Genomic DNA, 461,373 nt, shown 5'->3' with positions numbered 1-461,373 from the left:
AATGATCTCTAAATCTTTATATTTTTTCTCAAGATCTTTTACTTTATCTTTTACTGCATTTACAACATCAACTGTATTTGCATCGGAGGCCTTCACAATTTGAATTCCAATTGCTTCTTTTCCATTTGTTCGAGAAATGGATTCTGCTTTCCCAACTTCTTTAATGTCAGCAATTTCGTCTAATGTAACTGTTGGAATCCCGTTCATAGCAGCTGGATTCATTTGCGGTGTTTGTGCACCAGCGCCAGCATTTTGACTACCTTGACCGTTAGGTGAGGAAGGTATAGCTGGGATTTTAAGTTCTTTTAATGCTTTAATCGTTGTAATATTGCCATCTACAACAACTGATTTTTCCGTGTCTTTAAATGTGTATAAGCCAAGTGGTAAAGATACATCCGATCCCTTAATCACATTTTTTACAGTATCTTCACTTAGTCCTAGTTCTTTCATTTTATCTTTCTTGAAGACAAGCTGTACTCCATCTACTTGTTGGCCAGCAATTTGGACAGATGCAACACCATCAAGTCCTTTTAATCCTGGTACAACATTTTTTTCTACATTTTCAGTTAAGGTAGCTAAAGATTCATTCTTGCTTGCTACGCTTAACGAAATAACTGGGAAAGCATTGAAGTTTACTCGTGAAACTTTAGGATCTTTAACACCTTCTGGGAGTTTTACATTTGTGAGAGCTTCTTTAATTTCTGTTTCTGCTTTTTCCATATTTTTATCAAAATCGTATTCTACTTGAATAGAAGATGCGTTTTGAAAAGATGATGAGCTTACAACGTTAACACCGCTTAAATTTTGTAGTTGTTCTTCCATCGGCTTTGAAACTTTATCAGCTACTTCTTCTGGTGTAGCACCAGGATAGACCGTAGTTACTGTTACAATCGGTGTTGTAATATCAGGAATTGTTTCTAGCTTCATATTGAGTCCAGAGTAGATCCCTGCAATAGTAACAATAATGGTTAGTAGCCAAACTGCGAACTTATTTTTTAACGAGAAATTGATGATTTTGTTCATGTTTGCGCTCCCTTTTTATTGTATTGACCAACTGGTCAGTCTAATACATAATATAACTGACCAGTTGGTCAATCGTCAATAAAAAGAGATGGTATAATACATTTATAATAAGATGCGAGATTAAATTTAGGAGAGAAGATATGAAAGAAAAAGAGCGTTTAATTATAGAAGCGGCTATGAAGTTATTTGCGACTAAGGGTGTAAATGCAACGTCGGTACAAGAAATCGTCACCACTTGTGGTATTTCAAAGGGAGCTTTTTATTTGTACTTTAAATCGAAAGATGAGCTTTTATTAGCGACGCTTCGATATTATTATGAAAAAATCCAAAAGAAAATGCTGGATATTGAAAAAGAGTCTTTACTACCACGTGAAAAATTTGAAAAGCAATTATACTTTCAGTTTACTGATGTGCAAAAACATAAAGAGTTTATTATTATGCATGCAAGAGAAAATGCCATTCCGTTTAATAAAGAAGTGGAAGAATTTATGATGCGGATGAAGTTAGAGTCTCATGCATTTTATCGGAATAGTTTATTGTCCATTTATGGTGAAAAGGTTATGCCATATTTATTGGATTTAGTAATTATGGTAGAAGGTATATGCCGTGGGTATTTAGAATTAATTATTTTACAAGCACTAGAAATTGATTTGTCCTATGTATCGATATTTATTTTAAAAAGGATAGATCATTTAGTAGATGGGCTCATAGAATCTTTGGAAGAACCTGTTCTACACGAAGAAGGGCTTGGGGAGTTTGTTTGTAAATCAGACCTTATTAAGGAGCAAGTTAAAGAACGTTTTTTAAAAGAAATCATTGTGTTTAAGCGAACATTAGCTGATCAATTAGAAGATGATGAATTGCTTGTTACATTAGATGTTTTAGAGTCAGAAATGAGGTCAAACCCTAGAATTCCAGTCATTCAAGGGATGTTATCTAACTTAGAGATATATCCAAATTTAAAGGAATTTCGCTTGCGGATTATGGAGTATTACAATATAAAAAGGTAACAATGATGGCTTTCATTGTTACCTTTTTATTATATATTCACTATTTCTTTTTTCTGTACAGTCTCTTCTTTTTCAAGGTTAATTGTTTCTTTCACGATATAAATTGGACGGTTTTTACTTTCGTCATAAATACGAGCAATATATTGACCGACGATTCCAAGGCCAAGTAACTGAATACCGCTAAAGAATGTAATAGCGACCATAATAGATGCCCAACCTGTTTGCGTACCAGAGCCAATAATTTTCACAGTAATTGTATATACTAAGACAATTATTGAAATGAGAACTGATAATAAGCCTAAAGTCATAACTATACGTAACGGTTTTGTTGAAAACGCAATAATGCCATCAGATGCAAATTTAATCATTTTCTTCAATGGGTATTTTGTTTCACCAGCAAAGCGCTCGTCACGTTCATATTCAACATACGTTTGGCGGAAGCCAACCCAAGACATCATCCCACGAATGAAACGATTGCGCTCAGTCATTTGATTGAAAACATCAGCTACTTTACGATCGATGATTCGGAAATCACCAGTATCTTTTGGGATATCGATATCGGACATGTAATTTAAGAATTTATAGAAATACTTAGCTGTTAAAAGTTTAAACCAAGTTTCACCTTTACGTTGTTTACGTTTTGCATAAACAACTTCATATCCTTCTTCCCATTTTGCAATAAGTTCAGGAATAACTTCAGGTGGATCTTGTAAGTCTGCATCTATAATTACAATAGCATCACCTTTTGCAGCAGCAATACCAGCTGTAACGGCTACTTGATGTCCAAAGTTACGCGCGAAATTAACGATTTTTGTACGGTAATCATTTGATGCAATCTCAGATAAGATTTCCATTGTACGGTCTGTGCTACCGTCGTTTACAAAGACAAACTCGTAATTAATATCATTTTGAAGCATAACGGACTTTAAACGGTTATAACATTCCTGCGCTACTTCTTCCTCGAAGTACATAGGAACTACAACCGAAATTAATTTTTGCATGTTGTATCCTCCGTAGTTTTAATAAGTTGTTTAAGTTTAATTAGTAGCCTTTTCAGTTTGGTTGAATGTCCAAATTTTATTAAGGACAAAATTGATAACCATTCCGACACCAATTGCGAAAATCTGTGCAATTAGCGCATTAAAGGCAAGTTTATCTACTAATATAAATAAACATAATGTATTAAAAGCCAATACAATTAAATTTACAGTTAGAAATTTAAAGAACATTGACGTGCTTTTATTATTAGGTTTAAACACCCAATTTTTATTCCAATAGTAGCTATTGGCAACACCAATTAAATAGGCAATGGTATTCGCAATAAGGTAGTTCATTCCAAATTTTAATAATATCCAAAAGCTAATAATTGTAATGAGCGTATTAAAGATTCCTACTAAACCAAACTTTAAGAGTTTCTCCATAATATTATCCTCATTTTTATAAAATATATAAATTTAGGTGGTATAGGAAAAAAGATACCAGTAGATAGTATAACATATTTTTGAACTTCATATTATTTATTTATAAGAAAGTATCTCCAAGGTTGAAAAGGAGGTACTTTGCACTTAATTTCTTTTGAATTTTCGAACGTATTGAAAACATACGTATATCCCATAACTTTGTATTATGCTGAAACTTGGTATTATGAAATACCTGTATCTAGTTTGGTATTCAATTAATAGATGAATTAATACATATCCAACAATTAGTAGTAAGAATAATGTGTAATGAAGATTGTCTTGTTTTGTTACTATAAGGTAAAGAATCGCTATTATTCCGAAGAACATCGCAGCTGTATACATATAGCGCTCATATAGAATAGCATTCTCTTTTAAATCTTGCATCCCATCCAGAATTTCAAAGTTAGGTGTATATAAGCTCCATGATGGTGAAGAATCGGTATCACCCCACATAAGTGCAAACTTCTCTTCAAATAATGATATAACCTTGTCCTTGTCAGCTAATCGTTCTTTAATAATTTTCTTTTCTTCTAAAGTGCGTTCTTCGCCAATCTCTAGAGACATAATATGGCCTGCGTCTTCATGGGAATACCCACCCTTTGTTTCATGGTTAAGACCGACTACAAATTTCCAAAGAGGATCGCGATTCGATAATGGATATTGTGTAATTCCAGAAGAGATAAATGCAAAGCTTATCATGTAGTGAACTAAGTAGAAAACAATAAAAATCCCACATAATTTCTTAAAAGAATTGAAAATGATTTTTTTAGGTTTCCCCAGCATTCCATGTAGGAAGATGTAAATAGCAACAGCAATTAAAATTAACATACCAAGTGGTCGCATAATGTCCCCTAAAGATAATAAGATACCAATGAAAATCCACATATATTCACTTTGCAATCCTTTAGTTACTAATAAATAAAATCCAAAGTAAAAGAAGAAAGTAGCTAGATGTTGATTTGTTAACACAGAACTTAGCATAATACTTGGAATATATAATGCATACATCAATCCAGCGATACGTCCGGACCATTCATTAAATGTTTTCGCAGTGATTTTATAAACAAATATTGTAGTTCCCGTACAAAATAGGACATTTAAAAATTGTAAAGCGAATATTCCTTCTCCAAAAATCTTTATAATGAGCGCTTCATACATCGTAAATCCAAGTTGATACACCCACGAAGTGAAATATATAGTATTTGTAAAACTAAAATCACCGTGGGCAGCTTGAATAGCGCTATTATACATTATTGCAAAATCTGATAAAGGTACGCTTGGTATTTGTAGAATCCAAATTAAGCGAACGATAAAAGCTAATAAAGTAAGTGAAATCACGAATGTTAGCGATGACATATATTTATTTATTAAGCACGCTACTATAAGAAAAACGAGCCCAATTCCAATCATAATAGGAAGACCTACTGAATTTGGAACGTCTAGTTTATCGCTAATTGTGAGATATGATTCCCACGTAATCCATGACAAGATAATGAGACATAGTATTAATAAAGATTTAGTCAAAAAAGAATTGATTCTATTAAATGCTGTAATCGGCATTAAATTTATACACTCCTTCAAATCAATTATATTTTAGTAGTTGAGAATATTCTATTCTTGGTATGTAGAGTATCACCTAAAAGAATACCATGATTAGTTTACTTATCAAAATACGCCCGGGGCTATATAGGAGATGTATTTTATATTTTTATTAGGACGGAATATAAAAATACATTTTTCTTACATAGAAATTAATATGTAAGAAAAATGTAGTGGAAAGTTATGAATTGTGTTGCGACCATTCTTCAACATTCCAAACTTTTGTTATCCAATCTTCATAAAAGTCTGGTTCATGACACACTAAAAGAATTGTTCCTTTGTAAGCTCTCATCGCTTTCTTCAATTCTTCTTTTGCTGTAACATCAAGGTGATTTGTTGGCTCGTCAAATAGTAACCAGTTGCTCTCTTCCCCCATTAGCTTACATAAACGGACTTTCGCTTGTTCGCCACCACTTAATTGGCTTAGAGGACGAGAAATATGTTCGTTTTTTAAACCGCACTTTGCCAACATTGCACGTATTTGATGTTGGTCTAGGCTAGGGAACGTGTTCCAAACATCATCAATCGGTGTTATATTATCAGCTTTCACTTCTTGTTCGAAGTATGATGGGTTTAAGAAATCACCAAGGCTTGTTTTTCCGCTTAATGGTTTGATTTTACCTAAAATCGTTTTTAATAGTGTAGACTTACCTACACCATTACATCCGACGATTGCAATTTTTTCACCGCGTTCAATTGTCATTGTTAGTTTTGGTAATAACGGGTGTGTATATCCAATTTCTACATTTTCTCCTTCAAAGACGAATCGGCTACTTGCGCGACTTTCTTTAAACGAGAATTCAGGTTTAATCGCCGTCTCAGGACGATCGATACGTTCCATACGATCGAGTTGTTTTTGACGACTTTTTGCACGACCTGTCGTTGAGTAGCGCGCTTTATTCTTCGCAATAAAATCTTCTTGTTTTTTTATAAATTCTTTTTGTTTTTCATAAGCATTAATATGTTGGTTTTTATTAATTTCCGCTAGCTCTAGGAATTTTTCATATGTCGCTGTATAACGCGTCATCTTTGTGAATTCTAGATGGAAAATAACATCGACACATTTATTCATAAATTCCGTATCATGGGAAATTAATAGGAATGCGTGTGGATATTCTTTTAAATAATTTGTTAACCAATGAATATGTTCAACGTCTAAATAGTTGGTAGGCTCATCTAATAGTAATACTTCTGGTTGCTCAAGTAGTAACTTTGCAAGTAATACTTTTGTACGTTGTCCACCACTTAATGCAGCAACATCACGATCTAAACCAATTGCGTCAATTCCAAGACCGCGCGCTGCTTCCTCAATTTTCATATCTAATAAATAGAAACCGCCTGCTTCAAGAGCATCTTGTATTTCCGCCATTTGCTCAAGGAGTTCTTCTAATTCTTCAGGTGTAGCAGTTCCCATTTTTTCTGTAACTTCATTTAAAGCTTTTTCTTTTTTAAATAAAGGTAAAAATGCATCTGCTAATACGTCACGAATTGTACGGCCAGGTGTTAAAATTGTATGTTGGTCTAAGTAACCATAATTTGTGCCAGGTGTCCATTCGACACGGCCTTCATCATGGATAAGTTCACCAGTAATTATATTCATAAATGTTGATTTACCAACACCGTTTGCTCCAACTAATCCAACATGTTCTCCTGCGAGTAAGCGCATGGATACATCTTTAAATAATGTACGATCACCAAATGTATGGCCTAATTTTTCAACAGTTAATAAGCTCATAATGTCCTCCGTTCAATTCTAAATAGTGTCTTGAATCATGATACTAAATTCTTCGATATAATGCTATCATTTCAAAAAATGTATATAAGTAAACAAAGCAAGTTTCTCCTCATAATTTGGAAGAGAAACTTGCTTCGTTGTTGTTTATCTGCCTAGCTTTTTATTCGCAAACCCTAAAAGTAACCTGCGTATTTGTGGGTCAATTGCAAGACCGATAATGCCGTACAATATACCAGTAAGTGTTAAAGCTACTAGTGGTGGTAAGTTAATTAACACAGTACGATATAGAGCGTAACTGATTATAAATGCTAGTGCATTGAATATTGTTCCTTTGAATAGTAATGTAAAGCCTTTACGAGCGAATAAAGTAAAGCCGATTAATAATGTAATCTCGGTAAGGATAGCAGCTACAGCTGCTCCCATCATTCCAAATTGGCTACCTAATACGATGTAACTTATGACAGCAACAGCTAATCCAATCCCCATCGTTGTCGCACGCTTCCACTGTTGACCAATTGTCGTTAAATTATCAGCAAGTGGGTAGTTGATAGATTGTAAAATGACCATAAAGGCTAAAATTGCAAGAGCGTCACCAGCTGGGGCATACTCTTCACCTAATAAAGTAACAATCCAAAATCTTGGATTAGCGATGAATGGGATAGAAATCCCCATTCCTAAGAAAGACATAAGCTTTAATTCAAACAGAGATAGTTTTCTATGTTCATCAATATTTTTTTCATTTCCAAAAGCAAATAACTTTGGATAAAAGGCTGCTGCAATTACACCGGGTATTTGATAAAGTACAGCGGGTATTTTAGAAGCAGCTCCAAAGAATCCAACTTGCTCGTACGTTGAGACTTTTTCTAATATAATAGGCCCTAACTGTGGCAAGAGCATAATGATAATGCCATTGATTGTGAAAATCAGCAGTTGATCTAAAATCCCTTTGTCCCAGCCCTTATGAACTGTCGTATGGCGAATTACCATTATAAAGGCGATGACACCTGTTACAAGACTGGATATTCCGTACATGGCAGCGACCATCATAAGTGACCATTTAAATGACATTCCTAGTAGAAGAGCAGCTGCGGCTGTTACACCTTGTATTACAGAAATAATGGCTGTAAATTGCATACGTTCTGTTACTTGGAAGTAAGCCATCCCGACACCTTGTAAAGTTGCTCCAAACATTGTTGGTAGTACAACCCAATATACCATGGCGCGTAAGTAGGCATCTGTATAGAAGAACTGAGCAAAAATAGCGAAGAGTACAGAAATTACGACAGCTAATACGAAACGAATGCGTAAATAACTACTGATTAGTACGCTAATATTTGCATCCTTTCTCGTTCCTTCACGCATAAACGTATGTGTCAAACCTGCATCTGTGAAATAACAAATAACAGCGGAAACTGCTAATGCAGTTGTAAACATCCCATACTCACCAGGAGAAACGTATCTTGCGAAGAGAATCGTCGCGATAGCAAGTACAAATCGAACAGTAATATTTCCTACAAATAGGTAGGAGGCATTTTTAAGAATCTTATTTGTTTTCATGAGAAAAAACCTTTCTATTCTTTAGGACCTTTTTCGTTTGTCCTATTTGTAAATTTGATTTGTTTACGGAAAGAGAGATGAGTACTATATTTTCAGTTTAAGAAAACAGAAATTTAATTCGTACAAACCAAAGCATTGCATATAGTTTTTTACTACGCTTTCCATTTTTTGAATAGATTTTACGGCAATATTTCTTTATATCTTTTTTGATTAATTGAACTTGGGCATTATTTAATTGAGAGTTTTCTTTAATGTATATACAAGCATTATTGATAACCGTATAAGGGAATAAATAAGTCTCAAGAATCTCAATAAGTGACTGAGGGTCTTTCGTAATGAAGTCTTGAGATTTATTATGTACCCAGTCTTTCATACGATTGAATACTTCCAGTTCTTTAGTTGTTTTTAATTCGTAATCTTTATATTTAGAAGAAAGATTTCCTTCGGATAAGATTCTATAATATGTTAAATATTCATCCACATAGCATACATTTGTCACACTCATTAGTTTAAATAAAAACTCCAAGTCTTCTCCCCAGCTACATCCTGGTGTAAAACGGATATTATGATTCATTGCGATAGAGCGTTTGAAAATCCAAGTACTTGTTTGAGCAACAACTTGGTGTGTTAAGAATGCTTTTGCCATATCACCTTTAATAAAGTTTGTTGTATGCTCAATCTTTTCGCCTGTTTCTTCGTAGAAATTCATATAACCACAATAGCACGCATCCATGTTGTTTTTATGCATACTCTCGATTTGTTTCTCAATTTTAGTTGGATGCCATAAGTCATCACTATCAAGGAAAGCGACGTATTCCCCGCTAGCATTTTCAATCCCTGTATTACGAGCTACTGAAACGCCTTGGTTTTTTTGGTGAACGTATTTTACTTGCCCCGGATATTTTTCTGCAAGATTTTTTACGATAGAAGGTGATTGATCTTTACTTCCATCATCTACAATTACAATTTCAATGTTTTTATATGTTTGATCCAGTATTGACTGCATTGTGTCTTCAATATATTTTTCTGTGTTATACAGAGGTATGACAACAGAAACAAGTTGTTTTTGTTCCATCATAGAATTTTTATCTCCTCAAATTTTTTATGTCTTGCACCATATATACAAGCCTTTTGAAAGGAAGAGGATTACAAGAACATCTGTATCAGTTTAACGCATATAAACTTTGTAAATCAACTTTCTATTATTGTACTTTGTATACAAAGTACAATAATAGAATATATTTTCTTGTGAAAATATATAAATAAAATTTGAAAATTATGTATTTTAAGGGGAAATATGAAATGTTAAGGCGATTTGCGCTTCGTTTTGCAACTTTACAAACACATGGTGCAGATTTGACTCTAGCTAGCGATGATATAGGTTATCAAAAAATGGAAACTATTTTATTGGAAACAGGAATGTTAATATATCATGAGCTTGATAAACCACCTATTCATATTATGCCAGGTTTTCCAGTGTTTTTAGTTACTGTATTTTACTTTTTTGGAAATGGTAATAAAGGCCTTTTTGTAGCTAAATTAATTATTATCCTATTAGGAGTACTTATTATTTTACTAACTTATAAGATTGGTACTTATTTATTGAATCCCGCTGCAGGATTAATAGGTGCTTTCTTATTAGCGGTGTATCCTCCAGAGATTGTTGTGGAAAATTTAACTTTAACAGAAGGACAGTTTCTATTCTTTTCATTGGGATTATTATATTGGAGCTTAAAATTAGCTGATACTCATAAAATGAAACATTTTCTACTTTTTAGCATTGTACTTACGCCTACAAGTTGCTTTATATCCAATACTATTATTTATATATCTTTTAATGAAGCGCTATCCATTCCGCATTATGATGAAGCAAGCGATAGTATTTTTTATAATAAAAAATACATGCAAGGAAGGACCTGTGCATGTATGATGAGAAGATTATGTTAAATATTCCAAGGCTTACTTAAAGTTAAAACTTCAGCCATCTCTTTACTTTTTAAACGTCCCTTTTTTCGGTTTTCCGCGCGTTCTAAACCGGTTGTGTGTAACCAATGTTCTTCCTGAGTTTCAGGTAGTACTTGTGGTACGGACGAAGGTTTTCCATCTTTTATAGCCACAAATGTAATGAAGCAAGTAGCAGCAATTCTACGCTCGCCTGCTAATAAATTTTCTGCGATTACTTTTACGAAAACTTCCATTGAAGATTTCCCTGTATAACACACAAATGCTTCATAACAAACAGAATCAGCTTGGTGAATTGGAGTTAAAAAATCAACTGAATCAATAGATGCTGTTACGCAATGTTTACGACTATGTCTTGCAGCCGCAATTGAAGCAATACTATCAATTTCTGCTAATAATTTCCCTCCAAAAAGTGTTTGGTGATTATTTAAATCGTTAGGAAAAACACGTGTTGTCTTAATTGCTTTAGATTCTCGCATGAATTTCTTTTCCATATATTCAGCCCCTATAGTCTGTTTTCAATCAGAATAATATGTGTAAGTGGAGTACTCATATTAGATATTTAATGAAGTAAAGTGTATTCCAAAAGAGGATTATTTAAACTTCTGTATTTGTATTCATGTAACTGAAAGAAAATTTATTTTATCTAAAATGTAGTGTAAAAGAGGATTCGCTTACATTGCAAGTAAAAAGTAATGACTATGTATTCGTCATAGAAATTCCCTATCAGCCGTGTACCCATTCATGATAGAATCATTTTGTTATGAATGGAAATAGAGGTGCAATGGACATATGAATCATATACAAACAAATTTTTCATCTTTCTTCAATAAAATTACGATCGGTGCGATGCTCGCATTTTTCGCTTATAGTTGTTGGGTAGCATTTGAGACAAGTAAGCAATTCTTTGGAGGAAGTACAACAAGTGTAACAATCATATTGGCAATTTTCGTCATACTTATTTTGTTAGTGGCATCAATTCTACAATATCGTTTTACAGATAAACAATTTCTTATTTTTCTTATAAGTATATCTATAGTTGTGAGGCTTAGTATGCTGTTATTTGTAGATGCTCCAATAATTGGTGATATGAAAGTGATGTATGAGTCTGCAAAGCAGATTGCAATTGGTAATAATATAGGGACTGTAACTCATTTGCCTTTTATTATATATGAGTCAGTAATCATTCGTATATTCGGTGATACATTATTCGCTTTACAACTATTTAATGTGTTATTTTGCGCAGGAACCGCATTTTTTATTTATCGTATTGCGGCAATGGTTTTTGGAGAAGAATGCGGTCGTATTGCTTCTATATTTTATGCTCTGTATATTCCAAATATATTGCTGAGTTCCGTATTAACTCCTGAGTCACTTGCAATATTTTTATTTTATTTTGCTTGTTACATACTTTTATATAAAGGGTTAGATCATCCTTATATGTGGGTGTTTTCAGCGGTTTTATTTGCATTTAGTAATATGATTTTCCCGATAGGATTATTTCTTCCTATTTTTATCACTGTATATGTATTATTAATTGAAGTGTCTCAATCAGCAACGAAACAAAAAGTGTTACTAAAGATGGTAGGGATACTTATTCTATTTTATAGTACTCATTTTGGTGTGAATTATGGAATTAAGGCAATGGGATTGTCACAATATACGATTTCGAATGAGACGTATGTTCAATCTGTCTTAATTGGAAAAAAGAAACATGAGGAAAAAATATCGAAAAATCAAAGTGTAACAGAGCATATTGATCAAAAGTTAAAAGAGATTGAGGGAGAAAGATTTAAACTTTTAGAACCGATGATAAATCAGTTTTCAGATGAGGGGATAAATTCTATTCTTTTCAAATGTGAAAAACTGATTTATATAGCCGTAACATTGTTTATGACTATAGCTCTATTGCACTTCCTTATTAAGAAACAACAAAATGAAGGATATATGTTGTTCTTATTTTTAATTAGTGGCTACGTATTGTTAAGGCTTTTCCAAGTAGATATGGCATATTACAATGTAATTATGCCGGCATTGTTTATTTTGCAGAGCTTTGGTGTTTATATGAGTTATGTGTATTGTCAAAAAATATTTTTCAGAAAATAAAAAGAATCCATTCTGGATTCTTTTTTTGATGGAAGATGAAATTTAGTAGTCAGTGCAAAATGGAAAGTATGCCGGACCTGAATTTTATTCCGCTATTTTCCGGACAGTCAGCCCCCACCTCAAAATCAGCGAAAGCAAAGAAGTTAGGTGGGGGCGGACTGCCTGTAAAAGCCCGATTGTTGAGGGCTGATTAAAGTTTCACTTTATCTTATCGATTTAGTTCTAGTTGTAAATTATCGGCTGTTAGAGCCATTTGTGAGGAATCATCTTGAATTCCTTTCATTACTTGTGAAATAGCTTGTAGCTCATGTTCAATTTTCTTATTCTGTTCTTTTGAGTTAGACATATCTTTTACAATTTCTTGGAAGTATCGATCTGTTGCCGACATACTATCCGTTCCTTCTGATACGAGAGAGCTAATTTGTTTCACGGAAGACGAGACACGGATAATTTGTTCATTTGTTTTTTCGACGAGCTTTGTAACGTTAAAGATAGATTCTTTCGTTTGCTCTGATAATTTTCGGATTTCACCAGCAACAACAGAAAACCCCTTCCCAAATTCTCCAGCACGTGCAGACTCGATAGCAGCATTTAGTGCGAGTAAATTTGTTTGCTCCGCGATTGATTTAACGATATCTATGATTTCGTTAATTTTGTTAGAAATATCAAGAAGTTCATGAGTATCTGTAATAATCGTTTCCATATTCATTTGAATAGATCCCATTCGTTTGTTTTGCTGGTTTAATTGTTCTTTCCCTTTATTCGCTTTTTCTTCAGATGTTGTAGCTAATGATGTACCTGTTTTAGCAATCTCTACAATAGTTTCAGACTTAGCGGTTAGTTTTTGAATAGAAGAGCTTGTCTTTTCAGATACAGCAGCTAGTTCTGTTGCAATATGCGTAATTGTCATAGCAGTTAGTTCTTTTTCTTTCTCATGCTCTTTTTGCATTCTTTCATATTCAGATTCATAAGCTGCAAGAACAAGTTCTTGTTCAAGAGTGAATAATTTATTTATGACATTTATAGAATAGGAAAAATCATCGATTGTTGTTATTTTTGTTTGCAAAATCTTCATGATAGAGCGGAATAATTCTTGATAAGCAGCAGTATACCATTTTCGATGTAAACCAATTTGCACATGTCTTTTGGCAATTCTAACACGCTGTTCAATGAAATCTTCATGCATATTGCCGCTGAATAATTCTTTAATATGTGTTTTTAAAGTTTGTTTTAGTTTTGGAATAGAGCTGTAACGTTCAATAATAGTAATTAAATTAGGTTGTTTTGTAATGTTGGCATAGAATTTTTCAGTAATCCAATCAATTTCTGCATAAATAAAAGGCTGTAGTACTTTTACAACTTGTAAATCTTCTTTTGAAATATGTAGCATATCCATTTGAATTTTCAATTCAGAATTAGTAGGTACATTAAAAGTTATTTGTTGGTCCTTACTTAATTCGATTATACTGGCATTTGTTTTATTAATATTTTTTCTGAAAACCCCAAGCATCATTCTTCCCCCTGTATATAAAACGTTTTCAATTTTAAAACTAATATAGAGTAATTATATATGCTTATATATAATTACTCTATATTAGTTCGTTGAATAGTATATAAATTAAGAGAATTCTAGATAGAATTCTCTTAATGGCCTTTATTAATTTTAGCATGTGTTTTAAAGAAAACAGGGAAATGCACATTATATATTACAGTGACGACACGAATAACGAATGTTACTAATAAACAAACATAGAAAGCTAATACGTGCGCCCCCATAGCGTATGTGATTAGGAAGCTAATTGCTCCTAAGATAGAAGCGATTGCGTAAATCTCTTTTCGGAATACGTAAGGGATATCTTGAGCACAAATGTCACGCAAAATACCGCCTCCAATACCTGTAATGACTCCCATTGAAACAACTAGAAATGAGGCGTCAACATGATGTGACATTGCCGCATTTGCACCAATAGCTGTAAAAACGCCTAATCCAACAGCATCAGAAAGCATAATAACGACTTGAAGTTTATTGATACGCTCAAAAAACATACAAGTAAATAATGCTGATAATACACTTACGAAAAAGTAAATGGGTTTTACAAATGCGACAGGGGGCAGGTTACCAATCATGATATCACGAATAATACCGCCGCCGAGCGCAGTAGCTACAGCTAAACAAAGGACACCAAATAAATCTAAATCTTTTTTTAAACCAACTAATGTACCAGAAATGGCAGCGGCGATAATGCCAAGAAACGTAAATATATCGATTAATAACATGGCCTTAATCCCTTTCTCTTAAAGATGTTCCAGAGAAAAAATATACACTAAAGTATTGGAAATAACAATTACTTTTCGTTACATGTATAAAAACGGATAAAATACATAAAGAAAGCGTTTGAAAATGCTTAGGAGAAAACGAAGCAAGGTTAATCTTTAGTTGTAGGATAGCCGAGTGGGTGTTTGTATGTAATTATTAAATTTTATATACTTATAAATAAATTAACAAATGTTACTATAATGCTGATAATAAGTGGAAGAGTGTTAGATAGTTTTTATAGAGATAGGGAAGAATAGCTAAAGGATAATGTTTTCTAGCACTACTTAAGCTGGATTTGGTTAGTTTCGGCATAAAAATAAGTTCTCAATTTAAATATGAGTTATGTTATAATTGCTAGGTGTGTTTTAACGATAATAAATTATGATTAAAAGATAATGTTAAGATTTTGTATGGAGGTCTTGGAATGTTAGCAAATCAAGCTAGGGTTAGATTTGAGCATTTTTTGCTCTTTTTTATTATTTTACAGCCTGTTTTAGATTTATTAACGTCTCTTAGCATCACTTTATTAAAGTCAAATGCTACCGTTGGAATTTTAGTAAGATTCCTTATTATGGCTGTTGGTGGTATTTACATTTTAATTCAGGCAAAAGAGAAGGAAAATAGAAAGTTTTTAATTTATCTTATATTATTAGCCGGCGTTTTAGGGATAGGATTTATTAATAACAAACTAGTTAAGGATCCTATTGTACTTAGTGAAGAAGTTAAATTCGTTGTGAAAGCATTATATATATATATTATGCTGGGGTCATACATTTTAGCTTTAAAATCATTGAAAACGAAAGTTAATATTAGTGATAAGGTTCGAAATAGTATTGTATATTCTACATTAATCATTAACGCAATTATGGTTATTTCTATTTCAACATCTACTGACTTTGGTAGTTATGAATGGATGAAGGTTGGTTCTCGAGGTTGGTTCTATGCAGGGAATGAACTAGGTTCAATCTTAGCTATTATTTTCCCTATTGTGGTACTATATTCTATTCAAAAAACAAAGAGCTGGAAACATATTTTATATTGGATTCCATCACTTTTAATGATTTACTCATTAATTCAAGTTGGTACAAAAGTAGGAATGGGCTCAATTGGTGCTACGTTGGCAGCAGCAATCGGGATCATTGTACTACAATTATTATTTAATAGAAAAAATCCGAACAAAAAATCTCTTGCACTTAACGCAGTAATTGCTATTGTCCTATTAGCTGGTGTAGTTGGGACGTTTAAACAAACACCATTAGCACAAAATATGGGCATTCATAATAATTATTTATCAGAGCAAAATGTGGCTCAGCAAGGCCAAAAAGAACAAGAAATTAAAGATAAGTTGAAAAAAGAACAAGAACTTAAAGCAAAAGAAGAAAATCATCATAAAGTTGAAAAGCCAGAAGAAAAGGCGAAGATAGAAGAGGAAGTTAAGAAAGAACTTGAGAAAGAGCAAAAGAAAGAAAATCAAGAAAACCTTATTTTCAGTGGACGTCAAGTATATGAAGAAAGACATAAGCAGTTCTTTAAAGAAGCGCCAATGTCACAAAAGTTATTAGGAATGGGTTATGCAGGTAACTTTAAATACAATGAACAAAAGCAGCCAGATCCAAAACTAATTGAAATGGACTTCCATGATTGGTTTTACGATTTCGGGATTATTGGCTTTGTATTACTAATGATTCCATTTATTTATTACGGGCTAAGAATTCTACTAGCATTTGCTACGAGATTTAAGGACATATTTAATATAAAATATGGAATGATTTCAGCAAGCTTATTGTTAGCGTTAGGTATTGCTTATATTGCAGGACATATTTTAACAGCACCAGGAGTTGGAATTTACTTTGTAGTGGTGTTAGCTTATCTAATAGTAGACCTAGAAATTGAATGATAAAAATAAAAGCTAACTTTTGTTAGCTTTTATTTTTTAGTACAGTAAAATAAAAATAGATGGAAACGTAGCGAGGATTTAAAGGAGGAAAAAATATGAGAATATTGCATATGAATGCAGGAGCAGAAGATGGGGGAGGGAAAACACATATTATTTCACTTCTCGATCAGTTTCCAACTGGTGAAGTAGAATTAGCAGTATTTGAAGATGGAATTGTTGCGAAGGAAGCAAGGGAGTTAGGGATAAAAGTCCATGTGTTTTCACAAAAATCGCGCTATGATTTATCCATTTTAAAGAATATAAGTGAATTTATTAATAAAGAAAAATTTGATGTAGTTCATACACATGGTCCTAGGGCTAATTTCTATGTTTCTTTAATGAAAAAGAGAATAAAGGCAAAATGGGTAACGACTATTCATAGTGATCCATTTCAAGACTTTACTAAACAGGGCTTAAAAGGTTGGATTTTTACGAAATTAAATTTGAAAGCCTTAAAAAATATAGACTTATTTTTCGTTGTAACAAATAGATTGAAAAAAAGCTTGGCAGCATTAGGCATTTCAAATGACAAGATGCATGTTATTTATAATGGAATTGAATACGATCAGGAAAAAGCAGAAGGCTATAATAAAAAAGAAATGTTCAATATTGATGAAGATGTATTTACGGCAATCCAAGTAGCACGATTACATCCCGTCAAAGGACATGAAGTTTTATTCGATGCGTTACAACAAACAAAATTAGAGAAAATTAAAGTATTATTAGTTGGCGATGGCCCATTAGAAGAAAATCTAAAGTCATTAGCTACTGAAAAAGGGATTAACGATAAAGTAGAGTTTTTAGGACATCGTCAAGATGTAAAACAATTATTTGCGTCGTCACATGTAAATTTATTAACTTCCCATAGTGAAGGGTTCCCACTAGTTTTATTAGAAGCGGCAAACCAACGTGTACCATCAATTGTGACTAGGGCTGGAGAAATTGAGCCATTAATCGTAGATGAAACTTACGGATGGATTGTGCCAACAGGTGATGGAAAGACATTAGCATTAGCTTTAGAAGAAGCGTATGATAAGTGGAAAACGGGAGAATTAGCAGCAATGGGTAAACATATTTATGAGCATGCTACTATGAACTTCTCACTTCAAAAACTATATGAAGATACAAAAGAAACATATAAGCAATTAATAGCGAAAAACTTGTAATGATAGAGAGGATAGTTAACTATGGCAGTAAAAACAGTTGATATTCTAGGCGTTCCTTTTTCTACAATGACAATGGATGAAACGGTCCAATATTTAAAAGAACAACTAGAAGCGGAACGAACTCATACGTTTCAGGTAGTAACAGCAAATCCTGAAATTGTTATGTGCGCAAAAAAGGATGAAAAGTTCTATCAAACATTATTGAATACAGATTTAATTACACCTGATGGTATTGGGGTTGTAAAGGCAAGTGGTATGCTTGGTACACCTTTAAAAGAGCGTGTAGCAGGTTTTGATTTAATGTGTAATTTACTTGCGAAGTTATCAGAAGATAGTAAACCAGTATCTGTTTTCTTATTAGGTGCAAAGCCACATGTTGTACAAGCTGCAGCAGATCATTTAACAAAGACATATTCAGCTGTATCCATCGCCGGTACACAAGATGGTTATTTTAAACAAGAAGACGAAGAGAATATTATTTCTCGCATTCAAGAAGCAAAACCAGATTTATTACTTGTTGCACTCGGTTTCCCGAGACAAGAGAACTTTATCCAAAACAATAAGCATCGTTTAGAAACGAAAATGGCTGTTGGAGTGGGTGGAAGTTTAGACGTATGGGCTGGAGAAGTAAAACGTGCACCAAAATGGATTCAAGCGATTCATTTAGAGTGGTTTTATAGATTATGCAGTAATCCAACACGCTGGCGTCGTCAGTTAGTATTAGCGGAATTTTTAAAAGAAGTAATGCGTTCGAAAAAGTAGCGAAATATCGCTGCTTTTTTTATTTGTTCATTTTTAATAAATTGAAACTTTAATCAGTGAGGCATTCCTACTGATTATTAGCCCTCACCAATCGGGATAGACGTTTTACTTTTTGGGAATGATGAAGGAGAAATTTTTTACACAAAAGTATTTTACTTATACAATTCACACATGTAAAATGATGTGTAAAGACACCTGTGTGAGGAGGACTTCTAGTGGGCAAGGTAAAAGAAATTTCGAAGCGCAAACTACTTGGTATAGCTGGGCTTGGATGGCTATTTGATGCAATGGATGTTGGAATGCTTTCATTTGTAATGGTAGCCTTGCAAAAGGATTGGGGATTAACGAGCCAGGAAATGGGCTGGATAGGTAGTATTAACTCAATCGGTATGGCAGTAGGAGCGCTTATTTTTGGGATACTATCAGATAAAATAGGGCGAAAATCAGTCTTTATTATTACATTATTATTATTTTCTATCGGTAGTGGTTTAACTGCGTTAACGACGACACTCGCGATGTTTCTCGTTTTACGCTTTGTAATTGGTATGGGGCTTGGCGGAGAGCTTCCGGTTGCCTCTACACTAGTATCAGAGAGTGTTGAAGCACATGAGCGTGGGAAAATTGTTGTGTTATTAGAAAGTTTTTGGGCAGGTGGATGGTTAATTGCAGCTCTTATCTCGTATTTTGTTATTCCGAAATATGGTTGGGAAGTTGCGATGGTATTGAGTGCAGTTCCAGCACTATATGCTTTATATTTAAGATGGAATTTACCGGATTCCCCAAGGTTCCAAAAAGTTGAAAAAAGACCATCTGTTATTGAAAATATAAAATCAGTTTGGTCTGGGGAATATCGTAAAGCAACAATTATGCTATGGATTCTATGGTTTTGTGTTGTCTTTTCCTATTATGGAATGTTCCTTTGGTTACCGAGTGTAATGGTGCTAAAAGGGTTTAGTTTAATAAAAAGTTTCCAATACGTACTTATTATGACGTTAGCTCAACTTCCAGGGTATTTCACCGCTGCTTGGTTTATTGAACGTCTCGGTCGTAAATTTGTTTTGGTTACGTATTTAATCGGGACAGCTTGCAGTGCCTATTTGTTTGGGGTTGCGGATTCATTAACAGTATTAATCGTGGCAGGTATGTTACTATCCTTCTTTAACTTAGGTGCTTGGGGAGCATTATACGCCTATACACCTGAGCAGTATCCAACCGTTATTCGTGGTACAGGTGCAGGAATGGCAGCAGCGTTTGGGCGTATTGGTGGTATTCTTGGACCACTATTAGTGGGGTATTTAGTTGCCTCAGAAGCTTCACTATCATTAATATTTACGATTTTCTGCGGATCAATTTTAATTGGTGTATTCGCTGTAGTAATACTTGGACAAGAAACGAAGCAACGAGAATTAGTATAAAGTGAAATTTTAAATGTATGCCTGATCGTTTATTACCCTACACTACTTGGCTCTTTCTAGGCAGTTAATGTAGGATAAAGGGGGAGAGGAAACCGAAGGGGTTTCCTTTTTTCTGTTTTTTTAGATAAATAATGGTATAGTAAGAAAAAGGGATTATTTCTTATAAAAGCGAATGTATACAGCAGGACATATGGACAAAGAATTAGGTGGTTGAAGAAATGAAAATTTTACTGATCATGGCAGAGGCAGAAGAGAGAAGAGAGTTAGCTGAAAATTTCACTGAAAATATGAGAAATGTAGAATGTTTTGAAGCAAAGACAGGAACAGAATCTTTATTTATGATGAAAAAACATATACCAGACTTTGTTTTTTTAAGTTCCAAATTACTAGATGGTACTGGTTTTGAATATGCAAGTTTATTACGAGAAATAAATTGCTATACAAAATTTATTTTTGTAGGTGAAAACATAGAGGAATCTATTACAGCTTTTCGTTTCCAAGCATTTTATTATTTATTACGACCATTTCGTGAAGAAGATTTACAATTTCTTTTATATAAAATAGGTAAAGAACAAGGTGAGAAAGCAAAGAGTTATTTGCGGAAACTACCGATAGAAAGTCAAGAAGGTATACGATATATGCTTCCAGAAGATATCGTATATGTAAGTAAAAATAAAGAAAATAAAACTGTTTCAATTTACACAACGAATAATCAGTATATTTCAACATATACACTTCAGGAATTAGAAAATAAGCTAAATGCATATGATTTTTTACGTGTGCATAAAAGCTATTTAATTAATATGTCATATGTAAAAGAACTGAAACCTTATTATAATGGCACGTATAATTTGTATTTAGATAGGTATGATGAGCAACCGATTCCAGTCAGTCGTAATTATGTAAAACGCCTTCGAAATAACATTGAATTATAGTAGGTAATGAGAGTATTTTAACATGATAAACTGAAAATCCTTCATGATAAGGAGGATTCAAGTTAAATATTCAGAAAATTTAGTACAATCTCCACTAAGAAATAGTATTGGGGGAATTGTATGTGAAGACATTGAAATCGATCTTACTTTGGGGCGTTATTACAGCAGTAGGAGCAGGTGCTTTTGGGGTAATAGCTTTATCACAAGGTGAAACCATTAATGCTGTATGGCTCTTAGTAGCTGCCGTATGTGTATATGCAGTTGCTTATCGTTTTTATAGTAGATTTATAGCGAGAAAGGTTTTTAATTTAGATGATAATCGGCAAACACCAGCCCATACATTAAGCGATGGGAAAGACTATGTTCCGACAAATAAGTGGGTATTATTTGGACATCACTTTGCAGCGATTGCTGGGGCGGGACCTTTAGTAGGACCGATTTTAGCAGCACAAATGGGATATTTACCAGGGACCATTTGGATTATTGTTGGGGTAGTTGTTGCGGGGGCTGTTCAAGATTTTGTCATTTTATTTGCTTCGATGAGACGTAATGGTAAATCGTTAGGAGAAATGATTAAGGATGAGATTGGACCTGTTACAGGACTAATTGCAATGATAGGTATTTTAGGAATTATGATTATTTTATTAGCAGTATTAGCGTTAGTCGTAGTAAAGGCACTGATCGGAAGTCCTTGGGGAATGTTTACGATAGCAGCAACGATTCCTATCGCTATTTTAATGGGAGTTTATATGCGCTATATTAGGCCTGGTCGTGTTGGAGAAGGGTCAGTAATTGGTATTATCCTACTTATTTTATCTCTTATTGGAGGACAGTATGTAGCAGAAAATCCAACACTTGCAAGTATGTTCACATTTAGTGGTGAAACAATTGCTATTATGCTTATTGTATATGGATTTATTGCATCTGCATTACCAGTTTGGATGCTATTAGCACCACGTGATTATTTAAGTACATTTTTAAAAGTTGGAACAATCGTTGGATTGGCGATTGGTATTTTAATTGTAGCACCCAATTTACAAATGCCAGCAGTTTCGCAATTTATTGATGGAACTGGTCCTGTTTTCTCCGGTAATTTATTCCCGTTCTTATTTATTACGATTGCCTGTGGTGCGGTCTCTGGATTCCATGCTCTCGTTTCATCTGGTACAACTCCAAAAATGATTGAGCAAGAGGGACACGCACAGCCAATCGGTTACGGAGCAATGTTAATGGAGTCGTTTGTAGCGGCGATGGCAATGATTGCAGCTTGTGTATTAACGCCAGGAACTTATTTTGCGATTAATAGTCCTGCGGCACTTATTGGTACGGATGTATCACAGGCAGCTCAAGTTATTTCTTCATGGGGATTTGCTATTACACCAAATGAACTAAAAGAACTTGCTGTAAATGTTGGAGAGCAAACAATTTTATCACGTACAGGTGGCGCACCGACGTTAGCAATAGGTATGGCATATATTTTCTCACAAGTAATAGGTGGGACGGCGATGATGGCATTCTGGTATCATTTTGCCATTCTTTTTGAAGCCCTATTTATTTTAACAACGATTGACGCAGGAACGCGTGTAGGACGATTTATGATTCAAGATATTTTAGGGCATGTATATAAGCCTTTTGCGAAAACAGATTCTACATTAGCGAATGTAATAGCTACAACGTTATGTGTATTAGGGTGGGGATATTTCCTATACCAAGGGGTAATAGATCCGCTCGGTGGAATTAATACATTATGGCCGCTTTTCGGTATTGCAAATCAAATGTTAGCGGGTATCGCATTATTACTTGGAACGACAATTTTGTTCAAAATGGGGAAAAAGGCGTACGTTTGGGTAACACTTATTCCAACTGTGGGATTGCTTATTGTAACAATGACAGCTGGTTATCAAAAGCTATTTCATGAAAATCCTAAAATCGGATTTCTATCTCACGCAAAGGTGTTTCAGGGAGCGCTAGATGAAGGGAAAGTGTTAGCACCAGCTAAAAATGTTGCTCAAATGAAGCAAATTATTTTTAATGATTATATCGATGCAGCGCTTTGTGGGATTTTTATGATAGTTGTAATCGCTGTGTTAATTTCAGCACTTCGAATTTGGATACAAGTATTGAGAAATAAGCCAATGCCGTTAAAAGAGGCACCATATATTCCTAGAGATGAAAGTGAGTCGAGGAACTATGCTTAAAAAGCTGTGGCAAGTATGGGGGAAAAGGAAGCGCTTTATTAGTTTGCTCGTTGGGGTACCAAGTTATGAAGTATACGTAGAGCATATGAAAAAGCATCATCCTGAAGAAGAGGTTGTATGTCAAAAGCAATTTTTTGCTGAGGCACAAGAAGCAAGATTTAATGCAAAGGGTGGAAAAATATCACGCTGTTGTTAATGAAAAAGGGCGAGTTTTCGCCCTTTTTATTTTTTTTGCTGTTTCACGTGGAACAGCAAAAAAATAAACAAAAAACTTTGGGAATTATAGGGATTTCGTATACAATAAAGTGAGGAAGGGGATAGATGGAAAAGTAGGGAGATTATTTTATGTTAAGGGACTTATTTGTAAATACAACAATTATTATTTCCTTTATTTTTGTTGGAGGTCAGCTTTTAAGGGATAAACCGTTAAAAGAAGAATTCTCTTTTTTGCAGAAGTGTGTAATCGGTATTTTTACTGGAATATTAGGTGTACTGTTAATGCATTTTGGTGTACACATTGAAGATATTATGTTGGATTTACGTTATTTAGCCGTTATTTTGGCAATTATAGTTGGAGGTCCGGTAGCTAGTAGTATAACAGTTACTATAATTTTAATTACTCGGCTAATTTTTACTGAGTACTCTTTAGCTTCCGAATTGGCTTGCTATACAATTTTACTAAGTGGAATTGGTGTTATCTTTATTGCAAGAATACAAACTTCGATTACGTTAAAGTTAGTATGGTTACACGTATACTGCCTTTCTATTTTGATAGTACCGATGTATATATTATTTAATGATATATCTGTAGTTGTACTATATTTAATTTCAAGTATTACTACAGGTTACATAACATTCGTAAGTACAAACTATGTTTTACAATCCAATGAGTTATTTCAAAAGATGAAACAATACGCAACGATAGATGCATTGACAGGTCTAGGAAACGTAAGACAGTTTGATTTAGAGATGAATCATCATATTAGTAATAAGAACATGAAAAATGATTCGCTTTGTTTACTCCTTATAGATATTGATCACTTTAAGTATGTAAATGATACGTACGGGCATCCTGCAGGGGACGAAGTGTTAAAACAAGTAGGATGTATTTTACGAGAAACTTCACAATTTCCAGATTTGGCTTTTCGAAAGGGGGGAGAGGAGTTTGCACTTTTGATACCGAATAAGGGATTAGCTTACGGAATTTGTATGGGCGAGCAAATTCGTACAGCTGTTGAAAGTCACCCATTTCAATTGTTAGATGGAACAAAAATAAAAATTACGGTTTCGGTAGGGGTTTCAGAGTATGAAGGGTCATCAGAGCAATTTATTCAAGCGGCGGATGATGCGTTATACTACTCGAAACGAAATGGTAGAAATAAGGTTAGCTCTGCATCTTAAAGATAAGATGACCAGAAGACATAAAGCTTATAAAAAACACTCACAGAGTCAATGTATGAACCTTGTGAGTGTTTTTATTTATATATTAGACAAGTTCTTTTGATACAACGAATTTACGATATGCACCATGGTGAGTTGGACCTACGTATTCGTTAATTTTGAATGAGTAACGAATAGCAGCTGTGATGAATTCTTTAGCAGTTTTTACTGCTTCTTTCACAGGTTTTCCTTTTGCAAGTTCTGCTGTAATTGCAGCAGAATATGTACAACCTGCACCGTGTGTATTGGTTGTATCGATTTTTTCTGATTCTAGAAGTTCGAATGTTTCTCCATCATATAGGACGTCGATTGCAGTTTCCGTACCAAGTTTGCTTCCGCCTTTAATTAGTACGTATTTGGCACCTAAAGCGTGGATTTTCTTCGCTGCTTCTTTCATGTCCTCAAGAGAATTAATTTTCACACCGCTTAATTGGTAAGCTTCAAATAAGTTTGGCGTTACAACTAATGCCTTTGGCACAAGAACGTCACGTAAGCAATCGTTCGTTTCAGGATGTAATGCTTCATCTGCACCTTTACATACCATAACAGGGTCAACTACTACATTTTTGAAATTGTGCTTTTCGATTGTTTCTGCAACCATTTCAATAATCTCTACTGATCCAAGCATACCTGTTTTTAAAGCATCTACGCCAACACCTTCAATTGTTGTTTCTAATTGTGGTTTTAATGTAGAAGCTGGGATTGGAAATACGTTATGTGCCCAACCGTTATGTGGATCCATCGTTACGATTGTTGTAAGAGATGTCATTCCGTATACGCCAAGTTCTTGGAATGTTTTTAAATCTGCTTGTATACCAGCACCGCCACTTGTGTCAGAACCAGCGATAGTAAGTGCTTTATTTAATGTCATTATGAAAGCCCCCTCAAGTGATATAATGAAAACTATGTTTTCACCATTATATCAATGTTACGAATAAGTACAAAGTGAAAAGTAGATGATTTATTTTAAGAGCTATTTAAAATCTTGTATGCAGGAGACTGAGTATGTTTCGAGATAATCGTACAAATGAATTAGTTATATTAAAGGAAATTGCAGAAACATTAAATACATCAAATGATACGTATCATGTATTGCAAGCTGTCCTAGAGAAATTACTAAGTGTGACAGGCTTAACGACAGGATGGATTTTTCTTGCAGATGAAAATGGGAAGTATACGAAGTTGATTGATTACCAATTACCAGAGGCACTTACATATGAAAATAAACGCCCGATGTGCGAAGGTGAGTGTTGGTGTTTACGAGGTTTTGTAGATGGGAAATTAGAGAGAGCCGTTAATATTATTGAATGTAAAAGAATTAATAATGCAATTGAATATAATTGGGGAGATACGGAGGGCATTCTTCATCATGCTACGGTTCCTTTAAAAGCTGGAGGAGAAAAATTTGGGTTGTTAAATGTTGCAAGTCCGGGTAAAACACATTTTTCGGAAGAAGAATTAGTATTACTCCAATCGGTTGCTTTCCAAATTGGTACGGCTTTAAAGCGAACAAAATTATATGAAAATGAAAAAAGAAGAGCACATTATTATGTGAAATTAGAGCGTTTCATTCAAGATTTAAAAACGATTCATAAGTTTAATGTACTACCTGAAAAGGTGGTAAATCACGTAGGTGAAGTATTTCAATGGAATCAAGTAGCGCTTTTTATTAGGGAGGAAAAAGAATTATCTCTGCGAGCGTCTTACGTTCAGGAAGAGTTACAAGAGGATGTAAAAGAGGCGGCCAACAAGGCGTTAGAGCAAGATGAACCAGTTCTAATAAAACATCAAATAGGGCATAATGTGCATCTAAATCAAACTGTTATTGCTACGCCAATACATATTCAAAACCATATATTTGGTGTTTTATGTGTTAGCTTGAATAATGGAGAGTTTGATGCTAATACAATAGATGTAATTCAAGCGCTATCAAACCATGTTTCGTTAATAATAGAGAATTTGAGGTTAAACGAGCAGCGCCGTGAACTTGTACGAATGGAAGAAAGAAACCGATTAGCAAGAGATTTACATGATTCTGTTTCGCAAAAATTATTTTCATTAACCTTCATGACAAAAGGCGCCGAGGCAGTTTTAAAAGGTAAAAATGAAAAGGTAGATCAATCTTTGCATGAGATGCGTGAACTTGCACAAGGAGCTTTGAAAGAAATGAGGACATTAATTTGGCAGCTTCGTCCAGCAGGATTAGAAAAAGGATTATTGCCAGCTCTAAAGCAGTACGGTGAAAATTTGGGACTGAAAATTAGGGAGCAAGTTACGGGTGTTCGTGATTTACCTCGTGTAGTAGAAGAAGCTTTATGGCGCATTGGCCAAGAAGCACTGAACAATGTAAGTAAGCATGCAGGTGTAAAAGAAGCGACGATTTATTTTACAGTGAATGAGAAAAATGTATCATTAGAAATAGTTGATCAAGGAAAGGGCTTTGTGGAAAAGAATATAAAAGAAAAGAAATCACTAGGTATGACTACGATGCGTGAAAGAGTAGAATTAGTTGGTGGAACAATTAAAATTGTAAGTAGTAATAAACGAACGAGCGTAAAAGTAAATGTACCATTATGATGTGAAAATGAGGGAATTTTGTGAAAATAAAAGTATTGTTAGTTGATGATCATACAGTTGTTTTAAAAGGATTAGCGTTTTTCTTAAGCACACAGGAAGATTTAGATTTAGTTGGAGAAGCGAATAATGGGAAAGAAGCGTTAGTGAAAGTAGGAGAAATAAATCCTGATGTTATATTAATGGATTTATATATGCCTGAAATGGATGGTGTTGAGGCGACGGCATATATTAAAAAAGAGTATCCAAATGTGAAAGTAATTGTGTTAACTAGCTTTTCTGATCAGGCGCATGTGTTACCTGCATTAAGGGCTGGAGCAAGTGGGTATATTTTAAAAGATGTAGAACCGGATCAGCTTGTTGAGGCTATTCGAAGTGCATATAAAGGTAATATTCAATTACATCCGGATATAGCAAATGCTCTTCTCTCTCAAACATTACCTGTAGAAGAAAAGGAAGAAGAACCTTCTATTCAAGTAGATGTGCTAACAGCGAGAGAAAATGAGGTGTTGCAACTATTAGCAAAAGGGATGAGCAATAAGGAAATTGCATCTGTTTTAGTTATTACAGAAAAGACAGTTAAGGCGCATGTAAGTAGCATTTTGAGTAAATTAAATTTATCCGATCGTACACAAGCGGCGTTATATGCAGTGAAAAATGGAATTGTATAAGACAAAAGTCGTAAGACCTAGTTCGCCTTTAGAAGGTGGACTTTTTTTATGGAAAAATACGTCTATGTGAGGACGAAATTGTCTTGATATAAAGATAAAATATGTTTGTAAGCAACAAAACAACAATTACAAGGGATACCTTTTTTGAAAGCATATAACAACATAAGAGTGAGTACTAGGAGGAAGAAATAATGGAAACAGTTTTATTCGTTAAAGCAAACAACCGTCCAGCGGAACAAGCAGTTAGTGTAAAATTATATGAGGCATTTTTAGCAAACTATAAAGAAGCACACCCAAATGATACAGTAGTAGAACTGGATTTATATAAAGAAGAATTACCATATGTAGGTGTAGACATGATCAATGGTACATTCAAGGCAGGTAAAGGATTTGATTTAACAGAAGAAGAGGCAAAAGCAGTAGCAGTTGCTGATAAGTATTTAAATCAATTCCTAGAAGCTGATAAAGTTGTTTTCGGCTTCCCATTATGGAACTTAACGATTCCAGCAGTGCTACACACATATATTGATTATTTAAACCGTGCTGGTAAAACGTTCAAATACACGCCAGAGGGTCCAGTTGGCCTAATCGGTGATAAGAAGATTGCATTATTAAATGCACGAGGCGGCGTATATTCAGAAGGTCCAGCAGCTGAGGTAGAAATGGCTGTTAAATATGTAGCAAGTATGATGGGCTTCTTCGGCGCAACAAACATGGAAACAGTAATTATTGAAGGACATAACCAATTCCCAGATAAAGCGGAAGAAATCATTGCTGCAGGTCTTGAAGAAGCAGCTAAAGTAGCAAGTAAATTTTAATTAAAATTATAATCGTCACTCGAAAAGGCAGCATTAACATGTAAACGTTAATGCTGTTTTTTTATATTTTTAGTTCATCAGCAAGTTTTTTTAATTGAATTCGATCTCGTATGTAATAGGTTCTTCCGTCTTTTTTTAAGTAATTTTGTTGGCAAAACTGATTTAATACATATAAAAGATGACGGTAGCTGACATTTAAATATTCCGAGGCCTCAGTATGCTTTTCTATATAACAATTATTTTGTTCTGTTAATAAAATAAAAGCAGCTAATCGATTTTCAAAAGGATAACTATAGTTTTTTGCGTAATTTTCAGTGCGAGTAATTGTCTTTTCTCCAATAAATTTGCATAAGTGCTGTAAAAACGTTGCATCTTGTAATAAAAGTTGCTGACAATCTTTAAGAGGAAGTGCCAAACAAACACAATCTTCTAGTACTTCAACGGACTTAGTAATATTTTCTACTCCTATTAATCCTAATTCCCCGATAAAAGATGGTGCTTGAATAAAATTAATTAATGAAACCTTCCCGTTTTTATGACTCATATATATTTTTGCCTTCCCAGAAATTAAGTAATAGAGATAAGGGAGAGTATTTCCTTCGCTACATATCATCTCTTTCGTTTGAAAAGAATGTAGCTCTACATATGGCAAGACATGAAATGAAAATAGGGTATGGAATTGATGGATTTGCATGTATTGATAAATTTCTTCCTCATTTTTGCTGATTTTCATATTTTCACCCCTATTTATAGTATGAGATATCTCCTATTATCTTTACAAGAAGGAATGATACGATTTATGTAAATTTGTTTTTGTAGAAAAGAGAGTGTGATGAGTTTATGAAAAAATATAAAACATTGCTATTTGATGTAGATGATACATTATTAGATTTCCAAAAGGCTGAAAAAGTGGCTTTACGGGTGCTTTTTGAAGAGAAGGGAATCCCTTTAACAGACGAGATAGAGGCTCGTTATAAAAAAATAAATAAAGGTCTTTGGGATGCTTTTGAAAAAGGGGAACTATCACGCAATGAAGTTGTAAATACACGATTCTCTCTGTTGTTTAAAGAGTATGGAGAAGAAGTAGACGGAATATTATTCGAAAATAATTACCGTAACTACTTAGAAGAAGGAAATCAACTCATGCAAGGTGCGTTTGAATTTATAAATCAAATTCAAGGGGAGTATGAGTTGTATATAGTGACAAATGGTGTTTCTAAGACGCAAGATAAACGTTTGCGTAATGCAGGGTTACATTCATTGTTTAAAGATGTTTTTGTTTCGGAAGATACAGGTTTTCAAAAGCCGATGAAAGAGTATTTTGATTATGTTTTTGAACGGATTCCTAACTTTGCACCTGAAGAAGGGCTGATTATTGGGGATTCATTAAGCGCAGATATTAAAGGTGGATATGTAGCGGGAATTGATACTTGTTGGTTTAATCCAGAAAGGAAGTTAAATGATAGTGGGATTATACCGACATATGAAGTGCATAATTTTGAGGAGTTAGAAGCGTTATTAAAGCAGCATGTGTAATAAAAAAATAGACAGTGGAGCTTTCGTCTCCACTGTCTATTTTTGTTAATTTGTATTTTCGTTATGTTTTGGGAGTGGAAAGGCATTCCCAATAGCAGCTGCACCAAGCATGGGCAATAGTAAATTAAGCGGGAAAAACATAAGTAATAGCAATGTAATAGCTATTGGCTTTCGTAACGCATAGCTCGAAAGTGCTGTCGTTACGATAGCAACGGATGCTACTGGATCTATAGGAAGAATAGATGCTATAGCGTATCCAATACTTGATCCGGAAAATATAATTGGGAATATATGTCCACCCCGCCACCCTGTGTTCAAACAAACGGCAGTAATACACAACTTTAAAATCCCTGAAAGAAGTAGTATCCAAAAAGATAAATGGCTCCATTCAACAACTAACTCTTTTAATTGATGTTCCCCTGAAAATAATGTGTACGGAAGAAAAGTTCCTGCAATTCCTAATAAAATGCCACCGATAATTCCGAGTGTCAGCTTGTATTCCCTAAAAGGGTGAATTAACTTCTCTAAAGTGAATTCTAACTTGAAATAAAAGAAACCAACTATAGCACCGATACTAGCAAGTGGAAGAAATGCGATCCATTCATTGAAAGAAAGTGCACCTTCCCCGAAATCAACTATAAAGGATCCACGATTATCGAGTTTACTCAGTAGTAAATAAACAGAAAAACCTGCGAAAGTAGTAGCTAAGTATACAATTGCCTTTTTTCCTTTAGAAAAAGCAGCAATTTGTTCCCCCTCATTTTCATTCGGTGCTAAATAACCGAATAATGGTGCGTTAAAAATGACACTTAAAGTAGCGCCAATTCCAATCTCGGTTAGCTCATTCATACCCTTTAAGGCAAATTTAAAGCGATCCCCTACCCATGTGCACAGTCCGCCTATAATTCCAACTAGTGCGGCTTCTGGACCAAGACTAGCTCCGAAAATTAAAACAATAATCGCTGTTAAAGTAGCCTGATGGACAAAGCGATATTCGATTCGACCAGTTTTTTTATATTCAGTCATCACTTCAGGCATAAGGCGTGGGTATGTACCGAAATATTTTTGTGATAGACCAACGAGGACTCCGCCAATTATTGTTACGCAAAGGGTGTAATAAGAGGGATAAGAGAGAACTTCAGGCAAGTATCCCCAAATAAAGTGGATTCCAATATTTATTGTGACTAAAAATAACCAGACTGTAGCTCCTACTATAGATCCTAGAAGAATGCCATATAGAGCAAGTATGTACTGCATATCTTTTTTATTTGTCATGTTATACCTCCGTTATGTAAATCTCAGTAGGGAAAAAGTGAAATATACTAGTGGAAAATGGATTGAATATATATAGTATCTTTTTGAGAGGACCGCCTATTCAACATATAGGCTGAATTTTAGAGAATTTGAATTTATAGGTTAAATTACTTATTTAATTTTATAGACTGATTTGAGTTTTTTAAAGGTCTTTTTTGAAATAGACTAGAATATATTTCTTTTGTTGCTTTATATGAAACTGTTAACATTTATTTTAGAACATTCAGAAAAACTGTTTGACATTAGGAAATTATTGCTATAAAATCAACGGTAATTGCATAGTCTTATCAAGAAAAGGTGGAGGGACAGGCCCGATGAAACCTTGGCAACAGCCGTATAACGGAATTGTGCCAAATCCTGCAGGTAGTAATCCTGAGAGATAAGAAAGAGCCTTTAGAGCGTGTTTTCAAACTGCTTCTTTCTTGTTTTCAGGAAAGGGGCAGTTTTTTATTTTGTATAAAAGAAAGGAGAATGAGAGATGGGAGAATCATGGGGAAAAGGAACGATTTGTGTGCAAGGTGGCTATACGCCAAAGAATGGTGAACCACGTGTTTTACCACTTTATCAAAGCACAACTTATAAATACGATACTTCGGATGATTTAGCAGCTCTATTTAACTTAGAGGCAGAAGGATATATTTATACGCGTATTGGAAACCCTACTCTAGCCGCATTTGAGCAGAAGTTATCAGATTTAGAAGGCGGTGTAGGAGCTGTTGCAACGGCTTCTGGGCAAGCAGCTATTATGCTTGCAGTTTTAAATATTTGTAGTAGTGGGGATCATTTACTTTGCTCTTCAACTGTTTACGGGGGAACGTTTAATTTATTTGGGGTGAGTTTACGTAAGCTTGGCATTGATGTTACGTTCTTTAATCCAAACTTAACGGCAGATGAAATTACGGCACTTGCTAACGATAAGACGAAACTTATCTATGCAGAATCATTAGGAAATCCAGCGATGAATGTTTTAAATTTCAAAGAATTTTCAGCTGCCGCTAAAGAATTAGAGGTACCTTTTATCGTTGATAATACATTAGCAACTCCTTATTTATGCCAAGCGTTTGAATATGGGGCAAATATTATTGTTCATTCTACGACTAAATATATCGATGGGCATGCGAGCTCTTTAGGCGGTATTGTAATTGACGGTGGAAACTTTGATTGGACAAATGGAAAATATCCTGAGCTTGTTGAACCAGATCCAAGTTATCACGGTGTAAGTTACGTTCAAAACTTTGGTGCAGCAGCATATATTGTGAAAGCACGTGTTCAACTATTAAGAGATTATGGAAATTGTATGAGTCCATTCAATGCATATATTAGCAATATTGGCTTAGAGACTTTGCATTTACGAATGGAGCGTCATAGCGAAAATGCTCTGGCAGTTGCTAAGTGGCTTGCTAATCATGAACGTATTGAATGGGTGAATTATCCGGGATTAGATAGTAATGAAAATTACTCGTTAGCACAAAAGTATTTGAAAAAAGGTGCTAGTGGGGTTTTAACATTTGGTATTAAAGGGGGATTAGAAGCAGCAAAAGAATTTATCGCAAATGTAAAACTAGCAACTCTTGTAACGCACGTAGCTGATGCACGAACTTGCGTTATACATCCCGCTAGTACGACGCATAGACAATTAAATGCTGAAGATCAGCGTTTAGCTGGTGTTACATCTGATTTAATTCGTTTATCGGTTGGTATAGAAGATGTTTCTGATATTATTGCAGATTTGGAAGCAGCTCTAGTTGGAGGCAAAACACATGCCAATCATAATTGATAAAGATTTACCGGCTCGCAAAGTGTTGCAAAAAGAAAATATTTTTGTAATGACGAAGGAGCGAGCAGAAACACAAGATATACGCGCTTTGAAAATTGCTATATTAAATTTAATGCCAACGAAGCAAGACACAGAAGCACAATTACTTCGCTTAATTGGAAACACACCGTTGCAATTAGATGTTCATTTACTTCATATGGAATCACATCTGTCTCGTAATGTAGCGCAGGACCATTTAACGAGCTTTTATAAAACTTTTCGTGATATTGAAAATGAAAAATTTGATGGGCTCATTATTACAGGAGCACCAGTTGAAACTCTTTCTTTTGAAGAAGTAGATTATTGGGAAGAGCTTAAACGTATTATGGAGTATTCAAAAACGAATGTAACATCTACGCTCCATATTTGCTGGGGGGCACAGGCTGGTTTGTACTATCATTATGGTGTTCCAAAGTATCCCCTTAAGGAAAAAATGTTCGGTGTATTTGAACATGAGGTTTGCGAGCAACATGTGAAATTGTTACAAGGATTTGATGAATTGTTTTTTGCTCCGCATTCTCGTCATACAGAAGTACGAGAGAATGATATTAGAGAAGTGAAAGAATTAACATTGTTAGCAAACTCTGAAGAAGCAGGTGTTCACCTTGTTATTGGGCCAGAAGGAAGGCAAGTTTTTGCCCTTGGACATAGCGAATATAGTTGTGAGACGTTAAAACAAGAATACGAACGAGATCGTGACAAGGGATTAAATATTGATGTGCCAAAAAACTATTTTAAACATAATAATCCAGATGAAAAGCCGCTTGTTAGGTGGAGGAGTCATGGTAATTTATTGTTTTCTAATTGGTTGAATTATTACGTGTATCAAGAAACCCCTTATATATTGTAAAGAAAGATTGTGTAACACGTGGCAACGTTTTCCTTGTAAAGATTAACTTATATTTTTCCGAATGTTCAAAATACATTGTTTTTCAGATTTTTTACTCATATAATTTCATCTAAACACAATTTTTGAGGGGTGGACAGTACTATGAAAGAAATTCAAGTTGGGTTATTAGGTCTTGGGACAGTTGGTAGTGGTGTGGTTCGTATTATTACAGATCATCAAGAACGACTCATACACCAAGTAGGTTGTCCAGTTAAGGTAACGAAAGTATTAGTGCAAAACATTGAGAAAGAGAGAGAGGTAGAGGTACCTTCTACTCTATTAACACAAGATGCAAATGAAATTTTAGATAATCCAAATATTGATGTTGTCATCGAAGTGATGGGTGGCATTGATGATGCAAAATCATATATTTTACAAGCTTTAAAAAGCGGAAAGCATGTTGTAACTGCAAATAAAGACTTAATGGCATTACATGGAGCTGAATTATTAGCGACAGCAAAAGATAATAAGGCTGATTTATTCTATGAGGCGAGTGTGGCAGGGGGAATTCCAATTTTACGCAGTATCGTAGAAGGACTTTCTTCAGATCTTATTACGAAAGTAATGGGAATTGTAAATGGAACGACAAATTTTATTTTGACGAAAATGTCAGATGAAGGGAGAGCATATAACGACGTGTTAAAAGAAGCCCAACAACTTGGATTTGCAGAAGCAGATCCAACATCAGACGTAGAAGGTTTAGATGCAGCAAGAAAAATGACGATTTTAGCTACTCTCGGTTTCTCTACAAATGTAGAGCTTGGAGATGTGAAAGTAAAAGGGATTACCTCTATTACAGAGGAAGATATTGAATACAGTAAGAGCTTAGGTTATACAATTAAATTAATCGGTCTTGCAAAACGAGATGGTGAAAAATTGGAGGTTACAGTTGAACCAACTTTACTTCCAAATACACATCCTCTTGCGGCAGTACAAAATGAATATAACGCTGTGTATGTGTACGGTGAAGCAGTTGGAGAAACGATGTTTTATGGACCAGGCGCAGGAAGTTTACCGACAGCGACAGCTGTTGTTTCGGATTTAGTTGCTGTAATGCAAAATATTAGATTAGGGGTAACAGGAAATAGTGCTGTAGTCCCACAATATCAAAAAGTATTAAAAGAGCCAGACGAAATTGTCGTGAAAAAGTTTTTAAGACTGCATGTAAAAGACGAAATTGGTGTATTTGCAAAAATTACTTCATTGTTCTCTGAGCGTGGCGTTAGCTTTGAAAAGATTATTCAAATGCCGCTTGAAGAGAAAGGAAAGGCTGAAATTGTAATTGTAACGCATCGTGCGTCTCTTGCTGATTATGATTATATTCTACATACGTTGCAAGGGTATGAAGAAATCGATTGTTTGAAAGCGAACTATCGAATTGAAGGGGATGCTAAGTAGTATCTCTTACCATAAAACAGAAAGAGCCTATTAAGCAGCTTGCTTAATAGGCTCTTTTCTATTTAAAATCTGCGTACCAACTTGAATAAATGCTTGGATAATCCAGCCTGTTGTAAAGGATAAGATGATTGTTCCAAAATAGATAGGTCCATCTAATAAAAAGCTTAACGTTAAAAATAAAAAGGCTAATGAAATCTCTGTTCTTCTAAACGTCCATTTTTTCTTTTCAGCAACCGTTAAAACGAAAGCTTCTTGAGGCGCCGCGCAAAGGTTTGTAGAGACGTAAAGACCAATTCCAGCTCCAACGAATAGATTTCCGCAAATAAGTGTTATATATTTTGGAAGAGAGCGGATAGCGTCCATAATAGTTGTAATGGAACCAATCCAATCAACAAAAAGAGAAATAAGAACCATCGTTACAATTGTACCGATTGTAATTTGTTTTTTATTCCAAAAGAGTACGATAAGTGTAAAGGCAAAGTTAATCATGAAAATCCAAAAACCAATGCTTATCCCAAAATTTTGATATAGTGCAATAAAGAAGGAATCATAAGGACTAAGTCCAAAGGAAGTAATTGTTGTCATCATATTAATACCGATGGCAAGAATGAGTAAACCGCCAATGAAAAATATATATTCTAATTTGAATCGAAGCATAGTTGTATATCCTTTCTACATGTATTTGCTAGGAAAGGATATATTGTGGAAAGCTTACCAGGTCAAGGGAGAATTTTTGTGAGAAGGGGAAAATGAGATGACAAATATAAGAAAGATTGCTGAACTTGCTGGAGTATCTGTTTCAACTGTTTCACGTGTACTAAATAATCATCCGTACGTAAATGAACAGAAACGAAAAGAAATTTTAGCAATTATAGAAGAATTAAATTACACGCAAAACGTGAATGCAATTCATTTAGTGAAAGGAAAAACGAATGTAATTGGCGTTTTATTGCCACACGTAAATGATCAATATTATAGTGCTATTATCGAGGGGATATCAAAAGAAACAGCAAAGAATAATTATAATATGATGCTTTGCCAGACAAATTATAGCGAAGAAAGAGAACTAGAAATTTTAAATATGTTAAAAATGAAAAAGCTTGATGGGGTTATTATTTGTTCTCGGACAAATAGTAAGGAGAAGCTTGAAGAATATACGAAATTCGGCCCGATTGTTATGTGTGAAGAAATAGATTCGAAGTATATTTCAAGTGTCCATATCGATTACTACAAAGTATTTTCACGTGGGATGAAAAGTTTAATAGATGCCGGTCATACACGTATTGGATATTGTATTGGAAGAAGTAATAGCGTTAATAGCCAAAGACGAAAGAAGGCGTACGAAGATTCGCTTCAACAGAGTATCGTAACATCGTTAGAGACCTGGAAATTTGAGGGATGTTTTACAGTGGAAGATGGACGCAATGTAATTAGAGAATGGGCTCATATGTCAGTAAAACCGACGGCGTTCCTTGTATCTTGTAACCATATTGCAGCGGGGATGGTTACAGAAGCAAAAAAACAAGGATTTCGTATTCCAGAGGATATTACGATTATCGGGTGTGATGATCAAGAGGTGGCAGATATATTGGGTATAACGACGATTTCGCATTCTAGTAAAAACGTTGGAGTGAAAGCGTTTGAATTATTATATGAAAAGATTAATGAAGAGAAATTAGATGTGAAGCATATAGAGTTATTACCAGAGTTAGTAGATAGAGAAACGACATAATTGAGAAGGTGTGAAAATCGCTTTTCAAAATTTCGTTTGGTATAATTATGGACAATCTATGAGGGCTAAAAGGGGTTTTGATATGAGATCAAAAGTAGTAAAAGTAATTCTACTCATTACAATTGCATCTTTCTGTTTATTTGCATATGGCTTTGTTTCAGGTGTAAATGATGTATTAAATCCGAAAGCTTCAAATTTAATTAAAAAGACCGATGTAGTGGCAAAAGAGAAAAAGAAAACGGGAACGTTACAAATCGTTAGTTTAGGTGATTCATTAACGCGTGGCGTTGGTGATAAAGAAGGAATTGGCTATGTTGGGCGAATGAAAGAGGATTTACAAAAAGATTATAAGCAAAAAATTGCATTAACAAATTTAGCAGTTAGTGGTGCAAAAATGCCCGATTTATTAAAACAAATTGAAAGTAGTGGCGCTCAATATTCAATTAAGCAAGCAGATGTAATCGTGTTAACGATCGGCGGGAATGATTTGTTCCCAGGCTGGGAATCGCTCGGGAAAATAGATTTAGAGACGTATCGTCCTGATACAGAAACGTTTCAAAATGAAGCAAAGAAAATTATAGAAGAAATTCGTAAATTAAATGCAAATAGTCCGATTTTTTGGCTTGGTTTATACAATCCTTTTGAAGATGTAGAAGATTTAAAAGGGTCTTCAAACATTGTTGTGGACTGGAATGCATCTTTAGAGAAGTTAGCGCTAAACGATAAAAATGTGTATATTACACCGACATTTGATTTATTCCAAAACCGCGGGAAAGATTTATTATACTCTGATCATTTTCATCCGAATGAAGTAGGTTATACGTATATGGCAGAACGTTTAGTTCAAAATGTTGTAAGTAAATTAAAACTAGAACAAGGAGGGGTAAAATGACGACGATACTTTCCGTACGAGACTTGAAGAAGGTAATTGGAAAGAAGACTCTTGTAGAGAATATTTCCTTTGATGTAAAGCAAGGAGAAGTATTCGGGTTCCTAGGACCAAACGGTGCTGGAAAGACGACTACCATTCGAATGTTAGTCGGATTGATTAAGGCGACAGAAGGTAAGATTTCTATCGGTGGTTATTCGATTGAGGAAAATTTCAGAGAAGCGATGCGTCAAATTGGGAGTATCGTTGAAAACCCAGAGTTGTATACATATTTAACAGGATGGGAAAATTTAAAGCAATTTGCTCGTATGTTAGGTGATATATCAGATGAACGTATTATTGAAATTGCTGAAATGGTTCATTTAGATGAAAGAATTCATGACAAGGTAAAAACGTACTCACTTGGTATGAAACAACGCCTTGGAATTGCACAGGCGCTCCTTGGGAATCCTAAATTGCTTATATTAGATGAGCCAACGAATGGTTTAGATCCAGCAGGGATTAGAGAACTTAGGGAATTTATACATAAGCTTGTGAAAGAAGAAAATATGAGCGTGTTTATTTCAAGTCACTTGCTAAGTGAAGTGCAAATGATATGCGATCGCGTTGCTATTATTCATAAAGGAAAGATGATAACAGTTGCCAAGGTTGAAGAATTAATTAAAACAGCAAGTGATCGTGTAGAATGGATTGTTACACCAATTTCTAAGGCGAAAGATATGCTAGAAGCGGCCGAGGAAATAAGAGAAGTGAGTGTAAAAGGCGAGCGATTACTATGCCGCATGGATATTGCATCTATAAGTAGTTGGAATAAAAAATTTGTAGAAAATGAAATAGATGTACATAGCGTTAAGGAGCTTGTATTTACGCTAGAAGATTTATTTATTGAACTCACAAGGGGTGAGCAGCATGCGTGAATTTGCGAATCTAGTTTTAAATGAATCAGAAAAGATTTACCGTAAGAAACGTATTTTTGTTGTCATGCTTATTTTAGCAATCTTGATCCCGCTTTTTGTGTACGCGCAGTATCGTGAAATAGAAACGACACAAAAAAGACTCGGTACAACTGATTGGAAGGTTTCATTGCAACAGCAAATTGTTGATTCTCAGAACCGATTGAACAATTCTAGGTTGCCAGAAGAATGGCGTGATTGGTTAAAGGTAAGAGTTGAGCAACAACAATATTATTTAGATCATAATATTAACCCGATGGCACCGGGTGCACCGACTTTTGTCAGAGCATTTATTGAACAAGGAATTACATTGTTTATTCCGCTTCTCGTAATGATTGTCGCTATTGATATCGTTTCAGGAGAACGAAGTGATGGGACAATGAAGATGTTACTTACGCGGCCGATTCGGCGCTGGAAAATACTCCTTAGTAAATACGTGACGATGTTATTTTTCATTTCGCTCATACTGTTTCTTGTAGGTTTGTTTGCTTACATATTATCAGGGCTTGTATTCGGATACTCGGGATGGAATTTACCTGTTTTAACAGGATTCGTCATTGATAAGGAAACGTTAAATACGAACTTTGTGCATCTGATTCCGCAGTGGCAATACATCTTAATGGCGTATGGACTAGCCTGGTTTGTTGCTATCGTTGTCGGAACTATATCATTTATGGTCTCTGTTTTAATTCGTAATACACCAGCTGGTATGGGCGTTATGCTAGCTGCATTAATTGCAGGCGGTATCTTAAGCTCGTTCGCAACATCTTGGGAAGGTGCGAAATATATTTTTAGCGTGAATTTATCATTAACGGATTATTTATCAGGAAAATTACCTGCATTACAAGGCTTATCAATGGGATTTTCTTTGATGAATTTAACTGTTTGGGCAGTTGTTTCCCTTATTATTTCGTTCTTAGTATTTACAAAACAGGATATGTTGAATTAATTAGACAGGAAGTGACAGTATGGAAAATGTTTTAAAGAATGATTGGGGACCATTATTGGCACCAGAATTTGAGAAAGAGTATTATCGTACTCTATCCAGTTTTTTGACAGAAGAGTACAGCACGCATGTTGTTTATCCGAAGGTAGAAGATATTTTTAACGCTCTTCAGTATACAAGTTATGAAAATACAAAGGTTGTTATTTTAGGACAAGATCCATATCATGGACCGAATCAAGCGCATGGTTTAAGTTTTTCTGTACAACCTGATGTTAAAACACCACCATCATTGTTAAATATGTATAAAGAACTTCGAGATGAATATGGTTATGAAATCCCGAATAACGGTTATTTAGTAAAATGGGCGGAACAAGGAGTATTACTACTAAATACCGTATTAACAGTTCGTCAAGGCGAAGCAAATTCTCATAAGGGAAAAGGATGGGAGCACTTCACAGATCGTGTGATTGAACTGTTGAACGAACGTGCAAAGCCAGTTGTTTTCATATTGTGGGGGCGCCATGCGCAGGCGAAGAAGAAGTTAATTACGAATCCGAATCATCATATTATCGAATCTGTACATCCAAGCCCATTATCGGCAAGACGTGGTTTCTTTGGTAGTAAGCCATACTCTAAAGTAAATACGATTTTAGCTAATATGGGAGAAAGAGAAATTGATTGGGAAATTCCAAATTTATAAATAAAAAAGGTAGTTAACAGTCGTTAACTACCTTTTTATTATTGTTGTTCGTTCTTTAATTTTGCATCTAGTACAAAAGTACCAAATGGGATAACTGATGAAACAAATGCTCCAAGTGCCCATAAAATTGATTTACGGTGTACGATTGTTACTTGAATTACTGCAAAGATGAATAGAATAAACAGAACACCATGAGCCATGCCTGTAATTTTAACAGCTGTTGCAAATCCTGCGAAATATTTCAATGGCATTGCTACAAATAATAGTAATAGGAAAGAAATACCCTCAACTAGTCCAATTGCTCTTAATCGTCCGATTGGTGTAGATAACATAAAGTAGCCTCCTTTAACGTATGCTTGTATATAGTAAATTTGTATTCTTTTTCAAAATAAAATAGTCTATTTTGTTTCATTATATACAAAAAGAAAGTTTACACTACGAGAATAGTGCAAAGTTCAAAATATAGTCACAAAAGCATGAGAATTTAAATAAAAACCTATTTGAAGTATTTGACTTCAAATAGGTTTTGTGAATGAAAATATTAAACAAGTACATCCGTTTTTAAAACGAATTTCTCTACAACTTTTGCGACACCATCATTCATATTTGTATCTGTTACGTAGTTTGCAATTTCTTTAATATCATCAGGTGCATTGCCCATTGCAACACCAAGACCAGCAAATTCAATCATTGCTTGGTCGTTATAGCTATCGCCCATTGCGATAACTTCTTCACGCTTAATGCCAAGCTTTTGAATCAGTTTGTTTAAGCTCGTTCCTTTTGTAACACCGGCTTCAGTAAATTCTAAGAAGAATGGTTTCGAACGCATCACGCTTAATTGGCCTTCTAGTTGTTGTTGAAGTTTCTTTTCAACTTCAACAAGGCGTTCAGCTTCTTTATTCATTAATACTTTTACTACAGGCTCTTTAACTGCGGCTTTAAAGTCATCTACTACAACAATTGGCATACCAGTAATATCGCCCTCAATTTCAGTATAAGGATTATTTTCTTCCGTTACGATATCATCGCCCATATAAGTATGAATCCATACATCTTCAGTTTTACTAATTTCAAATAGGTTGTGAACGATTTCAGGAGATAGTGTACTACTAAAGATTTCTTCGTTTGTTTTACAGTTAATAATTTTTGCGCCATTAAAAGATAGAATGAAACTGCCGTATTCTTCTAAGCGAAGTTCTTTGGCTACATTGCGCATACCAAACGTTGGACGTCCAGAAGCAAGTACAACCTTTACCCCTTGCTCTTGTGCAGTCATTAACGCTTCTTTCGTACGAGGTGAAATAGTATGGTCATCACGTAATAAAGTATCATCTAAATCTAAAACAATCATTTTATAAGTCATATAGAAAATTCCTTTCTTTAATTGAAATCAAAATACATGTTCATGAAGATGTTGAGGAATAATAGTAAGACATCAAACCTCTTTGAAAAGAAGTAGATAAATCATTATGAGTGTGTTGCTCATAATATCGGTTAATAATCATTGGGGATGGATAAAACCCCAATGATTCAAGTTTGATTTTATCGTAACAACTCTAAAGGTAGAGTGCAATAATGGAAGTTTTCCAATTTACGATATTTGTTTTGCTGTGGAACGAGAAAATAGTATTTCTAGCAAAATGGCCATTACAGATCCAAGAACGAGACCGTTACTTAAAAACGATGCTAGAAATGGTGGAAGTGTGGAATATGCTCCTGCTGGAACAAACATAACTCCGACTCCTGTGAAGATTGAAAGACCGGCTACTTTAAATAATTGTTCTTTATCCTGGACAGTTTCGTATTCTCGAAAGGCGAGGCCAATCATGCTTGCGAATACAGGATAAATAGCGGCATAACCAACTGCCACAGGGATTGCTGCAAAGAATGAAGTAATCTTTGGGAATATACTAACGACAATAATAAAGCTTGACCCTAATATAAAAGGGAGACGTTTATAAATATTAGTCGTTGCAATAAAACCTGCTGATCCAGAAATAGCGACAGGCCCAATAGCTGAAAACAGGCCACCTAGCAATTGGTTGATTCCTGTTATAATGCCGGCTTGTTTAAAACGATCTGATGCAGCATTTTCTTCATATTTAGAGACAACCTTTTGTACAACGCGAATACTTGCTAACATATTTGTTAGAAGTAAGAGTGTAACAAATATGACCGTAATTACCATGTTCCATTCAACACGAGGCATGCCGAAAACAAATAAGGACGGAAAACGGATTATGTCTGTCACTGGTGTTATTGGATTAGATAATCCGAAGCATGCGAATAATATCCAGCCGCATATGATACTGAAAAGAACGGAATATTGTCCAATAATAGGTAGCTTCATGATGAAAAAGGATAGTAAAATAACAATGAGTGAAAGAATAAATACGTTAGGTTGTACTTCTGTATGTTTTCCATCAAGGCCAAACATTCCCTTTAAGAAGGAGCCACTGAGTTGCGCGACAAGAAGAAATAAATACGTTCCAATGACTGTCGGTGTAAAATAGCGAACGAGTTTATCAATAAGTCCAAAAACGCTAAGAATAATACAAATAATACCGCTTAATAAGAAAGCATATTGAAGAACTTTAAGTGTCTCATTGCTTGATCCAAATAATACGACGCCTAAACTTGCGTAAAGGGAGAAAATTCCCCACCAAAGGCCAGCAGGACCTTCTTGAATAGGAAGTTTATGCCCAAATATAGCTTGCAAGAGACCAGCAAAGCCTAGAACAAATAATGTTCTTTGTACGAATGCAATGGCTTCAGCGCCATCAAGACCATAACTAGTTGCGACACTAATTGGTACAATAAGGCTTCCAGCTAAAATAAATAGTGCCCATTGTAAGGCGGAAAGAAATGTCTTCATTATATCAACCTCTTTCATAGATTCCGTATCTAGTATATACGTATTTTATTTCCACTGGCAAAGATTGTAGATAGAGAAAAGAGTTGAAACACGGTATGAATGCACGTAAGCAATTATGGATAGCAGTTATATGTATGACTTTTGTTGTAATTCTAGGAACGATAGGATTTATGACAATTGAAGAGATTAGTTTGTTTCAAGCATTTTGGATGACGATGATTACTGTATTGACTGTTGGATACGGAGATGCTGTTCCTGTAACGCAAGCAGGGAAAGTATTTGCGCTCCTTATTATTCCTGTTGGTGTAGGTATTGTTACGTATGCAATTGGGGTAGTGGCAGCTATGATTATTGAAGGGAATTTATTTCATGCAGTACGGAGGAAGAAGATGGATAAACAAATAGCGCAGTTGAAAAATCATATTATAGTATGTGGTTGCGGTAGAGTGGGGCTTCAAGTTGTACATGAATTGCAAGAAAAGAACATTCCATTTGTCGTTGTTGATAAAGATGAAAGTATATTGGAGCAGGAAAAGCTTTTATTTGTACATGGAGATGCAACGGAAGATCAAGTATTACATAATGCCGGAATTTTAAAAGCAGCTGGTTTAGTTGCTATTGTTGCAAATGATGCCGAAAATGTATTTATTACATTAACAGCAAGAGGATTAAACGATACGATTAAAATTGTGGCGAGATCTGAAAAGCCAGAAACTGAAGAGAAATTAAGGCGTGCTGGTGCAAATAAGGTTATTAATCCATCTAGTATGGCAGGTATTCATATAGCAAAAGGTATTGCAAATCCATTAACCGTTCATTATATTGATACAGTGTTGTATGGAGTAGAACAGTCATTTGTCATTGAAGAAATTCTAGTTGGCAAAGATTCAATACTAGTCGGTAAATCGTTACTAGAGAGTAATGTAAGGAATCAGTTTGATGTAACGATATTAGCGATTTTAAGAAATGGGAATATTATACATAATCCAACAGGGCAGGAAAAACTACAAGAACATGATATGATAATAGTATTTGGTTCAGTGGAGAAACTGGGACAATTTGAGAAAGAATTACAAAGTACGAGGTGATAAGGAATGCAAATATCTAGTGACAAGATTTTAAATAAAATGGCGAATGAAATTGCGAAGGCAAAAAGTAGCGAAGGACAAAAGTCAAAAGAACATTTATTAGTTGTGCGTGCTTTATGCGATTTACTATTAGATGAACAGGTTGAATCTTCTACGTATAGGGAGCCGCAAATTCAATCGCAAGTAATTGGATCACAGCCTATAACAACAGTTCAACCAGTTATACCAGTTTCTGGAGAACCTGTGTATATAAAAGAAGAAGGTGCAAATGGTAATTCTTTATTTGATTTTTAAGAATTAAATCGTTTGGCTTATATGAAAAAATTGCTTATGATAAAGGTAAAAAAGGGGAATTAAGATGAAAATTTTCTTTTTACTAGGTTGTATTGCAGCGGGGCTATCTGTTGCGTTAGGGGCCTTTGGAGCACACGGTTTAGAAAATAAAATTTCTGCGAAAATGTTAGAAGTTTGGAAAACAGGCGTTACATATCAGATGTTTCATGCAGGTGGATTATTCGTAGTTGCTTTATTGATGGATAAGGTTCAATCATCACTTTTAACTACTGCTGGTTGGCTAATGGTAGCTGGGATTATTATGTTCTCAGGTAGTTTGTATGCATTAAGTACGACAGGCATTAAGTTCTTTGGCCCAATTACACCTCTTGGTGGTGTAGCGTTTATTGTGGCGTGGATTCTAGTAGGGACTGCAGTTGTAAAAGGATTATAAAAAACAAAAGCTGGCATTTGCCAGCTTTTTTTATGGTCTTGGAGTATAAGTTGCTTGTTGACTAGGTAAATACGTAATTTCTTCTGGAAATTCTACGTAATCTAAGTAGATCATTAATAGTAAATAGCGTTTTCCTGATTGCGGTTCACTAATAACGATATGGTCACGGCCGGCTGCTTCAATAATACCTGTATAAGATTGTGTACCAAGGGAACTGCCACGTTCATAAGTCATTACAACTGTAGCTTGCTTACCTTTGTTTAAACGAAGGATATTTTCAATATAGGATTGCTCTAGAGGTAACATGCCTTGAGAAATTGCATATTGAGCTTGCGCAGCTTGAGCTGTTTGTTGTTGCATTGCTTGCTGTTGTTGTTGAGTCATTTGTTGTGGTTGGACATAAGTTCCAGATGGTTGATAAAAACCTGTTCCATAGTACGGATTTTGTTGCTGTGCCATTCAAAAATCCCTCCTCATTTTCATCTCTTAATATACGCTAGGACAGTCTTCACCAGATGGTTGGAAGAAGCAGTGCTTTTTGAAGCGACCAGAGTTTTGTTGGTTATACCAAGTTGGTGGACAAGGACCTTCAGGTCTAAAGAACCATAAGGCAAAGTTAGCGGGCCAAAAACGTTGTCCTTGAATAGTTCGCCTTGCTAAGGCGATATCTTGTTCACGGGCTCTTTGATAAAAATATCCTTTTTGTGTTGCCTCAAAACCACCAGGATTTTGATACACCATTTGACGTAAATTACGAATACTTTTAAAGTCTAAACAATTTCCGCGGACACGATTTACCCCAACGTTTCCGACCATTAACATTCCTTGTTGCCCTTCTCCTTCGGCTTCAGCACGCATCAGTCTAGCTAACAACTTTACATCTGCTTCGTTATAAGCAATAACACCCATTATGTGTCACCTCTCTTTTTGTAATACCTTTTGGAAAGAGGTCTATTTCTAGATGAAGTGTGGAACAATTACTAGTTCATACGTATGAGAAAAAGGACTCAGATATGACAACCAAACGAAGTTTTACATTGAGAGAGGAAAATAAAAAAAGCTAGCGTGAGCTAGCTTTTCATCATTAAAATACTTTAGACCATAAGTTTGAGAAGAAATCTCCAATAGAGCGCATTGTTAGCACAAACCAATTTGCTTTTTCAACTTCCTCTGTTGTTTTTGCAGTAACTTTCATACTTTTACTACCGTCTAAGAAACCATATTTATCAGTTGATGCTAAAGTAATTGAGCCTACTTTAGCATCTTTCTTAACAGGAGCAACTAAATGTCCATCTTCAGCAAGAGATTTATCTAATTCAGTCCCAATTTTATAAGGATCTTTGCTACCTTTTTTCGCAATTACTGTTATTTCTTTTTCAGGTGCAACCGTTACTTGATCTTCTTTCCCTTTTACTACAGAGATTGTGTTATTTTTATCAACCTTGAGCTTTTGTTTTTCGAAGTTATTAAATCCATATTCGATTAATTCACGAGATTCTGTGAAGCGCTCGTCCATTGATTTCGTTTTAATAATAACCGAGATAAGACGTAAATCACCGCGTTTCGCAGTAATAGTAAATCCATATCCAGCTGTATCAGAACTTCCTGTTTTTAAACCATCAGTACCTTCATAAGCGAAGGCAGCTCCTGGTAACATCCAGTTCCAGTTTTCCATACGAATTGGTTTTGGATGATTGTCTGGGAAGTTTCTAAATCTTTGTTTTGTATCCTCTAGCATTTCTGGATACTTTGTAATCATTACTTTTGAAAGTATACCCATATCGCGAGCTGACATAGAGTTTTCTGCATTTGGATCAGTACCCTCGGGATGTTTCCCTTTTAAGTCAGCGTTATTTAAACCAGTAGCGTTTACAAATTTATATTTCTTTAACCCTAGTTTTTTTGCATGTTCATTTGCAAGATTTAAGAAGTTTTTCTCACTTCCTGCAAGTAGCTCTGCTAAAGCAATACTAGACCCGTTTGCAGAGAAGATAACAATAGAATGATATAATTCTTTTACAGTATATTGACGTCCTTTCTCAAATGGTACGTTAGAGAATTCATTATTACGTGAGACTTCATAAGCGTAATCGGAAATATTTACTTTCGTATCCCAAGTAATTTTTCCTTCTTTAATTGCTTCTAAAACAGCGTAAACAACAATTAATTTTGACATACTAGCAATAGCTAGCAGTTCGTCTGGGTTTTGTTCATGCAGTATTTTCCCTGTATCTGCATCAAATAGAAGTGCAGCAGCAGCTTCTATTTGTATTTTTTCTTCCGCATGGGATGTTGTTACTCCTAAGGGAGAAATTGACAATAGAAGCGCTAGTAAAATAGACAAGATTTTCTTCATATAAATTATCACCTTCGCATCGTTATTAGCATATAGCTCGTACCATTTTAGCATGAATTTGGATATAGAAAAGTTACAATTTTGTAAGGAATTTGTCGGTTTTTGTTCGAATTTGCGGGAAAAAGGAGTTTTTTGAGGAGAAATATAGAGGGAAATAAAAAAAGGAACGAATTTCGTCCCTTTTTCAATATTATATGTGTAAAAATTTCTCTACTTTTTCGTCTGGTAAGATGTTTCCAACGAAGAATGTTCCGAATTCACCATAACGAGCACTTACTTCATCAAATCGCATTTCATATATAAGTTTCTTAAATTGAAGAACATCGTCAGCGAATAATGTTACGCCCCACTCGAAATCATCGAATCCAACAGATCCTGAAATAACTTGGCGTACTTTCCCTGCGTATTGGCGACCAATCTTGCTGTGACTGTACATCATTTTTTTACGCTCTTCCATAGGAAGCATGTACCAGTTGTCATCACCTTGGCGACGCTTATCCATTGGATAGAAGCAAATATGATTTGCTTTCGGTAATTCAGGATATAAGCGAGCTAAAATTTGTGGATTTTGATATGGATCCTCATCAGCTGGAAGGTAGTTGCTTAGTTCAACAACAGATACGTAAGAATATGCAGGAACCATATATTCAGCTAATGTTGTTTTATTCAATTCTGTCTCAATTTCATTTAACTCTTCCATTGTTGGACGTAAAATCATAAGCATAATATCAGCTTTTTGACCAACAACTGTATACATTGCGTGACTACCTTTTTTCGCAGTAGCTACTTCGTTCCATTTTTCAACGACATTTAAAAATTCAGACACTGCTTGTCCGCGTTCGTCGCTAGATAATGTTTTCCATGCAGCCCAATCAATAGAACGTAAATCATGTAAACAATACCAGCCATCTAACGTTGTTGTTGCTTCACTCATTCTATTCACCTCAGTTAATGATAGTTTTACACGTTAACTATAGCATATATAGTTTTAAAATCATCTATATAAAACCTTGGCGCATAAAATTGTCACATTTAAGTGTTTAAGCGAGGTGAATTTAACGGCTGAATTTTATGAAAATATAATCATTTTTATTTTATCTATTTTTTGGGAGCTATAAGTTTAAAATATAGAAGAAAAGCAGTATTCTTAAAGATAGAGTTTTTTAACATATGTAGGAGGGTTTATTCGTGAGCAACTTATTTACAACAGTAAAAGAAAAAGTTCAAGGAAAAGGCATTTCTATCGTACTTCCTGAAGGAACTGATGAAAGAATTTTAGGCGCTGCAGAGCGTTTAGCAAAAGAAGAGTTAGTAAAACCAATCTTAGTTGGTAATAAGGAAGAAATTAGCGCAAAAGCTGCTAGCATGAATTTAACATTAGCAGGCGTTGATATTTACGACCCAGCTACATACGAAGAAATGGATGCAATGGTAGCATCTTTCGTTGAACGCCGTAAAGGTAAAGCAACTGAAGAAGACGCTCGCAAAATCCTTAAAGACGAAAACTACTTCGGTACAATGCTTGTATACATGGGCAAAGCACACGGTTTAGTAAGTGGTGCAGCTCACTCTACAGCTGATACAGTTCGTCCGGCACTTCAAATTATTAAAACAAAACCAGGCGTTACAAAAACTTCTGGCGTATTCATCATGGTACGTGAAGAAGAGAAATATGTATTCGCTGATTGCGCAATTAACATTGCACCAAACAGCCAAGATTTAGCTGAAATCGGTATCGAAAGTGCGAAAACTGCTGAGTTATTCGGCATTGATCCACGTGTTGCTATGTTAAGCTTCTCTACAAAAGGTTCTGCGAAATCTCCAGAAACAGAAAAAGTTGTAGAAGCAACTCGCATTGCAAAAGAAATGGCTCCTGAGTTAACTTTAGATGGAGAATTCCAATTCGATGCTGCATTCGTACCATCTGTAGCTGAGAAAAAAGCTCCAGGTTCTACAATTAAAGGTGATGCTAACGTATTCGTATTCCCAAGCTTAGAAGCTGGTAATATCGGCTACAAAATCGCTCAACGTTTAGGTAACTTCGAAGCAGTAGGACCAATCTTACAAGGTTTAAACATGCCTGTAAATGATCTGTCTCGTGGATGTAACGAAGAAGAAGTGTACAAGTTAGCTTTAATTACAGCAGCTCAAGCACTTTAATTCTAAAATGAATTGGTATGGAAAATGACCACCCTTAGGGTGGTCATTTTTATTTTTCTAAGCCAAGTGCTTTATTATTACGATCAATAATACGTTGTAAATTCGTCTCATATAAAGGAATCTCATCTATTGTTAATTGAGATGGTGTTAACTTTGGAGCGAATTGCTGCAATGTTTTTAAAAGACGCATCATTAAATCTTGTACTGTAATGGTTTCGCCAAGTAATTCTGAGAGTGAGGCCATCGTACTTGGTACAATTTCAGGGTACGTAAAGCGTGTTTCTTTTCCTTGAATTGCTAGGTTGTAGAAATCACGAACGAGTGCGGCACGCTCAGAGCCACTTCCGGTAGCACAGAGATAAATTTGGACAGCGACACCGCCGCGAATACGACGTTGTGAAATACCAGCGAATTTTTGATCGCGAATACTTAAGTCATAACTACCAGGACAGTAAGAGCCAACAATTTCTTTTGCCTCGATAGTAACGTTGTAATCCTTTAACATCTCCTTAATTAAATGCCACATCGTATCGTATCCAAGATCAATATCGATACCTTTTTCTGTTTCTTGGAATAAAAGTGATACGTTTAAAACACCTTCATCAAGCACGACTGCAAGCCCGCCAGAATTACGAACAATAACATTGAAGTTGTGTTGTTTTAAAAAAGAAATACCTTCTTCTAAATGCGGAAGGCGTGAATCTTGAATGCCAAGGACAATTGTATTGTGATGAACCCAAGAACGCATTGTTGCGGCTGACTTGCCATTTCCAATGCTTGTGCATAATGTGTCATCCATTGCGAATGACTGAAGTGCATGGAATGTTGGTCCCAAACTAGACTGATCTACAATGCGCCACTCTGGCTGAGATAAAATGGAACGGGAATTGCTCATATAACTAACCCCTTATCTTTAAAATGACAATCTCTATTATAGCAAAAAATGAAGAATGGAGTTTTCTCACATATAAAGGGGGAGCTTAAAGGTGAAATAATAAAAAGGATGCATTACATGCATCCTTTTTATTCTGCAATTTTTTCTAAATTACCGTTTCGGTCCATTCGGAAAGATGTTTGAGAACGTTCTTCGTCATCCATGACTGCCAATTTACGAGCTCGGTTCATAATGTTCATAAGTGTTTCGTAATCTTCTTGTACAGTATGAGATTGCTTTTCTAACTTTTCTAGTTTCTTTTCTAGTTCCTCATTCCGAAGGATTTGTGCTTTAATTTCTTGTTTCAATCTCGTATTCTCGTTTTCAAGAGCTGTCACTTTTATATTTGAAGATCCGACTGTTTGTAAAAAATAAATAACATCTTGCATTGTCATAGAGCTTCTTGCAGCAGGAGCAGTAGATTCTTGATATGGAATAGCTTCTTTATATTGTACGATTGATTCCTCTTGTACTAATTCTTCATAATCAGTTATCGAATCTGAAGCTGGTGGTGTATAAAGTAAACGTTTTTTCGCTTGTTCACCGCTTGCAGCACGCATTTTATCTTTACGATGTTTTTTTGCTAGTTGAAGAGCTTGTTCATAGCTATAGCGAACGACAGCATTCCAGCGGAAACCACAAGCAGCAGATGTACGATTTAACTGATCTCCTACTTCCTCAAATGCATTTAATTGCGTACTTCCTTCTCGAACATGACGAAGTACCGTTTCAGCAAGTAATAAATCATCCTCATCTGTCCAAGCATCTTGTCTTACTTTCATAGATTCAACTCCCTTTCTTTTTATGAACTTCCTATTTTTATAATGGGCAAAAAAATAAACTTTTATACAAAGCTTTTAAAAATATGGTAGATTTCGATGAAAGGTAAAAATTTTCCCATGAATGGTGAGCGCTTCTGTAGGAGAGCATATAAATAAGTAGCATTATGTAGAGAATAGGCTTTGTAGGGAAACTTGCAACGAGCTTCAAAGAGCGGTAAAATACCATTTAGTGTTTATTTTTAAACGAACTTGAGAAAAGTTTAAAATAGAGGAAGTGTTATATAATGGGAAACGAATTTCGCGTGTGCGATGACTGTCAGGCAACGAACGTTAAAACGTTAGTTCCGAAGTTAAAAAAAGTAGATTCATGTGCAACGATTGAAGTTGGATGTCAGTCTTACTGTGGTCCTGGTCGTAAAAAATCATTCGCATTTGTAAATAACCGTCCAGTTGCGGCTCCAACAGAAGATGAGTTAATCGTAAAAATTGAAGCAAAGTTAAATAAGTAAGAAAAAGAAGAGTGAAAAGATTACTCTTCTTTTTTTATGCCCATAAGAGGAAAGATTTATTCTGCGAAAGTACTCTTGTGTGGACGAACGTTTTCTAAAGGATGGATATAACTTTTGTATTAAAGTTCCAATTTATATAAATTTATATTTCAAAATAATGGTTGACAGTCTTTTAAAGCGATAGGTAGAATAGAAGTGTCTGATTCTGAGAATCATTATCAGGAAAATAACAATTCACCTAATTTTTTTATTACTATTTGAGAATAAATTTCATTTTAATAAATATATGTTGTTGGTTAGGATGGTTGAGGGATGGAAGCGAGCGCAAGCAGTATAGAACAGCAAGAAGAGAATGTTAAAGAGATTAAGAGCAGACCGCTCATCGCTTCTATTATTTTAGTAGCGGGTACAGTTTTGTTAGCTTTAAGCATGGCAGTTTCTATTTCTTTTGGGGCTGCAGATATTAGTTTAAAGACTGTATGGCAAGCTGTATTTCAGTTTGATGGATCTATTACGCATCATAACGTAATTCAAGAGCTTCGCATGCCTAGAGCAATAGGGGGCGTAGTTGCAGGTGCCTTTTTAGCGGTATCAGGAGCAATTATGCAAGGCATGACGCGAAATCCACTTGCTTCACCATCGTTAATGGGAATTACAGATGGGGCTGTATTTGGAATTGCAATTATGTATGCATTTTTCCCTAATTCACCTTATTTAATGTTTGTTATCGCATCTTTTATTGGAGCTGCGTTTGGTGCAAGCATTGTATATGGAATTGGGTCTTCTTCACCAGGTGGATTAACACCTGTGAAATTAGCTTTAGCAGGTGCAGCTATTAGTGCTTTATTAGGGGCAATTTCATCTGGAATCGCATTGTATTTTAATCTTGCCCAAGAGGTGAGCATGTGGAATGCAGGCGGAGTTGCTGGAGTGAAATGGCAAAGTATTAATATGTTAGTGCCAATTGGCCTTGTTTGTCTTCTTATCGCAATTATGATGTCGAGATATATTACAATTTTGAGCTTCGGTGAAGAAATTGCAATTGGACTTGGTCAAAATACGACATTAATTAAATTTATCGGAACAGTACTTGTTCTTGTTTTAACGGGTTCCGCAGTTTCCATGGCAGGATCAGTAGGGTTTGTTGGTCTTGTAATCCCGCATATGACTCGTTTCCTTGTAGGCTCGGACTATAGATGGGTTATTCCATGTTCTGCGGTCTTAGGCGGGCTGTTAATTGAATGTGCAGATATGTTATCTCGCGTTATTAACCCGCCATTTGAAACGCCAATTGGAGCAATTACAGCGCTAATTGGGGTTCCATTCTTCCTCTACTTAGCACGTAATGAAGGGAGAGGAAAGATGTGAGGACGAGTGTCTTAACAAAAAAGAACATTTCTATATTAACGATTTTAGTAGGACTAATCGTTTCTATATTTCTTATTAGTTTAAATACAGGAACTTTTAAAATACCCCCAATGGACGTATTAAAGTCATTGGTTGGACTAGGGGCTGAAGATCAGTCTGTTATTTTATTTGAATTCCGTATGCCGCGTATGGTAATTGCTATACTAGTCGGATCTGCTTTAGCTATGTCAGGTGCGATTTTACAAGGTTTATCACGAAATCCACTTGCTGATCCAGGTATTATAGGGATTAATGCTGGAGCGGGATTAACAGTTGTTATATTCGTCTACTTCTTCTTCGGGAAAGTAGGGACTGGTACATTTTTATCTGTATTCATTCTTCCATTTTTCGCACTAGTTGGAGCGATATTAGCAGCGGTAATTATTTATTTATTAGCATGGAAAGACGGCGTTTCATCGACTCGATTAATACTAGTCGGTATTGCCGTTGCAGCTGGATTTGGAGCTGTTAGTTTAATTTTCTCTATGAAGATGACATCTAACGATTTTCGTTTTGCTACGATTTGGCTGGCGGGAAGTCTATGGGGTACAGATTGGAAATTCGTATTAAGTGTACTTCCATGGATGGTTATTTTCTTACCGCTTGCTATAAGTAAAGCACACATATTAAATGTAATGAACCTAGGCGATTCTACAGCAGTTGGCCTTGGTGTAAATGTAGAAAAAGAAAGACGTAAATTATTATTTATTGCAGTTTGTTTAGCGGGTGCATCTGTTGCTGTTGCCGGTGGAATTGGCTTTATCGGTTTAATGGCCCCGCATTTAGCAAGGCGCCTTGTTGGTGGCAAACATCAAATCATGTTGCCCACAGCTGCGCTAATAGGAACGTTTTTACTTTTATTCGCAGACGTAATTTCAAGAAGTGTACTAACAACTTCAGAAATACCAGTCGGTCTTGTTATTTCTGTAATTGGTGCACCGTATTTCATTTATTTACTTATGAGGACAAAATAAAGGGAGGCTTTTCGTATGGCAACTTTAGCGGTTGATGCGGTATCTGTTGGCTATAATGAAGGTTTAATTATTGATGGATTAACAGTTGAAATTCCGGAAGGGAAAATTACAACAATTATTGGGCCAAATGGTTGTGGGAAGTCCACATTATTAAAAACGGCGTCTCGTATTTTGAAGGCAAAACAAGGTACTGTTTATCTTGACGGAAAAGCAATTGAGAAACAGCCAACGAAAGAAATTGCAAAGAAAATGGCGATTTTACCACAAACTGCAGAAGTACCAACGGGTCTTACTGTATTTGAGCTTGTGTCATACGGAAGATTCCCTCATCAAAAAGGGTTTGGCACGTTGAAAGAAGAGGATTATCGCTACATTAACTGGGCACTTGAAGTGACAGGAATGAAAGAATTTGCGAATCGTCCAGCAGAAGCGCTATCTGGTGGTCAACGTCAACGTGTTTGGATTGCAATGGCTCTTGCACAAGGAACAGAATTACTTGTATTGGATGAACCAACAACGTACTTAGATATGGCTCATCAATTAGAAGTATTAAACTTATTGAAAAAGTTAAATGAAGAAGAAGGTAGAACGATTGTTATGGTTATCCATGACTTAAACCACGCTTCTCGTTTCTCAGATCATATGATTGCATTAAAAGCAGGTAAGTTAATGAAACAAGGAACACCAGATGAAGTTATGACAAGTGAAACACTTCGTAACGTATTTGAGATTGAAGCTCAAATCGTTCCATGTCCAGTAAACTGTAAGCCAATTTGCTTAACATATGATTTAGCGATGATTAGTAATCAATTGCGTAAAAAAGCTTAAGTAGAACCCCCTCGTGAAGAGGGGGGACTTCTAATGGACGTTGAGCTTCTTATATAAGAATGGGAAGTTGAACGCCCGTTAGAATGGGGTATTAACAACAATTAATAAAAATATATTGATTAATTGTTATCTTCGTTTCTTATAGTTCATTGCAACTTATAAGATAAATACAGCTAGAAGGAGTGGGAACATGAAGAATTTTAAAATGGCACTATTAGCAATGGTATTAGTTGTGACTTCTGTACTATTTGCTGCTTGTTCTAACAAAGAAGAAGAAAAGAAAGCAGATGCAAAGACTGAAGAGCGCACTGTAAAACATGCAAAAGGGGAAATTAAAATTCCTGCAAACCCAAAGAAAATTGCTGACCTTAGTGGTTCAACAGAAGAATTATTAATTTTCGGTATGAAACCGGTTATTACTGCTAATACATCTCAAGAAAAAATTGATGCACATATTGAAAAGAAACTAAAAGACGTTAAACCAGTTGGTTCTGCTTGGGGCGATAAAATTAACATCGAAGCAGTAGCTGCTGCAAAACCAGATTTAATTCTTGTAAATAATCGTCAAGAAAAGATTTATGATCAATTATCTAAAATTGCACCAACAGTTATGTTAAACACTCCATTAGATCAATGGCGTCCAAAATTCGAAGAAGTAGGTCAAATCTTCGGTAAAGAAAAAGAAACAAAAGAATGGTTCAAAAAGTATGATGAAAAAGCAAGCAAATTACATGACAAAATCGTCGCTAAAACTGGTGAAGCAACATTCATGAAAATGGCTGCGTATCCAAATGCTTTCCGCGTATACGGTGACTACGGTTACGGTAGCGTAATCTTTAATGATTTAAAACTACCAGCAGTTAAAGGTACACCAACTGATAAACCACTAGTACAAGTACAAAAAGAAGCTTTAATCGATTACAACCCAGATTACTTATTCGTATTTACAACTGGTGACGGTTCTCAGCGCTTAAAAGAATTCCAAGAAGAATCAATTTGGAAAAACATGAACGCTGTTAAAAACAACCACGTATTCACAATTAAAAATGAAGACTTAAACAAAGGTTACTTCCCATTAGGGAAAGATATGATCTTAGACGAAGTTGCTGAATTCGTTTTAGGTAAATAATGTATAAAGGAAATCACTTTTACTTCGGTAAAGGTGATTTTTTCTTTTTATAAAGGTAATTAATACAGTCTTTCATTTCTTTCTGTTTCTCATTTCGTTTATAATATAAAGTAAGAATGTAGTAAAGAAAGGGGGATGTCGGAAAGTGGTATATTTAAACGACAAACTCAGCGAAACAAAAGTGTTTAAAGACCCAGTACATAAATATGTGCACGTGCGTGATCGTGTTATTTGGGATTTAATCGGAACGAAAGAATTTCAACGCTTGCGCCGTATTAAGCAGCTTGGAACGACATTTTTTACATTTCACGGTGCAGAGCATAGTCGCTTTACTCATTCGTTAGGTGTATACGAAATTATTCGTCGTATGATTGATGATGTGTTTGATGGCAGACCAAATTGGAATGCTGAAGATAGATTGTTATGTTTATGTGCGGCATTACTTCATGATGTCGGTCACGGCCCATTTTCTCACTCGTTTGAAAAAGTATTTTCATTAGATCATGAGAAATTTACGCAAAAGATTATTGTTGGCAATACGGAGATTAATGATGTATTAAGTCGTGTTGATAAGGAGTTTCCACAAAAGGTAGCAGATGTAATTGCAAAAACGTCTACTAATAAATTAGCAATTAGTATGATTTCGAGCCAAATTGATGCGGATCGTATGGATTATTTATTAAGAGATGCTTATTTTACAGGCGTAAAGTATGGAAACTTCGATATGGAACGTATACTGCGTGTAATGCGCCCGTATGGGGATCAAGTAGTCATTAAAAATAGTGGTATGCATGCTGTTGAGCATTACATTATGAGTCGTTATCAAATGTATTGGCAAGTATATTTCCATCCGGTAACGCGAAGTGCAGAAGTTATTTTAACGAAGATTTTACACCGTGCTAAATCATTGCACGAGAAGTATTATACATTTAAAAATCATCCTGTTCATTTCTATTCTTTATTTGAAGAAGAAGTAACAGTAGAGGATTATTTAAAGTTAGACGAGAACGTTATGTATTACTACTTCCAAGTATGGCAGGAAGAAGAAGATCCAATTTTAAGCGATCTATGCCGCCGTTTTATGAATCGAAATCTATTTAAATATGTAGAGTTTACAGATAAACATGGTTTAGATAATTGGATGGAATTAAGTAGTTTATTTAAAAAGATTGGACTTGATCCGGAGTATTATTTAGTAGTTGATTCAACATCAGACTTACCGTATGACTTTTATCGTGCAGGAGAAGAAGAAGAGCGTTTGCCAATCCTACTTCTTATGCCAAACGGAGAGCTTAGAGAGCTTTCACGTGAATCGGATATTGTTGAGGCGATTACAGGTAAGAAAAGAACGGACCAAAAGCTATTCTATCCACATGATTTAATCTATGAAGATGGAAGAAAAGGAAAATATAAAGAGAGAATTATTGAGTTGTTAGAAGGAAAGAAATAAGAAGCAGCTAGTGGCTGCTTCTTATGAAAAACTTGAAATTATTTGTCGCTTAAGCGTTTTCCGCCAACTGCATAATGATTCTTAGACATTTCTTCGATGAAAACAACGATGTTTTCTTCAGGAGCACCAGTTGTTTCGCTTACTGCTGCTGTTACTTTCTCAGCAAGGGCTTTCTTTTGTTCTTCTGTGCGTCCTTCTAGCATTTTCACTGTTACGTATGGCATGTACAATCGCTCCTTTTATGTAAGTTACACTCTTATTATAGCGGATTATGGGGAAGAACAATCGAAAAAACAAATAATTTCTTTTTTTGACATATGGAAGAGGAGATGAAGTATGGATCAGTTATTTAGATATCCATTGCACGAAATTCCGTTGGTAGCAATGGCGATTATTATTGCATTATCCGTTCATGAATTTGCACATGCATATGTTGCATATAAATTTGGGGACGATACAGCAAAGAGACAAGGGCGTTTAACGTTATCACCGATGGCTCATTTAGACCCTATCGGTTTGATTGCAGTATTAATTCTTGGATTCGGTTGGGCAAGACCGGTTCCTGTTAACCCATATAACTTTAAAAGACCGCGTCTTGCAGGCATATTAGTTTCAATTGCAGGGCCGATTAGTAACTTAATTTTAAGTGCAATTGGTTTAATTATTTTGTATAGCTTAGCAGTATTTGGAGTGTTAGATGCAGTTCCAGTTGCAGTAGCTGAAACATTAGGAAAGTTTTTTGAGCTCTTTATTATGTTAAATATTGTTTTACTTGTATTTAATTTATTACCGATCCCGCCACTTGATGGGTATCGTGTAGTGGAAGATTTAGCACCAGCAAATATTCGCGCGAAAATGACACAGTATGAAAAATATGGAGCGATTGCGTTATTAATTCTCGTTATTACACCGCTTAGTAATTACACAATTCAACCTATTTTCCAGGTAGTTATTCCGCATGTATTAATGTTTTTACAAAGTATCATTGCGCCTATTTTTGGCCTTTTATAATTTTTAAGTGAGGAGGATTTTACATATGACAGAGAAAAAGAAAAAAATCGGTTTTAATATCGTGAAAAATGATTCAACAGATGGACATGGTGGATTTGGTGTTGGGGCATTAAGCCTAGAAAACATTTCACCTGTATTTGTTGATGTACTAGAGAAAACCGCATTCGTTGATATCGGTGCGATGCATGCGCGTAGTACAGTAGAAAAAGGTATTAAGTTTTTAACAAATAAAGATGAAGTTCCAAACGGAAAACCATTTTGGCTTGTTTGGGTAACGATTGAAAGAACTGCAACTGGTGCTTATTACGCAGGTGTAACAGCTTGTGAAATGACAGTAGACCGTGAAATTCGTCGCGGATATAAATCACTTCCAGAACACGTAAACAAAATGGATAAATCAATGAAGCGTCACATTATGGTTGACCATATGGATGAATCATCTAAAAAAGTACTTGGTACGTTCTTGAAAGAACATAATGAAGCGATTTGGAACGAATCTAGTGAAGAATTGCGTCGTGCATTATTAAGTGAATAAAAAATAGCTGACGGATGCCCGTCAGCTATTTTTTTACCAAGGAAGATATTTTTTCCACCAACTTGTTTTTTTCTTTTCTTCAGTCGTTTTTTCAAATTCTTCTTTATCATCGACGTGATCCATACAATATTCAGTCGGTTCGGTACCTTTAGCGAAATACATTTTCACAGAAATAGGACAATTTTTTGTAGCAATTTTACCGTTCTCTGGGTTGATACTAACCGCTACGACGTCACCTGGTTGTTTAAATTCTTTTTTGGGCTGTCCATCTAAGCCTTTCTCCATCGTATCAGTCCATATTTTCTTCGCATATCCTTGTTCTGCTACGTTTGAAATAGATTTAGGTTGATCATATCCGACCCATACACCTGTTACGATTTGCGGAGTAAATCCGATCATCCAACTATCCGTTTCAGTAGAACCAGATTTTCCGGCATATGTTCTTGATAATTTTGATAACATCGATTGGCCAGTTACAGCAGCATAACTGCTTAGTTTCTTATTAAACATACCGGTCATCATTTCTTCCATTACAAACGCTTTGCTCTTGTCGAGAACTTGTTTACTCTCTAAATGAGCATCGTATAATATATTTCCTTCATGATCCATAATGCGGCGAATGAAAGTAGGTTTTACTTCTTTTCCACCGTTTGCGAACATGCTATAAGCGTTAACCATTTCAATTGGTTTTACGGGTGATGTGCCGAGAGCTAGAGAAGGCACATCTTTTAATGCACTTGTAATTCCAAATTGTTTTGCTGTTTTTGCGAGTGCGTCATCTCCTAAAAATAAATTCGTTTTTACAGCATATATGTTATCAGAGACTGCGAGAGCTTGTGCCATCGTTACAAAATCATCTGCATAATAATCTTTATAGTTTTTTGGTTTATACTTTGAAACGCCGTCACCTAAAGTAAATACAGTATATTCGCTTTTTAAGCGCGTAGCAGGCGTGAATCCTCGTTCTAATGCTGCATAATATAGAAATGGCTTAAATGTAGAACCAGGCTGACGAACGGCTTGTGTAGCCCTGTTAAATTGACTCGTAGTATAATCAGTTCCGCCAACAAGAGCAGCCACTTCACCTGTCGTTGGATTCATAGAGACGAGAGCAGTTTGTATGTTTGTTGTGTCAGGTATATGATCTTTTACAGCTTGCTCTGCTACAGCTTGTAGTTTAGGGTCTAGCGTTGTATAAATTCGCAAGCCACCCCGTTGTAAAGCTTGTTCGTCTAATCCAACATCACGAAGAAGCGAAGCTTGTACAGCATCTTGGAAATATGGTGCGACCTCTGCTACTTTTTTCGTATCTAATGAGGCAAAAGTTAGTGGCTCTTTCTTCGCTAAGGCTGCTTGTTGCTTCGTAATATATCCTTGTTCGACCATTTCATCTAATATGAGAGCTTGTCGTCCTTTAGCACGATCCTCTTTCAAAAAGGGAGAATAGACACTTGGCCCTTTCGGGATACCTGCGAGCATACTAGCTTCTGCTAATGTTAAATCTTTTGCTGTTTTATCGAAATATAGACGGGACGCAGCTTCGATTCCATAAGCGCCATGTCCGTAATAAATTGTATTTAAATATCCTTCTAAAATATGATTTTTATTATAGTTTACTTCAAGGCGGACAGTGTACATTGCCTCTAATAATTTCCGTTTCCACGTTTTATCATGATCTAAATACAGATTACGCGCGTATTGTTGTGTAATTGTACTAGCTCCTTGTACCTTTGCCATCGCTTTTAAATCAGCAACAATTGCACCCGCAATCCGTTTCACATCGAAGCCGTGATGTTTGTAGAATCGTTGGTCTTCGATAGATAGTGTCGCCTCTTTTACATAAGGAGAAATTTCATTGAGAGATACATTGTAACGTTTTTGAATTTCATTACTTTGTCCAATAACAGTATCATCGTTTGCGTAAAAGACGCTTGTTTGCGGGACCGCAACAGGAGGAGGTCCCATAATTTTTGCGACTATAATAATAACAAAAAAAGAAAAAACGAAGAAAAGGACGCAAGAAAACATTGCGGTGAAGAAAAGACGTTTATATTTTTTAAGTTTTGGATTCATAGTCTGATCCATCTTTTTTCAGCCCCTCATTAATACAAGCGTTATTGTATTAGTATTGAGGGTTTTCATTTATTTTAAACAATGAAATTTCGAAAATAAAAAGCTCCTTCCATTAAGAAAGGAGCTCAAAGGCACGTGCTGGCCAATCGGTAATGATGACATCTACACCATAATCAATCATAGTTTGTAAATCTTTGTATTCGTTAATTGTATATGGACGGAAAACATATCCTTGCTCTTGTGCTAATTGCACAAATTCTTTCGTTAATAGCTGGAAGTTTGGATGTAATCCACTTGCTTTTCTCTGTTTTGCTTCGGCAATTGGATCAGCAATCGGTGTATCATATAAAATTGCTCTTGGGATTTCAGGAGCAATTTCTGCTAATAATGAAACAGAGTCATGGTTAAATGATGAAAATACAATTTGATTAGAAAGATGATATTCGCGCACAAGTGCAACAGCTTTTTCCTCAATATTTGGGTAATGAATAACATCTGTCTTTAATTCAATATTTAGTTGTAAGTTCGTTGTGGAAAGCCAAATGAAAATCTCACGCAACGTTGGGATTTTTGCTTCATGGAAAGAAGGGTCTTTATAGCTACCAGCGTCCAATGATTGTAGTTCCTCTACCGTTTTTTCCGAAACAAGTCCAACGCCATTTGTTGTACGATCGACGGTTTCATCGTGAATTACGACAAGTTCACCATCTTTTGATAAGTGGACATCGAGTTCAATCCCGTGAGCGCCAATGCGTTCTGCTTCTTGGAAGGCAATCATCGTATTTTCGGGATGTGTACCTTTTACTCCGCGGTGAGCGAAAATAAGTGGTTTACTCATGTGAAATTCTCCTTATTATCTCTTTTCTTTCATTATGAAACTGCTTTAGGGAAAATACAATTGAATATGATAAACATTTACAAAAGTCTAACAGTTGCAGAAAAGTTAACGTTAACGTAAAATGTAATAATCAAGTGAAGGGAGGAATAAACATGTATAAAATTGATGAAGTAACAAAGCAAGTCGGTTTAACAAAACGTACACTTCGTTATTATGAGGAAATTGGTTTAATTCATCCCCCAGAACGTAGTGAGGGGAATATTCGTCTGTATACGGATGAGGATATTGCCAGAATTAAAAGAATTGTAGAAGCGAAAGAAGTGCTAGGAATCACACTTCAAGAAATGCAGCATTTCTTATCACTAAAAGAAAGAATGGAGCAAAGAAGAAATAGCGAGAACCCTCGTGATCGTGAAGTGATTCAAGAAATTAAAGATATGCTTGAAAAACAAGTGCAAACGTTAGACGAAAAAATGGAGCAAATGCAACGTGTAAAGGCAGAACTTGAAGATAGTTTACATCGTGCAGTAACATTTTTAGAGAGCACAAAAGGAGAGTAATCAAAATGGAGAGCAAACAAAAACTAGGGAGATTGATTACAGTGGTGGCTACCTTCCTTGCCTTTTCGGGTATAGGAGTAGTCGACCCAATTTTGCCGATTATTGCAGAGAAAATTGGTGCAACGCATTGGCAAGTTGAAATGTTATTTACTGCTTATATTTTAACGATGGCAATCATGATGTTACCAGCTGGTATATTTGCATCAAGATTTGGTGATAAACGGATGATGACAATCGGTCTTGCGATTGTGACTGTATTTGCGTTTATATGCGGTATATCGCAAACGATTGCTCAATTATCTCTTTTCCGTGCTGGTTGGGGATTAGGAAATGCGATGTTTTTTGCTACAGCAATGACGCTGTTAATAGCATTAAGTAAAGAAGTTCATGAAGCAGTAGGATTATACGAAGCAGCGATCGGCTTAGGTATGGCTGGGGGGCCGTTATTGGGTGGAATATTAGGTGGACATTCTTGGCGTTATCCATTTTTCGCGACGAGTATTTTAATTTTCTTAGCATTTATTTTAGTATTCTTTTTTGTAAAAGAACCGGAGCGAAAAGTGAAGCGTAAGGCTGCTGGCGTAGGAGAATTACTTAACCTGGTGAAGTATAAACCGTTTATGCAAGGTGCGATTTCAGGAATGTTATACTACTACGGATTTTTCGTTGTGTTAGCATATTCACCACTTATTATGCATTTATCAGCTATTCAATTAGGCTTTGTATTTTGCGGATGGGGATTAGCGTTAGCTTACGGTTCTGCAATTTTAGCACATAAGCTAGAAGGGAAATATGAACCAAAAACATTATTGAAGGGTAGTTTACTTGTATTTGCGATTTTCTTAATTGCACTATTCTTTGTGAAAATTATGTGGTTACAAATTACTCTTATCGTTTTATCAGGATTAGCATCTGGCTTAAACAATGCATTATATACAAGTTATGTAATGGATATTTCACCTTATGAAAGATCTGTTACGTCAGGTGTTTATAACTTTGTTCGTTGGTTAGGGGGCGCAATTGCTCCGATTTTATCAGGAATTATCGGTCATACTGTTTCACCACAAAGCCCGTTTTTAGTAGGTGGAATTGTGGTGTTAGTTGGTTGTATTATGATCCTAATTCCAATTCGTAAACCAGTAGAAATAGAGACAAAAGCCCTTTCTTAAGAAAGGGTTTTCTTTATACATATATGTTAGAACCCTCTGACTAAAATATATTTTCGGTATTTTTGTACTTTTAACTATACATTTTGGATGTTTTGTTTTATTTTTGTTAGGGGACATTAATGATGTCCCTATTATAAATTTGCATTGAAAGGCGTGATTGTACGATGGAACTATGGTTCACTGAAAAACAAACAAAACATTTTGGGATTACGGCGCGTATTAACCGCACATTACATACGGAGCAAACAGAATTCCAAAAACTTGATATGGTTGAAACGGAAGAGTTCGGAAACATGCTTATTTTAGATGGCATGGTTATGACAACAGAAAAAGATGAGTTCGTTTATCATGAAATGGTAGCGCACGTACCTTTATTTACACATCCTAACCCTGAAAACGTATTAGTTGTTGGTGGCGGTGATGGTGGTGTTATTCGTGAAGTGTTAAAACACCCAAGTGTAAAGAAAGCAACTCTTGTTGAAATCGATGGAAAAGTAATTGAGTACTCTAAACAATACTTACCATCAATTGCAGGCGCATTAGATAATGAGCGTGTAGAAGTAAAAGTAGGAGACGGTTTCCTACATATCGCAGAAAGCGAAAATGAATACGATGTAATTATGGTAGATTCTACTGAGCCAGTAGGACCAGCAGTAAACCTATTTACAAAAGGCTTCTACGCTGGAATTTCAAAAGCGTTAAAAGAAGATGGTATTTTCGTTGCACAAACGGACAACCCTTGGTTCACACCAGAGTTAATTACGACTGTGTTTAAAGATGTAAAAGAAATTTTCCCAATTACTCGTTTATACACAGCTAATATTCCAACATACCCAAGTGGTCTTTGGACGTTCACAATTGGATCTAAAAAACATGATCCATTAGAAGTAAGTGAAGAGCGTTTCCACGAAATCGAAACGAAATACTACACAAAAGAATTACACAACGCAGCATTCGCATTACCGAAATTTGTTGGCGATTTAATTAAGTAAGAAAATCGAGCTTGAACAAATAAAGTGTGAGTAGCTCATTTAAGGTGTTTGTCCAGAAGACTTGAACATGCTAGCTACTTACACTTCTGTAGAGAAAATCGTCTTCTTGTTGTTAAAAAGAAGACCCGGTAAATCGAGAAAGAGGAGCAATTCGCTCCAAATTTGAGAAATAGTGAAAGGTTGGGATACCTTAAGTTCCACATAAGGAGGAAAAGAATATGCGTTTTGATGAAGCTTATTCAGGTAAAGTATTTATTAAAAGTCATCCAAGTTTTGAAGAGTCAAAGGTAGTTATTTATGGGATGCCTATGGATTGGACAGTAAGTTACCGTCCAGGATCTCGTTTTGGCCCTGCACGTATTCGTGAAGTATCAATCGGTCTTGAAGAATATAGTCCGTATTTAGATCGTGAATTAGAAGAGGTAAAATATTTTGATGCGGGTGATATCCCATTACCATTCGGAAACGCACAACGCAGCTTAGACATGATTGAAGAGTATGTATCAAAACTTTTAGATGCCGATAAGTTTCCACTAGGTCTCGGCGGTGAGCACCTAGTGTCTTGGCCAATTTTTAAGGTAATGGCAAAAAAATATCCGGATTTAGCAATCATCCACATGGATGCTCATACTGATTTACGTGAATCGTATGAAGGGGAGCCTTTATCCCACTCTACACCAATTCGTAAAGTGTGTGATTTAATTGGTCCGGAAAACGTATATTCTTTCGGAATTCGTTCTGGAATGAAGGAAGAATTTGAATGGGCGAAAGAAGTAGGTATGAACTTATATAAATTTGACGTATTAGAACCGTTAAAAGAAGTATTACCGAAACTTGCTGGACGCCCAGTCTATGTCACAATCGACATTGATGTATTAGACCCAGCTCACGCTCCAGGAACAGGAACGTTAGAAGCTGGCGGTATCACATCTAAAGAATTATTAGATTCCATCGTAGCAATTGCAAATTCAAATATAAATGTAGTTGGAGCAGACTTAGTAGAAGTAGCCCCAGTCTACGACCATAGTGATCAAACACCAGTCGCAGCAAGCAAATTCGTGCGGGAAATGCTGCTCGGTTGGGTAAAATAAAAGTGAAGCCGACTGTTTAGACCCGGTGACTAAGGTTCTTTCCTGCAAAAGGTGCTTTTTACCTTTTGGCAGGGAAGGTTCTTAGACGCAAGGGTCTAGGAGGCGTAACTGGATAGAAATAAAAGCGGAAGCGGCTCGCTCAGAATGTGAGGGGGATGGAGCTTCAGACGTAGAGGCTCTTTTTGCCTCGAAGGAAGAAGCGAAGCCACCGATCATTCTAGCCGCTGCAGCTAGATAAAGTAAGAGCCCTCTATATGATTAGAGGGCTCTTACTTTGTCGTTATGTGTCGGTAAGTCGATATATTTAAAAAATCGCCGATATAATTTCATTTACCGTTACGCAACACAAAAAAAGCTATTCTCAAACGATGGGAATAGCTCTTTTTCTTATGCAACCTTCTCTTCCGAAGTAACTCCACGAATTTCATCAGCAGAGCGGATCGGATATTTACGGAACACAATAGACCCGATGTATCCGACAATAGTGGTAACGATTCCACATAGTACAGCAGCAATCGTTACTTTTATAACGTCATTAAATCCGAATAGGACAAGAAGACCTGGAATTGGTGATGCTGTTCCTGGTGCATTATTAACAAGCTGGAATAGCGATGTAATAATACCGGCAAGTGCACCGCCAACGAAGTTTGTTGCATAAATTGGAATTGGATTTGCTGAAACAACATCTGCTTGTGTTAAAGGCTCGATTGCTACAGCGATTGTGTCTTTCTTTGAGCAAATTTTTAGTCGCTTAAAGAAAATAAAGTTCATCGGGGCTGAGGCTGCTACGGCAAGACTACCAATTGCCATTGGTAAACCTGTTAATCCAAGCATTGCAGTTAGTGCCATAGAACTCAGTGGAGAGGTAGAAATAACTGTTATTAATCCACCAAGCATAATACCCATAATGATAGGACTTTCTGTAGTTGCAACTGATATCATAGAACCGATTTTACCAAGTGTTGCGTTAACGAGCGGATCCATAAGCATTGCCATTCCACGTGAGATTGGTGCAGCGATAAATAGGATTGCTAAAAATTCCACACCAGCCGGTAATTTCTTTTCGAGAAATTTCACGACGAAGGCACAAACGTATCCGGCGAAAAATCCTGGTAAAATACCGAATCCACTAGTAGCGATACCAATTAAAACAGCGTATACGGGGGAAACACCGATTGCTAATGCGACTAAAATCGCTGCTGCGACACCGCTCATACTACCAGAAGCTTCTCCTACTGATTGTAAAAAGTCATTATGAAACATTTCTCCACCTATATAACGGTGAAATGCTTCAATAAGAAAACTTGCGATTGCTGCATTAGCTAAAGCGCCCATCGCCTTCATTCCGTAAGGCGCACGGTAACTGAAAAGTGTAAATAGACAAAGTACAACAAGTAATAGTGCTAAACCTTGCAAGATAGCCATTTGAAAACTGTCTCCTTTGATTTTTGTAATAAAAATTCGTATCATTCAATAATAATATAAAAGTGTATGAAACGGAAAAATTTTTTCTTGGGAACTTGCTTTAAGAAAAAATCCCTTACAATAATGTAAGGAAAGTGTAAGACTTTTAGATAGAGTATAGTATGCTCTTTTCCGTATAATACAAGTATAGATATAATACTAGTGAGAAAGAAGTGCAAACAGGAGGCGCATGTATGAAATTGGTAATTAAAGTTTTAGCTGTATTCGCCATCATTTTAGGGGGAACAGCATATTATTTAAACACAAAAACAGAAGGTGTACATGCTTTTGTAGACAACTTCTTTTCAAATAAAGAAATACAAGATTATTATGCGGTTGTAGATAAAGGTGAGAAAAAAGACGGTGAATATTTGTATACATTTAAAGGGTATACAGAGGACGGAAAGCAACAAATTATTAAAAGAATGGTAAATCGTGAATTGCATGCAGGTGCTTTTATAAAAATTTATGCAAAAGGTATGCAAGGAAAAGGATGGGCTGAAATAACGAAAGAGTCAATCCCGCAAAAAGCATTGCAAAAAATAGAAAAATCATAAAAGGAGCGAATCGTTCGCTCCTTTTTTAGTGCGTTAAAATAGTGATAGATGTATTTTCTTTGTTAGAAATGATTTTGGCACTTCCACCAATTGGAAAAGTAAAAATTGGAGTTGTATGTCCAAAATTTGCATTTGCAATGATAGGAATATGTGCAAGTTCAGGTTTTGAAGAAATCATTTCTTGAATGTCCGCTATCGTACATTCTGCTTCTTTTTGCATTCTTCCTATTACAATACCTGTTATATGTTCAAAATCAGGTTGCTGCATAAGGGAATGTAGATAGCGATCAAAAGTTTTAAGCGTTGATTTTCCTGTTAAACTGTCTTCTTCAAGGAATAAAATTTTGCCCTTTAAGTTTGGCATATATGGTGTGCCTTGTAGTAAATTAAGTGTGCTCATATTGCCACCGATAATTTCTCCTGTCGCTTCCCCCTCTTGAATTGGAACATACCCTTCATTTTTTATAAATTCTCGATTTTCCTGATCCATATACCAAGAATCATCGCTCCACGTTTCCGCCGGAATGATTTCAATAGGCTCATTAGTGGTTAAGCATTGTAAAAAGTAATCGTTTGTATACTCGAGCCCTTTCTCCATTCCAAATGAAGAGAAGTGGGGACCCGAATATGTAACAAGCCCTGTTTTTGTGTAAATTGCATTATTTAAGGCAGTAATATCAGAATAACCACAGAAAAATTTCGGGTTTTTACGAATTAGATCATAATCGAGATGTTTCAATAAACCATTGGAGTTGTATCCGCCAAGTGTCGTCAAAATAGCTTTTACATTAGGGTCTCCAAATGCTTCATGGAGGTCTTGAATGCGGGAAGAAATAGAAGAGGAAGCAAATTGATCTATCTCATCGGCATATTTTGAGAATGTAACTTGAAAGCCCATGTCAGTTAATCTTTTTGTAGCAAGTTTTCTATTTTCATTTGAAACAATACTTAAACTACAGGATGGTGAAATCACGCGTATTTCATCACCCTTTTTTTACTTTGTTGGTATCACTGAATTCACCTCTATAATTAAAAGAATATTTAGATTTAAAAAATATTTTATCACATGAAATAAAGTAGAAGTGAATTATTTTTTGAAATGGAGTTTTCCTGATTTTTCAGCAGACAGACAGCGTCTTTTTTTGATATGATAGGAAAAGTGATTTATTATAAGTAGTATTTAATATCTATAACATTTGAAAGGTGTGCAAGACGTGAAGAAACAACTTGCAGGCTTGCCGGTACACGTTCATTTCGTAACAGAAATCCGTGAAGGGGCGAGGAAGGAAACCGTTGCTTTTGAAGCAAATGGTCAATACTATGTAAAAGGTCAAGGTACATATGTAACATTCCAGGAGCCGAACGAACAAGGCGAAGTGAAAACAATTATTAAAATTCAAGATGAACAAGTTCTCATTATGCGTTCAGGTGCTATTTCTATGCGTCAGACGCATGTGAAAGGTGAATGGACAACGGGTACGTATACGAGTGAACTTGGTACGTTTGCACTGCAAACGAAAACTGATAACGTTCTTTTTAAATGGTCGGATGAAAAGAAAAAAGGACAACTCTTCTTAACGTACGCATTGCTTCTAAGTGAACAAGAAGCTGGCAGATATACAATTACAATTAATTTGAAGGAGGCAAAATAATGAATTCCTTAGAACAGGTAAAAGGATTGATTAAAGAAGAAATTCAAGCTGCTGTATTAAAGGCAGAATTAGCGACAGAAGAACAGATTCCAAACGTTGTATTAGAATCTCCAAAAGATAAAACAAATGGTGACTTCTCTACAAATATGGCAATGCAACTTGCACGCGTTGCGAAAAAAGCACCTCGTATGATTGCAGAAGAACTAGTTGCAAACTTCGATAAAGCAAAAGCTTCTATTGAAAAAATCGAAATCGCTGGTCCTGGTTTTATTAACTTCTATATGGATAATAGCTACTTAACAGATTTAATTCCAACAATCGTAAACGCTGGTGAAGCTTACGGTGAAACGAACACTGGTAAAGGTGAACAAGTACAAGTTGAGTTCGTATCTGCGAATCCAACAGGTGACCTTCACTTAGGACATGCACGTGGTGCGGCAGTAGGTGACACTTTATGTAACGTATTAGCAAAAGCAGGATACGATGTATCTCGTGAGTACTATATTAATGATGCTGGTAACCAAATTCATAACTTAGCTCTTTCTGTTGAAGCTCGTTACATGCAAGCATTAGGTTTAGAGAAAGAAATGCCAGAAGACGGTTACCATGGTGCGGATATCATTGGAATCGGTAAACGTTTAGCTGAAGAGTTTGGTGATCGTTACGCAAAAGCTGATGAAAAAGAAAGCTATGAATTCTACCGTGAATATGGTTTGAAATATGAGTTAGCAAAACTTCAAAAAGACTTAGAGAGCTTCCGTGTTAAATTTGATGTATGGTTCTCAGAAACATCATTATACAAAAACGGAAAAATTGATGCTGCACTTGCTGTATTAAAAGAGCGTGATGAAATCTTTGAAGAAGGCGGAGCAACTTGGTTCCGTTCAATGACTTACGGTGACGACAAAAACCGTGTATTAATTAAAAATGATGGTTCTTACACATACTTAACGCCAGATATCGCTTATCACCGTGATAAATTAGAGCGTGGTTTCGATAAGTTAATCAACATTTGGGGTGCTGACCACCACGGTTACATTCCTCGTATGAAAGCTGCTATTCAAGCGCTAGGTTACGATAAAGAAACACTTGAAGTAGAAATCATCCAAATGGTACAACTGTACCAAAATGGTGAAAAAATGAAAATGAGTAAGCGTACAGGTAAAGCAGTTACACTTCGTGAGCTTATGGAAGAAGTAGGCGTGGACGCAATGAGATACTTCTTCGCGATGCGTAGCGGTGATTCTCATTTAGACTTCGATATGGACTTAGCTGTATCAAAATCTAATGAAAACCCAGTATACTATGCACAATATGCTCATGCTCGTGTATGCAGTATCCTTCGTCAAGGTGAAGAGTTAGGATTAGCTGCAGATGGAGACGTGAATTACAAACTTGTTACTTCTGAGAAAGAAGTAGAGTTACTGAAAAAACTTGGTGAATTCCCAGCTGTAGTTGCGGATGCAGCACAAAAACGTCTGCCACACCGCATTACAAGCTATGCATTTGAATTAGCAGCAGCATTACACAGCTTCTACAATGCAGAAAAAGTATTGAACCAAGATAACTTAGAATTAAGTAAAGCTCGTTACGAGTTAATGAAAGCAGTACGCACTACACTTCAAAATGCATTAGCAATCGTAGGAGTATCTGCACCAGAAAAAATGTAATTAAGAAAAGCGAAAGCGGCTCGTTTAGAATAGGAGGGGGATGGAGCTCCTGACAGAGAGGCGTACTTTGCCTCGGAGGAAGGCACGAAGCCACCGAGTATTCTAGCAAAGCGGAGCCGATTTTTCGCTTTCAGTAAAAGGCAATCACACGATGTTGTGATTGCCTTTTTGTATGGAGATAATAAAAAAATAAAATTTTATCAAACAAAAGGATAATTTGCGTCGTCTTATATAAATGACAGGAGGCTTATGATGGAAGAAAAGGTAGAAGAATTAATTGATATATATAAGCAGCAAATATATTCCTTATGCTATAAGTTAGCGAAAACGAAAGAAGATGCGGAAGATATTTTTCAAGAGACGTGGATAAAGGTTTTTTCATCAAGGCACCAACTTTCTTATGTGGATAATTATAAAAAGTGGATTACTACAATTTGTGTTCGTACGTTTTATGATTTTTATCGTAAGAAAAAAAGGTGGAAAGATCGAATATTGGATTTGTTTCATAAAGAAGATGGTGGAGAAATAGATTTCGCAGATGAAGTGAATATATCAGAAGAATTTATTAAAAAAGTGGAAGCGGAAATGATACGGGAAGTAATACAGTTATTAAATGAAAAATATAAAACGGTACTCGTACTCTATTACTATGAACAATATTCTTACAAGGAAATGAGTGAAATATTAAATATACCGATTGGTACGGTAATGGTGAAAGATGGTTTTGTAAAAGTGAATTGGGAAGCAAAATAAAGGGCCCTTGAGAAAGGCCCTTTATTTTATTGGATTGTATAAGTAACAGAAAAACTAACAGGACTATAGTAAACGTAAGGTGCATGAAATTGAACGTACATATTTCCATCTGTTTTTGCAGTGAAAATTCGGCCGTAACCATCAGAATAACGTCCAATAAGGTTATGATTTGAGTCATAAACACTGTAACTAGGAGTTTTGCTGTTAGGTTGAATTGTTAACTCTTGTCCCTTTTGAAGGAAAACAGGTTCTTGTTCAGAACTACCTCCAGTTTGCAAAGAATAAAATTTTGTAAAGCTTTGTTCTTGAGCGGCAGCAGCGACTTTTGTTTCAGGAATAAACGCGGTAGCGCCGGTAATTCCTGCTAAAGTTAACGCACCTGCTAAAATCATTTTTTTCATAATAGAAAAAGCCTCCTTATAAGTTGTAATCGATATTGTTACAGTTAATATTGTATACGATAATGAGGAGGATAAAATATGCTTTTATGCATATATATTTTTTCTCAATAAAAGACCACTGATAAAAATCAGTGGTCTTTTATTGATTAAGCAGCTTTCTGTTCAGTTTGAGTAACAGGTTTTTGAAGCGAGTTATAAACCCCTGTTCCGATAACGTCTAATGCTATTTTCATTCGTTCAGGTGAAATATTTTCTAATACGTTATCTTGAGGTGTATGGTATACCTTTTCAATATGATAGATTAATGGATTCCAACTATCGACACCCATCCAAATAAATAGAGCAGCAGGAATACCAGCTTCAGCAAATGGAACATGATCACTAGAACCGAATTTACCTTGTAGGACGAGGTCATTATTTAGTTGTTTACCTGCTTGCAAGGTAGCATCTGTTACAAAGTTTGTAGAGCCATCAGGTGTCATAGCGTATAAATTCTTTGCTTTATCATAATTTGTTGCAACCATGTCTGCGTTAAAGACACCTAAAATTCGATTGCGTTCTTTTTGGGATAGACTATTAACGTAATAATCGGAGCCAAGTAAGCCAGTCTCTTCAGAACCAAAGGTAATAAAACGAATTTCCTTATCAGTTTCTACATTTTGAAAAGCACGAGCTAGTTCTAATACTAATCCAGTTCCAGAAGCATTATCATTTGCGCCAGGTGCTCCGACAACACTATCATAGTGCGAACTTACAACGACTGCTTTTTCATTACCGGTACTCTTTTTTGGTTTCTTTTTGGCGATAACATTTAGAGATGTTAATTTAGATTCATGTCTCGCTTTTAGGGAAAGAATTGTTGTCCCTTTTTTAGCGATTTCTTCTTTAAATGCATTTCCTTGCGCATAAGCAAGACCAAAGACAGGGATAGATTGCTTTTTCGTTAGGCGGGGATTGAAGGTTTGTCCATAATTTCCGCGTCCGCCAATTAAACTGTATAAAAGAACACCTTTTGCACCTTTGCTAACAGCATTTTCAACTTGTTTATTATAGTCTGTAATTGTCGTTCCTCTTTCAAATAAAACAATTTTACCGTTTACTTCATTTGGAATATCTTCTAATTTTGTCCCACCTTGAACAAAGATAAGGGGAGCTGTAACAGCTTCTGTAGAAATTAGTGAATTAGGAGCAGCACCAGCTTGCCAATTACGTTTTATTGACAGTGGTGATTCAATGAATCCAACGTACTGATCGGGAACCTGAAATGGCTGATATTCTACTTCATAGCCCATCGATTTAAGCTGCATACCAATGTAACGAGAAGCCCATTCTTCGGATTTTGTTCCACCGGGTCGAGGACCAATTGTTTCAGATAAGAAACGAACATGTTCAATTGCGCGGTTTGGATCAATCTGTTTTGTAATAGATGGAGTTTGTGTAACCTCTGACGTGGAATCCGCTTTTGCTTGCCCAATTGGAGCTAAGCTAACAGCGAGTGATACAGCAAGCAAAGAGCTTACTATTTTTTGTTTCAATGATTTTCTCATTTTTTCCTCTCCTATTCTTCTATTCTCTGTGACTGACAAAAGAAGACGGATAATGACTTTATTTTACCTTCGCGTCTTTTGTTTTTCAATATTCTGACATTGAGAAATAAAAACAATATATGCATATTTGCATATTTTTGAGGAAGATATGTATGCTATCATTTTAAACGAAGGTTCGCTTTCTACTCTGAAAGCTCCTACATTGCATGAATCTAGTGTACCCAAACTTTAGATTATGTAGAGAAATGGAACCACTGTAGGGTTTCATTTCTCATGTTTGAATCAGTTGATGGTAATTATGTTTCCGCATTTCATAATTATTATCAGTGATATATGTAAGGCATCCATATGAAAATAAGAGGCTGTTCAAAGGTTTTCCGTACTTTTGGGCAGCCTCACCCCGTTAAAAGGACGATACTTTATGTATCGTCCTTTTTGTATAAAAAAACATCCAATCAATTGAGAGATTGATTGGATGTAAAAACATTATTAATAATGTTTTTTGCGTTTTGTAGCTAAAATACTTAATAATCCAGCTAGTAGAAGGACGATACCTACTGTTTGTGTAGGGTCTTCTTTATGACCTGTATTTGGAAGGTGTTTATCCGTATTTCGATCATCTTGCTGTTTGTTATCTGTTTCATTTGATGTTTCTTCGGAAGTTCCGTTTTTGTGTTTCTCAGATGTTTCATTACCTTTGTTTTCTTCTTTATTTGGAGGAGTAACTGGCTTGTCATCTCCACCTGACGAAGATTCAATCTTTTTATTTGAAACTGTAATTTGTAGTGGTGTAGCTTGGGCTTTATCAATTGTAAAGTTTATTGGTGATGCATCTAATTGATAGCCTTTAGGAGCCTGTGTTTCTACTAATTGATAATTACCAGGTTTCAAATCATTTACGATTACTTTTCCGTATTGGTCTGTTTTTAAACCTTCTCGGATGATTTTTCCATCTTGGTCTAAAATATTGAAAATGGCACCTTCAAGTGTTCCATGGTGATCAATATCAACTTTAGTTAACTCAATTGAACCTGTTGTTAAACTATTTAAAGCTGTAACAGAGGTAATCTGAGATTGTCCTTTCGTAATTGTGAAAGGAATTGGTTTAATGTTTAAATCATAGCCAGTTGGAGCTTTCGTTTCAATGAACTGATAATCTCCTGGACGTAAATCAGAAACAGAAATCTTACCATCTTTATCAGTAGTTAAATCAGAATGAACATCCTTACCGTTCATATCTACAATTTTAAAGATAGCCTCTGCAAGAGTAGTACCATCGATGTCATCAACTTTAGTTAATTCAACTGCGCCTTTAGTTAAGCTATTCGTAGCAGTAACAGAAGCTTTAGCAGTTTGACTCTTTTCAACAGTAAACTTGATAGGATTTTGGTTTAAGTCATAATGCTTAGGAGCTTTCGTTTCAATAAACTGATAATCTCCCGGACGTAAATCAGAAACAGAAATCTTCCCATCTTTATCAGTAGTTAAATCAGAACGAACATCCTTGCCGTTCATATCTACAATTTTAAAGATTGCTCCTTCAAGAGTAGTACCATCGATGTCATCAACTTTAGTTAATTCAACTGCGCCTTTAGTTAAGCTATTCGTAGCAGTAACAGAGGCGATTTTTTCTTGGCCTTTTTTAACTGTGAACTTAATAGGTGTTTTGTTTAAGTCATAGTGTTCAGGAGCTTTTGTTTCGATAAACTCATAGTCTCCTGGCGGTAATTCATCCACAACTAAACGGCCGTTTTTATCAGTAGTTAAATCGGTACGAACATCGTGTCCATCCTTATTAACAATTTTAAATACTGCACCTTCAAGTGTTGTGTTTTGCTTGGCATCATCAACTTTAATTAACTCAACACTACCTTTCGTTAAGCTATTAATAGCTGTAACGAAGACATGCTTTGTTTGACTTCTTTCGATTGTAAACTTAATTGGTTCTTCATTTAAGTCGTAATGTTTAGGAGCTTTTGTTTCAATAAATTGATAGTCTCCTGGTTGTAAGTCTTTAGCGATGATTTTTCCGTCTTTATTGGTAACTAAATTCGTACGAATGTCGTTACCGTTCAGATCAGTAATTTTAAATACCGCACCTTCTAGTATTTCTTTCTTATCTATAGAGTCAACTTTCGTTAATTCCACGCCACCTTTTGTTAGGCCATTCTTAGCAGTAACAGAAGCGTGAGTTAGTTGACTTCTTTCGATAGTGAAGCTAATAGGTGTTTTATTTAAATCGTAATGCTTAGGAGCTTTCGTTTCAATGAATTGATAGTCTCCTGGGCGTAAGTTCGTAGCAGTAATCTTACCATCTTTATCAGTAGTTAAATCAGTGCGAACAATTTTACCTTTCGCATCGATGATGTTAAACACTGCATCAGAAAGTTTTGTATCTGGATTTATATCATCCACTTTTATTAATTCTACAGCACCCTCAGTTAAGCTATTTGTAGTAGTAACTTGGAGCTTTTCTTTTTGGCTTTTCTTAATTGTAAACTTAATAGGTGTACTATCTAATTTATAGTGTTCAGGAGCTTTCGTTTCAACAAACTGATAGTCCCCAGGACGTAAATCAGAAACAGAAATTTTTCCATGTACATCTGTTGTAAGCTCAGTACGAATCTCGTTACCATTCAGATCAGTAATTTTAAATACCGCATCTTTAAGAGCAGTACCATCTACATCATCCACTTTAGAAAGTTCCACAGCGCCTTTCGTTAAGCTATTTGTAGCTGTAACGGAGATAGGATCAGCTTGGCTCTTTGTAATTGTGAATGGAATTGGCTCTTTGTTTAAATCGTAGTGTTTCGGAGCCGTTGTCTCGATGAATTGATAATCACCAGGACGTAGGTCAGAAACGCTAATTTTACCTTGTTGATTCGTAACAAGATTTTTGCGAATTACAGTACCATTCATATCCACAATTTTAAATACTGCGCCTTCAAGAGTAGTGCCATCGACGTCATCCACTTTAGAAAGTTCCACGCCGCCTTTTGTTAAACTATTTTTCATAGTAACGGTAGCAATATCTTTTTGGCTTTTTTCAATTGTAAATATAATTGGTTTTTTGTCTAAATCATAGTGTTCAGGAGCCGTTATTTCAACGAATTGATACGTACCAGGACGTAAGTTTTCGATAACGATTTTACCTTCACTGTTTGTTTTTAAATCTGTTTTAAGTACTTTGCCATCTTGATCCAGTAAATTAAATACCGCATCAGCAAGTTTTGTTTGAGTGTTTAAATCATCAACTTTAAGTAATTCGATACTACCTTGTTTTAAGCTATTTGTAGCAGTTAAAGAAATAGCTTTCTTCTGTCCTTTTTCAATAGTGAATTTGATTGGTGTTTCATCTAAAACGTAATGCTTAGGAGCTTTCGTTTCGATAAATTGGTAATCACCAGGACGTAGGTCATTAATTTCGATTATTCCTTGTTCATTTGTAACAAGGTCTTTATGAACTACATCACCGTTCATATTAACAATTTTAAATACTGCATCTTTAAGAACAGTGCCATCAACATCGTCTACTTTAGAAAGTTTAACTGCACCCTTTGTTAAAGCATTTGTAGCAGTGATATGAAGAGTTTCAGTTTGGCTCTTTTTAATTGTAAATACGATAGGTTTTTTATCTAAATCGTAATGTTCAGGAGCAATTGTTTCAACGAATTGATACGTACCAGGACGTAGGTTTTCAACAACAATTTTACCTTCATCATTTGTTTTTAAGCCTTCTTTAACTAGCTCTCCGTCTGCATCTAATAAATTAAATACGGCGTTAGCAAGTTTTGTAGTTATATCAATATCGTCAATCTTTGTTAGTTCAACGCTACCGTTTTTCAAAGCATTTTTGCCTGTAACATTGATCTCTTTCGTTTGACTTCTTTCAATTGTAAATGGAATCGTTGTTTCATCTAATACATAGTGCTCAGGAGCTTTTGTTTCAATGAACTGATAGTCTCCAGGGCGTAAATCAGAAACAGAAATTTTACCGTTTTTATCTGTAACAAGATTCGTATGAACTTCCTTACCATTCATATCCACAATCTTAAAGATTGCACCTTCGAGCATCGTACGATCGATGTCATCAATTTTTGTTAATGTTACTGCACCTTTCTTTAAACTGTTAGTAGCAGTAACAGTAATATTCTCTTTTTGACTTTTTTCGATAGTGAATGGAATAGGGTCTTTGCTTAAGGTATAGTCTTTTGGAGCTTTTACTTCAATAAATTGATAGTCTCCAGGACGTAAATCAGAAGCAGAAATTTTACCGTTTTTATCAGTTGTTAAACCTTTGCGAATTACCTTTTTAGTATCATGAGCGTCAACGATTATAAATTCTGCACCTTCAAGAGTAGTGCCATCAACATCATCAACTTTTGTTAAAGTGACGCCACCTGTAAGTAAACTATTTTTTACAGTAACAGGGATAGGAAGATCTTCCTTACTACCTTTTTTAATTGTGAACTTAATAGGTGTTTTGTCTAATTTATAATGTTCAGGTGCTTTTGTTTCGATAAATTGATAATCCCCTGGTGCTAAATCAGGAATAACTAACACTCCGTAATCATCTGTTGTTAAATCTTTCATAATTTCTTTGCCAGTTGCATCTTGCAATGTGAATACAGCGCCGGCAAGAGCTTTACTACTTTCCACATCATCTTCTTTAATAAGTTTAACTTTTCCTTTCGTTAAACTATTTTTAAATGTAAGTGGAAGGAGTTTTTGTTGTCCTTTTTCGATTGTAAATTCAATTGGTTCTACATTTACATCGTAATAAGTTGGAGCCTTTGTTTCGATAAGCTTATAGTTACCAGGACGTAAGTCATCTACAACTAGCATTCCTTTACTATTCGTAACAAGGTCCGTACGAACATCTTCATTAGTATCTCTATTAACGATTTTAAATACTGCACCTTCAAGTGTTTCCTTTTCATCTGCAGCATTCACTTTTGTTAACTCAATACCGCCTTTTGTTAAGCTGTTTTTAGCGGTAACAGTAGCCTGAGTTGTTTGACTTTCTGTAATCGTAAATTTAATTGGTTTTGTATTTTTGTCGTAATACTTCGGTGCTGTTACTTCGATAAATTTATAATCGCCAGGGCGTAAGCCAGTAGCGATAGCTTTACCATCCGCACCAGTTTTTACATTTTCGCGAATAACTTTCTTTTCATCATTTGCATCAACAATTTTAAATACAGCACCTTCAAGAGCTGTACCATCGATATCATCAACTTTTGTTAATTCAACATCTCCTGGTTTTAAAGCATTTTCAGCTTTCACAAGTAGAGTTTCTTTCTGACTTCTATCGATTGTAAATTCAATAGGTTCTGCTCGTAAAACGTAATGTTCAGGAGCAGCTATTTCAATAAATTTATACGTACCAGGACGTAGGTTACTAACTTTAACTTTACCGTGTTTATCAGTAGTTAAGTTAGTGTGAGGGGAAACGTCATTATTATTTGTATCGACAAGTTTGAATACAGCACCTTCTAGTGGTTTTTTCTCACCAAACTCATCAACTTTTAATAATTCAACCTCGCCCGTTTTTAAGCTGTTATTTGCCGTAACAGTAGCAAGAGCTTGTTGGCTTTTATCAATTGTAAACTCGATAGGGTTTGTACTTAACGTATAATCCTTAGGAGCTTCTGTTTCGATAAATTTATAAGCACCAGGCTCTAAATCTTTAACGGTAACTTTTCCATCTGAACCTGTTTTTATATTTTCACGAATTACTTGTTTCTCGTCATTCGCATCGACAATTTTAAATACAGCACCTTCAAGGGCAGTGCCATCGACATCATCGACTTTCGTTAAAGTGACACCACCTTTAATGAGGTGATTTGTCGCTGTAACAGTAAGTGCTTTCTGTTGGCTCTTTTCAACTGTAAATTTAAGCGGTTTTTTATCTATTTCATAATGTTCAGGTGCTTTTTCTTCAACAAATTGGTACTCTCCAGGAAGTAAATTTTTCGCTTCGATTTGTCCGTTACCATTTGTCGTTAATTTGGTATAACCAGGAATTCTTTTGTTATTTCGGTCCCGTACACTAAATACTGCACCTTCTAAAGTATTACCCTCTTTATCAACTTTTGTTAGGATAACTGAGCCTCTAATCAAGTTGTTTTGGGCCTCTTTATTAATTACTGTTGTTTGATCTTCCTCGATTGTAAATTCAATAAGTCGATCATCTAATTGATAATGCTCAGGAGCCTTTATTTCTTTTAAGTAGTAAGTTCCTGGTTTTAAATTATCTACAGTAATTTGTCCTTTATCATTTGTTATTAATTCTTTATGTTCAGGAATGACATTATGGTTTTGATCAAGCAGAGAGAAAACTGCATTTTTAAGCTTTTCTTTGTTATGAGCATCAGTCTTTGTAAGTACTACTTTTCCAACAAATTTCTCGTTTTTAAGAGTATATGTTGTAGTTTCTTCTGCACCAAGCTTAACAAGTTTACCTGCTTTTAATTCTTTACTAATGACATAGCCATCAAGAGTTTTCATTTCTCTAAGCAGATATTCATCGCGTTTTAAGTTGTTAAACTGAGCGATACCATTGTCGTCTGTTGTAATTGTTCGAATAGCAGTTGTACCTGTGCGATCGAATAAAGTAAATACTACGCCAGATAAAATTTTATTTGGATCTGCATTATCTACTTTTTTAATTTGAAGGTTTCCGCGTCCCTTAGTAGCAGAACCGCCTCCAGATCCAGAAGATACTTTAACTACTATTTCTTCAATTTTTTCAGTTTCTGTTAATTTCAAACTATTACCAGTAATCTTCGCTTTATTGCTTACCTTTTCATTATTGTCTGCATTAATGAGTGAACGGTATTCTAAAATATAAGCTCGATCAATAGTATGAAGAAATTCAATTGTAAATTGTTGTTTCCCCGTATTGTTGTCTGTTGTTATTTTGAGTTTATAGTCTTTTCCTTCTTTTAATTCGTTTGTTGTATCTTTCGTTAAAGTGCCATCCACGGCTACTGTTGTCCCATATAGGTGGAATGACTTTTCATCGAGAATTTGATTGTCTGTCGGATCGTCTGTTACGACAGCATTTTCAATCGTTGATTGACTTGCATTAATAGAAACGCTCCAATCAATGTACTTGTCATTTTGTTTTGCTTTTTTCGTAACGCCGCTACCACCATTTTTGATCTCGAATGCACCATGAATATTGGCGATAGTTTCCGATCCATCTTTTAATTTGGCGTAATTATCATAGCGCTTATTAATTTCTTCACCTGCAAGTGAAGTTTTAAAGCTGATATGGTACGCTGTTTTAATTTCATTTTTAAAATGAATCGTTAATGTATTTTTATTATCTTTCGTTGCATTTTCTACCGTATATTCGTCAGGGGAAACAAGTGCCCCTAATTTATAACCGTCTGCACCACCAGTTAATTCCATATGATGAATCTCAATGGAGTCTGGTATAAGTTTTTGATTGTTTTCTAGTACGTCAACGATAGAAGGGTCTTTAATAGTCCTGTTATTATAGTTAAACCCTATGTCCCATTTGATTTCTTTCGTTTGGGCATTGTAAGAACCGTATTTAAATCCGTTTCCTTTTGTATAGCCGTCAGGATTGAATCTATCATGAGATTTACTATTTTTATCGTTCCCATTTATATCTTTCCATGATAACTCAGCTGTATTTTTGAATGATTTATTATCATCCTTTTTAGATAGAGTCTCGTAATTAAAGTCTGTTGTGTACGTGATGGTTAAAGTTTTATCCATATTAGACTTATAACTACCAGCTAGTGTTACTTTGAATCCGTCAGCTATTACATCAAGTGTGTAATCAGAGTCTAATTTCAGTTCAGTTGATCCATCAGTAATTTTGAAACTATCTTTTTGTAATGTAAGTCCACTATAGTCAAACGTATCAGTGATAACAGCATCATTTAACACGTAATTGTTATCATTTACAATAATTGTCCATTTCGTTGTTTTCTTATTGTAATCTGTATCGTTTGCATTTTTATTATGTTTCTTTATGATGTTTTGTTGTTGTAATGTAACTTTGTTTGTTTTACTCCATTTTCCATCTGCAATAATTGTATTTTCGATTTCGCCATCTTGTATAACATCATTCTTGGCTTTCGATGTATAAGTAATCACATAGGCACTATTAATATCTTCATTAAATTGTAAATCAAATCCCTCATCGGTTTCTTTTACAGTAAAGTTTGTGGCGTTGTCACCTGTAACAAGTTTTCCGTTATTATCATAAGAAGCATTTTTAACCACGATAGAACTTGCATCAACTTTATGAGATTTGTCCAAGATGTCTTTTAAAAGCGCATCAGATTGTTTAATATCTCTTTGGTCACCGTTGAAAGTAATTGTCCATTCAATTGTTTGTGTTTTTGGATTATATTTACTAGTTTTCTCTAGATGTGTACCGCGTGAAACAGTTACAGTTGCATTTGCGGATACATCTCCTTGATTCTTGCTGGATACTTTTGCTTCATTTTTGAAACTAGTAACACTTTCGTCAGTAATTTTTGTCGCATATTCAATTTGATATGCTTTTTTCGTTTCATTTTTAAAAGCGATATTTAATTTATCGGAGGATGAAGTGAGTGTATATTCTTCTTTACTAACTTCGGCTCCACGAGTCGTTTTCCCGTTAATATCTACTTCTAACTCATAAACCTTAATAGAATCTTCATTGAGACTGGCTCCATTTGGAATATTGTCTTGGAAGACAGCGTTTGTAAGAATGTCTTTTGTTTTGTTCATTTCGACTGTCCAATTGATTTGATTCGTATTAATCGGTCTATCAGGTATACCTTTTTTATTCATAGATTTCTTTACATTAGGTTTGAAATCAAGCTCGATAATAACGTCTTGTTCTTTAATTGGGAAAGGAATTTTTTGTTCCGTAGTCCCTTTAATTTTTGTTTTATTGAATTCCGTACCAACTTTTAAATGACCATCTATATTAGGATTGTCTTCAACGTACTCGTTAAAAGTCATAGTTACTTTTCCGTTTAAGTCAACAACGAACGTCCCAATTTCATGTCCTGTTCCATCAACTAAAGGCTGTGTAATGGTGTTGTGGACGATAAAATATTCCGGAAGTTGGAAAATATAGTAATCTCCCTTTTTTACTTTTAATGATTCTAAAACTTCCCATGTAAAATCGATATTGGCAGCAGAATCAGGATTTGGACGATTATCTGTATCATTAAATGGTTTTCCGTCTTTATCTGTTAATTTTACGCTTGTTAAAATATTTTCTTTAATTTGCTTAGGTGATGGGTCTGGATTTTCAACAGGTTGCCCTGTTGTGTTATCACCAGGGTTCTCAGTAGGTTGCTGTGTCCCGCCATCTTTTGGCTGTTCCGTAGGCTGCTGAGGATTCCCGTCTTTCGGCTGTTCCGCAGGTTGCTGAGTGTTCCCGTCTTTTGGTTGTTCCGCAGGTTTCTGCTGTGTCTCACCATCTTTTGACTGTTTCGCAGGCTGCTGAGGATTCCCGTCTTTTGGTTGTTCCGCAGGTTGCTGCTGTGTTTCACCATCTTTTGGCTGTTCAGTAGGTTGCTGTGCGTCACCGTTCTTTTGCTCTTCGGTAGTCTGCTTAGCATCATCACTATTAATAGTAGGTGAAGTAGGGTTATCTACTTGAACAGGAACTGAGATAGTCTTAGCTACTGTACCTAGAGGGAAAGTGAGTGGGACGGCTTTTATGCCAGGTTTTAAATCTGGATTGAATACAGTGTCAAATTTAATTTTTCCCTTAACACCTTTTGAATCTTTTACTGAATCGTTAAAGACTATTTTCATTTTGTTATCGTTTGCTGTAACAAAATATTGACCAATAATTTGTTGATCTGCCATTAAGTTTCCTTGTTGGTCATTTTTTACTTTTAATGCATTAGGTATTTGAAGAACTGTTGAATCTTTTTCTTGTGCAATTTGATGATCTTTTATTGACCAAGCATATTCTAGGTGAATGATTGATCCTATCTTTATTAAGTTTTTAGGATTTAATGCTTCGTCAATAATATGATTCGTTGCATCTTTCATTTCAACAGTGTCAAATAAGGAATCTCCTGTTAAGGTTTCCGCTTTTACTTGATTGTATGGAAAACTAGCAAGTTGCGAAAATAGTACGAATACAATTAAACATACATTGAAAAGTTTTTTCATTTTTCCTCCTCTGAACATTCATTTGTCCATTGGGGACTTATTCCACATGAACAAATGGAATATTAAAAGTATTTGTTATAAGCTATTTATTTTTGCTATCCCTCCGTTTCTATACGCGTTCTCAGACAAGTAGGATTATGTTCAAAGTAAAATTGTTTAACGTAAAACACAATGTATATTTACACAGTTCTATGGAAATATACACAATTCGACAAAAAATGTCGAAAAAAATACTGATATAAAGAATGATATCAGACCTTTATATGTGAGATAGTTTTCATGTATATCTAGTAAAAAAGAATGGTTATAAAGGTAAGTTTTACGATACATACTAACCAATGTAGTGTATCCCTTTGTGAAGGCTTATTTTTGCCTTAAAGTTATGTGGAGATAAAAAGCTAGATAGGGTTGGTTTTGGTCAGAATGAAGACAATATGTACTTTGAAAATAGTCATTTATTTTGTCTAAAGAGAGTTGTGCGATTAGTGGACCGAAGTTGAAAGATGATAGTTTCTTACATTGTTAGAGGAATATAAGAATTACAGAATATTCGACTAAAACGTTACTACGGTCATTTTTGAGACTGTTTAAACAATAAGAAAGAAGGTGTTTTACTCCTTAGTTACAATATCTTTTTAGTAAAGATAAGCTTAAGTAACCTCCGCTAAAGATTATATACTTAAATGATAAAGAGTTCAACAGTATTTCACATATTTTCCCAAAAATAAAAACGGCTGTTTTATGTGGAATAAATCTACAAAACAGCCGTTTTTGGTATTAGATTTCTGTTAAAATTATTGGTTCGCCGCGCGTTACGACAACGGTATGTTCACATTGTGCAACAAGACTTTTATCAGGTGTAACGAATGTCCAGCCGTCGTCACCACGTTCAATAATATGATCAGCTTTCATAGAGATGAACGGTTCTACAGCGATAACAAGACCGTCTTTTAGAAGCGCATTATCCATTGGATCATAGTAACTTAAAATGTGATTTGGTGCTTCATGTAAGCTAAGACCAATGCCGTGACCAGTTAAGTTTTGAATAACATTGTATCCACTTTTATGTGCAAAGTTTGAAACAGCACGACCAATTTGATTTTGTTTTGAGCCAGCTCTAACCTTTTTCATTGCTGCCCAAAATGCATCAACCGCTGCTTGGCACAGCTTTTCTTTTGCTTCGTCTTCTCCAAGAACAAATGAGATACCTGTATCTGCATAATAGCCATCAAGTGCAGCAGATACATCGACGTTTACTAAGTCGCCTTCTTTTAATACGCGATCTCCTGGAATACCATGAGCAACTTCCTCATTTACACTAATGCAAGTTACACCTGGGAAATCATATTCTTTTTCAGGTGCAGAAATAGCACCATGCTCATCTAATACTTTTTTACCGATCAAATCAAGCTCTTTCGTTGTCATACCTGGCTTCGCTTCTTTTTTCATTTCTTCACGTGCAAGCGCAACGATGCGGCCGATTTTTCGTAAGCCTTCTAAATCTTGTTCATTACGAATAATCATGAAAACCACTGTCCTTCCTCGAATATATATCTTAACCGATTGTATCATGTTTATTTTCGTCCTGCTACTCGCTTGCGGTATGCAGCTTGATTCCTCTCATAAAGAATACATGACAATTGTCATATCGATGTCATGACGCATCATACTGTTTCCTAAGTTTTCCAAGTAATACAATGTAAATATAAGAAACAGCGGGGGTGGAGAGATGGAAAAGATTATTGAAGTAAATGGTGTTTCTAAAACATTTAAACATAAAAACGCAGTAAATAATGTTTCATTTCATGTAAATAAAGGGGAAATAGTAGCGTTACTTGGTCCGAATGGTGCGGGGAAAACAACGACGATGTCGATGATGCTTGGATTAAAGGACCCAACAGAAGGTAAGGTCTTTATATTTGGAAAGAGTCCAAAGCATAGAGATGTTCGTAATAGCCTCGGTGCGATGCTGCAAGAAGTAAGTGTCATTGATAGTATTACAGTCGAAGAGGCAATTGAGTTATTCCGTAGTTATTATACGAATCCGGTAGAGAAAGCAACGTTATTACAGCTATCAAATTTAGAATCGGAGCGAAAGCAAAGATGTGAGAAGTTATCAGGTGGGCAAAAAAGAAGGTTGAATTTTGCGCTTGCACTTGCGGGAAATCCAGATTTGTTATTTTTAGATGAGCCGACAGTCGGAATGGATATTACGTCTCGAAGAATGTTTTGGGAAACGATTCGAAAGTTAGCAAGTGAAGGGAAAACAATTATTTTAACGACGCATTATTTAGAAGAAGCAGATGCTTTAGCAAATCGTATCTTATTATTTGCGAACGGAAAGATTATCGCAGATGGTACACCAGACGAAATGAAAGCGACGATTTCGCGAAAAACAATCACATTTTACTCGAAGGAAAGCATTCCTACAAAATTACTAAAGGAATTACCAAATGTAACAGAAGTTAAGTCAAACGAAGGACGCTTCATTTTAACAACAGAGGATACGGATGCAACTTTAAAAGCCATTTATCAAAGGAGTTTACCTGTAACAGATGTTTCAGTTGAACGTGGAAGCCTTGATGAAGCATTTGAACAGTTCGTCGCAAATCAGAAGGGGGAAATCGCATGAGAGCGTTATGGATGCAGTGTAAAATAGAAATTTTACGTACATTTCGCAATAAATTATTTATCTTTTTCTCATTATTAATGCCTGTTATGTTTTACTACATTTTCACAAATGTTGTTCAAGTACCACAAAACGGAGATGCGTGGAAAGCACACTATTTAATTTCGATGGCAACTTTCAGTATTGTAGGGACTGCACTCTTTAGTTTCGGTGTGAGACTTTCTCAGGAAAGAGGGCAAGGATGGACACATCTTTTGAAAATCACACCACTTCCAGAGGGTGCGTATATAACTGCTAAAATTATTGCCCAAACAGTGGTGAATGCTTTTTCAATCTTAGTTATTTTTATAGCAGGGATATTGATTAATCATGTTGAGTTAACAGTAGAGCAATGGATTGGTGCGGGGTTATGGTTATTGTTAGGGGTAACACCATTTTTAGCATTAGGAACAGTAATAGGTTCCATTAAGAAGGCGGACGCAGCTGCTGGCTTAGCAAATATCTTAAATATGAGTTTAGCTATAGTTGGCGGGTTATGGATGCCGATTGAAGTATTCCCCAAAATATTAAGAACGATTGGTGAATGGACACCGACATACCATTTCGGAAGTGGTGCGTGGGATATTGTAGCTGGAAAATCAATTGGATGGGAAAATATCGCGGTATTAGGAGGTTATTTCCTTATATTTGTTGTAGTATCAATATATATAAGAAAAAGACAGGAAGCGGTATAAATGATAGAGAAGAAGAGGATTGAGATTTTTCCGAAACATATGGGATTCTTCCCGTATATGTGGTTTGTTTATCTATTATTTCCAATTTATCACTTAGCGCAGGCATCAGGATGGAAGCTTGTAATAGGAAGCGGTATGTTGATAATTTTTATCGTCACATACCGTCAGCTTTATTTTGTTCAGAGGACGTTTGTTTTTTGGGCGTGTATTCAAATGGTACTCATCTTTTTATTTGCTTTATTTTATAATCCTTTTATGATATTTTTTGGCTTTTTCACAGCAAGTGCGATGGGATTTGCGCCAAATAAGAAAGTATTTCGAGTGCTGTTATGTTCGTTAGTTATCATGCTTGGAGCATTTTTATTTGTAAATATGAATCAACTAACAACTACAAGTTTAGTAAATATCGTTCCGATGTTTATTTTAATGCTTCTTACGCCATTTGGTATGCGCAATTTTAATCAGAAAAAGATGTTAAAGAACCAACTGAATGAAGCAAACGAGCAAATTAAAGACTTAGTAAAACGTGAAGAACGGCAGCGGATTGCAAGAGATCTTCATGACACATTAGGACATACGTTATCTCTTATTACTTTGAAAAGCCAGCTTGTAGAGAAGTTAATTGTGAAAAATCCGGAGCGTGCAAGTGTGGAAGCGAAGGAAATTACACAAACGTCTCGTACAGCCTTAAAACAGCTGAGAGAATTAATTTCTGATATGCGTATGATTACGGTAGAAGAAGAGCTAGAGCAAATAAAAGCGATCTTACAAGCAGCTAATATTGAATTAGAAGTGAGGCAAGAAGCCAGCTCGAGTTCGTTATCACCAATTGAACAAAATATTGTCGGGATGTGTTTACGTGAGGCTGTTACGAATGTTGTAAAACATAGCAAGGCAACGCGGTGCACAGTTTCTGTATTAGAATCGCAAGGTGAGCTGATTTTGAAAGTAAAAGATAACGGAATCGGTTTAACAGATCAAAATCATGATGGAAATGGTATCCGCGGCATGAAAGAACGAATTGCTCTTATTGATGGATTTGTTGAACTAGGTACAATCAATCCAGGGACGTTGTTAACAGTAAAAGTTCCAGTTGTAATTAGAACAGGAAAAGATGAGGTGAGGGCATGATTCGAATTATTCTTGCAGAAGATCAACGGATGCTTCGTGGTGCATTAGGGGCCCTACTTGATCTAGAAGATGATATCGAAGTAATTGGGCAAGCGGCAAACGGGGAAGAGGCGCTAAAATTAATTAAATCGTTAAAACCGGATGTAAGTATTATGGATATTGAAATGCCGATTCAAAGTGGATTAGATGTTGCTGAAGCGTTAAAGAAAGAAAAATCATTATGTAAAGTAATGATTTTAACAACATTTGCAAGGCCAGGATATTTTGAAAGGGCAATGAAAGCTGGTGTGCACGGTTATTTATTAAAGGATAGCCCAAGTGAAGATTTAGCGGCAGCAATTCGTAATGTAATGAAGGGAAAGCGAGAGATCTCCCAAGATTTAATGTTCGGCCTATGGCAGGAGCAAAATCCGTTGTCAGATCGCGAAAAGGAAGTATTGTTGCTTGCGAAAGAAGGAAAGACGGCAAACGAAATTGCGAAGGCACTTTATCTTTCACCGGGTACAGTACGTAATTATATTTCTGAAGTATTAACGAAGCTCGACGCGAAAAATAGAATTGAGGCAATTACAATTGCGGAAGAAAAGGGTTGGATGTAAAAAGAAGGTTACCTATGAGAGGTGACCTTCTTTTTATACTTATTTTACTTCTATTACTTGATTTACTTTTTGTAATGACTTGTAACCATGTGCTTCAAATGCCTTTGCAAATTCATTTGATACGGCAGTGCCATATAGATCTTTTGCAGCTTGTACGATGTGAGATTGAAGTGATTCAAAGTCTTCAGCGGAAGTTGCGTAATTTTGCAATGCACGCATAACAACTTTACTTACTTTTTCATTACCTTGTTTTTGAACAGCAACACCGTTATATGTTTTACCTTCAGCTAATTGATATAATACGTGACTAATAATACCAGAATTTACGTGTGATTCTTGATTATTACCATCGTTATAGAAATCTTGTAAATTTGTATATAGTTTATGGCCGCCGTCACCAATTTCCCTTGGGATATCACGAATTGTTAGGCCACCTAATGTATCGCCCATAATCCAGTTTCCTTTATCTTTCTTTACGTAATATTCGATTTGTGTACCCCAGAAATCTGCTAATCCCTCGTTTAGTGCAGATGTTTCAGCGCTTGGATATCTCACGACTTTATTTTTCGTCGTGCCACTGAATACAGCATGTCCAAATTCATGAGCTGTTACATCAAGAGCTGATGTTAGTTTTCCGTCTAAACCATCACCAAATACCATTTGGTTCCAAGCAGGATGCCAAAATGCATTTACATAGTCTTCTTTTAAACCATCACTAACTTCAGTAGAATCAAAACCGTGTACACTAGCAACAACTTTTGAATCTTTATTGTCGTAACTTTTTAGATTATGTTCTTTCTTAAAGTAATCATAAATATCACTCATGTTCTTCATAGCGCCCGCGGCTTCTTTATCTGCAAAATTAGGAGTACTACTTGAAATTAGTGTCCCTGGATAACCAGCTTGACTATATCCCCCGAGGGAATCGGCGTAGTTTGCATTATAAATATAAATACCATTTCCGCGTGATAAATCGGCTAAATAAAATTTTCCATCAGTTCCTTTGGCAATATTGAAAGAGATGTTTTCTTGAAGTGCATTTTTCCCAGTTCCTTGCTCACTTGCAGGGGATAATCTAGGTGATGTTATTTGATTTATAGTCTTGTTCTCTTTGTTTTTTATGAATTTTTCTTGGAAAAGTACTTCGCCAGTTTTTAGATCAACGATAGCATTGCCGTTTATAATTTGTTCATTGTTTTCATAAGTAAATGTAATAACAGTTGCGAATGTATAATAGCCATCTTTTTTCTTATAAACAACGGTTTCGCTAGAGAATTCCGTCTCAGCTGCATCACTTGGAATTTGAACTATATCGCGTAATTTAGATTTCACTTCATTTTTCGACAAAAAATTTGTTATAGTAAGATTAGGTTGTTGATTTAAATTTTGAACAACTTTACCACTAACAGTTGTGATCACTCCATTTTTATCTACTTTTACAATGAGATCTTGGCCATATACTTTATAGTTTTTATATGTTTGTGCAAGGCGAACTTCGGTTTGATTTTCTTTGGTTTCTTTATTTGTAGGTTGGAAATCTACATTTTTTTCAGTAGTGACTTGTTCTTGTTGAGTTTTAGCCCCATTTACCTCACCTTTTAAATATTTTTTAGCAATATTTTCTTTCGTATCATTTTGAGGTTGTGTTAATTTCCCGATTGTTAAACCAGGCTGAGCGATTTCAACTTTTACTTCACTTTTGTCCAATTTTTGAGCATGAATAGCTTCTGTTGATAAAGGATAAAGAAGACCGAATGTAACGAAAGCACTGGCAAGTTTTCTATAATTCATCTATAACACTCCTAATCTATTATTATATGTGAGATGAATTGTATGAAAAATTTGCCGAATTTTATATATATTATGCATTATTTCATATCAAAAATTGTCGAATTCACATTATTGTAGTGGTATGACAACTTAAAAAATTAGATTGTTATAATGGGATGGTGAGTAAGTATGCAAGCAGAGAAATTAGGAAGTGAAATTAAGAAAATTAGAGTGTTGAGAGGATTAACACAAAAACAGTTATCCGAGAACATATGTCATCAATCGGAAGTAAGCAGAATTGAATCGGGTGCAGTATACCCAAGTATGGATATATTGCAAGGTATTGCAGCAAAATTACAAATTCCCATTATTCATTTTTATGAGGTACTCATTTATTCGGATATTGAAAGAAAAAAACAGTTTAAAGATCAAGTCATTATGCTTTGTAAGCAAAAAAGATATAAAGAAATTTATAATAAAGTATGGAATGAGCTGAAAAAGGAAGAATATCATCCTGAATTCCAGCAATTTCTTCAATGGCAATATTATGTAGCTGCTTACGTATTGAAAAAAGTCGATTACGAATATTGTATTTTAGAATTAAAGAAATTGCTCAATCAACAATTGACAGGAATAGATGTATATCAGAATCTTTATATTGAAAACGCAATTGCAAACATTTATGCTGAAAATGGCTATTTGAAGAAGGGTATTGATTTATTTGAACAAATATTAAAACAATTAGAGGCATTGCATGATAATGAAGAATTTGACGTAAAGGTAAGGTATAATCATGCAAAAGCATTATACTTAGATAATCGATATGAAGAATCACTTTATCAAGTAAATAAAGCGATTGAAATATCATGCCGAATTAATAGTATGGCATTAATTGGACAGCTATATTATCAAAGAGGTGAATGCCTAAGGAAGTTGGAGTATGAAGAGGCAGAGATTGAAGATGCATATAAGAAGGCAAGTTTCTTTTTTGATATATTAGAAATGCATGCATATAAAGAAGCGCTTGTAAATAAAATCAGCAGATAAACAACCTAAAAAGTGGATATGCATAATTGCATACAATGTGAATAAATTTTCATGATATATTAAAAGTAAAAAATGTGGGTGATGGAATATGAAGAAATTACTTATTGGTAGTTTATTAACGTTAGCAATGGCATGGGGTATTTCATTAGGTGATACAGCATTAGAGAAAAGTCAAATAATTTCTCATAATGATCAAGAGGTACAAGTAGCTGCAGATTTACCTTTTGAGTTTTAAAAAACAACCGCCTTATTTAGACGGTTGTTTTTTTATGGAGTAACATCCAAACGTCTTTACTAGAAACAGGTTTGCTAATAAAGAATCCTTGAATGTGATCACAATTTTGTTTATGTAAAAATTCCCATTCTTCTTCTGTTTCTACACCTTCTGCAATCACTTCTAAATTTAATTCTTTTGATAGTGTAATAATGGAAGAGACAATTGCTTCTTCTAAAGGACTAGTTGTAATTCCACAAATAAACTCTCGAGCAATTTTTAATGTGTTGATTGGATATTTTGTTAAATAAGCTAAAGAACTATAACCAGTTCCAAAGTCATCGATTGAAATTTGAATACCGAGATTTTGAAGTTGTTCTAGTTTTGCAACTACAGATTGATTTTGATTAATTGCGATGCTTTCCGTAATTTCAATATCTAGTGCTTCTGGTTTCAGTTCTGTTTCTTCCAACACCTTTGAAATAGTTGGGATTAAATCTGCATGGTTAAATTGAACAACAGATAAATTCACACCAACTTTTAAGTGAGAAAAACCTTGATTATGCCATCTTTTTGCCTCTAAACAGGCAGTACGTAAAATCCAATTACCAAGTTCAATAATAAAACCAGTTTCCTCTGCTAGGGGGATAAATTGGGCCGGAGATACGATACCGAGTTTTGGATGCTTCCAACGTATTAATGCTTCAAAACCGATAATTTGTTTTGTTTTTGTGCTTACTTGTGGCTGGTATTCAAGGAAAAATTCATTTTGTTGTAATGCTTTTGAAAGTTCACCTTCTAAGAATTGAATTTCATTTTGAGCGATACTCATTTCTTTTGAGAAGAAAACAAATCTGTTTTTTCCATTTGCTTTCGCACGGTACATAGCCATATCAGCATTTTTCATTAACTCATTTACATCAGTTCCATAATCAGGGTACATCGCAATTCCGATACTTGGTGTAATAGAGAGTTCTTCGCCTTGAATGAAGAATGGTTTGTTTAAAATAGTTAAAATCTGTTCAGCTATAAAAATTGCACTTTTTTCTGAGTACATTTCTGGTAATAGAATTGTAAACTCATCTCCACCTTGGCGAGCGACGACATCTTTTGAACGCAAGCAACCGCGTAATCTTTTTGCTACTTCAATTAATAATAAATCTCCGACGTCATGACCAAGTCTATCGTTAATTTTTTTAAATCGATCTAAATCAAGAAATATGACGGCGACATCATTGGCGTTAGTTTGAGCTGTATTTAAAGTGGCTTTTAAATCTTTTTCGAACTTTCGGCGATTTGGTAATCCAGTAAGTGCGTCGTGAAAGGCTAAATGTTCTACTTGTTTTTGTTTTTCATATAAAGTGGTGATATCACGAGCTATCCCAAACATTCCGACCACTTCTTTGTTTATAAAAGTAGGGATAAGTGTAATATGGAGATAATAATAATAGCCTTCTTGTTCTTTTGTACGAACTTCTAACGTTTGTGGCCTACCTTCCTTTGTAATTTGTAAAGCCTTCTTTAGTAGTTCGTGGTCTTTTGAATCAATGAAGTGTACCAGAGAATAGCTTGCCACTTCGCAATAATAGGCAGTAAATAAGCTTTCGCATGCCTTATTAGATTGTTGAAAAATGCCATTCATATTTAAAGAGAAAACGGCATCGGGATGGTCCTCGAATAAAGATTTATAACGTTGTTCACTTTTTGATAATGCAAATGCACCTTCTTCAACTTCATCCTCTAGTTGTGTAGTCAACTGTTCATATGTATGGATTAGTGCTTGATTATCTTTCCACATGTAAAGTTGCCGCAAGAATAACAAAATAAGTGATAATACGAGACCGATTAACATGAACTTATCATCCCAAGGTTGAATGATAATAAAAGAAAAAGTAATAATTATACTAAAATAAGGTAGTATAAAACGTACATAATCGAATCGATAATATTTTGCTTTCGTTTCATGCTGCATTGGTTTATCTAAAATATATAGTATGGAAGAAAGTCCAATTAATAAAATAGAAGCAGTGTGTATTAAATAATTAATTTCAGCAGAAGTTTTCATCCCAAAATTCAATTGAAATAGATGAATATAACCGTATACGAGTATAATAGTGAAACCAATAATTAATGCGATTCTACTAGAAGAATATTGTTCTCTTCTATATAGGCTAATAACGGCGTAAATTACTAATGATTGTGCAATGAAATACCCAATTAAAATCCAAGTATCCTTTGTTAACATGCGGAAACTTGAAAGATCTAAGATAAAAGTTAAGGTGAAATAAATGTTCATAATAATAATAAAGATGCTATCGAATGAAAATTGCGAAAGCCCCTTAATAGAGTAATTCTTTATAAACTTTATAGCAAATCCAACAAAGAGCAAAATATATTGTATGATAAAAAAAGGCAATGCTTTATATGAAAATATAGATTGATCATGTATGGAAAGTGAACTAAGAAATAGGGTTATCTCCATAACTAATCCACATAGGCAAGTACATAGTAATAAAATCCAAAATAGTTTATCACTGCGTTTCATTTTCTTAATAGCTTTATATAAACAGTGGCAAGAAAAAAGTGCAGCGAAACAGAATAAGAAAAGAATCCCAATTTCCTTTATATGCGACTCATTTGGAATAAAGAGTATCCAAAGAGCAAATATAGATATGTATATTATGACAAATTGTACATACTTTTTTTGACTAATCATATTATGACTCCGTTTCAATAAAGTTGAATCTCGGGGGAATGCTAATTTAAATAATAGCATATAAAATAGGATGTTTTTTACTATAAAAATTACTTTTTTGAAAAAATGGTGCAAAGTTACAATTTACCACTGTAACTTTGCACCACTTATTCTTTTAATTCCTCTTATAGCAGAAAGTTCATCTATTAATTGGAATAGTGCTAAGTCTTTTTGTTTACTTTCAATCATAATATCGAAATTATGATTGTTTTTTTTTGCAACGTGTAAGAAGGGCTTGATAAACTCTAAATCGATATATTCAGCATGAGCCCTAAATTCTTTTTCCGATCTCGGAGAGGAAATGTGAACTTTAGGAGAGATATTTGTATGTGACCAAGTTTCAAAAATTGCAGGAAGCAACTCTTCTAGTGGTTCCTCGCAAAGATTGGCCATATGATGATGATAATCAAATACAAATGGGATATTTTCTTTTTGGCAAATTGATAAAGTTTCAGAAGTTGTATATGTTTTATCATCGTTTTCAAGAGTCATTTGTTTTTTTATATGTGCAGGAAGTTTTTTTATGTTTTCATGGAAGCGCTCGATTGCCTTTTCTTTATTTCCATAGGCTCCACCTACATGAATATTAATGTAAGAGGAATCTGCAATGCCTATAGCATCTAATACTTTATAATGATAAGTCATATCCGTAATAGCGTTAGTAGTAATATGTGGCTTGTCGCTTGTAAATAGCGTAAATTGATTTGGATGAAAACTTATTCGTAAATTGTGTTCTTTAATTAAAGCTCCTATTTTACGCCAAAGTGGTGTGAATACCCCAATATAGTCAAACTCGACTTCGGGATGTGTTGCAAGTGGGACGATTGAAGACGATAGGCGATATAGTGGGATTTCATGCGCTATATTGTAATGTAGGATACGTATTGTGTGCTCTAAATTTTGCCTTATAACATGGTACAGTTTGTCTTCTCGCTCTTGCTTGCTGAGTTTTTTAAAGCTTGTAAACGTCATTGTTTTGGCAGGAGAACAGTCCCAGAGTGCCATTGCATGTGAGACATATCCAAACCGCATAATCATATAAGATACACCTCTTTTATTCATTGTCTTTCCTATAAAAAGAAAGCAAGCATTGTTCCAATCCATTCCTTTCCTCTATCGATAAGAGAAGTTGGGTTTACATCGCTATAGGAAAGTATGGATGCATTCTTTAGGTCTTCATGGAATTTATTTTTTACTGTTTGAACGAAATGTTTACTATATAACAGGCAGTTTATTTCATGGTTAATATATAAACTTCTCATATCAAAGTTTGCTGTTCCGATATCACAAATATCATCATCCACTATAATAATTTTGGCGTGAAAAAAACCTTGTTGAAATGCATAAATATTGCAACCAGCCTGTATTAATTTTCGGCAGTACGGGAATTTTGCTTCTCGAACGAGAGGGTGATCAGCTTTTTCTGGAACAAGAATTGTGATTTGAACCCCTCTTTCTCTTGCTTTTAATAAGGCATTCATAATTTTTTTTCCAGGAATGAAATATGGTGTACCGATACAGATTTCTTTTTTTGCGCCGTTAATTAAATGTAAAAAAGTATGCTGTAAATAAGCACCATCAGTCGGAATAAATTGATGCAGTATGGTACCTAGGTTTTGTTTTGGAAAATAAAGAGAAGCATCCAATAAATTCTGTTTCGTATCATCAAACCAGTCATGCAAAAATTGCTTTTGTAAATCTTGAACCCCTTCTCCTGTAAGACGTAAATGATAGTCTCGCCATAATCCTAAATATTCATTATGCCCCAGATACTCTTCGCCGATATTAAATCCCCCGATATAGCCAATTTTCCCATCAATCACTGTAATTTTTCTATGGTTTCTTTGATTGGCAGAAAAGAAAAGCAGAGGAAATTTTACCTTATGACAAAATGAAAAAGATACACCATGTTTTCGGAGGGAGCGAATAGCTTCGTTTGATAAAGAATGGCTGCCAAATCGATCAAGTAAAAGTCGTACTTCAATTCCTTCCTGAGCCTTATCAATCAGCAAATTTAAAAATTCACGACTGATTTTATCGTTTTTTACAATGAAGAATAAAATATGAATGTGGTGCTGTGCTTGTTTTATATCAGTAAATAAAGCGTCATACAAATCTTTCCCGTATGTATAAAGGTGAAAATCACTTTGACGTAAAGGGAAAGTGCGAGAGCTTACCCGTTTTAAATGAAGAAATCTCCCGTATGAAAGATCAATTGTAATCCAAAGAGCAACGGATATTAACAAAAGAGATAAGTAGAGCATCAGTGAATTCCCTCCTTCGCATTCTTTTCACCTTCAGTGTGTTACAAATGATACGGGTAGCACGGCTGTTATTATAAATTTCATCAGATGATAGTATGTTGCACTGATTAAAGTTTCACTTTACCCCGCTTTAACGGGCAGTAAGCTTCCTACTTCAAAAACTGATGAATAAGTAGAAGTTAGTTTGGAAATCAACTGCCCGTAAAATCCCGATTGGTTCAACTAATAATCAGTGGGGGATGAACCACCCCTACTGATTAAAGTTTCACTTTATAGTTTCACCGAAATAAACAGCTTTATGAAAAAATGTGTTGTTCTATAACAAAAAACTGTTGACTGAATGCTCACTCATTATATAATGGGGATAGGGGATATAATTCAGAAAATTATATATTTTTGAAGATTCAAAAAAGAAAGAGGGCTTACAAAGAGAGGGGTAGCATAAAAATGAATAGCTTACTGATCATTAATTGGCTGGCTGCCATTGCTGTTATTGCTTATGCAGGATATTTGTTTGTATATCTTATACGGACGAGAATGGCCTACATACAATTAGGAAAAAAAATTGAATTTGACCGTCGTTTTAAAGAGCGTTGGGATCTCCTTAAGGTCAATGTTTTCGGTCAGAAAAAGCTGCTGAAAGATAAGAAAAGCGGCATCATTCACGTTATGTTCTTTTACGGATTTATTCTTGTCCAATTTGGAGCAATTGACTTCGTTTGGAAAGGACTCGCACCAGGATCACATCTTCCACTTGGACCACTATACCCTGCATTTACATTCTTCCAGGAAATTGTCACACTTGTTATTTTAATTGCAGTATTTTGGGCTTTTCATAGACGTTATGTAGAAAAGCTTGTTCGTTTAAAACGTAACTTCAAATCAGGTCTTGTTCTTATCTTTATCGGTGGCTTAATGATTTCTGTGCTACTTGGTAACGGTATGGGACTTATATGGCATGGCGAGGAGCTTTCATGGAGTGAACCAATCGCTTCTGCAATCGCTTACGTTTTTAGCGGGATAAATGAAACCGTAGCCATTTCAGTGTTCTATTTTTCTTGGTGGGTGCATTTACTAATTTTGTTAACGTTTTTAGTCTATGTTCCACAATCAAAACATGCGCATTTAATTGCGGGACCAGCTAATGTATTCTTCGGTCGTCTTTCAAACCCAGGGAAGCTTGAAAAGATTGATTTTGAAGATGAAACGCAAGAAACATTTGGTGTTGGTAAAATTGAAGACTTTAGACAAAATCAACTTATTGACTTATACGCTTGTGTAGAGTGTGGTCGTTGTACAAATATGTGTCCGGCAACAGGAACAGGAAAAATGTTATCGCCGATGGACTTAATTTTAAAACTTCGTGATCATTTAACTGATAAAGGAGCTGCGGTAACATCAAAAGCACCGTGGGTTCCAGTAGTTGCCTTCAATAATACACAAGGAAATCAGTTAGCGATGATGGCGGCTGGAAAAGGACAACAAGAATCAGCGGCTACAACTCTCGCTTACGATCCGAGTTTAATCGGAGATGTTATTACAGAAGAAGAGATTTGGGCATGTACAACGTGTCGTAACTGTGAAGATCAATGTCCAGTTATGAATGAGCATGTTGACAAAATTATTGATTTACGTCGATATCTCGTTTTAACAGAAGGAAAAATGGACGCGGAAGCACAACGCGCGATGACAAATATCGAGCGTCAAGGGAATCCGTGGGGTCTGAACCGTAAAGAGCGTGAAACATGGCGCCAAGGTGATGACGAAGTAACAGTTCCAACTGTAAAAGAAAAATCAAAAGCTGGGGAGGAATTCGAGTATTTATTCTGGGTTGGTTCAATGGGATCATACGACAATCGTAGTCAGAAGATTGCGATATCGTTTGCGAAGTTAATGAACGAAGCAGGCATTTCATTCGCAATTCTCGGTAATAAAGAAAAGAATTCTGGAGATACACCACGCCGCCTTGGAAATGAATTTGTATTCCAAGAGATGGCGACAAAGAATATCGAAGAATTTGAAAAGGCAGGAGTGAAGAAAATCGTTACGATTGATCCTCATGCTTATAACACATTTAAAAATGAGTATCCGGACTTTGGCTTGCAAGCAGAAGTCTATCATCATACAGAATTGTTAGCTCAGTGGGTGAAAGAAGGGCGCTTAAAGCCCGTTCACGCTATTGAAGAAACAGTTACGTACCATGATTCCTGTTATTTAGGAAGATACAACGAAGTGTACGAAGCGCCACGTGACATTTTGAAAGCGATTCCTGGAGTGAATCTTGTAGAAATGGCACGTAACCGTGAAACTGGAATGTGCTGTGGCGCAGGTGGTGGCTTAATGTGGATGGAAGAAACAACAGGTTCTCGTATTAACGTTGCTCGTACAGAACAAGCATTAGCTGTACAGCCATCCATTATCGGTACAGGTTGTCCATATTGCTTAACGATGATCAGTGATGGAACGAAAGCGAAAGAGGTAGAAGAGAAAGTTCAAACTCTTGATGTGACAGAGATTTTAGAACGATCTGTTATCGGACAGAAAAAAGAAGCGATGTAGTTTATAAGAATGTATACAACTTTAGAAAGAGGTGCAATGATTGCACCTCTTCTCAACGTAGGGATACCGAGCGAGCGCTCAGTGTTAAAAAATGAAATGGGGGAAAGAAACATGAGTAAAACAGTTATTTTAAGTGCTGCAAGAACACCAGTTGGAAAATTTGGAGGATCTTTAAAAGATGTAAAAGCGACGGAACTTGGAGGAATTGCAATTAAAGCAGCGCTTGAAAGAGCAAATGTTGCGGCTAGTGATGTTGAAGAAGTTATATTTGGAACGGTTATTCAGGGGGGACAGGGGCAAATTCCATCGCGTCAAGCTGCAAGGGCTGCTGGAATCCCTTGGGAAGTGCAGACGGAAACAGTGAATAAAGTTTGTGCATCAGGACTTCGTGCGGTTACGTTAGCGGATCAAATTATTCGTACTGGCGATCAATCACTGATTGTAGCTGGCGGTATGGAGTCGATGAGTAACAGTCCTTACATTTTACGCGGAGCAAGATGGGGATACAGAATGGGCAACAACGAAGTTATTGATTTAAACGTTGCTGACGGTTTAACATGCGCATTTTCAGGTACACACATGGGTGTTTATGGCGGAGAAGTTGCGAAGGAAGATGGAATTTCTCGCGAAGCACAAGATGAATGGGCATATCGTAGCCATCAGCGTGCGGTTTCAGCGCATAAAGAAGGACGTTTTGAAGAGGAGATCGTGCCAGTAACGATCCCGCAAAGAAAAGGCGATCCTATTGTCGTTGCAAAGGATGAGGCGCCACGTGAAGATACAACGATTGAAAAGTTAGCAAAGTTAAAACCTGTATTTGATAAGACAGCGGCAGTGACAGCTGGTAATGCGCCAGGACTAAACGATGGTGGTGCCGCACTTGTGTTAATGAGCGAAGACAGAGCGAAGCAAGAAGGAAGAAAGCCATTAGCGACAATTTTGGCGCATACAGCAATTGCAGTGGAATCTAAAGATTTCCCAAGAACGCCAGGTTATGCAATTAACGCATTGCTTGAAAAAACAGGCAAGACAATTGAAGACATCGATTTATTCGAGATTAATGAAGCATTTGCAGCGGTAGCAATTGCAAGTACAGAAATCGCAGGAATTGATCCAGAAAAATTGAATGTAAATGGCGGCGCGGTAGCGATGGGCCATCCAATTGGAGCAAGCGGAGCGCGCATTATCGTTACGCTAATCCATGCACTTAAGCAGCGCGGCGGCGGAATTGGAATTGCATCGATTTGTAGCGGTGGCGGTCAAGGGGACGCAGTGATGATTGAAGTTCACTAATTAAAGTTCGAGGGTATAAAATTTATTAACAATTAAGGGGGAAGAAAAAATGGGTGTACAAAACATTGTTGTAATTGGTGCAGGGCAAATGGGATCAGGAATTGCACAAGTATGTGCAATGGCAGGATATGACGTGAAGGTACAAGATTTAAAACAAGAGCAATTAGATAGAGGATTGGCTATCATTACGAAAAACTTAGCGCGCCAAGTAGAAAAAGGACGCATGAAGGAAGAAGAGAAGGAAGCGACATTAAATCGTCTTACAGTAACGCTTGATTTAGATTGTGTGAAAGAAGCGGATCTTATTATTGAAGCAGCTGTTGAGAAAATGGATATTAAAAAGAAAATCTTTGCGAATCTAGATGAAATTGCTCCAGAACACGCAATTTTAGCGACAAATACGTCATCTCTGCCAATTACAGAAATTGCAGCGGTAACGAAGCGTCCGGAAAAAGTAATCGGCATGCACTTTATGAATCCAGTTCCAGTTATGAAGCTTGTTGAGATTATTCGTGGTTTGGCTACAGATGATGCAGTATATGAAGCAATTGAAGATATTACGAAAAAAATTGGGAAAGTGCCAGTTGAAGTAAATGATTTCCCAGGTTTTGTATCAAACCGCATTTTGCTACCGATGATTAACGAAGCAATTTATACGTTATACGAAGGTGTAGCGACGAAAGAAGCAATTGATGAGGTCATGAAGCTTGGTATGAACCATCCGATGGGGCCTTTGACACTCGCTGATTTTATCGGTTTAGATACGTGTTTATACATTATGGAAGTGTTGCATGAAGGATTAGGAGATAGTAAATATCGCCCATGTCCGTTATTACGTAAGTATGTAAATGCAGGATGGTTAGGGCGTAAAACAGGTCGTGGATTCTACGTTTACGAATAAATGCCCCTTTTGTTACAAAATAGTGGTCTTACCAAATTATTTAAAGGATATATAGCAAATGGAGGCGGAATATATGAACTTTCGTTTTAATGAAGAGCAGCAAATGATGAGGAAAATGGTTCGGGATTTTGCACAGAAGGAAATTGCTCCCTTTGTTCCTAGTATGGAACAAGGGGTGTTCCCGAAAGAGATTTTGCAAAAGATGGGTGAGCTTGGATTAATGGGTATTCCAGCGCCTGCAAAATACGGCGGGGCAGAAATGGATTTTATTTCTTATATTCTAGCCATTGAGGAAATCTCAAAGGTAAGTGCAACAGTTGGTGTAATTTTAGCTGTACATACGTCAGTTGGAATGAATCCGATTTTATATTTCGGAACAGAAGAACAGAAGAAAAAATATGTTTCTAAACTTGCAACCGGGGAATATTTAGGCGCATTTGCTTTAACAGAGCCAAATGCAGGATCAGATGCAGGGAGTTTGAAATCAAGAGCTGTCAAAAAAGGCAATCATTATATTATTAATGGATCGAAAGTGTTTATTACAAATGGTGGTGAAGCAAGTACATACATTGTATTCGCTTCTACAAATCCAGAGGCAGGGAAAAGTGGTATTTCTGCATTTATAGTAGAGAAAGATACACCTGGTTTAATCATCGGAAAAGATGAACATAAGATGGGGCTCCTCGGTTCTCGTACAGTACAACTTACTTTTGAAGATATGAAAGTGCCAGCGGAGAATTTACTTGGGGAAGAAGGACAAGGATTCAAGGTGGCGATGGCGAATTTAGATGTTGGGCGAATTGGAATCGGTGCACAGGCGTTAGGAATTGCTGAAGCGGCGCTTGCATGTGCGATTGATTATGCAAAAGAACGAGAACAATTTGGGAAACCAATTGCGGCGCAGCAAGGGATTGGCTTCAAGCTTGCAGATATGGCAACAAGTGTCGAAGCAGCAAGGTTACTCGTATATAGAGCGGCGTCTCTTAGGGCACAAGGATTACCATGCGGTAAAGAAGCATCTATTGCGAAATTATTTGCTTCTAAGACAGCGGTTGAAGTCGCGATTGAGGCGGTGCAAGTATTTGGTGGTTACGGTTATACGAAAGAATATCCAGTAGAACGATTTTTCCGTGATGCGAAGATCACGCAAATATATGAAGGAACAAGTGAAATACAGAAACTTGTTATTAGCCGTGCTTTATAAAAGGGCGAGGGGGAGACGGAGATGCATTTTAAACTATCAGAAGAACATGAAATGATAAGAAAAATGGTTCGAGATTTTGCTAAAAATGAAGTAGCACCAACAGCAGCTGAGCGTGATGAGGAAGAGCGATTTGATCGAGAGTTATTTGATCAAATGGCAGAGCTTGGTTTAACCGGTATTCCATGGCCCGAAGAGTACGGCGGAATTGGAAGCGATTACTTAGCGTATGTAATTGCGATTGAAGAATTATCTCGAGTTTGTGCTTCAACAGGTGTAACACTATCTGCGCATACTTCACTTGCGGGATGGCCAATTTTTAAATTTGGGACAGAAGAACAAAAGCAAAAGTTTTTACGACCGATGGCTGAAGGGAAGAAAATTGGTGCATACGGCTTAACGGAGCCAGGATCTGGATCGGATGCTGGTGGAATGAAGACAATCGCAAAAAGAGATGGCGACCATTATATTTTAAATGGATCAAAAATTTTCATTACAAATGGCGGTATTGCTGATATTTATGTTGTTTTTGCGCTAACTGATCCTGAATCGAAGCAGCGCGGTACGAGTGCATTTATTGTAGAAAGTGATACACCGGGATTTTCAGTTGGGAAGAAGGAGAGCAAGCTAGGGATTCGCTCTTCACCAACGACTGAAATTATGTTTGAAGATTGCCGTATTCCGGTAGAGAATCTACTTGGAGAAGAGGGGCAAGGATTTAAAGTTGCGATGCAAACATTAGATGGAGGTCGTAACGGTATTGCGGCGCAAGCTGTTGGTATTGCACAAGGGGCTTTAGATGCTTCTGTAGAATATGCAAGGGAGCGCCATCAATTTGGAAAACCAATTGCGGCGCAGCAAGGGATTGGCTTTAAACTTGCGGATATGGCAACAGATGTAGAAGCGGCACGCCTTTTAACATATCAAGCGGCTTGGCTTGAATCAGAAGGGCTTCCGTATGGAAAAGAATCAGCGATGTCAAAAGTATTTGCAGGGGATACAGCGATGAAGGTGACGACTGAAGCGGTGCAAGTATTTGGTGGTTACGGTTATACGAAAGATTATCCAGTAGAGCGTTATATGCGAGATGCAAAGATTACACAAATATACGAAGGAACACAAGAGATTCAGAGGCTTGTAATTTCTCGTATGTTAACGAAGTAGGGACGAAAGCGTAGGTATTTTCCTACGCTTTTTCCTTCCAAAAAATAATAGAGAGAGGTGAAGGGAATGGTTAAACATAATGTACATGCATCGGTGAAAGATGAAAAATTAGTTGCGTTAAGACGTGAACAAATGATTAAAGGTGCGGTGCAACTGTTTAAACAAAAAGGATTTCCGCGTACAACAACGAGAGAAATTGCAAAAGCGGCTGGATTTAGTATAGGGACACTTTATGAGTACATTCGTACAAAAGATGATGTGTTGTATTTAGTTTGTGATAGTATATATGAACATGTAAAAGAACGATTAGAGGAAGTAGTGTGTACAGAAAAAGGGAGTATAGAAAGTTTAAAGATAGCAATAACGAATTACTTTAAAGTGATGGACGAATTGCAGGAAGAAGTATTGATAATGTATCAAGAGGTACGCTTTTTACCAAAAGAATCACTTCCGTATGTATTAGAAAAGGAGTTTCAAATGGTAGGAATGTTCGAGAATATTTTAGAACAGTGTACGGAAAATGGAACATTTACATTAAATAAAAAAGAAATACAGCTTCTTGCCCATAATATTTTTATACAAGGACAGATGTGGGGATTTAGACGCTGGGCGCTGCAAAAACTGTATACGCTCGAAGAATATACAGAAATGCAAATTAGGTATGTATTGCAAGGGGCCCATATGCTTCCGAAATAAGGGACAGACAAATTATTAATTTTATTACCATATAAAAGTTTCCCGTTTTTTTTGTAGCATATTTGTGCGACTTTTGTTTATAATGAATAGTATGGATTTTTTTAAGCAGGCCGTTATATATAAGGTTATATTTGATGAAAGGAAGTGCCGCATAAGTGGATTTTAAGCAATATTCACCAGAAGAGCTAAAAGAATGTTCAATGATTGAAGTTGTACATAGCGTTTTAGGGGATAAAAAACAAGCAACGACATTCAACGAGTTGGTTCAAGAAATCGCTCAAGTGCTGGGACTATCTCAAGAGCAAGTTAATGCGAAACTCGCACAATTTTATACAGACTTAAACATCGATGGACGTTTCATTAATTTAGGAGAAAATCGTTGGGGACTACGCAGCTGGTACCCATATGAGCAAATTGATGAAGAAATCTTACCGCAGCCAAAACCGAAGAAGAAACGTAAAGTTGAGGAAGACGGTTTTGACGACTACATTGAAGAAGATGAAGATGACTTTGACGATGCAGACGGAAATGCAGACGACGAAGATGATGTAGAAGATTTGGACAAGGTTCTTGAAGATGAAGACGGAGATGACGACGATCTTGATGATTTAGAAGAAGATGAAGACGACGACTTCGCTGAAGAAGAACTTGAGTATGATGAAACTGAAGAAGAAGAAGAGGAAGAACTGTAGTTCTTGACTTTTCATTATCGTCCATGTAGAATCATTTTTGGGCTCTTTAAAAAAGGACGATAATACTTTTAAAGTGTAAATATAAAAGAAAATTGCTCCCTACTTATTACTTTATGTGATGAGGGGAGCAATTTTCTTTTTTGTTTTTTGTTTAGAAAATAAAAAGAGTCTAACAATAAGATGGATACAGTGTTATCTACATACGTTGCGCTTTGCAACGGTGATTATATAACAGCAAAATAGAAGGGAGCTTTTTCATGACTAAGTATATTTTTGTAACAGGCGGTGTAGTATCGTCTTTAGGAAAAGGTATTACAGCAGCATCTCTTGGAAGACTTTTAAAAAATCGTGGTTTAAACGTAACGATTCAAAAGTTTGATCCATACATTAACGTAGACCCAGGGACTATGAGCCCATATCAACACGGTGAGGTATTCGTAACAGATGATGGCGCAGAAACTGACTTAGACCTTGGTCACTATGAGCGTTTTATCGACATTAACTTAAACAAATACAGCAACGTAACAACAGGTAAAATTTACTCTTCAGTTCTTCAAAAAGAGCGTCGCGGTGAATATTTAGGAGGAACGGTTCAAGTTATTCCTCACATCACTAACGAAATTAAAGAACGCGTATATCGTTCTGGTCGTGAAACAAATGCGGATGTTGTTATTACAGAAATCGGTGGAACTGTTGGTGACATCGAGTCTCTACCATTCTTAGAAGCAATCCGTCAAATTAAGAGCGACATCGGTCGTGACAATGTAATGTACATTCACTGTACGTTAATCCCGTACTTAAAAGCAGCGGGTGAAATGAAAACAAAACCAACGCAACATAGTGTTAAAGAACTTCGTAGCTTAGGTATTCAACCAAACATTATCGTTGTTCGTACAGAAATGCCTGTTTCTCAAGATATGAAAGACAAGCTTGCATTATTCTGTGATATCGATACAAAAGCAGTTATCGAAGCTCGCGATGCAGATACTTTATATGCGGTTCCATTATCTCTTCAAGAACAAAACATGGACCAAATCGTTTGTGATCACTTAAAATTAGACAATCCAGCTGCAGATATGACAGAGTGGACTGCGCTAGTTAACAAAGTACGTAATCTTTCTAAGAAAACAAAAATCGCTCTTGTTGGTAAATATGTAGAACTTCAAGATGCATATATTTCTGTTGTAGAAGCACTTCGTCATGCTGGTTACTCATTCGACACAGATGTAGAAGTAAAATGGGTAAATGCTGAGCACGTAACAGCAGAAAATGTACAAGAATTAGTAGGAGACACAGATGGTATCCTTGTACCAGGTGGCTTCGGCGATCGTGGTGTAGAAGGTAAAATCGTTGCGATTCAATATGCTCGTGAAAACAAAGTTCCATTCTTAGGAATTTGCTTAGGTATGCAACTTGCATCAATCGAATTCGCACGTAATGTATTAGGTTTAGAAGGTGCTAACTCTTCTGAGATCAATCCTGATACGCCATATGCAATCATTGACTTATTACCAGAACAAAAAGATGTAGAGGACTTAGGTGGTACACTTCGTCTTGGTCTATACCCATGTAAGCTTGCTGAAGAAACAAATGCTTACAATGCTTATAATGAGCCGGTTGTATATGAGCGTCATCGTCATCGTTATGAGTTCAACAATCAGTTCCGTCCGGATATGGAAAAAGAAGGATTTGTATTCTCTGGTACAAGCCCAGACGGCCGTCTAGTTGAAATCATTGAATTAAAAGACCACCCTTGGTTCGTGGCAGCACAGTTCCACCCAGAACTTGTTTCTCGTCCAAACCGTCCACAACCATTGTTCCATGACTTCGTAAGAGCTTCTATTACGAATAAAGAGAGCAAGTAATAAAAAAAGCGCCTGAAATAAGGCGCTTTTTTTAATATTCATTTAACATTTCATCAATTGTAAATTTGATTCCGTGATAAGCAAATAAAGCTACTATTAAGCTTGGGAACCCGTAGCGATTACCTTCATCGTCTGGAATAAGACCTTTTAATAGTTTTGTATCAATATGTACGTCTGTATATTGTTCCAGTGATTCCGTACCTTCTTGAAGAGCAGAAATGCCGACAATAGAGTGTCCCTCTTCTTGTAGTTTTTTTGCAATTTCTACAACCGCTTCATCTGTTGAAAAACGGCTAATAAGAAGTACACGATCCGCAGAGGTTACTTCTGCTTCTTTACCATTTTCAAATAAGCGTTTTGCTTGCTTCATTGGTTCAGCACCGAATAGTGCTTCGGCAACAACGCCCTCCATTTCATTTGTACCATATAAATAAATGAAACCATCGCCAACTAGTGCTTGAGCAAGTAAACGAGCGCTATCTTCTATATTCATTTCTTCTTTTTGAGAAATTTTGGAGAAATAACCACTTAATTGAGTTGAAAAAATTTTTAACATAATATTACTCCCTTCGTACGTGCTTGCCGGCTTTCATTATAGTTTATTTTTTTAGAAAGGTGAAATCGTAGGGTAGCATAACAAAATAGGAAACGGTAAAATAAGAAAGAATAGGAAGGAATTTGCCAAAGAATAGCGAAAATAAATCGTTAAGATATAAGAAGCTTTAAATCTTGTACTTACACAGAAAGGTTGGGAATTATGGAAGGTAAAATTTTAATTGTCGATGATCAATATGGGATTCGTGTGTTATTACATGAAGTGTTCCAAAAAGAAGGTTATCAGACATTCCAAGCAGCGAATGGATTTCAAGCTTTAGATATCGTGAAAAAAGATAATCCAGATTTAGTAGTGTTAGATATGAAAATTCCAGGCATGGATGGTATAGAGATTTTAAAGCATGTAAAAGAAATTGATGAGAGTATTAAAGTCATTTTAATGACTGCTTATGGAGAGCTTGATATGATCCAAGAAGCAAAAGATTTAGGAGCTTTAATGCATTTTGCTAAACCATTTGATATTGATGAAATTCGTCAAGCTGTGAGAAATGAGCTCGCTGTAGAGGCGTAAAAATGAATTTTTTATAAAAAATATGGAAAAAAGCGTTTACATGGACTATTGTGCAGGTGAATACGGTTGAGTTTTTGAGTACAAGTTGTTATCCTATTGAGTGTAGAAAAAAGTCCGGTATGTAGATATACATATTTTACCTTATTCTGGTCATACTACCAGCGATAAGAACTTATCGGATACAAAAAACGTTTTTTAGGAGGATTCACCATGCCTTTAGTTTCTATGAAAGAAATGCTAAACAAAGCACTAGAAGGAAAATACGCAGTTGGTCAATTCAACATGAACAACTTAGAGTGGACTCAAGCTATCTTAGCTGCTGCGGAAGAAGAAAAATCTCCTGTAATCCTAGGTGTATCTGAGGGTGCAGCTCGTCATATGACTGGTTTCAAAACAGTTGTAGCTATGGTTAAAGCTTTAATCGAAGAAATGAACATCACTGTTCCTGTAGCGATTCACCTTGACCATGGTTCAAGCTTCGAAAAATGTAAAGAAGCAATCGATGCAGGTTTCACATCTGTAATGATCGACGCTTCTCACCACCCATTCGAAGAAAACGTTGAAACTACTAAACAAGTAGTAGAATACGCACACGCTCGTAACGTATCTGTTGAAGCTGAGCTTGGAACAGTTGGCGGACAAGAAGACGACGTAATCGCTGAAGGCGTAATTTACGCTGACCCAGCAGAGTGTAAGCACCTTGTTGAAGCAACAGGTATCGATTGCCTAGCTCCAGCTTTAGGTTCTGTACACGGTCCTTACAAAGGTGAGCCTAACTTAGGATTCGCTGAAATGGAACAAGTTCGTGACTTCACTGGCGTACCTTTAGTATTACACGGTGGTACTGGTATCCCAACTGCTGATATCGTAAAAGCTATCTCTTTAGGTACTTCAAAAATCAACGTAAACACTGAGAACCAAATCGAGTTTACAAAAGCTGTTCGTGAAGTATTAAACAAAGACCAAGAAGTTTACGATCCTCGTAAATTTATTGGACCTGGCCGCGACGCTATTAAAGCAACTGTTGCTGGTAAAATGCGTGAGTTCGGTTCTAACGGTAAAGCGTAAGAATAAAATTCCGTTTTGGAAACCGTCTAGTCTTTTAGACGGTTTCCTTTCGTTGTATAATGAAAGCGTGAACAAGTCGAAAGATTTTATCATTTTTGGTTTTTAAATAGAAAATAATGTGCATAGTCCTATTAATAAATGTGATAACGTATCTAAATTGATAAAGTGAATTCGATGAATAGTTGATCTTTATCTATTCGTGCTACAGGAGAAATGGAGATAATGGTTTCCTATTTATTGAGTTTTGGGATGGAAAGAGTAATTGAGATTCTTAAGGGGAGCTTTCTATGAAAAGATAGAAAGTAAATACATTCACAAGAAGGGAGCTCAATATGGAAAAATTGCTAATTGAAGGCGGAAGAGCTTTAAATGGAACAATTCGAGTAAGCGGTGCAAAGAACAGTGCCGTTGCATTAATTCCAGCGACAATTTTAGCAGATACTCCAGTAACTATTGGTGGTGTCCCTAATATTTCGGACGTGAAAATGTTAGGCGACTTACTAGAGGAAATTGGAGGGAAAGTAACTTATGGACAGGAGGAAGAGATGGTAGTCGATCCTTCTAACATGGTTGCAATGCCTTTGCCAAATGGAAAAGTGAAAAAATTGCGCGCTTCTTATTATTTAATGGGTGCGATGCTTGGCCGTTTTAAAAAAGCTGTTATTGGGCTTCCGGGTGGATGTCACTTAGGACCGAGGCCGATTGATCAGCATATTAAAGGGTTTGAAGCGCTAGGTGCACATGTTACAAATGAACAAGGTGCTATCTATTTAAGAGCAGATGAACTACATGGAGCACGTATTTATTTAGATGTTGTTAGTGTGGGGGCTACGATTAATATTATGCTAGCAGCTGTACGAGCAAAAGGTAGAACTGTTATTGAAAATGCAGCGAAAGAGCCCGAGATTATTGATGTAGCTACATTGTTAACAAGCATGGGAGCACGTATTAAAGGTGCCGGTACAGATGTAATCCGAATAGATGGTGTGGACTCTTTACATGGTTGTCACCATACTATCATCCCAGATCGTATTGAAGCTGGTACGTATATGATTCTAGGAGCTGCATCAGGAGGAGAAGTAACGGTTGATAACGTTATTCCTCAGCATTTAGAATCAGTTACTGCAAAGCTAAGAGAAGCTGGTGTTCAAGTTGAAACGAATGATGATCAAATTACAGTGAACGGTAATAGAAAGTTAAAAGTAGTTGATATCAAAACGCTTGTATATCCAGGTTTTCCAACAGATTTACAACAGCCGTTTACGACGCTTTTAACAAAAGCACACGGGACGGGAGTTGTAACAGATACAATTTACGGTGCCCGTTTCAAACACATTGATGAATTACGTCGTATGAATGCTCAAATTAAAGTAGAAGGTCGTTCGGCAATTGTAACTGGTCCTGTGTTACTGCAAGGTGCAAAAGTGAAGGCGAGTGATTTACGAGCGGGAGCAGCACTTGTTATTGCAGGGTTAATGGCAGATGGAATTACAGAAGTAACAGGACTTGAGCATATTGATCGAGGTTATGAGAATATAGTGGACAAGCTTAAAGGGCTTGGAGCAAACATTTGGCGAGAACAAATGACAAAACAAGAAATTGAAGAGATGAAGAACGCATAAGTGATACTTCCGTAAGGGGGAAGCGAAGCATCACTACTTGCGGAAGTACACTTTATAGAAAAACACGGTTCACAAAATACGGCAGAAATATAAAGACTTAAAGGAGAGGGATTATTGTGGAAAGAAGTTTATCTATGGAGTTAGTACGTGTAACAGAGGCTGCAGCATTATCATCAGCGCGTTGGATGGGGCGCGGGAAAAAAGATGAGGCAGACGGTGCAGCAACATCAGCTATGCGTGATGTATTTGATACAATTCCGATGAAAGGTACAGTCGTAATTGGTGAAGGTGAGATGGATGAAGCACCAATGCTATATATCGGAGAGAAATTAGGTACAGGATATGGACCACGTGTAGACGTTGCGGTTGATCCTTTAGAAGGGACAAACATCGTAGCAGCTGGTGGCTGGAATGCTCTTGCTGTTATTGCAATTGCAGACCACGGTAATTTGTTACATGCTCCTGACATGTACATGGATAAAATCGCGGTTGGCCCAGAAGCAGTTGGGGCAGTCGACATTGATGCGCCTATTATTGATAACTTACGTGCAGTTGCGAAAGCGAAAAATAAAGACATTGAAGATGTTGTAGCAACAGTTTTAAACCGTCCACGTCACCAAGCAATTATCGAAGAAATTCGTAAGGCTGGTGCTCGCATTAAATTAATTAATGATGGAGATGTAGCTGGAGCAATTAATACAGCGTTTGACCGTACAGGTGTAGATATTCTATTTGGATCTGGTGGAGCACCTGAAGGTGTATTAGCAGCAGTTGCTTTAAAATGTTTAGGTGGAGAAATTCACGGAAAACTATTGCCACAAAACGAAGCTGAATTAGCACGTTGTAAAAAAATGGGCATAGAAGACATTAATCGTATCCTTCGTATGGAGGACTTAGTAAAAGGTGACGATGCAATCTTTGCAGCAACAGGTGTAACAGATGGTGAACTATTACGTGGTGTTCAATTTAAAGGTAGCGTAGGAACAACACAATCTCTTGTTATGCGTGCAAAATCAGGCACAGTTCGCTTCGTAGATGGTCGTCATAGCTTAAATAAAAAACCGAACTTGGTTATTAAATAAAAAGCGTAAGCAGCTTGTTCAGAATGGGAGGGGGATGGAGCTTCTGACGTAGAGGCGCTTTTTGCCTCGCAGAAAGAAGTGAAGCCACCGACCATTCTAGCTGCTGAAGCTGGATTAAGTAAAAAGCGTAAGCGGCTCGTTCAGAAAGGTTAAAGTGGTCGATCTTTTTAACTATCGGAGCCGGAACTAAATTAAATAAGAAGCGAAGACAAATTTTCTTGTCTTCGCTTCTTGTATTTGTGTTCCAACGTATTGATTAAAACTAGATAAAAGGGTTACAATAGTGAATATTACCCTACTTGAACTTATTGCCTTTCATTATTAATTATTTGCCTTCCGTATTTTTTCCCTTTACCCATGAAAAAAGAGAATAACGTTAAAGTGTGGTGTCTGAATGAATTTGTCAATTGCAGCATTAGAAAACATGAAATTAAAAGAGTTATACGAGCTTGCGAAAGAATTTAAGATTTCGTATTATAGCAAGTTAACGAAAAAAGAGTTAATCTTTTCTATTTTGAAAGCTCGAGCAGAAAAAGAAGGTTTCTTTTTCATGGAAGGCGTATTAGAAATTATTCAATCAGAAGGATTTGGATTCCTACGTCCTATCAACTATTCTCCAAGCTCAGAAGATATTTATATCTCAGCTTCGCAAATTCGTCGTTTCGATTTACGTAATGGAGACAAAGTTTCTGGTAAAGTACGACCTCCGAAAGAAAATGAACGCTATTTTGGGTTATTACAAGTTGAAGCTGTAAACGGAGATGATCCAGATTCAGCAAAAGAGCGTGTGCATTTCCCTGCATTAACACCATTATACCCAGATCGCCAAATGAAATTGGAAACGGAACCGAAAAAGTTACCGACACGTATCATGGATTTAATCGCACCAGTTGGATTTGGACAACGTGGTTTAATTGTTGCGCCTCCAAAGGCTGGTAAAACAAGTCTATTAAAAGAAATTGCACACAGTGTTACAACAAATCATCCAGAAGCAGAATTAATTGTGCTTTTAATTGATGAGCGTCCAGAGGAAGTAACAGACATTGAACGTTCTGTTAAGGGCGACGTTGTAAGTTCTACTTTTGATGAAGTACCAGAAAATCATATTAAAGTAGCTGAACTTGTGTTAGAACGTGCAATGCGTCTTGTAGAGCACAAAAAAGATGTTATCATTTTAATGGATAGTATTACCCGTTTAGCGCGAGCTTACAACCTCGTTATTCCGCCAAGTGGTAGAACATTATCGGGTGGTATCGACCCAGCGGCTTTCCATAGACCGAAGCGTTTCTTTGGAGCGGCACGTAATATTGAAGAAGGCGGTAGCTTAACGATTTTAGCAACAGCCCTTGTTGATACAGGATCTCGTATGGACGATGTTATTTACGAGGAATTTAAAGGAACTGGAAATATGGAACTTCACTTAGATCGTTCGTTAGCTGAACGTCGTATCTTCCCAGCGATTGATATTCGTCGTTCTGGTACACGTAAAGAAGATCTATTAATTCCAAAAGAGCATTTAGACAAGTTATGGGGCATTCGTAAAACAATGCGTGATACACCAGACTTTGTTGAAAGTTTCTTACGTAAGCTTCGTCAAACGAAGACAAACGAAGAATTTTTACAAAACATTGTTGCAGACTCGAAAAGATATGTAACAACTAAGTAAAGGGAAAAGATTGGGACTCGCTTATTTTATAGTAAGCGAGTTTTTTATGCCTTTTAGGTGATATTAAAGAGAGAAATAAGTGGGAGAACCTTAGCTGGTCAGAGCAGAACGAACCGCCTCCACTTTAAGATGATATCTAGCTCCAGCGGCTAGAATGGTAGGTGGCTTCGCGTCTTCCTACGAGGTAAAAAGCACCTCTACGTCAGAAGCTCCATCCCCCTCCCATTCTGAACGAGCCACTTCTGCTTTTAAATTGTATCTAGTTCCGACGGCTAGCTCTTCGTGTCTAAGAACCTCCCGCACTAAAGGTAAAAAGCACCTTTTGTGCGAGAGAACCTTAGCCAGTCAGAGCTAAACGAGCCGTCTACACTTTAAATTTCAAAAGACAAAAACAGGTAGTTGCAAAATGAAGTTAGCCTTGTTATAATTTCATCATATGTGTTTCATCAATATAGTTGTGTATGCAGCTGAAGATGAAAAACTCTGTTTCGAAAATGATTCAGGGCGGAAGGAGATGAAAAGAATGAAAGCAGGAATTCACCCAGATTACAAGAAAGTTGTATTCATGGACACAAACACAGGCTTCAAATTCTTAAGCGGGTCTACTAAAGGCTCTAGCGAAACTGTTGAGTGGGAAGATGGTAACACTTATCCATTACTAAAAGTTGAGATCAGTTCTGATTCTCACCCATTCTACACTGGACGTCAGAAGTTTGCTACTGCAGACGGACGCGTTGATCGCTTCAATAAGAAATACGGTATCAAGTAATAAAAACATAAAACAGGCAAGTGTATGTATTCGCTTGTCTGTTTTTTTTGTGAAAATATTATACCTTTACCCTACTTTTAACTAAAAAGTAGATGAAAGGAGAGCTTCATGTACTTAATAAATCAAAATGGCTGGATTGAAGTGATTTGCGGTAGTATGTTTTCTGGTAAATCAGAAGAGTTAATCCGCCGTGTGCGCCGTACGCAATTTGCGAAACAACATGCAATTGTATTTAAACCATGTATTGATAATCGCTATAGTGAAGAAGACGTTGTATCACATAACGGATTAAAGGTAAAAGCAGTTCCTGTTTCAGCTTCAAAAGATATATTTGAACATATCACTGAAGATATGGATGTAATTGCAATCGATGAGGTACAATTCTTTGATGGGGACATTGTGGAAGTGGTGCAAGTATTGGCAAATCGTGGCTATCGTGTCATTGTAGCTGGTTTAGACCAAGATTTCCGTGGTCTACCATTTGGACAAGTTCCTCAGCTGATGGCGATTGCTGAACATGTAACAAAGCTACAAGCAGTATGTTCTGCATGTGGATCTCCGGCAAGTCGTACACAACGATTAATTGATGGAGAACCAGCGGCATTTGATGATCCGATTATTTTAGTTGGGGCTTCAGAATCGTATGAGCCACGCTGTCGTCATTGTCATGCAGTTCCTAAAAACAAAGATAAGTAAAACTCGCTGCGCAAGGCGGGTTTTTTTCAGAATAGAGAGTGTGGTTGGTGTGAGCCGCTTACGCTTTTAAATATATCTAGTTCTGGTGGCTAGCTCTTCGCATCTAAGAACCTTCCGCCCAAAAGGTAAAAAGCACCTTTAGGTCGAAAGAACCTTAGCTGGTCAGAGCTGAAAGAGCCACCGCCACTTTTAAATATAATTTGCGTTTTTTTGAGTAAGTACCATATACTATTTGTATTAGATACTAGGATGTAGAGGTGAATGATGTGTTAGATCGTTTGCAAGCTGTAGAAAATCGTTATGAGAAGTTAAATGAATTGTTAAGTGACCCAGAGGTTATTAGCGATACAAATAAACTTCGTGAATATTCAAAGGAACAGTCTGATATACAGGAAACGGTAGAGGTGTATCGTGAGTATAAGGATGTTCGTGAGCAATTAAAAGATGCGAAAGCAATGTTAGAAGAGAAGTTAGACGCAGAAATGCGTGACATGGTAAAAGAAGAGGTTTCTGAGTTAGAATCACAAGAAAAAACGTTATCAGAACGTCTGAAAATTTTACTAGTTCCAAAGGACCCTAATGATGATAAGAACGTTATCGTTGAGGTTCGTGGGGCTGCTGGTGGCGACGAGGCCGCTTTATTTGCTGGTGACTTATACCGCATGTATAGCCGTTATGCTGAGGTTCAAGGTTGGAAAACAGAAATTATCGAGGCTAGCTATACAGAGTTAGGTGGATATAAAGAGATTATCTTTATGATTAACGGTAAAGGTGCTTTCGCGAAGCTGAAATTCGAGAATGGTGCTCACCGTGTACAACGTGTTCCTGAAACGGAATCTGGTGGACGTATTCATACATCTACAGCAACTGTAGCTGTATTACCAGAGGCAGAAGAAGTAGAAATCGACATTCACGAGAAAGATGTTCGTGTTGATACATTCGCTTCTAGTGGTCCTGGTGGACAAAGTGTTAATACAACGATGTCAGCGGTACGTTTAACGCATTTACCGACTGGTGTAGTTGTATCTTGTCAGGATGAGAAATCACAAATTAAGAATAAAGAAAAAGCGATGAAAGTATTACGCGCACGTGTTTATGATAAGTTTAGACAAGAAGCACAAGCTGAATATGATCAAAACCGTAAACAAGCTGTTGGTACGGGTGATCGTTCAGAGCGTATTCGTACGTATAACTTCCCGCAAAACCGTGTTACAGACCATCGAATCGGTTTAACGATTCAAAAGCTAGATCAAATCTTACAAGGTAAGTTAGATGATTTCATCAATGCCTTAGTGATGGAAGATCAGGCTCAAAGGATGGAGGCAGCTGAGTAATGCGTGTCTATGAAGCCCTGAAATGGGCTTCTTCTTTTTTACAGGAAAATGGACGAGATGAAAATGCGGGAGAAATTGTCCTTTGTCATGTATTAAAGATGAACAGAACAGGATTACTTATGAATATGCGTGAAGAAATAAATGAGGAACAAGAGGCAAGCTTTACGGAGTTTATCCACAAGCATGTAGAAGGTATTCCTATTCAATATATGATTGGTTATGAAATGTTTTATGGCCGGTCGTTCTTTGTGAATGAAGAAGTATTAATACCAAGACCGGAAACAGAAGAGCTTATAGTAGGAGTATTAGAAAGAATTGAGCGCCATTTTGGCGACAAGGAACTACATGTAGCAGATATAGGCACAGGTAGTGGAGCGATTTCTATTACGCTTGCTTTAGAAAATAAAAATCTCCACGTGTATACAGTAGATATTGCACAAGAGTCGATTGAAGTTGCAAAAGAAAATGCAAAAGCTTTAGGTGCAGAAGTAACGTTCTATCACGGTGATTTATTGTCACCATTTGATAAAACGGGTCAAAAGCTAGATGTTGTTGTTTCAAATCCTCCATATATACCGGAAGAGGATTGGCGTGGTCTTTCTCCTGTTGTGAAAGAGCATGAGCCGAAGAGAGCGCTTGTTGGTGGAGAAGACGGATTAGATTTTTATCGCCGTTTTATGGAAGAATTGCCGAATGTGTTGCAGGAGAAAGCAATTGTAGCGTTTGAAATTGGAGTAGGACAAGGTGAGGATGTAAAAAGATTGTTACAACAAGCTTTTCCACATGCCCATGTTGAGGTTGTTTTTGATATTAACGGAAAAGACCGTATGGTATTTGCAGAGATGGAGTAAGGTTCACACCTTACTCCATTTTTTTGTGGGAAAATTCATATAGATTTTGAATTTAATAGTTTAGAAATATGAAAGTCTGTCCACACTGTTTGTAGAGGGGAAGGTGGAGGAAATGAAAAAACAAGTTATTGCTTATCTTCTTATACTATTAATTGGTGCACAGTTACTTGTGCAGTTTGGATATATGAAAGCTGATGCAAAAGGGCCTTCAGTTATTCCGAAAGAGGCCGTTCGCTTACGCATTTTAGCAAATAGTGATTCAGATAAAGATCAGGCATTAAAGCGTAAAGTGCGTGATGAAGTAAAAGCACAAATTGATGGATGGGTAGCGGATTTAACTTCATTTGAAGAGGCGCGCAAAGTAATTCAAAGTCATATTCCAGAAATCGAGAAAACGGTGGAAAATACGTTAAAAAGAGAAGGAAGTAAAGAATCATTTCAAGTGAAATTTAGTAAGAATGTAAAGTTTCCTACAAAGGTATATGGGAATTTTATTTATCCAGCAGGAGAATATGAAGCGGTATTGATTACAATTGGAGAAGGTGAAGGGGCGAACTGGTGGTGTGTATTATTTCCACCAATGTGTTTCTTAGATTTTTCGAGTGGGACAGCTGTAAGAAAAGAAGAGCACGTTGTGAAGGCGGAATCTCCTGAAGAGGAGCAGGTGAAACAACTAGATGAGGAAGTAGTAAATACAGAAGAGAAGAAAGTGGATAAGGTAAAAGAAACGAAAGTTGTAAAACAGGAAGTAGTAAAAAAAGTAACATCTTCTGAAAAGAAAGTAGTAAAAAATGAAACAAAAGTCGAAGAGCAGCCTGTAAGCCAAGAAGAAACAAAAACTGTGGAAAAAGTGGAGAAACCTGTGGAGAAAAAACAAGAAAAGCAAAATGAGTATGTAAAAGTAGAAGAGGAAGAAGAAAAGCCAGAAGTTAAATTGTTTATTGTAGAAGCTTTTACATCTTTATTCTCTAAATAGTACTATTAATAAATCCCTCCTCATATATAAAAATGAGGAGGGATTTATTATGAAGAAAGTGTATTTTGCTACGAAGGCAGATGTGGAAAGATTACATTCTTTTTTCGGACAAGCTAATAAAAAAGATGATAAAATAAATGAGTTGTACGCACAATTTATGATTTTGGAAGAGGCGGAAGAAATACGAGCTGTAATTGGTTATGAACAAAGTGGGGAAGATGTACTTATTCGTTCTTGTTTATTCACACCTCATGTGGATAAACAGACTTTCTTATATTTTTTTGAAATGTTTTTGCAGTATATGAAAGAAAAAAGTGTTCAACAATTGTACTTACTAACAAACCATCCACAATCTGTACCAATCTTTCAGTTCTTTGACTTTTTTACTATAGAAAAGGATGAGGTTCCAGAGGGAATTCAACAGTTAGAACATTTTTGTAAAAATATAAAAGAGCAGAATGCAATAATACTAAATTGTCAGCTATTCACAAAGTTATCCACGGATTAATTAGGTTTATCCACATTTTGTGGATAAACCTTGTTTGTCTTTTGGATAAATCTCATAGTAAACTAAAAATAGACAAGTATTTAAGGGTAGAAAAGGACGTGGAAAAAAATGCATACAAATATGTGGGTTGTGGATAATGTTGTGGAAAGAAAAAAATATTATCCACAGTTACAAGAAGCAGCAAAATTATTAAGAGAAAATGAGGCGGTTGCTTTCCCTACGGAAACAGTCTATGGGTTAGGTGCAAACGCGATGGATGATGAAGCAATCGCAAAAATTTTCGAAGCGAAAGGAAGACCGAGTGATAATCCACTCATTGTCCACATAGGTACAAAATCTCAGTTAGATGGCATTGTGAAAGAAATTCCACCAGTTGCAGAGAAGTTAATGGCGCATTTTTGGCCAGGGCCATTAACAATTATTTTGCCGAGAAAAGAAGGGATTTCAGAGAAGGTGACGGCGGGACTTAATACGGTTGGGGTAAGAATGCCTGATCATCCAGTTGCACTTGCTCTTATTGAAGAGGCGAATGTACCTGTTGCGGCACCAAGTGCGAATCTTTCAGGGCGTCCAAGTCCAACATTAGCTTCTCACGTATATGAAGATTTGAATGGGAAGATTGCAGGTATTGTTGATGGTGGTGCAACTGGAGTAGGCGTTGAATCAACTGTAATTGATTGTACAAGCGCGGTTCCAACAATATTACGTCCAGGTGGGATTACGAAAGAACAATTAGAAGCAGTGATAGGTACCGTTTCTTTAGATCCAGCTTTAAAGGATGAGAAGGAAAAACCGAAATCACCTGGAATGAAATACACACATTATGCGCCGAAAGCACCACTTAGTATTGTTGAGGGCTCACGTGAGTTTATTCAGCATCTTGTGGATGAGAAAAAGGAAGAAGGATTTAAAGTAGGTGTATTAACGACGGAAGAGTATCAGCATGTATATAACGCAGATGTTATATTGTCTTGTGGTGTTCGAAGTGACTTAGCTAGCGTTGCGACTAAACTATATGATGTACTTAGAACATTTGATGCAAGTGAAGTGGATGTTATTTTTAGTGAGTCGTTCCCTAATGAAGGAATAGGAAATGCTATTATGAATCGTTTAACAAAAGCGGCAGGACATCATATTATTATTGAATGATAAGGTACGATTAGCAAACAGAATATTTCTCCTTGGATAAGCATATTGTGAAGTAGCACGTCCAAGGAGGGGCATGAATGACGTTTGAACAGCTAATACCTTTAATAATTATGGCATTCGCCTTAGGGATGGATGCGTTCTCGGTGAGTCTTGGTATGGGGATGATGCCCCTAAAGTTAAGACAAATCCTGTATATTGGTATGACGATAGGGATATTTCATATTATTATGCCGTTTATAGGGATGGTACTAGGTCGTTTTTTATCAGAGAAGTATGGAGAGATTGCACATTTTGCGGGTGCTATTTTATTAATCGGACTAGGTTTTTATATCGTATATTCGACCATTTTACAAAATGAAGAGACTAGAACTGCCCCTATTGGAATTAGCTTATTCGTATTTGCATTTGGCGTTAGTATAGATAGTTTCTCAGTAGGGCTTAGTCTTGGTATTTATGGGGCACAAACAATCATTACGATATTACTTTTTGGATTTGTTAGCATGTTATTAGCATGGATTGGTCTATTAATTGGTAGACATGCGAAAGATATGCTCGGTACATATGGCGAGATAGTAGGTGGCATCATTTTGGTTGGATTTGGATTATATATCCTTTTTCCTATATAATTTTATGTAGGAGGGAATTATGAACAAGCTATTGGAATGGTATGTTAAGTTTTTAACCTTCTTTCCTCGATGGCTAAGAAGACTTATAATTTGGGGTATTATTTTGCAAATTTCGATGTTAGGTTGGATTAAGTTAATTCGTGAATGGTGAGATAGTTCCTTTCTGTGAATATTTTGTTTGTACTATATTTATTGCACTAAAAATTACAGATATAGAAAGGATGAGATGAATGACGAGATTGAAGCAAGTTTTCGGTATTATTATTAGTTTTTTTGTTTTTTGGTTTAGTATGCTCGGTGTACAAATGTTTGCTGAGTTTTTAGATATTGAGTCATTGAAATTTGTTGCAGGAAAGACTGAGGCGGCACGTGCCTTTTACTCTCCGTACCCGTTTTTAATTGTTTTTCTTATTACACTGCTTTCCCTATACTTCTTCGTAATGAAGCTAGGGAAACCGAAAAAAGAAAAACTGCCTACTTTAGAGGAAAAGAAGGAAGAATTACAATGATAAAAATCCCCTGCTAAAAAGCAGGGGATTTTTATGTTTGAGTGATGGCAGGAATCGATTCTGAGCGAGCCGCTTTCGCTTTTAAACTGGCCTAACTAATTCAAATTGTTCTCCTAATTTTGCATAGTTGTGTCCTGCTAGGCGGCTTATTGGTTTGAGTCCTTCTGCGTGAATGCGCCCTTTTTCATATAGATGTTCGGCAACGTGGAAACGAACGACGCGTCCAATTAGTAGATCACAAGCTGGTGAGTCTTCTGTTCCACCAAGTGGAATTGCACGTTCTAATACGCATTCCATTCGAATATTTGCTTCTTTTACACCTGGAACGGAGATGACTTCACTTTCAATTGGTGTTAGTTTTGCTAGTTCAATTTCACTTTCATTTGGCGGGAGATTAGCTGCTGTTTCATTAATTGCTGCTACATATGATTCGTCAGAAATATGTACGACAAATTCACCTTTTTCAATTGCGTTTCGGGAAGTGTCCTTTCTTTCTCCGGCTTTTCGTTGTATAGATACTGAGATAAGTGGTGGATTAGCAGCGACAATATTAAAATAACTATATGGTGCGCCGTTTAATACACCGTCTTTTGTTAAAGAAGTAACGAATGCGACAGGGCGAGGGATGATACTTCCAGTAAGTAATTTGTAATTATCTTTTTCAGTTTGTTCATTTGGATTAATGGATAACATGCTTGTAATCCCCTTTCTAAATATGAATACTTATTGTTTGTTTACAAGATAACGATGAGAAAATCCTGCTGGAAATAATATTTTGTTTCATAAAAAGAACTTACTTCAATTGTAATGAAGTAAGTTCTTTTTCAAGAATCTCAAATCTGAGATAAAAATTAAAGTAAAACGTATGCGCCAGGTCCGATTAAAGCTACACCAACAGCAACAGCGATTAACATTAAGTTATATTCATATCCATTTTGTGTTACCCAGTAACCATTTTTTCCGTGAACAGTGAAGATAGCCATTAACATTGTTCCAACGATAAATAATGAACCAACTACAATGAAAATACCTGATGCGAATAAGAAACCACCTAGTAATTCAGTTGCGCCAGCCATAAATGCCATAAATACACCAGGGCGTAAACCGATTGACTCCATCCAGCCACCTGTTCCTTTTAAACCGTAACCGCCGAACCAACCAAATAATTTTTGAGCGCCATGACCCATGAATGTAATTCCTATAATAAGACGAATAATAAGTAGACCGAAATCCATCATTTTTAAAAACCTCCTAAAAGTTATTAACTTACCTTACGTAAGTAATAATAAAATAGTTACTTACTTTAGTCAAGTGGATTTTGAAAAAAGTTTGAATTAAATTTTACAAATTAACAACAAAAAATAAAATGTGGTAAAGACCTCTAGACAAGTTGGGCAAAAAAAGAGAAAATATAAATAGAAGTTAACTTCTTATTGTTATTCAGACAATCAGAATTGACTGGAATTTTGTGAAGCGCTACAATAAGAGTCTATTAGTAATGACGTAATTTATTTCGAAAGCGTTTTTACAGTATAATATTCGAAGTATGAAGTCTTACATGTATCCCAAGCTTTACTAGGGATTGCCCTATAAACTTTTAGGTAAATTATAAGGAGGACTATCCTATGTTTAAAAAATTATTCGGTCTTGGTTCAAAAACAAATGAAGAAACAATCGTAGCTCCATTAACTGGAGCAGTGAAAAATATTGAAGAAGTACCAGATCCAGTATTCGCTGGTCGTATGATGGGTGACGGTGTTGCAATCGATCCTACTGAAGGTGTAGTTGTATCTCCAGTTGATGGTGAAATCGTACAATTATTCCACACAAAACATGCTATCGGAATTAAAGCGAAAAATGGCACAGAAATTTTAATCCACGTTGGATTAGAAACTGTAAAAATGGAAGGCGAAGGTTTCGAAGCTCACGTTTCTGAAGGCCAAGCTGTAAAAGCTGGAGATAAATTAATCTCATTCGACTTAGAATTAATCCGTGAAAAAGCGAAAAGCACAATTACTCCAATCGTTATTACAAACACAGATGCAGCTGAGTCTATTAAGACAACTGTAGGCGTAACAGCTACAAAAGGTTCAACAGAAGTAATGAAAGTTACAATGAAATAATTGCTGTATAAGAGGAATCCGTTTCGTATGAAATGGATTCCTTATTTTTGTTGCATATTCAGTAGGTATGTTAAAATACTCTGGGCACTTGGAAATAGGGTTTCACATATATGTGGATAAGACGCATTTTTCTTAGAAAAAATATAAGAGAAATGCGCCTTTTGTATATTCACATTTCTTTTGTTCTATTCTAATGTAAGTTATGATGAGTGGTAAGAAATCGAATATAGGGGTGGGTTTGGATGAAACGAGTATTATTTGTTTGTACTGGCAATACATGTCGTAGTCCAATGGCTGAGGCGTTGCTTCGTCATCACGGAGGAGATAGGTTTGAAGTACAATCTGCCGGTGTTTTCGCCTATCCTGGGAGCGATGCATCGGTACATGCGAAGGAAGCTTTAGCTGAAAAAGGGATTTCAATTGACCATACCGCGCAGCAAGTAAACGAAACTTTGCTTGATTGGGCTGATATTGTCGTAACGATGACAGAAAATCATAAACAAATTGTACTTGGGCATTATCCGAGTGTTGAAAAGAAATTGAATACGTTATATGGATTAACTGAAGGTATAGGCAAGGACATTTCAGATCCATTTGGAGGCTCGCTTTCTATTTATAAAGAAACGTTAGATGAGATGGAAAAACTTGTACAAACTTTACTGAAAAAACATTCGGTAGGTTGATGTTTCGTGTATAATACGATATTGGAGATCACTTCGTCCTATTGAGGTAGCGAGTGTGAAATGAAGATAATTGATTGAAACTTTGGAGGGGTAAAAATGAAAGTAGTAATAGCATCTGATCACGGCGGTATGAATATCCGCAAAGAACTTGTAAATTTATTAGAAGAGTTAAATATTGAATATGTTGATTTAGGTTGTGAATGTGAAGCTGGTTCTGTTGATTACCCTGACTTTGCGTTTCCAGCAGCTGAAATGGTAGCGAATGGTGAAGTGGATCGTGGTATTTTAGTTTGTGGGACAGGCATTGGTATGTCAATCGCAGCAAACAAAGTAAATGGTATCCGTTGTGCGTTAGTGCATGATACTTTCAGCGCGAAAGCAACGAGAGAGCATAATGACACTAACATGCTAGCAATGGGCGAGCGTGTAATTGGTGCTGGTCTAGCGCGTGATATCGCGAAAATCTGGTTAACAACTGACTATGAAGGTGGTCGTCACGAAAACCGCGTAGGAAAAATTAAAACATACGAAACAAAGTAATACATTCTAACTATCAGTAGTGTGAAATATAATTTGGTGAACCAACCTGTGAAAGGAAGAGGCGTAATGACAGAAATCGTAAAGGTAAGAGAACAGCTACAAATGTCGCTTTCTGATTTCCAAGAACAAGCTTCATTACAAAGCGGTCAAATTTTTGTAGTGGGTTGTAGCACGAGTGAAGTGCTAGGCGAAAGAATTGGAACATCAGGAACGATGGAAGTAGCAGAGGCGATTTTTTCTGAGTTAAAACAATTTCAAGAGCAAACAGGTATTGAATTAGCGTTTCAATGTTGTGAGCATTTAAACCGTGCTTTAGTGGTTGAGAGAGAAGTAGCGATAAAATATCAATTTGAAATTGTAACAGTTACGCCTGTTAGATCAGCAGGTGGTGCATTGGGGACATATGCGTATCACAATTTGAAAGATCCGGTAGTAGTTGAGTTTATTAAAGCAGATGCAGGAATGGATATTGGTGATACGTTTATTGGTATGCATTTAAAACATGTAGCTGTTCCGGTTCGTACAAGTGTGAAGGCAATTGGAAGTGCACATGTAACGATGGCCAAAACACGTGGAAAACTAATAGGTGGAGCACGTGCTGTTTACGCGGTGGCGGAAGAGACTACCACTTGCAGTTAAATATGAGAAATTAGGAAGTCATATAGTAGCTGTTTATCATAAGATAAAAGGTATGTTGTCTGACTTTATAGTAGAAGAAAGAAAAGACCGATTTTCGGTCTTTTTTTTCTTTTATGATATAGAAAGTCATGTTAGAATGTAGTTGAAAACATGAAGGTTCGAAAGAATTACAACCTGAATTTTCGTTTTTTCTGAATAAATAAGAAAAAACTGTTGGGAATTGATGTAATTCGTTCAGAAAAGGGGGATTTTGGTGGATCATTTAAAACGTCAAGATGAAAAGGTATTTGCTGCAATTGAGGCAGAACTAGGAAGACAGCGTTCGAAGATTGAGTTAATTGCTTCGGAAAACTTCGTAAGTGAAGCAGTAATGGAGGCGCAAGGTTCTGTTTTAACGAATAAGTATGCTGAAGGATATCCTGGAAAACGTTATTATGGTGGCTGTGAACACGTAGACGTAGTAGAAGATATCGCACGTGATCGCGTGAAAGAAATTTTCGGCGCAGAGCACGTAAATGTTCAACCACACTCTGGTGCACAAGCGAACATGGCAGTATACTTCACGATTTTAGAGCAAGGCGATACAGTACTTGGTATGAATTTATCTCATGGTGGTCACTTAACACACGGAAGCCCTGTTAACTTCAGTGGAGTACAATATAATTTCGTAGAATATGGCGTGGATGCTGACTCTCACCGTATTAATTACGATGATGTATTAGCAAAAGCGAAAGAACATAAACCAAAATTAATCGTTGCAGGTGCAAGTGCATACCCTCGTGTTATCGATTTCAAGCGATTCCGTGAGATTGCAGATGAAGTGGGCGCTTATTTAATGGTTGATATGGCACATATCGCTGGTTTAGTAGCTGCTGGTTTACATCCGAATCCAGTACCACATGCACATTTCGTTACAACGACAACACATAAAACGTTACGTGGCCCGCGTGGTGGTATGATTTTATGTGAAGAGCAATTTGCAAAACAAATTGATAAATCAATCTTCCCTGGTATTCAAGGTGGTCCACTTATGCACGTAATCGCTGCAAAAGCTGTTGCGTTTGGTGAAGCACTTCAAGATGATTTCAAAACATATGCACAAAATATCATTAACAATGCGAATCGCTTAGCTGAAGGTCTTCAAAAAGAAGGACTTACACTTGTTTCTGGCGGAACAGACAATCACTTAATCTTGATTGATGTTCGTAACTTAGAAATCACAGGTAAAGTAGCAGAGCACGTATTAGATGAAGTTGGTATTACAGTGAACAAAAATACAATTCCATTTGAAACAGCAAGCCCATTTGTAACAAGTGGTGTACGTATCGGTACAGCAGCTGTAACATCTCGTGGTTTCGGTTTAGAAGAAATGGATGAAATTGCGTCACTTATTGCTTATACATTAAAAAATCATGAAAATGAAGCTGCATTAGAAGAAGTACGTAAGCGTGTAGAAGCGTTAACTAGCAAATTCCCAATGTATCCAAATCTATAATAGATTGAAGAAGACTGCCGAGACTTAATTGTTTTGGCGGTCTTTTTTGTGGACATATATTATTTTTAAAGTATGTATACAAATGATGAATAAATTTTGGCGATATAATGAAGGATACAGCTCCCATAATTGGTAAAGATACTAGATAGATTCATCGTAAAATCATGATTTTGCCAAATTTGCCCTTGAATATTAGTAGCGTTTTCTTTACAATCGTAAATAGTGTAAAAAAGCGTGCAAACGCATGAATATCATCTAAAGGAGAGATTCACATGGGAAAACTGTATGTATTTGATCACCCGTTAATTCAACATAAGATTACATATATTCGCGATAAGAATACAGGTACGAAAGATTTTCGTGAATTAGTGGACGAAGTAGCAAGCTTAATGGCTTTCGAAATTACTCGCGACCTTCCGCTTAAGGACATCGAAATTGAAACGCCTGTAAGCAAAGCGACAACAAAAGTGATCGCTGGTAAAAAACTTGGTTTAATTCCGATTTTACGTGCAGGTTTAGGAATGGTTGATGGAATTCTGAAATTAATTCCAGCAGCAAAAGTAGGACACGTTGGTTTATACCGTGACCCTAAAACATTGCAACCGGTAGAATACTATGTGAAACTTCCAACGGATGTAGAAGAGCGCGACTTTATCGTACTAGATCCGATGCTAGCAACAGGTGGTTCTGCGGCTGAAGCGATTAACTCTCTGAAAAAGCGCGGTGCGAAACAAATTAAATTAATGTGTATCGTTGCAGCTCCAGAAGGGGTAAAAGTAGTACAAGAAGAACATCCTGATGTTGATATTTATGTAGCAGCATTAGATGAGAAATTAAATGACCACGGATATGTAGTACCAGGTCTTGGTGATGCTGGTGACCGTTTATTCGGAACGAAGTAAGACAACTGACGAGCAGGGGAGATTCCCCTGCTCGTTTTTTTTTTTTTTTGCTGCAAGCAAGTAGGGGAGGGGGAGGATAAATATACATCGTATATACAACATAAGTTGCATACACATCACATATAATATAGAAGTCTTACGTCTGAGGAACACTATATTATGGAAGGAAAGCGTTATATCTCGAAAATATAATAGTGACAAACTTGTGAACATTTCCTTCTATTATAAAGAGAAAACTGTTAGAAATTGCATATATGTAACCAGTATTTAGAAGGGGAACGTTTTCATTTTTGGGAGGAAATGCCTAATACTCAAATTTTTAGATTTTTTACGATTTCTCGTTGACACTGTTAATACCCTATTGTATGCTAACAACGGGGATAGATGGTAGGGCTTTCAGTGACAAAATTACATCTATTCCGTGACGAAAATGTAAACTTTTTGTTTTGTATAGGATTTATGCAAAAAAATGAGTTATTATTAACACATCGTGAATGAGGGTTACATATTGGAGGGATGAATCCTTGCAAAAAAACGATCGCAGCCATATAAAAGCATATGCTTTAATGTCAGGAATTCTTGCTCAGTTAGTCGGTTCTATACTTGTTGGAATCTTTGGTGGGCAGTGGATTGATAATAAGGTTGGAACGTTTCCATTGTTTCTTATTATAGGGTTATTACTCGGGTTAGGAACAGGGGTATACGCAATGATTCGACTCATTCGACATTACTATTCGGGAGAGCAATGATGATAGACGTACATGGACTTGTCCAAAGACAAAAGAAATATATGTACTACTTGCTTGCGCTTCTAGTGCTAGGATGGGGATTTACCTCTTACAAGGATGTATTTCTTGGGCTGATTATCGGAACGATTTTCAGTTTTCTTAGTTTGCGCATCATTGCACGTAGAACAGACAAGCTGTTAGATCGCGTAACAAATGGAGAAAACGTGAAGTTTAAGGCGACAGCTGTAAGTACATATTCAAGATTCGCCACGATTGGGTTATTAATTTTATTTGCAGCCAAATATCAAGAGTTAATTGCGATGTGGGGCTTAGGTGTAGGATTGCTGACAGGATACCTTGTCATGATCATAGATTTTCTTTATTTAGAGTATAAGAGCAGGGAAGAGAGGTGAATTACTAGTGGAACACGGTAAATTAGTTGAATTTCTAGGTTTAACGTTCGATTTGTCATCAGTTATGATGGTTACTGTAGCAGCAGTTATTGTTTTCTTAATCGCTGTTATCGGAACTCGCAGCTTAGCCCTTCGCCCAACCGGGATGCAAAACTTCATGGAATGGGTGTTTGACTTCGTGAAAGGGATTATCAATAGTACGATGGACTGGAAAACAGGTGGACGTTTCTTAACGCTTGGCGTTACGCTTATCATGTTTATCATCGTATCGAACTTCCTTGGTTTACCATTCATGTATTCAGCAACTGAAGCTGGCGAACATATTGCATGGTGGAGGTCACCAACGTCTGATCCAGCAGTTACATTAACATTAGCCGTGATGGTAGTTACCCTCACCCATTATTATGGAATTAAGATGAAGGGTACGAAAGAGTATGTTAAAGGTTATTTCCAACCTATGAAATTCTTATTCCCATTAAAGGTTATTGAGGAGTTTGCTAACACATTAACGTTAGGTCTTCGTTTATTCGGTAACATTTATGCAGGTGAGATCTTATTAGGATTACTTGCTAAGTTAGGCGGGGCATCATTCCTTGGAGCATTAGGTGCGCTTGTACCAATGTTAGCATGGATGGGATTCAGTGTATTCGTTGGATCAATCCAAGCATTTATTTTCGTTATGTTAACGATGGTTTATATGGCTCATAAAGTAAGTCATGACCATTAATATAATTTAAGTAAGAAAAAATTTATTTTTTTATAATACAAAGGAGGACAAATTAAATGAGTTTAGGTGTAATCGCAGCTGCAATTGCAATTGGTTTATCAGCATTAGGTGCAGGTATTGGTAACGGTCTTATCGTATCACGTACAATCGAAGGTGTTGCTCGTCAACCAGAATTAAAAGGCGCACTTCAAACAATTATGTTCATCGGGGTTGCTTTAGTTGAGGCACTTCCAATCATCGGTGTAGTTATTGCATTCATCGTAATGAACAAATAAGGGAGACTCCCCTTACATAGATGGCGAAGAGTGTTTTTCCGAACTTTCTTCGCCATTGCTTTATGAACGAAACGTATGTCTTTTTTTTTCATATGATCAATTTAGATATTTTGAAGGGAGTGAATCCTTGTGCCAACTTTATTATTAGGAGCTGCCATTCCATTTGGAACGATTGCTTATACATTGTTCATTTTCTTAATTCTATTAGTAATGCTACGCAAATTTGCGTGGGGTCCTTTAATGGGAATTATGAAAGAACGTGAAGAGCATGTTACTAATGAAATCGACGCTGCAGAAAGAAGTAACGCTGAAGCGAAGAAGTTAGTAGAAGAACAACGTGAAATGTTAAAACAATCACGTGTTGAAGCACAAGAGTTAATCGAAAGAGCGAAAAAACAAGCTGTAGATCAAAAGGATGTTATTGTTGCTGCTGCGAAAGAAGAAGCAGAATCAATTAAAGCATCTGCTGTACAAGAAATTCAACGCGAAAAAGAGCAAGCGATTGCTGCTTTACAAGAACAAGTCGCTTCTTTATCTGTTCAAATTGCTTCTAAAGTAATTGAAAAAGAATTAAAAGAAGAAGATCAAGTTAAGTTAATTCGCGATTATATTAAAGAAGTAGGAGAAGCGCGATGAGCAATGGGATTGTAGCAAAACGTTATGCTGTCGCTCTTTTTAAAATTGCAAAAGAAAAACACGTATTAGAAATGTTTGAAGAAGAATTACGCCTTGTACAAAACGTTTATGTAAAGAACGGAGAACTACATAGCTTTTTAACGCAACCGAACATTTCAAAAGAGCAGAAGAAAACGTTTCTTGCAAACGTATTCGGATCTGTTTCTGAATCAATTTTAAATACGTTATATATTTTAATTGATAACAAGCGTATTGATATCTTACCTGAAATTGCAGATGAATATGTTGTTCTTGCTAATGAAGAACGTAACGTAGCGGATGCAACTGTATATTCTATTCGTCTTCTATCTGAAGAAGAGAAGCTTAACATTGCAGAAGCATTTGCAAAGAGAACGGGAAAAGATGCAATTCGCGTGAAAAATGTTGTAGATGAAGATTTACTAGGCGGAATTAAAGTACGCATTGGAAATCGCATTTATGACGGAAGTTTACAAGGAAAATTAGCACGTATTCAGCGTGAATTAATGAAGAATAGATAGGGGTGAAGCACATGAGCATCAGAGCTGAAGAAATTAGCGCACTGATAAAGCAACAAATCGAGAACTATCAGTCTGAAATCGAAGTTAGTGATGTTGGTACAGTTATCCAAGTTGGTGACGGTATTGCGCGTGCTCATGGTCTTGATAACGTTATGGCTGGTGAGCTTGTAGAGTTCTCTAACGGCGTTATGGGACTAGCACAAAACTTAGAGGAAAACAACGTAGGTATTATCATTTTAGGACCTTACACAGAAATCCGTGAAGGTGACGAAGTTCGTCGTACTGGTCGCATCATGCAAGTACCAGTAGGAAAAGAACTAATTGGTCGTGTTGTAAACCCATTAGGTCAACCAGTTGATGGTTTAGGCCCAATCAATACAACAAACACTCGTCCAATCGAAAGTCCAGCACCAGGTGTAATGGATCGTAAATCTGTTCATGAGCCACTTCAAACAGGTATTAAAGCGATCGACGCTCTTGTACCAATTGGCCGTGGTCAACGTGAGTTAATCATCGGTGACCGTCAAACTGGTAAAACAGCAGTTGCACTTGATACAATCATTAACCAAAAAGATGAAGATATGATTTGTATCTATGTAGCTATCGGACAAAAAGAATCAACTGTACGTAACGTAGTAGAAACACTACGTAAGCACGGTGCATTAGAGTACACAATCGTTGTAACTGCATCTGCTTCTCAACCAGCTCCATTATTATACTTAGCTCCTTATGCTGGTGTAACAATGGGTGAAGAGTTCATGTACAATGGTAAACACGTATTAGTAGTATATGATGACTTATCAAAACAAGCAGCGGCTTACCGTGAGCTGTCATTACTATTACGTCGTCCTCCAGGTCGTGAAGCTTATCCAGGGGATGTATTCTACTTACATTCTCGCTTATTAGAGCGTGCAGCAAAATTAAGTGATGCAAGAGGCGGCGGTTCTTTAACTGCACTACCTTTCATCGAAACACAAGCAGGGGACGTATCAGCATACATCCCAACAAACGTAATTTCTATTACGGATGGACAAATCTTCTTACAATCTGACCTATTCTTCTCTGGCGTACGTCCAGCGATCGATGCGGGTACTTCTGTATCTCGTGTAGGTGGATCTGCTCAGATTAAAGCAATGAGTAAAGTATCAGGTACACTTCGTCTTGACCTTGCATCTTACCGTGAGTTAGAAGCGTTCGCTCAGTTCGGTTCTGACCTTGATAAAGCAACTCAAGCGAAATTAAACCGTGGTGCTCGTACTGTTGAGGTATTAAAACAAGGATTACACAAACCGTTACGTGTAGAGAAACAAGTTATCATTCTTTACGCTTTAACACGTGGATTCCTAGATGATATCCCAGTAGTAGATATCACTCGTTTCGAAGAAGAATTCCATGCTTGGTTAGATTCTAATGCGACTGACTTATTAGAAGAAATCCGCACAACTAAGAAACTTGCGGATGACGACAAATTTGCAGCAGCAATTAACGGATTTAAAAAAGTATTCGTAGCTTCTGAATAATAATAAAAGTGAAGCCGACTGTTCAGCCCCATCGGCTAAGAGGCGGAACTAGATTAATAAAAGCGGAAGCGGCTCGTACAAGCCGCCGACGCTAGATAATATATAAGGCATCTCAGCCTCTGAGATTGCTGACGGTTATGTAAAGGAAAAGAGTAGGTGCACCTATTCTTTTCCTTCAATCATGAGCAAGAATATCTTGCAACGTAGATTAGGAAGAGGATTCTTACTAATCGTGCCAACTTCCGGAAAAAAGGTGGTGAAAACCTGTGGCATCTTTACGCGATATAAAAGCGAAGATTACCTCGACAAAGAAAACGAGTCAAATTACGAAGGCGATGGAGATGGTATCTGCATCTAAGTTAAACCGTGCAGAGCAAAATGCTAAATCTTTCGTTCCGTATATGGAAAAGATTCAAGAAGTAGTAGCGAGCATTGCGCAAGGAAGTAAAGGAATTAATCATCCAATGCTAAATGCGCGTCCTGTAAAGCGTACAGGATACATCGTTATTACATCTGATCGCGGACTAGCAGGTGGTTATAACAGTAACGTATTACGTACAGTAAGTAACGTAATTCGTGAACGTCATAATATGGATTCAAATCAATATTCAATTATTGTACTTGGACGACTAGGACGTGATTATTTAAAACGTCGCGGCTTTAACATCATTGATGAAGTAGTTGGATTATCTGACCACCCATCATTTACTGATATTAAAGATCTTGCTTCTCGAGCAATTGCGATGTTCGCAGATGGTGCTTATGATGAGCTGTATATTTACTACAACCATTACGTAAGTAAAATTTCACAAGAAGTAACGGAAAATAAAATTTTACCGCTTACTGATGTGGCGTCTGACAAACCGACGACAGCTTATGAATTTGAACCTTCTGAAGAAGAAATTTTAAAAGTATTATTGCCACAATACGCAGAAAGCTTAGTGTACGGTGCATTACTAGATGGTAAAGCAAGTGAGCACGCAGCGCGTATGACAGCAATGAAGAGTGCTACAGACAACGCAATGGAAGTTATCGATTCACTTACACTTTCATTCAACCGTGCGCGTCAGGCAGCGATTACGCAAGAAATTACGGAAATCGTTGGTGGAGCAGCAGCGTTAGAATAGTAATATAAAGTGGAAGCGGCTCGTCCAGAACAGGAGGGCATTGGAGCTCCTGACGAAGAGGCGTAGTTTGCCTCACAGGAAGGCGCGAAATGACCGACTGTTCTAGCCGCTGGAACTAGATTCAATAAAAAGCGGAAGCGGCTCTTTCAAAAGAGTCGCGTAAGCTAAACTAATAAAAAATTAAAAGCCGACTTCGCTTAGAGAGCTGGCTAATTAAAAGAAAGCTAGGAGGGAACCCGATGAATAAAGGGCGCGTTACGCAAATCATGGGTCCGGTTGTAGACGTTAAGTTTGATGGCGGAAAGCTACCAGAAATCTACAACGCCCTTACGGTAAAACAAAGCAACGAAAACGGAAGCATGAACTTAACATTTGAAGTTGCACTTCATTTAGGTGATGATACAGTTCGTACAGTTGCGATGTCTTCCACAGATGGACTTGTTCGTGGCACAGAAGTAGAAGATACTGGTAAAGCAATCTCTGTACCAGTTGGTGATGCAACACTTGGTCGTGTATTCAACGTATTAGGTGATGCAATTGACTTAGATGGTGAACTTCCTGCGGATGTACACCGTGATCCAATTCACCGTCAAGCACCTGCATTCGAAGAATTATCTACTAAAGTAGAAATTCTTGAAACTGGTATTAAAGTAGTAGACTTACTTGCTCCTTACATTAAGGGTGGTAAGATCGGCCTATTCGGTGGTGCCGGCGTAGGTAAAACAGTATTAATTCAGGAATTAATTAACAACATCGCACAAGAGCACGGTGGTATCTCTGTATTCGCTGGTGTAGGTGAGCGTACTCGTGAGGGTAATGACTTATACCATGAAATGAGCGATTCTGGCGTAATCAAGAAAACTGCGATGGTATTCGGACAAATGAATGAGCCACCTGGAGCACGTCAACGTGTTGCATTAACAGGTTTAACAATGGCTGAGCATTTCCGTGATGAGCAAGGACAAGACGTACTTCTGTTCATCGATAACATCTTCCGTTTCACGCAAGCTGGTTCTGAAGTATCTGCCCTTCTTGGTCGTATGCCATCTGCGGTAGGTTACCAACCAACACTTGCAACAGAAATGGGTCAATTACAAGAGCGTATTACATCTACAAATAAAGGGTCTATCACGTCTATCCAAGCGGTATATGTACCAGCCGATGACTATACTGACCCAGCACCAGCTACAACATTCGCTCACTTAGATGCAACAACAAACTTAGAGCGTCGTTTAACGCAAATGGGTATTTACCCAGCCGTAGATCCATTAGCATCTACATCTCGTGCACTTTCTCCAGAAATCGTAGGAGAAGAGCATTATGAAGTAGCACGTCAAGTGCAGCAAACTTTACAACGTTACAAAGAACTTCAAGATATCATCGCTATCTTAGGTATGGATGAGTTATCTGAAGAAGATAAGTTAGTTGTACATCGTGCTCGTCGTATTCAATTCTTCTTATCTCAAAACTTCCACGTAGCTGAGCAGTTTACAGGTCAAAAAGGTTCTTATGTACCTGTAAAAAATACAGTTAGTGGTTTCAAAGAAATTCTAGAAGGAAAATATGATGACCTTCCAGAAGATGCATTCCGCCTTGTTGGTAGCATTGAAGAAGTTATTGAGAACGCGAAGAAAATGATGGCGTAAGGCCTTAGGAGGGACGAAGTATGAAGACATTTCCAGTCAGTATTGTAACTCCTGATGGACCGGTTTACGAAAAAGAAGTAGAAATGGTAAGTGTAAAAGCAGAGAGTGGGGAAATGGGGATCTTACCAGGTCACATTCCAACTGTTGCACCATTAAAAATTAGTGCAGTTCGTCTGAAAAATGGTGGACACACTGATTATGTAGCAGTAAGTGGTGGCTTTATCGAAGTTCGTCCAGATAAAGTAACTGTATTATCATCATCTGCTGAAGAAGCAAACCATATCGATATCCATCGTGCAAATGAAGCGAAGCGTCGCGCTGAGCAACGTATGCAAGACAAACAAGCACATGTTGACTTTAGACGTGCAGAAATGGCATTACAACGTGCTGTGAACCGTTTAAATGTTTCTGATATGAAGTAAAAAAATCCGTAAGGGCCTTGCCTTTACGGATTTTTTTTGTGTATTTTATGGATAATTTTACAAAACTGGTATAATTATATTGATGCTTGTATAAGTAGAAGTGTACAACAATTTATATTTTATGAAGGGGATGAATCAATGATCGGTGAAATGAAACGAGAAGCATTGTACTCTTTAAAGGGGAAATGGGGACTAGGTGTTGGATCAACGATTTTATATTTTATTTTAAGTTATGTCGTTTCGATGGCTGCAATGCTTATATTATTAATTCCAGGAATTATTATATTTTTCTTAGTTGTTAGCTTAGCTGGGTCAGTTGAGGCGGAAACGATGTCAGTTGGAGCAGCTATTACATTTGGGATTTTCTATTGCATAATGATTATTTTGAGTAATGCATCTTATGGTATTACCTCATACGGTTACACGAATGTGTTTCTACAAATTAGTAAACGAGAAGATGCTAAAGTAGATTACTTGTTTGAAGGATTCCGTGGTTTTAAAAGAATGATGAAAACAATGTGGGCAATGCTTGCGATTTTGTTATATACAGGTACATGGATTCCGATGTTGTTAACAGGTTTATTCATATTCTTAGGTGAAGAAGGAAATCTGTCGTTTACAATAGCTTTCTTCGTACTATTAGCAATTTCAATTGTTGGTATGATTGTGATGTATTTTTCTTATGCACTGACGTACTATGTGATGATTGAAAATCCAGAATATAGTGTTTCGCAGGCGATGAAGGAAAGTAAGAATCTTATGAGGGGTCATAAGTTAGATTTGTTTCTTTTATGGCTGAGCTTCATAGGCTGGGTTGTTTTAGCGCTTCTTACTTTTGGAATAGGATTTCTTTGGCTTAGTCCGTATATGAGTACAACGACAGCACACTTTTATCGCTACATTTCAAAAGGTGAATTTCAATAGGAACATGCTATACTAATAGAATTATTGTGTATAGGAGGCGAGGCTACGCATGATTAGTGATCTAAAAGGAGAAGCACTAGATTCATTAGAAGGGAAGTGGGGATTAGCTGTTGGAGCTACACTGCTCATTTCAATTCTTATCACGGCTTTTAGTTTTAGTGTTGATTGGGGATTTTCTTTAATTTTCGGTTGGCAAAAAACAAATGGTTCACTTTCAACGAATATTCTTACATTTTTTGTTACTGGACCGTTAACTTTAGGTGGATATTACCTTGGTTTAAATATCCTTCGTGAAAATCAAGCTAGTATCGGTAATGTATTCATTTGGTTTTCAGAGGGAAAGAGATTTCTAAAATCATTTTTATTATATTTATTAGTAAATCTTTATCTTTTCTTATGGACGTTATTGTTCATTATTCCAGGTATTATTAAATCATTTTCTTATGCGATGACATACTTTATTATAAACGATCATCCTGAATATTCACTGAACCAAGCTATTACAGAAAGTCGTCGTATGATGGATGGACATAAGATGGAGTATTTCATTTTATGTTTAAGTTTTATCGGTTGGTTTATATTAAGTTGTATTACGTTAGGGATTGGATTCTTATGGTTAATTCCATATTTCTACACAACATCTGCGGCTTTTTACGAAGAGATCGCAGAAGAATATTATGAGAAAAATATTTAGCACTATAAAACCCCCAGTATGAATTATTTGTTCATACTGGGGGTTTTTTGTAGAAACTTTATAAATTGATTGCTAGTAAGTGGTTTACTGAAATAGTAACCTTGCATATATTTACATTTATGTTTTTGCAGAAACTTAAGCTGTTTTTCGGTTTCAATTCCTTCGGCAACGACTGAAAGATTTAAAGTATTTGCGAGGGAAAGGATTGTAGAAACGATGGCTCGTTCTTCAGGACGATGATCAGCTAATTGTGTAAATTCTCTCGGTACTTTTAATGTGTCGATTGGAAAAATTGATAAATAAGCAAGAGAAGAATACCCAGTACCGAAGTCATCAATGGAAGTTTGGATACCGTATTCTTTTAATTGCTTCAGTCTCAATAACGTTTCTTTCTCGTCAATCATTGCAATTCTTTCTGTTAACTCGAGGGTTACATATTTTGGATCGACTTGCACGTCGTTTAATATTTGTGAAATGTTTTCGATTAATTGATCTTGCCGGAACTCTTTTGCAGATAAATTAACACTTATTTTTAAATTTTGGTAGCCAAAGGTATGCCATATTTTTAATTGGAGACAAGCTTCTTGTAATACCCAATGTCCAAGTGGGACTACTTGTGGCGTCTCTTCTACAATTGGAATAAACTCACATGGTGAAATGTCACCTAATAGCGGGTGTTTCCACCGTATTAAAGCTTCAGCACCGATAATTTTATTTGTTGTCGTATCAATTTGTGGTTGATAAACGAGATAAAATTCTTTGTTTACTAAAGCGATTGGCAAATCTTTTTCAATTCGAGCTTTTCGCTCCATTTTTTTATATAGTTCTTTCGTGTAAAGAGAGCTACCATTTTTTCCTTTATTCTTTGCTTCGTACATGGCCATATCAGCATGCTGCAAAATGGATAGTGGATCTTCACCTGCTTCAGGATATATTGCAATTCCGATACTCGGTGAGATTTGTAAATGTTGATTTTCGATTTCAAATGGCTCATTCATGGCCGCTACAATCATATCAGCTATTTTTTGGACATCTGGCTTTTTTTTGTAATTCTCGATAAGGATTGTGAACTCATCTCCAGCTAGCCGCGCGAGTTTCATATTTGATGTTGATATTCTTTCGAGCCTTTTTGCTACTGCGATAAGCAATAGGTCTCCTACTCGATGACCGAGGGTATCATTAATAACTTTAAAACGGTCTAGGTCGAGAAACATAACAGCAAAAGACTTTTTCGATACTTTTGCTCGTGCAATTGCCTGTTCTAAATGTTTATGAAATGCACGACGATTTGCAAGCTCTGTTAAAGTATCATGGTATGCTAGGAAATTAATTTGTTCTTGTTGTTGTTTGCTTTCCGTAATATCTTTAATCATTAAATAAACTCCAGAAATTTTTTCCTTTAAAAAGATCGGTACGGCGGTAACGTGCAAGTAGTAAATATCTCTGTTTTTATGGTACGCCCGTATTTCTAAAGAGATAGAATATCCCTTTTTTACACGATGAAAGGCGTTAATCATTTCTTCTAAATCTTCTTCGTATATGAGTGAATAGTAAGGCTGGTTTAATAATTCATTCGTTTGATAACCGAGTAAAGTAGTACCAGCGTTATTTACTTTGAGAAAATTACCGTACAAATCTAATGTGAAGATTGGATCTGGATGATGCTCATATAAAGATTTAAACATTTGTTGATTATGATAAAGTTCATTTTTCTGTTCTACTAAATCTTCTGTACGTAGTTCAATTTGTTTCTCGAGTTCTGAGTTGAATTGCATTTGAGCTAGCAATAATATTTTATTTTGTTTTCGAACTAAACTATGACGTATGAGAACGAAAGAGAAAGTTATTATAAGTCCGATTACTATAATAGGCGCAAAAACGTATTCGACTAATATAAAAACAATAAGCATTACTACCGAAATATACGGTAATGATAATCGGATTGCTTCACCAATTTTAAGTGTTAGTAGTACTTGTTCTTGTTTTTCAGGTTCTTTTGTATGGAGAATACAGGCAATTGCTACTAGTACTAAGGTTACTTGATAGAAAGGAGTAACTGTAAACATAGAATACTCTGGTATGAAGTATTTTATATAAGCATAAATCGCATCGGTAGTAGCATATAAAATTAAAGCACTGCCAAGAAGCGCACCAACCTTTTTAGGTAATAAGGATAGTGGTTTGAATAAAAGATTGATTCCTATTAAGAGAAAGAGTAAATCAGCCATTGGATAGGTAAGTTGAACAAATATGTCGATATAGGATGTTGTAAAGATGTGAATGGTTCGTTCAATAAGTAAGTAGTAACTTAAAGTAAATTGGGCTGTAACGATAATACAAATATCACATAGCATAAAAAGTTTTTCTAATAAATCTCGGTTGTAAATGATTTCGTATAGAAAGGCAAAGGCAAAACTAACTAAAAAAAGTAAGTAAAAAAAATCAGACGGATCAACGAACGTATAGAAGTCCTTTACAATTAAACGCTGATAGGCAACGACTATATCACCGATAAAATAAGAGAGAGCTCCAACAGATAATATGATCCAAAATAAACGAGGTAGCCCTTCTTTCATGTTTGAAAAGTAAAGAATATAACTACAAGCGATAATATCAATTAATAGGGTACTCGTTCCGATTAATAGCTGAAAAGGAAATGAGTATTCATATAGAAAAGGCATCGCTACGTAGTGAAGCGTTATGGACAGCAATACAATGCTTATAAGAATACTTACATGTGTTTGTTTTTTCATTTATATCACCTACGGTTCCTTGAAAAGCATATATAAGTTTTATATTTATTTTGCACAATTATAGCAAGTTGTAAAGATAGATTTTAATAATTCTTGTTTCTGTCTCCCAACATATCGACATAGGAATTTGAAGTTTGCTATAATGATTAGAATAGTTGCATTATTTAGAAAAATTTAAAAATAATAATTACTGCAACTAGGACATATTGTTTACTATGTGAACTTGTTCTTAATTTAGGGGGGAGGGTTTCACAATGGCAAGTGTATATGAAAATAGTTATATGATCGTTTTGATTTTCTTGCTATTAGGTATATTGCTGCCGGTAGTGGCTCTTACATTAGGAAGGATGCTGCGCCCAAATAAACCAAGTGCAGCAAAGGCGACGACGTATGAGAGTGGAATTGAGCCTTTTCACGATGCAAATATTAGGTTTCATGCTCGTTATTATATTTTCGCTTTATTGTTTGTGATCTTTGATGTAGAAACTTTATTTTTATATCCTTGGGCTGTTGCGTATGACAAGCTAGGTTTATTTGCATTAATTGAGATGCTCATCTTTGTTGTAATGTTGCTAGTTGGATTAGCGTATGCTTGGAAAAAGAAGGTGTTACAATGGTTATAAATTTTGAGGAATTACATCCAAATGAGCGAGCAGAATTAGAACGAAATATCTTTTTTTCTACATTGGAACAGTTGAAAGGATGGGCGAGGAGCAATTCTTTATGGCCGATGACATTCGGACTGGCGTGCTGTGCAATTGAAATGATGGGAGTAGGCTCATCACATTATGATTTAGATCGATTTGGGTCATTTTTTCGAACTTCACCAAGGCAATCGGACGTCATGATTGTATCGGGAACAGTAACGAAGAAGATGGCTCCTATTGTTCGGCGTTTATATGATCAAATGCCTGAACCGAAATGGGTTATTGCGATGGGATCTTGTGCGACAGCAGGTGGTCCGTATGTAAATTCATATGCTGTTGTGAAAGGTGTAGACCAAATCGTACCAGTTGATGTGTATATTCCTGGTTGTCCCCCAAATCCGGCTGCTTTAATTTATGGAATTAATAAATTAAAAGAAAAAATTCGTTACGAAGCAAAGACCGGGAAGCAGGTGACGAATAAATGAGTAATCCAAACAAAGATTTAGAGGATCTGAAAAAAGAAGCAGCTAGGCGTGCAAAAGAAGAAGCGAGAAAACGCCTTGTAGCGAAACACGGGGCGGAAATAAGTGAGCTTGAGGCAGAAGATCGAGAAAAAGAGAAAGCGCTACCAAAAAATGATGATATTACTATAGAAGAAGCAAAACGACGTGCAGCAGCGGCAGCAAAAGCAAAAGCGGCAGCGTTAGCGAAGCAGAAAAGAGAAGGAACAGAAGAAGTAACGGAAGAAGAAAAAGCGAAAGTGAAGGCGAAGGCAGCAGCGGCAGCAAAAGCAAAAGCGGCAGCGTTAGCGAAGCAGAAAAGAGAAGGAACAGAAGAAGTAACGGAAGAAGAAAAAGCGAAAGTGAAGGCAAAGGCAGCAGCGGCTGCAAAGGCAAAAGCGGCAGCGTTAGCGAAGCAGAAAAGAGAAGGAACAGAAGAAGTAACGGAAGAAGAAAAAGCGAAAGCGAAGGCGAAGGCAGCAGCAGCTGCAAAAGCAAAAGCGGCGGCGTTAGCAAAGCAAAAAAGAGAAGGAACAGAAGAAGTAACGGAAGAAGAAAAAGCGAAGGCGAAGGCGGCAGCAGCTGCAAAAGCAAAAGCGGCGGCGTTAGCGAAGCAAAAAAGAGAAGGAACAGAAGAAGTAATGGAAGAAGAAAAAGCGAAGGCGAAGGCAGCAGCTGCAAAAGCAAAAGCGGCGGCGTTAGCGAAACAGAAAAGAGAAGGGACAGAAGAAGTAACAGAAGAAGAAAAAGCGAAAGCCAAGGCGAAGGCGGTGGCGGCGGCCAAGGCAAAAGCGGCAGCATTAGCGAAGCAGAAAGCCTCGCAAGGTGATGGGGATTCGGGAGATGAAAAGGCCAAGGCAATTGCAGCTGCAAAAGCGAAAGCAGCAGCGGCTGCAAGAGCGAAGACAAAGGGAGCTGAAGGTAAGAAAGAGGAGGAGCCAAAGCAGGAAGAACCGTCCGTAAATCAACCGCATTTAAATCAGTATGTTGAGGCTATTAGGGAGAAGTTAGGAGAGGGTGCATTAGTAGATTCCTATATTAATAAATTGTCAAAGGATGTGCCAACTCTTGTGGTGGATCCCGCAAAATATTATGAAGTGATGGAGTCACTGCGATTCCATGAGGGACTTGCTTTTGATTATATGTCAGAGCTACATGCGACGGATTTTGTGACACATATGGAAGTGTATGTTCATTTGTTTTCATATGGCAAGAAACAATCGGTAGCGGTGAAGGTAAAACTAGACCGGGAAGCGCCGCAAGTCGAGTCTGTGACAGCGCTTTGGAAAGGGGCTGACTGGCCGGAGAGAGAAGCGTACGATTTGCTAGGCATTGTATTTAAAGGGCATCCGAATTTAACGCGTATTTTAATGCCAGATGATTGGGTAGGATATCCGCTTAGAAAAGACTATGAACCGTATGATGTGGAGGTGTAGCTATGATCCGCACGGAAGAGATGCTTTTGAATGTAGGACCTCAGCATCCGAGTACACATGGTGTGTTCAGGCTCGTAATTAAGATTGACGGGGAAATTATTAAAGAAGCTACACCGGTTATTGGGTATTTGCATCGCGGAACGGAAAAGATTGCTGAGAGCTTACAGTATACGCAAATTATTCCTTATACAGATCGAATGGACTATTTATCAGCCATGACGAATAATTACGTCATTTGCCATGCTGTAGAGACGATGATGGGGCTTGAAATTCCAGAGCGTGCCGAATATTTGCGAGTACTTGCGATGGAGCTAGGAAGAATTGCAAGTCATCTCGTTTGGTGGGGGACGAATCTTCTTGATATAGGAGCGGTCAGCCCGTTTCTGTACGCGTTTCGTGAACGAGAGATGATTATAAATTTATTAAATGAATTATGCGGGGCACGGCTTACTTTTAACTATATGAGAGTTGGTGGTGTGAAGTGGGATGCGCCAGATGGTTGGATTGAAAAGGTAGAAGAGTTTGTTCCGTATATGAGAGAGCAATTGGCAGGTTATCATGATCTTGTTAGCGGTAATGAGATTTTCTTAAATCGTGTGAAAGGCGTTGGTATATATAGCGCGGAAGAAGCGATTTCGTATTCTTTAAGCGGAGCAAATTTGCGTTGCACTGGAGTAAACTGGGATCTTCGCAAAGATGAGCCATATTCGATTTATGATCGTTTTGATTTTGATATTCCTGTTGGAAGCGTGGGAGATGCTTGGGATCGCTACGTTTGCCGAATGCAAGAAATCGAGGAGTCTTTAAAGATTGTTGAGCAAGCGGTTCAACAGTTCCCGAAAGATGGAGCTGTGCTGGCAAAAGTACCGAAAATTATTAAGGCACCTAAGGGAGAAGCGTTCGTACGTATAGAATCGCCGCGCGGAGAAATTGGTTGTTATATCGCAAGTGATGGAAAGAAAGAGCCGTACCGTTTGAAGTTTCGTAGACCATCTTTTTATAACTTGCAAATTTTACCGAAGTTATTAAAAGGTGAAAACATCGCTAATTTAATTACGATTTTAGGTGGAGTTGATATTGTACTTGGGGAGGTTGATGGCTAATGATTGAGACGCTCTTACAATCACCTTCAAGCTGGACAAATTTCTTCATTTTTTTCGGATTAGCGGTGCTTCTACTATTTGCAGTCCTTGGCTTCGTTACATATGGAATTTTGGCAGAACGGAAAGTGATGGGGTTTATGCAAGGGCGGATTGGACCAAACCAGGTTGGAGGCCGATTCGGTTTACTGCAAACGGTAGCTGATGTTTTAAAACTATTATTGAAAGAAGATAGTATTCCGAAAGCAGCAGATAAACCGCTGTTTATATTAGCGCCTGTCATTGCATTTGCACCAGCATTTATGGTGCTTGCAGTTATCCCGTTCACTGATAAATTTCAATTTGCAGATATTGGAGTCGGGCTACTTTATTATATTGCTGTTTCCGGTATTACGACGATAGGTGTTGTAACTGGGGGATGGGCATCGAATAATAAATATTCCCTTTTAGGAGGGATGCGTGCGGCGGCGCAAATGATTTCTTATGAGATTCCGCTCGTAATGAGTGTAATTGGTATCGTTTTGTTAGCTGGTAGCCTGAATTTAAATGAGATTGTAGCGGCGCAGGAGAAGGTTTGGTACATTTTCGTACAGCCAATTGGCTTCGTCGTTTTCTTAATCGCAGCAGTTGCAGAGTTAAATAGGACGCCATTTGATTTGCCAGAAGCGGAGTCAGAACTTGTTTCTGGATACCATACGGAATACTCAGGTTTTCGCTGGGCGTTTTTCATGCTTTCAGAGTACGTATATTTCTTCGGGATGGCATCGTTAATTACAGTGCTCTTTTTAGGAGGATGGAATCCATTCATGTTTCTTGGATTTATCCCAGGTGCCGTATGGTTTGCTTTGAAATTTAGCAGTGTAGTCTTTCTATTAATTTGGTTCCGCGTCACGTTCCCACGTATAAGAGGTGACCAGTTAATGGAGTTTGGATGGAAAGTATTATTGCCGATTGCACTTGCAAATATTTTCTTAACGGCATTGATTAAGGAGTTATTCTTCTAATCTATGAGGGGGGTGCCAGTAAGAGATGAAAGGACTATTTAAAGGATTAAAATATACATTAAGTAATTTGAGCAAGAAGAAGGTAACGTATGATTATCCAAATCAGCCGTTGCCGTTGCCAGACCGTTTTCGGGGGATTCAAAAATTTTATCCGGAGAAATGTATTGTTTGTAATCAATGCTCTAACATTTGTCCGACAGACTGTATTCAGTTAACAGGAAAGAAACATCCAGATCCTACGAAAAAAGGAAAAATTATCGACACGTATGATATTAATTTTGAAATTTGTATTCTTTGTGATTTATGTACAGAAGTTTGCCCGACAGAGGCAATTGTCATGACAAATAACTTTGAACTCGCGGAATATTCACGTGATGACTTATTTAAAAATTTGCAGTGGCTTGACGAAAACGACGAAAACGTCAGGAAGGAGAATAAGGCATGAATGGCGAGTTTGTAGCATTCTTTATACTATCCTTGTCTGCAATTATCGGCGGTGTTCTTATGTTGAACTTAACGAAAGTTATGCACATGATGCTAGCTCTCGTTCTGACATTTCTCAGCATTGCAGGTTTGTATTTTCTTTTATCAGCTGAATTTATAGGCGTTGCACAAATTTTACTTTACTCTGGTGCAATCACAATTATTATGATTTTCGGCATTATGTTAACAAAACATAACGCGGAAAATGAATCGCGTCTTACTCTTCGAAAATGGATTATCTTCTTTGCAGTTGTAGCATTTGGAGCGGTTATGTATTTCGCTGTTAATAATGTTGATTTTGCAAATGAAAGCACACAAGGAAGTTTACCTCTCCATGAAAACAACACACTTCAAATCGGTACGCTTCTCTATTCAAAATATATTATTCCATTTGAACTAACTTCAGTTATTTTACTTGTAGCACTCGTTGGCGCGATTATACTTGCGAAAAAGGACGAGAAAGAGGAGGATTCCAATGAGTAGCGTTCCGGCTTCTGCATATTTAACACTTGCGATTATTTTGTTTTGCATTGGTCTATTTGGAGCTTTAACAAAGCGGAATACAGTAATCGTATTAGTTTGTATCGAATTAATGCTGAATGCTGCCAATTTAAACTTAGTGGCGTTTAGTAAATTAGGCCTATTTCCGAATTTAACAGGTCAAATTTTCTCACTGTTTACGATGGCTGTAGCGGCAGCAGAAGCGGCGGTAGGACTCGCTATTTTAATTGCTTTGTATCGTAATCGTACGACAGTTCAGGTAGATGAAATGGATACGCTCAAAGGATAGCATTGTGACCGAAAAAGGGGGAAGGAAACAATGATCGATTATGCATGGCTCATACCGCTTTTCCCACTCGTTTCGTTTTTGTTACTTATTATATTCGGGAAGAAAATTAGAGAAGGAAGCAGCGTACTTAGTATTTTTTTCGTCTTTCTCTCCTTTATACTTGCGGTACTTGTGTTAATAGAAAGGTTTTCAGAAGCAAGCGTGAAGCATAAGTGGGTGTGGCTTAGAGCTGGAGATGTGGATATATCATTCGGCTTTGAGGTGACTGCATTAGGAGCTTTAATGTTATTTATCGTTACGCTTGTGAGTCTGCTTGTACATGTGTATTCGAAAGGTTATATGAAAGGTGATGAACGATTACCAACCTTTTACGCATATTTAGGACTCTTTACATTTGCGATGTTAGGGCTTGTTATATCAACGAATTTATTACAGCTTTATATATTTTGGGAATTAGTTGGCCTTGGCTCATTTTTACTTATCGGTTTTTATTTCTTTAAAGAAGAAGCGAAGGCTGCTGCAAAAAAGGCTTTTATTATGACCCGTATTGGGGATGTTGGTTTATTTATCGGGATGATTTTAATTTTTTGGTACGCAGGTAGTTTTGAATATGACGCAATATTTAGGGCGATTTATACAGGGGATTTACCTCCTTACATGATTACGATAACAGCGATATTAATTTTTATCGGGGCGATGGGGAAATCTGGTCAGTTCCCGCTTCATACGTGGTTGCCAGATGCAATGGAGGGGCCAACGCCTGTTTCGGCACTTATTCACGCCGCGACGATGGTTGCAGCAGGCGTATATTTAGTAGCGACGATGTTCCCTCTATTTTCAGCAAGTACAGTGGCGATGCAGACCGTGGCAATCGTTGGAGCTTTCACTGCAATCTTTGCGGCCTCTATCGGTCTCGTGCAAACAGATATAAAGAGAGTACTTGCTTATTCTACAGTTAGCCAGCTTGGATATATGATGCTTGCGTTAGGTTCTGCAGGTTATGTAGCCGGTGTCTTCCATTTAACGACACATGCTTTTTTTAAAGCACTACTATTTTTGGCAGCAGGAAGTGTAATTCATGCAGTGCATACGCAAAACATTAATAAAATGGGCGGTTTACAGAAGAAGATGAAAGTAACTGGTACGTTATTTCTAATAGGTACCCTTGCCATTAGCGGTGTTCCGCTCCTTTCCGGTTTTTTCAGCAAAGATGAAATTTTAGCGGCGACTTGGATGAATGGCAATTACGTTTTATTTACTTTAGCAGTAATTGCGGCGTTTTTGACAGCGTTTTATATGTTCCGCTTATACTTTCTTGTCTTTACCGGAGAAACGAAGACGAAGGAAGATGTGCATGAGTCGCCCCGCGTTATGACGTATCCAATGATTGTTCTCGGCGTTCTCGCAGTAGTGGCAGGATATATAAATACACCATGGTTCGGTACGTTTCTCGGAGATTGGTTGACGAAAGATGTAGGGTTCAAGGTTGAAGAAGCGCATGGGCCAGTTTGGATTATGATTGTTGCGACGCTCGTTTCATTTGCGGGAATCGCTCTTGCATATTTTATATATGGCAAGAAATCAATTTCTAGAGATTGGGCTGGGGGTACGGAAACCTCGCTTTATAATCTTTTGAAAGAAAAATATTATGCGGATGAACTATACAACATGACGGTGATCCCTATTACAAAAGGAATCGCTCATGTGCTTCGCTTATTTGAAGTGTATGTAGTCGAGGGAATTGCAGTTTTAATTGGAAGCGTAGTTAAAGGCACAAGTAATCTTGGATCGAAACTTCAAAACGGGAATGTACAAGTGTACGGTACTGTAACGGCTGTTTCGCTCGCTGTACTCGTCATTATTTTGCTCTATACAGGAGGGGATTTACGATGAATGATTTGTTGTTAACGTTCTTCATTTTTTCCCCGCTTTTAGGAATTTTATTGCTTGTATTAACACCGAAAAAGGAATTGCGTACAGTGCGGGCGCTTGGCTTATTTGGGACGGCACTTCCATTTGGAATCGCTATCGTCCTCGCTTGTACATATGCTTCTGGAAAGAGTTTGTCACTATTTGATGAAAAGGTGAAATGGATTAAGTTCGGAGATTTTACAGCGGTGGATAAAAGGTGGTTTTCTATTTATTACGAGCTCGGTATTGATGGTTTGTCGCTTGTTATGATGGTGCTGACGGCCCTTCTAGCGATGCTTGCAGCAATTGCAGCCTTTTCTATTAAAAGAAATTTAAAAGCATTTTATATGCTGTTACTCATGCTAGAAATAGGGATGCTCGGCGTCTTTGCTGCTCAAAATCTAATGTTGTTTTTTATCTTCTTTGAAATTACGTTGCCACCAATGTTCTTATTGATTGGGAAGTGGGGGAAATTATCGAGCGAAAAGGCTGCGTATAGTTATTTGATATATAACGGTATTGGCTCAGCTATTTTGCTCATTGTTTTCTCAATTTTGTTCGCGAAAACAGGTACAACAAATATTGTGGAGCTGAAAGAGATATTAAGAAGTGTAAGTGCAGAAGGAGAACTCGTCATCCCAAGTAGCTTGCAACTTGGTGTATTTATTTCCATAATGATTGCCTTTGCAATTAAACTACCTGTTTTTCCGTTGCACCGCTGGATGGTCAGTGTGCACATAGAAGCGCATCCAGCTGTAGTTATGCTTCATGCTGGTGTTTTGTTAAAGATTGGAGCGTACGGTATTATTCGCTTTGGAAAAGGGCTATTCCCGGAATATTTTCACGATGTTGCAACGCTAATTGCGATATTAGGTGTAATTAATTTATTGTACGGTGCCTTTTTAGCGCTCATCCAAACGGACTTTAGGAAAGTACTGGCTTACTCTAGTATTTCGCATATGGGAATTGTTTTAATGGGGCTCGCGGCACTTAATGCACCGGGTACACAAGGGGCGTTATTCCAGGTTGTATCGCACGGTTTAATTGCAGCCTTGCTGTTTTTCTTACTCGGTGTTATAGAACAACGTTTCGGAACATCAGACATTACAGCGCTTGGTGGACTCGCAAAAAGTGTCCCAGTACTTAGCGGCTTCTTCTTAGCAGGAGGAATGGCATCGCTTGGATTACCAGGGATGTCTGGGTTTGTTAGCGAATTTCTTGCCTTTCTCGGTTTATTTCAAGGAGAGCCCGTCATTGCTGCAGTCGGTGTGATTGGCATCATTTTAACCGCTGTATACGTATTAAGAGCGACACTTCAAGTGACATTTGGAAAGAAAGAGTGGGAAGCAAAATCTGATATACATGGATGGGAGTATGTCCCTGTCTTACTACTTATCTTTTGTATTATTGCAATTGGAGTTATGCCAGAGATACTAGGGGATCCGCTTCAAAATACATTGAAAACATTGGGGGTGAAGTAGGATGGATATGAATACGTTACTTAGCTTATCGTGGCATCTAATGGTGCCAGAATTTATTATTCTCGGCGCCGCCATCCTTCTTTCCATATGTGATTTGTTTTTTAAGCTGAATCATAGATATGTAGCTCTTGGTGCGATCGCTGCCATCGTATTAGCACTTGTGTCATTAATTACGCTATATAGCGAACCAGCTGGAGATATTTTAAACGGATCGTTTGTGTTAGATGGATTTTCAAAAGGGTTTAAAACGTTGTTATTAGGCGCCTCAACTCTCATTTTATGCATCGCAATGAGCGATGATGAGAAGAATCCGATTGAAGATAAGGGCGAATATTATTACTTATTTTTAATGGCACTTCTTGGTGCGATGTTCATGGCTTCTAGTGTTGACTTTATCACCCTTTTCGTTGGTTTAGAGTTACTTTCACTTTCTTCTTATATTTTAGTAGGAATACGAAAAAAGAGCCGTGCATCAAATGAAGCGGCAATGAAATATGTCATTAGCGGAGGAATTGGAACGGCGATCACGCTCTTCGGAATGAGTTATTTATACGGTATTACAGGTTCAACTAACATTGTAGATATGCAAAAGGTACTCACTGGGGAGCTCGCTAGTGGTATTCAGTTATTGCTAGCTCTCGCATTTCTTTTATTGCTAGTCGGTCTCTCGTTTAAAATTGCCACAGTGCCGTTTCATATGTGGGCACCTGATGTGTATGAAGGAGCGACTACACCTGTTACCGCTTTTCTTGGAACGATTTCTAAAATTGCGGGGTTCCTACTCATTATTCGTTTGTTCCTTATGGTTTTTGCAAGTGTATTAATACAAGGAGATATGCAATCTTTATATGGGCATATGAGTATATATATTGCGGTGCTAGCAAGTATTACGATGATTGTTGGGAATGTAGTCGCGTTAAAACAATACAATATAAAACGCTTATTTGCTTATTCAGGTATTGCGCATGCTGGGTATTTGCTCGTTCCACTTGTGGCATTATCACCATTTACGCTGGATAGCATGTGGTTTTATATGTTGGCATACATGCTTATGAATATAGGCGCGTTTGCCATTATCCACGGCTTAATCTTACAAAACGATAAGGAAAATATAACAATTTTCACCGGATTATATAAGAAATCACCATTTGCAGCGATCATGATGACAATCTTTATTTTATCGCTGGCCGGGATACCAGGGACGGCTGGCTTCATTGGAAAGATTAACATCTTTTTAGGCGCGCTTCATGTAGAGCCAGCACATTACGTACTAGCTTCGATTATGATGGGTACGACAGTTGTTTCATTCGTATATTATTTCCGTATTTTACAACAAATGTTTTTCCGCACCGGAGAGACAGAAGAGAGGATACGGTTACCGTTAAATATAAAGGTTGTTATGAGTCTTTGTGCAATTTCGATTGTAATACTAGGGATTATGCCGATGATTGGGTACAATTTCTTTTATGAATATTTTCCATTAATGAAAGATTTCTTCTTCTTAGGGAACGTGGTACAATAGTGAAAATAAAAGGTGTGGAGTCAGTACTCTGCGCTTTTTATTTTGTGTTAACTTGTAATGTAGATATACGTTTTTTGAAAGAAAATCACGATGTAAAATGTAAGATGTCTATGTGCATTTGAAAAAGTGTGGCTCCTACTTATTATGGTATCGTTTTTATATTCTTTCATAAGTAGTAGCTGAGTAAAAAGGGGTCGATTTTTTGGCACAACTTTTAGGGCAACAAGCACTGATTGCCATTGTTTCGCATTTATTGTTTATTACCATTACGTGGTGGGCTTTGCAAGGCATTCACATTGAGCGTTTAATGAAGTCCGGAAAAGTGTTGCAGACGCGAGTATTACTCATCTTAATTACAATTGCAATTGGGACATCTGTAAGTAACTTTTTCCTTGATTATTTAGGCTATTCGAAGAGTTTAACGTATTTAGTAAAGTAAGTGTATAGAACCTCAAATCTCCGTTAACAATGGGGATAGGAGGGGATGAAATTGAAGCTTAAAGCCATTCTTATTGTTGCACTTAGTGTTGTTTTATTTTTGGTTGGATATAGAGAGATGAAACCGATAAGCGATGAACAGAAAATGGAGAGCATGATTAAGGCTTTAGAGAAAAATGATGCTAAAGTAGAAAAATGGTCATGGTTAGCTAGAGAAACAAAAACAATTTCTAATATACATACGTTTCAAAAGTTGTTAAACGATGTGAAGGACAAGGCAAATATTCAAAAGTGGGAAGTAGAGCAATCTCCAGATGGATATAAAGCTACATCCTATAAAAAGTTTGCTTCTCATGAAGAACGAGTAGTAGTAACTTGGAGTAAAGAAAATACTAAAGAAAACACTTTCATTATCTTTGAAGTAAGTGGGGCGAAATGGGACCCGAAGTATGTTCAAAAAGTAAATAAAATTTTTAGTGAAAAACCTATAATTTACACTTGTGTTCAAGGTGTACTGAATGATAAGATTGAAGGTGTTTTGCAAAATAAAACCAATCAGGTTTTGAAAGATCTTTCAGCAAGAGCGATCGAACAAGTAGAAGAAAGAGCATTTGTGTCAGTCTCCGCATACAATAAAAAGTGGGATGACGCTCTTTCAACAAATAGAGAGAAAATAAATGTGCAAATAGCAATACGTTCTACAGACAACAAAGATACAATTGTGGTTGGCACACCGATCATAACTTCTGAGTATTGAGTGAATAGATACTGAAAAAAGGACACGGAGGGGAATAATTTGGAAAAGATCATCGTCCGTGGCGGAAAGCGGTTAAACGGCACAGTGCGTGTTGAGGGCGCAAAAAATGCTGTATTACCTATAATCGCTGCAGCCCTATTAGCGAGTGATGGAAAGAATGTACTATCTGAAGTACCAGTTTTGTCTGATGTATACACAATTAATGAGGTATTACGTCATTTAAATGCTGAAGTCGTATTTGAAAATAATCAAGTAACAATCGATTCTTCTAAAGAACTAAACATTGAAGCACCATTTGAATATGTACGTAAAATGCGTGCATCTGTTCAAGTAATGGGACCATTATTAGCACGTAACGGTCGTGCTCGTATTGCACTTCCTGGTGGATGTGCAATCGGTTCACGTCCAATTGACCAACATTTAAAAGGCTTCGAAGCAATGGGAGCAAAAGTACAGGTTGGTAACGGTTTTGTTGAGGCATATGTTGAGGGAGAACTAAAAGGAGCTAAAATCTACTTAGACTTCCCAAGCGTAGGCGCGACAGAAAACATTATGTCTGCAGCTACATTAGCAAAAGGGACAACAATTCTTGAAAACGCAGCGAAAGAACCAGAAATCGTTGACTTAGCTAACTTCTTAAATGCGATGGGAGCGAAAGTACGCGGAGCTGGAACTGGAACGATTCGTATCGAAGGCGTTGATAAATTATATGGTGCAAACCACTCTATTATTCCTGACCGTATTGAAGCGGGAACATTCATGGTTGCAGCAGCAATTACTGGTGGAGACATCTTAATTGAAAATGCTGTACCTGAACATTTACGCTCAATTACAGCGAAAATGGAAGAAATGGGTGTTAAAATTATTGAGGAAAACGAAGGTGTACGTGTTATCGGCCCAGATAAGTTAAAAGCGGTTGATATTAAAACTATGCCTCACCCAGGTTTCCCAACAGACATGCAATCACAAATGATGGCATTATTACTACAAGCTGATGGAACAAGCATGATTACAGAAACGGTATTCGAAAACCGCTTTATGCACGTTGAAGAATTCCGTCGTATGAATGCTGATATTAAAATTGAAGGTCGTTCTGTTATTATGAACGGTCCAAACAGCTTACAAGGTGCTGAAGTAGGCGCAACTGATTTACGTGCTGCAGCTGCATTAATCTTAGCTGGTTTAGTATCAGAAGGTTATACTCGTGTAACTGAGTTAAAACATCTTGACCGTGGTTATGTAGATTTCCATAAGAAATTAGCTGCATTAGGTGCAACTATTGAACGTGTAAACGAAAAAGTAGAAGAAGTGAAAGAACAAGAAGTTTCTGATCTTCACGCTTAATTGAAATAGTCTCTATGTCTTTTGACATAGGGGCTATTTTTTTTGGGTTATTATTGTTATAGTCAATAAATTCTATACTTATGCACGTACCAGTAAAAATATTTAGAAAATTTCCGTTTTATGCTCTTCCCCTTAAGTGTGTTCTAAAAGAAAGAGTTGTTCCATAAGAATGAATGGAGTAAAGCTTTTATATTGGGGGAAAAATAGGATGAAATTTTCAAAGTCACTTTTTATTACAGTAGCGCTCTTAATAGCGCTCGTTATCATTGTACCTGCAGCTCTTGTTATCCCATTTGCGAAAGCAAAAGTAGGGGAAGAAACGGCCTCTAAAACTCCTCCAGCGATAGAAAGTATACCAGCTCCAGGAAAAGTAGATACAGCGGTTCAAGTTGCTGTATATCGTGAGAAACAAAAGAAGGTAGAATCATTACCTATGGAGGAGTATGTGACCGGTGTAGTAGCTTCTGAGATGAATGCCAGTTTTGAAATAGAGGCACTAAAGGCACAGGCATTAGCAGCAAGAACATTTGTAGTACAACGTATGCTAAGTGGAGGAAAGAAAAATAATGCAGACGTGACAGATACGGTGAAAGATCAAGTGTACAAAAGCAAAGATGAATTGAAGAAGCAATGGGGCAATAACTACGAAAATAATTTGAAGAAAATCGAAGAAGCTGTTTCGAAAACAGCAGGACAAGTTTTAACGTATGATGGAAAACCAATTTCAGCATCCTTCTTTTCAACGAGTAATGGTCGAACAGAAAATGCAGCTGACTATTGGGGAAATGATTATCCGTACTTGAAAAGTGTAGATAGTCCGTGGGATCAAGCCTCACCAAAGTTTACGAGCGAGCAAACATTTACAGTAGCTGATTTTCAAAAACGTCTCGGTGTGAAAGTGCTAGCAGACGGGAAGGTTGGAAACATTAAAGACCTTACGGAAGGAAAGCGTGTAAAGGATGTAGCTTTTCAAGGAAAAACATTAACAGGAAAAGAAGTTCGTGAAAAGTTAGATTTACGTTCTTCTGATTTCACGTGGAAACAACAAGGAGATAAAATCACCGTTACGACGAAAGGCTTCGGTCACGGCGTTGGTATGAGTCAATACGGGGCGAACGGCATGGCAGCGGAAGGAAAGAAATATACAGATATCGTCGCTCATTACTATAAAGGCGTTGAAATAAAGACGATGAATGATTATGAAGGAAAATTGATGGTGAAGAAATAGGTGTCAGAACTCTGGCACCTATTTTTTTCTGTTTAAAATATCATAATTTTCCATTAACTGTTTGATATAATAGGATAAAAAGGCATTTGGGGGAAATGAAATGGCGTTACTAGAGTTGAAACAATTAGGGAAGGCGAACCAGTTACCGGCAATTGAGCTAGAGGTGGAGAAGGGACAATGTATTGTTTTGCAATGCAATAATCATACAGCTAAAGTGTTACACCGCATCATTATTGGTGAAGAAGAGGCGTCGACTGGCAATGTACTGTTTGAAGGGGAAGCAATTGGAAAGAAAAATTATTCCCGCATCGGTTTTTGTTTTTTGAAAGATGAGGCATATGATCGTTTGAAGGTGAAAGAATACTTCAAATTTTTATTAGGGCTTTATGAATCAAAGATAAGTATAGAAGAAGTTGTGCAGTCTGTTGGTCTCCTAGATAAACTAAACGTTAAAATAGAAAAATTATCATTTTCAGAGAAACGCCGTCTTCATATCGGGCGAGTGATGATTCATAATCCGGATTTAGTTATTTTGGAAGAGCCAGAGCAAAATGTAGATATAGAGAGTACGGTTATTATTCGAAAAGCAATCATGAAAATGAAAGAACAAGGAAAGGCGATTTTTATTACGTCATCTTTCCTATCGGATGCCCTTTCGTTAACGGAAGATGTATATATACTAAACAATGATGGTGTGAAAAAAGTAGAAATTGAACAAGAGGAAGCAGAAAAAGTCGATGAAGAGAAGGTCGTTCAAATAATTCCGCAAATGAAGTTAGAAAGAATACCTGCGAAAGTGAACGATAAAATCATTTTACTTGATCCGATGGAAATTCATTTCATTGAAACACAAAACGGAGTGACACATATTCACGTTCGTGAAGGCGATTTTGTATGTGCATTAACATTAAGTGAACTAGAAGCGAGATTAACAGGTTTTGGTTTCTTTAGATGTCATCGCTCGTACCTTGTAAATTTACAAAGAGTACGAGAAGTGATTACTTGGACTCGTAACAGTTTTAGCTTAATTTTAGACGACGAAAGAAAAAGTTCAATTCCACTTTCAAAAGGACGAATGGATGAATTAAAAGGCGTGATTGGGCTATAAAAAGTGCTCCAATAAGCTCAACATGCGATTCATTCACCGGTAAAAATACTCCTTTTACCGGTATTTTACTGCGTAAACCCTTTGTTTTTCATATGATTGAGTCAAGAAAAGCGAAACAAACGAACGAAAAGCGCTAAAGCGACTTTCATCTATAAAGAAGAAAAAAAAGGGGATGAAGAAATGACATTGGCAATTGAAATGAAAGATGTAATGAAAAGTTTCAGTGGAAAAACGGCACTTCGAAATGTAAATATTGAGGTGAAGCAAGGAGAGATATTTGGATTCCTCGGACCGAGTGGATCTGGTAAGACGACAACAGTAAAAATTTTAACTTCTCAATTGCTTCATAGTGTTGGAACGGTAAGAGTATTAGGGAAAGATATTACAGGACCAAGTAGCATCGATTACAAACGAATTGGTATTTTAACAGATAACAGCGGCTTATATGAAAGACTTAGTATTTATGATAACTTACTATTATTTTGTGACTTATACGATTGTAAAAAAGAACGAATCAATGAAGTACTAGCACAAGTAAATTTATTAGATGATAAAAAAACACCAGTAAAGAAACTATCAAAGGGAATGAAGCAACGCGTCACACTGGCAAGAGCAATCCTTCATAAACCAGATATCCTCTTCTTAGACGAACCAACATCTGCACTCGATCCAGTAAACGTACAAAACATTCATAAAATCTTAAAAGACTTAAATGAAGAAGGAACGACGATTTTCTTAACGACTCACAACATGGATGAAGCAGAAACGCTTTGTAACCGTATTGCCTTCCTTTGTGGCGGAGAAATTGTAGCGCTGGATACGCCAGAGAACCTACGCTTACAATACGCTAAGGATCAAATACAGGTCGTATTAAAAGATAAACAAAAAGCAGTAGTGCAAAAAGATGAATTAGGTGCAAAACGTATTTCAGAATGGATGAACAAAGGAGAATTACTATCCATTCATTCACACGAACCAACGCTAGGTGATATCTTTATTGAAGTTACTGGGAGGGGATTATAATGACTTTTTCAATGAGACGTGTATCAGCTATTTTTAGAAAAGAAGTACAAGATTTTAAGACAAATTCACAAGTGTTGTTAATGGCATTTTTACCAATTATACTTTCATTTTTGTTTAGCAGATTTGGAGTGGGAAAGGAAATGTTAGGCATTACTACTATAACGGCCTTCCTATTTGTCGCAGGCTTTGTTCAATCTATGGTAATTGCAGAAGAAAAAGAAAAACATACACTGCGTGTGTTGATGTTATCCCCAGCATCTTCTGTTGAAGTTCTTCTTGGAAAGAGTTTATTAACATCGGGTCTGACGATGGTCATTTGTATTGCAAATTTATTCATTTTAGATCAGTTAAATATTAATCTTCCATTGGTAGGATTGGTATTCTTATGTGGAACTATTTTGTTTATCGTGCTTGGAACAATGATTGGATTACTTGCATCTTCTGTACCACAAACATCTTTAATTGGTATGCCTATTTTAATGACGATGTATTTAGCTGTACAATTTGAGCCGATGGTTGAAAATAAAGTAATTAAGACACTAATTGAGTATCTTCCAACATCTCATATTGTAAAAGCAATCAAAAGCTTAGTAGATGGAGCTGGGTTTAGTAGTATTAGTGGGCATGTATTAAATGTTGGAGTGTGGCTTATTATTGCGCTTATTGCGTGTTTAATCGTATATAAGAAGAAACAAATGGACTAAAAACTGAGCCGAAACGCTCAGTTTTTTCTTTTTTCTATCATTTCCTCGGAAATTTTACAGTTCTTATACATATTTTTACAAATTTTGTCGAAAAGTAATTAGTTATACGTTGTATAGGATACGTGAATATTGTTCAAAATGATTGCTGAGGTGATGATGGAATGCGAGGAAGAAATAATAAAAAGTCGCAAAAGGTAGTACATTTATTTCAAAAAAGATGGGTGTTTCCGGCACTATACATTGCTTGTGCAGCGGTAATCTTAATGGTTGCGCTATGGTTCCAAGGAGCTAATCCGAAGAAGACTCCAAACCACGATCAAGCAACACCGTATACACAATCGGAAGATCCAGCAGTACCAGTAACGAAATCTTCAGAAGTAGTGAAAATGCCAGCTGCCGCGAATGCGGAAGTAGTCGTACAAAAGAAATTCTATGAAGATGCAGCAACTGAGGCGGAACAAGAAAAAGCACTTGTCTTTTATAACAACACATATTCCCCAAACAAAGGAATTGACATTGCTGCGAAGAATGGAAAAGAATTCAATGTTGCCGCTGCTTTAAGTGGTACAGTAACGAAAGCTGAAAAAGATTCACTTCTTGGTTATGTTGTAACAGTTGATAGTGGAAATGGTGTAGCGGTATCTTATCAAAGCTTAGGCAGTGTGAAAGTAGAAAAAGGTGCAAGAGTTGCACAAGGTGAAGTATTAGGAACATCCGGTCTAAGTGCAATGAATAAAGAGGCAGGCTCTCACGTTCACTTTGAAGTACGTAAAGACAATGTGGCTGTGAACCCTGAACGTTACTTAAATAAATCAGTAACAGAAATTAAAGCTGATGCAGGTGCTGCAAAGGCTACGAATGCTTCTGGTAAAAAAGCTGATGACAAATCTCAAAAAGAAGAGAAGTCAACGAGCACGAAACCAGAAAATAAAACAGAAGACAAGTCTCAAAAAGAAGAGAAATCAACAAGCGGTTCAACTAGTGACAAAAAAGAAGAACCGAAGAAAGAAGAAAAATCAACAAACGGTTCTACAGAATCATCTAACGATTCTTCTTCACAAGAATAATAAAGTGAAAAAATCAGTTCTCATCAAGAGAATTGATTTTTTTATTTTTATATAAAAATAATCAATTTCGAGAAAAAATTTGTAAAAACAAGGAAAAATGACGAGATTCTCGAATATATATTACAAAAGGGAGGGGATACTGTGTCATTTTTGTTTGTTCTGTCGACTGCTATTATTTTATTGTTTGTTTTATTCACTTTATATTATTATATTGCCGGTAAGAAAGAGGTTCCCCACCATCAGTTGTTAGAAGAAGAATTGGAACGAGAAGAATGACGCCTTTTATACAAGGTGTCATTTTTTTTGGCCATAATAGTCAGTTTTAACGTATTTCTCACAAAAAAATGTAATTTTTCTTAACTTAGTCCGCAAAAATAGTGAACATGTAGCATATATCAGTAGTGCGGGCAATACAATGGTATAAACCAAAGCAAAGAGAGTGTTTGAGGTGAGAAATCGTGAATCATTTCATTATAAATCCAAGAATGTTTAACGCTTACAAACAGCACTCACACTTACTTCTTAGTCGTATGCAGCGAGGCTCATTTCACCCTTCTCACATCCAAATTAGGGAGGCGAGTGGTGTGCACGATTACATCAAAGAGAGAACTATCAAGATTGGTAAGTATATCGTGGAGACAAGAAAGACAGTGCGTGTCATTGCAAAGGAATTTGGGGTATCAAAGAGTACAGTCCATAAAGATTTAACAGAACGTCTACCAGAGATTAATCCAGAGCTCGCAAATGAAGTAAAAGAAATTCTTGATTATCATAAGTCTATTCGTCATTTAAGAGGTGGAGAAGCAACAAAACAAAAGTATAGAAAAGAAGATGTAGAGAAGCCTGTACGTCAATAATGTTACAGTAGCAAACATTCCGTTCACATTCGGTAATATTTTTCAGAAGAATTCTTTTTGCGAATATTACGTTTCTGTTAAATTTATGATAAAATCAGAAATTAGGTGAAAAGAATTCGGGTGTAACCTGATTTTGAATATCGAGGAGGAAAAAACGGGAATGTTTGCGCGAGATATCGGAATTGACCTAGGTACGGCTAACGTATTAATTCATGTTAAAGGTAAGGGTATTGTATTAAATGAGCCATCTGTTGTGGCCATTGATCGTAATAGTGGTAAAGTATTAGCAGTCGGTGAAGAAGCGAGAAGTATGGTGGGACGTACGCCTGGTAATATTGTAGCAATTCGTCCACTTAAAGATGGTGTAATCGCAGATTTCGAAATTACAGAAGCAATGTTAAAGTATTTCATTAACAAATTGGACGTAAAGAGCTTCTTTTCAAAACCTCGTATTTTAATTTGTTGTCCAACAAATATTACATCAGTAGAACAAAAAGCAATTCGTGAAGCTGCTGAACGTTCAGGTGGTAAAACAGTATTTTTAGAAGAAGAACCAAAAGTGGCCGCAGTTGGTGCTGGTATGGAAATCTTCCAACCAAGCGGTAACATGGTTGTTGATATTGGTGGAGGTACAACAGATATCGCTGTACTATCTATGGGTGATATTGTTACCTCTTCCTCTATCAAAATGGCTGGCGATAAGTTTGATATGGAGATCTTAAACTATATTAAACGTAAGTATAAGCTATTAATCGGAGAACGTACTTCAGAAGATATTAAAATTAAAGTTGGTACAGTATTCCCAGGTGCACGTAGCGAAGAACTTGAAATTCGCGGACGTGACATGGTAACAGGCTTACCACGTACAATTACAGTATGCTCTGAAGAAATTACAGAAGCATTAAAAGAAAATGCAGCTGTTATTGTACAAGCTGCAAAAGGCGTATTAGAGCGCACACCACCAGAATTATCTGCAGATATCATCGATCGCGGTGTTATTCTAACAGGCGGTGGAGCTTTACTACACGGTATCGACATGCTTCTAGCAGAAGAACTAAAAGTACCAGTATTAATTGCTGAAAACCCAATGCACTGCGTTGCGGTTGGTACAGGTATTATGTTAGAGAATATCGACAGATTACCAAAGCGTGCTTTGAGATAATTTGAAAGAACTAAGGCTGATGCCTTAGTTCTTTTTTTCGTTTTTATATTTTTTTATTTTGTTTTTTTGCGAAAATGGAAGGAAAATAGAGAAATATGAAGGAAACAGGTAAAATATTCATATATATGGTTAAATTTAATATTTCCTTAATTGAAAACGTTTATAATATAATGAGTCGAATACGACATTAAGGCAAATAATGTTTCAATACATATTGCCTTTCCCTAATTTGGGCATACACTCTTTTCCACCTCCGTGTCAGTTGCAAAAATGTGCAACTATTTTAATGGAATAGAGTGTGTGCATTTTTTTTTAGGAAGTTGTACTAAATATAAAATGTTACTTTGTAATGACAAACAATAAACAAAATGGGATAATAGCAATATGTCCAAGTGGTAAGACCAATATTACAAAAGGGGCGATTGTTACATGCTAAATATAGAACAAATTAAAGAAATCATTCCTCACCGCTATCCATTTTTACTTGTTGATAAAATATTAGAAGTAGATGAAGGCAAAAGAGCGGTTGGGATTAAAAATGTATCCGCAAACGAAGAATTCTTTAACGGACATTTCCCTGACTATGCAGTTATGCCTGGTGTACTTATTGTAGAAGCATTAGCACAAGTCGGAGCAGTTGCAGTATTAAAGAAAGAAGAAAACCGCGGAAGACTTGCTTTCTTTGCAGGTATCGACAATTGCCGTTTCAAAAAACAAGTACGCCCAGGTGATCAGCTTCGTCTAGAAGTAGAAATGACACGCGTACGCGGCCCAATTGGAAAAGGAAAAGCAATCGCAACAGTAGATGGTGAAGTTGCATGTGAGGCAGAAATTACATTTGCGATTGGTGATAAAAAAGAATAGATAGTACTAAAAAATCTCCTTGTAAAAAGACAAGGAGATTTTTTAAATTTCTGCTATATAACGATGAAACGATAATATACAAACTAATCAGAAAATTACTTGTAAATAGATGGCAATTACCATATACTTACTTTATTGTTTATCTAGAAAACAGGATAAGTGATAAAGGTAATAAAGAAATAAGGGCATTGTCATATTGTTAAGGTACTTAAATAAGACAAAGTAGAATGTTATTGATTATGATGAAATGTGGGGAAATCAGCAAGAATATTAATTAGACGTATGAAATCGAGCATAAGAGAGAGAAAAGGGAAATGTCGAATTTCACAAAAGGAGATTATGAATATGTTCGGGAGAAAGAAAAGAAAACCATTACGACAATTAATTACACATAAAGAGCTTAAATCGCGTATTACAGAACAATACCGTAACATTCGTACAAACATTGAGTTTACATCTGTAGATAATCATGTTCGTTCTATTATTGTTACTTCAGCAGATCCAGGTGATGGGAAAACAACAACAATCGCAAACTTAGCAGTTGTTTTCGGACAACAAGGAAAGAAAGTTTTATTAATTGGAGCTGACTTGCGTAAGCCGACGATACAAAACTTATTTGCCGTTCATAGTTCAAATGGGTTAACGAACTTATTATCAGGACAAGAAAAACTTATGCAATGCATTCAAAAAACAGATATAGAGAACGTATATTTAATGGCAGCAGGTCCAATCCCTCCAAACCCAGCAGAACTATTAGGGAGCCGGGCTATGGACGAGGCGTTGCTAGAAGCATATAACATGTTTGATATTATATTAATCGACACACCACCTGTCCTTGCGGTTACGGATGCACAAATACTAGCGAATAAATGTGATGGAATCGTACTCGTTGTACGAAGTGAAAAGACGGAAAAAGATAAAATCGTAAAAGCGAAACAAATATTAGATAAAGCATCAGGCAAAATACTAGGTGTTGTTTTGAACGATAAAAGAGAAGAAAAAGAACAATATGGTTATTACTAAAATATAAAAAGCCAACAAAATTTTTGTTGGTTTTTTGTTGTTTTCTGAAAATTCTTTATCAAGTTACACAGTATGAAAAACGTGATAAAATAAAAATTTTGGAAAATGATTGGAATGTGTTGTCATATTTAAGATTATTTTGTAAGATTAAACTTGTTTCTTGTGAACAAATACAGAACTGAATTATTAAAAATAAAAAATGTAAGATTTATATGTTATAATTTTTCCTATGTGTAAATTTTAGAAAGTTGGAGGAACTTATGGAAGAAACAATTAGTTTAAAAGAGTTATTTCATATTTTTAAAAAACGTTTAGCAATGATCCTCGTAATTGCCTTTGGTGCAGCAATAGTAAGTGCTATTATTAGCTTCTTCTTTATGACACCAATCTATCAATCTTCGACGCAAATTCTTGTTAACCAGAAGAAACAAGAAGGGGCAATGTTCCAAGCTGGTGAAATTCAAACGAATATTCAATTAACGAATACATATAAGGTTATTATTAAAAGCCCAGTAATCTTAGAACAAGTGAATGAAAAATTAAATTTAAATATGACAGCGCAAGAGTTAACAAAAAAGGTTAATGTTGCGAATGAAAAGGATTCACAAGTAATCGCTGTAACAGCTGAGGATAAAGATCCTAAAATAGCTCGTGATATTGCGAATGCAACTGCAGATGTATTTAAAGGCGAAGTTGCAAAAATTATGAACGTTGATAACGTAACAGTAATATCTAAAGCAGAAGTTGCAGAAAATCAATCTCCGATTAAACCAGCTCCTATGCTTAATATAGCAATTGCTTTCATTGTTGGTTTAATGGCTTCAGTTGGTCTTGCATTCTTACTCGAATACTTAGATAACACAGTGAAAAAAGAAGAAGATGTAGAAAATTTACTTGGTTTACCAGTGCTAGGTATTGTAGCTCGTATGGATGAAGAAACATTGAACGTGAAATCACACGCTCCATCATCAAGAAAAGTGAGGGGACAAACAATTGGCTCTTAATTTATTTAAAAAGAAAAAGAATCATCGTCAACGCCGTCAATTAATTGCTCATCAACAACCGAAATCACCAATTTCAGAACAATATCGTAATATTCGAACGAATATTGAATTTGCAGCTATTGATACGAATTTACATTCATTAATGGTCACGTCTGCAAACCCAAGTGAAGGAAAAACGACAACGACAGCGAATATGGCAGTTGTTTTTGCTCAACAAGGAAAAAAAGTGTTATTAATTGATGCAGATATGCGTAAACCAGCAATGCATCAAATGTTCCAAGTAGATAATATTTTTGGACTCACGAACGTATTAACACATAGTGAACATTTAGAAAAATGTGTACAAACGACATCTGTAGACAATCTACACTTTTTAGCCTGTGGCCCAATCCCACCAAACCCAGCCGAATTGTTAGGTTCAAAATCAATGAAGGAACTTCTTGGACAAGCATACAGCATGTATGATTTAGTTATTTTTGATATGCCGCCTATTTTAGCTGTTACCGATGCGCAAATCATGGCAAATGTATGTGATGCTTCTATTCTTGTTGTTCGTAGTGAATCAACAGAGAAAGAAACAGCGGTAAAAGCAAAAGGATTGTTAGAATCAGCTAAAGGTAAATTGTTGGGCGTTGTTCTGAATGATCGTGAACGTGAAGAAGGCTTATATTATTATTACGGTGCAAACTAATTACAAGAGTGAGATATGGTTGAAACATATCTCCTTTTTTTCCTTGAATATGAGCGATATCTCATATTCAAGGGAAAAAAGATCTTTATAGGAGAGAGGGAGGATGAAACAAATGATAGATTTACATTGTCACATTTTACCTGGTATCGATGACGGTGCACAGACAGTTACCGATAGTTTAGCCATGGCGCAACAAGCTGTGTCAGAAGGAATACATACCATTGTCGCAACACCACATCATCAAAATGGAAAATATGTAAATGAACGTACCTCAATTATTCATCACGTAAAACAACTAAATGATGAACTACAACAACATAATATTCCACTTACTATTTTACCTGGACAAGAAGTCAGGTTATATGGTGAGTTATTAGAAGACTATGAAGCTGGTAAAATCGTTACTTTAAATGAAACACATAAATACATATTCATTGAGTTCCCATCGAATCACGTACCTCGTTATGCTGAACAACTATTATATGAACTACGTGTAAAAGGAATGATTCCAATTATCGTTCATCCAGAACGTAATGCCGAGTTAATCGAGCGGCCAGATAAGTTATATAACCTTGTAAATAAAGGTGCATTAACACAAGTGACAGCAGGTAGTTTACTTGGGAAATTTGGTAAAAAGATTAAAAAATTCTCACTACAGCTTGTGGAACATAATTTAACACATATGGTCGCTTCAGATGCACATAACACAACGTCAAGAGGATTTCATTTAGCAGAAAGCTATGAACTAATTGAGAAAGAATTTGGAACGAGTGTTATGAGTGATTTGAAAGAAAATCCGTATTTATTAATTAGCGGGAAGGCAATTTACAAAGAAGATCCAGAACAAATTCGTCGTAAAAAATTGTTCGGTATTTTTTAAATAAGGAACTGGTGATGTCTCCTAACCGTTATCAATGGGGGCACTCGGTCGTGCTGTGGGTAGAAATTTTTATTTCGAACCTACCTTAGACGCTTGTCGTCGGGAGTATGACGTGAGGATGGGTTGGATGCCCATAATTTATTTCTAATAGAAACTCTACCTATAGAGTTATAAAAATAACTCTATAGGTAGGGTTTTTGTTATTGCTACATATGAATAAATGGATGCAGGGGGGATATTTTTGAAAAAAGTAAGAAAGGCGATAATTCCAGCTGCTGGTCTTGGGACAAGATTTTTACCAGCAACGAAAGCGATGCCGAAAGAAATGTTACCTATCGTTGATAAACCAACAATTCAATACATAGTAGAAGAAGCGATAGAATCAGGAATTGAAGATATTATTATTGTTACTGGAAAAGGTAAACGTGCTATTGAAGATCATTTTGATCATTCCTTTGAATTAGAGCAAAATCTCTTAGAAAAAGGGAAGTATGAAATGCTTGAAAAAGTACAAGCTTCTTCAAAAATTAATATTCATTACATAAGACAAAAAGAACCAAAAGGGCTAGGACATGCAGTATGGTGTGCACGTAAATTTATTGGAAATGAACCATTTGCGGTATTACTTGGTGATGATATTGTGCAGGCAGAAACACCATGTTTGCGTCAATTAATGGATCAATATGAAGGTACAAAATCATCTGTAATTGGTGTACAAACAGTGCCAGAAAATGAAACACATCGTTACGGCATTATCGATCCAATTGAGCGAAATGGCCGCAATTATCAAGTGCGTCAATTTGTAGAAAAACCACCAGAAGGAACAGCACCATCGAATTTAGCGATTATGGGTCGTTACGTATTAACACCGGAAATATTTATGTTTCTTGAAGATCAACAGACAGGTGCTGGCGGAGAAATTCAGTTGACAGATGCGATTCAGCGTTTAAATGAAATGCAACGTGTGTTTGCGTATGACTTTGAAGGTACTCGTTATGATGTTGGGGAAAAGTTTGGGTTTATTAGGACTACAATTGAACTGGCACTGCAACAAAAAGAATTAAAAGAACAACTCATAAAATATATGGTTGAACTAGTACATAAAGAAGCGATCAAATAATTGTAGGGGAGAGGGAATATGAAAACTGGTGAAAATATAGCGAGGGATTATCAAATTACACCTGATACTCAAACTATTCAAGTAGAAAGTAATCAATCTAAAATCTATTTAGGAATTAAGTATTTATTAGATGTTATGTTTTCTTTAGTAGGATTAATTGTATTAATGCCTGTTATATTGATATTTAGTATACTTATTATTTTAGAATCTCCAGGGTCTCCTTTTTATCTGCAAGAAAGATTAGGATTGAATGGGAAGAGATTTAAAGTTATTAAACTACGCTCCATGCGGAATGATGCAGAAAAAAATGGAGCAAAATGGGCAGAAAAGAATGATCCACGTGTTACAAAAGTAGGGTTATTTATTCGTAAAACAAGAATTGATGAATTACCGCAACTATTTAATATTTTAAAAGGTGATATGTCTCTTGTCGGACCAAGACCGGAAAGACCGATATTTACGGAGAAATTTGAAAGAGATATACCTGGATTTAAGAAAAGATTAGAAGTCAAACCAGGATTGACTGGGTGGGCACAAGTCAATGGTGGATATGAAATTACACCGAAAGAAAAATTAAACTTAGATGTTTATTATATCAATCATGCAAGTATAATTTTAGATTTTAAAATTATTATTAAAACAGTTAGAGTTGTAATCACTGGTGATGGTGCTAGATGATATAATAAATTCTCTAATTGCTTAAATTTAGATTGAGTATAATAAATAAAAAGAGTAAAGATTTGAGGAATAGAATTTGTTGAAAAATGATTTTGTTAAAAATGCTATGAAGTTATTAACAGGTACTACAATTGCTCATGCTATTACATTTTTATTTTCTCCAATTATCACCAGAGTTTATAGCCCAAGTGAATTTGGATTATATACTTTATTTCTGACAATAGGAACATCGTTAGGCCTTTTTGCTACAATGAGATATGAAATGGCTATTTTACTACCTAAGGATGAAAACGAAGCTGATAGCTTAAAAAAACTATGCATATTCTCCAGTTTAATAATATCTATTATAATATTATTTGCTACCTTAATTTATAATAGTATTTCTAATGAAGGAAATAAGTTATTTTTAGGTTTGTTTATATTTGTTTTATTTACGGGTTTATATCAAACATATTATTATTTAAGCAATAGAAGTAACGATTATAAAGGAATGGGTAATTCACGTATAATACAGACGCTACTATTTTCTGTCTTATCAATAGCTTTTTATAAAATAGGTGGTACTGGATTAGTTATTGCACATATATTGTCAGTGATAGCATCTTATATATACTTAAAGAATCGAAGAAGTAATAACTTTTTTGAAATCAATTTTCAGTTAAAAGGTTCCAGAAGTATAATAAAGGTTGCAAAAAAATATAAAGATATGCCAATGTATAATTCTATTCATGCATTTATGGATGTAATTATGAATAATGGGTTATTATTTTTAATCAGTATATTTTATGGAAGTGCTGTTTTAGGATTATATTCATTTGCATGGAAAGTATTGAGGGCACCATTAGCAGTTATTGGATCTGCTGTAGGACAAGTTTATTTGAATAGAGCTTCTCAATATTATAATGATAAACAAGCCATTAAACCATTAATGAACAAAATTATATTTAGATTGTTATTAGTTGCGCTTCCATTATTTCTTATTTTGGGGCTTGAGGGAGACGTAATCTTTAGTTTTGTTTTTGGTCAAAGTTGGAAAGAGGCTGGAAGCTATGTTCAAATACTATCACCTTGGTTATTTTTTAATTTTATGAGTTCACCCATTGTACAGACATTTGTTGTGTTAAATAAGCAGAGAAATGCTTTAGTTTATTCATTTATTCAAACAGTTATGACGATATCAACCATAATAGCTATTCCTTTCTTCAGTAAAGACATCTATACATTATTACCTTGGTTATCACTGATTGGTTCATTAAGCTGTATTGTATTTATAATATGGATATATAAAATTGTTTCAGAATATGAGAAGAAAATAATAAGTGAGTAAATTTTTATAAGGATACTAAGTCGTATCGTATGTTGGGGGTAAAAGTGATTGGAAAATATTATTTCTTCTACTGAAGTAGAAAAAGTATCAAATAAAATACTATCAATATTACTGAGTATGTTTATTATTTGTGCTATTTTAAATAATAGTGGTATACCGGTTTTAGATAAATTAGGCTTCCTTAGTTTACTGTCTATTTTCGGTATGGGAGCGTTTTTTTTATTATCTTTACTATCAATTAATTTTAGAGTAGGATCGAGAAAAATATATATATATGTTGTGTTTATTGCTTTTACGATTTCTTCATTCTTTAGTTTGCTAGATCATCCAAGTAGTAAAGGTGTCTATATATTTAGCGAATTGTTGTTAATTAACATACTTTTTATTTCTTTAACAATTTATAATTTAACTGAAAATATAATAAAATATATGTCAATATTTGGGATTGCGTATGTGGTTATTTGTTATATATTAGATGTTGCTACTAATGGAAGAATGAGTAATATATTATATACAAACCCTAACACCTTGGGGGCAACAGTATTCTATTTGTATATATTTTTTATATTTAGAGTGAATTATTTTAAAACAAAGCGAATAGGTAATTTATATTTTCTTTGTGTGTCTTTCTTTTCAATAATATTAATTTTTTATAGCCAAGCTAGATCCATTTGGATTAGTCTTGCTGTCTTTTTTATAACTTACTATATATGGGATTTCCTTTGCAAAAGAAAAATTTTAACACATATATATATATGTGTTATTTTAGCTTTTTGTATGTTATTTAGCTTCTGGTATCCTAGATTGCCAGAATATGACTTTGCACTGGAATGGAATAGTAAGTTATTGGAGTTAACGGGGAAATCATTATTCTCTGGACGACAGCTTGTTTGGAAAGATCTATTGAATTCAGCAATGGAAAATCCATTATTAGGATATAGCTTTGATATGAGATTTAATGGTGGTATGTCAGCACATAACATGTATCTAGAAATTATATTACAGTCAGGAATATTAGGAGTAGGACTTTTGTTAATCTTATTCTATTGTCTTTGGTTGTATCTATGTCGTTATGGTCATTATGCTAATTCTAGAATTTCAGGAGCAGCTTTAATTGCTATAATAATACATCAATTATTTGAAGTAACGTTAATTCAAAATAATTTAGCAATTGGTATAATGCAATGGATAATTATTTCCTTAGGATTTAGTGGAGGTTTAATTCGAAAAAAATACCTCAAAGGAGTAAAATAATGAAAAAAATATGCTATTTAGCCCCTGCATCAAATATTCATACTGTTCGATGGGTAAATGCATTAGTTGAAAATCAATTTGATGTTACCCTAGTCACTATGCATGAACCTGATATGGATAAGATAGATTCTAATGTCAAGATAGAGGTGTTACCTTTTAAAAAGGGATATGGTTATTATTTAAATGCATGGGCTTTAAAATCTGTATTAAGAAAATATAACCCAGATTTCTTACATGTACATTATGCAAGCGGTTATGGAACTTTGGCTCGATTAGCTAAATTTAAACCAACAATCCTTTCTGTTTGGGGAAGTGATGTCTATTTATTTCCTAATAAAAGGGAAGTAAATAGACGAATATTAAAGAAAAATTTGAGCCATGCAAAATATATTACTTCAACAAGCCATGATATGAAAAGAGAGACAGAAAAATACTTAGATTATAATAAGGAAATATATATTACACCATTTGGTATTGATACCCAATTGTTTAGGGTGAATGATAATAAGAATAATAATGAAAATAATCAGCTTCGTATAGGAATTGCAAAAAAACTAGAGAAGGTATATGGGATTGATTATTTAATACGGGCAGTAAGTGAATTAAAAAAGAAGTTAAAAATCCAGGGATATAATAATATAGCCGATAATTTAAAATTAATTATTATTGGTGAGGGAAGTCAGAGAGAGGAATTAAATTCATTAGTCAAGGAACTTGAGTTAGAAAATCAAGTAGAGTTTATAGGGAATATTCCAAATGTAGAAATTCCTAATTATTTGAATGAAATAGATATCTTTTGCATCCCTAGTTTATCAGAAAGCTTTGGGGTTGCAGCTTTAGAAGCTTCAGCTTGTGCCGTTCCAGTTGTTGCTTCAAATGTAGGAGGATTACCAGAAGTCGTATTACATGGGGAAACTGGATATCTAGTCGATGCAGGAAATTCAAAAGAGCTATCTGAGAGGTTATATGAACTAGCATTAAACCCAGAATTAAGAAAAGAGTTTGGAGAAAAAGGTAGAGAACTTGTAAACTCTAAGTACAGTTGGAAAGAAAGTGTAAGGATTATGCTTGAGGTTTATAATAATATAGAGGATTAATTGGGATGTGAAAGCATTGTGATTTACAAGGTACAGTAATGAGGTTTTTAAGTTGTATTTAAAATGACCTTTTATTTAAATGTGGAAAGTCTATGCTACCTTCAAAATAGTCTATATTTAGATATAGTTTTACCTAAGCTACTAGTGTTTTAGCATTAGTAGCTCTTATTATGATTTTTAAAGGAGTATTGTAGAAAAATGGATATTGATTCGAATGTATCAGATATTAAACCTATTATTTCAATTGTTACACCATCTTATAACGCAAGTTCCTTTATTAAAGAGACGATTCATTCCGTACAATCTCAAACTTATAATAATTGGGAAATGATTATTGTAGATGATGTTTCAAAGGATAATACTCGTGAATTAATAAAAGAAGAAATTGAAAAAGATAACCGTATTCGGTTAATTGAATTGACAGAAAACAGTGGAGCAGCAATAGCGAGAAATACTGGCATTAATAATGCAAAAGGAAAGTATGTAGCTTTCCTAGATAGTGATGACTTATGGCTACCGGAAAAACTAGAAAAGCAATTAGAATTTATGCAGAATAATGATATAGCTTTTTCATTTACGAGTTATCAAATTATGAATCAAGATGGTACTCTCACTGATAAGGTTGTGCATGTTCCAGAGAAAATTAATTATAATGGATTATTAAAAAATACAATAATCGGCTGTTTAACGGTTATGTTGGATATTGAGAAGTTAGGTAGAGTACAAATGCCTAATATTAGAACACGGCAGGATACTGCAACATGGCTGAAAATATTAAGACAAGGTCATTATGCTTATGGATTAGATGAAGTTTTATCTAAGTATAGAAAAGTTGAAAATTCTATTTCTAGTAAAAAATTTAAAATGGCTAAAATGAATTGGAAATTATATAGAGAAATTGAGGAGTTAAGTATCCCGAAATCTGCATGGTGTTTTATAAATTATGCTCTAAATGGAGTAGTAAAACATTTTGTTAAATAAGCATTAAAAGCCCTTTTCTTCAAAGGGCTTTTTTTATTGTTAATAATTAAGGAGGATATAAGATGAATATTGCTATTTTTGGTACAGGTTATGTAGGACTAGTAACGGGGGTTTGTTTATCGGATATTGGGCATCGCGTGATTTGTATTGATATTGATGAAAATAAAGTTGCAAGAATGAAAAAAGGTATTTCACCAATATATGAACCAGGTTTAGATGATTTAATGAGTAAAAATATTAAAGAAAATAGATTGTTATTTACAACGGATTGTCGTCAAGGGATTGAAGAAGCAGATGTTATTTATATAGCAGTAGGTACACCGCAGCAAGCAGATGGTTCAGCTAATTTACAATATATTGAGCAAGTTGCTTTAGATATTGCTAATAACCTTAAAAAAGATTCGATTGTAGTAATTAAAAGTACAGTTCCAGTTGGAACAAATGATCATGTGAAAAATTTAATTCAACAAAATTTAAAAGCAAATGTAAAAATTAGCATGGTATCGAACCCTGAATTTTTAAGAGAGGGTTCAGCAATTCACGATAGTTTCTATGGAGATCGTATAGTTATTGGGGCTGATGATGCTAAAACTGCCGATGTTATGGAAGAAGTGAATAAATCTTTTAATGTTCCTGTTTTTAAAACAACAATTAGAAGTTCAGAAATGATTAAATATGCAGCAAATGCTTTCTTAGCTACAAAAATTAGCTTTATTAATGAAATTGCTAATATTTGCGAAAAGTTAGGTGCGGATGTAGAGCATGTAGCTAATGGTATGGGATTAGATAAAAGGATTGGTACACAATTTTTAAAAGCGGGTATCGGATATGGGGGCTCTTGTTTCCCAAAAGATACACATGCTTTAATACAAATTGCTGGTAATGTCGAGCATGACTTTGATCTGTTAAAATCAGTTATTACGGTAAATAATAATCAGCAGGCATCGCTCGTTGAAAAAATAAAAAATGTATTAGGTGATATGGCAGGAAAACAAGTGGCTATGCTTGGTTTAGCTTTTAAACCAAACACTGATGACATGAGAGAAGCGGCATCTATTGTTATTGCAAATGATTTAGTGAAAATGGGTGCAGAGGTCGTAGCTTATGATCCAATTGCTACTGAAAATGCAAAGAAAATATTACCTAATGAGGTTCAATATGTGTCCTCCGTTGAAAGAGCAGTTAAAAATGCCGATGTAACAATTATTGTAACTGAATGGGATGATATAAAAGAATTCCCTATTGAGCGGTATATCAAATTAATGAAACAACCTATTATTTTTGATGGTCGTAATTGCCATGGTTTAGAATATGTGAAAAAGTTTAATGTAGACTATTATTCCGTAGGAAGACCAGCTGTAGTTCGTGAAAAAGTTTCTTTATAATTAGTGGGTAATTTATAGGATGAGAATCTGTAAGACTAATTTTTATAAATAAAGAAATTTTTTATTAACCTAGCTATTTTAAATTCTAGCTAGATTAATGTTTACATGCGTATTATAAGGATATGTAGTAATCGGGAGGTTTGTTAATTATGGCAGTACTTGTAACAGGTGGAGCAGGATATATTGGTAGTCATACATGTGTAGAATTACTAAATCGCGGTTACGAAGTTATAGTAGTGGATAACCTTTCGAATAGCTCGGTAGAATCTATAAATCGAGTGAAAGAAATAACAGGAAAACAATTTAAGTTTTATAAAGAAGATGTTTTAAATCATGAAGTGCTTGACGCAATTTTTGAAGAAAATGCAATTGACGCAGTTATTCACTTTGCAGGATTTAAAGCTGTAGGGGAGTCAGTAGCGATTCCATTAACATATTATCATAACAACATTACAAGCACGTTAGTGCTATGTGAAGTAATGCAGAAACATAATGTTAAGAAGATGATCTTTAGTTCATCTGCAACTGTATATGGTATCCCGGAAACGTCACCAATTACGGAGGAGTTTCCATTAAGTGCAACAAATCCATATGGTCAAACGAAATTAATGATTGAGCAAATTATGCGTGATGTAGCATTTGCAGATGCAGAATGGAGTATCGCATTACTTCGCTATTTCAATCCATTTGGTGCACACGAAAGTGGGCGTATCGGAGAAGATCCAAATGGAATCCCAAATAACTTAATGCCATATGTAACGCAAGTAGCAGTAGGTAAGTTAAAAGAATTAAGTGTATTCGGAAATGACTATCCAACGAAAGATGGAACAGGAGTCCGTGATTACATCCATGTTGTGGACTTAGCAAATGGTCACGTAAAGGCGCTTGAGAAAGTGCTGAGTACAAAAGGAGTAGGTGCTTATAACCTGGGCACAGGCATGGGCTATAGTGTACTAGAGATGGTTGAAGCGTTTGAAAAAGTTTCGGGCAAAAAAGTTCCTTATAAAATTACAGAACGTCGCCCAGGTGATGTGGCAGTATGTTTTGCTGATGCATCGAAAGCAAAGCGTGAATTAGGCTGGAAGGCAACACGCGGATTAGAAGAAATGTGTGCAGATTCTTGGAGGTGGCAGTCTGAAAATAAGACTGGATATCAAAAAGTTAGTAACTAGAGAATTGGTTATAGGTTGCTAAAACTTTCATTGAGTTATCAATATAGTTTGGCTTAAAAATCGAATTACATGTATAATGTATTTTATATTTTGTAGTCATAATAATTTGATAGCGGTACCTGAAGAAAGAAGGTTAAAAGCATGAAAAAGAAAATCCTATTTTGGATATTAGGAATTATAGGAGTACTAATTATAGGTGGAGGAGCTTACGCTTATAATATATATTCTTCTGTTTCAAAAACATTAGATGAAGTTCATAAACCATTAAAACGCGATCAAGGTAATAAACAAGAAGAAAAAATCAATAAATCTGAACCTGTTTCAATTTTACTATTAGGTGCAGATGAGCGTGGTGGAGATAAAGGACGTTCAGATTCTTTAATGGTCATTACATTAAACCCTAAAAATAATTCAATGAAAACAGTAAGTATTCCTCGTGATACGTATACTGAAATTGTTGGAAAGGGTAAAAGTGATAAAATCAACCATGCGTACGCATTTGGTGGCGTAGACATGTCTGTAGCGACAGTAGAAAAATTCTTAAATGTTCCTATCAATTACTATATTGAAGTAAACATGGAAGGATTTAAAGATATTGTAGATGCAGTAGGCGGTGTCGATGTTAATAATGATTTAGAATTCTCCCTAGAAGGGAAACACTTCCAGAAAGGGAATATTCACTTAACAGGTGATCAAGCTCTAGCATATACACGTATGCGCAAAGAAGATCCACGAGGCGACTTCGGTCGTCAAATGCGTCAACGTCAAGTGATGCAAGCTGTTATTAAGAAAGGTGCAAGCTTCTCTTCTTTATCAAGTTATGGAGATGTACTTACAGCAATTCAAAAGAATGTGAAGACAAACTTAACGCAAGATCAAATGTTTGATATGCAAAAGAATTATAAAGATTGTCTGCAGAATAGTGAAGATATCCAAATCTCAGGTGACGGTCACATAGCAGCTGATGGTATTTGGTACTACTATGTTCCAGAGGCAGCGAAACAAGATTTAACGAATAAGTTAAGAGCACATCTTGAAGTGACTAAATAATATGTAATAACCCAACTCCTTTGGAAGGAGTTGGGTTTATTTTTGCATGGATTTATATTAGTATTATATATTGTGAGATTAATAGATGAGGTGAATCGATGAATAAGAAAGCAGTACTTGTTCTTGTTGTTTTTGTATTGTTTGTTGCTTCGATTGTGAGCGGTAAATTGTACTGGAATAAGAAGATTGCGAATGCAACAGGACAAACGAGTGAAGTAACGAAAACAAAGGCTGAAGTGAAAGATAGCGGAGCAAAGAAAGAAGAGAAAAAGGAAGAGAAAAAACAAGATACAAAGTCATCTTTTAATGAAGCATATGCGAAGAACTTGCCAGATGCAGTGAAAGAGAAGTTAAAGAAAGCTGCTGAGGATAAAAAGCCAGTAAACCTTGTTATTGTTGGTGATGAAGCTTCTTCATCTGCAAAAGATGCTTGGGCAGCTAAGTTAACAACTAATTTAGAAACAGCTTACGGTAAAGGTTTATGGAATGTGACGGTAAAGGAATATAAGGGTGAAAGCACAGAAGAGTTAATCGCGAATAAGCGTGATAAAGAGATTGCGAAAGACAATCCAGATGTGATTTTATTTGAACCACCATTCATTACTGATAACGGTAAAACTGGTAATGGGAACTCTGTTGTGAATACACAGAAGTTTGTTCAAGCACTTTCTACTAGTGCAAAAGGCGCTACGATTATGATTCAACCATCAAATCCAGTGTATGGTGCGAAAAATTATCCGAAATCGATTGAAGCATTAAAACAATTTGCAACGCAAAATAATTATACATATATTGATCATTGGGGAGCATGGCCTGATGCGACAACAAAGGCTATCCTACCATACTTACAAGAAGAATTTGGTTTCCCAAGTGCAAAAGGACATGACGTTTGGGCGAAATATGTAACTGATTATTTTGTAGCTAAGTAATGAAGGAGAGATAAAAGGTGTACGAGTTCTCGTATACCTTGTCCTTTTATAATTAAGAGATTTGAAAATAGTAGGAGGAAAACAATGAACTCAATCCTAATCTGCGGCGGAGCCGGGTACATCGGTTCTCACGCTGTGAAAAAATTAGTAGACGAAGGTTTATCTGTAGTAGTAGTAGATAACTTACAAACTGGTCATGAAGATGCAATTACGGAAGGCGCGAAGTTTTATAATGGCGACCTTCGTGATAAAGCATTTTTAAGAGATGTTTTTACACAAGAAAATATTGAGGCTGTTATGCATTTTGCAGCTGATTCTTTAGTTGGAGTTAGTATGGAAAAGCCTCTTCAATATTATAATAACAATGTGTATGGTGCACTTTGTTTATTAGAGGTAATGGATGAGTTTAAGGTAGATAAGTTCATTTTCTCTTCTACTGCGGCAACGTATGGTGAGGTAGATGTGGATCTTATTACTGAGGAAACGATGACAAATCCTACGAATACGTACGGAGAGACGAAGTTAGCAATCGAGAAGATGCTTCATTGGTATAGCCAAGCTTCTAATTTACGTTATAAGATTTTCAGATACTTTAACGTGGCTGGTGCAACTCCAAATGGTATTATTGGGGAAGATCACCGTCCAGAAACACATTTAATTCCTCTTGTGCTGCAAGTGGCTTTAGGTCAACGTGAGAAGATTATGATGTTTGGTGATGATTATAATACACCAGACGGTACTTGTATCCGTGATTATATTCATGTTGAAGATTTAGTAGCGGCTCATTTCTTAGGGCTTAAAGACTTGCAGAACGGCGGAGAGAGTGATTTCTATAACTTAGGAAATGGCAATGGTTTCAGTGTAAAAGAAATCGTTGATGCAGTTCGAGAAGTTACAAATCATGAAATTCCTGCTGAGGTAGCACCGCGCCGTGCGGGCGATCCAGCACGTTTAGTTGCTTCTTCTAAGAAAGCGAAAGAGAAGCTAGGATGGGATCCTAAGTATGTAAATGTTAAGACAATCATTGAACATGCTTGGAATTGGCATCAAAAGCAACCGAATGGATATGCTAAATAAATATAATAAGTGAAAGAGAGGGTATCGTCGACAAAATATGTTCGACAATACCCTCTCTTTTTTTGTACGATTTTTGCTATACTAAACTGTACTATAATACATGATGGAAGGAGGAAAATAATGAAAATACTTGTGGTTGATGATGAATCGAGTATTCGTAATTTGATTCGGATGCAGTTGGAGATGGAAGGTTATGAAGTATTGGCAGCGGCTGATGGGCGAGAAGCTTTAGAGCGATGGAATGAAGGGCCGGATGTATTGATTTTGGATGTTATGCTTCCAGATACGGATGGGTATGAGATGCTTCGTTTGTTCCGTGAGAGGGATAGGGATATTCCGGTGCTTATGTTAACGGCAAAGAGTCAGATGAATGATAAGTTGCTTGGCTTGCAGCTTGGTGCTGATGATTATGTGACGAAGCCGTTTAATTATGCGGAGCTTATTCTTCGGGTTAAGAATATGGCACGGCGTGTAAAGAAGACGGAGGCGGCTGTAAGTCATGAAGTAATTGAGGCTGGAGAGATAGTGATTTGTCCTAAGGAAAGAAAGGTACATGTGAGTGGACAAGAGATTCAGTTAACGTACCGAGAGTTTAATTTATGTCAGTTGTTTGTTTCAAATCCGCAGCGTGTGTTTATGAGGGATGAGTTGCTTGAGAAAGTATGGGGGTTTGAGTATATCGGAAATACGAGAGCAGTTGATATTATGGTGCAGAGACTTCGAAAGAAGCTTGGGACGAGCGGAGAATATATTAAGACAATTTATGGCGTTGGCTATAAACTGGATTGTTAAGTGGTGATGGTATGTCTTTAAAGCGAAATATGGTGTTCGGAATAGTTGGGCTGTTAATTCCGATTTTTGTTCTTTTATATGCAGTTGTTTATATTACGTTAGAAAAGAATATGTATCATAACGCAGCAGATTCTTTAGAAAAGTTAAGTGTAGAAGCACAAATTTACACGATGAATTATTTAGAGAAGGAAGCAGAAGTGGATACGCTTGGTCCTAATTCACTTTTAATTGCGTCGTATTTAGCGAAGCGTATGGATGTCCGTGTACAGATGATCGGGAAGAATGGCGATGTTGTTGCAGATACACAAAAAGGAGCATTGCTTCACCGTAACATCGACATTGAGAGTTCCTTGAAGGGAAAGAAGTCTTATGTTTTTGAGGAGGCGGATCCTGCTCCCATTCTTTTGTTTTCAAGCCCGGTTTATTATGGAAACGATGTCATTGGAAGTATTCGTTTTATAAATGAGTTAACGGGTGAGAAGGAAGTTTTAACAAATGTGAGCTGGACTTTCTTAATGACGTCTCTTTGCCTAGTAGCTACCGGTATTTTCTTTGCGATTCGTTTGGCGAAGTCTCTTCATAAACCAATTGATCAGTTGAGACAAATGGCACAGCGGCTCGCGAATGGTGATTATAAGAGTAAGATTGAGTTAAATGAGTACGTGGAAATCGCTCAGCTTTCCGCATCTTTTAACGCGATGGCCGATGGAATTGAACTGCATATTAAGCAATTGCAGGAGGAGAAAGAGAAGCAGAAAGATTTCCTAGACCGCATTACGCATGAGCTAAAAACACCGCTAACGGCAATTATCGGTTATGTTGATTTAATTCCGAAGTTACAATCGAAAGAAGATGTACAGGAAAGTCTTCGTTATGTGGCGGTGGAAAGTGAGCGTTTATTATCACTTGTAGAGGAACTGCTTAAGTCTTCGAAATATGGGACGAGTACGTTTGAGGTGTCTCCTACAGTTGTGAATATAAAGGAATTGGCAGAAGAAGCAGTTTCAATTGTGAAACCTCGTCTAAATCAGTTTGAAATTGAAGTGATAAATGAGTTAACGGATGTACATGTTGTTGCAGATTTTGATAAGACGAAGCAAATTTTCTTAAATGTGCTTGATAATGCAATTAAGTATAGTGATGCTTCGCACATTCGTATGAATGTAATTGTAAATGAGCAGGAGGCGAAGGTTTTTGTTCATGATGATGGGATCGGTATAGATGAAGTGGTGCTTGCAGAGTGGAATGAGTCTCCGAAAGGAAAGGCACTTCCGTCTAGTTACGGGAATGGTTATGGTTTGTATATTTGTCAGGAGATTATGAATAAGCAGGGCGGAAGCATGCGGATTGAGAGTAGTGAAGAAATAGGTACTACAATATTCATTACATTTTTGCTTCCGAGAAGGATGGAAGACATAAAAAACTTGAAAGCGGTTAAATGATACATTTATGAAACAATTATGCGGTATTTTCGAAACAACGTTTTTTTATCTTGGAGGTAGGCAGAAATGAAAAGGCTATCATTTCAAATTCTTATGTTTGTCATTTGTATGATTGTTTCTCTTGTTTTGTTTTATGTTATGGAGAAGCAAATCTATAATCGAATTAACATTGTAAATGATAAACAAGCCGTTTTACAAAGGGTGAATGAATCTCTTCCAATTGAAGTGAAAGTAAGACATGAAAAGTGGGGAGAAATTGTTGTAACGGATGAAGTTCGTTTGCATACGATTGTTTCATTCTTTGACCGAATTCGAATAGAGCCTGAGGGCGTTAAGAGCCAAGAACAAGTATTTACTGGAGAAGTAACGTACTTGAATGGACATAAGCGTACTTTTGCAGTAGGTGACTTGTTCCAGTATGGGGAAAATGTATACGGAAAGAATGGCATGGATCCGATGATTTCAGCACTTCAAACGTATTTATTAAGCCTGTATTACACGCCAGAGCGTATTAGTGATTTCTTTGCTTCAGCAAAGGACGTCGTAATACGTCAAGGCGATGTGGTACGTACTATCAATCTTACGCACATACTTGATTCTATTCGGTACGCAAAGCAAATTACAGATTACGGAGAAATTCAGAAGTTATTACAATCGCAGAATGAACCGATTGCTTATATTACAGCTTATAAAACAGGTAAGCGTGTAAAGAATGATCGTGAAGATATTCTTACGATTTCTGTGTATCCATCGTACTTTGTTGTGCAATATCTCGGTGATAATAACGGAAATGTCATGTATATGAAAGGCTCTCTAGCAGAGTTATTCGTAAAGGAGAATGCGTCATGAGAAAGATAGCCTTTTTCTTCTTTTTGCTAGTAATTGGAGGAGCGATGTCTAGTTGCTCTCGAGATACAACCTCTATTAAATATAGTAAAAATGGTCTCCCTATTTTGGATGATCGTCATATTGTTGCGTATGTAGCGGCTCGTGAGGAAGTTGGTGAAGCGTTACTTTCATCATTTTGTAAACCGCGCGGATGTACGTATGAATTTATTCGTCTTTCAACAGAAGAACTTCTTCGTAGAGTGGAAGAAGAAGCTGGAAATCCGAAGGCGGATATTATTATTGGCGGTACAGTAGATGCGCATCAAATGATGAAGCAAAAAAATCTTTCTATTCCTGTGATAAGCCAACATGCAAATCGTATTTCAAAAACTGTTAAAGATAAAGATGGTTATTGGTACGGTTATGAAGTGGAGAAGCTGGCAATTGCGATTAATAAAGAGCGGTGGAACGAGGAAATAGCGCCGCTCGGTCTCTCGTATCCGTTAAGATGGAAAGATTTATTGAATCCAGTATATAAAGGAAAGATTGTCATGCCCGATCCAAATGTTTCAGGTACAGCATATACGTTTTTCCAATCACTTATTGATACGTTAGGTGAAGAGGAAGCGAAGGAATATGTGAAGAATCTGGCAGAACAAGTTGGAGAAGTAACAGTGAATGGTTACATCCCAGCAGAACTTGTTGCGAGTGGTGAATATATGATAGGCATCAACTTTATGGGAGATCAGAGAATGCTTCAAAAACAAGGCTTTCCGATTTTAAGTAACGAACCTGAGCAAACAGGGTTATCCGTTAATGCAATTTCTAAACTAAAACGTGCACCGAGTGGTATTATTGCGGATTTATTTATTGATTATTGTTTATCAGAAGAAGCGGGTCACATTTTAGAAAAAGTGTCGTTTGGCGTACCAACGATGTTTGCGAAGAATGAGAAAGAAATAGAAGGACAGCCGGTTAGAAGGACGAATCAAAATATATCAAATAGCGGAATAATCGAGATATGGAATAGACAGCGTCTCTCTCTGAAGTGAGAAAAGGAGACGAAAATATATGTTTAAATGGCTCAAGCCAGCACCTGCAATTGAAAGATTGCCAGCGGATATGATCGACCGTGTATATCGATTACTACGTATTCGTGTGTTAATCGGGATTTCAGTTGGATATGCTGCTTATTATTTAGTTCGTAGTAACTTTAATTTATCTACTACGTATTTAGTAGATGAGTTCGGATTTAGCACTACACAAATTGGATTATTAGGTGCAGTAATGGCTGTTGTTTACGGACTTAGTAAATTCTTTATGGGTAATTTATCGGATAAGGCATTTGCTCAACGATTTATTGCAGTAGGTTTATTTTTATCTGGGCTTGTTAATATTTGTTTCGGTTATGCATCTTCCTTTGGGATGATTTTAACATTACTTGTTCTAAACGGTATTGTACAAGGTATGGGAGCACCACCTTGTAGTATTGTTATGACGAAATGGTTCTCGAAGAAAGAACGTGGGACGAAAACAGGTCTTTGGAATATTTCACATAACGTTGGTGGATTACTTGTTCCACCATTCATTGGAATTGGTGTAGGTATCTTCGGTGAAAGTCATTGGCAAGGTGGCGTATTTATTTTCCCAGCGATTATCGCAATGGTAATTGCAGTTCTTGTTTGGATTAATGCGAAAGATACGCCAGAATCTGAAGGTCTTCCTCCAATTGATGAGTATCGTAATGACTATGAAAATCTTGAAAAAGCAGATAATGCTAACAAGATGTCTCCAAAAGAAATTTTAATGAAATATGTAGTAAAAAATAAATTTGTTTGGTTCTTATGTATTGCAAATGCATTTGTTTATTTAATTCGTTTCGGTGTTATTAACTGGGTACCGATTTACTTAACTACAGTTAAAGGTTTTACGAAAACAGAAGCACATGCAGCATATTCAATATTTGAAGCAGCAGCGATTCCAAGTTCTTTAATTGTCGGTTTTTTAAGTGATAAATTGTTCAAAGGAAAACGTATGCCATTATGTGTTATTAGTATGGCTGGAGTTGTTGTTGGTACAATTGTATATTGGCAAGCAACTAGTATACTTGTTGTAAGTATTGCAGTTTCTGTAATTGGTTGTTTAATTTATGTACCACAGTTCTTAATCGGTTTAAGTGCAATGGAATTAGTACCGAAATTTGCAGTAGGTACAACAGTTGGTATGTGTGGTCTGTTCGGTTATGTTGGAGGTAGTTTCGTAGCAAACGCAGCAATTGGTATTATTGTTGATCGTTCTGGCTGGGATGGTTGCTTCATGTTACTGTTAGCAGGCGGCATATTAGCAACGATATTCTTACTGATTGTTCAAATGGGACATGAGAGAAAAGCTTCTAAGGTAGCATAATATTTTATTTGAAAAGGCTATCCAATTGTGCGTGATTGGATAGCTTTTATATTAGAAAAAACAAACAGTATGTAAAATTGCAATTTAATATATAAATGATTTTTGTTAATTAATATAATTTTTTTAGATTTAATAAACCAATTACGTACATAGTTAGACCGAAAAATCCGCCAGCGCAACCCCAAAGCACAACATCAAATAAAGAAATAGAGATTTCTTCTGAGCCTACATAGGGAAGGATATAATTCATAAAAACAAACATTTGAAAGCCCCAAAGCAGACCTGCTTTTAAGCCAGCTTTTCTTAATTTTTTCTTGTGTTGTAAATATTCTTCTTTTGTTGCACATTCAGTATCACTTAAACTTTTTTTCTTGAATTTAAAGGCTAAGTAATTAGCATAAATCATATTAGATAGAAAAATGAATATTGTCCCTATAGATATTGTGTGATTCATAGTATCAACAAGTAACATAATAAGCATTACCAACATATTTAACCACCACAAACCAATTCCAGCTACAGATAACTCTTTATTGATTTCTTGTTTTTGGTATTCATCTCTCTCACTTAGTGTTCCAACAAAACTATTATAAACTCTTTCTTTCCATTCAATTTTCATCATTTAATCTCCCTCCCAAAATAGACTATTTAAATCTGTTTTTAGTGCTTTTGCTAATTCGATACATAAGGCTAAAGAGGGATTATATTTATTGTTTTCAATTAAATTTATTGTCTGTCTCGCTACGTTAACTTTTTTAGCTAATTCTAGCTGCGATAGGCCTTCAGATTTTCGATATTGTTTAACGTTATTCAAATATAACCCTCCTATTGATGGTTTTAGACCTCGTGTACCGAAATGTCATTTATATGTGACATTTTATAATTGAATAGATGAAATGTCAAATATATATGACAAAATAGCGATGGTGCAATTAGGGAAATGATTTTAATAATTCATTTTGGCAAGAAGTTTGTTAATAAAGAATGGCTTCCATTCAATTAAAATTGCTCTTTTTCCTTTCCTTAAATCTATCTTAAAAGATATAATGTCATATTTCTAATCATTGGAATTTTTGTTACAATATAAATGGATGTGTAAAACTTTGTAAAAAGATTGTAATAATATACAGTTTATTTTCAGAAAGTTTTATACAATTATGTTATTTATTAAACTATTAATTTATAAAGGGAGAGAGAATATGTTACCAAATACGGTTCGTACTCCAAACAAGAAGAAGAAATGGATTATTATTGGGGTTATTGCACTAATTGTTATTGTAGCGGCAATTAATATTTTTGTTATGCAAGGTAAGAAGAAGGGTGCATCAACAAATGCTGATGCTGTAAGTTTTGAGAAAGTGACAGAGCGTAAGCTGAATAATACAAAGTTAATTTCTGGTCAGGTGAAGCCTGGTAATATTGAAAGCTTCTATGCAGATCCGGCCAAAGGAAAAGTGAAAGATATTGAGGTAAAAGAAGGGCAAGAGGTAGAAAAAGGTACGAAGTTATTCTCTTATGACAATGAAGAGATTAACCTTCAAATGAAGCAAGCTGAGCTTGATCAGAAGATGGCGGATATGCGTTATGATCAAGGGAAAAAGAAGATTGATTCGTTAAAGAAAGAAATTAAGAAGGCGAAAGATAGCGGAGCTGGAAAAGAAGTAACAGATCCGATGGACGAGCAAGTAAACGAGTTAGAGATAGCTCAAAAGACAACTGATCTTGAGAAAGAAAAAGGAAAGTTGCAGAAAGAAGAGTTAAGTAAGAAGCAGAAAGAGCTTACGATTTATAGTAATTTCGCTGGTGTTGTTCAAAAGTTAGATAAAGATGCGACACAAAGTTCATCTCAAGCGTTAGGTGGTCAAGGAAAAGCGTTTTTACAAGTAGCTTCTAAAGATCCATTCCAAGTTCAAGGTACGTTAACTGAGCTTCAGAAGTCACAAATTCAAAAGGATCAAACATTCACTGTAACGGCAAAAGCAAATAATAAGAAGAAGTGGACAGGTAAGATTACAGAGGTAAGTGAGTTCCCAACAAGTGCAGAGATGGCGCAAGCTGGCGGCATGGGTGAAGCAACTCAAAATATGTCCCAATATACATATAAAGCTAGCCTTGATAGTCAAGATGGTTTATCTCCAGGTTATCACGTTTCCCTGCAAGTAAACTTAGAGAATAAGACGATGATTGCTGTTCCAAGTAAAAGCATTGTAGAAAAAGGCGATGATGCATTTGTTTATGTTGAGGATAAAGGGAAGCTTCGTAAACAAAATGTGAAAAAAGGTTCTACTGATGGAGACTGGACAGAGGTTGTAGAAGGCGTAACAGTGGGGCAAAAGGTGGTTAAAAATCCTTCCGACGATGTGTATGACGGAATGGAAGTGAAAGAGAAATGATTACGTTAAATAATATTGCTAAAACGTATTATCAAGGAAAATTGGCGGTGCCGATTTTGCATGGTATTAGTTTAACGATTCAGAGTGGTGAGTTCGTTTCGATTATGGGACCGTCTGGTTCTGGTAAGTCAACGCTTATGAACATTATCGGTTGTTTAGATCGTCCAACAGAAGGCGAATATGTGCTGAATGACGTGAATATCTTAACAGCAGACGAGTCAAAGCTTGCTTTAATTCGTAATGAATATATTGGCTTTGTATTCCAGCATTTTAATTTACTGCCTCGTCTTTCCGCAGTGGAAAATGTTGAGCTTCCGCTCGTATACGGTGGCGTGAAGAAAGCGGAGCGTCGCAAGCGTGCTTTGGAGGCGTTAGGTAAAGTTGGATTAGCAGACCGCGTGCATCATTTACCAAATGAGTTATCCGGTGGACAGAAGCAGCGTGTAGCGATTGCAAGAGCGATTGCGAATAACCCAACGTTCATTATGGCCGATGAACCGACTGGTGCACTTGATACGAAGTCTGGTGAGCAAGTTATGGATATTTTCACGAAGCTTAATGCAGAAGGTACAACAATTGTTATGGTTACGCATGAAGAGGAAGTAGCAGCGTATTCTTCCCGCCGCATTGTACTGCGAGACGGGAAAGTTACAGAAGATAGAAGGTGTGCGGTATGAGTTTACTAGATAGTATAAAAATTGCCCTATCTTCTATTTTAGCTCATAAACTACGTTCAGCTCTTACGATGCTCGGTATTATTATCGGGGTAGGTTCGATTATTACTGTCGTTGCAATTGGGCAAGGCGGGGAAGCTGCATTGAAATCGCAGTTTGTTGGGGCAGGTAATCAAACGGTTCCGATTCATTATAGTGCAGATATAAACGATCCTTTCGGTATGGGAATGGTAGAAGCACCGAAGATAACTGAAGAAGACATTTTTGAAATTAAAAAAATTCCAGAAATCGCACATGTGGTAACAACAAATTCAACCATGGAACCACTTGATATTGAAGATAAAAAAGAAATGGTGAGTATTACTGGATTAGATAGTGAGTACTTTGCAGTAAATAAAGTAAAGTTGTTAAAGGGACGTTCTTTACAAGAATCAGATGTGGATCAAGGTAATAACGTTGTCATGATTAGTAAACAAATGGAAGAAAAGGTGTTTAAGGATGCCAATCCAGTCGGTAAAATTATTGAAATGAAAGGTCAACCGATGCAAATTATCGGTGTCTACAAATCAGATAATGAGTTTATGGGAATGGGACCATCAGAAGCACTAGTTCCAATTTCGTTATGGCCGACACTGTATGGGAAAGATGAAATTCAAAATATCTCTGTTCAAGCAAAAAATGTAGATAATCTAGAAAAAGCAGGTAAAAAAGCTGCAGATGTATTAAATAGTCGTAAACCGACTGATGCAACTGGTAAATATGAAGTTATGAATTTAAAAGAAATTCAAGAAGGTATTTCGAAGATGACCGGTATTATGACAATGATCATCGGTGGTATCGCTGGTATTTCATTAGTCGTTGGTGGAATTGGTGTTATGAACATCATGCTTGTATCTGTAACGGAGCGTACGCGTGAAATTGGTGTACGTAAAGCACTTGGAGCAACGCGTAGTAAAATTTTATTACAGTTTTTAATTGAAGCAGTTATGTTAACACTTCTAGGTGGTTTGATCGGAATTGGTCTTGGGTATGGCGGAGCATATATCGTTTCTACATTCGCAAAATGGCCACCACTCGTTTCATGGGAAGTTGTCGTTGGGGGCGTACTGTTCTCGATGACACTTGGTATTATTTTCGGATTAATTCCAGCGAACAAAGCTGCGAAATTAGATCCAATTGAAGCATTGCGTTATGAATAATTAATAGTGTGGTAGAACTACACATTACCGTTCTAGTGGGCGGTTCGTAGCCTCTTGCATGAGGAAGTGAACCGCCCGTTAGAACGGGTTATATAAATAGAAGGAGGCGTTATAATGGAAGCGAATATTAATACGCAAGATGTAGTTTCAAAAAAGCCATCATTATTTGGAATGATTACTTCTCCAGGTGAGCAGTTTGAGAGAATGAAGACGAGTAATGCAGTTTGGGGTGCATTTTGGCTACTGGTTTTAATAGCTGGGCTTGTTGGGGGATTTGCTGCTTATGTATATTCTCTAACACCTGAGGCAATTAACCTTAATAAGGAATTAGGTGTTACTGTTTCAGCTGCAATGACATACGGTATGGGATTTGGGGTAATTGCTATTAGTATGGCATTTGTCTTTCTACTTAGTGCCGTGGTGTATAAAGTGTTAATGGTGTTTATAAGCAATGATACTTCTTATAAAAAATTATTAGCGATTACTGTATATTCAAGTGTTATTTCATTACTTGGTTTATTAATAAATACGATTTTAGCATATATTTTAGGTGGAACGGGTCAAGAAATGTACACTGGCCTAGAACCGATTTTCGCCTCAAGTAGTGGTGTTGTAAAAGGTATTGTAAGTAAATTTGAAGTGTTTACAATCTGGGGATATGCAGTTACATGGCTAGGTCTTCAAATTACAGCAGGTTTAACTAAAAAGCAGGCAACAATTATTACTATTGTTTTCTTTGTTTTAACTCTTGGAATGGGAGCTTTACAAGGTATGTTCCAATAAGGAAATAAAATAGAAAGGGTGACTCTTCAAGAGAGTCACCTTTTTTATTTTTACCCTTATTTCAAATACCACCAACAAAATTTCAAATACTACATAGTGTAATTTCAAATTCCGTCGGTAGTATTTGAAATTACTCACAGTGAAATCTTTTCTTTATTTTTATATTGTGAAGGTACCGCGGAATACTAGAAAGGTATACCTTTTAGAAACGGGTACTGTGTGAAGCCAGCGACTTTTACAGAGGCAGTTGTTTTGTATGAAGGGATGATTGTAAATCAAATAAAGAAATTAGGTATTCGCCAAGATTATGAAGAGTATTATCAATGTGGTTTAATTGGTCTTTGGCATGCATATGAAAGATTTGATGCGGAGAAGGGGTGTTTCCCTGCATATGCACTTGTAACGGTGCGTGGTTATATATTAGAAAGATTGAAGAAAGAATCTACTGTACAAGAAAGATGTGTATGTGTAGGTGAGTATGAGGATATTTTTCATTTTGAAGATGTTGAAATAAGAGTGAAGGATTTTATGAGTGTGTTAGATGAGAAGGAGAAGTATATTATTTTTGAACGTTTTTTTGTAGGAAAGACGATGGGAGAAATCGCTTTAGAGACGGAAATGACATATTATCAAGTAAGATGGATGTATCGGCAAGCACTCGAGAAAATGCGAGATAGTGTAAGAGGATAAAAATAGCAAATAGAATGGAAGGTAAGGAAATACTACCTTCCATTCTATTTGTTATTAAGGTGATGAATCTTGCATGTTCATTTGGGATAATACATATCCAGCTTTCCATAATTGCTGACTTAACTTATGGGAACTAATTTGTATCGTTACGGTAGCTCCGTTTGAAAAATGAATTTTAGCTTGTTTAGCTTTTTGGAAAAACTCTATTGTATGAACATGTTTGAAGAAAAGCCAAATACAATTTGGAGAAGCAGGAGATTCTGTTGGGAAAGCACAAATATATTCTCTATGGTTGATCGGAATTGGGACGTTTTGTTTAAATTTAAATTTTGTTTTTACGGCATTACGTCTCCCTTGATAAGTAGAATGAATATTTGTTAGACAAGATTTCTGTATAAGTTGGAGAGCGGTCTGACAGGAGTAAAGATGGTTTCCGCTACTGTCGATGATTTTTGTACGGTAATAAGGGTGTTTACATGGTTCAAGCATCATTGTAGAACTAGAAATAAAAATGTTGTTTTCATTATCCATAATTCTATATCCTCCCTTATAATTCTCATTCTGAATATAATTATATATAAATTAAGTAAATTGATTGTTAATATTCTATTTCATATTGTAAATTTTGGCTATTCGTTTACAATCAATAGGTGATAGTCTTTCTAATTTGCATCGCTTGTACATATATATGAAAATAGAAAAGAGTAGGCGGTGATATAGTATGAAGAAAAAGTATATTATTATGGCTTTAGTTGTCATTCTCCTAGTATATTTAGCAAACAGCAATCCGAGTAAAGGAGAATATACAGAATGGGCAGCGAAGCAGTTTATGAAGCGTAATGATGTGAGTAAGAAGCTAGATGAAGTTCAAAAAGAGAATGAAGAGGGTCTCCTTGGCGACTTGGCATCGGCCGGTAAAAAGTTAGCGAAAAAGTATGTTGAGCCACAAGTTGGGTTATTAATTGATCATTATACGAAGCGAAATGATTATATATTCTTCTCAACATATACGACTGAGTTTGATATAGGTGAAGAACATTATAAGTACGTATGCGTCGGTTTTTCAAAGATTTTTATTCCGATTGAAATGCCGAAGAAAAAAGACGAATCTGCAAAATGATGCAGATTCGTCTTTTTCATTTTATAGAGTAATTGGAACTTCAGATACATTTTTTTCTACAAGGCGAGCTCCCTTTTTTCTTGTATTTTCATCAATGGATGAAAATACAGATGAGGCAAGGATTGTATCCATTACTTGATTTACGACTTGTGCATCGATTGGTGTGATGGGCGTATCGATAGAAAAAACGACTGTTTTTCCATCTTCTTTCGCGAAAATTAACTCTAGTACTTGCATGTGTTATTCCCTCCTTTGTATTTATCCAGCTATTTACGGGACTCGGGTCTGCTGGTTAAATTGCGGCTAATAATCAGCGGGGATGAATAAAATCCCTACTGATCCGAGTTTTACTTTATAGTTTAGAAAGATCTGATGTGCTAACAAGTTGTACAGCGTGAAGTGGTGATGCTTGTAAGGAAGCGAGAGCATGAGCTACGTTGTGTACTTGATCTAAGCTCGCATTTGTTTTAACACGTTTAAATTGTTTGCTCTTGAAAACTGTTTTGCCGTTCTTATCTAATCCGTTGTTTAAGACAAGACGTAAAGTTAAATCCATTACGATTGTTTCAATTGCCATGTGTATCACCTCCTTTCACTTTATAAATAGGGTACAAATGTCATGTTTTGGCGTGAAATTTTTTCTTTTTTTTGGTACCCTTAAAAGATTAAGAGAGGAGAATTCTGGATAATGAATCGTAAATGGTTATTTTGGATTCCTGTATTACTATGGATGGGGCTGATTTTCTATTCTTCGGCACAACCATATAAAAAGCAGGATATGCGTTCAGATATTGAACAATATGTGAATGTTGAATTTGTGAAAGAGCATTTTTCATGGGTATCTATCGATTATGGTGGAGGAACCCCTGTTAGTATTGCGAATAAAGGTGTAGGCGGATTTATTGAGTTTTTCCTTCGTAAAGGTGCTCATTTTATGGTGTTCTTTATGCTAGGTTCATTGATTTATTACGCTTTTCATCGATCAGGTCATTCGAGGAAAAGATGTTTTATATATGCCCTTCTTTTCGTTGCAGGTTATGCAACATTTGATGAAATTCATCAATGGTATACGGGGGACCGTACACCAATGTGGCAAGATTCATTGCTTGATACGTGCGGCGGATTAACCGGGATTATAATAAGTAATTGGTTTTGGAATAGAAAAAAGAGCTAATCTCATTTTGAGATTAGCTCTTTTTGTTTTATGTTTATACACCAAGTAATTCTTTTAGTTCGTCTGTTGATAGTTCAGTCATCCAACTATCGCTTGTGATGACCGCATTGTTTAGAGATTGTTTTCTCTCTAGCATTTCATCGATTTTTTCTTCTAATGTTCCTGTAGTAATGAGTTTGTGAACATGAACAAATCGTTTTTGACCAATGCGATATGCGCGGTCCGTCGCTTGATTTTCCACAGCTGGATTCCACCAACGGTCGTAGTGAATGACATGGTTGGCAGCGGTTAAGTTTAGTCCTGTTCCGCCAGCTTTTAAAGATAAGATGAAAATGTCATACGTTTCATTTTGGAATTCCTCAATCATCTTGTCACGATCTTTTTTCGGTACACTACCGTTTAAGAAGAGGACACGCTGGCCGAATTTTTCTTCTAGCACACGTTTTAGCATGTTCCCCATGCCGATGTATTGAGTGAAGATGAGGCAACTTTCATTTTGATCTTTTATATTTTCGATGAGCTCCATTAATATTTTTGTTTTCATAGAGCGTTCAACGACATTTTGTGGCTCTTCTTCTTTTAAATAAAGAGCTGGATGATTACAAATTTGTTTTAGCTTGTTCAGCATAAGTAATATAAAGCCGCGTCTTTCAATTCCGCTTAATCCTTCTACATTTTGCAGTGTATCTTGAACAAGTTGTTCATATAAGGAAGCTTGTTCACCAGTAAGAGGACAATAAGCTTTTTGTTCTTGTTTATCTGGTAAATTTAATGCGACTGTTTGATCTTTCTTCGTTCGGCGCAGTAAAAATGGTGAGATAAACCGTTGAACTTGCTGGATTTTTCCTTCATCACGATCTTTTTCAATCGGTGTGACGAAGCGGCGCTGGAATTGCCCTAAGCTTCCGAGATATCCATGATTAATAAAGTCAAAAATGGACCAAAGTTCAGCGAGGCGATTTTCCATCGGCGTACCAGTTAAAGCGATTTTGTGATTTGCTTGCAAGTTTCGTACTGCTTTCGACTGTTTCGTATGTGGGTTCTTAATATTTTGTGCTTCATCCAAAATAACAGCATCCCAGCATAATGAAGTTAGTTCTTCCTCATCGAGTTGAGCCAATGCATAAGATGTTAATACAACATCTGCTGATTGAAGGAAATCTTCAAATGAATTGCCCTTATCTCTATTACTTCCGTAATGTAATTGAACACGTAAATTCGGTGCGAAACGCTCAAATTCTTTTTGCCAATTTCCAAGAACAGATGTCGGTGCTACGATTAATGCAGGGCCTTTTTTGAGATTGTTTTCTTTTATATATAGTAAGTAAGAGATTGTTTGAATACTTTTCCCGAGTCCCATATCGTCAGCTAGCAATGCTCCAAATCCAAGCTTTCGTAAATATAATAACCATTCAATACCGTGTTGTTGATACGGACGAAGTGTTGCGTTTAGTGAAGTAGGGACATCTACTTTTGGAATATCTCCAATATGAAGCAGCTTCTGGAAGAGTTCTTCATAATATCCATCTAGTTCGATTTCAATATCAGTAAACGGGCTATTATCTTCTACAATTTCCGTTTCAGCCGTATTTGATAAATGTTGCTGCAGGACATCTTTCATCTCTAGTCCGTATTTATCGGCACGGTTCATGAGTTTTCTTACTTCTTCGATAAAGGCTGGATCTAGTCGCATCCATTGACCGTTTATATTAAATAGACGTTTGTTTTGTTCAACGAGTTCGAAAAATTCGCTTTCCGATAAATCAATGCCGTTCGTCGAAATGCGCCAGTCAAAATTAACGAGCGTATTCATACCGAAGAACGATTGTGTTTGTGCTGTATTTTGCTTCAACTGAACACGTAATTTCGGTTTTGTTGCTTTTAAATTTTGCCACCATGATGGTAGTAAAATTGTAATGCCGGCTGCAAGTAATTCATTGCTTGCTTCTGTTAAGAAGTTCCACGCTTCGGTTTCAAAGAGCTCATTTCGGAACGTATCTCCTTCTTTTAACCACGGTATGAGCTTACTAAAACCTTCTTGTGTCTCTGTAATCCGTTCTTCGTAATCGTGCCATCTTTTCGGTAAGGAATCGATGTTTTCATATACATATATGCGATGCGCCCCGCGCTTTGGTGTCACAATTGTTTCAAGCTTCCACATTTCAAATTCTTCTTGTGGTTCTTGCAATCTTAGTCCGATTGTAAACGGAAGATCATCTTCAATATAACCAATTTTTCGAAGCCAATCTTCTTCATGTAGTGCTGTTTCCAATTGTCTTTTCGTAAAGTCGTAATGTTCATATAGTCTTTTGGCATCTTCCCAGCCGTCATTTGAGCGATTATCTTGTAATATGCTTTCATTAACTGCTGCTGAGAAAAGAGATGCTAATGTGTCATCTTCAATTGGTGTATTTTGAACTTTCCAAGATGGTTGTTTGGACCAATGATTCATATCTGGTACGAAGCTACCACTCGTAAAGGCATCCCATAATTCATTTGCATCTTTCGTAAGGGCTGTAATAGGTCCGTTTATTTGCATATGTGCAAATGAATTCATCGGTTTGTTTGCAATGTATTCAAAGGCTTGTGCATTTGTTAGCAGCACACCTTGTTTTCCTTCGAAGGTTGCTTCTTTTAGAGAAGTACCGTAGAAAGAAGTGGAGTGCCATGTGAATGCATTTCGTTTCCAACTTGTTACGGATAATGGAGTACCGCTGTCATCTTCTCCCCAAAGGAACCAACCTTGACTAACATGCTGGAGCCTAATTGTTACTTCAGTTTGATTGATCATCGATTAATTTTCCTTTCCGTAATTCCTCTTGTAGTGCACGCAGACGTGAATGGAGATTGGCGATGTGAATAATGAAAGCATCCCATTCATCGGTGCGTTTTAATCGTTTATATAATGTGCGTAATTTCTTTAAGTAACGAACTGCGCGTTTATATGATTTGCGATTTCGTTCTTCAATCGCCTCTACAGCAGCAAGATGGTAAAGAGGAAGTGCCGCTTCTGGCGCTTCTTTTTCAATATCTTTCAGTGGCTCTTTTAACAGTTCAATTGCTTCAAATCCATATAGGAGATGAAGCTCTGCCCATGTGCGATACTGTTTTTTCGCGAGTACGTACTGTTCATAGTTTGTGAAACTATACGGTAATAGTTCTTGTAAGATCATTTCGAAACCCGCTTGTTCATTTGTATGTGTTGCATATGTTTCATACATGATTACAAATAGGCGAACGACATCTTTTATAAAAATCGTATTTTCGTGATCTTGGATTGTTTTCTTTACTTGTTTATACGTAAAGGAAAGCCAATTTTTCGCACGATCCCACTGCATGGCACTTAATAGTTCTTCTAACCAATAGAAGTATAGACTCACAACAGAAGCAGGCTGTTTTTTTAGTAAGTCCATCGCTAGTAGATCTTCGTCATTCAAAAAGAGAAGATGGGAAGACGCTAACGCTTTGGATAGTGGATTGATTTTCGTATCGATTCGTTTTTCTTCTTCTTGTATTTTCTCTTTATTGTTTAAAAGTTCACTCCATATGTGACGATAAATGAAAAATCGCTCTTGCGTATAAGTGTCGGTAGAGAAGAATACTTCATGAACGAGACGAGCTGTTTCTTGTAAAATTATTTCAGACTCTGAAGGAATCGCTTCTGATTGTAAGTCCCGAACGATGGATTCCACTTTGTCTACAAATAGGCGAATGACATTAACAGGTTGGTGATAAGAATACGTTTTGTTTGCGTCGAATGCCTGAATTTCTTCTAATAACTTTTGAAAGCAGTAAAGTGCTGCGTGTAACCTGAATAATTCATGTATCGCAATGACACGCGGAGCTTTCCGCTCAAGTTTCGTATAGAAATCTGTAAAGATACTCATAAGAAAATACATTTGTTTATAAGTAAGCCGAGCTTGTTCTTTTTTAAATGATTCATATTCTTTTTCAAAATACGATTGCCAACTTTTATAATCGGTTTCTTCAAAAGCTGATGATTGCAATACTTGTCTTGCAGTTCGAATAGGAGGAAGGGAAGGTTTCGTATTATTTTTAAATAAAGTTAATACATCTCCTACTTGCCCGAAACTAGACGCTGCAGATAGTAATACAGCAAGCATATGCTCACATTGTGTTGGTGCGAAGCAATCACAATAACTTTCAGCGACGTTACGAATCGGAATATGAACGCTATATACGTTGCCTTCCGCATCTACAGTTCCTGATAGTGTATAACCATCAAAGTCAACGTTGTAGACAACACCACTACGATATAGGTGCCGAGCTGTAGCGACATGTTCCTGATCAGCTGTTTGCTGTGGATCTAGTCCTTGAACGAACTCATTCGCAATCATCATAATTTCATCTTTCGTAATTGAGTGTTGCAGCATAATATTCCTCCGTACACATATTTCTTTCCTTTACCATTATAAACAAAAAATGCTCAAAACAGAAAAAATGAAATTTGGATTACATAACTTGAAAATCATGGTAATATATAAAATGTTAATTTTATATATGAATATATACGTATAGGAGGAGAAATGATTTGTCAGATTTACAGACGAAGTTAGGTAGTGGAATGAATAAGTTACAAGAAGGAATAGAACAAGGGAAAATGAAGTTGCAAGTTGCACAAGAAATTGCTCAATTGAAAAAAGGAATGCAAGTGCAAATGCAGAAAAAAGCAGAGGTTCTATTAGAGGTTGGACAGCAAGTGTACGTTCAATTAAGAGGAAATGGAGTAAATGAAGCGAGCTTAAAAGAAATGATTGCTCCAGTTCAAGAATTTGATGTAGCTATTTATCAAGCAAGAAAACGCATTGTTGAATTGCAAAAACAACAAGGTGAAAAAGCTACATGTGAATGTGGTGGACCTTTATCAATAAATGATAAGTTTTGTGGTTCGTGTGGAAAGCCTAACCCGATGTTAGCAGTAGAAAATGAAGGTGAAACGGTAAATTGTATTTCATGTAATGAGCATATCGATAAAAACTCTACTTACTGTCCAGTTTGTGGAATTAAGCAAAGTGGGGAGTGAATTAAATGTATTGTCGCACATGTGGAAAACAACATGGTGAAGAAGTAAATTATTGTCCAAATGAAGGTAGTATGGAGATTGCAGGAGCTATAGATGCAATAACATTAGAAAAAGATACTGCAAAATACTGCAAAGGTTGTGGCAATGAAAATGCTCAAAAAAATTTATATTGTCAAAAGTGTGGGTATTCTTTATTTGTTGCGAAGAAAAAAGAACAATCTGTAAAATTGCCTACAATGGATGGTGCTCCTAAAGTTGAATTTAAAGCAGATAAAGCCGTTTTACAAAAAGGTTTGATTGGTGGGGCTGTTGCAAGTATTCTCATGTTAATTGCTGGTTGGATTGGTAGTTTATTATTTGCTTCTATAATAAGTGAGATGTTTAGCAAATTTGCGAAAGAATTAGATATGTTGCCGAATTTTTATTCGAGTGCAACTTCTACGATGTTAAGTTATCATTTACTTGGTTTTACAGCTAACGACGATAGTGGATTGATATTTTCTTTATCTTGGCATACTCCATTTACATTACTATTAATCATTCCATTTATTATTTTCGCTGGTACAGGAATTTGGTTAGGGAAGCAGCATGTTGCGAAAACGATTAAAGATCAAATTTTTATGGCATCAACAGTTGGTATTATTTATGGCGTCTTTTTATTCATTATAAGTTTTATAGCATCACAATCTTTTGCAATTCCATTCTCAGATGCAGGTAAGATTACGGTTGGCTATTCAGCGATTAAGAGTTTATTGAGTGGTTTTGTATGTGGGACATTATTTACCTTATTAGGATTTATTGCTCATACAAGCAAAAACAATATGGCAGCAGCATTTCAAGAGTTAATGCCATATGGAGCGTCTGTTTATTACGGTGTTTCAGCTATGATAAAAGGACTTTTAGTAACAGCGGTAGCGGTTTGTATTATGGCGTTAGTAAGTAAGGAAGATGGTATTGAACCATTAAAAGAAATAACAACTTTAAAATCTGAAAGTACATTATTAGCATTAGAGTTAACACCTCAATTATGGAGTATGGCTCATTTTGCGCCGTTAGAAGTATCAAGTCCAGCACTTAGTAAGGAATTTACTGGAATTGGTAAGAAATCAAAAGCATATGAGAGCACACTATCGTTTTCATTTATATCAGGCGTCTCTGTAAATGGCGTAGAGCTCAGAGAGATATTGATTTCAAAAGGAGCAAATGAGGAAAGCCTTGCAGAATTTGATAAAGTGAATAACGTATTCCATTATGGTTTATTACTGCTTATTATTCCATTGTTCTTTATGTTTAGAGCGGGAAGAAAGTTAGCTAAATTACCGACTGCCAATATATATATTACATTAGCGGTATGCAGTGGTTCTTACACAATTATGATGATTGTAATGAATATGATTTCTAAGTTCCAAATTAATGTTTCAGGAACTGTAACAGGTTTATTTGGAACAAGTGGAACGGTATTATCTATGCAAAATTCATTTATATATTTAACTTTGTTTAGCTTGATTGTGACATATGTAGCAGCATTTGCTGGAATGAAATTAGCTAAAAAATAGGAGGAGAGCACGTTGAAGTTTTGTGGAACATGTAAAAAGAACGTTGCAGACCATTTAAACTTTTGTCCTGAGTGTGGGAGTAAAGTAGAAGTAATCGTTGATAACACTGCTGCTTCATATACAGAATTACAAAGCGAGACAAAACCAGTGAAAAGTAAGAAAAATGTATTTTTAATCATTGGTTTTGCTATTATTGTTATTTTATTATTTGGGGCATATAAATTTGGAGCATATAAGTTTTCAAAAGAAAAGCAAGTAAATGTAATGATTGAAGCATTCCAAAAGAAAGATATTAACGCAATTGATGAGTTTGTGAAAGCAAATGATTCAAGCTTAAAGATTAAGACAGAGGATATTAAAGCGTACATGCGTTATTTAAAAGAGAATCCTTCTTACAACAAACAATTGTTGTCTTATTTACAGAAAGAGACAGTAGATCAAAAGTTAACAAAAGATAAACCTGCATTTAAAGACGGGGAAATAGTAGAAGAGGGAAAAGAGTGGTTCTTATATCCAAAGTATAAGTTCAGCATGAAATCTTATTATATGAATGTAAGTACAACTGCAAAGAATGCAGAAATATATGTGAATGACAAAAAAGAAACAGAGCTTTCTAGTGATAAAAATTCGAAAGAATTGGGGCCATACTTCCCAGGTACATATGTTGTAAAGGCAACGGCGAAGACAGAACTTACTGAATTAGAAACAGAGAAAGAAGTAGATTTAGCGGATGAGCAGAGTGAGAAAGTGAAAATTGATTTATCGCTTGAAGGCAAGTATGTAAGCATTTCTTCTGATGAAAGTGATGCAACTGTATTTGTGAACGGGAAAAAACGTGGAAAATTAAGTTATGGAAGTTATAAGCTTGGTCCTGTATCCACAGATGAAACAGTAGAAGTACATTTAGAGAAAACTACTGATTTTGGTGTGATGAAATCTGAAAGTATTAAAATTGGAGACCAAAGCACGTATTACTTAAAATTCCCGAAAGAAACATCAAATTCAGCAGTGGGCGAATTTGTAAAAAATCATATTTATGATAACGTACGTGCAATTTCATTAAATGATTTTAGTTTAATTGAAAATAATTATGATAAGAGCGGGAAATCGTATAAGGAAGACCGTGATTATATACAGTATTTACACAAAAAAGGAATTACAGAAGACTTATTAACGATGGAAGTTCGTAATGTAGAGCGTCAAAGTGATACGAAATATAAAGTAACGACATATGAAGAGTATCACATTCGTTACGGTGATGGATCTGTGAAGTTCAAAAGTTTTAATAACGAACATATTGTAACTGTGAATGGAAATGGAAAGATGCTGTATCATTCTCTTGGTGCAAATAATACGTTGAAATCAGAAGATGTATCTGGTCCAACTCGTTAATATGAGAGAAGCTGTTCAATATTTGAACAGCTTCTTTATTTTGTAGCTAAATCGATATTTCGTGTAACCGTTGATATATCGTAAGTTATGATAGATATAATTGAAAAATCGTTGATATATTGCGATTTATGATAGATATATTCGGAAAATCGTTGATATATTTTTTTTAATTATGAGTGCGTTTCCTTTAATATCGATTGTACATACGAATCATGTAATATTTGCTCTATAATTGGCAACATATTTTGTTCAAATGGAATGTCGATAGGAAATGGTTTTTGAGAGCCTGGTTTTATTCCATATTGCACAATTTTGTAATGTGTATTGTTTTCAGACTTGAGCACAATTAACTTATAGCGATTATCATCGCCAGCGAGTGAGAAATCAATAGAAGTAGCGTTATATGTTACTTCATCTTTATATATGTACGGTTTTGGCGTACCAATCCAGTCTACTTTTGCTTGTACATTCATGGGCATAGCCTCCTTATGTGTATTATAAATAAATAAAAGCCAGCTCTCAATAAAGAGAACCGGCTTGTAATTTAGCAGTCATTGGTTATTTTAAAATTTTCACTTTAACAGTTTTGCGTCCCCATTTTTGAGCAGCACTATCTGATCCAAGTAAGATATCGATACGGTTACCTTTAATTGCACCACCAGTATCTCCAGCGATAGCTTCTCCGTAACCTTCTACCCATACTTTAGATCCTAATGGGATTACTTTCGGGTCAACAGCGATCATTTTCATGTTTGGATTCGCAGTTAAATCATGACCCATTGCAGTTAATACACGGCCGCCATATGTGCCACCGTTTTCGCTCGGGTGAGCTGTATATGCTGTAGCTACAACTGTTAACTCACGACCACCAGATGGTGTGCTAGTTTCAGCAGCTTTCACAGCAGGCTTAGCAGCTGGTTTTGCTTGTGCTGCAGGTGCTTGAGCCTTAGCTGGTGCTTCAGCTTTAGCAGGAACAGTCGTTTCTTGTTTCTCAATTACAGGTGCTGTACCTGTTAAGAAAGGAACATGAACATAAGCTGTTTTCCCGTTATATTCAAATTGTAACCACTCATTTTGTACTTGGTTCGTTGTTTCGATTACATCGTCTTTCTTCAACTTTCCAAGAATTTCTGAGTTTGTGTTCGCTTCAGCACGTACGTTTAATACGTTAGCTGTTACGTAGTAGATGCTTTTTGTGAACTCTGCACTTACGAATGCGTCTTTACCGTCTAAAGTAACTTTTGACCATCCGTTCTCTGTATTTTGAACATCTATCTTATTACCGTTTAGTAATTTACCGACAACTTTTGATTCCATAGTAGGGTTTTCGCGTACGTTTAGTACGTCTGTTGTTACAACAGTTTCTGCATTAGCAGATGATGTGAAAATCCCAAGACCAAAAACTGCTGCTGTTGCTATTCCAATTAATTTTTTCATGATAGCCTCCATTGCGTTTGTTTTCGTGTCCTCATTATAGCAACAGATTTTTTCGGATTTAGGGAAAACACACAATTACAAACCATTCGTAATAAGTCGTTAACATCCTGTAATATAACAAAAAATATAGGAAAGCGTTTTTCATTCTATATGACTCATAGGTTTCTAGTTATATTCAAAATATTTAATACAACATATTTTTTTCGTCGTAAATAAAAACATTACAGGAATGTTACATGATGTTTACTAAACAATTACATTCCTTGAGTATTTTACCGTTTTATGGGTAATATAGTTATATAAACATAAACATTTTGTTTGTGAAGCTATAAACACGTGCTATATACTAGCAAAAAAACCGCATAATTGTTACAAAACGAAAGGGTTGCAAGGAAGAACTTTGCCCTTTTTTACATATGTAACACATCCTTTTTTAGGAAAATACATTCCTATCCGCGTTTTTCTCACACAATTTGACAGCAGTATTTCTAACTTGTAGCTCTTGCAGAGTGAAAAGGTTATACGAAAGGTAAGGCTGTCCATAAGAATTCGAATTGGTGAAGGTGAAAGTAAGAAAATCACCGCAAAATTATAGTTTTCTATCCGATTTTACATATCGGAATTTATGTTATTTACAAAAACGAAACCTACGAAGGGGGATTTGATGAGGAAACTGACAAAAACATTCATCGTTTCATTAACATTATGTATTGCATTTACAATTTGGGGGATTATTCCCGAATCTATTATTGGAAAAGGTAGCTTAGGAAATGTAACAACCGCAATTCAAACTGCATTAGTTAGTAAGTTTGGATGGTTTTATATTATTTCCGTTTCTATTATTTTAGGTGTATCTATCTTTTTAATTGTTTCGAAATACGGTTCTATTCGTTTAGGTAAAGATGATGACGAACCTGATTATAGTTATATGACATGGTTTGCTATGTTATTTAGTGCTGGTATGGGTATTGGCTTAGTTTTCTGGGGCGTTGCCGAACCATTAAACCATTTATACGCACCTCCGTTTGGGGATAGTGCAACTGAGGAAAGTGCGCGCCTTGCACTGCGTTTTTCATTTTTCCATTGGGGATTACATCCTTGGGGACTATATGCGTTTGTAGCGTTATGTATTGCTTACTTTACCTTTAGAAAAGGAAAAGCAAGTACGATTAGTGCGACAGTAGGCCCGTTATTTAAGGGCGGGGAACACGGGCGTATTGCTCATTCATTTGATGTGTTAGCTGTTTTCGCAACTGTGTTTGGTGTTGCAACATCATTAGGTCTCGGTGCAAAACAAATTGCAGGTGGTGTTAGTTATTTAACATCTATCCCGAACTCATTAACGACTCAGTTAGTTATTATTGCAATCGTAACAGTATTATTTATGTTATCTGCGCAAACAGGTCTTGATAAAGGAATTAAATATTTAAGTAATACGAATATTATTTTTGCGTTTGCACTTATGATTATTGTATTATTTGCGGGTCCAACAAACTTTATTATGAATTACTTCACTTCAACAATCGGTTCTTATATTCAGGAATTACCAAGCATGAGCTTCCGTTTAAGTCCATTAGACGAAGGTGGAAACCAATGGATTCAATCGTGGACAATTTTCTATTGGGCATGGTGGATTGCATGGTCACCATTCGTAGGTACGTTTATTGCTCGTGTTTCACGAGGTCGTACGATTCGTGAGTTTGTTATCGGTGTGTTACTTGTGCCGACCGTAATTGGTGCACTTTGGTTCTCTGTGTTCGGCGGTACTGGTATTCATATGGAGCTGTTTGGTGATGCACATATCTTCGACAAAGTGAAAGAAATGGGAACAGAAGTAGGATTATTCGCTATGTTCGATCAGATGGGCAGCTTTGGATCAGCTTTATCGGTTTTAGGTATTTTACTTATTGCAACATTCTTTATTACATCTGCAGACTCTGCAACATTCGTTTTAGGGATGTTAACGACACATGGTAGTTTAAACCCACCAAATCGTATTAAAATGATTTGGGGTATCGTTCTAGCCGCGATAGCTTCTACGCTATTATATATTGGCGGATTAGAAGCCTTACAAACGGCAGCTATCATTGCAGCATTCCCGTTCGTCTTTGTTATTTTCTTTATGATGGCAGCATTATTTAAAGAGTTACAAAAAGAAGGACGTATGAAGCGTCATTAATAATAGAAGGAAAAGAGCTGATTTCATATCAGCTCTTTTTTTATCCCTCTATTTGCTGAGCAGTAAGAACCCCACCTCAAAATTCAGCAAAAGCAAATAAGTCGAGCTGCTTGTAAAAGCCCGATTGGTGATGGCTAATGAAAGTTTCACTTTATATAGAAGGAATTTGAAATGCGGGTAGGGGAAATAAAATACTTTACCATATAAGTAGTATGCCTTTTATACGAAGAAAAAACGATAGGTTTCGACAATATTCGATATCTTACGAATTCTATTCGTATTTTTGTCAAAAATATGTCGGAAATGTGTTGTCACGTTTATATATATGTGCTATATTATTTCCTGTAAGCGATTTCAAATAGTTTTAAAGCGCATTCAAGGGGGACATCTAGAATAATGAAACGTTACGAAAGAAAGTGGAAGCATATTTGTTTGAAACGTGTGGCACATCGTAGTGTCCAAGAAAGCACGGAACCTAAGACTGAAACGCGCAAAGAACAGCAAGAGAAGCAATTGGTTCTACAAAAATAGCAATCACTTTTTCGTATATAAATGAAGGTCGATCGTTCGTTGGGGGATGGACGTGAAATTACTTTCAGCTAAGGGGTATTGTCTGATATATAATTTATACGGCAATAAATAAGCACAGAGCATACGGCGCTCTGTGCTTATTTTTATTTATCTTTTTTAAATCGAACTGTCTTATCCCAGCCAATGACCTGTTTCTTGCTCTTCGCACGTAAGTATAAGATTAAGCTGCGAATAAATAAGTACGTAAAGAGCTGTGCGTACGTAAAGTACATAATAACGCTAATAAAAATATTAGTCGGTGTAAAGGTTCGTTCGACACTCTGGGCACTAAATAATTGAGAAACATATGTAATATATGCGACATACCACATAAATAGTAGCGGAATGCTATATTGAATTTGGAATATCCCGAGTAGCCCAATTACAAACCAAACGTTCGAAATGATTAGGAATAGCCAAAATACAACATACACTAGAACTTGTTGTAAGGAATGGACGAGAAGTTTTCCTTTAAAGAAACTTAATGATGAGAACATTTTTTCTAAAATGTATAAATTCCCTTGGAGCCAACGTGTACGTTGTTTAATAAGGATTTTTAAATGCTCTGGTTCTTGTTCCCAAGTAACTGATTCTGGGACGATTGGTAAGAGATAACCTTTTTGTGTAATTCGTAATGTTAATTCGGCATCTTCTGCAATTGCATAAGGGTCATAGCCACCAAGCTCTTCTAGTGCAGAGCGACGAAGAAGCATGTTTGTTCCTGTCAGTGAGCCTGTTTGGAATAGTAACCAGCGTCCAGATTGCATAAGGAGCTGGAAGATTTGAAATTCTAGCGAAATCATTCGCGTCAGCCAGTTTCTTTTTTCGTTTACTGTACGAACATGTCCAACAGCCCCAACAGCATCTTCAGTTGTTTCAGCGTGCTCTACAAGCATTCGCAGTGCGTGTGGTTCAGGTTGGTTATCTGCATCGTACACACAGAAGTATTCACCATCTGAAATACTAAGGCCGTAGTTTAATACGCGTGATTTACCCTTCGGTTCACCGGACGGAACACGAATGTGACGAATGTGGGCATAAGCTTTGTCGAAATCATCGCCGATTTCAGGTGTTTCATCTTGAGAGTTATCATTTAATAGATAAATGGTTAGCTTTCCTGGATATTCAATCTTCGCCATTGCCTCTAAAGTATCTTTAATAACGACCCCTTCATTATGAGCAGGGATGAAAATATCAACGCTCGGATAATGTTCTAGCGTACGATCTTTTCGTTTACTATTTCGGTGAATTAAGCCCGCGATTGTTAAGAAAGAGTAGTAAACGAGTAAGCCAGAGAATAGAAAGGCCGTAAAAATAAGAACATATTTAATTGAAAATGTGATACTGATCCAAAAAACGAGTACGCAAAACAGAAGAAATAAAAGAAGTATAACGAGAGTCATCATAACAATGTCTGTCCTTTGTTTCCAATTTGCTCACGTGAAATTTTTATATCTCGGATTGCTTCAGCTGCAAGCCATTGCTCCATTTTTGGCTTTAGGCGGTTCATTACAATATCAGCACCAGCTTCATTTGTGTTTTGTAATAAAATAACTAGCGTATTATTATCATATTCAGCAGCAAGGTCAAAATCATTCCTTACGGTTTCAACTAATAAGGAAGCTACACGGTCCATAACACTTTCCTTCGTATATTTACTAAAGGAAGTGAAATCAAAGTAAACAATAATGCCTGTTTCGTTACGACGATTCATTGCAGTCGTTAATAACGCTTGGCGTCTCTCGAATTCTTGTCTCGTTAGTAATTTTGATTCTCCAATATATTGTTCCAACGTTCTCACACGCTCAGTCAAAGTTTTATTTTCATGAATCACTTTTTTCAATAGGTGAGTTGTTATGTATACAATGAAGAAGTTAGCTGCCATCAGGAAGTGGGTAATCATATATTGCCATTGAACTGATGTACTCCATAAATGAAGCCATGCTTCATAAAATAAATAAAATACGGAAATGATGGTTCCTAGTATGAAGAAAATAAATGCTGTTTTGTCAGCTAAAAATAAGAATAGTACATTTACGATTACGTATATTATTGTAAAAATGAGCGCATGCTTATAATTCGTCACATGTACAGTAGTAAAATAAAATACAATTTGTAGAATCCACATAGAGAGGATTTTATAGAACTTATCTTTCACAAAACTTTCCTCCTTAAAGCTATTTCATCCATAGATACTTGTAGTATGCGCAATTATTAAGAAATTGACTATGTCGTTAAATTCTTTTGAAGGGCAACAACAAGTAGTATTTCTATTTTCATCAGAAAAATAAAAAGATCTAAACATTATTGTATCATAATGTTCTTATATTTGGGATAAGGTGGTTGATAGATATATATAATACGTTTGGATTGTATGAAAAAAGTCTTCTCTTGGAGAAAGAGAAGACTCTATATAAGTTTATAGGAACATCATACCTGCAACTGCTGCGTTTAAGAAGTTCGCTAATGTACCAGCGATAACTGCTTTAATCCCTAATTGTGCAATTTGTTTACGGCGAGTAGGAGCTAAAGTTCCTGTTACACCTAATTGAATTGCGATAGAAGAGAAGTTTGCGAATCCACAGATTGCAAATGTTAAAATTAGATTTGTTTTGTCAGAGAACTCTGCCATGTGTGGCCCTAAGTTTGCGTATGCAACGAATTCGTTAATTGCAAGTTTTTGACCGATAAAGCTTGCTGCTTGTACAGCTTCACCTGGAGAAACACCGATTAAGATTGCAAATGGTGATAATAAGTAACCGAAGATTAAATCAAGGCTAAGTTTAATATCGAACCAAGAACCAACCCATCCTAATAATCCATTTAATAAAGCGATTAATGCGATGAAAGCCATTAACATTGCTGCTACGTTAATAACAAGTTGCATACCTTCAGATGCACCGCGTGCAGCTGCATCGATAACGTTTGCATCTTCACGTTCTGTAGAAAGTTCAACGTTATTATCTACTTTTTCTGTCTCTGGCATGATTAGTTTTGCAATTAATAAGCTTGATGGAGCTGCCATAATTGCAGCTGCTAATAAGTGCTCTAACGGAATACCCATTGCTGCATAGCCGACAAGAACGGATCCAGCGACAGCTGTCATACCGCTTACCATAATAGTGAAGAATTCACTATTTGTTAAGCGTGCTAAGTAAGGTTTAATTAAAATTGGAGCTTCAGTTTGTCCTAAAAATACAGTCGTTACTGAGTTTAAGCTTTCTGCTTTAGAAGTTCCAAGAAGTTTACTTAATGCACCACCAACGACGCTAACAAATTTCTGCATAATACCGAAATGATATAAGATTGCTACTAATGAACTAATAAATACAATTGGAAGTAGTGCTTGAATAAAGAATACAAATCCCCAAGGTCCTTTTGCGTTGACTAAATCCCCAGCAACGAACTTAATTCCCTCGTAAGAAAAATTAATTAATCCTTGAACACCGTCAGCAGCGTGTTTTAAACCTGCTTTACCAGCATCCCATCGTAATACGATAAATGAAAATGACATTTGTAATGCTAGCGCAATTAAAATTGTGCGCCAATTAATAGCTTTGCGGTTGGAAGATAGTAAGAAAGCAATTGCTAATACTCCAATCACGCCGCCAATTCCCCATAAAAGATTCATGCAGTGTATGCTCCTTCCTCATAGTAAAAAAAGTGTATAAACCAGTTGTCTATACTTTTGCGAATATACATCTTAAGTAACTTATCATAATGGACATCGGAGGTCAAACGTCTAACGAAAAGTTTAAATAAAAAGAAAATTCTTCAAAAAAACACATATGAAATGAATGGACATGAAATAGGTTATGTTTTTTATGAGAATATATACATTATGATAACGTTATGGATTATTTTTGCAGAATAAAGTGTATGAAATGGAAGAATAGATACATTATTTTTATAGAGAGAAGGTAGGAGAAAGGGAGTAATATGTTGAACTCATAGCAAAAAGCCTTCTAGTAAACTAGAAGGCTTGGAAACTATTAATTAAGGTGCTTTCGTGTATCCTAAGAAGTGGCTCTTCCAATAAGAGTTACTTAATGAAGCGATTGCTACACCTTTATCTCCAGCTTGGATAAATGATCCGCCCCCAAGGTAAATACCCATGTGAGAAGGACCTGATTTATAAGTGTTTTGGAAATAAATTAAGTCACCTGGTTGTGGATTTGAAGTTTGTGGTAGGCTACTCCAATATCCCGCAACACTTTGACGGCTAATGTTATGACCAAATTTCTTAAATACGTGGTAGATGTAGCCACTGCAGTCTACGCCGTTAGCAGAAGTTCCGCCCCAAACGTATGGTACACCTTGCATTGATTTTGCATATGCAAGTACGGAAGAACTGTCGCCACTATTATTGCCTGTATTATTATTGTTGTTATTGTTTTGATTGTTATTTTGGTTATTGTTAGGCTTATTATCTACTGCGCCTCCAACTGGTGTTTTAGATAGGTAACGTGTTCCGATATAACCATTTTGACCGTTGTAGTTAATTTTGCTCCATCCAGAGTTTTCAGAGATTACTTGAACCTTCTGACCTTGTGGAAGTGCGCCTATGATTCTATAATTTGTACCTTCGCCGCTACGTACATTTAGTGCAGAAGCATTAATGTAATAGTCGCCAATTGCACCTTGGTTAGGTTTTTCAGGTTGTTTTGGTTGCTCAGGAGTAGTAGTGCCACCTTTAACGAATTTTACAAATTCGCTACTAACAAAGCCTGTTTTTCCTTGGTAATTTACTTTAAACCAACCGTTTTCAGATCCAACTACGTTTAATGTTGTACCGTTTAAAACGCCACCAATTACACTATGGTAAGCGGCAGGGCCTGTACGAACACGTAAAGATGTAGCGTTAACTACGTAAGAACCACCAGTTTGAATAGTTCCATTATTATTGTTTTGCTCTTGTTTGTTGCCTTCTGTAACGTTTTCGTTAGAACCGCCTTTTGTTACGTAGTCTTTGCTTATATAAGCAGTTTGTCCTGCGTAATTGATTTTGAACCAATCTTGAACTTCGCCGACAACTTGTACTACTTGTCCTTTTTTGACAGAACCTACAGTTGTGTGAGAAGTGCTAGGACCTGTACGAACGCGAAGGGAAGATACATTTACTGTATAGTTTCCGCTTGCTGGTTTTACTTCTTGGTTGTTATTATTCGTATTGTTGTTTGAAGAACCCCCATTAGAAGAAACGCCAGATACGAATTCGCCACTTACATAACCTACTTGTCCATTATGGTTAATTTTCACCCAACCATTTTCTTGTCCAATTACGTTTAATGTTTGTCCTTCATATACACGTCCAGAAACAGAACTAGATGTGTTAGGAGCTGTACGTACACGTAATACATCAGCAGTAACTTTATTGTTTCCACCTGTGCTTACATTGTTGTTTGCTGCTCCACTTTTTGATACAAATTCGCCACTAACAAAGCCTGTTTTTCCGTTAATGTTAATTTTGAACCAACCATTTTCTTCGCCAATCACGTTTAATGATTGACCGTTATAAACGCGTGAGATGATGTCGTGAGAAGTGCTTGATCCCGCACGAACATGTAAGACGCTCGCGTTTACCTTATAAGATGAGCTGTTTGACGCAGAAGCTTGGACAGTTGTAGCAGCTTTTTGTGTATTTTGTTCAGGTGCAGCTTGAACACTATCAAGTGTAGGTGCTGCTCCTCCTGCTACAGACACTGCCGCAAGACCGGCAAGATACTTTTTCATAATTTGTCGATTCCTTTCTGTCTGTAATGTAGTGAAGAAATATTTACCAACTGTTAAAAATTCTAAAGAGCATGTCGATTACTGTCAAGACTTATATAGGAATCTGAATATGACAAAAAGATTACAAGAAAAAATCAAGGCATAAATTTACACCTTGATTTCCATTTAAATGCATATATTGAATATGAAAGGACAGAAATTATTCGTGTTTAAGAAGATGACATATTGGATTGTAACAAGATTTTATTAAAAGATTTTTGCAGTTTTTTGGTGATAGGTCCAACTTGCCCATCTTGAATCGCGGTTCCATCAAGGTGGGTCATTGGTAAAATTTCAATCGTTGTGCCTGTGAAAAAGCATTCATCTGCTTGATAAACGTCACGAACGCTGAAAAGTTCTTCCTGTACAGGTATGTGAAGAGTATTCGCTAAAGAAAGGACATATTGACGAATAATGCCATTTAAAATAAGGTGATTGGCTGGATGTGTGTAAAGGGTTCCGTTTTTAATTAAAAAGAAGTTGGAATGACTTCCTTCCGTTACAATACCATTCCTTACGAGAAGTGCCTCTTTACAGCCTTTCCGTTCAGCTTTCGTAGCAGCTAGTACGTTTGGTAATAAATTTAATGATTTAATGTCACAGCGTAGCCATCGTGTATCGGGTTCTGATATAGCGCGTATACCATATTCGATCCATAACGCTGGCCTTTCTTTTTTTGTAATATAGGCATAAATTGTCGGAGGGTTGTCATATGAAAATATATGTGTGCGAGCTTGTACGCCGCGAGATACTTGCAAATAAATTGTGCCATCTTCGTGGAAATGGTTTCTTTCAATTAATTTGTAAAGTAAAGTGATGAGTTCAGCTTTTGAGAAAGGGAGCGATAATTCTATTTCTTCCATGGATCGATATAATCTCGTTATGTGCGGATCTAATAAGTGAAAGTTCCCTTTATATAGGCGAATAACCTCGTAGACACCATCTCCGAACTGCAAACCTCTTTCTTCAAGTTCTATGTACGTTTGTTGTTTTGTTGTATCAATAACTTCATCATTCCAAAGTACAAATTTTTCGTATGCCAATTTCCGTCCCATCCTTTCGTAAGTACGTAAGTAACGTGAAACTTTCATTCATGCGAGATAAGAATTACTATAGTAATTTTTATGTAAGTAATTCTCTACATATGCCCGTAAATGCCCGATTGGTGAGGGCTGATTAAAGTTTCACTTTACAGCATTTTGTATATACAAATTCGAAAATAAGAATGAGAATCCTGCTTTTAGATAAAAAAAAGCAACATTCTTATGGAATGCTGCACAAGGAGGGTAGCTATCTTTCATAGGGACATTGTCTCGTTGAATGCTTTGTGTATGGAAACAAAACATGTTGAAAGACAATTATAAGAAAGTAGAAACAAAAGATTTACACATTTCTTTAAGGGATCTTACGAAAGATGAGAGATAAGAAATATGTAGAACCTTGTTTACATATTTTATTATAGAGATTCTCCATTAACACTATGTGAATATTTGGTAAAGGTTATGTAATTTTAAAGTTAATGAATATAAGTAGTTGTATGGAAGAAAATAAAAAAAGAGGCTGAGATTACTCAGCGCTCTTCTTTTCTTCTTTAATAGCTGTTTTTACTTCACCAGTTTTGATCTTATTACTTTCAGAGAAGCGAAGTAAGTCACCTTCAATGATTTTATCAGACATGTTCAATTCATTTTGGGCACGATCAATTAGTGGTTGAGATTCTTCTTTCGGTAATTGTACAACTTCGCCAGTAGCACGGTCGTAGAATGTACTGTTTGTGTACATGTATTTATCTGTAACGAAGCTACCGTCACGAAGAACAACAAATCCTTTATTATCAGGTGAGAATACATCATGACCGAATCGAACGTCATTTGTAGAATCTACACCAAGTAAGTTTAGAATAGTTGGTTTAATGTCAATTTCACCAGTTGGTTTCGAAATTGTTTTACCTTCTTTTTGACCTGGAACGTGAATAAACATCGGTGTTTTTTGTAAGTTCATATGGTCAAATGCAGTGATTTCTTCTTTTCCTAAGAACTGTGCCATTGCACGGTTATGGTTTTCAGAAATACCGTAGTGGTCACCGTAGAATACGATTACTGAGTTGTCGTAAATACCTTCTGCTTTTAGACGCTCAATAAAGTGTTTCATTGCTTCGTCTAAGTAACGAGCAGTTACCATGTAACGGTCAAATACTCCATCACCAGAATTATATTCGTCGATTAATTTTGTACTGTCATCGTAAGTGAATGGGTAATGATTTGTTAAAGTAAGGAAGCGAGTATAGAATGGTTGCTTCACTTCTTTCAACATATCAATAGATTGATCGAAGTATTCGATATCTTTTAATCCCCAGTTTAATTTTGTTTCCGGCGTAATCTTGTAATCAAGCTCGTTGTAGTAACGATCATAACCAAGTGCTGGATACATAATGTTACGGTTCCAGAATGTTGCGTTGTTTGCGTGGAATACCGACGTGTGATACCCTTGCTGACGTAAAATTTCTGGAGTTGCTGTATATTCATTGTTACCGTGTGTGAAGAATACAGCACCGCGGTCTAGTGGATATAACGAAGTATCTACTAGGAATTCAGCATCAGATGTTTTACCTTGACCAGTTTGATGGAAGAAGTTATCAAAGTAATAACTTTCTTTCGTAAATTGGTTTAAGAATGGTGTAACTTCTTGTCCGTTAACTGTTGCACCAATTAAGAATGTTTGTAATGACTCAAGAGAGACAACAATTACGTTTTTCCCTTTTGCAGTACCGAACATATTTGGATCTGGTTTACTTTGTGTTGTTTTTACGTAGTTTTCTGTTTCTTGTAATTTACTACCGTCAGCGAATGCTTTTTGTGAACTTGATTTTGCTTGTAAGCCAAGATCGTATACTTGGTGTACATATAATCCTAAGTTTTTAACAAGCATAACGCGGTCGAATGAACGTGTTAATAGTTCTGGGCGTTCAGCTTCTGCAAGTCCTAAGTTTGCGAAGAAAATAGCAACTGTTGATACGAAGTATAGAGAACGCATCGGGCGTGCTACACGCTCTGTAGGTGCAAAGTTCTTCATTTTCTTCAACAGAACGAAGAATATGATAATGTCTGCAAATGCAAGAATTATTTTGTAGTTAAATAATTCTTTCACACTAGAACCTAAACTTCCGAAGTTAGATGTTTGTCCGAGTACTGGTAAAGTAACGAAGTCATTGTAGAATCCGTAGAACATTACGTTACCAACAAGAACGATTGTTAAGATAAAATTAATTCCAAGTGCTATATAGTTACGTTTTTTCCCTTTTGCAAATAATGCAAGACCAACAAGCAGTAATGATGCTGCTAATGGGCTAAGGAATAAAATGAATTCTTGCATGAAAGATTCAAGTTTTAAATCAAAGCTTGTGCGTGTAATAATGTAAGTTTTCAGCCATAAGGCTAATGCTACGAATACAGTGAAACGCACATTTTGAAATTGTGATTTCAAGGTTTCTTTCATTCATTTCCACCCTTTCTCTATCAGGCTTGGTCGATTTTGGAGCGAAAAATGCTAAAATAAAAAATACATAGTTTTCTTGGCCATAATTAAAGGTTCTATATTCACCCATATACGACTATAACTATGCATACCCTTTTGGTTTCTTTTGTTGCTCATAAGCATAACGTCATTTCTGTATTATACAACAAAATTCATTTCTGAGAAACACTATAACATTTTACATTTTTTGTATAAGATTTGTCACTACCAGAGAAAACTTTAACATTCGTTTATATGTCCGTCAACTAGAAAATATAACAAAGATAGAGCAGAATGTTAAGTAGAAGTGAAAATTTTCTTTGTTGAGAAATAAGAAACGAAGATGGGTAAGGGTTATCTAGAAATCTATTATATGAAGGAAATTGTGTAAAAATTAACGAACACTTGTTCTTTTTTAGTTTGTTTGTTACAATGAAAGTTCATTGATAGGTTTTGTGTAATTTCTATGAACTTTTACTGATAACATATTGTAGCTTATTTCTTTTTAAAAATAGGGAGGCTTTTACATGAAACAAAAATTTTCAGTTGAAGCGTTTTGGAAGAAAGTAAAACATGTTGCAAAGCAAGCAGGGCAGTCGGTCATTTATACAAGTTTATTACTGTTTTACGTTTTGCAAAGACCCGATGTTCCAAAACGAGTGAAAATTATTGTAATTGGAGCACTTGCTTATTTTATTGCACCGATTGATGCGATTCCAGATTTCATTGCTGGAATTGGTTATACGGATGATTTAGGGGCGTTAACGGCCGCACTAATACAGGTGTCGTTATACGTCAATGAAGATGTGAAAGATAAGGCACGAGTGAAGTTGGCAGAATGGTTTGGTTCGGATATAGACACAACATTTATCGATCAGAAATTAGGTCAATAGGTGAAACCTGTCATAAGGTGACAGGACGAACGTAAGCGAGGAAGTGCATTATGCCATCAGGAAGAACGCATACGAAAATAAACTTAATATCCCTTCCGGTTGTTTTGTTTTTGCTTTTTTCGTATGGATTAACAAATTTTGATTTTTTATTAACTTTTGCAATTGGTTTTTTAGTAGGTACTTCATTTTTAACACCAGATTTAGATACGTACAGTAATGCTTATAACAAATGGGGTTTCTTACGTATATTTTGGTATCCTTATAAAAAAGTAATGCCGCATCGATCTTTCTTTACGCATACGATTATACTTGGTGATGTGATTCGTATTGCGTACATGTTAATCGTCTTTTCTCCATTTTTATTTCTATTAAATGTAATCGCACTGGATGGTAATTTAATAGAAATTGCGAAGAAACATGAGGTTGAAATTGTAACATTCTTAATGGGAATTGTTGTGGCAAGTACGCTCCACATTATAGCGGATAAAGTGAATACACGCCGAAAGAAAATGATGAGAAAAAAGAAGAAACGCAGAAGATAAAGTGAACGGAAAAGGACCCTTGCAATTTGCAAGGGTCCTTTTTTAAACAAACGTTTGTTTCAAATTAAGCTTTCAGTACTTTAATTCCTTTTACAATGTTCCAGATGAAGTAGTATAAGCTGATGATTCCGCAAATAGCTAAGACAATCATTGATCCAATTCCAAGTGTTACATCTGGTTGATCAGATCCAAGACCCATAATTCCTAAAATAGTTAAGCCAATGAATGTAGCAATACTTGGAATGATGTGTGTCCATAGAGCACGTTTTGCATGTGGTTTTGTTTCAGCGTCTCCTACAATCCAAACGATAATAGGGAATAAGATAGGGGCAAATAGTACACTAAAGTATGATAACGCAGCTAATATTTTATTTCCGTTCATATATATCACCTCATGAATAATTTCTGTTGTTATACTATTATTATGCAATAATTTTGGCAAACTTCCTATCGATGAACATTACAAGAACGTGACGATTTTGTAAGATTTCCTGTTAAATAATAAAATTTTCAAAAAAATCTTTTTTAATAGAAATTGTTATGGTACAGTATAAATGAAAGTCGTTGAAAACGTTTTCTTAAACGTTTTTTTTATTTTAGGCTTAAAGGTATGATGACCTGATAGCCTATTGATGAGGTTATTCTATTTAAAAGGGGATTTTTTAGGGGGAGAGAACAATGAACACATGGACACAAGTTTATGATCCATTCGGAAACATTTGGATTTCGGCAGCGGTTGCACTTATTCCGATTATCTTTTTTTTCTTAGCTTTAGCAGTTTTCCGCATGAAAGGGTATGTGGCAGGATTTATTACAGTTGTACTTACAGTTTTAGTAGCGTTATTCGCTTATAAAATGCCGTTCACGATGGCAATGGCAGCGACCGGATATGGTTTCTTATACGGATTATGGCCGATTGCTTGGATTATCATTATGTCGGTATTTTTATATAAAATTTCTGTAAAAACAGGTCAATTCGATGTGATTCGTGCATCGGTATTATCGATTACGAACGATCATCGTCTACTCGTTATTTTAATTGGATTTTCATTTGGAGCATTTTTAGAAGGAGCGGCAGGATTTGGAGCACCAGTAGCGATTACAGCAGCGCTTCTTGCGGGTCTTGGGTTAAATCCTTTATACGCAGCAGGTCTTTGTTTGATTGCAAATACTGCACCAGTGGCGTTCGGAGCGATGGGAATTCCGATTACAGTTGCTGGACAAGTAACAGGTATTGATCCACATAAAATTGGACAAATGGCTGGACATCAATTACCGTTCCTATCATTATTTGTTCCATTCTTTATCGTATTTTTAATGGATGGATTTAAAGGGATAAGACAAACGTGGCCTGCGTTACTTGTAGCGGGTAGTTCATTTGCAATTACGCAGTTCATTACAGCGACATTTTTAGGGCCGGAACTTCCGGATATTACATCGGCACTTGTAAGTTTAATTAGTTTAGCGCTGTTCTTAAAAGTTTGGCAGCCGAAAGAAATCTATCAATCCGAGCAAGCAAATAGTGAAGTAGCAGCAACAACGACAGCAGCATCGATGCCGAAATTAACGTTTGGAAAAGTAGTAAAAGCATGGTCTCCATTTATCGTATTAACGGTTATGGTAGTCATTTGGAGCCAAAGTTTCTTTAAGGCATTATTCGCTTCAGGAGGGGCTTTAGCAAGTCTTGTATTTAAGTTTGAAATTCCAGGTCTGCATAATCTAGTAATGAAAGCAGAGCCGATTGTAAATAAACCAACGCCTTACGAGGCAATTCTGAAGTTTGATGTATTATCAGCAACCGGAACGGCGATTTTAATTGCTTGTATTATTTCCATGTTTATTTTGAAAATGAATGTAAAAGATGCAGTAGTGACATTTAAAGAAACGTTAAGTGAATTAAAAATGCCAATTCTATCAATCGGATTCGTACTAGGGTTTGCATTTATCGCAAACTATTCTGGTCTATCTTCTACGTTAGCGTTAGCACTAGCAGGAACTGGCGGACTATTCCCGTTCTTCTCGCCTTTCTTAGGCTGGATTGGCGTATTCTTAACAGGGTCTGATACGTCTGCGAATGCACTGTTCTCGAATTTACAAGCCATTACAGCGCAGCAAGTCGGCGTATCTGAAGTGCTTCTTGTTGCAGCAAATACAACAGGCGGTGTAACAGGTAAAATGATTTCTCCGCAGTCGATTGCGATTGCTTGTGCAGCAGTTGGTCTTGCTGGAAAAGAATCGGATTTGTTCCGTTTTACAGTGAAGCATAGTTTGTTCTTCGTAATTATTGTTGGTATTATGACTTATGTTCAGGCTTATTATTTAACGTGGATGATTCCATAAACAACAAAAGAAATAAACTTTGAATTTTCCAAATTATGGTGTATGATGGAAAAGTATTGAAAATTAAATCAGTGATAAACTAGGGGTGCCTAACGTATGCGTAGGCTGAAAGAGAAGCGCGTGAACTTCTTAACCCTTTGGACCTAATCTGGCTCGTACCAGCGTAGGGAAGTTAACGGCTTTACATAATGATGTCTTTATGAGCCAGGTCCTTATTTTTTTATGGACCTGGCTCTTTTTATGGAAGATGCGCAAATTGGGAATACCGACAGTAGTGGATAGGGTTGTTCAACAAGCAATCAGTCAAGTGCTTGGTTCAATATTTGAAAAACAATTTAGCGAATCTAGTTACGGCTTTAGACAAGGGCTCTTTTATGTTTGTATTTCGGAACTTCATCATATTTCTTTAAATAATAAGCACGGTAAGTAGCTTCACGAAGTTGTACAGAGTTGGCAGCTTCAACCATGTAATAACGAAGATACTGGTTTCCCGTTCGTGTCATGGGTGTTCGTTCCGATTCAAAGTTTCCAGATTGCGATTTTTTCTAGTAAAGACCGGTGTATTTGGCCAATTGTGCTTCGTTCTCAAAGCGTTCAATTTGTCCAACTTCCGCAATGATTCCCGCGGCGTATACGACTCAAATGCCTGGAACACTTGTTAAATATCTCGCTTCTGGAATGGCTTAGAATAAAGCAGTAATGCTTTTTTCTATCTCTTTGATTTGTTTTTTCAATGTTTGAATCAATCGTGCATAAGTGGCTAATACAACGTCCACAGAGTCTTGAACGACCTTACCTAGTCGGTAGGAGTCACGTATGGCTTTCTTGATGGTTTTCGCTAAATCTTCCGGGTCGCTAAAGCGTCCTTTCCCCTTTTTCTGAAGAAGAGTAGCGAGTGCTTCTAGATCCATTTCTGCGATTTCATCCAACGAAAGGGAATCTGAGAGTATTTCCATCATCGTCGCACCAAAAACAGAGGTATTTAACTCTTTCGATAACGTATTACATTTGTAGTAAAGGTTCTTCAGAAAGTGTTGCTTACATTCTGTTTGCTGGTGAACGAGTTGATATCTAGATCGTGTTAAACGTTGAAGGGCAACGTATTTTTCCTCCTTGATAAGAAACTTATTATACCGTCCGATTCGTAAAAAATCGGCAATACGGAAAGCATCTATTTTATCGGTCTTATCTTCTTCAAAGAGTTTTTTATACCGATGGATGGCTTTTGGATTTTGTACGACCACTTCCACGTCTAAAGCCCTCAAATCCTTATCTTCCGTTAGGAACATGGAAGGATGGAAACTATAGACGGAAGTAGATTCCATGCCAATGACAATTTTTTTATAGTTGTACAACTGGTGAAAATGGAGAACATCCTTCTTAATGGCGTTGGCACCATTCACATCGTTTGAAAGACAAATTTCTTTCAAAACAGTGTCATGACTGTCAAGAAAACATACATCAAGTTTTTCAGAGCTTACATCAATAGCTACGAATAATCTCAAAGAAAGGACCTCCTTTCTTTGAATAGTATTTGGAATGAGCTTGGATACTGTGGGATCTCCCTAGAGTCCAAAACATAGCCACAACCTCGCGTATGAGTATTCAATGATTACCTTCATCTAAGCTGCCCTCCCACCACTATGAGAGGTAAGTGAAGGAAACCGATACAGCTTGTGCGTATGCAGTGCATTTTGGTCTGGGTCACAGTCTTTTAACGTGGTCGAACTACAGGAGGAGTAAGCATATTCCCGATGGGTCCATTTCTGCACTTCTATTATCTGGGTAAATCCCCCGGTATCCAAGACTAAATTTTACCCATACATCATTTTTTTGATGTAGCTCTTGAAGATAAAAACTATTTAATTTTCAAGGAACAGTTATTAACTTAAAACTTATTATAAGAGGAGGGTGTATCATGAAAAAAATATGCTTTGTATTAATTGTCGACGCTGGTATAAATTATGGTTCAATATTTTCTCTACCATTTTTAAGGAATCAGAATGATTTGAAGGGATATTTTTCTAAGTATTATGATGTTTCAATTAATTATATCAGGGATAAAAACTCAGTTGACTATTTGGTAGTTCCCAAACCGTGTCCAGCTTTTGATAATGAAAATAATCTTCCAATAATTGAAGTACCAGCAATCTTATTTATGGAAAAGAATTTTGAAAAAATAAAGACTTATATAGACAATTATTTTTCTAATAACTCATAAAGAAAATAAAAGTACAGTAAAAAGAAGTCCGATAAAAAACGAGTGGTGTAGAATATTTCTATTAATCATTCGTTTTTTATTATATTTACATATATTTTTTAAAAGAGGATTATAGACGTTCTGAAAAAATTAATTATAACAAGAACAGTGTTCGTGCTACTATCTACGGTTATTTTTTGTACTAAGTACCCCTTTAACTAACAAGACAACAAAAAATAATTAACGTATTAAGGAAAATGTTACTTTAAATGTAAGAGCTTTTTCTTTGAGTTTTAGCTCTGAATAATAAAGGTAGTTAAATCACTAAATGGAGGAGCAGGTCAATTTTGTTCCTTGTATAGTAAATTGTTACCTATCTCTATTGCAGGTTGTATGGCAGGTAGCAGTTGTAGCGAAATGCAGCAGAGACAAAGGCTCTTTGTCAAACGGGACTGATGAATGTATTTGGCAAGTAAAAAATGGTTCTTTCCGGAGTTAGTTGAAAAGTCTCATTCTCTCCAAAAGTAGAATCTTTGTCCGCAATGTGGAGAATTTGTATCGACCATACATGATTCTTTTAATAAGCTTTAACTTGTTTATGCTCCCTTCGGCAAGACCATTATTATTCTCATAAGTTACCGCATTTCTGACAGCTTCAATATCCCCGGCTAATCCATTCGTAAAGCTCTTAAACTCTTGTATATTAGTATTCTTCATTTTCTCAATACAATGGTCGAAATTCTCAACACTCTTTGTGGTGAAGATGTTTTTAAACTCCCATGTTAAGTCATAAACTATTTTTACAATAGGGTGTTCTTCGTAATTATTGTTGGTATTATGACGTATGTTCAAGCATATTATTTAACGTGGATGATTCCATAAAGAGAAAAAGAAATAACCTTTGCATTTTTCAGATTATCGTGTATGATGGGAAAGTATTGAAAATTAAATCAGTGATAAACTAGGGGTGCCTAACGTATGCGTAGGCTGAGAGAGAAGCGCGTGATCTTCTTAACCCTTTGGACCTGATCTGGCTCGTACCAGCGTAGGGAAGTTAACGGCTTTACATAATGATGTCTTTTATGAGCCAGGTCCTTATTTTTTTATGGACCTGGCTCTTTTTATTTTGGCATGCGCTGGCCATATCTCGTCCTTGTCACGAACAGGGGAGGCAACAAAGGTTATGAAACAGTCTGTTTCAGCTGAGCAAATTGAATTGAAATCGAGTTTACCAGGGAGTAAGAAAGTATATGTGGATGGACCACGCGCAGGCATGAAAGTGCCGATGCGTGAGATTGAACAAAGCGAAACGAACGGCGTTCCAAATCCTCCAGTCCGTGTGTATGATACGAGCGGTCCTTATACGGATCCGGCGTATAAAGTGGAGCTGGAAAAGGGAATTCCAACGCCGCGTCATTCTTGGATCATGGAGCGCGGGGATGTAGAGGCATATGAAGGGCGCGAGGTGAAACCAGAGGATGATGGTGTGAAAGTGGCTTCGAAACATACACCTGTTTTCCCGCAAATGGATCGCCAGCCGCTTAGAGCGAAGCAAGGTGCAAATGTTACGCAAATGCATTATGCGCGTAATGGCATTATTACGTCTGAGATGGAATACGTTGCAATTCGTGAAGGAGTAGAGCCGGAGTTTGTTCGTAAGGAAATCGCAGAAGGCCGCGCTATTTTACCAGCGAATATTAATCATCCAGAAGCTGAACCGATGATTATCGGGCGTAACTTCCATGTGAAGGTAAACGCGAATATCGGAAACTCAGCTGTATCTTCTTCGATTGCAGAAGAAGTAGAGAAGATGACATGGGCAACGCGCTGGGGTGCAGATACGATTATGGATTTATCTACAGGTAAAAATATTCATACGACGCGTGAGTGGATTATTCGTAACGCGCCTGTACCAGTTGGAACTGTACCGATTTATCAAGCGCTGGAAAAAGTAAACGGAATTGCAGAAGATTTAACGTGGGAAGTATATCGTGATACGTTAATTGAGCAGGCGGAGCAAGGCGTTGATTACTTTACAATTCACGCTGGTGTATTGCTTCGTTACATTCCAATCACGGCAAAGCGTACGACAGGTATCGTTTCGCGCGGTGGTTCGATTATGGCGCAGTGGTGTCTATTCCATCATAAAGAAAACTTCCTATATACTCACTTTGAAGAGATTTGTGAAATTATGAAGCAGTACGATGTTTCGTTCTCTCTTGGAGATGGATTACGTCCAGGGTCTATTGCAGATGCAAATGACGAAGCACAGTTTTCTGAGCTTGAAACACTTGGCGAATTAACCAAAATTGCTTGGAAACATGATGTGCAAGTTATGATTGAAGGACCTGGACACGTACCGATGCACTTAATTAAAGAGAATATGGAGAAAGAGCTTGATATTTGTCAGGGCGCGCCGTTTTACACACTTGGGCCGCTAACGACAGATATTGCACCAGGTTATGACCATATTACATCGGCAATTGGAGCTGCTATGATTGGCTGGTTTGGAACAGCGATGCTTTGTTATGTAACGCCGAAAGAACATTTAGGTTTGCCAAACAAAGATGATGTACGCACGGGTGTTATTACGTATAAAATTGCAGCGCATGCGGCTGATCTTGCGAAAGGACATAAAACGGCTCATCAGCGTGATGATGCACTTTCAAAAGCACGCTTCGAATTCCGTTGGCGCGATCAATTTAATTTATCTTTAGATCCTGAACGTGCGATGGAATATCACGATGAAACGTTGCCGGCAGAAGGGGCAAAGACAGCTCACTTCTGTTCAATGTGTGGACCGAAGTTTTGTAGTATGAGAATTTCACATGATATTCGTGAGTATGCAAAAGAAAATGATTTAGAAACGACAGAAGCAATTGAAAAAGGAATGAAAGAGAAAGCAGAAGAATTTAAAGAAGCTGGTAGTCATTTATATCAATAATATGTTACACCTCTTTACTTGATTGATCACACTGTAGTACCTAACTTTATTATAGAAGAAGCCCCATTTGCTAAGACGGTAGCAAATGGGGCTTCTGTTGTTTATAAGGCGAAGAAGAGATGTACCCAGTAGAATAAGAGGAATAGTGTGACGACTGTTGTGAGCGGGATAACGATAAGGGATACACTTAAATAGTCTTTCCATTTTACTTTAATTTTGTTTTGTTTCAGAATATACATCCAAATGAGTGAAGCTAGTGTACCAATTGGTAGTAATAGTGAGCCGATGTCACTACCAATGATGTTTGCAAGATAGATTGTTTTTAATGTGACTGGATCTAGTCCCATTTCTGTTAATGTAATTGTACCAATCATAAGGGCAGGATGGTTATTGAAGACGTTAGAGAGGATGGATACAAGTCCACCCATTGCAAAGCTAGCATAGAGTAGATGCTGATTCACAATTGGCTCGAGCCATTGTACAAGTGCAGCTGTTAATCCTGCGTTGTGGAGTCCGTAAATAATGACGTACATAGAGAAGGCGAAAATTAAAATGTGCCATGGTGTCTTTTTCAAAATGTCGACAGGATTTGTTCGTAAGTAGTACCATCTCCAAATGAGAAGAACGAGTGAACCAAGTACTGCAACGATTTCAATTGGGATGGATAAGAAGGATGCAACGAATAGAAGACAGCGCATAAGGAAGACGAAACCTAATACTTTTAACATGAATCTTGTCCGTTTTTGTTTCGTATCAACAGAATTATTTCCTTTTAGTGGATGGAAGTTTTTCGTGAAGAAAATTTCTTCAATATCATATGAAGAAACAGGCAATTTTTTCGGAAGTTTTTTCTTCAAAACTGTATACATGAGCCATGACATAAATAATAAGCCTAATGTTGCAGGTACAAACATCATAGCAGTATGCATATAAAGAGTCATATTAACGATATTTAATGCGATTAAATTTACGATATTACTTACACCAATTGGTGCACTAGATGCCGTAGCGATTAAAGCACCACTTAATAAATAAGGAATTTGCTGATGAGGTTTTAATTGAAGATTTTTTAGAAGAAGAATTAAAATTGGAGTTGTAATTAAAATACTACCGTCGTTATTGAATAAAAGAGTCATGAGAAAACATAATAATTGAATATACCAGTATAAGCGGCGTCCAGAACCCTTTGCTAAATTTGCTAGTTTCGCTGCGGACCAATGGAAAAAGCCGAAGCTTTCTAATATAACTGCCATGACGATGGTCGCTAATATTGTTATGGAAGCACCGCCAATTTTACTTATAATATCCATGACGTCTGGTTTTGATACAAGTCCAGTAATTATGATGATACCAGCTCCGATTGCTGCTGGCCACGCCTCATTTAAACCTCGAGGCCGCCAAAAGATAACAATCATCGTTAAGAAGAATACAATAATAGTAATCCATATTTCAATGCTCATATTTTGCCTACCTTTCTATTTTCCCTTGAATAGATGTAGCTTGTCTCAAGGTTATATTGGTAGTATATTCAGCAAAAAATAAGAAGAACTAGACGTATAACGAGATGAAGCGAATATGTGTTTTTCATGCTAAAGGACAAGTGTCACTCGTAGTGAAATAACTATTGTGATAGGAGTCTATTAATTGATTGGGCAGTAAGGTAGTAAATGAGATTTATATCAGCGTAACTGAAAATATATCAGCGATTATTGAAATATATCGGCGTAACTCAAAATATATCAGCGATCATTGAAATATATCGGCGCAACTCAAAATATATCAGCGATTTTTAAAATATATCGACTTATCGACAAAACATGACAAAAGGAGCCCATCCCAAAATGCCTTTTGGAACAGACCCCAAGACTATATTATTTTTCCTTCAAAAAAGTACGATCCTTCAAGAATAAATTCCAGAAGAAAATAAATCCTGGTAATAAAATTGCAATCCCAATTGCGTATAGAATGAGCAGTGCATAGAACGTTTCTGTCGTTGTAAAGCTTGTAAATACAGTTACGTCAGGATAAATAATATAAGGTAAATGCGCGACGCCGTAAGCGTAGCTTGCAAATGCATATTGAGCGACGACAGCTAAAACGGCAATGCGAGGATATCCTAGTGTATTGTACTTTTTGTTTGTCCACCAAAGGGACGAGTATCCGATAACGAATAAAACAATAGAAACTGTAAACCACGGGAATTGCTTTATTAATCCTTGCATAAGCCAATGTGTTTCAGGATCCATTACAACGAGGGCGATGATTGCCGTAACGAGCGTTGCAGGACCAAGGATGATGGCATTTCTTCTATAAATTCTATACGTATCTTCTGAACTTTGTTCTCTCGCAAAATCAGCAAGAAAGAGAGAGGAGAGAAATAGTTCAGACGTTATTCCGAAGAGCATATAGCAATAGATAACCGGGCTAGAAAGAAGTTTTCCATACAGGAGTACTTCTTTCCCTTCAGACATTGTAATATAGGCTCCCTCTGTAACGGGTAAAACGGTAATTAATAGTGCTGGAATTAAGAGACCAGTAATACCTGAAATAACTCGAAGAAGGTACTGATATTTCGGCAAGGAGTAAGCAAACACCATAAATGTACTACGTACTGCAACGAGCACTAAAATTAACATAACTGGTACGAACATTACTGTCGCAAGGGTAAAGGCCGCTTTCGGAAAGAAGCCGAGAAATGCGACAACGACGAAGACGAGAAACGTATTTGTTACTTCCCAAGTTGGGGATAAGTACCGATTCGCAAGTTTGGCAGCGAGCGTTGGATGTTTTGCGTATACCATGCCCCAAAAACCAGCGCCAAAATCGATGGACCCTAATATACTGTATACGAAAATAAGGGCCCATAAGATGATGATTGCAATACTTTCCTCATGCATGAGAATCGCCTCCTTGGTGTTGTAAATCATTCTTTAATGGATGTCTTCTAAAGAATGTACGTAGAACAAAGACTGTTAAAATAGCGAGTCCAATATATAAAATGATGAACAAAACAAATAAAGGACCGACGAAATCAGCGCGTGTAGATGCATCGACGGTACGTTGCATACCATAAATTGTCCATGGTTGACGACCGCTACAACTGAAAATCCAGCCGAATTCAATACCGAGCATCATAATTGGTCCGCATGCAGCAGCTCCCCAAAGTAGCCACTTCGGTAGTTCTGTTCCCTTTTTTCGGTAAACGAAGTACCAATATAAGAGCGCAATTGCTGCAACTGCAAAGGTGAACGCAGCGGTGCCGACCATTAAGTTGAATAGTGTATGTGTATAAAATGGTGGCCATGTTTCTTGTGGGAATTCGTTTAGACCTTTTACGACAGTGCTAGGGTCTAGTCCCACTAATAAGCTAAGCATGTTTGGAATTTCAAGTGCATAGTTTAGTTCAAGTGTATTAGGATCCACAACTCCGCCAATGGATAGCGGTGCGTGTGATGTCGTTTCAAATAAAGCTTCAGCAGATGCAAGTTTTTCAGGTGAGTGTTTATGTAAGGCAATCGCTGATTCATGTCCTGAAAGCCACATCGTAGCGCCTGTAATAAATGTAACGACAAGCCCTAATAGTAGCCCTTTTTTATGATAAGCAATTTCACGTGTACTTAAATTTTTCTTCAATAATTTAAATCCAGCGATAGAAGCAATGACAGCCGCACCAGTTGCATAAGCCGTAATAACAACATGGAATGCACTTGTGCCAAAACTTGGATTAAAGAAAGCTTTCCACGGATCAACGTTAAAAACAGATCCATCTGGATTCATTGAAAAGCCTGCTGGTGTATTCATCCATGTATTTGCTGATGTAATAAGCACGGCGGATGCTGTGGCACCAAGCATGACGAAAAATAGCGAGATTAATCTCATAAATGGAGGAAGTTTATCGGCTGCATATACGTAAATCGACATGAATAAAGCTTCCAAAAAGAAGGCGAAAATCTCAATTTGGAAGGGAACAGAGATAACTTGCCCAACAATTTTGGCGAAACCAGGCCAAAGAAGTGAGATTTGCACACCAACAATTGTTCCAGTTGGAATTGCTACACCGAGAAGAATAGCAAACGCCTTTGTCCATCTTTTCGCCATAATGGCATAGTCGGAGTCTTTCTTCCAGTGATAGAGTATTTCGCTTATAAAAATCATCAATGAAAGTCCGACGCCAAGTGTTGCAAAGATAATGTGGAATGCTAATGAAGAACCAAAAAATGCTCTTGCTAATGTTACCGTATCCATATGTAAACTCCTCTTCTTTTTTGCCATTATTTTCTGATTGAATTGGAAGATTTATTCAAAAAAACTACCAAAAATATATATGTATTTAAAAAGTGAATATGATAATATAATGTTGTAATATTTTGAATAGAAAGAAATAAATAGTTGGTCATGTTTTGTTTGTTTTTTGCTCAGGAATCTTTTATAATCTTTTATTCGAACATAAGTTCTGTTTTTCGGAATCAAGAAGTTTATGTGAAATGGAGAGGGTGTTTTATGTATCCTGAAGTCATTAAAAAGATGGCATTTTCAAAAGAGCATAGAGATTTATTATTGAAGCTATATAATAAAGAAATTACGCGTCGTGAATATGATCGACTTGTACAATCGCTATATAAACCTTCTAAAGAGGTTTGCGGGGGATAGAAATGGGGGAGACAATCTAATAGATTGTCTTTTTTAAATTTATGTATGTTCTGATAAAATTAAGGTTAGCCTTACTAGGGAGGTGAAAAGATTGCGGAAACGTTTATATATAGGGATTGGAGTTATCTTCTTAATCGCTTTAGGTGGAATTGTATTTTGGTCAGCTTTACAAGGAAACCGTACAGAAAATTTTATTTTAAGACATATGGTGAATGACAATGGAACACTTGCCACGTATCGTTTGGTAGATACTAAGGCAGGTACGGGTGAAGCTAAGGGACGTGAAGCTTTATCAGAATCGGCGGGATTATGGTTACAATATACACTTGATAAAGATGATCAGGCGTTATTTGATGAGCAAGTAAAGGTTATTCAAGATAATTTCGTATATAAGAATCATATCGTTTTATGGAAACTCTCTGAAAAGGGAGAGAGGCAGTCAGCTACAAATGCACTTATAGATGATCTTCGTATTATAGAACAATTATATCGTGCTTATGAAATGTATAAGGAAGAGCGTTATAAAAACCTTGCCGATCAATTAAGTGATGCTGTACTTCGTTATAATAAAAAAGATAATTATTATGTTGATTATTATGATGCAGATGCAGGGAAACAAAATAATTTTGTAACAACATCATACATAAATCCACGTGCATTCTCCTATATGAAGAAGTACGACAAAGTTTCTGCTCAGCAATATCAGGAAGTCGTTCAATTTTTAGCGAACTATCCAAGGCATGGCTGGGCATTCCCGAAAGAGTATAAAGAAGATGGTACATTTACGTACGATAAAGAAGTGAATCTTATTGACCAATCATACGTTGCATATCATCGAAGTTTAGGTGGTCTTTCATCAACTGCTTATTTGGAATTTATAAAGAAGAAATTCCAGGAGGATGGAAAGCTATACGGTCGTTACAATTTAGAAACGGGAAAACAAACTGTGAATTATGAATCGCCAGCCGCATACGGATTAACGATTTTGTACGTACTACAAACAGGTGATAAAAAGTTTGCGAAAGAATTGTATGATCATATGGCCACATTCCGAAATGATAACGTATTTAGTAGATATTACGGTGGATATGTAACAGGTGAAAATAATAATACGCATATTTTTGATAATGTACTACCACTTTTAGCTGAAATGGAATTAAAAAAGAGTGAACAATAAAAGTTGCCACCATATGAGGGTGGCAACTTTTATTTGTTGATATAATTTTACGTCCTAATGTTGGAGAAGTAATCAATCACGAATTCACGGAATTGCTGAGCTGTTTTTGATAAGTAGCGTTTTTTTGACCAACTTAATCCGATGGTTCGCTGACAATTGGGTTCAATAATACGCAACTTGCTTGATGCTAAAGTAGAGTTTTTTAATAAAGTTAAACTTGGAACAAAAGCGATGCCGAGACCTTGCTTAATGAGGTCGCTAATCACGGTCGGTTCATCTACTTCAAAAGCAATATGCGGAGTGAAACCAGCTTCTTTGCAAAATTCATCCGTTAAGTGCCGAAATCCGTAGCCAGTGTTCATACTAATAAACGGTTCGTTTTTTACTTCATGCAGGTGGATATTTTCTCGGCCTGATAAACGATGGCCTGAAGGGACGACTAAGAAAATTTCTTCTGTAATAAGTGGTTCCCAAACAATCTCCTCACCTTCAATTGGCACAGAGGAGATACAAAAGTCAATTTCTATATTATCTAGTTGTCGTTTCATAGAAGGAGTGGATGCAAGAAATTGTTGGAATCGAACGTTAGGATGTTCTAGTAAAAAAGAGCCAAGTAGTTCTGGTAATATTCTTGGAATAGAAACGGCCAGTGTAATAGAGCTTTGTTGTAATTCGGCTAAATCTTTAATTTCTCGTTGCCCTTCACTTAATTCATGAAAAATACGTTCTACTCGTTTTAAAAATACTTTTCCGAAAGAATTTAAAGTAATCTGTCGGCCTTGGCGATCAAATAAAGGGACTCCTAAATCCTTTTCGAGTCTAGCGATTGTTTTGCTGAGTGAAGGTTGCGCGATATGCAATTCTTCAGCTGCCTTTGTCATATGTTCTAGTCGTGCAACTGTCTGAAAGTATTTTAACTGGAGCAGTTCCATTTCGAATCTCCTTTCTATAGACCAAAAGGAATGAATTGATAATTAAAGATGTATTATACAGTATGGAAAGTGACGTGTATAGTAAATCTGTTAAACCATTCTAATGGTGTTAAATTCGGAGAAGGAGTATGTTTCATGAAGGGAATTCAACTTATATTTAAAGATTGGAAAGCGATGTGGCACCATAAACATGGACGTATCGCTTTAATTTTTTTATTAATCGTTCCGTTAATTTATTCAGGATTCTTTTTAGCTGGATATTGGGATCCGTACGGAAGATTAGATAAATTACCTGTTGCAGTTGTGAACTTAGATAAGGGTGCTATGATGGATGAAAAAACAATTCATGCAGGAGACGATTTTGTTAAAAATTTAAAAGAGAATAAGGAACTAGCTTTTCATTTCGTATCAGAAAAAAATGCAGATGAAGGGTTAAAAGAAGATAAATATTATATGGTTGTTACGATTCCAGAGAATTTCTCTAAAAAGGTAAGTACACTTATGGATGAGAAACCAGAGCCGGCAAAGTTGCAGTACAAAGTAAATCCAGGTAAAAACTTTGTAGCAGCTCAAATTGGAACGACAGCTGTTGAAAATATGAAAACAAAAATCTCAAATAGTATTACGAAATCTTATACAGAAGGTGTCTTTTCAAAGTTCCAAGATTTGGCACAAGGATTGAGTGATGCAAGTAATGGTGCTGAGAAGTTACATGAAGGAACGACCGATGCAAAAAATGGAGCGAATCAGCTTGCGGATGGTATTGATCGTTTAAGTGATGGGACATCGAAATTGAAAGAAGGAAGTGACAAGCTTGCATCCAGTCAATCTGCTTTAACTGGGGGAGCAAATGAGCTGAGTCAAGGAGCGACATCACTTCATAGTGGTATGGAATTACTAGTACAAGGTGAAAAAACGTTACAATCAGGAATTAGTGAATTAAGTGCTGGTACAAATGAATGGGTGAATGGAAATGAAAAACTTGCTGAAGGGCAAGCGAAAGCGGACAATGCAGCAAATAGTGTAAAACAACAATTAGAAGAGTACGTGAAAAATCATCCAGAAGTGCAGCAAGATCCCGCTTTTCAAAAAATTGTTGCTACGTCTAATGGACTAGCTAAAGCAACAAGTACGTTAAATAATAGCCAACAACAATTGACACAAGGTGCGAAGAAGCTTACTGACGGTCAACATAAGATTGAAGAAGGCATAAATACATTCGGAGTTAAGTTAAATGAAGCTACTGCTGGAACGCAAAAGATAGCAGATGGTGCATCGAATTTGGCTGATGGATTTACGAAGTGGGGAAATGGATTTACATCATTGCAAGAAGGTGTAAACCAGCTTGCGAGTGGTGGAACGGAGCTGAATAACGGTGCTGGTAAATTAACAAATGGACTTGTTAAACTTGATGATGGTGCGAAAGAACTTTCTACGAAATTGGGAGAGGGTGCAGAGAAGATAGCGAATGTTCGTAATGATGATGCACGCAATACGATGTTCTCAGAGCCAGTTCAGTTAGTGAAGTCAACAGTTTCTGACGTTCCTAACTACGGTTCAGGCATTGCACCATATTTCTTATCGCTTGCATTTTATGTTGGCGGAATTATGGCATCGAATATTTTACCGCTTGGTCGTAGACAAAATATGAAGGTAAGTGGAACGGTACATTTTATTAATAAACTAGGATTGGTATATTTAATTGGACTTATTCAAGCGCTACTCGTAGATGTAGTTGTGCTAGGTGTTATGAAATTAGAAGTTGCCAGTGTACCACTTTTTGTTTTATCAAGTATTGTGATTTCCTTTACGTTCATGACATTTATTCTTATGTTAGTAACAGTATTTGGTCTTGTTGGAAAGTTCTTAGCAGTAACGCTTCTTGTCTTGCAATTAGCGACAAGCGGGGGGACTTTCCCAGGAGAATTAAACATAGCTGTTCTTAGCAAAATTGGGCAGTTTCTCCCAATGTCTCATTCTCTTAGAGGATTACAAGATGTTATCTCTTTAGGAGATTGGTCGCAATTAAAAATACAAATTTTAATATTGTTATGTTATCTCATTGTTGCCGGTGGAATTGCTTGGATCACGAGCCATATACAGCATAGAGAAACGAATGTAGAACAAGTTTCTTAAAATGAAATAAGCTATCCGATTTTTTCGGATAGCTTATTTTTTATTTACGTTCCATTACTGCAAAGTAATTATTTTCATTATCAGCAAAGTTGAATGCTCTACCAGTAGGTAAATCTACAACCTGTCCAACTGTGACATTTTTCTCAGAAAGATCTTTATATAGACGGTCTAAGTCATTTGAGAAGAACATAAGTGAAGGTGTATTAAGGTTTAGTTCAGGTTGCATCTTCGCGATTAACGCTTTATCGTGAAGGACGATGCTTGTTCCTGCTTCTTTCGCCGGTGCAATTTCAATCCAGCGGAATCCGTTTCCGTTATTCTCTTCCGCAATGATTTGGAACCCTACTTTTTCTGTCCAAAATTGTACTGTTTCGTCTTGGTTATTTACATATAGCATAATTTGTCCAACTTGATTAATCATAGGTGTCTCTCGCTTTCTTTTTATATGCGTATCATTATATCAAATATATGGCTTGAATAGTTTTTTATGATTTTTTCGGAATACAACCTTCGTCCATTTCATCTTTGTTGTAGGAGAAGGACCTGTAATCCAAGTATGAAATGGTATTGTGCTACAAATGAACATTGTTGAAATAGAGATAATAGCCGTTAACACAAATAGTAATAGGCTATATAATATAGTATTTTCTTGCAGTGTGAATAAAGAAAGAAACTTTGTGCATAGTTGCAAGAAGAATAAGTGAGCTAAATAAGCACCATACGTGTAATTTCCAATGAAACGTAACGTTTTATATAAGAAACCACGACGCTGTACTATCATAATAGATAACACATACAGTATGATAATTTCGCATACGATATATAAAAACATAGATGGTTTTAAATAGGTAGAAACAGTTAAATGAATAGAGTTTGCTCCGTAAAAACTAAACAACTCATAATTGATGAATAAAAATAAGATGAAAAATAATATTGTTATAAGCGGGATATGTTTCATGACGAATAGACGCCAAGTTTTTAGTGCTACAGCGGCAATGCCACCCATAACGAAATAGAATGAGTAGAATAGAAATGATCGATCTGTATAATGTAAAATTGTTGAACTTGTTAATTTTTCTCCATTAAAAATATAGTGAGAAGAGAACCACATTAATAGAAAATATAGGCAAGCGAAAAAGGTCATATATTTATATATGTCTTTTTTATTTTCTGTTCGTTTTTGAAACCAATAAAAAAGTGTGCATAGTAAAGGGAACAATAAGTGAATTTGGAACATCATAATAACGTACCAAAGATGGGGCGCGGCTGTTCCGAGTAATAAACTTTTTATTCCGCCTTGTAATGTAATAAGATCATTTGTTGTTAATAAGTAAAGAATAGACCAAAAGAAATAAGGAATGAGTAAGTGTGTCGCTTTTTCAGAAATATATTCTTTATATACTAATTGCTTCGTATAGTGACGAATTAAGTGAAATCCAACGATAAATATGAATGCTGGTGCTGAGAATTTTGCAAGATTAAATAGCATGCCCATAATGAGGGATTGCTCAAGTAAGACATTTCCTTGCTTCATTGTATATAATAAGGAACTTTGCAAAACGACAGCGAGAAATGCAATGCTTTGCAAAACTTTAAATTCAGGTGCGCTTTGTTTCATTATTTCCATCTCCTTTTCCATACATGATTATAGTACGGAGAATGGATAATGAATGTGGAATATTTGTGAAGATTTTAACAAATTTGTGGCGAGAGGAAATATCAACTTATCAACAAATAACGACAAAAAGAGGATGCTCGTTTAGAGCATCCTCTTTCTAGCTATTAAGCAAATTTGTTTTTGATCCAATTCTTACCTTCTACAAGGCGAGCTGTCATTACCGCACAAGCGTTATCTGCTGTTACGTTTAACATCGTTGCAGGTGGATCAATGATTGTACTAATTGCTGCGATAATTGGCAGTGCTTCTGGCGGGAAACCGTATAGAGATACGATTAACATTTCACCAATCATACCACCGCCTGGAATAGCACCCATTACTGTTCCTACTAATAAAGAAACAACAAGTGCGATTGCTAATGTTTTCGGTCCTTCGAATTCCATGTTGAAAATACCGAATAAGAAAGCAATTTTTAATACGCCACCTAAAACAGATCCGTCTTTATGAAGTGTAGAACCAAGAAGGACAACTGTTTCACGAACGTCTGAAGAAATACCCATTTTCTTCGTTGCTTCTAAGTTCGCTGGAATACTTGCGGCACTACTACAAGTTGCAAGTGATGTAACTGTAGGAGAGACCATGTTCTTCCAAAATACTTGTACACCTTGCTTGCGACCTGCAAGGTATGCATAGAATGTGAAGAATACAAAGAAATAAATTAGAGAAGCTGGATAGTATACCATTGCCGCTCGGAAGTAAGTTCCAAGAAGTTGTGGTCCGAATTCACCAACTAATGCTGCGAAGTAAGCAGCAAGTCCGATTGGAGCGTAGTACATAATGAAAGATACAACCTTCATTGAAATCTCTGCACCAGCTTGTAGGAATGTAGCGAATGGTTTTCCTTTTTCGCCAACTGCTGAAGTTGCAATTCCCATTAAGATAGAGAAGAAAATAAGAGCTAACATATTTTCACGAGATAGTAACTTCGAGAAGTCAGATACTGTTAAAATACCGACGATTTGATCTGCAACACTAACAGCTTTGCCGGCTTTGTCAGGTTGTGTTAGTTCTAGTACAACACCTTGTGCTGGCGGGAATACTTTCACGACAATAATCATAAAAATAGCAGCTAAAATACTTGTAAATAAGAAAGTCCCAGCCATACTAGACATAATTTTACCGAAACGTTTTAATCCATCCATATTAGCAATAGACGATGCGATGCTAAAGAACACTAGAGGTACAACAATCGTAAACATTAAGTTTAAGAAAATGTCACCAAGCGGCTTTAAAGCAACTGCATCGGCACCCATGAAATAACCAATGAAACCACCAATTAGGATAGAAGATAATAAAATAAGGGGAAAGCGATATGCCTTCATAAATATATCCTCCTATCAATTAAAAAAATCATACTGAATCATTATAGCGAGTTAGAGTCCTCTTTACTAGGAGAATACGGATAAATGGAATAGCGTGAAAACCAAGAAATTTTTGTTTTTAAGCTCGGCATACAGCAGGAAATCTAGACATATATATTTGTAACCTAGTGGTGGCAAGGGATGCACCATAACTTAGGTTTAGAAAAAGGGGGAGGGAAGCGGAATGAATATTTTGCTTTGCTGTGCAGCGGGAATGTCTTCCAGTTTGATTGTTACAAAGATGGAGAAAGCAGCAGAGGCAAGAGGGATAGAAGTAAAAATCTGGGCAGTATCAGGTTCTGAAGTGAATAGTCATATTGATAAAGCTGATGTCCTTTTACTTGGACCGCAAGTACGTTATTTATTACCGAAAATGAAAGAATTATGTAAGGATAAAGGGATACCTGTTGATGTCATTCAATCCGTTCATTACGGACTTTGTAATGGAGAAGCTATCTTGCAAGCAGCTTTGTCAATGAAACCATGAGGAGAGTGGGATAGATGATACGGTTTTTAGAGAAGTACGTGATGCCGGTAGCAGGGAAGGTTGCAGAGCAGAGGCATTTGCAAGCAATTCGAGATGGAATTATTTTAACGATGCCTTTCTTAATTATTGGATCGTTTTTCCTCATTATTAGTGCACTGCCGATACCTGGATATAACGAGTTTATGGCAGGTTTGTTTGGTGAGAATTGGCAGAGAGCTTTAGGGTATCCAGTTAGTGCAACTTTTAATATAATGGCTTTAATAGCTGTTTTTGGAATCGCTTACAGGCTTGGAGAGTATTATAAAGTGGATGCTTTAGCATCCGGGGCATTGTCGCTTGTGACGTTTTTACTTGCGACTCCATTTCAAGTTGCATATATTATACCAAGTACAAAAGAGAGTGTACTTGTAGAAGGCGCTATCCCAGCAGCATTAATGGGAAGCCAAGGGTTATTTGTAGCAATGATTATTGCACTTATATCTACTGAACTTTATCGGTTTATTGTACAAAAAAAGATAATTATAAAGATGCCAGAGACAGTTCCACCAGCTGTCACGCGTTCATTTGCCGCACTTGTTCCAGGATTTATTGTTGTAACAGTTATTTGGATTGTACGCTTAATTATAGAAAATACTTCTTTTGGCAGTATCCATAATATTGTAGGACAAATTTTACAGGAACCACTTAGTGTACTTGGTGCTAGTCTTTGGGGCGCAATAATAGCAGTTATTCTCGTTCATGTTCTTTGGTCGTGTGGAATTCATGGTGCTACTATTGTTGGTGGTGTAATGAGCCCCGTTTGGTTGTCGTTAATGGATCAAAACCGAGTTGCTTTTCAAGCTGGGCAAGATGTACCAAATACAATTACGGCACAGTTTTTTGACTTATGGATTTATATGGGCGGTTCTGGAGCAACGCTTGCTCTAGTTGTCGGAATGTTACTATTTGCACGAAGTCAACAATTAAAAAGTTTAGGGAGATTGTCAATTGCACCTGGTATATTTAATATTAATGAGATGGTAACTTTTGGTATGCCGATTGTAATGAACCCACTTTTACTAATTCCATTTATATTAGTTCCAGTTGTGTTAACAATTGTTTCTTACTTTGCAATGGAATGGGGATGGGTCGCACGTCCGAGTGGGGCCGCTGTACCTTGGACGACACCTATTCTTTTTAGTGGATATTTAGGGTCGGGCGGGAAAATTTCAGGTGTTATTTTGCAACTTGTTAACTTTGCGCTAGCATTCTTCATTTATTTACCGTTCTTAAAAATATGGGATAAACAAAAACTGGCGGAAGAAAAGGGGGAGTAAAGAACTAAAATGGATACGATAGAGACGAAAGCTTTTCATTTAATCTTGCATGGGGGAAACGCGAGAAGTTGTTCAATGGAAGCAATTGATTGTGCGAAGCGTGGGGAGTTTACAGAAGCTGAAGCTAAATTACAAGAAGCACTAGAGGAATTAAAAGAGGCGCACCGTGTACAAACGGAGCTTATCCAGAAAGAAGCTGGTGGTGAAAAGACCGAAGTTACTCTTTTAATGGTACACGCACAAGACCATTTAATGAATGCAATTACGGTGAAAGAATTAGCGAGTGAGTTTGTAGAGTTATATAGGAAGATGTCGGTGGATGAATGAACCTTGCTTATGCAAGGTTTTTTTATCTAGAATTAACGGGCAGTAAAACTCCCACTAATTAAAATTTCATTTTATGTATGTGCCTGTACCATCAGTGGAATGTTCATCCCACTGATGGTATTTACAATCCTCCTTTTTTGGATGAGTAAGAGTTATAATTAATCGGTAGTAACAATTTCTCCTATACCACGAATTAATCTTTTTATATGCATCCGTTCCGGTTTTAATATATTTACGATATAATCAATCGCTATTTTTGGTTCAACGGTTGTACCGCAAGTATAACAGTCAATAGCTGCAAAATTTTGTTCCGGGTAAGTGTGAATGGAAAGATGGCTTTCTGATAATAACACTAATACAGTAACACCATATGGCTGGAACTCTTTTTTACTTACGTTTAAAACATGGGCACCAGAGTAATCTGCAGCTGTAACTAGATGATATTCTAAAAAGTGCATATCATCTAATAGGGAAAAGTCCACTCCCCACAAATCTACTATTATATGCTTGCCAAAAGTAGAATATTCCATAGGGCAGCACTCCTTACTATAATATCGTCAAAACTTCATTTCCTGTTTGTAGCATTGATGTAGGGTAAGGTCCGATTCTAAATTTAAAACGGCATTGTTACGGTGATCTAAATGTTCTTCTTTAAATTGAAATAAAGGAAAAAGAAGAGTAGGCAATGTTCGAGGAGTTGGTACTACATATAATTGTTCAATTTGATCGAGTACATGTGCAGAATTAGTAGCAAGATGAAATCCCCAGTCAGTTCCGAAAGAAGGAACGATTGTATGATAGCTTTTTACAGTTAATCCAGCGTGTTCAATTGTATTACCGATACTCCAATATACTAGAGGTGCATCAGCAGGTGAATTAGATTGACAGACGAAAGCACCATCTTCTGTTAAGAATGTAGCTATACGAGCAAATAGTTCGCTTGTATATAAAGTACTTAACAACTCTGTCGCTGGGTCTGGAAAATCAATAATGATTACATCGTATAAAGATGAAGGTGAATTTAGAAATTCTTTTGCATCGCATACGTGCACGTTCACGCGATTATCAAAAAAAGCATTTTTGTTTAAAGATACTATTTCTGGAACATTACGTGCCATATTAATCATCGCCTCGTCTAAATCAACAAGGTCTACATGTAGCACAGTTTCATATTTCAAAACTTCTCGTAAGGCAAGACCATCGCCACCACCTAATATGAGAACACGTTTTGGATCGATTACTTTTGACATAATTGGATGTACAAGTGCTTCATGATAGATTTGCTCATCAACGGAACTAAATTGTAGTTGCTTGTCCAAGTATAAGCGAACATCGTTTACTTGGACTAAATTAATATTTTGATAATTACTTTTTTCTTCAAATAGGTTCGTATGTTCACCAGCTTGTATTTCTTTTAGAGAAATTTCATCCCACACATCTAAGCTGTGTGAATCTGTAGGTACTATAATTACATTTTCTGATTGTACTTGCTTATCTTGCTTATTCTGTTTGTCCTGTTTATCTTGTTTGTCTTGTGTATCATGCTTGTCCTGCTGTTCTAGTTCAAATTTATCAGAGTCTAATTCAGAACGCTTGTCCTTTTTATAGCTTGTTATTCTATAAATCTTTATTTTGCTTTGTTTTCTATGTTTTGGCATAGGAATCCCCTTTCGAATTGTGTTATTTTATTCTATTTTATTTTATGTAATTTAGTAGAGTGTGCTTGGACAATAGAATAGATAGAAGACTGAGCTCAAGAAAATGTTGTTTTTTACTAGATTTCTACGATAAAAAATTTTTTTAGTGTTTTTTCATATTAAACATAACTAGACAACTAAACACTAATCTATTTTCATACAGTTATGTGTTAAAAGCGTGTTGTTTTATAACACACTGTGTGTTTTTTGGACGACACACTAATTGAAAGCGTTAACACACAAAGAAAATGCTCGAAAAAGCACTGATTTTAGTGGTTTTAAAAAGTTGGCACGCTAATTGCGTTAATAAATAGCGTAAAGAAAAATAAATAAACATAAATTTTTTATACTACACAAGGGGGATTTTCAAATGAATATTTTATTATGTTGCTCAGCAGGGATGTCTACAAGTTTACTAGTTACAAAAATGGAAGCGGCTGCAAAAGCTCGCGGTTTAGAAGGCAAGATTTGGGCTGTATCTGGGGATGCAGTAAAAAACAATATCGATCAAGCAGATGTATTATTACTAGGACCACAAGTTCGTTACATGCTTTCTTCAATGAAAACGCTTGCTGACGAGAAAAACATTGGAATCGATGTTATTAATCCAATGCACTACGGCATGATGAATGGAGAAGCAGTTTTAGATCACGCATTAACACTTAAAAAATAATTAGGGGGGAAGCGAAATGCAAAAGTTTATTGCATTTATGGAGAAATATTTAGTTCCAGTCGCAGGAAGAATCGGATCGCAGCGTCATTTAGTTGCAATCCGTGATGGTTTTATCGCAGTTATGCCTCTTATTTTAGTTGGATCGTTTGCAGTACTTATAAATAATCTACCAGTTGATGCATTCCAAAAACTTATGAAGGGTGCATTTGGAGATGTTTGGAAAGATATCGGCGGTGGTATGTGGACAGGGTCCTTTGCAATATTAGCCCTCATAGCCGCAGTTGGGATAAGTTATAATTTAGCGAAATCTTACGGTGTAGACGCGTTGTCAGCAGCAATTATTACATTCGGTGCATTAATTATTATATCTCCGACAACGCCAAAAGAAGGCGGTATTGATTTAGCTTGGACAGGATCACAAGGTTTATTCGTTTCTATCATTGTAGCTCTTCTTGTAACCGAGGTATTCAGGTTCTTTGTTCAAAGGGATATTACAATTAAGATGCCAGATGGTGTTCCACCAGCAGTAATGAAATCATTCGCAGCATTAGTTCCAGCATTCGTTATTTTAATCGTAACAGCAAGTATTCAGTTAGCTGTGAAATTAGCGGGAACAAGTATTCATAAAATCGTATTTGAAACAATTCAATTACCATTACAAGGTTTAGCAGGTACGTTACCAAGTGCAATTATTATCGCATTACTTATTCACGTATTATGGTTCTTCGGATTACATGGTCCTAATATTATCGGTGGTATTATCGACCCAATTTATTTACCAGCACTAGAAAAGAACATTAAATTATTTAACGATGGTATGTCTGCATATGATGTACCGCACATTTTCACAAAGCCATTCTTTGATGTATACGTATACATCGGCGGATCAGGTGCAACATTAGCATTCTTAGTAGCGGTAATGCTTGTTGCAAAAAGTGCGCAACTTCGTGGTGTAGGTCGCGTATCTATCGGTCCTGGTTTCTTCAATATTAACGAACCAGTTATTTTCGGTACACCAATCGTATTAAATCCAGCGTTAATCATTCCATTCGTACTTACACCGGTTGTATTAGTTATTACTTCTTATACAGCGATTTCTTTAGGGTGGGTACCAAAAACAGTTGCTTTAGTTCCTTGGACAATGCCACCAATCTTTAGTGGTTATCTTGTAGCGGGCGGAAGCATCGCTGGTGCAGCACTACAAGTGGTAAACTTTGCAATCGCGGTAGTAATTTACTATCCATTCGTATTAATGTGTGACCGTACTTATGTACAGGCTGCAAAAGCTGAAACAAAAGGAATCGACAATTCAGTATCACTTTAAAAAATATTATTCTGGCGAGTTCTTATAGCTCGTCAGAATAATTACCTTTATATCATGTTCAAAAAGATGAAAAACATCTATATGAACACTAAACTATCATTAATAAATTCATACTTTAATAGACATGTTCAAACTGAAGGGGTATTTAAATCGGTTGAACTTTATAGAGAGGGCGGTAATTATGATGACTACAGCAGAACAAATTCCATTCCAATTGATTTTAAATAGTGGTAACGCACGAAGCTTTGCGATGGAGGCACTTCAATTTGCCAAACAGGGGAAAATGGCAGAAGCAGATGAAGCGATGGTAAAGGCGAAAGAAGCGATTAATGAAGCGCATCATTTCCAAACAGAGCTCATACAATCAGAAGCAAGAGGAGAAAAAACAGAGATTAGTGTTCTTTTAATTCACGCACAAGATCATTTAATGAATGCGATTACAGTGAAAGAATTAGCAGCAGAGTTTATCGATCTTTATAAAAAGCTTGAAGCGAAAGGGGAATAAAGCATGACTGGAATTAAAATTGCTACAATCGGCGGTGGATCTAGTTATACACCAGAGTTAATTGAAGGATTTATTAAGCGTTATGATGAGCTTCCTGTTCGTGAAATTTGGTTAGTAGATATTGAGGCAGGAAAAGAAAAGTTAGAAATCGTTGGTAACTTAGCGAAACGTATGGTGAAAAAATCAGGTTTACCAATCGAGGTACATTTAACACTTGATCGCCGTGAGGCATTAAAAGATGCTGACTTCGTAACAACACAACTTCGCGTTGGTTTATTAGAAGCACGTGCAAAAGATGAAGCAATCCCGTTAAAATATGATGTAATCGGTCAGGAAACGAATGGTCCTGGTGGTCTATTCAAAGCGTTGAGAACGATTCCTGTTATTTTAGATATTTGTAAAGATATGGAGGAGCTCTGTCCGAATGCATGGTTAATTAACTTTGCAAATCCAGCTGGTATGGTAACAGAAGCTGTCCTTCGTTATACAAATATTCAAAGAGTAGTTGGTCTATGTAACGTTCCAATCGGAATTCGTATGGGTCTTGCAAGATTACTGGAAGTAGATGCGAGTCGTGTTCACGTTGATTTCGCAGGTTTAAATCATATGGTATACGGACTAGACGTATATTTAGATGGCGTGAGTGTAATGGACCGCGTGTTAGAGCTTGTAACAGATCCAGAAAAGCAAATTACGATGGAAAATATCGCAGCGCTTAACTGGGAACCAGACTTTATTCGCGGACTTCGTGCAATTCCATGTCCATACCATCGTTACTACTACAAAACACGTGAAATGTTAGAAGAAGAGAAAGAAGCTTCTGTTGAAAAAGGTACACGTGCAGAAGTAGTAAAACAATTAGAAAATGATTTATTTGAGTTATATAAAGACCCGAACTTAGATATTAAACCACCACAATTAGAAAAACGTGGCGGAGCTTATTATAGTGATGCAGCATGTAGCTTAATTACGTCTATTTACAATAATAAAGGTGATATCCAGCCTGTTAATACACGAAACAACGGAACAATTGCAAGCTTACCACATGATTCGGCTGTTGAAGTGAACTGTATTATTACGAAAGAAGGTCCAAAACCAATTGTAGTTGGAGATCTTCCCGTACCAGTTCGCGGTTTAGTGCAGCAAATTAAATCATTCGAGCGCACAACAATTGAAGCTGCTGTTACAGGGGATTATCATAAGGCGCTGCTTGCTATGACAATCAATCCACTTGTACCATCAGATAAAGTTGCAAAACAAATTTTAGATGAAATGTTGGAAGCACATAAAGAATATCTTCCACAGTTCTTTAAAAAGGTAGAGAAGTAAAAGCGGCGCTATTTAGCCCGCTTTTTTTATTCTATTAGGAGGTATTAGGATGATTAAGTTAATTGTAAATGCAGATGATTTCGGTCTTACAGAAGGTACAAATTATGGCATTATTGATGGGCATATAAATGGACTTGTAAATTCAACGACAATGATGATGAATATGCCAGGAACAGAGCATGCGGTACGCTTAGCGAAAGAGTACAACTTACTCGGAGTAGGCGTACATCTCGTATTAACAGCAGGGGAACCACTTCTTGGAGACGTACCATCACTTGTAGGTAGCGACGGATCGTTTCATAAACAAAGTGTTGTAAGGGAAGGGAATATAAATCCAGAAGAAGTTGAGAGAGAATGGATTGCTCAAATTGAGAAGTTTTTATCTTACGGATTAACACCAACTCATTTAGATAGTCATCATCATGTGCATGGTTTACCGATTTTACATGATGTTCTAGAGAGATTAGCGGCTAAATATAATGTTCCGATTCGTCGTTGTGAGGAAGATAGAGCGGTGCATCCATTTTCTGATGTGTTTTACAGTGACTTTTATGCGGATGGTGTGACGGAAGATTACTTTGTGAAGTTAAAAGAAAGAGTACAAGGTGAACAAACGGTAGAAATTATGGTTCATCCAGCTTATATTGATCCAGAGCTTGTGAAGCGTTCTTCTTACGTAATGGATCGTGTGAAGGAATTGCGTATTTTAACAGAGAGTGAGTTGCCAGAAGGAATAGAGCTTGTGAGGTTCTAATAGAAAAAACGACGGCTACATCATGCCGTCGTTTTTTCTATTTATAAAATGGACAGAATATATCCGCCAAAGGCTCCGAGTATAACGATAACCCAAGGTGGTGTGTTCCAAAAAGCTAGTAAGCAAAAAAGAAGCGAAGCGAAAACGAAATCTGAAGCATTTATAATTGTACTCGTCCAAATGGGATCGTAAAAAGCGGCAATTAAAATACCGACAACAGCTGCATTGACTCCAAGTAGTGCGCCTTGTATGAATGATATTTTTCTCACACTGTTCCAAAATGGTAAAACACCAATAACGAGTAAGAAAGCAGGGAGGAAAATCGCAATTGTTGCGAGTATTGCCCCAAGCGTCCCGTTTAACACTGCTCCTATATACGAGGCGAATGTAAATAGTGGTCCTGGTACTGCTTGTGTTAATCCGTATCCAGCTAGGAACTGTTCTTTCGTCATCATGCCGTTTTGTACGAACTCACCTTCAAGAAGGGGCAGCACGACGTGTCCTCCTCCAAATACAAGTGCGCCAGAGCGATAGAAACTATCAAATAAAGCGATGTAATAAGAGAAAGGTCTTAATATCGGTAGCAGTAGTAAGAGTCCAAAGAATAAGACGAGACAAGAAACTGCTATCTTTTTTGAAATAGGTACTTTTATATGCTGAGATTGGCTAATTGGTTGGTTGCGATATAAAAACCAGCCGATAAAGCCACATATTATAATGAGGATCACTTGCGTCCAGCTACTTGGCCATAATAAGGCGATTGCGGCAGTTACAATCGCAATCGTCGCACGGTTGCGATCTGGAGTTAACTTTTGCGCCATTCCCCATATGGCGTGAGCGACAATAGCGACTGCTACAAGTTTTAGTCCATGAATCCAGCCAGCACTCCCAAGATCGAACTGATTAAGGAATGAGGCGAAGAAAACTAAAACAAGGACAGACGGTAAAGTGAATCCAATCCATGAAATAATAGCTCCTAAAAGCCCGCCCCGTAATAATCCAACCCCCATACCGACTTGACTGCTGGCAGGACCAGGAAGGAATTGACATAGCGCTACTAAATCTCCATAGCTTCGTTCATCCATCCATTTTCTTTTTTGCACGTATTCGTGGTGAAAATAGCCGAGATGAGCGACAGGACCGCCGAATGAAGTAAGTCCTAATTTAAATGAGACGAGAAAAATCTCTAATAATGTGTGAAAGGTGTGTTTGTTTTTTTTCAAAATAACCTCCTAGAATGTTTTTGCTATGTGCATTATACAAGAAGTGGTAAAGCAAAAGGAACAAATCTAATGTAAAGATTTTGTGAATCTTTTCTTTGTAATTAAAATTGAAAAAGTCATAAATGATTATGTCTAAACCATAAAGTAGTAGAAGTAGTGCTGGGAAATTTATATAAGGAGAATGCCTTATGACAACACATTTCTTTGCCAGGTTAACAGGTAAGAGGGAAGTGCCTCCTGTAAATACAGAAGCTTTTGGGGTAGCAGAGTTTATTTTTAGTGATGATTTAACGAAATTGCATTACAGAGTAATACTAAAAAATATAGAAAAGGTTACATCGTGTCAAATTCATTTAGGGAAGTCTACTCAAATTGGCCCTGTTGTTTTATATTTGTATGGTCCACTGGAGCAAGGGATTAGCTTGAACGAGGGAAGTATTACTGGTGTAGTGAATGTGGAGGATTTTGAGGGACCTTTACAAGGGAAATCATTTGTACATTTACTTCAAGAAATTATTCAAGCAAATGTATATGTTAATGTCCATACGAAATCACAAAAAAGAGGAGAAATAAGAGGGCGAGTTAGAAAAGTAAAGAAGTAGAGGAAAAGGCTGTCCATATGTTGGAACAGCCTTTTCTCATTATATAAGGTGCTAGTTTTAGCGATTATTGTCGGTAAATCGATATATTTTGAAAATCGCTGATATAACTCGCGTTACGGTCGATATTTTTAAAAACTGCCTCGATTAATTTTTCACAGGTTGATTTTTAATAAAGAAGTCCATAACGTAAAATACTTCGTCATCTGGTATTTGTATTTCAAATGTATTTTCAATTGGTTGCAATGCTTTTTTTACTTTCATATACATCCAGTATTCATCTTGTCTTCTTTTCTCTTTATCAGGGTGAGGAAGAAGGCTTTCTCCTTTTTGAAGACGGTCAACCATACAGCTCATATGCAGAATAACACCCATTAAGCTATCAGGAGTTAGCTGTAAGGAAATTAATTCCTGAATTGTATTTAATGCGTAACGAATTGTTTTAATAAGTAATGCCCCATCGTTACGCTGCATTTGTTGTTCAAGAATATCCGCCATTTTTGCATATGTTTCTTCATACGTAATTAATTCTTGAATGGGCTGAATCGCTGTGTAGTTTACGATGTCTTGGAAATGATATGTTAAGCATGGTACTTGCACATCGAAATTCGTAACGATACAAATGATGTTACGCTCTTTTTTTATGTTCTCGATCATTTTCGTTAAATCTTTTTCATGGACGATACTAATCGGAATAATTTCAATTAAGTCTTTATCAAATCGTAAATAGTTCTCTAACATTTTTTGAATAGCTAAAGCACTTCCTTCACCAGTTAAACAAGCTGTTAAAATAACAGATTTCATTGGAGAGAGAGGTTTTTTCTTTTCTTCTTGTACGTTTAAGTAAAATGGTGTTAAATTTTTTACTGTTTCATACAGCGCATCTAATGAATAACCGAGCTGAGCTTTTCGAGCTGCTTCTAGTGCATGTGGTGTGCTCGTCATCGAGAGAACACGTACAGGGATTTTGAACTCCGTTTCTAATATGTCACCGATATAAGCAAGTGACCCCATATCGACAAGTAAGAGAAGCCCATTTACATTTTGTAGTGTTTTCATATACACTTTCACACGTTCCAAGAAATCTTTCGGTGATTCGTGTAACGGCATATCAATACCGGTTACTTCCTCAATGCCGAGAAGTTCGTTTGCAACGTTTGCCATTTCAGTTGCGATGCCATTACCGTGTGCTAATATTAATACTTTTACTTCTGTTTGTGAGGCAGGAATTGGATCAACAACGAAGAACATTGTTAAAAAGCCAGCTTCATCAATAGGCATTGTTATTTGTAATTCTTCCTCCAGTAGTTGAATGCATTGCATAGCTACGGAAAAAGCTTCTTTATATTTCGTACGAATTTGATTTAATTGTGGGTGATGTATTTGTTTTCCGCTTTGTAAACGTTGTAGAGTTGTCTGTACATGTAAACTTAAAGCGAGAAATACTTTTTCATCAAACGTCTTAGATAAATGCTTTTCAGCAAGTTCCGCTATTTTTTCACATACGGAAACGATATTACGATCCACAATTTTAAAAACATTTTCATGGCTTGTTTTTTTTGATATTTGGTTAAAATATTGTACGAAAAAGCTTTGAACATCATTTTCTATTAGTAATTCTAATTCTTCCTCTTCAATACCACGTGCTTGAAGTTCTTCGTATTTATAGTCAATATAATCGTAAATAGAAGAGCGTTTTTCATCTTCTGTTTTATGATTACTCCAACCTTCCTCACCTGTAAATACAAATGTTTCATTTGGTATTTGGTATAAGTGACGGCTCTTCCTTTCAATGAACAACCCTTCTTTCATATACCAAGGTAAATCTGTACTTGAAACATAGACAGAATCACGTTTCTTTGTGACCAAATCAGAATAGGCTTTCGCACAGGCAATTTGAACATCTGTTTTTAATTGACCAATGTTATTGGGACAATTGTAAAAGACGAAAGCACGCATTGCATTTGGGCTAACGTGAATGTCTTTTCGCAGACGAATTGCTTCATTTGTGAAAAATAGCTGTAGTAAAGCAAAGCGCTCTTTATGTGTACGCTCACGAAGTGGTGGCAGCGTAACAGTCATCGGTATACGTCTTGTAAATGTTTTTAATAAAAAGGAATTTGGTTCTTCTGTTGTTGCAGTAATGATTAATACTTGTGCTTTACGTTCGTTCTCTGTTTCTCCAAGGCGGCGGTACACTCCGCGGTCAATAAAGGTGAAAAGCATTTCTTGTCCCTCTGGAGGTAGGCGATGTACTTCATCTAAGAAAAGAATTCCTTCATGTGCTTTTTCAATTAACCCTTTTTGATCACTTGCTCCTGTGTAAGCTCCTTTTTTAATCCCAAATAACTGTCCAAGTAGTAGTTGTGGATTGTTTGCGTAATCAGCACAGTTAAAGACGATAAATGGTGCATTTTTGGGAAGCTGTTCAACTTCAATTGCATATTCGTGCATTAAAGAAGCAAACATAGACTTTCCGACCCCTGTTTCTCCCAGTATTAAAGTATGCATACCGTTTGGAGGGTAGAGAATAGAAGCTTTCGCTTTTTCAATTGCGATTTTAAGGCTCGTATTTTCAATTGCAAATGTATCTAATGAAGTTATGTCTTTTGAATGCGTTTCCAACGAAGTGTTCGTTTCTATGTAAAAACGAACAGGTCGCGTATTTGTTTTTAATAACCGTTTATCTTTTACAAGTTTGTTTAAGTCGCTACTTACATTGGCGCGATCTAGTTGTAGAAATGTAGCGAGTTCTGATGCGGTTACACCTTCTGTATAATTTCTTCCTTGTATTGCATTAAAAATGAGATCTATTCGTTTCATTTCCATTCACCTCGAAACTTCATCACTATTTAAAAGTTTACACAAAAATGGGAAGGGTGGGAAGAGAAAAATAAAACAGCTTTAGTCTAGAAGTACTAAAGCTGTTACAATCTTGTGTCTTTCCAAAAATTTACCTCGAGATGAGAAGATGGATTATAGGGAAGAAGTTTGTATCCTTGTGACTGTAAATAATCAATTACTTTTGGCAGTATTTGTACGGTCACACTCGAATCATGCATTAAAATAACTTCGACTTGTTCATCACTTTGATTACGCACTCTTTCGAGTATGGCAGAAGGATTATCATAGCTTTTCCAGTCATAAGTATCGATCGTCCAATCCCACATTTTATACTGGGCTGATACAAGTGCGTCACGGTAATTCTTTTTTAAGTAAGGCATACTACCATATGGAACGCGAACGAGATGTGTATTTAATTTCGTAACTTGCTGGACAATGCTTTGTGTTTGTTCCATTTCTGCAATTAAAGTGGAAGGGTCACCAGTGTAAAGGCGTTTTACATCATGTGACATGCTATGGAGCCCGATATAATGTCCTTCTTTAATTAATCGTTGCATCGTTTTTCTGTAATGCGGCACTTTTCCGCCAATAACAAAGAAAGTTGCTTTTCCGTTCTTTTCTTTTAAGATGTTTAAAATTTGTGTAGTATATTTGTTTGGACCGTCATCAAATGTTAAGTACGCAATTTTTTGTGTAGGAGAAGTTGTTTCAGTATTTGGATGATGTTCAGCAGGAATAACGGTTGTTGCTTCAGTATTAGATGATGCGTACATAGTAATTGTTAAGAATAAAATAATACATTGAAATACTCGCTTGATCATAACATTCACCCTCAGTTTGACAATCAAGATGTAAAAAAACTTGATACTTTTCTTATTATGTATATCTTTCTCCAATAGAGGAACTCTCAAACAATCTATATTTTGGAAATAAAAAATAGCATCCTAAAGGATGCTATTTGAATATTTCATAATGGTAAAGGCTATACTACAATTAGTCTTCGCGTTTTTTCACTTTTTTATAAAAGGAAATAAGTGGTTTGTAACGTTCATGTACAAGACCGATTATTTCAGCAATGATTTCTGTGAAGAAAATCAAAGCGAAAAGAAGAATAATGGATAACCATAACGTTGCACTAGTGAAAATAATGGCATTTACACTAAAGAAAATACCGAATGCGTATATAATTAGTACCGTTTTACGATGAGAGAATCCCATTGCAAGTAAGCGGTGATGTAAATGCGATTTATCTGGTGCTGAAATAGGTTTTTTATTTACGATACGACGGATGATTGCAAATATCGTATCAAATATAGGTACACCTAAAATGATAATTGGAACGATAAAACTGAATAACGTTACACTTTTGTATAATCCAAGTAACGATATAACAGAAATACAGTATCCTAAAAATAGTGCTCCTGTATCTCCCATGAAAATTTTTGCTGGATGGAAGTTGAAGAATAAAAATCCAATTGTACTTGCTAATATAATTAATGCGAGTGGCAAGATAATAGCTGTTCCAGTACCCCATGGGCTAGTGAAGGCCATATATGCTAGCGTTGCAAGTACGATAGATGAAATACCAGCAGATAATCCATCTAAGCCGTCAATTAAGTTGATTGCATTCGTAATACCTACAAGCCAAAATACTGTAATTGGATAAGCAAGCCATCCAAGTTCAGTATCCCCAAGGAATGGGATATATAATACTTGCACTAATAATCCACTTTTTACAATCATAATGGCAACTAACAGTTGTCCACCGAATTTTACTTTCGCAGATAACTCGTACATATCATCTAAAATTCCGATGATTACAATGATAATCGCACCTAGTGTTATCGATAACATTCTTTGCTCATATAAGCCGCCGACAACAAATCCTACAGCTACACCAATAAATATTGCTAACCCGCCAAGACGTGGCATAATCTTTTGGTGCACTTTACGTGCGTTTGGCTTATCTGTCGCTCCTATTTTAAAAGCTAATTTAATAACTAAAGGAGTAACGACGAGTACAGTGATGAAAGATGCCAAAATGGCATAAATCACTTGTGAGTCCATTAATACCCCACCCTTTATATTCTAACGTAATTTTTTTTTTTGAAAATATATTTATCTGAAAATTATGATGTTTATTTACAGGCTCATAACATATGGTATCACAAAAAGATTAGAATTCAATCTTTTTTTCTCTTTACGGTTAATGGAAGCGGATAGAATATATGACAATTGTATATAGAATGTTGCATCATATGAGAAGGTTAATCGTACTGGACTTTGGAATATGACATTTCCTTTTTTCTTCGATAGTGAATACTTTTAGTTCAGTATTATAAGTGTTACACGTAGAAATGAGTAAGTTTCATGTTAAAATGTGGGAATTTATCTCGCGTCAACTAGTAGCCCCATTCCTACTAATTAAAGTTTTACTTTATCCCGCATTAACGGGCAGTAAGACCCCCACCTCAAAATTCAGCGAAGCAAAGAAGTTAGGTGGGGATCAACTGCCCGTAAAAGCCCCACTGATTAAAGTTTCACTTTATATTATAGTGCATTTAATTTTACAAAAACTTTAAAAAGAATGAGGGAAGTAATTCATATAATGAAGAAGGAAAAGGGTTTTCTCATTTTTAATGTGAGAGGGGGAAGCACAGGGAGAATTCTGTATTTCATATCTTTTCTATTGTAAATTCCTGTGCGAAAAGGAAATGAAAATTACGATAATAGGTACTGGATATGTTGGATTGATTACAGGAGTAGGATTGGCAAAGTTGGGGCATTCAGTTACATGTTTTGATATAGATGATGAAAAAATTGAACGGATAAAACAAGGGGATTTACCTATTTATGAGGTTAGATTACATGAATTAATAAATTATGCATATGAGAATAATGCTTTAACTTTTACATCAAATAAAGAAGAGGCATTTGATGATGTAGAGTTTATATTTATTGCAGTTGGAACACCATCTTTATTAGATGGGACGGCGGATTTAACGTATATTCAGAGTGCTTGTAACGATATTGGATTATATGCGACAAACGATATTATTGTTGTTACGAAAAGTACAGTTCCAGTAGGTACAAATGATGTAATGAAGGGATGGATTGAGGGGAATTTAAAAGGGAGGCATACAGTACATATCGTATCGAATCCAGAGTTTTTGCGTGAAGGTTCAGGTATTTATGATTTCTTTCATGGAGATCGTATTGTAATTGGAGCGGATAGTGAGGAAGTAGCAAGAAGAGTAGAGAGTTTGTATAGCCAATTATGCTTAGAAACGTATGTTACAGATATTAAAAGTGCAGAGATGATTAAATACGCATCGAATGCCTTTTTAGCTACAAAGATTAGTTTCATTAATGAAATTTCAAATATATGTGAGAAGGTAGGCGCAAATGTATTGGATGTTGCCAAAGGGATGGGAATGGATAAGAGAATTGGTGCATCTTTTTTAAATGCGGGCATTGGATACGGGGGATCGTGTTTCCCGAAAGATACGAAAGCACTGGTGCAAATTGCGGGAAATGTTGCTCATGATTTTCGTTTGTTAAAAGCGGTTATTGAAGTAAATAATAAGCAACAGCTGCTATTGATTGAAAAAGCGAAAAAAGTCATGAACATGAATAAAAAGCGGATTGCAGTTCTTGGCGCATCCTTTAAACCGAATACGGATGATATTAGAGAGGCATCATCTCTTATTATAATAGAAGCATTACTTAATATAGGTGCAGAAATTGTTCTGTACGACCCAAAAGCAATTCAATATGTGAAAAATATATTTGGAGATGCTATACAATATAGTAGATGTATAGATGAATCGATTCGAGATGCGAGTGCGGTTTTTATCGTAACAGAATGGGAAGCTATTCGAGTGTACCCATTAGAAAAGTACGTACAACTTATGAGAGAGCCTATTTTATTCGATGGGAGAAATTGTTATACTGATGAAGATGTTAAGAAACAAAAGATAGATTATTACTCGGTGGGCAGAAAAAGTATTTGTAATAGAAAAGTTTCTGTTATGCGTTAAAAAGGGATGTACTCATGCATATTTTTATATGTCATAATAGAAGCTGTAATTAGTGAAAGAAAAGAGGCAATCACATGACTGAACGTTTAAAAGTAATGACAATTTTCGGGACACGTCCAGAAGCAATTAAAATGGCACCTCTTGTATTAGAGTTGCAAAAACACCCAGAAAAAATTGAATCGATTGTGACTGTAACAGCACAGCATCGCCAAATGTTAGATCAAGTATTAAATATCTTTGGAATTACACCAGATTTCGATTTAAATATCATGAAAGACCGCCAAACTTTAATTGATGTTACAACACGCGGTTTAGAAGGTTTGGATAAAGTAATGAAAGAAGCGAAGCCGGATATTGTACTTGTACATGGTGATACAACAACAACATTTATTGCAAGCTTAGCTGCTTTTTATAATCAAATTCCAGTAGGTCATGTTGAGGCGGGCCTTCGTACGTGGGATAAGTATTCTCCATACCCAGAAGAGATGAATCGTCAATTAACAGGCGTAATGGCGGATCTTCATTTCTCACCAACAGCAAAATCAGCAACGAACTTACAGAAGGAAAATAAAGATGAGTCACGTATTTTCATCACAGGAAATACAGCGATTGACGCGTTGCAAACGACTGTAAAAGAAACATATAGTCATCCTGTACTAGAGAAACTTGGAAATGATCGTCTTGTACTTATGACAGCTCACCGTCGTGAAAACTTAGGTGAACCTATGCGTAATATGTTCCGTGCAATTAAGCGTCTTGTTGATAAGCATGAAGATGTACAAGTTGTGTACCCTGTTCATATGAACCCTGTTGTTCGTGAAATAGCAAATGAAATTTTAGGTGAACATAATCGTATTCATTTAATTGAGCCGCTAGATGTAATTGATTTCCACAATGTTGCAGCTCGTTCATACTTAATGTTAACGGATTCTGGTGGTGTACAAGAAGAAGCTCCATCACTTGGGGTACCAGTTCTTGTTCTTCGTGATACAACAGAGCGCCCTGAAGGTATTGAAGCAGGTACGCTGAAATTAGCAGGAACAGACGAAGAGACAATCTTTGGTCTTGCAGATGAGTTGTTATCAGATAAAGAAGCTCATGATAAGATGGCGAAAGCATCTAACCCTTACGGTGATGGTCGTGCATCAGAGCGCATTGTAGAAGCGATTTTACAACACTTTAATAAGTAAATAAAAAAGGCCCAATCGGATAGATTGGGCCTTTTTGTTACGGCTGATTGCGCATAATCCACTCTGCATGAGCATTTGTAGAAGGTGGCGGATCAGTTGGTGTTTTATTTTGGTTTGTTTCTTTTTTTGCTTGTTCGTTAGAATTAGAACTTGAATTTGAATCAGGATTTGAGTTGTTTTTTGTAGTTGGATTTTTTGCTTTTTCCCCTAATTCTTTTTCAATTTCGTTACGCACCGTTTCTACACTGATTGGATCTGGAAGGAAGTAATAAATACCGCCTATCTTTTTGTCTTCGCCTTCAAGCTTTAACGTTTGCATTGTAGAAGGATCAAATCCAGAAAGTTTATTGTAAAGAGCAAGTCCGTCTGAAATAGGAATGTCGGTTTTTATATATTTTCCAACGACAGCTGTTAAATCTTTAATTTTAAATACAGTAGAGGTGGAGTTTAACTTTTGGGCAACAGCGGCTAGTAATTGTCTTTGTCTAGCAGCTCGACCATAATCGCCATTTGGATCTTGTTTTCGCATACGGACGTAAGCAAGTGCTTCTTCACCGTTTAAGTTTTGCTGTCCTTGCTTAAATTGAATTTTTTTGTAGTAATCTACGTCAGAGCGCTCCCAGAAATCGAAGGGTACGTCAACCGTAACGCCGCCGACAGCATCAACGATACCTTTAAAGCCTTGGAAATCAATTTTAAGATAATGGTCTACAGGGACTTTTAGAAAGCCTTCGACAGTTTTGATTGCCATTTCTTCTCCGCCGTAAGCATGGGCAGCGTTAATTTTGTCTTCCTTATTTTTACCAACAATTTTAACTCGAGAATCACGAGGAATACTCATAAGTGAAATCTTTTGCGTTTTCGGATTGACTGTTGCAAACATTAATGAGTCTGTACGACCATTTTGACCGTCTGTCGCATAATCTTCTATACCCATAATGAGAATTGTAAAAGGTTCCTTTGTAATTTCTACATCTTTGTTTCTTAAATCCGATTTTTCACGAGTAAAACCACTATACATCCCCATAAGAGAAGAGTAAGAATTTAACACATAAACTCCTATGCTGCCAAATAAAAATGCGAAAATAAGGAAGAAGAAAAGTTTCCTTCTTCGCTTCTTTTTTATTCTGCTATTTTGGAGATGATAATAACGTTCTTCCATATATAATCTCCTTAGTTCGTTAGTTCATTTGTAGGGAAGTAATTCACTACATTAATCTTTGAAGGTGATAAAAGAGTTATGCTTAGATAACATCTTGTTCTAAGTACAACATATCTCCTTCTGTAATTGTACATTTCCCGTTTGTTAATTCAATCATCCAATTTGTAAATGCTTGTTTGCCGTCTTCTTCTACATAAGTATCAAATGTGACATTTTCTAGATAATGTATATCTTTAATGGCATATTTTGAATTACGTAATTCATTTTCTACTTTGCCAAGTAACGTGTAATCAATCTCGGTTTGCATCACCCGCATTAGTTTTCGCTGGACGACACCGACATGATTAATGCCTTCGCTTGTACACTTTCCATATGCACGAATTAATCCACCTGCGCCAAGTTTAATGCCACCAAAATAGCGTGTTACGACAACGACGGTATCTTTTAGCCCACGTTTTTTTAGTACTTCTAGCATTGGTACGCCAGCTGTACCGCTAGGCTCGCCGTCATCATTTGCTTTTTGAATATGATCTTGTTCGCCAATTAAATAAGCGGAACAATTATGTGTTGCATTCCAATGCTGTTTTTTTATTTTTTGTATAAATTCTTGAGCCTCTTCCTCAGTCGTTGCTCGGCTAATATAACAAATAAATCTTGATTTTTGAATGACGATTTCGTGTTCGCCGTAGTCTTTGATTGTTAAATATTGTAATAGCACTTGTATACGCCCCTATCTATCAAAATGACTAGTACTTTCCATTTTAAAAGCGAGCCTTTTTATATTCAAACATTTTTTCTAAATAGGCTGAAGTTTTTGGTGAGTATTTTATCTTTTTGTTGTAATTTGTCGAGATGGTGAGTATAATTTCAACCGGCATTTCCCTGTATGGATGCACCATTTGTAGTTTTCGTGTAAAATTAGGAAATAAAACTTTTTATAAGGCAGGTACGAAAATGAAAATAGCTATTGTTACTGATAGTACAGCATATATACCGAAGCAAATCCGTGATGAACTCAATATATATATGATTCCATTAAACGTTGTGTTTGGAACAGAATCTTATCAAGAAGAAGCTGAAATTTCAGCAGATGATTTTTATGTGAAAGTACGTGAACAAGAGGAACTTCCAAAAACTTCTCAACCAGCAATCGGAAAGTTTGTTGAGCTATATGAAGAACTAGCTAAAGATTATGATGCAGTTATTAGTATTCACCTATCAAGTGGAATTAGTGGTACATATCAAACATCAACGACAGCTGGACAGATGGTAGAGGGTATTGATGTATACACGTATGACTCTGAAATTAGTTGTGAAGTACAAGGATTTTATGTGCGTGAAGGTGCAAGGTTAGCAAGTGAAGGAAAGAGTCCAAAAGAGATTATTGCTCGTTTTGATGAAATGAAGAAAACGATGGACGCCTATTTTGTAGTTGATGATTTACATCATTTACAACGTGGTGGTCGATTAAATAGCGCGCAAGCTTTCATCGGCAGTCTGTTACAAGTGAAGCCAGTTTTATATTTTAGAGATAAAATCATTATTCCATTTGAAAAGATTCGTACACGTAAAAAAGCATTAAAACGTATCATTGAAATTTTTGATGAGCAAGCAAGTAAAGGTGTACCTATGGAAGCAGTTATCATTCATGCGCAACGTGAAGAGGAAGCGAATGAATGGAAGAAAGAATTAGAAGCAAAATATCCTCACGTCACAATTCGTACAGGTTATTTTGGAGCTGTAATTGGTACGCACTTAGGTGAAGGTGCATTAGGTCTTGGATGGTATACGAAGTAATAAAGATATAAAAAGCTCTCTTTTTAAGAGGGTTTTTTTACGGGTATGTTACGTTTAGTTGACAAGTTAATATTTGGAAATGGTAAAATGTACGTAAAATAAAATAATGAGGAAAGTTTTATAACTTACTTTTTACAAGAAACTATATTATAATAGAAGAGAGGTGAAACATATGGAGCATAATTCTTGTTTATGTCCAAAGTTTGAGTCAGCTTTTACTCTGCTTAGTAAGAAGTGGACTGGCTTAATTATTAAATCTTTGCTTGAAGAGTCGAAACGTTTTAGAGAAATCGCAGATATTATCCCAAATATGAGCGATCGTATGTTGTCAGAGCGTTTGAAGGAATTGGAAAGCGAGGGCATTGTAGTTCGTAATGTCTATCCAGAAGTACCAGTTCGAATCGAGTATGGCTTAACTGACAAGGGAAAAGCGTTAGAAAGTGTTATGGATGAGGTCCAAAATTGGGCTGAGAAATGGATGAAGTAGCATTTCATTTGTATTCGTATATTTAATAAAACGTAAGGGATTCCTTACGTTTTTTCTTTGTTTATAGAATTAAGAAAAGTATATAAATTTCTACACACACATACAAAAATATACGAATTTTGCGCTAGAGCTACATATAATATTACATTTGTTTTACAAAAACGTAACATTAGCAAAAAAAATCCCGAATTATGGTATAAATTTTATAGGTTATATACGGAAAAAGAAAAAAGAAAGCGGTGTAAAAAATAAAATGAAAAAGCTAAAAATGGCATCTTGCGCATTAGTTGCAGGGTTAATGTTTTCAGGGCTAACACCAAATGTATTTGCAGAAGATAAAATTTCTGACGTGAAATCACAAATTAATACACAAAATGACACTTTACATAAACAACAACAAGAACGTGATGAATTACAAAAACAAATGAATGAATTAAACAAAACAATTCAAGGTTTAGATAAGTCTGTTCAAGAGAATGCTGCAAAGCTTGATGAAACAACGAAAAAAGTTTCTGATACTGAGCAATTAATTGAAAAGAAAAATAAAGATATTGCAGAATTACAAACGAAGATTGCAAAACGTGAAGAGTTATTAAGAAAGCGTTTAGTTGCACTTCAAGAACAACCAAATACGAACGTTGTAACAGAAGTTCTTGTAAACTCTAAAAACGTTGCAGATTTAGTTGATCGTTTAACTTCTGTCTCTAAAATTCTTGAGTCTGATGAAGATATCATGAAAACACAGCAAGAAGACCAAGCTAGTGTGAAAAAAGATGTTGCAACGGTAAAAGAGAAACAAAAAGAATTAAAAGAAGCACAAACTCAAATTGAAACTGCTAAGAAAGAACTTGACGCTGAAAAAGAGAAAAAAGCAACAGCGGTAAACGATTTAAGCGGTAAAATGGATACAGTTGTAACTACAATGACAAGTACAGAAGGTCAATTGAAAGAGCTTGAAAAACAAGCGTTACAATTACAACGTATTGCAGAAGAAGAAGCACAAGCAAAAGCTGCACAAGAAGCTGCTGCTCAAAAACAAGCAGAGCAAGCTGCTAAAGCTGCGCAAGCTCAGCCAGCACAAGCACCTGCAGAGCAAGCTGCACCAGCAAACAATGGTGGACAAGCTCAAAAAGAAGAGCCTAAAAAAGAAGAACCTAAAAAAGAGGAACCAAAAAAAGAAGAGCCTAAGAAAGAAGCACCTAAACAAGAAGAGAAAAAGCCAGCTCCAAATGTGGGTGGCGTAATTGGTAAAGCGCAAAGCTACTTAGGTTTACCATATGTTTGGGGAAGTGCATCTCCATCAAACGGTGGTTTTGATTGTAGTGGATTCATTTCTTACATTTTTGGTGTAGGTCGTCAAGACGTTGCAGGTTACTGGAACTCAGTTTCTAAAGTAGGTAGCCCACAACCAGGAGACTTAGTATTCTTCCAAGGTACTTATAAAGCAGGTCCATCTCACATCGGTATTTACGTTGGTAATGGCCAAATGATTCATGCTAGTGATAAAGGAATTGCGTACGGTGATATTAACAGCTCATATAACCAAAAACATTTCTTAGGTTACGGTCGATTCTAGGATTTATAAAAGAATAAAAAACGTGTATAAAGTCGATAGCTTACTATTTTATAAGTAGGTTATCGGCTTTTTTGAGTTTTTACGGGATTTGAAGAAGGGTTTATAGTAGTGCTGGAGGTGATTGTCGATGCTACCGGGGAAACAGTTGCTATTAGACGAACTTTCTTCAGATTTACAGAGGGAATTAAATGATTTGAAAAAGAAGGGAGAGGTCGTGTGTGTACAAGGTGTAAAAAAGAAGGCTTCTAAATATGTATGTCAGCGTTGTGGAAATATAGAACAGCGGCTATTTGCGTCGTTTTTATGTAAAAGGTGCAGTAAAGTGTGCACATATTGCCGGAAGTGTATAACGATGGGGAGGGTAAGTGAATGTGCTTTACTTGTTCGCGGGATTGCTGAAAGAAAGAGAGAAAAGAATTTAAACTTGTTACGGTGGAGCGGAACGTTGTCTACTGGTCAGAATTTGGCGGCGCAAGGAGTTATAGAGGCTATTAAGCGAAAAGAATCATTTTTTATTTGGGCTGTATGCGGGGCTGGGAAAACAGAGATGTTGTTTTACGGTATTAACGAAGCGCTTCAAAAAGGAGAAAGAGTTTGTATCGCAACGCCGCGAACGGATGTTGTTCTGGAATTAGCACCGAGATTACAAGAAGTATTTCCATATATAAAGGTAGCGGCTTTATATGGAGGGAGTGTGGATAAAGAAAAAGATGCAGTACTAGTCGTTGCAACCACGCATCAATTATTGCGTTATTATAGGGCGTTTCATGTCATGGTTGTAGATGAGATAGATGCTTTTCCATATTGTGCAGATCAAATGTTACAGTACGCGGTAAAACAAGCGATGAAAGAAAGAGCGGCGCGTATTTATTTAACTGCGACTCCAGATGAAACGTGGAAGCGAAAATTTAGAAGAGGTGAACAAAAAGGTGTTATTGTTTCTGGACGATATCACCGTCATCCTTTGCCAGTTCCTTTGTTTTGTTGGTGCGGGAATTGGAAAAAAAGCCTCATTCATAAAAGAATTCCTCGAGTTTTACTACAGTGGTTACAAACGTACTTAAATAAAAAATATCCTATTTTTTTATTTGTTCCCCATGTGCGATATATAGAAGAGATAAGCCTGTTGTTAAAGTCATTAAACAAGCGAATTGAAGGTGTACATGCAGAAGATCCGGGTAGAAAAGAAAAAGTAGCGGCTTTCAGAAAAGGAGAAATCCCATTATTAGTTACAACGACAATTTTAGAGCGAGGCGTAACAGTAAAAAATTTGCAAGTAGCGGTTTTAGGGGCGGAAGAAGAAATATTCTCAGAAAGTGCACTCGTACAAATTGCGGGCCGAGCAGGGCGGAGCTTTGAAGCACCGTATGGAGAGGTCGTTTATTTTCACTATGGTAAGACAGAGGCGATGGTGCGCGCGAAAAAACATATTCAAGGTATGAATAAAAATGCGAAAGAACAAGGATTGATCGATTAATGCATTGTTTACTTTGTGATGAGTGTTTTGTAGAAACGGTTAGTTGGTACAATTTTTTTGTAAAGTGTCATAGAAAATATATATGTGATAGATGTGAGCAGAAACTTTCCTATATTATAGGAGAAATTTGCATGGAGTGTGGGCGGCCTTTAGAATATGTTCCTGCCTCATTTCAAGAAGACGGTATTTGTATAGATTGTCTAAGGTGGATGAAAGAGGCGAAGTATCGTTCTTTTAAAAACCGTTCGTTATATATGTATGATGATGAGATGAAAGAAATAGTAGCGCAGTTTAAGTTTCGGGGGGATGCAGAGTTAGTGCGCATTTTTTATCGTCCTTTTCGAAGTTTATTTCAAAAGTATTTTGCTAATGTTTCAACCGTTATCGCTGTTCCGCTTAGTAAGGAAAGGGCAGTTGAACGTGGTTTTAATCAAGCTGAGTTATTAGCAACTTGTTTACCTGTCAAAATTTCTTATCCATCATTAAGAAGAAGGGAAACAGAAAAGCAAAGTAAGAAGACACGTAAAGAAAGGGTGTCAGGAAGCAATCCTTTTTATTTTCAGGGAGAAGAGATGTTTTCTAGGCAACATATTTTACTCGTTGATGATGTGTATACGACTGGAATTACAGTTAGGCAAATCGGAAGTTTGTTATATGAAAGAGGGGCAAGGGAAGTATCTAGTTTGACACTTTGTAGAAGTTAATATGGCAGTGTCGAAAGGGATAATAAAAAGGCGATAAGTCTTCTTTGACTTCATATGTTGTCATTCGTTATAGTCAAAATATGGGGCGAATGCCCTGATTTTTAGAGTGAAGGGAATGGAATGAACATGCAAGGAAGAGTGAAATGGTTCAATGCAGAAAAGGGATTTGGGTTTATTGAGCGTGAAGATGGTGACGATGTATTTGTCCATTTTTCTGCTATTCAACAAGATGGGTATAAGTCATTAGAAGAAGGGCAACAAGTAGAGTTTGACATTGTAGATGGAGCACGTGGACCACAAGCAGCTAATGTTGTGAAACTGTAGGGGATATTGTTTTGGGAAGAGAAAGCTGCGTTTGTGGCAACGTTATATATATGTAGTAGAACCTCTTGTTTTTCGCAAGGGGTTTTTTGTTATAGGGTAAGTTGTCAAAAAGTTGTTTCTTTTCTGTAACGAATTGTCCACAGTTATATTCGTTATTCACGATGTTAATAGGATAAAATAAAGATAGAAACGATGCATCTTTTCATTTCAACAAAAAACGATAAAAAAATCGCAATTCCACTAATTTTTTTAAAAAAGTTAGAAGGAGTTTTTAAGCCAGTGTCGAAATTATAGTACATAGGCTTGAAAGGAGGAATTCATCTATGAAATTCAACATTCGTGGTGAAAATATTGAAGTAACTCCAGCATTAAAGGAATATGTAGAGAAAAAACTAAGTAAGTTAGAGCGTTATTTTGATACATTCCCAGAGATTAAAGTTAATTTAAAAGTATACTCTGACAAGCAACGTGTCGAGGTAACAATACCATTTACTGATTTATTACTTCGTGCAGAAGAAACTAATAGCGATATGTACGCTGCTATCGATTTAGTAGTTGATAAACTTGAGCGACAAATTCGTAAACATAAAACAAAGGTAAATCGTAAGTTACGTGAGAAAGGTTCTGTGAAAACGAACTTTATCCTTCCAGAAGCAGTAGCTGTTCTGGATGCGGTAGAAGAGGATGAATTAGAACTTGTACGTACAAAACGATTCGATTTAAAACCGATGGACGTTGAAGAAGCGATCCTACAAATGGATATGCTAGGACATAATTTCTTCGTCTTCACAAATGCTGATACAAATGAAACTAATGTTGTATATGGTCGTAAAGATGGGAAATACGGTTTAATCGAAACTAAATAATAATTCAAAAGCGCAGCCGAAATGGCTGCGCTTTTTTGTATTGAGATTTTGAATGTGATTATCTCCATAAGTATGTACTTGTTAGGAGTATACTAATTTTGTTTAATTTAACAATATTTTATAATTGTAAATAAAATATTAAGTTTTCTGGAATCAATTGATAGTGTATTTTGCTTTTGTTATCTTTAAATCGCATTATATAGATTTACTTTGTTTCTTTAGTAAAAAAATAAAATCGATATAATGCTACAAATTATCGGAGGTGCTTTTAGTGAGCATTAAGAAAAAAAGTCGTTTTATGTTTGGATCTGTTTTATCGTTAGGTATTTTAGCTAGTACTTTTGCTTTAACCGAACCTGCTAAGGCTGATACAAAGGATGATCATGTAGAATTTACCTTTAGACTTTGGAATGCATATGATTTTACTAATGCACGTCCTAAAGAGACACCTACTTCTATGTATATGCGTGTAAAGAGTAGTGAGAAGGGCGGTGGTTCTTTTAACGTTTGGACAGAAGCTGATAAAAATAAAGGTAAAGGTAATAGAGATTGGGTAAATGTTTCAGGTGAGTCGGGTAAGCATGAAGGAACGGTGAAACCAGGTAAAACGTATCTTTTCCAAAATTACGCATATGAAAACTATGGAAAAAATGTACCTGTGAGATTTGGTGGTTATTCTAGAGAAAATAATGCTTATCCTACTGCTTGGAGTCCTGATAGTGTAAGACCGAGTGGACCTTACACTGAATATTGATTTAGAAATTATAAATTGAAATTATTTATTGTGTAGTACTAGAAAAAGTCGTATAGTTCCGAGTCTTGATTATACGGCTTTTCCTGCTATTTCATTTTTAAAATAGGAGGAGTTGTAATGAGGTTTATCTCAAGATATATTTTAGTTTGTTTTTTTATATTGAGTATTAGTTTCTTAGTTTCTTGTCAAAAGAAAGTAGATGAACCGATTGTAAATATTGAAGATACTTTAACGGAAAAAGATAATTTGAAAAGTATTCAGTTACAAGAAATTAAGAAAAATACTATTGTTGAACAAGTGTTTTTAAAAAGTGAAAATGGTCATGATTTCTTTCAAGGTCAAATAGAAAGAAATGATAGCTTAATAGAGGATAAGCTTTCAAATAAAAAATTAAAGTCAGGAGTTATACCAGAAAATTATTATGTTTTTTTAACGGGTGTGACGAATAAGAAAAAACCAACGTATCTTTTGGGACGGATTGAACAAATTGATGGAAAAATAATTCAGTGGAAACAAGAAGTTAAGAGTGTAAAAAGAAAAGGTACAAATGATGTTTATCAGTATGAAGTTGAGTTTCCTAAATTTGAAGGAGAGAGAGCAAATGTTTCTTTTCGTTACATTTGGTTAAATAAAGAAAATAAATGTTATGGTGTTGCGGATCAACTGTTCATATTAAAAAAGATTTAAATTTCATTAATGGTTTATGGAGGAGTTGTAGATGAGTTACTTTTTAGGAAGGATTTTAAAAGGTAGGATGTTTTGGTTGTCTGTATTTATTATGTTAGTAATTGTCATTGCTCAATATATTGCTATGTGTGTAACAACGAAAGGATTTAATGATGCTGGGATTATAAAGGTATCTCCATATTTATCTAACATTTTACATTTTAATAGATTACCATTTTATAGTGAATTTTATCTACTTATATTTCCTATGATTTCTGCAATGGCTGTAGCTGGGATTTATAGAATTGATAAAAATTATGGATTTATTTATCCTGTCATTTCTAAGATGGGAACGCGTCATTATTTTAGATTACTTTATTGTATTAATTTTATAGTATCTTTTTTTATTATAAGTGTCCCTTTACTATTTCATTTTTATTTATATGCGATGACTTATCCGACAGTTGCTCCGCATCCGATATTAAATTATATGGCGGCTACTGTTTCACCAACAGCTCAATTTAATACGGTTTATTATGAGTATCCTACTTTATATTTTCTAATGTATGTATTTTTAAATAGTTTATACGGTGCGGTTTTTTCGAGTTTGGCTTTATCAATTTCGTTTTTTATAAAACGAGTTTATTTTATTTATTTAGTTCCATTTGTTTTACATATTTTTTGGCTTGGTATTGGAAAAGGGATTCTCAATCCTAAAGATTATTTAATTAAAGATTTCGGCTTTTTTGAATTGCAAATTTTTCTTAGTGTCCTGTTATGTATTTGGTTTTGTTCTGTAGTTCTTTATTTACGGGGGAGTAGGAAGCATGTTCTTTTATAATGTAATGAAAGAAACTATAAGGATGAAATATGTTGGGTTAAGTATTCTCTTTTTACTTAATGTTAGTATCATTGGTTGCTTGTTCAATTATTTTGAACAGGGCATTGTAAAAGAAAAAATGAACGAATTAGAAACTTTGTATAAAGTTATGTCGTTTTATAATTTATCGACTATATTTATTCCTTTAACCATCGTTTTTTCTGTATATTCTATGTCGAATTTTTTTAGTATTTATGTTATTTACAGAGTGAATAATATATTGAAATTAGTTTCCATATATTATATAAAGTTATTCGTTTTTGTTTCCTTTTTTGCTGGGAGTATGATTTTACAGTTGTTTTTGATGTCAAATAGGATGGCTATAACTAGTGTTGATGTAAATTATCCATTATTATTTTGCATTCAATTATTTGCGAGTGTTTTTATATGTATGATAAGTGCTTTATTGCAATTATTTTTACCTAGTTTACTTGTAATAATATGTATGATTACTGCTGTTTTATTAGATAGATTTATATTACATGGATTTTTATTTACAAATGCTTTTTATATAAATGTGTTTGAAGATGCTACTGGTTTATTTATACGCTTATTTGGCTGTTTTTTTATCTTTTTTATAAGTGTATGGATTTTATCTAAAAAAAGTTATATTTCTATGAATGATGAGACAGAGGTGATCTAGTTTACATTATGATCTTATATTATTTGTTAAAAAGAGATTTACATGTAAGGTTTCGAGATTCCATCAAGATAATGGCTTTTTTATTCTTAATTTACGCTATTATTGCAATTGCTTTTTTATACAATCAGCCTCTTAGTAATGGTAAAGAATCTGTATTAGTAGATGTTACCTTTTATCGATTTTTTCATGGAGTAGACTTTGTGGATTTATCTTATTTTTATAAGGAGGGGCGATTTTCTATTCCTTTTTATTGGATATTCTTTCAAATCACTCCTTTGTTGCTTGTAGGGAATTTTGCTTTTTCAGATATTCAACAGAATGGTGTTTATTTACTTCCTCGTGTTAAGAAGAAGCATTTTCTGTGGTTAACGAAAATATTATCTTTGTTTTTTTATATAATTATTATTTGGATTGGTATGTATTTTATTTGGTTTAGCGCTTACTATTTGCTTTCTTTAGGAGAGTATAATTTTTTAAATTTATATAGTCAATTTCCTTATAAGATATTAGGTACTATGCTAATTCAAATAATTATAAGCTTTTTATTAGCTTTGATTTTTGAGTTTTTAACGTTTTATATACCGATAACTATTGTTTTTGTACTAATGTTGTTGTACCTATTTTTGTCTATTTTCTTTCATAGTATTTATTTTTTAGGATCTTTTGTTATGCCAAATCGTTGGTATTTTGTTGATCACAGTTCAATTCAATTGACTTTAGGTAATAATCAATCTATTCAATGGAATGATTTACTTCTAATAGGAGTAGTAATTGTTGTTGTAATGATTTTATTAGGTAGTTTTTGTTTTAAAAAACTAGATGTGATAGGTGAATAATTTATGGACAATTATATTAAATGTGAATGTATGACGAAAAGATTAAAAGGAAATATTGTGTTAGATAATATTAGTTTGTCAGTAAAAAAAGGAGAGTTTTTAGTTTTGAAGGGGCATAATGGTTCTGGTAAAACAATGATTTTACGTGCTATATCAGGATTAATGCGTTTAAATTCTGGAGTTGTTTATATAGATAATGAAATGATCGGAAAACAAAAGCAATTCCCTGATTCTATGGGGATATTGATTGAATATCCAAGTTTTATTCCAGGGTATACTGGTTTTCAGAACTTGAAGTTTTTATCATCGATTAACAATAAAATCTCTGATGAGGAAATTTATAATATTATTCAAAGGGTTGGACTTGATAAAACAGATAAGAGAAAGTATAAAAGATACTCTTTAGGTATGAAACAACGTTTAGGGATAGCGCAAGCTTTAATGGAACAACCAACACTATTGTTATTAGACGAGCCAACTAATGCTTTAGATAGTGATGGGATAAAAGATGTTTTAGATATTTTGGAAGTAGAAAAATCTAAAGGAACGACTATTATAGTAGCTAGTCATGATGTGCATGTCCTGGATAACGGTATAGTAGATCGCATTGTACATGTTAATAATGGAAAGTTGGTAGATTAAGAGTGACAAGAAATCATGTCTTAATAATCATTGGATTGTGTCTGTTACTATGTATATTTGCTAGTTTATTTAGATTTAAAACATTAAATCTAAATAATGAATCTTATAAAGTGGTAAAAGATGAATTTTTATCTAATAGAACTTTTGAAGATGGACAAGGAGTTACGTTTCATGCTCTTGATCCTCTTGATCCTACAAAAGTTTATGATCCTTATGAAGACCGTGAAGTAGTGACGTATGTTTTACCTTTAAATATTACAAATACAACAAATCGGGATATTAACTTGCTTAGTAATGAGTCTATTTCCGATACATTGTTTTATTCTAAAATAGGCGAGTTTTATAATGTAATTCCGTATGCAATGGAGTTACCTAAACAATATCAGTTTGATCCTGTAATACCTGCTGGTAAAACAGTACGAGGATATATAGGGACAAATTATTTTATAGGAGATGACCCTTATAAAAATTATAAAAACTTTTCAAATGAATCAACTAAGGTGAAATTTATTTCTTTTATGAAGGATAAGAAAGGGAAATATCATGAATTAGAAATACCAATAAATTAATAAAATTCGTGATTGATCCAGATATATTTTAAGGGTGTTTTTTGCTGTGGTTGAGTAGATCTTGCAACATAACAGTATCGTTTAAAGTCGGAGTTGTTTCGCAGGTGTAAGTATCTATGGATGCTGCACCTGCGGAATTTCCGGCTTTTTGTAATTGTTCATTTAAAACTAATAGATTTCCTTCGATTATCCTCTTTTAAAGGGGGATATTTAATACGAAATTTGCAATAGAGGGATGGAGAAAAGGCATGTTAGTTTGTTAGAACAAATGAAATGAAAACTTTTTTTGAATATAAGGCCCGACATTCGGCCGATTGTTGTCATAGTTATAAGACAAGTGTTACAATTATCATTAGGTATATACATTTTAGTTTTTTTAATTAGGAGAAAAATTGGCATAACATACATTTGATTTTTACAACGACTGATTGTAATAGAGAAAAAGAAAAACAATCGGAAGTTTTATTTTAATAAAAGAGGAGCGTATTTCCTATGATCGGTATTTTAAAAAAGGTGTTTGATGTAAACCAACGCCAAATTAAACGTATGCAAAAGACAGTTGAGCAAATTGATGCATTAGAGTCATCTATTAAGCCACTAACTGATGAACAATTAAAAGGCAAGACGCTTGAATTTAAAGAACGTCTAACAAAAGGTGAAACAGTAGATGATCTACTACCTGAAGCTTTTGCAGTTGTTCGCGAAGCGGCAACTCGTGTTCTTGGAATGCGTCCATATGGCGTACAGTTAATGGGTGGTATTGCCTTACATGAAGGGAATATTTCTGAGATGAAAACGGGTGAAGGTAAAACGTTAACATCTACATTACCTGTATATTTAAATGCTTTAACAGGAAAAGGTGTTCACGTTGTTACAGTCAATGAATACTTAGCACAACGTGATGCGAACGAAATGGGACAACTTCATGAGTTCCTTGGCTTAACGGTAGGAATTAACTTAAATAGTATGTCACGCGAAGAGAAACAAGAGGCTTATGCTGCTGATATTACGTATAGCACAAATAATGAGCTTGGATTCGATTACTTACGTGACAACATGGTTTTATATAAAGAGCAGTGCGTTCAACGTCCACTTCACTTTGCTATTATCGATGAAGTCGATTCTATTTTAGTCGATGAAGCGCGTACGCCGCTTATTATTTCGGGACAAGCTCAAAAATCAACAGAGCTATACATGTTTGCAAATGCATTCGTTCGTACGTTAGAAAATGAAAAAGAGTATTCATTTGATGTGAAAACGAAAAATGTAATGTTAACAGAAGATGGTATTACGAAAGCAGAGAAAGCTTTCCATATTGAAAACTTATTCGATTTAAAACATGTAGCACTTCTTCACCATATTAATCAGGCGCTTCGTGCACACGTTGTTATGCACCGTGATACAGATTATGTTGTACAAGAAGGCGAAATCGTAATTGTAGACCAATTTACTGGTCGTCTTATGAAAGGTCGTCGTTATAGCGAAGGATTACACCAAGCGATTGAAGCAAAAGAAGGTGTAGAAATTCAAAATGAGAGTATGACGCTTGCGACAATTACATTCCAGAACTACTTCCGTATGTATGAAAAATTATCTGGTATGACTGGTACAGCGAAAACAGAGGAAGAGGAATTCCGTAACATTTACAATATGAACGTTATTGTAATTCCAACAAACAAACCGATTATTCGTGATGATCGTGCTGATTTAATCTTTAAATCAATGGAAGGTAAGTTCAATGCTGTTGTTGAGGATATTGTAAATCGTCATAAACAAGGGCAACCTGTTCTTGTAGGTACAGTTGCAATTGAAACTTCAGAGCTTATTTCAAAAATGTTAACACGTAAAGGTGTACGTCATAACATTTTAAATGCGAAAAACCATGCGCGTGAAGCAGATATCATTGCAGAAGCCGGTATGAAAGGTGCTGTAACGATTGCAACGAATATGGCTGGTCGTGGTACAGATATTAAGCTTGGAGATGATGTGAAAATCTTCGGTCTAGCAGTTATCGGTACAGAACGTCATGAAAGCCGTCGTATTGATAATCAGTTACGTGGTCGTGCTGGTCGTCAAGGGGACCCTGGTGTGACGCAGTTCTACTTATCAATGGAAGATGAATTAATGCGCCGATTTGGTTCAGATAATATGAAAGCAATGATGGATCGTCTTGGTATGGATGATTCTCAGCCAATTGAAAGTAAAATGGTTTCTCGTGCGGTAGAGTCTGCACAAAAACGTGTTGAAGGAAATAACTATGATGCACGTAAGCAGTTATTACAATACGATGATGTACTTCGTCAGCAACGTGAAGTTATTTATAAGCAACGTCAAGAAGTAATGGAATCGGAAAACTTACGTGGCATTATTGAAGGTATGATGAAATCTACAGTAGAACGTGCTGTTGCGCTTCATACACAAGAGGAAATTGAAGAGGATTGGAACATTAAAGGTCTTGTTGACTACTTAAATACAAACCTTCTTCAAGAAGGAGACATAAAAGAAGAAGAATTACGTCGCCTTGCTCCTGAGGAAATGAGCGAACCGATTATCGCGAAATTAATAGAGCGTTATAATGACAAAGAAAAGCTTATGCCAGAAGAGCAAATGCGTGAGTTTGAGAAGGTTGTTGTATTCCGCGTTGTAGATACGAAATGGACAGAGCATATTGATGCGATGGATCACCTTCGTGAAGGTATTCATTTACGTGCTTACGGTCAAATTGATCCACTTCGTGAGTACCAAATGGAAGGATTCGCGATGTTCGAGTCAATGGTTGCTTCTATTGAAGAGGAAATTTCTCGTTACATTATGAAAGCTGAAATTGAACAAAACTTAGAACGTCAAGAAGTTGTTCAAGGTGAAGCTGTTCATCCATCTAGCGATGGCGAAGAAGCGAAGAAAAAGCCAGTTGTAAAAGGTGACCAAGTGGGCCGCAACGATTTATGTAAATGTGGTAGCGGTAAAAAATATAAAAACTGCTGTGGTATTGTTCAGTAATATAGGGCGGTAGCTTTGGCTGCTTTGCAAACTTTTATATCAAAAATGTATAATTAAGAAGAATTAAACTCTCTCCGTAATAAGTGGAGAGAGTTTCCCTTGTTTTCATACGAAAGTAACAGCAATTACATAGAGGTGAAGGAAATGGAATTAGTAGAAATTAGACAGGAATTAGAGAAAATGGCTAAGAGATTAGCGGCTTTTAGGGGGTCTCTTTGACCTCCCTACTAAGGAGAATCAAATTGCAGAATTAGAAGAAAAAATGATGGGCGCAGGATTTTGGGATGACCAACAAGGCGCACAAGTTGTAATTAATGAAGCGAATGCGTTAAAAGATATGGTTGGAAGTTTCCGTCAGTTAGATGAGACGTTCGAAAATTTAGAAGTAACGCATGAGCTTTTAAAAGAAGAATATGATGAAGATTTACATGAGGAATTAGAATCAGAAGTAAAAGGCTTAATTCAAGAAATGAATGAGTATGAGCTTCAGTTACTATTAAGTGATCCTTATGATAAAAATAATGCGATTTTAGAATTACATCCAGGTGCAGGTGGAACTGAGTCACAAGACTGGGGTTCTATGTTATTACGTATGTATACACGTTGGGCTGAAAAACGTGGATTTAAAGTAGAAACGGTTGACTATTTACCAGGTGATGAAGCTGGTATTAAGAGTGTAACTTTATTAATTAAAGGTCATAACGCTTACGGTTACTTAAAAGCAGAGAAAGGTGTACATCGTCTTGTACGTATTTCACCATTCGATTCTTCAGGTCGTCGTCATACATCGTTTGTATCTTGTGAAGTTGTACCAGAGTTCAATGATGAAGTTGAAATCGAAGTACGTACAGAAGATTTAAAAATTGATACGTACCGTGCAAGTGGAGCGGGTGGGCAGCACGTAAATACGACAGATTCAGCAGTTCGTATTACACATACACCGACAAATACAGTTGTAACGTGTCAGTCAGAGCGTTCACAAATTAAAAACCGTGAGCATGCGATGAAGATGTTAAAAGCGAAATTATATCAAAAGAAACTAGAAGAGCAACAGGCACAATTAGATGAAATCCGTGGGGAACAAAAAGAAATCGGATGGGGTAGCCAAATCCGTTCTTACGTATTCCACCCGTATTCTCTTGTAAAAGACCACCGTACAAATACGGAGGTTGGTAACGTACAAGCAGTTATGGATGGAGAGATTGATCCATTTATTGATGCTTACTTACGTTCTCGCATCTAATAAGCGAAAAAAAGCCAACAAAATTGTTGGCGCATGCTGAGGATATAGAGGATATAAGGCATTTGATTTTATTTTTATAGATGAAGTAAAGAGGAAGAGAAGTTGGAAACGACAACTTCTCTTTTTGATGGGATTATATGTAGATTACAATGCTGTATATTGTTTTGTAAAAAGTAGAGAATAGTAAAATAGAGCGGTAATAGGGTGAAGATTTATATAGAACTTTTCTAATTTTCCTTTTAAAAAGGATTCTTTATAGAAGTTTTTTAAGTTGTTCACAGAATTGAAACAACTTATGAAAGCTTTATTTTATCAAGGTTCTCACTGTATTTTTGAGGAATATGAAATACACCTTAGTTTTTCTATATAAAGATAATGCTTATAATGAAAATGAGTGTGTTAGGAATAAAAAGAATATCAACAATGGGGAGCGATAGAAGTGAAAAAGAAATTGTTGGCTATTGCGCTAGGGACATCGGTTGTTTTTACTTTAGGAGCATGCGGAAATAAAGAAGAGAGTAAGTCTTCGAAACAGTCTGCAAGCACAGACAGCGCAGAACAAATTTTCCAAAGAAGTTGTGCTGGATGTCACGCAACAGATTTATCAGGGGCAACTGGACCTGATTTAAGAAAAGTGGGCGGTAAGTACGACGCCGCAGATATCGAAGAGATTATTAAAAAAGGCCGCGGTTCAATGTCACCAGGACTTATTCAAGGTGAAGATGCGAAAAAAGTATCTGAATGGTTAGCAGAACATAAATAAAAAAGGTGAAATGGACGAGTTGATAATATATTCAACTCGTTTTCCTTTTTCTGGAATGTAACATAACTGTAACAAAAATGTATCCAAATTGGAAACCGTTTGATGTTACAATGGGGTTTGTAGAATTTTGCTGAAATATATTACATAGAGTGGTATTGCTTATGAGAAAGCATAAGTAAACTACCTTCAACAAGGATGAATAAGTGAAAATGAAGGATGTCTTTTATTTTCAGATGTACAGAAAAGTATTTCGAAAAAAATCATTAAGTATTGGGTGATAAATAATGATAAAAATGACGAATGTTTATAAGGAGTACCCGAATGGTATGAAAGCCATTGCTGGTCTTACAGTTAACATTAAACAAGGTGAATTCGTATACGTAGTTGGACCGAGTGGAGCCGGAAAATCTACATTTATTAAAATGATGTATCGTGAAGAGAAACCATCTACAGGATCTATTAATGTAAATGGACTTACTATCGAAACATTGGCAGAAAGAGACGTTCCGTATTTTCGTCGTCAATTAGGTGTAATTTTCCAAGATTTTAAATTGCTACCTAAATTAACGGTATATGAGAATGTTGCGTTTGCTTTAGAAGTAATTGAAGAAGAACCGGATGCAATTCGTGAGCGTGTAACAGAAGTTCTAGGTCTTGTAGGCCTTGAAGATCGTGCAGACGCACTTCCAAGTGAGCTTTCGGGCGGGGAGCAACAACGTGTGGCTATTGCAAGAGCAATTGTAAATAGACCAAAGGTTGTAATTGCCGATGAGCCAACAGGTAACTTAGATATTGAAACAGCTCTTGATATTATGAATATTTTTACTCGCATTAATGAGCGCGGCACAACGATCGTTATGGCGACGCATAATGCAGATATCGTAAATACAATCCGTCATCGTGTAATCGCGATTGAAGGCGGAAAAATTGTTCGAGATGAGATTGAGGGAGGATACGGATATGAAGGCTAAGACCCTTAGTCGACATTTGCGAGAAGGTGTAAAGAATCTATCACGTAACGGATGGATGACATTTGCTTCTGTTAGTGCAGTAACAGTTACATTATTACTTGTAGGTGTCTTTTTAACAGCGATTATGAATATGAACCATTTTGCGACGAAAGTAGAGCAAGATGTAGAGATTCGTGTACACATTGATCCAGCTGCAAAAGAAGCGGATCAAAAGAAATTAGAAGAAGATATGAGTAAGATTGCAAAAGTAGATTCTATTAAATATTCTTCTAAAGAAGAAGAGTTAAAACGTTTAATTAAAAGCTTAGGTGATAGTGGAAAAACGTTTGAGTTATTTGAACAAGATAACCCACTTAAAAACGTATTCGTTGTAAAAGCAAAAGAACCAACAGATACAGCGACAATCGCGAAGAAAGTTGAAAAAATGCAGTTTGTCAGTAATGTTCAGTACGGAAAAGGGCAAGTTGAACGATTATTTGATACTGTAAAAACTGGTCGTAACATTGGGATTGCGTTAATTGCTGGTCTTTTATTCACAGCGATGTTCTTAATCTCTAATACAATTAAAATTACAATTTATGCTCGTAGTACAGAAATTGAAATTATGAAACTTGTTGGTGCAACAAACTGGTTTATTCGTTGGCCATTCTTGCTAGAGGGATTATTCTTAGGAGTATTAGGATCAATTATTCCAATTGGCCTAATTCTAGTTACGTATAATTCGTTGCAAGGTGTGTTTAACGAAAAACTTGGCGGAACAATTTTCGAGCTTCTACCATACAGTCCTTTCGTATTCCAATTAGCTGGTTTACTAGTGTTAATCGGTGCTTTAATCGGTATGTGGGGAAGTGTAATGTCAATTCGTCGCTTCTTAAAAGTATAAAAAGTTGCAAACATAATTCGTACAAGCTTATCATATAGTAGAAATAGGTAAAGGCATCACACACTGTGTGATGCCTTTTGCTACACCACCTGTGTGTTTTGGAAAGGGGAATTCCGCATTGAAACGTAGAGTTGCAATTATTGGAATGGTTGTTGCATTTTTAATTGGTGCTGGCGGAATGTTTGCAGGCATGTCTGTATTTGGGGTTACCCCAGCAGAAGTAACGCAAACAATTTCGAGTGGGAATGCTAGCACTGCGCAAGGGAATTTGGCAAAAATTAATGAGGCGTATGCACTAATTGATTCACGTTATGTGGAAGACGTGAAAGATGAAAAGTTAGTTGAAGGTGCAATACAAGGTATGTTGTCTACGCTGAAGGACCCTTATTCCACGTATATGGATAAAGAAACAGCCAAACAGTTTAGTGAATCGCTTGATCCTGAATTAGAGGGGATTGGGGCTGAGGTGAACAAGACGGACGATAAGCTTATTATCGTATCGCCAATTAAAGGTTCACCAGCAGAAAAGATAGGAATTAAACCGAATGACCAAATTTTATCTGTAGATGGAAACAGTGTGAAAGACTTATCACGTGAAGAAGCGGTATTAAAAATTCGTGGTAAAAAGGGAACGACTGTCGCAATTGAAATTAAACGTGCGGGAGTAACTGATCCGATTGTATTTAAAATTAAGCGTGAAAAGATTCCAATCTTTACAGTGTTTAGTTCTGTGAAGCAAGAGAGTGGAAAAGATATCGGTTATATGCAAATCACTTCTTTTGCTGAGAATACAGCGAAGGAATTTAAGGATCAGTTAAAAGAGTTAGAGAAGAAAAATATAAAAGGCTTAGTTATTGACGTGCGTGGTAATCCTGGTGGCTATTTAAATAGTGTAGAAGATATACTAGGGGAAATTATGACGAATAAAAAGCCAATGCTACAAGTAGAGCAGCGAAATGGTGAGAAGAAGAAATTCTCTACGGAACTGAAAGAGAGAAAACCATATCCAATTTCAGTATTAATTGATAATGGAAGTGCTTCTGCTTCAGAGATTTTAGCGGGTGCGCTGAAAGAAGGAGAAGGATACGATTTAATTGGTGAAAAAACATTTGGTAAAGGTACTGTCCAGCAAGCTGTTCCATTTAAAGACGGCAGCAACATTAAATTAACAATGTTTAAATGGTTAACACCGGATGGGAACTGGATTCATAAAAAAGGAATCGCACCAACAGTAGAAGTGAAGCAACCAAATTATTATCATGCGACACCAATTCAAATTGAAAAAACACTTTCATACAATTCAAATGATGTACAAGTAAAACATGCTCAAGAAATGCTTAAGAGCTTAGGGTATGTACCAGGTCGTGAAGATGGATACTTTAGTAAAGAGACAGAATCGGCGCTGAAAGCATTCCAAAATGCGAATGAGATGGAAGCGACAGGACAGCTTGATAAAAAGACAGCTGAAGCGATTCAAACTAAAATTATCGAAAAAATCCGTTCTGGAGAAAATGATTTACAATTACAGTCAGCATTAAAGTTAATGGCAAAATAAGAAGAAATACAGGCAGTTTGCTGCCTGTATTTTTTTGTGTTAAACAAACGTTTGTTTAGTTGTGATAATATAAAAAGAAAGAATGATATAAATGGTGGTGAATGAGTTCGTGGAGGCGTGGATTTTTGAAATAATGCGGGCAGTTGGACGTTTTTTCTTACACCCTGCTGTCTATATATTTGTAATAAGTAGTATCTTCGTTGGATACTTACGTATGTTAAGAGAACGAAAAGATTTTTCTTTTAAAGTTTATGATATTTGGTTTGAACTGCGAACCTCTCTATTTGCAGGGATTGGATACGGATTAGTAGTATCTATTATTACGATTGGGCTTGGACTTGTTGTTTCTAAAGCAAGCTTATGGGCTATTTTAATTTGGACATTACTATTTGGATTAACGGCTATGTATCGATATTTATCGGCAGCTTATACATTTAGCATTGCGATTGTATGTGTTCTATTATCTTCTAAGCTACCAGTTTCCTTCTTACAGCTTCGAGAAGGTGAAGAGAATACCATCGTATCCCTTGCTATTTTACTAGGCGTTATGCTTATTGTAGAAGGCTTATTGATTTCTAAAAACGCGGTAGGATACTCTACACCGAAGATTAGGAAGGGGAAGCGTGGATTAAAGATTGGTTTACACGAATCAAAGCGTTTATGGATCGTTCCTATTTTTATTCTTGTACCGGGTGATGCGGTAACGCAGTTTATTTCATGGTGGCCTGTCGTTTCAATAGGTTCAAATACATATTCTCTATTCCTCGTTCCATTTTTAATTGGATTTATGAGACAGATTAAAAGTTATGAGCCGACGGAAGCTTTATTATTTACAGGAAGACGTGTTTATGGATTAGCAGGACTTGTGCTCGTTTTAGGAATCGCAAGTTACTGGTGGCACGTACTTGCAATTATCGCGATGGGAGTCGCGATGCTTGGGCGTTTCACAATTTCGATGCAAGAGAAAATTGCCGATGAAACAAGACCAGCGTATTTTGCTGCACGCAATGATGGGCTCGTTGTACTAGATACAATTCCAAATACAATTGGAGCAGAGCTGAAATTACTGCCTGGAGAAATTATTACGAAAGTAAATGGAGTCATTCCAAAAAGCGCCGAGGAATTTTATGATGCGCTTCAAACGAAGACGACAGGAGCATTTTGTAAATTAGAAGTATTAGATACAAATGGTGAGCTTCGTCTTGCACAAACTGCATTATATGCTGGTGGACATCACGAATTAGGTATTGTATTCGTTGAACAGGAGCATGAGTGGGATTCAGAAGCGATGTAATAGAAGGAATGGTATCACCTTGTGGTGGTACCTTTTTTGTTTTTTTTGGGGGAGGGTAGTTAGTAAATGAAATTTATATCGGCGATTTTGCAAATATATCAGCGTAACTCGAAATATATCGGCGATTATTCGAATATATCGACTTTCCGGCCAAAAACGACAGCTATCGCAAAGCTTATTTTCAGTTTCATAGACGGATAACTTGAATAATTATTTGATAATGGTTATCATTTAGGGAGTCTTTTTAATTTTGGAAAATGGAGGTAAGATATGCTGCGTAAATTTTTCTCGTACTATAAACCGTATAAAGGTTTATTTATACTCGACTTTTCTTGTGCGGTTGTCGCAGGATTATTAGAACTCGGCTTCCCGCTTATCGTAAATCAATTTATTGATAAGTTATTGCCAGGGCAAAACTGGACGCTTATTTTATGGGCTTGTTTCGGTTTACTCGCAGTTTATATGTTAAATGCAGGCTTACAATATGTCGTTACATATTGGGGACATATGCTTGGTGTTAACATTGAAACAGATATGAGGCAGAAATTATTTGATCATATTCAAAAGCTATCATTCAGATTTTTTGATAATAATAAAACAGGTCATTTAATTTCGCGCCTTACAAACGATTTAATGGAAATTGGGGAAATTGCTCACCATGGACCAGAAGATTTATTTATCGCCGTAATGACTTTAGTTGGGGCATTCTCATTTATGATGATGATCAACTGGAAGTTAGCGTTATTAACGTTCTTCGTCATTCCATTCCTATTATGGTTAGCACTTTACTTCAATAAAAAAATGACAGGTACATTTAGACGTTTATTCTCAGACGTTGCTGATTTCAATGCATGTATTGAGAACAACGTTGGTGGTATTCGCGTTGTACAAGCATTCGGAAATGAAAAGTTTGAGAAAGAGCAATTCGCTGTGAACAACGCTCGTTTCCGTACAACGAAATTAATGGCGTATAAAATTATGGCTTTAAATTCATCGATTAGTTATATGCTCATGCGTCTCGTAACGCTCTTCGTATTAATATGCGGTACATGGTTTGTTCTGCAAGGAGAATTAACATACGGTGGATTTATCGGATTCGTTCTATTAACGAATATTTTCTTCCGTCCAATTGAAAAAATTAACGCGGTAATCGAAAGCTATCCGAAAGGAATCGCTGGTTTTAAAAGGTATGTAGAGCTTCTTGAAACAGAGCCTGACATTGTAGACTCTAAAGATGCAATGGAAGTTAAACAGGTACATGGTGATATTCAATATAACAACATTACGTTCGGATATGAAAATAAAGAACCGATTTTAAATGATATTAGTTTGAACATACATGCAGGTGAAACGGTTGCGTTCGTTGGACCATCAGGAGCAGGGAAAACGACGTTATGTAGCCTGTTACCACGTTTTTATGAGCAATCATCTGGATCAATTCAAATTGATGGTATTGATACGAAAGATATGACATTATCTTCACTTCGTAAGCAAATTGGAATTGTGCAGCAAGATGTGTTCTTATTCTCAGGAACAATTCGTGAAAATATTGCTTACGGGAACTTAAAGGCGTCAGAAGCTGAAATTTGGCAGGCAGTAAAACGTGCGCAGTTAGAAGACTTAATTTACTCACAACCAGACGGTTTAGATACTGTTATCGGTGAGCGTGGTGTAAAACTTTCTGGTGGACAGAAGCAGCGTCTAGCAATTGCTCGTATGTTCTTGAAAAACCCGCCAATTTTAATACTAGATGAAGCTACTTCCGCACTAGATACTGAGACGGAACTTGCAATTCAAAAATCACTTGCTGAATTAGCAGCTGGCCGTACAACGTTAGTTATCGCTCACAGACTTGCAACGATTAAAAATGCAGATCGAATTGTCGTTGTAAATAAAGACGGTATTGCAGAACAAGGTTCACATGATGAATTAATTGAGCAAGGCGGAGGATACAGTAGGTTATACGAAGCTCAGTTTAGTTCGTAAATATAATTTGTACTGAATTAGTGCACCATAAGTAGGTAAAAATCTCATATGGGAGGCTATAGAGTATGATTGTAACAACAACGTCTACAATTCAAGGAAAAGAAATTATTGAGTATATCGATATCGTCAATGGAGAAGCGATTATGGGCGCGAATATCGTTCGTGACCTCTTCGCTTCTGTCCGTGACGTTGTCGGCGGTCGTGCGGGTGCTTATGAAAGTAAATTAAAAGAAGCACGTGACATCGCAATGGAAGAGATGAAAACTTTCGCAAGACAAAAAAATGCAAATGCAATTGTTGGTATCGACGTGGATTACGAGGTAGTTCGCGAAGGGATGCTAATGGTTGCTGTGAGCGGGACTGCTGTTCGTATATAAAGTGAAACTTTAATCAGTGGGGGTGTTTGTTCCCCACTGATTATTAGTTGAACCAATCGGGCATTTACGGGCAGTTGGTCTCCCATCTACCTTCTTTGCCTTAACCGAATTTTGAGGTGGGAGTCTTACTGCCCGTTAATGCGGGATAAAGTAAAAAGCCGTGCTGATGCATGGCTTTTTACTTTATATGTCGAAGTTTCAATATTTCTTGGGAAATGCGGAAGGTCCCGTCGATATATAGGGAAGACATTAGAGCGCTTCTTTACATTTCCGTATTTGAACTAATAATGTTTCGTATTCTTGGTTGAGAGATGTGATGTCATCGTGATGATTTTGTATGGAAACTCGGCCAATGATTTCTGTTAGTTTTGTTTGTAATCGTAATAGTTCTTGTTCAGTAACGTTTACAGAATCCCCCGTTGTTCTTTTTGTGTATTGTTCGTAATTACCGTGGAATACCCTTGGTTCACTCTCGTCTACTTGTAGAATATGGTCTGCAACAGAGCGAATAAAGGCACGATCATGGCTAATGAAAAGTATTGTACCAGGGTATTCTTGTAACATGATTTCTAATTCTTCTTGCGTCGCTAAGTCTAAATAGTTTGTCAAACTTATTTCAGCTTGTGATTTTTGAATTCGTTATTATAAACTTGTGCCTTAGCTATCGCCTCAGCATCATTTTGAATTTCATCTAACCCATTCGCATCTCCAATAACATAACCTTCAAATGAAGAACCAACAAAATCAAAGATATATTGGAATTGAGCAATAAGCGGTAATGCTTTTAGCTTTGGATTATCCCCGCCAACGATGACAACATACATCTTTTTATCTTTCATTTTCTCTTTGAAATGAAGAGATGTATCGCGCAAGCTTTGTGACCAGCGATCAACAAAGTTTTTCATATGTCCACTCATTCCGTACCAATATAATGGTGTAGCAAAGATAATTGTGTCGTGCTCTAACATGCGTTTCGTTAACTGCTCGTAGTCATCATTTACAGGTTGGAATCCTTCTGCATCATGACGCTTATCTGTAATAGGATAGACTGTGTGATCACGTAAATAAATTTGTTCTGTTTCAATTCCATCAATCATCATATGTGTTAAAGCTTCCGTATTTCCGTTTTGTCTTGAACTGCCATGTATAACAAACATGTAATCATCCCTTTTCTTTTGCTTGTTTTAGGAGTGAAACGTGTTTTTGCAAATTCGTTTGGATGTTGGAAAGTAATGTGATTTGCTTTGTTACTTCATTGAGTTTATCTTCGTAAAGCGTAAGGATACTGCTGCACGGATTGTCGTACAGGTGCGGTTCAATTTCAAGGCAGCGCAGCATCCTTGCCGTCTCTTCTAAATTTAAGCCAATTTGTAAGTACATTTGAATAAGCTCCACTTTTCCGATGGCACTTTCATCAAAATCACGGTAGCCATTTGCGAGGCGCTTAGAAGGGAGTAATCCCTTTTCTTCGTAATGTCTTAGTGATCTTTCACTAACGCCAGTTTCTTTTGATAATTCTCCAATTCGCAATGTGTTTCACTCCTTTTACATGTATTGTAAACCTTCACACTAATGTGAAGGTCAATGCTGTTTTTTCGCAAAAGAATTTACATGATTTAAGAACACTTGAATGGCTTTAGAGGGAATGAAATATTTGCCGCGCACGATGGAGAACGGACGGATTAGTTGTTCATTTGGAACCTCGATGTGGAATAGTTCTTTTGCTAGTAGCTCTTTCCGTACAGTCCAATCAGAAAGTATAGCGATGCCAAGACCGGCGGCGACGGCTTCCTTCACACTTTGAATACTGCTAAATGTAAAGAATCGCTTCATTTTTAAATGGTGTTGATGAATAAATCGATCGCTATAAGCACGTGTACCAGAACCACTTTCTCTTAATACCCATACTTGGTCTTGGAGTGTGCTTTCATTTATTTCCTTTGTGCGGAGCAATGGATGATTTGGCGGAACGACGAGCTTCATTTCATCTTGCATAAATGTTTCAACGTTAACATCAGCGTATACGACTTGCCCTTCCACTAAGCCGATATCAATTTGATTAGAGCGAAGACTTTGCAAAACTTCTTCTGTATTTGAGATAAAGGTATGCACTTCGACGCGTGGATTTTCATTCGCATAGTTAGCGAGTATTTTTGGAAGTAAGTATTCGCCAATTGTAAAACTAGCACCGATGCGAAGTGTTCCTGTTACAACGTTATGTAGTTCATTAATTTCTTGCTTAGCATCTTCGTAAAGAGAGAGCATTTGCTTTGCATGTATATATAATATATTTCCAGCTTCCGTGACTTGGACATGTTTCGGAGATCGCTGAATGAGTGTAGTTCCAAATTCGTTTTCTAAGTTGCGTATATGCATACTTACGCCAGGCTGTGAAAGATTTAATAATTCCGCTGCACGAGAGAAGTGTTTCTGTTCAACGACAGTAACAAAAATTTTTAAAATGTCTACGTTCATATAATGGGCTCCTTTCTTTTCTATCATCTTATCATAAGTATTTCTGATGATAGAGATTTGGTATTGGTATTAAACTTATTATAGAAACTCTCTTATAATGTAAGTAGAAAGAACATGCATGTTCCAATACGATTGTTGGGGTGGTACAAGGTGGAACAAACACTTGTTATACAAAAGAAGAAGGGCTTTGGATTTTCGCAAGGAATTGGGATTACATTATTAATCGCAATTGCCGCGAAATATTTAGCAGAGCTTCCATTTTTAAATATTATGGGACAATTAGTAATTGCTATTCTAATTGGGATGGTTTGGCGCGCTGCAATTGGAGTTCCTCATGATGCGATTGCAGGAACGAACTTTGCGAGTAAGAAGTTACTGCGCTTTGGGATCATCTTACTTGGAATGCGATTAAATCTTGTTGATATTGCGAAGGCGGGGCCGAAAGTATTGGTCATCGCGGCGGTTGTTATTACATTTACTATTTTTGTTGTATACGGACTAACGAAAGTATTTAAAGTAGAAAAGAAACTTGGGATTTTAACAGCATGCGGTACGGCAATTTGCGGCGCGGCCGCGGTCGTGGCAATTGCACCGCAAGTGAAAGCAAAAGATGACGAAACAGCAGTTGGAGCGGCGATCATTGCAATTTTAGGTACAATATTTACGCTTATTTATACGTTATTATATCCAGTGCTTGGCCTATCTCCATACGGATATGGAGTGTTCTCAGGGGCGACACTGCATGAAATTGCTCACGTAATTGCGGCTGCGGCGCCAGGAGGAAGCACGGCTGTAGATATCGCAGTTATCGTGAAACTAACGCGCGTTGCAATGCTTGTACCAGTAGCGATTTTAATCGGATTATGGTTTGGTAAGAGTGAAGGTAGCGAGGAAAAAAGATCATGGCGCGACCTTCCAATTCCGTGGTTCATCTTCGGGTTTTTAGCAATGAGTGCAGTGCATTCGCTTGGGATTATTCCAGAAGTTGTTGCGGGATACATTGTTGTCATTGCTTATATGCTAATCGCAATGGCGATGGCAGGGCTCGGTTTAAATGTAGAGTTTAAAACTTTCCGTAAATTAGGAAGTAAAGCATTTGTGGCAGGGCTGATTGGCTCGGTTTGCTTATCGGTTCTTGGATACGTTCTTGTATGGGGATTAGGATTTATGTAAGTAGGACGAAGAAGCTGTTCCAAAAGATATTTTGGGGCAGCTTCTTTCTTATGCTTATGGTGCTACTGATTTCGATATTTGTCGGTAAGTCGATATATTTTAAGGTGCGCTGATATATTTAAAAAATCGCTGATATAAATTGAATTACTCTTGTACTTTGTTAGGGTAGATGTTCAATGAAACGTTTTTCTAAAATTTGTAAAGATATCTTTACTTATAACTGGAAAATATTTATAATTTAAGTAAAGATATCTTTACTTTTGAAGGTGGATCCTATGGGTGTGAAAAATAAAATAAAAGAGTTAAGAAAGCAAAATCATATAACACAAGTTGAAATGGCAAAGGCGATGCAGGTGACGCGGCAGACGATAGTGGCGATTGAAAATCATCATTACAATCCGAGTCTAGAGTTATCCTTAAAAATCGCCAAGTATTTTGGAGTGAAGGTGGAGGAAATCTTTACGCTGGAGTAAGGGGAGAGAAATGGTAGGAAAACGAGCATAGCGATAGGGGGAATAAAAAATGCAGGATGAGTTTGAGAGATTTCAGTCAGATAAAGCGTTTAAATATGTAGGGTTATTTTTTACGATTAGTTTAGCGATATGGAGTTTATATAATTTAATTGTTGATGGAAATGCTGGTATGCCGTTTGTTTTATTTGTACTAGGGCAGTGGGTGTATTTTCTTGTGAACTATTGGCCGAAGTGGAAATATAGAAATCGAAAAGAGGCTGATCATGTATGAGTAAGAGAGAGGTCATGAGATTCGTAGGGAGTTTGCTTGTAGCAGGAATTCTTTTAAATACGAGTTTAATGATTTTAAGTATTTCGTGGGGAACTATTTTTATATCGAATGTAGCGCTAGTCATTTTATATGGAATTTCGGAATATAAAGAGCAGAAGCGTTTGAAAGAAGAGGGAGTACCATCGATTGATGAGCGGGTTGTGAACAAGATGAAGTCATATTTTACGATTTGTATTACAAGCTTCGTTTTCTTGTTTATTATGTATCTTTGTGTAAATAAGTATTTAGATAGGCAAGCAGTACATGTAACTGAGCTATTATATATTGCTATTTTTGGTGTATTAATAAGTATCGCATCAACGAGCGTGTTAGCAACAAAGAATAATAGATAGAAAAAGGGGAACTGGGATGGAATTACCGGTGTTATGTGTCGCTACAGCTATATTTGCGCTTCTTTGGGGAATGCAAAACTTTTCTCGTAATCCAGTGCCAAGTATTTGTATTATGATTGGTACTGTAGGTTTATCGTATTATTTATTAGTATTAGCCCATTATCATAAAACGGCAACGAGTGTTGTTGTTGGAGCACTTATTTTATTTTGTGGGCGCGCCATACAAAAGGGGTTATTTCCATAAAAGCTGTTTATACACTTTGTATAACAGCTTTTTGTATTTTTTTACAAAACACTTGAAAGTTACGTAACGTCATCTTCTATAATGAGGGGGAAGAGGTGATGGTAGTGATTTCAATACAAGAATTGACGAGAGAAACAGGGGTTACAGTACGTACACTACGTTATTATGATCAAATAGATTTATTAAAGCCGAGCGGAAAAACAGAGGGTGGGCATCGGTTATATAGTGAAGCTGACGTTATTCGTTTGCAACAAATTTTATTTTTAAAAGAAATGGGATTTTCATTAAAAGAAGTTGCGAATATGTTAGTAAAAGGTGAGCTGGATTTGAAAAAATCACTTGAAAACCAACTTCGATTTGTACAGGAAGAACAAAAGAAATTTAATCGAATGGAGCGTGTTTTACAAGCGGTTGTTTATTCGGTAGATGTAGAGGGAGAACTTGATTGGAAAGTTATGTTTGAACTTATTCAGCTTTCAAAACAGTCTCCTCGTATACGTGAAATATTTCAAAATGAAGTATTTTCAAAGGAAGAACAAAAGTTGCTTCATAATTTGCCGAATATGAGTGAGGAAGATCCGAATGTTTTAGAATGGGTAGATTTATTAAAGCAATTACGTATTTTTATGAAAGAGGGTAAAGAAGCCACTAGTGATGAAGTACAAAGGGCAATGAAGAGATTAATGCAGAAGTGTTTAGAAATGGCTAATGGTGACGAAGTGTTTTTAGATAAGTTATGGGAAGTTAGAAAATCAAAGGAAGATTCACAGAAAATGAGCATGTATCCAATTGAAGAAGAGTTTTTATTATATATGGATGAAGCTTTTCGTATTTATGATGAAAGGGAGAAGGATAAATGAGCATACTCGCAGAATATCGTTGGTATTTTTTAATTGGAGCAGAGATCGTATTTTGGTTATCGGCTATCGGTTTCTTTTTACTCCGTTACGGATTCCGTTTGAAGAAGGCGAGCTTTATTATGGGGATTGTACTCCTCGTAAATGAAGTGTTTATTTTAACATTAGGGGCAGTGGACTATTATCAAACAGGAAAGTTCTCTAATTTTCAAATCATTACTGTAATTATTTTACTGTATGCGGTTTTCTACGGGAAAAAGGATTTGAAGAAGCTTGATATATTTGCGCAAAAGCTAGTTGCGAAATGGCGTAATGAACCGGCGCCTATTATTGAAGAACAGGTAGAATTAACAGGTATGGCCTATGCAAAGCAGGAAATAAAAAATTGGGTATTACATCTTGTTTTATTCGTTGGTGTGCACATATTCTTTTTCTTCGCGTATGGATTTATTCCATTTGAACAATGGGGTAATTGGTTAGAATCGGGAATCGTTTTAAATAAAGCTGCAAGTCGCGTGAGCCAAGTGTGGGCAATTATATTTTTAGTTGATACAGCGATTTCATTTTCATATGTGGTTTTTCCGAAGAAGGAGAAAGGAAAAGAAAAGCTACTTTCATAGTTGAAAGTAGCTTTTCTGGTATACAAATAATTTTTATAGGAGAGGATGACAATAGAAAAAAGAACCAGCTTTATATGTCTATTTCTCTTTAGTTTAGTAGCATGCTCATCATCTAACACTACAATTGATAAGAAGAACGATGTCATTGTAAAGGGAACCAGGATTTCCAATCTAGATAAATTTGAAAATTTCGTTTTGAATGTCGAACAAAGGGAAGTTGATAAAATAAGAATTGTACAGTATACCCTTGAAGGGGACCCGATTTTTCAAACGTTAGAGTATAGTGGGAACGATATATTTTATGTTTCAGATAATAGAAAAGACAAATTTGCTGGGAAGGATAAAGGGTTACATAAAGATAGTTGTAAAAGTATTGTTAAAGAGCAGCGCGAATCAGAAAGTACTTATCGGTTAATAGATTGTATGAATGAAGCTGGGCGCAATGGATATGACTTAGTATATGTACCTAAAAAATAGAATTATTAGAGGAAGGAAGTATTTACTCCTTCCTTTTTCTATGTGTATATTGTCGAAAACTTTACCGAATATCTGTTCGTTTTTTTAGGTTTTTTATAGGCATTCGTGGTAAAATAATAATACAGATTTTTATGAGGAGGTCGGATTTTACTTGGAACATCAATTTGAAATTATATCAGCGTATTCCCCGCAAGGTGATCAGCCGGTAGCTATAGAGAAGCTTGTAGAGGGAATTAATAGTGGAAAGAAAAAGCAAGTGTTGCTTGGAGCGACAGGAACGGGTAAGACATTTACGATTTCAAATGTCATTAAAGAAGTGCAAAAGCCAACACTTGTTATGGCTCACAATAAAACGTTAGCAGGACAGTTATATAGTGAGTTGAAAGACTTTTTCCCGAATAATGCAGTTGAGTATTTTGTTAGTTATTACGATTATTATCAGCCGGAAGCGTATGTACCACAAACAGATACGTTTATTGAAAAGGACGCGCAGATTAATGATGAAATTGATAAATTGCGTCACTCGGCAACGTCTGCATTATTTGAACGGGACGATGTAATTATCGTTGCGAGTGTATCGTGTATATATGGTTTAGGTTCTCCTGAAGAATATCGCGAGTTAGTTGTATCACTTCGAGTTGGTATGGAGAAGGACCGCAATCAATTGCTTCGTGAACTTGTTGATGTACAGTATGGACGTAATGATATTGATTTCAAGCGTGGTACATTCCGTGTGCGCGGAGATGTAGTTGAAATCTTCCCGGCATCACTTGATGAGCATTGTATTCGAATTGAATTTTTCGGCGATGAAATTGATCGTATTCGTGAAGTAAATGCGTTAACAGGTGAAGTATTAGCAGAACGTGATCATGTAGCAATCTTCCCAGCATCTCACTTCGTTACACGTGAAGAGAAAATGAAGGTCGCTATTGAAAATATCGAAAAAGAATTAGAAGAGCGTTTAAAGGAGTTAAATGATAACGGTAAGTTGCTAGAAGCACAGCGTATAGAGCAACGTACACGTTATGATTTAGAAATGATGCGCGAGATGGGCTTTTGTTCAGGGATTGAAAACTATTCCCGTCATTTAACACTTCGTCCAGCGGGTGCAACACCGTATACGTTATTGGACTATTTCCCGGAAGATTTCTTAATTGTTATGGATGAGTCGCACGTATCAGTGCCACAAGTAAGAGCGATGTATAACGGGGACCAAGCACGTAAGCAAGTGCTTGTGGATCATGGATTCCGTCTGCCGTCAGCTTTAGATAATAGACCGCTCATGTTTGATGAGTTTGAGGAGAAAACAAATCAAGTTATTTACGTTTCGGCGACGCCAGGACCGTACGAGTTAGAGCAGTCACCAGAAGTAATAGAACAAATTATTCGTCCAACAGGGCTTTTAGATCCACCAATCGATATACGACCTATTGAAGGGCAAATTGACGATTTATTAGGAGAGATTCAAGATCGTATTGCAAAAAATGAACGTGTATTAATTACGACTTTAACGAAGAAAATGTCAGAGGATTTAACGGACTACTTAAAAGATGTAGGAATTAAAGTGAACTATCTTCATTCTGAAATTAAAACGTTAGAACGTATTGAAATTATTCGTGACCTTCGCCTTGGTAAGTTTGATGTACTTGTCGGTATTAACTTATTACGAGAAGGATTAGATATTCCAGAAGTATCACTTGTAGCGATTTTAGATGCTGATAAGGAAGGGTTCTTACGTTCAGAGCGCTCATTAATTCAAACAATTGGTCGTGCCGCGCGTAATGAAAACGGCCGCGTTATTATGTACGCAGATCGTATAACAAGATCAATGGGAATTGCAATTGAAGAAACGCAGCGTCGTCGTACTATACAAGAAGCCTACAATAAAGAGCATGGTATTACGCCGAAAACGATTCAAAAAGGCGTACGTGATGTAATCCGTGCAACGACAACTGCTGAAGAGACAGAAACATACGAAGCAACTCCTGCTAAGAAAATGACGAAAAAAGAGCGTGAAAAGACAATTGCGAAGATGGAAGCAGAGATGAAAGAAGCAGCAAAAGCGTTAGACTTCGAGCGTGCAGCTGAACTAAGAGATTTACTATTAGAATTAAAAGCGGAAGGGTGAAAAGAGTGAGTAAGAGCAAGGATTTTATCGTTGTAAAAGGTGCTAGAGCACATAACTTAAAAAATATTGATGTAACCATTCCGAGAAATCAGCTTGTCGTTGTAACGGGATTGTCTGGTTCGGGGAAATCATCATTAGCATTTGATACGATTTATGCAGAAGGGCAGCGCAGATACGTAGAATCGTTATCTGCGTATGCGCGCCAGTTTTTAGGACAAATGGATAAGCCGGATGTAGATACGATTGAAGGATTGTCACCAGCGATTTCAATCGATCAAAAAACGACGAGTCGTAATCCACGTTCAACTGTCGGAACGGTAACGGAGATTTATGATTATTTACGTTTATTATTTGCGCGAATTGGTACGCCAATTTGTCCAAATCATGGGATTGAAATTACATCACAAACAGTAGAGCAGATGGTAGACCGTGTTCTTGAATATCCTGAACGTACGAAATTACAAGTGTTAGCTCCTATCGTTTCTGGGCGTAAAGGTGCGCATGTGAAAGTACTTGAAGATATTAAGAAGCAAGGATATGTTCGTGTACGTGTTGATGGTGAAATGCTTGATGTGTCTGAAGAGATTACGTTAGATAAAAATAAGAAGCATTCTATTGAAGTTGTAATTGACCGTATTGTTGTAAAAGAAGGAATCGCAAGCCGTCTTGCTGATTCACTTGAAAGTGCATTAAAGCTTGGCGGAGGCCGAGTGTTAATCGATGTAATGGGAGAAGAGGAACTTCTATTTAGTGAACATCATGCTTGTCCGCATTGTGGTTTTTCAATCGGAGAATTAGAGCCGCGTATGTTCTCATTCAACAGTCCGTTTGGAGCATGTCCTTCTTGTGATGGACTTGGTTCAAAGCTAGAGGTAGATTTAGAGCTTGTTATCCCGAACTGGGATTTATCATTAAATGAACATGCGATTGCACCTTGGGAACCGACAAGTTCACAATACTATCCACAACTTTTACAATCTGTATGTAATCACTACGGCGTTGATATGGATATGCCTGTGAAAGATATACCGAAAGATTTATTTGATAAAGTGTTGTACGGAAGCGGGGAAGAGAAGGTTTATTTCCGCTATGTAAATGAATTCGGTCAAGTAAAGGAAAATGAGATTTTATTTGAAGGTGTTATTCCAAACATTGAACGTCGTTATCGTGAAACGAGTTCTGATTACATTCGTGAGCAAATGGAAAAGTATATGGCAGAACAAGCTTGTCCGAAGTGTAAAGGCGGCCGCTTAAAGCCTGAAAGCTTAGCTGTTTTTGTTGGTGATAAAACGATTGCTGACGTAACGAAGTATTCAGTTCAAGAAGTACAAGAATTTTTCTCGAATGTAGAGCTAACGGAGAAGCAACAAAAAATAGCTCATTTAATTTTAAGAGAAATTCAGGAGCGCGTTGGATTCTTAGTGAACGTTGGTTTAGATTATTTAACGCTAAGTCGTGCGGCTGGTACGTTATCAGGTGGTGAGGCGCAGCGTATTCGCTTAGCGACGCAAATTGGTTCTCGTCTAACTGGCGTACTTTATATTCTTGATGAGCCTTCAATTGGTTTACACCAGCGCGATAACGATCGTCTTATTCGTACATTGCAAGAAATGCGCGATTTAGGTAATACATTAATCGTTGTTGAGCATGATGAAGATACGATGATGGCTGCTGATTATTTACTTGATATCGGACCAGGTGCAGGTATTCACGGTGGACAAGTTGTATCGGCAGGGACACCAGCTGAAGTGATGCAAGATGATAATTCGTTAACAGGAAAATATTTAAGCGGTAAAGAGTTTATTCCAGTTCCACTTGAAAGACGTAAAGGTGACGGACGTAAAGTGGAGATTGTCGGCGCAAAAGAGAATAACTTAAAGAATGCAAAAATGTCATTCCCACTCGGTACGTTTGTAGCGGTAACAGGTGTATCTGGATCAGGTAAAAGTACGATGATTAATGAAGTACTATATAAATCGTTAGCGCAAAAGTTATATAAAGCGAAAGCGAAGCCAGGTACTCATAAAGAGATTAAAGGTCTTGAACATTTAGATAAAGTAATTGATATTGATCAATCGCCAATTGGTCGTACACCACGTTCTAATCCAGCGACGTACACAGGTGTATTCGATGATATTCGTGATGTGTTTGCACAAACGAACGAAGCCAAAGTGCGCGGATATCAAAAAGGACGTTTCAGCTTTAACGTAAAAGGTGGCCGTTGTGAAGCGTGCCGTGGTGATGGAATTATTAAAATCGAAATGCATTTCTTACCAGATGTGTATGTTCCGTGTGAAGTTTGTCACGGTAAACGATATAATCGTGAAACGTTAGAAGTGAAATATAAAGATAAGAATATTTCTGAAGTGTTAGGGATGACAATTGAAGATGGAGTAGAATTCTTCGCCAATATTCCTAAAATTAAGCGTAAACTTCAAACGCTTGTAGATGTTGGGCTTGGTTATATGAAATTAGGTCAACCAGCAACAACATTATCTGGTGGGGAAGCACAGCGTGTGAAATTAGCTTCTGAATTACACCGTCGTTCTACAGGTCGTACGTTATATATTTTAGATGAGCCAACGACTGGGTTGCATGCGCATGATATTGCACGTCTTCTAGAAGTGCTGCAACGTCTTGTTGAGAGTGGTGAGACGGTACTTGTAATTGAACATAATTTAGATGTGATTAAAACAGCTGATTATATTGTTGATCTTGGACCAGAAGGCGGGGACAAAGGTGGACAAATCGTCGCTTCGGGAACGCCAGAGCAAGTAGTAAAAGAAGAGCGCTCGTACACTGGTAAGTATTTAAAAGAGATTTTAAATCGTGATAAAGCAAGAATGAAAGAGAAAATAAAAGAAGTAGAGTTATCGCAATAAGTTTATTGATGAAAACCGAGTGGAAATGACGCTCGGTTTTTATTTTACGAGGAAAAACTAGTAAGTATGTTAGTAGGTATACAAGCATGAAAGATAGAATAAGTTGATATAAGTGTTTGTATCATACTTGCGTTTATTATCTATTAGCGTATGATGAAATATATATGTTTAAAAGGATGTGTAACGAAATGAGATGGATTGTATCACTTCTTGTAAATAGCGTTGTGTTAATCGCTGTATCGGGGCTTTTAAAAGGGATTGCACCAGATGCATTTTACGTAGCAAATATACAAACTGCAATTATTGCGAGTATTATATTGGCGGTTTTAAATGTGTTCGTAAAGCCATTTTTAATTTTAATTACGCTACCAATTACTGTTGTAACTTTCGGCTTCTTCTTAATTGTTATTAATGCGATTACGTTAAAAATAGCAGATTCATTATTAGGAGATGCTTTTAATATATCAGGATTTGGTGTAGCGATTGTTGCGGCAATTTGTATTTCAATTTTTAATATGATTATTGAGAAGGCAATTGTGGAACCTCTATATGAAAAAAAGAGAAAATGACAAAAAGAAAAACATTTCATTATTCGTATGAAATGTTTTTTTCTATTTATTAGAAACCGTATTTCTTGTTTCCAGAAAAAAATGGTACAATATCCGGTAGAATGGAATTTTACATCAAACGAGACTGAACCCGCAGCGGAGTGGAGGTTTATACATATGCCAAAAGTAAGGACAAAAGATTTAATTGAACAATTTCAATTGGAGTTAATAAGTGGTGAGGAAGGAATTCATCGTCCGATTGATACAAGTGATTTATCACGACCTGGAATTGAAATGGCAGGATTCTTTACATATTATCCAGCTGATCGCGTGCAGCTTCTTGGAAAAACGGAGCTTACGTTCTTTGATACGTTAACAACAGAGCAAAAACAAGAGAGAATGAAAGCGCTTTGTACCGAGGAGACGCCATGTATTATTATAACTCGTAATCAAGATGTACCAGATGAGTTATTACAAGCATCACGTGAATCAGGCATGCCTTTATTACGTTCTTCTCAAACGACAACGAGATTATCAAGTCGTTTAACTAATTATTTAGAAGGTAAGCTAGCACCAACAACTGCTGTTCATGGTGTATTAGTAGATATTTACGGTGTTGGTGTTTTAATTACAGGTCAAAGTGGTGTTGGTAAAAGTGAGACAGCTCTTGAACTTGTGAAGCGTGGTCACCGCCTTGTTGCGGATGACAGTGTAGAAATTCGCCAAGAAGATGAAGACACATTAGTAGGAAGCTCACCAGATTTAATTGAGCATTTATTAGAAATTCGTGGTCTAGGTATCATTAACGTTATGACGTTATTCGGTGCAGGGGCAGTGCGAAATTATAAGCGTATTACACTTGTTATTAATCTTGAAATTTGGGATCAAAAGAAAAACTATGATCGCTTAGGTCTTGATGAAGAGAAGATGAAAATTATTGATACAGAACTTACGAAGATTACACTTCCAGTTCGTCCTGGTCGAAACTTGGCTGTTATTATTGAAGTAGCAGCGATGAACTTCCGTTTAAAGCGTATGGGAGTCAATGCAGCACAGCAGTTCTCAGAACGATTAATGAGTGCGATTGAGTTAGGGAATCAGGAGTAAACATTGGAGAGGGAGGTCATACATATGCTGTTAGGTTCTGTACCGCAGCTTGACCGCGTAGCTGTCCAACTTGGGCCGTTTCCTGTTTATTGGTACGGGATTATTATCGGTACAGGTGTGCTATTAGGTCTTTGGCTAGCAACTCGCGAGGGAGAAAGGCTAGGTATTCCAAAAGATACATTTGTTGACCTTGTATTAATTGCAGTACCGATCGCTATTCTATTTGCGAGAATGTACTATGTTATTTTTGAATGGGAATATTACGTGCAAAACCCGAGTCAAATTATTAATATTCGTCAAGGTGGCTTGGCGATTCATGGTGGTTTAATCGGAGCGGTTATAACAGGGATTCTTTTTGCAAAGCGACGCGGGGTTTCATTCTGGAAGTTGGCGGATATTGCTGCACCAAGTATTTTATTAGGACAAGCAATTGGCCGATGGGGAAACTTTATGAACCAAGAGGCGCATGGTGATGAAGTAACGAGACAGTTTTTAGAAGGTCTTCATTTACCAGATTTCATTATTAATCAAATGTATATTGAGGGTGTGTACTATCATCCGACGTTTTTATATGAATCATTATGGAATTTTGCAGGTGTAATTTTACTACTTGCATTAAGAAAAGTGAATTTACGCCGCGGGGAATTATTCTTCACATATTTAATTTGGTATTCAGTAGGACGCTTCTTCGTAGAAGGCTTACGTACAGATAGTTTAATGCTAGGACCACTTCGTATTGCACAAGTAATGTCAATTGGACTTGTTGTTATTTCTATTATTTTCATTATTGTGAGACGAAAAATGGGGCAAGCTGATAAAAGATATTCGGAAAATTAGAGAAAAGTAGCATCTTATTATAAGATGCTGCTTCTTTCATATTCAGGAAGGCGAAAGGACTAAGGCAATGAGAATAAATACAGTGTTATTTGATTTAGATGGAACTTTAATTAATACAAACGAACTTATTATTTCTTCTTTTTTACATACTTTAAATACGTATTATCCAAATCAATATAAGCGTGAAGATGTGTTGCCATTTATCGGTCCATCTTTGCATGATACTTTCAGTAAGATTGATGAAAGTAAGGTTGAAGAGATGATTACAAGTTATCGCGAATTTAACCATGATCATCATGATGAATTAGTAGAAGAATATGAAACTGTATATGAAACAGTTCGAGAGTTGAAGAAGCAAGGTTATAAAGTTGGTATTGTTACAACGAAAGCGAGACAAACCGTTGAGATGGGATTACAGTTGTCAAAGCTTGATGAATTTTTTGATGTTGTCGTGACAATTGATGATGTAGAGCATGTGAAACCACATCCAGAGCCACTTCAAAAAGCGCTTGAATTATTAGATGCAGAACCAGAAGAGGCATTGATGGTTGGAGATAATCATCATGATATTGTCGGTGGTCAAAATGCGGGGACGAAAACAGCTGCGGTTTCATGGACGCTGAAAGGTAGAGCGTATTTAGAGGCTTACAAGCCGGACTTTATGCTAGATAAAATGAGCGATTTGCTACCGATTTTGTCTAATATGAACCGTTCATAAAGGTCCAAGTAAGTTAGTAGAGGAGCGAGCTAAGTGCGACGGACAACGCGCTATCCTGTTTCAGGAGAAAATTCATTATGGAATGTGTATAAAACAGTGTCTTTTTGGAAGGTAATGAAAAACTTTATTATTATCCAAATTGCGCGTTACACGCCAGTTTTATCTGTGAAGAATTGGTTGTACCGCACTTTTTTACGGATGAAAGTAGGAAAGAAAACATCATTTGCGCTTATGGTAATGCCGGATATTATGTTCCCGGAAAAGATAACTGTGGGAGAGAATTCGATTATTGGCTATAACACAACGCTTTTAGCGCATGAATATTTAATTCGTGAATATCGACTTGGGGAAATCGTCATTGGAAATGAAGTGATGATTGGAGCGAATGTAACAATATTACCAGGTGTGAAAATTGGAGACGGTGCGACTGTCTCAGCTGGCACACTTGTTCATAGAGATGTACCGAGCGGTGCTTTCGTAGGTGGAAATCCAATGCGTATTATTTATACGAAAGAGCAAATGACCGCAAGAGAAGGTTCATGGTGAAAATGTAACATTTCTCCTCTTTTTTTATGAATAAAAAGGAAATAATTGAGTATAATATACTGTTTTGTTTTTTACGGAATCGTTTATACTTATAGATAGAAGAATGTGTGAGCGAAGAAAACAAAAAACTGGAGGATATATGGGGAAAAATCAAAGGATATATAAGGAGAACGGACAAGTTATCTCTTTTAATCAATTAGCGGACTTCTTTTATAAAAAAGGGATGAGAGCTTACAAAGGGCAAAAGTTGCAAGATGCAATTAAATATTTTCGAAGAGCGGCACAAAGTGAGAAGGAGCCGTTTATTTTATGTCAATTAGCAACAGTATTATCTGAGGCTGGTGAATATCAAGAGTCGAACCAAATCTTCTTAAAGTTAGTTAGATCTAATCCAGAACTTGAACAGTGCTATTATTTTATTGCAAATAATTATGCATATATGGGGTTATTTCAACAGGCGAAGAAATATGCGGATCGTTATTTAGAAGTTGCAAAAGAGAAGGAATTCGTAGAAGATACATTAGAACTTCTTGAGATTATGGAAGAAGAAGCAATGGGTGCGGAAGAGATTGAAGATGAAGATGATTTAATTGTTATGCAGGAAGAAGCGAATCGTTATATTCGTAATGGACAATTGGAAGAAGCAATTGCTACATTAGAAATTGTTACGAAAGATTATCCGGAATTTTGGTCAGGTCATAATAATTTAGCCATTGCACATTTTCAATCGGGTAATGTAGACAAAGCACTGAAGTTAACAGAAATGATTTTAGAGAAAAATCCTGGTAATATACATGCGCTTTGTAATACGCTTATTTTTCTATATTCAATTGGAGAGCATAAACAAGTAGAAGCGTTAGCGGGACAGCTAGTTTCGGTATATCCGATTTCATTTGAACATCGTTTGAAACTGGGAACTACACTTGCAACAATTGGTTATTTCGAGCATGCATATAAATGGTTCAAACTATTAAAGCGTCAAGGGTACGAAGGAGACGTTAGTTTTTATTATTGGTTTGCATATTCTGCGTATATGGTGAAAGATCAGCAACTAGCTGAAAAAATGTGGCAACATGTCGTGGACTTGCATCCTGATAAAAAGGGAAAAGAACCGTGGAATGCGCTGAATTTAGCAGATGAAGGACAAAACGTGTTATTTGAAGAATTACGAAAATCATTTCAGCAAAGTGCGACGCTAGAAGAACAAATGCTAGCTTTATATTTAATGAATGAATTGTCAACGCCGGAGAAGGTTGGATTCTTCTTTGATATAACGCAAGCGAAGAACGGTGTTCCCATCGTATCGCAACTTGCAAAGTACTTCTTTTTACTTAATAGTCATAAGAGTATTCCAGCTGATTTACAACAATTTGAGCAGTGCGCGAGAATCGCGGATGCCTTATACAATTATACGAAAAAAGATGATGAATTAATTGAAGAGTGTTTACACTTTTGGTTTTGTACGTTCATACGTTTATATACATCTGGAGACATATTTACAAATGTGTACGGCTGGTCAGCTGCGATTGAATACATTGTACGCGGCGAACAAGGAAATAAAATGACACAGTCGGAGCTTGGAGATGTATATAATGTATCTGTAGCGACTGTCCGAAAGTATGTGCAAGCTGTTAAGCGTATGCACACATAAGATAAGCAAATCATTGGGAAAAAAATGATGCTAACAGTATAATGAGGGTAACTTAATTGTGTAGGAATGGATAGGAGTGAATAGTGTGTCAGAAGAAAAAATTTATGATGTCGTTATTATTGGTGCAGGACCAGCTGGTATGACAGCTGCAGTATATACATCTCGTGCAAATTTAAGCACATTAATGCTTGAGCGTGGTATTCCAGGTGGCCAAATGGCAAACACGGAAGATGTAGAAAACTACCCAGGTTATGAGTCTATTTTAGGACCAGACTTATCAAATAAAATGTTCGAGCATGCGAAGAAATTTGGTGCTGAATATGCATACGGTGATGTGAAAGAAGTCATCGATGGTAAAGAATACAAAACAATTATTGCTGGTAAAAAAGAATATAAAGCACGTGCAATTATCGTTGCAAGCGGTGCAGAGTATAAAAAAATTGGTGTACCGGGTGAAACAGAACTTGGCGGCCGAGGTGTATCATATTGTGCAGTATGTGATGGGGCATTCTTTAAAGGAAAAGAACTTATCGTAATTGGCGGCGGAGATTCTGCTGTTGAAGAGGGTGTGTTCTTAACACGCTTCGCATCAAAAGTAACGATCGTTCACCGTCGTGACACGCTTCGTGCACAGAAAATTTTACAAGACCGTGCTTTCCAAAACGAAAAAGTAGATTTCATTTGGAACCACACTATAAAAGAAATCAACGAAGCAAGTGGTAAAGTAGGAAGTGTAACACTTGTAGACGTAAACAGTGGAGAAGAGAAAGAAGTCAAGACTGACGGCGTATTCGTATACATCGGTATGTTACCATTATCAAAACCATTTGTTGAACTAGGTATTACAAATGAAAATGGTTACCTTGAAACGAACGAACGTATGGAAACGAAAATTCCTGGTATTTTCGCAGCTGGTGATGTTCGTGAAAAAATGCTTCGTCAAATTGTAACTGCAACAGGTGACGGTAGTATTGCAGCACAAAGTGCACAACATTACGTAGAAGAATTATTAGAGGAATTAAAAACTGTATCAGAAAAATAAGGGATAATATACCTTGTGAGAAGAAAGCTACCGACAGGAGCTTTCTTCTTTTTTTGTGTGAAAATGTCAAAGTATTGTCAAAAAATATAAGGATTATAAGCTTTCTTATTGATATACTGGACTTTACGGAAAAAATCACTATAAGAAATGAGGAATTTATTCAGTATGGAATGGCGTAATATATATCGTGGATTTTGTATGGGCGTTAGTGATTTAATTCCTGGTGTGAGCGGCGGTACAATCGCTGTTGTGTTAGGGATTTATGAACAATTGCTTGCGGCAATTAGTGGATTCTTTAGTCGTGAATGGAAAAAACATTTAGGGTTTTTAATTCCACTTGCAGCTGGTGTGGCAGCAGCGTTTTTAACGTTAAGTCATGTTATTAAATATTTACTTGCAAATCATTATGAACCGACTCAATTTTTCTTCCTCGGTTTAATTATTAGTATATTACCGATGTTAATGAGAGAAGCTGATGCAAAGTCGTCGTTTAAAGGTAAGCACATTGTTTTATTAATAGTTGCAGCAATTCTTGTTGCGATCACAGCTTTCTTTAAACCAGATAAGGCAGCAGATCCAATTACGACGTTAACAATTTTAAATGCAATTGGTTTATTTTTCGCAGGATGGATGGCTAGTATGGCTATGCTACTTCCTGGGATTAGTGGATCGTTTATTTTATTAATTATTGGTGTGTATCCAACAGCAATTAACGCTTTAACTACACTTAACTTACCTTTAATCGTGGTTATCGGTGCTGGTGTTATGGTTGGATTTGTTGTAAGTAGTAAAGGCATTAGTTTTTTATTAGATCGTTATAAAAGTATGACATTTGCGGCAATTATTGGACTAGTTATCGGTTCGATTGTAATTGTGTTCCCTGGTATTCCAACCGGCGGATTTTCAATTATAAGTTCAATTATTACCTTTATTTTAGGATTTGCGATTGTTACTTATTTCGGTAAGAAATAAGGGCTTTAATCCCCTTGGCGATAAAAATCGTTAAGGGGATTTTTCATGCTATTCATTAAAAGTCTAAGCATTTACATTGCTTGTTATGGAAAGCTTTTTTAAAATTGTTGAGTAGCATATGCTTAGCGAAAGAGGACTGGCTCCTTCGTTGTAGCAAACTGTTTTTGATAGTATAATGAAAGAAGTATGCAGTGAGAAATTTTACTGCAAGTAGCTGAGGTGAAGAAACATGCAAAGAGTGACAAACTGTGTGTTAATTAGAGATAATGAAGTACTCTTACTCCAAAAACCTCGCCGAAATTGGTGGGTTGCACCAGGCGGGAAAATGGAGCGTGGTGAGACTGTAAGAGATTCCGTTGTTCGCGAATATCGTGAAGAAACAGGTATTTATTTGAAAAACCCAGCGTTAAAGGGGGTCTTCACCTTTGTCATCCAAGAAGGTGATAAAGTTGTTTCTGAATGGATGATGTTCTCCTTTTTAGCGACAGATTTTGCAGGAGAAAACAAACTAGAGAGCGAAGAAGGCATCATTGGTTGGCATACATTTGATAAAATTGATGATTTAGCAATGGCGCCAGGAGATTATCACATTATTGATTATTTAATTAAAGGAAATGGCATAATCTACGGTACATTTGTATATACCCCAGATTTTGAGTTGCTTTCATATCGATTAGATCCGAGTTAAACCGTCAAGGAGAGGATACGATGACAGAGAATAATGATATAAAAATGGTAATTATTACAGGGATGTCTGGAGCTGGAAAAACAGTAGCTTTACAAAGTTTTGAAGATTTAGGATATTTTTGTGTAGATAATTTACCACCGATGTTATTGCCAAAGTTTATTGAGCTTATGGCGGATTCAAAAGGGAAAATGAATAAAGTGGCACTTGGTATTGATTTACGTGGCCGCGAGTTTTTCGAGCATTTATGGGGAGCACTTGATGATTTATCAGAACGTACATGGATTATTCCTCATATTTTATTTTTAGATGCGAAAGATAGTACGCTTGTAACTCGTTATAAAGAAACGAGACGTTCGCATCCACTTGCACCAACTGGTTTGCCGTTAAAGGGAATCGAAGCAGAGCGCAATTTATTAACAGATATGAAGGCACGAGCAAATATTGTGCTTGATACATCGGATTTAAAACCGAAAGAATTACGTGAAAAAATTGTTCACTTGTTCTCAACAGAAACTGAGCAAGCATTTCGTGTAAATGTTATGTCATTTGGATTTAAGTACGGTATTCCAATTGATGCAGATTTAGTATTTGATGTTCGTTTTTTACCAAATCCATATTACATTCCACATATGAAGCCATTAACAGGACTAGATGAAGAAGTTTCTTCCTATGTACTGAAATTTAATGAGACACATAAGTTTTTAGAGAAGTTGACGGATCTGATTACTTTCATGCTGCCTCATTATAAAAGAGAAGGCAAAAGTCAACTTGTAATTGCAATTGGATGTACAGGTGGACAGCATCGTTCTGTTACGCTTACAGAATACCTTGGGAAACATTTGAAACCAGAGTATAGTGTTCATGTATCTCATCGTGATGTGGAGAAGAGAAAGGGCCATTAAGGGATGAAAAAAGAGAGAAAGCCTAAAATTGTCATTATGGGAGGCGGGACTGGACTTTCTGTTTTATTAAGAGGATTAAAGCAATATCCTGTTGATATTACAGCAGTTGTTACAATCGCTGATGATGGTGGCAGTTCGGGTAGATTACGTGATGAGCTAGAAATTCCACCTCCAGGTGACATCCGTAACGTACTGGTTGCGTTATCGGATGTAGAGCCACTGGTGGAAGCTTTATTTCAGCACCGTTTCACAACAGGAGACGGACTGAAAGGTCATGCGTTAGGAAATCTATTGTTGGCAGGTATGACCTCGATTACAGGAGACTTTTTCCATGCAATTACGGAAACAAGTAAAGTATTAAATGTCAGAGGACGTGTATTACCAGCAGCGAATCAAAGTGCGGTACTTCATGCGGAACTTGAAGATGGGGAAATTGTCACAGGTGAATCAAAGATTCCCTATTACGGAAAGAAGATTAATCGTGTCTTTTTAACTCCAGAAGATGTAGAGCCATTGCATGAAACGTTGGCTGAGATTAAACGAGCTGATTTACTTGTTTTTGGGCCAGGAAGTTTGTATACGAGTATATTACCCAACTTAGTTGTTAACAAAATTGGGGACGCTGTTCTTGCTGCAAAGGCGAAGAAGGTATATGTATGTAACGTTATGACACAAGCGGGTGAAACGATGGGATATACTGCTTTTGATCATGTGCAGGCGTTACACGATCATTTAGGGCAACCATTTATTAATACTGCAATTGTAAATAACCGTGAGATTCCTTGTGAATTACGTAAGTTATATGAGGAAGAAATGTCTACACCAGTTGTAGTGGATGAAGAACGTTTTGCTGAAAATAATATTGATGTTATTCAAGAGGGATTAGCGAAGTATGATGATCGTGTTGTAAGGCATGATACGTTAAAGTTAGCTTCGATTTTATATTCATTGTTATAAATGTGCGTTGCCTCGTTTGAGGTGGCGCTCCTCATTCATATAGGACAAGAATTTTGTTCCATAATAATCGTATAAGGAGGTGTTGACTGTGTCATTTGCATCAGAAACAAAGAAAGAGTTGACGAATCTTGAAGTGAAAGAATGCTGTGAGAAAGCAGAATTATCGGCGTTACTTCGAATGAACGGATCGCTTTCTTTTTCAAACCGTCGTCTATCTATCGATATTCAAACAGAAAATGCGGCAATTGCAAGAAGGATTTATACGCTTTTGAAAAAAGGATATGATGTGACGGTAGAATTACTTGTTCGTAAAAAAATGCGATTGAAGAAAAATAATGTATATATCGTAAGGCTTGTTGAAAAGTCTCGCGAAATATTAGCCGATCTTCATATCGTTCGAGATGACTTTTCATTTATTCGAAATATATCACAAGAATTGATTGAGAAGAAGTGTTGTAAACGATCGTATTTACGCGGTGCATTTTTAGCAGGTGGTTCAGTAAATAACCCAGAAACATCATCTTATCATTTAGAGATCTTTTCGTTATATAAGGAACATAATGATGCTATATGTGAACTGATGAACGGATTTGATTTAAATAGTAAGACGTTGGAAAGAAGAAAAGGGTACATTACGTATTTGAAAGAAGCGGAGAAAATTACGGAATTTTTAAATATTATTGGTGCTCATAATGCACTTTTAAGGTTTGAAGATATTCGAATCGTACGTGATATGCGTAATTCCGTAAATCGTTTAGTGAACTGCGAAACAGCTAATTTAAATAAAACAATTGGTGCAGCGCTAAGGCAGATTGAAAATATCCGCTATATTGATGAGACGGTTGGTCTTGATATATTGCCAGATAAACTACAAGAGATTGCGCAACTACGAAGAGATTATCAAGATGTAACATTGAAAGAGTTAGGTGAGATGGTATCCGGGGGGAAAATTAGTAAATCGGGTATTAATCATCGTTTGCGTAAAATCGATGAAATTGCAGAGAAATTACGCGCGGGGGAAACGGTAGCAAAAAAATAAGAGGTTAAAGGGGAAATGGAGCTGTGGTTCAAAAACGAGTTCAGGTTTCATTAAAAAACGGTTTACAAGCACGTCCGGCTGCGTTGTTTGTACAAGAGGCAAATCGCTTTCATGCAGATATCTTTATTGAGAAAGATGGAAAGACAGTAAATGCAAAGAGCATAATGGGGATTATGAGCTTAGCGATTGGAACTGGAAGCATGATAACAATTACAACAGAAGGTTCAGATGCACAAGAGGCTTTAGAAGCATTAGCTGCATATGTACAATAAAGAGCTATCGCGTATATGCGATAGTTTTTTTGTTTTGTTGTTTGTGCGGATTAGCGGGGAGGGGTATTTAGCTGGTTTGTCCTTGTCGGAGATTGTCGATAAATCGATATGTTGTGTCGAACCGTTGATATATTAAAAAAATCGTTGATATAATTTGAGTTTTGTTCGATATAATTGAAAAATCGTTGATATATTTAGAGGGATACTGGATGGGGTATGTGAGCGGGGAACAATATATAAAAGAAGCGCCCAATTATAGGGCGCTTCCGCTTTTAGTTATATCTAGCTCTAGCGTTTAGAATCTCCGGTTGTTTCGCCCCTTCATTCGAGGCAAAAAGCGCCTCGGAATCAGGGGCTCCATCGCCCTGCGATTCTAAACGAGCCGCTTTCGCTTTTAAGTATTAACGATTTGTAAAGATCTTATCGATTAAACCGTATTCTAAAGCTTTTTCCGCTGTCATGAAGTTGTCGCGGTCTGTGTCGCGTTGTAGTACTTCAAGTGGTTGACCAGTGCGGTCAGCAAGAATTTGGTTTAGTTTTTCACGTAAGAATAGGATACGTTTTGCAGCGATTTCGATTTCAGTCGCTTGACCTTGTGCTCCACCAAGTGGTTGGTGAATCATTACTTCACTGTTTGGAAGTGCATAACGTTTTCCTTTTTCACCTGCTGCAAGTAAGAATGCACCCATAGATGCAGCCATACCGATACAGATTGTTGATACTTGTGGTTTAATAAACTGCATTGTATCATAGATTGCCATACCTGCTGTGATAGAACCACCAGGGCTGTTGATGTAGATGTGAATATCTTTTTCTGGATCTTGAGATTCCAAGAATAAAAGCTGGGAAACGATTGAGTTAGCTACGTTGTCATCAATTGCACTACCAAGCATAATGATGCGGTCTTTTAATAGTCGAGAGTAAATATCGTAAGCGCGTTCTCCACGATTTGTTTGTTCAATTACTGTAGGAATTAAATTCATCTGTTATTTCCTCCTTATAAAGCTTTCTTAGTCTTATAATACAATTATGGTCAATAAAGGTCAAACGAAACCACTTTAAATCAAAAAAATATGTAGTTGTACCATGAAATATTCGCTATGTTTTCGAAATTCCCTGCTTATGTATCTTCAACATCATAACCGAATTACATAAATTTAAACGTTATGAAAACTGGAGAAAAAAGAAAAGAACGCCGTTTAACTGAAGCGTTCTTTCGATAATTAGTCTTTTAAAAGATAGGTTACTTTATTTAAAATCTTTTCAATTTGTTTCGCGTTTTTACTATACATTTCGCTTGCTGACTTCGACTTTGTTTCTAGGGAAAATAGTTCAAGATCAGCATGACATTTTTTTAAAGATGCTAATAATAAAGGTTTGTTTTGAGGAGAAGGCATTTGGAGTTTGTCATTGTAAATGTCGATAGTAAGTTGTCCGTATGAATCCACTTGACCGAGAAAGACATTTTCAATAACAACGCCGAGTTTTTCTAATTCTGAATGTAGCCAAGCGCGGTTATGTCCGCTTGCTGAAAGAGGTTCATCTAGTACATTTCCATCCATAATAACAGTTTGTGGTTCTTTTTCATTTGGCACTTTTAAACCGATGTCTTTTGCAGTAAGTGGCTGAGAATCTTTCTTTAATAATACATTTAATTCTCCGCTCGGTTCTAAGACAGCAAATTCGACTTCAGCTACGCTGAACGCACTTTTTCCACGGAGAAGTTCCAGTAATTCGTCACTCGTATATTTTTCTTTCTTCAAGTTATCTTCGAGTATCTTTCCGTCTTTTATTAATACGGTAGATTTCCCTTCAAAGAAGTCCCGAGCTGTTTTGTTCTTTAAAGAGAGGATTCCTGTGAAAAAAGGTACCGCAGCGAAAATGAGTATCGCAAAGACGCCGTGGAAAAATTTCGAATCGAGCCCTGTAGATACTTGGGCAGCGATGTCACCGATTGTCATTCCGGCAATGTATTCAAAAAAGGATAGCTGAGAGATTTGTCTTTTCCCTAACCATTTCGTAATAGCGAATAAAATAATTAATATGAATACAGAGCGCAGAATGACAAGTGTCCATTCCGGCAGGTGAGACATAGTCATTTCCTCCAGTCTACTTAAAACCCTTTATATTGAGGTTCTTCACGTTCTAATACTGAAACTCTATTCTGTAAATCAGCGATGATGCTGTCCATTTCTAACATACATTCGTGAAATATACGTTTTGATTCTTCATCCTGTGAATTTAGTGAAAGAGAGCTTAAACTTGCTTGAGCGCCCCTTACACTGGCAAGGCAGGTTTTAACGCTAGCGATAACTGTCATACGAACACCTTATCCTTTCGGTTTGAATAACAATGCTCCAATGAAGCCGAAAATAATAGCTGCTGATACACCGGCGCTCGTTACTTTAAACATGCCAGTAATAACGCCAACGATGCCATGTTTTGCAGCTTCTTCCATTGCACCATGAACTAGGGCATTACCAAAGCTTGTAATAGGTACAGTTGCCCCGGCTCCAGCGAAATCAATTAATGGCTCATACAAATTAAATCCATCTAATATAGCTCCGGCAACAACGAGTGTTGCCATTGTATGAGCTGGTGTTAACTTGCCGACATCAAACATAAGTTGGCCGATTACACATATGAGTCCGCCAATGACGAAAGCCCAGAAAAAAATCATTGCGTTGCACCTCCAAATTCAATCGAAACGGCATGAGCGATACACGGAATCGTTTCTTCTTGTTGGAATGTAAGTGGAGATAGTAAAGCGCCTGTCGCAACGACAAGTATTTTTTTGAACTCTCCTCTTTTCATTCGGTTTAATAAATGACCGTAAACGACTGTTGCGGAGCATCCAGGCCCGCTAGCACCAGCTATGACAGGTTGTCCTTCTCTATAAATGATAATTCCGCAATCTTGAAACTGTTCGCTCTTTACTTTGGTTCCATGCTTATGTAGTAAATCGTAAGCAATTTCGCGACCGACATGGCCAAGATCACCAGTCACGATTAGGTCATAGTAAGAGGCATCGATTTGTCGTTCGCGTAAATGGGCTTCGATTGTATCAACTGCAGCTGGAGCCATCGCGCCCCCCATATTAAAAGGGTCTGTTAATCCCATATCAATAACTCGTCCAATCGTTGCAGAGGTTACTCTTGGACCATGTCCAGTATCGCTTAAAATGGCGGCTCCTGCTCCGGTTACTGTCCACTGTGCAGTAGGTGGCTTTTGTCCGCCGTATTCGGTAGGATAGCGGAATTGTTTTTCTACAGCTGTATTATGACTGGATGCACCAGTTAATAAATATTTTGCGCCTTTTGCATTTACGATACTTGCCCCAAGTGCTAAACCTTCCATAGAAGTAGAACAAGCCCCGAATAATCCGAGATAAGGAGTGCCAAGTGTCCGGCAAGCAAAGCTTGTTGGAGTAATTTGATTGATTAAATCTCCTGCAAGTACAAATTGAATATCATCTTTACGAAGCTCTGCTTTTTCAGTAGCGCGGCTACAAGCTTCTTCGAATAAAATTTTATGTGCTTTTTCATAGGAATCTTGTCCGAGCCATAAATCTTCATGAAGGATATCGAAGTCTTCTGGGATGTTCCCCTTTGCTTCAAACGGTCCACCAACGACTCCTGTCGAAATAATAACGGGTTTATTTTCAAATACCCACGTTCGGTGTCCTTGTAACATTTATAGACCTCCCCATTGAACGAGAATCGTTTTAATAAGTGCGATGACGAAAGCTGAAAATACACCAAATAAAATAACAGAACCCGCTAGTTTAAACATATTGCCGCCAACACCAAGGACGAATCCTTCCGTTCGGTGTTCGATACATGCTGCAATAACAGAGTTACCAAATCCAGTAACAGGTACAGCTGTACCAGCACCAGCAAACTGTCCAAAACGATCGTATATACCAAATCCAGTTAGTAACATAGAAATGAAAATAAGAGTTGCGACTGTTGGATTTCCTGCTGAGCGTTCAGTGAAATCAAAATATGTGATGTAAAAAGTAGAAATGAGTTGTCCGATGAAGCAAATAAAACCACCGACGAAAAAGGCTTTTATACAATTTTTTAAGACAGGTCGTTTCGGTTCGCGTTCTTGTTCGAATTTTTTATACTCCTGTTGTACAGGGGTTAAGTTTTTATCTTTACTAGACATTGCAATCCTTCCTTTTCTTTTAAAAAGCGTTAAGTGTTAGACTCCATTTTTTTACCAATGAATTTTAATTGTTTATTAATTTCATCTTTAGATACTTCTTTTTCCTTAATTTTTCTTTCGAGTTTTTCGAGTAACATAAAGATTTTTTTATCTGTACTGACACGAACATCGAAAGTAGGATGCTCATCACTTAGCTGCTTTTGAAGCTTTTTACGAAGAGGTTTTAATCCAAACCTTTCGTGATGCTCAGGTGTAACTGCTATGTAGAGATCTAAATTTGAATTCACTGCTGTGCTTTTTATAATTTCATCCATAGCGAGAGCTCTTTTCTTCGCTCCTTGTGATATAGATTGATTAAAGGATTCCGTACTCGTCTTTGTTAACTTTGGACCTTTTTCTTTCTCCGTTCGTTTTGCTTCTTCTTTCACTTTTTTATCTAAAGGACTATTATCACATCCGGTAAAAGAGCTAAATAGAAGTGCAAATAATGCGGTTATGAGGCCGAGTTTTCGCATAATTATCATTCCATTTCTATTGCAATATGTAATGTGATAGAAAAAGGATGACTGCATATCATCCTTTTTCTATTTCACAGCAAGACTGATTCGTTATTGCTGTGAGTATTGTGGTTCTTCTTGTTGGACTTCTTCAACGCGTGGGTTTAAAGAATCGATAATCGTTTGTGTTTGCTGCGCAGCTGTTTGGAAAAGTTGCTTAGCTTGTTGGTTATCCGTATCAAGAGCGAATCCCTCTAAGCTAGCTTGTGCACTTTTTAATCCAGAAACAGTTTGCTTTAATTTTGTAATTACAGTCATTGAATGAAGCCCCCTTTGGAATATCAATTCAAAGATTATAATTTGTGAGTTGGGGTGAATTTATGATTGGAAAATTTAGGGGTGGAATAGATTTTATATGCTTTTAGCTAAGATGCATAAGGTATTACGGGGATATTTTTATTGATTTAGATGGATTTTATTGCTATTATTATGAGAAGAAAATGAAGTGTTTTCTATAATCATGCGCCCATAGCTCAGTCGGATAGAGCGGTGGTTTCCGGTACCACGTCTGCCGGGGGTTCGAATCCCTCTGGGCGCGTCAAAAAGTCCTAACTTACGTTTTGTAGGTTAGGACTTTTTTATTTATCTCATTATTTGAGGGTTAAACAAAACAAACTGATGGAAGTCTCATTTTATATGTGTACTTTCAAAATGCCTTGTCTCATTGCTTCTGTTAAAGCTTCGGAGCGTGATCCTACTTTTAATTTTTTGAAGATTTTTGTTAGGTTGTATTCTACAGCTCTTGAACTCATGTACAGTTCATCAGCAATTTGTTTATTGCTACTTCCTTTAGAGACGGATTCTAAGATTTCTAATTCTTTTTGTGTAAGAAGAGCGGTTTTATTTTTAAGTTGTTGAGTCGTTATATCGTCTGTACGTAGTTGACGTAATAACGAAATAGGAAGTAAAGTATATCCGTTTACAGCTGCACGAATTGCCATTAATAGCTCTTGTTGAGAAGCTGATTTACTAATAATGCCGCTGATACCAGAGTTTATTAATAAATTGAATTGGGATACATATTCAAAACCTGTATATAAAATGATTTTTGCATCTGTTTGAATATGTAATATTTTCTGGGCGAGTTCAATACCACTACAATTGGGCATATTCATATCCAAGAGGTATACGTCAAAAGGTGTAGCGTCACTTTTTATGAGTGCTTCCTGTTCATTTAAAATATATTCTGCTTGCATATCTTCTTCTAATTCAATCATGCTCTTTGTTCCTTCGCCTACAATTTGATGATCATCTACAATTAATACTCGAATCATTATTTACCACCTCGGAACTGTAATGTTTATTTGAAGTCCTTTTTTAGCTTCGGATACTATATGTATTTCTCCACCAATTGATTGAAGCCTTCCTTTTATACCGGAAAGCCCCATATGCTGCTTAGGAGAGTAGGGAGTGTCTATATTAAAACCTTTGCCGTTGTCTCGGTAGTCTAGGAAAATACAGTTATTCTCTTCCCATAAAAAAATCGATACGATGGTTGCCTCGGAATGTTTATCTGCGTTTGTTAGTAGTTCTTGAATGATACGATATAAAGATAAAATTTTGTCAAAATCGTAATGATGTTCTTGAATTGATTCATGATCAAATTGAATTTGAAACTGCACACGCAATTGTGTTTGGGCTAGCAATTCTCTTAATGCACCAATTAAACCAGCATCTGATAAAAGTGATGGACGCAATTCATTACATGTGTCGCGAATTTGTTGTATTACATCGTGCATACCGAAATGGATTTTTTTTAGTTCATTTTTTAATTCTAGTGGAAAGGATTTGTTTTTTAATAAAGAGTCTAGTTTGCGGTACCATACAATTTGATCTTGTAATGCAGAGTCGTGTAAATCTGAAGCAAGTCGGCGCCTTTCTTGTTCAGAAATTTGAAAGAGTAGGCGTGATAAGCTTGCAGAATTTGTTTTGGATTCTAAACTCTCCTGCTCTAGAGAATGAATAATTTCATTAATGGTATACAAGTTTTCGTAAATAAGACGGACGTATGTCGTGACAGTGATGAACCATGATTTTTCATGCGTATTATATTTAATATTATTCAATTTTCTTCCAATCCAGATGTAGTGTTTTATATGTTTAGTAGAGTATAAGTAAATGCCAATGCATCCATCATCCTCTAATAAATCATTAATTAGTAATGCTGCCATACTCCATTTTTTCTTTTTAGAAAGTGTGAAATCTTTCGTTTGTCGATATCCGTTACAGAGTGTATATGTGTTGTCTTTCATATCATATTGAACAAATTGAATAAAAGAAGGTTTCAACATCGAAACGATTTCATTAGTGAATTTTTTCTCTAACTCTTCTGTTTTCATAATAGATGATAGCTGTGCGGTAAACTGTTCAATGTTTACGTATAAGTTTGTTTTAGTCCGAAAGAGGTGATTACGGAATGTAAAATCTAATCTTTCTTTTAATATGAGAAATAGAATGTTTAACGGAAAAATAATAATAAAACTTTGCAGTAGTCGAGAGAGAAAATTGTCTTTGTAATAAATGCTCCAGCTCGTAATGATTGCAATTAATAGAGTTGGAATTAGTGACAGAAATGCGTAATACCGTAAACGATCAAATACAAACTCTATATCAAAAATCTGCTTCGTCGCTACTAAATAAAAATACCCGATTGGAAGAGCGATTAGGAACATAGCGCCAATATCTGCTGAGAGAATAGGTGTTTTGAATATTGCATCTGGAAGAGCATAGAGTGTAACGAACGGAAAGAAGGCAATGGAATGAATCGTGAGCATTAATTTTAAAAATGGTTTATGTACTGTACTGTGATATTTGATATAGGCACGGATTAAAAAATATATACAAAAGATAATATTTATTGAAAGGTAAATTAGTTCTAATCCATCGGTATTAACTATTGGACATGGAATGAACATCGTTAAAATAGAGAGTAATAGTAAAATAATGCCGATTGTAATATCGATTTTTAGAAATCTCATAGAAATAACGTATAGTTGCTTTTTCTTGAATAATTCATTCAACAATAAAATGAGAGACATAGGTGTACCTTGAAATACAATACTTAAAATAATGAGAGCGATAAAATCACCTTTACCAGATTCAACTGCGATTAGAAGACTTGAGGAAGTCATGAATAGAAACGTGATCAAAAAGAATGTTTCCCGGTTCAAAGGCTTCTTTGTATAAAGAAAAATAGATAACCCTAAACAAATAAAAGCGAGTAGGAAGGGAAAGTATACAGAAATAATTTTGTCACGAGAATCAATAAAATGTTGTGTTCCTTTATAAGTTTGGGTGATATCGTCTTTTTTAATTTGTATTTCAGATGCATTTAGTGATTGGTTTTGGTATCCAGGAAGTATTCCTAAATGAGGCTTTTCTTTATTTATCGAATAGATTATATCTCCTTCTTTTAAGTCCGTATGAAAAGCCCAACCGGAGGATTTAATTTTTGCTATTGTGTATGTAGTTGAGTCTGTTTTAGAAATAAGAACTCCACTATATGGTTGGTTTATTTTATATAAGATATAGCCTTGTAAACAAAAATACAGGATAGTTACACATAAAATGAAAACGAAGTTACGTTGTATCTGCAACGGTTTAGACACCTCTCTTTGTAGGTATATCGTTTAATTTCTGAATATTTTTATAATAACATTTAAGAAGTTTTCATACAATCAATGTCATCTGTTGAAATTGCGGTGAACCACATAAGAGTGGTTCGCCTTTTTTACGGTAAATACAGTACGGATTGCGGACAATAGCATCAGAAAGAAGTCTATGATAAAGATACAACTTAACAAGTAAATGAAGGAGGCAATAGTGATGAAAAAGTTTTTTTTGATGATAGGCGGGATTGCATTAGGAATGGCGGTTATTTATTTCGTAAAAAGCTAAAAGGGGATGTTATATATGGCATTTGAAATTCAAGGATTAAATAAAACATTTGGTGAATATAAAGCCGTTAATGATTTAAATATACGTGTAGAAGAAGGTGGAATTTTAGGGATGCTGGGCCGAAATGGTGCTGGTAAGACGACAACGATTCGTATGATCTTAGATTTAATCAAACCGGATAGCGGCCAAATTCTATGGAATAATCGCCCTTTTTCACAGAAAGACCTATCTATTGGCTATTTACCAGAAGAGCGTGGATTATACCCGAAAATGAATGTAGTGGAGCAATTGGTGTATTTCGGCAAGTTAGAAGGAATGCCAGCTAATCTTGCAAAAAGGCATGCGTTACAGTGGCTAGAAAAATTAGAAATGACACCACATTTAAAGAAGAAAACAGAGGAATTGTCAAAGGGAAATCAACAAAAAATTCAATTGATTTCAGCGATATTGCATAATCCAGAATTCATCATACTAGATGAACCATTTAGTGGCTTGGATCCTGTAAATGCAGAGATGTTAAAAAATGTTGTGCTCGAGTTAATCGCGCAAAGAAAAACGATTATCTTCTGTAGTCATCAAATGGACAGTGTAGAAACGTTCTGTGAGGAAATTTGTATTATGAAAAATGGTCAACTTGTATTATCGGGTGCCTTGTCAGATATTAAGAAAAGTTATCAATACAAATATATGACGTTGCAAACGGAAGGGGATATTGAACCTATTCTTAAGAATAAAAATTTCAATTTTGAAAAAGTTAATCGTACGTTCATGATTAAAGTTAATGATGGAGAGGATGCATTTTCGCTGCTTGAAGACATTAAAACTAAACAATATATCCGAGATGTTTCTATTAAAGAACCTTCTTTACATCAAATCTTTGTTGAAAAGGCGGGTGCATAAGTAATGAGGAATTTCTGGATTGTTTTAGGGCAAACGTATTGGGATCGTGTGAGGACGAAAATATTTATTGGGATGACATTGTTATTAATAGGGGGAGGGATATTCTTATTCTCCTTTCCAACTTTAGTACAAAAGTTTTCTGGAGAGAAAGAAAAAGCAAAAGTTGTATTTATTTCCGAAGCACCTAATGTTACTTTGGATCAATCTAATCTTAGTAAAGCTCTTCCAGAATGGGATTGGTCTTTAGGCGATAAAACAAAATTAAATCAATATAAGCAAGATTTGTTAGATAAGAAAGTCGAAGCGCTCTTTATATTAAAAGAGGGTGCGGGTGCTGAACCAGTATTAGATTACTTTATGAAGGTGGATAATCCTAAGTTGATTCAAAGTGCGCAGGTCTTTGTACAAAATCAGTATTTTCAAAGTGCGGTAGTTAAACAACAGTTATCAGAAGAGGCTGTGAAATCACTGACGATGAACGTGCAAGCAAAAAAGCAAAACTTAAATAACGAAGAAACAAGCTCATTCTTACTGGTGTATTTATTAGTAGCGATTATGTACTTAGCAATTACTTCGTATGGAAATGCGATTGCTACAGCGGTAGCGTCAGAGAAGGCGTCGCGTGTTATGGAAGTGATGGTAACGAAGGTGTCGCCTGTTCACATGGTCTTTGGGAAGATATTAGGAGTCGGTCTTGCTAGTTTGACACAGTTATTTATTTTCTTCCTTAGTATGGCGCTATATATTAAATCTGGAATTTTTAAGGTATCGGATTCGTTTTTTGGAGTGAATATTGATGTAAATATGATTACAGGTGAGCATGCTGCATATTTCTTGTTATATTTTGTTCTCGGTTACTTCGTTTATGCGGCACTTTTCGCAGTGTTTGGTTCTATGGTAAGCAGGCCAGAAGAATTATCCGGAACAACGATGCCGATTACTCTTATATTGATGGGAAGCTTAGTGGTGGAGTTATTAGTAGTACTTGATAACCCTGAAGGGCTAGTATCAAGGGTGACATCATATGTTCCGTTTACAGCTCCAATTAGTATGGTAGTTAGGATTATTAATGGATCCGTTGGGAGTTTAGAAATTATTACATCTATGGTTGTATTACTGGCTAGCATTAGCTTAATTGCTATGTTTGCAGCGAAGGTCTATCCGAAAGGTGTATTAAGAAGTGGTAAGAGCCTTAAATTCATTCAATTGTTAAAAAATAATTAATTGCAGGGGGGAATAAATTATGGGATTTTTTTCGAAAAGAAAACAAAAAATGATGGATAGTAATAACGAGAGAAGCGTGAAAAAAATAGTTGAGTTGTCTGTGGAAGAGATGAGAGGAATTCAAGGAGCGTCTAGTGAATCGAACGATTATCTCTATGATTCCTATGTAATTAGGAATCAAAGTTCCTTAGCTTTAAATAAGAGGTTTCTTTCTTAATTAAGAATCGTAAAAGAGTAGTTAGGCATAGTGAAGTGTCACTATACCTAAACTGCTCTTTTTATTTTGGAATTGAACAGAGATAAATTTAATGTTGTTATATATAAAATTAAGGGTTACTATTAGTATGTGGTAACAAATAATTGAGTTTATTATTTTCTTTCAATATTATTCAAATTTAGGTTGTAAGTTGTAAATCTCATTAATACATATAAATTAATAATATTTTGGAATGGGTGTCTGTGATAGCATTCTCCTTTTACCAAACTTATTGTACAATAGAAACAAGGGGGAGATTAGTTTGAAGGCAAGTCTTTTACAAGAACAAAGCTTACGTTTGGCAATGACACAAGAGTTAAGGCAAGCGATTACAATGCTCCAGTATAATGTACAAGAATTATCGGAGTTTTTGTATGAGCAATCGTTAGAGAATCCCCTTATTGAGTTAGGTGGTTTTGAGAGGGAGAAGAAAAAGAGCTCTAACAACAGTAAAAGTACCAGCAAACAAGTCGAGAATCAGATGGAGATCTACAGTGTGGATTCTACAACGATTCAGCAACATTTATTAAATCAAATACAGTATTATAAAATAGATGAAGAAGAGCGAAAAGTAGCTTCTTTCATTATTATGAACATGGATGGAAATGGATATTTACAAGAAACGAATGAAGAGTTAGCAGAGCTCCTTTCTGCGCATATTCATGTAGTCGACCGCTCTGTAGAGCTTGTCCAATCACTGGAACCAGCAGGGGTAGGGGCGCGTAATATTCAGGAATGTCTAACCTTGCAATTGAAGCGCTTACAAAGACGGAATGGATTAGCAGAAGAGGTTGTAGAAGATCATTTCGCTTATTTTGTGAAGAAAGATTGGCGAAAGCTCGTTCAAGTGTTGAAATGTAGTAATGAGGAATTACAGAGTGCGGTAAATTGTATAACGTCATTACAACCAAAACCAGGTCTTGCGTTTTCTTCAGATAAACCACTTTATATTGTGCCTGATATGGCGGTGAAAAAAGATGGCGATCGCCTCGTTTTACAAATGAATGAGAGAAATATGCCGAGAATTGAAATTCATTCTGAATATAGTGCGCTTCTTAATAATAGTGAAAGTGAAGTAGCATCTTACGTATCAGAAAAGTATCAGCATGTGCAGTGGATTATGCGCAGTTTGAAGCAGAGAAAACAGACGCTGCTGCAAGTGATGAATATTATTATGGAAAAACAACGTGATTTCTTCTGGAAAGGTCCAGAGTATTTAAGACCTCTCGCTTTAAAAGAGGTAGCGGAAGAGTTAAGTGTGCATGAATCAACAATTAGTCGTGCGACGCGAAATAAATATGTGCAAACACCACACGGTTTATTTGAGATGAAATCGTTCTTTAGCAATGCCGTTTCGACGACTGAAGATGAAGCAGTTTCTACAAAACGTGTAAAACAATTTATTCAAACGCTAGTTGGGGCAGAGGATAAGAAAAAGCCACTTTCAGATCAAAAGATTTCAAAATTATTAGAAGAAGAGCATGAAATTGTTATTTCTCGAAGAACAGTGGCGAAGTATAGAGAACAAATGCATATCCCAGCTTCGTCATTACGAAAAACGATCGGATAGGTGAAGAAGATGAAAGTTGTACTGTATACTAAAAAAGATTGTGGCCTTTGCGTGAAGGCGAAACAAGTTTTACAGGAAGTACAATGTGAATATTCTTTTCAAATCGAGGAAATAGATATATATGAAGATAATGACCTTTTAGAAAAATATCACTTAATGATTCCGGTTGTAGAAATGGACGGAAAACAAGTAGAATATGGTAACATTCACAAAGGTGTCATAATAAACTATATAAAGAATGCAGTTAAGAGTTGAATAAGTTTCTATCTCCTGTTACAATAATACACGTAGCAGGGATTATTTTTTTAACCTATGTGGGACACAAAATGTCACTACGGGACGTAAAGTGACCACAAGGGAAAATGAACCAATGTAGTGAGGAGAAAAGATATGCGCTCATGGATTCAGAATACAAAAAAATTATTACCTGATCTGCTACCTGTTATGCAAACGAGAATGCAAATTCTTCAATACATTAGGCTCATGCAGCCGATTGGAAGAAGAAACTTATCAGCAAGCCTCGGTATGACAGAACGAGTATTGCGAAGTGAAGTTCAAGTTTTGAAAGAACAAAACTTAGTTCACGTCGCTTCTTCTGGAATGACTTTGACAGAAGAAGGAACAGCTTTAGTTCTTGCTTTGGAAGACTTTATGAAAGAAATTTCCGGGTTAAAGGTTTTAGAAAAGCAACTTAAGGAAACATTAGACTTGGATGAAGTTTTCGTTGTCCCTGGTGATAGTGATGAATCACCTTGGGTCAAACTGGAGATGGGCCGTGCTTGTGTGACTTGTATAAAAGACCGTCTGACAGCGAATAATATCGTTGCTGTGGCTGGAGGAACTACGCTAGCTGCTGCTGCGGACATGATGCAACTTGATTGCAAAGATTTACATATGCTATTTGTCCCAGCACGTGGTGGAATTGGAGAAGGTGTTGAATTAGAAGCCAATACCATTTGTGCCAAGATGGCGCAAAATACGATGAGTAATTATCGCTTATTGTATGTTCCAGACCATGTTAGTAGCGAAGCATATGCGTCTATTGTGACAGAGCCTTCCGTGAAAGAAGTTCTTGAGTTGATTCGATCTTCCAATATCGTCATTCATGGAATAGGTGATGCGTTAACAATGGCACGTCGCAGAAGTACTTCAGAAGCAGATTGGTTAAAGATTCAAGCAAGCGAAGCAGTTGGCGAAGCTTTCGGTTACTACTTTAATGAAGAAGGAAATGTTGTTCATAAAGTAAGAACAGTTGGTATGCAACTTGAGGATTTACAAAATGTATCTCACGTTGTTGCAGTCGCTGGAGGTTCTTCAAAGGCAAAAGCAATACAGGCTGTAATAAAGCAAGGGCACACTTCAATTCTAATTACAGATGAAGGTGCAGCAAAACAATTAACAAAGGGTTTTACCCTTTAATATAATCCCCCAAGGAGGAAATTCAAATGACTAAAATTGGTATTAATGGATTTGGACGTATCGGACGTAACGTATTCCGCGCAGCTCTTAACAACTCTGAGGTAGAAGTAGTAGCAATCAACGACTTAACAGATGCTAAAACATTAGCTCACCTTTTAAAATATGACACAGTTCACGGAACTTTAAATGCAGAAGTATCTGCTAACGAAAACAGCATCGTTGTTAACGGTAAAGAAATTAAAGTTATCGCTGAGCGTGACCCAGCTCAATTACCATGGAGCGACTACGGAGTAGAAGTAGTAGTAGAATCTACTGGCCGTTTCACTAAAAAATCAGACGCTGAAAAACACTTAGGTGGATCAGTTAAGAAAGTTATCATCTCAGCTCCAGCTTCTGACGAAGATATCACTGTAGTTATGGGTGTTAACCATGAACAATACGATGCAGCTAACCACAACGTAGTATCTAACGCTTCTTGTACTACAAACTGTCTAGCTCCATTCGCTAAAGTATTAAACGAAAAATTCGGCGTAAAACGCGGAATGATGACAACAATTCACTCTTACACTAACGACCAACAAATCTTAGACTTACCACACAAAGATTTACGTCGTGCTCGTGCAGCAGCTGAAAACATGATCCCAACATCTACTGGTGCAGCTAAAGCTGTAGCATTAGTATTACCAGAACTTAAAGGTAAATTAAACGGTGGCGCTGTACGTGTTCCAACTGCTAACGTTTCTCTTGTTGACTTAGTTGTTGAACTTGACAAAGAAGTAACAGTTGAAGATGTAAACGCAGCATTCAAAGCAGCAGCTGAAGGCGAATTAAAAGGTATCCTTGGATACAGCGAAGAGCCATTAGTATCTATCGACTATAACGGATGTACAGCTTCTTCTACAATCGATGCATTATCTACAATGGTAATGGAAGGTAACATGGTTAAAGTACTTTCTTGGTACGATAACGAAACTGGTTACTCTAACCGCGTAGTAGACTTAGCAGCTTACATGACTTCAAAAGGTCTTTAATTCTTAATTATATAAGTTATCAATGACAAAACGAGGGAGAGGGTTTGTTCCCTCTCTCTCTTCTTTCGTTTTAAAAGCAAATGTGTTAAGCTTTTGAATGGGTTTTGTCAATCCTAACTAGTAGTCGGAGGGAAATCCAATGAACAAAAAATCAATTCGTGACGTAGATTTAAAAGGTAAGCGTGTATTTTGCCGCGTTGATTTCAACGTACCTATGAAAGAAGGCAAAATTACAGATGAAACTCGTATCCGTGCAGCTCTTCCTACAATTAAATATTTAGTAGAGCAAGGTGCGAAAGTTATTTTAGCAAGCCACTTAGGCCGTCCAAAAGGTCAAGCAGTAGAAGAATTACGTCTTACTCCAGTAGCAGCACGTTTAGGCGAGCTTCTTGGTAAAGATGTTAAAAAAGCTGACGAAGCATTCGGACCAGTTGCACAAGAAATGGTTGCAGCAATGAACGAAGGCGACGTATTAGTTCTTGAAAACGTACGTTTCTATGCGGGCGAAGAAAAGAACGATGCAGAACTTGCGAAAGAATTTGCAGCACTTGCTGACATCTTCGTAAACGATGCATTCGGTGCAGCTCACCGTGCTCATGCTTCTACAGCAGGTATCGCAGAATACCTACCAGCAGTATCTGGTCTATTAATGGAAAAAGAGTTAGATGTACTTGGTAAAGCACTTTCTAACCCAGAACGTCCATTTACAGCTATCATCGGTGGTGCGAAAGTAAAAGATAAAATCGGTGTAATTCGTCATCTATTAGACAAAGTAGATAACTTAATCATCGGTGGCGGACTTGCTTACACGTTCGTTAAAGCTTTAGGTCATGAAATTGGTCTATCTCTATGTGAAGACGACAAGATTGAACTAGCTAAAGAATTTATGCAACTTGCAAAAGAAAAAGGCGTAAACTTCTACATGCCAGTTGATGTTGTAATCACTGAGGAATTCTCTGAAACTGCAACAACTAAAATTGTTGGTATCGACTCTATCCCTTCTAACTGGGAAGGCGTGGACATCGGTCCTAAAACACGTGAAATTTATGCAGATGTAATTAAAAATTCTAAGCTTGTTGTATGGAATGGACCAATGGGTGTATTCGAAATGACTCCATTCGCAGAAGGTACAAAAGCAGTAGGACAAGCATTAGCAGATGCAGAAGATACATACTCTGTTATCGGCGGTGGTGACTCTGCAGCAGCTGTTGAAAAATTCGGTATGGCTGATAAAATGAGCCACATTTCTACTGGCGGCGGTGCGTCATTAGAATTCATGGAAGGTAAAGAGCTTCCAGGTGTAGTTTGTCTTAACGACAAATAAGTAGCAGCCAAAGAAAAAGGACGGTGCAAAGCATGCGTAAACCAATTATCGCAGGTAACTGGAAAATGAATAAAACTCTATCTGAAGCAGTTAGCTTCGTAGAGGAAGTTAAAGGTCAAATCCCAGCAGCTTCAGCTGTTGATGCAGTAGTTTGCTCTCCAGCTCTATTCTTAGAGCGTCTTGTAGCAGCAACTGAAGGAACTGACTTACAAGTAGGTGCACAAAACATGCACTTCGAAAAAAATGGTGCATTCACTGGCGAAATTAGCCCAGTAGCACTTAGCGACTTAAAAGTTGGCTATGTAGTACTTGGCCACTCTGAGCGTCGTGAAATGTTTGCTGAAACAGACGAATCAGTAAACAAAAAGACTATCGCAGCATTTGAACATGGTTTAACACCAATCGTATGTTGTGGTGAGACTTTAGAAGAGCGCGAAAGCGGAAAAACATTTGATCTAGTAGCAGGTCAAGTGACAAAAGCACTTGCAGGTTTAACAGAAGAGCAAGTTAAAGCAACTGTTATCGCTTATGAGCCAATCTGGGCTATCGGTACAGGTAAGTCTTCTTCTTCTGCAGATGCAAACGAAGTATGTGCGCACATCCGTAAAGTTGTTGCAGAAGCTGTTTCTCCAGAAGCTGCAGAAGCTGTTCGTATCCAATACGGCGGTAGCGTAAAACCAGAAAACATTAAAGAGTATATGGCACAATCTGACATCGACGGCGCTTTAGTTGGCGGTGCTAGCTTAGAGCCTGCTTCGTTCTTAGGTCTTCTGGGGGCGGTAAAATGAGAAAGCCAACAGCTTTAATCATTCTTGACGGTTTCGGACTTCGTGAAGAAACTTACGGGAATGCTGTAGCACAAGCTAAGAAACCTAATTTTGATGGTTACTGGAACAAATTCCCTCATACAACGCTTACAGCTTGTGGTGAGGCGGTAGGTCTTCCAGAAGGTCAAATGGGTAACTCTGAGGTTGGTCACTTAAATATCGGTGCTGGCCGCGTAGTATATCAAAGCTTAACACGCGTTAACGTTGCAATTCGTGAAGGTGAGTTCGATAAGAACGAAACTTTCCAAAATGCAATTAAAAGCGTAAAAGAAAAAGGTACTGCACTTCATTTATTCGGTTTACTTTCTGACGGTGGTGTGCACAGTCACATGAACCATATGTTTGCTCTTCTTCGCTTAGCAGCAAAAGAAGGCGTGGAGAAAGTTTATATCCATGCATTCTTAGATGGCCGCGATGTTGGACCACAAACAGCAAAAGGTTATATCGATGCAACGAATGAAGTAATTAAAGAAACAGGAGTAGGACAATTCGCGACTATCTCTGGTCGTTATTACTCTATGGACCGTGACAAGCGTTGGGATCGCGTAGAAAAATGTTACAGTGCTATGGTGAATGGTGAAGGCCCTACTTATAAATCAGCAGAAGAGTGTGTAGAAGACTCTTATGCGAACGGTATCTATGATGAATTCGTATTGCCGTCTGTAATTGTTAACGAAGATAACACGCCAGTTGCAACAATCAATGATGATGATGCAGTTATCTTCTATAACTTCCGTCCAGACCGTGCAATTCAAATTGCTCGTGTATTTACAAACGAAGACTTCCGTGAGTTCGATCGTGGTGAAAAAGTACCTCACATTCCAGAATTCGTATGTATGACACACTTCAGTGAAACTGTAGATGGTTACGTGGCATTCAAGCCAATGAACCTTGATAACACTTTAGGTGAAGTTGTTGCGCAAGCGGGATTAAAGCAACTTCGCATCGCGGAAACTGAAAAGTATCCGCACGTTACATTCTTCTTTAGCGGTGGTCGTGAGGCTGAATTCCCAGGAGAAGAGCGTATCTTAATTAACTCACCAAAGGTTGCAACGTATGACTTGAAACCTGAAATGAGCATTTACGAAGTAACGGACGCTTTAGTAAATGAAATCGAAAATGATAAACATGATGTTATCATTCTTAACTTTGCGAACTGTGATATGGTTGGCCATTCTGGGATGATGGAACCAACAATTAAAGCAGTAGAAGCAACTGACGAATGTTTAGGAAAAGTTGTAGAAGCAATTCTTGCAAAAGATGGTGTAGCACTTATTACTGCTGACCATGGTAATGCTGATCAGGAGTTAACTGCTGATGGCGGTCCTATGACAGCTCATACAACTAACCCGGTTCCTTTCATCGTTACAAAAAATGATGTAGAGCTTCGTGAAGGTGGTATTTTAGGAGATATCGCTCCAACAATGCTTACACTTTTAAATGTGGAACAACCGAAAGAAATGACAGGTAAAACAATTATTAAATAATTTGCTTATATAAAAAGGAGAGAATTTATTATGTCAACAATTATTGATGTTTATGCTCGCGAAGTCCTTGACTCTCGTGGTAACCCAACTGTAGAAGTAGAAGTTTACACAGAAAGCGGCGCTTTCGGACGCGCTATCGTACCAAGTGGTGCATCTACTGGTGAGCACGAAGCAGTAGAATTACGTGACGGTGACAAATCTCGTTACCTTGGTAAAGGTGTTGTTAACGCAGTAAACAACGTTAACGAAATTATCGCTCCAGAAATCGCTGGTTTCGATGTAACTGACCAAGCTGGTATCGACCGTGCTATGATCGAATTAGATGGCACTCCAAACAAAGGTAAACTAGGCGCTAACGCTATCCTTGGTGTATCTATGGCAGTAGCTCACGCAGCAGCTGACTTCGTAGGTCTTCCATTATACCGTTACCTTGGTGGATTCAATGCAAAACAATTACCAACTCCAATGATGAACATCATCAACGGTGGTTCTCACGCTGATAACAACGTTGACTTCCAAGAGTTCATGATCTTACCAGTTGGTGCTCCAACATTCAAAGAATCAATCCGTATGGGTGCTGAAGTATTCCATGCACTTAAAGCTGTATTACATGACAAAGGTCTTAACACTGCAGTAGGTGACGAAGGTGGATTCGCTCCAAACCTTGGTTCTAACCGTGAAGCTCTAGAAGTAATCATCGAAGCTATCGAAAAAGCTGGTTACAAAGCTGGCGAGAACGTATTCTTAGGAATGGACGTTGCTTCTTCTGAGTTCTACAACAAAGAAACTGGTAAATATGACCTTGCAGGCGAAGGCCGTACTGGCTTAACTTCTGCAGAAATGGTTGATTTCTACGAAGAGCTTTGCAAAGACTTCCCAATCATCTCTATCGAAGATGGTTTAGACGAAAACGACTGGGATGGTCACAAATTATTAACTGAGCGTATCGGTGATAAAGTACAATTAGTTGGTGACGATTTATTCGTAACTAACACTCAAAAACTTGCTGAAGGTATCGAAAAAGGTATCTCTAACTCAATCTTAATTAAAGTTAACCAAATCGGTACTTTAACTGAGACTTTCGAAGCTATCGAAATGGCTAAACGTGCTGGTTACACAGCAGTTGTATCTCACCGTTCTGGTGAAACTGAAGATGCTACAATCGCTGACATCGCAGTTGCAACTAACGCTGGCCAAATCAAAACTGGTTCTATGAGCCGTACTGACCGTATTGCTAAGTACAACCAATTATTACGCATCGAAGACGAACTAGGCGAAATCGCTGTTTACGATGGTATCAAATCTTTCTATAACATCAAACGATAATTGTAGAAAATAAACGATAGACCGTGAGAAATCACGGTCTGTTTTTTTATGTTAAAATTGTTCACCTGTCATAAGTGACATGAAATGTTTGAAGAAGCGGTTATAATCAAAATCAATTGCTATTTGATGACTCGGCCAATCAATAAATGGTTTAGGTTCTCCTAAAGAGCGAAATTCTCCAATGCTTGCCCCCTGCGCATAAGATTCTGTCATGATAACGATAGGTGATTTGTGATAGGTAAACATAGAGTTATCAAGTAAAGCGAGTATTGACATTGTGTCATGGAAGGGGCTGCCCTTTAAATGTGGTAGGGCGTCTTTATAATATCCGTAGTAATAATGATCGAATAACGGTTTGACAAGTGGGGCTTTTCCTTTTGCCTCAATGTATTCGGCCATTTCTGGTGTAATGATGGAATATTGGGTGACGTTTAATGGGTATATGTACATGTTAGCTGCGGATTGAAGGACTATATTAGCTGCAGTAGGATCGCCATAAAAGTTTGCTTCGGAAATAGGGGTAACATTACCAGGATGTAAAAAGGTACCGCCCATTACGTAGTAAGATTTAACTTGCTCCATTAATTGTTTACATACGATAAATAAAATTGCTAGGGAGGTAAGTCTTCCTAAGCTCACAATAATTAATTCATCTTTATACTGTTCAATAAGAGGAATAACTTCAAAAAAATTCTCCATTTCTTCGTTAGTTACATTCACCTTTGGAATAATTGGCCCGAGCCCTTGTTTCCCGTGTACATCTGTAAAAAAAGCAGGAGGAGCACCAGTAATTGGACGTTCTGATCCACCAAAGATTTTGATATTTCTACCCTTTACTTCGCTTGTAAGAAAATGAGCATTTTCTACGGCCATTTTTTTTGGAACATTGCCGTAATCAGCAACGATACCGACGATTTCTATTTCATTGATAAAGAATGCTAAGAGGAGAGCCATCGTATCATCAATCCCAGGATCACAAAAAATGAGAACTTTTTTGGGCATATGTTCACCACCTATCTTGTTTATCCCGTACAAACCCGCTTGGTGAGGAATGATCAATGGGGATGAGGAAACCCTCAATGATTAAAGTTTCACTTTATATATATGTAAGTTTAAGGATAAAAAGATTATTTTATTGAAATAACAGTCTTATAAATTCAGAAAATAAAAACTTTTTATATTAGGTCAAGGTTTTTGACGTAATTTTCATTTGGAAATGCAGTCATATCAAGGTTGTAAGCGTATAACATCGGCTTTTTTTGCTGTCAAGTTGATAAATTGCAGCTTTTTACAATTTATACTATGATAAAGATATTAACAGAAGATCGTATAAACATGAGGGATGATGAACATGAAATTTACAAAGATTCTTGTCCAAATTGCTGCTCTTTACGTGTTTTATATGGTTGGAACTTGGGTGCAAGAAATGTTAAACATTCCAATCCCAGGAAGTTTGATTGGGATGTTCCTCTTACTTGTTTTACTTAGCCTAAAAGTTCTTCCAGTGAAATGGTTCGATTTAGGAGCAGAAACACTCGTTGCTATTATGCCGTTTTTATTAATTCCGCCAACGCTTGGCCTAATGAATTACGGTGCTTTTTTTATGAGTAAAGGAATTTCTCTTTTCATTACAGTTGTAGCGAGTACGTTTTTAATTATTATTGTCGCAGGACATACAGGACAATATCTTGCGAATAGGAAGGAAAGAGAGTCGCGATGAGCCAAATATTAATCGGAATCGGTTGGGTTCTTTTTACGGTGCTATTATATCAATTATCTAAAAAAATCTATAAATTATTTCCAACACCATTCACCATTCCAATGCTTGTAGCAACAGGATTAATGGCTTTCCTATTTATCGTGCTTGATATACCATATCAACATTATATGGAAAGTGGTGGTGGCTGGATTGCAAAGCTACTTGGACCCGGTGTTGTAGCATTTGCAATTCCTCTTTATAAACAACGTCATGTTCTGCAAAAATATGTTGTACCGATTGCTGGTGGGGTATTAGTAGGTACAACAGTTGCAATCGCTAGTGATTTTGCCATTGCTTCACTTATGGGAACAGATAAAAGCTTAATCTTATCGTCTTTACCAAAATCGGTGACAATGCCAGTTGCGATGAGCGTTTCTGAACAAGTTGGTGGTGTACCTTCCTTAACAGCAGCTTTCGTTGTTATCGCAGGTATTACTGGAACAATTACAGGACCTCTCTTGTTGAAATGGAGCCGTGTTACAAACTCAGTTGGTAAAGGTATCGGATTTGGATGTGCTTCTCATATTATGGGTGTTATGAGAGCGATGAAAAATAACGAACATGAAGGTGTTATTGGATCGGTAACAATGACATTAACAGCAATTTTGACATGTTTACTTGGACCGTTATTTGCAATGATGTTTATGTAATAGAAGAAAAGCGAGGGCAATTCTATAGCTCTCGCTTTTCTATAGGATTTATGCTACAGTTACAATAACTGAATCTTTGTAGGAGGTACGCCAAGTGCATACGTTATTATCCGTTTTACTTATTACTGTATCGATTTTAATGATTGTTATGGTACTTATGCAGTCTAGTAATAGCTCAGGCCTTTCAGGTGCAATTTCAGGCGGTGCAGAGCAATTATTTGGTAAGCAAAAAGCACGTGGAATTGAAGCAGTATTAAACCGTATTACAATTGTTTTAGCTGTATTGTTCTTTGTATTAACAATTGCTGTTACGTACTTAAACTTATAGAATTGAAAGAAGAAGCGTTAGTAAGATGTACTAATGGTTCTTCTTTTTTGTTTTGCCATTTGAAAGATGTTTCTAATTAGATTATAGAAATGTAAATATGGTACACTAGATATAGAAAGAATACGACTAGATTACAGAAGAGAAAGAGGAGAAGTACATGATGAAATTAGCATCTCCGAAACCATTTACATTTGAGGGTGGAGACCGCGCTGTTTTATTACTACATGGATTCACAGGGAACTCAGCTGATGTACGTATGTTAGGGCGTTTCTTAGAAAAGAAAGGCTATACTTGTCATGCGCCAATTTATAAAGGGCACGGTGTACCACCAGAAGAGCTTGTTCATACAGGCCCTACAGATTGGTGGCAAGATGTAACGGAGGCATATCAGCTTTTAAAAGATAAAGGTTTTGAGAAAATTGCTGTTGTTGGATTGTCACTTGGCGGCGTATTTTCTTTAAAATTAGGTTATACAGTACCGGTTTTAGGTGTAGTACCAATGTGTGCACCGATGTATATTAAGAGCGAAGAAACGATGTACCAAGGTATATTGGCATATGCCCGCGAATATAAAAAACGTGAGCAAAAATCACCAGAACAAATTGAACAAGAAATGTTGGAATTCCAAAAGACACCGATGAATACATTAAAAGCATTACAACAATTAATTGCTGACGTACGTAACAATGTGGATATGATTTATGCACCAACATTTGTTGTACAAGCACGTCATGACGAAATGATTAATACAGATAGTGCTAACATTATTTATAACGGTGTAGAATCTACGTTAAAAGACATTAAATGGTATGAAGACTCTACGCATGTCATTACACTTGATAAACAACGTGACGAGCTACATGAGGATGTATATAACTTCTTGGAGCAACTAGATTGGTAAGATCTAGTTGCCTCTTTTTTTCATAAGGAATTTTTTGTGAAAACTGTAAAAATCATAAGGGGAGTATTGAAGTTTCGCTTTATACATCCCCTATCTTTCGGATACACTAAATAATATAAGGTTTTAAAGGAGGTATTTTTGCTTGGAAGAAATTACACAAGAACATATTGATAAGTTGTTATTATTTATGAGAGAAGAAGCGTATAAACCGCTAACGATACAAGAGTTAGAAGAGGCATTTGGAATTGAAGGTTCTGAGGGCTTTAAAGATTTTGTAAAGGCACTTGTAATGATGGAAGAGAAGGGACTTGTTATTCGTACACGTAGCAACCGTTACGGTCTTCCTGAAAAGATGAATTTAGTAAGAGGTAAGTTAATTGGACATGCACGGGGCTTTGCATTCGTTGTACCAGACGAGAAGAAAACGGGAGACGATGATCTTTTCATCCCTCCTACAGAATTAAACGGTGCACTTCATGGCGATACAGTATTAGCACGACTTAGTTCTCAATCGAGCGGTTCACGTCAAGAAGGTTCAATTGTACGCATTTTAGAGCGTGGAACGAAAGAACTTGTTGGTACATATACAGAATCGAAAAACTTTGGCTTTGTTATACCTGACAATAAGCGCTGGACGAGTGATATCTTTATCTTGAAAAGTGCATCAATGGGTGCTGTAGAAGGTCATAAGGTAGTTGTGAAAATTACGAGCTACCCAGAAAACCGTTTAAGTGCAGAAGGTGAAGTTATTCAAATTCTAGGTCATAAAAATGATCCAGGAGTAGATATTTTATCTGTCATTCATAAACATCATTTACCTTTAGCATTCCCTGAAGAAGTGATGGAGCATGCAAACAGTGTACCAGAAACGATTTCAGAAGAAGATTTAAAAGATCGCCGTGATTTACGTGATCAAATGATCGTAACGATTGATGGTGCAGATGCGAAAGATTTAGATGACGCTGTTACAGTAACGAAGCTTGAGAACGGCAATTACAAGCTAGGCGTTCACATTGCGGATGTAAGTCATTACGTTCAAGAAGGTTCTCCAATTGATGTAGAAGCAGCGGAAAGAGCGACAAGTGTGTATCTTGTTGACCGTGTAATTCCAATGATTCCACATCGTCTATCTAACGGTATTTGCTCATTAAATCCGAAAGTAGACCGTCTGACATTATCTTGTGAAATGGAAATCAACAACTTAGGTGATGTTGTTAAACACGAGATTTTCCAAAGTGTGATTAAAACGACAGAGCGTATGACGTATGCTGACGTAAGAAGCATTTTAGAAGATGAGGACGAAGAGTTAATTAAGCGTTATGAGCCATTAGTACCGATGTTTAAAGAGATGGGGCAATTGGCACAAATTCTACGTGAAAAACGTATGCGCCGTGGTGCAATTGACTTTGACTTTAAAGAAGCGAAAGTATTAGTAGATGAAGAAGGAAAACCGACTGATGTTGTTATGCGCGATCGCTCTGTATCAGAGAAGTTAATTGAAGAATTTATGCTTGTTGCGAATGAAACAGTAGCAGAGCACTTCCACTGGATGAACGTACCGTTTATGTACCGTGTCCATGAAGATCCGAAAGAAGATAAGCTTGAGCGTTTCTTCGAGTTTGTAACGAACTTCGGATATGCGGTAAAAGGACGTGCGAATGAAGTGCACCCTCGTGCGCTGCAACAAATTCTTGAAATGGTTCAAGGACAGCCAGAAGAAGTAGTTATTTCAACAGTTATGCTTCGTTCTATGAAGCAAGCTCGTTACGATGCGGATAGTTTAGGACATTTCGGTTTATCAACTGAGTTCTACACACATTTCACATCACCAATTCGTCGTTACCCAGATACAATTGTTCATAGATTAATTCGTGAATACATTATTAATGGTAAAGTCGACAATGAAACGCAAGCAAAGTGGCGTGAAAAATTACCTGAGATTGCAGAGCACTCTTCTAATATGGAACGCCGTGCTGTTGAAGCAGAGCGTGAAACAGATGAGATGAAAAAAGCAGAGTATATGGTTGATAAGATCGGTGAAGAGTATGACGGTATGATTAGCTCTGTAACAAACTTCGGTTTATTCGTAGAGCTTCCAAATACAATCGAAGGTCTTGTACACGTTAGTTATTTAACGGATGATTACTACCGTTATGACGAGCAGCATTTCGCTATGATCGGAGAGCGTACAGGAAACGTATTCCGCATCGGTGACGAAATTACAATTCGCGTTATTAACGTAAATAAAGACGAGCGTGCAATCGACTTTGAAATCGTTGGTATGAAAGGCACACCTCGCCGTAAGTTCAAAGATCGTCCAGTCGTTATCGAGCAGCCAAGAACAGGCAGAAAGAAACGCGGTGGACGTAGCGAGCGCAGTAATGAGCGTGGCGGTGAACGTGGCACAGGTAGAAAATTTGATCGTGGTGGCAAAGGTAAAAGTACAGGAAGAGGATCAGCATCAGCAACAGCATCTACGTCCGGTAGTCAGCCAGGGAAAAAAGATGGTAACGGCAAGAAGAAAAAAGGATTTTTCGAAAACGTACCAGGATTCAAGAAGAAAAAGAAAAAGCGTAAGTAAGAAAAGAGTGGCTTCGCTTTGATGAAAAGCGGGGCTTTTTCTTTTTTTATTGGTGGCTTGAGAGCGAGCCACTTTCGCTTTTTATGGAATCTAGCTACAGTGGCTAGAATCTGTGGGCCATTTCACTCCCTCGCACGAAGCAAAAAGCGCTTCTCTGTCGGGAGTTCCAATGTCCAAAGATTCTGAGCGAGCCACTTTCGCTTTTTATTAACATTTGTTACAATAGTAAAAATAGAGGAGGGACGTTATATGCCAAAAGGTACAGGTAAGGTTATTGCACAAAATAAAAAAGCGTTTCATGATTATTTCATCGAAGAAACATACGAAGCAGGGCTTGTCCTTCAAGGAACGGAAATTAAGTCGATTCGCGCTGGTCGCGTGAACTTGAAAGATGCGTTTGCACGTGTACATAATGGTGAAGTATGGGTTCATAATATGCACATTAATACATACGAACAAGGGAATCGTTTCAACCATGATCCACTTCGTACGAGAAAGTTACTTCTTCATAAAAAAGAAATTGATAAGCTAGCGGGCGCTGCAAAAGAAACAGGTTACGCATTAGTTCCACTTAGAATCTATTTGAAAAATGGATTTGCAAAAATGGCACTTGGTTTAGCAAAAGGTAAGAAACAATACGATAAACGTCACGATTTAAAAGAGAAAGAAGCAAAACGTGAAATTGCACGCGTGTTCCGTGATCGCCAAAAGATGTAATACAGATATTTACATTTGTAAAACGGCGCGCGTATGATATAATAACTTATGTAAGGTTGTTGCACATTGAAAAACAGCTCTTAGTAGCTATCACGATATTTTCTTCGTATGCTCCATTTTTATCATGGGGACGTTACGGATTCGACAGGGATAGTTCGAGCTTAGGTTGCGAGTCGAGGGGATCGGCCTCGTTAAAACGTCAAAGCCTATAATTGGCAAACAAAACAATCTTTCTTTAGCTGCTTAATTGCACTAAAGGTTCCTCCCTCCATCGTCCATGTGGTAGGGTAAGGGACTCAAACTAAGTGGACTACGCCGGAGTTCGCCGTCTGAGGGCGAAGGAAGAGAACAATCAGACTAGCAACTTGGAAGCCTGTCGATAGGCCGAAGAGTTCGCGAAATGCTAATATATCGACTACACTCGTAGAAGCTTAAGTGCCGATATTTTTGGACGTGGGTTCGACTCCCACCGTCTCCACCAATACATATTTGGTGGTTTTTTTATTTTTATGATATGAACCATAACTTTGCCAGCTTGGCGAGGTTATGGTTCTTTTTGTTTGTGGCAAATTTATGGTTCTAAAAATAGAATGTATCTAATTTCTTGGTTCTTTCAATTACATCATCAATGCATCTTGTGTGTTATCCCTTAATTATCACAATTTTATCCAGTAAAAGCCCGATTGGTGAGGACTGATAATCAGTGGGGGATAAACATCTCTATCCAATCAATACTTCGCTTTATTCGAATCTTCATATGTTTTGTGTTTTTATCCATACCTATTGTAAGATTATATAGAGTTCTCCTAATAAACTGTTTTAATGGATTATTTAGGAGTTTTAAATTTATAAATCTTAAATTGTTTTTTGGGGATAATTTTTTATCTAAATAAGTTATATTGAAGTAGAGGTGAACCATCGGTGAAGCAGGTGTTGGTGATTAAAAATGAACGGTCTTCAGCAAAGAAAATCGTAAGCGGTTTAACGCAAGAAGGTTACTTCATTTTAAAACTTCACAATGAAAACGAAGGTTTAAATATAATATATGAACAAGATTGGGATATTATCATATTGGATTGGGATTCATTAAGTATATCTGGACCAGAAATTTGCAGACAAATACGACTTGTTAAAACCACACCGATAATTATTGTGACCGACAATATTTCTAGTAAGGATTGCATAGCAGGGCTACAAGCAGGAGCAGATGATTATATAAGAAAACCATTTGTGAAAGAAGAATTAGTAGCAAGGGTTCAAGCAATTTTAAGGAGAAGTGACTATATCCAGCAAAATGAGATGAAATTTTTTCAGTTTAAAGATCTCTTTGTTGATGCATCTAGCAATATTGTGAAAAAAGGTGGCGAAAATCTCTCACTTACTAAGCGCGAGTATGATTTACTTGTATTTTTAATCAAAAACAAAAACACAATATTGAGCCGTGAGATGCTTTTGAATCAAGTTTGGGGATATAACGTAGTAGTAAATCCAAATGTAGTAGATTTATATATTGGGTATGTAAGAAAAAAGTTAAAGTGCGAGAAGAAAGACAGATATATTCAAACGATACATGGCAGAGGCTATTCAATGATTGACTGATAAAAATAAGATAATAAAAAAATGAGTAAAACTATTTCATTCGGTTTTACTCATTTTTTTATTAAATATGATAATCAAATAGTTTCTTAGAAGTATTAAAAGACGTAAAAAAATGGATTATGAAAATATTAGCTATTAATGAGCGTGTTTTGTAGAGGAAATCATGGTTAATCAACACGCCTGACGTCACATATTACTTTTTATGTCTGATTTTATGAATTCACACCATTCACAAGATTTTCACAGAATTAATGACTATACTAATTAACAGGATGTTCAAATGAAAATGATTATCAATAGCGATTCAATTGAATAAAAGTTACCTTCTAATTCAATCTATGGATGTCATCATTTTCGAAATAAATCACACTATAAGGAGTATACATATGAAAAAATCTATGCTTTTAAAATTAGTGAGTATTCTAGCAGTTTTCACTTTAATGTTAGTAGCTTGCTCAGATTCAAGTAAAGAAACTTCGAAGGCTAATAATAAAGATAATGGTAGTGATAAGCCAAAAACGGTTGAAATCACTGATGCTCATGGAACTGTTAAAGTCCCTGTAAACCCAAAGAATGTAGTTGCTTTGGATAACAGAACTTTTGAAACTTTATCTGATTGGGGAATTAAATTAGCGGCTGCTCCAAAGGATATCATGCCTGCTGATTCAGCATATAAAAAGGATGAAAAAGTTCAAAATATTGGGAATCACCGTGAACCAAATCTTGAAATTATTGCAGCGGCAAACCCTGACCTTGTAATCGTTGGTCAAAGATTTGCTGACCATTACGAAGAAATCAAAAAATTAGTACCAAATGCAGCAGTTATTGATCTTAATTTTGATGTCTCTGAGAAAGCTACTAAGCCTGGCGAAAACTTAGTAAAAGGACTTAAAGATTCTACAGTTACTTTAGGAAAAATCTTTAATAAAGATAAAGAAGCTAAACAATTAGTAGCTGATTTTGATAAATCTATTGAAAAAGCAAAATCTGCTTATAACGGAAAAGATAAAGTTATGAGTGTTATCGTTACTGGTGGTAATATTGGTTTTGCTGCTCCACATTCTGGTCGTGTTTGGGGACCAATGTATGAAATTTTCGGTTGGACTCCAGCGTTAGAAGTTTCAAATTCTACTGCAGGTCATAAAGGTGATGACGTTTCTGTTGAAGCTATTGCACAAACAAATCCTGATTGGATTTTCGTATTAGATCGTGATGCTGCAACATCTGATGCAGCTAAGTCAACACCTGCTAAGGATGTTATTTCTAAATCACCTGCTCTTCAAAACACAACTGCTGTTTCTAAAAAACAAGTTATTTATGCACCAGAAGATACTTACACAAATGAATCAATTCAAACTTATATAGAGTTATTTGGAAATATGGCAAAAACTTTAGCTAAGTAGTGTAAAGGGGTACGAAACAGTGTCAAAAAATATGATTTCTAGGGTTGAGAATATTTCTCAACCCCAGTTTTATAATCAAAATAAAATATGGACAAAACCTTTTATAATAGCAGTTATAGTTGTTATAATTTTAGGGATTATATCACTGTTTACTGGAGTTTATGATATACGTGGACAAGAGGACGGGACAGAGATGTTTTTCATAACTCGTGTTCCGAGAACAGCTGCATTAATGCTTACTGGAGCTGCGATGGCGATGGCAGGGCTCGTAATGCAACTCATTACACAGAATCGCTTTGTTGAACCTACTACAACGGGGACTATTGAATGGTCAGGCTTAGGCCTGCTTTTTGTGTATTTATTATTTCCTGCCCCGACTTTAGTTCAAAGAATGACTGGTGCAATCATTTTTTCTTTTATAGGAACTATGATTTTCTTTCTATTTTTAAGAAGAGTTAAGCTTCGTTCGTCTTTAATTGTTCCGATTATTGGATTGATGCTTGGAGCAGTAATTTCTGCAGTGTCTACTTTTTTAGGACTCCTTTTTCAAAAGACGCAAAGTATTGAAACTTGGTTTGTAGGTTCATTTGCTAACATTCAGGTGGGAAGATATGAATATTTATGGCTGATTGTTATCATTACTTTTCTTATTTTTATGTATGCTAATAGATTGACTTTAGCTGGACTAGGAGAAGATGTCGCAACAAGTCTTGGAGTTAATTACAATAGAATTGTTCTTTTTGGGACTGCTCTTATCTCTGTTGCAGTTGGAATTGTTGCAGCTGTTATCGGACACTTACCTTTCTTAGGATTAATTGTGCCAAATATCGTTTCAATGTTTAGAGGTGATGATCTTAGGAGTAATTTACCTTGGGTTTGTGTGATCGGAATGGGATCAATAACTGCCTGTGACATCATTTCTCGAACAATTATACAGCCTTTTGAATTACCTGTTTCTTTAATACTTGCAACAGTGGGAGCAGTCGTGTTTATTACTATTTTATTGAGACAAAGAAAACCAAGGAGGCTACGATGATCACATTAGAATATAGAAAAAAAGAAAATGTCGAAATCGATTCTAGCCTTCATAATGAAAGTAGATCAGCTAGCGCTTTTCGGTCTAAGAAGGAAGCAAGACGTTATTGGATTTTACTGATAACATTGATTGCTTTAGGTCTTCTTTCTTCATATGGACTTTTAGTTTATAACAATCCAGTTCCGATAGATTCACCTTCTTTTATCCCAGTCGTTAAGAGAAGGATAGTAGCTATTGTTGCAATGATTATTGCTGCGGTTTGCCATAGCTTGTCGACAGTTGCTTTCCAATCTATTACGAATAATAAAATTATTACTCCTTCACTTTTAGGTTTCGAATCACTTTATTCAGCAATTCAAACGAGTACAGTATTCTTCTTTGGTGCAAGTGCGTTAATAAATTTTAATGGAATTGGATCATTTTTATTCCAAGTTGTTGTTATGGTCTTCATGAGTTTGATACTTTATGGATGGTTACTTTCCGGTAAATACGGGAATTTACAACTTATGCTTTTAGTTGGAATTATTATTGGTACCGGGCTAAATTCTGTGTCAACTTTCATGAGAAAACTACTTGCGCCTTCAGAATTTGATATTTTACAAGCAAGATTATTTGGTTCTGTTAATCATGCAGATCCTGCATATTTTCCTATTGTAATTCCTATGATCATAATTGTAGCGGTATTAATTTTTGCTCATTCTAAGAATTTGAATGTTTTGTCACTAGGAAAAGATGTTGCTACTTCTTTTGGAGTTAAATACCAACCTAGTGTAATTTATACGCTTGTATTAGTAGCTATTTTAATGTCCATTTCAACAGCTCTAATTGGGCCACTTACTTTCTACGGCTTTTTAGTGGCAACTTTGAGTTATCAGGCAGCGTCAACTTATGATCATAGATATATTTTTCCGATGGCTTTTGCTATAGGATTTTTAATAATGACGAGCGCATACTTTTTAATGTATCATGTATTCCATGCTCAAGGTGTAGTTTCAGTTATTATTGAATTATTCGGTGGAATCATATTCTTAACTATAGTTTTAAGGAAGAGGGCTTTATGATAAAAATTGATAATGTTAAAAAGTTCTATACTGATAAGGTAAAAATAGGACCTTTGGATATTGAAATACCAAAAGCAGGCTTTACTTCTTTAATTGGACCAAATGGCGCTGGAAAGTCAACGACACTTTTGATGATTGGCAGACTTTTAGATATGGATGAAGGTCAAATTCAGGTAGCAAATATGGATGTTTCTGAATCCAAATCAAAAGACTTAGCAAAAGTTTTGACTATATTGCGACAAGAAAATCATTTTGTAACTAGGCTTACTGTGAGACAACTAGTTGGATTTGGGCGCTTTCCTTATTCAAAGGGAAGATTGACTAAAGAAGATGAGGCTATCATCTCTAAATATATCGATTTCTTAGATTTAACTAGTTTAGAGAATAGATATTTAGATGAGCTTTCTGGTGGTCAAAGACAAAGGGCATATGTAGCGATGGTATTGTGCCAAGAGACTGAATATGTACTTTTGGACGAACCTTTGAACAACCTTGATGTTGCTCGTTCTGTTCAAATGATGGAGCATTTAAGACGTGCAGCTAATGAATTTGGAAGAACAATTTTGACTGTCATGCATGACATAAATTTTGCAGCTAAATACTCGGATAAAATTTGTGCTATGAAAGATGGACAAATTGCTGCTTTTGGAACAGTAGAAGAAGTTATGGACCCAACACTTTTGACAGATATTTTTGAAACAAAAATAGAGATTATTAATGGTCCTTATGGGCCAATCGCTGTTTATTAGTTATAAAATGTCTTGCGTAGATTATGCAAGACACTCTAGTTGAAGTTGCTGTCTGTATTTTATAGGCAGCAGCTTTTTTTATGTGATTACTCATAAAATGCAAAAGAATGCTTCACCTTTTCAAGTATGTACCAAGTGGAAAAAATATCTCTGTATAATTTTTCAAAAGAATTCAGCTTGTTTTTTGTATATGTAATATTGCATATCAGAGTGTATTGATAAAAGTGTAAGAGGTCACTATAATGAGGGCATAAAGATAAATCACATTTTCGTAGCAATAAAAAGGAGGAAATAATATGGAAATCGCAATGGCAGTTTTAAAATTTGTAGGTGGCGTAATCCCGTTAATTCAAGAACTTTTAAAAGCATTTATGTAAGTTTATTAGTTAGCTATCATTTATCAATCATTATCATATTTTACTAAAAAAAGAACGGGGTGATTTTTCTGAATATTAAGAAAAACACTAAAAGAAGAAAGTTCCTTACATGTTTATTAGTTAGTCTATGCACTATTAATTATTCATCTATTTCCTTCGCAGAAACACAAGCAAGTAATGTAACTGATGTAACCAAAAATGCTAGTGGCATTAATACTGGTATAGCAAATCTTAAATATAATAATCAAGAGGTTTTAGCTGTAAATGGTGATAAAGTAGAAAGTTTTGTTCCGAAAGAAAGTATTAATTCAAATGGTAAATTTGTAGTAGTGGAACGCGAGAAAAAATCACTTACAACGTCACCAGTCGATATTTCAATTATTGATTCTGTAGTGAATCGTACGTATCCAGGAGCTGTACAACTTGCAAATAAAGCTTTTGCAGACAATCAACCAAGTTTATTAGTGGCTAAGAGAAAGCCTTTGAATATTAGTATAGACTTACCGGGCATGAGAAAAGAAAATACAATCACTGTCCAAAATCCGACATATGGTAATGTAGCTGGAGCAGTAGACGATTTAGTATCTACTTGGAATGAAAAGTATTCTACAACACATACGTTACCTGCAAGAATGCAGTATACGGAATCTATGGTTTATAGTAAATCACAAATCGCAAGCGCTCTTAATGTTAACGCTAAATATCTTGATAACAGTCTAAACATTGATTTTAATGCGGTTGCAAATGGAGAGAAAAAAGTGATGGTAGCGGCGTATAAGCAAATATTTTATACGGTAAGTGCTGAACTACCTAACAATCCATCCGACCTTTTTGATAATAGCGTTACTTTTGACGAGTTAACTCGAAAAGGCGTAAGTAATTCGGCTCCACCTGTTATGGTTTCAAATGTAGCTTATGGTAGAACGATTTATGTAAAATTAGAAACAACATCTAAGAGCAAAGATGTACAAGCTGCTTTTAAAGCCTTACTTAAGAATAACAGCGTTGAAACAAGTGGACAGTATAAAGATATTTTTGAAGAAAGTACCTTTACTGCTGTAGTATTAGGCGGAGATGCGAAAGAGCATAACAAGGTTGTTACTAAAGATTTCAATGAAATCCGAAATATTATTAAAGATAATGCTGAATTAAGTCTTAAAAATCCAGCATACCCAATTTCATATACAAGTACTTTCTTAAAAGATAATGCAACTGCTGCTGTTCATAACAATACAGATTATATTGAGACGACAACTACAGAATATTCAAGTGCTAAAATGACACTTGATCATTACGGTGCTTACGTTGCTCAATTTGATGTATCTTGGGATGAATTCACATTTGATCAAAAGGGTAACGAAGTACTAACACATAAAACGTGGGATGGTAGTGGAAAAGACAAAACGGCTCATTACTCTACAGTTATCCCTCTTCCACCGAATTCAAAAAATATAAAAATTGTAGCAAGAGAATGTACAGGTCTTGCATGGGAATGGTGGAGAACAATTATTAATGAACAAAACGTTCCATTAACAAATGAAATAAAAGTTTCAATTGGAGGAACAACATTATACCCAACAGCTAGTATTAGTCATTAAGTATAAAAAAGCGCCCTATAAGTAGGGCGCTTTTTACTCTTTCCAAAATTGTTCTAATAGAATGACAAGCATGGTACCCACAAGTAAGCCATTACTTAAAACATATTGTAAGGAAGAAGGAATTCCGCTAAATGCACTTTCTGGAAGAAACAATATTCCTAAACTGATTAATAATGAAATTCCTAATATAGTTAATCGGCGTTGATTTACTGCTTCACGTAAAATGGATTGAAATGAAATGCCTATTACTTGGACAAATGTTGCTAAAAGTGCAGCATTAGCAATAGGTCCTGGTAGCAAGGATATAAAGTTTACAATTGAGGGAATAAAAGAAATTCCTGCTAATATAAGACTTGCTATAAGGAACGACTTCACTTTTCTTTGTCCTGTTAGTTTGATAAATCCTGCTGATGCAGGTAATGGTACAATTCCAATTGTAGAGAACAACGACGAGATAATATGTGATATACCTCCGACCCATACACCACGGTTCAGTGTTTGCTTTTCATTTTCTTTAGATAATGGAGCCACTTGTTTTACAGCCGAAATAGCAGCGATTGTATTTGCAACTAAAAGAAATGTAAATAAAGTTGCAGTTAGAGTCATTCCAATATCGAATCTAGGTGTGCCCCAAGCAAATATCTCTGGTAACTTAACTAGCGTTGTGTGCGAAGGGATATGAGATGATTTTCCTAATACTGCATACAAAAGCCAACCGCATGAGATTCCAAGTAATACAGCGTAACTTTTCATCCATCCTTTCCCTTTAATTGATAAGAAAGTAATAAGGGCAAAAACAAAGAGAGCAATAGTAGCTGTTGTATAGTCAGGATGGGTTGCAGATCCTTGTAATCCTATCATTCCTTTTAGTAACACACCACTAAGCTGAAGTGCTAAGATTAAAAGAAAAGTTCCTGTAACTAAAGGGGTAAATAAACGTAAGATTCGATGAATAAGTCCTGTGATACCAAGAATGAAGAGTAATATACCTGCAATAATTAACCCACCTTCTAAAAGTTGCAACACGTCTTTTGCACTTTGTCCCTGATGCATAGCGATTTGTCCCAATATGACAAATATACTTACCCATGAACCGGCTGGCCCGTCCGCAATGGGGTAACGATGCCCAAACCACGCTTGTAGAAACGAACTTACTCCCACGACTAAAAAAGTCCGCTGCATTAATGTTGAGACATCCTCTATTGGTAAATGGAATATGCCACCAATAATTATAGGTAATGCAATTGCATTTGCTAATAGAAACACAAACCATTGTAGAATATTAAAGCTCGTATCAAAGCATTTTTTATTCATATTATTCTCCTTTGCCGAAAAAGAATCTCATATTAAAAATCCATCCTTTCTACATAGTTAGATTAAAAAGGATGGATTTTATAAATCTATAAAATCAATTTAATGATATAGATAGATTTTTAATTAATTACCATGCACGAAATGGTAAGAATTTACCGTTAAGTGTAATCACGATACGAGGATCGCCACCTTTTGGATCTTCTTGTGTATCCACACCCAAGTTGAAGTTAATTGCACTCATTACACCTTCGCCGGCTTTTTCTAAGATTAATTCTCTAATAGTTGGTGCATATTGTAACATCATTTCATATAAACGATATGCAATCGGGTCCGTAGGAGGCATTTCCATTACTTGGCCGCGAAGTGGAACTACTGTTAATGCTTGAACTACTTCTTCATTTAATTCTAATAGTTTACCAATTTTTTCTGCTTCTGGACGTGTCATTGTAGCTTGTCCTAATAACGCTGTTACAACCCAAGTCTCAGAGTTTTCACTTACTTTTGCAATTTCTTCCCAAGTTAACCCTTTTTTAATTTTTGCCGCTAAAATTTTTTGCGTAGCTTCTTGTCTATTCATATCTAATACTTGTTTTTTCATATCTCATAACTTCCCTTCATATACGTGATAATTATTATTTTGTTTTACTATTTAACGCTTTATATCCATCAACCACTACATCTAATTTACCTGTGTGAGGGTCAATAACTAAACCATGTACAGGAACATCTTTTGGGATAAGTGGATGATTTCTTACTAAATCAACATTAGCTTGCGTTGAGTCGCAAACATCATCGAATCCGAATAACCATTTTTCAAGGTCAATACCAGCATATTCAATCGCTGATAAAATTTCTGATGAAGCTACTCCGCGATCTAATATTTTTTGAAGTGTTCCTTTTGGATTCGTTTGGCTCGCGCCACATCTATGGTGTCCAATAAGGAAGATTTCATCTGCATTTAAATCGTATACTGACGCTACAACACTTTGCATAACACTATCGAAAGCAGAAGCAATTTTACCACCTGCATTTCTGATAACTTTTGCATCACCATCGTGTATATCTAAAGCTTTTGGAAGTAGCTCAATTAAACGAGCATCCATGCAAGAAACAACAACCATACGTTTTTTAGGCATTTTTGTCGCTTCACGAGGAGCGTATTCCTTATTTTCTACAAAATGTTCATTGAACGATAGAATTTCTTGTAATAACATATTTGTAACCTCCTTTAAATCTAGATGTATTTTTTTGTTGTGTCCTCTGTGTTATAAGTAAATATAGCTGATAAATAATGTGATGTAAGAGGATAAACTAAGTATAGTGAATTGTATCGATAAGCAGAATAAGTTGGCGAAACACTTTCGGGCTTTTTACTTTCACGGTGAAAGGATTGGTTTATATCATTGATCAAACAGATTTTGAGATACTGAAATTATTAGGAGAAAACTCAAGAATACAATGGAAAGAACTTGGACAAAAAATACATATGACGGGGCAAGCTGTAGGAAATCGAATTCGAAGATTAGAGGATTTAGGGATTATTGAACAGTATACAATTGCAATAAACCGAATCAAATTAGGACAAGTAGTGACTGCATTTGTTACTTTGTTCGTAACAACAGCTAATCACCAAGAGTTTATGAATTTCTTTCAAGGAGAAGAAGGGATTTCTGAAGTACACCGTATAAGTGGTGAGGGGTGTTATTTATTAAAAACACATTTTGCTTCCAACGAAGACTTAGATAACTTTCTAGGACGACTATTAAAATATGGGAACTATCGTGTTAACTTATCAATAGGAAAGTTGAAATAAGGTTTCTTTTCTTTGGAGGAGATAGTAACATTATTTGCTAAACTTTATTTGTATAGAGATAATGAAGTCGTTTAATGTTTATCTTAAATAGTCAGAGCCTTACTACAATTTATGTGTAGTAAGGCTTTTTAAAGTTGTTATATTCAACAATTAAGCTGAAGAGTTGTGGGTGGATATGAGAAGATTTCTTTCAAGAGAATCGTAAATGATTTTGTCTTAAGAAAGATCCTGCAACTCAGTACAGGATCTTTAATCAAACGTTTTTAAAAACTAAATTGTGGTTTCATATCACCTTTATAAGGTTCATGTTCAACGAATATAGTTATATCCTTACCAGCTTGGTCTTTACCAGTTCTTTTATACGTAAATTTATTCTTATTTAGTTCAGTAAGCTCAAGAGCAGCACCGTATTTATTATTTCCAATGGAAACATGGGCTCTTATTTTATTTTCGTGTACAACATCGAAGTAGCCATAATCACCGCGGCTTTGACCTGTTTCGCTATTGAAGAACTCATATTTATTAGATTTGTCATCAAATTTTGCTAAACTTATAAAATTCGAATTAAACTGTGTTACATCGTTACCAGCTTCGTCTAATACCTTTGTTCCGTGCCAAAGGGTACCGCCTAAAATTTTATCTCCATCAACGTTTTTAACAATATCGCCTGTAGTCGTGTTCAGCTGCTTGTCCGGATCAGTGAAAGAAAGTTCTTTTTCTTTATATGGGACATGTTCAACGAAAACTTCTACATCTTTACCGTTAGCGTCTTTCCCCGTTCGTTTGTAAGTAAATACATTTTTGTTTAGTTTTGTCATGTCAACGACAGCTTGATACTTCATTGATTCTGAAATTAATATTCTCTTCTTCCCATCATTTGTGACAAAGAAAGTTCCTTTATCGCCACGACTTGCACCTGTTTTAGCATCAAAAAATTCATATCTGCCTGACTTCGCATCATATTTTGCAAGACCAATGAAGTTTGCATTCTCTTTTGTTAAGTCATTCTTATCTTTGTCATACACTCGTGAACCTTGCCAATTTGTCTCGCTAAGAATATTAGCCATTTTTTGCCCTTTAGTTAATTTATTTTCCTTTTTTGTTTCTTTAGCAACTTGTTCTTGTTTTTGTTTCCCATGATTTTCTTCAGCTTTAGTACCAGCACACCCTGTTAATGCTAATGTGAATCCGAGCAGTATGGATGATAGTGCTTTTGTTTTTTTGTTCATGTTTTATCGTCTCCTTATTTTATGATTTCAAGTAGTACGGTTAGCGATTATAGTAGCGGTGCGTCATATATGAACTTAGTCGCTACGTTTCTTATGTTAATACCCGACTATAAACTGCCTCTAAATAAAACATTAAAAAAAGATAAACTAATTCCTAAAAAATGTTCATATTTATAAAAAATCGCTAGATTGCTGTAGTGCCTACGAGTAATCCAAAAAATACATTGTAAAGAAGAAGGAAAGCCACTAATAATAATGTAATTGCTAATAGAGCTAATCGATTGTAGTGCAAAACTTTTGAGAAAAACTGTAGGGGAAATGAAGCTTTTATAGAATTCGTTTCGTATAGGAAGGGGGATGTCCATGTTTGATTCAACAGATTTTAAGATTATACAATTACTACAAGAAAACGCTAGAATGAACTGGAAGGAAATTGGGGAGATAGTACATTTGACTGGCCAGGCTGTTGGGAAACGAATTAATAAATTAGAAGAGGCAGGTGTCATTCAAAAATATACGATAAATATCGATAGGGCGAAGCTAGAAGGTTCTATTATGACTTTTGTTACACTATTTTTGCATGCACCGCACTATCATAATCAAATTCAAAACTTTTTTGAAAAAACGGACGTAATTACTGAAATGTATCGTATAAGCGGCGATGGGTGCTATGTCATGACTCTTCACACATCTTCGCATCAGCAATTAGAAGAGACTCTTGCAGATGTTTTACATTATGGTGATTATCGTATAAATACCGTCATTAAGACGATGGAAAAAAAGAAAGAATAAGATACTTATCCTTTCTTTTTTCATATGGAACTGTAATTCTTTATTTGCTTTTGTTTATAAAACAGTTTGCTGACATGACTGTTGCATAAATATCACCAAACTCTAATGCACTCATGAACGATTGATGAGCGTGTACTGCGGGGATTAGATTTCCTTGAAATTCTAAATCTTTTGTTGTACAAGCATCTTCAATTACAATACATTGAAATCCGAAGTCACTGGCAGCGCGCACTGTTGCATCAATACATACATGAGTCATCATACCGCAAATGACTAGTCGGTCTATTTTCTCTGTCTGTAATGTTTCTAATAAATTTGTTCTTAAAAAACTGTTAGGGTGATGTTTTTGAATGACTCTTTCTTTAGCAATCGGTTGTACATCATCATAAATTTGAACCCCTACTGTATCGGGTAAGAAGAAAGTAGTTCCTTCATTGTTCGCAATATGTTGTACGTGAATAACTGTTTTATGTTTTTCGCGAAATACTTTCAAAACTTCTTTCGCTTTTTGTGCGGCTTTTTCAGGTTGATGTAATTCCATATTGCCGCCTTCAAAGTAATCATTTTGTATGTCTACTAATAGTAACGCTTCGTTCATCGTTATTCCCCCATACTTAGTGATTCAGCACGTTATTTGTACTGTACCGTTATTATATAAATTGTAGCTATGCGGAGGTAATAACGTTATGAAACGATTTTAACGGATATAGTTTCAGTGTGAAAAAAGTGAAAGTTGGTATAAGTACAAATGGATTTTGTGGAATTCACAGCAAGGTTATAGATAGAGTGGCATCGCAGGGTTAAAAACCATACCTTTGCTGGAGGAGCGGGTGATGTTTTTTTATGAGGAAATGCGATTTTAAGTTTTTGCTGAAGATGTTTTTCTAGGATATGCTGTGAGTGATTGGAGTGAGGTAGTGTCAGATATTGTCGACCAATCGATATATTGGAAAAATCGTTGATATATTGTGAGTTGTGATAGATATATTGAGAAAATCGTTGATATATTGTGAGTTGTGATAGATATATTGAAAAAATCGTTGATATATTTGTAAAGGGGTGTTTGAGGTGATTGTGAAAGAGAGAAAAATGCCGATTTATATAAGACAGTTAGAAGCACTTCTTAGAAGGTTACCTGTACATCATCCGAAACGAAATTTAATTGGAGAAAACTTGGCAAAACACATGGCGGGGTATAAAGGAGAGCAAGCGATTGATTATCCGCTTAGTTTTATTTCTGAGAAAGAGTATAGTGTCTTACATGATGTTCGCTTATGTAATTATGATAAATACTTTCAAATTGATACTATTATCCTTTCCACAAAGTTTCTTCTTTTTCTTGAGATAAAAAATATAGCAGGTACATTAATGTTTGATGCAAAGTTTAATCAACTTATCCGAATAACAGAAGGAAATTCAGAGGGATTTCCAGATCCGGTTTTACAAATAAAAAGGCAAGAAATACAACTAAAGAAATGGTTAAACTCACATGGATTTTCCTCTAGTCTTCCAATTGAGTCCCTCGTTGTTATTAGCTCGCCTCGTACCATTATAAAATCTTCAGATGACAATCTTCTTCATACAATTATTCATAGTGCCAATTTACCTCATAAAATAAAGTGGTTTGAAAGTAAATATAAGAGAAAAGTTATAGATAATGTAGATAGGCTCATTCATCAAATGATAGCGGAGCATTCTCCACTTCAACAAAATATACTTGAGCAATATAAAATAGAAAAAGAGGAGTTGCTAAATGGAGTACAATGTGAGAAATGCTTAGTTATTCCAATGGTTAAAGTTAAGAAGGGTTGGCGTTGTACAAGTTGTAAAGATTTTTCAAAAGTGGCACATGAGGATGCTATACGAGATTATGCATTGCTCATTAGTAAGACATGTACGAATGGTAATTTGAAAGAGTTTCTCCGTGTTTCGTCAGGTATGGTTGTAAACAGAATTCTCCACACACTAAATCTTCCCTACACTGGCAACAACAAAGGACGAATATATGATTTAACTTCTTTCCAATCGTAATTTTGCTATAATAAATAAGTACTTATACGAAGGGGAGTCTAAAGAGAATATGAAGTCATTTAATATCGATCATGTTATAGCTAGTGTTTTGCAATGGATATTAAATATAGCTTTAATTATATTATCCATTGTGTTATCGATTTTCTTAGTGAATGAGACGATCACGTTTGTGCAGTATATTTTTTCGTCAAAAGAGTATACGTCTTATAAATTGGTTGAAAGTATCATCGTCTATTTCTTATACTTCGAGTTCATTGCATTAATTATTAAGTATTTTAAATCGAATTATCATTTCCCGTTACGTTATTTTATTTATATCGGAATTACGGCTTTAATTCGATTAATTATTGTGTCCCATGAGGAACCGATGGAGACGTTATTATACGCAGGAGCAATTCTTGTTTTAGTTATTGCTTTATACATATCGAATATGAGAGATTTGAGAAAAGAGTAGTAGTGTAGACGTAAGTTTGCACTACTTTTTTACATCTTGACCTTCAAGTTGCTTGAAAGTTTACAATGAAATTAGGGCGTTTGAAATCGAAAAAAATTGAGAAATTAAGTGAAGAGGTTTCTTTTACTTGGAGGTTATAGGAATGAATCAGGAATTGAAGTTACGTCCATTAGAACGAGAAGATTTAAAGTTCGTACACGAACTGAATAATAATGCGCATATTATGTCGTATTGGTTTGAAGAGCCATATGAGGCATTTGTGGAGCTGCAAGACTTATACGATAAACATATACATGATCAAAGCGAACGCCGATTTATCGTTGAGAAAGACAATGAAATGGTTGGGTTAGTTGAGTTAGTAGAAATCGATTATATTCATCGTAGAACAGAATTCCAAATTATTATTGATCCGAATTATCAAGGGTATGGTTATGCAGTAGAGGCGACGCGTTTAGCAATGGATTATGCTTTCGCTGTATTAAATATGCATAAGATATATTTAGTTGTGGATAAGGAAAATGAAAAAGCAGTACATGTTTATAAAAAGGTTGGATTTATGGTAGAAGGCGAACTTATCGATGAGTTTTTCGTTGATGGTAACTATCATAATGCGATAAGAATGTGTATGTTTCAGAAGCAATATTTTGAAAACAAGTAGTTGAAAGATTCGGAAGTAATGTTGACGCTTCGTAAAACCGTATGCTAAAATCCCTTTTAAGTATTAAGGAAGGTGCAGAATATGCTTTATATAAAATTTGTAAAACTCATTAGAAAACTTTGCTCCGCACAAATGTATACGGTGAAGCGTTGTACGGAGCTTAATCAAGGGGTATAAATCCCCTATATTCATCGGCTGAATAACTTTTCTAAAAAAGTATAGTTTATCTATGCTTATTTCGTTATGATTTTTCAGCTGGTGTATAAAATAGATTAAGGGGCCATAGACAATGCTTTGTCTATGGCCCTTTGTGTATATTATTCCGATGAGTCTTTACCGTAAATTGGAGTAGTATAGGAAAAACCACGAAGCAGAGGGCTAGTGTCGAATGACGCTATCTCTCTGCTTTTTTTAATTTCAGGAAAAGAGGAATAAAAATGAGTTTACTTAAAGTTGAAAGTTTATCACATAGTTTTATAGATAAAGTATTATACGAGAATGCTTCTTTTGATTTGCATAAAGGGGAGCATATGGGGATTGTTGGACAGAATGGTGCAGGAAAAAGCACATTAATGAAAATATTGGTGGGGGAAATTATTTCTGATAAGGGAGACATAAAGTGGCAACCTAATATTCAAATTGGGCATCTTGATCAATACGCTGACATTGATGAGGGTTATACCATTTCACAATATTTAAAGAGAGCTTTTTATGATTTGTATGAAATGGAAAAGAGAATGAACAAGTTATATGAAGAAAGTGCAATGACTGGAGATGAGAATCAACTACTAAAAGCGGCTGAAATGCAAGAGCAGCTTGAGGCTCGTGATTTTTATTCAGTAGACAGTATTACGAATAAGGTGGCAGCCGGTTTAGGTATTGATGCAATTGGGATGGATCGTGTTATTGGTGAATTAAGCGGAGGGCAGCGTGCAAAGGTAATTTTAGCGAAGCTCTTATTAGAAGAGCCTAATATTTTATTACTAGATGAACCGACGAATTTTCTTGATAAGGAGCATGTGGAGTGGCTTGCTAATTATTTAATGAATTTTGAAGGAGCGTTTATTGTCGTATCACATGATTTTGATTTTCTGGAAAAAGTAACTTCTTGCATATGTGATGTAGAGTTCGGAACAGTTAAGAAGTATTACGGTAAATACTCAGATTTTATAAGGCAGAAGGAGCATTTGCGAAAAGATTATATTCGCCAATATTATGCACAGCAAAAGAAAATTGAAAAAACGGAAGAGTATATTCGTAGAAATATTGCTGGGGTGAATTCAAAAATAGCGCAAGGTCGTAGAAAACAATTGGAGCGTATGGAAAGAATTGCGCCACCAAGTTTTACTCATAAACCGTCTATTCATTTTCAGGAACTTCCCATTTCAGTTCAGACAGTTCTTGAAGTAAATAACCTTGAAGTTGGTTACGACTTCGCTCTCTTACCAAAGTTGAATTTTTCAGTAATGGGTGGGCAAAAACTTGTTATTACAGGTTTCAATGGAGTAGGGAAATCTACTTTATTAAAAACAACCGTTGGAAATATTGCTAGTATTTCTGGAGAGTTTCACTTTTCAGAGCAAATAAAGATTGGATATTATGAGCAAGATTTAAATTGGAGCAACGATTCTTTAACGCCGCTTCAAATTATTTCAGAACAGATTCCTAAACTGAATATGAAGGAAATACGCCATCATTTAGCTGCGTGTGGAGTGAAGGATACGCACGTTTCGCAAGAAATTCGTACGTTAAGTGGTGGTGAACAATCGAAGGTGAAACTGTGCGGATTATTACTATCACCTTGTAACTTCTTAATTTTAGATGAGCCGACAAATCATTTAGATGCAGAAGCGAAGGAAGCTTTGCAAAAGGCGCTAATTAAGTTTAAGGGCAGCATTATCCTCGTATCTCACGAAGCGAGTTTTTATCTTGATTGGGCAGATAGCATCTTTCATATAGAGACAGGATTAGTTAAGGGGGTGTGAAACATATGAGTGAAAACAATTGGAAAACGAAAATTATATTATTTTTGACCGCTCAAACTATTTCGTTGTTCGGCTCCTCTCTCGTGCAATACGCGATTATATGGTATATCACCCTTACAACATCATCAGGAGTGATGTTGACTATTTCAACTGTTTGCGGTTTCCTACCACAAATTGCGATATCTTTGTTTGCAGGTGTTTGGATTGATCGTTATGACCGTAAAAAGATGATTATGTTATCGGACGGGATTATAGCGATTGCGACGTTAGTTTTAGCAATTTTATTTTTAACAGGATATAAAAGTATTTGGTTACTTTTTATTGTGTTACTCATTCGTTCAGCTGGAACAGGAGTACAAACGCCAGCTGTGAATGCATTAATTCCGCAAATCGTTCCGAAAGAGTATCTTATGAAAGTAAATGGAATAAATAGCAGTATTACATCTTTAATTATGTTTCTTTCTCCAGCAGCAAGTGCTGCGATTCTTTCTATTGCCAGCATTGAAACAACATTTTTTATTGATGTTATTACGGCTATGATTGGAATTAGTATTATGCTTATCATTCAAGTAGAGGGACATGTGAATGCAGAGAATAAGCAAAAATCTAATCTACAAGGAATTAAAGAAGGATTCTCTTATTTAAAAGAAAATGTATTTATTAAAAGGCTAATCATTTTATTGATTATCGTCATGATTTTAATAAGTCCAGCTGCTTTTTTAACACCTTTAATGGTAACTCGTTCTTTCGGGGCCGAAATGTGGAGACTTACTGCTAGTGAGATGACCTTTAGTGCGGGTGCGGCAGCTGGTGGCGTATTGATTGCGGCGTGGGGTGGCTTTCGTAATCGTATGTATACAACAGCGCTAGCTTGTGCATTATATGGACTGCTTATGATTGGACTCGGAATAGCACCGATATTTATTATGTATTTAGTATTTAATTTTTTAATTGGTATAACAATGCCGTGCTTCAATACACCAGTTACTGTGTTATTGCAGGAGAAAGTAGAACCATCGATGCACGGACGGATGTTCAGCCTTGTACAAATTGCGAATTCATGCGCGCTTCCTTTAGGAATGATAATATTTGGTCCGTTGTCGGATATGTTTAGTGTAGAGATTTTGTTAATTTATGCTGGGATATTCGTGCTATTTTGCGCAATGTATATTGTATTAAGCAAGAGGTTTGAAGTGTAAATATTTATAATTTAGAAGGTTTGTGAAGGAATTTAAGATGCTTCGCAAACCTTTTTTTATTAGTCTAGTCAATAATTATTTATTGTTAAACAATAAATAATTATTGAATATTAATGTTATTTTAGATAATATGATGTTAACGATTTAAGAAGAATTACATAAGTAGAGGAGAATGTGAAATGAAAAATAAATACGTAGTAGCTATTTCTTTCATGATTTTAGCGATTATTTCTTTAACTATACATGCTTCAAACAGTAAAGTAGGAGCGGATGGATTCCTTGAAGAACCTTTCTTTTTCCTAGTACCGATAAGTTATGTATTGTTCCTTAGTGGTATTGGTGTATTATTATTTGGATTTATTACTTCCAAGCTAAAAAAGGGCAATAGATAGGGGCAACCTATAGGGACAAAACACTTACTATGAAATAGAAACATACCATATGGAAGAAAAAGAATAAGTGAGATGAATCATGATGAACCATCATTTTTATAATGGAAGACAAGTAGGAGCAGCTATTACACTGGCTGGGGCACAGGGGACAATTCATGCTGTGAATCAAGCTATTCAAATGCAACAACAAGCATATTTTGCACAAATGTTGCAAAGTCAGTATATGCCGTATTCACAACTTCCGATGCAAATTGTACATTACGATGTACATCCAGCTGGTTTATTTTCCATTCCATATGGCGGGACATATTTCTTATGAAAAAAAGCGACTCAATAGAGTCGCTTTTTTTATATTCCGCCTAGCTTCATTCCAAGGAATGCGAAGAGGATACCGATTATGTAAGTAGCACTTAAATATAAAAGGAAGATGTACGGTTTTTTTAGATTGAGAAGCTGAACAGATTCTAATTTAAACGTAGAAAATGTAGTGAATGCGCCCATAAATCCAGTACCTAATAATAGTTGCCAGCCTGTAGTGACTCCGTTGCCAATTATATATCCAAGTAAAAATGCCCCTGTTATATTAATAAGGAATGTAGCAATTGGAAATTGTGTTTTATTTCTTTTCTTAAACCAATTGCTAATTGCAAATCGTGTAATCGCACCAAAAAATCCTCCTGTTGCGACTAATAAAGCTTCTATCATGAGTAATCACCTTCCGTAAGAGATTTCTTAATTAAGAAATCTCCAAGTATATAGCCAAGGCCAGACATAATGAGGCCACCAAGTATGCTACATGATACATATAAGAAGGCTATGCTCCACTCAGAATGATTGATCAATTGCACAGTTTCTACACTAAATGTTGAAAAAGTCGTAAAGGAACCGATGAATCCAGTTCCGATGCCTGTGATAACCTCTGAAGGTAAGATGTTTAGCCGAGCGATATAAGTAGTTAGCCACGCTAAGAAGAAGCAACCGATTAAGTTAATGAGTAATGTTGCCAATGGAAATGAATGATGCCAAAATGTGTTGATATTAAGACCTAAATAATAACGAGAAAGAGCTCCTAATATACCAGCAATGCCAACGATAATATAAATCAATTTTCTCACCTCTTTAAATAGCTTGCTCAAAAAAATAGACTCCTACCAGTATCCATACTGGTAGGAGTCATTAGCTAAGCAGCGTTTATGGCGAACTCCATCGCCTATGATTATTACATATAGTGTACTAAATATACCGTTTAATTTCCAGTGAGGAGGAGGGTGTAACTTTTCTTTTTTTGATGTCTGAAGGCTTTTTAAGTAATTAAAATGGGATCGATTACTTATCAACTGAATATAGTGATATAAGGTTTTAATTATGATAAAATGTTTCTTATGTGTGTCGTTTTGTTTTATTTGACTGAAAATAAAGAAAAATAAATTCGCGTGAAAAGGAGTCATTTATTTGAAGAAATTTTTTAAAATCGTATTTATATGTGTTTTAGTAGTAGCGGGCATTGTAGGAGGATTTCTAGCGTATATGACACTTACTAAAGAACAGCCTGCTGATGTTACAAGCTTGAAGGTGGAGAATAATAAGGAGCGCGTATTAGCGACTGGAAATGAATTTAAAGTTACAACATTTAATATTGGATATGCTGGGTTAGATAAGGATCAAGATTTCTTTATGGATGGTGGAAAGGGATCTGGTTCAAGTAGTAAAGAGCAAACGGAAACTAATTTAAAGAATATGCTTTCGTTTTTACAAAATGAGAATAGTGATTTTGCACTATTACAAGAAGTTGATATAAAGTCACTTCGTTCATTTGATGTAAATGAACATGAATTTTTGAAAAAAGGATTACCTGATTATGTTTCGTCATTTGGCAAGAACTACGATACGAAATGGGTTCCAGTGCCAATAACAAATCCAATGGGATATGCGGAGGCTGGATTAAGTACGTTTTCTAAATACACTGTTCAAGAAGCGAAGAGGTTCCAGCTTCCTGGAATGGAGCCTTGGCCAAAGCGTTTGTTTGATTTAGATCGAGCAATTGTGGAATATAAAATCCCTGTTAATAATGGGAAACATGTTAGACTCGTAAATTTACATTTGTCTGCTTATGATGAAGGCGGGAAAATTAGAAAACAGCAAGTAGAGTACTTAAAAGAATATATGAACAAGCATTATGAAAATGGTGATTACGTAATAATGGGCGGAGATTGGAATCAATTAGTTTCAAACGCTCAATTAAGTGATCCGAAGTTCGTGAAAGAGCGTCCTGAGTGGTTAGTAGAGTTACCGAAGGACTTTACAGACGGTGGCTTTAAGTGGGCTGTAGATCCGTCTGTTATGACTGTGAGAGATGATGTAAAGAAATATGTAGAAGGTGAAAATTTCGTCACTATTATTGATGGCTTTATCGTTTCACCGAATGTAGAGATTGTAAATGTACAAGGGAAAGATTTAAAGTTTGAAAATAGCGATCATAACCCAGTAAGTGCGGTATTTAAACTGAAGTAATTGATATGTATAAGTAGAAGGTGGGGCTTCATATGGAGTGGTTAAAGAGGACTTGTTTTTCTAACCTTGAGAAAGAATCACAGAAAAATCATTTATTACTGTTTATAACGATTTGTAGTTTCTTCCTTGGGATAATCGCGATTGGGTATTATGGATATATTTTTACAGAGAGAGCAATGGCGTTTTGGATCTGTGGTATTTCTGTCGTTGTATTTGGAACGCTTTTTACTTTTATAAAAAGTATGGAATCAGCGTATAAATATATCATGACATTTATGTTGCTTACAATGTCTTACATTATGGTACAAGCTTTTAATGAAAGCCCGGCTGTATTTCAAATGGTCTATTTTACATTAGCTGTTTCACTTATTTACTTAAGTGAGCGCCTCATTTTAATTCTTGGCGGGGTAGCTGTTGTAATCACATTTATCCTTTGTAGCTATTGGCCGGAGCAATTTTTTGCTTATACAGCCTCATCTGAAGCTGCTAATTTCGCAAGTTTGTTAGCGATTGTAACAATCGCTATGTGGGGCGTCACGAAAATCGGTTCTAATCTGCTCCTTCGTTTAAGTGATGAGAAGCAAGAAGTAATGAGAAAAGCTCAGGAGTTAGAAGAGACGCAAAGACTTATTGAAGAAACAGTTGTGAAACTAGATAGTAATTTCAATCATTTAAGACAAAATATGAACACGTCGATGGAATCGATGAGTGAAATTAATTTTGCCTTTGAAGAGGTAGCAGTTGGTACGCAATCACAATCAGAAATGATGTATCGTTCGGTAGAAGTATTGAATGATATGGAGGGAAATATTGAACAAATTATATCTCAAGTAAGAACTGCATCGGCTCGTGTGGATAAAAGTTTAGAAATTTCAAAGGGTAGCGTACATACTTTAAGAAATTTTGAAGCTAACATGAGAAGTTTAAATGATGTTGTTTCACAGTCTGGAATTATATTTAGAGATTTAATGATGCAATCGAAACAAATTAATGAAATTGTAGATGTAATAACGAATATTTCAAGTCAGACGAGTTTGCTAGCTTTAAATGCAAATATTGAAGCTGCCAGGGCAGGCGAGCATGGAAAAGGTTTTGCTATTGTAGCGAGTGAAGTGTTAAAGCTTGCTGAAGAATCAAATCGTTCTGCGGGAAAAATTCAAGGGATTTTGAAGGAGTTTAGTAATCAAGCAAGTAAGGTAGAAGTGCAGGTAGAGAAGTCAGAAAGAGTACAAGAAGAGTGCAACGAAATGTTAGCAAGCGTTTTAACAAACGTAACTGATTTAGGAAAGTTTATTGATGCGATTAATGAAGTAATGCGAGAGGTTGTTGTTCATCAAGAAAGTTTCCAAGTTAAAACGACGAATATCGTAAAGGATGTTACGCATGCTTCTAACGTAATTCAGCAAACTTCTACAGCTACAGAAGAAGTGCTAGCGAGTGTGGAAGAAGAAAAACATCGAAATGATACGTCAGTGAAGACGTTACAAACTGTTAGCGAGCAAGTGAAGTTGTTAGAAGATATTTTAGAAAAGTAATATTGCTTGGAAAGAGCACAAATGATGTGCTCTTTTTTCATTGAAACGAATACTTGATAGGAATTTAATTGCTTTTCTGCGCGTTTTCTGCCAAGCTTAAGGAGATAAAGTGAGACTAGTACATACTGATTATTAGCCCTCACCAATCAAGCTATCCGCAAATAGCGGAATAAAATACTTCAAAGAAAGAATTATATAGGTGACGCATATGATCGAAGTTAAGACTTCTGAACTTAGTGATGGAGAATTTAATAGAGGTGTATTTGCAACTCGTGATATTAAAAAGGGTGAGTTGATACACGCAGCACCAGTTATCTCTTATCCGAATGAACAGCATGAACATATTGAGAAAACGTTACTTGCTGACTACGCATTTGAGTATGGGATCAATCATACGGCAATCCTTTTAGGATACGGTATGTTATTTAATCATTCATATAAACCGAATGCAACGTATGATATTGTCTTCGAGAACCATACGTTTAACTTCTTTGCTTATAAAGATATAAAAGCAGGAGAAGAAATTTTAATCAATTATAATGGTGAAGTTGATAACGATGAGCTGTTATGGTTTGATAAAGAAAAAGAAGAGAACGAAAAGTAATATAAAGAGTATAGAAAGAGCACATTCTGTCGGATGTGCTCTTTTTTATTGATGTAAATAAAGTAAAAAGTACAAAAAAATACCACTTTCTTTTTGTATGGTATAGTAAGATACTGAGGGATAGTGTTTTGAAAAAGTCACATATTTTACAAATTGTTGTCTTTCTGATGACATGTCAAGTTTAGTAGTCCATTTGGGTTGCTTTATTATGCAATATATATTTTAATATGAGTGGCACCTCTTATAAATTAAGAGGTTTATAGGTGTCTCGAATTGATTTTGGGTACACTGTATCCACCACTTTAGGTTCTTTCATGTACGTGGGGATATTATGGGCCCGTATAACGGGATAAAATGAATATAGAAATAGAGGAATCGTAAAATGAATATGCAAGAGGTTTATAAATATTTAAGTACGGTATTGCCTGAAGGACATGTTAAACAAGATGAAATGTTAAAGAATCATACGCATATTAAAGTTGGCGGAAAAGCAGATGTTTTTGTTGCGCCTACAAATTATGATGAAATTCAAGAAGTTATCAAATATGCGAACGAATATAATATTCCAGTTACGTTTTTAGGAAATGGATCGAATGTCATTATTAAAGATGGTGGAATTCGCGGGATTACAGTAAGTTTAATTCATATTACAGGTGTTACTGTAACAGGAACGACGATTGTAGCACAGTGTGGTGCAGCAATTATTGACGTATCACGTATTGCTTTAGACCATAACTTAACGGGTCTTGAGTTTGCTTGTGGTATTCCAGGTTCAGTTGGCGGAGCGTTATATATGAATGCTGGTGCTTACGGTGGTGAAGTATCGTTTGTGTTAACAGAAGCTGTTGTAATGACAGGTGATGGAGAGCTACGTACTTTGACGAAGGAAGCGTTTGAATTTGGATATCGTAAGAGTGTATTTGCTAACAACCATTACATTATTCTTGAAGCGAGATTTGAACTTGAAGAAGGTGTACGTGAAGAAATTAAAGCAAAAATGGATGATTTAACGTTTAAGCGTGAGTCAAAACAGCCTCTAGAATATCCTTCATGTGGTAGCGTATTTAAGCGTCCACCAAATAACTTTGCTGGTAAGTTGATTCAAGACTCAGGACTACAAGGTAAGCGAATTGGTGGAGTGGAAGTTTCTTTAAAACACGCTGGATTTATGGTGAATGTTGATAACGGAACAGCACAAGATTACATCGATTTAATTCACTTCGTACAAAAGACAGTTGAAGAGAAATTTGGCGTGAAGTTAGAGCGAGAAGTAAGGATTATTGGAGAAGATAAGGAATAACGAAATACGTATGAAGATATGAATTATTTTAAAATAATATTTGGGTATTGTTGACAATTTGTTTTCAATTCAATATAATGCTAATAATTTAACAAATAACATACGTTGAAAGAGCCCAGTAGCAGTTTGTCACTGTTAACGAGAGAGCTAGGGGTTGCTGGAACCTAGCACAAACAAACTTGCGAATTACACTCTGGAGTATCTTAGGTAATGCTAAGCGGACTAGCAATCGATATTATTGCTAAGAGTGGTATGAGTAGCTATGCTATTTATGCAAACTGGGTGGTAACACGGTGAATAATCGTCCCTATGTCTATCGTAGACATAGGGGCTTTTTTGTTTTTAAAAAATAAAGGGGATGACAAAAGATGAATATTATTGATGAATTAGAATGGCGTGGCGCCGTTAATCAGCAGACTGACGAAGAAGGTTTACGTAAGCTAGTAGAAGAGAAAAAGATTTCACTATACTGCGGAGTTGATCCGACTGGTGATAGTATGCATATCGGACATTTGATTCCGTTTATGATGATGAAGAGATTCCAATTAGCTGGCCATCATCCTGTTATTTTAATTGGCGGGGCAACAGGAACAATTGGTGATCCGAGTGGACGACAATCGGAGCGTCAACTTCAAACGTTAGAAGTGGTTCAGCATAATGTAGATGCGTTAACAGCACAAATGAAAAAGCTATTTGATTTTGGCGGAAATAGCGAAGTGAAGATGGTAAATAACTATGATTGGACACATGAAATAAATATTATTGAGTTTTTACGTGATTACGGGAAAAACTTTAGCATCAATAGCATGTTAGCGAAGGATATTGTAGCAAGCCGTTTAGATACAGGTATTTCTTTCACAGAATTCACGTACCAAATTTTGCAAGCGCTGGATTTCCATCATTTATACACGAAAGAGGATGTTCAACTTCAAATTGGTGGTAGTGACCAGTGGGGAAATATTACGAGTGGTTTAGATTTAATTCGTAAGTTAGAAGGTCATGAGGCGAAAGTATTCGGATTAACGATTCCGTTATTATTAAAATCGGACGGTACGAAGTTTGGTAAATCAGCAGGTGGTGCGGTTTGGCTTGATCCTGAAAAAACGACACCGTTTGAATTTTACCAGTTCTGGGTAAATACAGATGACCGTGACGTAATTAAATACTTGAAATACTTTACGTTCTTAACGAAAGAGCGTATTGATGAATTAGCAGCGAAGGTAGAAGCGGAACCTCATAAACGTGAAGCGCAAAAAGTGTTAGCGGAAGAAATGACGAAATTCGTTCATGGAGAAGAGGCATTATTACAAGCTGAGAAGATTACAGCAGCGTTATTTAGCGGGGATATTAAATCGTTAACAGCTGATGAAATTGAACAAGGCTTTAAAGAAATGCCAACGTTCCAGTCTTCAAAAGAGACGAAAAACATCGTAGAGTGGCTAGTCGATTTAGGAATTGAACCATCTAGACGCCAAGCACGCGAAGACATTAATAATGGTGCGATTTCTATGAATGGTGAGAAAGTAACAGATGTGGGTACGGATGTTACTGTAGAAAATTCATTTGATGGCAGATTTATTATTATTCGTAAAGGGAAGAAGAACTACAGCCTTGTGAAGTTAGGCGAATAGTTTGTGTGAAAGGATGGGAGTAGGAAGAATACTTCCATCTTTTCGTATACACAATTTGGACATAAAATAATCAGTAAATTTAGATAATTAAAAGGGTTATATTATTCTTTTGCCGAATAAATAAGTTAGAGAAAATTACGGATAAAAATAGCCCGAACCATGCTGGGCATGATTCGGGCTTATATTCAGATTAGTAAGCTAAGCTGAATAGACCTTTAATGTGTGATAAGTAACGAACGTTACTTGCTTCTTTCATTAATGATGCTGGTAAGCCTTTAAGTGGAGTATTGCTTGCTCCAATTGTAGCAACCGCATCTTTACGTCCTAGACTAGCAAGTGTTCCAGAGTTTACAGGTGCGAACTCTTCGAATGCTTTGCCTTCTAGTGCTGCGTATAAGTTGTATCCAATTAACTCACCCATTTGCCAAGCGATTTGTGCAGTTGGTGGGTATGGACGACCGTCTGGAGAGAAGACAACAGCGCTGTCTCCAGCAACAAATACGTCTTTGTGAGAAGTAGATTGTAGGTATGCATCAACTGTTGCACGTCCACGGTTAACTTCAAGACCTGATTCACCGATTAATGGGTTACCTTGAACGCCACCTGTCCAAACGAATGTGTTAGCAACAAGTTTTTGACCGTCTTTTAAGTCGATTTCATTGCCAGCAACGTTTGTTACAGGAAGACCAGTTAAGAATGTAACGCCGCGTGCTTCTAGGCTAGTAGTTGCACGTTCGATTAAGTGGTCTGGTAATACTGGAAGGATTTTTGGACCTGCTTCAACAAGAAGAAGTTTAACTTCTTTTGGATTTACGCCGTGGCTTTTTGCAAGTTTAGGCATAATGTCAGCAAGCTCACCAACTAGCTCAACGCCAGTTAATCCGCCACCACCGATTACGATTGTAGCATCAGCTTCGTTTTTCGTTTTCGCGTATTCACGAATACGGTCTTCAACGTGTTTGTAGATTTTGTTTGCATCAGCAGCAGATTTTAATACCATGCTGTTTTCTTCTAGTCCTGGAATACCGAAGTAAGCAGTTTTACTTCCTAAAGCAACTACAAGTGCATCGTAAGATAAAGTAGTGCCGCCAGCTAGTTTGATTTCTTTGCTATCAACTGAGAATGACTCAACTGTTGCAATTTTAAGATCGATATCTTTACCTTTGAAAAGCTTTGTAAGTGGCATTGCAATTGCTTGCTCAGACACGTTACCAGCTGCAAGGCGGTGTAATTCAGTGATGATTTGGTGTGTTGGGTATTGGTTAATCACTGTAACTTGTGCTTCTGATTTGCTGTAATATTTACGTACGTTTAAAGCGGCAAGAAGACCGCCATAACCAGCGCCTAAGATGACAATTTGTTTTGACATAGTATGATATCCCCCGTCTTTACTAATTGTTGTTATAAGTTAAATTATTTATTGTTACGTTCTGCACTAATTTGAAGATATGCGTTCACAAAGCGGAACATTTTTTGTGCTTGTGGATCTTTTAGTAATTTTAATAGACCGAATAGGCCGATAACTTCAGTACTTTCGTCAGCACGATCTTTCGCTTCGATTGCAGTTGCAGCCATGCTTTTCACTGTATCTTTTACAGGTTCTACAAGCTCTGTAATTGCACCAACAGTGTCGCTTTTTAATACTTCATCAGTAGCAACAGTTTGAGCGAAGTCATAAGACTTAGTTAAAATGTTAACAAGCTCAGTTAATTTTGGAAGCTGTTCTACTAGTGTTGTTAATGATTCTTGTACCTCAGGTTTTAACAACTGATCAAGTACATCAAGTTGTCCTTGGCTAGCAGAAATTTGTACAGTTTCTTGTTCTGGCTTTGTTTGAGTCATAGTTTCTGGCATCTCCAATTCTCCTTTACGATAGCAATACTCTTATTTTTTATAAGTAAGATAGTAAACGTTTACGAAACTTTATGCAAAGTTTCACAAAACACAATAAAATGCCTTTAAATTTATGACAGCAAGTAAGCTGCAAACATAAATCTAAAACCATAACGTCTTACTTATTATTTATGAACTGTCCGATATATGGCTTGTCCGCATAATGGAAAAGCTCCGTTACCGGAAAGTGTATATAATATATATCCTATATTATATACTATATACACCTATGTTAACATAAAAATGATTCCTAATTATTTGATATTGAGTGTATAACGTAGTGCTGACAAGGTATGAAAGCGTATAAAATATTTTGTTTCAGTTAGAAATGTACATATATATATAGAAAAAAAGGAAAAAACGAACAAATTCATGTTCGTTTTTTCCTTTTTCCTATTATTCACCTTCTGCAATTAGCATCGATGTGTTACCTTCTTTTTCAAGATGGCATTCGCCCCAAGAACAAAGAGAGTCAAGAATGGATTCTAAAGACCAACCGTAGTCGGTAAGAGAATATTCTACTTTCGGTGGGACTTGGTTGTATACTTTTCTTTGAATGACCCCGTCGTCTTCTAATTCACGTAATTGCTGCGTTAACATTTTTTGTGTAATACCAGGCATTGAGCGTTTTAATTCACTCGTTCTCTTTGTACCTTTCGTTAAGTGACAAAGAATAACAACTTTCCATTTGCCGCCGATAACTTCTAAAGTCGCCTCTACAGGAATATTGTATTTCTTCATATGAACCCCTCCCTTTTTGAGTAAAGTAAGTTTAATAATACAAATGTTACTTTTTAGTACCTATAGCACTTTAAAGTACGTACTTTTTATTATGTTAAATATGTTTCATAATAGCACATGTAAGAGGCAAATGAGTAGTACGGTACCAAAAAGTGACTATGTTACTTTTTAGTGCCTATCGTACTTTAAAGTGCGTTCTTCAAAAAAGGAATGAAACCATTCATAATAGCATTTGTAAGTATGAAATATATTTTTTAGAAGATAAAAGGGCCTTTTTATCATACTATTATGATTGGATTTCTTGTAATAAGGAGGAATTCAATTGAGTTCATATACAGTACCATCTTCGGAAGCTCAGACGAATCGAAGAAGTATGTTTGCTTTATTAGCGCTAGCAATTAGTGCGTTTGGGATTGGTACGACCGAGTTTATTAGTGTCGGTTTACTACCATCTATTTCAAAAGATTTAAATGTTTCGGTTACAACAGCCGGTTTAACGGTTTCCTTATATGCGTTAGGAGCAGCGGTAGGAGCTCCTGTTTTAACAGCGTTAACGGCTAGTATGTCGCGAAAGACATTATTAATGTGGATTATGGTTATTTTCATTATTGGTAATGGCATTGCGGCGGTAGCAACAAGCTTCACTGTATTAATTATCGCAAGAATTGTATCTGCGTTTGCACATGGTGTGTTTATGTCAATTGGATCTACAATTGCAGCTGCAATCGTACCAGAGAATAAACGTGCTAGCGCAATTGCGATTATGTTTACTGGATTAACAGTTGCGACTATTACTGGTGTGCCAATTGGAACATTTATCGGTCAAGAGTTTGGCTGGAGAGCGTCATTTATGGCGATTGTCGTAATTGGAATTATTGCTTTCATCGCAAACAGTATACTCGTCCCATCTAATTTAAAAAATGGGGTACCTGTATCGTTTCGTGATCAATTTAAATTAATTAAAAATGGAAGACTATTACTTGTTTTCATTATTACTGCACTTGGATACGGTGGTACATTCGTAACATTTACGTATTTATCACCCCTATTACAAGAAGTAACAGGATTTGAAGCAAGTACCGTTACTATCATTTTATTAGTGTATGGAATCGCCATTGCGATAGGGAATATGGTTGGCGGGAAATTATCGAATCATAATCCGATTCGAGCGCTATTTTACATGTTCTTTATTCAAGCGATCATATTATTTGTTTTAACATTTACAGCGCCATTTAAAGTAGCTGGATTAATCACAATTATTTTCATGGGACTATTCGCATTTATGAATGTTCCAGGGCTACAAGTATATGTAGTTATATTGGCAGAGCGCTTTGTTCCAAGTGCGGTTGATGTTGCTTCAGCAATTAATATTGCCGCATTTAACGGAGGAATCGCTTTAGGTTCTTATATAGGTGGCCTTGTAACGAATTTGTTAGGATTAATCCATACTGCTTGGGTAGGCGGTCTTATGGTAGTAGGTGCCGTGATTTTAACAGCATGGAGCATGACATTAGAAAAAAGAGATCAAGTAAAATAAAAGGAGAGAAAATAAAATGAAAAACTTACAAAGTAAAACAGTATTAAATAATGGTGTAGAAATGCCTTGGTTCGGTTTAGGTGTATTTAAAGTAGAAGAAGGACCAGAACTTGTAGAAGCTGTAAAATCAGCGATTAAAGCAGGATACCGCAGCATTGATACAGCTGCAATTTACGGAAATGAAAAAGCTGTAGGTGAAGGAATTCGCGCGGGTATAAAAGAAGCAGGCATTTCTCGTGAAGATTTATTCATTACTTCAAAAGTGTGGAATTCGGATCAAGGATATGAAACGACACTTGCTGCATATGAAGAAAGCTTAAAAAAATTAGAGCTGGATTATTTAGATTTATACCTTGTTCATTGGCCTGTAGAAGGGAAATATAAAGATACGTGGAGAGCGTTAGAAACACTTTATAAAGAAAAACGCGTACGTGCAATTGGGGTAAGTAATTTCCAAATTCATCACTTACAAGATGTAATGAAAGATGCAGAAATTAAACCAATGATTAACCAAGTAGAATACCACCCTCGTTTAACACAAAAAGAATTACAAGCTTTCTGTAAAGAACAAGGTATTCAAATGGAAGCATGGTCACCACTTATGCAAGGTCAATTATTAGATAATGAAACATTACAAGAAATTGCTGAGAAACACGGTAAAACAACAGCGCAAGTTATTTTACGTTGGGATCTTCAAAATGGAGTAATTACAATTCCAAAATCAACGAAAGAACACCGCATTATTGCAAATGCTGATGTATTTAACTTTGAATTAACAAAAGAAGACATGGAAAAAATCGATGCGTTAAACCAAAATCACCGCGTTGGTCCAGATCCTGATAACTTCGATTTCTAAGATTAAAGTAAGAAAGAAAAAAGAGTGCTTTTATGCGCTCTTTTTTTTGCATAAAAATATTTTCTAATTAAATACTACTTAGTATTAAGTTTGTTATTAAGGGGCTGTAAACATGAATATAAAGCAATCGTTCAAACTTTTAGCTATGTTTTTAAGTGTCTTATTTGTATTATTCCCACTTCAAAAAGCATTCGCAGAAGTTATGGATCATACAAAGTATGAAATGAATTGGAGTTATAGTAAGTCAAAGAAGAAACCAATTCGAACAGAGCTTATTAAAACCGCAGATGGCAAAATTGCTTTTTGCTTAAATGTAGATTTGAAATCTCCAAGCGGTCAAGATTTACCGGAAATGGGGAAAGTGGATATTAACGTATACCGTGTACTATTGAATGGATATCCACAAAAGAGTCCACAAGAATTAGGTGTTTCTGATTGGAGAGAAGCACATTACGCAACGCAGCTTGCAGTGTGGAATGCGTTAAAACAAATCGATATTAATGATTTAGATTTCCGCAATAAAAATGTAGAGAAAGTAACGAAAGACATCGTTGCAAAAGCAAGTGCTAGTGAAGAGTTACAAGAAATTACGATGAGTGTAACTCCTACAGAAGAACAAGAAGCAGTATTAAAAAATGATTTCTTTGAAACAGGTTTATATACAGTAGAAACAAATGCAAAAAGCGGAACGTATAAAGTGCAAGCAACAGGTGCACCAGCGGGCGTGAAATTTGCAAATGAAAAAGGCGAAACAAAAACAGAATTTAATGTAGGAGAAAAGTTCCGCATTTTAATTCCGAAACAAACACCAGCTGGTGGATTTAGCTTTAAAGTATCAGGAAATTTAACGAAATTACAAGGGATTGCGCATAAAGGTACACCGACTATTCAAAATGCAGTAGTATTACTTGAGCGTAGTGAAGAAAAAACAAGTCCAGAGTTAGCGGTAAGTTGGAAAAAGGCTGAGGCTCCAAATAAACCAAATAAGCCATATACTCCAAATGAACCGCATAAACCGAATCAATATAAAAGGTAAGGATGAAAGCATTGGTGTTAACCAATGCTTTTTATATATGAGTTTTAAAGTTATATAAAAATAATTATTTACTATATAAAACGCTGTTTTAATGATAGGAAAACTATTTAGAAATAATAAAATATAATAAAATCTAAACGTAACGATTAATAGATTAAATTCACAAAATTGTAACATTATTCTAATTGAAAAGTCTATCAAACAAAGTGTAAAGCGTGTACAATTCATTTGGAAAAACTACCTATAGATGGTCATATATGAAGAAAATGTAAGATGATATTGTTGTTTTTATTTTTAGATGTATAGATGACAAGACTAAAATATATCATTTACTATACCCTTTTTATGTAGAAAGAGAACTCATCACACGCGGAAAGAAGTGAGGAGGATACAGTACATCAAAATTTTATAATATAAGAAAGCGAATAAATAGGAAGAAATGCGGTAGCGATTGATATAGGTGCGCGAAGTGTTAGCCTATTCATTACATGTTTTTATAAAAATAATAGGATTTCTTATTAAATGAATATATAGGGTAGTTTCTTTAAATAAAGGAACAGGGGACACAGATTATGTCGAAGAAAAAGACGAGTAGGATATTAGTAGCTGGTGCTTGTTTAGTTACGTTATTAACGCCATATGGACTTGAAGTACCTAAGGTGTATGCAGAGATGACGATGGAAGATAAGGAGAAAGAGCAAGAAGAGCGAGTGTATCAATTGCTGCCAAAAGGTAATGTAGAAGAGATGCGTGAGTTGCATCAGCGTCGAATGAGTTTTTCTCCTTATGAACCAACGGGCATTTATGTAAAGCCGGGTGAAGAAGTAGTTATTCAAGTAGAAGGGACTCAACAGATTAAAGCTTATATTGGTACATATTCTTATGAAAAAGAAGAACCTAAACAATTCAATTTAAATCCTGGTGAGAATAAAATTTCTTCTTCAAATGGGGGACTATTATACTTTTATAATTATCACAACACAGGAGAAGTAGTCGCTAAAGTGAAAAAAGGTGGTACAACAAATCCTTTATTTATTTTAGGAAAGCATACGACAAAAGATTGGAAACGTATGTTGGCAGAGAATCCTGATCCATATGCAATAGAAATGAAGGGAGAAAATAGTTTATTAACTATGCATCCTGAGACTGTAGCGGAGCATTTAAAACAAGAAGATCCAGCTGCGTTATTAAAGAAACACGATGAAATAATTAATATAGAACATAAGATATCAGGTTTATCAAAAGGTGGTGTGGGTGTTGCGAATCAAGGTAAACATTCCATTCATTTTGTTGAAGACTGGTATACGGACAATTATATGTATGCGACTTATTATCGAACAGCTTATAGTAAAGGGAATTTAGGGCCAGTACTAAATCTAGAAGAGTTAACTAATGATGGATGGGGGCCTTGGCATGAAGTGGGACATCAACATCAACAGAATACTTGGTTATGGGATGGACTTGGAGAAGTAACCGTTAATATTTATTCTTTGGCAGTTCAAACTACATTCGGGCATAAAACAAGGTTAGAGCAAGAGGGGCGCTATGAAGGTGCATTTGCTTATTTAGGTAAACCAGATGCACAAGAAAAGATGGATGTATTTGAGAAATTAGTTATGTTTTGGCAGTTACATTTAGCTTATGGGGAACAATTCTATCCGAATTTACATCAAATGTATCGTTTGTTACATGACACAGAACTGCCTAAATCTGATGAAGAGAAAAAGCAGATGTTTATTTATATGACGTCAAAAGTGGCAGGACAAAATTTAATTCCTTTCTTTGATAAATGGGGATTATTTGCAAATGATGCTACGAGAGAAAAGATTGAAAAATTAAATTTACCAAAATTAGAAAAAGAAATATGGTTATCTACAGATAGCAATCCAATTCGTGAAAAACAAACTGAGTTATATGAAGTTCCATATGGCGAGCCAAATAATGAAAAAATACAAAATGTAGTAATCGGTACTACACATGATGAGAAAAAAGCAAAGGAACTTGTACAGAATTTAGGAGAAGGTGTAAAGACAACAGGTGTGATTATGCAAGATAAGCCTGAAGTTGGAGAAAAAACTGTAAAAGTAGAAATTGTAGATGGAAAAGGAAATAAGAATTTCATTCCAGTTGTAGTGAATGTTGGATATGGGGATAGCCTACTTGTATATGGATTGAAATATACCGGGGAGGGAGACTTGAAGTCAACCGTAACTCTACACCATGGTACAAAAAAATTTAGTGCAACAGATACAAAAAATTTAATTCACGATTATTTTCAAGATGAGAAGTATTTTGAATTTACACTGTACGATAAAGAGGGAAAAAAGAAGAAAAATATAGCGGTAAAAGGGTTGGAGAATACAGAAGCTTTTGCCAAGGAAGTAAATGGATTAGCATTTGAATATGGAGATGTGGTGAAAGTATATCATGCAGAATCTTCACGCTTACATTGGTATCAAAAGGGTTTATATGTGGGAGAAGGCAAAAATAAAGAAATAAAAGAATTATTCTTCAAAATTACTGAAAATGGATTTGAGAGATTAAAAACATTGCAAGAAGTAACAGCAAAGCCACAAACAGTAGTAGTCGGAACAGAAGTAGAAAAGCTAGAAGCGAAAAACTTTGTTGAAGTGAAAGACGGAGAGGTAATTGGCTTTGTAGAAAAGCCAACTACAACGAAAATCGGAAAACAAACAGCCAAAGTAGAAACGAAAGATCGTTTTGGAAATAACCAAGTAACAGAAGTACCATTAGAAGTGGTTTATGGAGATAGCATTGCATATGCAGGATATAACAATGATATTGCTTCAGTGGTAACGTTAAAGCATGATGAGAAGAAATTCCATGTGACTGATATGAATAGCCAGATTCATAAGTATTTTAATAAAGAGCTATACATGGGAATCACGTTATATGATGGAGAAGGAAAAGAGAAAAAACGTGTAACAGCAGAAGGACAAGAAACTTCAAAAAACTTTGCAGAACAAGTGAATGGTACGCAGTTTGAGTATGGAGATGTAGTGAAAGTATTCCATGCAGAACCAGATCGTTTGAAATGGTATCAAAATAATACTCTTACTGGTCAAGGTAAGAAAAAAGGAACAAAAGAACTATTCTTCAAAGTGACAGAAAAAGGTTTCGAGAAAATGGATATGTTGCAAGAAGTAACAGCAGTACCACAAAAAGTAGTTATTGGAACTGACGTTAAAAAATTAGAAGCAAAAGATTTTGTTCAAGTGAAAGATGGAGAAGTAATTGGATTTGTAGAAAAACCAATTACGACAAAAATCGGTGAACAAAAAGTAAAAGTGGAAACGAAAGATCGCTTTGGTAATAAAAAGGTGACAGAAGTTCTATTAGAAGTGATTTACGGTGATAGTATTATGTTCTTCGGTACAAGTTATGGAGGAACAAATATTAAATCGGTTGTCACGTTAAATCATGAAGAAAAGAAATTCAGTACAACAGATTCAGAAGGTCCAATGCATACTTCATTTGCAGATGAGAAGTATATGGCGATGACTGTATACGATAAAGATGGAAAAGAGAAGAAAACTCTATCAGTAAAAGCATCTGAAAATACAAAAGGATTTGCGGAACAATTCAACGAAATGACGTTTGAATATGGAGATATAGTAAAAGTATATCAAAAAGAGTTTGATAGATTTAAAGTATATAAAAAGAATGAACTAGTGGATACACAGTATGGTGTTCATGAAGTGATCTTTAAAGTGACAGAGCAAGGTTTCGAGAGAATGGAAGCTCAACAAGAAGTAACGGTAGTACCGCAAAAAGTAGTAATTGGGACAGAAGTTGAAAAATTAAATGCAAAAGATTTTGTTCAAGTAAAAGGTGGAGAAGTAATTGGATTTGTAGAAAAACCAATTACGACAAAAATCGGTGAACAAAAAGTAAAAGTGGAAACGAAAGATCGCTTTGGAAATAAGCAAGTGACGGAAGTTCTCCTGGAAGTAATATATGGAGATAGCTTACTTGTATATGGGTTAAGCTATGGTGGTGACGATATGAAATCAATTGTAACGTTACATCATGATGCGAAAAAAATGAGTGCGACGGATACGAGTAATTTGATTCATGATTATTTTGGAGATGAGAAGTATTTTGCATTCACTCTGTACAACAGAGAGGGAAAAGAGAAGAAAAATATAGAGATAAAAGGGCTGGAGAGTACAGAAGCTTTTGCTAAGGAAATAAACGGACTAGCGTTTGAATATGGAGATGTGGTGAAAGTGTATCATGCTGAATCTTCACGCTTACACTGGTACAAAAAAGGTGTATATGCGGGAGAAGGAAAGAATAAAGAGATAAAGGAACTAGTCTTCAAAATTACTGAAAACGGCTTTGAAAGAATGGAAGCTAAGCAAGAAGTAACAACTGTACCGCAAAAAGTAGTAATCGGAACAAACGCTGATAAATTAGATGCAAAAAACTTTGTTCAAGTAAAAGATGGAGAAGTAATTGGTTTTGTAGAAAAACTGGATACAACAAAAATTGGTGAACAAAAAGCAAAAGTAGAAACGAAAGATAGCTTTGGGAATAAGAAAGTGACAGAAGTATCTGTGGAAGTTACATATGGAGATAGCATAGTATATCAAGGTGTTTCGAATGTAACACGTTCAATTGTTACGTTAAACCACGCTGAAAAGAAATTACATGCAACATTTACAAATGAGGAGATTCATTATCGCTTTGTAAATGAGCAGTATATAGGCCTTACGATTTATGATCAAAATGGAAATGAGAAAAAGCATGTAACGGCAGAAGGACAAGAGACTTCAAAGAATTTTGCTGGGCAATTAAATGGAACGGCATTTGAGTATGGAGATGTGTTGAAAGTATATCATGCGGAACCGAGTCGTTTGAATTGGTACAAAAAGAATGAGTTAGTTAAAAAAGAGGATGCGATGAAGGGGCAAGAAATATCCTTTAAGATTACTCAAAATGGATTAGAGCAAGTGCAATAATAAGAAAAAGCTCGTAAAACATAATGTTTTACGAGCTTTTTTTATTATTCAGCTTCAGAAACTACTGTGAAGCGTTCGTTTACGTGTTTTGGGTTTTCGATTTCATCAAGTGCTGCAACTGCGAAGTCTTCGTAACTTACGTAGCTATCACCTTTTGAGTTAACAAGAAGATTGTCTTTGCCAGCTTTGTAAGAACCAGTGCGTTTTCCTAATGCGAATAGTGCAGAAGGGCTGATGAATGTCCAAGTGATATCATTTGTTTGTTGCAAGATTTCTAAGTTTTTACCTTGGTTTTGAGCTGTTGCAAGGTATTCGCCCGGGAAACCTGGTGTATCAAATACACGTGTTGTTTTTTCTTCGTCTACAAATAAGCTTCCTGCTCCGCCAACTACAAGTAATTTTGTATTTGGTGCACCTTTCACAGCTTCAATAAGTACGTTTCCTGCATCTACGTGAAGGTGTTCTTGTCCTGCTGGAGCACCGAATGCATTTACAACTACATCGAATGCTTGCAAGTCGTTAGATGTAAGAGAAAATACATCTTTCTCTAAAACTTTTACGTTTTCTTCTGTAATTTTTGCAGCATTTCTTACGATTGCAGTTACTTCATGTCCGCGATCTAATGCTTCTTTTAAAATACGACTTCCAGCTTTACCAGTTGCTCCGATAATTCCGATTTTCATAATAAATCCCTCCAAAGTGTTTTGTTAAAGTGTATATCTGAAAATGAATGAATGTATTGTAATTAGGTTTGTTACAACCTGATGTAACCATTATAGTTACAGGTTGGTGTTTTTGTCAATGGGGTAGTTTGTAGATTTATTTTTTGTTTTAGTATGCACAGTTAGAGGGAGGAGAGTCATAAAGATATTGTTACTTCGCGCTTGGCTAATATTTGGAAATTGCAAATTGTCGAAAAATGTTGATTTTTGAATGTTTTTTAAATATAATTCGTTTTATGGAGAAAAGGAGGGGTTAATTGTATGAATATTTTGGAACAATTCGTTTCATCAACGAATACGATTCTTTGGTCATATATTCTTATTGCAATGTTAATTGGTTTAGGGCTTTATTTTTCTATTAAATTAAAATTCGTACAACTTACTCATTTAGGGGAAATGATTCGTTTAATGAGTGATGGACTAACTGGCAAGACACGTAAAAAGGGCAGCGTATCATCGTTCCAAGCATTTTGTATGAGTTCTGCAGCTCGTATTGGTATCGGGAACTTAGCTGGTGTAGCGTTAGCTATTTCTATGGGAGGACCTGGAGCTGTATTTTGGATGTGGGTTATTGCGATTATCGGTGCGTCTTCAAGTTTCGTAGAAAGTACGCTTGCGCAAATTTATAAAATAAAAGATGGCAGTGGCTTCCGCGGTGGTCCTGCTTATTATATGGAAAAAGGTTTAAATAAACGTTGGATGGGGATTTGGTTCTCTGTTCTGATTACAATTAGTTACGGTTTAATTTTCAACTCAGTACAAGCAAATACAGTAACATTAGCGTTTGAAAATGCATTTGGCTTAGAGCGTTATATTGTTGGTATTGTATTAGCTGCATTAGTTGGGGTTATTATTTTTGGTGGTGTAAAAAGTATTGCACGTATGTCGGAAATGATTGTTCCGCCAATGGCGCTTATTTATATTGCAGTAGCTATTTTTGTTGTCATTAAAAACTTCTATTTAATACCAGATGTGTTTACGGAAATCTTTAAAGGTGCATTCGGTTTAGATTCAGCTGTAGGTGGCGGTATCGGTGCTGCGATGAAATATGGTATTCAGCGCGGATTATTTGCGAACGAAGCAGGTATGGGTAGTGCGCCGAACGCGGCGGCAACAGCTGATGTAACGCATCCAGCGAAACAAGGTTTTATTCAAACAATTGGAGTATTAGTAGATACATTCTTAGTATGTACATCAACAGCGTTTATCGTACTATGTTCTGGTGCATATAAAGCAACAAATTTAGAAGGTATTGAATTAACACAAAATGCATTAAGTTCACAAATTGGCCCATGGGCGAGCAGTTTCTTAGCGATTATTATTTTCTTATTTGCATTTAGTTCACTTCTAGGAAACTACTATTATGGTGAAACAAATATTGAATTTATTAAGCAAAGCAAAACGTGGTTAACAATTTACCGTATTGCGGTAGTTGGAATGGTATTATTCGGTTCTGTTGCGACGCTTCAAGTTGTATGGAATATGGCAGACTTATTTATGGGTCTAATGGTAATCACGAACTTAATTGCAATTACACTTCTTGGCCGATTTGCGTATGCAGCATTAGCAGACTATGTAAGGCAAAAGAAACAAGGGAAAGATCCAGTCTTCAGTGCAGATTCTATTCCTGGTTTAACGAATACAGAGTGTTGGGATAAGTCAGCGGTAACAGATAAAGAAAAAGCAGTGTAATTGAAAAGGTGAGCATCGGGGCAAATTCGATGCTCGCCTTTTTTGTTGTAGTAAATGATGAAAAGGGTGAGGGGTAATTATTAATATAACTTTTTTTGTTTGTTTCTCTCTCTCGTTATTATGGGGAACGTACTGCTTTAAAAGTATGACTGGTCGAAGAGGATAAGTGATTGAGTATTGGATAAATGTATGTAATAGCTATATTTTTATGAAAAAAAACACGTATGTTAAGATAATTAACATACTCATGTCATAAAACCTTACATAAAGTTCTTGATTACTTAAAGTTTTTAGAATATAATTTTCTTATTGTTAGGAAGAGGGGGCAATACAAATATGGATTTTTTAGCTAGGGTAATTGGGGATGTAAATAATATCCTTTGGTCATATATCATTATTGCGATGTTAATTGGGTTAGGGCTCTATTTTTCATTTCGTGTGAAATTTGTCCAAGTTCGTTACTTCGGTGAAATGATTCGTTTGCTTGGGGATGGAGCAAGCTCGAAAACGAGGAAAGCGCAAAAAGAGAAGAGCGGCGTATCATCATTCCAAGCGTTTTGTATGAGTACAGCTTCTCGTGTAGGTACTGGTAACTTAGCTGGTGTAGCTATTGCGATCTCAGCAGGTGGTCCAGGAGCAGTATTTTGGATGTGGTTAATTGCGGTAATTGGGGGTGCTTCTGCATTTGTAGAGAGCACATTAGCGCAAATTTATAAAGTAAAAGATGGGAATGCATTCCGTGGGGGCCCAGCGTATTATATGGAAAAGGGTTTAAATAAACGCTGGTTAGGTGTTGTGTTCTCTGTTCTAATAACAGTAAGTTTCGGATTGATTTTTAACGCTGTACAGTCTAATACTGTAGCAGCTGCTTTTGATGGTGCATTTAAAACAGATAGCAGATTGGTAGGTCTTGTTATGGCTGGTTTACTTGCAGTTATTATTTTCGGTGGGGTAAAACGAATTGCTCGCGCGGTTGAAATGATTGTTCCAGTAATGGCAATTATTTATGTAGCAGTGGCTTTATTCGTTGTTGTAACAAACATTACGGCAATTCCATATGTATTTAAAGAAATTTTCTTACATGCTTTCGGAATTAAAGAAGTAGTAGGCGGAGGATTAGGAGCTGCGATTTTATTAGGGGTAAAACGTGGATTATTCTCAAATGAAGCAGGTATGGGTAGTGCGCCAAACGCAGCAGCGACTGCAAACGTAACGCACCCAGTTAAACAAGGTTTCATTCAAACTTTAGGGGTATTTACAGATACATTATTAATTTGTAGTTGTACAGCATTTATCATTCTTTTATCAGACGTGCATAATGCAGCTGATTTAAATGGAATTCAATTAACGCAGCAGGCGTTAAGTCAACATATCGGTCCATGGGCTTCTATATTTGTAGCAGTTGCAATCTTCTTGTTTGCATTCAGTTCATTAGTAGGTAACTACTACTATGGTGAAACAAATATTGAATTCTTAAATGGAAGTAAAGTGCTATTAAATGCATACCGTATTGCTGTACTTGGTATGGTTATGCTAGGATCTGTAGCGACAATTCAAATCGTTTGGGATTTAGCAGATTTATTCATGGGTATTATGGCTGTTATTAACTTAGTAGCAATTGTATTCCTTTCAAAGTACGCTTTCGCAGCGTTATCAGATTATATTAAGCAAAAGAAACAAGGGAAAGATCCAGTCTTTTATGCGGAGTCTATTCCAGGTTTGGACAATACAGAGTGTTGGGATAAGCCAGCGGTAGCTGATAAAGAAAAAGCAGTATAATGAGGTGAGCATCAAGTGAAACTTGATGCTCATTTTTTGTTGGTTCAGCTATTTGTGTGAAGTGAAACTCCTGCTCATTAAAGTTTCGCTTTATAATGAAAAAGACGAACATTCATGAATGTTTCATAATAAAATGTATTTTTTTAAGAAAAGTGCGGATATGAGTTGTGATTTATGTTAGAATGGAAAATGCCTTTGAAATAAGAGGTTTTATGATCTTTCCTATCCGATTGAAGACTTTGGAGGAGAAATGGAAAGTTCGGATTATTTCTTGTTTTGAATGGTCAGACGTTCAACGTTAATGAAGAGTTAAATGGAGGATTTTATTAATGAAGTTTGTTATGTTCCTTGTAGGATTACTCGTTGTATTTGTACTCGGTTTTCTTATAAGTGCCGATCGAAAGAAGATTAAGTATAAACCAATCGCAATTATGCTTATTATTCAGCTAGCATTATCTTATTTCTTATTAAATACGCAAGTTGGTTATATTTTAGTAAAAGGAATTTCAGATGGATTTGGCGCACTTCTTGGATATGCGGAAGCTGGAATCGTTTTCGTATTTGGTGGTCTTGTTAATAAAGGAGAGGTTTCATTCTTCTTAACAGCGTTATTACCAATCGTATTCTTTGCGGTTTTAATCGGAATTCTGCAACACTTTAAAATTTTACCGATATTTATTCGTGCTATTGGTACGTTGTTAAGTAAAGTAAATGGTCTAGGAAAACTAGAATCATATAACGCAGTAGCAGCTGCCATTGTTGGACAAGCAGAAGTATTTATTACAGTAAAAGATCAATTAAGTAAAATCCCAAAACATCGTTTATATACATTATGTGCATCTTCTATGTCGACAGTGTCGATGTCAATCGTTGGTTCTTATATGAAAATGATCGAACCGAAATATGTAGTAACAGCACTTGTATTAAATTTATTTAGTGGTTTCATTATCATTCATATTATTAACCCGTACGATATTACAGAAGAAGAAGATACACTGAAATTAGAAAATAAGAAAAAACAATCATTCTTTGAAATGCTGAGCGAGTACATTATGCTTGGTTTCACGATTGCGATTACAGTAGCAGCTATGTTACTCGGTTTCGTAGCATTAATTACAGCAATCAATAGCTTGTTTGATACAATGTTCGGTATTACATTCCAAGCTATTTTAGGATATATTTTCTCACCATTAGCATTCGTAATGGGCATCCCGCAAGCAGAAATGGTAACAGCGGGACAAATTATGGCAACAAAATTAGTATCAAACGAGTTTGTTGCGATGCTTGACCTTGGAAAAGTAGCTGGTGATTTATCGGCTCGTACGGTTGGTATTCTTTCTGTATTCCTTGTATCATTTGCGAACTTCTCATCTATCGGAATTATCGCAGGTGCAACGAAAGGTATCGATGAAAATCAATCAAATGTTGTATCATCATTCGGTTTACGCCTTGTGTACGGTGCGACGTTAGTAAGTATTCTATCAGCGATTATCGTTGGTGTTATGTTATAAAAAAAGGATGGCTCTAGCTCATAGCTAGGGCTATTTTTTTTATGGTAAATTTGCATGAAAAAACCAATTAATTAGGAATATATTAACATATAAAAATCTTTTAAAATTTATATTGCATTTCACCTAGATAACGCTTACAATTTGATTTGTAGGTGGTATCAATTTCAGACTTTCAAGTATGGTAGGAGAGAAGAAGCTACCTTTTATAAATTGCAATTTATGTAAACGCTTACTGATTTTAGATGACAGTTGAATAGTTTTAGGGGTTTTAAATTTTTTTAACAACAATGGTCAGACGTCATTCGTTATACGTTATACGACCAATAACTCGTGGGAGAAGTGGAGGATTCACATATGAAGTTCGTAATGTTTCTAGTCGGTTTACTTGTAGTGTTTGTACTAGGTTTCCTTATCAGTTCAGATCGTAAGAAGATTAAATATAAACCAATTGCACTTATGCTCGTCATTCAATTGGTACTTGCGTATTTCTTACTAAATACAAAGGTCGGATTTGTATTAGTAAAAGGGATCGCAGATGGATTTGGTTCTATTTTAAAATTTGCGGAAGCTGGGGTTAATTTCGTATTTGGTGGTCTAGCAAACGATGGACAAGCACCATTCTTCTTAACAGTATTATTACCGATTATTTTCTTAGCAGTATTAATCGGGATTCTGCAACATATTAAAGTTTTACCGATTATCATTCGTGCAGTCGGTTTCCTATTAAGTAAAGTTAACGGTTTAGGAAAACTAGAATCATATAATGCGGTAGCAGCTGCAATCGTTGGTCAAGGGGAAGTATTCATTACAGTAAAAGATCAACTAAGCAAATTACCGAAAAATCGTTTATACACACTTTGTGCATCTTCAATGTCTACAGTATCGATGTCAATTGTCGGTTCTTATATGAAAATGATTGATCCAAAATATGTAGTAACAGCACTTGTATTAAACTTATTCAGTGGATTCATTATCGTTCATATCATTAATCCATATGAAGTAAAAGAAGAAGACGATATTTTAGAATTACAAGAAGACAAGAAACAAACATTCTTTGAAATGTTAGGCGAATATATTATGCTTGGTTTCTCAATCGCTGTAACAGTAGCGGCGATGTTAATCGGTTTCGTGGCATTAATTACAGCAATTAATGGTGTATTCGATTCAATTTTCGGAATCACATTCCAAAGCATTTTAGGATATATCTTCTCACCATTAGCATTCGTGATGGGTATTCCAACATCAGAGATGTTACAAGCAGGACAAATTATGGCAACAAAATTAGTAACGAACGAATTCGTTGCAATGCTTGACCTTGGAAAAGTAGCTGGCGATTTATCAGCTCGTACAGTAGGTATTTTATCTATCTTCCTTGTATCATTTGCGAACTTCTCATCTATCGGAATTATCGCAGGTGCAACGAAGAGTATCGATGGCAAACAAGCAAACGTTGTATCATCATTCGGTTTAAAACTTGTATACGGTGCAACGTTAGTAAGTATATTATCAGCGATTATCGTTGGGGTTATGCTTTAATAAATTAAGAAAAGCAATGAGCGTAGGCTCATTGCTTTTTTTGTTTAACTTGCTTTATCCAAGTCTCTTTTAAAACGTGGTTTCTCTAAATAAGTTCCCAGTCTCCAGACATATTCCACTGGCCCCATTCGGTATTTCTGGAGCCAATAGGTGCTAACGAATAATTGAATCGTATAAATTCCGATGGTTAAAAGAATACCGAAGAAATAGCCGATTTTCCCGTATAAGCCAAATCCATATGCGTAAAAAATGGTTGTTGCGATAATAGATTGCGCTAAGTAATTACTAACGGACATTTTCCCCATGTTCGCCATGTATGTTAGTAGACGGGTTGCTTTTTTGTAATGGAATAATAAAATGATTGTGCTTCCGTAAAAGAAGGTCATAGTTACTGGTGTAAGGCCATCTTGTAACATAATTAAAACCGGGTGTTTTATGAACATAGCTAAGATTTTAATTGTAAAAGAGAAGAGACCGGTGGCAAACCATATTTTTTTGACAGCAGGTATATGTTTACTGACCTCAAATAGCCAGCCTTTTTTCCCTACATACATTCCGAGTAGGAACAGTGGAGACATAAAAATTATTGCGAAAACTGATATAAAAAATAATCCGAATGCACCGTCAATTCCCATGTAATCAAAAGGATTTTCAGTCAATCTAAAGTTGACGTGATCCATATAGCTTCCAGTTTGATGGACTTTATGTTCTTTTTCAGTATAAGGTGCGAAATCATTTATATTTGTAGATGGATCAGTTTGATAAGACATAAGTGTAGTAAGTGCGAGTAGAATAATCGCCCAAATAAGCAAAGTTTTCGGTTTTCGATTGATGAATATCATTAAAAAAATCCCGATTATTCCGTATGCAAATAAAATATCTCCCTCCCAAACAAAAGTGCCATGAATGTAGCCGAGTAGTAAAAGAATGATAATACGTCTTATGTATGTGGGGAAGAATTTTTTTCCTTTTGCGATAATACTTTTTTGTAACAAAATAATGCTAAGCCCAAATAGAAAAGAAAATAGGGATATAAAGTTATGTGTGCCGAAAAATTGAATAAACCAATTAGCGCCTTTATCAAGATCGCCAAATAGATAAGTTGGTTTTTCACTGGTGAAGAACCCAAATTGAATTAATGTCATATTGACTAGTAAAATGCCAAACAAAGCGAAACCACGAATTGCATCAACAGCTTCTACACGTTGATTCATTTTTCCTCTCCTCGTATATTCGTTTTTATATTGAAAATAATACCATTTTATATCTGACACTATGTCAAATATGAGGAAATTTAAGGTGATTTTAAGATAGAGAGCAAACAAAAAAATCACCTTAATACATGTATTAAGGTGATTGAAATATTACTCAGCTGGAGGCGTAAATGTACGTTTCTCTAATTCAGCATCTAGCATAAACAGTGCGTTTGAATCGCTTGTAATACGTTTTAGTTTTTGGATGATGCTATCGAATGAAGCTTCTTCTTCGACTTGTTCGTCAACGAACCATTTTAAGAATGTAATTGTTGCATGTTCACGCTCATCCCAAGCGATATCAGATAAGTTGTAAATACGTTTCGTTACTTCACGCTCGTGCTCAAGTGCGACTTCAAAAGCGTTTAATACAGATTCGTATTCGTTATTCGGATTATCAAATCCAGTAATAATAGCGCGCTCTCCGCGGTCATTAATATAGTTGTAAAGCTTCATTGCGTGGAAACGTTCTTCTTCAGCTTGTACAAGGAAAAAGTTAGCGAATCCATCATAGCTCTCAGCTGTACAGTAAGCAGCCATTGCCATATAAGCATGGGCAGAGTAAAATTCAAAGTTCATTTGTTCATTTAATGCGTCGTGCAATTTTTTTGATAACATAAAATCCCCCTTAGTATTGTGACAAGAATATTATACCATAATTGATAATATTCTCATTTAGATGCTTCGAACCTTTTCGAAAGCTTTGTGACGTGTGCGTCCATAATGTCTTGTAAGTCTAAATCATATTTTTGCGAAAGAATAATAAGGTTAGATAGTACATCGCCAAGTTCTTCTTTTAGTTCTTGTTTTAGCTCTTCTTCTGTTTTCGCATCTTCATCAGGGCGATCGCGGCCGATTTCAATAGCACGAACGACTCGTGAAACTTCCCCAACTTCCTCGGTTAAGAAATTTAAGCGAATAAAGGCATTATACTGTGACCAGCTTCGTTTTTCGTAAAATTCCTCAACCCATCTTTGAAATGCAACGATATCCATTTCTTCCTCATCTCCTCAATATGTTGTACAATGTCAATTGTATCATAACAATATATAGTTTCGGGGTGTAGGAATGAGAAAGATTTGTGTGTTTGCAGGTTCTAATTTAGGGGAGAAACCAGAATTCAAAGAGCAGGCAATTCAGTTAGGTAAAATGTTTGTTGAGAACGAGTATGAGCTCGTATACGGTGGTTCGTGCGTTGGATTAATGGGAGAAGTAGCAAACGAAGTTCTTCGTTTAGGTGGACGTGTAACAGGTGTTATGCCACGCGGTCTATTCCGAGGAGAAATTGTGCATACAGGATTAACAGAATTAATTGAAGTAGAGACGATGCATGAACGTAAAGCGAAAATGGCAGAGCTTGCAGATGCTTTTATTGCGCTTCCAGGCGGATACGGAACGTTTGAAGAACTATTTGAAGTTGTATGTTGGTCACAAATTGGTATACATAATAAGCCGGTTGGTTTATTAAACATAAAAGGTTTTTACGGACCAATTCTGCAAATGGTTGAACGTGCAGCAGAAGAAGGATTTATGAATCCATCAAATAAAGAATTGATCGTTTCAGCTGAGACGGCAGATAAACTAATTCATGCAATCCAAAATTATGAGCGTCCTGTTTTGGGAACGAAGTGGAAGCAACTATCATAGCAAATACGGAAACACATGTCGTTTTAATTTAAGATGGCATGTGTTTTTAATTTGGTTAAATATGTTAATTTTAATATATGACGTTTTTGGAAAAGGAGAAATTGATGGAGGAGTTCGTATATTTACGTCCTGTTTTTAAAAGTATTTTAGCAGCGTCTATTCTTGTTATGCTAATCGTTTCAACACAGAAGAAAGAGCTAATTAATGAATTTTCGCTTTGGTTTATTTCGATATTGTGTATCGGTGTTTCGGCGATAACACTCTTTATGATTGGCTTTATTGTTGATGAGTATAATTTGGCTGGAGATCCACAATCGTTTTGTATGTTTATTGCGATTGGTTGTATTAGTGGCCTGAATTTCATTATTTATTACAGAAGGCAATAAAAGAGGCATTCCATATTACTTTGGAATGCCTTTATCATTTTGATTGCTTTGTTTTTTATACAGGTACCAGCCACCCCATCCGCCACCAATTGCTACGACAACGAGGAAAGCATAGTCTTTAACCTCGACACGTATATTGAAAATATTAGCTATAAGTAAGAGAATCCCAACTGTTATCAACGCAAAAAATGCTCTAATTAAGTAGTCTTTCAACTGAACCACTCCCGTCATTTAAGTAGTAAATGATGAATTTGGAAAAGCTTTTTGGATCTATGATACTAAAGGGTGTTTCCTATATTTTAACATAGATGAGATTGTAATATATTGATAAAAGTAGGGGAGAGGGGCGCTGATATTGTCGTGATTTGTCGGCAAATTGATATCCTTTGTCAAATCGTTGATATATTGCGGGTTATGATCGATATAATGAAAAAATCGTTGATATATTGCGAGTTATGATCGATATATTTGAAAAATCGTTGATATAATTTCGTGTACCGTTAAGTGCGACCATTACATAAAAAAGCGACTCTAAACGAGCCGCTTCCGCTTTTAATGATATCCAGCTCCAGCGGCTAGAACAGTCGGTTGTTTCACTCCTTCATTCGAGGCAAAAAGCGCCTCGTAATCAGGGGTTCCAACACCCTCCTGTTCTAAACGAGCCGCTTCCGCTTTAAAGTCTATTATTGATTCAAGAACGCACGTAGCATCCAAGCGTGTTTTTCTAGTTCTGTGTAGATACCTAGTAGTAGGTCAGATGTCATTTCATCGTCAGAGTCTTGAGCGATTTCCATGCCTTTTTTCAGTTCGACTAGCATCATTTCGTAGTCTTTCATGATTGCTTCGACCATCCCTTCTGCAGTTTCTCCGTATGCTGCTTCTTGAATAGAAGATAGTTCTAAGTATTCTTTCATTGTTGCTACTGGTTTGCCGCCAATTGCTAAAATACGTTCTGCAATTTCATCGATGTGAGTAGCTGATTCTGTGTAAAGTTCTTCGAATTTCTCGTGTAATGTGAAGAATTGAGGTCCTTTTACGTACCAATGGAAGTTGTGAAGTTTTGTGAATAAAACGCTCCAGTCTGCTACTTGTTTGTTTAATACTTCGATTACTTGTTTGTTCATTATGATCAATCTCCTTTTGAGTTGTTATGTGATATCAATTACTAATTTATAATTATTATAATCTAGTAATGTCTATAAATCAACCCTTTTGCTGGAATTAATTTGAACAAATTATGAACTGTTATAAATAAAAGGCCCTATTACGGTGAAGTAATAGGGCCTTTGTTTGAGATATGGCTCTTGTTCTAAACGAGCCGCTTCCGCTTTTATTTATTAAACAGCCTTTTGTTTTTCTTCTACATCCTGTCCATCCCAGCACTCTGTATTCTTTAAGCCAGGGATAGAGTTTGCAACGAAGACAGGATCTTTGCCTTGTTTCTTTTGCTTCAAATAGTCTACTAATGCAGCGTAAGCAAATTTGCTAAGGAATGAGATGGCAATTAAGTTTGTGAATACCATTAGTCCCATGAATAAATCAGCTAAACTCCAAACTGTTTTAAGAGCAGCGATTGATCCGAAGAATACCATTCCGACAACTGCAACACGATAAATCATTAACCATGTTTTGCTTTCTTTAATGAATGCGATATTTGTTTCACCATAATAGTAGTTTCCTAGAAGTGAACTGAAAGCGAATAGGAAAATAATAATCGCTAAGAAAGTGCTTGCCCACGGTCCAATTTGTGAACTTAATGCGTTTTGTGTTAATTCGATGCCTTCTAAATTTGATCCTTTGTAAAGTCCAGAACATAATACGATAAATGCTGTTGATGTACATACTAAGAATGTATCTACGAAAACGCCTAATGCTTGAACAAGCCCTTGTTTTACAGGGTGAGATACATCAGATGTTGCGGCTGCATTAGGAGAACTACCCATTCCTGCTTCTGTCGCGAATAAACCGCGCTGAATTCCGAACTTGATTGCCGCTCCAATACCACCAGCGATGGCTTGGTCTAAACCGAATGCACCGTTAAAGATTTCCATGAAAATGCTTGGTAACATACTAAAGTTGTTAATAACGACAAAAATAGCCACGCCGATATAAACGATTGCCATTGGCGGAACAATCATTTCTGTAATACGTGAAATGCTCTTAATACCACCAAAAATAATGACTGCAACTAATAAGGCTAATAGAGCTCCTACGATTGTTCGCTCTAGTCCAAAAGCATTTTCAAACGCTATTGTTACTGTATTCGCTTGTACTGAATTGAAAATTAATCCGTACGCAATTGTAATAAGAAGTGAGAACCAAACACCCATCCAGCGTTTGTTTAATCCTTTTTCCATGTAATATGCCGGCCCACCACGGAACCTGCTACCATCTTTTACTTTATAAATTTGAGCGAGCGTACATTCTACGAAACTAGTAGCTGCTCCGATAATTGCTATAAACCACATCCAAAATATTGCGCCAGGTCCACCCATCGAAATTGCTAATGCCACACCGGCTAAGTTCCCGATACCGATACGTGCTGCTGCACTTAAGCAAAATGCTTGGAATGGAGAGATGCTATCTTTCTTTTTTTCTTTTCGATTAAACCCTTTACTAATTAAGCTGACCATCTCACTGAAATGAGTAATTTGGACAAATTTTAATTTAAAAGAGAAGTAAAGACCGAAGCCGATTAGCATTGCAATAAGAATATATGACCATAAAATATTATTCGTTACCTCAAGGAATCTGCTAAAGATATCAACCATATAATACACTTCCTTTTTTTCGTAATAAGAAAATTATATGCAAAAAATATACGAGAATCAATTTTTCTAAAAAATTATGTTACTTAAATCATTTTTGTGTTATGATTATGTTACATCGTAATATTTTTAGAATTATTTACATTTTAAAAAACTAAATTTAAAGCGGGAAAGTGGGGATAATTTGAAAGAAGATTCTTTATTGAAAGTAAGCCTTGAGAGTTTGAAAATGAGAAGTAATATATTTTTTATTATTACATCTTTAAGTATCTTTTTAGGGTCCACTTATTATTACAATAAAAGATTTCCAAGTCACAAATATCCTGAGTGGTTAGAATTTCTAAAGTTGATTGGATGAATAAAAGACAGAAAAACAGAAAATTAAAATAAACAAGTTATGGAGGAGCTAAAAATGAATATTAGAGAAAGTGAACTTCCGGGTATTGGTTATAAGTTTCAAATCGTTACGAAAGGTAACGAAAAGATGGTAATTGTCATTCATGATGATGGACGTAGAGAAATGTATCATTTTGATTCAGACCATGAAGAAAGCATCTCAAGTATTTCACTACGTGACTCAGAGGCAAGACAAATCGCAGCAATATTAGGTGGAATGGTATATAAGCCTAGGGCGTTAGAAAATGTTGAGATGGTTTTTGAAGGTTTAGCGATTGAGTGGTTTAAAGTGGAGAATACAGCTTCAGCAATCGGAAAAACAATTGGCGATCTTGAAATAAGAAAAACATATAGCGTAACGATCATCGCAGTTATGAAGAAGAACATGAAGAAGTTATTTAATCCAGGACCAGAAACAGTAATTGAAGAAGGAGATATGCTTGTAGTTTCAGGTGAGAGAGAAGAAATTAAAAAAATCATTAATGAATTACTTTCAAATAGGGGGGACTGATTAGATGGATACGTTAATTTTTGAAGTTGGTACAGCTTTAGTTTTAGTGGCAATTGCAGCAGTAATTGCTGGAAAGTTTAAATTCTCAGTAATTCCTTTTCTAATCGTTCTTGGAATGTTAGTAGGACCGCATGCACCGACAATAGGTGTTATCGATCTCAAATTTATTGAAAGTGCAAGTGTAATTTCCTTCCTTGGACGGATTGGGGTTCTATTCCTTCTATTCTATCTAGGATTAGAATTTTCAATGAAAAAACTAATTAAATCTGGACGCTCTATTGCGATTGGTGGAACGATTTATATTTTAATTAACTTTTCACTTGGTTTGTTATACGGATTTATAATGGGATTCCCATTACTAGAAATCTTAATTATTGCGGGTATTATTACGATTTCTTCTAGCGCTATCGTTGCTAAAGTGTTAGTGGACTTAAGAAGAACTGGTAATAATGAAACCGAATTAATTTTAGGAATTATTATGTTTGAAGATATATTCCTTGCTGTATATTTATCAGTTGTTTCTGGTTTAGTACTAGGGGATCACGCTTCCTTCTTAGGTGCCCTTACTTCAATTGGAATTGCTTTAGGATATATGCTTCTATTCTTTATAGTAGCTAGAAAGGCTACGCCGTTATTAAATAAATTGCTCAATATTAGCTCAGATGAAATCTTTATTATTGTAGTATTTGCTTCTTTATTCTTCATTGCTGGTTTTTCAGAAACAATTCACGTTGCAGAAGCAATTGGAGCACTTCTTCTAGGATTAGTTTTCTCTGAGACGGAGCATAGTGACCGAATTGAACATCTTGTTGTTCCATTTAGAGACTTTTTCGGAGCTATTTTCTTCTTCAGCTTCGGGTTAAGTATTGATCCATTCTCATTAGGCGGAGCGATATGGTTAACGTTAGGTGCTGTCCTTCTTACGATAATCGGTAACTTTGTAGCAGGGATGATTGCAGGAAGACAAGCTGGATTATCTCATAAAGCATCAACAAATATCGGATTAACAATCGTTTCAAGAGGAGAGTTCTCCATCATTATGGCTAATATCGGTATCGCCGGTGGTTTAATGTCAGTCTTAAAACCATTCTCAGCACTATACGTGCTTATACTATCCATTTTAGGCCCACTTCTGACAAAAGAGTCGAAGAATGTATATAAATTCTTAAATAAAATCTTTAAGTGGGATACGAAAACTAACTAAATTAAAAAAAATAAAAGTACAAGATATTTCCTGCTTGTACTTTTATTTTTGTAATGAAAACAGTAAAGAGAGGTAAATGATGTTAGGAGAGTTGATTCATTCGGTTTTAGTTTTTTTAGAAGGACTTGGTTATTGGGGAATTATGCTTGGATTAATGCTAGAGGTTATTCCAAGTGAAATCGTATTGTCTTATGCGGGTTATTTAGTATCAACAGGAAGCATTACATTTTGGGGCGCTGTCGCGTTCGGTACAATTGGTGGTGTAATTGCACAACTATTCATTTATTGGATTGGTCGATATGGAGGAAGACCTGTTCTTGAGCGATATGGAAAATATATTTTAATTCAGAAGAAACATATTGATTATGCTGAAGATTGGTTTAATCGTTATGGAACTGGCGTTATCTTTACCGCACGTTTTATTCCGGTTGTGCGTCATGCTATTTCGATACCAGCGGGTATTGCGAAAATGTCACATGCTAAGTTTATTACGCTAACTACATTAGCTGTTATTCCGTGGTCCATTGTGTTTGTATATTTAGGTTTTAAATTAGGAACAGAGTGGGAAAGTATTAATAAAGTTGCGGGGCCATATGTGAAATACTTTGCACTTGCTGCTATTGTTTGTGCAATTAGTTATTTTGTATTAAAAAAAATAATGAAAAAAAAGTGATTACAGAAAAGGAATCTATGTCGACGTAGATTCTTTTTTATTGGCATTTTTTCAAGGATGAAAGAATACGTTTAATATTTACCATATTGTGGCATACATATAGAAAAAGGGTGCTTGGAAAGGGGAATAAAGAGAAATGGAACTCCAGTTTGAAAATGTATATCAACAGGTAGAGAATTGGTATGTGTTGGATTCGGAGCTTCCTTGGGATGTCAAAAAGTTGAGAGAGGATTTGTTTTCTCTTATTGAAGTATGTAAAACGCCCGTTATTTTTTGTGATACGTGTGATGCAAACGATGTGCTTCTATCATTAGGAGAAGAGGAAGAAGAGTTCCTATTCCCAGTAGGTGGTTTTTATCATAAAGAAAAGCAATTAATTTTCGTTTGTATGTGGGAAGAGTATGAGCAAGTTCTCAGAACGCTACTGCATGAATTCCGCCATGCGATGCAGCATAAGAGAGATATATTGTATGTGGGAAGTGAACGGTACGAAGAGCGGTGGATTGAAAAAGATGCGAGGAAGTTCGCGGAGAGGAAATTGGATGAATATAAGAGTAGAAAGTTAATGTAAAGCATAGTGGAGAAATAGCGCTGTGCTTTCTTTTTACTTATTAAAAATAAGTATTTGACTTTTATAAAGTTTAGTTCTAAACTAATGGTATGAAACGAGCGAGGTGATGAAATGAAAACAGAAGATAGACTAGGGCTACTATTATGGTTTCGTTTATCACGTTTTTATAATAAGAGTATTCGTGAGACGAATCAGCATTTGAAGAAATGGAATGTATCTGCCGCCCAGTTTGATGTGTTAGCTCAAGTTGGAGGACATGATCGTTTAACGCAGCAAGAACTTGGAAATAAGCTATTTGTTACGAAAGGAAATGTAACGCAGCTTTTAAATAAAATGGAGCAGCTTGAGTGGATTTCGCGTGAACAAGAGGGTACTACGAAATATATTTCTTTAACAGAAAAGGGAAGAGCTTTATATGAGGAAATCGTCCCACCTCAAGAAACGTTCCAAGCAGAGAAGTTTCATAATTTAAATATAGAGGAACAAAAGCAATTATTAACACTACTAAAAAAGTTACAGTAAGAAAAAATTTTAAAATAAATCTCGAATTCGAGATAGTATGAGGTGAAGGCTATGTTTAGAAAAGTTGATCATAAAAATATGGGCAGAGCAAATCATGGCTGGTTAAATACACATTTTCATTTTTCTTTTGCTAATTACTATAATCCAAATAACATGAACTTCGGAGCGTTACGTGTTATTAATGATGATCTAGTAGGGGCGCAAACTGGTTTTGATATGCATCCGCACCGTGATATGGAGATTATTTCTTACGTTGTAGATGGTGCTTTAACACATGAAGACAGCATGGGAAATCGCGGAACGATTGAGCGTGGACATGTTCAATATATGAGTGCTGGCACGGGTATATTTCATAGCGAGCATAATTTAGGCGATGAAACGCTGCGTTTATTACAAATTTGGATTTTACCAGACCGTGCGGATCATAAACCAAACTATGGTGAGTTTAAATTTGATTGGAGCAAGCGCGAAAATGAATGGTTTCATATGGTATCTTCAGTAGAAGGAAATGCACCAATTCAAATTCACCAAGATGCGAATTTATACTCCTTATCATTAGAGGCTGGAAAAGAAATTCATTTTCCAGTGAAAGAAGGCCGTCAATTGTACCTTGTACAAATTGAAGGAAGCAGTGTAATCAATGGTGAAAATCTTGTTATGCGTGATGCAGCAGAAGCGGTAGAAGAAGATATTCACATTCAAGCGAAAGAACAATCACACTATTTAGCAATTGAATTGAAAAAACAATAAAATGCGTAAAAAAAAGAGGACATCCGATAGGATGTCCTCTTTTTTTGATTGGAATTGTCTGAAAAATGTTTCTCAAATTTTGGGTAGAGGTATCAGCTGTAAAAATCAGAATTGTATAAAAGTGTCAAAAATCTTTATGGGAATGGGGAATGTTATAGTGAAAAAGCAAGTCATTTCATCAGCATTAGCGTTAACTGTTATCGCCGGGGGATTTGGAGCGTTTGGGGCAACGACAACGAAAGCGGAAGAACAAAAAATTCAATATCATCAAGAATTTAAAACACCTGCATACATAGGTGAAGAATGGAAAGCACCGGAAGGGCTAGATAAAAAAGAGACGGTCTTTCAATACTTAGAGAGTAAGAAAGATATGTTTAAATTAGCAGGAAATATTGAAAAGCATTTTAATATCGTTGGGGAAGAAAAAGACGCTGAATCTGATACGACACATGTAAAGCTAGTTGAGAAACATAATAACATTCCTGTGTACGGTTCTGATCAAACTGTTACACTTGATAAAGAGAATAATGTAAAAGCATTCTTCGGACAAGTTATTCCGAATTTAGATGATAAAAATATTCCTGCAGCTGCAAGCATTACTGCGGAACAAGCAGAAACAATTGCTAAGGCAGATATTGAGAAAGAAATTGGTAAAGTAAAGAGTTATGACGGTGTGAAAAAAGATTTATTTGTATATGAAAAGGACGGTAATTACTACCTTGCATACTTAGTTAAGGCATCGATTTCAAAACCAGCTCCAGGGTATTGGCATTATTTTGTTGATGCAACAAATGGAAAAGTTATTGAGAAATATAATGCTGTAGATCACGTTACAGGGTTTGGCTACGGAGTATTAGGTGCTAGACAATCATTTGAAATTGCTCAAGATGAGAAAACAGGAGCATTCAATTTATTTGATGGTAAGCGTGGACAAGGTGTTCATACATTTGATGCAGAAAATATGGATGAAAACTTGTTTAATTTATTCTCACAATGGCTTGGATATACAGGCGAAGAAGTTGAAAGTAAATCTAAGTTCTTCGAGGATAAAGCTGCAGTCGATGCGCATGTAAATGCAGGAAAAGTATATGATTACTACAAAAAGACATTTAATCGTAACTCTTTCGATGATAAAGGTGCGAAGCTTATTTCTACTGTTCACGTAGGGGAGAGCTGGAATAACGCAGCTTGGAATGGTGTGCAAATGATGTATGGTGATGGCGATGGAAAAACATTCATTCCATTATCTGCGGGACTTGATGTTATCGGTCATGAATTAACGCATGCTGTAACTGAACATACAGCAAACCTTGTTTACAAAAATGAGTCAGGGGCGTTAAATGAATCGTTATCTGACATTATGGGTGTTATGGTTGAGAAGAAAAGCTGGGATTTAGGTGCTGACATTTATACACCTGATAAACCAGGCGATGCACTTCGTTCACTAAAAGATCCAGCATCTATTCCAAACCCATTAAAACCAAGTGAAGGTTACCCAGATCACTATAGTAAACGTTATACTGGAACAGCTGATAATGGCGGCGTTCATATTAACAGTAGTATTAATAATAAAGCTGCTTATTTAGTATCTGAAGGCGGAGATCATTACGGCGTGAAAGTAACTGGAGTGGGCCGTGAAGCGACAGAAAAAATTTACTACCGTGCGCTTACGAAATATTTAACTGCAAACTCTGACTTCAAAATGATGCGTCAAGCTGCTCTTCAGTCAGCTGAAGATTTATATGGTAAAAACTCTAAAGCTGTACAAGCTGTAACGAAAGCTTATGATGCAGTAGGCGTAAAATAATAAGAGAAAAAACCTGACTAGAGTGTCAGGTTTTTTTTCTTTATCCCGCTAGTCGCGAATGCCTAATGCGATTTTCGCCATACGTGACATACGTTCTTTCGACCACGGTGGATTCCAAACGACATTTACTTCTATTTCATTAACTTCAGGTACGTTCGTTGATAATACTTTTTTAACGTCTGATACGATTTGCCCAGCCATTGGACAACCGATAGAAGTCATAGTCATCGTAATGACAGCATTATTATTTTCATCTGCTGTAACATCATACACTAATCCAAGATTAACGATATCAACACCTAGTTCAGGGTCAATAACAGCTTCTAAATTGGCAAATAATTTATTTTCAAATGCTTCTTGTGACATAAGCAGCCCCTCCTACAATTTAATGATATCGATTCTCATTATAACGGAAATGAGTATAATGTGCAGGAAATGAGCTCAAAAAAATATCCCTCTTTGAAAGGGGGATATTTTTTTGAAAATCTATTCTGTTTTAAAATGAGATACGAGTTGATCTAACTCTTCAACTGTTTGTTTCATTTTTCCAGCAGTTACTGCCATTTCATTCATAACGATAACTTTTTTTTCAGCAGATTGTGCCGTTGCGGCAGTTTCGCTGGATACTTCAGTCGAGATAGAAGCGATGTTATTAAGTGAAGCGTTCATTTCTTCAGCACTGGCAGCCATCTCTTCAGCAGTTGCTGATATATCTTGCATCTGAGTAGATACTTTATTTACTTGTTCTACAATTGTTGAGAAAGAAGTACCAGCTTCACGAATAACATTAATGCCTTCAAATGCTTCAGAACGGCCTTGAGACATCATAGAGCTAGCAGTTTCTGTATCATTTTGAATTTGATGTAGTAATTGATTAATGTCTGTTGCAGCTGTTTTAGATTGTTCAGCAAGTTTTCGAACTTCGTCAGCTACGACAGCAAATCCTTTTCCTTGCTCGCCAGCACGAGCTGCCTCAATAGAAGCATTTAAAGCAAGTAAGTTTGTTTGCTCAGCAATATTAGAAATAGATTGTACAGCAGTATCAATATATTTCGTATGAGTGATTAGACGTTCAACCACTTCTGACGTAGCATTTACAGCTTCGTGTATCGTTGTCATTTGTGAAACAGATTTTTGGATAACGGTACTTCCATCGCTAGCATGTTCAGATGTGGCAACAGCAAGTTCCGCTACAGATGAAGCAGATTCAGCAATACGCTGAACACTTACTGCCATATCGTCCATTGCAGTTGAACTTTCTTCCATACTAGAAGTTTGTGATTGAATACTTGCATTTAAGTTAGACATCGAGCTTTGGACTCTTACTGTCGCCTCACGTGATGTATTCGTTTTTTCTAGCATATTTTCAGAAGCAGTTTGTACTTCCACTGATGTTTTTTGAACACGATTAATGATATGTTGTAGGTTTTCTAACATTTTATTAAATGATGTTGCGATAGCACCGATTTCATCGTTGCTATTTACTTGTAGACGTGCCGTTAAGTCACCTTCTTGAGAGGCTAATTCTTTTAGCTTCGTGTCAATTTGTTGAATTGGTTTCACAAGTTTACCAGAGAACCACCATGCAAGAATAATTGCAGCGACAATACAAATAACAAGTGATAAGAAAATAACATATTCGATTAAGAGTGCAGATTGGTCAATTTTTTCAATAGATTGTTCACGTAATTTAGCTTGTTCATTACTGTAATTGGTGAAGTCACCAATTACTTTATAGACAGTTCCGTTCTCTGAAGAAGCTACTTGTAAAGCTTCTTCCCATTTTTGTTCTTTTGCAAGAGTGAATACTTTTTCCTCAACGAACTTTCTCCAAGTAGACCCTAATTCCATTGTGCTTTTTACGGACGAAGAAGCATTTGGATTAGAAAGAAGTTTATCTTTTGAATCCTCAAGACGTTTACTCATTTCATTAAACTTGTCTAATTCGACTTGATCATGTTGTAGTAAATAACCTCTTAGAGCAGAGAGCTGTACTTGATAAGCGTCTCCACGCTCTTTTAATTCTGTTGCCAGTGGAGAAATTTCTTTTTGTAATGTTTCAGCTTTACGAGATTGGTCAATAGCAAAAAATAAAATAAATGCTAAGGCGATACCGAATAAAGCGCAAATCGTTCCCATCATGAACATAAGTTTTTTTCTGATACTTACAAAATTCATATGATAAAAAGCCTCCTTTGTGAAATCTTAGTATTAGAATTAATAAATGTAAAAAATTGAAAGAAAGCTTTACTCCAGTTGGAATAAAGCTTTCTTATTTCCTTTAGGAATTATAGCAGACGGAATGAGAGATAGAAAGAGATATTTTAAAGTGAAAAAAGAGAGACTGTAAAACTTGCTTTCCTATACCTTTGAGTTCGTGTCATTTTCACTTTAAGCGTTTGTTTTGAAATGAGAAACGAGAAATTCAAGTTCTTGTACGATTGTTTTCATTTCAGATGATTTGTTAGCCACGATACTCATTTTGTTTACTTGATCACCAGCCGAATGTGCTGTTTGTGATGTTTCTGCAGCAACTTCGTTTGAAATGGAAGCGATATTATTTAAAGCTGCATTCATTTCTTCAGAGCTTGCAGCCATCTCTTCAGCATTTGCAGACATTTCTTGCATTTGCGTAGAGACTTTGTTAATGTGGTTAACAATTTCTGAGAATGAAGATCCGGCAGTACGAATAACCGTAATTCCTTCAGAAGCTTCTGCTTGGCCTTGTGTCATCATGTCATTTGCTATTTTTGTATCGGTTTGAATTTGATGCAGTAAATGGTTAATATCAGTTGCGGCTAGTTGAGATTGTTCAGCAAGTTTTCTAACTTCATCGGCAACAACAGCGAATCCTTTTCCGTGTTCACCAGCACGAGCTGCTTCAATAGAAGCATTTAAAGCAAGTAAATTTGTTTGCTCGGCGATATTCGAAATAGATTGAAGTGCAGTATCGATATGATTTGTATGTGTAATGAGTCGCTCAACTACTTGTGAGGTAGCGTTAACAGCTTCGTTAATTGTATGCATTTGTGTAATAGATTTCTCAATGACTTTATTCCCATCATCTGCTTTTTCTGCAGTTGTGACAGCTAAACTAGTAACAGAAGAGGCGGACTCAGCGATACGCTGAACACTCGTTGCCATGTCATCCATTGCGGTTGAACTTTCTTCAATGCTAGAAACTTGTGAACGAATATTGTGTTCAAGAGCATTCATAGTTTCTTGGGTCCTTGCGGTATTTTCCATAGAAGCGGTTGTTTCAATAAATACATTTTCGGAAGCTTCTTTTACACTTGTTGATGTTTGTTGAACTTGTTTTATTATATGCTGTAAGTTAGTGAGCATTTGATTAAAGGAATTTGCAATATCACCAATTTCATCTTTACTCGTTACGTGTAATCTAGCCGTTAAATCTCCATCTTGAGAAGCTAATTCTTTTAACTTCTCATCAATTTGTCGAATTGGTTTAACGAGTTTACCAGAGAACCACCATGCTAATAAAATAGACGTTAATGTACATGTAATGAGTGAGAAGAAAATAATATATTGAATAAGTGATGAAGAAGACTCGACATCAGCAATTAATGCGTCACGTTTCTCATTTTCTTCATTTGTATATTTATTAAAACGACCTAAAAGATCATTTACATAATCTGTTTGTGCTAAAGCAATTCTAGATGCTTCGTCCCATTTTCCTTCACGCGCAAGAGGTAGTACCTCATTATCTATGACGCTACGCCATTTTCCTCCCATTAAAATGGCTTCTTTCATTCCTTCTGGGAGCTTTTTGTCACTTGTTACTTTCTCTCTAGTATCAGCTAATTTTTTCCCTTCTCGGTTGAACTTATCTAATCCTTTTTGATCATGTGATAGCAAATATTCTTGTAAACCAGCAACTTGTCCTTGGAACCAATCGCCACGTTCTTTTAAAATCGTCGCTCTTTTCGATACATCATTTTTTAACGTTTCGATTTCACTTGCTTGATTCATGGCGAATGAAAGAATAACAATAAGAGCAATGCTAAATAAAGAAGAAATGCTTAAGAGTGTAAACAGTAGTTTTTTTCGAATACTAACATATTTCATCGTTACCCCTACCCTCATTTAAACTATTTATTATGATTTATGGATATTTAAAACGAAATTAATAAAAACATTATTATGAAGTTATTAATCTGTTCAATAAAAATTATAGCAGATAATGGAAGGAGTCAGATTGGTATTAGAAAAAGTTCTTAAAATGTATACATTTGCATATCATAAAATTCATAAATAAATATTAGAAATGCTATTGAAATTTGAAATGACATCATGTATACTTCTAATTAGTTGATAACGATTATCAGTATCAACTAAAAAACATTACTCTTCGTTATGTTGGTCATACCCCTTTTTGACGACGTAAGTCAGAGACGAAATGTTGAAATATCTTGTGTCCTATTCTACAGAATTATGGTAATCTCCAACCTCAACTTATATGCGTGAGCATGCAAAAAGGATCCTATCCGTGAAGGGATCCTTTTTTGCATGCTGTTGCAATTATTGTATATAGACCAGGGATACGTTCTTCGATTCCTTCTGGTGCAGTAGAAGGGAAGACCCATCTTTGATGAGATCCATGTTCTTCAACTAGTTTTTCAATTTTAAAACGTTCTTCCGCAAGTGTTGAAATGATTTCTCCTAGCGTCCAGCGACGGATGGTTGTTTTAGGTAGCGATTCTTTCTGTGCTTCTGTAAGAAGGATGCTATAAGCAACATCATCTTCAATTAATTCTTCATCGAAATAATTTCCACTTGCTCGAAATGAGGGATGGTCTACTCCTAATAGCTTTGTGTATATTGGATGGTAATCGCGAAGGATAAGTATTCCACCTGGCTTTAGTAGTTGAGAAATTTTTTTGAAAAGTGGTTTTAAATCTAGAAAGTAATGAAGTACACCAAGCTCCAGTAATACGATATCAAATGATTTGGAGAGATTTACATCTAGTACATCAGAAACGATGTAATGAATAGAGACGTCTGCGGCGGCAGCAAGTTCATTTGCATATTTTGCATTACTTGCTGAAATATCAACAACTGTTACGTCAGAGCCTAAAAGGGCGAGAGCAACAGCTTTATTTCCTTTTGAGCCGAGTAAATTAATAATACATTTTCCTTTTGGAGATTGTATGTAAGGTAAATAATGTGCTACTTCGCGTGTGGGATCTTCCATGATTTTTTTCGCATAATCCTCCGGTGCCCCGTGGCGATTCGTCCAAGCTTCATAAGCAGCTGTATTCCAGCTTTTTTCATTTATAGTGCTTAGTTGTTTTTGGTTCAATGTTATCACTCCTTTTGTGAACGTATAGGTATTCGGCGGGAGGATGGGATTTCCTGTTTTTTTGATTTGAAGTTTGATTTTTCTGTTAGTTAGTCGTAAAATACGTGTTATACGTAAAAGCGTTGAAAAGGAAAAGTAGGATGAACACATTCTTTCCAGAGAGCTTCGGTAGCTGAGAAGAAGCAAGAATATTCATTTGAACAATGGCCTTTGAGCTTCGTCCTGAACTTATCAAATGATAATAGTAGGCGGCGACGAGAGTTGGTACTCGTTATCAAAACCACAGTATAAGAGCATAGAGCTCCGTACTTGTTAAGGCTAATTATGTGAGTGATTGGCGAAATAAGGTGGTACCGCGACTGTTTATACAGCCCCGCCCTTATCTTTTTTAAGATAGGGGCGGGGCTTTTTATATTTTAAAGGAGGAATATAAGATGAGTATTTTTATTGGAGGCGCTTGGCCGTATGCAAATGGTTCGTTACACCTTGGCCATATTGCGAGTTTATTACCTGGAGATATTTTAGCGCGTTATTACAGGGCAAAAGGTGAGAATGTGCTGTATGTTTCAGGGAGTGACTGCAATGGAACACCGATTGCAATTAGAGCAAAACAAGAAGGTGTGACAGCAAAAGAAATTGCTAATAAGTATCATGAAGAATTTCAGCGATGTTTCCGTGATCTCGGTTTTACGTATGATTGCTATACACGTACCGATAGCGAGCATCATCATGAAACTGTTCAAAAAGTTTTTTTACGTTTATTAGAAGAAGGCTATATTTATAAAAAAACAGTGGAACAAGCGTATTGTGAAACGTGTACGCAGTTTTTACCGGATCGTTATGTAGAAGGAATATGTCCATATTGCCATGAAGCAGCAAGAGGAGATCAATGCGATGCTTGTTCTGCTATTTTAGATCCTCTTGATTTGTTAGAAAAGAAATGTAAGTTATGTGGTAGTACGCCATCTGTAGAGGAAACAGAGCATTTCTATTTTGCATTGCATACATTTCAGGAGCAAATTAAAAAAGTTGTAGAAATCGCAAAAGAAAAAGGAACATGGCGCGACAATGCGATTCAACTAACAGAGAGATATGTAAAGGAAGGATTACTAGATAGGGCCGTATCACGTGATTTACCAATTGGGGTACCAATTCCAGTAGAAGGGTATGAAGATAAGAAAATTTACGTATGGATTGAAGCAGTAACAGGCTATTATTCAGCAAGTAAACATTGGGCTGAAGAAACAGGAAAAGATGATCAAGAGTTTTGGAATAGCGATGCGCAAACATATTATGTACACGGCAAGGATAATATTCCATTTCACTCCGTCATTTGGCCAGCGGTATTACTTGGAATAGGGGAAGAAGCAATCCCGCGTCATATCGTTTCGAATGAATATTTAACAGTTGAAAAAAGAAAATTATCTACAAGTAAAAACTGGGCAGTATGGGTGCCTGACATATTAGAACGCTATGATTCAGATTCTATCCGTTACTTCTTAACAGTAAATGCACCAGAAAATCGTGACACTGATTTTTCATGGCGTGAATTTATTTACAGTCATAATAGTGAATTGTTAGGAGCATATGGAAACTTCGTGAACCGCACATTAAAGTTTATTGAAAAATATTATGATGGCACTGTACCAAAGGGGACTATTGATATAGAGCTGAAAGATAAAGTAGAAGGATTATATAAGCGTGTAGGAGAGGCGATTGAGCAAACTAAATTTAAGGTGGCGCTAGAAACAATATTTGATGCAGTACGTTTTGCAAATAAATATTTTGATGAAAAGCAGCCTTGGAAACAAAGAGAAGATGCTCCAGTTTCATGTGAAGAAACGATTTATAACTGTGTGTATCTTATCGCTAATTTTGCAAATCTCCTTGAACCATTTTTACCATTTTCAAGTGAAAGAGTTAGAAGCACATTGTCGATTATTAAACGAAATTGGGAACCGCAAAATACGTTGCCAAGTAGAATTGATAGCGTGCAGCCACTATTTGAGCGAATCGATGTAAAACAAATTGAGCATGAGGTAGGGAAGCTATATGGAGCGGTAAAGTGAAATATAGAAAAAGACCTTTCAAGTAAATGAAAGGTCTTTTGTTATGCAGTATGATTCTCTTTCTTATCTTTCAAAAAGAAAAGTACGGCAAGGATTACAAGAATAATAGCTGCAATATCATACGTTATTTTAAATGTAGTATTAAAGTTTAAGTACTCTACGAAAGGAGTTTTCACTGCTCCTGCATATATACAAACGGGAATGAGAAGTAAATCGTAAAATTTCTTTTCTTTCATATATCTTATTAGGAAGAAGATACACATAATAGCAAAAAATATGATGCTTAAAATAGTCATTTATACCTCCAGATAAATTTACTTATTTTAATTGCAGTTATATCTTTTATATAAATTCTGTATTTTTTCAAGCGCTATGCACGCGATTGTGTTTCCTTTCTTTCCTAGCCGTAAGCAGCTGAGGAGTGAAAATCCCAACCAATATAAAAATAATTCCAATCCACTGCATGAACGTTACGACTTCATGTACAAGTGTAATAGAAGCGATAATAGCAGTTGGTAATTCAGCTGCACCTAATATTGTACCAAGTCCGGTTCCTACTTTCGGTACGCCAATTGAAAAACAAATGACAGGTACGACAACACCGAACAAGCCGAGGAAGAAAGCATATTTCCATAGGCCAGCTTGCAAAGCACCGTCTGTTAAAAAGGTTGGCGGAAAGAATAGGCATACGATAAGAGTAGCACTTGTTGTCATAAGAAAGCTTTTCGTATAAGGCGGAACATCGGTAGCGACGCGCCCGCTTGCAAAAACATAGAACGAAAAAGAGACTGCAGCTAATAGTCCAAAGATAATCCCTTTCGTAGAAAAACTTTGTCCGAGGCCTTCAAATACACCACCTGCAAACAATGTACCAGCAAATAAAATAAGGATAGATATGATCTTATCGCGGCTTGGAAAGGTTCGATTTGCAATCGCTTCGATAATGACACCAATCCAAGTGAACTGAAAGAGTAGGACGACAGCGATAGATGCGGGTAGTTCTTCTACAGAAATAGCGTAGAAAATCCCAGTCATACTCATTGTTGTTCCGACGGTTAGTAATGAAAAGAATTGTTTTTTTGTTACTTTATGACGCGAAAAGAAAAGAACGAGTAGAAATAGTCCAATCCATCCGAAGACATATTGTCCCCCTAATAGTTGATGTGCTGAAAATCCATTTATGAATCCGAGTTTGAAAATAGTTGAAAGTATGCCGTAGCTGCAAGCACCGAATAAAACGAGCAATGAATATTTAAACTTATCCATAAAAAATCCTCCTTTTAAGTAATAAAAAACGCCCGCTATCCAAATAAGGATAACGGGCGAACGAAACAGAGTAAGATACTCTACAAAATTCCGCCACTCACACATGAAGTATGAGTTTGGGGTATGTAATTATAGTGAATGTTACATTGCTTTTGGGAATACAATGGAGCATTTTACACCTTGAGCTGTGTTTTGTATCCCGTAAGGAAACTGATGTTTATCTAATATTTGTTTCACGATATATAATCCAAGACCACTACCTTGTACTAAACCGTGTTTATCAGGGTTTGCGCGATAGAAAGGCTCAAATAAATGAGCAAGTTTATCTTCATCAATTTGTGAACCTGTATTCAATACTTCTAATGCGTAACCGTTTGGTTTTTCATAAAGCTTTATATATACGTGCTGATGGTCAATTGTATAATGAATTGCATTTGAAATAATGTTAAAAATAGCAGTTTGAATAAATTTAGGATCAGCTAAAATTTGTACGTCGTGTTTAATATTAGATTGTACATTTAATTGTTTTACAGATACAAAGTAATCTACTTTCTTTATAACATCCTCAATAATATTAGATAAAGAAATGACTTCTAAATTCGGTTTAAATTGAGGGTTTTGTATTTTGGATAATTCCGACATTTTTTCCGTTAATATGTTAATGTCTTGCATCATCTCGTAGGAACGTTTCAAATACTTATCTCTATCTTTATAAGCTCCAATTCCGTGAATCATGCCATCTAGTTGTCCCATAACGGCTGCGATGGGTGTTTTTAATTCATGGGATACCATAGACATAAATTCTTTACGAGATTGTTCTAATTGTTGTTCCTTCTTGAGCTCATTTCTTAAATCTTGATTGCTTTCATGTAAATTCTTCACAATATTTGGTACTTGTGAAGCGGCTACTGACAAATTAAAATCTGTTTGATCTGTATTTTTGTTAAGTAGCTTTTTATCTGAGAAATCAAGATTCATAATATCTTTTAAAGCATCGCTCATATATTGAAAAGGTTTAGCAATTAGTTTTGCGTACATTAAAGATCCGAGTAGAGATAATGCAAGCATTGTCGCGCCAACCTGTGGAGCTAACTGCTGCAACGCATCTGCTAACTTTGGATTATCATTTGTATCATTTGTTTTACTTGCTGCATTTTGTGTATGTAAGGCATCATTATTAGCGGCTTTCTTTTCTGCTTCTGTAAGCTGATTAGAAGTGCTATTTTTCCCCGAAAGGTTTTGTGTATGTTCTTTTGCTTTTGCAGTTTGGCTAGGCTGCAAAAGGTGATTGATAGCTGCAGAAAGAGATTTATAATCTACAATAGAAGATTGGAAATTAGAAATGTTCCCTTCTGACACAGCTTTATTTTGATTCGTTTTACTTTGATCGTTTTGCTTATCTGAATCCGCCTGTTCTGTAGTCGGCGTTCCATTTTCTTTCGCAAAACGTTCTTTATCGTAGTTTGAAGCTAGAAAGTAAATAATTTGATAAAGACAAAGTGATAAAAGAATACAAAATAATAAGGTTTTGATGAAAATATTTTTGGTGATGTTGTCTTTACTACGATTCGATTTTGTAGCCAATACCTTTCACCGTTTTAATATAAGTAATTCCTAATTTTTTTCTTAAGTTTTTAATATGTGTATCTATAACTCTTACATCACCATAATGTTCATAGCCCCATACCTTATTCAACAAATCACTTCTTGATAATACTTTTCCTCGATTTTGCAGTAAAGTATAAATAATTTCAAATTCTTTTGTTGTCAATTCAATTTGATTACCATGAACATAAGCTGCATATGCTGTAGAGTTTAACATCAATTCATGGAATTGTAGTATAGTTGCAGCTTCTGCTTCCTTCGTTGCTGCCCTTCTTAATACAGCCTCTACACGCTTAATAAATACAGTGTAATGGAACGGTTTCGTAATATAGTCATCAATACCTAACTCAAATCCTTTAATTTCACTTTCTTCATTATGTAAGCCTGTTAACATAATGATTGGTACATCAGATTGTCCTCGCATAATTTTACAAATACTATAGCCATCTATATCTGGTAACATTACATCGAGGAGGACAAGATCATATGAATTTTTTTGGAAAAGAAGAATACCTTCTGTTCCAGCACCAACTACATCAACGGTAAAGTTTTGTGCCATTAGAAATTCACGAATAAGTTCTTGTATATCTGGGTTGTCTTCAATCACCAGTATATGCGTCATAGTAACACCTCCTAAATAACGCTTTTTACTGCAATATTCGAATTCATCATTTTTCGAGTGACTCAGATTGTTTATACATATAATAAGCCCCCGCTATAAAATAATCATGAAGGTAGCAAGGGGAATAGTTTAGTGTTACTGAATAGTTCAGAATTACAGTAGTTCTATTATAGTATGTATTATAAAATTTATAAAACATTATAACTGTATAATTTTAATATCTACGTTTATCAATGTTTAGATATTAGCTAATCAAATCTATTCCTATTATATATGTAAATACAGTTGTTTTGCTACTGTAAATGAATAAATAAAATAAGCCAAGACATAAAATTCTTGGCTACACATAAATCTTGTTTTTAGGCTATTTGACAGTGACAGTAGCTTGCTGCTGAACGCGCTCAAATAACCAGTGTATATCATTATTATACATACGAATACAACCAAGTGTTGTCCATTTGCCGATTGCTTGATTATTGTTAGTTCCGTGAATCGCATAAGTTGTTCCGTAAGTTCCTGCCATATTTAATCCAAGCCAACGGTCACCAAGTGGATTACGTGGATCCCCGCCTTTAATTTTGCCTGTATAATAAGGGCGGTTTTTAATTTTATTTACGATTTGAAAAGTGCCTTTAGGTGTAGGCGTTGCAGCTTTTCCAGTAGCGACAGTAAAACTTTTTATAAATTTTCCATCCTGATAATAATCCATTTTATTTAACTGAGTGTCTACGATTAATTGATCTTTCGTTGTAGCGGCCTCTGCGCTAGCGAATGGAAGAGTTAAAAATCCTAATGATAATAGTGCGCTTAATAATAATTTTTTCATTGTTATTCTCCTTTTACTATCGTAATAGTCTTACATACAATGAAGTTGTAATCCTCGTAATGCTTTATTTACATTTTCATCTAATGTTTCAAAGAATGTAGTGATTTTGCTGTTGTGTTTGTTGTTTTTATCAATAAGTAATCTTTCGTTTAATAAAAGCTCACCACGTAGTCCAAAACTTTGAACTTGAATATTTAGCTCATCTTCATTTTCAGAAATAATTGGTAAGAAATAGTGAAAAGCTTTCGTTGGAATGATGTAGCTTTTGCCAATCATGCTTTCTTGGTTTGAGTTAGTCCATTTTTTCGTGACAATTTTAATATTCTTTTTTGAAACGATAAAAGATAGTGTTGTAGATTTTGTTAAACTTACGTCAAATTCACTTGTTTCACATATGTGTAAATTAAAAACGGTTTCATTTTGATGAGATTCAACATTTGTATTAATAAAATCGTGCATTTTATATGCTTCCATTTCGTATTCACCCTTTTTTCAATTTCGAAAAACGACTTATATTTATTCAAATTAATGCTTAGTCATATATTAGTTAAATTTTTCAACAAATTCCGATATAATCTTACAATACGTATATGAAGCTAATATGAAGTTAGCATGAGTTTGTGGTGGTTTTTTATTGAGAACAAAATAAGAAAGGTTTTCCAGTGTTAAAAAATGGATAAAATTTGCATATTATTAATGCGTCTTTTTGTTATTTCGACTTAAAAAATGCTTTTAGCTACTTAATAAAGAACGGAAATCATTAGTGTGACCCTTACAAAAATGTAATAAAAATGTAAGCTATTGTGATAGTTATTTCGACAATTTTTTTATACAATAATAGTAAGAAGTTGTACGTGATTGAAAGGAGAGATGACATGGAATGGATTCATGAATTATTTCAGCAATACGGGTACTATGTTGTACTTGTAGGTTTGCTGTTAGAATATATTGCACTTCCGTTTCCGGGAGAGCCAACGTTAGCATATGCGGGATTTTTAGCACATAAGGGTGATTTAAGTTTACCGATTTTAATTATTCTATCCTTTATTGGGACAAGTGTAGGAATGACGATTCAATACTTTTTAGGAAATAAATTAGGTATGCCTTTCATTCAAAAGTATGGGAAATACGTATTTTTAACACAAAGAAAAATTGACTTAACGAGAATGTGGTTTGATAAGTATGGGTACTTCCTGATTTTTATTGGTTTCTTTATTCCTGGTGTACGTCATTTCACAGGATACTTTGCAGGAATTATTAATTTACCATTCCGTCGTTTTGCCATTACAATTTATTCAGGCGCTCTATTTTGGGTATCATTCTTCTTAATCGGTGGTTACTGGTTAGGTGGAAACTTACATGATATCTTTGGAGTGCTAGAAGGTCATATCGGTAAAATCATTTTTGGAGTTATTGTGATTGTAGCAGTTACGTTAGGTATTCGTTTCCGTAAGCAGTTAAAACGAGTATTACTACAAAACGCAAGTTAATATGAAATCCATTCTATGTCAGAATTTAGGAAGTCAGTGCAAAAGCACTGACTTTTTTATTTTTAAGACTATGTTTAATGCACATTTTACATTCTTTATAGGAATTTGATACAGGATAAGAAATAAGTATCTTGTCAATTATTATAGTCGTAATGACAATTATAATTGACAAAGATAAGGATATTATTTACAATTTTAATTAAATAAATGAAAAAGAGGGAAGACATGAAGCTTCAAAATCGAGTGAGGGAATTGCGAGCAAAGCATCGTTTATCACAAGGGGATTTAGGGAAAGCGATTGGATCATCACGGCAAACGATTAGTTTAATTGAGCGCGGGGATTATGCACCATCTATCGTATTGTCGTTAAAAATTGCACAAATTTTCAATGTACCGGTGGAGGAAATATTTACGTTAGTAGAGGGGGAAGAGGACGATGAAGAGTAAGAGTAAGCGAAAAAAACAATTTGATTCTGTGGGGAAAATAGCATTAAGTATGATAGGAGGCTTTTTAACGTCTTATATAGCTTTAAATTTACTCTCGGATGAACCGAGAAAATTATCATCCAATACATTTATAGGTATATGTACTATTTTTGGAATTTTAATGATGTACTATACTTGGAAGAATACACGTATGTTAGCAGAGGCACGCGATGAAGAAGAGAGCGTACAAGGCAGAAAATTAGGCATTATAAGTATATATTTACGTGTAGGTGATATAGTTACGCAGGCATGGTTTGTATATGCAGTTATTACATGTAGACGTGCACTGTTGCAGGATACAAATGTTTCATTTGCGGTGTGGAATTTAGTAGCTTCTATTGTTTGTTTAACTACTGTAGTAACTATCGGACTCATAACAAAAAATCGTTATAACAAGCTATATCCTGAACAAGGTGTAACGTATATGGAATCTATGAAAATGTGGACGAAAAATGCAGATGAAGGATTAAAGCACATTGTGCATGAGGCTGGATATAAAGCGTATGAATTTACGAATACAATATTGGCATATGTATGGTGGGCTGCCGTTATATATACAGCTGCTAGTGATATCGATTTTGTGTTAATTGGTTTAATCTCATTTATTTGGATATTGCATCTCGGGAAGTTCATGTACGAAATGCAGAGAAAAATGATTTATTAAGGGGAGAAAAAGGTGGATATTTTAAGAAGGCCAGCTGGCTCAATGACAGTGGCGCTAATTCTGTCCATTTTATACGGAGTAATCCGAACTGGGAAATTAGAAGTAATTTTGAACCTATGGGCAATAGTTGGAATTTCATTGTTAGTGTTAGCCATTCATGAGCTAGGACATGTAGTATTTGGTGTAATAGGTGGTTTAACATTTAAATTTATGACAGTAGGACCCATTACTATTCAAAAAGAAAAGGGAAAATTACGCATTCGAGAAAATAAATTATGGGCGTACTTTGGAGGCGTTGCAACACTAGTACCACCTTCTATAGAGACACCGAATCTTTCGAAAAAATGGGCGTGGCTCACTTTAGGTGGACCGATTACGAGTTTACTATTTGGTATTACTTCCGGTTACATATACATGGTGAGTTATTATCAATATCTTTTATATTTTTCCTTTTTCCATTTTGCAATCTTTGTGGTTACAATTGTGCCGATAAAAGGAATGCTTATGAGTGATGGGATGCAATTTCTTATTTTAATTAAAGATGATGAAAGAGCTAGAAATCACTTATATGAGATTCAAATATCGAGTGAGTTATTTAGTTATAAAAGACCGAAAGATTGGGATGAAAGATTAGTAGAATTGAGTGAGGAGAAAATAAAAGAGAATAAAGGGATAAGAGAGATAATGAGTAGACTTATGCTCGTCTTTTTTGCTCGTGCAGATCAAGAGGGGATGGAAAGAGCGATACCGTATATAGAACGAATTGTTCAACTACCTGTAACGAAAGAAAATAAGTTTTTCGTTAGTAGTTTTCATAGTTGGTACCTTTTATATAAAGCCCTTTATCAGATGGATAGTCTTTCTTTGCAAGAAGCAAAGGAACATGCAAAGGCTATTACAAAAATGGACCTAAGTGGATATTACCGTACACAAGGGATTATTAAATATGTAGAGGGCAATATGGAAGCGTCCCGTACTTATATGAAGAAAGCTGATCAAGAATTAAAGAGCGCCGAGAAGAGTGAAATGGGATATTTACAATTAGAAAGAGAATGGTTTAAGCAGCTGAAAGAGAGGGTATCTTACGATGGGTGAGGTATCCTCTTTTTTATATGTCATCTTATGCCGTTCCATAAACAGCCTAGGGCGAGTAAAATGAGATAAGAAGAGCAAAGCTTGGAGGAAGTAAATATGGAAATCTTATCAATTATTTTGATAGTCTTGCTCATTTATGTTGTTTTTAAAGTGGCATATGTAGCATTAAAGATACTCGCGATCCTATTAATTATCTTTTTAATCGTAGAGTTCGGCAGTAAGTTGCTTGGGGGATAGGGTATGTTGTGCGTTTTGAGTGTCGAAGGATGTCGGTAAATCGATATCTTGTGTCGAAGCGTCGATATAATGAAAAAATCGTTGATATAAGTGGAGAAACGATCGATATATTTGAAAAATCGTTGATATATTTTAGTGAATACGAAGTGGGGTATATGGAAAAGAAGTTGCCGTGAGGGTAACTTCTTTTTATCGTGATGCGGGGATATGCAAACCAACATAAAAAAGCTGGAAGAGTATCTTCCAGCTTAAGAGTTACTTTCGATTTGGCGACCGCTATCTTCTTCATTGTCTTGTAATAGGTTGAATACGTCTGCTAGGCAGAATGCAATGAACCAAGTCCATAGACCGTGGAAGAAAGCTGAGCTTAATTGAAGTGGTAATGTATAGTTTGTCATTGAGTAGGAAATACATCCACCAACGATTCCGATCATTGTTAATAACATTGTTTTTTGAGCGTTTTCTTCTGGATTGAAGAGGAAGTAAATGTATCCGCCTAAAATTGAAGCGCTTACAAGTGTTTCGATTCCATTAAAAATGATATTCTCTCCAAGCTGTGTGTTTGTCCAGAAGCAGATTGTTCCGCCGATAATAGCAAACAGGACAGCTATTGTATATCGTATATATTGATTCATATGTTCATCTCCTTATGTAATAAGATGATTTGGAAGTCAAAAAGGTAGGTATAGTATATTGAAGTGAGTTTTAATTGTACGTATCTTTTTATAAAAAGATCATTGAAGAGTAACTAAGATGATCGGTTGTTTAAACCGTTACGTGTATGGTGTCTGAAATATACCCGACTGCTCGTTTCTTTTTGCTTGTAAAATAAGAGAAACTTCCAAGTCTATATACTCTTTTTTTGTGAGTCTGCTTTCATTATAACACATTTAGAGACATAATAATAGAATTATCTGATTTTGTAATAAGTGTAAAAAATAAAAAGCGCAAGGAAATACCATTAACGGTGCAGTTTAGTGGAAGAAGGATTTTAATTTATTATGATGAAATATGTAATAAAGGTGAGATCTAAGAAGGAGGCTTAAATACTATAAAAAATGTTTTATAGTATGAATGTAAGGGAGGAGAGCTAACTTGGAGTTCACAACAGAAAGATTAATAATTAGACCTTTTAAGAGTACTGATTTACAGGATGTATTTGTTATTTATAATAGTGATGATACATGTAAGTTCCTATTACATAATAAGTGGACTCATGAAGACATGCAGAAAAGATTTAATAAGAAGTTAGCAAATAATGTACTTACTAAAGAATCAATATTAAGTTTGGCAGTTATATACAAAACTAAAGTAGTTGGTGATTTATCCGTATGGTACACAAATATGAAAGACACTGTTGAGATTGGTTATAGTTTTTCAAATGAAGTAGCTGGGAGAGGTTTGGCGACAGAAGCAGTAAGTAGTTTGGTATTGAAATTATTTAATGAATTTAATGTACATCGTATACAGGCTAATCTTGATGCACGTAATACAGCTTCACAAAAATTGTGTGAACGAATAGGCATGAGAAAGGAAGCCCATTTCATACAAGATTTTTGGAATAAAGATGAATGGACAGATAGTATTGTATATGGGATGCTATCCTCCGATTTGTAGTAATAAACTTAGTGATTTTATTATGCTAAAAGGTACGTGAGTTGAATAACAAAGGGCATAACATATTATATATGACTAATATGTTATGCCCTTTAATTTATTAACCTTTTTTATATGCGTTTGAAACGGCCGACAATTTCAACTGTTTCAGTAATGTTCATAAATGCTTTGTTATCCACTTGACGGATAATACGTTTCATTTCGCCTAACTCATAGCGAGTCACGACAGTGTAAATCATTTTTTTCTTATGGTTTGTATAGCCGCCGACAGCGTCTACCATTGTCACCCCGCGTATGCCGTGATGTAGTAGTGCGCTTTTTATTTCCTCACCTTTTTCTGTAACTGTCATTATCGTTAATTTAATATGTTTCGTATGCACAGCATCGATAACTTTGCTGACTACAAACCGGCTAATTAACGTATAAAGTGTAATATCCCATCCGAAAATAAAACCTGCTGCAACAAGTAAGACTAAGTTGAATACAAAGATGATTGCTCCAATTGAAATATCTCGATGTTTCGCTACAATCAATCCAACAACATCAAAGCCACCTGTTGAAGAAGCAAATCGGAATATGATTCCGGAAGCTGCTCCGCAGATTACACCACCGAATACAGAAGATAGTAAAATATCGTCTGAAACCTGGTGTACAGGGATAATGTTCATCGCTAACGATGATACAGCTACAAAGTAAGCTGTTAAAAAGGTTGTCTTCTTGCCTAAGTAAAAGTGACTTAAAATAAGAAGAGGAATGTTTAGTAAAAAGATAAGTGCACCGATATTGTAGTGCATTAAATAACCGATAATCATCCCTACACCAGCGAATCCACCGCTAATCATGTTATGCGGGATAAAAAACATATTCATAGAAATTGCATACAAAATAGAAGCTATAAAAATAACAACCAACTGTATCATAAATTCTAAGTGAAATGTTTTAGCTGCTGGGAAGGATAAAAAGGCGGTGTCGGGAACGTAATCGGCGTCTCCTAGTTGACCCATAGTATGTTTCATCTCCATATTCATTTTTGATTACAAGAAGAGAATAAAGGTTTTTTCAAAAACTGGCAATAGTTTTATTATAATGCAAAAATTTTATAAATTTCTAATAAATCAAGCCTATTCATTGATGTGCGTGAATATACTAAAGAAAGCGAATACAACGTTTCTTAATTATTATTTTCTTGAGAAAATATGCAAAATACTTTTTTTGAAAATAAAAGGAAATAGAGAATGTTTGCCTAATGTGCTAAAATGACCTTATTAAGGATGTGAAGCGATGGAATTTTTATTGCAGGATGCAATTCTATATATATCGTTTGTAACGACGGCACTTTGTTTATTAGAAGTTTTCTTCCTTGCTAATGTTTCTCGCTTTGTGCGTCAACAAGCATCAAGCGGTAGACAAAGAGCTTTTGCGCTAGTTGATACATGTGAAGATAGTGCGGGAAATGTACCGCTATTTTCTATTTTTTATAAATATGGAATGATTCGTTCTGTACGCAGACAAGAATCAAGTGAAGAGAATGACGAGGTCGGTCCGTATACACCAATGTTTCGCTAAATAATTACGAAACATTGGAGGAATGAACATGTTAAAATCATACCGAGCTGTGCTCGTTAGTTTATCATTATTATTTGTTTTTGTTTTATCTGGTTGCAGTAATGCAGCCCCAATTGATGCACATAGTACTGGGATTTGGGATCATTATTTTGTATATCCAATCTCGTTTATGATTCAATTTGTTGCTCATCATATACCTGGAGCTAGCTTTGGGATTGCTATCATTATTATGACGCTCGTTATTCGTTCAGCAATGATTCCATTAGCTGTTTCGCAATATCGCAGCCAAGCGAAAATGAAGAAAATGCAACCTGAATTGCAGAAGTTAAAGAAAAAGTACGGTGATGTAGGCAAAGATCTTGAAAAACAAAAGCAGTATCAAAAAGAAATGTCAGAACTAATGAAATCAGGCGGTTGGAATCCACTTGCTGGTTGTTGGCCAATTTTTATACAAATGCCGATTTTCTCTGCTTTGTATTATGCGATTAGCAGAACGGAAGAGATTCGCACATCTTCGTTTTTATGGGTGAACCTAGGACATGCAGATCCATATCATATATTACCGATTATTGCAGCGTTAACGACATTTATTCAGATGAAAGTTTTCCAATCGAATATTACACCTGGAGAACAAGTACAGATGCTAAAGATGCAGCAAATTATGATGCCGGCAATGATTCTATTTATGGGGTTTGCGGCGCCATCAGGACTTGTGTTGTACTGGATAACAGGTAACTTATTTACAATGACACAAACAATTGTATTAAGAAAAATAATGGAACGTGAAGAGTTACAATTACAAAAAGCATAGAGAAACACCGCTCATTACGAGCGGTGTTTTTTTGTTAAGTCGTTAAGGAAATGTTAAGAAACCGACATTACTATAGGCATTGTATACGAAAGTGTACATGCATTAGAAATATGAAGGAGGAAATTTCCTATGAAGAAGAAAACAGTTGGGTATTTAGCGATTGCAGGTGCTTTATCATTCGGAATCATTGGAGGAGTCGGTATTCCGGCATTCGCGGCAACGAATACTCCAGCAGTGGATCAGCCTGCAAAAACGGCGAAAAAGGATTTGGATGACGCTACAAAACAAAAAGTAAAAACAATTATGGACGATACAAAGAAACAGTTAGAGGAACTAGGTGTAAAGCTTCCAGAGAAAGAGAAGCGTAAAGACATGTTTGCAGGATTAGATGAACAGGCGAAAGAAAAAGCGAAGTCCATTTTAGAGCAAGAGAAATCCGGAAAACTAACACGTGAACAAGCAAAAGAGGAATTAACAAAGCTAGGCGTGAAAATGCCGGAAAAAGGTAAGCATGGAGACATGTTTGCTAACTTAGATGAACAGGCGAAAGAAAAAGCGAAGTCCATTTTAGAGCAAGAGAAATCTGGAAAATTAACACGTGAACAAGCGCAAGAGGAATTATCAAAGTTAGGTGTGAAAATGCCAGAGAAAGGTAAGCGTAAAGATATGCTTGCTAATTTAGATGAACAGACGAAAGAAAAAGTGAAGTCAATTTTTGAGCAAGAAAAATCCGGAAAATTAACGCATGAGCAAGCAAAAGAAGAATTAACGAAGTTAGGCGTGAAACTTCCAGAGAAAGAGAAGCGTGAAGACATCTTTGCGGGATTAGATGAAGCAACAAAAGAAAAAGCAAAAGCGATTTTAGACAATGAAAAGAAACAATTAGAGGCATTGAATGTTGATTTACCGCACCATAAGTTTTTTATGAAAAAAGAAGATAAATAATTGAATGAAGTCGTATCTTTCGTGTGGGCAACAGGAAGGTACGTGCAAGGGCCGATTTCTATAAGTAGAAATCGGTCCCTTTTAATGAGGCATTGAAATTCTTTTTATTGTTAGTATGTATCCGAAGACGCAGTAGAAGATTGCAAAACCGATAAACACTTCCGTATATTGATATTTACCCAATACGTAGAAGGAAACAGCTGGTATAATAGCTACCGCTAAAATGCTATAACCAGGATACTTGTTTCGATACATGATAGCGAATAGAACAGAGAGAAACGTAGCGATGATACAAAAGACAGCAATCATTATTAGTACACCTCCTAAAAGAATTATACCATTTTTAGGGAATTAGAGAAGTTTTGTATGTTCTGTTATAATATAAGAAGAGAAATATTTCCTATGTTATATAAAAAAATATATTGATTTTTTCTAACAATTCAATATAATGAACAATAACTACAAAATTCGACATCAAGAAGTGATGATGAGGACATGATCAATTTTTTACGATTCTCAGAGAGGGAAGCCTTTGGCTGTGAGCTTCCTAATACGGAAAAATGGATTACCACCTCTGAACTGCAGCAGTGAACGAGCATCTAGTAATTGCTTGCCGGCAAAAACCGTTATTTAGACTTGAGAAATTGGTGAAGTGTGTTACTTTGCGAATTGAAACAAGGGTGGAACCACGAATACAACACTCGTCCCTTTTTTAGGGAGGAGTGTTTTTTTATTTCATTTTTGCATCACACTAGGATTGGAAGGAGGATACGCAGCATGCATCATGATGAGAAGAACAAAATTGGTTTAACAGTAGCACTTTCTATCGTAGTAGGAACGATTATTGGATCTGGTGTGTTTATGAAACCAGGGAGCGTATTAGATTACTCGGGGAGTTCTAATATGGCCATTCTTGCTTGGGTAATTGGTGGTCTGTTGACGCTAGCAAGTGGTTTAACAGTAGCTGAAATTGGAGCGCAAATCCCGAAAAATGGTGGGTTGTATACGTATTTAGAGGAGATTTACGGGAGTTTTTGGGGATATTTATCAGGTTGGATGCAAACAATTGTTTATGGACCTGCTATTATCGGAACATTAGGTTTATACTTTAGTTCTTTAATGATTAATTTTTTCTATTTAGATAAAGTGTGGAATTTACCAATTGCAATTGGAACGGTTGTGTTCCTTGGCGTTATAAATAGTATGGGAACAAAATACGGAGGTATCGTCCAAACAATCACGACAATCGGGAAGATGATTCCGATCATATTAATTGTCGTGCTAGGTTTTTGGAAAGGGAATAGCGATATCTTTAACGTAGTAGTGCCGATATCAGAAAATCAAAGTATCGGTATGGCAATTTTAGCAACGTTATTTGCTTATGACGGATGGATTTTACTTGCTTCGATTGGCGGAGAAATGAAGAATCCAACAAAGTTATTACCGAAAGCAATGACAGTGGGGATTTTAATCGTAACTGCTGCTTACGTATTAATTAACTTGGCGTTATTAAATGTATTACCAGCAGCGAAAATTGTAGACCTTGGAGAAAATGCGACAGCGACAGCTGCGGGTATGTTACTTGGAGAATATGGCGGGAAAATTATTAGTATCGGTATTATCGTTTCTATTTTCGGCTGTTTAAATGGAAAGATTTTAACGTTTCCACGTATCCCAATGTCTATGGCAGAGCGTGGACAACTTCCATTTTCTAAGTTTATTGCAAAGGAAAGTCCGAGATTTAAAACACCAGCAAATGCGATTACTGTTGAAATCATTTTAGGAATTATTTTAATGATTATTAGTGATCCAAATAAGCTATCTGAGATTTCCGTATTCATTATTTATATTTTCTATGTAATGACGTTTATTGGTGTCTTCATTTTAAGAAAACGTAATAAGAATAAAGAGCGTGCATATAGTGTACCGTTATTCCCAATCGTACCAATCGTAGCGATTTTAGGTTCGTTCTTTGTAATTGGTAGTGCAATTATCAATGATCCGGTAAGTTGTTTCTTATCAATTGGAATTGTCTTTACGGGACTTCCGGTATATTGGTATTTAAATAAGAAGAAAGAAACAGAATGATGGAAGGGTAGGCGTATAATACGCCTACCTTTTTTACTGTAAAAAAAATATACTTGCGTCCACTTTCTATTTTGGTTACTATAATCGTAGTAACCAAAATAGAAAGCGTGGGGAAAGACTTGAATTTTCGTGTTTATATTTTAGCTATCGCGGCTTTCGTAGTCGGAACGGTTGAGTTAATTATAGGAGGAACGCTCGATTTAGTTGCCAATGATTTAGGAGTATCTATTAGCGCAGCTGGTCAGCTTATCACAATATTTTCGGTAGTATTTGCTTTGTCAGGTCCAGTTTTATTAGCTTTGACAGGGAGGTTTGAAAGAAAAACATTGTATGTTGGAGCATTATCGATTTTCTTAATCGGAAATATTATTTCGGCATTTAGTGTGAATTACGGAATGCTGATGTTCTCAAGGGTTATTTGTGCGGCCAGTGGTTCATTAATTATTGCACTATCGGTAACACTTGCTTCTAGTGTAGTAGAACCGCATTTTCGTGCGCGTGCAATTGGAATCATTTTTATGGGAATTAGTGGATCACTTGTACTTGGAGTACCGCTTGGTCTTGTACTCGGAAATGCATACGGATGGCGTGCACCATTTGTATTAATTTCTGTATTAACAGTTATGGCAATAGCTTGTATTTCATTGTTCTTAACGAAAGTACCACCGACATCGGTATTATCAATAAAAGAACAACTTGCTACTTTAAAAGATAAAAAAATTGTAAGTGCACAGTTAACATCATTTTTGTTTTTAACGGGGCATTTAACATTGTATGCATATTTAACACCGTTTTTAAAAGATGTCATGCATGTTGAAGCAAATTGGATTAGTGTGTTTTACTTCATTTTCGGAATCGCAGCAGTAATTGGCGGCGGATTCGGTGGATGGCTTGCTGATAAATGGGGATCGAAGAAAAGTATTATCTCGATTATTATCGTATTTGCATGTGCAATCTTCATGTTGCCATTAATGACATTCTCATTCCCGCTCTTCATCATTATGATGGGACTTTGGAGTATGCTGAGCTGGGCGATTTCACCAGCGCAGCAAAATTATTTAATTGAAATTGCACCGGAATCAGCTGGTATTCAACAAGGTTTAAATAACTCTGCGCTTCATTTAGGAATTGCACTTGGTTCAACAGTAGGTGGAGTTGTTATTGAAAAATCATCTGTTATATATAATGCTTGGGTAGGTGGTGGCTTTATTATATTAGCACTGCTTTGCGCGATTTTCTCGATTACGAGAGGACGCTCTACTCAGTTCGTGAAAGAAGAATCTATCGTTTGATAGGTTCTTTTTTTATTTGTAAAAAATTGCAGGTTTTGGTAGGGAAATGGAGAAAAAGGTATGTAGCGAGGTGATAGTATATGGATTATTCAATTATTGGTTTTATATTCACAGTATTGCCGTTATTTGTGGTTATCATTGTTTTTAGATGGATTCGTTTCATCTATCAAAATTCAGAGAAACAGGTAGAGCAAAATGAGAAAATCATTGAGCTGTTGATGGAGATAAAGGAACAAAATAAAAAGGAGTCTAAGTGAAAAACTAGACTCCTTTTTATTATTTAATTAGTATCTTAATTTCATTAACAAACTCTTAATTTCCTCATCTTTCATAAAGAGATCGTGGTGCTTCTGGGTAATCTTTGCAAGTGCAACGTCGTGATAGAAAAATTCTGTAAAGAACTTTACGAAAGGTTGTGACATTGTTTTCATCGCTTGCCATGATTCTTGTTCTACGCCAGCAAATAAAATTTCACGATCGTCAACGATGAGTAGCAAGTAGCGCTCTAATGCATTAGGCTCTTCAGCTGGGATTAGAAAATGCATGTTTTCTAAGTCTGTTTCTACTTCTCCAACAATAAGAGATTCGATTTGAACACCTTGTTTTGCTTTTTGTTCTAGTAAAGGGAGATATTCTAAAAGAGTATCATTCCAAGCTGAAATACGGATGGATTCTTGTGCACTTTCAATGAGTTCTTTACTTTGAACTCGAATAGAAGATTGCATTTTTAAGCTCCACACACGGTCATCTGTAAATGATTTTTTTGATATGTTTGTTTCCAGTTCTTTAATATTTGATTGGAATTCTGTCGTTAATTTTTCAATTGCTAGTTTTAGTGGTAATGCTGTATACAATTTTTTCTTTTCTGAAACAGAATCCATTACCATTCCTTTATCGATTAGGCGTGCTAGTACTTCATATATTTTTGCTTTTGGAACACCTGAATGCTTCACAATTGTTGTAGCATCTAATGGTTCATTGCTTGATACGACAACTTCATAAGCTTGGCTTTCATATTGTGAGAAACCGAATTTTTGTAACATAGTTCCCTCCGAACGAATGAGATTATATTTTAAGGATAATGAACTATTTGTTTTTGCACAAGTGGTAGTCCGTTTTCTAATTGTATTAAGGTGAGAATTAATTTCAATTTTTTAATTTTATCTATTATACTTAATATAATGATTAATAAGATTTCAATTTAATGCGAAGGGGATGCTGGGGGGAAGATGTTAAGAAGTTTACGTTTAAAAATTGCGGTAGTGTTTTCAGTACTTATTTCTATGATGTTCGTAATATTGGGTACAGCTGTGTATCAATTACAGAAAGAAAAGGAAGTGCGTTCCTTAGACGAGTATTCTCAAAATGCGATGGATCTTGTGACAGAGCAACTTACGACATTTGTTCAAAGAACGGATGAAGATATGGGGTATTACGCGAACAGTGAGATGATTCGTAATATGCTTCAAGGTGGGGTTACTCCAGAAGAGGAAGCGTTTTTAACGAAAGAGTTTGCAGAGTATAAAAAGAATCATCCTGGTATTTTAGATTTATATATTGGTACGAAAGATAAAAAAACATTAAGTGCCAATCTTGCTGAAGGTGGGCAAGTGCCAGAAGGATACGATCCAACGACAAGACCATGGTATAAAGATTCAGAGGCTGATGTAAAAAAGGTCCACTGGGGACAACCTTCTTATGAAATTGCAACAGGAAAGTTAAGTGTAGGTGTTTCTAAAGCAATTACAGCTCAAGATGGATCTGTATTAGGCGTTGTTGCGATGGATGTATCGCTTGGGACGATTCAGAAGTTGCTTCACAATATTCAATACAATAATGACGGAGAAATGTTTATTATAAATGATAAAAATATGGCTCTTGTTTATCCAGAAAAGATAGGGAAAGATGTTTCTAAAGAGCCACTTATAAAGAGCTTAAATAAAGAGGTAACAAAATATGCGGTCACTACAATAAAAAGTGAAGATGTAGTTGTTTATAGTCAATCATTTGATACGATGAAATGGACGATAGGAATCTTTTATCCGAAAGAAACAATCGATGGGCTATTAAATAGTACGAGAAATACAGTTATTATAATGGCATGTATTAGTTTATTAGTTGGAATCGTAGCTTCCTACTTGTTCTCAAGAAGATTAGCAAGACCACTGCAACTATTAAAGAATCACGTGCAAAAAGTAGCAGAAGGCGATTTAACGTTGCGAATGAAAGTGACAAGTAAAGATGAAGTTGGAGAGTTGACTAAGCACTTTAATGATATGGTTGAACAAATGAATGAAATGGTAAGTAAAATTAAAAACAGCGTATCAACGGTGCAACAATCAACGAATAGTTTACATTACTTAACGAATGAAACAGTAGCGGCTAGTAGAGAAGTTTCAGGAGCAATGGATGATGTGAGTGGAGGAGCCTCTACTCTTGCGAATGGTGTGGATGAAGTTTCAGCTCAGCTCGAGAATATGGCGGAGTCAGTGGAACAAATGAATAGCTCCGTTGGTGAAATAAAAGGAGTGGCTGGCAAAGCGGAAGAGGCATCTAAGCAAGGATTAAATACAATGAGGAATTTAATCCGTACGAGGGGACAATCATCTTCGATTGTTGTTCATACAGAAGAAGCATCGGATAAGTTAGAACAAAGAGTTGGATCGATTCAAAATGTTGTTGAGCTTATAAAAGGCATTTCGGATCAAACAAATTTACTTGCTTTAAATGCATCGATTGAAGCTGCCCGTGCAGGTGAGCAAGGTAAGGGATTTGCGGTTGTTGCTGAAGAGGTTCGGAAATTAGCGGAACAATCAAAAGAGGCAACCGGAGAAATCACAACGATGATTGGTGATGTACAATTAGAAGTAAAAAGGGTTGTAGAAGTTGTAAGTAAATTGAAAGACATTGCAGATGTGCAAAATAAAGTGACGACAGAGGCGGAAATGGAGTTCCGCACAATTATGTCAGTCGTAAATACGATTAGTACTTCAGTTGAAAAAATTGTAGAAGAGGTACATAACATAGGTTACGAGCAAGGGGAAATTACAGCGGTAATGCATACAATTGCTGGTACGAGTCAAGAAAGTGCAGCTGTTTCTGAAGAGGTACATGCTGCAACGGAATCACAGGTGAATCATTTAGAAAAGGTAGCTCACACGATGGAAAGTTTGACAGAACATATGAGAGATTTAGAAAGATTAGTCGAGCAGTTTAAAGTGGAAGAGTAACATATTAGTAAAATGATGAGGATTTCGGTAAAATAGACAATGGATATATAAGAAACGATTATAGGAGGAAGACTACTATGGCAATTGTTGATGTATCGATTATTCCAGTAGGAACAGGTAATCCAAGTGTTAGTGAATATGTAGCAGAAGTACAAAAGGTGCTAGAGAAAAATGCGGATCGCGTGAAGTATCAATTAACACCGATGAATACAATTATTGAAGGAGATCTTCCTGTCATTCTAGAAGTAATTCAACAAATGCATGAAGTTCCATATACGAAAGGTGCGCAGCGCGTTGCAACAACAATTCGTATTGATGATCGTCGTGATAAAGTAAGTACAATGGAGAAAAAATTAAACTCTGTTCGATCAAAATTATAAGAAAAAGCAGCGACCTTCGCTGCTTTTTTCATATAGGAGGTAAATAAAATGAGTGAAAAGTTTAACGAGCAGTTTGATGGTTTACTGGAGAAATACACTGAGCTGTTACTTGGAGAGAGCAATGAAGAGAGAAAAGAACAGGTACAGAAGTGGGCACTGTATTCTTACATAGCGAAGACGATGCCAGCTTTAGTAAAGCATTGGAATGAAACTTATCCAGATGCGAAAGAAGAGATGGTACAGTTAATTACAGATATTAAAAGGCTGAATGAAGAGAAGCGAAATGAGCAATAAAAAAACTTGAGGGAAATATAATCGTAAGTTTTCTGTATTAATATCCTTATATAATTTACATGGAATATTAAGGGTTTTATAGGCATGTCGAATATTTTCGACATGCCTATTTTATGCCTATTAAACTCCATTTTTCTAAATGTCGAAAAATATTTCAGGTATATTTATAAGCAGAAATATAGGTTTTTAAATGTTTTTATAGTATTTTATAAATTATCTAAATAATTATTTGTATCCAATAATTTTAAACAATGATATAATTTTGAAGAGGGGTAAAAAACAGATAAATTACAGTCATAGGGGTGAATTACATGGAACAATTAATGCGAAATTCGTTTCTTTTCTTATCTAAAAATAAAGCGCTAACAAAACTGGCTAAAAAGTACGGTTTACGCTTTGGTGCAGGTCGCTTCGTCGCAGGGGAGACGATTGAATTAGCGACAGCTGCCATTCAGGCATTAAATAAGCAAGGACTTTGTGTAACAATCGATTATTTAGGTGAATTCGTTGATAATGAAGCGGAAGCAAATGAAATGGCTAACCAATCGATTGAAGCGATCCGTGCAATTGGAAGAGAAGGTCTTGATTCGCAGCTTTCTTTAAAGATGACTTCTATGGGATTAGATATCTCTGATGAAATCGTAATGAACAATATGCGCCGTATTTTAGAAGCTGCAAAAGAAAATGGTGTGTTCGTTACAATTGATATGGAAGACTATACACGCTGCGGGAAAACAATTGATATCTTTAAACAATTAAAATCTGAATACGATAATATTGGTACTGTTATTCAAGCTTACCTATATCGTACAGAAAAAGATATTGAAGATTTAAATGCTTATAATCCTAATTTACGTCTTGTAAAAGGTGCTTATAAAGAACCTGAAGAAGTGGCGTTCCCGGACAAGAAAGATGTAGATGACAATTATAAAAAAATTATTAAAATGCACTTATTAAATGGGAATTATACTGCAATTGCTTCACATGACGAAGCGATTATTGAATATACAAAAAAACTTGCCGAAGAACACAACATTCCAAGGGATCAATTTGAATTCCAAATGTTATATGGTATTCGTAATGAGCGTCAACTTGAGCTAGTAAAAGAAGGTTACAAAATGCGTGTTTACGTACCTTATGGAAACGACTGGTATGGCTACTTCATGCGTCGTCTAGCAGAGCGTCCAGCAAACGTTGCGTTCGTATTAAAAGGTATGGTTAAAAAATAACCAAGGAGAAAATACTCCTTGGTTATTTTAATTGCTGAAATGCGTAATGTGCCATTTTTTTCGTATCAGAATATAGTTGCGCGCGAGTAGAAGATAATACGACGTTAATGACGCGTTTACCGTCTTTTTCATCCACTGTTACGACTGTATATTTGCCGAGTGCTGATAGACCGCTTTTACTTCCAATCGCATATGGATCGTCATATAGTTCTTCTCGTCCATAGTTTGCGATGTTTGGAGAGCGTTCTGAAGTATGTAGAGTTGTACGTGTTGAATTCATATATTCTAAAACAACTGGATACTTTAATGCTTCTTTCGTAATAATAGCAATGTCATATGGTGATACTTTATTCCCAATTGCATCAGCACCACTTGCGTTCTTGAAAGTTGCATGCTTTGTACCAAGTTCCTTTGCTCTAGCATTCATCATTTTCACAAATTCATTTTTTGATCCTGCGATATGTTCTGCAATTGATTCAGCTATTGGATCTGCACTAATGATAAGCATAAGTTTTAATGCCTCATCACGCTTTAATTTTTCTCCAGCACGAAGTTTAATTTTCTTGCTTTGACTTTCTGTTTTAATTGCATTTTCTGTAACCGTAATTTCTTCATCTTCTTTTACATTCTCTAGTAAAAGAAGGGTTGTCATCATTTTGGCTATACTAGCCGGATAAGAACGTTCGTCTTCGCGTTTCCCATATAAAATTTCACCTGTGTTTGCATCGATTGTAACCCCATATTGCCCAGTAATGTTAGGTTGATCAGCTCTTACGGCTTGTTGCCTTTGTGCATAAGAGAAGAAAATCATCCCTGTAAATAGTGTAGCAATCATTACAATCATAACTATTGTTCGTTTCATCATCGTTCCCTCTTTTGTTTTCCATATGTACAAATAAATTGGGCAGAAAAAGCAGCCATTAATCATTATGCCACGTTCTCTGCCCAAAAATATAGCGTTATTTTTCGCCCATATTATGCTTCTTATATTGTTGGTTATTACCTTGGCGTCCTTTTTCAACACCGTGATTATGTGGACCTGCGTTTCCAGTTACACTAGCTGCACTAATTCCAGCCTTTGAAGGGTTCTTCTTAAGTTTTGCCATATATATTCCTCCAGTTTCGTCAGATTATAAAAAGGAAAAGTGCATTTAAACAAAGAAAATACACATGTATAGCATAGCCAAATGAAAGAAAAATATTTATTTCAGAAAATTTTATCAATAAATATATTGCGAAAATTTAAACAGTATCATATATTTATTAGTAGAGGCTCACTCATTGATTGCGACTTATGTCGAAAAATTGAATGAGCATTCATTCAAGAATAGGGGGAGAATTGGATGTTCCAAATTAAAAAGGCTGCTGTTCTAGGTTCAGGCGTAATGGGTTCGGGAATTGCGGCACACTTAGCTAATATTGGTATTCCGACATTATTGCTTGATATTGTACCACCTGCGCTTACGAAAGAAGAGGAAGCGAAGGGACTTACATTAGAACATAAAAGTGTGAGAAATCGTTTTAGTAATACGGCTGTACAGAAACTATTGAAGCAAAAACCAGCTCCTCTGACAGTGAAAGGAAATCTAGCACTGATTGAAGCAGGTAACTTAGAAGATGATCTTGAGCTTCTTGCTGATGTAGATTGGATTATTGAAGTAGTAGTTGAAAACTTAGATATTAAAAAGAAATTATTTGAAAAAGTAGACGCTGTTCGTAAACCAGGTTCTATTGTAAGCTCGAATACGTCAGGTATTTCAGTTGAAAAAATGGCAGAAGGTCGTTCAGACGACTTCCAGAAACACTTCTTAGGCACACACTTTTTTAACCCACCACGATATTTAAAACTTCTAGAGGTAATACCGACGAAAGAAACAGATCCACAAGTATTAAGCTTCATGAAACTATTTGGCGAAGACGTTCTTGGAAAAGGCGTTGTTATCGCAAAAGACACACCAAACTTTATTGGAAACCGCATCGGTACGTACGGTTTATTAGTAACTCTTCAAGAGATGATAAAACGCGGCTACAGCATTGGGGAAGTTGATTCTGTAACAGGTCCATTAATTGGTCGTCCGAAGAGTGCAACGTTCCGTACATTAGATGTTGTCGGTTTAGATACATTCGTACACGTTGCAAATAACGTATATGAAAACGTACAAGAAGAAGAGCGTGATGTATTTAAAGTACCAGCTTTCATGCATGACATGCTTGATAAAAAATGGCTTGGAAGCAAAACAGGTCAAGGCTTCTTCTTAAAACAAGGAAAAGAAATTTTAGAACTAAATCCTGAAACGATGGAATATGAAGCGCGTAAAAAATTAAAAGCTGCATCCGTAGAGTTAAGTAAACAAGAAAAAGGATTAGCGAATAAATTGAAAGCGCTTGTATACGCAAAAGACCGCGCAGGAGAGTTATTATGGAACATCATTACACCAACTCTTTTATACTCTGCAAAACTTCATAAAGAAATTGCTGACGATATCGTTGCAATTGACCAAGCGATGAAGTGGGGCTTCGGCTGGGAGCAAGGACCGTTTGAAGTTTGGGATGCAATTGGCGTTGAAAAATCTGTTCAAAAGATGGAAGAAAACGGCGTAGTCGTTCCTACTTGGGTGAAAGAAATGTTAGAGAAAGGTTTCACTACTTTCTATAAACATGATAACGGCGATAGCTACTATTACGATAATGGCGAATATAAGCTAATCGAGCGTAATAAAAAAGCAATTTCTCTTAAGCAATTAAAAGCGAAAAATGGTGTATTAAAGAAAAATAGCGGAGCGAGCTTAATTGATTTAGGCGACGGCATCCTTTGCTTAGAGTTCCATTCGAAGAGCAATGCAATCGGTATGGATATTACGCAAATGATTAACTACGCTGTTGATGAAGTAGAAAAGAATTATAAAGGTCTTGTTATCGGTAACCAATCGAAGAACTTCTGCGTTGGTGCGAACCTAGCAATGATCTTAATGGAAGCACAAGACGACAATTACTTTGAAATTGAGTTGGTTGTGAAAAACTTCCAAGATGCAATGACGAAAATTAAGTACTCTTCTAAGCCAGTTGTAGCAGCACCATACGGTATGACGCTTGGCGGAGGTACAGAAGTTTGCTTACCAGCAGCTAGCATTCAAGCTTCTAGTGAAACGTATATGGGCTTAGTAGAAGTTGGTGTTGGCTTAATCCCTGGCGGAGGCGGTAATAAAGAGCTATACATTAAACACTTAAATAAAATGCCAAACGGTGTAGAGTTTGATCTGCAAAAAGTTGCGAATAAAGTGTTCGAATCTGTAGCGATGGCGAAAGTTTCTACATCAGCACAAGAAGCTGTATCGAACAACTTCTTAGGCGATAAAGACGGTATTAGTGTGAATGGTGATCACTTACTATATGATGCGAAACAGAAAGCACTTGCTTTATATGAAGCGGGCTATAAAGCACCGATTCGTAAAAAGATACCAGTTGTTGGTGAAACAGGATATGCAACTCTTGTACTTGGTGCAGAAGCAATGCATTTATCAGGTTACATTTCTGAACATGATCTTCACATTGCGAAGAAACTTGCATATGTCATTGCGGGCGGAAAAGTGCCGTACGGAACAGAAGTTGATGAGCAGTATTTATTAGATGTAGAACGTGAAGCATTTATTAGCTTAGTAAGTGAGATGAAATCACAAGCAAGAATGCAGCACATGCTTGTAAAAGGAAAGCCATTACGTAACTAATAACGAGGGGAGATATCGTTCATGAGAGAAGCTGTCATTGTTGCGGGAGCAAGAACACCAATTGGAAAAGCAAAGAGGGGTTCATTAAAAACAGTTCGTCCTGACGATCTAGGGGCGTTAGTAGTAAAGGAAACGTTAAAGCGTGCAAATTATGAAGGACCAATCGATGATTTAATTTTCGGTTGTGCGATGCCAGAAGCAGAACAAGGTTTAAATATGGCTCGTAATATCGGCGGACTAGCAGGACTTTCTTACGATGTTCCAGCTATTACAATTAACCGTTACTGTTCTTCTGGTTTACAAAGTATCGCTTACGGAGCAGAGCGCATTATGCTTGGTCACTCTGAAGCTGTATTATCAGGCGGAGCGGAATCAATGAGTTTAGTTCCAATGATGGGACACGTTGTTCGTCCGAATAGTCGCCTTGTAGAAGCGGCTCCGGAATATTATATGGGTATGGGACATACAGCAGAGCAAGTTGCTGTGAAATATGGAATTTCTCGTGAAGAGCAAGATGCATTTGCAGTAAGAAGTCATCAACGTGCTGCCAAAGCATTAGCGGCAGGAAACTTTGCTGATGAAACAGTATCTGTAGATGTGACGTTACGCTCGGTTGGCTCAAACAATAAACTGCAAGAAGAAACAATCATTTTCGCACAAGATGAAGGTGTAAGAGCAGAGACGACGCTAGACATTTTAGGGAAATTACGTCCAGCATTTAACGTTCGCGGTTCTGTAACAGCTGGTAACTCTTCACAAATGAGTGACGGTGCAGCATCTGTACTATTAATGGATCGTGAAAAAGCAGTGAGCGATGGCATGAAGCCACTTGCGAAATTCCGTTCATTTGCAGTAGCTGGCGTACCACCAGAAGTAATGGGAATCGGCCCAATCGCTGCAATTCCAAAAGCGTTAAAACTAGCTGGCTTAGAGCTATCTGATATTGGCTTATTCGAACTAAACGAAGCATTTGCTTCTCAATCGATCCAAGTTATTCGTGAACTTGGTTTAGATGAAGAAAAAGTAAACGTAAACGGTGGTGCAATCGCACTTGGACATCCACTTGGCTGTACAGGAGCAAAACTAACACTATCTCTTATTCACGAAATGAAACGCCGCAACGAACAATTTGGTATCGTAACAATGTGTATTGGCGGCGGAATGGGAGCAGCGGGAGTATTTGAATTACTATAAAAAAGTGGAAGCGGCTTGTTCAGAATGTGAGGAAGAAGCGAAGCCACCGAACATTCTAGCCACTGGAACTGGATTATAAAAAAAGTGCAGGTGGCTCGCTCAGAACAGGAGGGCGTTGGAAGCCCTGACGAAGAGGCGCTTTTTGCCTCACAGGAAGGGGTGAAACGACCGACTGTTCTAGCCACTGGAACTGGATTATAAAAAAAGTGCAAGCAGTTCGCTCAGAACGAGACGACGCTAAAGCAAAGAATGGAAGCAACAAAGGTTTATAAAAAATAAACGGGAGAGCCAGCTTCTTTCAAAAAGAGAGAAGCTGCTCATGAAAATATGAAGGAGGAAATTTTCATGGAAAAAACAGTAGGAAATGCGGTTAAAGGCGGTAGCTTTTTAGTTGATGAGATTACGATTGATCAAGTGTTTACGCCAGAAGATTTTTCATCTGAGCATAAAATGATTGCAAAAACGACAGAGGACTTTATCGTAAATGAAGTTCTTCCAGAGCTTGAATATTTAGAGCAACATGAATTTGATCGTTCAGTTCGTCTTTTAAAAGAAGCTGGGGAGCTTGGTTTATTAGGCGCTGACGTACCAGAAGAGTACGGTGGGATTGGTCTTGATAAAGTAAGCTCAGCGTTAATCGCAGAGAAATTCTCTCGCGCTGGCGGCTTTGCAATCACTCACGGTGCTCACGTAGGTATCGGATCTTTACCAATCGTATTATTCGGTAACGAAGAGCAAAAGAAAAAGTATTTACCATTACTTGCAACTGGTGAAAAATTAGCTGCATACGCATTAACTGAGCCAGGTTCAGGATCTGACGCATTAGGCGCAAAAACAACTGCACGTTTAAATGCAGAAGGTACACATTATGTATTAAACGGTGAAAAACAGTGGATTACAAACTCTGCATTCGCTGACGTATTCGTTGTATATGCAAAAATTGATGGAGAGCATTTCTCAGCATTTATCGTAGAGAAAGAATACGCTGGTGTATCTACAAGCCCTGAAGAGAAGAAAATGGGTATTAAATGTTCTTCAACTCGTACGTTAATTTTAGAAGATGCGTTAGTACCGAAAGAAAACCTACTTGGTGAAATCGGTAAAGGTCATATTATCGCATTCAACATTTTAAATATCGGTCGTTATAAATTAGGTGTTGGTACAGTTGGATCTGCAAAACGTGCAGTAGAAATTTCAGCACAATATGCAAACCAACGTCAACAGTTCAAGCAACCAATCGCTCGCTTCCCATTAATTCAAGAGAAACTTGCGAATATGGCAGCAAAAACATATGCAGCTGAAAGTTCTGTATATCGTACAGTAGGTTTATTCGAAAGCCGCATGAGCACATTATCTGAAGAAGAAGTAAAAGACGGTAAAGCGGTAGCAGCTTCTATCGCTGAATATGCAATCGAGTGCTCTTTAAACAAAGTATTCGGTTCTGAAGTATTAGACTATACAGTAGATGAAGGTGTTCAAATTCACGGTGGTTACGGATTCATGGCAGAATACGAGATTGAAAGAATGTACCGCGATTCTCGTATTAACCGTATTTTCGAAGGAACGAACGAAATTAACCGCCTAATCGTACCAGGTACGTTCTTACGTAAAGCGATGAAAGGTGAATTACCACTTCTTCAAAAAGCACAAAAATTACAAGAAGAGTTAATGATGATGATGCCAGAAGAAGTAGGCGATGAGCCATTAGCACTTCAAAAGTATTTAGTAACTAATGCGAAGAAAATCGGCTTAATGGTAGCTGGATTAGCCGCTCAAAAATACGGTAAAGCATTAGATAAAGAGCAAGAAATTCTTGTGAATATCGCTGACATCGTAAGCAATCTATACGCAATGGAATCAGCTGTTCTTCGTACAGAAAAAGCAATCAAAACAACTGGTCTTGAAAAGAATAAACAAAAAGTGTTATACACTGAAGTATTCTGCCAAGAAGCATTTAACGAGATCGAAGCAGATGCGAAAGAAACACTTATCGCAGTTGAAAACGGCGACATGCTGCGCATGATGTTATCATCATTACGTAAATTAACTCGCCACACACCACTTAACGTAATTCCGAAGAAACGTGAAATCGCTGCGAAAATTTTAGAAGATGAGCGTTACACAGTTTAATATCTTTAAAGAACAGTAGTCGTTTATACGGCTACTGTTCTTTTTTTTGAAAAAAAGAAATTTTTAGTGACATAAAACTAATACCATTAGTATAATAAAACTAATGGTATTAGTTTTTGTGAAAAGGGAGATGGGACTATGAGGATGATACATGAAAAAACGTTATATCAATTGTCATTTTTGCCAAGAGCGTTTCCTGTAAATTGTTACTTTGTAGAGGAAGAAGATGGTTTAACTTTAATTGACGCGGCTTTGCCATATAGCGCAAAAGGTATTTTACAGGCGGCTGAGAAAATAGGAAAACCAATTACTAAGATTGTATTAACACATGCGCATGATGATCACATCGGTGCATTAGATGCATTAAAGGAAGTACTTCCTCATGTTCCAGTCCATATTTCTAAGCGGGACGCAAAGCTGTTAGAAGGAGATACGACGTTACAAAAGGATGAACCGAATATACCGATAAAAGGCGGTGTACCTAAAAAAGTAAAAACGGTACCTGATGTTTTATTAGAAGATGGCGACCGAGTTGGATCGCTTCTTGCAATTATGACACCGGGACATACACCAGGATCCATGTCGTTTCTTGATGTACGAAATAAAGCTCTTATTGTTGGGGATGCATTTCAAACAAGAGGAGGTATGGCTGTTTCGGGACAAATGAAATTTTGGTTTCCGTTTCCAGCGATGGCAACGTGGAGCAAAGAAATATCATTACAAAGTGCACAGAAGCTAAGCGAATATGAACCTTCCTTGCTTGCGGCAGGGCACGGAAAAATGATAAAGAATCCAGGGGCCGTCATAGAGCTTTCTATTAAGGAAGCGAAGCGGAATATAGAAAGTAAGAAAGAGGGGTAATTTATGTCACCGAGAATCGGACTTACATTGCAGAAAATTGTAGAAACAGCTGCAGAAATTGCAGATACAAATGGAATACAAGAAGTAACGTTAGCTTCATTAGCGCAAAGGTTAGGGATACGTTCGCCCTCACTATATAATCATGTAAAAGGGTTACAAGATGTACGGAAAAATCTTGGTATTTACGGAATAAAACAGCTGCATAACAAACTGGAAGAAGCGGCCGAGGATAAACAGATGGATGAAGTAATTCATGCATTAGGAGAAGCGTATGTAGCATTTGTCCGAAAACATCCTGGACTATATGAAGCAACTTTTTTACGAGATGAAGAAGTAAGAAAAGCAGGTGACGAAATTGTAAAGCTTTGTCTTCGAGTTTTACAACAGTATGGCTTAGAAGGAGAGAATGCACTTCATGCGACACGCGGATTCAGAAGTATTTGTCATGGATTTGCTTCGATTGAACAGCAAGGCGGATTTGGTTTGCCGTTAGATCTGGATATAAGTTTACATGTATTATTGGAAACGTTTATTAAAGGATTACGTGAATAAGAAACGAGGCAAACAAAAATCTTAGAAGTGATTCTAAGGTTTTTTAGTGCATATGATTCGAAAAGAGCGGTAGGCTTTTTCTCATTACATGATATTATTTAGCAGGTTTGAAAAATGTGTATATAGCTACGGAAAGGCAAACGAAAATAAAAGCAATAGGATCTTGATATGGACTAGGCTCAGAGCCCTTCTGGATTTCTGTAAGGAAGTCATGTGTTTTCATGTTCATTGCTCCTTTAACTAATAAATTTTATATGATGCGAGGGTTATGGTGGATAGATAAGAAAATTTTGGAATTTCATCTAATAATTATTCTATAGTAATCTAATTCCAAAAACTATATAATACAAAGCTTTCATGATATGTAAAATTGCATATTATTCTTTTTGAAAAAATTGTTATATTATCTATATATTTGTATTAAAGGGTTTTTGTTAAGGTAATGAAAACAAATGGAGGAATAGTATGAGAAAAACAGTATTAGACGCGTATAATGCAGAAAGAGAAGTAGATAACATAACATATAAAAATCTAGTTGTAACGATTGCTAGCATTCTAGGGTTCTCACTCTTAGGGGGATTATTCCTTGCTTTAGCCCTTGGAATTTTTGGAGAAGAGGTATTACGTGCTAATTTAGAGGGATATTATTTACTTCTATTTGATGCAGCTGTTGTTACTATTGTTTTATTTGCGTATAAACCAGTGCTTCATTTTATTAAGAACATATGGGATGTATCTATTTTAAAAAATGGGAAAACCTACTTGTATTTATTAATAGGTTTTATCATCATTGCATTAACTCAGTATGTAATGTTAGAGTTGTTTAGCTTTGAAAGTGCAGAGCAGCAACGAGATCAATTAGGGAGCTTAGGACTTCAAAATAGTCTACAAAGTATTATATATGTGTTAAGTGTTGCTATAATTACACCAATTAAAGAAGAAATTTTATATAGAGGTATTTTGTATCGATTTTTTGAAAAGAAATATAGTTTTCTAGTTGGTATCATTATTTCTTCCTTTATCTTTGGGATTCTTCATGGTGGTTTTCCGGTTACGGCAATGATTATGGGGATTGTATTTGCTATGTTATATAAGAAAACACAATCTATTTTACCTAGCATCATTTTACATATTGTATGGAACCTACTTGTGAGTATAAGTATGATTGATTCTTTATAAAATTGAATGAATATTTAGCATAAAAGATGAATGGCCTAGCTATTCATCTTTTATTTTGTTTATATGTGCGAAAAGTTGATGAATACAATCCAAAAAGAACCAAATACTAATGATGAATGAACAAAGAAAGGCGGGTATGTTATATGCAAAACTTAACAGAGCTTGAAGTAGAAAACTTACGTCATTTAATTGGTGGACACGCAACAATTATTAACAAGTTGGAGCAGTATGCACAGACGTGTACAGATCCACAACTGAAACAAATGCTACAAAAAGATGCGCAAGATGCACGAAATACGAAACAGCAATTAATGACTTTCCTAGGATAGGAGGAAGAGAAAGATGAATGAAAAAGATATGGTAAATGATTATTTAGCAGGATTGAATGCAAGTTTAACAAGCTATGCAAATTATATTGCTCAGTCTGATAATGAACAGTTACATCAAACGTTAATTCAAATTCGTAATCAAGACGAGGCGCGCCAACGTAATATGTATGAGTACGCAAAGCAAAAGAGTTATTACAAACCGGCAGCACCTGCTAATCCAATGATTGTACAGCAATTAAAAAGTCAATTAAGTGCGGAACAATAGTGAAAAGAAAACGAGCGAATTTATTCGCTCGTTTTCTTTTTGTATATGTCAATAAATACATAATAAATATTTTTCCAGTTGTAACAAATATGACGAAAATGGAATATGACAATTCACAAAAAGGACAAAAACTTTGTTCAATATTTCACAAAGTATCCATGGTTTCTATCGTGAGAACCTCTATAATTAGGAGTGTAAAGAGCAAAAGAAATAGATTATATGATCAATTAGGAGAGATTGCTATGAAAAGACATACAAGAAAAATTGCAATTATCGGTACTGGATTAGTTGGATCAAGTTGTGCGTATTCTATTGTGAATCAAGGTATTTGCGAAGAGCTATTATTAATTGATATAAATCATGAACGTGCAGTTGGGGAAGCAATGGATTTATCACATTGCATTAACTTTACAAATACAAGAACAAAAGTATATGCAGGAAACTATGAAGACTGCAAAGATATGGACATTGTCATTATTACAGCAGGACCAGCACCAAAACCAGGGCAAAGTCGCTTAGATACTTTAGGAGCGAGTGCGAAGATTATGGAAAGTGTTGTTGGTGGCGTAATGGAAAGTGGATTTGATGGTATTTTCTTACTTGCATCGAACCCAGTTGATATTATTACATATCAAGTTTGGAAATTATCTGGATTACCTAGAAATCGCGTAATCGGTACTGGTACATCACTAGATTCTTCTCGCTTAAGAACAATTTTATCTGAAATGCTACATGTAGACCCTCGTAGTATTCATGGGTATTCATTAGGAGAACATGGTGATTCTCAAATGGTTGCTTGGTCTCATGTAACTGTTGGTGGAAAGCCAATTCTGCAAATTTTAGAAGAACAAAAAGAACGATTTGGAGAAATAAATTTAGATGAAATTGTTGAGAAAACTGCAAAAGCTGGCTGGGAAATTTATAAGCGTAAAGGAACTACTTATTACGGAATCGGAAACTCTCTAGCGTATATTGCGAGTTCAATCTTTAACGATGATCACCGTGTCATTGCTGTATCAGCCATTTTAGATGGTGAGTACGGTGAATACGATATTTGTACAGGAGTACCAGCTATTATTACTAGAGACGGTATAAGAGAAGTTGTAGAACTCAATTTAACAGAGGATGAAGAATCTCGATTCGCAAAATCAAACGATATTTTACGTGATTATATGAAAACAATTGGTTACTAACTTATAGAAGAAGGTGAAACAAATGAAGGAATATATAATGTCTCGTGTATTTAAAGCATCTGCTGGAATCGCACAAGGTATTTTCGTATCCCTCGGAATTGGTTTACTAATCGAAAATATAGGAAGAATTGTTGATATTCCGTTGCTTATTACAATCGGAGTTGTTGCAAAATCACTAATGGCACCAGCGATTGGTGCCGGATCCATTTCAATTACTGAAGCTGGTCTAATTATTAAAACAGGTGAGCCAATCGGTGCATTATTAACAGCAACTTTAGCTGTATATATTGGTAAACGTTTAAGCGGAAAAACTGCTTTAGATATGATGCTCGTTCCATTTGCGGCCATATTAGGTTCTGGTTTAGTTGGTATTTGGTTATCTCATAATATTACTCCTGTTTTAAATGCAGTTGGAGCGTTCATTAAAGATAGCTCAGCTGGTAGCCCGTTTATCGCTTCTATCGTCATTGCAGTAGTTTGGGGACTATTACTTATCTCTCCAGCTTCATCAGCTGCGTTAGCGATCGCACTTAGCTTAGACGGTGTTGCAGGTGGTGCAGCTCTTGCCGGATGCGTCGCTCAGTTTATCGGATTCTCTGTCATCTCAGCAAAAGAAAACAATTTAGGTGGCATATTAGCTCAAGCTCTTTGTACTCCGAAAGTACAGTTGCCAAATATCACTAAAAATCCAATGATTCTCGTCCCAACTGTCGTCGCCAGTGCTATAGTTGGTCCGGTATCCGCATTAATTTTCCAACTGGAAGCAGGAAAAGAAATTGCAGGTCTTGGATTAAGTTCTCTTATCGCACCAATTAATTTAATTTCCAGCGAAGGATGGGAAGTTCTCCCGGCGATGGTAATTACTTATATCGTCATTCCAGTAGCTGTTTCTTATATACTTTACATTGCTCTTAAAAAAGCAGGTCGTATTCATTCTGGTGATATGACTGTACCGCAATCTTAAATTGAAAATCTCCTTAATAATAGATAAAAGCAGACTGAGAAGCCACAGTCTGCTTTTTTGTCATGTTACATTCTATGATTTTGTTTTACTGGAACTCTTATTGGTTCTTTGGCCAATAAGAGTTGAACGCCGAAGTAAAGTATGCTTGCAAGTGTCATTCCAGAAACGGCATCTACAAGGGCATGTTGCTTCGTAAATAGCGTTGATAAAATAATAAGTGTACCGAAGAAAGTAAGGATGTAATATTCAAAAGCATGTTGTTCTCTACGCTTAAAGGCAGCTAACATAATTACAAATGTAGTAAGAACGTGAATGCTAGGGAAACAGTTTACTGGCTGGTCGATACTATAAATATAGCGAACTAGTTCAGAAAATACATCTGTTCCAACGACAGTCGGACGCGGTACAGTTGTTTGCCAAAAATAATAAATAGAAAAACAAGCAAGCTTTCCAAAAATAACACTACTTAAAGTGACATAATATTGCTTTCGGTCAGCGAAGCAGTAATAAATAAGTGCGCCGTATAAGTATGGAAACCAAAGTAAATAAGGAATAATAAATGCTTTTACAAATGGAATCCAATCATCTACTACAGTTGTAACGTCTACTGCGTGAACAGTCGATTTATTTAATACGTCGTAAAGGGGACTTACGAGTACGAGTAGAAGTATATAACTTAACGGAAGAAAAGATGAAAGTTTAAATTTCTTCATGTTGATCTCCTATGTTTAGTAATGTAAGTAAATTCAATTGATTATAATATAGAAACGTGAATTGTGCTATCGATTTTACTTACATTTTCTTGAATTAACCTTACGTTTTTGTCACTTGACTAAAAAGAAGGGGGAGGGTGCTAAATGAAGCGTTTATCATATTTTTTAGTTTTTATATTGTTATGCCTAGTAGGTGCTGGGTGTGCAAAGAATAACGAAGGAGAAAAATTAGAATATAACGGAAGAGCACTCGTAATTGGAGTTGTTGGAGAAAAGCCGAAAGATACGTTTAGGAATGTAAAGTTTGAAAGTATAAAGTTAGAAGAAATGCAGGAGAAATCAGCAAAAGTTGATGGTTTTTTCGTTATGAAAGAATACTTTAAAGAGGCATCAAAGGAGCAGTATACGGACTTATTTTTATCGTTAAAGAAGCCGGTATTTTTTATAGGTTTGCAAGATAGACCGTATTTAATTTTTACTAACAAGGATTTAGATTATGATAATACCCCAAAGGATAAAACGATGACGTATACGCAAGGGTTTGTAAATATGGGGAACCCTGAAGGTCAATATTGGGGTATGGGATTATATAATGATACTGTTTCCGATCGAAATATTCATAATATGTATATAGTAGTATTTCAAACCATTTCGGATTACTTAAGTCGATGATGAAGGAGCCTGTAAAAAAGGCTTCTTATTTTTTAAAAATAAACGTTTGTTTAAGCTGTATGTTCGGTAGAAAGAAACTCATGTAGTTCAAAGGTTAAGAAAGAAAAATAAGAAATTAATCAAACGTTTGTTTAAGCTGTATGTTCGGTAGGAAGAAACCGATGCAGCTCAAAGGTTAAGAAAGAAAAATGGAGAATTAATCAAACGTTTGTTTAAGCTGTATGTTCGGTAGAAAGAAACTCATGTAGTTCAAAGGCTAACAAAGAAAAATAAGAAATTAATCAAACGCTTGTTTAAGATATATGTTTGGTGCAGAATCTAAAAAAATTTATATATTTATTTTTTTCTTAACAAATGGCGGAAAAATAAGAAAAATTCGCAGGATTATTAAAAATTATCACGAAATAAGTAAAAGTTTAGCGAATAATGGTTTGAAATAATAAAACGTTTTCTATATGATAAAGGTAAAGGTTAGTAAAAAAGTAGGTGAATTTATGACAGTAACATTTTATTCATATCCAAAGTGTGGCACATGTCAAAAGGCAAAGAAATGGTTTGAGGCAAACGATGTAGCATATGAGATGATTCATATTGTTGAAAATCCACCATCAAAAGAAGATTTACGTAATTTACATGAAAAAAGTGAATTACCATTAAAAAAATTCTTTAATACAAGTGGAATGCGTTACCGTGAACTTGGTCTGAAAGATAAGTTGAAAGATGCAAGCGAAGACGAAATGTATGAGCTTTTAGCATCTGATGGCATGTTGATCAAACGTCCAATTGTAACAGATGGAACGAATGTAACACTTGGTTTTAACGAAGAGCAGTTTGAAAGTGTGTGGAAAAAGTACCAATAAGGTATTTTTACATAATTAATACATTCACTGGAGGTACAGTCATGAGCATTCCAAATAATTTACGTTACTCTGAAGAACACGAATGGGTAAAAACTGAAGGTAATGAAGTTGTTATCGGTATCACTCACTTTGCACAAGGTGAGCTAGGTGATATCGTATTCGTTGAACTTCCTGAAGTAGGTGCAACAATCGAAGCTGACGAGCCATTCGGAAGCGTAGAATCTGTTAAAACAGTTTCTGAGTTATACGCACCTGTAAGCGGTAAAGTTGTAGCAGTAAACGAAGAATTAAGTGACCAACCAGAACTTGTTAACGAATCTCCATACGAGGGTGCATGGATGGTTAAAGTTGAACTTTCTGATGCAAGCCAAGTTGAGAAGTTATTAACTGCAGAAAAATATGCAGAAATGACAAACCAAGACTAATTATAGTCGACTAAAGGACAGCCTTTGTGCTGTCCTTTTTTATTTTGTGTAAAATAATGAATGTAGAATCATATACTAATTATCGTGTAGGAGAACGTTTTTTGAAAAAACTTTTTCGTTTAATCTTTATGCAGGTCTAGCCGTTTTTGTTTTTCGTTGTCTAGCTCCAGCGACTAGATTGTTCGGTGGCTTCGCTTCTTCCTACAAGGCAAAAAGCGCCTCTACGTCAGAAGCTCCATCCCCCTCACAATCTAAATGAGCCGCTTGCGCTTTTCATTGTCTAGCTCCAACTCCTAGCCCTTCATGTCTAAGGTTCTTCCGCACGAGAAGACAAAAAGCGTCTTCTGTACGGAAGAACCTTAGCCAACAGGGCTAAACAGTCGGTTTCGCTTTTCTTTTGCAAAAATAAACAGGAAACAACATGAAAATAACGAATATACTATATACTAAGTTAAAGGTTGTATAGTATATGGTGATCGGGTGATGACATATGATTTATGTAGAAAAAGTCATTATTGTAGAAGGTACATCAGATAGAAGAAAGATTGAATCTATTATTCGTGAACCGGTGGAAATTGTTTGTACAAATGGTACAATTGGTTTGTCGAAAATGGATGAGCTCGTTGATCAGTTTTTTGATAAGGAAGTGTATGTGCTAGTGGATGCTGATGATGCTGGAGAAAAGTTAAGGAAACAATTTCGAAAAGAATTTCCGCAAGCCGAGCATATCTATATTGATCGCTCGTACCGAGAAGTGGCAACTGCGCCATCTACACACTTAGCAAATGTATTATGGGGAGCCGATATTGACGTTTATACAGAATATTTACGGTAAGGAATGATAGAAGTGATCGATTGGACAGGAGCCGAAGCTACAGCCCTAATAGAGAATGAAGAAAAAACAGTGTTATATGTATATACTCCAATGTGTGGAACATGCCAATTAGCAAAAAAGATGTTAACAGTCGTTGAGATGACAATTGAAGGCCTCAAAATTGGGATGTTAGATTTAAATTATGCTCCGCATTTAGCGAAAGAGTATGGGATTGAAAGTGTACCTTGTTTACTTGTTTTTGAAAATGGGACACTGATGAAGAAGATATACGCATTTCATTCGGTTGAATATTTATATACGGAATTAAAGTAGGCGGCAAAATTTTTGCCGCCTCGACATATTTCTTGGGAAATATGTCGAGATGCAGGGTGGATACAGTATTTGTCGAGCGAAAATAACAGGATTGCTCTTTAGTGAGAGGGAATGGTATGTAATAGAAAGTGATATGAAGGATGTGATTTAGGGTGAGATTATATTCTTTGCTTCAATCATTTGTAAATTACGCTAATGGTCAATATCATTTAGAACCACTTTTAAGACAAGAAGAAAAAACTGTTAATTTCCGCTTTAGAGATGAAAGTTGTTCGTTACAAATTTCAAGAGATTATATAGAGCTGGTACATGAGGAAAGAGGAACGGAACAAATCATTTGCTTAGACGAAAAGGATATAGAACAATTGGTGAATGGAAATGTACGATTGCAAATGTTAATGAATGATGGACGTGTACAATATTCAGGAACGTACCGAACGATGTTATTAGTGGAATCGATGTTTCATATATGTAAACCGATGTCAGTAGGTGCTTAAAATTCTGAAGTTTCATTTTTTGCGAAAATTTCTGTTGACATGGTGAGCGTATATTGATACAATTCAAGTCATAAAATATAGACAATTTCATAAATTTCAAATCAGACGAAAATTGAATCTGATTTCTCTTATCAAGAGAGGTGGAGGGACTGTGCCCTGTGAAGCCCGGCAACCGTCAACTTATGTTGAAATGGTGCCAATTCCTGCAAAGCGAATGCTTTGAGAGATGAGAGAGAGGGATAATGTTGTTATATACGCATATAAACCTTTCTGCTTCTCTAAAGCGGAAAGGTTTTTTGTTGTTTGAATGTGGAGGACATTCAAATAATAAAAGTAGTGATAGCGGTGGACTACACGCATCAAAAATAAAAAAATGCGGAGTCTATCTAAACAAAAAAGGGGTGAACATCATGATTCTATTAGAGAATGTAAGGAAAATATATAAGGCGAAAAGCGGTGATGTCACTGCTGTAGATAACGCCAATTTAAAAATAGAAAAAGGCGAAATATTTGGTGTTATCGGATATAGCGGCGCTGGGAAAAGTTCTTTAATCAGATTGTTTAATCAGTTAGAGAAACCGACTTCTGGCCAAATTACAATTGCGAATCGTGTTATATCAGCAATTACAGGAAGTGAACTTCGTAAGGCAAGGCAAGAAATCGGAATGATTTTTCAGCACTTTAACTTACTTTGGTCACGAACTGTACGTGAAAATATAGAGTTTCCACTTGAAATTGCAGGTGTTGATAAAACGAAGAGAAGAAAACGTGTTGATGAATTAATTCATCTTGTTGGATTAGAAGGAAGAGGAGACGCGTACCCATCTCAGCTGAGCGGGGGACAAAAACAACGCGTTGGGATTGCAAGAGCATTAGCTAACAACCCACAAGTACTTTTATGTGATGAAGCAACGTCGGCTCTTGATCCAGAAACGACAGATCAAATTTTGGATTTACTATTAGACATTAATAAGCGCCTTGGTTTAACAATTGTACTCATTACACATGAGATGCACGTAATTCGAAAGATTTGTAATCGAGTGGCGGTAATGGAGAGAGGAAAGATTGTAGAAACGGGTCCAGTACTTGATGTATTCCGTAATCCGAAGCAAGATATTACGAAACGATTTGTACAGCAGTTAACAGATTCTGAAGATACAAATGAAACGATTGAAAGTTTAATTGAAAAATATCCAGATGGAAAAGTAATTCGTTTGCAGTTTATTGGTGAGGCTGTAGAAAGACCAGTCCTTCAACGATTGATGCAACGCAGTGATATAGAAGTTAGCATTTTGCAAGGAAATATCGCACAAACGAATAACGGTTCTTACGGTAGTTTAGTTGTTCATTTAAATGGTGAGGAAACAGCGATCCAGCAAGCGATAGAAGGAATTCATCAAGATCAAGTAGAGCTGGAGGTGATTGCACATGGATAAGTTACTCGCAAATGTTGATTGGAATCAAATGTTAGAAGCAACTGGTGAAACGTTATATATGACGGCAATCGCAGCTCTTGCGACATTTGTTTTAGGATTAATTTTAGGATTGTTACTCTTCATGACAGCGAAAGATAATTTATGGGAAAACAAATCAATTAATACGGTGATTGGAGCATTCGTAAATATATTCCGTTCTATACCGTTCATCATTTTAATTATTTTATTAATCCCATTCACAAAGATTCTTCTTGGAACAATTCTTGGAGCAAGTGCAGCTCTGCCGGCTTTAATTATTGGGGCGGCACCATTCTACGCGAGAATGGTTGAAATTGCACTTCGCGAAATTGATAAAGGTGTAATTGAAGCTTCCAAAGCAATGGGAGCAAAAACAAGCACAATTATTTTGAAAGTGTTAATTCCAGAATCGTTACCAGCATTAGTATCTGGTATTACGGTTACGACAATTGCTTTAGTAGGCTATACAGCAATGGCGGGAGTTGTTGGTGCTGGTGGCCTTGGAACACTTGCTTACTTAGAAGGATTCCAAAGGGGAAATAACGATGTAACAATCGTTGCGACAATTTGTGTATTACTAGTTGTATTTTTAATTCAGTGGATTGGTGATAGTTTAACGACTCGAATAGATAAACGATAATAAAAACGGGAGGATGTTTCAAATGAAAAAATTATTACTTACGGCACTTATTTCAACTTCAATTTTTGGTTTAGCTGCTTGTGGCGGGAAAGATAAAGATGAAAAGAAACTCGTTGTTGGTGCTTCTAACGTACCGCACGCTGAAATTTTAGAAAAGGCAAAACCGTTACTTGAGAAAAAAGGAATCGAGTTAGAAATTAAAAAATTCCAAGACTACGTATTACCAAATAAATCGTTAGCGGATAAAGATTTAGATGCAAACTACTTCCAGCACATTCCGTATTTAGAAAAAGAAATTAAAGATAAAAAATATGATTTTGAAATAGCGGGGAAAATTCATTTAGAACCAATTGGTGTATACTCTCAAAAGTATAAGAGCCTAAAAGAACTTCCAGACGGGGCGACAATCATTATGAGTAATTCCGTTACTGACCATGGACGTGGTTTAGCAATTTTACAAAAAGAAGGCATTTTAAAAATTAAAAACGGAGTAGAGCCAGTTAATGCAACTCCAAAAGATATTGCAGATAATCCGAAAAACTTAAAATTTAAAACAGATATCGAGCCGGGTTTACTACCACAAGTGTATAACAATAAGGAAGGCGATGCTGTTTTAATTAACTCTAACTATGCAATTGATGCGAAATTAAACCCAGAAAAAGATGCAATTGCAATTGAAGGTGATGATTCACCGTACGCAAACATAGTAGCTGTTCGTAAAGGTGATAAAGATAAAAAAGAGATTAAAGAGCTTGTAGAAGTATTGCATTCTAAAGAAATCGAAGACTTTATTAATAAAGAATATAAAGGAGCGGTTGTTCCTGTAAAAGAATAATTGCTGAAAAGGCTGGTGTATGCCAGCCTTTTTTATAACTACATAACTATAGGGGAGAAGGGGACATCATATGAAAAAGATTCTATTGTCAGTTGTTACAGCGCTGTCTGTATTTACATTAGCTGCTTGCGGAGGAAAAGAAGAGAATAAGCTTGTTGTTGGAGCTTCTAACGTGCCGCATGCTGTTATTTTAGAGAAAGCACAGCCAATCTTAGAGAAAAAAGGCATTAAGTTAGAGATTAAAAAGTTCCAGGATTATGTACTGCCAAATAAAGCGTTAGCGGATAAAGAGATTGATGCGAACTACTTCCAGCATATTCCGTATTTAGATAAGGAGATCCAAGAAAAGGGATATAAAATTGTAAACGCAGGAAAAATTCATTTAGAGCCAATGGGTATTTATTCTAAGAAATATAAAAGCTTAAAAGACTTACCAGATGGCGGGACAGTGATTATGAGTAATAACGTAGCGGAGCGAGGCCGTATGTTAGCATTGTTACAAAAAGGCGGCGTGATTAAGCTTAAAGATGGTGTAGATGTGGTTAAGGCGACAGTAAAAGATGTAGTCGAAAATCCGAAAAACTTAAAATTTAAAACAGATGTTGAACCTGGACTTTCACCGAAGTTGTATGAAAATAATGAGGGAGATGCTTTATTCATTAATTCGAACTACGCAATTGATGCAAAATTAAATCCAACGAAGGATGCAATTGCGATTGAAGGAGCAGACTCTCCGTATGCAAACATCATTGCAGTTCGTAAAGGTGATGAGAAGAAAAAAGAAATTAAAGAGCTAGTAGAAGTGTTACATTCAAAAGAAATTCAAGATTTTATTAATAAAGAATATAAAGGTGCTGTACTTCCGGTAAGTGAATAAATATAAGGAAAGGACTGGGAAATTACCAGTCCTTTTTTCTTTATATAAATAAGAAGAAAGGTGTATCATAGAAAGATGTAAAGGAAATACTTATATACATTTGTGAAAAAACGGTTACTTTTTTTCGTCGTTTGCGATATCATTTTATTTGATATAAAATTAGAATGAGAATAAAATGAGAATATGAACGTTTTAGGAATTTTTAAAATGTATATATAGGATTAATGGAGGTATTGAGATGGCTGGTTCTACATTAACGGTTAAAGACTTACACGTATCAATTGACGGCAAAGAAATTTTAAAGGGTGTAAACCTTGAAGTAAAAGGTGGAGAAATCCACGCAATTATGGGACCTAACGGAACAGGTAAATCAACTTTATCTTCTGCAATTATGGGTCACCCAAAGTATGAAGTAACAGAAGGTAGCATCATCATTGACGGTGAAGATGTATTAGAAATGGAAGTAGACGAGCGCGCACAAGCGGGTCTATTCCTAGCAATGCAATATCCAAGTGAAATTAGCGGAGTAACAAACGCTGACTTCTTACGTTCTGCAATTAACGCACGTCGTGAAGAAGGCGATGAAATTTCTCTTATGAAATTTATCCGTACATTAGATAAAAACATGGAATTCCTAGAAATGGATCCAGAAATGGCACAACGTTACTTAAACGAAGGTTTCTCTGGTGGAGAGAAAAAGCGTAACGAAATTCTTCAATTAATGATGATTGAGCCAAAAATCGCAATCTTAGATGAAATCGACTCAGGTCTTGATATCGATGCATTAAAAGTTGTATCTAAAGGTATTAACCAAATGCGCGGCGAAGAGTTCGGTTGCCTAATGATTACGCATTACCAACGCTTATTAAACTACATCACTCCAGACTTCGTTCACGTTATGATGAACGGTCGTATCGTTAAATCTGGTGGCCCTGAGCTTGCACAACGTCTAGAAGCTGAAGGTTACGACTGGATTAAAAAAGAATTAGGTATTGAAGACGAAACAACAGAGCAAGAAGCGTAAGAGAGGAGCATAAACATGACAATCGGTACATTACCTTTCGATCAAGAAACAATCCGTCAACGCGCAAGCGAAGTAAACGAAGCTGCTTGGTTGACTGAGTTCCGCTTACAAGCTCTTGCACAAGCAACAGAACTTCCAATGCCAACGCCTGATAAAACGAAAATTGAAAAATGGGACTTTATCGGAAAAGGCGACGCTGCTAAGCAAGAGCCTGTAAGTTCTTTAACAGAGCTTCCAGAAGCAGTGAAAAACTTAATCGATGAAAATAACAGCGTATTAGTGCAACGTACTGGTACAACTGCGTTCGTTTCTTTAGCAGACGAAGCAAAAGACAAAGGTGTTATTTTCACAGATATCGTAACAGCTGCAACAGAGCATGCTGAATTACTACAAAAGTATTTAATGAAAGACGGAGTGAAAGTAGACGAGCATCGTCTAACTGCACTTCATGCTGCATTAATCAACGGCGGTGCATTCGTATATGTTCCGAAAAACGTTGTTCTTGAAACTCCACTTCAAGCTGTATTCTTAGTAGACGGCGAAGAAGCTAACGTATATAACCACGTATTATTCGTAGCTGATGCGAACAGTACTGCAACTTATGTAGAAAACTATGTTGCAAATGAAAATGCTAAAGGTATTGCAAATATCGTAGCAGAAGTAATTGTGGAACAAGGCGCACAAGTGAAATTCGGTGCGGTTGATCTATTAGCAAAAGACGTAACAACTTACGTTAACCGCCGCGGTGTTGTTGGACGCGACGGCCGCATTGATTGGGCTCTAGGCCTTATGAATGATGGAAACACAATTTCAGAGAACGTTACGAACTTAATGGGCGACGGTTCATATGCTGATACGAAAACAGTAACAATTGGCCGTGGTAACCAAACACAAAACTTTACAACTAAAGTTGTTCACTTCGGTAAACACTCTGAAGGTTGGATTTTAAAACACGGTGTACAAAAAGATAGTGCAACATCTATCTTTAATGGAATTGGTAAGATTGAACACGGTGCATCTAAATCAAATGCACAACAATCTTCTCGCGTTCTTATGCTAGACGAAAAAGCTCGCGGTGATGCGAACCCAATTCTTTTAATTGATGAAGATGATGTTATGGCAGGTCACGCAGCTTCAGTAGGCCGCGTAGATCCGTACCAATTATACTACTTGATGAGCCGTGGTATTCCAAAACGCGAAGCAGAACGTTTAGTCATCCATGGATTCTTAGCACCTGTAGTAAATGAGCTTCCAATTGAAGGAGTAAAAGCACAGCTTGTTGAGGTAATTGAAAGGAAAGTTCGCTAATGAATATTCATGAAATACGCAAACAGTTTCCAATTCTTGATCAAAAAGTGAACGGCAAACAACTTGTTTATTTCGATAGTGCAGCAACTTCTCAAAAACCAATTCAAGTCATTGAAACGTTAGAACGTTACTATAAAGAATATAATTCTAACGTGCATCGCGGTGTTCATACGCTCGGTACGAAAGCTACCGACGCGTATGAAGGTGCACGTGAGAAAGTTCGCAAGTTTATTAACGCGAAATCAATGGAAGAGATTATTTTCACGCGCGGAACGACAACTGCATTAAATACAGTAGCGGCTAGCTATGGCCTTGAAAATGTAAAAGAAGGCGATGAAATCGTTATTTCTTACATGGAACACCATAGTAACATCATTCCGTGGCAACAAGTTGCGAAGAAAACTGGCGCAACTTTGAAATACCTTCCGCTTCAACCAGACGGTACAATTTCTTTAGAAGATGTTCGTCAAACTGTTACACCGAATACAAAAATCGTTTCTATTATGCAAGTATCAAACGTACTTGGAACGATTAACCCTGTAAAAGAAATCGGAGCAATCGCACACGAAAACGGAGCAATTATGGTCGTTGATGGTGCACAAAGTACACCTCACATGAAAGTGGATGTACAAGATTTAAACTGTGATTTCTACGCATTATCTGCTCATAAGATGTGCGGACCTACAGGTATCGGCGTATTATATGGTAAGAAAGAATTGCTAAACAATATGGAGCCAATTGAATTTGGTGGTGAAATGATTGATTTCGTAGATTTACAAGAATCTACTTGGAAAGAGCTTCCGTGGAAGTTTGAAGCGGGTACACCGATTATCGGTAATGCAATCGGACTTGGTGCGGCAATTGATTTCCTAGAAGAAATCGGTCTTGATAATATTGAAAAGCATGAGCATGAATTAGCGCAATACGCTTTAGAAAGACTATCAGAAGTAGATGGCGTTACAATTTATGGTCCAAAGCATCGCGCTGGTCTTGTTACATTTAATATTGAAGACGTACATCCTCACGATGTAGCGACTGTATTAGATGTAGAAGGCATTGCAGTTCGCGCAGGACATCACTGTGCACAACCGCTTATGAAGTGGCTAAAAGCTTCTTCAACAGCACGTGCGAGCTTCTATTTATATAATACAAAAGAAGAAATTGATACATTTGTTGAATCGCTAATCAAGACAAAGGAGTATTTCACAAATGTCATTTAATAATTTAGATACGTTATATCGTCAAGTTATTATGGATCATTACAAAAATCCTCGTAACCATGGCGTGTTAGAAGATAGTGTTACCGTTAACTTGAACAATCCAACTTGCGGCGATCGTATTCAACTTACGATGAAAGTAGAAGAAGGTATTGTGCAAGAGGCGAAGTTTGAAGGCGAAGGATGTTCAATCTCAATGTCTTCAGCTTCAATGATGACACAAGCAGTAAAAGGTAAGAAAATTGAAGAAGCACTTCAGCTTTCGAAAATTTTCTCTGACATGATGCTAGGAAAAGAGTACGATGACAGCATCGATTTAGGAGATATTGAAGCATTACAAGGCGTATGCAAGTTCCCTGCACGTATTAAATGTGCAACATTAGCGTGGAAAGCGTTAGAAAAGGGCTTAAACGAAGATAAGTAATGTTAAAGGTTCCTAAAAATGAGGTTATCTAAGGAGGGACACACCAACATGGCGAAGCAACTGCCAGATATCGGCGATTACAAATATGGTTTCAAAGACAAAGACGTTTCGATTTTCCGTGCTGGACGCGGTTTAACAAAAGAGATCGTTGAAGAGATTTCACGTATGAAAGAAGAACCACAGTGGATGTTAGACTTCCGTTTAAAATCACTGGATAAGTTCTATGAAATGCCAATGCCACAATGGGGCGGCGACTTAAACGACTTAGATTTCGATGAAATTACGTACTACGTAAAACCATCTGAGAAATCTGAGAAGTCTTGGGATGAAGTACCTGATGAAATTAAAGCAACATTTGATAAATTAGGTATTCCAGAAGCTGAGCAAAAATATTTAGCTGGTGTATCTGCACAGTACGAATCTGAAGTTGTATACCACAACATGAAAGAAGACCTAGAAGCTCTAGGAATCGTCTTCAAAGATACAGATAGCGCATTAAAAGAGAACGAAGATATTTTCCGTGAGCATTTCGGAAAAGTAATCCCACCAACAGACAACAAATTCTCTGCATTAAACTCTGCAGTTTGGTCTGGTGGATCATTCATCTACGTTCCAAAAGGTATTAAAGTTGATACACCACTTCAAGCGTATTTCCGTATTAACTCTGAAAATATGGGACAATTCGAGCGTACGCTTATCATCGTAGACGAAGGCGCACACGTACACTACGTAGAAGGTTGTACAGCACCTGTTTACACTACTAACTCACTTCACAGTGCGGTAGTAGAAATCATCATTAAAAAAGATGCGTATTGCCGTTATACAACAATCCAAAACTGGGCGAACAACGTATACAACCTAGTTACAAAACGTGCGGTTTGTGAAGAAAACGCAACGATGGAATGGATTGATGGTAACATCGGTTCTAAATTAACGATGAAATACCCAGCAGTTATCTTAAAAGGCGAAGGCGCTCGTGGTTTAACATTATCAATCGCGATTGCTGGTAAAGGCCAACACCAAGATGCTGGTGCGAAAATGATTCACTTAGCACCAAACACGTCTTCAACAATCGTTTCTAAATCGATTGCGAAGCATGGTGGTAAAGTAACTTACCGTGGTATCGTACACTTCGGACCAAAAGCGAAAAACTCTCGCTCTAACATCGAGTGTGACACGTTAATCATGGATAACCAATCTACATCTGATACAATTCCTTACAACGAAATCAAAAACGATTACGTTTCACTTGAGCACGAAGCGAAAGTATCGAAAGTATCAGAAGAACAATTATTCTACCTAATGAGCCGTGGTATTTCTGAGCAAGAAGCTACAGAAATGATCGTAATGGGCTTCATCGAGCCATTCACTCGCGAACTTCCAATGGAATACGCAGTTGAAATGAACCGTCTAATCAAGTTTGAGATGGAAGGTTCTATTGGTTAATAGATAAAGTAGAAGCGCCCTGCTGTGCAGGGCGCTTTTTTGTTTTGCGGATTTGTCTTGGCTTGTCTTGACTTGGGAGAGGATACCCTGGTGGGTGTTCAGCTAAATATATCAACGATTTTTCAAATATATCGATCATAAACGGGAATATATCAACGATTATTTCAATATATCAACGTTTCGACAAGGAATATCGATTTGTCGACAAGATATGACAAAAGAAAATCCTCACATACCCCAAACATTTTATAAGAACAGAGAACGACTAGGTTTAAGACAAAGATACTGACAAATCCACTTGAACAACCACCCACTGAATTCTCTATTAAACTTTTTGACAAATCCACCCCTCCCTCCACTATCTGGAATTCTTTCCTGCATTAGCAAAAGTTTCTCATATGAAAAGGACAATCTTTTGCTTTTTCTCACAATGCGAGTACAATGTAAAATAGCAAGAAAAGACGAAAAGTATTTACAGGATTATTGTGTGCGCATAGCGTAAATGGCAGTAAGGAACTGAGAGGAGGTTTTTTCTCTGAATACAAATAAAGAAACAATCATCCACCTTTATCATACAAACGATATACATAGTCATTTTGAAAATTGGCCGCAAATTTCTCGGTTTGTTCTAGGGGAGAAAAAGCGAAGACAGGAAGCGGGAGAGACTGTTTTGACGGTTGATATCGGTGATCATGTGGATCGTTTTCATAGTATTTCGGAAGCGACAAATGGCCTTGGGAATACGAAGCTTTTAAATGAGGCGTTATATGATTATGTAACGATCGGAAATAATGAAGGCATTACGTTAGCGAAGGAGCATTTGAATCGTCTATATGATGATGCTGGATTTGAGGTGCTCGTTGCGAATTTATTTAAAAAAGAAGGGGTACGTCCAGCGTGGGCGAAGCCTTATAAATTACATACGACGACAGATGGGATTATCATTGCTTTTATCGGATTAACGGTAGCTTATCCAGAGTTTTATCATATGCTCGATTGGCATATTGAAGATCCGCTTATCCATTTAGAGTCTATTTTAGAAGAAGTGAAAGATGAGGCGCATATTACCGTTGTCCTATCTCACCTTGGAAAAAGTATGGATGAGTATATGGCAGAGCATTATGATATAGATGTTATTTTAGGTGCACATACGCATCATTTATTTGAGCGTGGTGTTCTACTGAACAATACTTTACTTTGCTGTTGTGAAAAGTGGGGACGTTACGTTGGCCACGTTCAGCTTACTGTGGATAAAGAGACGAAGAAGCTGTTGAAAAAAGACGGTAGAGCGATTAAGACGGAACGGTTAGGTGCTTATAGCGAGCCGTTATCCACAATTGAAATACTGCAGGAAGAAAGTAAGCATATAATGGCAGAGCCTGTCGTTCATTTAAAAGAGTCATTACCGGTTGATTGGTTTCAGGAGACGCCGTTTTCTCATATGTTAGCAAGTGCGCTGAAAACATGGTGCGATGCAGAGATTGGCATGGTGAACGCCGGTGTACTTCTTGAAGGGCTAGAAGAGGGTGTTGTAACGCGCGGAGATATTCACAGAATTTGTCCACATCCAATTAATCCGTGTGCTTTGAAAGTTCCAGGAAAGATATTAAGAGAAGTTATTTTGAAAGCACGTAAACCGAACATGGAGAATCTTGAGGTGAAAGGATTCGGATTTCGGGGGAAAGTGATGGGGAAAATGATTTATGCTGGTGTAGAAGTCATTCCAGATACGATTCCTGGCAATAAAATTTTATTAGAAGATGTATTGATTAACGGCGAATCGCTGGAGTTAGACCGTATATATACGGTAGGAACAATCGATATGTTTACGTTTGGATACTTATACCCAGAGCTATCCACACTTTCTGGCAAACAATATTATATGCCAGAACTACTTAGAGATGTGTTAACGGATATGTTAATAACTCATACAACTTCCGTTAAACTATAGGCTAGTTAACTTGTAACACTCATTTTTCTCTTGTCATACAGATAAGAAAGAGAGGAGTGTGAACTATGGTTAATGTGGAGCCAATTATAATTGATAATTATACGTTTATTGCGGTTAGCGTGAAACTTCCAAAGACGAATTTGCTAGCTGTAATGAGCGATAAAGGATATATTATGTGTGGTGCATTAGATGTAGGTCTTTTAAATGAGAAATTAGGTGATCGAGGAATTATTGCTGGCCGTGCGGTTGGTGTAAGAACGATTGAACAACTTCTTGAAGCGCCACTAGAATCGGTAACGACTGGAGCTGAAGCGTTAGGCATTCCAGTAGGAACGATTGGAAAAGAAGCATTATTAAAAATGAGATAAGCATATATCGTCCCTCCTTCTTGCATAGAAATGATATAAGAAGGAGGTTTTTTTATGAGTATATTTCGCTCGAAAAACTCGCGGTTTCGAAGGGGACCTATTGCCTTTCGGTATATACTGCTTATGTCGTTTATTCTTTTTGTTATATTACTTACGCAAGGGTTGTGGATTGTGAATAATAGTATTCAGCCGACCTTAATTAAATATGGGGAAGTAGAGACACATAAAATGGCGACAGCAATTATGACGAAGGCGGTAAAGGATAGAATTAATGAAGGATTCGATGTCGATTCATTAATGAAAGTACAGAATGATAAAAACGGAAAAGTATCCACAATTAATTTAAATACGAAGCAAGTAAATGAAATCGTAACGTCAACGACCACGTACATAGAAAAATATTTGCAGCAAGTAGAACAAGGGAAGTTGAAGGAGCTAGGTATTTCTGAAAAAAACGGGGCGACTATGGCAGTTCCTTTTGGACGTGTAACTGATAATGCACTTCTTGGTAATATAGGACCAGATATTCCGATTCATTTCACGCCAATTGGGCATGTGAATACAGATATTAAACAAAAAATTGAGCCGCATGGAATTAATACTACAGCGATTCAAATTGTTATGGAAATGGAAGTAACATTGCAAGTAATTATTCCATTTCATACGAAAGAGATAACTGTGAAACAAAATGTTCCGATTGCGACGCGTATCGTTCAAGGGGAAGTGCCTACGTATTATGGAAGCGGAAGTGTTGCTGTACCTGATAAAAAGAAAACAGATAGTTAGTTGCATATAAAGTGAAACTCGGCTGAGCCGAGCTGTTACTGGATAAAAAATAACCGTAGCTATGCAGCTACGGTTATCTTTTTGTATTTGCTCGTTCTTTGCGTTCCCAAAGGCTTAAATGCATGTATGGATCGAAGGCCCATTCTGTATAGCCATTGTCTTTATATATGCCAAAATGTAAGTGGGGTGGGAATTTTCCGGCTGTACCAGGAGGTCCATAACCAGTGCTACCAACAAATCCAATTACTTTTCCTGGCTCAACAATTTGTCCAAGCTGTATTTCTTTTGAAAACCCGCCTAAATGAGCGTAATAATGGTAATTGTTATGAAGGTCACGAATACCAATGCGCCATCCACCAAGGCGGTTCCAGCCTTTTGTTTCAATAATGCCATAGCAAGTCGATCTTACTGGCACGCCATATCCGGCGAAAATATCGGTTCCTTCATGAATTCGTCTTCCGCCAAAACTTCTTCCAGCGCCGAAAGTACTACGGTAGCTATGGTCACTACGAATCGGAAGAGGAAAAGCATTTCCTTCTAAATTAATACGTCCATAATGTTTATAAATTTGGGCGTACTCGCTAATTAAATCAACTGTTTTTGCACGTCTATAATATTCCCAAAGCATAATTTTAATACGGTCTTCTGACGTTCCTTGTTTCCTTAAAATAGTCGCTGCGGTATGCAGAAGATCACGGTCGCTATTTGCATTTGCAAATCCATCTTTGTCACCATCTAAACCTATTCCGCCAAATAGAGAAATTGTATGGGGGAGAGTATCGTTACTATTAACAGGTCCAGCCCATATTTCTGGTTTGAAATAAAGGGAAATGATGGCATCTGGTTTTTTTGGAATATCTTTTCTTACGCTCCGTATATTTCTTTCATATTGATCCATTGCAGCTAAGTAATACCATGGAATGCCTGAAGACTGCTCGGTTTCTTTATATAGTGCCATGCGCTTTTCGTATATGCTTTGCTGATTATCTTCACCGTAAGCGATGTTTTGGTGGAGAAGAAAACAAATAGAAAGCAAAAGAGAAATTTTTCGAAGCATGAAATAGACTCCTTTCACAACATCACTCTTTTTAGTGTGGGATATACGGAGTATTTCATTATAGGGAACGATTGGAAAAAATCTTAGAATCTTCATTTGAGCAAATCGCTTTCATACGTTAGAATAGATATGTTACATTGAAAGAAGCGAACACGGTAAACTATTTCATATTGTGCGGAGTTGATAACCATGACAAAACAAACAGAATATAAGCGCAAGCCCGAATGGTTGAAAATTAAGTTAAACACGAATGAAAACTATACAGGCTTAAAGAAAATGATGCGTTCTAAGAATCTTCATACCGTTTGTGAAGAGGCAAAATGTCCGAATATTCATGAATGCTGGGCTGTAAGAAAAACAGCAACATTTATGATTTTAGGTGCGGTTTGTACACGTGCTTGTCGTTTTTGTGCGGTTAAAACAGGCTTACCAACTGAGCTTGATTTACAAGAACCAGAACGCGTAGCAGATTCAGTAGTACAAATGGGCTTAAAGCACGTTGTTATAACAGCGGTTGCACGTGATGATTTAAAGGACGGCGGAGCAGCTGTTTTTGCTGAAACAGTACGAGCAGTACGTCGTAAAAACCCATTCACGTCTATCGAAGTATTACCATCTGATATGGCTGGGGTAGAAGAAAACTTAAAAATGTTAATGGATGCAAAACCAGATATTTTAAACCATAACATTGAAACAGTACGTCGATTATCTAACCGAGTTCGCGCTAGAGCAAAGTATGACCGTTCATTAGAGTTTTTACGTCGAGCAAAAGAAATGCAGCCTGATATTCCAACTAAATCGAGCATTATGGTCGGCTTAGGTGAAACAAGAGAAGATTTAATTGAAGCAATGGATGACTTACGTGCAAACAATGTGGATATTTTAACTCTTGGACAATATCTACAACCATCTAAGAAGCATTTACCAGTTATTAAATATTATCCACCAGCAGAATTTGCAGAGCTTAAAGAAATTGCACTTAGCAAAGGATTTAGCCACTGTGAAGCTGGCCCACTTGTGCGTTCTTCTTACCATGCGGACGAGCAAGTACGTTCTGCAAAAGAAAAAACAGCAGAAGCTAAATAATGAAAAAAGAGAGCTAACGATCAGCTCTCTTTTTGTTTGTACTCTAAAATGGTATTTGTACATGTTAATAAAATCTTTTTTAATTCTTCTGTGGATAATTCAATTGTAAATTCAGGTACACCAGGTGTAATTAAAATTTTATCGTACGTATAAATAGCGTTATCCACAATAATTGTTACATCGTGTGAATATCCGAAAGGAGCCACACATCCCGGCGTACAACCAGTTTTGTCTCGCAGTTCATCAGGAGAACAGAGAGATAAGCGTTCTCCTGTTAGTCCTTTCATCTCTCCCCGGTTAAGCCTTGTGCCCTCTAACGTAAAAAATACGTAATAATCTCCAGACTTTGATTTTAAAAATAAGCTTTTACTTGGAGTGCCTTGTAAGCCAAGTCTCTCGCGTACGATCCGATCCGTCTCATAATCGAGTACTGGTTCGTGTTCGAATTTTTCATAAGAAACATTTGTTTTATGTAGTAAAGCAAGTACGTCTTCGTACATATGAAATGATACCCCTTTCTATTGTTAGAACAGTCTCTTCTCGTGGCGTCAACTGAATGTTTTGGAAAGGGATATTACTTGGACGATGCTTCCCATAAGCGTGTTATGATACATTGTTCGTCGATTGTAATTTCGTAAATATCAGGATTCGTTAAAGTTCTCCATTCATTAAAGCCAATCGTATGATCAAAATGCTTTAAAATGAGCGTAAGTAAATTGCCATGTGTAACAAGTAGTGTTGTCGTATGGTTTAATTGTAAAACGTCTTGAATAAGCGATATGGCACGGTCTGTTGCTTGTTTTGTTGACTCTCCGCCTGAAAAGGCAATATCTATATTCGTAAAAGTGGATTCTAGTTTTTGCATCCAATCATCCATTGGAACGTTGCTCAATATGCGTTCAGTTAATCGTTCATCTTCTTGGATAGATAAGTTAGCTTGGAGTGCATAGGGCCGAATGGAATCGATAGCTCGGACAAATGGGCTTGAAATAATATGATCGATTTGTAGAGTATTTTCTAAGAGGAATGTAGCAAGGGTATTTGCTTGGTCTTTTCCATCGGTCGTTAATTCAGCATCACATTCTTGCCCAGTTGCTGAACAATGTCGTATTAAAATAATTTTCTTCATAATTCATCCCCATCTTTCAAGTTGACGCTATATACTTCGACAAATGTGGAAATAATTCCTTTTTATTGGAAACAGCATATGGATTTAAATATGTGGAAAAGTAATGTGGATAATAAAAAATTGAGGTGCAATGATGAAAAAAATGATATGTATCGTATTCATTATTTGTTTTCTTGCGCAATTGTCCACAACATATGCAGAATCCAACCGAAAACTAAATTATCCAAGCAATCAAAATAAGTCATTTGTGAGTGGGGATGTTTTTTATAAACAGTTAGATAAGAAAATTTATAAAGAGTACAAAAATGCAGCATATAGTGTTCGTAAAAAAATTTCATTTAAAGAAGTGGCTGATGAGGAATTTTCTTTCCTGCAAAAAACAGCTGTCGGTTGTCGAAGTAGAGTGGTGCTTCAAGATTTTTTTGTTCACCCTGATCGCCAAGTTTATTTTTTCGCTTCTTTTACTCAAAATGAAGTAGAAGCGTTTCATAAGTACATCGTTATAGATGCAGAAACAAAGAGGGAGCTGCAAGAGGGCAAAAGTTATCATCCATATAAAAAATAAACCACCAATTTTGGTGGTTTATTTTTTACTCCGGTACACTCATTAATTTCTCTTTCATTTTGCGAATAAGAACGACAGCGCCAATTGTACACAGAAGTGTAATTCCTTCGGCAACGAAGATGTTGATTATTTTTGTTTGGTAAAGTGCCGCGAAAAAGTCTACAAATGCGTGGAATAGTATAGCGTATACTAGGAAGATGTATTTCTTCTGTTTTACTGCGTATAAAACAAGCATTGTAAAGGCGATTTGAAGCACGAGTGCCATAATTCTTTCTAAGCTACCAAGGAAGTATAAGTAGGCAGGTTGCTGAATTAACATGTCCTGTAAAATACTGAGCTCGGGTTTTTGTTCAATCAGTCGAGAGAAGCTACCATCGTTAATAGAATTAGCAAAAATTAATGCTTGTAATGCAGAAAAACCGCCAATTAAAATAGATTCAATTCCGCCGTGACCAATTCCATAAGCGAAGCCATCTTTATATTCTAGATATTTTTTTAGTAAGAAGAAGAAGGCAACGAAGCGTCCTAATTCTTCAAAAATACCAGCAGTCAATCCGCCATAAATTGCGAAGACAAACGGATTTTCTAAAAATGGAGCGATTGTTGGATTACCGCGCATAAATAGGTGGAATGGTGTTTCAAGAATTTGGGTGAATCCGATAAAGATAAGAACACCAACGCCGACTACTTTCCAATTAATATTATATTTTTTACGGAAATAAACGAGTACGATAATTGGGACCAGAATCGAGACAATGAGTTGAAAAATGATGCTGGCAATTACAGTATTTGAAACCATACTTTCACCGCTTTCTAATATATGTACATATCTATTATGCATGAAATAGGGGAGAGATGAAACTTTTAGAAAGAAAATGAATTTACTTATTGACTCTAACGTTGCGTCATACTTTATCGTATGTACTAAGGGGGAGATACAAATGACAATGAGAGTAAAAGAAGTAGCTGATTTAGTTGGAATTAGTGTGCGCACACTGCATCATTACGATGAAATTGGGTTGTTAACCCCAGACGAGACGACAGAGTCTGGATATCGTCTGTATTCCAATGAAAATTTAGAGACATTGCAGCAAATTTTGTTTTTTAAAGAGCTTGGCTTCCCTTTGAAGAAAATTAAAGAGATTATCATGAGTCCATCATTTGATCGCGAAGAGGCACTACAGCTTCATAAGAAGATGCTTCTTGAAAAGCGTGCCAGATTAGATAAGGTGATTGCGACGATTGATAAAACAATTCAGCATACAAAAGGAGAGATTGAAATGACGAATAAAGAGAAATTTGAAGGATTCGATTTCAGCCATAACCCATATGAAGAAGAAGCACGTGAAAAATGGGGAGATGCAGCTGTAGATAAAGCGAACGAATATGCAAAAGGTATGTCAAAAGAGAACCAAGAGGAGTTTAATGCTATTTATAGAAATTTAGCAACGCTTAGACACGATGCACCAGATTCTAAAGAGGCGCAGGCAGCTATCAAAGTATGGTACGATTACTTGCAAAACTTTAGTCACTATTCATTAGACGCTTTTAAGGGACTCGGTCAAATGTACGTCGCTGATGAGCGCTTTACGAAAAATATCGATAAGTTTGGCGAGGGGTTAGCGCAGTTTATGTGTGATGCGATGGAGATTTATGCGGATCGTAATAAAAAATAAAAAGTAAAACAGGTGGAGGTTCTCTCCACCTGTTTTACTTTTTAATCATATTATTTAAAGTCTGATCCCCCGTATTGTTCAAATGAGGATTTTTACTCATTTCACGTTTTAGCATATCGAGGCTTTGCGTATATTCTGTATCATTTAATGCGCCAGATTGAAGCCCTTGAATTTGAGAAATCAACTTTTGGTCTGTTGATACATATGCTTTATAATAGCGAGGGACGATGGACAAAGCGGTTTTATATACTTGATCTGCTACGAGTTTTGGATCCGTTGTGTTTGCACGGTATACAACAAATACTTCATCATCGGTAACGAGTGTAGCAGCGTTTGTAACGTCAGGAAGTTTGACTGTCATGCTTGTAATCATTTCAGCGACTTTCTCGCGATTAATGGCCCCTACTTGTTTGTTAGATACTTCATGCTTTTGTTTAGAAGAATAACCGACTCTTGTGAGTCTTGTATTTGTATTTTCCGTATGATACATGTCGTTTTTATTGGAAACAAGAACACGGCTTCCTTCTTCACGTTCCATTTCAGCTTTGTTCGCTGATTGGCAGCCTGCAAATAAGGAAAGAGTGAGAAGGGAAAGTAAAATTTGTTTTTTCACGATGTATCACCTCCTTCTCCATAGCATGTACTACTTTGCAATTTTTTGTATTTGAAATTGTTGGTTGTTATGCTTTGTGATACGATAAAAAGAAGAATGCTTAGAGAGGAAGTTAATGATGGAGCAAAAGCAAGAGCAAGAGCAAGAGCAAGAGATTCATGCTACGGTGAGCATTAATAATGTTCAGTACGAAGTAATTAAAAACTTTCGTGACGGTTTTAGTGAAGAAGCATTTAAAGAGCGCTATGCAGAAATTTTAAATAAATATGATTATATCGTTGGAGACTGGGGATATGAGCAACTTAGACTGCGAGGATTCTTTGATGATAGTAACCAACGTGCGACATATGATACGAAAATTAGTACGTTAACGGAGTATTTATACGAGTACTGTAACTTCGGTTGTGCACACTTCGTATTACGAAAAGTGAAGAAATAAAAAAATCCTCTTACAATTGTAAGAGGATTTTTTACATATTCTCGCTTATAAACAAATCGAGATATGATCGCCTTCAGAAAGTATTGCATTTGGTTTCATTTGTTGTCCATTTAATTGAATATCCCCATTTTTAATTTTATCCACAATGCGTGTACGGCTCCAGTCGGAAATATATGTGGATAAGGCTTTATCAATGCGGTGGGAACCGAAAACGATATCTAATACGATCGTGATTTCAGCTACGCCACTTTCTTTATGTTGCGTAATAGAAATAGTAGTACTTGTTTCTGTTTGATCTTGCTGAGTCATATCAATCGTTTCAACGTGATCAGTAAATGATTTATAAATACGCAGTTTTTGATTCCACGTATGATCTTTCGAACATTTATAAATGGCAAAGCGGTATATGTTTTTTCCATTGGCGTTATGCCTACGAATATTCGTATCAGTAAATAGGGTAGTACGTCCGCAATTTTTACAATATTTTTCGATTGTGTGTTGCTGATTTTCATATAAACTCCAAGAAAGTTGTACTTTCTGCATTTTCCTTCACCTCTTATAGTAGTGGCAAAGAAACGTAATACAGCTATTTGGATGTCTTGTAGTATGAAGACATGAGAAAAAGACAAAAATAAAAGGAGGTTCCCCAAAGAGGAACCTCCGTAAACATCATACTACAGATGCAATACGTTCCTTTGTAATGGGAATGGGCAGACTACTCCCTTGAAAAAGCGTGGTGCTTTTTTGAGAGTAATGCTATCCAATTGCTGGTCCATTACAAAGTAAATGTTGGCATACGTAGATAACGTCCTTTCTATCCAAATAGATTTATTCTTCATTATAACATATAATACTGAAAATTCGAAATAATGAAGGCGGAAAAACACCAGCTAAAATAGCTGGTGCATACGATAAATTATATAAGTTCAAATAAAAATGAGCGTAATTCTTCTGCAATTTCTTCAGTCATAGAAAATGCGTGCTCTAAGTAGCCTGGTTCGTTTAAATCGTCAGCACCGATAATTGCAAATTTATTACTTTGCATATCAAGTACAATTGTTTTACCGTAATGACGATCGGAGTATAAAAGCGCTAAATCGTGACGCTCATTTTCTCCCATAAAGCTAACGAAACGAGTTTTTGTAGCGACAGTGTCGTCGTACAGAAAGAAACGTTCTTCCATACACATGGCTCCTTTATTAAATATCTAAGTTTAAGTGTGGTTTATGATCTAAATGGTGATGTGTTTTAATGAATCGTACTGTTCTTGTTTTGTAACGCATTACGATAGAGTATGTTTCAGCTAAATCTCCGCCAAGGAATTTAACACCGTCTAATAACTCACCAGCAGATACACCAGTTGCTGAGAAGATTGCATCATCCCCAGATACTAAGTCATCTAACATAAGAAGTTGACGAGGGTCTTCTAATCCCATTTCACGACAACGAGCTTCTTCTTCTTCGTTCATTGGAACTAAGCGAGCTTGCATTTCACCTTCAAGGCACTTTAATGCTGCTGCAGAAATAACACCTTCTGGAGCTCCGCCAATACCTACGAATAAGTCGATACCCGTTCCAGGTAGTGCTGTTGCGATTGACGCACCAACATCACCGTCACCAAATAATTTTACGCGTGCACCTTTTGCACGAACACGGTCAATAATATCTTGATGACGTTCACGTTCTTGAACGATAACCGTTAGGTCACGAATCTTTTTATTGTTAGCTTCTGCTACAATTTCAATTGTTTTTTCAATTGGATCATCTAAGCTAATTTTACCAGCTGCTTTTGGACCAACCGCGATTTTTTCCATGTACATATCAGGAGCATGAAGAAGGTTCCCTTTGTCTGCGATTGCAATAACTGCCATTGCATTTGCAAGACCTTTTGCAACGATGTTTGTACCTTCTAATGGATCAACGGCGATGTCTACTTCCGGACCGTTACCTGTTCCTAGTTCTTCACCAATATACAACATCGGTGCTTCATCAAGTTCTCCCTCACCAATTACAACTGTACCTGCCATGTTTACTGAATCGAACATATCACGCATTGCTGTAGTTGCTGCATCATCTGCTTCATTTTTCTTTCCGCGGCCCATCCACTGTGCGGATGCTAAGGCTGCTGCTTCTGTTACACGGACAATTTCTAGTGCGAGTTCACGTTCCAAGATTCCATTCCTCCAATTTCAAAAATCATACAAATATAACTATAACAAATAACGGAGAAAAGGTGAATTCGAAAAATTGTCGATTTTTTCAGAAGAAAGCGTTACAATTAAAATGTAAATGCTTTAATTTCCAGGTAGGTGACATTCATGTATTTTGTAGACAGAAAGAAAATAGAACAAATGCTAGTATGTTTAGAACGAGCAACAAGTACATTTCAAGAGAAAAAGATATATGAAACCGAGTTTGAATTTTACGCATTAGAGCGCATAGCCCATCTTATTATTGATACTGTATTAGATGTAGGAAATGCGATGATCGATGGATTTATTATGCGCGATCCAGGAAGCTATGAAGATATTATTGATATTTTAATGGACGAGCGAGTGATAAGTGAAGAAGATGGACAAGGGATGAAAGAAATTATCCTTCTTCGAAAGATGCTTACGCAAGATTATATTCAAATGAATCATGACGAATTATATAAGACGATTCAAAAACATATTGCAGTGGTAGAAAAATACCCAGCAAATATTCGCAGTTATTTAGAAAAGGAATTAGGACCTGTATCTGCATTTGTACCAGAATAATTATGCTTATAAGATCCCCAGAGAATACCTTTTGGGGATCTTATATTGTATGTGAGAAAGAAAAGGGAGAAGGGTGAAGTATGGGGGAAGCACGTACTACGAAAGACGAGATTGTACAATTGTTGAAAGTAAAGGGAGAGCACACAGTAGCTGAACTAGCTGACGTTTTAGAGATTACAGAAATGGCAATCAGAAGACATTTAAGTAATCTTGAGAAAGACGGACTCATTTATTCTAAGATGGTAAGGCAACATGTCGGAAGACCAACTTATTTGTATGGATTAAGTGAAAAGGGAGAAGATACATTCCCGAAAGAGTATAAGCAATTTGCGATTGATATGCTAGAAGATTTAGCTCGAATGGGCGATGAAAAAATACTTCGTTACGTTTTAAAAGAGAGAACGAAGCGAATGGAAGAACAGTTGCAAAAGAGAGTAAGTAATCAAAAGAATTTAGCATATAAAGTGCAAGAGATAGCAGCTATGCAAGAGAAAAATGGTTATATGGTTCAAATAAAGAGAGATGGAGAGAACTCTTTCGTAATTGAAAAACAAAACTGTCCGTTAAAAGAAATTGCAGAGAGATTCCCGCAAGTATGTGAAGATGAAAAAGAGATGTATAAGCGTTTATTTACGAACGCAGATGTGAAAACGCTAGCAAACATGTGCGAGGGCGATTGTAGTTGTTCTTACCAAATAAAAGAGAAAAAATGAACGTTATGGGGCGCTTTAAGGTAAAGCGTTTTTTTCTTTGGAAAAAGCGGGTAATATAAGAGTGGTATGATAGGTGAGAACGTTAGCATAGAAGGAGAGACATAATGATGTATAAAGGTTACTTAATTGACTTAGACGGTACGATGTATCGCGGAGAAGAACAAATTGAAGAAGCGAGCGACTTCGTAAAAGCTTTAGGAGAGCGCGGCATTCCTTATTTATTCGTTACGAATAACTCAACGCGTAAACCAGAACAAGTGGCAGAAAAACTTGTTCGTTTCGATATTCCAGCGAAAGCAGAGCAAGTATTCACAACGAGTATGGCGACTGCGAACTTCATTTATGAACGTAAACAAGGTGCAACTGTATATATGATTGGTGAAGAAGGCTTACACGATGCACTTGTGGAAAAAGGATTTGAACTTGTGGATGAAAATCCTGATTTCGCTGTTGTTGGTTTAGATCGTGACATCACATATGAAAAGTTAGCAAAAGCGTGTCTTGCTGTGCGTAATGGCGCAACGTTTATTTCCACAAATGGGGACATTGCCATCCCAACTGAGCGCGGGTTATTACCAGGTAACGGTTCATTAACATCGGTTGTAGCAGTATCAACAGGTGTGGATCCAATCTTTATCGGAAAACCAGAATCAATCATTATGGAACAAGCTTTAAAAGTTCTTGGTATAGGAAAAGATGAAGCATTAATGGTTGGGGATAACTATGATACAGACATTTTAGCAGGAGTAAATGCTGGTATGCATACGCTTCTTGTCCACACTGGAGTCACAACTGTGGAGAAGTTAACAGAATACGAAGTTCAACCGACGCAAGTTGTGCATAACTTGACGGAGTGGATTGAGAAGATGTAATGAAAAAAGCTGTTCCAAACTTTGGAACAGCTTTTTTTATTTCGTTGTGACTAGTGTCGATTTTTGTCGGTAAGTCGATATATTTGAAAAATCGCCGATATAATCTGAGTTACGCCGATATATTAAAAAAAATCGCTGATATAATTTTATTAGAATGCACGATTCACAACGTCTTTTACTTCTTCAAGATATTGTTTACGCACATCATTATCCACAGAAGGGACACTTGTATAGAATGTATGCTCAAGTGTTTCAATACCTGTGAATTCAAAAATGCCAACATCCGCTGTTTTCTTCATTGCATCAAACATACCGCCTGCTGTGTATGCCTCTTTCGTATTACCCATTGTAGATAATAACAATCCTTTTTTACCGCTTAATAACTTTTCAATGCCGTTTTCACCGTAAGCATAAGCAAATCCATGGCTAAACACACGGTCAACGTATCCTTTTAAAATAGCAGGAAGTCCCGCCCACCAAACTGGATAAATAAATGTAATGCTATCAGCCCAAGAGATATGCTCTTGTTCTTCTTTAATATCTTCGGGTGTATTTCCTTGAGAAAATGAGATGAAATCGGAAGCGCCTAATACTGGATTGAAGTTTAATTCGTATAGATCGCGAACGCGTACTTCATGACCTTTTTCTTCTAATTCACGTTTTACCGTTTCTAAAATCGCATGGTTGAAGCTTTCTGTATTTGGGTGTGCATAAACGATTACATGTTTCATTGTTCTTCCTCCTATTTGTGGATATGTGAATAGCTATTTGTATATCTGTAACTATTATGGTTACTACTTTTATAGAAGTCAAGTAATACATATGTATGTATAAAAAGACGCTCGAAAATCGCCTTTTTATACCCCGCTCATACAAAGTACAAAGAAGACGAATAAAATGATAACAATACCAATGCCAAAGTTAAATACGAGAGTACTATCCATATATGTAGCCTCCTTGTTTGAAAGTAAAAAGCACTCTAGTTAAGAGTGCTTTTTTTATTTTGAATCTACTTTATAACTTTTAGAAAGTGATTCATGCGTGTAATGATTTACATTATTTTATGTATTTATACTTTGAAATGAGTAAGTCCTTGTTGGATATAGAAAAAAAGACACTCGTTCGAGTGTCTTTTAAGATGACAAAATGTGCCAATTGCTTGAGGTTGATAAGACGCTAATTTCCGTGTTAACGCCTTTTCTTTAATCAAGAAGTGTAGCAACAGCGATTCAAATAAATTGTACCATCTGTTTAATCGCGGTGCGTATGCAATTGTGCATATTATGATCATGAGGTAGGTAATGAACTGTGAATAATTTGAAGTGATTTATTTACGATTTCTTCTGCGGCATATATGCCGATTGCGTCTGTTTTTAAAATATGGGGTTGTAAGTTATCATGCATTGCCCCTAACTCACCATGAAGTGGTGCGAAGGCATGGTTCGCCTTTTCAAGCATGCATAAATCAAGTAAAGAATCCCCAGCTGTAATAATCGTATCTATTTGCAAAATTTCTTTTATATATTGCACGGCGTCCCATTTATTAATTGGTTTTGGTACAAAGTATAGCTTTCTACCTTGAAGTGAATGATTCCAGCCTTGTTTGTCTAACCAGGAAGTGAAGGATGATAATTCATCATAAGGAATGTTCTCCCGTTTAATAATGCAATAATGGAATAGATCATCAGCTGTTTTTTGTGATATAACCCAATCTTTATGAGCTATTTGTCCAAATTCCTTCAGTATGTCGTTTCTCTCTATACATTCAACCGATAGTCTTTCTTTTACTGTCCTGTTCCAAGTACCATCTTGTTTCCCGTTATGAAGGATATTGCCGCCGTTACTTGTAATGGCGTATTCGGGAATGATTTCGTTTTGGAATAAAGCAATACGCTGAAACTGCTCAATAGTTCTTGTTGTAACTGGGATGAAATGTGAGTGCAGTTGTAATTTTTTTAGTAGTGAAATGGTTTTATGTGATATGAAAGAAATTTCTTTTCCATCTAAAGTTTCAATGAGTTGAATTGATTCATCTTCTATAGGGGCACGAAACGATTTCCGGGAATAAATAAGCGTTTGATCAAGATCACTGGCGAAAATCATATTGTTTCCTTCCTAAGAGGCTTAATGAGCCCGCAACATGAATAAGCCATATTCTCATAGATTTCAATAGGGACATTCTTTTCTTTAGCGAGAAGTAAAATATGCTTTAAATCGGGATTGTTTTGCTTACGTATTAAAATTTTCCACGGTATTCTCCGGAGTAATACGCGAGTTGTTTCACCGACTCCTGGCTTAATTAAGTTAATATCGTCAATTTTAAAGTGATTTTGGATAGACTGTATATCTTTTAATCCTTGCCAAGAGGGATCAGTGTAAGTTGAAGTAATATAACGTAATTGATTATCTATATGAGAATGAACAGAAGGGAATAAATCTGTTACCTCATCAACGAAGAAATTTGATAAGTCTTCTTGCTCTAGCTCTTTATAATATTTAACACCATGAAAATCATTTGGACCGATATAGGTATCATTTAGTACAGTGCGGCTAATTAGTCCAGAGACAGTTGCATTTAAGCAAGCGCTAGGAATAAGAAAATCTTCACGTGTACCGTAAATTGAAGTACAGTAACCGGGATCAGCAAGCACAGCCATACAATGAGAAATGTGTGTATTATTTCGTTCGTTAAATGTGTGTACGGCATATTCTAATTCTTTTTTTATTGCACCTTTCCCAGTCCATCCATCAATGAATTGAATTGTTTCTTTAGGGTGATGTTCCAAAATATAATGGAGTGCATTTTCATCAATACCGCGTCCGCGAACAATAGAAATACAATAGTGAGGTACATCAAGGTTGTATTGATAGCGTATGTAGCGTTTAATAAGAATGCCAATAGGTGTACCAGCACGAGCTAATGAAACGAGGACAAGGTTAGTTCCTTTAGTCTGTATAATTTGTTCGGCGACAACTCCAACAGCGATGGCTAGTTTGTGTTTGTATTGTTGCAGGGAAGAAAAGAATAAATCCATATACGCTTTAGATGGTTTATATTCCATTGGTAACATTTCAGAATAATGTGTGCCAGCTTGAATTGCTTGTTCTCTAGTTTCTGTGGAACTTTCTTTCATTAAATTACTAATATCTTTTAATAGAAAAATAGCATCATTTGGATCATAACTACTAATATGAGAATTTACTTTTACCATAATTATCAACCTTCCTTTTCTATGCTATTTGAAAATGAGACGATATGAATAAAAGGAATAACTGTTTGTAACTGCTGTAGAAGAGGAAACAGGGCTTCTTCTCCTAAATCACGCTCAATAAAAACAAATACTTCATCGTAATCATGAGGTGAAATATTATAAAAGTAATTTGTAATAGTAGAATCTTCAGGACTTGGATATGAGAAATGATTATGAATGGCATAGTTCACATCATTTGAAACAGGATGGATAGGGCTTCTTGTTGTAGATTGATATAAAATATTTTCACCCATTTCAGCAGCAATTTTCATTGGGATATACATAAATTCACCCGTTCCGAGACAGAGTGTTCGTTTTCCCATTCTTTCTCTTTTTAAAGCTTTTCCTGCTTCTTGAGCGAAAGAATGAATGTGCTTTTGTTCATATGCTGAAATGCCGAATCGCCCGGTATATTTTATATAATTTAATGTATAGGGTGATGTTGGGCAGATAAGGGTATGCTTTTTGAAATCAGGTTTTGTTTCTTCAATTTGAATATCTGTTTTTGAAATATTCAATGGTTGGCCAGTTGTATGAATACTGCCTTCTAATAAAGAAATAACATGAATCTTAATTTGAAGTTCTTCTTCTAATTGTTTAAATTGTTTTCTATTAGTATGAGAACGCCAGTCTAATAAAGAAGCAATTATATATTCTTCTCGTGGGAATTTATTTTGAATAGATCTAATAATATTTAATGCTGTTTTTCCTGTTGTCATCTCATCATCTACGAGAACAATTGGATTGTTGTTTTGAAAAAAGCTTTCATCTACATAACAACGGTGCGATGTTGCATGAGAATGTTCTTCCTCAAATGTAATGACAGATTCTAGGTGGGGTATCGATTCCCTAGTTGTATGTACATACTTTGCATTTTGAAAGCATTGAAACATAGAATGACCAAGTGATGTCGCTGTTTCAGCGAATCCGATGAACAAAACTTCTTCTTGCAGAGGATATTGATAACGAAATACTTCCTCTGGGATTTCATCAATTTCTAATGAAATGAGATTTAAAATTTCTTTTTGAAATGGATGAGAAATATTATGTAGTATTTCCATATATCTTGCAGCGAGAGCAACTCCACTTGATAGAGAGACTGCAGGTTTAATAGGAAGATGCTTTCCAAGGATTGTACTCACAAATAAAAAACTACGTTTCTTATTTATTCTCGCAGCCATTTGAAAAAGATTGTCTAGCGCTAAATTATATGGATTATCACGTACTTCTACATGAACTTGTATATTATTTAAAACGTTATACGTGTTGCTTTGCTTTTGCAATAAGGAGATCGGTGAATTGTTTGTTTTCATGTAGCACCCCGTAAATATTAGATTTTAAAATGGTTTTGCGAGCCCAGCCATAATGAGGTTTTACTTCATTCATTTTGTTAGAAAAACTGCTTTTTAGCACTCCATTATACGTATCTGCATTTTGTAAAATTAATCTTGCATCTAAATAATCTTCCATTGTGACAATGTGCATTGCCTGTACAACTTTAATATGAGATGGGTGAATAACTGTCTTTCCGATTAAGCCATTTGCATGGTCAAGTGATACCTCTTGAATAAGCCCTTCTTCATGATCATTAGAAAAATATTCCCATACACATCCTGAAATAATATATTCATTTGTTGCCCTTGAGAAAACGTTAATAATGTCTGAAATACAATCACGGACAACAGTAATATGATAGATAGGTGTGTATTTATTGCGCCGAATACTAAATATACTTGAAAAATCAGTAGCACCAATACGTACATTTAAGATGTAATCGTGATAAGAATCTAGTAAATCCTTTATTTGTAATAATGATTCTGCCCGTGTTTCCTTATACATAATTTCGGGTGATTCTAAAATCGGCATGCCATATAGCGATAATGAGTATAACTCGTTTATATATGCAAGCTGATCGATATAAGTCTTTCCGTTAATCGGTGTGAATTTTGGAAAGACAAAACCACATAAACAATGAACAGCACTACCTAATTCAGTAACAATTGTCTTCATTTGACTTGGTTGTCGAACTCTAATAAAAAGAAGTGGGATGTCTGCTTGATTTAGTATGTTGGCACTGACTAAGTTAGCGATTTGCTGTATTTGAACGACGATGTTTTGCTCTGCAAGTTTTACTTCCTCATCGCTGATAGCATCCTCTAGACAAAGAATAATTGAGATAGCATCCACATGTTTCCTTCTAATTATATCTTCCGCAATCGTTTCTTTCGTGCCAGGAGTATATAGTGTAGCGCCTAGTGCGTAAGCTAGTTGTTCTTTTTCTATATTTTTTGAAAAACTAAGAGGTTCTTTATAGAAAAAATTTTGCCGCTCTTCTGAGGAGAGATAAGAAAAGTAATTCAAATTGTCACCACCTTATTTATAATGATTCTGTTTAATCGTAACATAATAAGAAAAATCTTCCATTAAAATAAAGCGATAAATTAAAAAAACATATTGAGAAAGATGAATTATAAGATGAATATCGAATATTGTTAATAGAAATATAATAGGGGGAAAGAGAAAGTGGATATACATAAGTTAACAGAGGAAGAAGCAAATGAGATAAATATGTGGGCGTACGAGGAACCATATAATTTATATAGTTTTTCAGGCGAGAAAGAAGTAATAAAAGAATTATTAGATGGAACTTATTATGGCTGTTGTGATGATCAAGGAGAGTTCATCGGCTATTTTTGTTTTGGAGAAAATGCACAAGTACCAGGTGGCAGAGATGCTAATTTATATGGTGGAGAAGAAGCGATTGATATCGGACTTGGTATGAAGCCGGCGTTAACTGGGAAAGGAATGGGGAAAGAATTTTTCCAAGCTGGAATAGCGTTTGCCACGAAAGAGTTTAACGCAAACATGTTTCGATTAAGTGTAGCAACATTTAATACAAGAGCGATTACGTTATATAAAAATATCGGATTTAAGCAAGGGCTTATTTTTTTGAGCCGCGGAAGAGAATTTATGCTTATGGAATACGAAAGACCGTCAGCATGAAACTGACGGCCTAGAAAACATTATTATTCTGAGTGCTCAGCTCGGTGCGCTAAGCGGCTTGATGCAGCGGCAGCGATTCCGCCAACGATATCATCAAGGAACGTGTGCACCTTTCCAGTTGATTTATCATTTAAGTATTCTAAAATACCAGGTTTTAATTTATCAATATATCCAAAGTTTGTGAAACCGATAGAGCCGTACACGTTCACGATAGAAAGTGCGATAACTTCATCAATTCCATATAAGCCTTCATCACGTTTTACAATATCTTGTAACGGTTCACTT

454 protein-coding genes, 1 tRNA gene, 1 other RNA gene, 4 pseudogenes, 5 riboswitches and 3 other annotated features (2 of these 468 running past the window's edge) are annotated in these 461,373 nt (G+C 36.2%); of the genes and pseudogenes, 321 read left to right on the top strand and 139 right to left on the bottom strand.

The genetic code is table 11. From position 1 onward, the window contains the following. Positions 1 to 1,023: the 5' end (the start) of an efflux RND transporter permease subunit gene (locus MHH27_RS28015; protein WP_340944772.1), read on the bottom strand. Its footprint begins 2,094 nt before the window's first position; 1,023 of the gene's 3,117 nt are visible here — the first part of the coding sequence; the start codon lies at positions 1,021 to 1,023; its stop codon lies beyond the left edge, outside the window. Positions 1,024 to 1,163: 140 nt separating this feature from the next. On the opposite strand from MHH27_RS28015, the gene MHH27_RS28010 reads away from it, so the two are divergent. Further along, entirely contained in the window at positions 1,164 to 2,033 is an 870-nt protein-coding gene (locus tag MHH27_RS28010) for a TetR/AcrR family transcriptional regulator (RefSeq protein WP_098835656.1), read from the top strand. Between the two features lie 29 nt (positions 2,034 to 2,062). Here the strand turns inward: MHH27_RS28010 and MHH27_RS28005 are convergent, their stop codons facing one another. From MHH27_RS28005 to MHH27_RS27980, 6 genes are all read right to left on the bottom strand, one after another. Next, the gene (locus tag MHH27_RS28005) at positions 2,063 to 3,034 is read right to left on the bottom strand and encodes a glycosyltransferase family 2 protein (protein WP_001170716.1); all 972 of its coding nucleotides are present in this window, start codon (positions 3,032 to 3,034) and stop codon (positions 2,063 to 2,065) included. Between the two features lie 36 nt (positions 3,035 to 3,070). After that, complete coding sequence (locus MHH27_RS28000; protein WP_000413280.1) at positions 3,071 to 3,454, bottom strand: GtrA family protein; 384 nt, start codon at positions 3,452 to 3,454, stop codon at positions 3,071 to 3,073. Positions 3,455 to 3,598: 144 nt separating this feature from the next. After that, positions 3,599 to 5,053 (bottom strand): glycosyltransferase family 39 protein, encoded by a 1,455-nt coding sequence (locus tag MHH27_RS27995; protein ID WP_098835654.1) that lies wholly within the window; start codon positions 5,051 to 5,053, stop codon positions 3,599 to 3,601. 220 nt (positions 5,054 to 5,273) lie between these two features. Continuing rightward, the gene (locus tag MHH27_RS27990) at positions 5,274 to 6,827 is read right to left on the bottom strand and encodes an ABC-F family ATP-binding cassette domain-containing protein (RefSeq protein ID WP_000055383.1); all 1,554 of its coding nucleotides are present in this window, start codon (positions 6,825 to 6,827) and stop codon (positions 5,274 to 5,276) included. 144 nt (positions 6,828 to 6,971) lie between these two features. Then, positions 6,972 to 8,384, bottom strand: coding sequence for an oligosaccharide flippase family protein (locus tag MHH27_RS27985; protein ID WP_000856145.1), 1,413 nt, complete (start codon positions 8,382 to 8,384; stop codon positions 6,972 to 6,974). A 97-nt stretch (positions 8,385 to 8,481) separates the two neighbouring features. Further along, the gene (locus tag MHH27_RS27980; RefSeq protein WP_000970511.1) at positions 8,482 to 9,462 is read right to left on the bottom strand and encodes a glycosyltransferase family 2 protein; all 981 of its coding nucleotides are present in this window, start codon (positions 9,460 to 9,462) and stop codon (positions 8,482 to 8,484) included. A gap of 200 nt (positions 9,463 to 9,662) precedes the next feature. Between MHH27_RS27980 and MHH27_RS27975 the strand changes: the two are divergent. Next, positions 9,663 to 10,266 (top strand): annotated as a pseudogene (locus MHH27_RS27975) (4-amino-4-deoxy-L-arabinose transferase); the annotation flags it as partial. Positions 10,267 to 10,327: 61 nt separating this feature from the next. Here MHH27_RS27975 and MHH27_RS27970 read toward each other — a convergent pair. Beyond that, the gene (locus MHH27_RS27970) at positions 10,328 to 10,840 is read right to left on the bottom strand and encodes an acyl-CoA thioesterase (RefSeq protein ID WP_000412126.1); all 513 of its coding nucleotides are present in this window, start codon (positions 10,838 to 10,840) and stop codon (positions 10,328 to 10,330) included. A 298-nt stretch (positions 10,841 to 11,138) separates the two neighbouring features. Here MHH27_RS27970 and MHH27_RS27965 point away from each other — a divergent pair, with 298 nt between their 5' ends. Then, on the top strand, positions 11,139 to 12,452 hold the full coding sequence (locus tag MHH27_RS27965; RefSeq protein WP_001015628.1) for an ArnT family glycosyltransferase: 1,314 nt from the start codon (positions 11,139 to 11,141) through the stop codon (positions 12,450 to 12,452). Between the two features lie 208 nt (positions 12,453 to 12,660). On the opposite strand, the gene MHH27_RS32100 is transcribed toward MHH27_RS27965, so the two are convergent. The 3 genes and pseudogenes from MHH27_RS32100 to MHH27_RS27955 all read right to left on the bottom strand — a co-directional run bounded on the left by MHH27_RS32100 (position 12,661) and on the right by MHH27_RS27955 (position 14,729). Next, on the bottom strand, positions 12,661 to 13,362 hold the full coding sequence (locus MHH27_RS32100) for a methyl-accepting chemotaxis protein (protein WP_372430521.1): 702 nt from the start codon (positions 13,360 to 13,362) through the stop codon (positions 12,661 to 12,663). A 54-nt stretch (positions 13,363 to 13,416) separates the two neighbouring features. Further along, positions 13,417 to 13,962 (bottom strand): annotated as a pseudogene (locus MHH27_RS32095) (protoglobin family protein); the annotation flags it as partial. A 134-nt stretch (positions 13,963 to 14,096) separates the two neighbouring features. After that, a complete protein-coding gene (locus MHH27_RS27955) occupies positions 14,097 to 14,729 on the bottom strand; it encodes a trimeric intracellular cation channel family protein (protein ID WP_000924377.1) in 633 nt (210 codons plus the stop codon). Positions 14,730 to 15,193: 464 nt separating this feature from the next. Between MHH27_RS27955 and MHH27_RS27950 the strand changes: the two genes are divergently transcribed. The 8 genes from MHH27_RS27950 to MHH27_RS27915 all read left to right on the top strand — a co-directional run bounded on the left by MHH27_RS27950 (position 15,194) and on the right by MHH27_RS27915 (position 24,582). Continuing rightward, entirely contained in the window at positions 15,194 to 16,666 is a 1,473-nt protein-coding gene (locus MHH27_RS27950) for an O-antigen ligase family protein (protein ID WP_340944764.1), read from the top strand. 95 nt (positions 16,667 to 16,761) lie between these two features. Continuing rightward, the gene (locus tag MHH27_RS27945) at positions 16,762 to 17,871 is read left to right on the top strand and encodes a glycosyltransferase family 4 protein (RefSeq protein ID WP_001221224.1); all 1,110 of its coding nucleotides are present in this window, start codon (positions 16,762 to 16,764) and stop codon (positions 17,869 to 17,871) included. A gap of 21 nt (positions 17,872 to 17,892) precedes the next feature. Then, positions 17,893 to 18,633, top strand: a complete 741-nt coding sequence (locus MHH27_RS27940; protein WP_086421968.1) for a WecB/TagA/CpsF family glycosyltransferase — start codon at positions 17,893 to 17,895, stop codon at positions 18,631 to 18,633. Positions 18,634 to 18,848: 215 nt separating this feature from the next. Beyond that, positions 18,849 to 20,048, top strand: coding sequence for an MFS transporter (locus tag MHH27_RS27935; RefSeq protein WP_000521106.1), 1,200 nt, complete (start codon positions 18,849 to 18,851; stop codon positions 20,046 to 20,048). Positions 20,049 to 20,266: 218 nt separating this feature from the next. Then, the gene (locus MHH27_RS27930) at positions 20,267 to 20,983 is read left to right on the top strand and encodes a LytR/AlgR family response regulator transcription factor (RefSeq protein WP_000698246.1); all 717 of its coding nucleotides are present in this window, start codon (positions 20,267 to 20,269) and stop codon (positions 20,981 to 20,983) included. Between the two features lie 122 nt (positions 20,984 to 21,105). After that, the gene (cstA, locus tag MHH27_RS27925) at positions 21,106 to 23,181 is read left to right on the top strand and encodes a carbon starvation protein CstA (protein WP_340944761.1); all 2,076 of its coding nucleotides are present in this window, start codon (positions 21,106 to 21,108) and stop codon (positions 23,179 to 23,181) included. Continuing rightward, positions 23,174 to 23,377 carry a YbdD/YjiX family protein gene (locus MHH27_RS27920; RefSeq protein WP_023523602.1) on the top strand — a complete coding sequence of 68 codons (204 nt, stop codon included), beginning with the start codon at positions 23,174 to 23,176 and terminating at the stop codon, positions 23,375 to 23,377. Before cstA ends, MHH27_RS27920 begins: the two co-directional genes overlap by 8 nt. Before the next feature lie 149 nt (positions 23,378 to 23,526). Beyond that, positions 23,527 to 24,582 carry a GGDEF domain-containing protein gene (locus MHH27_RS27915; RefSeq protein WP_000942875.1) on the top strand — a complete coding sequence of 352 codons (1,056 nt, stop codon included), beginning with the start codon at positions 23,527 to 23,529 and terminating at the stop codon, positions 24,580 to 24,582. A gap of 85 nt (positions 24,583 to 24,667) precedes the next feature. On the opposite strand, the gene pdxK is transcribed toward MHH27_RS27915, so the two are convergent. After that, positions 24,668 to 25,492, bottom strand: coding sequence for a pyridoxine/pyridoxal/pyridoxamine kinase (gene pdxK, locus MHH27_RS27910; protein WP_000174259.1), 825 nt, complete (start codon positions 25,490 to 25,492; stop codon positions 24,668 to 24,670). Positions 25,493 to 25,626: 134 nt separating this feature from the next. On the opposite strand from pdxK, the gene MHH27_RS27905 reads away from it, so the two are divergent. The 3 genes from MHH27_RS27905 (at position 25,627) to MHH27_RS27895 (ending at position 28,684) form a co-directional block, all read left to right on the top strand. After that, complete coding sequence (locus MHH27_RS27905; RefSeq protein WP_000488131.1) at positions 25,627 to 27,198, top strand: GAF domain-containing sensor histidine kinase; 1,572 nt, start codon at positions 25,627 to 25,629, stop codon at positions 27,196 to 27,198. 20 nt (positions 27,199 to 27,218) lie between these two features. After that, entirely contained in the window at positions 27,219 to 27,866 is a 648-nt protein-coding gene (locus tag MHH27_RS27900) for a response regulator (RefSeq protein WP_098835652.1), read from the top strand. Positions 27,867 to 28,057: 191 nt separating this feature from the next. After that, on the top strand, positions 28,058 to 28,684 hold the full coding sequence (locus MHH27_RS27895) for an FMN-dependent NADH-azoreductase (protein WP_089172051.1): 627 nt from the start codon (positions 28,058 to 28,060) through the stop codon (positions 28,682 to 28,684). Positions 28,685 to 28,745: 61 nt separating this feature from the next. On the opposite strand, the gene MHH27_RS27890 is transcribed toward MHH27_RS27895, so the two are convergent. Further along, entirely contained in the window at positions 28,746 to 29,417 is a 672-nt protein-coding gene (locus tag MHH27_RS27890) for a transcriptional regulator YeiL (RefSeq protein WP_000703310.1), read from the bottom strand. 107 nt (positions 29,418 to 29,524) lie between these two features. Here MHH27_RS27890 and MHH27_RS27885 point away from each other — a divergent pair, with 107 nt between their 5' ends. Beyond that, positions 29,525 to 30,220, top strand: a complete 696-nt coding sequence (locus MHH27_RS27885; protein ID WP_000760188.1) for a YjjG family noncanonical pyrimidine nucleotidase — start codon at positions 29,525 to 29,527, stop codon at positions 30,218 to 30,220. 45 nt (positions 30,221 to 30,265) lie between these two features. Here MHH27_RS27885 and MHH27_RS27880 read toward each other — a convergent pair whose 3' ends face one another. After that, positions 30,266 to 31,495 (bottom strand): chloride channel protein, encoded by a 1,230-nt coding sequence (locus tag MHH27_RS27880; protein ID WP_340944754.1) that lies wholly within the window; start codon positions 31,493 to 31,495, stop codon positions 30,266 to 30,268. A 320-nt stretch (positions 31,496 to 31,815) separates the two neighbouring features. After that, positions 31,816 to 31,920: riboswitch (SAM riboswitch) on the top strand. Between the two features lie 92 nt (positions 31,921 to 32,012). Here MHH27_RS27880 and MHH27_RS27875 point away from each other — a divergent pair. From MHH27_RS27875 to MHH27_RS27865, 3 genes are all read left to right on the top strand, one after another. Continuing rightward, positions 32,013 to 33,311 carry a bifunctional O-acetylhomoserine aminocarboxypropyltransferase/cysteine synthase gene (locus tag MHH27_RS27875; protein ID WP_340944753.1) on the top strand — a complete coding sequence of 433 codons (1,299 nt, stop codon included), beginning with the start codon at positions 32,013 to 32,015 and terminating at the stop codon, positions 33,309 to 33,311. Beyond that, on the top strand, positions 33,295 to 34,200 hold the full coding sequence (gene metA / locus MHH27_RS27870) for a homoserine O-acetyltransferase MetA (protein ID WP_001121531.1): 906 nt from the start codon (positions 33,295 to 33,297) through the stop codon (positions 34,198 to 34,200). Before MHH27_RS27875 ends, metA begins: the two co-directional genes overlap by 17 nt. A gap of 141 nt (positions 34,201 to 34,341) precedes the next feature. Next, on the top strand, positions 34,342 to 35,637 hold the full coding sequence (locus tag MHH27_RS27865) for a homoserine dehydrogenase (protein WP_000659109.1): 1,296 nt from the start codon (positions 34,342 to 34,344) through the stop codon (positions 35,635 to 35,637). Positions 35,638 to 35,667: 30 nt separating this feature from the next. On the opposite strand, the gene MHH27_RS27860 is transcribed toward MHH27_RS27865, so the two are convergent. Further along, positions 35,668 to 36,294: a YczE/YyaS/YitT family protein gene (locus MHH27_RS27860; RefSeq protein WP_000943411.1), complete on the bottom strand. Its 627-nt coding sequence runs from the start codon at positions 36,292 to 36,294 to the stop codon at positions 35,668 to 35,670. 97 nt (positions 36,295 to 36,391) lie between these two features. On the opposite strand from MHH27_RS27860, the gene MHH27_RS27855 reads away from it, so the two are divergent. The 5 genes from MHH27_RS27855 to MHH27_RS27835 are packed head-to-tail and all read left to right on the top strand — an operon-like array spanning position 36,392 to position 40,857. Further along, the gene (locus MHH27_RS27855; RefSeq protein WP_053563286.1) at positions 36,392 to 37,369 is read left to right on the top strand and encodes a LacI family DNA-binding transcriptional regulator; all 978 of its coding nucleotides are present in this window, start codon (positions 36,392 to 36,394) and stop codon (positions 37,367 to 37,369) included. Between the two features lie 10 nt (positions 37,370 to 37,379). Next, complete coding sequence (locus MHH27_RS27850) at positions 37,380 to 38,261, top strand: SGNH/GDSL hydrolase family protein (RefSeq protein WP_015055217.1); 882 nt, start codon at positions 37,380 to 37,382, stop codon at positions 38,259 to 38,261. Next, positions 38,258 to 39,175 carry an ABC transporter ATP-binding protein gene (locus MHH27_RS27845; protein ID WP_090978321.1) on the top strand — a complete coding sequence of 306 codons (918 nt, stop codon included), beginning with the start codon at positions 38,258 to 38,260 and terminating at the stop codon, positions 39,173 to 39,175. Before MHH27_RS27850 ends, MHH27_RS27845 begins: the two co-directional genes overlap by 4 nt. After that, positions 39,168 to 40,160, top strand: a complete 993-nt coding sequence (locus MHH27_RS27840) for an ABC transporter permease subunit (protein ID WP_090978319.1) — start codon at positions 39,168 to 39,170, stop codon at positions 40,158 to 40,160. The genes MHH27_RS27845 and MHH27_RS27840 overlap by 8 nt, the downstream gene beginning before the upstream one ends. A 19-nt stretch (positions 40,161 to 40,179) precedes the next feature. Continuing rightward, positions 40,180 to 40,857 (top strand): uracil-DNA glycosylase, encoded by a 678-nt coding sequence (locus MHH27_RS27835; protein WP_000432541.1) that lies wholly within the window; start codon positions 40,180 to 40,182, stop codon positions 40,855 to 40,857. Positions 40,858 to 40,895: 38 nt separating this feature from the next. Here MHH27_RS27835 and MHH27_RS27830 read toward each other — a convergent pair whose 3' ends face one another. The 3 genes from MHH27_RS27830 to MHH27_RS27820 all read right to left on the bottom strand — a co-directional run bounded on the left by MHH27_RS27830 (position 40,896) and on the right by MHH27_RS27820 (position 43,732). Continuing rightward, on the bottom strand, positions 40,896 to 41,189 hold the full coding sequence (locus tag MHH27_RS27830) for a DUF3817 domain-containing protein (protein WP_000953396.1): 294 nt from the start codon (positions 41,187 to 41,189) through the stop codon (positions 40,896 to 40,898). A 209-nt stretch (positions 41,190 to 41,398) separates the two neighbouring features. Next, positions 41,399 to 42,220 carry a Cof-type HAD-IIB family hydrolase gene (locus tag MHH27_RS27825; protein ID WP_000221387.1) on the bottom strand — a complete coding sequence of 274 codons (822 nt, stop codon included), beginning with the start codon at positions 42,218 to 42,220 and terminating at the stop codon, positions 41,399 to 41,401. 228 nt (positions 42,221 to 42,448) lie between these two features. Further along, positions 42,449 to 43,732, bottom strand: a complete 1,284-nt coding sequence (locus tag MHH27_RS27820) for a purine/pyrimidine permease (protein ID WP_000847031.1) — start codon at positions 43,730 to 43,732, stop codon at positions 42,449 to 42,451. Between the two features lie 95 nt (positions 43,733 to 43,827). Between MHH27_RS27820 and MHH27_RS27815 the strand changes: the two genes are divergently transcribed. The 3 genes from MHH27_RS27815 to MHH27_RS27805 all read left to right on the top strand — a co-directional run bounded on the left by MHH27_RS27815 (position 43,828) and on the right by MHH27_RS27805 (position 45,547). Beyond that, positions 43,828 to 44,820: a potassium channel family protein gene (locus MHH27_RS27815; RefSeq protein ID WP_139213328.1), complete on the top strand. Its 993-nt coding sequence runs from the start codon at positions 43,828 to 43,830 to the stop codon at positions 44,818 to 44,820. A 6-nt stretch (positions 44,821 to 44,826) separates the two neighbouring features. Continuing rightward, positions 44,827 to 45,114 (top strand): YwdI family protein, encoded by a 288-nt coding sequence (locus MHH27_RS27810; protein ID WP_001167346.1) that lies wholly within the window; start codon positions 44,827 to 44,829, stop codon positions 45,112 to 45,114. A gap of 64 nt (positions 45,115 to 45,178) precedes the next feature. Beyond that, positions 45,179 to 45,547 (top strand): DUF423 domain-containing protein, encoded by a 369-nt coding sequence (locus MHH27_RS27805; protein ID WP_000688315.1) that lies wholly within the window; start codon positions 45,179 to 45,181, stop codon positions 45,545 to 45,547. Between the two features lie 30 nt (positions 45,548 to 45,577). Here MHH27_RS27805 and gerQ read toward each other — a convergent pair whose 3' ends face one another. The 4 genes from gerQ to hemQ form a co-directional block, all read right to left on the bottom strand. Further along, positions 45,578 to 46,006, bottom strand: a complete 429-nt coding sequence (gerQ, locus tag MHH27_RS27800; RefSeq protein ID WP_000068652.1) for a spore coat protein GerQ — start codon at positions 46,004 to 46,006, stop codon at positions 45,578 to 45,580. A gap of 27 nt (positions 46,007 to 46,033) precedes the next feature. Next, positions 46,034 to 46,456: a cell wall hydrolase CwlJ gene (gene cwlJ, locus MHH27_RS27795; RefSeq protein WP_000538155.1), complete on the bottom strand. Its 423-nt coding sequence runs from the start codon at positions 46,454 to 46,456 to the stop codon at positions 46,034 to 46,036. Between the two features lie 175 nt (positions 46,457 to 46,631). After that, positions 46,632 to 47,903, bottom strand: coding sequence for a serine hydrolase (locus MHH27_RS27790; RefSeq protein WP_098395967.1), 1,272 nt, complete (start codon positions 47,901 to 47,903; stop codon positions 46,632 to 46,634). A gap of 190 nt (positions 47,904 to 48,093) precedes the next feature. Further along, on the bottom strand, positions 48,094 to 48,837 hold the full coding sequence (gene hemQ / locus MHH27_RS27785; RefSeq protein ID WP_001287595.1) for a hydrogen peroxide-dependent heme synthase: 744 nt from the start codon (positions 48,835 to 48,837) through the stop codon (positions 48,094 to 48,096). A gap of 254 nt (positions 48,838 to 49,091) precedes the next feature. Between hemQ and pta the strand changes: the two genes are divergently transcribed. Beyond that, a complete protein-coding gene (gene pta, locus MHH27_RS27780) occupies positions 49,092 to 50,063 on the top strand; it encodes a phosphate acetyltransferase (protein ID WP_000067215.1) in 972 nt (323 codons plus the stop codon). 49 nt (positions 50,064 to 50,112) lie between these two features. Here the strand turns inward: pta and MHH27_RS27775 are convergent, their stop codons facing one another. Both MHH27_RS27775 and MHH27_RS27770 read right to left on the bottom strand, forming a co-directional pair. After that, complete coding sequence (locus MHH27_RS27775; RefSeq protein ID WP_000071945.1) at positions 50,113 to 50,958, bottom strand: lipoate--protein ligase family protein; 846 nt, start codon at positions 50,956 to 50,958, stop codon at positions 50,113 to 50,115. A 128-nt stretch (positions 50,959 to 51,086) separates the two neighbouring features. Next, complete coding sequence (locus MHH27_RS27770; protein WP_000868358.1) at positions 51,087 to 51,779, bottom strand: RsfA family transcriptional regulator; 693 nt, start codon at positions 51,777 to 51,779, stop codon at positions 51,087 to 51,089. Positions 51,780 to 52,063: 284 nt separating this feature from the next. Here MHH27_RS27770 and MHH27_RS27765 point away from each other — a divergent pair, with 284 nt between their 5' ends. The 6 genes from MHH27_RS27765 to MHH27_RS27740 all read left to right on the top strand — a co-directional run bounded on the left by MHH27_RS27765 (position 52,064) and on the right by MHH27_RS27740 (position 58,076). Next, positions 52,064 to 52,288, top strand: a complete 225-nt coding sequence (locus tag MHH27_RS27765) for a DUF1450 domain-containing protein (RefSeq protein ID WP_000526079.1) — start codon at positions 52,064 to 52,066, stop codon at positions 52,286 to 52,288. A 312-nt stretch (positions 52,289 to 52,600) separates the two neighbouring features. After that, complete coding sequence (locus MHH27_RS27760) at positions 52,601 to 53,656, top strand: FecCD family ABC transporter permease (protein ID WP_340944743.1); 1,056 nt, start codon at positions 52,601 to 52,603, stop codon at positions 53,654 to 53,656. Beyond that, positions 53,653 to 54,669: a FecCD family ABC transporter permease gene (locus MHH27_RS27755; RefSeq protein WP_001260757.1), complete on the top strand. Its 1,017-nt coding sequence runs from the start codon at positions 53,653 to 53,655 to the stop codon at positions 54,667 to 54,669. The genes MHH27_RS27760 and MHH27_RS27755 overlap by 4 nt, the downstream gene beginning before the upstream one ends. Before the next feature lie 15 nt (positions 54,670 to 54,684). Next, positions 54,685 to 55,497, top strand: a complete 813-nt coding sequence (locus MHH27_RS27750; protein ID WP_000212068.1) for an ABC transporter ATP-binding protein — start codon at positions 54,685 to 54,687, stop codon at positions 55,495 to 55,497. 190 nt (positions 55,498 to 55,687) lie between these two features. Continuing rightward, entirely contained in the window at positions 55,688 to 56,626 is a 939-nt protein-coding gene (locus MHH27_RS27745) for an ABC transporter substrate-binding protein (RefSeq protein WP_000787724.1), read from the top strand. Between the two features lie 145 nt (positions 56,627 to 56,771). Beyond that, positions 56,772 to 58,076: an HD domain-containing protein gene (locus MHH27_RS27740; protein WP_000262741.1), complete on the top strand. Its 1,305-nt coding sequence runs from the start codon at positions 56,772 to 56,774 to the stop codon at positions 58,074 to 58,076. Positions 58,077 to 58,114: 38 nt separating this feature from the next. On the opposite strand, the gene MHH27_RS27735 is transcribed toward MHH27_RS27740, so the two are convergent. Next, positions 58,115 to 58,300, bottom strand: coding sequence for a 2-hydroxymuconate tautomerase (locus tag MHH27_RS27735; RefSeq protein WP_001147171.1), 186 nt, complete (start codon positions 58,298 to 58,300; stop codon positions 58,115 to 58,117). A 112-nt stretch (positions 58,301 to 58,412) separates the two neighbouring features. Between MHH27_RS27735 and MHH27_RS27730 the strand changes: the two genes are divergently transcribed. After that, the gene (locus MHH27_RS27730; protein ID WP_000372443.1) at positions 58,413 to 59,087 is read left to right on the top strand and encodes a site-2 protease family protein; all 675 of its coding nucleotides are present in this window, start codon (positions 58,413 to 58,415) and stop codon (positions 59,085 to 59,087) included. 25 nt (positions 59,088 to 59,112) lie between these two features. Beyond that, positions 59,113 to 59,622, top strand: coding sequence for a YwhD family protein (locus tag MHH27_RS27725; RefSeq protein WP_000136683.1), 510 nt, complete (start codon positions 59,113 to 59,115; stop codon positions 59,620 to 59,622). A 33-nt stretch (positions 59,623 to 59,655) separates the two neighbouring features. Here the strand turns inward: MHH27_RS27725 and MHH27_RS27720 are convergent, their stop codons facing one another. Both MHH27_RS27720 and MHH27_RS27715 read right to left on the bottom strand, forming a co-directional pair. Then, a complete protein-coding gene (locus MHH27_RS27720; protein WP_088022134.1) occupies positions 59,656 to 61,707 on the bottom strand; it encodes a transglycosylase domain-containing protein in 2,052 nt (683 codons plus the stop codon). Between the two features lie 100 nt (positions 61,708 to 61,807). After that, positions 61,808 to 62,533 carry a glycerophosphodiester phosphodiesterase gene (locus MHH27_RS27715; RefSeq protein WP_000042783.1) on the bottom strand — a complete coding sequence of 242 codons (726 nt, stop codon included), beginning with the start codon at positions 62,531 to 62,533 and terminating at the stop codon, positions 61,808 to 61,810. Between the two features lie 152 nt (positions 62,534 to 62,685). Between MHH27_RS27715 and MHH27_RS27710 the strand changes: the two genes are divergently transcribed. The 4 genes from MHH27_RS27710 (at position 62,686) to speB (ending at position 66,345) form a co-directional block, all read left to right on the top strand. Further along, positions 62,686 to 63,093 carry a MerR family transcriptional regulator gene (locus MHH27_RS27710; protein ID WP_000276560.1) on the top strand — a complete coding sequence of 136 codons (408 nt, stop codon included), beginning with the start codon at positions 62,686 to 62,688 and terminating at the stop codon, positions 63,091 to 63,093. 5 nt (positions 63,094 to 63,098) lie between these two features. After that, the gene (locus MHH27_RS27705) at positions 63,099 to 64,262 is read left to right on the top strand and encodes an MFS transporter (RefSeq protein WP_000444233.1); all 1,164 of its coding nucleotides are present in this window, start codon (positions 63,099 to 63,101) and stop codon (positions 64,260 to 64,262) included. Between the two features lie 164 nt (positions 64,263 to 64,426). After that, complete coding sequence (gene speE, locus MHH27_RS27700) at positions 64,427 to 65,254, top strand: polyamine aminopropyltransferase (protein ID WP_000424696.1); 828 nt, start codon at positions 64,427 to 64,429, stop codon at positions 65,252 to 65,254. Between the two features lie 218 nt (positions 65,255 to 65,472). Continuing rightward, positions 65,473 to 66,345, top strand: a complete 873-nt coding sequence (gene speB / locus MHH27_RS27695; RefSeq protein WP_097797084.1) for an agmatinase — start codon at positions 65,473 to 65,475, stop codon at positions 66,343 to 66,345. Between the two features lie 387 nt (positions 66,346 to 66,732). Here speB and MHH27_RS27690 read toward each other — a convergent pair whose 3' ends face one another. Further along, entirely contained in the window at positions 66,733 to 67,770 is a 1,038-nt protein-coding gene (locus MHH27_RS27690; protein ID WP_000996313.1) for a PTS sugar transporter subunit IIC, read from the bottom strand. A gap of 233 nt (positions 67,771 to 68,003) precedes the next feature. Between MHH27_RS27690 and MHH27_RS27685 the strand changes: the two genes are divergently transcribed. Further along, complete coding sequence (locus MHH27_RS27685; protein ID WP_000779932.1) at positions 68,004 to 68,366, top strand: YxeA family protein; 363 nt, start codon at positions 68,004 to 68,006, stop codon at positions 68,364 to 68,366. A 25-nt stretch (positions 68,367 to 68,391) separates the two neighbouring features. On the opposite strand, the gene MHH27_RS27680 is transcribed toward MHH27_RS27685, so the two are convergent. Further along, entirely contained in the window at positions 68,392 to 69,345 is a 954-nt protein-coding gene (locus MHH27_RS27680) for a S66 family peptidase (RefSeq protein WP_340944894.1), read from the bottom strand. A 235-nt stretch (positions 69,346 to 69,580) separates the two neighbouring features. Between MHH27_RS27680 and MHH27_RS27675 the strand changes: the two genes are divergently transcribed. The 3 genes from MHH27_RS27675 (at position 69,581) to MHH27_RS27665 (ending at position 72,441) form a co-directional block, all read left to right on the top strand. Then, positions 69,581 to 70,018 (top strand): DUF1934 domain-containing protein, encoded by a 438-nt coding sequence (locus MHH27_RS27675; protein ID WP_000744343.1) that lies wholly within the window; start codon positions 69,581 to 69,583, stop codon positions 70,016 to 70,018. Further along, on the top strand, positions 70,018 to 71,688 hold the full coding sequence (gene argS / locus MHH27_RS27670; RefSeq protein ID WP_340944738.1) for an arginine--tRNA ligase: 1,671 nt from the start codon (positions 70,018 to 70,020) through the stop codon (positions 71,686 to 71,688). Before MHH27_RS27675 ends, argS begins: the two co-directional genes overlap by 1 nt. Before the next feature lie 252 nt (positions 71,689 to 71,940). Then, entirely contained in the window at positions 71,941 to 72,441 is a 501-nt protein-coding gene (locus MHH27_RS27665; protein ID WP_340944735.1) for an RNA polymerase sigma factor, read from the top strand. A gap of 26 nt (positions 72,442 to 72,467) precedes the next feature. Here MHH27_RS27665 and MHH27_RS27660 read toward each other — a convergent pair whose 3' ends face one another. The 4 genes from MHH27_RS27660 to map form a co-directional block, all read right to left on the bottom strand. Further along, complete coding sequence (locus tag MHH27_RS27660) at positions 72,468 to 72,842, bottom strand: hypothetical protein (protein WP_000738223.1); 375 nt, start codon at positions 72,840 to 72,842, stop codon at positions 72,468 to 72,470. A gap of 146 nt (positions 72,843 to 72,988) precedes the next feature. After that, the gene (locus tag MHH27_RS27655) at positions 72,989 to 74,389 is read right to left on the bottom strand and encodes a M28 family metallopeptidase (RefSeq protein WP_090978307.1); all 1,401 of its coding nucleotides are present in this window, start codon (positions 74,387 to 74,389) and stop codon (positions 72,989 to 72,991) included. Between the two features lie 489 nt (positions 74,390 to 74,878). After that, positions 74,879 to 84,559, bottom strand: coding sequence for a SpaA isopeptide-forming pilin-related protein (locus tag MHH27_RS27650; protein WP_340944731.1), 9,681 nt, complete (start codon positions 84,557 to 84,559; stop codon positions 74,879 to 74,881). 777 nt (positions 84,560 to 85,336) lie between these two features. Further along, positions 85,337 to 86,131: a type I methionyl aminopeptidase gene (gene map / locus MHH27_RS27645; RefSeq protein ID WP_100910518.1), complete on the bottom strand. Its 795-nt coding sequence runs from the start codon at positions 86,129 to 86,131 to the stop codon at positions 85,337 to 85,339. A 157-nt stretch (positions 86,132 to 86,288) separates the two neighbouring features. Here map and MHH27_RS27640 point away from each other — a divergent pair, with 157 nt between their 5' ends. The 4 genes from MHH27_RS27640 to MHH27_RS27625 are packed head-to-tail and all read left to right on the top strand — an operon-like array spanning position 86,289 to position 89,652. Beyond that, positions 86,289 to 87,191 carry an ABC transporter ATP-binding protein gene (locus MHH27_RS27640; RefSeq protein WP_090978303.1) on the top strand — a complete coding sequence of 301 codons (903 nt, stop codon included), beginning with the start codon at positions 86,289 to 86,291 and terminating at the stop codon, positions 87,189 to 87,191. Continuing rightward, positions 87,188 to 87,922 carry an ABC transporter permease gene (locus tag MHH27_RS27635; protein ID WP_090978301.1) on the top strand — a complete coding sequence of 245 codons (735 nt, stop codon included), beginning with the start codon at positions 87,188 to 87,190 and terminating at the stop codon, positions 87,920 to 87,922. Before MHH27_RS27640 ends, MHH27_RS27635 begins: the two co-directional genes overlap by 4 nt. Continuing rightward, positions 87,923 to 89,053: a sensor histidine kinase gene (locus tag MHH27_RS27630; RefSeq protein ID WP_090978299.1), complete on the top strand. Its 1,131-nt coding sequence runs from the start codon at positions 87,923 to 87,925 to the stop codon at positions 89,051 to 89,053. Then, positions 89,050 to 89,652 (top strand): response regulator transcription factor, encoded by a 603-nt coding sequence (locus tag MHH27_RS27625; RefSeq protein WP_090978297.1) that lies wholly within the window; start codon positions 89,050 to 89,052, stop codon positions 89,650 to 89,652. Before MHH27_RS27630 ends, MHH27_RS27625 begins: the two co-directional genes overlap by 4 nt. A 39-nt stretch (positions 89,653 to 89,691) precedes the next feature. On the opposite strand, the gene MHH27_RS27620 is transcribed toward MHH27_RS27625, so the two are convergent. Next, on the bottom strand, positions 89,692 to 91,443 hold the full coding sequence (locus MHH27_RS27620) for a M4 family metallopeptidase (protein ID WP_340944725.1): 1,752 nt from the start codon (positions 91,441 to 91,443) through the stop codon (positions 89,692 to 89,694). A gap of 168 nt (positions 91,444 to 91,611) precedes the next feature. Between MHH27_RS27620 and MHH27_RS27615 the strand changes: the two genes are divergently transcribed. Both MHH27_RS27615 and MHH27_RS27610 read left to right on the top strand, forming a co-directional pair. Beyond that, entirely contained in the window at positions 91,612 to 92,469 is an 858-nt protein-coding gene (locus tag MHH27_RS27615; protein ID WP_090978293.1) for a helix-turn-helix domain-containing protein, read from the top strand. Positions 92,470 to 92,557: 88 nt separating this feature from the next. After that, positions 92,558 to 92,704, top strand: coding sequence for a quorum-sensing peptide PapR (locus tag MHH27_RS27610; protein WP_016079631.1), 147 nt, complete (start codon positions 92,558 to 92,560; stop codon positions 92,702 to 92,704). A gap of 16 nt (positions 92,705 to 92,720) precedes the next feature. On the opposite strand, the gene MHH27_RS27605 is transcribed toward MHH27_RS27610, so the two are convergent. From MHH27_RS27605 to cls, 3 genes are all read right to left on the bottom strand, one after another. Continuing rightward, positions 92,721 to 95,399, bottom strand: a complete 2,679-nt coding sequence (locus tag MHH27_RS27605) for a DUF4084 domain-containing protein (protein ID WP_090978291.1) — start codon at positions 95,397 to 95,399, stop codon at positions 92,721 to 92,723. A 123-nt stretch (positions 95,400 to 95,522) separates the two neighbouring features. Next, complete coding sequence (uvsE, locus tag MHH27_RS27600) at positions 95,523 to 96,476, bottom strand: UV DNA damage repair endonuclease UvsE (protein WP_100910598.1); 954 nt, start codon at positions 96,474 to 96,476, stop codon at positions 95,523 to 95,525. 32 nt (positions 96,477 to 96,508) lie between these two features. Beyond that, complete coding sequence (gene cls, locus MHH27_RS27595; protein ID WP_090978289.1) at positions 96,509 to 97,702, bottom strand: cardiolipin synthase; 1,194 nt, start codon at positions 97,700 to 97,702, stop codon at positions 96,509 to 96,511. Positions 97,703 to 98,149: 447 nt separating this feature from the next. Here cls and MHH27_RS27590 point away from each other — a divergent pair, with 447 nt between their 5' ends. The 8 genes from MHH27_RS27590 (at position 98,150) to pyrG (ending at position 108,073) form a co-directional block, all read left to right on the top strand. Next, on the top strand, positions 98,150 to 100,261 hold the full coding sequence (locus tag MHH27_RS27590; protein ID WP_001086772.1) for a heterodisulfide reductase-related iron-sulfur binding cluster: 2,112 nt from the start codon (positions 98,150 to 98,152) through the stop codon (positions 100,259 to 100,261). Positions 100,262 to 100,270: 9 nt separating this feature from the next. Continuing rightward, the gene (locus tag MHH27_RS27585; protein ID WP_025118040.1) at positions 100,271 to 101,554 is read left to right on the top strand and encodes an acetyl-CoA C-acetyltransferase; all 1,284 of its coding nucleotides are present in this window, start codon (positions 100,271 to 100,273) and stop codon (positions 101,552 to 101,554) included. Positions 101,555 to 101,603: 49 nt separating this feature from the next. Further along, a complete protein-coding gene (locus MHH27_RS27580) occupies positions 101,604 to 102,455 on the top strand; it encodes a 3-hydroxybutyryl-CoA dehydrogenase (protein ID WP_000538874.1) in 852 nt (283 codons plus the stop codon). 73 nt (positions 102,456 to 102,528) lie between these two features. Next, positions 102,529 to 103,659 (top strand): acyl-CoA dehydrogenase, encoded by a 1,131-nt coding sequence (locus MHH27_RS27575; RefSeq protein WP_090978285.1) that lies wholly within the window; start codon positions 102,529 to 102,531, stop codon positions 103,657 to 103,659. A gap of 21 nt (positions 103,660 to 103,680) precedes the next feature. Next, positions 103,681 to 104,820 carry an acyl-CoA dehydrogenase AcdA gene (gene acdA, locus MHH27_RS27570; protein WP_000545543.1) on the top strand — a complete coding sequence of 380 codons (1,140 nt, stop codon included), beginning with the start codon at positions 103,681 to 103,683 and terminating at the stop codon, positions 104,818 to 104,820. 66 nt (positions 104,821 to 104,886) lie between these two features. After that, positions 104,887 to 105,516 (top strand): TetR/AcrR family transcriptional regulator, encoded by a 630-nt coding sequence (locus MHH27_RS27565; RefSeq protein ID WP_000238599.1) that lies wholly within the window; start codon positions 104,887 to 104,889, stop codon positions 105,514 to 105,516. Between the two features lie 155 nt (positions 105,517 to 105,671). Further along, entirely contained in the window at positions 105,672 to 106,208 is a 537-nt protein-coding gene (gene rpoE / locus MHH27_RS27560; RefSeq protein ID WP_069356559.1) for a DNA-directed RNA polymerase subunit delta, read from the top strand. Between the two features lie 257 nt (positions 106,209 to 106,465). Continuing rightward, entirely contained in the window at positions 106,466 to 108,073 is a 1,608-nt protein-coding gene (pyrG, locus tag MHH27_RS27555) for a CTP synthase (RefSeq protein WP_000170461.1), read from the top strand. A 31-nt stretch (positions 108,074 to 108,104) separates the two neighbouring features. Here pyrG and MHH27_RS27550 read toward each other — a convergent pair whose 3' ends face one another. Then, positions 108,105 to 108,629 carry a DUF2529 domain-containing protein gene (locus MHH27_RS27550; RefSeq protein ID WP_097920061.1) on the bottom strand — a complete coding sequence of 175 codons (525 nt, stop codon included), beginning with the start codon at positions 108,627 to 108,629 and terminating at the stop codon, positions 108,105 to 108,107. 201 nt (positions 108,630 to 108,830) lie between these two features. Here MHH27_RS27550 and spo0F point away from each other — a divergent pair, with 201 nt between their 5' ends. The 15 genes from spo0F (at position 108,831) to MHH27_RS27475 (ending at position 122,055) form a co-directional block, all read left to right on the top strand. Further along, positions 108,831 to 109,199 carry a sporulation initiation phosphotransferase Spo0F gene (gene spo0F, locus MHH27_RS27545; RefSeq protein WP_000398594.1) on the top strand — a complete coding sequence of 123 codons (369 nt, stop codon included), beginning with the start codon at positions 108,831 to 108,833 and terminating at the stop codon, positions 109,197 to 109,199. 210 nt (positions 109,200 to 109,409) lie between these two features. Then, positions 109,410 to 110,267: a class II fructose-bisphosphate aldolase gene (locus MHH27_RS27540; RefSeq protein ID WP_001131856.1), complete on the top strand. Its 858-nt coding sequence runs from the start codon at positions 109,410 to 109,412 to the stop codon at positions 110,265 to 110,267. A gap of 332 nt (positions 110,268 to 110,599) precedes the next feature. Continuing rightward, a complete protein-coding gene (gene murA, locus MHH27_RS27535) occupies positions 110,600 to 111,889 on the top strand; it encodes a UDP-N-acetylglucosamine 1-carboxyvinyltransferase (RefSeq protein ID WP_000413248.1) in 1,290 nt (429 codons plus the stop codon). Positions 111,890 to 112,005: 116 nt separating this feature from the next. Next, complete coding sequence (gene glpX / locus MHH27_RS27530) at positions 112,006 to 112,971, top strand: class II fructose-bisphosphatase (protein ID WP_000442336.1); 966 nt, start codon at positions 112,006 to 112,008, stop codon at positions 112,969 to 112,971. A 394-nt stretch (positions 112,972 to 113,365) separates the two neighbouring features. Next, positions 113,366 to 114,637 (top strand): transcription termination factor Rho, encoded by a 1,272-nt coding sequence (gene rho / locus MHH27_RS27525; protein WP_001053903.1) that lies wholly within the window; start codon positions 113,366 to 113,368, stop codon positions 114,635 to 114,637. A 523-nt stretch (positions 114,638 to 115,160) separates the two neighbouring features. Continuing rightward, entirely contained in the window at positions 115,161 to 115,406 is a 246-nt protein-coding gene (locus tag MHH27_RS27520) for a type B 50S ribosomal protein L31 (RefSeq protein WP_000643435.1), read from the top strand. Positions 115,407 to 115,514: 108 nt separating this feature from the next. Further along, positions 115,515 to 116,102, top strand: a complete 588-nt coding sequence (locus tag MHH27_RS27515; RefSeq protein ID WP_098566612.1) for a thymidine kinase — start codon at positions 115,515 to 115,517, stop codon at positions 116,100 to 116,102. A 266-nt stretch (positions 116,103 to 116,368) separates the two neighbouring features. Next, positions 116,369 to 117,436: a peptide chain release factor 1 gene (prfA, locus tag MHH27_RS27510; protein ID WP_000887066.1), complete on the top strand. Its 1,068-nt coding sequence runs from the start codon at positions 116,369 to 116,371 to the stop codon at positions 117,434 to 117,436. Then, entirely contained in the window at positions 117,436 to 118,287 is an 852-nt protein-coding gene (prmC, locus tag MHH27_RS27505; protein WP_001267022.1) for a peptide chain release factor N(5)-glutamine methyltransferase, read from the top strand. The genes prfA and prmC overlap by 1 nt, the downstream gene beginning before the upstream one ends. A 112-nt stretch (positions 118,288 to 118,399) precedes the next feature. After that, positions 118,400 to 119,263: a stage II sporulation protein R gene (gene spoIIR / locus MHH27_RS27500; RefSeq protein WP_098566613.1), complete on the top strand. Its 864-nt coding sequence runs from the start codon at positions 118,400 to 118,402 to the stop codon at positions 119,261 to 119,263. 49 nt (positions 119,264 to 119,312) lie between these two features. Continuing rightward, positions 119,313 to 119,771, top strand: a complete 459-nt coding sequence (locus tag MHH27_RS27495; RefSeq protein WP_000758437.1) for a mechanosensitive ion channel protein — start codon at positions 119,313 to 119,315, stop codon at positions 119,769 to 119,771. Between the two features lie 108 nt (positions 119,772 to 119,879). Further along, on the top strand, positions 119,880 to 120,920 hold the full coding sequence (locus MHH27_RS27490) for an L-threonylcarbamoyladenylate synthase (RefSeq protein WP_098250865.1): 1,041 nt from the start codon (positions 119,880 to 119,882) through the stop codon (positions 120,918 to 120,920). Between the two features lie 77 nt (positions 120,921 to 120,997). Then, a complete protein-coding gene (locus MHH27_RS27485; protein WP_000142477.1) occupies positions 120,998 to 121,546 on the top strand; it encodes a manganese efflux pump MntP in 549 nt (182 codons plus the stop codon). A gap of 19 nt (positions 121,547 to 121,565) precedes the next feature. Further along, positions 121,566 to 121,697: a hypothetical protein gene (locus MHH27_RS27480; protein WP_001037634.1), complete on the top strand. Its 132-nt coding sequence runs from the start codon at positions 121,566 to 121,568 to the stop codon at positions 121,695 to 121,697. Positions 121,698 to 121,776: 79 nt separating this feature from the next. After that, positions 121,777 to 122,055 carry a DUF3935 domain-containing protein gene (locus MHH27_RS27475; protein ID WP_000197475.1) on the top strand — a complete coding sequence of 93 codons (279 nt, stop codon included), beginning with the start codon at positions 121,777 to 121,779 and terminating at the stop codon, positions 122,053 to 122,055. 81 nt (positions 122,056 to 122,136) lie between these two features. Here MHH27_RS27475 and MHH27_RS27470 read toward each other — a convergent pair whose 3' ends face one another. Together MHH27_RS27470 and MHH27_RS27465 are read right to left on the bottom strand one after the other, a co-directional pair. Next, positions 122,137 to 122,748, bottom strand: a complete 612-nt coding sequence (locus MHH27_RS27470; RefSeq protein ID WP_340944711.1) for a flavin reductase family protein — start codon at positions 122,746 to 122,748, stop codon at positions 122,137 to 122,139. 158 nt (positions 122,749 to 122,906) lie between these two features. After that, positions 122,907 to 123,293 (bottom strand): DoxX family protein, encoded by a 387-nt coding sequence (locus MHH27_RS27465; RefSeq protein WP_000968616.1) that lies wholly within the window; start codon positions 123,291 to 123,293, stop codon positions 122,907 to 122,909. A gap of 387 nt (positions 123,294 to 123,680) precedes the next feature. Here MHH27_RS27465 and MHH27_RS27460 point away from each other — a divergent pair, with 387 nt between their 5' ends. From MHH27_RS27460 to MHH27_RS27370, 19 genes are all read left to right on the top strand, one after another. Continuing rightward, on the top strand, positions 123,681 to 124,178 hold the full coding sequence (locus MHH27_RS27460; RefSeq protein WP_000473666.1) for a PTS sugar transporter subunit IIA: 498 nt from the start codon (positions 123,681 to 123,683) through the stop codon (positions 124,176 to 124,178). A gap of 242 nt (positions 124,179 to 124,420) precedes the next feature. Next, a complete protein-coding gene (locus MHH27_RS27455; RefSeq protein WP_000832375.1) occupies positions 124,421 to 124,861 on the top strand; it encodes a low molecular weight protein arginine phosphatase in 441 nt (146 codons plus the stop codon). 96 nt (positions 124,862 to 124,957) lie between these two features. Beyond that, on the top strand, positions 124,958 to 125,401 hold the full coding sequence (gene rpiB / locus MHH27_RS27450) for a ribose 5-phosphate isomerase B (protein WP_000869539.1): 444 nt from the start codon (positions 124,958 to 124,960) through the stop codon (positions 125,399 to 125,401). Between the two features lie 66 nt (positions 125,402 to 125,467). Continuing rightward, complete coding sequence (locus MHH27_RS27445) at positions 125,468 to 126,040, top strand: TIGR01440 family protein (protein WP_000136377.1); 573 nt, start codon at positions 125,468 to 125,470, stop codon at positions 126,038 to 126,040. Positions 126,041 to 126,293: 253 nt separating this feature from the next. After that, the gene (glyA, locus tag MHH27_RS27440; protein ID WP_000349806.1) at positions 126,294 to 127,535 is read left to right on the top strand and encodes a serine hydroxymethyltransferase; all 1,242 of its coding nucleotides are present in this window, start codon (positions 126,294 to 126,296) and stop codon (positions 127,533 to 127,535) included. 272 nt (positions 127,536 to 127,807) lie between these two features. After that, positions 127,808 to 128,437, top strand: a complete 630-nt coding sequence (gene upp, locus MHH27_RS27435; RefSeq protein WP_000517539.1) for a uracil phosphoribosyltransferase — start codon at positions 127,808 to 127,810, stop codon at positions 128,435 to 128,437. 384 nt (positions 128,438 to 128,821) lie between these two features. Then, positions 128,822 to 128,935, top strand: a complete 114-nt coding sequence (locus MHH27_RS27430; protein WP_000232962.1) for a DUF4024 domain-containing protein — start codon at positions 128,822 to 128,824, stop codon at positions 128,933 to 128,935. Positions 128,936 to 128,961: 26 nt separating this feature from the next. Next, on the top strand, positions 128,962 to 129,186 hold the full coding sequence (locus MHH27_RS27425) for an AtpZ/AtpI family protein (protein WP_001171223.1): 225 nt from the start codon (positions 128,962 to 128,964) through the stop codon (positions 129,184 to 129,186). Further along, entirely contained in the window at positions 129,186 to 129,578 is a 393-nt protein-coding gene (locus tag MHH27_RS27420) for an ATP synthase subunit I (RefSeq protein ID WP_000567600.1), read from the top strand. Before MHH27_RS27425 ends, MHH27_RS27420 begins: the two co-directional genes overlap by 1 nt. Positions 129,579 to 129,585: 7 nt before the next feature. Beyond that, positions 129,586 to 130,305 carry a F0F1 ATP synthase subunit A gene (atpB, locus tag MHH27_RS27415; protein ID WP_000399870.1) on the top strand — a complete coding sequence of 240 codons (720 nt, stop codon included), beginning with the start codon at positions 129,586 to 129,588 and terminating at the stop codon, positions 130,303 to 130,305. 56 nt (positions 130,306 to 130,361) lie between these two features. Next, positions 130,362 to 130,580, top strand: a complete 219-nt coding sequence (gene atpE / locus MHH27_RS27410) for a F0F1 ATP synthase subunit C (protein ID WP_000052064.1) — start codon at positions 130,362 to 130,364, stop codon at positions 130,578 to 130,580. A 129-nt stretch (positions 130,581 to 130,709) separates the two neighbouring features. Next, positions 130,710 to 131,216, top strand: coding sequence for a F0F1 ATP synthase subunit B (gene atpF, locus MHH27_RS27405; protein WP_001142615.1), 507 nt, complete (start codon positions 130,710 to 130,712; stop codon positions 131,214 to 131,216). Further along, positions 131,213 to 131,755 carry a F0F1 ATP synthase subunit delta gene (gene atpH, locus MHH27_RS27400; protein WP_000064682.1) on the top strand — a complete coding sequence of 181 codons (543 nt, stop codon included), beginning with the start codon at positions 131,213 to 131,215 and terminating at the stop codon, positions 131,753 to 131,755. Before atpF ends, atpH begins: the two co-directional genes overlap by 4 nt. An 11-nt stretch (positions 131,756 to 131,766) precedes the next feature. After that, positions 131,767 to 133,275, top strand: a complete 1,509-nt coding sequence (gene atpA / locus MHH27_RS27395) for a F0F1 ATP synthase subunit alpha (protein WP_000027521.1) — start codon at positions 131,767 to 131,769, stop codon at positions 133,273 to 133,275. A 266-nt stretch (positions 133,276 to 133,541) separates the two neighbouring features. Then, complete coding sequence (gene atpG / locus MHH27_RS27390; protein WP_000157703.1) at positions 133,542 to 134,402, top strand: F0F1 ATP synthase subunit gamma; 861 nt, start codon at positions 133,542 to 133,544, stop codon at positions 134,400 to 134,402. Between the two features lie 239 nt (positions 134,403 to 134,641). Then, a complete protein-coding gene (gene atpD, locus MHH27_RS27385; RefSeq protein WP_001032596.1) occupies positions 134,642 to 136,048 on the top strand; it encodes a F0F1 ATP synthase subunit beta in 1,407 nt (468 codons plus the stop codon). A 20-nt stretch (positions 136,049 to 136,068) separates the two neighbouring features. After that, positions 136,069 to 136,470 (top strand): F0F1 ATP synthase subunit epsilon, encoded by a 402-nt coding sequence (gene atpC, locus MHH27_RS27380; RefSeq protein WP_000847215.1) that lies wholly within the window; start codon positions 136,069 to 136,071, stop codon positions 136,468 to 136,470. A gap of 138 nt (positions 136,471 to 136,608) precedes the next feature. Then, positions 136,609 to 137,394, top strand: a complete 786-nt coding sequence (locus MHH27_RS27375) for a DUF975 family protein (RefSeq protein WP_098566614.1) — start codon at positions 136,609 to 136,611, stop codon at positions 137,392 to 137,394. A gap of 49 nt (positions 137,395 to 137,443) precedes the next feature. Continuing rightward, positions 137,444 to 138,088: a DUF975 family protein gene (locus MHH27_RS27370; RefSeq protein WP_023523558.1), complete on the top strand. Its 645-nt coding sequence runs from the start codon at positions 137,444 to 137,446 to the stop codon at positions 138,086 to 138,088. 23 nt (positions 138,089 to 138,111) lie between these two features. Here the strand turns inward: MHH27_RS27370 and MHH27_RS27365 are convergent, their stop codons facing one another. Continuing rightward, complete coding sequence (locus MHH27_RS27365) at positions 138,112 to 140,841, bottom strand: putative bifunctional diguanylate cyclase/phosphodiesterase (RefSeq protein ID WP_063549159.1); 2,730 nt, start codon at positions 140,839 to 140,841, stop codon at positions 138,112 to 138,114. Between the two features lie 254 nt (positions 140,842 to 141,095). Between MHH27_RS27365 and nuoA the strand changes: the two genes are divergently transcribed. From nuoA to MHH27_RS27150, 43 genes are all read left to right on the top strand, one after another. After that, positions 141,096 to 141,464 carry an NADH-quinone oxidoreductase subunit NuoA gene (gene nuoA, locus MHH27_RS27360; protein ID WP_000179273.1) on the top strand — a complete coding sequence of 123 codons (369 nt, stop codon included), beginning with the start codon at positions 141,096 to 141,098 and terminating at the stop codon, positions 141,462 to 141,464. Then, complete coding sequence (gene nuoB / locus MHH27_RS27355; RefSeq protein ID WP_000236331.1) at positions 141,455 to 141,973, top strand: NADH-quinone oxidoreductase subunit NuoB; 519 nt, start codon at positions 141,455 to 141,457, stop codon at positions 141,971 to 141,973. The genes nuoA and nuoB overlap by 10 nt, the downstream gene beginning before the upstream one ends. After that, a complete protein-coding gene (locus tag MHH27_RS27350; RefSeq protein ID WP_340944703.1) occupies positions 141,970 to 143,424 on the top strand; it encodes an NADH-quinone oxidoreductase subunit C in 1,455 nt (484 codons plus the stop codon). Before nuoB ends, MHH27_RS27350 begins: the two co-directional genes overlap by 4 nt. 2 nt (positions 143,425 to 143,426) lie before the next feature. Next, on the top strand, positions 143,427 to 144,527 hold the full coding sequence (nuoD, locus tag MHH27_RS27345) for an NADH-quinone oxidoreductase subunit NuoD (protein WP_000621434.1): 1,101 nt from the start codon (positions 143,427 to 143,429) through the stop codon (positions 144,525 to 144,527). Continuing rightward, a complete protein-coding gene (gene nuoH / locus MHH27_RS27340; RefSeq protein WP_098566700.1) occupies positions 144,527 to 145,528 on the top strand; it encodes an NADH-quinone oxidoreductase subunit NuoH in 1,002 nt (333 codons plus the stop codon). The genes nuoD and nuoH overlap by 1 nt, the downstream gene beginning before the upstream one ends. A 25-nt stretch (positions 145,529 to 145,553) precedes the next feature. After that, on the top strand, positions 145,554 to 145,973 hold the full coding sequence (gene nuoI / locus MHH27_RS27335; protein ID WP_000677191.1) for an NADH-quinone oxidoreductase subunit NuoI: 420 nt from the start codon (positions 145,554 to 145,556) through the stop codon (positions 145,971 to 145,973). Next, positions 145,970 to 146,494 (top strand): NADH-quinone oxidoreductase subunit J, encoded by a 525-nt coding sequence (locus MHH27_RS27330; RefSeq protein WP_001012812.1) that lies wholly within the window; start codon positions 145,970 to 145,972, stop codon positions 146,492 to 146,494. The genes nuoI and MHH27_RS27330 overlap by 4 nt, the downstream gene beginning before the upstream one ends. Next, complete coding sequence (gene nuoK, locus MHH27_RS27325) at positions 146,487 to 146,801, top strand: NADH-quinone oxidoreductase subunit NuoK (protein ID WP_000100079.1); 315 nt, start codon at positions 146,487 to 146,489, stop codon at positions 146,799 to 146,801. The genes MHH27_RS27330 and nuoK overlap by 8 nt, the downstream gene beginning before the upstream one ends. A gap of 30 nt (positions 146,802 to 146,831) precedes the next feature. Next, complete coding sequence (gene nuoL, locus MHH27_RS27320; protein WP_097924472.1) at positions 146,832 to 148,694, top strand: NADH-quinone oxidoreductase subunit L; 1,863 nt, start codon at positions 146,832 to 146,834, stop codon at positions 148,692 to 148,694. Beyond that, entirely contained in the window at positions 148,691 to 150,193 is a 1,503-nt protein-coding gene (locus tag MHH27_RS27315; protein WP_098235713.1) for an NADH-quinone oxidoreductase subunit M, read from the top strand. Before nuoL ends, MHH27_RS27315 begins: the two co-directional genes overlap by 4 nt. Before the next feature lie 7 nt (positions 150,194 to 150,200). Beyond that, positions 150,201 to 151,715 carry an NADH-quinone oxidoreductase subunit NuoN gene (gene nuoN / locus MHH27_RS27310; RefSeq protein WP_340137504.1) on the top strand — a complete coding sequence of 505 codons (1,515 nt, stop codon included), beginning with the start codon at positions 150,201 to 150,203 and terminating at the stop codon, positions 151,713 to 151,715. A 202-nt stretch (positions 151,716 to 151,917) separates the two neighbouring features. Next, the gene (locus MHH27_RS27305) at positions 151,918 to 152,154 is read left to right on the top strand and encodes a DUF1146 family protein (protein ID WP_000057889.1); all 237 of its coding nucleotides are present in this window, start codon (positions 151,918 to 151,920) and stop codon (positions 152,152 to 152,154) included. 51 nt (positions 152,155 to 152,205) lie between these two features. Continuing rightward, positions 152,206 to 152,910, top strand: a complete 705-nt coding sequence (locus MHH27_RS27300) for a YwmB family TATA-box binding protein (protein WP_000767913.1) — start codon at positions 152,206 to 152,208, stop codon at positions 152,908 to 152,910. Between the two features lie 39 nt (positions 152,911 to 152,949). Beyond that, the gene (murA, locus tag MHH27_RS27295; RefSeq protein WP_000411275.1) at positions 152,950 to 154,254 is read left to right on the top strand and encodes a UDP-N-acetylglucosamine 1-carboxyvinyltransferase; all 1,305 of its coding nucleotides are present in this window, start codon (positions 152,950 to 152,952) and stop codon (positions 154,252 to 154,254) included. Positions 154,255 to 154,462: 208 nt separating this feature from the next. Then, positions 154,463 to 155,482 (top strand): stage II sporulation protein D, encoded by a 1,020-nt coding sequence (spoIID, locus tag MHH27_RS27290; RefSeq protein WP_340944695.1) that lies wholly within the window; start codon positions 154,463 to 154,465, stop codon positions 155,480 to 155,482. Positions 155,483 to 155,582: 100 nt separating this feature from the next. After that, positions 155,583 to 156,590 (top strand): LytTR family transcriptional regulator DNA-binding domain-containing protein, encoded by a 1,008-nt coding sequence (locus tag MHH27_RS27285; RefSeq protein WP_053563319.1) that lies wholly within the window; start codon positions 155,583 to 155,585, stop codon positions 156,588 to 156,590. Between the two features lie 180 nt (positions 156,591 to 156,770). Beyond that, entirely contained in the window at positions 156,771 to 157,613 is an 843-nt protein-coding gene (locus MHH27_RS27280; protein ID WP_098508416.1) for an ABC transporter ATP-binding protein, read from the top strand. Next, positions 157,613 to 158,317 (top strand): ABC transporter permease, encoded by a 705-nt coding sequence (locus MHH27_RS27275; RefSeq protein WP_053563321.1) that lies wholly within the window; start codon positions 157,613 to 157,615, stop codon positions 158,315 to 158,317. The genes MHH27_RS27280 and MHH27_RS27275 overlap by 1 nt, the downstream gene beginning before the upstream one ends. A gap of 161 nt (positions 158,318 to 158,478) precedes the next feature. Then, positions 158,479 to 159,384, top strand: coding sequence for a M23 family metallopeptidase (locus MHH27_RS27270; protein ID WP_001214922.1), 906 nt, complete (start codon positions 158,479 to 158,481; stop codon positions 159,382 to 159,384). A gap of 141 nt (positions 159,385 to 159,525) precedes the next feature. Next, the gene (locus tag MHH27_RS27265) at positions 159,526 to 159,660 is read left to right on the top strand and encodes a hypothetical protein (protein WP_000008903.1); all 135 of its coding nucleotides are present in this window, start codon (positions 159,526 to 159,528) and stop codon (positions 159,658 to 159,660) included. Between the two features lie 308 nt (positions 159,661 to 159,968). Further along, positions 159,969 to 160,241: a sporulation transcriptional regulator SpoIIID gene (spoIIID, locus tag MHH27_RS27260; protein ID WP_000544012.1), complete on the top strand. Its 273-nt coding sequence runs from the start codon at positions 159,969 to 159,971 to the stop codon at positions 160,239 to 160,241. A gap of 160 nt (positions 160,242 to 160,401) precedes the next feature. Continuing rightward, positions 160,402 to 161,403: a rod shape-determining protein gene (locus MHH27_RS27255; protein WP_000457978.1), complete on the top strand. Its 1,002-nt coding sequence runs from the start codon at positions 160,402 to 160,404 to the stop codon at positions 161,401 to 161,403. A 429-nt stretch (positions 161,404 to 161,832) separates the two neighbouring features. Beyond that, complete coding sequence (gene fabZ, locus MHH27_RS27250) at positions 161,833 to 162,267, top strand: 3-hydroxyacyl-ACP dehydratase FabZ (RefSeq protein WP_000931959.1); 435 nt, start codon at positions 161,833 to 161,835, stop codon at positions 162,265 to 162,267. Between the two features lie 345 nt (positions 162,268 to 162,612). After that, positions 162,613 to 163,290, top strand: coding sequence for a CpsD/CapB family tyrosine-protein kinase (locus MHH27_RS27245; protein WP_340944689.1), 678 nt, complete (start codon positions 162,613 to 162,615; stop codon positions 163,288 to 163,290). A 260-nt stretch (positions 163,291 to 163,550) separates the two neighbouring features. Continuing rightward, positions 163,551 to 164,294: a YveK family protein gene (locus tag MHH27_RS27240; RefSeq protein ID WP_000393115.1), complete on the top strand. Its 744-nt coding sequence runs from the start codon at positions 163,551 to 163,553 to the stop codon at positions 164,292 to 164,294. After that, positions 164,284 to 164,985: a CpsD/CapB family tyrosine-protein kinase gene (locus MHH27_RS27235; protein WP_001207145.1), complete on the top strand. Its 702-nt coding sequence runs from the start codon at positions 164,284 to 164,286 to the stop codon at positions 164,983 to 164,985. Before MHH27_RS27240 ends, MHH27_RS27235 begins: the two co-directional genes overlap by 11 nt. Before the next feature lie 112 nt (positions 164,986 to 165,097). Then, positions 165,098 to 165,865, top strand: coding sequence for a tyrosine-protein phosphatase (locus MHH27_RS27230; RefSeq protein WP_031312366.1), 768 nt, complete (start codon positions 165,098 to 165,100; stop codon positions 165,863 to 165,865). A 241-nt stretch (positions 165,866 to 166,106) separates the two neighbouring features. Beyond that, positions 166,107 to 166,985 carry a UTP--glucose-1-phosphate uridylyltransferase GalU gene (galU, locus tag MHH27_RS27225; protein ID WP_151614085.1) on the top strand — a complete coding sequence of 293 codons (879 nt, stop codon included), beginning with the start codon at positions 166,107 to 166,109 and terminating at the stop codon, positions 166,983 to 166,985. An 18-nt stretch (positions 166,986 to 167,003) separates the two neighbouring features. Further along, on the top strand, positions 167,004 to 167,663 hold the full coding sequence (locus MHH27_RS27220; protein WP_098675779.1) for a sugar transferase: 660 nt from the start codon (positions 167,004 to 167,006) through the stop codon (positions 167,661 to 167,663). A 76-nt stretch (positions 167,664 to 167,739) separates the two neighbouring features. Next, positions 167,740 to 168,990: a lipopolysaccharide biosynthesis protein gene (locus MHH27_RS27215; RefSeq protein ID WP_225989846.1), complete on the top strand. Its 1,251-nt coding sequence runs from the start codon at positions 167,740 to 167,742 to the stop codon at positions 168,988 to 168,990. Positions 168,991 to 169,038: 48 nt separating this feature from the next. Beyond that, positions 169,039 to 170,244, top strand: coding sequence for an O-antigen ligase family protein (locus MHH27_RS27210; protein ID WP_151614086.1), 1,206 nt, complete (start codon positions 169,039 to 169,041; stop codon positions 170,242 to 170,244). Further along, entirely contained in the window at positions 170,244 to 171,341 is a 1,098-nt protein-coding gene (locus MHH27_RS27205; RefSeq protein WP_098675781.1) for a glycosyltransferase, read from the top strand. Before MHH27_RS27210 ends, MHH27_RS27205 begins: the two co-directional genes overlap by 1 nt. A gap of 198 nt (positions 171,342 to 171,539) precedes the next feature. Beyond that, on the top strand, positions 171,540 to 172,322 hold the full coding sequence (locus MHH27_RS27200) for a glycosyltransferase family 2 protein (RefSeq protein WP_089607750.1): 783 nt from the start codon (positions 171,540 to 171,542) through the stop codon (positions 172,320 to 172,322). Positions 172,323 to 172,384: 62 nt separating this feature from the next. Beyond that, positions 172,385 to 173,707, top strand: coding sequence for a UDP-glucose dehydrogenase family protein (locus MHH27_RS27195; RefSeq protein ID WP_340944682.1), 1,323 nt, complete (start codon positions 172,385 to 172,387; stop codon positions 173,705 to 173,707). A 149-nt stretch (positions 173,708 to 173,856) separates the two neighbouring features. Then, entirely contained in the window at positions 173,857 to 174,879 is a 1,023-nt protein-coding gene (galE, locus tag MHH27_RS27190) for a UDP-glucose 4-epimerase GalE (protein WP_151614087.1), read from the top strand. Between the two features lie 141 nt (positions 174,880 to 175,020). Then, positions 175,021 to 175,929: a polyisoprenyl-teichoic acid--peptidoglycan teichoic acid transferase TagU gene (gene tagU / locus MHH27_RS27185; RefSeq protein ID WP_445688610.1), complete on the top strand. Its 909-nt coding sequence runs from the start codon at positions 175,021 to 175,023 to the stop codon at positions 175,927 to 175,929. A gap of 98 nt (positions 175,930 to 176,027) precedes the next feature. Next, entirely contained in the window at positions 176,028 to 176,858 is an 831-nt protein-coding gene (locus tag MHH27_RS27180) for an SGNH/GDSL hydrolase family protein (protein ID WP_327641635.1), read from the top strand. A gap of 84 nt (positions 176,859 to 176,942) precedes the next feature. Beyond that, on the top strand, positions 176,943 to 177,935 hold the full coding sequence (gene galE / locus MHH27_RS27175; RefSeq protein ID WP_078994063.1) for a UDP-glucose 4-epimerase GalE: 993 nt from the start codon (positions 176,943 to 176,945) through the stop codon (positions 177,933 to 177,935). Positions 177,936 to 178,055: 120 nt separating this feature from the next. Beyond that, the gene (locus tag MHH27_RS27170; RefSeq protein WP_340944675.1) at positions 178,056 to 178,727 is read left to right on the top strand and encodes a response regulator transcription factor; all 672 of its coding nucleotides are present in this window, start codon (positions 178,056 to 178,058) and stop codon (positions 178,725 to 178,727) included. Positions 178,728 to 178,738: 11 nt separating this feature from the next. Next, complete coding sequence (locus MHH27_RS27165; protein WP_063549099.1) at positions 178,739 to 180,169, top strand: HAMP domain-containing sensor histidine kinase; 1,431 nt, start codon at positions 178,739 to 178,741, stop codon at positions 180,167 to 180,169. A gap of 66 nt (positions 180,170 to 180,235) precedes the next feature. Further along, on the top strand, positions 180,236 to 181,018 hold the full coding sequence (locus MHH27_RS27160) for a DUF3919 family protein (protein WP_098835614.1): 783 nt from the start codon (positions 180,236 to 180,238) through the stop codon (positions 181,016 to 181,018). Next, complete coding sequence (locus tag MHH27_RS27155; protein ID WP_001225641.1) at positions 181,015 to 182,049, top strand: ABC transporter substrate-binding protein; 1,035 nt, start codon at positions 181,015 to 181,017, stop codon at positions 182,047 to 182,049. The genes MHH27_RS27160 and MHH27_RS27155 overlap by 4 nt, the downstream gene beginning before the upstream one ends. A gap of 19 nt (positions 182,050 to 182,068) precedes the next feature. Beyond that, positions 182,069 to 183,403 (top strand): MFS transporter, encoded by a 1,335-nt coding sequence (locus MHH27_RS27150; protein WP_000477584.1) that lies wholly within the window; start codon positions 182,069 to 182,071, stop codon positions 183,401 to 183,403. 109 nt (positions 183,404 to 183,512) lie between these two features. Here MHH27_RS27150 and MHH27_RS27145 read toward each other — a convergent pair whose 3' ends face one another. Then, complete coding sequence (locus MHH27_RS27145; RefSeq protein WP_098284361.1) at positions 183,513 to 184,025, bottom strand: DUF3278 domain-containing protein; 513 nt, start codon at positions 184,023 to 184,025, stop codon at positions 183,513 to 183,515. Further along, complete coding sequence (locus MHH27_RS27140) at positions 184,026 to 184,217, bottom strand: helix-turn-helix transcriptional regulator (protein WP_001067016.1); 192 nt, start codon at positions 184,215 to 184,217, stop codon at positions 184,026 to 184,028. It abuts the gene before it with no gap. A gap of 385 nt (positions 184,218 to 184,602) precedes the next feature. On the opposite strand from MHH27_RS27140, the gene MHH27_RS27135 reads away from it, so the two are divergent. The 5 genes from MHH27_RS27135 to MHH27_RS27115 all read left to right on the top strand — a co-directional run bounded on the left by MHH27_RS27135 (position 184,603) and on the right by MHH27_RS27115 (position 189,142). Continuing rightward, positions 184,603 to 185,796, top strand: a complete 1,194-nt coding sequence (locus MHH27_RS27135) for an efflux RND transporter periplasmic adaptor subunit (protein ID WP_340944671.1) — start codon at positions 184,603 to 184,605, stop codon at positions 185,794 to 185,796. Then, positions 185,793 to 186,473 carry an ABC transporter ATP-binding protein gene (locus MHH27_RS27130; RefSeq protein ID WP_000631630.1) on the top strand — a complete coding sequence of 227 codons (681 nt, stop codon included), beginning with the start codon at positions 185,793 to 185,795 and terminating at the stop codon, positions 186,471 to 186,473. The genes MHH27_RS27135 and MHH27_RS27130 overlap by 4 nt, the downstream gene beginning before the upstream one ends. After that, entirely contained in the window at positions 186,470 to 187,669 is a 1,200-nt protein-coding gene (locus MHH27_RS27125; protein WP_053563340.1) for an ABC transporter permease, read from the top strand. The genes MHH27_RS27130 and MHH27_RS27125 overlap by 4 nt, the downstream gene beginning before the upstream one ends. A gap of 114 nt (positions 187,670 to 187,783) precedes the next feature. Further along, positions 187,784 to 188,452, top strand: a complete 669-nt coding sequence (locus MHH27_RS27120; RefSeq protein WP_061660879.1) for a Yip1 family protein — start codon at positions 187,784 to 187,786, stop codon at positions 188,450 to 188,452. Positions 188,453 to 188,671: 219 nt separating this feature from the next. Beyond that, positions 188,672 to 189,142: a sigma-70 family RNA polymerase sigma factor gene (locus tag MHH27_RS27115; RefSeq protein ID WP_071713997.1), complete on the top strand. Its 471-nt coding sequence runs from the start codon at positions 188,672 to 188,674 to the stop codon at positions 189,140 to 189,142. 54 nt (positions 189,143 to 189,196) lie between these two features. Here MHH27_RS27115 and MHH27_RS27110 read toward each other — a convergent pair whose 3' ends face one another. Then, entirely contained in the window at positions 189,197 to 189,673 is a 477-nt protein-coding gene (locus MHH27_RS27110) for a competence protein ComK (protein ID WP_029443634.1), read from the bottom strand. 190 nt (positions 189,674 to 189,863) lie between these two features. Between MHH27_RS27110 and MHH27_RS27105 the strand changes: the two genes are divergently transcribed. Further along, complete coding sequence (locus tag MHH27_RS27105) at positions 189,864 to 190,262, top strand: DUF4359 domain-containing protein (protein ID WP_000731400.1); 399 nt, start codon at positions 189,864 to 189,866, stop codon at positions 190,260 to 190,262. Between the two features lie 21 nt (positions 190,263 to 190,283). On the opposite strand, the gene MHH27_RS27100 is transcribed toward MHH27_RS27105, so the two are convergent. Together MHH27_RS27100 and MHH27_RS27095 are read right to left on the bottom strand one after the other, a co-directional pair. After that, positions 190,284 to 190,499 (bottom strand): DUF2922 domain-containing protein, encoded by a 216-nt coding sequence (locus MHH27_RS27100; RefSeq protein WP_001197593.1) that lies wholly within the window; start codon positions 190,497 to 190,499, stop codon positions 190,284 to 190,286. Positions 190,500 to 190,614: 115 nt separating this feature from the next. Next, complete coding sequence (locus tag MHH27_RS27095; protein ID WP_000963861.1) at positions 190,615 to 190,839, bottom strand: DUF1659 domain-containing protein; 225 nt, start codon at positions 190,837 to 190,839, stop codon at positions 190,615 to 190,617. A gap of 111 nt (positions 190,840 to 190,950) precedes the next feature. Between MHH27_RS27095 and MHH27_RS27090 the strand changes: the two genes are divergently transcribed. Beyond that, complete coding sequence (locus tag MHH27_RS27090; RefSeq protein ID WP_023523524.1) at positions 190,951 to 191,436, top strand: VanZ family protein; 486 nt, start codon at positions 190,951 to 190,953, stop codon at positions 191,434 to 191,436. A gap of 34 nt (positions 191,437 to 191,470) precedes the next feature. Here MHH27_RS27090 and MHH27_RS27085 read toward each other — a convergent pair whose 3' ends face one another. Continuing rightward, positions 191,471 to 194,227 (bottom strand): DEAD/DEAH box helicase, encoded by a 2,757-nt coding sequence (locus MHH27_RS27085; protein ID WP_098508392.1) that lies wholly within the window; start codon positions 194,225 to 194,227, stop codon positions 191,471 to 191,473. Further along, positions 194,211 to 195,830: an SWIM zinc finger family protein gene (locus tag MHH27_RS27080; protein ID WP_000939149.1), complete on the bottom strand. Its 1,620-nt coding sequence runs from the start codon at positions 195,828 to 195,830 to the stop codon at positions 194,211 to 194,213. Before MHH27_RS27080 ends, MHH27_RS27085 begins: the two co-directional genes overlap by 17 nt. Positions 195,831 to 195,988: 158 nt before the next feature. Between MHH27_RS27080 and MHH27_RS27075 the strand changes: the two genes are divergently transcribed. From MHH27_RS27075 to MHH27_RS27065, 3 genes are read left to right on the top strand one after another with little or no spacing between them, the layout of a single operon-like run. After that, positions 195,989 to 196,480, top strand: a complete 492-nt coding sequence (locus MHH27_RS27075; RefSeq protein ID WP_001281749.1) for a zinc ribbon domain-containing protein — start codon at positions 195,989 to 195,991, stop codon at positions 196,478 to 196,480. Between the two features lie 5 nt (positions 196,481 to 196,485). Next, on the top strand, positions 196,486 to 198,036 hold the full coding sequence (locus tag MHH27_RS27070; RefSeq protein WP_098508389.1) for a zinc ribbon domain-containing protein: 1,551 nt from the start codon (positions 196,486 to 196,488) through the stop codon (positions 198,034 to 198,036). A gap of 12 nt (positions 198,037 to 198,048) precedes the next feature. Then, positions 198,049 to 199,428 (top strand): zinc ribbon domain-containing protein, encoded by a 1,380-nt coding sequence (locus MHH27_RS27065; RefSeq protein WP_098284356.1) that lies wholly within the window; start codon positions 198,049 to 198,051, stop codon positions 199,426 to 199,428. 170 nt (positions 199,429 to 199,598) lie between these two features. Here the strand turns inward: MHH27_RS27065 and MHH27_RS27060 are convergent, their stop codons facing one another. Together MHH27_RS27060 and MHH27_RS27055 are read right to left on the bottom strand one after the other, a co-directional pair. Continuing rightward, complete coding sequence (locus MHH27_RS27060; RefSeq protein WP_088025154.1) at positions 199,599 to 199,901, bottom strand: DUF3910 family protein; 303 nt, start codon at positions 199,899 to 199,901, stop codon at positions 199,599 to 199,601. Between the two features lie 85 nt (positions 199,902 to 199,986). Next, positions 199,987 to 200,865, bottom strand: coding sequence for a cell wall-binding protein EntA (locus MHH27_RS27055; protein WP_098508387.1), 879 nt, complete (start codon positions 200,863 to 200,865; stop codon positions 199,987 to 199,989). 664 nt (positions 200,866 to 201,529) lie between these two features. Between MHH27_RS27055 and opuD the strand changes: the two genes are divergently transcribed. Continuing rightward, the gene (opuD, locus tag MHH27_RS27050; protein ID WP_001229103.1) at positions 201,530 to 203,044 is read left to right on the top strand and encodes a glycine betaine transporter OpuD; all 1,515 of its coding nucleotides are present in this window, start codon (positions 201,530 to 201,532) and stop codon (positions 203,042 to 203,044) included. Positions 203,045 to 203,718: 674 nt separating this feature from the next. On the opposite strand, the gene MHH27_RS27045 is transcribed toward opuD, so the two are convergent. The 6 genes from MHH27_RS27045 to MHH27_RS27020 form a co-directional block, all read right to left on the bottom strand. Next, positions 203,719 to 205,020: a glycosyltransferase family 2 protein gene (locus MHH27_RS27045; RefSeq protein WP_000988755.1), complete on the bottom strand. Its 1,302-nt coding sequence runs from the start codon at positions 205,018 to 205,020 to the stop codon at positions 203,719 to 203,721. Then, the gene (locus MHH27_RS27040; RefSeq protein ID WP_340944664.1) at positions 205,017 to 205,772 is read right to left on the bottom strand and encodes a dGTP triphosphohydrolase; all 756 of its coding nucleotides are present in this window, start codon (positions 205,770 to 205,772) and stop codon (positions 205,017 to 205,019) included. Before MHH27_RS27040 ends, MHH27_RS27045 begins: the two co-directional genes overlap by 4 nt. Positions 205,773 to 206,033: 261 nt before the next feature. Continuing rightward, positions 206,034 to 207,245, bottom strand: coding sequence for a NupC/NupG family nucleoside CNT transporter (locus tag MHH27_RS27035; protein ID WP_001051020.1), 1,212 nt, complete (start codon positions 207,243 to 207,245; stop codon positions 206,034 to 206,036). 365 nt (positions 207,246 to 207,610) lie between these two features. Next, the gene (locus tag MHH27_RS27030) at positions 207,611 to 209,347 is read right to left on the bottom strand and encodes a C40 family peptidase (protein WP_000760290.1); all 1,737 of its coding nucleotides are present in this window, start codon (positions 209,345 to 209,347) and stop codon (positions 207,611 to 207,613) included. Between the two features lie 209 nt (positions 209,348 to 209,556). Further along, positions 209,557 to 210,441, bottom strand: a complete 885-nt coding sequence (locus MHH27_RS27025) for a D-amino-acid transaminase (RefSeq protein ID WP_075717958.1) — start codon at positions 210,439 to 210,441, stop codon at positions 209,557 to 209,559. Positions 210,442 to 210,952: 511 nt separating this feature from the next. Then, positions 210,953 to 212,881, bottom strand: a complete 1,929-nt coding sequence (locus MHH27_RS27020; RefSeq protein ID WP_000665343.1) for an LTA synthase family protein — start codon at positions 212,879 to 212,881, stop codon at positions 210,953 to 210,955. A gap of 545 nt (positions 212,882 to 213,426) precedes the next feature. Between MHH27_RS27020 and MHH27_RS27015 the strand changes: the two genes are divergently transcribed. Both MHH27_RS27015 and MHH27_RS27010 read left to right on the top strand, forming a co-directional pair. After that, on the top strand, positions 213,427 to 213,792 hold the full coding sequence (locus tag MHH27_RS27015) for a YkvA family protein (protein WP_000810378.1): 366 nt from the start codon (positions 213,427 to 213,429) through the stop codon (positions 213,790 to 213,792). 50 nt (positions 213,793 to 213,842) lie between these two features. After that, complete coding sequence (locus tag MHH27_RS27010) at positions 213,843 to 214,334, top strand: metal-binding protein (protein ID WP_001139059.1); 492 nt, start codon at positions 213,843 to 213,845, stop codon at positions 214,332 to 214,334. A 64-nt stretch (positions 214,335 to 214,398) separates the two neighbouring features. Here MHH27_RS27010 and MHH27_RS27005 read toward each other — a convergent pair whose 3' ends face one another. After that, positions 214,399 to 214,716 (bottom strand): DUF4870 domain-containing protein, encoded by a 318-nt coding sequence (locus MHH27_RS27005; protein WP_001014092.1) that lies wholly within the window; start codon positions 214,714 to 214,716, stop codon positions 214,399 to 214,401. A 296-nt stretch (positions 214,717 to 215,012) separates the two neighbouring features. Between MHH27_RS27005 and lldP the strand changes: the two genes are divergently transcribed. Then, entirely contained in the window at positions 215,013 to 216,674 is a 1,662-nt protein-coding gene (gene lldP, locus MHH27_RS27000; protein WP_098235701.1) for an L-lactate permease, read from the top strand. Positions 216,675 to 216,745: 71 nt separating this feature from the next. Next, positions 216,746 to 216,861: riboswitch (TPP riboswitch) on the top strand. A gap of 169 nt (positions 216,862 to 217,030) precedes the next feature. Here the strand turns inward: lldP and MHH27_RS32090 are convergent. Together MHH27_RS32090 and MHH27_RS26990 are read right to left on the bottom strand one after the other, a co-directional pair. Continuing rightward, positions 217,031 to 217,297: pseudogene (locus MHH27_RS32090) on the bottom strand (transposase); the annotation flags it as partial. Between the two features lie 60 nt (positions 217,298 to 217,357). Then, positions 217,358 to 218,179, bottom strand: a complete 822-nt coding sequence (locus MHH27_RS26990; RefSeq protein WP_445688596.1) for an IS110 family transposase — start codon at positions 218,177 to 218,179, stop codon at positions 217,358 to 217,360. Between the two features lie 413 nt (positions 218,180 to 218,592). Here MHH27_RS26990 and MHH27_RS26985 point away from each other — a divergent pair, with 413 nt between their 5' ends. After that, positions 218,593 to 218,895 carry a hypothetical protein gene (locus tag MHH27_RS26985; RefSeq protein WP_097924509.1) on the top strand — a complete coding sequence of 101 codons (303 nt, stop codon included), beginning with the start codon at positions 218,593 to 218,595 and terminating at the stop codon, positions 218,893 to 218,895. A 474-nt stretch (positions 218,896 to 219,369) separates the two neighbouring features. Here the strand turns inward: MHH27_RS26985 and MHH27_RS26980 are convergent, their stop codons facing one another. After that, positions 219,370 to 219,639, bottom strand: a complete 270-nt coding sequence (locus MHH27_RS26980) for a transposase (RefSeq protein WP_053565465.1) — start codon at positions 219,637 to 219,639, stop codon at positions 219,370 to 219,372. 45 nt (positions 219,640 to 219,684) lie between these two features. On the opposite strand from MHH27_RS26980, the pseudogene MHH27_RS32085 reads away from it, so the two are divergent. Next, positions 219,685 to 219,756 (top strand): annotated as a pseudogene (locus tag MHH27_RS32085) (L-lactate permease); the annotation flags it as partial. A 71-nt stretch (positions 219,757 to 219,827) separates the two neighbouring features. Then, a riboswitch (TPP riboswitch) is annotated at positions 219,828 to 219,943 on the top strand. Positions 219,944 to 220,057: 114 nt separating this feature from the next. Next, complete coding sequence (gene thiC / locus MHH27_RS26975) at positions 220,058 to 221,818, top strand: phosphomethylpyrimidine synthase ThiC (RefSeq protein WP_098235699.1); 1,761 nt, start codon at positions 220,058 to 220,060, stop codon at positions 221,816 to 221,818. Between the two features lie 101 nt (positions 221,819 to 221,919). Here the strand turns inward: thiC and MHH27_RS26970 are convergent, their stop codons facing one another. The 3 genes from MHH27_RS26970 to cydA all read right to left on the bottom strand — a co-directional run bounded on the left by MHH27_RS26970 (position 221,920) and on the right by cydA (position 226,063). After that, positions 221,920 to 223,278, bottom strand: a complete 1,359-nt coding sequence (locus MHH27_RS26970; RefSeq protein ID WP_000021123.1) for an arsenic transporter — start codon at positions 223,276 to 223,278, stop codon at positions 221,920 to 221,922. 411 nt (positions 223,279 to 223,689) lie between these two features. Further along, a complete protein-coding gene (locus MHH27_RS26965) occupies positions 223,690 to 224,715 on the bottom strand; it encodes a cytochrome d ubiquinol oxidase subunit II (RefSeq protein ID WP_000544183.1) in 1,026 nt (341 codons plus the stop codon). Continuing rightward, positions 224,708 to 226,063: a cytochrome ubiquinol oxidase subunit I gene (gene cydA, locus MHH27_RS26960; protein ID WP_075717055.1), complete on the bottom strand. Its 1,356-nt coding sequence runs from the start codon at positions 226,061 to 226,063 to the stop codon at positions 224,708 to 224,710. Before cydA ends, MHH27_RS26965 begins: the two co-directional genes overlap by 8 nt. A gap of 255 nt (positions 226,064 to 226,318) precedes the next feature. On the opposite strand from cydA, the gene MHH27_RS26955 reads away from it, so the two are divergent. Both MHH27_RS26955 and MHH27_RS26950 read left to right on the top strand, forming a co-directional pair. Then, positions 226,319 to 226,468: a hypothetical protein gene (locus tag MHH27_RS26955; protein WP_000283180.1), complete on the top strand. Its 150-nt coding sequence runs from the start codon at positions 226,319 to 226,321 to the stop codon at positions 226,466 to 226,468. Between the two features lie 91 nt (positions 226,469 to 226,559). Further along, entirely contained in the window at positions 226,560 to 227,645 is a 1,086-nt protein-coding gene (locus MHH27_RS26950; protein ID WP_340944653.1) for a transcriptional regulator, read from the top strand. Between the two features lie 47 nt (positions 227,646 to 227,692). Here the strand turns inward: MHH27_RS26950 and MHH27_RS26945 are convergent, their stop codons facing one another. Then, on the bottom strand, positions 227,693 to 228,577 hold the full coding sequence (locus tag MHH27_RS26945) for a LysR family transcriptional regulator (RefSeq protein ID WP_098390415.1): 885 nt from the start codon (positions 228,575 to 228,577) through the stop codon (positions 227,693 to 227,695). A 135-nt stretch (positions 228,578 to 228,712) separates the two neighbouring features. Between MHH27_RS26945 and MHH27_RS26940 the strand changes: the two genes are divergently transcribed. Then, on the top strand, positions 228,713 to 230,713 hold the full coding sequence (locus MHH27_RS26940; RefSeq protein ID WP_090978145.1) for a YhgE/Pip domain-containing protein: 2,001 nt from the start codon (positions 228,713 to 228,715) through the stop codon (positions 230,711 to 230,713). A gap of 40 nt (positions 230,714 to 230,753) precedes the next feature. Here MHH27_RS26940 and MHH27_RS26935 read toward each other — a convergent pair whose 3' ends face one another. From MHH27_RS26935 to MHH27_RS26925, 3 genes are all read right to left on the bottom strand, one after another. Beyond that, positions 230,754 to 231,134 carry a VOC family protein gene (locus MHH27_RS26935; RefSeq protein WP_000610162.1) on the bottom strand — a complete coding sequence of 127 codons (381 nt, stop codon included), beginning with the start codon at positions 231,132 to 231,134 and terminating at the stop codon, positions 230,754 to 230,756. Positions 231,135 to 231,173: 39 nt separating this feature from the next. Beyond that, on the bottom strand, positions 231,174 to 232,331 hold the full coding sequence (locus MHH27_RS26930; protein WP_340944650.1) for an acyltransferase: 1,158 nt from the start codon (positions 232,329 to 232,331) through the stop codon (positions 231,174 to 231,176). Between the two features lie 164 nt (positions 232,332 to 232,495). Beyond that, positions 232,496 to 233,713: a dicarboxylate/amino acid:cation symporter gene (locus tag MHH27_RS26925; RefSeq protein ID WP_000649376.1), complete on the bottom strand. Its 1,218-nt coding sequence runs from the start codon at positions 233,711 to 233,713 to the stop codon at positions 232,496 to 232,498. Positions 233,714 to 233,936: 223 nt separating this feature from the next. Here MHH27_RS26925 and MHH27_RS26920 point away from each other — a divergent pair, with 223 nt between their 5' ends. Genes MHH27_RS26920 through MHH27_RS26910 form a run of 3 tightly spaced genes read left to right on the top strand, consistent with a single transcriptional unit; the run spans position 233,937 to position 235,882 of the window. Continuing rightward, on the top strand, positions 233,937 to 234,239 hold the full coding sequence (locus MHH27_RS26920) for a PTS sugar transporter subunit IIB (RefSeq protein ID WP_001023543.1): 303 nt from the start codon (positions 233,937 to 233,939) through the stop codon (positions 234,237 to 234,239). A 14-nt stretch (positions 234,240 to 234,253) separates the two neighbouring features. After that, positions 234,254 to 235,555 (top strand): PTS cellobiose transporter subunit IIC, encoded by a 1,302-nt coding sequence (gene celB, locus MHH27_RS26915; RefSeq protein ID WP_098235695.1) that lies wholly within the window; start codon positions 234,254 to 234,256, stop codon positions 235,553 to 235,555. A gap of 9 nt (positions 235,556 to 235,564) precedes the next feature. Beyond that, positions 235,565 to 235,882 (top strand): PTS lactose/cellobiose transporter subunit IIA, encoded by a 318-nt coding sequence (locus MHH27_RS26910; RefSeq protein WP_000379645.1) that lies wholly within the window; start codon positions 235,565 to 235,567, stop codon positions 235,880 to 235,882. 158 nt (positions 235,883 to 236,040) lie between these two features. Here the strand turns inward: MHH27_RS26910 and speD are convergent, their stop codons facing one another. Both speD and MHH27_RS26900 read right to left on the bottom strand, forming a co-directional pair. Further along, positions 236,041 to 236,412 (bottom strand): adenosylmethionine decarboxylase, encoded by a 372-nt coding sequence (gene speD / locus MHH27_RS26905; protein WP_098508374.1) that lies wholly within the window; start codon positions 236,410 to 236,412, stop codon positions 236,041 to 236,043. Between the two features lie 27 nt (positions 236,413 to 236,439). After that, a complete protein-coding gene (locus MHH27_RS26900) occupies positions 236,440 to 237,540 on the bottom strand; it encodes a polyamine aminopropyltransferase (protein WP_098329405.1) in 1,101 nt (366 codons plus the stop codon). Positions 237,541 to 237,949: 409 nt separating this feature from the next. On the opposite strand from MHH27_RS26900, the gene MHH27_RS26895 reads away from it, so the two are divergent. The 5 genes from MHH27_RS26895 (at position 237,950) to chbG (ending at position 242,164) form a co-directional block, all read left to right on the top strand. Then, on the top strand, positions 237,950 to 238,252 hold the full coding sequence (locus tag MHH27_RS26895) for a PTS sugar transporter subunit IIB (protein ID WP_071710056.1): 303 nt from the start codon (positions 237,950 to 237,952) through the stop codon (positions 238,250 to 238,252). Positions 238,253 to 238,268: 16 nt separating this feature from the next. Next, positions 238,269 to 239,576: a PTS cellobiose transporter subunit IIC gene (gene celB, locus MHH27_RS26890; RefSeq protein WP_098235693.1), complete on the top strand. Its 1,308-nt coding sequence runs from the start codon at positions 238,269 to 238,271 to the stop codon at positions 239,574 to 239,576. A gap of 181 nt (positions 239,577 to 239,757) precedes the next feature. Further along, positions 239,758 to 240,081 (top strand): PTS lactose/cellobiose transporter subunit IIA, encoded by a 324-nt coding sequence (locus tag MHH27_RS26885; protein ID WP_000989050.1) that lies wholly within the window; start codon positions 239,758 to 239,760, stop codon positions 240,079 to 240,081. 3 nt (positions 240,082 to 240,084) lie between these two features. Beyond that, the gene (celF, locus tag MHH27_RS26880) at positions 240,085 to 241,410 is read left to right on the top strand and encodes a 6-phospho-beta-glucosidase (protein ID WP_340944642.1); all 1,326 of its coding nucleotides are present in this window, start codon (positions 240,085 to 240,087) and stop codon (positions 241,408 to 241,410) included. Positions 241,411 to 241,459: 49 nt separating this feature from the next. Next, on the top strand, positions 241,460 to 242,164 hold the full coding sequence (chbG, locus tag MHH27_RS26875; protein WP_000593486.1) for a chitin disaccharide deacetylase: 705 nt from the start codon (positions 241,460 to 241,462) through the stop codon (positions 242,162 to 242,164). A gap of 41 nt (positions 242,165 to 242,205) precedes the next feature. On the opposite strand, the gene MHH27_RS26870 is transcribed toward chbG, so the two are convergent. Beyond that, complete coding sequence (locus MHH27_RS26870) at positions 242,206 to 243,387, bottom strand: chromate transporter (RefSeq protein ID WP_340944639.1); 1,182 nt, start codon at positions 243,385 to 243,387, stop codon at positions 242,206 to 242,208. 188 nt (positions 243,388 to 243,575) lie between these two features. On the opposite strand from MHH27_RS26870, the gene exsM reads away from it, so the two are divergent. Further along, positions 243,576 to 243,989 (top strand): exosporium regulatory protein ExsM, encoded by a 414-nt coding sequence (gene exsM, locus MHH27_RS26865; protein WP_000207046.1) that lies wholly within the window; start codon positions 243,576 to 243,578, stop codon positions 243,987 to 243,989. 144 nt (positions 243,990 to 244,133) lie between these two features. On the opposite strand, the gene MHH27_RS26860 is transcribed toward exsM, so the two are convergent. From MHH27_RS26860 to MHH27_RS26850, 3 genes are all read right to left on the bottom strand, one after another. Further along, positions 244,134 to 246,809 carry a PRD domain-containing protein gene (locus MHH27_RS26860; protein ID WP_340944637.1) on the bottom strand — a complete coding sequence of 892 codons (2,676 nt, stop codon included), beginning with the start codon at positions 246,807 to 246,809 and terminating at the stop codon, positions 244,134 to 244,136. 104 nt (positions 246,810 to 246,913) lie between these two features. Continuing rightward, positions 246,914 to 247,651, bottom strand: a complete 738-nt coding sequence (locus tag MHH27_RS26855; RefSeq protein ID WP_016513232.1) for a polysaccharide deacetylase family protein — start codon at positions 247,649 to 247,651, stop codon at positions 246,914 to 246,916. 172 nt (positions 247,652 to 247,823) lie between these two features. Then, positions 247,824 to 248,897 carry a glycosyltransferase family 4 protein gene (locus tag MHH27_RS26850; RefSeq protein WP_000378306.1) on the bottom strand — a complete coding sequence of 358 codons (1,074 nt, stop codon included), beginning with the start codon at positions 248,895 to 248,897 and terminating at the stop codon, positions 247,824 to 247,826. A gap of 647 nt (positions 248,898 to 249,544) precedes the next feature. On the opposite strand from MHH27_RS26850, the gene MHH27_RS26845 reads away from it, so the two are divergent. Then, the gene (locus MHH27_RS26845; RefSeq protein ID WP_097913010.1) at positions 249,545 to 250,870 is read left to right on the top strand and encodes a UDP-glucose dehydrogenase family protein; all 1,326 of its coding nucleotides are present in this window, start codon (positions 249,545 to 249,547) and stop codon (positions 250,868 to 250,870) included. Positions 250,871 to 250,944: 74 nt separating this feature from the next. After that, on the top strand, positions 250,945 to 252,060 hold the full coding sequence (gene wecB, locus MHH27_RS26840; RefSeq protein WP_000140121.1) for a non-hydrolyzing UDP-N-acetylglucosamine 2-epimerase: 1,116 nt from the start codon (positions 250,945 to 250,947) through the stop codon (positions 252,058 to 252,060). A gap of 37 nt (positions 252,061 to 252,097) precedes the next feature. Here wecB and MHH27_RS26835 read toward each other — a convergent pair whose 3' ends face one another. After that, positions 252,098 to 253,222: an LCP family protein gene (locus MHH27_RS26835; protein ID WP_000392800.1), complete on the bottom strand. Its 1,125-nt coding sequence runs from the start codon at positions 253,220 to 253,222 to the stop codon at positions 252,098 to 252,100. Between the two features lie 82 nt (positions 253,223 to 253,304). Continuing rightward, entirely contained in the window at positions 253,305 to 253,940 is a 636-nt protein-coding gene (locus MHH27_RS26830; RefSeq protein ID WP_000926670.1) for a YigZ family protein, read from the bottom strand. Between the two features lie 236 nt (positions 253,941 to 254,176). Between MHH27_RS26830 and MHH27_RS26825 the strand changes: the two genes are divergently transcribed. The 24 genes from MHH27_RS26825 to MHH27_RS26710 all read left to right on the top strand — a co-directional run bounded on the left by MHH27_RS26825 (position 254,177) and on the right by MHH27_RS26710 (position 277,515). Then, positions 254,177 to 255,019: a DegV family protein gene (locus MHH27_RS26825; RefSeq protein ID WP_000684727.1), complete on the top strand. Its 843-nt coding sequence runs from the start codon at positions 254,177 to 254,179 to the stop codon at positions 255,017 to 255,019. Positions 255,020 to 255,191: 172 nt separating this feature from the next. Beyond that, positions 255,192 to 255,506 (top strand): winged helix-turn-helix transcriptional regulator, encoded by a 315-nt coding sequence (locus MHH27_RS26820; RefSeq protein WP_000400857.1) that lies wholly within the window; start codon positions 255,192 to 255,194, stop codon positions 255,504 to 255,506. 148 nt (positions 255,507 to 255,654) lie between these two features. Continuing rightward, complete coding sequence (locus tag MHH27_RS26815; protein ID WP_000499491.1) at positions 255,655 to 257,082, top strand: C40 family peptidase; 1,428 nt, start codon at positions 255,655 to 255,657, stop codon at positions 257,080 to 257,082. A 127-nt stretch (positions 257,083 to 257,209) separates the two neighbouring features. Further along, positions 257,210 to 258,559, top strand: coding sequence for an ATP-dependent helicase ComFA (comFA, locus tag MHH27_RS26810; protein ID WP_090978133.1), 1,350 nt, complete (start codon positions 257,210 to 257,212; stop codon positions 258,557 to 258,559). Continuing rightward, positions 258,559 to 259,263, top strand: a complete 705-nt coding sequence (locus MHH27_RS26805) for a ComF family protein (protein ID WP_340944632.1) — start codon at positions 258,559 to 258,561, stop codon at positions 259,261 to 259,263. The genes comFA and MHH27_RS26805 overlap by 1 nt, the downstream gene beginning before the upstream one ends. Positions 259,264 to 259,389: 126 nt before the next feature. Beyond that, the gene (cspC, locus tag MHH27_RS26800; protein WP_001990088.1) at positions 259,390 to 259,587 is read left to right on the top strand and encodes a cold shock protein CspC; all 198 of its coding nucleotides are present in this window, start codon (positions 259,390 to 259,392) and stop codon (positions 259,585 to 259,587) included. 323 nt (positions 259,588 to 259,910) lie between these two features. Next, a complete protein-coding gene (gene hpf / locus MHH27_RS26795; protein ID WP_000671193.1) occupies positions 259,911 to 260,453 on the top strand; it encodes a ribosome hibernation-promoting factor, HPF/YfiA family in 543 nt (180 codons plus the stop codon). Positions 260,454 to 260,724: 271 nt separating this feature from the next. Next, the gene (locus MHH27_RS26790; RefSeq protein WP_000023374.1) at positions 260,725 to 261,207 is read left to right on the top strand and encodes a hypothetical protein; all 483 of its coding nucleotides are present in this window, start codon (positions 260,725 to 260,727) and stop codon (positions 261,205 to 261,207) included. A 117-nt stretch (positions 261,208 to 261,324) separates the two neighbouring features. Further along, the gene (locus MHH27_RS26785) at positions 261,325 to 261,894 is read left to right on the top strand and encodes a hypothetical protein (RefSeq protein WP_001211060.1); all 570 of its coding nucleotides are present in this window, start codon (positions 261,325 to 261,327) and stop codon (positions 261,892 to 261,894) included. A gap of 31 nt (positions 261,895 to 261,925) precedes the next feature. Then, a complete protein-coding gene (locus MHH27_RS26780) occupies positions 261,926 to 262,714 on the top strand; it encodes a hypothetical protein (protein WP_000120050.1) in 789 nt (262 codons plus the stop codon). Continuing rightward, complete coding sequence (locus MHH27_RS26775) at positions 262,701 to 263,396, top strand: hypothetical protein (RefSeq protein WP_340944627.1); 696 nt, start codon at positions 262,701 to 262,703, stop codon at positions 263,394 to 263,396. The genes MHH27_RS26780 and MHH27_RS26775 overlap by 14 nt, the downstream gene beginning before the upstream one ends. Positions 263,397 to 263,467: 71 nt before the next feature. Then, entirely contained in the window at positions 263,468 to 264,232 is a 765-nt protein-coding gene (locus MHH27_RS26770; protein ID WP_098292514.1) for a hypothetical protein, read from the top strand. A gap of 3 nt (positions 264,233 to 264,235) precedes the next feature. Next, entirely contained in the window at positions 264,236 to 264,874 is a 639-nt protein-coding gene (locus tag MHH27_RS26765; RefSeq protein WP_000371029.1) for an ATP-binding cassette domain-containing protein, read from the top strand. 41 nt (positions 264,875 to 264,915) lie between these two features. Further along, entirely contained in the window at positions 264,916 to 265,443 is a 528-nt protein-coding gene (locus MHH27_RS26760) for a hypothetical protein (RefSeq protein WP_029948375.1), read from the top strand. Between the two features lie 492 nt (positions 265,444 to 265,935). Next, positions 265,936 to 268,443 carry a preprotein translocase subunit SecA gene (gene secA, locus MHH27_RS26755; protein WP_098850900.1) on the top strand — a complete coding sequence of 836 codons (2,508 nt, stop codon included), beginning with the start codon at positions 265,936 to 265,938 and terminating at the stop codon, positions 268,441 to 268,443. 144 nt (positions 268,444 to 268,587) lie between these two features. Next, a protein-coding gene (prfB, locus tag MHH27_RS26750; protein ID WP_096001455.1) for a peptide chain release factor 2 occupies positions 268,588 to 269,686 on the top strand; the annotation gives its coding sequence in 2 pieces (ribosomal slippage) (positions 268,588 to 268,659 and positions 268,661 to 269,686; 1,098 coding nt in all). Positions 269,687 to 270,125: 439 nt separating this feature from the next. Further along, a complete protein-coding gene (gene cccB / locus MHH27_RS26745; RefSeq protein WP_000727975.1) occupies positions 270,126 to 270,449 on the top strand; it encodes a cytochrome c551 in 324 nt (107 codons plus the stop codon). A gap of 284 nt (positions 270,450 to 270,733) precedes the next feature. Further along, positions 270,734 to 271,420: a cell division ATP-binding protein FtsE gene (ftsE, locus tag MHH27_RS26740; protein ID WP_000594319.1), complete on the top strand. Its 687-nt coding sequence runs from the start codon at positions 270,734 to 270,736 to the stop codon at positions 271,418 to 271,420. Next, on the top strand, positions 271,410 to 272,303 hold the full coding sequence (gene ftsX / locus MHH27_RS26735) for a permease-like cell division protein FtsX (RefSeq protein ID WP_000645028.1): 894 nt from the start codon (positions 271,410 to 271,412) through the stop codon (positions 272,301 to 272,303). Before ftsE ends, ftsX begins: the two co-directional genes overlap by 11 nt. Positions 272,304 to 272,421: 118 nt before the next feature. Further along, positions 272,422 to 273,858, top strand: a complete 1,437-nt coding sequence (locus MHH27_RS26730; RefSeq protein WP_000830318.1) for a S41 family peptidase — start codon at positions 272,422 to 272,424, stop codon at positions 273,856 to 273,858. A gap of 91 nt (positions 273,859 to 273,949) precedes the next feature. After that, positions 273,950 to 275,152, top strand: coding sequence for a PDZ domain-containing protein (locus MHH27_RS26725; protein ID WP_097924524.1), 1,203 nt, complete (start codon positions 273,950 to 273,952; stop codon positions 275,150 to 275,152). A 66-nt stretch (positions 275,153 to 275,218) separates the two neighbouring features. Beyond that, a complete protein-coding gene (locus MHH27_RS26720) occupies positions 275,219 to 275,353 on the top strand; it encodes a hypothetical protein (protein WP_254906602.1) in 135 nt (44 codons plus the stop codon). 69 nt (positions 275,354 to 275,422) lie between these two features. Then, a complete protein-coding gene (locus tag MHH27_RS26715) occupies positions 275,423 to 277,138 on the top strand; it encodes an ABC transporter ATP-binding protein (protein ID WP_071731497.1) in 1,716 nt (571 codons plus the stop codon). A gap of 65 nt (positions 277,139 to 277,203) precedes the next feature. Beyond that, positions 277,204 to 277,515, top strand: coding sequence for a heavy metal-binding domain-containing protein (locus MHH27_RS26710; RefSeq protein ID WP_000637523.1), 312 nt, complete (start codon positions 277,204 to 277,206; stop codon positions 277,513 to 277,515). Positions 277,516 to 277,764: 249 nt separating this feature from the next. Here MHH27_RS26710 and MHH27_RS26705 read toward each other — a convergent pair whose 3' ends face one another. The 4 genes from MHH27_RS26705 to MHH27_RS26690 are packed head-to-tail and all read right to left on the bottom strand — an operon-like array spanning position 277,765 to position 279,990. Further along, the gene (locus tag MHH27_RS26705; protein ID WP_090978125.1) at positions 277,765 to 278,124 is read right to left on the bottom strand and encodes a macrolide transporter; all 360 of its coding nucleotides are present in this window, start codon (positions 278,122 to 278,124) and stop codon (positions 277,765 to 277,767) included. Positions 278,125 to 278,126: 2 nt separating this feature from the next. Beyond that, the gene (locus MHH27_RS26700) at positions 278,127 to 278,672 is read right to left on the bottom strand and encodes a flavodoxin family protein (protein ID WP_053563368.1); all 546 of its coding nucleotides are present in this window, start codon (positions 278,670 to 278,672) and stop codon (positions 278,127 to 278,129) included. A gap of 4 nt (positions 278,673 to 278,676) precedes the next feature. Continuing rightward, positions 278,677 to 279,045: a MerR family transcriptional regulator gene (locus tag MHH27_RS26695; protein ID WP_001219209.1), complete on the bottom strand. Its 369-nt coding sequence runs from the start codon at positions 279,043 to 279,045 to the stop codon at positions 278,677 to 278,679. 51 nt (positions 279,046 to 279,096) lie between these two features. Beyond that, entirely contained in the window at positions 279,097 to 279,990 is an 894-nt protein-coding gene (locus MHH27_RS26690) for a LysR family transcriptional regulator (protein ID WP_001100006.1), read from the bottom strand. Positions 279,991 to 280,140: 150 nt separating this feature from the next. On the opposite strand from MHH27_RS26690, the gene MHH27_RS26685 reads away from it, so the two are divergent. From MHH27_RS26685 to MHH27_RS26575, 23 genes are all read left to right on the top strand, one after another. Then, entirely contained in the window at positions 280,141 to 281,163 is a 1,023-nt protein-coding gene (locus MHH27_RS26685) for a YeiH family protein (RefSeq protein WP_000438414.1), read from the top strand. Positions 281,164 to 281,438: 275 nt separating this feature from the next. Further along, positions 281,439 to 281,636 carry a helix-turn-helix transcriptional regulator gene (locus MHH27_RS26680; RefSeq protein ID WP_000538364.1) on the top strand — a complete coding sequence of 66 codons (198 nt, stop codon included), beginning with the start codon at positions 281,439 to 281,441 and terminating at the stop codon, positions 281,634 to 281,636. 49 nt (positions 281,637 to 281,685) lie between these two features. After that, on the top strand, positions 281,686 to 281,907 hold the full coding sequence (locus tag MHH27_RS26675) for a hypothetical protein (RefSeq protein WP_001150199.1): 222 nt from the start codon (positions 281,686 to 281,688) through the stop codon (positions 281,905 to 281,907). Next, positions 281,904 to 282,299: a hypothetical protein gene (locus MHH27_RS26670; protein WP_061667785.1), complete on the top strand. Its 396-nt coding sequence runs from the start codon at positions 281,904 to 281,906 to the stop codon at positions 282,297 to 282,299. Before MHH27_RS26675 ends, MHH27_RS26670 begins: the two co-directional genes overlap by 4 nt. A 16-nt stretch (positions 282,300 to 282,315) precedes the next feature. Next, the gene (locus MHH27_RS26665) at positions 282,316 to 282,543 is read left to right on the top strand and encodes a hypothetical protein (protein ID WP_069356499.1); all 228 of its coding nucleotides are present in this window, start codon (positions 282,316 to 282,318) and stop codon (positions 282,541 to 282,543) included. 98 nt (positions 282,544 to 282,641) lie between these two features. Next, a complete protein-coding gene (locus MHH27_RS26660; protein ID WP_141541731.1) occupies positions 282,642 to 283,403 on the top strand; it encodes a MerR family transcriptional regulator in 762 nt (253 codons plus the stop codon). Continuing rightward, entirely contained in the window at positions 283,400 to 284,020 is a 621-nt protein-coding gene (locus tag MHH27_RS26655; protein ID WP_000025200.1) for a hypothetical protein, read from the top strand. The genes MHH27_RS26660 and MHH27_RS26655 overlap by 4 nt, the downstream gene beginning before the upstream one ends. Before the next feature lie 45 nt (positions 284,021 to 284,065). After that, positions 284,066 to 284,497: a DUF4362 domain-containing protein gene (locus MHH27_RS26650; protein WP_098566811.1), complete on the top strand. Its 432-nt coding sequence runs from the start codon at positions 284,066 to 284,068 to the stop codon at positions 284,495 to 284,497. Positions 284,498 to 284,648: 151 nt separating this feature from the next. Continuing rightward, complete coding sequence (uvrB, locus tag MHH27_RS26645; protein WP_000400989.1) at positions 284,649 to 286,625, top strand: excinuclease ABC subunit B; 1,977 nt, start codon at positions 284,649 to 284,651, stop codon at positions 286,623 to 286,625. A 5-nt stretch (positions 286,626 to 286,630) separates the two neighbouring features. Then, positions 286,631 to 289,507, top strand: coding sequence for an excinuclease ABC subunit UvrA (gene uvrA, locus MHH27_RS26640; RefSeq protein WP_000045587.1), 2,877 nt, complete (start codon positions 286,631 to 286,633; stop codon positions 289,505 to 289,507). A 188-nt stretch (positions 289,508 to 289,695) separates the two neighbouring features. Then, positions 289,696 to 290,076, top strand: a complete 381-nt coding sequence (locus tag MHH27_RS26635) for a phage holin family protein (protein WP_001267308.1) — start codon at positions 289,696 to 289,698, stop codon at positions 290,074 to 290,076. A 156-nt stretch (positions 290,077 to 290,232) separates the two neighbouring features. Then, positions 290,233 to 291,162: an HPr(Ser) kinase/phosphatase gene (gene hprK / locus MHH27_RS26630; protein ID WP_001127251.1), complete on the top strand. Its 930-nt coding sequence runs from the start codon at positions 290,233 to 290,235 to the stop codon at positions 291,160 to 291,162. Positions 291,163 to 291,186: 24 nt separating this feature from the next. Then, positions 291,187 to 291,999, top strand: coding sequence for a prolipoprotein diacylglyceryl transferase (gene lgt / locus MHH27_RS26625; protein WP_098566810.1), 813 nt, complete (start codon positions 291,187 to 291,189; stop codon positions 291,997 to 291,999). Positions 292,000 to 292,066: 67 nt separating this feature from the next. After that, positions 292,067 to 292,717 carry a pyrophosphatase PpaX gene (gene ppaX, locus MHH27_RS26620; protein ID WP_340944618.1) on the top strand — a complete coding sequence of 217 codons (651 nt, stop codon included), beginning with the start codon at positions 292,067 to 292,069 and terminating at the stop codon, positions 292,715 to 292,717. A gap of 33 nt (positions 292,718 to 292,750) precedes the next feature. Then, positions 292,751 to 293,263 carry an acyltransferase gene (locus MHH27_RS26615; RefSeq protein ID WP_075717075.1) on the top strand — a complete coding sequence of 171 codons (513 nt, stop codon included), beginning with the start codon at positions 292,751 to 292,753 and terminating at the stop codon, positions 293,261 to 293,263. A 139-nt stretch (positions 293,264 to 293,402) separates the two neighbouring features. Beyond that, positions 293,403 to 294,914 (top strand): tetratricopeptide repeat protein, encoded by a 1,512-nt coding sequence (locus tag MHH27_RS26610; protein WP_340944616.1) that lies wholly within the window; start codon positions 293,403 to 293,405, stop codon positions 294,912 to 294,914. A gap of 85 nt (positions 294,915 to 294,999) precedes the next feature. Further along, positions 295,000 to 295,956 (top strand): thioredoxin-disulfide reductase, encoded by a 957-nt coding sequence (gene trxB, locus MHH27_RS26605; protein ID WP_001288078.1) that lies wholly within the window; start codon positions 295,000 to 295,002, stop codon positions 295,954 to 295,956. Between the two features lie 165 nt (positions 295,957 to 296,121). Further along, the gene (locus MHH27_RS26600; protein ID WP_000455196.1) at positions 296,122 to 296,928 is read left to right on the top strand and encodes a DUF368 domain-containing protein; all 807 of its coding nucleotides are present in this window, start codon (positions 296,122 to 296,124) and stop codon (positions 296,926 to 296,928) included. Between the two features lie 229 nt (positions 296,929 to 297,157). After that, the gene (locus tag MHH27_RS26595; protein ID WP_001190080.1) at positions 297,158 to 297,616 is read left to right on the top strand and encodes an NUDIX hydrolase; all 459 of its coding nucleotides are present in this window, start codon (positions 297,158 to 297,160) and stop codon (positions 297,614 to 297,616) included. A gap of 20 nt (positions 297,617 to 297,636) precedes the next feature. Next, the gene (gene rapZ, locus MHH27_RS26590) at positions 297,637 to 298,518 is read left to right on the top strand and encodes an RNase adapter RapZ (protein WP_000138459.1); all 882 of its coding nucleotides are present in this window, start codon (positions 297,637 to 297,639) and stop codon (positions 298,516 to 298,518) included. Between the two features lie 3 nt (positions 298,519 to 298,521). Next, on the top strand, positions 298,522 to 299,475 hold the full coding sequence (locus MHH27_RS26585; RefSeq protein WP_000712187.1) for a gluconeogenesis factor YvcK family protein: 954 nt from the start codon (positions 298,522 to 298,524) through the stop codon (positions 299,473 to 299,475). Between the two features lie 88 nt (positions 299,476 to 299,563). Next, entirely contained in the window at positions 299,564 to 300,514 is a 951-nt protein-coding gene (whiA, locus tag MHH27_RS26580; RefSeq protein ID WP_000006566.1) for a DNA-binding protein WhiA, read from the top strand. Positions 300,515 to 300,537: 23 nt separating this feature from the next. Beyond that, entirely contained in the window at positions 300,538 to 300,786 is a 249-nt protein-coding gene (locus MHH27_RS26575; protein WP_075717077.1) for an HPr family phosphocarrier protein, read from the top strand. A 401-nt stretch (positions 300,787 to 301,187) separates the two neighbouring features. Here the strand turns inward: MHH27_RS26575 and clpP are convergent, their stop codons facing one another. From clpP to MHH27_RS26535, 8 genes are all read right to left on the bottom strand, one after another. Then, a complete protein-coding gene (clpP, locus tag MHH27_RS26570; protein WP_001049162.1) occupies positions 301,188 to 301,769 on the bottom strand; it encodes an ATP-dependent Clp endopeptidase proteolytic subunit ClpP in 582 nt (193 codons plus the stop codon). A 240-nt stretch (positions 301,770 to 302,009) separates the two neighbouring features. Next, positions 302,010 to 302,879 (bottom strand): DUF421 domain-containing protein, encoded by an 870-nt coding sequence (locus MHH27_RS26565; protein ID WP_053563375.1) that lies wholly within the window; start codon positions 302,877 to 302,879, stop codon positions 302,010 to 302,012. 20 nt (positions 302,880 to 302,899) lie between these two features. After that, positions 302,900 to 303,106, bottom strand: coding sequence for a DUF1657 domain-containing protein (locus tag MHH27_RS26560; RefSeq protein WP_000215906.1), 207 nt, complete (start codon positions 303,104 to 303,106; stop codon positions 302,900 to 302,902). A 9-nt stretch (positions 303,107 to 303,115) separates the two neighbouring features. Then, positions 303,116 to 303,466 (bottom strand): stage V sporulation protein AE, encoded by a 351-nt coding sequence (gene spoVAE / locus MHH27_RS26555; RefSeq protein ID WP_000575919.1) that lies wholly within the window; start codon positions 303,464 to 303,466, stop codon positions 303,116 to 303,118. Continuing rightward, entirely contained in the window at positions 303,463 to 304,479 is a 1,017-nt protein-coding gene (spoVAD, locus tag MHH27_RS26550) for a stage V sporulation protein AD (RefSeq protein ID WP_053563377.1), read from the bottom strand. The genes spoVAE and spoVAD overlap by 4 nt, the downstream gene beginning before the upstream one ends. Then, on the bottom strand, positions 304,480 to 304,956 hold the full coding sequence (spoVAC, locus tag MHH27_RS26545; RefSeq protein ID WP_000095399.1) for a stage V sporulation protein AC: 477 nt from the start codon (positions 304,954 to 304,956) through the stop codon (positions 304,480 to 304,482). Between the two features lie 29 nt (positions 304,957 to 304,985). Beyond that, entirely contained in the window at positions 304,986 to 305,471 is a 486-nt protein-coding gene (locus MHH27_RS26540; RefSeq protein ID WP_001228545.1) for a YhcN/YlaJ family sporulation lipoprotein, read from the bottom strand. A 93-nt stretch (positions 305,472 to 305,564) separates the two neighbouring features. Then, positions 305,565 to 305,771, bottom strand: coding sequence for a DUF1657 domain-containing protein (locus tag MHH27_RS26535; RefSeq protein WP_000216166.1), 207 nt, complete (start codon positions 305,769 to 305,771; stop codon positions 305,565 to 305,567). A 204-nt stretch (positions 305,772 to 305,975) separates the two neighbouring features. Between MHH27_RS26535 and MHH27_RS26530 the strand changes: the two genes are divergently transcribed. Continuing rightward, positions 305,976 to 306,051: transfer RNA gene (locus tag MHH27_RS26530), tRNA-Arg, on the top strand. A 94-nt stretch (positions 306,052 to 306,145) separates the two neighbouring features. Here MHH27_RS26530 and MHH27_RS26525 read toward each other — a convergent pair. Both MHH27_RS26525 and MHH27_RS26520 read right to left on the bottom strand, forming a co-directional pair. Further along, the gene (locus tag MHH27_RS26525; RefSeq protein WP_098235684.1) at positions 306,146 to 306,787 is read right to left on the bottom strand and encodes a response regulator transcription factor; all 642 of its coding nucleotides are present in this window, start codon (positions 306,785 to 306,787) and stop codon (positions 306,146 to 306,148) included. Positions 306,788 to 306,790: 3 nt separating this feature from the next. Continuing rightward, positions 306,791 to 309,109: a sensor histidine kinase gene (locus MHH27_RS26520; protein WP_340944606.1), complete on the bottom strand. Its 2,319-nt coding sequence runs from the start codon at positions 309,107 to 309,109 to the stop codon at positions 306,791 to 306,793. Between the two features lie 316 nt (positions 309,110 to 309,425). On the opposite strand from MHH27_RS26520, the gene MHH27_RS26515 reads away from it, so the two are divergent. The 11 genes from MHH27_RS26515 (at position 309,426) to eno (ending at position 320,774) form a co-directional block, all read left to right on the top strand. After that, the gene (locus MHH27_RS26515) at positions 309,426 to 310,310 is read left to right on the top strand and encodes an ABC transporter ATP-binding protein (protein ID WP_340944603.1); all 885 of its coding nucleotides are present in this window, start codon (positions 309,426 to 309,428) and stop codon (positions 310,308 to 310,310) included. A 3-nt stretch (positions 310,311 to 310,313) separates the two neighbouring features. Further along, on the top strand, positions 310,314 to 311,534 hold the full coding sequence (locus MHH27_RS26510) for an ABC transporter permease (RefSeq protein ID WP_001243601.1): 1,221 nt from the start codon (positions 310,314 to 310,316) through the stop codon (positions 311,532 to 311,534). A 19-nt stretch (positions 311,535 to 311,553) separates the two neighbouring features. Beyond that, a complete protein-coding gene (locus MHH27_RS26505) occupies positions 311,554 to 311,751 on the top strand; it encodes a hypothetical protein (protein ID WP_000505575.1) in 198 nt (65 codons plus the stop codon). 301 nt (positions 311,752 to 312,052) lie between these two features. Next, a complete protein-coding gene (gene rpoN, locus MHH27_RS26500) occupies positions 312,053 to 313,360 on the top strand; it encodes an RNA polymerase factor sigma-54 (protein WP_000647954.1) in 1,308 nt (435 codons plus the stop codon). Positions 313,361 to 313,369: 9 nt separating this feature from the next. Further along, positions 313,370 to 313,615: a glutaredoxin family protein gene (locus MHH27_RS26495; protein ID WP_000869730.1), complete on the top strand. Its 246-nt coding sequence runs from the start codon at positions 313,370 to 313,372 to the stop codon at positions 313,613 to 313,615. Positions 313,616 to 313,750: 135 nt separating this feature from the next. Further along, entirely contained in the window at positions 313,751 to 314,779 is a 1,029-nt protein-coding gene (gene cggR / locus MHH27_RS26490; RefSeq protein WP_001258185.1) for a gapA transcriptional regulator CggR, read from the top strand. 26 nt (positions 314,780 to 314,805) lie between these two features. Next, complete coding sequence (gap, locus tag MHH27_RS26485) at positions 314,806 to 315,810, top strand: type I glyceraldehyde-3-phosphate dehydrogenase (RefSeq protein ID WP_000161234.1); 1,005 nt, start codon at positions 314,806 to 314,808, stop codon at positions 315,808 to 315,810. 139 nt (positions 315,811 to 315,949) lie between these two features. Further along, positions 315,950 to 317,134 (top strand): phosphoglycerate kinase, encoded by a 1,185-nt coding sequence (locus tag MHH27_RS26480; protein ID WP_098250815.1) that lies wholly within the window; start codon positions 315,950 to 315,952, stop codon positions 317,132 to 317,134. A gap of 32 nt (positions 317,135 to 317,166) precedes the next feature. Next, on the top strand, positions 317,167 to 317,922 hold the full coding sequence (gene tpiA, locus MHH27_RS26475) for a triose-phosphate isomerase (protein WP_001231038.1): 756 nt from the start codon (positions 317,167 to 317,169) through the stop codon (positions 317,920 to 317,922). Further along, positions 317,919 to 319,448, top strand: a complete 1,530-nt coding sequence (gene gpmI, locus MHH27_RS26470; RefSeq protein WP_001231158.1) for a 2,3-bisphosphoglycerate-independent phosphoglycerate mutase — start codon at positions 317,919 to 317,921, stop codon at positions 319,446 to 319,448. The genes tpiA and gpmI overlap by 4 nt, the downstream gene beginning before the upstream one ends. Positions 319,449 to 319,478: 30 nt before the next feature. Further along, positions 319,479 to 320,774 (top strand): phosphopyruvate hydratase, encoded by a 1,296-nt coding sequence (eno, locus tag MHH27_RS26465; protein ID WP_000103951.1) that lies wholly within the window; start codon positions 319,479 to 319,481, stop codon positions 320,772 to 320,774. A 51-nt stretch (positions 320,775 to 320,825) separates the two neighbouring features. Here the strand turns inward: eno and MHH27_RS26460 are convergent, their stop codons facing one another. Next, the gene (locus tag MHH27_RS26460) at positions 320,826 to 321,776 is read right to left on the bottom strand and encodes a nucleoside hydrolase (RefSeq protein ID WP_340944598.1); all 951 of its coding nucleotides are present in this window, start codon (positions 321,774 to 321,776) and stop codon (positions 320,826 to 320,828) included. A 349-nt stretch (positions 321,777 to 322,125) separates the two neighbouring features. Here MHH27_RS26460 and MHH27_RS26455 point away from each other — a divergent pair, with 349 nt between their 5' ends. From MHH27_RS26455 to alo, 13 genes are all read left to right on the top strand, one after another. Next, complete coding sequence (locus MHH27_RS26455) at positions 322,126 to 322,494, top strand: CidA/LrgA family holin-like protein (RefSeq protein ID WP_000673222.1); 369 nt, start codon at positions 322,126 to 322,128, stop codon at positions 322,492 to 322,494. Continuing rightward, complete coding sequence (locus MHH27_RS26450; RefSeq protein ID WP_000078304.1) at positions 322,491 to 323,183, top strand: LrgB family protein; 693 nt, start codon at positions 322,491 to 322,493, stop codon at positions 323,181 to 323,183. The genes MHH27_RS26455 and MHH27_RS26450 overlap by 4 nt, the downstream gene beginning before the upstream one ends. 94 nt (positions 323,184 to 323,277) lie before the next feature. Next, on the top strand, positions 323,278 to 323,511 hold the full coding sequence (secG, locus tag MHH27_RS26445) for a preprotein translocase subunit SecG (RefSeq protein WP_000557266.1): 234 nt from the start codon (positions 323,278 to 323,280) through the stop codon (positions 323,509 to 323,511). 160 nt (positions 323,512 to 323,671) lie between these two features. After that, positions 323,672 to 324,412, top strand: coding sequence for a carboxylesterase (estA, locus tag MHH27_RS26440; protein WP_000761986.1), 741 nt, complete (start codon positions 323,672 to 323,674; stop codon positions 324,410 to 324,412). 142 nt (positions 324,413 to 324,554) lie between these two features. After that, positions 324,555 to 326,993 carry a ribonuclease R gene (gene rnr / locus MHH27_RS26435; protein ID WP_097821543.1) on the top strand — a complete coding sequence of 813 codons (2,439 nt, stop codon included), beginning with the start codon at positions 324,555 to 324,557 and terminating at the stop codon, positions 326,991 to 326,993. Positions 326,994 to 327,242: 249 nt separating this feature from the next. Continuing rightward, on the top strand, positions 327,243 to 327,710 hold the full coding sequence (gene smpB, locus MHH27_RS26430; protein WP_001123920.1) for an SsrA-binding protein: 468 nt from the start codon (positions 327,243 to 327,245) through the stop codon (positions 327,708 to 327,710). A gap of 126 nt (positions 327,711 to 327,836) precedes the next feature. Next, positions 327,837 to 328,191, top strand: a transfer-messenger RNA (tmRNA) gene (gene ssrA, locus MHH27_RS26425). A gap of 440 nt (positions 328,192 to 328,631) precedes the next feature. Then, the gene (locus tag MHH27_RS26420; RefSeq protein WP_053563383.1) at positions 328,632 to 329,309 is read left to right on the top strand and encodes a response regulator transcription factor; all 678 of its coding nucleotides are present in this window, start codon (positions 328,632 to 328,634) and stop codon (positions 329,307 to 329,309) included. Between the two features lie 386 nt (positions 329,310 to 329,695). Next, positions 329,696 to 330,712, top strand: coding sequence for a siderophore ABC transporter substrate-binding protein (locus tag MHH27_RS26415; RefSeq protein WP_000749447.1), 1,017 nt, complete (start codon positions 329,696 to 329,698; stop codon positions 330,710 to 330,712). A 19-nt stretch (positions 330,713 to 330,731) separates the two neighbouring features. Beyond that, positions 330,732 to 331,748 (top strand): ABC transporter permease, encoded by a 1,017-nt coding sequence (locus MHH27_RS26410; protein WP_000042077.1) that lies wholly within the window; start codon positions 330,732 to 330,734, stop codon positions 331,746 to 331,748. Further along, the gene (locus tag MHH27_RS26405) at positions 331,745 to 332,809 is read left to right on the top strand and encodes an iron chelate uptake ABC transporter family permease subunit (RefSeq protein ID WP_000631245.1); all 1,065 of its coding nucleotides are present in this window, start codon (positions 331,745 to 331,747) and stop codon (positions 332,807 to 332,809) included. The genes MHH27_RS26410 and MHH27_RS26405 overlap by 4 nt, the downstream gene beginning before the upstream one ends. After that, positions 332,806 to 333,558, top strand: a complete 753-nt coding sequence (locus tag MHH27_RS26400) for an iron ABC transporter ATP-binding protein (RefSeq protein WP_000590061.1) — start codon at positions 332,806 to 332,808, stop codon at positions 333,556 to 333,558. Before MHH27_RS26405 ends, MHH27_RS26400 begins: the two co-directional genes overlap by 4 nt. Positions 333,559 to 333,994: 436 nt before the next feature. Beyond that, complete coding sequence (alo, locus tag MHH27_RS26395; RefSeq protein WP_000576745.1) at positions 333,995 to 335,533, top strand: anthrolysin O/cereolysin O family cholesterol-dependent cytolysin Alo; 1,539 nt, start codon at positions 333,995 to 333,997, stop codon at positions 335,531 to 335,533. A 33-nt stretch (positions 335,534 to 335,566) separates the two neighbouring features. On the opposite strand, the gene MHH27_RS26390 is transcribed toward alo, so the two are convergent. From MHH27_RS26390 to MHH27_RS26380, 3 genes are all read right to left on the bottom strand, one after another. Further along, positions 335,567 to 336,847, bottom strand: a complete 1,281-nt coding sequence (locus MHH27_RS26390; RefSeq protein ID WP_098566802.1) for a purine/pyrimidine permease — start codon at positions 336,845 to 336,847, stop codon at positions 335,567 to 335,569. 127 nt (positions 336,848 to 336,974) lie between these two features. Beyond that, positions 336,975 to 337,424 carry a cyanase gene (cynS, locus tag MHH27_RS26385; protein ID WP_097924611.1) on the bottom strand — a complete coding sequence of 150 codons (450 nt, stop codon included), beginning with the start codon at positions 337,422 to 337,424 and terminating at the stop codon, positions 336,975 to 336,977. Positions 337,425 to 337,479: 55 nt separating this feature from the next. Then, entirely contained in the window at positions 337,480 to 338,061 is a 582-nt protein-coding gene (locus MHH27_RS26380; RefSeq protein ID WP_000926482.1) for a beta-class carbonic anhydrase, read from the bottom strand. A gap of 167 nt (positions 338,062 to 338,228) precedes the next feature. Here MHH27_RS26380 and MHH27_RS26375 point away from each other — a divergent pair, with 167 nt between their 5' ends. Next, positions 338,229 to 338,660, top strand: a complete 432-nt coding sequence (locus MHH27_RS26375) for an Lrp/AsnC family transcriptional regulator (protein ID WP_002008929.1) — start codon at positions 338,229 to 338,231, stop codon at positions 338,658 to 338,660. A gap of 263 nt (positions 338,661 to 338,923) precedes the next feature. Here MHH27_RS26375 and MHH27_RS26370 read toward each other — a convergent pair whose 3' ends face one another. After that, on the bottom strand, positions 338,924 to 339,889 hold the full coding sequence (locus tag MHH27_RS26370) for a DUF4822 domain-containing protein (protein ID WP_097821532.1): 966 nt from the start codon (positions 339,887 to 339,889) through the stop codon (positions 338,924 to 338,926). A 363-nt stretch (positions 339,890 to 340,252) separates the two neighbouring features. Here MHH27_RS26370 and MHH27_RS26365 point away from each other — a divergent pair, with 363 nt between their 5' ends. Beyond that, a complete protein-coding gene (locus MHH27_RS26365; RefSeq protein WP_228497287.1) occupies positions 340,253 to 340,681 on the top strand; it encodes an Lrp/AsnC family transcriptional regulator in 429 nt (142 codons plus the stop codon). Positions 340,682 to 340,721: 40 nt separating this feature from the next. Here MHH27_RS26365 and MHH27_RS26360 read toward each other — a convergent pair whose 3' ends face one another. Further along, the gene (locus tag MHH27_RS26360; protein WP_340944592.1) at positions 340,722 to 341,279 is read right to left on the bottom strand and encodes a cysteine hydrolase family protein; all 558 of its coding nucleotides are present in this window, start codon (positions 341,277 to 341,279) and stop codon (positions 340,722 to 340,724) included. A 476-nt stretch (positions 341,280 to 341,755) separates the two neighbouring features. Between MHH27_RS26360 and MHH27_RS26355 the strand changes: the two genes are divergently transcribed. The 7 genes from MHH27_RS26355 to MHH27_RS26325 all read left to right on the top strand — a co-directional run bounded on the left by MHH27_RS26355 (position 341,756) and on the right by MHH27_RS26325 (position 347,719). Continuing rightward, a complete protein-coding gene (locus MHH27_RS26355; protein WP_097924613.1) occupies positions 341,756 to 342,712 on the top strand; it encodes a nuclease-related domain-containing protein in 957 nt (318 codons plus the stop codon). 49 nt (positions 342,713 to 342,761) lie between these two features. Beyond that, positions 342,762 to 343,166, top strand: a complete 405-nt coding sequence (psiE, locus tag MHH27_RS26350; protein WP_000834709.1) for a phosphate-starvation-inducible protein PsiE — start codon at positions 342,762 to 342,764, stop codon at positions 343,164 to 343,166. Between the two features lie 142 nt (positions 343,167 to 343,308). Then, a complete protein-coding gene (gene speG, locus MHH27_RS26345) occupies positions 343,309 to 343,824 on the top strand; it encodes a spermidine N1-acetyltransferase (protein ID WP_001071095.1) in 516 nt (171 codons plus the stop codon). A gap of 437 nt (positions 343,825 to 344,261) precedes the next feature. Beyond that, positions 344,262 to 345,809: an ABC-F family ATP-binding cassette domain-containing protein gene (locus MHH27_RS26340; protein ID WP_340944590.1), complete on the top strand. Its 1,548-nt coding sequence runs from the start codon at positions 344,262 to 344,264 to the stop codon at positions 345,807 to 345,809. A gap of 5 nt (positions 345,810 to 345,814) precedes the next feature. Beyond that, on the top strand, positions 345,815 to 347,008 hold the full coding sequence (locus tag MHH27_RS26335) for an MFS transporter (RefSeq protein WP_141534289.1): 1,194 nt from the start codon (positions 345,815 to 345,817) through the stop codon (positions 347,006 to 347,008). A gap of 179 nt (positions 347,009 to 347,187) precedes the next feature. Continuing rightward, positions 347,188 to 347,400, top strand: coding sequence for a DUF3955 domain-containing protein (locus tag MHH27_RS26330; RefSeq protein WP_000792612.1), 213 nt, complete (start codon positions 347,188 to 347,190; stop codon positions 347,398 to 347,400). Between the two features lie 79 nt (positions 347,401 to 347,479). Then, positions 347,480 to 347,719 (top strand): DUF3947 family protein, encoded by a 240-nt coding sequence (locus tag MHH27_RS26325; RefSeq protein WP_000980931.1) that lies wholly within the window; start codon positions 347,480 to 347,482, stop codon positions 347,717 to 347,719. A gap of 29 nt (positions 347,720 to 347,748) precedes the next feature. Here the strand turns inward: MHH27_RS26325 and crcB (MHH27_RS26320) are convergent, their stop codons facing one another. Continuing rightward, positions 347,749 to 348,105 carry a fluoride efflux transporter CrcB gene (gene crcB / locus MHH27_RS26320; protein WP_000568579.1) on the bottom strand — a complete coding sequence of 119 codons (357 nt, stop codon included), beginning with the start codon at positions 348,103 to 348,105 and terminating at the stop codon, positions 347,749 to 347,751. After that, on the bottom strand, positions 348,102 to 348,506 hold the full coding sequence (crcB, locus tag MHH27_RS26315) for a fluoride efflux transporter CrcB (RefSeq protein ID WP_044783105.1): 405 nt from the start codon (positions 348,504 to 348,506) through the stop codon (positions 348,102 to 348,104). The genes crcB (MHH27_RS26320) and crcB (MHH27_RS26315) overlap by 4 nt, the downstream gene beginning before the upstream one ends. 54 nt (positions 348,507 to 348,560) lie before the next feature. Continuing rightward, positions 348,561 to 348,620, bottom strand: a riboswitch (Fluoride riboswitch). Between the two features lie 232 nt (positions 348,621 to 348,852). Here crcB (MHH27_RS26315) and MHH27_RS26310 point away from each other — a divergent pair. The 5 genes from MHH27_RS26310 to tyrS all read left to right on the top strand — a co-directional run bounded on the left by MHH27_RS26310 (position 348,853) and on the right by tyrS (position 354,981). After that, positions 348,853 to 349,911: an endonuclease/exonuclease/phosphatase family protein gene (locus MHH27_RS26310; protein ID WP_000713106.1), complete on the top strand. Its 1,059-nt coding sequence runs from the start codon at positions 348,853 to 348,855 to the stop codon at positions 349,909 to 349,911. A gap of 32 nt (positions 349,912 to 349,943) precedes the next feature. Next, entirely contained in the window at positions 349,944 to 351,446 is a 1,503-nt protein-coding gene (locus tag MHH27_RS26305) for a DUF4077 domain-containing protein (protein ID WP_098235671.1), read from the top strand. 208 nt (positions 351,447 to 351,654) lie between these two features. Then, positions 351,655 to 352,050, top strand: a complete 396-nt coding sequence (locus MHH27_RS26300) for an SET domain-containing protein (RefSeq protein WP_000573647.1) — start codon at positions 351,655 to 351,657, stop codon at positions 352,048 to 352,050. Between the two features lie 382 nt (positions 352,051 to 352,432). Then, a complete protein-coding gene (gene murB / locus MHH27_RS26295; RefSeq protein WP_001057106.1) occupies positions 352,433 to 353,350 on the top strand; it encodes a UDP-N-acetylmuramate dehydrogenase in 918 nt (305 codons plus the stop codon). Between the two features lie 96 nt (positions 353,351 to 353,446). After that, positions 353,447 to 353,662, top strand: a binding site (T-box leader). A 56-nt stretch (positions 353,663 to 353,718) separates the two neighbouring features. After that, a complete protein-coding gene (gene tyrS, locus MHH27_RS26290) occupies positions 353,719 to 354,981 on the top strand; it encodes a tyrosine--tRNA ligase (RefSeq protein WP_075719252.1) in 1,263 nt (420 codons plus the stop codon). A gap of 190 nt (positions 354,982 to 355,171) precedes the next feature. On the opposite strand, the gene MHH27_RS26285 is transcribed toward tyrS, so the two are convergent. The 3 genes from MHH27_RS26285 to MHH27_RS26275 all read right to left on the bottom strand — a co-directional run bounded on the left by MHH27_RS26285 (position 355,172) and on the right by MHH27_RS26275 (position 357,615). After that, positions 355,172 to 356,350: an NAD(P)/FAD-dependent oxidoreductase gene (locus MHH27_RS26285; RefSeq protein WP_000043199.1), complete on the bottom strand. Its 1,179-nt coding sequence runs from the start codon at positions 356,348 to 356,350 to the stop codon at positions 355,172 to 355,174. A gap of 44 nt (positions 356,351 to 356,394) precedes the next feature. Continuing rightward, positions 356,395 to 356,835 (bottom strand): DUF1641 domain-containing protein, encoded by a 441-nt coding sequence (locus MHH27_RS26280; RefSeq protein ID WP_001115310.1) that lies wholly within the window; start codon positions 356,833 to 356,835, stop codon positions 356,395 to 356,397. A gap of 435 nt (positions 356,836 to 357,270) precedes the next feature. Beyond that, positions 357,271 to 357,615: a winged helix-turn-helix transcriptional regulator gene (locus tag MHH27_RS26275; RefSeq protein WP_000760481.1), complete on the bottom strand. Its 345-nt coding sequence runs from the start codon at positions 357,613 to 357,615 to the stop codon at positions 357,271 to 357,273. A 373-nt stretch (positions 357,616 to 357,988) separates the two neighbouring features. On the opposite strand from MHH27_RS26275, the gene MHH27_RS26270 reads away from it, so the two are divergent. The 4 genes from MHH27_RS26270 (at position 357,989) to MHH27_RS26255 (ending at position 366,029) form a co-directional block, all read left to right on the top strand. Continuing rightward, positions 357,989 to 359,152, top strand: coding sequence for an MFS transporter (locus MHH27_RS26270; RefSeq protein WP_340944887.1), 1,164 nt, complete (start codon positions 357,989 to 357,991; stop codon positions 359,150 to 359,152). Positions 359,153 to 359,168: 16 nt separating this feature from the next. After that, on the top strand, positions 359,169 to 360,008 hold the full coding sequence (locus MHH27_RS26265) for an aldo/keto reductase (protein WP_340944586.1): 840 nt from the start codon (positions 359,169 to 359,171) through the stop codon (positions 360,006 to 360,008). A 112-nt stretch (positions 360,009 to 360,120) separates the two neighbouring features. After that, positions 360,121 to 361,044 carry a thioester domain-containing protein gene (locus tag MHH27_RS26260; RefSeq protein WP_340944584.1) on the top strand — a complete coding sequence of 308 codons (924 nt, stop codon included), beginning with the start codon at positions 360,121 to 360,123 and terminating at the stop codon, positions 361,042 to 361,044. Between the two features lie 572 nt (positions 361,045 to 361,616). Continuing rightward, a complete protein-coding gene (locus MHH27_RS26255; protein ID WP_340944582.1) occupies positions 361,617 to 366,029 on the top strand; it encodes a putative mucin/carbohydrate-binding domain-containing protein in 4,413 nt (1,470 codons plus the stop codon). Positions 366,030 to 366,073: 44 nt separating this feature from the next. Here MHH27_RS26255 and MHH27_RS26250 read toward each other — a convergent pair whose 3' ends face one another. Beyond that, a complete protein-coding gene (locus MHH27_RS26250; protein WP_000689910.1) occupies positions 366,074 to 366,712 on the bottom strand; it encodes an NAD(P)-dependent oxidoreductase in 639 nt (212 codons plus the stop codon). Positions 366,713 to 367,012: 300 nt separating this feature from the next. On the opposite strand from MHH27_RS26250, the gene MHH27_RS26245 reads away from it, so the two are divergent. From MHH27_RS26245 to MHH27_RS26230, 4 genes are all read left to right on the top strand, one after another. Continuing rightward, positions 367,013 to 368,443 (top strand): alanine/glycine:cation symporter family protein, encoded by a 1,431-nt coding sequence (locus MHH27_RS26245; RefSeq protein WP_001022954.1) that lies wholly within the window; start codon positions 367,013 to 367,015, stop codon positions 368,441 to 368,443. 336 nt (positions 368,444 to 368,779) lie between these two features. Then, the gene (locus tag MHH27_RS26240; RefSeq protein WP_098235666.1) at positions 368,780 to 370,222 is read left to right on the top strand and encodes an alanine/glycine:cation symporter family protein; all 1,443 of its coding nucleotides are present in this window, start codon (positions 368,780 to 368,782) and stop codon (positions 370,220 to 370,222) included. Positions 370,223 to 370,551: 329 nt separating this feature from the next. Beyond that, a complete protein-coding gene (locus MHH27_RS26235; protein WP_000673841.1) occupies positions 370,552 to 371,733 on the top strand; it encodes a NupC/NupG family nucleoside CNT transporter in 1,182 nt (393 codons plus the stop codon). Between the two features lie 354 nt (positions 371,734 to 372,087). After that, complete coding sequence (locus tag MHH27_RS26230; RefSeq protein ID WP_053563400.1) at positions 372,088 to 373,269, top strand: NupC/NupG family nucleoside CNT transporter; 1,182 nt, start codon at positions 372,088 to 372,090, stop codon at positions 373,267 to 373,269. Between the two features lie 44 nt (positions 373,270 to 373,313). Here MHH27_RS26230 and MHH27_RS26225 read toward each other — a convergent pair whose 3' ends face one another. From MHH27_RS26225 to MHH27_RS26215, 3 genes are all read right to left on the bottom strand, one after another. Further along, on the bottom strand, positions 373,314 to 374,483 hold the full coding sequence (locus tag MHH27_RS26225) for a DUF418 domain-containing protein (protein WP_071731072.1): 1,170 nt from the start codon (positions 374,481 to 374,483) through the stop codon (positions 373,314 to 373,316). A 150-nt stretch (positions 374,484 to 374,633) separates the two neighbouring features. After that, entirely contained in the window at positions 374,634 to 375,140 is a 507-nt protein-coding gene (locus tag MHH27_RS26220; protein ID WP_000949403.1) for a ferritin, read from the bottom strand. 53 nt (positions 375,141 to 375,193) lie between these two features. Beyond that, on the bottom strand, positions 375,194 to 375,517 hold the full coding sequence (locus MHH27_RS26215) for a MazG nucleotide pyrophosphohydrolase domain-containing protein (RefSeq protein WP_000355746.1): 324 nt from the start codon (positions 375,515 to 375,517) through the stop codon (positions 375,194 to 375,196). 73 nt (positions 375,518 to 375,590) lie between these two features. Here MHH27_RS26215 and MHH27_RS26210 point away from each other — a divergent pair, with 73 nt between their 5' ends. Together MHH27_RS26210 and MHH27_RS26205 are read left to right on the top strand one after the other, a co-directional pair. After that, positions 375,591 to 376,169: an LOG family protein gene (locus tag MHH27_RS26210; protein ID WP_001225717.1), complete on the top strand. Its 579-nt coding sequence runs from the start codon at positions 375,591 to 375,593 to the stop codon at positions 376,167 to 376,169. Positions 376,170 to 376,273: 104 nt separating this feature from the next. Continuing rightward, positions 376,274 to 376,555 carry a hypothetical protein gene (locus MHH27_RS26205; protein WP_000390916.1) on the top strand — a complete coding sequence of 94 codons (282 nt, stop codon included), beginning with the start codon at positions 376,274 to 376,276 and terminating at the stop codon, positions 376,553 to 376,555. 15 nt (positions 376,556 to 376,570) lie between these two features. Here the strand turns inward: MHH27_RS26205 and MHH27_RS26200 are convergent, their stop codons facing one another. The 4 genes from MHH27_RS26200 to MHH27_RS26185 all read right to left on the bottom strand — a co-directional run bounded on the left by MHH27_RS26200 (position 376,571) and on the right by MHH27_RS26185 (position 379,326). Continuing rightward, positions 376,571 to 376,768: a hypothetical protein gene (locus tag MHH27_RS26200; RefSeq protein WP_000656312.1), complete on the bottom strand. Its 198-nt coding sequence runs from the start codon at positions 376,766 to 376,768 to the stop codon at positions 376,571 to 376,573. Between the two features lie 339 nt (positions 376,769 to 377,107). Further along, the gene (locus MHH27_RS26195; protein WP_050428240.1) at positions 377,108 to 377,269 is read right to left on the bottom strand and encodes a hypothetical protein; all 162 of its coding nucleotides are present in this window, start codon (positions 377,267 to 377,269) and stop codon (positions 377,108 to 377,110) included. Continuing rightward, on the bottom strand, positions 377,239 to 377,679 hold the full coding sequence (locus tag MHH27_RS26190; protein ID WP_001041895.1) for a Dps family protein: 441 nt from the start codon (positions 377,677 to 377,679) through the stop codon (positions 377,239 to 377,241). Before MHH27_RS26190 ends, MHH27_RS26195 begins: the two co-directional genes overlap by 31 nt. A gap of 213 nt (positions 377,680 to 377,892) precedes the next feature. Continuing rightward, positions 377,893 to 379,326: an alanine/glycine:cation symporter family protein gene (locus tag MHH27_RS26185; protein WP_000227586.1), complete on the bottom strand. Its 1,434-nt coding sequence runs from the start codon at positions 379,324 to 379,326 to the stop codon at positions 377,893 to 377,895. A 409-nt stretch (positions 379,327 to 379,735) separates the two neighbouring features. On the opposite strand from MHH27_RS26185, the gene MHH27_RS26180 reads away from it, so the two are divergent. The 7 genes from MHH27_RS26180 (at position 379,736) to nprB (ending at position 385,757) form a co-directional block, all read left to right on the top strand. Next, entirely contained in the window at positions 379,736 to 380,230 is a 495-nt protein-coding gene (locus tag MHH27_RS26180) for a cation:proton antiporter regulatory subunit (protein WP_340944575.1), read from the top strand. A 4-nt stretch (positions 380,231 to 380,234) separates the two neighbouring features. Next, positions 380,235 to 381,434, top strand: a complete 1,200-nt coding sequence (locus tag MHH27_RS26175; protein ID WP_000380223.1) for a cation:proton antiporter — start codon at positions 380,235 to 380,237, stop codon at positions 381,432 to 381,434. A 79-nt stretch (positions 381,435 to 381,513) separates the two neighbouring features. After that, positions 381,514 to 382,107, top strand: coding sequence for a DedA family protein (locus MHH27_RS26170; protein WP_000900217.1), 594 nt, complete (start codon positions 381,514 to 381,516; stop codon positions 382,105 to 382,107). A gap of 136 nt (positions 382,108 to 382,243) precedes the next feature. After that, complete coding sequence (locus MHH27_RS26165; RefSeq protein WP_098235664.1) at positions 382,244 to 382,678, top strand: DUF3920 family protein; 435 nt, start codon at positions 382,244 to 382,246, stop codon at positions 382,676 to 382,678. 111 nt (positions 382,679 to 382,789) lie between these two features. Next, the gene (locus MHH27_RS26160; protein ID WP_000845480.1) at positions 382,790 to 383,200 is read left to right on the top strand and encodes a MarR family winged helix-turn-helix transcriptional regulator; all 411 of its coding nucleotides are present in this window, start codon (positions 382,790 to 382,792) and stop codon (positions 383,198 to 383,200) included. Positions 383,201 to 383,251: 51 nt separating this feature from the next. After that, positions 383,252 to 383,950 carry a pirin family protein gene (locus MHH27_RS26155; RefSeq protein WP_075719948.1) on the top strand — a complete coding sequence of 233 codons (699 nt, stop codon included), beginning with the start codon at positions 383,252 to 383,254 and terminating at the stop codon, positions 383,948 to 383,950. Positions 383,951 to 384,107: 157 nt separating this feature from the next. Then, positions 384,108 to 385,757 (top strand): neutral protease NprB, encoded by a 1,650-nt coding sequence (gene nprB / locus MHH27_RS26150; protein WP_000745120.1) that lies wholly within the window; start codon positions 384,108 to 384,110, stop codon positions 385,755 to 385,757. 48 nt (positions 385,758 to 385,805) lie between these two features. Here the strand turns inward: nprB and MHH27_RS26145 are convergent, their stop codons facing one another. From MHH27_RS26145 to MHH27_RS26130, 4 genes are all read right to left on the bottom strand, one after another. Next, complete coding sequence (locus MHH27_RS26145) at positions 385,806 to 386,123, bottom strand: metal-sulfur cluster assembly factor (RefSeq protein WP_000076418.1); 318 nt, start codon at positions 386,121 to 386,123, stop codon at positions 385,806 to 385,808. A gap of 120 nt (positions 386,124 to 386,243) precedes the next feature. Further along, entirely contained in the window at positions 386,244 to 387,935 is a 1,692-nt protein-coding gene (locus MHH27_RS26140; protein ID WP_001012193.1) for a methyl-accepting chemotaxis protein, read from the bottom strand. Positions 387,936 to 388,148: 213 nt separating this feature from the next. Further along, positions 388,149 to 389,843: a methyl-accepting chemotaxis protein gene (locus tag MHH27_RS26135; RefSeq protein WP_340944568.1), complete on the bottom strand. Its 1,695-nt coding sequence runs from the start codon at positions 389,841 to 389,843 to the stop codon at positions 388,149 to 388,151. A gap of 415 nt (positions 389,844 to 390,258) precedes the next feature. Further along, entirely contained in the window at positions 390,259 to 391,077 is an 819-nt protein-coding gene (locus tag MHH27_RS26130; RefSeq protein WP_097821522.1) for a class I SAM-dependent methyltransferase, read from the bottom strand. Between the two features lie 113 nt (positions 391,078 to 391,190). Next, positions 391,191 to 391,461: a binding site (T-box leader), on the top strand. A 50-nt stretch (positions 391,462 to 391,511) separates the two neighbouring features. Here MHH27_RS26130 and metG point away from each other — a divergent pair. Next, on the top strand, positions 391,512 to 393,146 hold the full coding sequence (gene metG / locus MHH27_RS26125; RefSeq protein ID WP_097821521.1) for a methionine--tRNA ligase: 1,635 nt from the start codon (positions 391,512 to 391,514) through the stop codon (positions 393,144 to 393,146). 41 nt (positions 393,147 to 393,187) lie between these two features. Here metG and MHH27_RS26120 read toward each other — a convergent pair whose 3' ends face one another. From MHH27_RS26120 to MHH27_RS26095, 6 genes are all read right to left on the bottom strand, one after another. Beyond that, positions 393,188 to 393,442 (bottom strand): hypothetical protein, encoded by a 255-nt coding sequence (locus MHH27_RS26120; protein WP_000154123.1) that lies wholly within the window; start codon positions 393,440 to 393,442, stop codon positions 393,188 to 393,190. Positions 393,443 to 393,509: 67 nt separating this feature from the next. Then, entirely contained in the window at positions 393,510 to 394,412 is a 903-nt protein-coding gene (locus tag MHH27_RS26115; RefSeq protein ID WP_000357148.1) for an EamA family transporter, read from the bottom strand. A gap of 141 nt (positions 394,413 to 394,553) precedes the next feature. After that, the gene (locus MHH27_RS26110; protein ID WP_000201961.1) at positions 394,554 to 395,996 is read right to left on the bottom strand and encodes a sensor histidine kinase; all 1,443 of its coding nucleotides are present in this window, start codon (positions 395,994 to 395,996) and stop codon (positions 394,554 to 394,556) included. After that, positions 395,974 to 396,639: a response regulator transcription factor gene (locus tag MHH27_RS26105; RefSeq protein WP_000148834.1), complete on the bottom strand. Its 666-nt coding sequence runs from the start codon at positions 396,637 to 396,639 to the stop codon at positions 395,974 to 395,976. The genes MHH27_RS26110 and MHH27_RS26105 overlap by 23 nt, the downstream gene beginning before the upstream one ends. Before the next feature lie 364 nt (positions 396,640 to 397,003). Beyond that, positions 397,004 to 397,465 carry a L,D-transpeptidase gene (locus tag MHH27_RS26100; RefSeq protein WP_000735058.1) on the bottom strand — a complete coding sequence of 154 codons (462 nt, stop codon included), beginning with the start codon at positions 397,463 to 397,465 and terminating at the stop codon, positions 397,004 to 397,006. A 30-nt stretch (positions 397,466 to 397,495) separates the two neighbouring features. Continuing rightward, positions 397,496 to 397,939 (bottom strand): DUF3978 family protein, encoded by a 444-nt coding sequence (locus MHH27_RS26095; protein ID WP_000388762.1) that lies wholly within the window; start codon positions 397,937 to 397,939, stop codon positions 397,496 to 397,498. A 401-nt stretch (positions 397,940 to 398,340) separates the two neighbouring features. Between MHH27_RS26095 and MHH27_RS26090 the strand changes: the two genes are divergently transcribed. From MHH27_RS26090 to MHH27_RS26070, 5 genes are all read left to right on the top strand, one after another. Further along, positions 398,341 to 398,955 (top strand): DedA family protein, encoded by a 615-nt coding sequence (locus tag MHH27_RS26090; protein WP_000454754.1) that lies wholly within the window; start codon positions 398,341 to 398,343, stop codon positions 398,953 to 398,955. A gap of 225 nt (positions 398,956 to 399,180) precedes the next feature. After that, positions 399,181 to 399,402, top strand: a complete 222-nt coding sequence (locus tag MHH27_RS26085) for a helix-turn-helix transcriptional regulator (protein WP_000776168.1) — start codon at positions 399,181 to 399,183, stop codon at positions 399,400 to 399,402. Then, positions 399,392 to 400,105, top strand: coding sequence for a DUF3169 family protein (locus MHH27_RS26080; RefSeq protein WP_075719344.1), 714 nt, complete (start codon positions 399,392 to 399,394; stop codon positions 400,103 to 400,105). The genes MHH27_RS26085 and MHH27_RS26080 overlap by 11 nt, the downstream gene beginning before the upstream one ends. Before the next feature lie 42 nt (positions 400,106 to 400,147). Continuing rightward, entirely contained in the window at positions 400,148 to 401,200 is a 1,053-nt protein-coding gene (locus MHH27_RS26075; RefSeq protein WP_053565466.1) for a cytochrome c oxidase subunit II, read from the top strand. Positions 401,201 to 401,296: 96 nt separating this feature from the next. Then, complete coding sequence (locus tag MHH27_RS26070) at positions 401,297 to 401,437, top strand: DUF3985 family protein (RefSeq protein ID WP_000404758.1); 141 nt, start codon at positions 401,297 to 401,299, stop codon at positions 401,435 to 401,437. Between the two features lie 248 nt (positions 401,438 to 401,685). Here MHH27_RS26070 and MHH27_RS26065 read toward each other — a convergent pair whose 3' ends face one another. Beyond that, on the bottom strand, positions 401,686 to 402,072 hold the full coding sequence (locus tag MHH27_RS26065; RefSeq protein WP_001077773.1) for a DUF3938 domain-containing protein: 387 nt from the start codon (positions 402,070 to 402,072) through the stop codon (positions 401,686 to 401,688). Positions 402,073 to 402,532: 460 nt separating this feature from the next. Here MHH27_RS26065 and MHH27_RS26060 point away from each other — a divergent pair, with 460 nt between their 5' ends. Next, the gene (locus tag MHH27_RS26060) at positions 402,533 to 403,054 is read left to right on the top strand and encodes a GNAT family N-acetyltransferase (RefSeq protein ID WP_000397315.1); all 522 of its coding nucleotides are present in this window, start codon (positions 402,533 to 402,535) and stop codon (positions 403,052 to 403,054) included. A gap of 110 nt (positions 403,055 to 403,164) precedes the next feature. Here the strand turns inward: MHH27_RS26060 and MHH27_RS26055 are convergent, their stop codons facing one another. Then, a complete protein-coding gene (locus tag MHH27_RS26055) occupies positions 403,165 to 404,058 on the bottom strand; it encodes a YitT family protein (RefSeq protein WP_000530043.1) in 894 nt (297 codons plus the stop codon). A gap of 277 nt (positions 404,059 to 404,335) precedes the next feature. Here MHH27_RS26055 and MHH27_RS26050 point away from each other — a divergent pair, with 277 nt between their 5' ends. From MHH27_RS26050 to MHH27_RS26040, 3 genes are all read left to right on the top strand, one after another. Further along, on the top strand, positions 404,336 to 404,620 hold the full coding sequence (locus tag MHH27_RS26050) for a hypothetical protein (protein WP_000394930.1): 285 nt from the start codon (positions 404,336 to 404,338) through the stop codon (positions 404,618 to 404,620). A gap of 28 nt (positions 404,621 to 404,648) precedes the next feature. Further along, entirely contained in the window at positions 404,649 to 405,431 is a 783-nt protein-coding gene (gene yidC, locus MHH27_RS26045; protein ID WP_090978075.1) for a membrane protein insertase YidC, read from the top strand. A gap of 129 nt (positions 405,432 to 405,560) precedes the next feature. Continuing rightward, complete coding sequence (locus MHH27_RS26040; RefSeq protein ID WP_090978073.1) at positions 405,561 to 406,376, top strand: hypothetical protein; 816 nt, start codon at positions 405,561 to 405,563, stop codon at positions 406,374 to 406,376. Between the two features lie 81 nt (positions 406,377 to 406,457). Here the strand turns inward: MHH27_RS26040 and MHH27_RS26035 are convergent, their stop codons facing one another. Next, positions 406,458 to 406,685 (bottom strand): hypothetical protein, encoded by a 228-nt coding sequence (locus MHH27_RS26035; RefSeq protein WP_053563416.1) that lies wholly within the window; start codon positions 406,683 to 406,685, stop codon positions 406,458 to 406,460. A 166-nt stretch (positions 406,686 to 406,851) separates the two neighbouring features. Further along, positions 406,852 to 407,088 (top strand) — a binding site (T-box leader). A 65-nt stretch (positions 407,089 to 407,153) separates the two neighbouring features. On the opposite strand from MHH27_RS26035, the gene MHH27_RS26030 reads away from it, so the two are divergent. The 3 genes from MHH27_RS26030 to MHH27_RS26020 all read left to right on the top strand — a co-directional run bounded on the left by MHH27_RS26030 (position 407,154) and on the right by MHH27_RS26020 (position 410,013). Then, positions 407,154 to 408,464 (top strand): APC family permease, encoded by a 1,311-nt coding sequence (locus MHH27_RS26030; protein ID WP_023523356.1) that lies wholly within the window; start codon positions 407,154 to 407,156, stop codon positions 408,462 to 408,464. A 107-nt stretch (positions 408,465 to 408,571) separates the two neighbouring features. After that, positions 408,572 to 409,756, top strand: coding sequence for an MFS transporter (locus tag MHH27_RS26025; RefSeq protein ID WP_141537062.1), 1,185 nt, complete (start codon positions 408,572 to 408,574; stop codon positions 409,754 to 409,756). 80 nt (positions 409,757 to 409,836) lie between these two features. Continuing rightward, positions 409,837 to 410,013: a hypothetical protein gene (locus tag MHH27_RS26020; protein ID WP_000386584.1), complete on the top strand. Its 177-nt coding sequence runs from the start codon at positions 409,837 to 409,839 to the stop codon at positions 410,011 to 410,013. Between the two features lie 27 nt (positions 410,014 to 410,040). On the opposite strand, the gene MHH27_RS26015 is transcribed toward MHH27_RS26020, so the two are convergent. Next, the gene (locus MHH27_RS26015; RefSeq protein ID WP_053563419.1) at positions 410,041 to 410,799 is read right to left on the bottom strand and encodes a TrmB family transcriptional regulator; all 759 of its coding nucleotides are present in this window, start codon (positions 410,797 to 410,799) and stop codon (positions 410,041 to 410,043) included. A 186-nt stretch (positions 410,800 to 410,985) separates the two neighbouring features. On the opposite strand from MHH27_RS26015, the gene MHH27_RS26010 reads away from it, so the two are divergent. From MHH27_RS26010 to MHH27_RS25995, 4 genes are all read left to right on the top strand, one after another. Next, positions 410,986 to 412,986, top strand: a complete 2,001-nt coding sequence (locus MHH27_RS26010) for a methyl-accepting chemotaxis protein (protein ID WP_097814097.1) — start codon at positions 410,986 to 410,988, stop codon at positions 412,984 to 412,986. A gap of 77 nt (positions 412,987 to 413,063) precedes the next feature. Then, the gene (locus MHH27_RS26005) at positions 413,064 to 413,366 is read left to right on the top strand and encodes an MTH1187 family thiamine-binding protein (RefSeq protein WP_001018860.1); all 303 of its coding nucleotides are present in this window, start codon (positions 413,064 to 413,066) and stop codon (positions 413,364 to 413,366) included. Positions 413,367 to 413,414: 48 nt separating this feature from the next. Next, positions 413,415 to 413,660: a YusU family protein gene (locus tag MHH27_RS26000; protein ID WP_001290594.1), complete on the top strand. Its 246-nt coding sequence runs from the start codon at positions 413,415 to 413,417 to the stop codon at positions 413,658 to 413,660. Positions 413,661 to 413,971: 311 nt separating this feature from the next. After that, the gene (locus MHH27_RS25995) at positions 413,972 to 414,889 is read left to right on the top strand and encodes a proline dehydrogenase family protein (protein ID WP_000436780.1); all 918 of its coding nucleotides are present in this window, start codon (positions 413,972 to 413,974) and stop codon (positions 414,887 to 414,889) included. A gap of 22 nt (positions 414,890 to 414,911) precedes the next feature. On the opposite strand, the gene MHH27_RS25990 is transcribed toward MHH27_RS25995, so the two are convergent. Together MHH27_RS25990 and MHH27_RS25985 are read right to left on the bottom strand one after the other, a co-directional pair. Further along, the gene (locus MHH27_RS25990) at positions 414,912 to 415,751 is read right to left on the bottom strand and encodes a D-alanyl-D-alanine carboxypeptidase family protein (protein WP_100910485.1); all 840 of its coding nucleotides are present in this window, start codon (positions 415,749 to 415,751) and stop codon (positions 414,912 to 414,914) included. A 97-nt stretch (positions 415,752 to 415,848) separates the two neighbouring features. Further along, entirely contained in the window at positions 415,849 to 415,995 is a 147-nt protein-coding gene (locus MHH27_RS25985) for a YuzL family protein (protein WP_001096344.1), read from the bottom strand. 237 nt (positions 415,996 to 416,232) lie between these two features. Between MHH27_RS25985 and MHH27_RS25980 the strand changes: the two genes are divergently transcribed. From MHH27_RS25980 to MHH27_RS25935, 10 genes are all read left to right on the top strand, one after another. Further along, complete coding sequence (locus MHH27_RS25980; RefSeq protein WP_000486359.1) at positions 416,233 to 418,614, top strand: 3-hydroxyacyl-CoA dehydrogenase/enoyl-CoA hydratase family protein; 2,382 nt, start codon at positions 416,233 to 416,235, stop codon at positions 418,612 to 418,614. Between the two features lie 21 nt (positions 418,615 to 418,635). Beyond that, positions 418,636 to 419,808: an acetyl-CoA C-acetyltransferase gene (locus MHH27_RS25975; protein ID WP_001206331.1), complete on the top strand. Its 1,173-nt coding sequence runs from the start codon at positions 418,636 to 418,638 to the stop codon at positions 419,806 to 419,808. A 345-nt stretch (positions 419,809 to 420,153) separates the two neighbouring features. After that, a complete protein-coding gene (locus MHH27_RS25970; protein WP_000416293.1) occupies positions 420,154 to 421,938 on the top strand; it encodes an acyl-CoA dehydrogenase family protein in 1,785 nt (594 codons plus the stop codon). 138 nt (positions 421,939 to 422,076) lie between these two features. Next, entirely contained in the window at positions 422,077 to 422,799 is a 723-nt protein-coding gene (locus MHH27_RS25965; protein WP_071731084.1) for an MBL fold metallo-hydrolase, read from the top strand. A 3-nt stretch (positions 422,800 to 422,802) separates the two neighbouring features. After that, positions 422,803 to 423,351 (top strand): TetR/AcrR family transcriptional regulator, encoded by a 549-nt coding sequence (locus MHH27_RS25960; RefSeq protein ID WP_098361537.1) that lies wholly within the window; start codon positions 422,803 to 422,805, stop codon positions 423,349 to 423,351. Positions 423,352 to 423,816: 465 nt separating this feature from the next. Next, positions 423,817 to 424,530 carry a CPBP family intramembrane glutamic endopeptidase gene (locus MHH27_RS25955; RefSeq protein WP_098361536.1) on the top strand — a complete coding sequence of 238 codons (714 nt, stop codon included), beginning with the start codon at positions 423,817 to 423,819 and terminating at the stop codon, positions 424,528 to 424,530. 143 nt (positions 424,531 to 424,673) lie between these two features. Beyond that, positions 424,674 to 424,859 (top strand): hypothetical protein, encoded by a 186-nt coding sequence (locus MHH27_RS25950; protein ID WP_001180555.1) that lies wholly within the window; start codon positions 424,674 to 424,676, stop codon positions 424,857 to 424,859. A 13-nt stretch (positions 424,860 to 424,872) separates the two neighbouring features. Continuing rightward, a complete protein-coding gene (locus MHH27_RS25945) occupies positions 424,873 to 425,124 on the top strand; it encodes a spore coat protein (RefSeq protein ID WP_001002982.1) in 252 nt (83 codons plus the stop codon). Between the two features lie 242 nt (positions 425,125 to 425,366). Next, complete coding sequence (locus MHH27_RS25940) at positions 425,367 to 426,317, top strand: L-lactate dehydrogenase (RefSeq protein WP_000820647.1); 951 nt, start codon at positions 425,367 to 425,369, stop codon at positions 426,315 to 426,317. A 22-nt stretch (positions 426,318 to 426,339) separates the two neighbouring features. Further along, positions 426,340 to 427,281, top strand: coding sequence for a PTS sugar transporter subunit IIC (locus tag MHH27_RS25935; protein ID WP_340944550.1), 942 nt, complete (start codon positions 426,340 to 426,342; stop codon positions 427,279 to 427,281). 65 nt (positions 427,282 to 427,346) lie between these two features. On the opposite strand, the gene MHH27_RS25930 is transcribed toward MHH27_RS25935, so the two are convergent. Continuing rightward, complete coding sequence (locus tag MHH27_RS25930; protein ID WP_098365882.1) at positions 427,347 to 427,994, bottom strand: phosphatase PAP2 family protein; 648 nt, start codon at positions 427,992 to 427,994, stop codon at positions 427,347 to 427,349. A gap of 144 nt (positions 427,995 to 428,138) precedes the next feature. On the opposite strand from MHH27_RS25930, the gene MHH27_RS25925 reads away from it, so the two are divergent. From MHH27_RS25925 to yunB, 18 genes are all read left to right on the top strand, one after another. Next, complete coding sequence (locus MHH27_RS25925) at positions 428,139 to 428,666, top strand: hypothetical protein (protein ID WP_000826910.1); 528 nt, start codon at positions 428,139 to 428,141, stop codon at positions 428,664 to 428,666. Between the two features lie 494 nt (positions 428,667 to 429,160). Continuing rightward, positions 429,161 to 429,526, top strand: a complete 366-nt coding sequence (locus MHH27_RS25920) for an arsenate reductase family protein (RefSeq protein ID WP_000218968.1) — start codon at positions 429,161 to 429,163, stop codon at positions 429,524 to 429,526. A gap of 41 nt (positions 429,527 to 429,567) precedes the next feature. Then, on the top strand, positions 429,568 to 429,951 hold the full coding sequence (gene gcvH, locus MHH27_RS25915) for a glycine cleavage system protein GcvH (RefSeq protein WP_000026896.1): 384 nt from the start codon (positions 429,568 to 429,570) through the stop codon (positions 429,949 to 429,951). A 490-nt stretch (positions 429,952 to 430,441) separates the two neighbouring features. Then, positions 430,442 to 430,786 (top strand): toprim domain-containing protein, encoded by a 345-nt coding sequence (locus tag MHH27_RS25910; RefSeq protein WP_000640870.1) that lies wholly within the window; start codon positions 430,442 to 430,444, stop codon positions 430,784 to 430,786. A gap of 3 nt (positions 430,787 to 430,789) precedes the next feature. Then, positions 430,790 to 431,098, top strand: a complete 309-nt coding sequence (locus MHH27_RS25905; RefSeq protein WP_002025020.1) for a thioredoxin family protein — start codon at positions 430,790 to 430,792, stop codon at positions 431,096 to 431,098. A gap of 152 nt (positions 431,099 to 431,250) precedes the next feature. Further along, positions 431,251 to 431,595, top strand: coding sequence for a hypothetical protein (locus tag MHH27_RS25900; protein ID WP_001242140.1), 345 nt, complete (start codon positions 431,251 to 431,253; stop codon positions 431,593 to 431,595). 125 nt (positions 431,596 to 431,720) lie between these two features. Next, positions 431,721 to 431,828: riboswitch (SAM riboswitch) on the top strand. A 177-nt stretch (positions 431,829 to 432,005) separates the two neighbouring features. After that, a complete protein-coding gene (locus MHH27_RS25895) occupies positions 432,006 to 433,031 on the top strand; it encodes a methionine ABC transporter ATP-binding protein (RefSeq protein ID WP_000601791.1) in 1,026 nt (341 codons plus the stop codon). Beyond that, positions 433,024 to 433,689 carry a methionine ABC transporter permease gene (locus MHH27_RS25890; protein WP_000359401.1) on the top strand — a complete coding sequence of 222 codons (666 nt, stop codon included), beginning with the start codon at positions 433,024 to 433,026 and terminating at the stop codon, positions 433,687 to 433,689. The genes MHH27_RS25895 and MHH27_RS25890 overlap by 8 nt, the downstream gene beginning before the upstream one ends. A 22-nt stretch (positions 433,690 to 433,711) precedes the next feature. Next, positions 433,712 to 434,524 (top strand): methionine ABC transporter substrate-binding lipoprotein MetQ, encoded by an 813-nt coding sequence (gene metQ, locus MHH27_RS25885; RefSeq protein WP_340944546.1) that lies wholly within the window; start codon positions 433,712 to 433,714, stop codon positions 434,522 to 434,524. Positions 434,525 to 434,594: 70 nt separating this feature from the next. After that, positions 434,595 to 435,401 carry a methionine ABC transporter substrate-binding lipoprotein MetQ gene (metQ, locus tag MHH27_RS25880; protein WP_000722399.1) on the top strand — a complete coding sequence of 269 codons (807 nt, stop codon included), beginning with the start codon at positions 434,595 to 434,597 and terminating at the stop codon, positions 435,399 to 435,401. A gap of 238 nt (positions 435,402 to 435,639) precedes the next feature. Continuing rightward, on the top strand, positions 435,640 to 436,425 hold the full coding sequence (gene sufC / locus MHH27_RS25875; protein ID WP_000929163.1) for a Fe-S cluster assembly ATPase SufC: 786 nt from the start codon (positions 435,640 to 435,642) through the stop codon (positions 436,423 to 436,425). 15 nt (positions 436,426 to 436,440) lie between these two features. Then, entirely contained in the window at positions 436,441 to 437,733 is a 1,293-nt protein-coding gene (sufD, locus tag MHH27_RS25870) for a Fe-S cluster assembly protein SufD (RefSeq protein WP_000152173.1), read from the top strand. Further along, positions 437,733 to 438,953: a cysteine desulfurase SufS gene (gene sufS / locus MHH27_RS25865; protein ID WP_001020767.1), complete on the top strand. Its 1,221-nt coding sequence runs from the start codon at positions 437,733 to 437,735 to the stop codon at positions 438,951 to 438,953. The genes sufD and sufS overlap by 1 nt, the downstream gene beginning before the upstream one ends. Further along, entirely contained in the window at positions 438,943 to 439,374 is a 432-nt protein-coding gene (gene sufU, locus MHH27_RS25860) for a Fe-S cluster assembly sulfur transfer protein SufU (RefSeq protein ID WP_000009523.1), read from the top strand. The genes sufS and sufU overlap by 11 nt, the downstream gene beginning before the upstream one ends. 48 nt (positions 439,375 to 439,422) lie before the next feature. Beyond that, positions 439,423 to 440,820 carry a Fe-S cluster assembly protein SufB gene (sufB, locus tag MHH27_RS25855; RefSeq protein WP_001118824.1) on the top strand — a complete coding sequence of 466 codons (1,398 nt, stop codon included), beginning with the start codon at positions 439,423 to 439,425 and terminating at the stop codon, positions 440,818 to 440,820. 535 nt (positions 440,821 to 441,355) lie between these two features. Continuing rightward, a complete protein-coding gene (locus MHH27_RS25850) occupies positions 441,356 to 442,771 on the top strand; it encodes a bifunctional metallophosphatase/5'-nucleotidase (protein ID WP_206704213.1) in 1,416 nt (471 codons plus the stop codon). Positions 442,772 to 442,836: 65 nt separating this feature from the next. After that, on the top strand, positions 442,837 to 443,139 hold the full coding sequence (locus MHH27_RS25845; protein WP_000248467.1) for a YunC family protein: 303 nt from the start codon (positions 442,837 to 442,839) through the stop codon (positions 443,137 to 443,139). A gap of 54 nt (positions 443,140 to 443,193) precedes the next feature. Next, positions 443,194 to 443,925 carry a sporulation protein YunB gene (gene yunB, locus MHH27_RS25840; RefSeq protein WP_000021807.1) on the top strand — a complete coding sequence of 244 codons (732 nt, stop codon included), beginning with the start codon at positions 443,194 to 443,196 and terminating at the stop codon, positions 443,923 to 443,925. A 73-nt stretch (positions 443,926 to 443,998) separates the two neighbouring features. Here the strand turns inward: yunB and MHH27_RS25835 are convergent, their stop codons facing one another. After that, positions 443,999 to 444,982: a M23 family metallopeptidase gene (locus tag MHH27_RS25835; protein WP_000944681.1), complete on the bottom strand. Its 984-nt coding sequence runs from the start codon at positions 444,980 to 444,982 to the stop codon at positions 443,999 to 444,001. Between the two features lie 189 nt (positions 444,983 to 445,171). Between MHH27_RS25835 and lipA the strand changes: the two genes are divergently transcribed. After that, positions 445,172 to 446,068, top strand: a complete 897-nt coding sequence (gene lipA, locus MHH27_RS25830) for a lipoyl synthase (protein ID WP_000166367.1) — start codon at positions 445,172 to 445,174, stop codon at positions 446,066 to 446,068. A 20-nt stretch (positions 446,069 to 446,088) separates the two neighbouring features. Here lipA and MHH27_RS25825 read toward each other — a convergent pair whose 3' ends face one another. After that, positions 446,089 to 446,568: a YbaK/EbsC family protein gene (locus MHH27_RS25825; RefSeq protein WP_098566792.1), complete on the bottom strand. Its 480-nt coding sequence runs from the start codon at positions 446,566 to 446,568 to the stop codon at positions 446,089 to 446,091. 74 nt (positions 446,569 to 446,642) lie between these two features. Further along, positions 446,643 to 447,197 (bottom strand): histidine phosphatase family protein, encoded by a 555-nt coding sequence (locus MHH27_RS25820; RefSeq protein ID WP_000720575.1) that lies wholly within the window; start codon positions 447,195 to 447,197, stop codon positions 446,643 to 446,645. A gap of 133 nt (positions 447,198 to 447,330) precedes the next feature. On the opposite strand from MHH27_RS25820, the gene MHH27_RS25815 reads away from it, so the two are divergent. Next, positions 447,331 to 447,762: a hypothetical protein gene (locus MHH27_RS25815; RefSeq protein ID WP_000738182.1), complete on the top strand. Its 432-nt coding sequence runs from the start codon at positions 447,331 to 447,333 to the stop codon at positions 447,760 to 447,762. A gap of 25 nt (positions 447,763 to 447,787) precedes the next feature. Here the strand turns inward: MHH27_RS25815 and MHH27_RS25810 are convergent, their stop codons facing one another. Next, complete coding sequence (locus MHH27_RS25810; RefSeq protein ID WP_141541727.1) at positions 447,788 to 448,603, bottom strand: YhfC family intramembrane metalloprotease; 816 nt, start codon at positions 448,601 to 448,603, stop codon at positions 447,788 to 447,790. Between the two features lie 100 nt (positions 448,604 to 448,703). Here MHH27_RS25810 and MHH27_RS25805 point away from each other — a divergent pair, with 100 nt between their 5' ends. After that, positions 448,704 to 449,438 carry a MerR family transcriptional regulator gene (locus tag MHH27_RS25805; protein WP_000178777.1) on the top strand — a complete coding sequence of 245 codons (735 nt, stop codon included), beginning with the start codon at positions 448,704 to 448,706 and terminating at the stop codon, positions 449,436 to 449,438. Between the two features lie 34 nt (positions 449,439 to 449,472). Here MHH27_RS25805 and MHH27_RS25800 read toward each other — a convergent pair whose 3' ends face one another. Further along, entirely contained in the window at positions 449,473 to 450,051 is a 579-nt protein-coding gene (locus MHH27_RS25800; protein ID WP_000744131.1) for a YhcN/YlaJ family sporulation lipoprotein, read from the bottom strand. 118 nt (positions 450,052 to 450,169) lie between these two features. Between MHH27_RS25800 and MHH27_RS25795 the strand changes: the two genes are divergently transcribed. Next, entirely contained in the window at positions 450,170 to 450,490 is a 321-nt protein-coding gene (locus MHH27_RS25795; protein ID WP_445688533.1) for a YutD family protein, read from the top strand. A 45-nt stretch (positions 450,491 to 450,535) separates the two neighbouring features. Here the strand turns inward: MHH27_RS25795 and MHH27_RS25790 are convergent, their stop codons facing one another. The 3 genes from MHH27_RS25790 to glpX (MHH27_RS25780) all read right to left on the bottom strand — a co-directional run bounded on the left by MHH27_RS25790 (position 450,536) and on the right by glpX (MHH27_RS25780) (position 452,661). Continuing rightward, the gene (locus MHH27_RS25790) at positions 450,536 to 451,033 is read right to left on the bottom strand and encodes a hypothetical protein (RefSeq protein WP_001174588.1); all 498 of its coding nucleotides are present in this window, start codon (positions 451,031 to 451,033) and stop codon (positions 450,536 to 450,538) included. 373 nt (positions 451,034 to 451,406) lie between these two features. After that, positions 451,407 to 451,673 carry a DUF3055 domain-containing protein gene (locus tag MHH27_RS25785; protein WP_000392611.1) on the bottom strand — a complete coding sequence of 89 codons (267 nt, stop codon included), beginning with the start codon at positions 451,671 to 451,673 and terminating at the stop codon, positions 451,407 to 451,409. 16 nt (positions 451,674 to 451,689) lie between these two features. Then, entirely contained in the window at positions 451,690 to 452,661 is a 972-nt protein-coding gene (gene glpX / locus MHH27_RS25780; protein WP_000439090.1) for a class II fructose-bisphosphatase, read from the bottom strand. A gap of 147 nt (positions 452,662 to 452,808) precedes the next feature. Here glpX (MHH27_RS25780) and MHH27_RS25775 point away from each other — a divergent pair, with 147 nt between their 5' ends. The 3 genes from MHH27_RS25775 to MHH27_RS25765 all read left to right on the top strand — a co-directional run bounded on the left by MHH27_RS25775 (position 452,809) and on the right by MHH27_RS25765 (position 454,834). Next, complete coding sequence (locus MHH27_RS25775; protein ID WP_000274010.1) at positions 452,809 to 453,249, top strand: DUF86 domain-containing protein; 441 nt, start codon at positions 452,809 to 452,811, stop codon at positions 453,247 to 453,249. An 80-nt stretch (positions 453,250 to 453,329) separates the two neighbouring features. Further along, a complete protein-coding gene (locus MHH27_RS25770; protein ID WP_000503347.1) occupies positions 453,330 to 453,962 on the top strand; it encodes a helix-turn-helix transcriptional regulator in 633 nt (210 codons plus the stop codon). 107 nt (positions 453,963 to 454,069) lie between these two features. Further along, on the top strand, positions 454,070 to 454,834 hold the full coding sequence (locus tag MHH27_RS25765; RefSeq protein WP_340944880.1) for a TIGR01457 family HAD-type hydrolase: 765 nt from the start codon (positions 454,070 to 454,072) through the stop codon (positions 454,832 to 454,834). 149 nt (positions 454,835 to 454,983) lie between these two features. Here the strand turns inward: MHH27_RS25765 and MHH27_RS25760 are convergent, their stop codons facing one another. From MHH27_RS25760 to MHH27_RS25740, 5 genes are all read right to left on the bottom strand, one after another. Beyond that, on the bottom strand, positions 454,984 to 455,565 hold the full coding sequence (locus tag MHH27_RS25760) for an NAD(P)H-dependent oxidoreductase (protein WP_000683411.1): 582 nt from the start codon (positions 455,563 to 455,565) through the stop codon (positions 454,984 to 454,986). Positions 455,566 to 456,121: 556 nt separating this feature from the next. Next, positions 456,122 to 456,937 (bottom strand): HAD family hydrolase, encoded by an 816-nt coding sequence (locus MHH27_RS25755; RefSeq protein WP_000575380.1) that lies wholly within the window; start codon positions 456,935 to 456,937, stop codon positions 456,122 to 456,124. Next, a complete protein-coding gene (locus MHH27_RS25750) occupies positions 456,934 to 458,046 on the bottom strand; it encodes a cysteine protease StiP family protein (RefSeq protein ID WP_161114357.1) in 1,113 nt (370 codons plus the stop codon). The genes MHH27_RS25755 and MHH27_RS25750 overlap by 4 nt, the downstream gene beginning before the upstream one ends. A gap of 5 nt (positions 458,047 to 458,051) precedes the next feature. After that, positions 458,052 to 459,398 carry a phosphoribosyltransferase family protein gene (locus MHH27_RS25745; RefSeq protein ID WP_061660697.1) on the bottom strand — a complete coding sequence of 449 codons (1,347 nt, stop codon included), beginning with the start codon at positions 459,396 to 459,398 and terminating at the stop codon, positions 458,052 to 458,054. Then, positions 459,343 to 460,446, bottom strand: coding sequence for an HpcH/HpaI aldolase/citrate lyase family protein (locus tag MHH27_RS25740; RefSeq protein ID WP_061660696.1), 1,104 nt, complete (start codon positions 460,444 to 460,446; stop codon positions 459,343 to 459,345). Before MHH27_RS25740 ends, MHH27_RS25745 begins: the two co-directional genes overlap by 56 nt. 162 nt (positions 460,447 to 460,608) lie before the next feature. Here MHH27_RS25740 and MHH27_RS25735 point away from each other — a divergent pair, with 162 nt between their 5' ends. Further along, a complete protein-coding gene (locus tag MHH27_RS25735; protein ID WP_061660695.1) occupies positions 460,609 to 461,088 on the top strand; it encodes a GNAT family N-acetyltransferase in 480 nt (159 codons plus the stop codon). A 23-nt stretch (positions 461,089 to 461,111) separates the two neighbouring features. Here the strand turns inward: MHH27_RS25735 and MHH27_RS25730 are convergent, their stop codons facing one another. Then, positions 461,112 to 461,373, bottom strand: the 3' portion of a protein-coding gene (locus MHH27_RS25730; RefSeq protein WP_000665103.1) for a phosphatidylglycerophosphatase A family protein. Its footprint extends 230 nt past the window's final position; only the last 262 of its 492 coding nucleotides appear in the window; the start codon falls outside the window, past its right edge; the stop codon is at positions 461,112 to 461,114.

It is taken from the genome of Bacillus sp. FSL L8-0152, assembly GCF_038006365.1.
Lineage (GTDB): Bacteria > Bacillota > Bacilli > Bacillales > Bacillaceae_G > Bacillus_A > Bacillus_A cereus.
The sequence above is the reverse complement of the archived record's forward strand: the minus strand, read 5'-3'. Positions and strand labels throughout refer to the sequence as shown.

What these genes read in the sequence shown, in the direction of transcription:
- MHH27_RS28010 (WP_098835656.1), top strand. Translation starts at nt 1,164, where the DNA reads ATGAAAGAAAAAGAGCGTTTAATTATAGAAGCGGCTATGAAGTTATTT.
- MHH27_RS28005 (WP_001170716.1), bottom strand. Translation starts at nt 3,034, where the DNA reads ATGCAAAAATTAATTTCGGTTGTAGTTCCTATGTACTTCGAGGAAGAA.
- MHH27_RS28000 (WP_000413280.1), bottom strand. Translation starts at nt 3,454, where the DNA reads ATGGAGAAACTCTTAAAGTTTGGTTTAGTAGGAATCTTTAATACGCTC.
- MHH27_RS27995 (WP_098835654.1), bottom strand. Translation starts at nt 5,053, where the DNA reads ATGCCGATTACAGCATTTAATAGAATCAATTCTTTTTTGACTAAATCT.
- MHH27_RS27990 (WP_000055383.1), bottom strand. Translation starts at nt 6,827, where the DNA reads ATGAGCTTATTAACTGTTGAAAAATTAGGCCATACATTTGGTGATCGT.
- MHH27_RS27985 (WP_000856145.1), bottom strand. Translation starts at nt 8,384, where the DNA reads ATGAAAACAAATAAGATTCTTAAAAATGCCTCCTACCTATTTGTAGGA.
- MHH27_RS27980 (WP_000970511.1), bottom strand. Translation starts at nt 9,462, where the DNA reads ATGATGGAACAAAAACAACTTGTTTCTGTTGTCATACCTCTGTATAAC.
- MHH27_RS27970 (WP_000412126.1), bottom strand. Translation starts at nt 10,840, where the DNA reads ATGGAAAAGAAATTCATGCGAGAATCTAAAGCAATTAAGACAACACGT.
- MHH27_RS27965 (WP_001015628.1), top strand. Translation starts at nt 11,139, where the DNA reads ATGAATCATATACAAACAAATTTTTCATCTTTCTTCAATAAAATTACG.
- MHH27_RS32100 (WP_372430521.1), bottom strand. Translation starts at nt 13,362, where the DNA reads ATGACAATTACGCATATTGCAACAGAACTAGCTGCTGTATCTGAAAAG.
- MHH27_RS27955 (WP_000924377.1), bottom strand. Translation starts at nt 14,729, where the DNA reads ATGTTATTAATCGATATATTTACGTTTCTTGGCATTATCGCCGCTGCC.
- MHH27_RS27950 (WP_340944764.1), top strand. Translation starts at nt 15,194, where the DNA reads ATGTTAGCAAATCAAGCTAGGGTTAGATTTGAGCATTTTTTGCTCTTT.
- MHH27_RS27945 (WP_001221224.1), top strand. Translation starts at nt 16,762, where the DNA reads ATGAGAATATTGCATATGAATGCAGGAGCAGAAGATGGGGGAGGGAAA.
- MHH27_RS27940 (WP_086421968.1), top strand. Translation starts at nt 17,893, where the DNA reads ATGGCAGTAAAAACAGTTGATATTCTAGGCGTTCCTTTTTCTACAATG.
- MHH27_RS27930 (WP_000698246.1), top strand. Translation starts at nt 20,267, where the DNA reads ATGAAAATTTTACTGATCATGGCAGAGGCAGAAGAGAGAAGAGAGTTA.
- MHH27_RS27920 (WP_023523602.1), top strand. Translation starts at nt 23,174, where the DNA reads ATGCTTAAAAAGCTGTGGCAAGTATGGGGGAAAAGGAAGCGCTTTATT.
- MHH27_RS27915 (WP_000942875.1), top strand. Translation starts at nt 23,527, where the DNA reads ATGTTAAGGGACTTATTTGTAAATACAACAATTATTATTTCCTTTATT.
- pdxK (WP_000174259.1), bottom strand. Translation starts at nt 25,492, where the DNA reads ATGACATTAAATAAAGCACTTACTATCGCTGGTTCTGACACAAGTGGC.
- MHH27_RS27905 (WP_000488131.1), top strand. Translation starts at nt 25,627, where the DNA reads ATGTTTCGAGATAATCGTACAAATGAATTAGTTATATTAAAGGAAATT.
- MHH27_RS27895 (WP_089172051.1), top strand. Translation starts at nt 28,058, where the DNA reads ATGGAAACAGTTTTATTCGTTAAAGCAAACAACCGTCCAGCGGAACAA.
- MHH27_RS27890 (WP_000703310.1), bottom strand. Translation starts at nt 29,417, where the DNA reads ATGAAAATCAGCAAAAATGAGGAAGAAATTTATCAATACATGCAAATC.
- MHH27_RS27885 (WP_000760188.1), top strand. Translation starts at nt 29,525, where the DNA reads ATGAAAAAATATAAAACATTGCTATTTGATGTAGATGATACATTATTA.
- MHH27_RS27880 (WP_340944754.1), bottom strand. Translation starts at nt 31,495, where the DNA reads ATGACAAATAAAAAAGATATGCAGTACATACTTGCTCTATATGGCATT.
- MHH27_RS27875 (WP_340944753.1), top strand. Translation starts at nt 32,013, where the DNA reads ATGGGAGAATCATGGGGAAAAGGAACGATTTGTGTGCAAGGTGGCTAT.
- metA (WP_001121531.1), top strand. Translation starts at nt 33,295, where the DNA reads ATGCCAATCATAATTGATAAAGATTTACCGGCTCGCAAAGTGTTGCAA.
- MHH27_RS27865 (WP_000659109.1), top strand. Translation starts at nt 34,342, where the DNA reads ATGAAAGAAATTCAAGTTGGGTTATTAGGTCTTGGGACAGTTGGTAGT.
- MHH27_RS27860 (WP_000943411.1), bottom strand. Translation starts at nt 36,294, where the DNA reads ATGCTTCGATTCAAATTAGAATATATATTTTTCATTGGCGGTTTACTC.
- MHH27_RS27855 (WP_053563286.1), top strand. Translation starts at nt 36,392, where the DNA reads ATGACAAATATAAGAAAGATTGCTGAACTTGCTGGAGTATCTGTTTCA.
- MHH27_RS27845 (WP_090978321.1), top strand. Translation starts at nt 38,258, where the DNA reads ATGACGACGATACTTTCCGTACGAGACTTGAAGAAGGTAATTGGAAAG.
- MHH27_RS27840 (WP_090978319.1), top strand. Translation starts at nt 39,168, where the DNA reads ATGCGTGAATTTGCGAATCTAGTTTTAAATGAATCAGAAAAGATTTAC.
- MHH27_RS27835 (WP_000432541.1), top strand. Translation starts at nt 40,180, where the DNA reads ATGGAAAATGTTTTAAAGAATGATTGGGGACCATTATTGGCACCAGAA.
- MHH27_RS27830 (WP_000953396.1), bottom strand. Translation starts at nt 41,189, where the DNA reads ATGTTATCTACACCAATCGGACGATTAAGAGCAATTGGACTAGTTGAG.
- MHH27_RS27825 (WP_000221387.1), bottom strand. Translation starts at nt 42,220, where the DNA reads ATGACTTATAAAATGATTGTTTTAGATTTAGATGATACTTTATTACGT.
- MHH27_RS27820 (WP_000847031.1), bottom strand. Translation starts at nt 43,732, where the DNA reads ATGAAGACATTTCTTTCCGCCTTACAATGGGCACTATTTATTTTAGCT.
- MHH27_RS27815 (WP_139213328.1), top strand. Translation starts at nt 43,828, where the DNA reads ATGAATGCACGTAAGCAATTATGGATAGCAGTTATATGTATGACTTTT.
- MHH27_RS27810 (WP_001167346.1), top strand. Translation starts at nt 44,827, where the DNA reads ATGCAAATATCTAGTGACAAGATTTTAAATAAAATGGCGAATGAAATT.
- MHH27_RS27805 (WP_000688315.1), top strand. Translation starts at nt 45,179, where the DNA reads ATGAAAATTTTCTTTTTACTAGGTTGTATTGCAGCGGGGCTATCTGTT.
- gerQ (WP_000068652.1), bottom strand. Translation starts at nt 46,006, where the DNA reads ATGGCACAGCAACAAAATCCGTACTATGGAACAGGTTTTTATCAACCA.
- cwlJ (WP_000538155.1), bottom strand. Translation starts at nt 46,456, where the DNA reads ATGGGTGTTATTGCTTATAACGAAGCAGATGTAAAGTTGTTAGCTAGA.
- MHH27_RS27790 (WP_098395967.1), bottom strand. Translation starts at nt 47,903, where the DNA reads ATGAAGAAAATCTTGTCTATTTTACTAGCGCTTCTATTGTCAATTTCT.
- hemQ (WP_001287595.1), bottom strand. Translation starts at nt 48,837, where the DNA reads ATGAGTGAAGCAACAACAACGTTAGATGGCTGGTATTGTTTACATGAT.
- MHH27_RS27775 (WP_000071945.1), bottom strand. Translation starts at nt 50,958, where the DNA reads ATGAGCAATTCCCGTTCCATTTTATCTCAGCCAGAGTGGCGCATTGTA.
- MHH27_RS27770 (WP_000868358.1), bottom strand. Translation starts at nt 51,779, where the DNA reads ATGAAAGTAAGACAAGATGCTTGGACAGATGAGGATGATTTATTACTT.
- MHH27_RS27765 (WP_000526079.1), top strand. Translation starts at nt 52,064, where the DNA reads ATGGGAAACGAATTTCGCGTGTGCGATGACTGTCAGGCAACGAACGTT.
- MHH27_RS27760 (WP_340944743.1), top strand. Translation starts at nt 52,601, where the DNA reads ATGGAAGCGAGCGCAAGCAGTATAGAACAGCAAGAAGAGAATGTTAAA.
- MHH27_RS27750 (WP_000212068.1), top strand. Translation starts at nt 54,685, where the DNA reads ATGGCAACTTTAGCGGTTGATGCGGTATCTGTTGGCTATAATGAAGGT.
- MHH27_RS27745 (WP_000787724.1), top strand. Translation starts at nt 55,688, where the DNA reads ATGAAGAATTTTAAAATGGCACTATTAGCAATGGTATTAGTTGTGACT.
- MHH27_RS27735 (WP_001147171.1), bottom strand. Translation starts at nt 58,300, where the DNA reads ATGCCATACGTAACAGTGAAAATGCTAGAAGGACGCACAGAAGAACAA.
- MHH27_RS27730 (WP_000372443.1), top strand. Translation starts at nt 58,413, where the DNA reads ATGGATCAGTTATTTAGATATCCATTGCACGAAATTCCGTTGGTAGCA.
- MHH27_RS27725 (WP_000136683.1), top strand. Translation starts at nt 59,113, where the DNA reads ATGACAGAGAAAAAGAAAAAAATCGGTTTTAATATCGTGAAAAATGAT.
- MHH27_RS27720 (WP_088022134.1), bottom strand. Translation starts at nt 61,707, where the DNA reads ATGGATCAGACTATGAATCCAAAACTTAAAAAATATAAACGTCTTTTC.
- MHH27_RS27715 (WP_000042783.1), bottom strand. Translation starts at nt 62,533, where the DNA reads ATGAGTAAACCACTTATTTTCGCTCACCGCGGAGTAAAAGGTACACAT.
- MHH27_RS27710 (WP_000276560.1), top strand. Translation starts at nt 62,686, where the DNA reads ATGTATAAAATTGATGAAGTAACAAAGCAAGTCGGTTTAACAAAACGT.
- MHH27_RS27705 (WP_000444233.1), top strand. Translation starts at nt 63,099, where the DNA reads ATGGAGAGCAAACAAAAACTAGGGAGATTGATTACAGTGGTGGCTACC.
- speE (WP_000424696.1), top strand. Translation starts at nt 64,427, where the DNA reads ATGGAACTATGGTTCACTGAAAAACAAACAAAACATTTTGGGATTACG.
- speB (WP_097797084.1), top strand. Translation starts at nt 65,473, where the DNA reads ATGCGTTTTGATGAAGCTTATTCAGGTAAAGTATTTATTAAAAGTCAT.
- MHH27_RS27690 (WP_000996313.1), bottom strand. Translation starts at nt 67,770, where the DNA reads ATGGCTATCTTGCAAGGTTTAGCACTATTACTTGTTGTACTTTGTCTA.
- MHH27_RS27685 (WP_000779932.1), top strand. Translation starts at nt 68,004, where the DNA reads ATGAAATTGGTAATTAAAGTTTTAGCTGTATTCGCCATCATTTTAGGG.
- argS (WP_340944738.1), top strand. Translation starts at nt 70,018, where the DNA reads ATGAATTCCTTAGAACAGGTAAAAGGATTGATTAAAGAAGAAATTCAA.
- MHH27_RS27665 (WP_340944735.1), top strand. Translation starts at nt 71,941, where the DNA reads ATGGAAGAAAAGGTAGAAGAATTAATTGATATATATAAGCAGCAAATA.
- MHH27_RS27660 (WP_000738223.1), bottom strand. Translation starts at nt 72,842, where the DNA reads ATGAAAAAAATGATTTTAGCAGGTGCGTTAACTTTAGCAGGAATTACC.
- MHH27_RS27655 (WP_090978307.1), bottom strand. Translation starts at nt 74,389, where the DNA reads ATGAGAAAATCATTGAAACAAAAAATAGTAAGCTCTTTGCTTGCTGTA.
- MHH27_RS27650 (WP_340944731.1), bottom strand. Translation starts at nt 84,559, where the DNA reads ATGAAAAAACTTTTCAATGTATGTTTAATTGTATTCGTACTATTTTCG.
- map (WP_100910518.1), bottom strand. Translation starts at nt 86,131, where the DNA reads ATGATACAATCGGTTAAGATATATATTCGAGGAAGGACAGTGGTTTTC.
- MHH27_RS27640 (WP_090978303.1), top strand. Translation starts at nt 86,289, where the DNA reads ATGGAAAAGATTATTGAAGTAAATGGTGTTTCTAAAACATTTAAACAT.
- MHH27_RS27635 (WP_090978301.1), top strand. Translation starts at nt 87,188, where the DNA reads ATGAGAGCGTTATGGATGCAGTGTAAAATAGAAATTTTACGTACATTT.
- MHH27_RS27630 (WP_090978299.1), top strand. Translation starts at nt 87,923, where the DNA reads ATGATAGAGAAGAAGAGGATTGAGATTTTTCCGAAACATATGGGATTC.
- MHH27_RS27625 (WP_090978297.1), top strand. Translation starts at nt 89,050, where the DNA reads ATGATTCGAATTATTCTTGCAGAAGATCAACGGATGCTTCGTGGTGCA.
- MHH27_RS27620 (WP_340944725.1), bottom strand. Translation starts at nt 91,443, where the DNA reads ATGAATTATAGAAAACTTGCCAGTGCTTTCGTTACATTCGGTCTTCTT.
- MHH27_RS27615 (WP_090978293.1), top strand. Translation starts at nt 91,612, where the DNA reads ATGCAAGCAGAGAAATTAGGAAGTGAAATTAAGAAAATTAGAGTGTTG.
- MHH27_RS27610 (WP_016079631.1), top strand. Translation starts at nt 92,558, where the DNA reads ATGAAGAAATTACTTATTGGTAGTTTATTAACGTTAGCAATGGCATGG.
- MHH27_RS27605 (WP_090978291.1), bottom strand. Translation starts at nt 95,399, where the DNA reads ATGATTAGTCAAAAAAAGTATGTACAATTTGTCATAATATACATATCT.
- uvsE (WP_100910598.1), bottom strand. Translation starts at nt 96,476, where the DNA reads ATGATTATGCGGTTTGGATATGTCTCACATGCAATGGCACTCTGGGAC.
- cls (WP_090978289.1), bottom strand. Translation starts at nt 97,702, where the DNA reads ATGCTCTACTTATCTCTTTTGTTAATATCCGTTGCTCTTTGGATTACA.
- MHH27_RS27590 (WP_001086772.1), top strand. Translation starts at nt 98,150, where the DNA reads ATGAATAGCTTACTGATCATTAATTGGCTGGCTGCCATTGCTGTTATT.
- MHH27_RS27585 (WP_025118040.1), top strand. Translation starts at nt 100,271, where the DNA reads ATGTATACAACTTTAGAAAGAGGTGCAATGATTGCACCTCTTCTCAAC.
- MHH27_RS27580 (WP_000538874.1), top strand. Translation starts at nt 101,604, where the DNA reads ATGGGTGTACAAAACATTGTTGTAATTGGTGCAGGGCAAATGGGATCA.
- MHH27_RS27575 (WP_090978285.1), top strand. Translation starts at nt 102,529, where the DNA reads ATGAACTTTCGTTTTAATGAAGAGCAGCAAATGATGAGGAAAATGGTT.
- acdA (WP_000545543.1), top strand. Translation starts at nt 103,681, where the DNA reads ATGCATTTTAAACTATCAGAAGAACATGAAATGATAAGAAAAATGGTT.
- MHH27_RS27565 (WP_000238599.1), top strand. Translation starts at nt 104,887, where the DNA reads ATGGTTAAACATAATGTACATGCATCGGTGAAAGATGAAAAATTAGTT.
- pyrG (WP_000170461.1), top strand. Translation starts at nt 106,466, where the DNA reads ATGACTAAGTATATTTTTGTAACAGGCGGTGTAGTATCGTCTTTAGGA.
- MHH27_RS27550 (WP_097920061.1), bottom strand. Translation starts at nt 108,629, where the DNA reads ATGTTAAAAATTTTTTCAACTCAATTAAGTGGTTATTTCTCCAAAATT.
- spo0F (WP_000398594.1), top strand. Translation starts at nt 108,831, where the DNA reads ATGGAAGGTAAAATTTTAATTGTCGATGATCAATATGGGATTCGTGTG.
- MHH27_RS27540 (WP_001131856.1), top strand. Translation starts at nt 109,410, where the DNA reads ATGCCTTTAGTTTCTATGAAAGAAATGCTAAACAAAGCACTAGAAGGA.
- murA (WP_000413248.1), top strand. Translation starts at nt 110,600, where the DNA reads ATGGAAAAATTGCTAATTGAAGGCGGAAGAGCTTTAAATGGAACAATT.
- rho (WP_001053903.1), top strand. Translation starts at nt 113,366, where the DNA reads ATGAATTTGTCAATTGCAGCATTAGAAAACATGAAATTAAAAGAGTTA.
- MHH27_RS27520 (WP_000643435.1), top strand. Translation starts at nt 115,161, where the DNA reads ATGAAAGCAGGAATTCACCCAGATTACAAGAAAGTTGTATTCATGGAC.
- MHH27_RS27515 (WP_098566612.1), top strand. Translation starts at nt 115,515, where the DNA reads ATGTACTTAATAAATCAAAATGGCTGGATTGAAGTGATTTGCGGTAGT.
- prmC (WP_001267022.1), top strand. Translation starts at nt 117,436, where the DNA reads ATGCGTGTCTATGAAGCCCTGAAATGGGCTTCTTCTTTTTTACAGGAA.
- spoIIR (WP_098566613.1), top strand. Translation starts at nt 118,400, where the DNA reads ATGAAAAAACAAGTTATTGCTTATCTTCTTATACTATTAATTGGTGCA.
- MHH27_RS27495 (WP_000758437.1), top strand. Translation starts at nt 119,313, where the DNA reads ATGAAGAAAGTGTATTTTGCTACGAAGGCAGATGTGGAAAGATTACAT.
- MHH27_RS27490 (WP_098250865.1), top strand. Translation starts at nt 119,880, where the DNA reads ATGCATACAAATATGTGGGTTGTGGATAATGTTGTGGAAAGAAAAAAA.
- MHH27_RS27485 (WP_000142477.1), top strand. Translation starts at nt 120,998, where the DNA reads ATGACGTTTGAACAGCTAATACCTTTAATAATTATGGCATTCGCCTTA.
- MHH27_RS27480 (WP_001037634.1), top strand. Translation starts at nt 121,566, where the DNA reads ATGAACAAGCTATTGGAATGGTATGTTAAGTTTTTAACCTTCTTTCCT.
- MHH27_RS27475 (WP_000197475.1), top strand. Translation starts at nt 121,777, where the DNA reads ATGACGAGATTGAAGCAAGTTTTCGGTATTATTATTAGTTTTTTTGTT.
- MHH27_RS27470 (WP_340944711.1), bottom strand. Translation starts at nt 122,748, where the DNA reads ATGTTATCCATTAATCCAAATGAACAAACTGAAAAAGATAATTACAAA.
- MHH27_RS27465 (WP_000968616.1), bottom strand. Translation starts at nt 123,293, where the DNA reads ATGATGGATTTCGGTCTACTTATTATTCGTCTTATTATAGGAATTACA.
- MHH27_RS27460 (WP_000473666.1), top strand. Translation starts at nt 123,681, where the DNA reads ATGTTTAAAAAATTATTCGGTCTTGGTTCAAAAACAAATGAAGAAACA.
- MHH27_RS27455 (WP_000832375.1), top strand. Translation starts at nt 124,421, where the DNA reads ATGAAACGAGTATTATTTGTTTGTACTGGCAATACATGTCGTAGTCCA.
- rpiB (WP_000869539.1), top strand. Translation starts at nt 124,958, where the DNA reads ATGAAAGTAGTAATAGCATCTGATCACGGCGGTATGAATATCCGCAAA.
- MHH27_RS27445 (WP_000136377.1), top strand. Translation starts at nt 125,468, where the DNA reads ATGACAGAAATCGTAAAGGTAAGAGAACAGCTACAAATGTCGCTTTCT.
- upp (WP_000517539.1), top strand. Translation starts at nt 127,808, where the DNA reads ATGGGAAAACTGTATGTATTTGATCACCCGTTAATTCAACATAAGATT.
- MHH27_RS27430 (WP_000232962.1), top strand. Translation starts at nt 128,822, where the DNA reads ATGGTAGGGCTTTCAGTGACAAAATTACATCTATTCCGTGACGAAAAT.
- MHH27_RS27420 (WP_000567600.1), top strand. Translation starts at nt 129,186, where the DNA reads ATGATAGACGTACATGGACTTGTCCAAAGACAAAAGAAATATATGTAC.
- atpE (WP_000052064.1), top strand. Translation starts at nt 130,362, where the DNA reads ATGAGTTTAGGTGTAATCGCAGCTGCAATTGCAATTGGTTTATCAGCA.
- atpH (WP_000064682.1), top strand. Translation starts at nt 131,213, where the DNA reads ATGAGCAATGGGATTGTAGCAAAACGTTATGCTGTCGCTCTTTTTAAA.
- atpA (WP_000027521.1), top strand. Translation starts at nt 131,767, where the DNA reads ATGAGCATCAGAGCTGAAGAAATTAGCGCACTGATAAAGCAACAAATC.
- atpD (WP_001032596.1), top strand. Translation starts at nt 134,642, where the DNA reads ATGAATAAAGGGCGCGTTACGCAAATCATGGGTCCGGTTGTAGACGTT.
- atpC (WP_000847215.1), top strand. Translation starts at nt 136,069, where the DNA reads ATGAAGACATTTCCAGTCAGTATTGTAACTCCTGATGGACCGGTTTAC.
- MHH27_RS27375 (WP_098566614.1), top strand. Translation starts at nt 136,609, where the DNA reads ATGATCGGTGAAATGAAACGAGAAGCATTGTACTCTTTAAAGGGGAAA.
- MHH27_RS27370 (WP_023523558.1), top strand. Translation starts at nt 137,444, where the DNA reads ATGATTAGTGATCTAAAAGGAGAAGCACTAGATTCATTAGAAGGGAAG.
- MHH27_RS27365 (WP_063549159.1), bottom strand. Translation starts at nt 140,841, where the DNA reads ATGAAAAAACAAACACATGTAAGTATTCTTATAAGCATTGTATTGCTG.
- nuoA (WP_000179273.1), top strand. Translation starts at nt 141,096, where the DNA reads ATGGCAAGTGTATATGAAAATAGTTATATGATCGTTTTGATTTTCTTG.
- nuoB (WP_000236331.1), top strand. Translation starts at nt 141,455, where the DNA reads ATGGTTATAAATTTTGAGGAATTACATCCAAATGAGCGAGCAGAATTA.
- MHH27_RS27350 (WP_340944703.1), top strand. Translation starts at nt 141,970, where the DNA reads ATGAGTAATCCAAACAAAGATTTAGAGGATCTGAAAAAAGAAGCAGCT.
- nuoD (WP_000621434.1), top strand. Translation starts at nt 143,427, where the DNA reads ATGATCCGCACGGAAGAGATGCTTTTGAATGTAGGACCTCAGCATCCG.
- nuoH (WP_098566700.1), top strand. Translation starts at nt 144,527, where the DNA reads ATGATTGAGACGCTCTTACAATCACCTTCAAGCTGGACAAATTTCTTC.
- nuoI (WP_000677191.1), top strand. Translation starts at nt 145,554, where the DNA reads ATGAAAGGACTATTTAAAGGATTAAAATATACATTAAGTAATTTGAGC.
- MHH27_RS27330 (WP_001012812.1), top strand. Translation starts at nt 145,970, where the DNA reads ATGAATGGCGAGTTTGTAGCATTCTTTATACTATCCTTGTCTGCAATT.
- nuoK (WP_000100079.1), top strand. Translation starts at nt 146,487, where the DNA reads ATGAGTAGCGTTCCGGCTTCTGCATATTTAACACTTGCGATTATTTTG.
- nuoL (WP_097924472.1), top strand. Translation starts at nt 146,832, where the DNA reads ATGATCGATTATGCATGGCTCATACCGCTTTTCCCACTCGTTTCGTTT.
- MHH27_RS27315 (WP_098235713.1), top strand. Translation starts at nt 148,691, where the DNA reads ATGAATGATTTGTTGTTAACGTTCTTCATTTTTTCCCCGCTTTTAGGA.
- nuoN (WP_340137504.1), top strand. Translation starts at nt 150,201, where the DNA reads ATGAATACGTTACTTAGCTTATCGTGGCATCTAATGGTGCCAGAATTT.
- spoIID (WP_340944695.1), top strand. Translation starts at nt 154,463, where the DNA reads ATGAAATTTTCAAAGTCACTTTTTATTACAGTAGCGCTCTTAATAGCG.
- MHH27_RS27285 (WP_053563319.1), top strand. Translation starts at nt 155,583, where the DNA reads ATGGCGTTACTAGAGTTGAAACAATTAGGGAAGGCGAACCAGTTACCG.
- MHH27_RS27280 (WP_098508416.1), top strand. Translation starts at nt 156,771, where the DNA reads ATGACATTGGCAATTGAAATGAAAGATGTAATGAAAAGTTTCAGTGGA.
- MHH27_RS27275 (WP_053563321.1), top strand. Translation starts at nt 157,613, where the DNA reads ATGACTTTTTCAATGAGACGTGTATCAGCTATTTTTAGAAAAGAAGTA.
- MHH27_RS27270 (WP_001214922.1), top strand. Translation starts at nt 158,479, where the DNA reads ATGCGAGGAAGAAATAATAAAAAGTCGCAAAAGGTAGTACATTTATTT.
- MHH27_RS27255 (WP_000457978.1), top strand. Translation starts at nt 160,402, where the DNA reads ATGTTTGCGCGAGATATCGGAATTGACCTAGGTACGGCTAACGTATTA.
- fabZ (WP_000931959.1), top strand. Translation starts at nt 161,833, where the DNA reads ATGCTAAATATAGAACAAATTAAAGAAATCATTCCTCACCGCTATCCA.
- MHH27_RS27245 (WP_340944689.1), top strand. Translation starts at nt 162,613, where the DNA reads ATGTTCGGGAGAAAGAAAAGAAAACCATTACGACAATTAATTACACAT.
- MHH27_RS27240 (WP_000393115.1), top strand. Translation starts at nt 163,551, where the DNA reads ATGGAAGAAACAATTAGTTTAAAAGAGTTATTTCATATTTTTAAAAAA.
- MHH27_RS27230 (WP_031312366.1), top strand. Translation starts at nt 165,098, where the DNA reads ATGATAGATTTACATTGTCACATTTTACCTGGTATCGATGACGGTGCA.
- MHH27_RS27220 (WP_098675779.1), top strand. Translation starts at nt 167,004, where the DNA reads ATGAAAACTGGTGAAAATATAGCGAGGGATTATCAAATTACACCTGAT.
- MHH27_RS27205 (WP_098675781.1), top strand. Translation starts at nt 170,244, where the DNA reads ATGAAAAAAATATGCTATTTAGCCCCTGCATCAAATATTCATACTGTT.
- MHH27_RS27200 (WP_089607750.1), top strand. Translation starts at nt 171,540, where the DNA reads ATGGATATTGATTCGAATGTATCAGATATTAAACCTATTATTTCAATT.
- MHH27_RS27195 (WP_340944682.1), top strand. Translation starts at nt 172,385, where the DNA reads ATGAATATTGCTATTTTTGGTACAGGTTATGTAGGACTAGTAACGGGG.
- galE (WP_151614087.1), top strand. Translation starts at nt 173,857, where the DNA reads ATGGCAGTACTTGTAACAGGTGGAGCAGGATATATTGGTAGTCATACA.
- tagU (WP_445688610.1), top strand. Translation starts at nt 175,021, where the DNA reads ATGAAAAAGAAAATCCTATTTTGGATATTAGGAATTATAGGAGTACTA.
- MHH27_RS27180 (WP_327641635.1), top strand. Translation starts at nt 176,028, where the DNA reads ATGAATAAGAAAGCAGTACTTGTTCTTGTTGTTTTTGTATTGTTTGTT.
- galE (WP_078994063.1), top strand. Translation starts at nt 176,943, where the DNA reads ATGAACTCAATCCTAATCTGCGGCGGAGCCGGGTACATCGGTTCTCAC.
- MHH27_RS27170 (WP_340944675.1), top strand. Translation starts at nt 178,056, where the DNA reads ATGAAAATACTTGTGGTTGATGATGAATCGAGTATTCGTAATTTGATT.
- MHH27_RS27165 (WP_063549099.1), top strand. Translation starts at nt 178,739, where the DNA reads ATGTCTTTAAAGCGAAATATGGTGTTCGGAATAGTTGGGCTGTTAATT.
- MHH27_RS27160 (WP_098835614.1), top strand. Translation starts at nt 180,236, where the DNA reads ATGAAAAGGCTATCATTTCAAATTCTTATGTTTGTCATTTGTATGATT.
- MHH27_RS27155 (WP_001225641.1), top strand. Translation starts at nt 181,015, where the DNA reads ATGAGAAAGATAGCCTTTTTCTTCTTTTTGCTAGTAATTGGAGGAGCG.
- MHH27_RS27150 (WP_000477584.1), top strand. Translation starts at nt 182,069, where the DNA reads ATGTTTAAATGGCTCAAGCCAGCACCTGCAATTGAAAGATTGCCAGCG.
- MHH27_RS27145 (WP_098284361.1), bottom strand. Translation starts at nt 184,025, where the DNA reads ATGATGAAAATTGAATGGAAAGAAAGAGTTTATAATAGTTTTGTTGGA.
- MHH27_RS27135 (WP_340944671.1), top strand. Translation starts at nt 184,603, where the DNA reads ATGTTACCAAATACGGTTCGTACTCCAAACAAGAAGAAGAAATGGATT.
- MHH27_RS27130 (WP_000631630.1), top strand. Translation starts at nt 185,793, where the DNA reads ATGATTACGTTAAATAATATTGCTAAAACGTATTATCAAGGAAAATTG.
- MHH27_RS27125 (WP_053563340.1), top strand. Translation starts at nt 186,470, where the DNA reads ATGAGTTTACTAGATAGTATAAAAATTGCCCTATCTTCTATTTTAGCT.
- MHH27_RS27120 (WP_061660879.1), top strand. Translation starts at nt 187,784, where the DNA reads ATGGAAGCGAATATTAATACGCAAGATGTAGTTTCAAAAAAGCCATCA.
- MHH27_RS27110 (WP_029443634.1), bottom strand. Translation starts at nt 189,673, where the DNA reads ATGGATAATGAAAACAACATTTTTATTTCTAGTTCTACAATGATGCTT.
- MHH27_RS27105 (WP_000731400.1), top strand. Translation starts at nt 189,864, where the DNA reads ATGAAGAAAAAGTATATTATTATGGCTTTAGTTGTCATTCTCCTAGTA.
- MHH27_RS27100 (WP_001197593.1), bottom strand. Translation starts at nt 190,499, where the DNA reads ATGCAAGTACTAGAGTTAATTTTCGCGAAAGAAGATGGAAAAACAGTC.
- MHH27_RS27095 (WP_000963861.1), bottom strand. Translation starts at nt 190,839, where the DNA reads ATGGCAATTGAAACAATCGTAATGGATTTAACTTTACGTCTTGTCTTA.
- MHH27_RS27090 (WP_023523524.1), top strand. Translation starts at nt 190,951, where the DNA reads ATGAATCGTAAATGGTTATTTTGGATTCCTGTATTACTATGGATGGGG.
- MHH27_RS27085 (WP_098508392.1), bottom strand. Translation starts at nt 194,227, where the DNA reads ATGATCAATCAAACTGAAGTAACAATTAGGCTCCAGCATGTTAGTCAA.
- MHH27_RS27080 (WP_000939149.1), bottom strand. Translation starts at nt 195,830, where the DNA reads ATGCTGCAACACTCAATTACGAAAGATGAAATTATGATGATTGCGAAT.
- MHH27_RS27070 (WP_098508389.1), top strand. Translation starts at nt 196,486, where the DNA reads ATGTATTGTCGCACATGTGGAAAACAACATGGTGAAGAAGTAAATTAT.
- MHH27_RS27060 (WP_088025154.1), bottom strand. Translation starts at nt 199,901, where the DNA reads ATGAATGTACAAGCAAAAGTAGACTGGATTGGTACGCCAAAACCGTAC.
- MHH27_RS27055 (WP_098508387.1), bottom strand. Translation starts at nt 200,865, where the DNA reads ATGAAAAAATTAATTGGAATAGCAACAGCAGCAGTTTTTGGTCTTGGG.
- opuD (WP_001229103.1), top strand. Translation starts at nt 201,530, where the DNA reads ATGAGGAAACTGACAAAAACATTCATCGTTTCATTAACATTATGTATT.
- MHH27_RS27045 (WP_000988755.1), bottom strand. Translation starts at nt 205,020, where the DNA reads ATGATGACTCTCGTTATACTTCTTTTATTTCTTCTGTTTTGCGTACTC.
- MHH27_RS27035 (WP_001051020.1), bottom strand. Translation starts at nt 207,245, where the DNA reads ATGAATCTTTTATGGGGAATTGGCGGCGTGATTGGAGTATTAGCAATT.
- MHH27_RS27030 (WP_000760290.1), bottom strand. Translation starts at nt 209,347, where the DNA reads ATGAAAAAGTATCTTGCCGGTCTTGCGGCAGTGTCTGTAGCAGGAGGA.
- MHH27_RS27025 (WP_075717958.1), bottom strand. Translation starts at nt 210,441, where the DNA reads ATGGGACGGAAATTGGCATACGAAAAATTTGTACTTTGGAATGATGAA.
- MHH27_RS27020 (WP_000665343.1), bottom strand. Translation starts at nt 212,881, where the DNA reads ATGAAAGAAACCTTGAAATCACAATTTCAAAATGTGCGTTTCACTGTA.
- MHH27_RS27015 (WP_000810378.1), top strand. Translation starts at nt 213,427, where the DNA reads ATGAAACAAAAATTTTCAGTTGAAGCGTTTTGGAAGAAAGTAAAACAT.
- MHH27_RS27010 (WP_001139059.1), top strand. Translation starts at nt 213,843, where the DNA reads ATGCCATCAGGAAGAACGCATACGAAAATAAACTTAATATCCCTTCCG.
- MHH27_RS27005 (WP_001014092.1), bottom strand. Translation starts at nt 214,716, where the DNA reads ATGAACGGAAATAAAATATTAGCTGCGTTATCATACTTTAGTGTACTA.
- lldP (WP_098235701.1), top strand. Translation starts at nt 215,013, where the DNA reads ATGAACACATGGACACAAGTTTATGATCCATTCGGAAACATTTGGATT.
- MHH27_RS26985 (WP_097924509.1), top strand. Translation starts at nt 218,593, where the DNA reads ATGAAAAAAATATGCTTTGTATTAATTGTCGACGCTGGTATAAATTAT.
- thiC (WP_098235699.1), top strand. Translation starts at nt 220,058, where the DNA reads ATGAAACAGTCTGTTTCAGCTGAGCAAATTGAATTGAAATCGAGTTTA.
- MHH27_RS26970 (WP_000021123.1), bottom strand. Translation starts at nt 223,278, where the DNA reads ATGAGCATTGAAATATGGATTACTATTATTGTATTCTTCTTAACGATG.
- MHH27_RS26965 (WP_000544183.1), bottom strand. Translation starts at nt 224,715, where the DNA reads ATGCATGAGGAAAGTATTGCAATCATCATCTTATGGGCCCTTATTTTC.
- cydA (WP_075717055.1), bottom strand. Translation starts at nt 226,063, where the DNA reads ATGGATACGGTAACATTAGCAAGAGCATTTTTTGGTTCTTCATTAGCA.
- MHH27_RS26955 (WP_000283180.1), top strand. Translation starts at nt 226,319, where the DNA reads ATGTATCCTGAAGTCATTAAAAAGATGGCATTTTCAAAAGAGCATAGA.
- MHH27_RS26945 (WP_098390415.1), bottom strand. Translation starts at nt 228,577, where the DNA reads ATGGAACTGCTCCAGTTAAAATACTTTCAGACAGTTGCACGACTAGAA.
- MHH27_RS26940 (WP_090978145.1), top strand. Translation starts at nt 228,713, where the DNA reads ATGAAGGGAATTCAACTTATATTTAAAGATTGGAAAGCGATGTGGCAC.
- MHH27_RS26935 (WP_000610162.1), bottom strand. Translation starts at nt 231,134, where the DNA reads ATGATTAATCAAGTTGGACAAATTATGCTATATGTAAATAACCAAGAC.
- MHH27_RS26930 (WP_340944650.1), bottom strand. Translation starts at nt 232,331, where the DNA reads ATGAAACAAAGCGCACCTGAATTTAAAGTTTTGCAAAGCATTGCATTT.
- MHH27_RS26925 (WP_000649376.1), bottom strand. Translation starts at nt 233,713, where the DNA reads ATGAAGGCATATCGCTTTCCCCTTATTTTATTATCTTCTATCCTAATT.
- MHH27_RS26920 (WP_001023543.1), top strand. Translation starts at nt 233,937, where the DNA reads ATGAATATTTTGCTTTGCTGTGCAGCGGGAATGTCTTCCAGTTTGATT.
- celB (WP_098235695.1), top strand. Translation starts at nt 234,254, where the DNA reads ATGATACGGTTTTTAGAGAAGTACGTGATGCCGGTAGCAGGGAAGGTT.
- MHH27_RS26910 (WP_000379645.1), top strand. Translation starts at nt 235,565, where the DNA reads ATGGATACGATAGAGACGAAAGCTTTTCATTTAATCTTGCATGGGGGA.
- speD (WP_098508374.1), bottom strand. Translation starts at nt 236,412, where the DNA reads ATGGAATATTCTACTTTTGGCAAGCATATAATAGTAGATTTGTGGGGA.
- MHH27_RS26900 (WP_098329405.1), bottom strand. Translation starts at nt 237,540, where the DNA reads ATGCCAAAACATAGAAAACAAAGCAAAATAAAGATTTATAGAATAACA.
- MHH27_RS26895 (WP_071710056.1), top strand. Translation starts at nt 237,950, where the DNA reads ATGAATATTTTATTATGTTGCTCAGCAGGGATGTCTACAAGTTTACTA.
- celB (WP_098235693.1), top strand. Translation starts at nt 238,269, where the DNA reads ATGCAAAAGTTTATTGCATTTATGGAGAAATATTTAGTTCCAGTCGCA.
- MHH27_RS26885 (WP_000989050.1), top strand. Translation starts at nt 239,758, where the DNA reads ATGATGACTACAGCAGAACAAATTCCATTCCAATTGATTTTAAATAGT.
- celF (WP_340944642.1), top strand. Translation starts at nt 240,085, where the DNA reads ATGACTGGAATTAAAATTGCTACAATCGGCGGTGGATCTAGTTATACA.
- chbG (WP_000593486.1), top strand. Translation starts at nt 241,460, where the DNA reads ATGATTAAGTTAATTGTAAATGCAGATGATTTCGGTCTTACAGAAGGT.
- exsM (WP_000207046.1), top strand. Translation starts at nt 243,576, where the DNA reads ATGACAACACATTTCTTTGCCAGGTTAACAGGTAAGAGGGAAGTGCCT.
- MHH27_RS26860 (WP_340944637.1), bottom strand. Translation starts at nt 246,809, where the DNA reads ATGAAACGAATAGATCTCATTTTTAATGCAATACAAGGAAGAAATTAT.
- MHH27_RS26855 (WP_016513232.1), bottom strand. Translation starts at nt 247,651, where the DNA reads ATGATCAAGCGAGTATTTCAATGTATTATTTTATTCTTAACAATTACT.
- MHH27_RS26850 (WP_000378306.1), bottom strand. Translation starts at nt 248,897, where the DNA reads ATGGACTCACAAGTGATTTATGCCATTTTGGCATCTTTCATCACTGTA.
- MHH27_RS26845 (WP_097913010.1), top strand. Translation starts at nt 249,545, where the DNA reads ATGAAAATTACGATAATAGGTACTGGATATGTTGGATTGATTACAGGA.
- wecB (WP_000140121.1), top strand. Translation starts at nt 250,945, where the DNA reads ATGACTGAACGTTTAAAAGTAATGACAATTTTCGGGACACGTCCAGAA.
- MHH27_RS26835 (WP_000392800.1), bottom strand. Translation starts at nt 253,222, where the DNA reads ATGGAAGAACGTTATTATCATCTCCAAAATAGCAGAATAAAAAAGAAG.
- MHH27_RS26825 (WP_000684727.1), top strand. Translation starts at nt 254,177, where the DNA reads ATGAAAATAGCTATTGTTACTGATAGTACAGCATATATACCGAAGCAA.
- MHH27_RS26820 (WP_000400857.1), top strand. Translation starts at nt 255,192, where the DNA reads ATGGAGCATAATTCTTGTTTATGTCCAAAGTTTGAGTCAGCTTTTACT.
- comFA (WP_090978133.1), top strand. Translation starts at nt 257,210, where the DNA reads ATGCTACCGGGGAAACAGTTGCTATTAGACGAACTTTCTTCAGATTTA.
- MHH27_RS26805 (WP_340944632.1), top strand. Translation starts at nt 258,559, where the DNA reads ATGCATTGTTTACTTTGTGATGAGTGTTTTGTAGAAACGGTTAGTTGG.
- cspC (WP_001990088.1), top strand. Translation starts at nt 259,390, where the DNA reads ATGCAAGGAAGAGTGAAATGGTTCAATGCAGAAAAGGGATTTGGGTTT.
- hpf (WP_000671193.1), top strand. Translation starts at nt 259,911, where the DNA reads ATGAAATTCAACATTCGTGGTGAAAATATTGAAGTAACTCCAGCATTA.
- MHH27_RS26785 (WP_001211060.1), top strand. Translation starts at nt 261,325, where the DNA reads ATGAGGTTTATCTCAAGATATATTTTAGTTTGTTTTTTTATATTGAGT.
- MHH27_RS26780 (WP_000120050.1), top strand. Translation starts at nt 261,926, where the DNA reads ATGAGTTACTTTTTAGGAAGGATTTTAAAAGGTAGGATGTTTTGGTTG.
- MHH27_RS26775 (WP_340944627.1), top strand. Translation starts at nt 262,701, where the DNA reads ATGTTCTTTTATAATGTAATGAAAGAAACTATAAGGATGAAATATGTT.
- MHH27_RS26770 (WP_098292514.1), top strand. Translation starts at nt 263,468, where the DNA reads ATGGCTTTTTTATTCTTAATTTACGCTATTATTGCAATTGCTTTTTTA.
- MHH27_RS26765 (WP_000371029.1), top strand. Translation starts at nt 264,236, where the DNA reads ATGGACAATTATATTAAATGTGAATGTATGACGAAAAGATTAAAAGGA.
- secA (WP_098850900.1), top strand. Translation starts at nt 265,936, where the DNA reads ATGATCGGTATTTTAAAAAAGGTGTTTGATGTAAACCAACGCCAAATT.
- ftsE (WP_000594319.1), top strand. Translation starts at nt 270,734, where the DNA reads ATGATAAAAATGACGAATGTTTATAAGGAGTACCCGAATGGTATGAAA.
- ftsX (WP_000645028.1), top strand. Translation starts at nt 271,410, where the DNA reads ATGAAGGCTAAGACCCTTAGTCGACATTTGCGAGAAGGTGTAAAGAAT.
- MHH27_RS26725 (WP_097924524.1), top strand. Translation starts at nt 273,950, where the DNA reads ATGGTGGTGAATGAGTTCGTGGAGGCGTGGATTTTTGAAATAATGCGG.
- MHH27_RS26720 (WP_254906602.1), top strand. Translation starts at nt 275,219, where the DNA reads ATGAAATTTATATCGGCGATTTTGCAAATATATCAGCGTAACTCGAAA.
- MHH27_RS26715 (WP_071731497.1), top strand. Translation starts at nt 275,423, where the DNA reads ATGCTGCGTAAATTTTTCTCGTACTATAAACCGTATAAAGGTTTATTT.
- MHH27_RS26710 (WP_000637523.1), top strand. Translation starts at nt 277,204, where the DNA reads ATGATTGTAACAACAACGTCTACAATTCAAGGAAAAGAAATTATTGAG.
- MHH27_RS26700 (WP_053563368.1), bottom strand. Translation starts at nt 278,672, where the DNA reads ATGTTTGTTATACATGGCAGTTCAAGACAAAACGGAAATACGGAAGCT.
- MHH27_RS26690 (WP_001100006.1), bottom strand. Translation starts at nt 279,990, where the DNA reads ATGAACGTAGACATTTTAAAAATTTTTGTTACTGTCGTTGAACAGAAA.
- MHH27_RS26680 (WP_000538364.1), top strand. Translation starts at nt 281,439, where the DNA reads ATGGGTGTGAAAAATAAAATAAAAGAGTTAAGAAAGCAAAATCATATA.
- MHH27_RS26675 (WP_001150199.1), top strand. Translation starts at nt 281,686, where the DNA reads ATGCAGGATGAGTTTGAGAGATTTCAGTCAGATAAAGCGTTTAAATAT.
- MHH27_RS26670 (WP_061667785.1), top strand. Translation starts at nt 281,904, where the DNA reads ATGAGTAAGAGAGAGGTCATGAGATTCGTAGGGAGTTTGCTTGTAGCA.
- MHH27_RS26665 (WP_069356499.1), top strand. Translation starts at nt 282,316, where the DNA reads ATGGAATTACCGGTGTTATGTGTCGCTACAGCTATATTTGCGCTTCTT.
- MHH27_RS26660 (WP_141541731.1), top strand. Translation starts at nt 282,642, where the DNA reads ATGGTAGTGATTTCAATACAAGAATTGACGAGAGAAACAGGGGTTACA.
- MHH27_RS26655 (WP_000025200.1), top strand. Translation starts at nt 283,400, where the DNA reads ATGAGCATACTCGCAGAATATCGTTGGTATTTTTTAATTGGAGCAGAG.
- MHH27_RS26650 (WP_098566811.1), top strand. Translation starts at nt 284,066, where the DNA reads ATGACAATAGAAAAAAGAACCAGCTTTATATGTCTATTTCTCTTTAGT.
- MHH27_RS26635 (WP_001267308.1), top strand. Translation starts at nt 289,696, where the DNA reads ATGAGATGGATTGTATCACTTCTTGTAAATAGCGTTGTGTTAATCGCT.
- hprK (WP_001127251.1), top strand. Translation starts at nt 290,233, where the DNA reads ATGCCAAAAGTAAGGACAAAAGATTTAATTGAACAATTTCAATTGGAG.
- lgt (WP_098566810.1), top strand. Translation starts at nt 291,187, where the DNA reads ATGCTGTTAGGTTCTGTACCGCAGCTTGACCGCGTAGCTGTCCAACTT.
- ppaX (WP_340944618.1), top strand. Translation starts at nt 292,067, where the DNA reads ATGAGAATAAATACAGTGTTATTTGATTTAGATGGAACTTTAATTAAT.
- MHH27_RS26610 (WP_340944616.1), top strand. Translation starts at nt 293,403, where the DNA reads ATGGGGAAAAATCAAAGGATATATAAGGAGAACGGACAAGTTATCTCT.
- MHH27_RS26600 (WP_000455196.1), top strand. Translation starts at nt 296,122, where the DNA reads ATGGAATGGCGTAATATATATCGTGGATTTTGTATGGGCGTTAGTGAT.
- MHH27_RS26595 (WP_001190080.1), top strand. Translation starts at nt 297,158, where the DNA reads ATGCAAAGAGTGACAAACTGTGTGTTAATTAGAGATAATGAAGTACTC.
- rapZ (WP_000138459.1), top strand. Translation starts at nt 297,637, where the DNA reads ATGACAGAGAATAATGATATAAAAATGGTAATTATTACAGGGATGTCT.
- MHH27_RS26585 (WP_000712187.1), top strand. Translation starts at nt 298,522, where the DNA reads ATGAAAAAAGAGAGAAAGCCTAAAATTGTCATTATGGGAGGCGGGACT.
- clpP (WP_001049162.1), bottom strand. Translation starts at nt 301,769, where the DNA reads ATGAATTTAATTCCTACAGTAATTGAACAAACAAATCGTGGAGAACGC.
- MHH27_RS26565 (WP_053563375.1), bottom strand. Translation starts at nt 302,879, where the DNA reads ATGTCTCACCTGCCGGAATGGACACTTGTCATTCTGCGCTCTGTATTC.
- MHH27_RS26560 (WP_000215906.1), bottom strand. Translation starts at nt 303,106, where the DNA reads ATGACAGTTATCGCTAGCGTTAAAACCTGCCTTGCCAGTGTAAGGGGC.
- spoVAE (WP_000575919.1), bottom strand. Translation starts at nt 303,466, where the DNA reads ATGATTTTTTTCTGGGCTTTCGTCATTGGCGGACTCATATGTGTAATC.
- spoVAD (WP_053563377.1), bottom strand. Translation starts at nt 304,479, where the DNA reads ATGTTACAAGGACACCGAACGTGGGTATTTGAAAATAAACCCGTTATT.
- spoVAC (WP_000095399.1), bottom strand. Translation starts at nt 304,956, where the DNA reads ATGTCTAGTAAAGATAAAAACTTAACCCCTGTACAACAGGAGTATAAA.
- MHH27_RS26540 (WP_001228545.1), bottom strand. Translation starts at nt 305,471, where the DNA reads ATGCGAAAACTCGGCCTCATAACCGCATTATTTGCACTTCTATTTAGC.
- MHH27_RS26535 (WP_000216166.1), bottom strand. Translation starts at nt 305,771, where the DNA reads ATGACTGTAATTACAAAATTAAAGCAAACTGTTTCTGGATTAAAAAGT.
- MHH27_RS26525 (WP_098235684.1), bottom strand. Translation starts at nt 306,787, where the DNA reads ATGATTCGAGTATTAATTGTAGATGATCATCAAATTGTAGGCGAAGGA.
- MHH27_RS26515 (WP_340944603.1), top strand. Translation starts at nt 309,426, where the DNA reads ATGGCATTTGAAATTCAAGGATTAAATAAAACATTTGGTGAATATAAA.
- MHH27_RS26510 (WP_001243601.1), top strand. Translation starts at nt 310,314, where the DNA reads ATGAGGAATTTCTGGATTGTTTTAGGGCAAACGTATTGGGATCGTGTG.
- MHH27_RS26505 (WP_000505575.1), top strand. Translation starts at nt 311,554, where the DNA reads ATGGGATTTTTTTCGAAAAGAAAACAAAAAATGATGGATAGTAATAAC.
- MHH27_RS26495 (WP_000869730.1), top strand. Translation starts at nt 313,370, where the DNA reads ATGAAAGTTGTACTGTATACTAAAAAAGATTGTGGCCTTTGCGTGAAG.
- cggR (WP_001258185.1), top strand. Translation starts at nt 313,751, where the DNA reads ATGCGCTCATGGATTCAGAATACAAAAAAATTATTACCTGATCTGCTA.
- gap (WP_000161234.1), top strand. Translation starts at nt 314,806, where the DNA reads ATGACTAAAATTGGTATTAATGGATTTGGACGTATCGGACGTAACGTA.
- MHH27_RS26480 (WP_098250815.1), top strand. Translation starts at nt 315,950, where the DNA reads ATGAACAAAAAATCAATTCGTGACGTAGATTTAAAAGGTAAGCGTGTA.
- tpiA (WP_001231038.1), top strand. Translation starts at nt 317,167, where the DNA reads ATGCGTAAACCAATTATCGCAGGTAACTGGAAAATGAATAAAACTCTA.
- gpmI (WP_001231158.1), top strand. Translation starts at nt 317,919, where the DNA reads ATGAGAAAGCCAACAGCTTTAATCATTCTTGACGGTTTCGGACTTCGT.
- eno (WP_000103951.1), top strand. Translation starts at nt 319,479, where the DNA reads ATGTCAACAATTATTGATGTTTATGCTCGCGAAGTCCTTGACTCTCGT.
- MHH27_RS26460 (WP_340944598.1), bottom strand. Translation starts at nt 321,776, where the DNA reads ATGCCCAAAAAAGTTCTCATTTTTTGTGATCCTGGGATTGATGATACG.
- MHH27_RS26455 (WP_000673222.1), top strand. Translation starts at nt 322,126, where the DNA reads ATGAAATTTACAAAGATTCTTGTCCAAATTGCTGCTCTTTACGTGTTT.
- MHH27_RS26450 (WP_000078304.1), top strand. Translation starts at nt 322,491, where the DNA reads ATGAGCCAAATATTAATCGGAATCGGTTGGGTTCTTTTTACGGTGCTA.
- estA (WP_000761986.1), top strand. Translation starts at nt 323,672, where the DNA reads ATGAAATTAGCATCTCCGAAACCATTTACATTTGAGGGTGGAGACCGC.
- smpB (WP_001123920.1), top strand. Translation starts at nt 327,243, where the DNA reads ATGCCAAAAGGTACAGGTAAGGTTATTGCACAAAATAAAAAAGCGTTT.
- MHH27_RS26415 (WP_000749447.1), top strand. Translation starts at nt 329,696, where the DNA reads ATGAAAAAATCTATGCTTTTAAAATTAGTGAGTATTCTAGCAGTTTTC.
- MHH27_RS26405 (WP_000631245.1), top strand. Translation starts at nt 331,745, where the DNA reads ATGATCACATTAGAATATAGAAAAAAAGAAAATGTCGAAATCGATTCT.
- MHH27_RS26400 (WP_000590061.1), top strand. Translation starts at nt 332,806, where the DNA reads ATGATAAAAATTGATAATGTTAAAAAGTTCTATACTGATAAGGTAAAA.
- MHH27_RS26390 (WP_098566802.1), bottom strand. Translation starts at nt 336,847, where the DNA reads ATGAATAAAAAATGCTTTGATACGAGCTTTAATATTCTACAATGGTTT.
- cynS (WP_097924611.1), bottom strand. Translation starts at nt 337,424, where the DNA reads ATGAATAGACAAGAAGCTACGCAAAAAATTTTAGCGGCAAAAATTAAA.
- MHH27_RS26380 (WP_000926482.1), bottom strand. Translation starts at nt 338,061, where the DNA reads ATGTTATTACAAGAAATTCTATCGTTCAATGAACATTTTGTAGAAAAT.
- MHH27_RS26370 (WP_097821532.1), bottom strand. Translation starts at nt 339,889, where the DNA reads ATGAACAAAAAAACAAAAGCACTATCATCCATACTGCTCGGATTCACA.
- MHH27_RS26365 (WP_228497287.1), top strand. Translation starts at nt 340,253, where the DNA reads ATGTTTGATTCAACAGATTTTAAGATTATACAATTACTACAAGAAAAC.
- MHH27_RS26360 (WP_340944592.1), bottom strand. Translation starts at nt 341,279, where the DNA reads ATGAACGAAGCGTTACTATTAGTAGACATACAAAATGATTACTTTGAA.
- psiE (WP_000834709.1), top strand. Translation starts at nt 342,762, where the DNA reads ATGAAGTCATTTAATATCGATCATGTTATAGCTAGTGTTTTGCAATGG.
- speG (WP_001071095.1), top strand. Translation starts at nt 343,309, where the DNA reads ATGAATCAGGAATTGAAGTTACGTCCATTAGAACGAGAAGATTTAAAG.
- MHH27_RS26340 (WP_340944590.1), top strand. Translation starts at nt 344,262, where the DNA reads ATGAGTTTACTTAAAGTTGAAAGTTTATCACATAGTTTTATAGATAAA.
- MHH27_RS26335 (WP_141534289.1), top strand. Translation starts at nt 345,815, where the DNA reads ATGAGTGAAAACAATTGGAAAACGAAAATTATATTATTTTTGACCGCT.
- MHH27_RS26330 (WP_000792612.1), top strand. Translation starts at nt 347,188, where the DNA reads ATGAAAAATAAATACGTAGTAGCTATTTCTTTCATGATTTTAGCGATT.
- MHH27_RS26325 (WP_000980931.1), top strand. Translation starts at nt 347,480, where the DNA reads ATGATGAACCATCATTTTTATAATGGAAGACAAGTAGGAGCAGCTATT.
- crcB (WP_000568579.1), bottom strand. Translation starts at nt 348,105, where the DNA reads ATGATAGAAGCTTTATTAGTCGCAACAGGAGGATTTTTTGGTGCGATT.
- MHH27_RS26305 (WP_098235671.1), top strand. Translation starts at nt 349,944, where the DNA reads ATGGAGTGGTTAAAGAGGACTTGTTTTTCTAACCTTGAGAAAGAATCA.
- MHH27_RS26300 (WP_000573647.1), top strand. Translation starts at nt 351,655, where the DNA reads ATGATCGAAGTTAAGACTTCTGAACTTAGTGATGGAGAATTTAATAGA.
- murB (WP_001057106.1), top strand. Translation starts at nt 352,433, where the DNA reads ATGAATATGCAAGAGGTTTATAAATATTTAAGTACGGTATTGCCTGAA.
- tyrS (WP_075719252.1), top strand. Translation starts at nt 353,719, where the DNA reads ATGAATATTATTGATGAATTAGAATGGCGTGGCGCCGTTAATCAGCAG.
- MHH27_RS26285 (WP_000043199.1), bottom strand. Translation starts at nt 356,350, where the DNA reads ATGTCAAAACAAATTGTCATCTTAGGCGCTGGTTATGGCGGTCTTCTT.
- MHH27_RS26280 (WP_001115310.1), bottom strand. Translation starts at nt 356,835, where the DNA reads ATGCCAGAAACTATGACTCAAACAAAGCCAGAACAAGAAACTGTACAA.
- MHH27_RS26275 (WP_000760481.1), bottom strand. Translation starts at nt 357,615, where the DNA reads ATGAAGAAATACAATATTCCTGTAGAGGCGACTTTAGAAGTTATCGGC.
- MHH27_RS26270 (WP_340944887.1), top strand. Translation starts at nt 357,989, where the DNA reads ATGTTTGCTTTATTAGCGCTAGCAATTAGTGCGTTTGGGATTGGTACG.
- MHH27_RS26265 (WP_340944586.1), top strand. Translation starts at nt 359,169, where the DNA reads ATGAAAAACTTACAAAGTAAAACAGTATTAAATAATGGTGTAGAAATG.
- MHH27_RS26260 (WP_340944584.1), top strand. Translation starts at nt 360,121, where the DNA reads ATGAATATAAAGCAATCGTTCAAACTTTTAGCTATGTTTTTAAGTGTC.
- MHH27_RS26255 (WP_340944582.1), top strand. Translation starts at nt 361,617, where the DNA reads ATGTCGAAGAAAAAGACGAGTAGGATATTAGTAGCTGGTGCTTGTTTA.
- MHH27_RS26250 (WP_000689910.1), bottom strand. Translation starts at nt 366,712, where the DNA reads ATGAAAATCGGAATTATCGGAGCAACTGGTAAAGCTGGAAGTCGTATT.
- MHH27_RS26245 (WP_001022954.1), top strand. Translation starts at nt 367,013, where the DNA reads ATGAATATTTTGGAACAATTCGTTTCATCAACGAATACGATTCTTTGG.
- MHH27_RS26240 (WP_098235666.1), top strand. Translation starts at nt 368,780, where the DNA reads ATGGATTTTTTAGCTAGGGTAATTGGGGATGTAAATAATATCCTTTGG.
- MHH27_RS26235 (WP_000673841.1), top strand. Translation starts at nt 370,552, where the DNA reads ATGAAGTTTGTTATGTTCCTTGTAGGATTACTCGTTGTATTTGTACTC.
- MHH27_RS26230 (WP_053563400.1), top strand. Translation starts at nt 372,088, where the DNA reads ATGAAGTTCGTAATGTTTCTAGTCGGTTTACTTGTAGTGTTTGTACTA.
- MHH27_RS26225 (WP_071731072.1), bottom strand. Translation starts at nt 374,483, where the DNA reads ATGAATCAACGTGTAGAAGCTGTTGATGCAATTCGTGGTTTCGCTTTG.
- MHH27_RS26220 (WP_000949403.1), bottom strand. Translation starts at nt 375,140, where the DNA reads ATGTTATCAAAAAAATTGCACGACGCATTAAATGAACAAATGAACTTT.
- MHH27_RS26215 (WP_000355746.1), bottom strand. Translation starts at nt 375,517, where the DNA reads ATGGATATCGTTGCATTTCAAAGATGGGTTGAGGAATTTTACGAAAAA.
- MHH27_RS26210 (WP_001225717.1), top strand. Translation starts at nt 375,591, where the DNA reads ATGAGAAAGATTTGTGTGTTTGCAGGTTCTAATTTAGGGGAGAAACCA.
- MHH27_RS26205 (WP_000390916.1), top strand. Translation starts at nt 376,274, where the DNA reads ATGGAGGAGTTCGTATATTTACGTCCTGTTTTTAAAAGTATTTTAGCA.
- MHH27_RS26190 (WP_001041895.1), bottom strand. Translation starts at nt 377,679, where the DNA reads ATGAACAAACAAGTAATCGAAGTATTAAACAAACAAGTAGCAGACTGG.
- MHH27_RS26185 (WP_000227586.1), bottom strand. Translation starts at nt 379,326, where the DNA reads ATGGTTGATATCTTTAGCAGATTCCTTGAGGTAACGAATAATATTTTA.
- MHH27_RS26180 (WP_340944575.1), top strand. Translation starts at nt 379,736, where the DNA reads ATGAATATTAGAGAAAGTGAACTTCCGGGTATTGGTTATAAGTTTCAA.
- MHH27_RS26175 (WP_000380223.1), top strand. Translation starts at nt 380,235, where the DNA reads ATGGATACGTTAATTTTTGAAGTTGGTACAGCTTTAGTTTTAGTGGCA.
- MHH27_RS26170 (WP_000900217.1), top strand. Translation starts at nt 381,514, where the DNA reads ATGTTAGGAGAGTTGATTCATTCGGTTTTAGTTTTTTTAGAAGGACTT.
- MHH27_RS26165 (WP_098235664.1), top strand. Translation starts at nt 382,244, where the DNA reads ATGGAACTCCAGTTTGAAAATGTATATCAACAGGTAGAGAATTGGTAT.
- MHH27_RS26160 (WP_000845480.1), top strand. Translation starts at nt 382,790, where the DNA reads ATGAAAACAGAAGATAGACTAGGGCTACTATTATGGTTTCGTTTATCA.
- MHH27_RS26155 (WP_075719948.1), top strand. Translation starts at nt 383,252, where the DNA reads ATGTTTAGAAAAGTTGATCATAAAAATATGGGCAGAGCAAATCATGGC.
- MHH27_RS26145 (WP_000076418.1), bottom strand. Translation starts at nt 386,123, where the DNA reads ATGTCACAAGAAGCATTTGAAAATAAATTATTTGCCAATTTAGAAGCT.
- MHH27_RS26140 (WP_001012193.1), bottom strand. Translation starts at nt 387,935, where the DNA reads ATGAATTTTGTAAGTATCAGAAAAAAACTTATGTTCATGATGGGAACG.
- MHH27_RS26135 (WP_340944568.1), bottom strand. Translation starts at nt 389,843, where the DNA reads ATGAAATATGTTAGTATTCGAAAAAAACTACTGTTTACACTCTTAAGC.
- metG (WP_097821521.1), top strand. Translation starts at nt 391,512, where the DNA reads ATGAGTATTTTTATTGGAGGCGCTTGGCCGTATGCAAATGGTTCGTTA.
- MHH27_RS26120 (WP_000154123.1), bottom strand. Translation starts at nt 393,442, where the DNA reads ATGACTATTTTAAGCATCATATTTTTTGCTATTATGTGTATCTTCTTC.
- MHH27_RS26115 (WP_000357148.1), bottom strand. Translation starts at nt 394,412, where the DNA reads ATGGATAAGTTTAAATATTCATTGCTCGTTTTATTCGGTGCTTGCAGC.
- MHH27_RS26105 (WP_000148834.1), bottom strand. Translation starts at nt 396,639, where the DNA reads ATGACGCATATACTGGTGATTGAAGACAACCCAGATATACAAGAACTT.
- MHH27_RS26100 (WP_000735058.1), bottom strand. Translation starts at nt 397,465, where the DNA reads ATGAAAAAATTATTATTAAGCGCACTATTATCATTAGGATTTTTAACT.
- MHH27_RS26095 (WP_000388762.1), bottom strand. Translation starts at nt 397,939, where the DNA reads ATGGAAGCATATAAAATGCACGATTTTATTAATACAAATGTTGAATCT.
- MHH27_RS26090 (WP_000454754.1), top strand. Translation starts at nt 398,341, where the DNA reads ATGGAATGGATTCATGAATTATTTCAGCAATACGGGTACTATGTTGTA.
- MHH27_RS26085 (WP_000776168.1), top strand. Translation starts at nt 399,181, where the DNA reads ATGAAGCTTCAAAATCGAGTGAGGGAATTGCGAGCAAAGCATCGTTTA.
- MHH27_RS26080 (WP_075719344.1), top strand. Translation starts at nt 399,392, where the DNA reads ATGAAGAGTAAGAGTAAGCGAAAAAAACAATTTGATTCTGTGGGGAAA.
- MHH27_RS26075 (WP_053565466.1), top strand. Translation starts at nt 400,148, where the DNA reads ATGACAGTGGCGCTAATTCTGTCCATTTTATACGGAGTAATCCGAACT.
- MHH27_RS26070 (WP_000404758.1), top strand. Translation starts at nt 401,297, where the DNA reads ATGGAAATCTTATCAATTATTTTGATAGTCTTGCTCATTTATGTTGTT.
- MHH27_RS26065 (WP_001077773.1), bottom strand. Translation starts at nt 402,072, where the DNA reads ATGAATCAATATATACGATATACAATAGCTGTCCTGTTTGCTATTATC.
- MHH27_RS26055 (WP_000530043.1), bottom strand. Translation starts at nt 404,058, where the DNA reads ATGGGTCAACTAGGAGACGCCGATTACGTTCCCGACACCGCCTTTTTA.
- MHH27_RS26050 (WP_000394930.1), top strand. Translation starts at nt 404,336, where the DNA reads ATGGAATTTTTATTGCAGGATGCAATTCTATATATATCGTTTGTAACG.
- yidC (WP_090978075.1), top strand. Translation starts at nt 404,649, where the DNA reads ATGTTAAAATCATACCGAGCTGTGCTCGTTAGTTTATCATTATTATTT.
- MHH27_RS26040 (WP_090978073.1), top strand. Translation starts at nt 405,561, where the DNA reads ATGAAGAAGAAAACAGTTGGGTATTTAGCGATTGCAGGTGCTTTATCA.
- MHH27_RS26035 (WP_053563416.1), bottom strand. Translation starts at nt 406,685, where the DNA reads ATGATTGCTGTCTTTTGTATCATCGCTACGTTTCTCTCTGTTCTATTC.
- MHH27_RS26030 (WP_023523356.1), top strand. Translation starts at nt 407,154, where the DNA reads ATGCATCATGATGAGAAGAACAAAATTGGTTTAACAGTAGCACTTTCT.
- MHH27_RS26020 (WP_000386584.1), top strand. Translation starts at nt 409,837, where the DNA reads ATGGATTATTCAATTATTGGTTTTATATTCACAGTATTGCCGTTATTT.
- MHH27_RS26015 (WP_053563419.1), bottom strand. Translation starts at nt 410,799, where the DNA reads ATGTTACAAAAATTCGGTTTCTCACAATATGAAAGCCAAGCTTATGAA.
- MHH27_RS26010 (WP_097814097.1), top strand. Translation starts at nt 410,986, where the DNA reads ATGTTAAGAAGTTTACGTTTAAAAATTGCGGTAGTGTTTTCAGTACTT.
- MHH27_RS26005 (WP_001018860.1), top strand. Translation starts at nt 413,064, where the DNA reads ATGGCAATTGTTGATGTATCGATTATTCCAGTAGGAACAGGTAATCCA.
- MHH27_RS26000 (WP_001290594.1), top strand. Translation starts at nt 413,415, where the DNA reads ATGAGTGAAAAGTTTAACGAGCAGTTTGATGGTTTACTGGAGAAATAC.
- MHH27_RS25995 (WP_000436780.1), top strand. Translation starts at nt 413,972, where the DNA reads ATGGAACAATTAATGCGAAATTCGTTTCTTTTCTTATCTAAAAATAAA.
- MHH27_RS25990 (WP_100910485.1), bottom strand. Translation starts at nt 415,751, where the DNA reads ATGAAACGAACAATAGTTATGATTGTAATGATTGCTACACTATTTACA.
- MHH27_RS25985 (WP_001096344.1), bottom strand. Translation starts at nt 415,995, where the DNA reads ATGGCAAAACTTAAGAAGAACCCTTCAAAGGCTGGAATTAGTGCAGCT.
- MHH27_RS25980 (WP_000486359.1), top strand. Translation starts at nt 416,233, where the DNA reads ATGTTCCAAATTAAAAAGGCTGCTGTTCTAGGTTCAGGCGTAATGGGT.
- MHH27_RS25975 (WP_001206331.1), top strand. Translation starts at nt 418,636, where the DNA reads ATGAGAGAAGCTGTCATTGTTGCGGGAGCAAGAACACCAATTGGAAAA.
- MHH27_RS25970 (WP_000416293.1), top strand. Translation starts at nt 420,154, where the DNA reads ATGGAAAAAACAGTAGGAAATGCGGTTAAAGGCGGTAGCTTTTTAGTT.
- MHH27_RS25965 (WP_071731084.1), top strand. Translation starts at nt 422,077, where the DNA reads ATGAGGATGATACATGAAAAAACGTTATATCAATTGTCATTTTTGCCA.
- MHH27_RS25960 (WP_098361537.1), top strand. Translation starts at nt 422,803, where the DNA reads ATGTCACCGAGAATCGGACTTACATTGCAGAAAATTGTAGAAACAGCT.
- MHH27_RS25955 (WP_098361536.1), top strand. Translation starts at nt 423,817, where the DNA reads ATGAGAAAAACAGTATTAGACGCGTATAATGCAGAAAGAGAAGTAGAT.
- MHH27_RS25950 (WP_001180555.1), top strand. Translation starts at nt 424,674, where the DNA reads ATGCAAAACTTAACAGAGCTTGAAGTAGAAAACTTACGTCATTTAATT.
- MHH27_RS25945 (WP_001002982.1), top strand. Translation starts at nt 424,873, where the DNA reads ATGAATGAAAAAGATATGGTAAATGATTATTTAGCAGGATTGAATGCA.
- MHH27_RS25940 (WP_000820647.1), top strand. Translation starts at nt 425,367, where the DNA reads ATGAAAAGACATACAAGAAAAATTGCAATTATCGGTACTGGATTAGTT.
- MHH27_RS25935 (WP_340944550.1), top strand. Translation starts at nt 426,340, where the DNA reads ATGAAGGAATATATAATGTCTCGTGTATTTAAAGCATCTGCTGGAATC.
- MHH27_RS25930 (WP_098365882.1), bottom strand. Translation starts at nt 427,994, where the DNA reads ATGAAGAAATTTAAACTTTCATCTTTTCTTCCGTTAAGTTATATACTT.
- MHH27_RS25925 (WP_000826910.1), top strand. Translation starts at nt 428,139, where the DNA reads ATGAAGCGTTTATCATATTTTTTAGTTTTTATATTGTTATGCCTAGTA.
- MHH27_RS25920 (WP_000218968.1), top strand. Translation starts at nt 429,161, where the DNA reads ATGACAGTAACATTTTATTCATATCCAAAGTGTGGCACATGTCAAAAG.
- gcvH (WP_000026896.1), top strand. Translation starts at nt 429,568, where the DNA reads ATGAGCATTCCAAATAATTTACGTTACTCTGAAGAACACGAATGGGTA.
- MHH27_RS25910 (WP_000640870.1), top strand. Translation starts at nt 430,442, where the DNA reads ATGATTTATGTAGAAAAAGTCATTATTGTAGAAGGTACATCAGATAGA.
- MHH27_RS25905 (WP_002025020.1), top strand. Translation starts at nt 430,790, where the DNA reads ATGATAGAAGTGATCGATTGGACAGGAGCCGAAGCTACAGCCCTAATA.
- MHH27_RS25895 (WP_000601791.1), top strand. Translation starts at nt 432,006, where the DNA reads ATGATTCTATTAGAGAATGTAAGGAAAATATATAAGGCGAAAAGCGGT.
- MHH27_RS25890 (WP_000359401.1), top strand. Translation starts at nt 433,024, where the DNA reads ATGGATAAGTTACTCGCAAATGTTGATTGGAATCAAATGTTAGAAGCA.
- metQ (WP_340944546.1), top strand. Translation starts at nt 433,712, where the DNA reads ATGAAAAAATTATTACTTACGGCACTTATTTCAACTTCAATTTTTGGT.
- metQ (WP_000722399.1), top strand. Translation starts at nt 434,595, where the DNA reads ATGAAAAAGATTCTATTGTCAGTTGTTACAGCGCTGTCTGTATTTACA.
- sufC (WP_000929163.1), top strand. Translation starts at nt 435,640, where the DNA reads ATGGCTGGTTCTACATTAACGGTTAAAGACTTACACGTATCAATTGAC.
- sufD (WP_000152173.1), top strand. Translation starts at nt 436,441, where the DNA reads ATGACAATCGGTACATTACCTTTCGATCAAGAAACAATCCGTCAACGC.
- sufS (WP_001020767.1), top strand. Translation starts at nt 437,733, where the DNA reads ATGAATATTCATGAAATACGCAAACAGTTTCCAATTCTTGATCAAAAA.
- sufU (WP_000009523.1), top strand. Translation starts at nt 438,943, where the DNA reads ATGTCATTTAATAATTTAGATACGTTATATCGTCAAGTTATTATGGAT.
- sufB (WP_001118824.1), top strand. Translation starts at nt 439,423, where the DNA reads ATGGCGAAGCAACTGCCAGATATCGGCGATTACAAATATGGTTTCAAA.
- MHH27_RS25845 (WP_000248467.1), top strand. Translation starts at nt 442,837, where the DNA reads ATGGTTAATGTGGAGCCAATTATAATTGATAATTATACGTTTATTGCG.
- yunB (WP_000021807.1), top strand. Translation starts at nt 443,194, where the DNA reads ATGAGTATATTTCGCTCGAAAAACTCGCGGTTTCGAAGGGGACCTATT.
- MHH27_RS25835 (WP_000944681.1), bottom strand. Translation starts at nt 444,982, where the DNA reads ATGCTTCGAAAAATTTCTCTTTTGCTTTCTATTTGTTTTCTTCTCCAC.
- lipA (WP_000166367.1), top strand. Translation starts at nt 445,172, where the DNA reads ATGACAAAACAAACAGAATATAAGCGCAAGCCCGAATGGTTGAAAATT.
- MHH27_RS25825 (WP_098566792.1), bottom strand. Translation starts at nt 446,568, where the DNA reads ATGTACGAAGACGTACTTGCTTTACTACATAAAACAAATGTTTCTTAT.
- MHH27_RS25820 (WP_000720575.1), bottom strand. Translation starts at nt 447,197, where the DNA reads ATGAAGAAAATTATTTTAATACGACATTGTTCAGCAACTGGGCAAGAA.
- MHH27_RS25815 (WP_000738182.1), top strand. Translation starts at nt 447,331, where the DNA reads ATGAAAAAAATGATATGTATCGTATTCATTATTTGTTTTCTTGCGCAA.
- MHH27_RS25810 (WP_141541727.1), bottom strand. Translation starts at nt 448,603, where the DNA reads ATGCATAATAGATATGTACATATATTAGAAAGCGGTGAAAGTATGGTT.
- MHH27_RS25805 (WP_000178777.1), top strand. Translation starts at nt 448,704, where the DNA reads ATGACAATGAGAGTAAAAGAAGTAGCTGATTTAGTTGGAATTAGTGTG.
- MHH27_RS25795 (WP_445688533.1), top strand. Translation starts at nt 450,170, where the DNA reads ATGGAGCAAAAGCAAGAGCAAGAGCAAGAGCAAGAGATTCATGCTACG.
- MHH27_RS25790 (WP_001174588.1), bottom strand. Translation starts at nt 451,033, where the DNA reads ATGCAGAAAGTACAACTTTCTTGGAGTTTATATGAAAATCAGCAACAC.
- MHH27_RS25785 (WP_000392611.1), bottom strand. Translation starts at nt 451,673, where the DNA reads ATGGAAGAACGTTTCTTTCTGTACGACGACACTGTCGCTACAAAAACT.
- MHH27_RS25775 (WP_000274010.1), top strand. Translation starts at nt 452,809, where the DNA reads ATGTATTTTGTAGACAGAAAGAAAATAGAACAAATGCTAGTATGTTTA.
- MHH27_RS25770 (WP_000503347.1), top strand. Translation starts at nt 453,330, where the DNA reads ATGGGGGAAGCACGTACTACGAAAGACGAGATTGTACAATTGTTGAAA.
- MHH27_RS25765 (WP_340944880.1), top strand. Translation starts at nt 454,070, where the DNA reads ATGTATAAAGGTTACTTAATTGACTTAGACGGTACGATGTATCGCGGA.
- MHH27_RS25760 (WP_000683411.1), bottom strand. Translation starts at nt 455,565, where the DNA reads ATGAAACATGTAATCGTTTATGCACACCCAAATACAGAAAGCTTCAAC.
- MHH27_RS25755 (WP_000575380.1), bottom strand. Translation starts at nt 456,937, where the DNA reads ATGATTTTCGCCAGTGATCTTGATCAAACGCTTATTTATTCCCGGAAA.
- MHH27_RS25750 (WP_161114357.1), bottom strand. Translation starts at nt 458,046, where the DNA reads ATGGTAAAAGTAAATTCTCATATTAGTAGTTATGATCCAAATGATGCT.
- MHH27_RS25745 (WP_061660697.1), bottom strand. Translation starts at nt 459,398, where the DNA reads ATGAAAACAAACAATTCACCGATCTCCTTATTGCAAAAGCAAAGCAAC.